This window comes from Ignavibacteria bacterium, assembly GCA_016707005.1.
Classification (GTDB): domain Bacteria; phylum Bacteroidota; class Ignavibacteria; order Kapaibacteriales; family Kapaibacteriaceae; genus UBA10438.
This window is the reverse complement of the sequence record JADJIQ010000002.1, coordinates 173,014-634,386: the sequence shown is the minus strand read 5'-3', so window position 1 is coordinate 634,386 and position 461,373 is coordinate 173,014. Positions and strand designations below refer to the sequence as shown.

At 52.4% G+C, this 461,373-nt stretch carries 359 protein-coding genes, 3 tRNA genes, 1 other RNA gene and 5 pseudogenes (2 of these 368 cut by a window edge); 220 read left to right on the top strand and 148 right to left on the bottom strand.

Going from position 1 to position 461,373, the window contains the following annotated elements; translation table 11 throughout:
- The 11 genes from IPI29_05530 to IPI29_05480 form a co-directional block, all read left to right on the top strand.
- Positions 1-1,228, top strand: the 3' portion of a protein-coding gene (locus tag IPI29_05530) for a hypothetical protein (protein ID MBK7411997.1). It extends 7,838 nt beyond the left edge of the window; only the last 1,228 of its 9,066 coding nucleotides appear in the window; its start codon lies off the left edge, out of view; it ends in the stop codon at positions 1,226-1,228.
- Entirely contained in the window at positions 1,225-3,480 is a 2,256-nt protein-coding gene (locus IPI29_05525; protein ID MBK7411996.1) for a hypothetical protein, read from the top strand. Before IPI29_05530 ends, IPI29_05525 begins: the two co-directional genes overlap by 4 nt.
- On the top strand, positions 3,480-4,877 hold the full coding sequence (locus tag IPI29_05520) for a hypothetical protein (protein MBK7411995.1): 1,398 nt from the start codon (positions 3,480-3,482) through the stop codon (positions 4,875-4,877). Before IPI29_05525 ends, IPI29_05520 begins: the two co-directional genes overlap by 1 nt.
- A gap of 5 nt (positions 4,878-4,882) precedes the next feature.
- Positions 4,883-5,263, top strand: coding sequence for a hypothetical protein (locus IPI29_05515; GenBank protein ID MBK7411994.1), 381 nt, complete (start codon positions 4,883-4,885; stop codon positions 5,261-5,263).
- A complete protein-coding gene (locus tag IPI29_05510; GenBank protein ID MBK7411993.1) occupies positions 5,260-7,335 on the top strand; it encodes a hypothetical protein in 2,076 nt (691 codons plus the stop codon). Before IPI29_05515 ends, IPI29_05510 begins: the two co-directional genes overlap by 4 nt.
- Positions 7,336-7,340: 5 nt before the next feature.
- A complete protein-coding gene (locus IPI29_05505; GenBank protein MBK7411992.1) occupies positions 7,341-9,449 on the top strand; it encodes a hypothetical protein in 2,109 nt (702 codons plus the stop codon).
- Complete coding sequence (locus IPI29_05500; GenBank protein ID MBK7411991.1) at positions 9,433-10,764, top strand: hypothetical protein; 1,332 nt, start codon at positions 9,433-9,435, stop codon at positions 10,762-10,764. Before IPI29_05505 ends, IPI29_05500 begins: the two co-directional genes overlap by 17 nt.
- Complete coding sequence (locus IPI29_05495; protein ID MBK7411990.1) at positions 10,761-11,585, top strand: hypothetical protein; 825 nt, start codon at positions 10,761-10,763, stop codon at positions 11,583-11,585. The genes IPI29_05500 and IPI29_05495 overlap by 4 nt, the downstream gene beginning before the upstream one ends.
- 72 nt (positions 11,586-11,657) lie before the next feature.
- Positions 11,658-12,785, top strand: a complete 1,128-nt coding sequence (locus IPI29_05490) for a hypothetical protein (protein ID MBK7411989.1) — start codon at positions 11,658-11,660, stop codon at positions 12,783-12,785.
- A gap of 15 nt (positions 12,786-12,800) precedes the next feature.
- Positions 12,801-13,949, top strand: a complete 1,149-nt coding sequence (locus IPI29_05485) for a hypothetical protein (protein MBK7411988.1) — start codon at positions 12,801-12,803, stop codon at positions 13,947-13,949.
- A gap of 59 nt (positions 13,950-14,008) precedes the next feature.
- Positions 14,009-15,139, top strand: a complete 1,131-nt coding sequence (locus IPI29_05480; GenBank protein MBK7411987.1) for a hypothetical protein — start codon at positions 14,009-14,011, stop codon at positions 15,137-15,139.
- On the opposite strand, the gene IPI29_05475 is transcribed toward IPI29_05480, so the two are convergent.
- Positions 15,136-17,178: a tetratricopeptide repeat protein gene (locus IPI29_05475; GenBank protein ID MBK7411986.1), complete on the bottom strand. Its 2,043-nt coding sequence runs from the start codon at positions 17,176-17,178 to the stop codon at positions 15,136-15,138. The two genes, IPI29_05480 and IPI29_05475, sit on opposite strands and share 4 nt — an antisense overlap.
- Before the next feature lie 117 nt (positions 17,179-17,295).
- Between IPI29_05475 and IPI29_05470 the strand changes: the two genes are divergently transcribed.
- The 6 genes from IPI29_05470 to IPI29_05445 all read left to right on the top strand — a co-directional run bounded on the left by IPI29_05470 (position 17,296) and on the right by IPI29_05445 (position 24,899).
- Complete coding sequence (locus IPI29_05470) at positions 17,296-18,819, top strand: NADH-quinone oxidoreductase subunit M (protein ID MBK7411985.1); 1,524 nt, start codon at positions 17,296-17,298, stop codon at positions 18,817-18,819.
- Positions 18,809-20,242 (top strand): NADH-quinone oxidoreductase subunit N, encoded by a 1,434-nt coding sequence (locus IPI29_05465; protein MBK7411984.1) that lies wholly within the window; start codon positions 18,809-18,811, stop codon positions 20,240-20,242. Before IPI29_05470 ends, IPI29_05465 begins: the two co-directional genes overlap by 11 nt.
- 16 nt (positions 20,243-20,258) lie before the next feature.
- Complete coding sequence (locus IPI29_05460) at positions 20,259-22,529, top strand: choice-of-anchor D domain-containing protein (protein MBK7411983.1); 2,271 nt, start codon at positions 20,259-20,261, stop codon at positions 22,527-22,529.
- The gene (locus tag IPI29_05455) at positions 22,529-23,293 is read left to right on the top strand and encodes a hypothetical protein (protein MBK7411982.1); all 765 of its coding nucleotides are present in this window, start codon (positions 22,529-22,531) and stop codon (positions 23,291-23,293) included. Before IPI29_05460 ends, IPI29_05455 begins: the two co-directional genes overlap by 1 nt.
- Positions 23,294-23,367: 74 nt before the next feature.
- Positions 23,368-24,171 (top strand): DUF1573 domain-containing protein, encoded by an 804-nt coding sequence (locus tag IPI29_05450; GenBank protein MBK7411981.1) that lies wholly within the window; start codon positions 23,368-23,370, stop codon positions 24,169-24,171.
- 23 nt (positions 24,172-24,194) lie between these two features.
- Positions 24,195-24,899 carry a DUF1573 domain-containing protein gene (locus tag IPI29_05445; GenBank protein ID MBK7411980.1) on the top strand — a complete coding sequence of 235 codons (705 nt, stop codon included), beginning with the start codon at positions 24,195-24,197 and terminating at the stop codon, positions 24,897-24,899.
- On the opposite strand, the gene IPI29_05440 is transcribed toward IPI29_05445, so the two are convergent.
- From IPI29_05440 to IPI29_05420, 5 genes are all read right to left on the bottom strand, one after another.
- Positions 24,896-25,807, bottom strand: a complete 912-nt coding sequence (locus IPI29_05440; protein ID MBK7411979.1) for a lytic transglycosylase domain-containing protein — start codon at positions 25,805-25,807, stop codon at positions 24,896-24,898. The two genes, IPI29_05445 and IPI29_05440, sit on opposite strands and share 4 nt — an antisense overlap.
- A complete protein-coding gene (locus IPI29_05435) occupies positions 25,756-26,397 on the bottom strand; it encodes an ABC transporter ATP-binding protein (GenBank protein MBK7411978.1) in 642 nt (213 codons plus the stop codon). The genes IPI29_05440 and IPI29_05435 overlap by 52 nt, the downstream gene beginning before the upstream one ends.
- Entirely contained in the window at positions 26,394-28,061 is a 1,668-nt protein-coding gene (locus IPI29_05430) for a hypothetical protein (protein ID MBK7411977.1), read from the bottom strand. The genes IPI29_05435 and IPI29_05430 overlap by 4 nt, the downstream gene beginning before the upstream one ends.
- Entirely contained in the window at positions 28,031-28,456 is a 426-nt protein-coding gene (locus tag IPI29_05425) for a hypothetical protein (protein MBK7411976.1), read from the bottom strand. The genes IPI29_05430 and IPI29_05425 overlap by 31 nt, the downstream gene beginning before the upstream one ends.
- A gap of 73 nt (positions 28,457-28,529) precedes the next feature.
- Positions 28,530-28,763 (bottom strand): (4Fe-4S)-binding protein, encoded by a 234-nt coding sequence (locus IPI29_05420; protein ID MBK7411975.1) that lies wholly within the window; start codon positions 28,761-28,763, stop codon positions 28,530-28,532.
- 106 nt (positions 28,764-28,869) lie between these two features.
- Between IPI29_05420 and IPI29_05415 the strand changes: the two genes are divergently transcribed.
- Positions 28,870-29,229 carry a hypothetical protein gene (locus IPI29_05415; protein MBK7411974.1) on the top strand — a complete coding sequence of 120 codons (360 nt, stop codon included), beginning with the start codon at positions 28,870-28,872 and terminating at the stop codon, positions 29,227-29,229.
- 75 nt (positions 29,230-29,304) lie between these two features.
- Positions 29,305-31,527 (top strand): TonB-dependent receptor, encoded by a 2,223-nt coding sequence (locus IPI29_05410; GenBank protein MBK7411973.1) that lies wholly within the window; start codon positions 29,305-29,307, stop codon positions 31,525-31,527.
- Between the two features lie 6 nt (positions 31,528-31,533).
- Here IPI29_05410 and IPI29_05405 read toward each other — a convergent pair whose 3' ends face one another.
- The 6 genes from IPI29_05405 to IPI29_05380 are packed head-to-tail and all read right to left on the bottom strand — an operon-like array spanning position 31,534 to position 37,165.
- Positions 31,534-33,300 carry a hypothetical protein gene (locus IPI29_05405; protein MBK7411972.1) on the bottom strand — a complete coding sequence of 589 codons (1,767 nt, stop codon included), beginning with the start codon at positions 33,298-33,300 and terminating at the stop codon, positions 31,534-31,536.
- Positions 33,297-35,021, bottom strand: coding sequence for a hypothetical protein (locus IPI29_05400; GenBank protein MBK7411971.1), 1,725 nt, complete (start codon positions 35,019-35,021; stop codon positions 33,297-33,299). The genes IPI29_05405 and IPI29_05400 overlap by 4 nt, the downstream gene beginning before the upstream one ends.
- The gene (locus IPI29_05395) at positions 34,984-35,604 is read right to left on the bottom strand and encodes a 2,3-diphosphoglycerate-dependent phosphoglycerate mutase (protein MBK7411970.1); all 621 of its coding nucleotides are present in this window, start codon (positions 35,602-35,604) and stop codon (positions 34,984-34,986) included. Before IPI29_05395 ends, IPI29_05400 begins: the two co-directional genes overlap by 38 nt.
- Before the next feature lie 2 nt (positions 35,605-35,606).
- Positions 35,607-36,005 (bottom strand): methylmalonyl-CoA epimerase, encoded by a 399-nt coding sequence (gene mce, locus IPI29_05390; protein MBK7411969.1) that lies wholly within the window; start codon positions 36,003-36,005, stop codon positions 35,607-35,609.
- A complete protein-coding gene (locus tag IPI29_05385; GenBank protein ID MBK7411968.1) occupies positions 36,005-36,766 on the bottom strand; it encodes an NTP transferase domain-containing protein in 762 nt (253 codons plus the stop codon). Before IPI29_05385 ends, mce begins: the two co-directional genes overlap by 1 nt.
- 3 nt (positions 36,767-36,769) lie before the next feature.
- Positions 36,770-37,165 carry an aspartate 1-decarboxylase gene (locus tag IPI29_05380; protein MBK7411967.1) on the bottom strand — a complete coding sequence of 132 codons (396 nt, stop codon included), beginning with the start codon at positions 37,163-37,165 and terminating at the stop codon, positions 36,770-36,772.
- 65 nt (positions 37,166-37,230) lie between these two features.
- Here IPI29_05380 and IPI29_05375 point away from each other — a divergent pair, with 65 nt between their 5' ends.
- Positions 37,231-37,566 carry a hypothetical protein gene (locus IPI29_05375; GenBank protein ID MBK7411966.1) on the top strand — a complete coding sequence of 112 codons (336 nt, stop codon included), beginning with the start codon at positions 37,231-37,233 and terminating at the stop codon, positions 37,564-37,566.
- Positions 37,567-37,602: 36 nt separating this feature from the next.
- Here the strand turns inward: IPI29_05375 and IPI29_05370 are convergent, their stop codons facing one another.
- Positions 37,603-38,067, bottom strand: a complete 465-nt coding sequence (locus IPI29_05370) for a hypothetical protein (protein MBK7411965.1) — start codon at positions 38,065-38,067, stop codon at positions 37,603-37,605.
- An 88-nt stretch (positions 38,068-38,155) separates the two neighbouring features.
- Here IPI29_05370 and kynU point away from each other — a divergent pair, with 88 nt between their 5' ends.
- Positions 38,156-39,454 (top strand): kynureninase, encoded by a 1,299-nt coding sequence (gene kynU, locus IPI29_05365; protein MBK7411964.1) that lies wholly within the window; start codon positions 38,156-38,158, stop codon positions 39,452-39,454.
- Positions 39,455-39,496: 42 nt separating this feature from the next.
- Positions 39,497-40,237 (top strand): 23S rRNA (guanosine(2251)-2'-O)-methyltransferase RlmB, encoded by a 741-nt coding sequence (rlmB, locus tag IPI29_05360; protein MBK7411963.1) that lies wholly within the window; start codon positions 39,497-39,499, stop codon positions 40,235-40,237.
- Here rlmB and IPI29_05355 read toward each other — a convergent pair.
- Positions 40,161-41,399 (bottom strand): TetR/AcrR family transcriptional regulator, encoded by a 1,239-nt coding sequence (locus tag IPI29_05355; GenBank protein MBK7411962.1) that lies wholly within the window; start codon positions 41,397-41,399, stop codon positions 40,161-40,163. The genes rlmB and IPI29_05355 overlap by 77 nt on opposite strands.
- Positions 41,400-41,509: 110 nt before the next feature.
- Here IPI29_05355 and lysS point away from each other — a divergent pair, with 110 nt between their 5' ends.
- Genes lysS through IPI29_05340 form a run of 3 tightly spaced genes read left to right on the top strand, consistent with a single transcriptional unit; the run spans position 41,510 to position 45,558 of the window.
- The gene (gene lysS / locus IPI29_05350) at positions 41,510-43,045 is read left to right on the top strand and encodes a lysine--tRNA ligase (protein ID MBK7411961.1); all 1,536 of its coding nucleotides are present in this window, start codon (positions 41,510-41,512) and stop codon (positions 43,043-43,045) included.
- Positions 43,046-43,048: 3 nt separating this feature from the next.
- Positions 43,049-44,110, top strand: a complete 1,062-nt coding sequence (locus tag IPI29_05345) for a site-2 protease family protein (protein ID MBK7411960.1) — start codon at positions 43,049-43,051, stop codon at positions 44,108-44,110.
- Positions 44,107-45,558: a glycosyltransferase family 39 protein gene (locus IPI29_05340; GenBank protein ID MBK7411959.1), complete on the top strand. Its 1,452-nt coding sequence runs from the start codon at positions 44,107-44,109 to the stop codon at positions 45,556-45,558. The genes IPI29_05345 and IPI29_05340 overlap by 4 nt, the downstream gene beginning before the upstream one ends.
- A gap of 5 nt (positions 45,559-45,563) precedes the next feature.
- Here the strand turns inward: IPI29_05340 and IPI29_05335 are convergent, their stop codons facing one another.
- The 3 genes from IPI29_05335 to corA all read right to left on the bottom strand — a co-directional run bounded on the left by IPI29_05335 (position 45,564) and on the right by corA (position 49,664).
- A complete protein-coding gene (locus IPI29_05335) occupies positions 45,564-47,399 on the bottom strand; it encodes an ABC transporter ATP-binding protein (protein ID MBK7411958.1) in 1,836 nt (611 codons plus the stop codon).
- A gap of 98 nt (positions 47,400-47,497) precedes the next feature.
- On the bottom strand, positions 47,498-48,646 hold the full coding sequence (locus IPI29_05330; protein MBK7411957.1) for an N-acetylmuramoyl-L-alanine amidase: 1,149 nt from the start codon (positions 48,644-48,646) through the stop codon (positions 47,498-47,500).
- Entirely contained in the window at positions 48,639-49,664 is a 1,026-nt protein-coding gene (corA, locus tag IPI29_05325) for a magnesium/cobalt transporter CorA (protein ID MBK7411956.1), read from the bottom strand. The genes IPI29_05330 and corA overlap by 8 nt, the downstream gene beginning before the upstream one ends.
- A 65-nt stretch (positions 49,665-49,729) precedes the next feature.
- Here corA and rlmD point away from each other — a divergent pair, with 65 nt between their 5' ends.
- Complete coding sequence (gene rlmD, locus IPI29_05320; GenBank protein MBK7411955.1) at positions 49,730-51,142, top strand: 23S rRNA (uracil(1939)-C(5))-methyltransferase RlmD; 1,413 nt, start codon at positions 49,730-49,732, stop codon at positions 51,140-51,142.
- Here the strand turns inward: rlmD and IPI29_05315 are convergent.
- From IPI29_05315 to IPI29_05305, 3 genes are all read right to left on the bottom strand, one after another.
- Positions 51,139-54,015: a S8 family serine peptidase gene (locus tag IPI29_05315; GenBank protein MBK7411954.1), complete on the bottom strand. Its 2,877-nt coding sequence runs from the start codon at positions 54,013-54,015 to the stop codon at positions 51,139-51,141. The genes rlmD and IPI29_05315 overlap by 4 nt on opposite strands.
- Positions 54,016-54,051: 36 nt before the next feature.
- Positions 54,052-54,813 (bottom strand): hypothetical protein, encoded by a 762-nt coding sequence (locus IPI29_05310; protein ID MBK7411953.1) that lies wholly within the window; start codon positions 54,811-54,813, stop codon positions 54,052-54,054.
- Positions 54,814-54,887: 74 nt separating this feature from the next.
- Entirely contained in the window at positions 54,888-56,483 is a 1,596-nt protein-coding gene (locus IPI29_05305) for a 30S ribosomal protein S1 (protein MBK7411952.1), read from the bottom strand.
- Positions 56,484-56,779: 296 nt separating this feature from the next.
- On the opposite strand from IPI29_05305, the gene rpsF reads away from it, so the two are divergent.
- From rpsF to IPI29_05265, 8 genes are all read left to right on the top strand, one after another.
- A complete protein-coding gene (rpsF, locus tag IPI29_05300; GenBank protein MBK7411951.1) occupies positions 56,780-57,169 on the top strand; it encodes a 30S ribosomal protein S6 in 390 nt (129 codons plus the stop codon).
- 24 nt (positions 57,170-57,193) lie between these two features.
- Positions 57,194-57,640, top strand: coding sequence for a 50S ribosomal protein L9 (locus IPI29_05295; protein ID MBK7411950.1), 447 nt, complete (start codon positions 57,194-57,196; stop codon positions 57,638-57,640).
- Positions 57,641-57,712: 72 nt separating this feature from the next.
- On the top strand, positions 57,713-58,585 hold the full coding sequence (locus IPI29_05290) for a TIGR01777 family protein (GenBank protein MBK7411949.1): 873 nt from the start codon (positions 57,713-57,715) through the stop codon (positions 58,583-58,585).
- Positions 58,586-58,631: 46 nt separating this feature from the next.
- The gene (gene sucB / locus IPI29_05285; GenBank protein MBK7411948.1) at positions 58,632-60,308 is read left to right on the top strand and encodes a 2-oxoglutarate dehydrogenase, E2 component, dihydrolipoamide succinyltransferase; all 1,677 of its coding nucleotides are present in this window, start codon (positions 58,632-58,634) and stop codon (positions 60,306-60,308) included.
- A gap of 104 nt (positions 60,309-60,412) precedes the next feature.
- Positions 60,413-63,049 (top strand): hypothetical protein, encoded by a 2,637-nt coding sequence (locus IPI29_05280; protein ID MBK7411947.1) that lies wholly within the window; start codon positions 60,413-60,415, stop codon positions 63,047-63,049.
- 110 nt (positions 63,050-63,159) lie between these two features.
- Positions 63,160-65,760 (top strand): hypothetical protein, encoded by a 2,601-nt coding sequence (locus IPI29_05275; protein ID MBK7411946.1) that lies wholly within the window; start codon positions 63,160-63,162, stop codon positions 65,758-65,760.
- 1,614 nt (positions 65,761-67,374) lie between these two features.
- A complete protein-coding gene (locus tag IPI29_05270; protein MBK7411945.1) occupies positions 67,375-68,397 on the top strand; it encodes a hypothetical protein in 1,023 nt (340 codons plus the stop codon).
- 78 nt (positions 68,398-68,475) lie between these two features.
- Positions 68,476-71,061: a hypothetical protein gene (locus tag IPI29_05265; GenBank protein MBK7411944.1), complete on the top strand. Its 2,586-nt coding sequence runs from the start codon at positions 68,476-68,478 to the stop codon at positions 71,059-71,061.
- Between the two features lie 138 nt (positions 71,062-71,199).
- Here IPI29_05265 and IPI29_05260 read toward each other — a convergent pair whose 3' ends face one another.
- Entirely contained in the window at positions 71,200-71,655 is a 456-nt protein-coding gene (locus IPI29_05260) for a D-tyrosyl-tRNA(Tyr) deacylase (protein ID MBK7411943.1), read from the bottom strand.
- Between IPI29_05260 and IPI29_05255 the strand changes: the two genes are divergently transcribed.
- The 3 genes from IPI29_05255 to IPI29_05245 are packed head-to-tail and all read left to right on the top strand — an operon-like array spanning position 71,654 to position 73,396.
- Complete coding sequence (locus IPI29_05255) at positions 71,654-72,178, top strand: DUF4920 domain-containing protein (protein ID MBK7411942.1); 525 nt, start codon at positions 71,654-71,656, stop codon at positions 72,176-72,178. The two genes, IPI29_05260 and IPI29_05255, sit on opposite strands and share 2 nt — an antisense overlap.
- The gene (locus tag IPI29_05250) at positions 72,175-72,717 is read left to right on the top strand and encodes a nucleoside deaminase (protein MBK7411941.1); all 543 of its coding nucleotides are present in this window, start codon (positions 72,175-72,177) and stop codon (positions 72,715-72,717) included. Before IPI29_05255 ends, IPI29_05250 begins: the two co-directional genes overlap by 4 nt.
- 1 nt (position 72,718) lies before the next feature.
- Positions 72,719-73,396, top strand: a complete 678-nt coding sequence (locus IPI29_05245) for a TIGR00266 family protein (protein ID MBK7411940.1) — start codon at positions 72,719-72,721, stop codon at positions 73,394-73,396.
- Here the strand turns inward: IPI29_05245 and IPI29_05240 are convergent.
- A complete protein-coding gene (locus IPI29_05240) occupies positions 73,393-75,678 on the bottom strand; it encodes a hypothetical protein (protein ID MBK7411939.1) in 2,286 nt (761 codons plus the stop codon). The genes IPI29_05245 and IPI29_05240 overlap by 4 nt on opposite strands.
- A 77-nt stretch (positions 75,679-75,755) precedes the next feature.
- On the opposite strand from IPI29_05240, the gene IPI29_05235 reads away from it, so the two are divergent.
- From IPI29_05235 to IPI29_05170, 14 genes are all read left to right on the top strand, one after another.
- Entirely contained in the window at positions 75,756-76,604 is an 849-nt protein-coding gene (locus IPI29_05235; GenBank protein MBK7411938.1) for an FAD-dependent thymidylate synthase, read from the top strand.
- On the top strand, positions 76,601-77,626 hold the full coding sequence (locus IPI29_05230) for a hypothetical protein (protein ID MBK7411937.1): 1,026 nt from the start codon (positions 76,601-76,603) through the stop codon (positions 77,624-77,626). Before IPI29_05235 ends, IPI29_05230 begins: the two co-directional genes overlap by 4 nt.
- 104 nt (positions 77,627-77,730) lie before the next feature.
- Positions 77,731-78,741 (top strand): hypothetical protein, encoded by a 1,011-nt coding sequence (locus tag IPI29_05225; protein MBK7411936.1) that lies wholly within the window; start codon positions 77,731-77,733, stop codon positions 78,739-78,741.
- Positions 78,738-79,565: a glycosyltransferase family protein gene (locus tag IPI29_05220; protein ID MBK7411935.1), complete on the top strand. Its 828-nt coding sequence runs from the start codon at positions 78,738-78,740 to the stop codon at positions 79,563-79,565. The genes IPI29_05225 and IPI29_05220 overlap by 4 nt, the downstream gene beginning before the upstream one ends.
- Positions 79,562-80,419 (top strand): transketolase, encoded by an 858-nt coding sequence (locus IPI29_05215; GenBank protein MBK7411934.1) that lies wholly within the window; start codon positions 79,562-79,564, stop codon positions 80,417-80,419. Before IPI29_05220 ends, IPI29_05215 begins: the two co-directional genes overlap by 4 nt.
- Positions 80,416-81,366: a transketolase gene (locus IPI29_05210; protein ID MBK7411933.1), complete on the top strand. Its 951-nt coding sequence runs from the start codon at positions 80,416-80,418 to the stop codon at positions 81,364-81,366. The genes IPI29_05215 and IPI29_05210 overlap by 4 nt, the downstream gene beginning before the upstream one ends.
- The gene (locus tag IPI29_05205) at positions 81,359-82,690 is read left to right on the top strand and encodes an aminotransferase class III-fold pyridoxal phosphate-dependent enzyme (GenBank protein MBK7411932.1); all 1,332 of its coding nucleotides are present in this window, start codon (positions 81,359-81,361) and stop codon (positions 82,688-82,690) included. The genes IPI29_05210 and IPI29_05205 overlap by 8 nt, the downstream gene beginning before the upstream one ends.
- Positions 82,687-83,496: an SDR family oxidoreductase gene (locus IPI29_05200; GenBank protein ID MBK7411931.1), complete on the top strand. Its 810-nt coding sequence runs from the start codon at positions 82,687-82,689 to the stop codon at positions 83,494-83,496. The genes IPI29_05205 and IPI29_05200 overlap by 4 nt, the downstream gene beginning before the upstream one ends.
- A gap of 55 nt (positions 83,497-83,551) precedes the next feature.
- Positions 83,552-84,448, top strand: a complete 897-nt coding sequence (locus IPI29_05195) for an N-acetylneuraminate synthase family protein (protein MBK7411930.1) — start codon at positions 83,552-83,554, stop codon at positions 84,446-84,448.
- Positions 84,449-84,450: 2 nt separating this feature from the next.
- Positions 84,451-85,239 carry a sterol desaturase family protein gene (locus IPI29_05190; GenBank protein ID MBK7411929.1) on the top strand — a complete coding sequence of 263 codons (789 nt, stop codon included), beginning with the start codon at positions 84,451-84,453 and terminating at the stop codon, positions 85,237-85,239.
- Positions 85,193-85,969, top strand: a complete 777-nt coding sequence (locus IPI29_05185; protein MBK7411928.1) for a UDP-2,3-diacylglucosamine diphosphatase — start codon at positions 85,193-85,195, stop codon at positions 85,967-85,969. Before IPI29_05190 ends, IPI29_05185 begins: the two co-directional genes overlap by 47 nt.
- Positions 85,970-86,038: 69 nt before the next feature.
- Positions 86,039-86,764 (top strand): ABC transporter ATP-binding protein, encoded by a 726-nt coding sequence (locus tag IPI29_05180; GenBank protein ID MBK7411927.1) that lies wholly within the window; start codon positions 86,039-86,041, stop codon positions 86,762-86,764.
- Between the two features lie 19 nt (positions 86,765-86,783).
- Positions 86,784-89,132 (top strand): ABC transporter permease, encoded by a 2,349-nt coding sequence (locus tag IPI29_05175; GenBank protein ID MBK7411926.1) that lies wholly within the window; start codon positions 86,784-86,786, stop codon positions 89,130-89,132.
- A gap of 2 nt (positions 89,133-89,134) precedes the next feature.
- Complete coding sequence (locus IPI29_05170; protein MBK7411925.1) at positions 89,135-90,289, top strand: efflux RND transporter periplasmic adaptor subunit; 1,155 nt, start codon at positions 89,135-89,137, stop codon at positions 90,287-90,289.
- On the opposite strand, the pseudogene secA reads toward IPI29_05170, so the two are convergent.
- A pseudogene (gene secA / locus IPI29_05165) lies at positions 90,290-93,430 on the bottom strand (preprotein translocase subunit SecA). It abuts the gene before it with no gap.
- Between the two features lie 133 nt (positions 93,431-93,563).
- On the opposite strand from secA, the gene IPI29_05160 reads away from it, so the two are divergent.
- The 4 genes from IPI29_05160 (at position 93,564) to IPI29_05145 (ending at position 98,260) form a co-directional block, all read left to right on the top strand.
- A complete protein-coding gene (locus IPI29_05160) occupies positions 93,564-93,824 on the top strand; it encodes a hypothetical protein (protein ID MBK7411924.1) in 261 nt (86 codons plus the stop codon).
- Positions 93,821-94,951, top strand: coding sequence for a cysteine desulfurase (locus IPI29_05155; protein MBK7411923.1), 1,131 nt, complete (start codon positions 93,821-93,823; stop codon positions 94,949-94,951). The genes IPI29_05160 and IPI29_05155 overlap by 4 nt, the downstream gene beginning before the upstream one ends.
- 72 nt (positions 94,952-95,023) lie before the next feature.
- Entirely contained in the window at positions 95,024-95,671 is a 648-nt protein-coding gene (locus tag IPI29_05150; protein ID MBK7411922.1) for a YceI family protein, read from the top strand.
- A 156-nt stretch (positions 95,672-95,827) separates the two neighbouring features.
- Positions 95,828-98,260, top strand: a complete 2,433-nt coding sequence (locus tag IPI29_05145; GenBank protein ID MBK7411921.1) for an immunoglobulin domain-containing protein — start codon at positions 95,828-95,830, stop codon at positions 98,258-98,260.
- 75 nt (positions 98,261-98,335) lie between these two features.
- Here the strand turns inward: IPI29_05145 and IPI29_05140 are convergent, their stop codons facing one another.
- The 3 genes from IPI29_05140 to IPI29_05130 are packed head-to-tail and all read right to left on the bottom strand — an operon-like array spanning position 98,336 to position 102,106.
- Positions 98,336-99,790: a Glu/Leu/Phe/Val dehydrogenase gene (locus tag IPI29_05140; GenBank protein ID MBK7411920.1), complete on the bottom strand. Its 1,455-nt coding sequence runs from the start codon at positions 99,788-99,790 to the stop codon at positions 98,336-98,338.
- A gap of 35 nt (positions 99,791-99,825) precedes the next feature.
- On the bottom strand, positions 99,826-100,956 hold the full coding sequence (hppD, locus tag IPI29_05135) for a 4-hydroxyphenylpyruvate dioxygenase (protein ID MBK7411919.1): 1,131 nt from the start codon (positions 100,954-100,956) through the stop codon (positions 99,826-99,828).
- Between the two features lie 16 nt (positions 100,957-100,972).
- The gene (locus tag IPI29_05130; protein MBK7411918.1) at positions 100,973-102,106 is read right to left on the bottom strand and encodes an aminotransferase class I/II-fold pyridoxal phosphate-dependent enzyme; all 1,134 of its coding nucleotides are present in this window, start codon (positions 102,104-102,106) and stop codon (positions 100,973-100,975) included.
- A gap of 50 nt (positions 102,107-102,156) precedes the next feature.
- Between IPI29_05130 and IPI29_05125 the strand changes: the two genes are divergently transcribed.
- From IPI29_05125 to scpB, 4 genes are read left to right on the top strand one after another with little or no spacing between them, the layout of a single operon-like run.
- Positions 102,157-103,185 (top strand): asparaginase, encoded by a 1,029-nt coding sequence (locus tag IPI29_05125; GenBank protein MBK7411917.1) that lies wholly within the window; start codon positions 102,157-102,159, stop codon positions 103,183-103,185.
- A complete protein-coding gene (gene alr, locus IPI29_05120; GenBank protein MBK7411916.1) occupies positions 103,182-104,330 on the top strand; it encodes an alanine racemase in 1,149 nt (382 codons plus the stop codon). The genes IPI29_05125 and alr overlap by 4 nt, the downstream gene beginning before the upstream one ends.
- Positions 104,331-104,336: 6 nt before the next feature.
- Positions 104,337-105,104 (top strand): segregation/condensation protein A, encoded by a 768-nt coding sequence (locus IPI29_05115; protein MBK7411915.1) that lies wholly within the window; start codon positions 104,337-104,339, stop codon positions 105,102-105,104.
- The gene (gene scpB, locus IPI29_05110) at positions 105,101-106,048 is read left to right on the top strand and encodes an SMC-Scp complex subunit ScpB (protein ID MBK7411914.1); all 948 of its coding nucleotides are present in this window, start codon (positions 105,101-105,103) and stop codon (positions 106,046-106,048) included. The genes IPI29_05115 and scpB overlap by 4 nt, the downstream gene beginning before the upstream one ends.
- A 255-nt stretch (positions 106,049-106,303) precedes the next feature.
- Here scpB and IPI29_05105 read toward each other — a convergent pair whose 3' ends face one another.
- From IPI29_05105 to IPI29_05075, 7 genes are all read right to left on the bottom strand, one after another.
- Positions 106,304-107,077, bottom strand: coding sequence for an MBL fold metallo-hydrolase (locus IPI29_05105; protein ID MBK7411913.1), 774 nt, complete (start codon positions 107,075-107,077; stop codon positions 106,304-106,306).
- Positions 107,074-107,952 carry a lipoyl synthase gene (lipA, locus tag IPI29_05100; protein MBK7411912.1) on the bottom strand — a complete coding sequence of 293 codons (879 nt, stop codon included), beginning with the start codon at positions 107,950-107,952 and terminating at the stop codon, positions 107,074-107,076. The genes IPI29_05105 and lipA overlap by 4 nt, the downstream gene beginning before the upstream one ends.
- Positions 107,953-108,462, bottom strand: coding sequence for a hypothetical protein (locus tag IPI29_05095; protein ID MBK7411911.1), 510 nt, complete (start codon positions 108,460-108,462; stop codon positions 107,953-107,955).
- Complete coding sequence (locus IPI29_05090; protein ID MBK7411910.1) at positions 108,459-108,803, bottom strand: Hpt domain-containing protein; 345 nt, start codon at positions 108,801-108,803, stop codon at positions 108,459-108,461. The genes IPI29_05095 and IPI29_05090 overlap by 4 nt, the downstream gene beginning before the upstream one ends.
- An RNA gene (gene rnpB, locus IPI29_05085) (RNase P RNA component class A) lies at positions 108,801-109,241 on the bottom strand. Before rnpB ends, IPI29_05090 begins: the two co-directional genes overlap by 3 nt.
- 14 nt (positions 109,242-109,255) lie before the next feature.
- Positions 109,256-109,996, bottom strand: coding sequence for a hypothetical protein (locus IPI29_05080; protein MBK7411909.1), 741 nt, complete (start codon positions 109,994-109,996; stop codon positions 109,256-109,258).
- Positions 109,997-110,003: 7 nt separating this feature from the next.
- The gene (locus tag IPI29_05075; protein ID MBK7411908.1) at positions 110,004-110,816 is read right to left on the bottom strand and encodes a Nif3-like dinuclear metal center hexameric protein; all 813 of its coding nucleotides are present in this window, start codon (positions 110,814-110,816) and stop codon (positions 110,004-110,006) included.
- Positions 110,817-110,890: 74 nt separating this feature from the next.
- Between IPI29_05075 and IPI29_05070 the strand changes: the two genes are divergently transcribed.
- The 3 genes and pseudogenes from IPI29_05070 (at position 110,891) to metH (ending at position 115,981) form a co-directional block, all read left to right on the top strand.
- Positions 110,891-111,643, top strand: coding sequence for a hypothetical protein (locus IPI29_05070; protein ID MBK7411907.1), 753 nt, complete (start codon positions 110,891-110,893; stop codon positions 111,641-111,643).
- Positions 111,637-112,302, top strand: coding sequence for a tRNA (N6-threonylcarbamoyladenosine(37)-N6)-methyltransferase TrmO (gene tsaA / locus IPI29_05065; GenBank protein ID MBK7411906.1), 666 nt, complete (start codon positions 111,637-111,639; stop codon positions 112,300-112,302). The genes IPI29_05070 and tsaA overlap by 7 nt, the downstream gene beginning before the upstream one ends.
- A 21-nt stretch (positions 112,303-112,323) precedes the next feature.
- Positions 112,324-115,981, top strand: a pseudogene (gene metH / locus IPI29_05060) (methionine synthase).
- An 8-nt stretch (positions 115,982-115,989) separates the two neighbouring features.
- Here the strand turns inward: metH and IPI29_05055 are convergent.
- Positions 115,990-118,356: a TonB-dependent receptor gene (locus tag IPI29_05055; GenBank protein ID MBK7411905.1), complete on the bottom strand. Its 2,367-nt coding sequence runs from the start codon at positions 118,354-118,356 to the stop codon at positions 115,990-115,992.
- A gap of 101 nt (positions 118,357-118,457) precedes the next feature.
- Here IPI29_05055 and purN point away from each other — a divergent pair, with 101 nt between their 5' ends.
- From purN to IPI29_05040, 3 genes are all read left to right on the top strand, one after another.
- On the top strand, positions 118,458-119,102 hold the full coding sequence (gene purN / locus IPI29_05050) for a phosphoribosylglycinamide formyltransferase (GenBank protein MBK7411904.1): 645 nt from the start codon (positions 118,458-118,460) through the stop codon (positions 119,100-119,102).
- A gap of 204 nt (positions 119,103-119,306) precedes the next feature.
- A complete protein-coding gene (locus tag IPI29_05045; protein MBK7411903.1) occupies positions 119,307-124,025 on the top strand; it encodes a T9SS type A sorting domain-containing protein in 4,719 nt (1,572 codons plus the stop codon).
- Between the two features lie 79 nt (positions 124,026-124,104).
- The gene (locus tag IPI29_05040; protein MBK7411902.1) at positions 124,105-125,073 is read left to right on the top strand and encodes a KpsF/GutQ family sugar-phosphate isomerase; all 969 of its coding nucleotides are present in this window, start codon (positions 124,105-124,107) and stop codon (positions 125,071-125,073) included.
- Here IPI29_05040 and IPI29_05035 read toward each other — a convergent pair whose 3' ends face one another.
- On the bottom strand, positions 125,074-126,180 hold the full coding sequence (locus IPI29_05035) for a DUF4115 domain-containing protein (protein ID MBK7411901.1): 1,107 nt from the start codon (positions 126,178-126,180) through the stop codon (positions 125,074-125,076).
- Positions 126,181-126,229: 49 nt separating this feature from the next.
- On the opposite strand from IPI29_05035, the gene IPI29_05030 reads away from it, so the two are divergent.
- The 10 genes and pseudogenes from IPI29_05030 to IPI29_04985 all read left to right on the top strand — a co-directional run bounded on the left by IPI29_05030 (position 126,230) and on the right by IPI29_04985 (position 138,572).
- Positions 126,230-126,751 (top strand): hypothetical protein, encoded by a 522-nt coding sequence (locus IPI29_05030; protein MBK7411900.1) that lies wholly within the window; start codon positions 126,230-126,232, stop codon positions 126,749-126,751.
- Positions 126,748-128,106, top strand: a complete 1,359-nt coding sequence (locus IPI29_05025; protein ID MBK7411899.1) for a DUF1446 domain-containing protein — start codon at positions 126,748-126,750, stop codon at positions 128,104-128,106. The genes IPI29_05030 and IPI29_05025 overlap by 4 nt, the downstream gene beginning before the upstream one ends.
- Complete coding sequence (locus IPI29_05020) at positions 128,096-129,079, top strand: DUF2279 domain-containing protein (GenBank protein ID MBK7411898.1); 984 nt, start codon at positions 128,096-128,098, stop codon at positions 129,077-129,079. Before IPI29_05025 ends, IPI29_05020 begins: the two co-directional genes overlap by 11 nt.
- Positions 129,080-129,117: 38 nt before the next feature.
- Positions 129,118-129,843, top strand: a complete 726-nt coding sequence (locus IPI29_05015; protein MBK7411897.1) for a glycosyltransferase — start codon at positions 129,118-129,120, stop codon at positions 129,841-129,843.
- Between the two features lie 24 nt (positions 129,844-129,867).
- Positions 129,868-130,860 carry a phosphoribosylformylglycinamidine cyclo-ligase gene (locus tag IPI29_05010; GenBank protein MBK7411896.1) on the top strand — a complete coding sequence of 331 codons (993 nt, stop codon included), beginning with the start codon at positions 129,868-129,870 and terminating at the stop codon, positions 130,858-130,860.
- On the top strand, positions 130,841-131,863 hold the full coding sequence (locus IPI29_05005; GenBank protein MBK7411895.1) for a T9SS type A sorting domain-containing protein: 1,023 nt from the start codon (positions 130,841-130,843) through the stop codon (positions 131,861-131,863). Before IPI29_05010 ends, IPI29_05005 begins: the two co-directional genes overlap by 20 nt.
- Positions 131,860-133,053 carry a RecQ family ATP-dependent DNA helicase gene (locus IPI29_05000; GenBank protein MBK7411894.1) on the top strand — a complete coding sequence of 398 codons (1,194 nt, stop codon included), beginning with the start codon at positions 131,860-131,862 and terminating at the stop codon, positions 133,051-133,053. The genes IPI29_05005 and IPI29_05000 overlap by 4 nt, the downstream gene beginning before the upstream one ends.
- 174 nt (positions 133,054-133,227) lie before the next feature.
- Positions 133,228-133,395 (top strand): annotated as a pseudogene (locus tag IPI29_04995) (RecQ family zinc-binding domain-containing protein).
- A 36-nt stretch (positions 133,396-133,431) separates the two neighbouring features.
- A complete protein-coding gene (locus tag IPI29_04990; protein ID MBK7411893.1) occupies positions 133,432-134,316 on the top strand; it encodes a hypothetical protein in 885 nt (294 codons plus the stop codon).
- The gene (locus IPI29_04985; protein ID MBK7411892.1) at positions 134,313-138,572 is read left to right on the top strand and encodes a S8 family serine peptidase; all 4,260 of its coding nucleotides are present in this window, start codon (positions 134,313-134,315) and stop codon (positions 138,570-138,572) included. The genes IPI29_04990 and IPI29_04985 overlap by 4 nt, the downstream gene beginning before the upstream one ends.
- On the opposite strand, the gene mpl is transcribed toward IPI29_04985, so the two are convergent.
- Entirely contained in the window at positions 138,569-139,993 is a 1,425-nt protein-coding gene (gene mpl / locus IPI29_04980; GenBank protein ID MBK7411891.1) for a UDP-N-acetylmuramate:L-alanyl-gamma-D-glutamyl-meso-diaminopimelate ligase, read from the bottom strand. The two genes, IPI29_04985 and mpl, sit on opposite strands and share 4 nt — an antisense overlap.
- Positions 139,994-140,092: 99 nt before the next feature.
- On the opposite strand from mpl, the gene IPI29_04975 reads away from it, so the two are divergent.
- Positions 140,093-141,445, top strand: coding sequence for a T9SS type A sorting domain-containing protein (locus IPI29_04975; protein ID MBK7411890.1), 1,353 nt, complete (start codon positions 140,093-140,095; stop codon positions 141,443-141,445).
- Positions 141,446-141,447: 2 nt separating this feature from the next.
- Here IPI29_04975 and IPI29_04970 read toward each other — a convergent pair whose 3' ends face one another.
- The 7 genes from IPI29_04970 to IPI29_04940 form a co-directional block, all read right to left on the bottom strand.
- Positions 141,448-141,882 carry a hypothetical protein gene (locus IPI29_04970; protein MBK7411889.1) on the bottom strand — a complete coding sequence of 145 codons (435 nt, stop codon included), beginning with the start codon at positions 141,880-141,882 and terminating at the stop codon, positions 141,448-141,450.
- The gene (locus IPI29_04965; protein MBK7411888.1) at positions 141,879-142,736 is read right to left on the bottom strand and encodes an alpha/beta hydrolase fold domain-containing protein; all 858 of its coding nucleotides are present in this window, start codon (positions 142,734-142,736) and stop codon (positions 141,879-141,881) included. Before IPI29_04965 ends, IPI29_04970 begins: the two co-directional genes overlap by 4 nt.
- Entirely contained in the window at positions 142,733-143,419 is a 687-nt protein-coding gene (trmD, locus tag IPI29_04960) for a tRNA (guanosine(37)-N1)-methyltransferase TrmD (protein ID MBK7411887.1), read from the bottom strand. The genes IPI29_04965 and trmD overlap by 4 nt, the downstream gene beginning before the upstream one ends.
- Positions 143,420-143,426: 7 nt before the next feature.
- A complete protein-coding gene (rimM, locus tag IPI29_04955) occupies positions 143,427-143,972 on the bottom strand; it encodes a 16S rRNA processing protein RimM (protein ID MBK7411886.1) in 546 nt (181 codons plus the stop codon).
- 150 nt (positions 143,973-144,122) lie between these two features.
- Positions 144,123-144,986 (bottom strand): sigma-70 family RNA polymerase sigma factor, encoded by an 864-nt coding sequence (locus tag IPI29_04950; protein MBK7411885.1) that lies wholly within the window; start codon positions 144,984-144,986, stop codon positions 144,123-144,125.
- Between the two features lie 96 nt (positions 144,987-145,082).
- The gene (locus IPI29_04945; GenBank protein MBK7411884.1) at positions 145,083-146,759 is read right to left on the bottom strand and encodes a S41 family peptidase; all 1,677 of its coding nucleotides are present in this window, start codon (positions 146,757-146,759) and stop codon (positions 145,083-145,085) included.
- The gene (locus IPI29_04940; protein MBK7411883.1) at positions 146,756-148,189 is read right to left on the bottom strand and encodes a glycine--tRNA ligase; all 1,434 of its coding nucleotides are present in this window, start codon (positions 148,187-148,189) and stop codon (positions 146,756-146,758) included. Before IPI29_04940 ends, IPI29_04945 begins: the two co-directional genes overlap by 4 nt.
- Positions 148,190-148,289: 100 nt before the next feature.
- On the opposite strand from IPI29_04940, the gene IPI29_04935 reads away from it, so the two are divergent.
- Genes IPI29_04935 through IPI29_04925 form a run of 3 tightly spaced genes read left to right on the top strand, consistent with a single transcriptional unit; the run spans position 148,290 to position 151,298 of the window.
- Positions 148,290-148,808, top strand: coding sequence for a hypothetical protein (locus tag IPI29_04935; GenBank protein MBK7411882.1), 519 nt, complete (start codon positions 148,290-148,292; stop codon positions 148,806-148,808).
- A gap of 13 nt (positions 148,809-148,821) precedes the next feature.
- Positions 148,822-150,846, top strand: a complete 2,025-nt coding sequence (locus IPI29_04930; protein ID MBK7411881.1) for a thioredoxin family protein — start codon at positions 148,822-148,824, stop codon at positions 150,844-150,846.
- A gap of 2 nt (positions 150,847-150,848) precedes the next feature.
- Positions 150,849-151,298: a GNAT family N-acetyltransferase gene (locus IPI29_04925; GenBank protein MBK7411880.1), complete on the top strand. Its 450-nt coding sequence runs from the start codon at positions 150,849-150,851 to the stop codon at positions 151,296-151,298.
- Here the strand turns inward: IPI29_04925 and IPI29_04920 are convergent.
- Positions 151,288-152,157, bottom strand: coding sequence for a pantoate--beta-alanine ligase (locus IPI29_04920; GenBank protein MBK7411879.1), 870 nt, complete (start codon positions 152,155-152,157; stop codon positions 151,288-151,290). The two genes, IPI29_04925 and IPI29_04920, sit on opposite strands and share 11 nt — an antisense overlap.
- Positions 152,158-152,177: 20 nt before the next feature.
- Here IPI29_04920 and IPI29_04915 point away from each other — a divergent pair, with 20 nt between their 5' ends.
- From IPI29_04915 to IPI29_04875, 9 genes are all read left to right on the top strand, one after another.
- The gene (locus IPI29_04915) at positions 152,178-152,960 is read left to right on the top strand and encodes a hypothetical protein (protein ID MBK7411878.1); all 783 of its coding nucleotides are present in this window, start codon (positions 152,178-152,180) and stop codon (positions 152,958-152,960) included.
- Between the two features lie 8 nt (positions 152,961-152,968).
- The gene (locus tag IPI29_04910) at positions 152,969-154,033 is read left to right on the top strand and encodes a branched-chain amino acid aminotransferase (GenBank protein MBK7411877.1); all 1,065 of its coding nucleotides are present in this window, start codon (positions 152,969-152,971) and stop codon (positions 154,031-154,033) included.
- 14 nt (positions 154,034-154,047) lie between these two features.
- The gene (locus IPI29_04905) at positions 154,048-154,482 is read left to right on the top strand and encodes an META domain-containing protein (GenBank protein MBK7411876.1); all 435 of its coding nucleotides are present in this window, start codon (positions 154,048-154,050) and stop codon (positions 154,480-154,482) included.
- 15 nt (positions 154,483-154,497) lie between these two features.
- Positions 154,498-156,729, top strand: coding sequence for an ATP-dependent DNA helicase RecG (gene recG / locus IPI29_04900; protein MBK7411875.1), 2,232 nt, complete (start codon positions 154,498-154,500; stop codon positions 156,727-156,729).
- Between the two features lie 65 nt (positions 156,730-156,794).
- Positions 156,795-157,445, top strand: a complete 651-nt coding sequence (locus IPI29_04895; GenBank protein MBK7411874.1) for a radical SAM protein — start codon at positions 156,795-156,797, stop codon at positions 157,443-157,445.
- Positions 157,442-158,278 carry a PD40 domain-containing protein gene (locus tag IPI29_04890; protein ID MBK7411873.1) on the top strand — a complete coding sequence of 279 codons (837 nt, stop codon included), beginning with the start codon at positions 157,442-157,444 and terminating at the stop codon, positions 158,276-158,278. The genes IPI29_04895 and IPI29_04890 overlap by 4 nt, the downstream gene beginning before the upstream one ends.
- A 101-nt stretch (positions 158,279-158,379) precedes the next feature.
- On the top strand, positions 158,380-158,916 hold the full coding sequence (locus tag IPI29_04885; protein MBK7411872.1) for an RNA polymerase sigma factor: 537 nt from the start codon (positions 158,380-158,382) through the stop codon (positions 158,914-158,916).
- On the top strand, positions 158,913-159,890 hold the full coding sequence (locus tag IPI29_04880) for a T9SS type A sorting domain-containing protein (GenBank protein MBK7411871.1): 978 nt from the start codon (positions 158,913-158,915) through the stop codon (positions 159,888-159,890). Before IPI29_04885 ends, IPI29_04880 begins: the two co-directional genes overlap by 4 nt.
- A gap of 15 nt (positions 159,891-159,905) precedes the next feature.
- Entirely contained in the window at positions 159,906-163,310 is a 3,405-nt protein-coding gene (locus tag IPI29_04875) for a carboxypeptidase regulatory-like domain-containing protein (GenBank protein ID MBK7411870.1), read from the top strand.
- A gap of 73 nt (positions 163,311-163,383) precedes the next feature.
- Here IPI29_04875 and IPI29_04870 read toward each other — a convergent pair whose 3' ends face one another.
- From IPI29_04870 to IPI29_04855, 4 genes are all read right to left on the bottom strand, one after another.
- Entirely contained in the window at positions 163,384-164,145 is a 762-nt protein-coding gene (locus tag IPI29_04870; protein ID MBK7411869.1) for a hypothetical protein, read from the bottom strand.
- Positions 164,146-164,177: 32 nt separating this feature from the next.
- A tRNA-Ser gene (locus IPI29_04865) sits at positions 164,178-164,259 on the bottom strand.
- A gap of 46 nt (positions 164,260-164,305) precedes the next feature.
- Positions 164,306-165,361 carry an amidohydrolase gene (locus IPI29_04860; GenBank protein ID MBK7411868.1) on the bottom strand — a complete coding sequence of 352 codons (1,056 nt, stop codon included), beginning with the start codon at positions 165,359-165,361 and terminating at the stop codon, positions 164,306-164,308.
- A 2-nt stretch (positions 165,362-165,363) separates the two neighbouring features.
- The gene (locus tag IPI29_04855; protein MBK7411867.1) at positions 165,364-165,885 is read right to left on the bottom strand and encodes a 3-hydroxyanthranilate 3,4-dioxygenase; all 522 of its coding nucleotides are present in this window, start codon (positions 165,883-165,885) and stop codon (positions 165,364-165,366) included.
- Between the two features lie 92 nt (positions 165,886-165,977).
- Between IPI29_04855 and IPI29_04850 the strand changes: the two genes are divergently transcribed.
- From IPI29_04850 to ftsZ, 4 genes are all read left to right on the top strand, one after another.
- Positions 165,978-166,769 (top strand): SDR family oxidoreductase, encoded by a 792-nt coding sequence (locus IPI29_04850; GenBank protein ID MBK7411866.1) that lies wholly within the window; start codon positions 165,978-165,980, stop codon positions 166,767-166,769.
- 241 nt (positions 166,770-167,010) lie between these two features.
- Positions 167,011-167,796, top strand: coding sequence for an FtsQ-type POTRA domain-containing protein (locus IPI29_04845; GenBank protein ID MBK7411865.1), 786 nt, complete (start codon positions 167,011-167,013; stop codon positions 167,794-167,796).
- On the top strand, positions 167,793-169,094 hold the full coding sequence (ftsA, locus tag IPI29_04840; GenBank protein MBK7411864.1) for a cell division protein FtsA: 1,302 nt from the start codon (positions 167,793-167,795) through the stop codon (positions 169,092-169,094). Before IPI29_04845 ends, ftsA begins: the two co-directional genes overlap by 4 nt.
- A gap of 40 nt (positions 169,095-169,134) precedes the next feature.
- Positions 169,135-170,487 (top strand): cell division protein FtsZ, encoded by a 1,353-nt coding sequence (ftsZ, locus tag IPI29_04835; GenBank protein ID MBK7411863.1) that lies wholly within the window; start codon positions 169,135-169,137, stop codon positions 170,485-170,487.
- 367 nt (positions 170,488-170,854) lie between these two features.
- On the opposite strand, the pseudogene IPI29_04830 reads toward ftsZ, so the two are convergent.
- Positions 170,855-172,160: pseudogene (locus IPI29_04830) on the bottom strand (MFS transporter).
- A gap of 76 nt (positions 172,161-172,236) precedes the next feature.
- On the opposite strand from IPI29_04830, the gene speB reads away from it, so the two are divergent.
- From speB to IPI29_04790, 8 genes are all read left to right on the top strand, one after another.
- Positions 172,237-173,181 (top strand): agmatinase, encoded by a 945-nt coding sequence (speB, locus tag IPI29_04825; GenBank protein MBK7411862.1) that lies wholly within the window; start codon positions 172,237-172,239, stop codon positions 173,179-173,181.
- Positions 173,178-174,020 (top strand): 2,3,4,5-tetrahydropyridine-2,6-dicarboxylate N-succinyltransferase, encoded by an 843-nt coding sequence (locus IPI29_04820; protein MBK7411861.1) that lies wholly within the window; start codon positions 173,178-173,180, stop codon positions 174,018-174,020. The genes speB and IPI29_04820 overlap by 4 nt, the downstream gene beginning before the upstream one ends.
- Before the next feature lie 93 nt (positions 174,021-174,113).
- Positions 174,114-174,620 (top strand): transcriptional regulator, encoded by a 507-nt coding sequence (locus IPI29_04815; protein ID MBK7411860.1) that lies wholly within the window; start codon positions 174,114-174,116, stop codon positions 174,618-174,620.
- Positions 174,621-174,676: 56 nt separating this feature from the next.
- Entirely contained in the window at positions 174,677-175,069 is a 393-nt protein-coding gene (locus IPI29_04810; protein MBK7411859.1) for a hypothetical protein, read from the top strand.
- A 278-nt stretch (positions 175,070-175,347) separates the two neighbouring features.
- Entirely contained in the window at positions 175,348-176,355 is a 1,008-nt protein-coding gene (metX, locus tag IPI29_04805; GenBank protein ID MBK7411858.1) for a homoserine O-acetyltransferase, read from the top strand.
- Positions 176,352-177,545, top strand: coding sequence for a homoserine dehydrogenase (locus IPI29_04800; protein ID MBK7411857.1), 1,194 nt, complete (start codon positions 176,352-176,354; stop codon positions 177,543-177,545). The genes metX and IPI29_04800 overlap by 4 nt, the downstream gene beginning before the upstream one ends.
- 51 nt (positions 177,546-177,596) lie before the next feature.
- Positions 177,597-178,532 (top strand): quinolinate synthase NadA, encoded by a 936-nt coding sequence (nadA, locus tag IPI29_04795; GenBank protein MBK7411856.1) that lies wholly within the window; start codon positions 177,597-177,599, stop codon positions 178,530-178,532.
- Positions 178,529-180,046 carry an FAD-binding protein gene (locus IPI29_04790; protein MBK7411855.1) on the top strand — a complete coding sequence of 506 codons (1,518 nt, stop codon included), beginning with the start codon at positions 178,529-178,531 and terminating at the stop codon, positions 180,044-180,046. The genes nadA and IPI29_04790 overlap by 4 nt, the downstream gene beginning before the upstream one ends.
- Here IPI29_04790 and IPI29_04785 read toward each other — a convergent pair.
- Entirely contained in the window at positions 180,033-181,031 is a 999-nt protein-coding gene (locus tag IPI29_04785) for a DUF1801 domain-containing protein (protein MBK7411854.1), read from the bottom strand. The genes IPI29_04790 and IPI29_04785 overlap by 14 nt on opposite strands.
- An 82-nt stretch (positions 181,032-181,113) precedes the next feature.
- On the opposite strand from IPI29_04785, the gene IPI29_04780 reads away from it, so the two are divergent.
- Both IPI29_04780 and IPI29_04775 read left to right on the top strand, forming a co-directional pair.
- On the top strand, positions 181,114-181,764 hold the full coding sequence (locus IPI29_04780; GenBank protein MBK7411853.1) for an outer membrane beta-barrel protein: 651 nt from the start codon (positions 181,114-181,116) through the stop codon (positions 181,762-181,764).
- The gene (locus IPI29_04775; GenBank protein ID MBK7411852.1) at positions 181,761-182,717 is read left to right on the top strand and encodes a hypothetical protein; all 957 of its coding nucleotides are present in this window, start codon (positions 181,761-181,763) and stop codon (positions 182,715-182,717) included. The genes IPI29_04780 and IPI29_04775 overlap by 4 nt, the downstream gene beginning before the upstream one ends.
- A 203-nt stretch (positions 182,718-182,920) precedes the next feature.
- Here the strand turns inward: IPI29_04775 and IPI29_04770 are convergent, their stop codons facing one another.
- Positions 182,921-184,048, bottom strand: coding sequence for a DEAD/DEAH box helicase (locus tag IPI29_04770; protein MBK7411851.1), 1,128 nt, complete (start codon positions 184,046-184,048; stop codon positions 182,921-182,923).
- A 285-nt stretch (positions 184,049-184,333) separates the two neighbouring features.
- Between IPI29_04770 and IPI29_04765 the strand changes: the two genes are divergently transcribed.
- The 3 genes from IPI29_04765 to IPI29_04755 all read left to right on the top strand — a co-directional run bounded on the left by IPI29_04765 (position 184,334) and on the right by IPI29_04755 (position 188,133).
- On the top strand, positions 184,334-184,795 hold the full coding sequence (locus IPI29_04765) for an OsmC family protein (protein ID MBK7411850.1): 462 nt from the start codon (positions 184,334-184,336) through the stop codon (positions 184,793-184,795).
- 87 nt (positions 184,796-184,882) lie between these two features.
- Positions 184,883-187,156: a T9SS type A sorting domain-containing protein gene (locus IPI29_04760; protein MBK7411849.1), complete on the top strand. Its 2,274-nt coding sequence runs from the start codon at positions 184,883-184,885 to the stop codon at positions 187,154-187,156.
- Complete coding sequence (locus IPI29_04755) at positions 187,153-188,133, top strand: NAD-dependent epimerase/dehydratase family protein (protein MBK7411848.1); 981 nt, start codon at positions 187,153-187,155, stop codon at positions 188,131-188,133. Before IPI29_04760 ends, IPI29_04755 begins: the two co-directional genes overlap by 4 nt.
- On the opposite strand, the gene IPI29_04750 is transcribed toward IPI29_04755, so the two are convergent.
- Positions 188,117-188,764: a DsbA family protein gene (locus IPI29_04750; protein MBK7411847.1), complete on the bottom strand. Its 648-nt coding sequence runs from the start codon at positions 188,762-188,764 to the stop codon at positions 188,117-188,119. The two genes, IPI29_04755 and IPI29_04750, sit on opposite strands and share 17 nt — an antisense overlap.
- A gap of 130 nt (positions 188,765-188,894) precedes the next feature.
- Here IPI29_04750 and IPI29_04745 point away from each other — a divergent pair, with 130 nt between their 5' ends.
- On the top strand, positions 188,895-189,107 hold the full coding sequence (locus IPI29_04745) for a type II toxin-antitoxin system HicB family antitoxin (protein MBK7411846.1): 213 nt from the start codon (positions 188,895-188,897) through the stop codon (positions 189,105-189,107).
- 100 nt (positions 189,108-189,207) lie between these two features.
- Positions 189,208-190,566 (top strand): peptidylprolyl isomerase, encoded by a 1,359-nt coding sequence (locus IPI29_04740; protein ID MBK7411845.1) that lies wholly within the window; start codon positions 189,208-189,210, stop codon positions 190,564-190,566.
- Here IPI29_04740 and IPI29_04735 read toward each other — a convergent pair.
- From IPI29_04735 to IPI29_04695, 9 genes are all read right to left on the bottom strand, one after another.
- Positions 190,563-191,792 carry an NADP-dependent isocitrate dehydrogenase gene (locus tag IPI29_04735; protein MBK7411844.1) on the bottom strand — a complete coding sequence of 410 codons (1,230 nt, stop codon included), beginning with the start codon at positions 191,790-191,792 and terminating at the stop codon, positions 190,563-190,565. The two genes, IPI29_04740 and IPI29_04735, sit on opposite strands and share 4 nt — an antisense overlap.
- Before the next feature lie 98 nt (positions 191,793-191,890).
- Positions 191,891-193,009: an ABC transporter permease gene (locus tag IPI29_04730; protein ID MBK7411843.1), complete on the bottom strand. Its 1,119-nt coding sequence runs from the start codon at positions 193,007-193,009 to the stop codon at positions 191,891-191,893.
- Positions 193,006-194,073 carry an ABC transporter permease gene (locus IPI29_04725; protein ID MBK7411842.1) on the bottom strand — a complete coding sequence of 356 codons (1,068 nt, stop codon included), beginning with the start codon at positions 194,071-194,073 and terminating at the stop codon, positions 193,006-193,008. Before IPI29_04725 ends, IPI29_04730 begins: the two co-directional genes overlap by 4 nt.
- Positions 194,074-194,075: 2 nt before the next feature.
- Entirely contained in the window at positions 194,076-194,822 is a 747-nt protein-coding gene (locus IPI29_04720) for an ABC transporter ATP-binding protein (GenBank protein MBK7411841.1), read from the bottom strand.
- On the bottom strand, positions 194,819-195,736 hold the full coding sequence (locus tag IPI29_04715) for an ABC transporter ATP-binding protein (protein ID MBK7411840.1): 918 nt from the start codon (positions 195,734-195,736) through the stop codon (positions 194,819-194,821). Before IPI29_04715 ends, IPI29_04720 begins: the two co-directional genes overlap by 4 nt.
- A 13-nt stretch (positions 195,737-195,749) precedes the next feature.
- Entirely contained in the window at positions 195,750-196,649 is a 900-nt protein-coding gene (locus tag IPI29_04710) for an HlyD family efflux transporter periplasmic adaptor subunit (GenBank protein ID MBK7411839.1), read from the bottom strand.
- 5 nt (positions 196,650-196,654) lie between these two features.
- Positions 196,655-197,926, bottom strand: coding sequence for a TolC family protein (locus tag IPI29_04705; GenBank protein MBK7411838.1), 1,272 nt, complete (start codon positions 197,924-197,926; stop codon positions 196,655-196,657).
- A 4-nt stretch (positions 197,927-197,930) separates the two neighbouring features.
- On the bottom strand, positions 197,931-198,548 hold the full coding sequence (locus IPI29_04700; GenBank protein ID MBK7411837.1) for a TetR/AcrR family transcriptional regulator: 618 nt from the start codon (positions 198,546-198,548) through the stop codon (positions 197,931-197,933).
- Between the two features lie 464 nt (positions 198,549-199,012).
- Positions 199,013-199,246, bottom strand: a complete 234-nt coding sequence (locus IPI29_04695) for a transposase (protein MBK7411836.1) — start codon at positions 199,244-199,246, stop codon at positions 199,013-199,015.
- Positions 199,247-199,650: 404 nt separating this feature from the next.
- Between IPI29_04695 and IPI29_04690 the strand changes: the two genes are divergently transcribed.
- Positions 199,651-200,124, top strand: coding sequence for a hypothetical protein (locus tag IPI29_04690; protein ID MBK7411835.1), 474 nt, complete (start codon positions 199,651-199,653; stop codon positions 200,122-200,124).
- Here the strand turns inward: IPI29_04690 and IPI29_04685 are convergent.
- From IPI29_04685 to IPI29_04670, 4 genes are read right to left on the bottom strand one after another with little or no spacing between them, the layout of a single operon-like run.
- Positions 200,111-201,457, bottom strand: a complete 1,347-nt coding sequence (locus tag IPI29_04685; protein ID MBK7411834.1) for a TolC family protein — start codon at positions 201,455-201,457, stop codon at positions 200,111-200,113. The two genes, IPI29_04690 and IPI29_04685, sit on opposite strands and share 14 nt — an antisense overlap.
- Before the next feature lie 12 nt (positions 201,458-201,469).
- Positions 201,470-202,609, bottom strand: a complete 1,140-nt coding sequence (locus IPI29_04680; protein ID MBK7411833.1) for an FtsX-like permease family protein — start codon at positions 202,607-202,609, stop codon at positions 201,470-201,472.
- Positions 202,610-202,613: 4 nt separating this feature from the next.
- A complete protein-coding gene (locus IPI29_04675) occupies positions 202,614-203,564 on the bottom strand; it encodes an efflux RND transporter periplasmic adaptor subunit (protein ID MBK7411832.1) in 951 nt (316 codons plus the stop codon).
- A gap of 14 nt (positions 203,565-203,578) precedes the next feature.
- A complete protein-coding gene (locus IPI29_04670) occupies positions 203,579-204,292 on the bottom strand; it encodes an ABC transporter ATP-binding protein (GenBank protein MBK7411831.1) in 714 nt (237 codons plus the stop codon).
- A gap of 52 nt (positions 204,293-204,344) precedes the next feature.
- Here IPI29_04670 and IPI29_04665 point away from each other — a divergent pair, with 52 nt between their 5' ends.
- The 3 genes and pseudogenes from IPI29_04665 to IPI29_04655 all read left to right on the top strand — a co-directional run bounded on the left by IPI29_04665 (position 204,345) and on the right by IPI29_04655 (position 205,820).
- On the top strand, positions 204,345-204,680 hold the full coding sequence (locus IPI29_04665) for a winged helix-turn-helix transcriptional regulator (GenBank protein ID MBK7411830.1): 336 nt from the start codon (positions 204,345-204,347) through the stop codon (positions 204,678-204,680).
- A 210-nt stretch (positions 204,681-204,890) separates the two neighbouring features.
- A pseudogene (locus IPI29_04660) lies at positions 204,891-205,319 on the top strand (SRPBCC family protein).
- 15 nt (positions 205,320-205,334) lie between these two features.
- Positions 205,335-205,820, top strand: a complete 486-nt coding sequence (locus tag IPI29_04655; GenBank protein MBK7411829.1) for an SRPBCC domain-containing protein — start codon at positions 205,335-205,337, stop codon at positions 205,818-205,820.
- Between the two features lie 4 nt (positions 205,821-205,824).
- On the opposite strand, the gene IPI29_04650 is transcribed toward IPI29_04655, so the two are convergent.
- Positions 205,825-208,104 (bottom strand): cbb3-type cytochrome c oxidase subunit I, encoded by a 2,280-nt coding sequence (locus tag IPI29_04650; protein MBK7411828.1) that lies wholly within the window; start codon positions 208,102-208,104, stop codon positions 205,825-205,827.
- A gap of 65 nt (positions 208,105-208,169) precedes the next feature.
- Here IPI29_04650 and IPI29_04645 point away from each other — a divergent pair, with 65 nt between their 5' ends.
- Both IPI29_04645 and IPI29_04640 read left to right on the top strand, forming a co-directional pair.
- The gene (locus IPI29_04645; GenBank protein ID MBK7411827.1) at positions 208,170-209,858 is read left to right on the top strand and encodes a TlpA family protein disulfide reductase; all 1,689 of its coding nucleotides are present in this window, start codon (positions 208,170-208,172) and stop codon (positions 209,856-209,858) included.
- Positions 209,859-209,880: 22 nt separating this feature from the next.
- Positions 209,881-210,654, top strand: coding sequence for a hypothetical protein (locus tag IPI29_04640; protein MBK7411826.1), 774 nt, complete (start codon positions 209,881-209,883; stop codon positions 210,652-210,654).
- Positions 210,655-210,732: 78 nt separating this feature from the next.
- Here the strand turns inward: IPI29_04640 and IPI29_04635 are convergent, their stop codons facing one another.
- From IPI29_04635 to IPI29_04625, 3 genes are read right to left on the bottom strand one after another with little or no spacing between them, the layout of a single operon-like run.
- On the bottom strand, positions 210,733-211,527 hold the full coding sequence (locus tag IPI29_04635; GenBank protein MBK7411825.1) for a hypothetical protein: 795 nt from the start codon (positions 211,525-211,527) through the stop codon (positions 210,733-210,735).
- Between the two features lie 22 nt (positions 211,528-211,549).
- On the bottom strand, positions 211,550-211,801 hold the full coding sequence (locus tag IPI29_04630; GenBank protein ID MBK7411824.1) for a DUF2442 domain-containing protein: 252 nt from the start codon (positions 211,799-211,801) through the stop codon (positions 211,550-211,552).
- Positions 211,773-212,012, bottom strand: coding sequence for a DUF4160 domain-containing protein (locus tag IPI29_04625; GenBank protein ID MBK7411823.1), 240 nt, complete (start codon positions 212,010-212,012; stop codon positions 211,773-211,775). The genes IPI29_04630 and IPI29_04625 overlap by 29 nt, the downstream gene beginning before the upstream one ends.
- Positions 212,013-212,078: 66 nt before the next feature.
- Here IPI29_04625 and IPI29_04620 point away from each other — a divergent pair, with 66 nt between their 5' ends.
- Complete coding sequence (locus IPI29_04620) at positions 212,079-212,303, top strand: DUF2132 domain-containing protein (protein ID MBK7411822.1); 225 nt, start codon at positions 212,079-212,081, stop codon at positions 212,301-212,303.
- 118 nt (positions 212,304-212,421) lie between these two features.
- Positions 212,422-213,231 carry a hypothetical protein gene (locus IPI29_04615; GenBank protein MBK7411821.1) on the top strand — a complete coding sequence of 270 codons (810 nt, stop codon included), beginning with the start codon at positions 212,422-212,424 and terminating at the stop codon, positions 213,229-213,231.
- A gap of 6 nt (positions 213,232-213,237) precedes the next feature.
- Here the strand turns inward: IPI29_04615 and IPI29_04610 are convergent, their stop codons facing one another.
- Positions 213,238-214,035 carry a hypothetical protein gene (locus IPI29_04610; protein MBK7411820.1) on the bottom strand — a complete coding sequence of 266 codons (798 nt, stop codon included), beginning with the start codon at positions 214,033-214,035 and terminating at the stop codon, positions 213,238-213,240.
- Between the two features lie 128 nt (positions 214,036-214,163).
- Here IPI29_04610 and IPI29_04605 point away from each other — a divergent pair, with 128 nt between their 5' ends.
- Entirely contained in the window at positions 214,164-214,661 is a 498-nt protein-coding gene (locus tag IPI29_04605) for a hypothetical protein (GenBank protein MBK7411819.1), read from the top strand.
- A 190-nt stretch (positions 214,662-214,851) separates the two neighbouring features.
- On the opposite strand, the gene IPI29_04600 is transcribed toward IPI29_04605, so the two are convergent.
- Positions 214,852-215,193, bottom strand: coding sequence for a hypothetical protein (locus IPI29_04600; protein MBK7411818.1), 342 nt, complete (start codon positions 215,191-215,193; stop codon positions 214,852-214,854).
- An 84-nt stretch (positions 215,194-215,277) separates the two neighbouring features.
- Positions 215,278-215,697, bottom strand: a complete 420-nt coding sequence (locus IPI29_04595) for a VOC family protein (GenBank protein MBK7411817.1) — start codon at positions 215,695-215,697, stop codon at positions 215,278-215,280.
- Positions 215,698-216,177: 480 nt separating this feature from the next.
- On the opposite strand from IPI29_04595, the gene IPI29_04590 reads away from it, so the two are divergent.
- Positions 216,178-217,347 carry an ImmA/IrrE family metallo-endopeptidase gene (locus tag IPI29_04590; GenBank protein MBK7411816.1) on the top strand — a complete coding sequence of 390 codons (1,170 nt, stop codon included), beginning with the start codon at positions 216,178-216,180 and terminating at the stop codon, positions 217,345-217,347.
- Positions 217,348-217,357: 10 nt separating this feature from the next.
- A complete protein-coding gene (locus tag IPI29_04585; GenBank protein MBK7411815.1) occupies positions 217,358-217,828 on the top strand; it encodes a DUF4411 family protein in 471 nt (156 codons plus the stop codon).
- Between the two features lie 123 nt (positions 217,829-217,951).
- On the opposite strand, the gene IPI29_04580 is transcribed toward IPI29_04585, so the two are convergent.
- The 3 genes from IPI29_04580 to IPI29_04570 are packed head-to-tail and all read right to left on the bottom strand — an operon-like array spanning position 217,952 to position 224,316.
- Positions 217,952-221,053 (bottom strand): type I restriction endonuclease subunit R, encoded by a 3,102-nt coding sequence (locus tag IPI29_04580; GenBank protein ID MBK7411814.1) that lies wholly within the window; start codon positions 221,051-221,053, stop codon positions 217,952-217,954.
- On the bottom strand, positions 221,046-222,167 hold the full coding sequence (locus tag IPI29_04575) for an anticodon nuclease (protein MBK7411813.1): 1,122 nt from the start codon (positions 222,165-222,167) through the stop codon (positions 221,046-221,048). The genes IPI29_04580 and IPI29_04575 overlap by 8 nt, the downstream gene beginning before the upstream one ends.
- A 1-nt stretch (position 222,168) precedes the next feature.
- A complete protein-coding gene (locus IPI29_04570) occupies positions 222,169-224,316 on the bottom strand; it encodes a type I restriction-modification system subunit M (GenBank protein ID MBK7411812.1) in 2,148 nt (715 codons plus the stop codon).
- Positions 224,317-224,808: 492 nt separating this feature from the next.
- Between IPI29_04570 and IPI29_04565 the strand changes: the two genes are divergently transcribed.
- A complete protein-coding gene (locus IPI29_04565; GenBank protein ID MBK7411811.1) occupies positions 224,809-225,750 on the top strand; it encodes an adenylate/guanylate cyclase domain-containing protein in 942 nt (313 codons plus the stop codon).
- 248 nt (positions 225,751-225,998) lie between these two features.
- Here the strand turns inward: IPI29_04565 and IPI29_04560 are convergent, their stop codons facing one another.
- The 11 genes from IPI29_04560 to IPI29_04510 form a co-directional block, all read right to left on the bottom strand.
- Complete coding sequence (locus IPI29_04560; GenBank protein ID MBK7411810.1) at positions 225,999-226,241, bottom strand: hypothetical protein; 243 nt, start codon at positions 226,239-226,241, stop codon at positions 225,999-226,001.
- 253 nt (positions 226,242-226,494) lie between these two features.
- Positions 226,495-228,405 (bottom strand): DUF3987 domain-containing protein, encoded by a 1,911-nt coding sequence (locus tag IPI29_04555; protein MBK7411809.1) that lies wholly within the window; start codon positions 228,403-228,405, stop codon positions 226,495-226,497.
- Positions 228,402-228,575 carry a hypothetical protein gene (locus tag IPI29_04550; protein ID MBK7411808.1) on the bottom strand — a complete coding sequence of 58 codons (174 nt, stop codon included), beginning with the start codon at positions 228,573-228,575 and terminating at the stop codon, positions 228,402-228,404. Before IPI29_04550 ends, IPI29_04555 begins: the two co-directional genes overlap by 4 nt.
- Positions 228,568-228,870 (bottom strand): helix-turn-helix domain-containing protein, encoded by a 303-nt coding sequence (locus tag IPI29_04545; GenBank protein MBK7411807.1) that lies wholly within the window; start codon positions 228,868-228,870, stop codon positions 228,568-228,570. The genes IPI29_04550 and IPI29_04545 overlap by 8 nt, the downstream gene beginning before the upstream one ends.
- 205 nt (positions 228,871-229,075) lie before the next feature.
- The gene (locus tag IPI29_04540) at positions 229,076-230,326 is read right to left on the bottom strand and encodes a hypothetical protein (GenBank protein ID MBK7411806.1); all 1,251 of its coding nucleotides are present in this window, start codon (positions 230,324-230,326) and stop codon (positions 229,076-229,078) included.
- The gene (locus tag IPI29_04535; protein ID MBK7411805.1) at positions 230,323-231,588 is read right to left on the bottom strand and encodes a site-specific integrase; all 1,266 of its coding nucleotides are present in this window, start codon (positions 231,586-231,588) and stop codon (positions 230,323-230,325) included. Before IPI29_04535 ends, IPI29_04540 begins: the two co-directional genes overlap by 4 nt.
- A gap of 189 nt (positions 231,589-231,777) precedes the next feature.
- Positions 231,778-231,851, bottom strand: a tRNA-Arg gene (locus IPI29_04530).
- A 109-nt stretch (positions 231,852-231,960) separates the two neighbouring features.
- A complete protein-coding gene (locus IPI29_04525; protein ID MBK7411804.1) occupies positions 231,961-232,425 on the bottom strand; it encodes a DUF494 family protein in 465 nt (154 codons plus the stop codon).
- An 8-nt stretch (positions 232,426-232,433) separates the two neighbouring features.
- Positions 232,434-232,844, bottom strand: coding sequence for an rRNA maturation RNase YbeY (ybeY, locus tag IPI29_04520; protein MBK7411803.1), 411 nt, complete (start codon positions 232,842-232,844; stop codon positions 232,434-232,436).
- Positions 232,844-233,272, bottom strand: a complete 429-nt coding sequence (locus IPI29_04515) for a hypothetical protein (GenBank protein ID MBK7411802.1) — start codon at positions 233,270-233,272, stop codon at positions 232,844-232,846. The genes ybeY and IPI29_04515 overlap by 1 nt, the downstream gene beginning before the upstream one ends.
- Before the next feature lie 10 nt (positions 233,273-233,282).
- Positions 233,283-233,963 carry a fatty acid desaturase gene (locus tag IPI29_04510; GenBank protein ID MBK7411801.1) on the bottom strand — a complete coding sequence of 227 codons (681 nt, stop codon included), beginning with the start codon at positions 233,961-233,963 and terminating at the stop codon, positions 233,283-233,285.
- Between the two features lie 63 nt (positions 233,964-234,026).
- On the opposite strand from IPI29_04510, the gene IPI29_04505 reads away from it, so the two are divergent.
- Positions 234,027-235,283, top strand: a complete 1,257-nt coding sequence (locus tag IPI29_04505) for an asparagine synthetase B (GenBank protein ID MBK7411800.1) — start codon at positions 234,027-234,029, stop codon at positions 235,281-235,283.
- A gap of 330 nt (positions 235,284-235,613) precedes the next feature.
- Here the strand turns inward: IPI29_04505 and IPI29_04500 are convergent, their stop codons facing one another.
- The 3 genes from IPI29_04500 to IPI29_04490 form a co-directional block, all read right to left on the bottom strand.
- Entirely contained in the window at positions 235,614-236,762 is a 1,149-nt protein-coding gene (locus IPI29_04500; GenBank protein ID MBK7411799.1) for an efflux RND transporter periplasmic adaptor subunit, read from the bottom strand.
- Positions 236,759-241,120 carry a CusA/CzcA family heavy metal efflux RND transporter gene (locus IPI29_04495; GenBank protein MBK7411798.1) on the bottom strand — a complete coding sequence of 1,454 codons (4,362 nt, stop codon included), beginning with the start codon at positions 241,118-241,120 and terminating at the stop codon, positions 236,759-236,761. The genes IPI29_04500 and IPI29_04495 overlap by 4 nt, the downstream gene beginning before the upstream one ends.
- Positions 241,121-241,199: 79 nt before the next feature.
- On the bottom strand, positions 241,200-241,586 hold the full coding sequence (locus IPI29_04490) for a hypothetical protein (protein ID MBK7411797.1): 387 nt from the start codon (positions 241,584-241,586) through the stop codon (positions 241,200-241,202).
- Between the two features lie 418 nt (positions 241,587-242,004).
- On the opposite strand from IPI29_04490, the gene IPI29_04485 reads away from it, so the two are divergent.
- The 3 genes from IPI29_04485 (at position 242,005) to IPI29_04475 (ending at position 247,289) form a co-directional block, all read left to right on the top strand.
- A complete protein-coding gene (locus tag IPI29_04485; GenBank protein MBK7411796.1) occupies positions 242,005-243,495 on the top strand; it encodes an ABC transporter substrate-binding protein in 1,491 nt (496 codons plus the stop codon).
- A gap of 33 nt (positions 243,496-243,528) precedes the next feature.
- Entirely contained in the window at positions 243,529-244,434 is a 906-nt protein-coding gene (locus IPI29_04480) for a C40 family peptidase (protein ID MBK7411795.1), read from the top strand.
- 176 nt (positions 244,435-244,610) lie between these two features.
- Positions 244,611-247,289, top strand: coding sequence for a hypothetical protein (locus IPI29_04475; protein ID MBK7411794.1), 2,679 nt, complete (start codon positions 244,611-244,613; stop codon positions 247,287-247,289).
- Between the two features lie 17 nt (positions 247,290-247,306).
- Here the strand turns inward: IPI29_04475 and IPI29_04470 are convergent, their stop codons facing one another.
- The 5 genes from IPI29_04470 to IPI29_04450 all read right to left on the bottom strand — a co-directional run bounded on the left by IPI29_04470 (position 247,307) and on the right by IPI29_04450 (position 255,040).
- Positions 247,307-247,573 (bottom strand): DUF4160 domain-containing protein, encoded by a 267-nt coding sequence (locus IPI29_04470; GenBank protein MBK7411793.1) that lies wholly within the window; start codon positions 247,571-247,573, stop codon positions 247,307-247,309.
- Positions 247,574-247,869: 296 nt separating this feature from the next.
- A complete protein-coding gene (gene rnr / locus IPI29_04465; GenBank protein ID MBK7411792.1) occupies positions 247,870-250,098 on the bottom strand; it encodes a ribonuclease R in 2,229 nt (742 codons plus the stop codon).
- A 24-nt stretch (positions 250,099-250,122) separates the two neighbouring features.
- The gene (locus IPI29_04460) at positions 250,123-252,021 is read right to left on the bottom strand and encodes an Nramp family divalent metal transporter (protein MBK7411791.1); all 1,899 of its coding nucleotides are present in this window, start codon (positions 252,019-252,021) and stop codon (positions 250,123-250,125) included.
- A 5-nt stretch (positions 252,022-252,026) separates the two neighbouring features.
- Positions 252,027-252,704, bottom strand: a complete 678-nt coding sequence (locus tag IPI29_04455) for a metal-dependent transcriptional regulator (protein ID MBK7411790.1) — start codon at positions 252,702-252,704, stop codon at positions 252,027-252,029.
- Complete coding sequence (locus tag IPI29_04450; protein MBK7411789.1) at positions 252,695-255,040, bottom strand: TonB-dependent receptor; 2,346 nt, start codon at positions 255,038-255,040, stop codon at positions 252,695-252,697. The genes IPI29_04455 and IPI29_04450 overlap by 10 nt, the downstream gene beginning before the upstream one ends.
- A gap of 84 nt (positions 255,041-255,124) precedes the next feature.
- Between IPI29_04450 and IPI29_04445 the strand changes: the two genes are divergently transcribed.
- The 4 genes from IPI29_04445 (at position 255,125) to IPI29_04430 (ending at position 259,172) form a co-directional block, all read left to right on the top strand.
- On the top strand, positions 255,125-256,225 hold the full coding sequence (locus IPI29_04445; GenBank protein MBK7411788.1) for a Re/Si-specific NAD(P)(+) transhydrogenase subunit alpha: 1,101 nt from the start codon (positions 255,125-255,127) through the stop codon (positions 256,223-256,225).
- Entirely contained in the window at positions 256,225-256,509 is a 285-nt protein-coding gene (locus IPI29_04440) for an NAD(P) transhydrogenase subunit alpha (protein MBK7411787.1), read from the top strand. Before IPI29_04445 ends, IPI29_04440 begins: the two co-directional genes overlap by 1 nt.
- The gene (locus IPI29_04435) at positions 256,506-257,909 is read left to right on the top strand and encodes an NAD(P)(+) transhydrogenase (Re/Si-specific) subunit beta (GenBank protein ID MBK7411786.1); all 1,404 of its coding nucleotides are present in this window, start codon (positions 256,506-256,508) and stop codon (positions 257,907-257,909) included. The genes IPI29_04440 and IPI29_04435 overlap by 4 nt, the downstream gene beginning before the upstream one ends.
- A 72-nt stretch (positions 257,910-257,981) precedes the next feature.
- Positions 257,982-259,172 carry an aminotransferase class I/II-fold pyridoxal phosphate-dependent enzyme gene (locus tag IPI29_04430; protein ID MBK7411785.1) on the top strand — a complete coding sequence of 397 codons (1,191 nt, stop codon included), beginning with the start codon at positions 257,982-257,984 and terminating at the stop codon, positions 259,170-259,172.
- Between the two features lie 71 nt (positions 259,173-259,243).
- Here the strand turns inward: IPI29_04430 and IPI29_04425 are convergent, their stop codons facing one another.
- Positions 259,244-260,089: a hypothetical protein gene (locus tag IPI29_04425; GenBank protein ID MBK7411784.1), complete on the bottom strand. Its 846-nt coding sequence runs from the start codon at positions 260,087-260,089 to the stop codon at positions 259,244-259,246.
- On the bottom strand, positions 260,086-261,060 hold the full coding sequence (locus IPI29_04420; GenBank protein ID MBK7411783.1) for a ligase-associated DNA damage response exonuclease: 975 nt from the start codon (positions 261,058-261,060) through the stop codon (positions 260,086-260,088). Before IPI29_04420 ends, IPI29_04425 begins: the two co-directional genes overlap by 4 nt.
- 212 nt (positions 261,061-261,272) lie before the next feature.
- On the opposite strand from IPI29_04420, the gene IPI29_04415 reads away from it, so the two are divergent.
- The 15 genes from IPI29_04415 (at position 261,273) to IPI29_04345 (ending at position 278,356) form a co-directional block, all read left to right on the top strand.
- Positions 261,273-262,352 carry an ATP-binding protein gene (locus tag IPI29_04415; GenBank protein ID MBK7411782.1) on the top strand — a complete coding sequence of 360 codons (1,080 nt, stop codon included), beginning with the start codon at positions 261,273-261,275 and terminating at the stop codon, positions 262,350-262,352.
- A 39-nt stretch (positions 262,353-262,391) separates the two neighbouring features.
- The gene (locus tag IPI29_04410) at positions 262,392-262,910 is read left to right on the top strand and encodes a tetratricopeptide repeat protein (GenBank protein MBK7411781.1); all 519 of its coding nucleotides are present in this window, start codon (positions 262,392-262,394) and stop codon (positions 262,908-262,910) included.
- Between the two features lie 60 nt (positions 262,911-262,970).
- On the top strand, positions 262,971-263,270 hold the full coding sequence (locus IPI29_04405) for a hypothetical protein (GenBank protein ID MBK7411780.1): 300 nt from the start codon (positions 262,971-262,973) through the stop codon (positions 263,268-263,270).
- Positions 263,271-263,335: 65 nt separating this feature from the next.
- Positions 263,336-265,231, top strand: a complete 1,896-nt coding sequence (locus IPI29_04400) for a hypothetical protein (protein ID MBK7411779.1) — start codon at positions 263,336-263,338, stop codon at positions 265,229-265,231.
- Positions 265,228-266,142 (top strand): NADH-quinone oxidoreductase subunit H, encoded by a 915-nt coding sequence (locus tag IPI29_04395; GenBank protein ID MBK7411778.1) that lies wholly within the window; start codon positions 265,228-265,230, stop codon positions 266,140-266,142. The genes IPI29_04400 and IPI29_04395 overlap by 4 nt, the downstream gene beginning before the upstream one ends.
- A 2-nt stretch (positions 266,143-266,144) precedes the next feature.
- Entirely contained in the window at positions 266,145-266,774 is a 630-nt protein-coding gene (locus IPI29_04390) for a hypothetical protein (protein ID MBK7411777.1), read from the top strand.
- A gap of 6 nt (positions 266,775-266,780) precedes the next feature.
- Positions 266,781-268,220: a hypothetical protein gene (locus IPI29_04385; GenBank protein MBK7411776.1), complete on the top strand. Its 1,440-nt coding sequence runs from the start codon at positions 266,781-266,783 to the stop codon at positions 268,218-268,220.
- Entirely contained in the window at positions 268,217-269,716 is a 1,500-nt protein-coding gene (locus IPI29_04380; GenBank protein MBK7411775.1) for an NADH dehydrogenase subunit, read from the top strand. The genes IPI29_04385 and IPI29_04380 overlap by 4 nt, the downstream gene beginning before the upstream one ends.
- Before the next feature lie 9 nt (positions 269,717-269,725).
- Positions 269,726-270,496 (top strand): 4Fe-4S binding protein, encoded by a 771-nt coding sequence (locus tag IPI29_04375; protein MBK7411774.1) that lies wholly within the window; start codon positions 269,726-269,728, stop codon positions 270,494-270,496.
- A complete protein-coding gene (locus IPI29_04370; GenBank protein MBK7411773.1) occupies positions 270,493-272,094 on the top strand; it encodes a SulP family inorganic anion transporter in 1,602 nt (533 codons plus the stop codon). Before IPI29_04375 ends, IPI29_04370 begins: the two co-directional genes overlap by 4 nt.
- Positions 272,091-273,419: a hypothetical protein gene (locus IPI29_04365; GenBank protein ID MBK7411772.1), complete on the top strand. Its 1,329-nt coding sequence runs from the start codon at positions 272,091-272,093 to the stop codon at positions 273,417-273,419. The genes IPI29_04370 and IPI29_04365 overlap by 4 nt, the downstream gene beginning before the upstream one ends.
- A gap of 44 nt (positions 273,420-273,463) precedes the next feature.
- Entirely contained in the window at positions 273,464-275,578 is a 2,115-nt protein-coding gene (locus IPI29_04360) for a hypothetical protein (protein MBK7411771.1), read from the top strand.
- Positions 275,566-277,197 carry a mechanosensitive ion channel gene (locus IPI29_04355; protein MBK7411770.1) on the top strand — a complete coding sequence of 544 codons (1,632 nt, stop codon included), beginning with the start codon at positions 275,566-275,568 and terminating at the stop codon, positions 277,195-277,197. Before IPI29_04360 ends, IPI29_04355 begins: the two co-directional genes overlap by 13 nt.
- A complete protein-coding gene (locus IPI29_04350) occupies positions 277,197-278,054 on the top strand; it encodes a hypothetical protein (protein MBK7411769.1) in 858 nt (285 codons plus the stop codon). The genes IPI29_04355 and IPI29_04350 overlap by 1 nt, the downstream gene beginning before the upstream one ends.
- 80 nt (positions 278,055-278,134) lie before the next feature.
- Entirely contained in the window at positions 278,135-278,356 is a 222-nt protein-coding gene (locus IPI29_04345) for a hypothetical protein (protein ID MBK7411768.1), read from the top strand.
- 1 nt (position 278,357) lies between these two features.
- On the opposite strand, the gene IPI29_04340 is transcribed toward IPI29_04345, so the two are convergent.
- Complete coding sequence (locus IPI29_04340) at positions 278,358-280,268, bottom strand: hypothetical protein (protein MBK7411767.1); 1,911 nt, start codon at positions 280,266-280,268, stop codon at positions 278,358-278,360.
- A gap of 189 nt (positions 280,269-280,457) precedes the next feature.
- Between IPI29_04340 and IPI29_04335 the strand changes: the two genes are divergently transcribed.
- Complete coding sequence (locus tag IPI29_04335; GenBank protein ID MBK7411766.1) at positions 280,458-281,885, top strand: right-handed parallel beta-helix repeat-containing protein; 1,428 nt, start codon at positions 280,458-280,460, stop codon at positions 281,883-281,885.
- 58 nt (positions 281,886-281,943) lie between these two features.
- On the opposite strand, the gene IPI29_04330 is transcribed toward IPI29_04335, so the two are convergent.
- From IPI29_04330 to IPI29_04320, 3 genes are all read right to left on the bottom strand, one after another.
- Complete coding sequence (locus IPI29_04330; GenBank protein ID MBK7411765.1) at positions 281,944-286,290, bottom strand: hypothetical protein; 4,347 nt, start codon at positions 286,288-286,290, stop codon at positions 281,944-281,946.
- A 91-nt stretch (positions 286,291-286,381) separates the two neighbouring features.
- Positions 286,382-288,124, bottom strand: a complete 1,743-nt coding sequence (locus IPI29_04325; GenBank protein ID MBK7411764.1) for an ABC transporter ATP-binding protein — start codon at positions 288,122-288,124, stop codon at positions 286,382-286,384.
- 127 nt (positions 288,125-288,251) lie between these two features.
- Positions 288,252-289,607, bottom strand: a complete 1,356-nt coding sequence (locus tag IPI29_04320; protein ID MBK7411763.1) for a WG repeat-containing protein — start codon at positions 289,605-289,607, stop codon at positions 288,252-288,254.
- A 99-nt stretch (positions 289,608-289,706) separates the two neighbouring features.
- Between IPI29_04320 and IPI29_04315 the strand changes: the two genes are divergently transcribed.
- On the top strand, positions 289,707-293,003 hold the full coding sequence (locus IPI29_04315) for a hypothetical protein (protein MBK7411762.1): 3,297 nt from the start codon (positions 289,707-289,709) through the stop codon (positions 293,001-293,003).
- A 3-nt stretch (positions 293,004-293,006) separates the two neighbouring features.
- On the opposite strand, the gene IPI29_04310 is transcribed toward IPI29_04315, so the two are convergent.
- Positions 293,007-293,648, bottom strand: a complete 642-nt coding sequence (locus IPI29_04310; protein ID MBK7411761.1) for a hypothetical protein — start codon at positions 293,646-293,648, stop codon at positions 293,007-293,009.
- Positions 293,578-294,126 carry a hypothetical protein gene (locus tag IPI29_04305; protein MBK7411760.1) on the bottom strand — a complete coding sequence of 183 codons (549 nt, stop codon included), beginning with the start codon at positions 294,124-294,126 and terminating at the stop codon, positions 293,578-293,580. The genes IPI29_04310 and IPI29_04305 overlap by 71 nt, the downstream gene beginning before the upstream one ends.
- A gap of 176 nt (positions 294,127-294,302) precedes the next feature.
- Here IPI29_04305 and IPI29_04300 point away from each other — a divergent pair, with 176 nt between their 5' ends.
- Positions 294,303-294,878, top strand: coding sequence for a hypothetical protein (locus IPI29_04300; GenBank protein ID MBK7411759.1), 576 nt, complete (start codon positions 294,303-294,305; stop codon positions 294,876-294,878).
- Between the two features lie 129 nt (positions 294,879-295,007).
- On the opposite strand, the gene IPI29_04295 is transcribed toward IPI29_04300, so the two are convergent.
- On the bottom strand, positions 295,008-295,970 hold the full coding sequence (locus IPI29_04295; protein MBK7411758.1) for a glycosyltransferase family 2 protein: 963 nt from the start codon (positions 295,968-295,970) through the stop codon (positions 295,008-295,010).
- A 126-nt stretch (positions 295,971-296,096) separates the two neighbouring features.
- Here IPI29_04295 and IPI29_04290 point away from each other — a divergent pair, with 126 nt between their 5' ends.
- Complete coding sequence (locus IPI29_04290) at positions 296,097-296,429, top strand: DUF1801 domain-containing protein (GenBank protein MBK7411757.1); 333 nt, start codon at positions 296,097-296,099, stop codon at positions 296,427-296,429.
- 22 nt (positions 296,430-296,451) lie between these two features.
- A complete protein-coding gene (locus tag IPI29_04285) occupies positions 296,452-297,360 on the top strand; it encodes a transporter (protein MBK7411756.1) in 909 nt (302 codons plus the stop codon).
- Here the strand turns inward: IPI29_04285 and IPI29_04280 are convergent.
- The 4 genes from IPI29_04280 to IPI29_04265 form a co-directional block, all read right to left on the bottom strand.
- Positions 297,357-299,237, bottom strand: coding sequence for an AAA family ATPase (locus tag IPI29_04280; GenBank protein ID MBK7411755.1), 1,881 nt, complete (start codon positions 299,235-299,237; stop codon positions 297,357-297,359). The two genes, IPI29_04285 and IPI29_04280, sit on opposite strands and share 4 nt — an antisense overlap.
- Positions 299,238-299,367: 130 nt before the next feature.
- Positions 299,368-300,312 carry a hypothetical protein gene (locus IPI29_04275; protein ID MBK7411754.1) on the bottom strand — a complete coding sequence of 315 codons (945 nt, stop codon included), beginning with the start codon at positions 300,310-300,312 and terminating at the stop codon, positions 299,368-299,370.
- Positions 300,309-301,154, bottom strand: a complete 846-nt coding sequence (locus IPI29_04270; GenBank protein ID MBK7411753.1) for a hypothetical protein — start codon at positions 301,152-301,154, stop codon at positions 300,309-300,311. The genes IPI29_04275 and IPI29_04270 overlap by 4 nt, the downstream gene beginning before the upstream one ends.
- Before the next feature lie 245 nt (positions 301,155-301,399).
- The gene (locus tag IPI29_04265; GenBank protein ID MBK7411752.1) at positions 301,400-302,719 is read right to left on the bottom strand and encodes a hypothetical protein; all 1,320 of its coding nucleotides are present in this window, start codon (positions 302,717-302,719) and stop codon (positions 301,400-301,402) included.
- 146 nt (positions 302,720-302,865) lie between these two features.
- Between IPI29_04265 and IPI29_04260 the strand changes: the two genes are divergently transcribed.
- Positions 302,866-304,026, top strand: coding sequence for a M23 family metallopeptidase (locus tag IPI29_04260; protein ID MBK7411751.1), 1,161 nt, complete (start codon positions 302,866-302,868; stop codon positions 304,024-304,026).
- A gap of 285 nt (positions 304,027-304,311) precedes the next feature.
- On the opposite strand, the gene IPI29_04255 is transcribed toward IPI29_04260, so the two are convergent.
- Complete coding sequence (locus IPI29_04255) at positions 304,312-305,634, bottom strand: hypothetical protein (GenBank protein MBK7411750.1); 1,323 nt, start codon at positions 305,632-305,634, stop codon at positions 304,312-304,314.
- A gap of 243 nt (positions 305,635-305,877) precedes the next feature.
- Here IPI29_04255 and IPI29_04250 point away from each other — a divergent pair, with 243 nt between their 5' ends.
- The 21 genes from IPI29_04250 to IPI29_04150 all read left to right on the top strand — a co-directional run bounded on the left by IPI29_04250 (position 305,878) and on the right by IPI29_04150 (position 346,639).
- Entirely contained in the window at positions 305,878-306,081 is a 204-nt protein-coding gene (locus tag IPI29_04250) for a hypothetical protein (GenBank protein MBK7411749.1), read from the top strand.
- A 258-nt stretch (positions 306,082-306,339) separates the two neighbouring features.
- A complete protein-coding gene (locus IPI29_04245; GenBank protein MBK7411748.1) occupies positions 306,340-309,573 on the top strand; it encodes a hypothetical protein in 3,234 nt (1,077 codons plus the stop codon).
- Positions 309,574-310,550: 977 nt separating this feature from the next.
- Entirely contained in the window at positions 310,551-312,434 is a 1,884-nt protein-coding gene (locus tag IPI29_04240) for a hypothetical protein (protein ID MBK7411747.1), read from the top strand.
- Positions 312,435-312,751: 317 nt separating this feature from the next.
- Positions 312,752-312,946 (top strand): hypothetical protein, encoded by a 195-nt coding sequence (locus tag IPI29_04235; protein MBK7411746.1) that lies wholly within the window; start codon positions 312,752-312,754, stop codon positions 312,944-312,946.
- 10 nt (positions 312,947-312,956) lie between these two features.
- Entirely contained in the window at positions 312,957-313,829 is an 873-nt protein-coding gene (locus IPI29_04230; GenBank protein ID MBK7411745.1) for a hypothetical protein, read from the top strand.
- 94 nt (positions 313,830-313,923) lie between these two features.
- The gene (locus IPI29_04225; GenBank protein MBK7411744.1) at positions 313,924-314,418 is read left to right on the top strand and encodes a tryptophan-rich sensory protein; all 495 of its coding nucleotides are present in this window, start codon (positions 313,924-313,926) and stop codon (positions 314,416-314,418) included.
- Positions 314,419-314,624: 206 nt separating this feature from the next.
- The gene (locus tag IPI29_04220) at positions 314,625-314,891 is read left to right on the top strand and encodes a hypothetical protein (GenBank protein ID MBK7411743.1); all 267 of its coding nucleotides are present in this window, start codon (positions 314,625-314,627) and stop codon (positions 314,889-314,891) included.
- Entirely contained in the window at positions 314,888-315,307 is a 420-nt protein-coding gene (locus IPI29_04215; protein MBK7411742.1) for a type II toxin-antitoxin system VapC family toxin, read from the top strand. The genes IPI29_04220 and IPI29_04215 overlap by 4 nt, the downstream gene beginning before the upstream one ends.
- A gap of 222 nt (positions 315,308-315,529) precedes the next feature.
- Positions 315,530-317,563 (top strand): OmpA family protein, encoded by a 2,034-nt coding sequence (locus IPI29_04210; GenBank protein ID MBK7411741.1) that lies wholly within the window; start codon positions 315,530-315,532, stop codon positions 317,561-317,563.
- A 2-nt stretch (positions 317,564-317,565) separates the two neighbouring features.
- The gene (locus tag IPI29_04205) at positions 317,566-321,333 is read left to right on the top strand and encodes a choice-of-anchor D domain-containing protein (GenBank protein MBK7411740.1); all 3,768 of its coding nucleotides are present in this window, start codon (positions 317,566-317,568) and stop codon (positions 321,331-321,333) included.
- Between the two features lie 22 nt (positions 321,334-321,355).
- Positions 321,356-325,087 (top strand): choice-of-anchor D domain-containing protein, encoded by a 3,732-nt coding sequence (locus IPI29_04200; protein MBK7411739.1) that lies wholly within the window; start codon positions 321,356-321,358, stop codon positions 325,085-325,087.
- A gap of 10 nt (positions 325,088-325,097) precedes the next feature.
- Positions 325,098-328,835, top strand: coding sequence for a choice-of-anchor D domain-containing protein (locus tag IPI29_04195; GenBank protein ID MBK7411738.1), 3,738 nt, complete (start codon positions 325,098-325,100; stop codon positions 328,833-328,835).
- Between the two features lie 22 nt (positions 328,836-328,857).
- Positions 328,858-332,595 (top strand): choice-of-anchor D domain-containing protein, encoded by a 3,738-nt coding sequence (locus tag IPI29_04190; GenBank protein ID MBK7411737.1) that lies wholly within the window; start codon positions 328,858-328,860, stop codon positions 332,593-332,595.
- Positions 332,596-332,755: 160 nt separating this feature from the next.
- A complete protein-coding gene (locus tag IPI29_04185; GenBank protein ID MBK7411736.1) occupies positions 332,756-333,430 on the top strand; it encodes a hypothetical protein in 675 nt (224 codons plus the stop codon).
- 380 nt (positions 333,431-333,810) lie between these two features.
- Entirely contained in the window at positions 333,811-334,254 is a 444-nt protein-coding gene (locus IPI29_04180) for a hypothetical protein (protein ID MBK7411735.1), read from the top strand.
- A gap of 304 nt (positions 334,255-334,558) precedes the next feature.
- Positions 334,559-335,134, top strand: a complete 576-nt coding sequence (locus IPI29_04175; protein MBK7411734.1) for a hypothetical protein — start codon at positions 334,559-334,561, stop codon at positions 335,132-335,134.
- 781 nt (positions 335,135-335,915) lie between these two features.
- Entirely contained in the window at positions 335,916-337,145 is a 1,230-nt protein-coding gene (locus IPI29_04170; protein MBK7411733.1) for a site-specific integrase, read from the top strand.
- 120 nt (positions 337,146-337,265) lie between these two features.
- Positions 337,266-338,660 carry a hypothetical protein gene (locus IPI29_04165; GenBank protein MBK7411732.1) on the top strand — a complete coding sequence of 465 codons (1,395 nt, stop codon included), beginning with the start codon at positions 337,266-337,268 and terminating at the stop codon, positions 338,658-338,660.
- Positions 338,661-339,423: 763 nt separating this feature from the next.
- Complete coding sequence (locus IPI29_04160; protein MBK7411731.1) at positions 339,424-344,382, top strand: hypothetical protein; 4,959 nt, start codon at positions 339,424-339,426, stop codon at positions 344,380-344,382.
- 250 nt (positions 344,383-344,632) lie between these two features.
- Complete coding sequence (locus IPI29_04155) at positions 344,633-345,925, top strand: hypothetical protein (protein MBK7411730.1); 1,293 nt, start codon at positions 344,633-344,635, stop codon at positions 345,923-345,925.
- Positions 345,926-346,315: 390 nt separating this feature from the next.
- Entirely contained in the window at positions 346,316-346,639 is a 324-nt protein-coding gene (locus IPI29_04150) for a hypothetical protein (protein MBK7411729.1), read from the top strand.
- A 31-nt stretch (positions 346,640-346,670) separates the two neighbouring features.
- Here IPI29_04150 and IPI29_04145 read toward each other — a convergent pair whose 3' ends face one another.
- Positions 346,671-347,399, bottom strand: a complete 729-nt coding sequence (locus tag IPI29_04145; GenBank protein MBK7411728.1) for a hypothetical protein — start codon at positions 347,397-347,399, stop codon at positions 346,671-346,673.
- A gap of 185 nt (positions 347,400-347,584) precedes the next feature.
- Between IPI29_04145 and IPI29_04140 the strand changes: the two genes are divergently transcribed.
- The 4 genes from IPI29_04140 (at position 347,585) to IPI29_04125 (ending at position 354,104) form a co-directional block, all read left to right on the top strand.
- Positions 347,585-350,113: a DEAD/DEAH box helicase family protein gene (locus IPI29_04140; GenBank protein MBK7411727.1), complete on the top strand. Its 2,529-nt coding sequence runs from the start codon at positions 347,585-347,587 to the stop codon at positions 350,111-350,113.
- Positions 350,114-350,119: 6 nt separating this feature from the next.
- Complete coding sequence (locus IPI29_04135) at positions 350,120-352,543, top strand: N-6 DNA methylase (GenBank protein ID MBK7411726.1); 2,424 nt, start codon at positions 350,120-350,122, stop codon at positions 352,541-352,543.
- A gap of 12 nt (positions 352,544-352,555) precedes the next feature.
- A complete protein-coding gene (locus IPI29_04130) occupies positions 352,556-353,200 on the top strand; it encodes a DUF429 domain-containing protein (protein MBK7411725.1) in 645 nt (214 codons plus the stop codon).
- A gap of 142 nt (positions 353,201-353,342) precedes the next feature.
- A complete protein-coding gene (locus tag IPI29_04125; protein ID MBK7411724.1) occupies positions 353,343-354,104 on the top strand; it encodes a hypothetical protein in 762 nt (253 codons plus the stop codon).
- A 131-nt stretch (positions 354,105-354,235) separates the two neighbouring features.
- On the opposite strand, the gene IPI29_04120 is transcribed toward IPI29_04125, so the two are convergent.
- From IPI29_04120 to IPI29_04100, 5 genes are all read right to left on the bottom strand, one after another.
- On the bottom strand, positions 354,236-354,973 hold the full coding sequence (locus IPI29_04120) for an ASCH domain-containing protein (GenBank protein MBK7411723.1): 738 nt from the start codon (positions 354,971-354,973) through the stop codon (positions 354,236-354,238).
- Between the two features lie 150 nt (positions 354,974-355,123).
- Positions 355,124-355,480, bottom strand: coding sequence for a helix-turn-helix domain-containing protein (locus IPI29_04115; GenBank protein MBK7411722.1), 357 nt, complete (start codon positions 355,478-355,480; stop codon positions 355,124-355,126).
- A gap of 323 nt (positions 355,481-355,803) precedes the next feature.
- Positions 355,804-357,864 carry a DUF3987 domain-containing protein gene (locus tag IPI29_04110; protein ID MBK7411721.1) on the bottom strand — a complete coding sequence of 687 codons (2,061 nt, stop codon included), beginning with the start codon at positions 357,862-357,864 and terminating at the stop codon, positions 355,804-355,806.
- On the bottom strand, positions 357,861-358,160 hold the full coding sequence (locus tag IPI29_04105) for a helix-turn-helix domain-containing protein (GenBank protein ID MBK7411720.1): 300 nt from the start codon (positions 358,158-358,160) through the stop codon (positions 357,861-357,863). Before IPI29_04105 ends, IPI29_04110 begins: the two co-directional genes overlap by 4 nt.
- Positions 358,161-358,244: 84 nt before the next feature.
- Positions 358,245-359,141: a hypothetical protein gene (locus tag IPI29_04100; protein ID MBK7411719.1), complete on the bottom strand. Its 897-nt coding sequence runs from the start codon at positions 359,139-359,141 to the stop codon at positions 358,245-358,247.
- Between the two features lie 277 nt (positions 359,142-359,418).
- Between IPI29_04100 and IPI29_04095 the strand changes: the two genes are divergently transcribed.
- On the top strand, positions 359,419-360,174 hold the full coding sequence (locus IPI29_04095; protein ID MBK7411718.1) for a phage integrase SAM-like domain-containing protein: 756 nt from the start codon (positions 359,419-359,421) through the stop codon (positions 360,172-360,174).
- Positions 360,110-360,649 (top strand): integrase catalytic domain-containing protein, encoded by a 540-nt coding sequence (locus IPI29_04090; GenBank protein MBK7411717.1) that lies wholly within the window; start codon positions 360,110-360,112, stop codon positions 360,647-360,649. Before IPI29_04095 ends, IPI29_04090 begins: the two co-directional genes overlap by 65 nt.
- Positions 360,650-360,867: 218 nt before the next feature.
- Here the strand turns inward: IPI29_04090 and IPI29_04085 are convergent, their stop codons facing one another.
- From IPI29_04085 to IPI29_04065, 5 genes are all read right to left on the bottom strand, one after another.
- Positions 360,868-362,166, bottom strand: coding sequence for an efflux RND transporter periplasmic adaptor subunit (locus IPI29_04085; protein MBK7411716.1), 1,299 nt, complete (start codon positions 362,164-362,166; stop codon positions 360,868-360,870).
- Between the two features lie 12 nt (positions 362,167-362,178).
- Positions 362,179-366,546, bottom strand: a complete 4,368-nt coding sequence (locus IPI29_04080) for a CusA/CzcA family heavy metal efflux RND transporter (GenBank protein MBK7411715.1) — start codon at positions 366,544-366,546, stop codon at positions 362,179-362,181.
- A gap of 175 nt (positions 366,547-366,721) precedes the next feature.
- The gene (locus IPI29_04075; protein ID MBK7411714.1) at positions 366,722-367,138 is read right to left on the bottom strand and encodes a hypothetical protein; all 417 of its coding nucleotides are present in this window, start codon (positions 367,136-367,138) and stop codon (positions 366,722-366,724) included.
- Entirely contained in the window at positions 367,131-369,005 is a 1,875-nt protein-coding gene (locus IPI29_04070; protein MBK7411713.1) for a heavy metal translocating P-type ATPase, read from the bottom strand. Before IPI29_04070 ends, IPI29_04075 begins: the two co-directional genes overlap by 8 nt.
- Before the next feature lie 44 nt (positions 369,006-369,049).
- Complete coding sequence (locus IPI29_04065; protein MBK7411712.1) at positions 369,050-369,343, bottom strand: heavy-metal-associated domain-containing protein; 294 nt, start codon at positions 369,341-369,343, stop codon at positions 369,050-369,052.
- Positions 369,344-369,735: 392 nt separating this feature from the next.
- Here IPI29_04065 and IPI29_04060 point away from each other — a divergent pair, with 392 nt between their 5' ends.
- The 6 genes from IPI29_04060 (at position 369,736) to IPI29_04035 (ending at position 375,830) form a co-directional block, all read left to right on the top strand.
- Positions 369,736-370,188 (top strand): hypothetical protein, encoded by a 453-nt coding sequence (locus tag IPI29_04060; protein MBK7411711.1) that lies wholly within the window; start codon positions 369,736-369,738, stop codon positions 370,186-370,188.
- 161 nt (positions 370,189-370,349) lie between these two features.
- Positions 370,350-370,778, top strand: coding sequence for a hypothetical protein (locus IPI29_04055; GenBank protein ID MBK7411710.1), 429 nt, complete (start codon positions 370,350-370,352; stop codon positions 370,776-370,778).
- A 127-nt stretch (positions 370,779-370,905) separates the two neighbouring features.
- Positions 370,906-371,916, top strand: a complete 1,011-nt coding sequence (locus tag IPI29_04050; protein MBK7411709.1) for a hypothetical protein — start codon at positions 370,906-370,908, stop codon at positions 371,914-371,916.
- 332 nt (positions 371,917-372,248) lie between these two features.
- Entirely contained in the window at positions 372,249-372,794 is a 546-nt protein-coding gene (locus IPI29_04045; GenBank protein MBK7411708.1) for a hypothetical protein, read from the top strand.
- 85 nt (positions 372,795-372,879) lie between these two features.
- A complete protein-coding gene (locus IPI29_04040; protein ID MBK7411707.1) occupies positions 372,880-373,821 on the top strand; it encodes a hypothetical protein in 942 nt (313 codons plus the stop codon).
- A 44-nt stretch (positions 373,822-373,865) separates the two neighbouring features.
- The gene (locus IPI29_04035; protein MBK7411706.1) at positions 373,866-375,830 is read left to right on the top strand and encodes an N-6 DNA methylase; all 1,965 of its coding nucleotides are present in this window, start codon (positions 373,866-373,868) and stop codon (positions 375,828-375,830) included.
- Between the two features lie 349 nt (positions 375,831-376,179).
- Here IPI29_04035 and IPI29_04030 read toward each other — a convergent pair whose 3' ends face one another.
- The 7 genes from IPI29_04030 to IPI29_04000 all read right to left on the bottom strand — a co-directional run bounded on the left by IPI29_04030 (position 376,180) and on the right by IPI29_04000 (position 386,211).
- Complete coding sequence (locus IPI29_04030; protein ID MBK7411705.1) at positions 376,180-380,826, bottom strand: ATP-binding protein; 4,647 nt, start codon at positions 380,824-380,826, stop codon at positions 376,180-376,182.
- A 220-nt stretch (positions 380,827-381,046) separates the two neighbouring features.
- Positions 381,047-381,487 carry a helix-turn-helix transcriptional regulator gene (locus tag IPI29_04025; GenBank protein ID MBK7411704.1) on the bottom strand — a complete coding sequence of 147 codons (441 nt, stop codon included), beginning with the start codon at positions 381,485-381,487 and terminating at the stop codon, positions 381,047-381,049.
- Between the two features lie 292 nt (positions 381,488-381,779).
- Positions 381,780-383,621, bottom strand: coding sequence for a DUF3987 domain-containing protein (locus IPI29_04020; protein ID MBK7411703.1), 1,842 nt, complete (start codon positions 383,619-383,621; stop codon positions 381,780-381,782).
- A gap of 239 nt (positions 383,622-383,860) precedes the next feature.
- Positions 383,861-384,184, bottom strand: coding sequence for a helix-turn-helix domain-containing protein (locus IPI29_04015; GenBank protein ID MBK7411702.1), 324 nt, complete (start codon positions 384,182-384,184; stop codon positions 383,861-383,863).
- 158 nt (positions 384,185-384,342) lie between these two features.
- Complete coding sequence (locus IPI29_04010; GenBank protein MBK7411701.1) at positions 384,343-385,176, bottom strand: hypothetical protein; 834 nt, start codon at positions 385,174-385,176, stop codon at positions 384,343-384,345.
- 145 nt (positions 385,177-385,321) lie between these two features.
- Positions 385,322-385,394 (bottom strand) — tRNA-Met (locus IPI29_04005).
- A gap of 43 nt (positions 385,395-385,437) precedes the next feature.
- On the bottom strand, positions 385,438-386,211 hold the full coding sequence (locus IPI29_04000) for a hypothetical protein (GenBank protein MBK7411700.1): 774 nt from the start codon (positions 386,209-386,211) through the stop codon (positions 385,438-385,440).
- Here IPI29_04000 and IPI29_03995 point away from each other — a divergent pair.
- The 7 genes from IPI29_03995 (at position 386,203) to IPI29_03965 (ending at position 396,998) form a co-directional block, all read left to right on the top strand.
- Complete coding sequence (locus IPI29_03995) at positions 386,203-387,261, top strand: TonB-dependent receptor (protein ID MBK7411699.1); 1,059 nt, start codon at positions 386,203-386,205, stop codon at positions 387,259-387,261. The two genes, IPI29_04000 and IPI29_03995, sit on opposite strands and share 9 nt — an antisense overlap.
- A gap of 219 nt (positions 387,262-387,480) precedes the next feature.
- The gene (locus tag IPI29_03990; protein MBK7411698.1) at positions 387,481-389,970 is read left to right on the top strand and encodes a phenylalanine--tRNA ligase subunit beta; all 2,490 of its coding nucleotides are present in this window, start codon (positions 387,481-387,483) and stop codon (positions 389,968-389,970) included.
- A gap of 4 nt (positions 389,971-389,974) precedes the next feature.
- Complete coding sequence (locus IPI29_03985) at positions 389,975-390,976, top strand: hypothetical protein (GenBank protein ID MBK7411697.1); 1,002 nt, start codon at positions 389,975-389,977, stop codon at positions 390,974-390,976.
- A gap of 39 nt (positions 390,977-391,015) precedes the next feature.
- Positions 391,016-391,306: a cell division protein ZapA gene (locus IPI29_03980; GenBank protein ID MBK7411696.1), complete on the top strand. Its 291-nt coding sequence runs from the start codon at positions 391,016-391,018 to the stop codon at positions 391,304-391,306.
- A gap of 374 nt (positions 391,307-391,680) precedes the next feature.
- A complete protein-coding gene (gene rny / locus IPI29_03975; protein MBK7411695.1) occupies positions 391,681-393,246 on the top strand; it encodes a ribonuclease Y in 1,566 nt (521 codons plus the stop codon).
- A gap of 239 nt (positions 393,247-393,485) precedes the next feature.
- Entirely contained in the window at positions 393,486-395,180 is a 1,695-nt protein-coding gene (locus IPI29_03970) for a formate--tetrahydrofolate ligase (protein ID MBK7411694.1), read from the top strand.
- A gap of 1,041 nt (positions 395,181-396,221) precedes the next feature.
- Positions 396,222-396,998 (top strand): SUKH-4 family immunity protein, encoded by a 777-nt coding sequence (locus IPI29_03965; protein ID MBK7411693.1) that lies wholly within the window; start codon positions 396,222-396,224, stop codon positions 396,996-396,998.
- A 107-nt stretch (positions 396,999-397,105) separates the two neighbouring features.
- Here the strand turns inward: IPI29_03965 and IPI29_03960 are convergent, their stop codons facing one another.
- The 3 genes from IPI29_03960 to IPI29_03950 all read right to left on the bottom strand — a co-directional run bounded on the left by IPI29_03960 (position 397,106) and on the right by IPI29_03950 (position 399,122).
- On the bottom strand, positions 397,106-398,026 hold the full coding sequence (locus IPI29_03960; protein MBK7411692.1) for a DMT family transporter: 921 nt from the start codon (positions 398,024-398,026) through the stop codon (positions 397,106-397,108).
- 191 nt (positions 398,027-398,217) lie between these two features.
- On the bottom strand, positions 398,218-398,808 hold the full coding sequence (locus IPI29_03955; protein ID MBK7411691.1) for a tetratricopeptide repeat protein: 591 nt from the start codon (positions 398,806-398,808) through the stop codon (positions 398,218-398,220).
- Positions 398,805-399,122: an integration host factor subunit beta gene (locus IPI29_03950; protein ID MBK7411690.1), complete on the bottom strand. Its 318-nt coding sequence runs from the start codon at positions 399,120-399,122 to the stop codon at positions 398,805-398,807. Before IPI29_03950 ends, IPI29_03955 begins: the two co-directional genes overlap by 4 nt.
- Positions 399,123-399,349: 227 nt before the next feature.
- Between IPI29_03950 and IPI29_03945 the strand changes: the two genes are divergently transcribed.
- From IPI29_03945 to IPI29_03905, 9 genes are read left to right on the top strand one after another with little or no spacing between them, the layout of a single operon-like run.
- The gene (locus IPI29_03945) at positions 399,350-400,135 is read left to right on the top strand and encodes an isoprenyl transferase (GenBank protein MBK7411689.1); all 786 of its coding nucleotides are present in this window, start codon (positions 399,350-399,352) and stop codon (positions 400,133-400,135) included.
- Positions 400,122-402,485 carry an outer membrane protein assembly factor BamA gene (bamA, locus tag IPI29_03940; protein MBK7411688.1) on the top strand — a complete coding sequence of 788 codons (2,364 nt, stop codon included), beginning with the start codon at positions 400,122-400,124 and terminating at the stop codon, positions 402,483-402,485. Before IPI29_03945 ends, bamA begins: the two co-directional genes overlap by 14 nt.
- Before the next feature lie 37 nt (positions 402,486-402,522).
- Complete coding sequence (locus tag IPI29_03935; protein MBK7411687.1) at positions 402,523-403,047, top strand: OmpH family outer membrane protein; 525 nt, start codon at positions 402,523-402,525, stop codon at positions 403,045-403,047.
- On the top strand, positions 403,047-403,718 hold the full coding sequence (locus tag IPI29_03930; GenBank protein MBK7411686.1) for a class I SAM-dependent methyltransferase: 672 nt from the start codon (positions 403,047-403,049) through the stop codon (positions 403,716-403,718). Before IPI29_03935 ends, IPI29_03930 begins: the two co-directional genes overlap by 1 nt.
- A 35-nt stretch (positions 403,719-403,753) precedes the next feature.
- The gene (locus IPI29_03925) at positions 403,754-404,566 is read left to right on the top strand and encodes an OmpH family outer membrane protein (GenBank protein ID MBK7411685.1); all 813 of its coding nucleotides are present in this window, start codon (positions 403,754-403,756) and stop codon (positions 404,564-404,566) included.
- Positions 404,563-405,618: a UDP-3-O-(3-hydroxymyristoyl)glucosamine N-acyltransferase gene (lpxD, locus tag IPI29_03920; protein MBK7411684.1), complete on the top strand. Its 1,056-nt coding sequence runs from the start codon at positions 404,563-404,565 to the stop codon at positions 405,616-405,618. Before IPI29_03925 ends, lpxD begins: the two co-directional genes overlap by 4 nt.
- Positions 405,615-407,024 (top strand): bifunctional UDP-3-O-[3-hydroxymyristoyl] N-acetylglucosamine deacetylase/3-hydroxyacyl-ACP dehydratase, encoded by a 1,410-nt coding sequence (locus IPI29_03915; protein MBK7411683.1) that lies wholly within the window; start codon positions 405,615-405,617, stop codon positions 407,022-407,024. Before lpxD ends, IPI29_03915 begins: the two co-directional genes overlap by 4 nt.
- Complete coding sequence (gene lpxA, locus IPI29_03910; GenBank protein MBK7411682.1) at positions 407,021-407,809, top strand: acyl-ACP--UDP-N-acetylglucosamine O-acyltransferase; 789 nt, start codon at positions 407,021-407,023, stop codon at positions 407,807-407,809. The genes IPI29_03915 and lpxA overlap by 4 nt, the downstream gene beginning before the upstream one ends.
- Positions 407,806-408,606: a DUF1207 domain-containing protein gene (locus IPI29_03905; GenBank protein MBK7411681.1), complete on the top strand. Its 801-nt coding sequence runs from the start codon at positions 407,806-407,808 to the stop codon at positions 408,604-408,606. The genes lpxA and IPI29_03905 overlap by 4 nt, the downstream gene beginning before the upstream one ends.
- Before the next feature lie 5 nt (positions 408,607-408,611).
- On the opposite strand, the gene IPI29_03900 is transcribed toward IPI29_03905, so the two are convergent.
- A complete protein-coding gene (locus IPI29_03900) occupies positions 408,612-409,658 on the bottom strand; it encodes a T9SS type A sorting domain-containing protein (GenBank protein MBK7411680.1) in 1,047 nt (348 codons plus the stop codon).
- A gap of 1,584 nt (positions 409,659-411,242) precedes the next feature.
- Here IPI29_03900 and IPI29_03895 point away from each other — a divergent pair.
- Together IPI29_03895 and IPI29_03890 are read left to right on the top strand one after the other, a co-directional pair.
- Positions 411,243-411,713 (top strand): hypothetical protein, encoded by a 471-nt coding sequence (locus IPI29_03895; GenBank protein ID MBK7411679.1) that lies wholly within the window; start codon positions 411,243-411,245, stop codon positions 411,711-411,713.
- A gap of 7 nt (positions 411,714-411,720) precedes the next feature.
- A complete protein-coding gene (locus IPI29_03890) occupies positions 411,721-413,904 on the top strand; it encodes a hypothetical protein (protein ID MBK7411678.1) in 2,184 nt (727 codons plus the stop codon).
- A 66-nt stretch (positions 413,905-413,970) separates the two neighbouring features.
- On the opposite strand, the gene IPI29_03885 is transcribed toward IPI29_03890, so the two are convergent.
- Positions 413,971-414,354, bottom strand: coding sequence for a hypothetical protein (locus tag IPI29_03885; GenBank protein ID MBK7411677.1), 384 nt, complete (start codon positions 414,352-414,354; stop codon positions 413,971-413,973).
- 49 nt (positions 414,355-414,403) lie between these two features.
- Positions 414,404-416,188 carry a tetratricopeptide repeat protein gene (locus IPI29_03880; protein ID MBK7411676.1) on the bottom strand — a complete coding sequence of 595 codons (1,785 nt, stop codon included), beginning with the start codon at positions 416,186-416,188 and terminating at the stop codon, positions 414,404-414,406.
- Positions 416,189-416,414: 226 nt separating this feature from the next.
- Between IPI29_03880 and IPI29_03875 the strand changes: the two genes are divergently transcribed.
- Complete coding sequence (locus tag IPI29_03875; GenBank protein ID MBK7411675.1) at positions 416,415-418,490, top strand: VWA domain-containing protein; 2,076 nt, start codon at positions 416,415-416,417, stop codon at positions 418,488-418,490.
- Positions 418,491-418,520: 30 nt separating this feature from the next.
- Positions 418,521-420,542 carry a VWA domain-containing protein gene (locus IPI29_03870; GenBank protein MBK7411674.1) on the top strand — a complete coding sequence of 674 codons (2,022 nt, stop codon included), beginning with the start codon at positions 418,521-418,523 and terminating at the stop codon, positions 420,540-420,542.
- A gap of 191 nt (positions 420,543-420,733) precedes the next feature.
- On the opposite strand, the gene IPI29_03865 is transcribed toward IPI29_03870, so the two are convergent.
- Positions 420,734-421,180: a hypothetical protein gene (locus tag IPI29_03865; protein MBK7411673.1), complete on the bottom strand. Its 447-nt coding sequence runs from the start codon at positions 421,178-421,180 to the stop codon at positions 420,734-420,736.
- Between the two features lie 115 nt (positions 421,181-421,295).
- On the opposite strand from IPI29_03865, the gene ychF reads away from it, so the two are divergent.
- The 8 genes from ychF (at position 421,296) to trxB (ending at position 429,689) form a co-directional block, all read left to right on the top strand.
- Entirely contained in the window at positions 421,296-422,390 is a 1,095-nt protein-coding gene (gene ychF, locus IPI29_03860; GenBank protein MBK7411672.1) for a redox-regulated ATPase YchF, read from the top strand.
- Between the two features lie 93 nt (positions 422,391-422,483).
- Complete coding sequence (locus IPI29_03855) at positions 422,484-424,436, top strand: OmpA family protein (GenBank protein ID MBK7411671.1); 1,953 nt, start codon at positions 422,484-422,486, stop codon at positions 424,434-424,436.
- A gap of 74 nt (positions 424,437-424,510) precedes the next feature.
- The gene (locus IPI29_03850; GenBank protein MBK7411670.1) at positions 424,511-425,215 is read left to right on the top strand and encodes a hypothetical protein; all 705 of its coding nucleotides are present in this window, start codon (positions 424,511-424,513) and stop codon (positions 425,213-425,215) included.
- An 11-nt stretch (positions 425,216-425,226) separates the two neighbouring features.
- Positions 425,227-425,889 (top strand): HAD hydrolase-like protein, encoded by a 663-nt coding sequence (locus IPI29_03845; protein MBK7411669.1) that lies wholly within the window; start codon positions 425,227-425,229, stop codon positions 425,887-425,889.
- Positions 425,889-427,034 carry a glycosyltransferase family 4 protein gene (locus IPI29_03840; GenBank protein ID MBK7411668.1) on the top strand — a complete coding sequence of 382 codons (1,146 nt, stop codon included), beginning with the start codon at positions 425,889-425,891 and terminating at the stop codon, positions 427,032-427,034. The genes IPI29_03845 and IPI29_03840 overlap by 1 nt, the downstream gene beginning before the upstream one ends.
- The gene (locus tag IPI29_03835; GenBank protein ID MBK7411667.1) at positions 427,031-427,711 is read left to right on the top strand and encodes an alpha/beta fold hydrolase; all 681 of its coding nucleotides are present in this window, start codon (positions 427,031-427,033) and stop codon (positions 427,709-427,711) included. Before IPI29_03840 ends, IPI29_03835 begins: the two co-directional genes overlap by 4 nt.
- On the top strand, positions 427,708-428,691 hold the full coding sequence (gene queG, locus IPI29_03830) for a tRNA epoxyqueuosine(34) reductase QueG (GenBank protein ID MBK7411666.1): 984 nt from the start codon (positions 427,708-427,710) through the stop codon (positions 428,689-428,691). The genes IPI29_03835 and queG overlap by 4 nt, the downstream gene beginning before the upstream one ends.
- Positions 428,692-428,756: 65 nt before the next feature.
- Positions 428,757-429,689 (top strand): thioredoxin-disulfide reductase, encoded by a 933-nt coding sequence (gene trxB / locus IPI29_03825; protein MBK7411665.1) that lies wholly within the window; start codon positions 428,757-428,759, stop codon positions 429,687-429,689.
- Positions 429,690-429,805: 116 nt separating this feature from the next.
- Here the strand turns inward: trxB and IPI29_03820 are convergent, their stop codons facing one another.
- Positions 429,806-431,422: an SPOR domain-containing protein gene (locus IPI29_03820; GenBank protein ID MBK7411664.1), complete on the bottom strand. Its 1,617-nt coding sequence runs from the start codon at positions 431,420-431,422 to the stop codon at positions 429,806-429,808.
- Between the two features lie 7 nt (positions 431,423-431,429).
- Positions 431,430-432,749: an AAA family ATPase gene (locus IPI29_03815; GenBank protein ID MBK7411663.1), complete on the bottom strand. Its 1,320-nt coding sequence runs from the start codon at positions 432,747-432,749 to the stop codon at positions 431,430-431,432.
- Between the two features lie 145 nt (positions 432,750-432,894).
- Here IPI29_03815 and plsY point away from each other — a divergent pair, with 145 nt between their 5' ends.
- Both plsY and IPI29_03805 read left to right on the top strand, forming a co-directional pair.
- Complete coding sequence (plsY, locus tag IPI29_03810; GenBank protein MBK7411662.1) at positions 432,895-433,584, top strand: glycerol-3-phosphate 1-O-acyltransferase PlsY; 690 nt, start codon at positions 432,895-432,897, stop codon at positions 433,582-433,584.
- Positions 433,581-434,567 carry an NAD(P)-dependent glycerol-3-phosphate dehydrogenase gene (locus IPI29_03805; GenBank protein MBK7411661.1) on the top strand — a complete coding sequence of 329 codons (987 nt, stop codon included), beginning with the start codon at positions 433,581-433,583 and terminating at the stop codon, positions 434,565-434,567. The genes plsY and IPI29_03805 overlap by 4 nt, the downstream gene beginning before the upstream one ends.
- 475 nt (positions 434,568-435,042) lie before the next feature.
- Here the strand turns inward: IPI29_03805 and IPI29_03800 are convergent, their stop codons facing one another.
- Together IPI29_03800 and IPI29_03795 are read right to left on the bottom strand one after the other, a co-directional pair.
- Positions 435,043-435,396 carry a hypothetical protein gene (locus IPI29_03800; GenBank protein MBK7411660.1) on the bottom strand — a complete coding sequence of 118 codons (354 nt, stop codon included), beginning with the start codon at positions 435,394-435,396 and terminating at the stop codon, positions 435,043-435,045.
- A gap of 47 nt (positions 435,397-435,443) precedes the next feature.
- Positions 435,444-436,475, bottom strand: a complete 1,032-nt coding sequence (locus tag IPI29_03795) for a hypothetical protein (protein ID MBK7411659.1) — start codon at positions 436,473-436,475, stop codon at positions 435,444-435,446.
- Between the two features lie 52 nt (positions 436,476-436,527).
- Between IPI29_03795 and IPI29_03790 the strand changes: the two genes are divergently transcribed.
- Positions 436,528-437,238 (top strand): PorT family protein, encoded by a 711-nt coding sequence (locus tag IPI29_03790; GenBank protein ID MBK7411658.1) that lies wholly within the window; start codon positions 436,528-436,530, stop codon positions 437,236-437,238.
- 215 nt (positions 437,239-437,453) lie between these two features.
- Here the strand turns inward: IPI29_03790 and IPI29_03785 are convergent, their stop codons facing one another.
- The 3 genes from IPI29_03785 to xseA are packed head-to-tail and all read right to left on the bottom strand — an operon-like array spanning position 437,454 to position 439,880.
- On the bottom strand, positions 437,454-438,458 hold the full coding sequence (locus IPI29_03785) for a formylglycine-generating enzyme family protein (GenBank protein ID MBK7411657.1): 1,005 nt from the start codon (positions 438,456-438,458) through the stop codon (positions 437,454-437,456).
- Positions 438,455-438,676 carry an exodeoxyribonuclease VII small subunit gene (gene xseB, locus IPI29_03780; GenBank protein ID MBK7411656.1) on the bottom strand — a complete coding sequence of 74 codons (222 nt, stop codon included), beginning with the start codon at positions 438,674-438,676 and terminating at the stop codon, positions 438,455-438,457. Before xseB ends, IPI29_03785 begins: the two co-directional genes overlap by 4 nt.
- On the bottom strand, positions 438,660-439,880 hold the full coding sequence (gene xseA / locus IPI29_03775; GenBank protein MBK7411655.1) for an exodeoxyribonuclease VII large subunit: 1,221 nt from the start codon (positions 439,878-439,880) through the stop codon (positions 438,660-438,662). Before xseA ends, xseB begins: the two co-directional genes overlap by 17 nt.
- Positions 439,881-439,922: 42 nt before the next feature.
- Here xseA and ispF point away from each other — a divergent pair, with 42 nt between their 5' ends.
- The 4 genes from ispF to IPI29_03755 are packed head-to-tail and all read left to right on the top strand — an operon-like array spanning position 439,923 to position 444,491.
- A complete protein-coding gene (ispF, locus tag IPI29_03770) occupies positions 439,923-440,393 on the top strand; it encodes a 2-C-methyl-D-erythritol 2,4-cyclodiphosphate synthase (GenBank protein ID MBK7411654.1) in 471 nt (156 codons plus the stop codon).
- The gene (locus tag IPI29_03765) at positions 440,390-442,669 is read left to right on the top strand and encodes a HAMP domain-containing histidine kinase (protein MBK7411653.1); all 2,280 of its coding nucleotides are present in this window, start codon (positions 440,390-440,392) and stop codon (positions 442,667-442,669) included. The genes ispF and IPI29_03765 overlap by 4 nt, the downstream gene beginning before the upstream one ends.
- On the top strand, positions 442,666-443,130 hold the full coding sequence (gene ruvX / locus IPI29_03760) for a Holliday junction resolvase RuvX (GenBank protein MBK7411652.1): 465 nt from the start codon (positions 442,666-442,668) through the stop codon (positions 443,128-443,130). The genes IPI29_03765 and ruvX overlap by 4 nt, the downstream gene beginning before the upstream one ends.
- A complete protein-coding gene (locus tag IPI29_03755; GenBank protein ID MBK7411651.1) occupies positions 443,127-444,491 on the top strand; it encodes a GWxTD domain-containing protein in 1,365 nt (454 codons plus the stop codon). Before ruvX ends, IPI29_03755 begins: the two co-directional genes overlap by 4 nt.
- Here IPI29_03755 and IPI29_03750 read toward each other — a convergent pair whose 3' ends face one another.
- Both IPI29_03750 and IPI29_03745 read right to left on the bottom strand, forming a co-directional pair.
- On the bottom strand, positions 444,492-444,893 hold the full coding sequence (locus tag IPI29_03750) for a hypothetical protein (protein MBK7411650.1): 402 nt from the start codon (positions 444,891-444,893) through the stop codon (positions 444,492-444,494).
- Complete coding sequence (locus tag IPI29_03745; protein ID MBK7411649.1) at positions 444,886-446,049, bottom strand: glycosyltransferase; 1,164 nt, start codon at positions 446,047-446,049, stop codon at positions 444,886-444,888. Before IPI29_03745 ends, IPI29_03750 begins: the two co-directional genes overlap by 8 nt.
- 92 nt (positions 446,050-446,141) lie before the next feature.
- On the opposite strand from IPI29_03745, the gene IPI29_03740 reads away from it, so the two are divergent.
- The 4 genes from IPI29_03740 to IPI29_03725 all read left to right on the top strand — a co-directional run bounded on the left by IPI29_03740 (position 446,142) and on the right by IPI29_03725 (position 450,394).
- Positions 446,142-447,122, top strand: coding sequence for a hypothetical protein (locus tag IPI29_03740; GenBank protein ID MBK7411648.1), 981 nt, complete (start codon positions 446,142-446,144; stop codon positions 447,120-447,122).
- Positions 447,119-448,897 (top strand): DNA mismatch repair endonuclease MutL, encoded by a 1,779-nt coding sequence (mutL, locus tag IPI29_03735; GenBank protein MBK7411647.1) that lies wholly within the window; start codon positions 447,119-447,121, stop codon positions 448,895-448,897. Before IPI29_03740 ends, mutL begins: the two co-directional genes overlap by 4 nt.
- Positions 448,894-449,511 (top strand): chromophore lyase CpcT/CpeT, encoded by a 618-nt coding sequence (locus tag IPI29_03730; GenBank protein ID MBK7411646.1) that lies wholly within the window; start codon positions 448,894-448,896, stop codon positions 449,509-449,511. The genes mutL and IPI29_03730 overlap by 4 nt, the downstream gene beginning before the upstream one ends.
- A gap of 70 nt (positions 449,512-449,581) precedes the next feature.
- Positions 449,582-450,394, top strand: a complete 813-nt coding sequence (locus tag IPI29_03725) for an SDR family oxidoreductase (GenBank protein MBK7411645.1) — start codon at positions 449,582-449,584, stop codon at positions 450,392-450,394.
- Positions 450,395-450,477: 83 nt separating this feature from the next.
- On the opposite strand, the gene IPI29_03720 is transcribed toward IPI29_03725, so the two are convergent.
- From IPI29_03720 to IPI29_03695, 6 genes are all read right to left on the bottom strand, one after another.
- Positions 450,478-450,921 carry a four helix bundle protein gene (locus IPI29_03720; protein ID MBK7411644.1) on the bottom strand — a complete coding sequence of 148 codons (444 nt, stop codon included), beginning with the start codon at positions 450,919-450,921 and terminating at the stop codon, positions 450,478-450,480.
- 253 nt (positions 450,922-451,174) lie between these two features.
- Entirely contained in the window at positions 451,175-452,536 is a 1,362-nt protein-coding gene (locus tag IPI29_03715; protein ID MBK7411643.1) for a cysteine synthase, read from the bottom strand.
- The gene (locus tag IPI29_03710) at positions 452,533-454,302 is read right to left on the bottom strand and encodes an ABC transporter ATP-binding protein (GenBank protein MBK7411642.1); all 1,770 of its coding nucleotides are present in this window, start codon (positions 454,300-454,302) and stop codon (positions 452,533-452,535) included. Before IPI29_03710 ends, IPI29_03715 begins: the two co-directional genes overlap by 4 nt.
- Complete coding sequence (locus tag IPI29_03705; GenBank protein MBK7411641.1) at positions 454,302-455,366, bottom strand: class I fructose-bisphosphate aldolase; 1,065 nt, start codon at positions 455,364-455,366, stop codon at positions 454,302-454,304. Before IPI29_03705 ends, IPI29_03710 begins: the two co-directional genes overlap by 1 nt.
- A 45-nt stretch (positions 455,367-455,411) precedes the next feature.
- The gene (locus tag IPI29_03700) at positions 455,412-460,052 is read right to left on the bottom strand and encodes a choice-of-anchor D domain-containing protein (protein ID MBK7411640.1); all 4,641 of its coding nucleotides are present in this window, start codon (positions 460,050-460,052) and stop codon (positions 455,412-455,414) included.
- Between the two features lie 14 nt (positions 460,053-460,066).
- A protein-coding gene (locus IPI29_03695; protein MBK7411639.1) for a choice-of-anchor D domain-containing protein crosses the window boundary here: on the bottom strand, positions 460,067-461,373 show its 3' portion. It continues 1,891 nt past the right edge of the window; 1,307 of the gene's 3,198 nt are visible here — the last part of the coding sequence; its start codon lies beyond the right edge, outside the window — the gene reads right to left on this strand; its stop codon occupies positions 460,067-460,069.

Here is a 461,373-nt window from a genome sequence, read left to right as displayed (position 1 = left end):
TACTGGCGGAGCAGTAACGGTCAATACGAGCGGCGTGAATCCGATCACACTGGACGTAGGTGTGAACACGAATAACCTCGTGCTCAATAACATTGCCGTTGATGCAGCGCCGATCGAATTCTTGACGATCACCGCAGGAAATCAGGTGCGGCGTTCAACAGCATCGGGAACCGCCCTTGAAGGCCTTGTCTTCTCGGCCGGCGCATATCGTCTTGGCGGCACAACGAATGTTGCCAATCCGTTCTTGACAAGTCGCTTTGTCAATATCGATGCATCAAACCTCTCGTTCACATCGAACGGCGGGGCCAGCACAACGATGCTCGTCACAGGCGGAGCCAACAGCGGCGTGGCGATGACAACAGCCGGAACCGGAACGATCACAATGACCGGTCCAACAAGTGTCACAGGTGCAGCAACGATCAACACGACAGGAGCTGCTGCAACAACAATTGGAAGCACGGCTACTGGCGGAGCAGTAACGGTCAATGCGAGCGGCGTGAATCCGATCACACTGGACGTAGGTGTGAACACGAATAACCTCGTGCTCAATAACATTGCCGTTGATGCAGCGCCGATCGAATTCTTGACGATCACCGCAGGAAATCAGGTGCGGCGTTCAACAGCATCGGGAACCGCTCTTGAAGGTGTTGTCTTCACTGCCGGCGCATATCGTTTGGGTGGTGTATTGGCCACAGACAACCCGTTCCTTGTGAACCGCTTTGTCAATTTGAACGCTTCCGATCTTGCCTTTACAGCAAATGGGGGAGCAAATCAGCCCCTTGTCATTAGCGGTGGGGTGAATAACTCGGTCACAGTCACTCCTTCCGGAACAGGGATCTTTGCAGTTAATGGTACTCCTGGTGTTGAGAACATCCGTGCAGGATCACTTGCAGCGATTTCACCTGACGCTGTAGTAGCGGAAGGTGTTCTTACAGCAGATAATACCGGCGATGTCCGTAGACGATCAGCTGCTGATGCTCTTCAAATCCTCGGAATCGGAAGAGGTATCTTTACACCGGCTGGTTCAAGTGCGACGCATGTGATCAGTACCGGTGCATTCGATCTTCTTGCTGGTGCAACCATCAATGTCACAGTGTTCGGTCCTAACGGTGCTGCTGTCCATGCGATGATCACGAATGTCGACGCTGCTGCAAATCAGATCACGGTGGTAACATCAGCAACTGTTGACGCAACCTTTAGTCTGCACTGGATGATCATTAATCCATGATGACAACTTCACGATATTGTCTTCTCCTCTTGGTGGCATTCGTGCTCTTCGTGAATGGTGCAACCGATGTTGTTGCGCAAGGCACTCTCACCGATTCGCTTGTACTTCGCAATCCAACGAACGGGAGGACATCGCTCCTGCCAAATGCGGCCGTTCCTCCGGCAACTCCTTGGTACCTGATCCTTCCATCGAATGTTGGCGTGACGGGCTCGCTTCTCAGTAGTAGTGTTACTGGGGATGCCTCAACGTTGTCTTGGCTCACACCGGGTGCAGACAATACGGTCTTGACGATCGTGGGCGGTCTGCCTCAGTGGTCTGCAGGTAACAATTGGTTACTAACAGGCAATGCCGGTACACTAGATGCAACGAATTTCCTCGGTACGACAGATGCAGTTGATCTGATCTTGAGGTCTAGTAATGAGATCCGGGTTCGCGTGAACCAAGAGTTCAATGAAGCTACTGATATAACACGTCCGACGAGTCTCGACGGGTCATATTCCGCCCTTAGGGTCGGAATGAATTTCCAAAACACTGGTGGTTTTGCCATTCCACAGGATAATACAAGGGGCTTCATCAATTCCATTGATTGGGGAGCCGGCGGACCGGGTGGAGCGGCGCAGATTGGTACGTTGTATAGCAATTGGACACAACAGTCGATGCAGCGTGGTGCCGGGCATACCTATGCAAACCTTGTTGGTGACTATTACCAGTGGGTAGCAACAAATACATCCACTATCGGAACTGTTACCGGATATTGGTCAGAACGTTCGTCAAGTTCTGCGAACAATACTGTTGGCACACTCTATCATTTCCGTGCAGAGTTGCCCGGTAACGGCACCGTAACCGATCTGTTCGGCTTCCACATGGGTACCCCATCTGGAACATTGAACAATGTTGCAGCTTTCAATGCGGCCGACATACCTTCCGGTGCAGGTAGTCGATATTTCCTCCGTTATGCCGCTGCTGGTGGGAATCAGCCGTTTGCTGTTAGCGCTGATGGATCTATCACCTCCGGTACGTTAACACCGTTGGCAAACTCACGCATGCTGGTTACGAACATCACGGCAGCATCCGGACGTGCGATCGATATCGACATGACAGCAACTACCACATCGAGCGGTCTGGTCGTCCGGAACATCGGAGCAACAGGCTCCGACGATGCAGGTGTACTGATCGGTACAGCAGCGGCAGGAACAGGAACAGGTATCCGCATCGGGGGAGTGGCCACATTCAATCCTCCAAGTACCGGTATTGATGTTACGATGAGTTCTACTGGATTGAATGTAACGCCAAATTCAACCGGTTCTGGAGTTGGCGTTAGTGTAGGTACTTCAGTTGGTGCGCGAACTAGAATTGGCGCCGAGCTCTTTTCGCGTGCATCGGGAGCAACGTCCTATGGTTTGCGAAGTGATGTGAATGCCACGGCGGCTGTTGGATCCGTTGGAATTGCCGGACGACTCTCTACAAGTGGGGTAACCGGCACACTCTATCCGCTCGTCGTTTCAAGCGAGAACAATAGTGATGTATATCTCGGATCAACGATTGCTGATCAACCGGTGCTTCTTGCTCCGGAACTGGTTGGATCATCCAACCTCAATACCACCTATATGTACAACGCTCGACTTAGTGGATCACTTACGTTCGTAGGATCTACGTCGGGGACGTTGTCTATGGCCGCACCTGCCGTTGTAACAACACACGACTACATACTTCCAGCAGTCCTCGGGGTTACAGGTGCAGCACTTCGCATTCAGTCAATCGCTGGTACCACGGCAACCCTTGCGTGGTCCCCGGAGCCCCCTGCTCCTGCTCCTGAATTTGCATATGTTACAGCCGATCAGACATTCAACGCGGTGCCACTTGCCAACGTCACAGATCTGGCTCTCGCGAACCTCGTTGCCGGAAGAGTATACGAGTTTGAGGCATTGATCGCCTACGACGGTCTCAATGCCGGTGCGGATATGCAGATCGCATTTGTCACAACAAACACGGTCTCTATCCGATGGAGTGCGTTTGGAGTGGGAGGAGCAAGTGTCGCACCTGTTTCGGTCTCTGGAAGTGGAACGGCAATAACGGACATCCCAACGAACCAAACGGCATTTGGCACGGACATGTCGGTTCATGTCAAGGGGCTGATTGTTGTTGGTGCTCTCAATGGTACACTTCAAATGCAGGTGGGTACTACCACTGCCGGCAATCAAGTACGGATCCTTCAAGGTTCGTATATCAAGGCAACACGGATGACGAATTGATGAGGAATATCCTAACCATAGCGATCACGCTCCTTTGTGCGATCATGTCCTTACAGGCACAACAGCTTGGTGACCTGAGCGGCCGCAATCTCATCCTCAACGATGGGGGTGTTGCCGGGGGCACGAAGAATACAGTTCTTATTGCTCCACAAGATGCCGCGACACAACTTGTGAGTTATACCGTCTTGCTTCCGGCCGTTGCTGCTCCAGCGGTGAATGCTGTACTTCAAGTCTCCGCAGTAGCCGGAACCACGGCAACGCTTTCGTGGACCGTTGCGCCAAGTTTGTCGAATGCAAGTGTCTTCGAAGAAGAGACAGCAGCCTCTCTGAATATCCGACGCCGAACGCCGTTCATTTCAGGCGTACAGGGAGTTCCGGGCCTAGGTGCATTTGATGCACAAGGCAGACGTGCACTTGCTGCTCAAACGGCTACCGGACAGTATTCAGGAATCCTCAGTGGATCAAACAACACGGCTTCCGGAAACTACTCGCTCTCGTTAGGGGGCTTAACAAACACGAGTACTGCCGATTATTCAACAATTGTCAATGGAACTGCAAACACCGTGTCCGGGGCTTCATCCTTTGTGTTGGTGGGTAGTACCAATTCGGTGACAGGTGCGGGATCTGGAGTGATTGCCGGTACCACAAACACCGTGGGTGGAGATGCGAGTTTGGTTTTGACTGGAAACAGTCACTCAGTAGTTGGTGCAAACAGCGTTGTGCTTGGCGGTAGAAGTCTAACGGTCAATAGTGGGAACACAATGATCTGGTCTGGCACGCTAACGGCTTTCTCCGTGACAGCCGGCAATTCTGCTTTCTTTCACAATGCAGATGTCCTGCTCACAAATGCGAACAGCACTGCATCGCGTTTGATCTTCCTTGAGCCTAACGCTACAGCAACCTATCCTGCGGCCGGTGCAAACTTTGCGGCGTTCAGAGCAGGTGTCATGGCTGCCGATAACGTCTACACACTGCCAACGGCTGTTGGAACTGTGGGCCAGGTGTTGAAGATCACTGCTGTTGCCGGAACAGATGCTACACTTGAATGGCAATCAGATGGTGGTGCCACTGGAGTCCAAGACGTAAATGTCAACGCCGACAATCAAGTCGTGGTCGTTGCAGCGGGAACGACATACCTACGGTTAACTTCTAACGGAGCACCAGGCGCTAGAACCGTGACATTCACACCAGCAGTGGGTGTGCTTAATGGACAGGTTCTTGTTGTGCGAACAATAGCCGTTGCTCCTGGGAATGGAGTAGAATTCATAGATGGTGGCGGAGCACCGGACGAGTTTCAACTCTCTGGTAACTTCCTACCTCAGAATAACGATACCATTACGTTCGTATGGGACGCTGGTACGACTACCTGGCTTGAAGTTGCTCGTCGAAACAACTAAAAAGCATGAAGCGATTCACTACCATCATACCTATCCTCCTCCTTATTGCAGGGTCGTCTACCTATGCGCAGACTCTTGTTAATAGAGGGGCTACTATCCATATCATGGAGAAGGCCCTTGTTCAGGTCAATGGTCTGACGGAAAATCGAGAAGGCACGATCAGAGTTGCTGATTCTGCTCAAGTGGTGTTCAATGGAGACGTGAGGATCTTCTTTGGTGGTATCTATATGCTCAAAGACTGCCTTGTTACTGTCACCCAGAACCTGACGATCGGTTTGGACGGAGTATGCTGGAGGTATGACCCCGGTGTGATGAATGTCTATGGAACGATCTACAATGATGGCGATCTCAATAATGACGGGGAGATCAACATCGGCCAACCATGAGCCCCTTTCCATCTCATATCGTGATCGTTGTAGCAGTGTTCCTCACCTCGACGGTGGGGAATGTTGCCTTAGCGCAACATCTCGAGAATCGCGGAACGGGTACTGTGCGAAATACAGGTACGATCCGTTTCAAGAGCGATACAGGAAAATTCAAAAACGCTGCGGCCTATACTGAATTCACAAATAATGTTGTGGAGTTCGCTGGTGCGAACAACATGTTCACGGATCTTGATGGGTATCCATCGTTGTCAACCGCGTTTGGCCAGGACCGTTCATGGCGTGTCCCTGGTCTCGTTCGGTACAAACGCACACTCGATTCGCAAAGTGTTCAGGCACGGTACTATACGGATCTTGAGGTGGCGGACTCTGCTGCAAAGCTGATCCCAGATTCGGTCTTTGTTGGGAAGGACTATGTGATCTCGTTGAGCGGTCCACGAACCTATCGTGGAACATTCATTTACGATGGAACCGCACAGCAGGTAGTTACACAGGAGAACGGGTTGAGCGGCACCGTGAATCGCTATAACAATTTGTCATTGCTCTTTTCGCCAAAGTTAGTGCGAGACAGTGATGAAGTGCGTATGGAAGGTGTGTTCAATAGTGATCCGCAGAGTGAGTTCCTCGTTGATGGAGACATGTATTGGGGGTCTAGGTCTTTTACTCGAGCTCCAGTACGAATTCGCAGTAAAGGATCGCTTACTACTGGTTGGGATATCAGCGAATTGAATGCTGACGTCGAAGTTGTTTATGGCCAGTTCGTGATCCCTGATGATGCCGATACTGTGATTGTAAGGGCAACTGCCAACCTATACCTGCGTGCAAGTGATAGTGCCCAATTTTTCATGGGAGACTCGACACGTCTTGATGTATTGGGACTCTACATCAATCAATTACCGTCCTTTACCAACGCTGTCTTTGACACGTCATCAACCGTGAACTATGATGGCCTGCAACAGCCACAGGTAATGCAGGCAACATCTGCAAGCAATCCATATGGTCATCTTCGTACAGCACGGAGCACGAAGACGTCGAACGGTGATGTGTTTGTCGCCTCAACATTATCCGTGCATGATACAGACGTGGTGATCGTTCCGCACAGAATGAGTCTTACGTTAGGTGAAGCGTACTACTATGACGATGCTGAGGTTGTAGGCGCATTCCGACGTGTGCTTGCCAGCGCAGACACGAATGTGCCTTACCGCTATAATAACGAGCATACGTTCATGAAGTACGTAACTGTACCTCAGGAACTCACAATGGACATTCGTCCAATCACTCGTCCTAATGCATACGACTCCACAACAGACGTCTTCCGGAAGATCACGGTAACATACCTCGGCCAATGGAAAGCCACGGTACGTGCAGCATATAAGGCCACGGACATTCCTGCAACGTGGGCTCCGGAGACCGCCGAACGTCTGATGAAGCTTTATAATGCATACGGTATTCCAAACGAACGGGCGATCAAACTCACTCCAACAGTTCCACCTACGTATGTCCGCACACCAACCAACGGCGGCCCCGGTTTGGGCTATGTGGAACTCTTTGGAATTCAGGATGTAGGAGCTGACAACCTGCGTCTTGATAATGGCAATGATCTCTTGCTACGAGCGAGTCGAGATGTACTCAAGGCCGTTGCAACTGGGCGTTGGAGTAACCCGTTCACATGGGACGAAGCACGTGAGCCGGAGCCGATCGATCGAGTCATCATTGATGGATTTACGGTACACACGGGATATGTACGTGCAAGTGACAATTACGCAATCCCTGAAGCATTCGCAGATAGTCTCGCAACCAACGTAGTCCTTGGCTCGAGTCCCAACACAGCGTTGCTCTTTGGTAGCACGGGAACGTTCAATACATTCTCTCTCGTCCCGGATAGCAAGGTAGCTCTCGTAGCGAATAGGGCCGGAGCCACGTTGTTGCCGGTTTCAGCCCAGGATCTTACCGCTTCACCGCTTGATGGAGGCCTGGTGGTCTACCAAGGGTCAACCTTCATCACGCCGAATCTCTCACTCACGCCAGGTGCTACCGCACATAACGGTGGTGTTCTACAGATCGGTATTCCTTGAAGACGGTGCTCACCTATATTGTTGTTGTTGTGTTTGCGTGCAGCCTCGCCGTTGCCCAGCAACCAAGTGTGCTCATGAGCGACGGCGTGATCCACAATTCCGGCACCGTGAAAATTTATGGAGATGCCAAGATCTCCCAGGACACGATCAAGGGCGTAGTTGAGTATCTGCGCAACAATGCTGATACTCAGATCGTGGCCCATACCACCTATGAGGAAGTGAGATTCAGCGGTCGGTCTCGCAAGATGATCCTTGATCCAGTTCGCCCTGTTGTTTCCACACGGTTGTTCTGGTCTGCCGATACCACTGTGGTGTTTGAAGTGTCGCCACTAACGTGGATAGAGACAAACGGAACCCTTCGGCATGAAGGGCTTATCAATCCCGGGCGTAGAGACGGAACGATGAAATTGCGTGGTGATTCTTTGCAGGACATTGCCGGACGTGGTACGATCCCAATTCTTGAATTGATCAATGATAGCGGTGCTGTTGTTACGAGAGGCATCGGCCTGCGCATCGTTGAAGGTCTCGACCTTCAGCAAGGTCAGCTCAATGTAACGTCTCAGGACAACCTCGCAATGCAACGCGATACCTGGGTGTGGCGTCAAGCAGGTGGGTCACTCAACGATGAGCTCTCTATCGATCAACGGATCAACCTGCGGTACTATGGTGATTCCTTGATCCGAACAGGTCCTGAATTCATGCGCTCGCAGACAGCAACAGCTCATCTCGTTCAAGATGCACGTGCTGGAGTGGTCCTCACGCGAGATGGTTGGGTGAATGACTCACTCATCATCAATGCACATCTGTACACAGAAGAGAGTGACAGTCTTCGGCATACACTCTTCTATACCTCGCAGAAGGATCCGGTATATGGTCCGCGTTGGCCTGAGATCAATGGAACAATGGAGCGTACAAATGTCGTGATAGGCCGGTCGATGCGAATGAACCATGAATTCGCTTCACTCAAGTTCCCTCGGGCTATCGATCAAGGAGCTGTACGCAACCTTCGATTGAGGATGAAGCCGAAGAATACGCCACTTCCTTTGGATGACATTCTCTTCAAAGTGGACCGCTTTATGCAGTTCACCGCATTGACGGCAGTTGGACAAGTTGTTCCGGACAGCTCATACGATCTTACAATGGAATGGGGCTGGAGGGCACGCAACGATACCACCTTCGAACCGCCATCAGTCATCGAGACGATTCCAGTACTCCGCGGACGCGAAGACCAACTTGTTCTCCTGCGGTACTTCGATGGCAGTTATCAGCCGTACGGTTTCTCACGCACACCAACCACGCGCAGTAATGATCAATTCTCCATGTGGCAGTATTCTTCGTCACAGTTCATCCGCGCCAGTGGCGACTATGCCATTGGTCTCTCCACAGGTCCGATCTGGGTCTTGAATGCCCGAGTGATTCTAGAAGGTGCCATGCGTGCAACAGGCGACTCCGTTGCTCCAACGATGTCCACGGATCTTGCTCAGCTCGGACTAGTTCCTGAGGTAGCGCCTCGTATCTATCCGTATTCTCTCGATAATGTGTTGGTCGGAGATACTGCCATCGCCGTTGGTGATAGCATTGTCGATTGGGTGACTGTTGAGTTCCGTAACGACGCTTTCTCCAACGGTGCCCCCGTATTGATAGAAACCGTTTTGCTGACAAAGGACGGAAAACTTCTTGACCCACAGACACTTCGCCCGAAGATCATTTCCGGCATCTCAGCTGGTTTCTATCACCTAGCTGTTCGGCATCGTAATCACCTTTCAGTTATCACTGAAGATCCGGTCCTCGTAGACCGATCAAATGTTCGTACAACTGTTGACTTCACAAAAGGCACTGGGATGGTAGGGGGCGCAGCATCATTGCGTTTGATCTCTACCTATGAAGGCAGAAGGTTCTTTGGACTTGCGGCGGGAAATACTGACGGTGGCGATTCAGATATCAGGGTTGCCGAAGGGATTGACCGTGGCGATATGGACCGTATTTGGGTCAACCGTCAGCTCATCGACCAATACAGCATCTTTGACACAAATCTCGACGGCGTAGTGTCAACGCTTGACTGGAACTATTCTTGGAACAATCGCCTGAGAGACAATAGTGTTGTCCCTCGTTGACCGTTCGCATTCCAAGATTGTCGCGCTTATCCTTGTGATGATCGCTGCGTCTTGGTGTGGACCCATCTTCGCACAGACACCATTGGGTAACGTCATTCTTCGTCCGTTACTCGATCCTCGTCCCGATACCACAACATTTGAGATCTGGTTAAAGAAATTGGATCCGCAATGGGACTTTGTTGCCAATGGTACGTTCCGCATTGAAGTCCCAAGTCTGTCATTGACTGGTGGGATCGACCCGGCTGTGCATACCTTTTCCTATGAGAATCCTTCATCGCAGCTAACACCGATGGGCCCGTATCTCGCTTCCAACTCCTCAGTCTATCACTTGGAGCCGGAAGTGTTTGCGCAGCGAATGAGTGTAATGCTGCTGTGTCCAGACTCGGTGAGCGACTGCGTACGGATCGCAAATGTCGGAGACTCCGTTCTTATCGGGAGATTCACTCTCTCTACAAATGACGGATCATTTCTCAGCGACACGGTTACGTTCATTTCCGATGAACGTCAACTCGCGATGGCATTCAAGGCCGATCATGACAGCGTAACTGGTGTTGGCTTAACACGCAATGTTTGGTATGTGAAACATGACAACGTGCCATTCGGCTCTAATGTGCAATACATTTCAGAGCCCCCTCCGCCCGATTCCTGTAACGGGGTATTCGATTTTCGAGGCGTCTACATCGGTGACCTACAAGTTGAACTTGGTTTTGATGTGACCGATGAGCACTGCTATAAAGGCTATTGGATTGAGAAGACTCTAGTGAACCAACGAGATCCTACGGTTCTGAATTTTCAACCCATACCGAGACTCAACTATAACGTAGACGCGTCCCTAAAGTCCTGCAGATGTCTTCGACCTCAATCTCGAAACGGCTATCTCGATTCGGTTCAGTTCCGACGCGAACAGTATGCCTATCGATTGATGGGGGAGTTTCAATCGTATTATGGCGGTGATACTGTTGCCATCGACACGATCTTCATTCGTGTTCCTAATGCCATCATCTCAAATGCAGTACTTCTAGAGAATCCTTTCTCCAATGGTACTGCTGTTCGATTCAACATTGATGATCGAGTTCGTCTTACAGGAAGTGTCTTTGATCTAGGGGGCAGATTGATCGCAAACCTCGTTGATGAAGCAGGTCGTCCTATCATCGATAAAGAGTATCCCAAGGGAGTTGCCTATAGAGCCTACTTCAAAGCTCCGGCGGTTGCCTCACAAGGACTCTATAACATCGTTCTGATAGCGATTCCCATTAACGACGTTTCGATTCAAGAGCAGTCTCGCGTAGTGCTTAAGGGGCAACTCATCCGATGAAGCTAGGCTTCAGATATCGTCTCCTTATTGCCGTCATCGTTTTCACGATGCCTTTGGCTGGAGAGGCTTTTGCACAGCTTGTATCCGGCTCGTCTACGGAAGGAGTGGAACTGCCACTCGACAGTTTGATCATCAAAGAAGAGTGGTGGTTGGGTGCTTCGATCTCAGGTCACTATGCTCTCGGATTTGGCACGTTGACGGTTCAGTACATCGGTGGTACAGCTCCTGATTCCCCGAAAGCTATCGCTCAGACTCAGGGTGGATTTGGTTACGGCATTGCCTTCTTGCCAAGTCTGGAATACAGAGCGTACAGAAGCCCCCTTGGAATCATGCTCAACCTTGGCGTGGATTATCGATACTCATCGAGTTCATCAGTAGCGCCCGTATCAGACGGCGTCTACACGTACAACGCAACATTTGAATCGAACGCCTCCACTCTTTATGGCTCAATCATGCTGAATGCAAAATACAGCATCGGAAGCAGGGGGTTCTTTGTGTTGGGTGGCCCATTTCTAGACTTGCCTTTGAGCACGAATTCTTATGTGTGGCAACACGAAACCTTGCCGGATGGCGTAGAAACGGGGGAGGAGCCAGGATTCCCCAATACCAGCATTAAATACCCTACTAGTCCTGACATGAGACCGAGGGTGGGATTCCAGATCGGTTTTGGAACTGACATTATGACAGGACTCTTTGGATATACCAGTCAGCTGATTTCTCCATTTTTGATCATTCAGGGGGCCACACCTGTTGTCTCCGATCCCACGGCGTGGAACAGTCTTTTGGTGCGCGGCGGAGTGATTTGGAGGGTTGGCACATGACGAGGTATTTTTTGTGTGACTTTTCCACAAGAACTAGGTATATTTACTCTAGTAAAATTTGAAGGGAATTGCATGAAGCGCATCTTTGTCTTTGTAGCAGTATTGCTGACTACTCCGGCTTTCATGCTCGGTCAATCGGTTGAGACCTTTGGTTCCATTCGGTTGGAAGAAAGCACATCGGGAAACACGGCTACGTTAAATCCGTCGGCCTTGAGTACCTCGTACTCTCTCGTGTTTCCAAGCACCTGGCCCTCAGCCGGACCAACGCAGCAGGCACTCATCTTTAATAGGAATACCCAGCTGCTGACATTTTCCCCGATTCCCATACTCGATCTTGCTCCGCAGCAGATCGGATATCTGGATGCGGATGGAACAACCCTGCGAGGCTCTTCACAGATGTTGTGGGATACATTGGAGACGAAGCTCACAATTGCGTCCTCAGGCACAGGTCCGGTTCTAAGCGTAACGCGTAGCCCTGCATCTTCCAGCCCTCTCGTAACTTTTGAAGGGGGCAACGTAGGCGTAGGCACCAGCACTCCTCAGGCAACGCTTGATATCAATGGAGACTTTGGTGTACGCGAGCTGAGTTTCACCGGTGCGCTTGGAGTCAACAACCATAACGTAGACTTCGGGAATACAAACAAGATCGGATTCGTTCGGATCGCAACAAACCTGGCTTCTGACATAAATCTCACGGGGCTTGTTGGCGGGCGAAGCGGGAAGATGATCCAACTCTACAATGCCACGTCACGAAACATAGTGATCGTAAACGAATCAGCGAATTCGACTGATACGTGTCGATTCAAAACCAGTTCGGTGGGTAACCTGTCAATTCGTCCCCGCGGTACATCAACATTCACGTACTCAACGGCAGAGCAACGCTGGGTGATGACTTCCAACGTGAACAGCTCCACCATTGGACTCACGTCTGGAAGGCATACGATCACGGCCGGGAACAAGATCGTCCCTACTAACCTAAGCGCCTATATGTATGTGGAATGCAATTTTCCCATACCGCGAAGGGGATATAACGTCGGTCTCGAGAACGGACGTGTTGTAGGGCAAATCTTTGCCGTAGAATACGGTGGAACAGAAGAGGTACTTATCGGTGGAAACAACATTGAACAATGTGTCTGGCACGACAAGAAAGCAGATTTCTGGGTTTGGAACGGCACGAAGTGGATTTGCTACGGGCACTAATCGAGGAACACACTCATGATGAAACCTATCATTCTCGGTTTGCTGACGGTACTGTCCACCGCTACCGTTTTGGCTCAGTCTGTAGAGACGTTTAACACCATTCGCCTTGAAGATGAGACAACAGGTAATCTGCTTGAACTCACTACCTCAGGCTTGGCAAACTCCTACACCTTGAATCTTCCGCCAGCGCCGTTGCTCTCAGGGCCTGTGAATACAGGACTGTTCGTTAACAGATTCACGCAGTCCATGGCGTTCGCTCCTGTTCCAAACCTGGGCATGTTGCCACAGCAGGTGGCGTACCTAGATAGCGATGGATTTACTCTGCGTGGGACGAATAGTTTTACGTGGGATACTGTTGCTAACAGGATGTCTCTCATTAAGTCTGCTCCTGGATCGGTTCTCTCGATCTCACGAACCACTCCTTCAAGCCAGCCCGTTGCAACCTTTGTGGGAGGAAGCGTTGGGATCGGTACCGCTTCTCCTACAACAGCACTTGATGTTAAGGGAGACTTCTCGATCAGGGAGTTGAACTATACAGCAGCACTTGCGCTTTCCACCAACAACATGGACTTCGGGAATGGGAACAAGGCTGGAATGGTACGTATTGGATCTACGACTACTCAAGATGTGGCTATTACTGGCCTCGTTGGTGGCCGTAATGGGAAATTGATTCAATTGTACAATGCCACAGGATTTAACATCGTTATCGTCAATGAGTCTTCTGCCTCAACTGACACCTGTCGGTTTAAAACAAGTGAGACAGGAGACCTTTCCATTCGCCCAAAGGGTACCTCTACGTTCATCTATTCAGCCGCTGAACAACGCTGGATCATGACGTCCAATGTGAATAGTTCAACCATTGGATTTACGTCAGGAACTGCAAGTACGTCGCCTGGTAATACCACGGTGGAGACAAACAATTCTGCGTTTGTCTATCTAACGAACACCATTCCGTTGATAGGTACGCCCCCACGTTATGCAGACGCAATTCCGAATGTTTTTCTAACGAATGGCAGGGTTGTTGGTCAGATCCTTGCGATCGAGTATGCAGGTCCTGAGCCAGTCTTTCTTGGTGGTCCGAATGTCCTGAATTGCAATAAGCACGACAAACAAGCTGACATGTTCATCTGGAGCGGCACTCGCTGGATCTGTTACGGTCACTGATGATCCGTATCTGCCGGCAACATTTGTAACATCGAAGTTGAGTGAATGGAGAATAACGCATGAAAAACATTGCCCTTGCCTTTCTAATGAGCCTCGCAGCCCCTGCTGTGGTTCTATGCCAATCGATCGAGACGTTCAATGCGATTCGGCTTGAAGACGCTGCGACTGGGAATACGGTAACGATCGACCCCAGTGCGGTAACCACATCGTACTCGATCGTCTTTCCAGCTTCAAAGCCATCGATCGGAGTAGGATCAGAAGTGATGCGGTTCAATCGGCTAACGCAATCGATGTCGTTCTCACTCGTCCCACAGCTGAATCTTGCTCCACAGCAAGTAGCCTACCTGGACGCAGATGCGGTTACGCTGCGTGGCTCGGCAAATTTCTTGTGGGATACAACTGCAAGCCAGCTGCGTATCGGCACAGCCGGTTCAAGTTCAGCCATGCAGGTGAAAAGGTTAGGTGCAGATGCCAGCCCCTTAGCTACGTTTGAAGGAGGAGGACTTGGTATCGGTACCGCCATTCCAGGGGTCTCGGTAGATGTGGATGGTGACTTCTCCATCGACGAAATGACGTACAATGCAACTCTTGCAGCCACCAATAATGACGTGGACTTCGGCAATACAAACAAGGTCGGTTTTGTTCGAATCGCTTCGCCACTGACGGCTGATATTTCCCTAACAGGGATGGTGGGCGGGAGAAACGGCAAGATGATCCAGATCTACAATGCGACGACGAAGAACATCGTGATCGTGAATGATTCGCCCCTTTCCAATGATACTTGTCGTTTTAAAACGAGTGAAACAGGGAACCTCTCAATTCGCCCAAGGGGTACTTCGCAATTCACGTATTCTGCTGCTGAACAAAAGTGGATCATGACAACCAATGTAAATTCGAATACCATTGGATTTACGTCAGGAAGCTATCACCATACGAATCGAAACGTCCCAGTTCCTACCAACAATTCGGCCTACCTATACCTAACGTCGTCAGTAAAGATGAAGAATGGGAATTACAATGTGATGTTAGAAGACGGGCTTGTGGTTGGGCAGATCTTCGCTGTCGAATATGGGGGTGCAATTGAAACGATTCTCATCGGTGGACCGAACATTCGCCAGTGCAATCACCACGATAAACAAGCCGACATGTGGGTATGGAACGGTACGTACTGGACGTGTTACGGTCACTAACGCAACAAATGCAATGAAAAGGACGCTCCGTTTTCGGGGCGTTCTTTGTAACTGATATGGGCACCCATTCGTGATGCCATTCTTTGTGCGAGATAAAGACCAAGGCCAAGTGATTCTTCACCGCCTGTTGTCTTTGCCCCGAGAGTAGCATACTTCGTGAAAAGCAGGTGTTGTTTTGCCGGATCTACTCCAGGGCCGTTGTCGCACACGCAGATAAAAGGCCCACCATCGTCTTCACTGACACGAATGTTGATCGTTGATCCTTCGGGAACATACTTCAAAGAGTTCGTCATCAGATTATCAAGGATGGCATCCACAACGGATGCATCACCGGTAGCCCATAGATCTAGGCTTATAATATCCAACCCTAGAGTGATGGATTTTGCTTTTGCACGCGTAGAATGGCGTTCTATGGCGCGTTGTGCAAGCAGTGTAAGGTCGAGTGGATGGATCACAAGCCCAGTAGACCTTCGGTCAGTGCGCGAAATCTCCAAGAACGCATGAACTGTGTTAGACATTCTCATTGTGAGCGTGAGGAGATCATGACAGAGTGACAAGAGGTCGGTCTTGTCCAGTACATCATAGTGACTGATGATTGTCTGCAGCATCCCTCGCGAATCACCAAGAGGATTGCGTAGGTCATGCGCAGCGATCGCCATGAACTCATCCTTTTCGGCCGCGAGATCCCGCAACTCTGCATTGACCCGTTGAAGGTCTTCCATCGCTTGAGACAGTTCTACATTGCGAAGTCTGTAGATCTCAGCTTCCTTCTGCTTCCGCTCTCTGAAGCGTGACTCTTGAATGTCGTGCAGACGCTTTTCAACTTCTGCAGAGTGTTCCTCTACGTAGTGTCTTGTCCATTCCGCCAGTGACTCAAACGCCAAGCGGTCTGAGTTGTTTTTTGAATGGGCTTGAGCTAGAACGTGGAGCGCCTCTAACGTATACACATGGGCTTTAACCGATCGTAGGATCGATACAGCTCTCTCTAGGAGTTCGATCGCCTCAGCGTAGCGCCCAGTTTCAAATCGGAGCTTTCCAAGACAATAGAGCCAGAAGCCCTCATTGTATTGATAGCCGTCCCGTACAGACATGTCGAGAGCCGGCTGGAGGAACGCCTCTGCACGTACATGCTCGCCTCTGTTCAAATACAATGAGCCAAGGTTTCCCAGCACTGGTCCAAGCACTGCATCGATCGGATACTCTTTCAAATAGTCCAACGTATCCAGCAAAGCCCGTTCACGCCCCTCACTGTCGCCAAGGATCTCCAAGGTTGAAGCTCTGTTGGCCATCACGTGGGCTATGATCATAGGTGTTGCGGATCTTGTTGCCACCTCGATCGATTCATCAGCAAACCTCAAGGCTTCATCTCTCTCACCCTTGCGGGCCAGGAGGATCGAGATATGACAGGCGGATTGTGCGAGACTAGCTAGATCTCCGAGCCCCTTTTCGATGTCATATGCCCGAATAAAAAATTCCAGGGCAACATCGTCTTCATCGCGCCGGACACAGCTCTCCGCAAAGTTGTAATACACGATCGCCATCCCGCGCGCCTCGCCAAGGCGTTCCCGAAGTTCTATGGCCAAACGATACTCGTCATGAGCTCCCTCAGGGTCACCCATAGAATCCAGTATGCTGGCGTACAGCGTGTGCACACGTGCTGCAAGATCGAGATCAGCCTCTGTGTACTGTTCGTCGAGATAGGGGGCTAGTGTTTCCAGTGCCTTATCAAAACAATGCTGGCGATTGTATACAGATGCTCGCACGTAGGCCGTATGAGACAACAGGCCGGCGTCATTGCCACTATCTAATGAAGCTTCATCCAATACGGCATGAGCCTGTGTGAAATCCGCTTGGAGAGAGTAGTACTGCGCCAGAACGTGGCGGATGCGGACTCGTTCGGACGGATCCTGAATTCGCCGGAGTTCGTCCTGTGCAAGCGCGAGAATGGCATCCTGACCGTCAGGAGAGGGCGATCTGAGAAGCTCGGTACGGAGCTTTTCAGGAAATGAAATCGGCTTCTCTGTGGTGGTCTCTGCCATAGCGGACAAAAGTACGGAATACGAAGACGGCTTTCACCCCGGCTGTGGAGGGTCATTTTGCTATATTGCGCCGCTTCTAAATGCATCGTTAACCACGAAGAACGGAACAGCTCGCATATGGGCGTTGTCGCGTTGCTCGCTACACTTTTCGCACCTCTTGCAGGTTCGATCGCACTGTTGTTCATTGATCGCGAACAGACCAAGGCGATCAAGGTGACGGCTCTTGTGGTTTCGGTGGGGACGTTCCTAGCGTCGCTCCTCCTCCTCCCCGCATTTGATGCCTCGTCGGCCTCCATGCAGTTCGTGATCGATCTGCCGTGGATCACGTCACTCGATGCCGGTTTCCGCATCGGTTTGGACGGGACCTCACTTCTCTTGGTTTTGCTCACCACGTTGATCATGCCGATAGCGTTACTGACGTCCTACGGTCCGATCACAAAGAGCGTCAAGGAGTATTACGTTCTCATGCTGCTTCTGCAGTTTGGGATGACTGGCGTCTTTATGGCGCTTGATACCTTCCTGTTCTATGTCTTCTGGGAACTTATTCTGATTCCGATGTACTTCATCATCGGTATCTGGGGTGGGAAGGATCGTATCTATGCTGCGATCAAGTTCTTCCTCTATACGCTTGTGGGCTCCCTGCTCATGCTCATTGCCATCATTTGGCTAGGGCTGGCTGCAAAGGCTGCCGGGATCGGTTTCACGGCCGACCTCATGAAGCTCCGGATGATCGGACCAACCATACCGATGGATGTGCAGACGTGGTTGTTCTTTGCATTCGGCCTTTCGTTCTTTATTAAGGTCCCGCTGTTCCCGCTCCACACATGGCTTCCGGATGCGCACGTTCAAGCTCCTACAGCTGGTTCTGTGATTCTGGCCGGTGTGTTGCTCAAGATGGGTACCTACGGTCTTATTCGATTCAATCTCGAACTCTTCCCGCAAGCCTCAGCAGAGTATGCGGGTGCCATCAGTGCCTTGGCCGTGGTCGGTATCATTTACGGTGCCTTGGTAGCCATGGTACAGACGGATATCAAGAAACTGGTTGCGTATTCATCCGTGAGTCACCTCGGCTTTGTTGTCTTGGGCATTTTCTCGCTCACGATCGAAGGTGTGCAGGGCGCTGTGATCCAAATGGTGAATCACGGTCTTTCAACCGGCATGTTGTTCCTCTGTGTAGGCGTTTTGTATGAGCGTCGCCATACACGTGAGATCTCGGAATATGGCGGTATCACCAGTGTGATGCCAAAGTTTGCGGTCCTTTTTGCCATAGCCATGTTCGCGTCTGTTGGCCTTCCGGGACTCAATGGTTTTGTTGGGGAATACCTCACTCTTCTTGGTGCCTTCCGCAGTCCGTTCTTGGGCAGTTGGACCTATGCCGTTATCAGCGCCTCTGGTGTGATCTTCGCTGCGGTTTATCTGCTTTGGATGTATCAACGCGTGATGTTCGGAACGAATGACAATCCTGAGAACAAGCATCTCCGTGACCTCACGAAAAGTGAATATTGGCAGCTGGTGCCCCTTGCCGTCCTGATCATTTGGATAGGCGTGGCGCCGAATACTCTGATGAAATTTTCCGAGCAAAGCGTCCGCGCAGTAGTCAGCAAGGTGGAACACTTCAAGTTTGGACATCATGCACATTGATCTCTTTGGCTCCATGCCGCTGATCGTTATCTGGCTTGCGCTGGGTGCCGTCGGTATCGCCCTTCAGGCCTTCATTCGCAATAACACGCGCCTTGTGTTCAGCTACTATGCGGGAACATTGGTGCTTACGGCAGCACTTGCTCTCGTAACATCCTCACACAAGGGTGTGACGTTCGAAGGCATGATCTCTGTTGGTGGATTCGCCAACTACTTTGATGTCCTGTTCTGTGGCGCTGGCCTTCTGGCCATGTTCGCTGCACGGCCATATCTGCAGCGTGAGAATTCGGAGCTCGACGAGTATTACACGCTTCTTGTCTCGGCGGTCTCAGGTATGATGCTTATGGCACATGCCAACAACCTCTTAGTACTCTTCGTTGGCATTGAGCTCATGTCGATCTCCTTCTACGTGATGGCGGGATTCCTCCGAACGAACATCCGCAGTGTTGAGGCAGCTCTGAAGTATTTCCTCCTTGGGGCCTTTGCCACAGGATTCCTTGTGTATGGAATGTCCTTGGTGTATGGGGCTACTGGGTCACTTCAATACGATGTGATCGCAGGGGTCGTTGCGAGCAATTCCACGCCGTTTCCGGCACTTCTGGCCATTGGTGGGGTTCTACTTGCAGTTGCCTTGTCATTCAAGGTTGCTGCATTTCCGTTCCATCAATGGGCTCCGGATGTCTACGAAGGTTCGCCTACGGTTGTAACGGCATTCATGAGCACGGCAGGGAAGGCAGCTGCCTTCAGTGCCTTTATCGCTGTATTCGCTGTGATGATGCCAAGCTCATCAACACTAACTCCACAGCTGCAACAGATGATTGCCGTGGTCTCAGCGATCACGATGCTCGTTGGAAACTTCACGGCCCTGGCGCAAACGAACGTCAAGAGAATGCTGGCGTATTCTTCTATCGCACATGCCGGATACCTTTTAATGGGTATCGTGTCAAACAGCGATGCTGGATATAGTGCGATCACGTTCTACATCACGTCGTACGTCTTTATGCAACTCGGCGCATTTGTCGTGGTCGGTATTCTTGAGCGTGGAAATGAAGAGAATCTCCAGCTCAGCGATTATGCAGGACTTGCTAAGCGTGAGCCTGCGCTTGCCTTTGTAATGGCAGTGTTCATGCTCTCGCTCGCCGGTATTCCACCTTTCGCAGGTTTCTTCGGTAAATATCTTCTGTTTGTGTCAGCCATTGAATCAGGATTCACCTGGCTCACGATCGTTGCTGTTGTATCCTCTGTAGTGAGCGCGTACTTCTATCTTGGGCTGATCGTGAAGATGTATTTCACGGAATCTCAAACGGAACATGCCCCTGCTTCGTCGGGTCTTGCCGGTATCACGCTCGCAGTTACGACTGCTGCAACGATCGTGATGGGACTGTTCACAACGCAACTCTTGTCGATCTTCGGTACGTGGTGGTAAGGCCACGGTCCTTACCATGATCCGTTCTCTCTTCCTCGTTGGTCTCGTCACGTTTGCTGCGGTTTGTGCCTACGCGCAACCGGCAGCCGAGGTGTACTGCAATCCGTTCGACCGTGCAGACACGATCATGGATTTTGGCGTCACTCTAGAAGGGTCTCCAACAACCCGAACATTTGTTGTTGAGAACACCGGCGCTACGACCATCGGGATCCTTGAGACGAATCCGCAGGCAGACCCATATTACCTGATCATCAACGTACCGGGTGTTCCCCCCGAAGATCCACGCAAGGAAGAGTTCGAGCGCGTAGAGCGCCTGCCGTACTACATCCCAGCTGGAGCGAAGCGCACGTTCTCAGTCATCTATCGTGCGATCGCCGGCAACCCACTCTTCCCCCCGGATCGCGTAGTTGAGGCGCTGCTGAAGCTGCGAGTTGTGGATAGTCTTGATCCGCTTGGTGCATCGCTCGATAAAACCTTCCGCCTGAGGGCACTTAAGACCACGAGTATCCTTGGTTCTACGACGCCTTGGATCGCCTATGATTCGGTCTACGTAAACCCACAGCCCCTTGCACCAACTCAGCCCTATACGGTGGATAATGCCATCTCGCGTAGGGTAAATGTGGACAGACAGATCCTCGAGATGCAAACAACACTCGTGGGGCCACCGGAGATCGAAGTTGATACGTTTATGAACGTGCAGTTCGGTCCGGAAGATTCTGTGGTATGGACCACACGATACAGACCTTACAATAGGGGGCTGGACAGTGCACATTTCCTCGTGGTCTATCGTCCGGATATCACGGCTAAGCCTGATACCATAACCGGCGTTATCTCCGGCATTGGAGTGGAGCAGCGTCTCACACTCGTCGGTGCTATAGGTCTCGAATTCCCAGTCGTGGTTCGAGGGGACACAGTGGACTTTGGAGCCATTCCTACCGATGGCCAAGGTGTCTCGGCAAAGATCATTGTGCGAAATGATGGCAATCTCAACATCGGCATTCTGTCAGAGAGTAAGGTGGGCATCCAGCGGGACACGGCAGCGTTTATTGTTACGAAACCGTTAGCCGATGCCGGCCCTACGTTACGAACAGGGGCGTTCGATACGCTCAATGTCACCTTCGTGCCGACCGATGGCGGAGACCACCGGATACGATTCGTGGTGGGAACGGATCTGCTTCAGCGTGGGATCGATGGCGTGCCGGACGGAGCACAGCTTACGCAATGGCATTTCAAAGGGTTCGGTCAACGTCCGCAAATTCAGGTGACGCCAGGAGAGATCGACTTTGGCACAGTTGTGCTACTCGAAACGTGCACCTCAACAGTTGAACGAACATTCACCGTTCGTAATGTGGGGAATGCTGAATTGCGAGTGGACTCCATCCGTATCAGTCCGTCAACGGCACGCATAACAGTCAATCCGCAGACGTTTCGACTAGCTCCCGGAGAATCACAATCTGTTCGTTGTATCTACGAACCCGAGGCAGATGGCACGTTCCGAGGGTCGATCACGCTCTTCACCAATAGCTTGATCCGCTCGTACGATGTGCTGTATACAGCCGTTGTTGTTCGGCCAGACAGTATCCGCGTTGGTGTGCCGCCTATTACAACGGCGCGTCCCGGCTCCACGGCCGGAATAGCTGTGCTTGCCACACCTGAGCGCGTTCGAACAACGGATCGCTGCGTACTCACCATGAATTTCAATCCGAATCTGCTTCGATATCGTGGCGTTCTGCAAACAGGAACGGCAAGCGAAGGTGCTCAGGTCGTCGATGCAACTGAGCAGCCTCGCGGATCACTAAGATTGGCTTTGCAAGCCCCGGCGAACTTCCTCGAACGGCCGGAATTGGTAACCATCCTCTTCGACACCTTCTTGGGTGAAAGCGCATCAACAGACGTCTCATTCTCAACTGGTTCTACGACCTTTGGGAATGCAGGCTGCAGTTCAGTCCTTACGGTTGAAGCTGTTTCAGGCCAATTCATGCTTGACTCGTTGTGCGGACTCTCCTATAAGACCGTTGTCTCAGGTGTTCGATTGCTGGCAGGAGTGTTTCCCAATCCTGCCTCGGATCACACCACCGTCACCTTCGTCGTGAAAGACCGAAGGACGGTATCTGTTGCACTCGTAGACCCGTTTGGAAGGGAGTATGATGTGCTTGCCCCGGCAGAATATGCCCCGGGTGTTCATACGATCCCGATGTCAGTAGGACATCTTCCGGTTTCCGCCTATACGCTCATTGTCAGATCCGGAACTGTCTTCTTCAGCGTTCCACTTGTGGTAGGCCGCTGATGAGATCCATAGCCATTTTCCTCATGTTGTGCTTGATGTCTCTGAGCTCTGCAGCACAGGGATTTGATTGGCAGACCTCTCCTCGAGTGCCATACCACATTCCCAAACAATATGTAGGCCTCGAAGTAGGTTCAGGATATACGATGCACCGTGGCTCGCTCGAATACATCGAGCAAGAAGTTGGGATCACATGTTGCGACTATGAGGCAGGCCGCGGTCTGCCCCTTACCGTCAGTGTTGTTGGCGAACAATGGCTTTCCGCCAGTGTTTCAGCACAGGCCGGCATTGGCTTCACCCTCGTTAACGCCTCATTTGTCACCCCGTCAATACCCGTCCCATTATCCAACGGCGACCTCCTTCAGACCGAGTACATTCTAGAGGGGGCGATGACCTATGTGACCATTCACGGCGGCATCGGGACCCGACTGTTCGGCACGCATCTCACTGCCGGCGGCGGAGTTCGCTTGCACGTCTATGCAGGTGGGTCGCTTACCCAAAAAGAACGCGTTGTGGCCCCAGACTACTATCTGTTCACCCAGAACCCCCGTTCCAAGGAGCAGGAGCTAGGAAATACGTTCCTCGACTTTGTAAACCGGTTTCAGATCGAACCCTATGCCCAGATCGCGTACGACATTTCCATAACGAAGGGCTTCTATCTCAGCCCTTCGGTATCGATAGGGATGCCGCTCTTCAGCGTCACTTCTCAAGATGACTGGCGAATGCTCAATTTTGGGGCACGGATCAGACTGATGAAGGGGCTCTAGCCTGCCGATACTATATTTGTGGCTTCATCGTCAGTGGATGAGATCTAAGCAATTTCAGACAGGAGTACTCTCGTATGGTCAAGCGTCTTTTTGTTGTCCTTGCCGTTGCCGGTTTTGCAGCCGTTGGCGCACTTGCCCAACCAAAACTCGAAGTTATTGGTGGTGAAACCTATGATTGGGGTAAAGTTAAGCCCCCTAAAGAAGGTCACCTTGAGGCCGAGATCAAGATGAAGAATGTTGGCGACCGCTCGATGAAGATCACGGACGTTCGTCCGGGCTGCGGTTGCACAAAGACAGATCCAGATAAATTCGAACTCGCACCGGGCGAGATCAGTACGATGAAGGTCAAACTCAACATCAGCCCTGCTCAATCCGGCCCGGTTCAGAAGAATATCACGGTTTCATGGGCAGATCTGGAAGGAAACAAAGCCCTTACAGCTATGCGTTCGAATAACACACCTATTCCGGTTGGTGCAGACACAACTGTTCGCTCTGGCTATATCTGGCTTAAGGCCGATGTGCAACGAGCACTGATGTTCACGCCTTCGATCTACTTCTCGTTCAATGATCTCAAGATCGGACAAGAGTCATCATCGAAAATGGAAGTGACCAACAACTCCGACCAAGATGTTGTCTTCTCAGACTGGTCCACTGAAGGTGGCATCGTTTGCAACCAAGCAACTCGCGTCACTCTCAAGCCCGGCCAGAAGATGGAGATCATCGCAAAGCTGATCCCATCCGTCAAGGGCAACTACACCGGCGGGATCAAGTGCAAGTCATCGCATCCTGACCATGTAGACATTGATCTCAAGGCGTATGGTTTCGTTCAAGAGCCACAAAGCCCCGTGTTTCAAAACCCTGCCTCTCCAAAACAGTAATACTATCCAGGAGTACCTCTGCTGTGAGGATAATCATCGTCACTCTATGCCTAGGCATGGTTGGTGCTATTATTACGCATGCACAGGCAAGGCTAGAAGTTGTTGGCGGAGACACATTTGATTGGGGAAGAGTAAAACCACCCGCCAGCGGACATCTTGACGCAGAGATCAAGATGAAGAATGTTGGCACCGAGCGTCTGAAGATCACAGATGTCCATCCAGGATGTGGATGTACAAAAACGGATCCAGACAAGCTCGAACTTGCACCTGGGGAGATTTCCACGATGCAGGTTCAACTCAGTGTCTTCCCATCCCTGGTTGGTTCTGTGCGGAAGAATATCGAAGTGTCGTGGATTGACGCCACCTCTTCAGACACGACAGAAAAGAAAACAACCATCTGGCTCACGGCATTCATGTACCGTGTTCTTGTAGTACATCCAATGCCGTTTATCAACTTCGTGAACCTTCAAGTTGGTACGGAATCAGAGTCGATCGTCCTTGTCGAGAACAACTCAGACGAGGATATCAAACTCTACGACTGGTTCACCGACAATGGGATCACATGTAATTACAGAGATGCTGTGATCCTGAAGTCGAAAGAGAAGCTAGAACTCGTAGCCAAACTGACGCCGAAGAAGGTTGGTGGGTTTACCGGCATGGTGAAAGTAAAAACATCACATCCAGACCTACCGATCCTTGAGCTCCCTGCCTATGGCACCGCGCGCTAGCGCGGAATGTGGATTTCCCACGCCTTGCCGTTCATTGGTGCGGGAATGCCTCTACCCAATATCCAAGGGTTAAGGAGCTTCACATCCTTATACGTTGTGCCGTTTGCAATGGCCCATTGCGTCAAGTTCGAAACTGCTCCGTTTTCCCGTATGATGCGGGTAGGGGGCTCGTCATAGCGCTCTGATTTGGGTACGATGATGCCGTATTCGTGTGCATGCTCCATCAAATGCTTGATCATGGCAATGCGGAGGATGTAACGCGAGGTTTCTTCATTGAGGAAGAGATCGTAGTAATCTTCCTTCTGCTGGAACTTGACATTGCCACTAAGGTTCTCGTGTCCCATGTTGTAGCCGGCAGCAGCATTGGACCACGATCCATTTGCATCACGTCCTGCGCGTAGATAGGCAATAGCGGCCTTCGTGCTCTTGGCAACGTTGCGACGTTCATCTACCTCATCGTTGATCGTTAAGCCGTAGGCGCGGCCTGTGCCCGGAATAAACTGCCATAGCCCCACAGCATCCTTGGGAGATCGAGCCATGAACAGAGCGCTCTCTGCCACACTGAGGTATTTCAGATCATCTGGCTCGCCGGCTTCTTTGAGCAGCTTTTCGAACGTTGGGAAGTATCGTCCGGACCGCTTGATATAGAGGATGATCTGACCGGGTGTTTGCAGATTGATGTAGAACTCTCGCTCTGCACGTTCACGCACCTCCGGAATCTCTAACGGCACCCGTTCACCGCAGAAACTGAGTTCCTTTGGAAGTTTCCACGTGCTAATGGCCAAGGTGTCGGAGCTGCGCTTCGTTTCGTCGGCCTTACCCTGTGCCGTATCACCGCACGCAGGCAGAACAACCGCTAGGCAGATTGTTGCAATACAGAGGGCGAGACGGTGATGGAGTGTGTGCATAGTTCTCTTTCTCGTTCGTCGTTGGTTGCTAGAAAGACGATCCCGCCACGTTGCTGGTGTGCAACGATCTCCTGTATCAAGATCGCTCTGCCATTTGTATCCAGCGTAGTTGAAGGTTCATCGAGCATCAATACGGGAGGTATGAGACTCACAGCCAATGCAATAGACACACGTTGTCTCATACCGCTCGAGAATGTTCGCACGATCTCATTGGTGTACCGGTCCAGACCGACACGGCGGAGGACAGCATCGATATGCTCTTCGGATGATCTCTTCCCGTGCAGTTCGGCATGTACATGCAGCAGTTCGCGTGGAGTGAACTCGTCGTAGATCTGAAGGTAGGGGGCTACATATCCGCAGGAGAACGGTCGTTGCTCGGACTCGATCACTGTTCCATTCACCGTAAGAGAGATGTCCCCAGCGTCAGCACGCAGGACTCCGGCAATGATCCGCATTAGTGTGGATTTTCCGCTGCCGTTGGCTCCAAGTATACCTACCACATCGCCCGAAGTGCCGGACACAGCGATATCTCTGAGGACAGTTCTTCCGTTGTAGGACTTTCGAACTCCGGTGAGAGAGAAGCTTGTCATCGGCGTACGGAGATCTTGAGTAGGGTGGACCCGTCCTTGGACTCCACGCGGACGAGATAGGTGCCGGGCGTAAGATCGGCAGGAAGTTCGAAGAGTGCAACGATTCGGTCGCCGTCGAGCACTACGGTGGAGCTCGAGGTTGAAAGGCCGATGGTTGAGACGGTCATTAGGGAGAGGGTGACGTTTTCACCGGGGATCCCGTCTGCTATTGGTACATACAGCAAACGTGTTGCTGAGATCGAAATTGGTTGCGGATAGGGGGAGGCGGGTTTTCGGGTCTGTGCACCATCAAGTGTAACGCAGATCGATTCCGGAGAGACACGCACACCCCACGAGGTGCCGGGAACGATAGCATCGCTCGGTAATGGACTGTTGGTTAGGGTAACGGTGTATGAAAGAGCGGTAAAAGCATTCCCATTGACGTAGGCTGTTTCATTCGGCCACGATAAAAGAACGGCAACGCTTATTGGCTCAGCACCTGAGTTGGATGGTATAGAAAAACGCAACGCCCGCACCTCAAATGCCCGCAGTGCCCCGGATGAAACAACGCTCGGTGCGATAGCGCGTTCGTCTGAATAGAGTCTGATCTCATCGATATCCTCGGCACCGGGAATCACGGTATTCTCTTGTCCTCTCGATCCGGTTTGATAGAAGATCGGAAGCTGTGAACAAAACACATCCGTGAAGGCAGCGCCATGTTGTGAGTAGGCATCAACAACTGCTTGTGCAGGTCGAATGCCCAAGCCGATCTTTTCCCAAGCGGTGCGCATTGTGTTCGCCGACACGTTCTGCATCACATTGCCATACCATCCCCAAACGTATCCGTTGATCGCCGCTGGGTCTGAGAATGGCCACTGCTCAGGTTCCGCAAAGAGTTCATTGGTGTAGATCGCCCAGTCGCGAACCTCCGGCCAAATGCGTAACTCCATCCACGTTGAGGACAGCTCATAGAACATGAGCTGAGAGGTTGCTAAACCGTACCTCCCATTCTGGATCACATGATGGAATTCGTGCGCGCATGTAACGTGTAATGCATCGATCCCGAACGTTGCATAAGCCGGCCTACCCGAAGCGTCGCGGTCCGCTTCGGCAAAGTTGTTGTCAACGTCCATCCAGGTGGTGTATCGGTCGATCGGCGAAGAGCTGATGATCTTATCGAGTGTTGTTACACCATACAAACTGCTCCCCGACGGACCAGCTTGACTGAGGTCTCGAACGTATACGTCGATCGCCCCATTTCCACCGTCTACTCCATCCGAGGGAGGTGGCAAGTACCCTAGTGTATCGATCTCAGCCCGATAGACGTGTTCCAACGTGCGGATGCACTCATCCACATAGTCTGGTACGGAGTTTCCATCGAGGTCCGAAACATCAACAGCATCGGGTCCGCTTGTTGCATAGTGGACGCGGAAACGACCGGAAGTGGCATCAACAAAGAAGGGGAGCACAGGTCGTTGGCCGGCCTGAATGCCTGCCTGAACCTTGCGCACGAGTTCGGGAGTGGTCTGTACAGCAAAACCGCAGTGCGACTGAAAGGATCGCTGTGCAGCAAGAGGAAGGGAGAAAAAACAAAACGCGAACAGGAATAAACCTGCTCGCGAGACTGAATTGCGATGGAGTACCGCCAACAACGTCAGCGGAACATTTCCTTGATCATGCCCCACGTGCGTTTGATACCGCTCACATTATGCGTTACGCCCACGGTGTTCGAATAACTCGTGTTCTGGTCGGCACCGATCATCTTGAGGCGATAGGTAAAATAGTTGCGAGCTACAGAGCCGTCATTCCCATCGCGCTTGCCAAAAGCTTCATCGTCACGATAGGTATAGGATTGATTGTTGCCCTTGGCTTGGACAGTTGCGATATAACGAAAGGCATTGTCTTCGCCGGCGCGTTCGATCTCATACTGAACGAGATCAGGCTCGTTGTTCGACTTCCACTCGAGAGAAACGGACGTTCCATTGGACTTTGCCTGGAAATACTGCAGCGTTACCTGCACGGCAACACCAGCAACGGATGTCACTGCAAGAATTCCTATGATGAGGGCTAGTCGTCGCATAGAGCAAAGATACGAATGCGGACGGTGGATTATCCACCGCACAAGAGAAAAAGACGAATGCCGCGCCGGAAAGTTACTCCTCTGCAGCTCCGGCTCCTTTGGCGATCGAGAGTGCACCGCTTGGGCAACCTCGCACCACCGAAACAAGCTCGGCCGATTCGGCATTTTCAGGTTGTACCCACGGTTTTACGCGTGGATTGAAGACACTTGGCAGGTTCCTGAAGCAGTGTGCAGAATGGATGCACTTTTCAGGTTGCCACACAACGGTAACCTCTTCGGTGCTGTAGTGCTTAATGACGTCAGGCATGGACCCCTCCTGTACTTGGACGTTTTCGGTTGTAACGTACTGAAACTGGACAATCCCACCAAGAAAATATCGTCCACAAGCCTCAGATACGTAGTTTTGCAAGACAATGTTCCAGCTTCGCCCCCTCATCGCCGTTGTTTCCCTGGTGCTGTTTTTTGCAGCCACCACAGGACTGCCTGTGATGATCCACTACTGTGGGGGAGAAGCGGTGGCAGAAAGTTGCCCGCCGGAAGATTGTTGTGAGGAAGAATCCTGCTGCACGGATGAAGTTTCAGTTACCTCCGTAAAAAATGAAGGTCAGGTCTCGCACATCGGCGCACCTTCCCCCTCTGAGTGTGAAGGAATGGCCTTTGAACTCGTGGGTGACCTCGTTCAGACGGGCCTAACGCGCCCGCTCCAGGAACAAGTGGACAGGACACCGGCAGAGCCCCCTGACCGGTCGAAACTTTGCCTTTTTAGGATCTAGACCTCTACCGTCCCACTCCCAGACCCCCGGCAAGGTGCCAGGCGGTCTTTCTGTGTTGAACGGAATGAGGTAACAATGTCATTGAACCTTCTGCGAGCCGCTGCTTGGCTTGCCCTTTCTTGTCTGCCGATCGGTCTTGCAGCGCAGTCCGTCCTTCATGGACGTGTGACAGCCGAAGGTCTACGAACTGAAAGAGACCCGTTACGCAGCGCCACGGTCCTGTGGAAGGGAACACGTGAAGGAACGCTGACCTCGGCCGATGGGCACTTCATGATCAAACGGTCGGCCCAAACAGATACGCTGGAGATCCGCTATGCCGGATATGAGACGCAGTACGTCGTGGCACCAACTGACACGATAGAGATCGTACTGCAGCTACGGACGGAGAATGTAGTGACCGTAGAAGCAGACCAGCCTACAATCACTCGAGCCCCGCAAAAGACGGAGATGATCACTAAGAAGGATCTGGTGAAAGCTGCGTGTTGTTCTCTTGCTGAGTCGTTTGAGAAGAACCCGTCCGTGGAAGTGTCCTTTGCCGATGCTGTCAGTGGCGCAAAGCAGATCCAACTGCTTGGACTGCGCGGTCTCTATACACAGTTCTTGATCGAGGCTGTGCCGTTAGTTCGCTCACTTGAGATGCCGTACGGACTCGATCACGTGCCCGGACCCTTCATGGAGTCGATCAGTATTTCCAAAGGGGCTTCTACCGTCACCAATGGATATGAGTCCATGACTGGTCAGATCAACATCTGTATGCACGATCCACGCACAGCCCCCTCCCTCTACGTGAATGCGTACGGCAACACACAAGCACGCTTCGAACTCAATCTCTATGGTGCACAGCAGATAACGGATGAACTCAGCACGATGACCATGCTCCATGGCCGGATCATGGACATGACAATGGATAATAACAACGATGGGTTTGCAGACATCCCGGCATTCAAACAAGTGAACCTTGTTCATCGATGGTTGTACAACAATGATGAGATAGAATGGCAGGTGTTTGTGCGTGGACTCATTGACCAGCACACGTCCGGACAGAGCGTCGTTGGACATGCCGGAGATCCACATGCACATGACTCAACGAATGGAGCCCCGTACGATATCGTAACAGATATTGGTCACGCAGACGGATTCATCAAATTCGGTTTGCTCAATGCCTTTGGCGATATGGAAGGCAGTGGCGTATCACTTGTTGTTGCCGGTGCCTATCACGATGCAACCTCAACGTTCGGACTCCGCCAGGCACATGGTCAGCAGCGAACTGTGAATGTGCGTGGCGTCCTTGCCCTGCCGTTCTCCGAGGAAATCAAGCTGGTAGGGGGCTTCTCCTACCTCTATGATGACGTGCAAGAATCGCTGATGACGAACTCATTCTCGCGCATAGAACGTGTGCCCGGACTCTATGCAGAGGCAACGTTGCAGCCTGTGAAGAACGTGACGATCCTTGCCGGACTTCGTGCTGATGCTCACAATCTCTACGGAACACGAGTGGTGCCGCGCGCTCACATAAAATGGAGTGCAACGGGCATGACGTCGATCCGAGCATCCATCGGCAGAGGATGGCGCGTTGCAAGTGTTGTGACGGAAAATCTATCGTCCTACATCAACTCGCGACAAGTCTACTTCGATCAGTCGTTCAGCCCCGAGGACTCGTGGAACGTGGGAGCCTCGTTCACAACGTCATTTGAAGTCGCCGCGCGACCGATCACCTTCGATGCGGAGATCTATTCAACGTCGTTCATGAATCAGGTGGTGGTTGACTATGACAGGTCGGTACGCGAAGTATGGGTCACGAATCTCAACGGCACGAGCTATGCAACAAACGTGATGGCGCAGATATTGGTCTCGCCCATTCCACGTTTGGACGTACTTGTGGCATACAGATGGGTTGATGTGCAAGCCCCCTACGGAGGAATACAGCAACAACGTCCGATGGTGAGCAGGTCTCGTGTTCTGACCACGCTCTCGTATGCAACGATAGAAAGTGAATGGCAAGCCGACCTGACCGTAGCATGGAATAGCACGGGGCGTCTCCCAACCACTGCAGGGAACCCTCCGGGAGCCACGTTGGCTTCAACCTTCCCGTCATGGTGGCGTGTGAACGCGCAGATCACAAAACGCTTCGGAACATTCGATGTCTACGTTGGAATCGAGAACGCAACGAACTTCATTCAGGACGATCCGATCCTCGGTGCAGACATGCCCTACGGTGAAACATTCGATGCCTCACTTACATGGGGTCCGCTTGATTCTCGGATGTTCTACGCAGGGGTTCGTCTTACGATCCAATGATGCTGGTCATTCACCCGCGATCGGGTTGATCATCACTGGTGGCTTTGGCATATCGCCATCAAGTGGACGTACCTCAAGATCTTCAAAAAGAAGGTCAGGCGTGATGATCGTTGCGATCACGTAGGCGGAGCCGCCGGTGATGAAGGACGGAACAACGCTTGGTGCGAGGAAGTTGTGCACGGTGGTCGTCTTCGAAACGGCAAGGATGTCCTTGAAGGATGCTGGAGAAATGCCTGCACCTTCTACACCTCTGATGAGCTCCTCTCGTCCGTCCGGATAGACACGGTAGGCTTCAAGCAGACCGATCTTGCCCTCACCTTGAGAGATCGGCAGATCTGAACCTAGCTGACGATAGACGCCGGTGAAGAGGAGGTTCTGATCCATTGTAGAGCGAACAATGATGCCGTACGGCAACTCACGGTCCTTAACGAGTTTGAGCAGTCGCTTCTTGAGATCGGCCGACGATAGCTTGCGTTTTGCATCGGCACACGTTACATCGAGTACGCTGAGCATCGCCCCGCCGCCACGCTGATGACCGTTGCTGGCCTTAACGCGCTTGGTTGGCACACGCGATGAGAGTAATGCACGCAGATAGCCCTTTTCAACAAGGGAGACGTCCAGTGCGCGCATACCCTCATCGTCAACAGCGTAATGTCCGGCAACAATGCGGCCATTATCGCGCTCGCGCGATGGAACAGCCTGGACGCTCATGAATTCAGGAAGTACACGTGCACCGATCTTGTTCTGGAAGGCAAGGTTGCGATCATTCGTAGAGAAGCCCCCTTCAGAAAGGGGCTGACGTTGTGCAACGAGATTCGGAGCAAAGAACTGGCCAAGCACACCGGCGGCAGCTTGTCCTTCAAAGACAACAGGACCGGAATAAGCTTCTATAGTAGGAGCCGTGGTCTGTTTATCGAGACGCGCAGCTGCCAAGCGAACAACACGTTCAAGAGAGTCGGCAGATGGAAGATCCGTTGGAAGGATGCCATACGTTGCATAGGTCTGAGCAAGAGGCATGCCATCCGATGCTTGTGTTGTAGCAACGATCTCAACGCCGGTGAAACATTCGTACTTATGAAGTTTGCGACCTTCGGTGTTGAGGTAATACGTCTCCTTCGGCACGATCTCCATACCAACACGTGAGTTCTGGATGGATGGGTAGGAACGGAAGATCGAGCTTAGTCGCTCGGTGAGCCAGATCATCGAGGGTACGTCCGCCGCTACTCGATGAATGTTCGTCTCGAGGATGGTCTCGCCTGGCATGAGACTAAAGTCCCACGTTGTATCCGTACGGGTCCTATTCTTGAGCGTTGCTTCCTTCTTCGCATAGACCTCTACGGCCTGTTTAAAGCAAGCGTCGGTAGCAAGCCATAGCTCGCGTCGCAGACCATCAACGGTGAGTTCGAACGGGATCCTGCGGTTTTTAAATCCCTCTTCGTCATCACTCGAACCAAAAAAACCGAGTGAGACATCGAAGAAGTTCGTGTTATCGAACTTCGCACCGCCAACGCGCACACGCACAGTCAGGGAAGCCGTGAGCCCAGAGTCGATGTCCTCAACAGTGCCAAGCACGGCGTGGACACTTGCAGAGCGACGGATCTGTAAGAGATATTCGATGTTATACGGACGAGCGAGATCGCCGAGCTTCAACTCGCGGATCGAGCGTTGAAGCTCAGTGTCCATCGCAGAGAAGATCGTTGATTCATCCAGTCGTTGCGAAGTGGCGAACACTGTGCCCGTTAGGAAGAGTGCTATCAGTAGGTGCGTTTTCATGGGCGACCCTCCTTCGACGTCAGTGACGGATCGCTTAGCAGTGGCGGCTTCGCCTGAGACTTCTGCTTCTTCTGAACTTCGATCGTTGACACAAGTAAGCTCGGCGAGCTTGCACTTACGGGTACTCCGCCCGACTCTGCACCGCAAACCCCGTTGAATATGCCAAGGTCATCAGCTGCAGCAACGATGTTATTGAAGGTAGTAAGGGGCGTTCCGATCAGGTCAACACCACGCACCAATTCATCGGGCCTGCCATCAGCAAAGACCTTGTACACAACAAGTGGCTGGACGTTGAAGGCATTCGGAACTGTACGTCCGGTGAACGTGAAGCCCCCTTGAATGTCTTCGAAGAGGAGTCCGAATTCCTTGTTCTGTTTTGTGCACTCGCGACGCAACATTGCTCGAAGTGTATCATACGGGACTGTTGTGGTAGCTTCTACGATAAGATTTGATTGCCTCGACACGGTCTTGAATCCGGCTTGACGTCTGCCGTGACCGTTCGAACTAGGAAAGTTCTCGATCGGAGCACGCGACATCAAGAAGCTGCGGAAGATCCCACTATCAACAGCAACAACACGTTTGCCCGGCATGCCGTCATCATCGTACTCGAAGGCACCAACGATGTCGTTGCCCCGTAGTGACTTTATGGTTGGATCGAACACAACGTTGATGAACGACGGAAGGATCTGCTTGTTGAGGAAGGGCTTAAACGTCTGACTCGAATTCACATCCTTCTGGCGATGACCTTCCACACGGTGTCCGAAGATCTCGTGGAAGAACACACCCGAGGCACGCCCTGAAAGAATGGCTGGTCCGGTATAGGTCTCGAGTAAGGGGGCTGTCCGTAGCGCCCGAGCAATGTCGATGAGACGTTGAACTTCCTTTTCCATCTGTTTCTTTGACGGAAGTCTGTCCACGGCATAGGCAGAGTAGCTCTCATACATTGGAAGGCTCATGCCATCGTCGGCCTTTGCCTTCACGATCACAAACATCTTTACGATCGGCTCCGATGACTGGATCATCGTGCCTTCGGAGTTCACAACGTATTTAACGAGCAGGTCTGTTTGAAAAGAAACTCGACCAGAGAGGATGTGTTCTTGTCCGGCACACATGGCGCTGAGTGAGCGAACACGGTCGCGCCACATTGCCGTGTCGTATTCAAATGGCACCGGCTGTTTGAGAGACACATAAGCGCGCTCATGGGAGAGATCGGCAGATGTGTCCTCTTCGCGAACCTTCACCTGAAGATTCGTCAGCACCTTGCCGTAGCGTTCGGCAGCGGAACGGTATGCCTTGTCTGTAGCAGACCAGATCACGCTTCGTAATGCTCGCTCATCATCACCCATGGGCATCTCTACACCACGCGTGCCCCTTCCCATCTCAAAGGCAACTCCGCGGATGCTACGTGTGTTGTCGAGTTGGTACGACCCAACACGAAGATCCACGTCGAGGATGCGGTTCTTGGATGTTACGTCCAGATCAAGAGCTCCCATGTTTGCCGTGATCACCGTGGACGTGACCTCGGTAACGGAATAGGAGAGGAAATAGGGAGGAGTGGTCTTTCCCTTGAGTTGCGACATTGTCCGGTCGAGCTCGGCCTTCATTGCACGCATCACCGGAGACTGTTGCTGCGCAGTAACGGACGTAGCAGCTGAGATCGTCGTGATCGCAGCTACAATGAACCTAAGCAGACTTTGGATCGAGAATGTTCTTGCTGACAACGTTGAGGTCCTTGTCGAGTTCATAGGTGATGGGAACGCCTGTTGCGATCTCCGTCTTGAGGATCTGTTCGGGTGTAAGATGTTCTACGAACATGACCAATGCGCGAAGTGAGTTGCCATGAGCAACAACCAAGACATTCTTGCCGGCCTTGAGGAGAGGAACGATCTCTTGTTCGTAGTAGGGGGCTACACGTGCTTGTGTATCCTTGAGTGATTCGCCATTCGGTGGGGGGATGTCATACGACCTGCGCCATTCGTGTACTTTGTCGGCGCCATACTTGTCTGCCGTTTCTGCCTTGTTCAATCCCTGCAAATCACCATAATGACGCTCATTGAGTGCTTGGTCGCGATGAACCGGTACGCCGCTAATTCCGGCCTCAGCCATTGCAATGTCTGCAGTGCGTATGGCGCGCGTTAGAACCGACGTAAAGAGCACATCAACGGGAATATTCTTGAGAATTGCACCTGCGGCCTTGGCTTCAAGCTCACCCTTTGGTGAGAGATCAACATCAACCCATCCCGTAAAGCGGTTTTCAAGGTTCCATTGTGACTCGCCGTGACGGACGAGGGTAAGTCTCGACATTTTTATTTCTCCGAACATAGTTCCATGAGCACACCGCCTGTGGACTTCGGGTGTAGAAAGGCTATGAGCATATCGTGTGCGCCGAGTTGTGGCGCAGTGTTGATCAACCGTACATCATTGGCTGCAAGCCGCTGCAGGTCATCATTGATAGCGTCTGTGCGGAAGGCAATATGATGGATCCCTTCGCCGCGTTTTGCAATGAAGCCAGCGATAGGTGATTCATCATTGAGTGGCGCGGTGAGTTCGATGCGGACACCATTCAGAGAAAACGATGCGATATCTACACCCTGATCCACAACCTGCTCGCGATGAAACTCCGTCACCCCAAATATGGTTCTGTAGAGCCCCATACTTGCTTCGAGGTCTTTGACGGCAATTCCGATATGATCTACTGCGCTGATCATGCAATACTCCTCTCCCCAAGGAGCTGGGCGGCTCGCTCAAGATCGGCTACTGTATTGATGCCGTGAATCTCTTCCCAGGAAGGGGCACACCAGGCTTCAACAACAAGTTTCTCGCGCTGAAGGATGCTGATGATATCTGTGAGGTAGAACTCACCTTGGGCGTTGGAGTTCGTTACGTTGGTCAACGCACGGAAGAGCTCGGTAGAATGCACCACATAGACGCCTGAGTTTATCTCGTTGACGGCTAGTTGCTCCGGCGTTGCATCCTTATGCTCAACGATAGCTTGTAAGCTGCCGTTATTGTCTCGAATGATACGTCCGTATCCCGTCGGATCCGGAACAATGGCAGTAAGCACCGTTGCTACAGCTCGCATGCTCCGATGACGGGTAACCAGTTCTTGTAGAGTTGAACTTGTGAGAAGGGGCACATCACCGCTGAGGATGATCACATCAGTGTCTGTATTCTCGAGGACTGGTGCTGTTTGTTGCACGGCGTGGCCGGTGCCCAGTTGTTGGTCCTGAACAACACACGTGGCGTGAGGCGCAGCTGAGGCAACAAAACTGCGAACGGCATCACGTTGATGGCCAATGATGACCACAACATGGGTTGGGTGCAGTTCTGACGCTTGTTCGAGGACATATCCAAGAAGGGGCTTGCCGAACAATGGGGCCAAGACCTTCGCCAGATCCGGGTTGCCCATGCGTTTGCCTTGTCCGGCTGCGAGAATGGCAACCGCGAGTTCACGATGTCCGGTCATGCCTTAATTGTGCCGTGGCAGGTGGGTGTAGGCTTCAACGCTGGACGAGGTAGACACCGGGTCGTTGTTCTTGTCTACAAGCACAACGGTAGGCTGATAGGTTCGAGCTTCATCGTCCGGCATGGTAGTATAGCTGATGATGATGATCTCATCGTCCACATGCCCCTTACGAGCGGCGGCGCCGTTAAGACAGATGTCGCGACTTCCGCGCGTGCCCGGGATGACATAGGTCTCAAACCGTTCGCCGTTGTTGATATTCACCACCGACACTTTTTCGTAGGCGATAAGGTCTGCCGCTTCCATGAGCTCTTCGTCGATCGTCAGGCTGCCTTCATAATAAAGGTCGGCCTGTGTGATACGGGCTCTGTGGATCTTTGACTTGAACATGACGCGATTCATACTGTCTCCTGGCAGTGGCGGTGCCGATTGTCCTTGTGGACAACAAAGTTACCGTATTTTGCGGGATGAAGATCACTCTAGCCCAGATCGCGCACGCCCGCAGCGGCGACAAAGGTGACGCTGCAAACTGCGGTGTTATTGCCTACAAAGAGGAATGGTATCCTATAATCCGCGACGTTTTGACCACAGAGCGCGTCAAGGAGTACTTCAAAGGGGTCTGCCTAGGCTCCGTTGAGCGCTACGAAATGCCCAACCTCTGGGCTGTCAATTTCGTGCTCAACAACATCTTGGGAGGGGGCGGCACAGTTTCCCTCAAGCTCGACGCCCAAGGCAAAACAGTGGCTTCTGCCATGCTTATGATGGAGATCGACGTCCCAGACACCATCGACCTCTCCCTCTAGCACATTAGCACACTAGCACATTAGCACATTAGCAGGTTAACGCCCGCTCGGCAACACCGGACTTCCCAGTCCGCAAACGGTCTCAATGCTGGTCAGGATGGGGCGCATCCATGACTTTACTTGTTCGCCGGACCAGCGTTTGTCCCAGGTCATAGTTACATCGCTGCCGTCCATGCGGGTGGAGACTGAATACACATCCACAAAGACCGAATCATTGATGTGTTGGACACGCCAAGTGCGTACAAGCATGGTGTACCGGTATTCAACCTGGTCTATGGAGTCTTGGGCCACAATCACGCCCTCTTCCTCGTTCTTTTCAATGACTGTGTAGCCGTTTTGGTCGAACACGTCTGCGGTGTTCTTCACCCAGAGCGGCTGAGGCGTGTTGCAGGCCATCGACATTGTACGCTTACGGTCGATGTAGTTGAAGGCATTACAGCTCGACAACACGAGGGAACCAACCGTCAGAATGGCGATGATCCAGACGTGTGTTCGATGCATGTAGTCCTCCAATTGGAAAAAGAAAACGCAAATTAGCATTCTGAGCGGAAGAGACGCTCACCAACTTCACTGGCAGCAACGACACGAGATGAGCATGAACGTTACCATAGAAACCATTGATTCATGGAAAAAAGAAGCAGAACGACTCGATTCGATGGATGACCTGGCGCATTTTCGGTCGCGATTTCTCTTCCCTCAACACCAGGGGAGCAACGTACGATACTTCTGCGGCAACTCTCTTGGGCTGCAGCCTGCAAAAGCCCGGCAGTATGTGAACGAGGAGCTAGACGATTGGCAAGATCTCGGGGTGGAGGGACATTTCAAGTCCCGCAGACCGTGGTTCTCGTATCATCGGTGGTTTGCTGAGCCCCTTGCACAGCTTGTTGGTGCTAAGGTCCACGAGGTAGTTGCAGCGAACACTCTCACGGCGAACCTCCATCTGATGATGACGTCGTTCTATCGTCCAACGGAGACGCGGAACCGAATCATCATGGCCGGACATGAGTTCCCATCGGACCGCTACGCCGTAGAGAGTCAGGTCCGACTGCATGGTTTCACACCGGAGGAGGCCATGGTTGAGGTCCAGCCGGCACCCGGCATGGATACCCTCACAACTGAGCAGATCATCGGAGCCATCAACGAACACGGGTCTTCAACGGCTCTTGTCCTTTTCAGCGGTGTCCACTTCTTTACCGGTCAACGTTTCGAAATGAAGGAAATCGCCGCAGCGGCACATTCGGTCGGGGCCATGGTTGGGTTCGATCTTGCCCATGCGGTAGGCAATGTTGAGCTCTCCTTGCATGACTGGGATGCGGACTTTGCAGTCTGGTGCTCGTACAAATATCTCAATGCAGGTCCGGGCGCAGTTGGCGGACTCTTTGTCCACGAACGATTTGCCAACCAGCCAGACCTACCGCGTCTTGCAGGCTGGTGGGGTAACGACGAAGCCACCAGGTTCACGATGGAGCATCAATTCGTGCCAACCTTTGGCGCCGATGGATGGCAGCTCTCCAATGCCCAGGTTCTTCAGATGGCGGCTCTTCGCGCCTCACTCGAGACGTTTGTTGAAGCAGGATTCGACAGGATCTCAGCCAAGCGGGATCGTTTGACAGCCTTTGCAGAGCGTGTGATCAACGACGTGATCGGGGCTCGGGACTGGATCCGCATTATCACGCCTTCTACGCCACAGAATCGTGGCGCTCAGCTCAGTATTCATTTCGACCGTTCCGGTCGTGAGGTCTTTGATGCACTCATCGCCGCCGGTGTGATCGTAGACTGGCGCACCCCAAGCGTGATTCGCTTGGCCCCCGCTCCGTTGTATTCGTCCTTCGCTGATGTAGCGGCCTTTGGCGAGGCATTCGCCCAGATTTTTGAAGGAAAGCAGTGAATCAATCTGAGATCGATGCAGAACGCTACATCGTAGGACGTCGTGCTCATCGAAGCTATTGAGGCTGATACAGCCATTGAGAAGATCTTTCTGGCCTTTGGCAACGAAGACGCCGGCCCGATCGCTCAGATCAGGTCACAAGCATCTAAGGCCAACATCCAATGCGCCATCATGGACCGCAGGAAGTTTCAGGCACTTGAGAAACAACTCGGCCTTGCTCCCAATGATGCTCAGGGCGTGATCGCGATCCGACCTGTGAAAGCCCCGGTCACACTCGAAACGCTATTAAAGGGGGCTTTGGACTCAAGCCCAGACCCGATCATCATTGTGCTTGACGGGATCACGGATCCGCACAATCTTGGTGCCATCGCCAGAAGCGCTGAAGGTGCCGGCGCATATGGTATGATCCTTCCGATCAAGTACAGTGCACCCGTAACGCCTGTTGCCGTAAAGGCATCGGCAGGAGCACTTGAACACCTGCCTGTGGCAAAGGTGCCTCGTGTATCAGAGATGCTCAAACAGTGCAAGGCAGAGGGGTGGCGTATCATTGGAACGGCTGTACCGGCAACGTCTGTGTATACCGACGATATCTATAGCGGACCGCTGATCATCGTGATCGGCAATGAGGGCGAGGGTCTGCATCCGAGCGTTCAGGCAGTGTGCGATGTGCTCGTAGAGATCCCAATGATGGGTCACGTAGCGTCTCTCAATGCGTCAGTCGCTGCCGGGATCGTGTTGTTCGAGGCGAGATCCCGAAGAGTATCACCGAACAGACAACGCTGATCGTTGGCGGAATAACGTTCAAGGCATTCGCCCGCGCATCTGGCAACAACAGGTTCTCGATCATGATCGAGAGGATCAGCACTGTGCTCGGAACATGAAGGTCATGTCTGACGACACCGAGTTTTTGGCCTTCTTCAAGTGCTCTGCGTAGCTCTCGAGAGAGAAATCGTCGGCGCCACCGAACGATCCGTTTGAACCCGGTTGGTGCGTTGGCCGCTAGGTCATTGAGGAATTGTGTGGACACACGTCCAAGGGCTGAGGTGCACCCCATGATCAACGTGTTCAATTCGCGGGTGTACGATTCGCGATCAGAGTATCGGAGCGCTGCAATGAGCCTCCGAACATCTTGGGCGGCTCTCAAGAGGATCGTCATGGCAAGATCCGACTTCTTGGGGAACCGCTCGTAGAGCGTGCGCTTCGAAATGCCACTTGCCTTTGCGATCGCATCGGTGGTTGTCTTCGAAAACCCGTGTTGAAAGAAGAGCTGCTCAGCATGATGGAGCAATCCCTCACGTTGATCGATCACAACGGGCGTGCCGAGTTCGGCCGTGGGATGAATGCTCGAGACAAAGATCCCGCGGAAGAAGACATCCATCGAGCCTTGGTAGAGTTCCAGCGGGGTAACGTCCGTATCACGAAGTGTGGCGTGGTCCATGCACTTGTTTACAAGGACGGAGTAGACGGCGAGGATGTCGTCGATCGCCAGATCCTGTCGTATAGAACCCTGCGAAAGGCCGTCTTCAATGATCGTTCGGAAGCGTGTGTATCGAAACTGTCTCCATGTATCAAGTTCAGCCCACACCGTTGGAGCGCTCCGCTGCAGGTCTTTGAGGATCCTTGCTGATCTGATCCGGGCATAATGTGGTGAGATCTGTGCAACAAGTGATGCTATGCGCTCAGCAATGGAACGATCATGATCGGCATAGATCCTGTCCGTGATCTCTTCGATGGTCTGCATAACGTGATACGTCACTGCCCGTAGAAGATCTTCCTTCGAAGGAAAGAGTCGATAGAGCGTCTTTTTTGAGATCCCAAGCCCCTTTGCGATAAGACTCGACCTGGTCTGTGAATACCCGTCGGTAAAGAACGTGTCGAGGGCCACTTCTATCGCCAGCGCCCTGAGCTCATCGTCGGATCGTATGGTTCGTTCTTTCTTTGGCATCGTAGCAGAATAGGAAAAAGTTGCTGGAACTCCGCATCGCCTTCTACTCTCGGTGGTGCAGAGGCTATCTTTGCCGTTCGCATTAGCTTATACGCAAGGAAACGTCAGTCATGTCTACTGTCCATCGCAACGATCAAGAACTCCGTCGGATCGAAGAACTCCATGAACTCCGTGCCATGGGTGTGGAGCCATTCCCGGCTTCGTTTGACCGCACGCATCACGCCCAGCAGATCCTTTCTGCATTCTCAGACGAGCGTCCGGATGAGATGTCCGCCATCTCTGTGGCAGGACGTATCATGGCGATGCGAAAGATGGGCAAGGCAACGTTCTGCCATATCCAAGATGTAACGGGACGGATTCAGATCTACCTCAAGAAGGACGACCTCGGTGACGTGTATGATCATCTTCGTCTCTTTGATATCGGAGACATCATCGGTGTTGAGGGCTATGTCTTCCGCACACGCATGGGAGAGATCAGCGTTCATGCTCGTACCCTCACACTCCTGACAAAGAGTGTTACACCCATTCCGGTAGGGAAGGAAGAAGTAGCTGAGGACGGCACTGTTACGCGTTATGATGCTATTGCCGACAAGGAGCAACGGTATCGCAGACGGTATCTCGATCTCATTGCCAATCCGCAGATCAAGGACACCTTTGTTAAGCGTGCCCGCATCATCTCCACCATGCGTCGCTTCTTTGATGAGCGTGGATGGCTCGAAGTAGAGACACCTATCCTGCAGCCTATCTACGGCGGAGCAACAGCACGTCCGTTCGTCACCCATCACAACGCATTGGACGTTGAACTCTATCTCCGGATCGCTGATGAGCTCTATCTCAAGAGACTCATCGTAGGGGGCTTTGAAGGTGTGTATGAGATCTCCAAGAACTTCCGCAACGAAGGCATGGACAGGACGCACAATCCAGAATACACGGCCATGGAGATCTATGTGGCCTATAAGGATTATGTGTGGATGATGGAGATGACCGAACAAATGATCAATACGATCGTGACGGAAACCTGCGGTTCCGAGACGGTGGTGTATCAGGGAACTACTCTGTCGTTCGCTGCTCCATTCGCTCGCGCACGCATGTTCGATCTCTTCGACCAGCATACCGGTATGGATCTTCGCGGACTCAGCCGCAATGAGCTGCTGGCAGCAGCCCGCAGCCTCAAGGTTGATGTGGACCCTGCTGCAAGTGCCATGAAGATCCTCGATGAGATCTTCAGCGTCCTAGTTCAGCCCCATCTCATCCAACCTACGTTCGTTATGGACTACCCAGTAGAGATGAGCCCTCTTGCAAAAGCCCATAGAACAGAGAAGGGGCTTGTTGAACGCTTCGAACTATTCGTCATGGGTAAGGAAGTAGCAAATGCCTTCTCAGAGCTCAATGATCCGCTTGATCAACGTGCGCGGCTTGAAGAGCAGGCCCAGATCCGTGCTGATGGAGATGATGAGGCCATGGTGGTTGACGAAGACTTCCTGCACTCGATCGAGGTAGGTCTTCCACCAACGGCGGGTTTGGGCGTGGGAGTCGACCGTTTGGTGATGCTGCTCACGGACAACGATTCCATTCGCGACGTACTCTTCTTCCCGCAGATGCGGCCGGAGAAAATCGTTGCGGCCGATTCCGCTTCCGGAGAGTGATCCTTGGGCTACACACGCATTGATGGCGAACCTGCGCCGTTGGGATCTCGCATAGGACTCCGACAGATCATCATCCACACGTTGCTCTTCGTTGCAACATTCGTCACGTGTATGATGGCGGGCGCCCAGTGGATGATGAAGGACCCCTTCGTCATTGAGAATTGGGCGTTCGGTCTAACGTATGCAACGTTGGTGATGACGTTCCTTGGAGCGCATGAGTTCGGTCACTATTTCGCTGCCCGCGCTCACGGTGTTGATGCTACGTTGCCATACTTTATTCCGGTGCCATCTACGATCATGCTCTTTGGTACGTTCGGAGCGGTGATCCGAACGAAGACACCGATCAGATCCAAGAACGTCCTCTTCGATATCGGCGTGTCCGGCCCACTAGCCGGATTCGTAGTCTGCCTGACGATCCTCCTGATCGGTATCGTCACGCTGCCCGGACCGGAGTTCCTGTATGAAATGCACCCGAACTATGCCACCATCGAACGTATTCCTGAATCAGGAATGACCTTTGGTGATACAATGCTTTTCGCAATGCTCAGAGAGGCCTTCTCTGGTTCCGTAACGCTGCCGCCGATGAACGAGATGTACCACTATCCATTCCTCTGCGTTGGGTGGTTTGGCCTGTTCGTTACCGCGCTGAACATGTTGCCCTTTGGACAACTCGATGGGGGACACGTACTCTACGCGCTCCTTGGTGATAGGCAACGCACAGTGGCGCGCACGCTCTGGTGGGTGCTCTTTGCCTTTGCCATTCTTGCCATGCTCAACATTGTTCATCTCCTGCTTGCTGAGTCATATGCTGAGACATGGATCATGTGGATGCAGACCTCCATCGACCCAACTCTGGGCCGGATGATCTCTGCTGCGCCATGGCTCTTCCAAATGGGCGAATTGTGGATCTTCTGGATGCTGCTCGTACGGTTCATCATCAAGATCGATCATCCCCCGCTTCAGGAGTCGGAACCACTGTCGAAGGGGCGACGCATCGTAGGATGGGTGGCAATCGCTATCCTCATTTTGAGTTTTTCGCCGCGAGCCATCTACATCGTTCCATGACCTCACGCCAGCACACCGTTATCGCTACGGTTCTCGTTATCCTTGGCCTCTATGTAATGAGGCTCACGTCCGTAGAGATCCAGCCAACGCCGGAAGGGATCATTGCAGTGCGTGGTGAAGGTGTTGTACTCTTCGATCAATGGGGCATTGGCCTCTCTGCACCCTTGACCACGTGGGCAACGGCACTCGGGATCCGTGCAGTTGGTGCTACGCCCCTTGCCGTACGATGGTTCGCCATCTTCTCCGTCCTTGTTGCAGCAGTGATGACCTACCTGGTTGCCCGCAGATCGCTGAACTTCCAAAGCTCGGTGTTGGCGATGGGCGTGGTTGGTTCGAGTTTGCCGTTCATCACCTACGGACGTCAGGCCAACGATGTGATTCCGTTCGTAGCATGTCTCCTGCTAGCTCTGTGGGCAACACTGAAGATCCGCGACAAGAATCCGATGCTAACAACGATCGGAGTTGGTGGGTTGCTCGTTGTCGGATTGTCGGGTGTTGCATTGTCCATGCCTTTTCAAGCCCTGCTCAGCAGTGACCTCTCAGTTACAGCAACGGGGCCTCTTGATGTAGTTCTGCTGCTTCTAGAAGCAAGCCCATTTCTTGCAGCAGCGATCTTATGGTGTGTGGTGCTTGTGTTCAGGCGTGAGCTCCTTCCGACACGTGCACAACCGGATGTGTTGGTGTTAAGCGTGTGGCTCGTAGTTGGGTGCTTGCTTCTTGCCGTTTCGTCGATACGTTCGGCACTCACAATATCCTACGTAATAGCGCCGGCGGCGATCCTTGGTTTGCGCGCCGTTGAACAGTTCAGAGAGTCTCGACGTATGGGGCTTGTCATTGCGCTCTATTGCGTTGTGACACTTTCCTCACTGTGGTTTGTGATCACGAGTGTGCTCCATCTAGAGCAGACGCAAATGCTGATGGTGCTCGTTGCTGCTGCTATCTGCGGAGTAGGGCTGGTCGGTCTGATCGTTATGCGTTCGCAGAAACGACGGGCCACAATGGCCGTTCGACTCTACAAGCCGGTGATCTATGGATCTGTGGCACTTACGGCAGTGTGCGCAGCATTCGTAGTGATGAAGGGGAGCCCTTCGGCCATCAGCGGGGGGCGTGCCGTGGCATCTGCCCTGCACGAGGACACGTTGGCCGTGCACTCCTTCACGTACCTCTACCATGCTCGAACGGCTGCCGACGCGTTCAATGGACAGCTCGCTTGGTATACGAATGGTTGGATGACGGGGTGGAAGTCAGGCTATAGGTACGTGCCAACGGCAATGCCACCGAACACTGTTGATGAATCTACTGTGAGCTCTGTCCGCGGGGCATCATGGATCGTGTACTATCATCCGGATATCAATGAGGATGAGCAAAAGATCGTTCGTCGTTTGCTCATCAGTCAATATTCCGCGCACGTGGAAACACCGCACTACACACTGTATCGAAACCGCTGACCGCGTTAGGTGCTAGACGCGAATTGAAGAGCATGCAAACGAGCATACACGCCGCCTTTTGCGAGCAACTCAGAATGTGATCCTTCTTCTGCGATACGTCCGTCATCGAACACCACGATTCGGTCTGCATTAACGATGGTAGACAGGCGGTGAGCAACGATCACTGCTGTCCGATCCTTGAGCACATCATCGATGGCATCCTGAACGAGGCGCTCTGACTCTGTATCCAGCGCGGAGGTGGCCTCATCGAAGAGAAGGATCTGCGGCTCGCGATACAACGCACGGGCAATGGCCACGCGCTGACGCTGACCGCCGGAGAGTCTCATACCGCGGTCTCCGATGATGGTCTCATATCCTTCCGGCATAGCGGAGATGAATTCGTGTGCATGGGCGATCGATGCAGACTGGCGAACCCGTGCATCATCCGCGTCCGCATCGCCAAGACTGATGTTGTTTCGCACCGAATCATTGAAAAGAATTGTCTCTTGGGAGACCACTCCGAACATATGTCGATACGTTTTCAGATCAAGCTTGCGGATATCCGTTGTGTTGAGTTCGATCGATCCGGTTTGTGGGTCGTAGAATCGCAGGAGCAGATCCAGCATTGTCGACTTTCCGCTTCCAGACGAACCCACCAACGCAACCGTCTCCCCCTTATTGATCGTAAAGGAGACATCCTTTAGGACCTGGTGAGCCCCATACGTGAAGTTCACATTGCGTACATGGATCTCCGGGGTAAGGGGCGAAGCATCCACCGAACCTGACGTGATAAGTGGTTCTTCGTCGAGCACGGAGGCTACATTGGCACCGGCGGCGATCCCTCGTTGCATCTGTGCAATGGTATTGACGATCACGCTGATCGGCTGCATCAGACCAAAGAGCAAGAATAGGAAGGTGACCAGATTTGAGGGAGTGATGGCTCCGCTCGCTCGTTCCATGCCTCCAACGTAGAATACACTTACGAGTGCGAGAATGCCGAAGGTGTCGTTCACCACCGGGATGAGACCCATAACGCGCGTGTTCCGAAGTGCCCGTTGAACATAACCGGCTGTTTGATCTGAAAAGCGTTTGATTACATGAGGCTCTACGCCCATGCCCTTCACAACACGAATGCCAAGCACAGTTTCTTGAAGAGTTGAGGTGTAGTCTGCCTGTGCGGCCTGCATTCTGGAGCCGTACGTGCGAAGCATTTTGGTGAATGATCGAATGAGGAGAAGTCCGGCTAGAGCTATGCCAACGGAGATCAGCATGAGTTTCGCGCTGATCATCAACAGGAGCACAAGGTAGATGACGAGTGTCGTTGCCTCGCGCCAGAGGGTGGTGACAGAGTTCACCGTGGCGTGATTGAGAACGCCAACATCATTCGTAAGGAGGGAGATCACATCGCCGGTCTTGCGACGTGAGAAGAAGTCCATGGACTGCGAGGTGATGTGCACGAATAGCGTATCTCTGATACGCTTCATGATGCCTTCTTCGAGTCGGGTGGAAACGATGTTGCCGATGTACTTCGTAAGTCCCCGAACAACGAAGAGTCCAAAGATCACGAGGCTGATGTTTTGGATCGAATCGTAATAGTCCGGCGCAACAAGGATCGATGAGACCACTTCATCGAACTTGGCCTTCAGACCCGAAGCCACTGCCGGAGTCGCAGAGGCAACCGGAGACGTGCCGCCGAACAACGTGCGGAACACCGGTTCCACGATTGCTAGCACAAGGGCATTGGCTGCTGAGAACAGCAGGTTGGCCAACGTAGAGAAGAGGATTAGCTTCCAGAACGGTCGAACGAAGGGAAAGATCTTCGTGGCAAGGCTGCGCGCAGTATAGTCGCTTGGTTCAGGCATAAATCAAGTTACTCAGTTACTCAGTTACCAAGTTACATAGGTACATCGTTACGGGTATTGGAGTAACTCTGTAAATGCGTAACTCTGTAACTGTGGTACTAGTGGTGTAACGAACGCTCATAAGACGCAGAATAGGTTCGAATCGCGTTTGCGAGGGATTGAGCAAGTGCAGATTGACCTTTGGATGAGGCTAGATATTCGGCATCGGTGGTGTTTGAAAGAAAGCCTGTTTCAACCAGGACGTTAGGCATAGAGGCTCCTACCAGGACGAAGAAACCAGCTTGACTCATCCCGCGATCGGCCAACGGTGTTTCTTTCTTTACTTCCTTTTGTATCGCAGAGGCAAAGGACTCGCTTAGACGAACAAAGCTGCGTTGAGCCATCGTTGCGATGATGATCTGATCCTCAGTCATGCCGGAATAGCGCTGTGTGGACCGTTCGAACTTCACGGACGCATTTTCGAGCGAAGCAACTCGAGCAGCGTCGTTGTTCCTGCCCGGACGCAGGATGTACGTCTCGCAGCCATGGGCTGGGTGTGGTTTCGTTGGCATGCTGTTGCAGTGAATGCTCACAAACAACTTGCCCCCTGACTCATTAGCGATTTGGGTGCGTTTGTACAGTTCGATGAACACATCGGAATCGCGGGTCATGACCACCTTTGTCTTCGGAAGGATCTCTCGAAGCCGATCGCGGAGTTTGCGTGCGATAGCAAGTGTCACGGTCTTCTCGTAGACGCCATTCACACCCTCTGCGCCAGCATCCTGGCCTCCATGGCCGGCATCGATGACGATCACATCCAGTGACCACTTGCCTTGACCATTATTCGGAGTCTGAGTATCCTCTTTCACGTCTGAAAGGGGGCGTATGGTGCAAACAAGATCGCGTTGACCATCGCGGCGAATGGTCATGGTGTCCGTAGGTGCGCATCGAAAACGCAGGACAAGAATGTCGCGAATACGTTCTGCCGTGCACTTCAAAGGAGTAGCGGACGCGCTACTGTCCACCGCGCCTGGCTCCATGGTCGTTGCCGGCAGCCGCAGAATAAAGCCATCTGACGTACGCTCCGGTCTCTGAAACGATGTGATCGTGCGGGCTGCACGAATGCGCACGTTCGAGCTGTCGGGTCCAACGGAAGCGCGGATCATCGTGATCACAGTGGCCTCCTTCTGCGCAGCGTTCGAAGAAGGGAACGGAGACGCGCAACAAACTGCAAGGGCAACCACCCAACGCAAGGTCAGACTAATCAATCCAACCTCTCTTGCGAAAGATGACGTACATCGTTGTGGCGATCGTAATGATGAGTGCGATCACTGCAGGGTAGCCCCATGCTGTATGGAGCTCCGGCATGAACTCGAAGTTCATGCCATAGAGGCTTGTGATGAACGTGATCGGAAGAAAGATCGTACTGATGACCGTCAATACCTTCATCACTTGATTGAGTCGTGCTGAGCTCACAGAGAAGTAGGCCTCCATGATCGACATCGCGAGTTCCCGACTCGTGTCGACCTGGTCTGCGATGCGAACAAGGTGGTCATAGACGTTCCGGTAATAGACGGATTCGGCCGGTGAGATCAGGGCAAACTCGCCACGAGCAAGTCTGTTGACGATCTCGCGTTGATAGACCACGTCCCTGCGAACTTTTTGGAGCAGCCGCTTTGTCTCGAGAATGCGCATCAAGGTAAGGTTGCCCGGCGACTTGAAGACGAGATGCTCCAGCTCTTGTACACGATCCTCAAACACGGAGACCAGCGGCATATAATCGTCCACAAGATCGTCGAGCAGAAGGTGAAGCAGATAGTCTGGACCACGTTTCATGATGTGGGTGTTGCGCCCACATGACGACTGCAGCACCTTGATGCCATCGATTTTCCCTGCATGATGTGTGATCAGGACACGTTCGCTGATGATGATGTTCAGTTGTGCTTCGGTTGTCAGCCGTAGATAGTTCGCCGCATCAGTTGTGTTGATATCGGGGGCGATCAGGGCATGCATGATGACGTATAGGTAGGTACCTAGGTCATCCACCTTCGGATGGTGAAAGTCCTGATCATCTTCAGAGCTCAGAGCATGGCGAATGTCTGAGATCACGAGTTCGTGAACCGGAAACCAGCTTTGAAGAACGAGCTGTTCTTCTTCGGGAGTGGGATTTGAGAGGTCTACCCAGATCATTTCGTCTTCTTGGAGCAACGACTCCGAGTGCGCCAGAAGCTGGTCGGGCGATATCACCGTGGTCGCATCGTTGCGATACAGATGGATGTCGATCATCAGATACGGCCATTGAAAGGTGAACTCAGTTAACTTTGCGCCTTCAAACTTACCATCGGCAGGGCATGCGTAAACAACTTCCAGTGCAAGAGATCGAGATCACGGTTGATGCGATCGGTTTCGAGGGCATTTCCATCGGACGGATCGACAATCTTGTGCACTTCGTTGCAGGAGCATTGCCCGGAGAGCGGGTGCGTGCTCGTGTGACGGGGAAAAAGAAGAAGTTCATCCAAGCTGAGACGATAGAGGTCTTGGTGGCGTCCCCTGACCGTGTAGAAGCCCCGTGCCCTCATTTCGGTACGTGCGGTGGCTGTAAGTGGCAGCATCTAGCCTATGCTCAACAGGCACAATGGAAGCGTCAGCATGTGGTTGACGCGTTCGAGCGGCTGGCACATGTCCCCGTAGGATCCATCAAGTCAACCTTGGCCTCTCCCGAACCGTTCCACTATCGGAACAAGATGGAGTTCTCCTTTGGTGCGTCGAGCTGGCTCACACGAGAGGAGATCGAAAGTGGGAAGGAGTTCGATACGCAGTTTGCACTTGGTCTGCACGTGCCCGGTCGATTTGATAAGGTCCGTGATGTAGAGCATTGTCTGTTGCAGTCCACCGTTGCTAATTCGATCCTCGCGCATACTCATGCCTGTGCAGACACCAACGGCATACGAGCATATCACCAGCGATTCCATGATGGTTTTGCCAGACATCTGGTGATCCGCTCCAGTGCCGCAATGGGTACAGTGATGACAATACTCATCACAACAACGCCGACCGAGCAGGCACATGCAGACTTCATCGAAGCATGGATGTCATTGTATCCAAGCTTGCCGGAAGGCTCCTCCATGATCCACGCGGTAAACGACTCATGGTCGCCGGTGGCCGTTGGTGAGATCAAACGCACTCTCGGTCCCGGATATCTTGACGAGGTGTCGCATGGCATCACCTATCGCGTGTCTCCATTCTCCTTCTTCCAAACGAACACACAACACCTGCCGGCTCTTGTAGAAGAAGCCATGCAGGGGGCAGGCATCACGTCTGCGGATGTTGTGTGGGACCTATACTGCGGAACAGGAACGCTCACATTGCCGGCGGCACAGCGTGCAAAGCATGTTGTTGGGGCCGAGCTTTCTGCCGGTTCCATTGCAGATGCCCGAGCCAATGCCGAGCGCAATGGAATTACAAATGTTGAGTTCCACACGGTTGACCTGCATGTGCCGTCAGCATTGGATGTTCTGCGAGGTTTTCCCACACCCGATGTGATCCTCATCGATCCACCGAGAAACGGAATGCATGAACAGGTGGTGCGTCACCTCATGGCCGTTGGAGCACCTCGTATCCTCTACGTGAGCTGCAACCCTGCAACGATGGCACGTGATTGTGCGATCCTGCATGAGATGTACGATGTTGAGGTGATCACGCCTGTGGATATGTTCCCGCAGACATTCCACGTAGAGGCCGTAGGCGTCTTGGTAAAGCGTTAACGAACCACACCAAAGCCCTCGATCACCGAAGATGCGAAGGTTGTCATCCGCAGGAAGTAGGTGCCTTGTGCGATGTTCGGGAGGTTCATCGTGCGCGTGTATGTTCCCGCTTGAAACTGCTCGTTGTCTACCACGGTGGTGATAGGGTTGCCAAACAGATCGATCACATCGATGGTTACAGGAGAGGTCTGTCCAACGGCAAAACTGACGTCGTGTGATCCGGGCCCGAGCAGTGGAGAACCTTCGATGTAGGATATCCTGTCCTCGATCGGGATCTCTTTGTACGGTGCTGCATTGAGTCCCATCAATTCTGCGGCAGCACGGGCAGACGCGATATCAGATGAGAGCATTGTGTAATCTTCACCAACGGCGATCACGAAACACACTTGTTTGCTCTCTCCCGGTGCAAGTGAAAACGGTCCGGCACCAATGATCGTTGAGACGTCTGTGATGCGTGAGTTTGCGCGCCGAATGCCCCCTGACATCGTCGTCCACTTTTCGGCACGGAGGAAGTGATCGTAGATACTAGGTGAGGAAACATCACCATCGTTGTCTAGGGCAAAGAAGTTCATCGGAAGGGGCGAGATCATCGCCACTCCAACGGATGGAAAATCCGGACGTGTGGTGTTTTGGATCAGACCGATGCCCTTGCTTCGATCAAAGGCACATCCATTGTTGGAGCCGGAAGGCCCGATGTCGAAATCATAGAACTGAGAGACAAAGAGGTCGCGGATCACGGTGTCGACGCGATTGGTAACATCAAGTGTGATGAGCAACGTCCGTTTCAGCGAGTCCGCTGTCATCGCATAGACGTTTTGCGTGATCGACAGCCCAATAGACCATGGGTCATAGATGTCAGAAAACGCCGTGACGATACGGGATCCATTCGGAACACTATCTGTGCGTAACTCAGCGATCCGAAGCGGATGGAAAGACGTGTCCTTGATGTCGGTCTGTGCGCCACGGGCTACGTTCGGCAGATCTCGCGGCTGCACTCCAACCATGAGAGCCCCTTCAAAAAGAAGGCTTGGTCCGCCCTTGTAGGACAATCCTACGCCTTGAACGTTCGAGGGGTAATCATTGTATCCGATGTTCCCAATAGAATTGACAGTGGCGGCAAGGTAGTTCACATCGATCGTGCGATAGGTTGGGTTGACCACGGCGGTGATCATCTGCCTGCTGACGAATTGTGAGCTATCGGTGATCGTCACCATCAAGCGCAGCTCACCATTGAAGGGGATGTCTGATGGAAGATCAATGAGGACATCTTCTGCAAGGGTGACTGTCTGTCCGTGTGCGAGTGGGCCCACAACGATCGAGTCCGTAACGATCTCGGGTTGGAAGGCAGCGGGGGCCGGCGTTACATGCACAACACAATGTGACAGCGGTTCAAGCTCATTTCGAATATCCAGCGAGAGACGAATGCGTTCATTGGGTTCGAAGAAGCCATCTTCATCCGCATCGGTGAACGTGGACCTAATCACCGATACCCAACGCGGGGAAGACTCGGAAACAGCTTTCAGGGCATTGACGCGACCGATACCATAAAGCCCCATAAAAATGCGATTGAGAGTGTCGACGTTGTCACAGGTCGACATCACAACAGCGCGTGTCTCATCCGGTGAGTAGTCCGGGAATCGCAGTCGAACCATCGCAGCCACGGCTGCGGCTACAGGCGAAGCCATGGATGTACCGTTGAGGTAGTCGTATCGGTCGCCCGGGACAGTTGAATAGATGGTAAGTCCCGGTGCGCAGACATCCACCGAGCTATGACGATTCGAGAAATAGGTGAGCTGGTCGAGTTCGTCAGTTGCCGTTACCGAAAGTACCTGTGGATAGGCCGCGGGGTAGAAGGCCATGTTCACACCGTCGTTACCTGAAGCGGCAACGATCAATGAACCAAGTGTTGTGGCTTCTTCGATCACCGTAACATCGGCAAAGGAGGGCGAACCGCTTCCGAAGGAACAGTTGATGATGGAAGCGCCCATCGATGCTGCATAGAGTATGCCATCGGAGGATCGTCCAACTGTACTCGAAAACTGATCGTCATACCCGATCTTCACCGGCATCACGCGGATGTTCTTTCCAACACCGGCAACACCAATGGCGTTGTTGATGACCGCAGCAACGATGCCGCCAACGTGGGTTCCGTGGAGATTCCCTGGCAGTGGTTCGTTGTCCGGTGTTCCGTCTGCACCAAGGAAGTCCCAGCCATACCAATCATCGGCGAACCCATTGCCATCATCATCGAGGTTGTTGAACCGCTTGTCTTGTTGATTCGCATCAAGCCCCATTTCACCACTATTTCGCCACACATTGGCACCGAGGTCCACATGTGCTGTGTCGATCCCCGTGTCTACGATGCCAACAACGATGGTCTTGTTGAGAGGAAGTACGTCCCACGCATCAATAGCCCTGATGAGCGGTAGATGATACTGTAGTCCCACATCCGGATCGTTTGGCATCTCGAGGAGATGATGTCGAGAAAGGGGCTCTGCAACTTGTACATCAGGAAGTGAAGAGAGTTTCCGGGCAAGGTATGCAGGGTCCACATCAGCCTCGTACTTCACCACCATGATACGAGAGATCGTTCGGTCGGGGGTTTGACGAATAACGGTGTGATTCCGCAGCGCATGTGCTCGATCAACAGCGGTCAGTGTTGCATCAAGGATATAGGGTGTGGTGGAGTGTGCACCAACTAGCGGCGTTAGGTCCGTGATCGGGCCTCTACGGCCTGCCGCTTGCCATGCGAGGAAGGACGGCGATCCCGATCGCCAGGTGATGACAACGGTCCGTGGCTCTACGTCTGCCGCAGAGACAACTGAACAGAATGCTGCGATGAAGGCAAGGGAGAGAGTAAGGGAACGGAGCATAGGACGTAAGACAGACAACCTAGGTGAGATGTTACCTTATCGACCATTCCACGAGATCCTCTTCCGCATGAGCCGTTCTCCGCCGAGACGCACTTCCGCGATGTACTCTCCCGGAACCGTGGGCTTGCCCTTCTGGTCTCTACCGTCCCAGGTTATCGTGTAGGCGCCAGGTGCTTGAATTCCCTTGAAGACGGTCTTCACGTTGATAGCCTGTGTGGAGTAGATGACGATCTCTACTTCGATCGTCTCATCCACAACGTATCTGATGACCGGGCTCACATCCTCACCAAAGCCAAAGACCTTGGCGATGTCACCGAGATTGATCTGCATGTTCCCGGTTCCCATCGGATAGAGCAACACGCCCGGAACGTACATCGCATTTGCGATAGTGAGCTGGTATTGCGCTTGTTCTTGCGGTGACGGCTGAAGGATCTTCGCCGGGATGTTCATCGTGTTGTTGATCTGCTCCCAGATCGAGCGCGGACGTTGCAGTTCGGCGCTGTAGCGAAGCGCGGTTGAGGTCTCCATGAGCGACGTAGCAAAGCGGATCGATGCAGGGATGCGAAGAGCCAATGCAGCCGCATACATGCTGTCTTGTTCGGCAGAAGACCTGCTGCGCACCTGACCCGGGATGGCGATCCGACCGTTGTCGCCCAGCGAGTCTACCGTAAGGAACTCAGCAGGGGAGAGAACGCGGGGTTGAAGGACAACACTGCCATCACCGTCCTGAGCCACAGCATAGCTGAATGCCCCAAGAAGGATGAGAACGATCGAAATCGATTGGCTGTGTAGCGTCATAATGTCCGAAAAATACAGAAGCCGTCGAGATGGGTCACGACGGCTTCGTTGATATTCGCGTGTAGTTGTGCTGGTTACTTCTGCAAGGCAGACTTCTGAGCGTCCTTGAGCATGTCACCAAGGGTCACACCGGGCTGTTGCGGAATGGCAACGGATTCACCCCGATGTCCACGGTCCCCACGATCACCACGGTCACGTCGATCACCACGATCACCACGATCACCGCGATCACCGCGATCTTGACGGTCGCCGCCACCATAGCGTCCTTCATCCTGCTGCGTGCCGCCGATCGTTCCGTCTTCACCCTTCATGGCAAGGATGAGCGAAGCGTTTTCAACGTTGAGGTCTACAACCACGCATGAGACATTGTCGCCAACGTTCATCGGTGCCTTTGCACCCCGACCCACATTGATGATCTTCGAACGTGGCATGAATCCGTCGAACGCGTCATTGACGCGGACAACGGCGCCCTGGGTGCGGATCTGCTGCACGATGCCTGACGTTTCTGTTCCGATAGGCATGGTTGTAGAGAGAGTGAGCCATGGGTTCTCGAGTGTTTGCTTATACCCGAGAGCAAGCTGGTGCTTCTCTTCGTTCGCTGAAAGGATCTCTACTTCGATCTCTTGACCAACGTTGACAACCTCCGATGGGTGCTTTACACGTCGGGTCCAACTCAGCTCACTGATACGAAGAAGACCTTCGATCTTGGGAGCAACCTGAACATAGGCGCCGAAATCTGTTATACGGCGAACCGTTCCTTTTACGCGCTTTGCCGTTGGATAAGCTTCGTTGACACCCTTCCATGGGTCTTCTTCGTGTTCCTTGTGCGAGAGTGAGAGCTTGCGCTTCTCACGGTCCACCTCAGCCACGGTCACCTTCAGCTTGTCGCCCTTCTTGACCACGTCCGCCGGATTCTCTACGCGCGTCTTGGAAAGGCGAGAAACGTGCACTAGACCTTCCACGCCACCAATGTTGACGAAGGCGCCGAACGGAGTAACTGAGGATACAACGCCGTCATACACAGCGCCCGGCTGAATGGCAGCCCAGAAATCTTCGAGGAGAATATCGCGTCGGGTAACAACGGCAGACTTATAGCCCGTATCGTCCGACTGCAATTCGTGCACCTTTACACGCACTGTTTGCCCGATCAGACCATTGAGTTCTTCTTCAGGGACGTTCTTGCGGACGCCGAAATGCGATGCTGGCAAGAAGATCCGAAGACCATTGAACTCACCACGAAGTCCGCCCTTCACGCGCTCAGCGATCGAAACATCGAATGCTGTTCCCGCAGCCTTGAAGCCTTCAAGGATCGCATACGCTTCATCGCGCTTCTTGCGTTCCTCTTCTTTGTGCTTCCGCTCCTCTTCCTTTTTAGCAGCGTTCGCGGCTGCTTCAGCGGCTGATTCTGGAGTTGGCTCAGGGGCGGCTTCAGCAACTGCTTCAGCGACTGGTTCAGCGACTGGTTCAGCGACTGGTTCAGCGACTGGTTCAGCGACTGGTTCAGCGACTGGTTCAGCAACTGCTTCAGCGACTGGTTCAGCAACTGCTTCAGCGACTGGTTCAGTAACAGCTACAGGCGCTGCTTCAGGTGCTTGTGAAGGCGTTGCTTCGGGTGCTGCTTCAGCGGCTGCTTCAGCGTTCGGCTCGAGGTCTGGGTTCTGTTCGGACATATGCGGAAAATGAGAACGGGGAGTGATAGAGATGCTCACCCAGCGGGTGATCGCGTTCCCGGGATGGACGATCCATTACGGGACTGCGAAGATACAGGCAAAATCCACTCGTACAAGCCCGTGTGTACGCGCGGGAGTATTATGTCAGCATAACTGCCGGTAGGGTGTGGAGGGTGTTGGTTTGGGAAAACCGACTTTGGGCCGTATGTTTGTCGGCTCTAACAAGAGACACTTCCCTCATCCTGCCGTCAGTCTTGGACGCTAACGGCTGCGTATTGCATCCATAGGAGTTCCACATGAGTGTTCGTCGCCTGTACGAAACAACCTACATCCTCAACGCTGCGCTTGAAGATGCCGACATCGACGCGATCGTAAAGCGCGTCAACGATTTCCTCGAAGAGAACGGTGCCCAGATGGTCGAACTCAACAAGATGGGACGTCGTCGCCTGGCCTATCCGATCAAGAAGAAGTACAACGGATTCTACGTGTACTTGGCATTCGATGCCCCAGCAGAGGCCCTTCCGCTTCTGGAGAAGTTCTTCTTCCTCGAAGAAGGCGTGATGCGTCATCTTATTCTGCAACTCGATCCAAAGCTTCGCGAGTTCCGTAAGGTCCGTGCAGAAGCTCAGGCCATTCGTGCTGCCGCCATGGCAGAAGCCGCGAAGACCGGCATGCCGATCCTTTAAATCACTCCGAACCTGGTCACGATCATGAAAATCATCCTTCGACAAGACGTTGAGAGCTTGGGCCACATCGGCGAGATCGCCACAGTGAAGGCCGGATATGCTCGCAACTACCTGATCCCGAATCAACTCGCCTACGTGGCAACACCTGGCGCTATCCGCTCGCTTGAGACGGAAAAGAAGCAATATGAGGGCCGTATGGCCAAGGCGCGCACACATGCCGAAGGCATCGCAGCGCAACTCGCAGAGCTTCAGATCACCGTCCCTATGCAGGTTGGCGAAGAGGGTCGCATCTTCGGTTCCGTAACCGGACCGATGATCGCTCAAGAACTTGAACTCCGCGGATTCACCGTGGATAAGCGGAACATCATCATCGACGAGCCGATCAAGACACTTGGCATCTTCGATGTAAAGGTGAAGCTCCATACCGACGTTATCGCTCCTCTCAAGGTGTGGGTCATCGGTCAAGAGTGATCTGGATATTCTGACGACTTAATCCAAAGCCCGTGCGAACTCTCGCTCGGGCTTTGTTGTTTCTGGATCATCATGAACACAATTATCCTGGCCGGCGGCTCGGGCTTTCTCGGCCGTCACCTCGCTACCGCCTTCCGTCAAAAGGGCTTCTCCGTAATCACAGTCTCTCGGAGCGTCCAACGAGGTGGAGATGGCTCAACCATCACCTGGGATGCCTTACCAGGCGTTGTGGATGGGGCCACAGCCGTGATCAATCTTGCCGGCAGCAACATCGGCGGTAAGCGCTGGAGTAATGCCGTTCGCCACGAGATCCTTCAAAGTAGGCTCGATGCCACGCGCAAGATCGTAGCCGCTATTCACGCAGCAGCAAAACCTCCGGCTCTCATCAACGCCTCGGCTGTTGGGTATTATGGGAATACCTACGTGCCGTGCAATGAAGCCATCCCGGCCGGACAGACATTTGCAGCCCAGGTGGTAGACAAGTGGGAACACGAAGCCCAAAAGGCGGCAGACGTCACGAGAGTAGCTATCCTACGCGTTGGAGTGGTCCTGGATGCAAAGGAAGGGGCTCTCCCTCGCCTGTCACTCCCGATGAAACTCTTCATTGGGGGCCCTCTCGGAAGCGGACGCCAGTGGTTCCCGTGGGTCCACCGAGACGATGTGGTCAATGCCTTTGTATGGGCTGCTACAACGAGCGATGCCTCAGGTCCGTACAACGTTGTTGCGCCGGAAGATGTAACAATGCGTCAGTTCGCGCGCGAACTCGGACGCGTCCTCCACAGGCCGTCGTGGCTTCGAGTTCCTGAATTCGTTCTACGACTCCTGCTTGGACGTCAGGCAGACATCGTCGTACACGGCCAACACGTTATCCCAATGCGCCTGGGAGGAACGACGTTCCGTTTCCTGTACCCAACCCTGAACGAGGCGTTACGGAGAATTGGTTAAGTTGCGAGTCTCCACAGATGAACATTACCAGGCAGGAATACCTCAAATGAGCATTGAAGTTGTGATGCCCAAGATGGGCGAATCCATTCAAGAAGGAAAGATCCTTCGATGGGTGAAGAATGTTGGTGAAAAGGTTGAACGTGATGAAGTGATCCTTGAGATCTCTACGGATAAGGTGGACACGGAAGTTCCGTCTCCTGCATCTGGTGTGATCTCGCAGATCCTCTTCGCCGAAGGCGATACGGTTGAGGTAGGGAAGGTCATCGCCATCCTTGGTGATGGAGTGGCTGCATCAGCGCCTGCTCCGGCGGCTGTTCCAGCGCCTGCAGCAGCACCTGTTCCAGCGGCTGTTCCAGCGCCTGTAGCAGCGCCTGTTCCTACTCCCGCATCCGGTGGAGAGGTGGACGTAGTGATGCCAAAGATGGGCGAGTCCATCCAAGAGGGTAAGGTTCTTCGCTGGGTGAAGAAGGTTGGAGACAAGGTTGAGCGTGATGAAGTGCTCCTAGAAATCTCCACGGACAAGGTGGACACAGAAGTGCCATCACCAAGTGCAGGCACGCTTGTTGCCGTCCTCGCAAATGAAGGAGACGTCGTTGAAGTTGGCGCAGTTATCGCTCGCCTTTCATCTTCAGTCCCATCTTCAGTCCCATCTTCAGTCCCATCCCCAGTCCCATCCCCAGTCCCATCCCCAGTCCCATCCCCAGTCCCATCCCCAGTCCCGTCTTCCGCCTCAGCCCCAGTCCCGCGACAGTCAGGTGCACGGTTCTATTCGCCCCTTGTACGAAGCATTGCATCTGCTGAGAATATCAGCGTTGCCGAGCTTGATGCACTGCCCGGTACCGGTCTTGAAGGTCGCGTTACGAAGGCTGATGTGCTGGGATATCTCTCGCGCCGTACTAATGGTACAGCAGCAGTCCCATCCCCAGTCCCATCTTCAGTCCCATCTTCAGTCCCATCCCCAGTCCCATCTTCAGTCCCATCCCCAGTCCCATCTTCAGCCCTCACCGGTGGCGACAGCATCATCGTCCCGATGGACCGTATGCGTCAGCTCATCTCCGAGCACATGACACGTTCGAAGCAGACATCTGCACACGTGACCAGCGTTGCTGAGGCAGATGTCACAGGAATGGTCAAGCTCCGTGAGAAGTACAAGGACGCCTTCCTCAAGCGCGAGGGGATCAAGCTCACCTACAACCCATTCTTCGGATGGGCAGCCTGTGAGGCAGTGAAGCTATGGCCTGGTATCAATGTGAGTGTTGACGGAAAGAACATTATTCAGCACCGCAGAGTAAACCTTGGCATGGCAACGGCCCTGCCTGATGGTAATCTCATCGTCCCTGTGATCAAGAGCGCAGAGACGCTGAACATCACCGGCATTGCCCGCTCGATGAACGATCTTGCCAACCGCGCACGGACAAAGAAGCTTACGCCTGATGATATCTCCGGCGGCACCATCACCGTTACCAACGTTGGCTCATTTGGGTCGCTCTTTGGAACTCCGGTGATCAATCAACCACAGACCGCCATCATCGGCCTCGGTGCTATTCAGAAGCGTCCGGTGGTTCGTGAACTCGATGGCGAAGACGTGATCGTTGTTCGCAGCATGGTCTACCTCTCCATCACCTACGATCACCGCGTGATCGACGGTGCCTTGGCCACGCAGGCACTCGCTGCAATGTGCAGAGCGCTTGAAGGCATCAACGAGAGCACCGTTACGCTGTAACACAATACGCTAAGTAGAATCTCACAAGGGGCACGGTATCCGTGCCCCTTTTTCGTTTGTGGTGAGCCCCCTAGATGGGATCCATATTGAAAGGATCTGATCTTATGTCGTATACAATCAAACTTGGCTTGGCGATCGTCGGCGTCATCTTGACCCTTGGTGCGTCCTTTGCACAAGAAGACGAGTTAACTCCAGTTAGGTCTCAGAAAGGATACAAGTTTTTCGACGTGAGCGACTCATCGACGGTTTTTGCTGGTCCCAAAAACGTGATGATCCGTGATGCGATTACAGGTGATACCATGATAACGTGGACAGTATCGTATGAGATCAAAGGACTTTGCCTGCCGTTGCATAAACGTGGAGTTCTACTGCTCGCTACTGAGACCACATCTACTGAGACTATTCTGTTCGTCTATGAATATTCGGACGAAGGTGATCTTGAAGATGTCGATACGTTCACTGTTGCGGGGAAACTGAAGAATGGGGAGACGAGAAGTGAACTTATGTCAATAAGTCGAAGCGGAAGATACATCTTCACTTCGGGCAATTACATCTTGGATCGTGAAACCGGGGTCTGTACCTACCGTAGAGAACTCGGTTCTGGGTCTATTCGGCATGTGAGTTTCAACAGAGAGGAGACTCTTATGTCGTACCTATCTGGCTTGCGAACCTATGGCATACGTGGAGGTGTCTACTTTTGGAGAAACAATGGTTGCATATCAATGGATTCAACTACACAGTCCTGCATCAGATATGTTCCCACAGAAAATGAAAATGAAGTGCAGCAGTTCATACCCTTCACGTCGGAATACTTGGTTGGGGGTATTTCCTATGACTACTGTTCGGGGCAAGAACACAGGCGATTCCCAGAGACACTTGCAGGAATCGTTTGTGATAACGGATTGAAAACAGCAGGCTATGAGCCACCGCCCGCGGGTGTCGATGGTACGTGGTCATTTGTTCTGACGGATATCGAAACTGGCTATAGGCAGTTGATCAAAACCGGAGCTTGGGTTGATCCGGTATATAGCGCAAGTGGCCTTCCATACAATTCGTGGTTCAAGGTGTCTCCGTCCGGACAGATCGTTGCAATGCGTGATACAGCAGTGCACATCTTCAATGCAAGAAGTGTAGCAGGTAGCAAGGTCGCATCAACGAGAGCGTTTCAGGGGCACTTTACCGAACGGACACCGATACCGTTGGCATCTTGGGCTGTGCCAATCAACTCTGATAGGAAGGCAACAGTTCTCGTAGATGGAAAGGAACTGAAGGCAGGATTGTTTTTTGGAACTGCTGGAGTGCATCACGTTCAACTGCGAGTCTCGGATAGGAAGGGGCTGGTCATGGAATTCGACACACTTATCACGCTCCATGAGCTACCAAGCCTCGATAACGCTTTGTGGACTATGCGAGTTGGAGACTTGAACAATTTCGACCTTTCTCCTTCAGGACTACGAGTGGTTGCATCGGGGTTCGCAGACGTTGTGATTGATGTCGACGGTGATAGTCTGATCTTTGGTGAGAAACTCCAGTCTGAACTCCGCATGGCTGATCGGGTGTCGTTTATCACGGACAATACACTGTTGTTTAGCAAGTACACGTCCGGGACTACAACGTCAAACGAAACCGTTTTTGTTCGCTGGCATCACAGACTGCTGTGCCTCGAAGGTCCAATCTGGGACACTGTAGTTCAGGAAGTTCATCTCAACGAAGTTGAACAAGGGACAATAATTCGATTCCTTCGAAGTGTGGATCGTCGGTATGGACGAGCACTACAGTTTAAGTCCACCGTGGATGACTACTTCACGAAGACGGAAGAGCTTTGTTTCGATGACTCTGGCATCTCAACGAGAAATGTATGCCACGGAATTCCAACCTCAATAGCGATCGATCCTATGAGGGATAGACCGCTTTCTACGGGAGCAAAGCTGTTGGTTAAACCAACATCTCCAAGCGTTTGGTACATGGACGGTAAGACCGGTGAATGCCAAGACACATTGTCGATCCCTGCCGACCCAATGATCTTCGTAGAAGAGGGTCGTTATCTGTGGTCGGGAAAGGGCATCTATAACGGGCGCACCGGCGAACTCATTCGCTCACTAAAGCTGCCAAGCAATGTTCAGGCTGTGCCACAAACAAGTCTTGTCATCGCAACTAGTACTGCTATCGCCTTTGATGCTGATTCAACATATGAACTGGATTCCACCACCTTCATCTTTCTTCATTCCTCCACGGGAGATACAGCGGGAAAAATTGACTTTAGAAAACGTCTATCTGCCCCCGTGTTTGACACATTGGGACAGAAGATGCTTGTGAAAAATTCGACTGATAGCGTATTGCATATTCTCAACGTAGCGTCTCTGTTGAAGAGCGTTGGGCTTGACACATTCTACGTCAACACTCCGCCACCTCATGTGGATCCTCCATCAGACGACGATACAACGCAAACCCCTGATACCGTCTTTAAAGATCTAGGCGTTCCCACCCATCCAAATCCTGAAGTCGATTGGGTGGAGTTTATGTTTGATAGCGAACACCCCGAGCCACAAAATTTGAATGTGTTCAACGAGATAGGCAGTACCGCACTCGCCACAAGAATTGATCCTGCTACTACCCGGTATCGCTGGAACCTCCTTACCTCCTCCGGTCAACGCATCGCCCCCGGCATGTACGGCTTCCTCCTCCGCACCCAAGACGGACGCGTCCTTGAGTCCGGGACCTTCATCGTCGCTCCCGAATAAGATCTGATTGACCTTGGTGAGCCCCTTGATCGAAGAACACCCTTGTTAAGGTTTTGTCAAGGTGCGAGAGAGTTGGTAGGGGGCGATGTTGCATGAGAAAGGAAGTCAACATGAAGCAACTACTTGTTATTGCAATAGTCATACTGACTGCAGTTAGTCAGAGTCAATCAAAACAACAGGTGTTGGACCCGTCTTGGAGTATTACGCCGCCATCTGGTTTCTCATATTCCAGTATCGGAGTCCAATCATTTGCAATGACCCGTGCGGATACTTTACGTATCCATTCAAATGAACACGGTACGTATGAATGGAGTGCTGTGTTGCCACAGAGCATCCACGATACATGGCTAATCAATAATCGAACAAATGACTCGATCCTTGTGGTTGCATTTGATACCATCCAAACAAGCAATGGCGCTCGAGCGGAATTCGTGTTCTTTGGTGTGAATGAAAACAGGGTACATCAGATCTGTAGAATTCAGTCAGACGATTCCTTGCTCTTGAAAACGACAAAACTGCCACTATCCATCCTTAGTGCTAGTGCTTCAGGCAGATATGTTGCTGTGACGCTTTGGGACGGCATGTATGGGTCTGCAATCGGATTGTTTGATCTCAAGGAAGCAAGAATGGCAGTCGTGCCGGAAACAGTTGAAGCAATGTGTTTCTCTCCAGACGAAACAAAAATGATTACGTACACCTCATATGTCTATTTCGGAGGACGTACTAATCCATATGTAACGCGAAATATTCTGATCCCAACTAACTTGGACTCTTTGCGCTATGGTAGAAACATTGGTGGTCACTACGACTGTCTTGCTGGATTCACTCCAGCAGGCTACATCTACTGGGCTGACCAGGTGCGCGATAAGAATGGGTCAAAAGCAATCTTAAGGTTGCCAATGCTCATTAGTGGGATGTTGTTGGCTGATGGAATCCATTCGGTTGCAATACCAATCACGATGAAGAGAGACTCATTGATCGAGATCTATGATCTTTCACGAGGAGCGATTGAGTGTAGGCTTGGTGAGACTCAGTCTTCAGTCAACAATGTTATGAAGTCGTGGGGTGTGTCGGATAGAGGTGTTGTTGTCTCGCAGAACGCAAATGGGAAAGTAGTTGGACATGAGTTGCCAATGAAGTGGGATACCACTGTCATCTTTAAGAATGAGGTGCCAGATACTGTGAAGGAGCACCATGTCGTTCGAATTCGTGCTGCAACTCTCCCAATTGACCCAACTAACCTGATCGAACTAGTTGTTGATGGTGAATTGGCTGAAATACAGCCATATGTAAGTCTTTCACAGGGGAGCCATGTGATAGCCATCAGAGCAAAGCATGGTGACAGCGTGATCGGAGAAGTAGAAAGCCAAATTGAGGCGCGCGCAATACCTCCAAGTGTACACTCGCTATGGATTGGATCAATTGATAGTTTGTCATCGGCCTCAATCAGTCCAGGCGGACGAAGGGTTTCTATGAATGGTGCACTTAAAGTCGTTCAAGATGTGGACGAGGGATCGCTGAGCTTGATCGACACATATCCAATCGTCGAGAACCAATTCACATCAGATTACTATTGGCGAGCTGGGAAGACTGCTTGGGCAGGAGAAGACTGTCCGGTATTCATTGAGTTCACGGAGCAGACGTGGATAGGGAGTCAAGGAGCATATTGGCATGAACTGTACACCAAGAGTCAATGGTATAGCCTCGAAACAGGTGCAGGGCAATCGAGCCAGTTGCGGGAATATTCAACGGATTTTGAGCCATTCATTGAAAGTGGGCTCAATGTTATCGAAGTGAAGGAACGAGGTGCAGTATACATTCAAGGGTGGAACCAAATCGATGAGTTTGCAGGAATCAGACTGACTGTTGGTAACGTGAATCTGCAAGATGGCCTGCTTTATGAAATCGACTTCTGTGGAGAACGAACCTCGGGCTCTGGGCATCCACGTCGGGCTGAACTTGCATTAAGTGGTGGTCCCCGTTCAAGCTGGTCAATAGACCCAAATAGCGTTTCGATTGTAAACTCGTCTACTGGCACCTGCACGTTTCAACTACCTAGGTCCAGTTCTCGACTCACCTATGCTTCGGATGGAGAATATCTCATTACTGATAGCGTTGTATATGAAACGAAGAATTGGACCATCGCGGGCATTCATCACCATTCGGGTATTTTTCAATCTATACCCCATAAGAAACTGGTCATTGGAAGCAATGGCGCGAATAGCTTAAACTTCTACACACTACCATCTTTCGATTCAGTCGGAACGTATGCTGCCGCAACAATGCTGAATGACATAGACATTGATACATCCGGGAAACGCTTGCTTCTTCATAGAAGGGATGGATGTGTCGAGATTGTCCATCTCGATTCGATCCTTCAAGACTTGGGATTGTTAGGTATGGTATCAGGGGTATCAATCGAGCAATACCAGACAGAAACACATTGGGTCAAGCTTTCCCCTTTACCAGCAAGATCATGGGCGAAAATTGCCTTGGATTGTCCCTTGGACACTGATGCAGTGATCCTCATCTCAAATTCAATGGGTCTCAGCGTTGGTTCTACTCTTTTGACCTCAGGCAAAACTGAGTTCACGTGGAACCTCCAAACCTCCTCCGGTCAACGCGTTGCCCCGGGCATGTACGGCTTCCTCCTCCGCACCCAAGACGGACGTATCCTTGAGTCCGGGACCTTCATCGTCGCACCCGAATAGCTTAGCAAGTCAAGGTGTTGTCATGGTGCACAGAAGGTTGTAATCGGCGATGTTGCAATAAGCAGTGAGAATGACCTACAAATGAAAACAAGTATGCCTACCAAATTCATTTTCGTACTCGTGGTTGTTCAGCTCATGTGGGTCGTAGCACTACAGGGCCAATCGACAACTATCGCTCCTTCGTGGACAGTGCAAACTCGATCAGGTGCGCATGTTCGAGTTGGAGATTCAGTTGTTGTGGTTGCCACAAAAGACTCAGTAATTGTGTTTGAGGCCGCCACAGGTGTACGTCGGTTTGCATGGAAGCCAGGAATTGATGTTTGTGGTCTCGCACTCGAGTCAAAGGGTAGCGCTCCAGTATTGTCAACCTTACAGTTCCTCCCAAGTCGCGCAGTTGCGTATCTCCGATACTATTCTTTGAGCGGCGCGCTTCGAGACTTGGATTCATTTGAAGTTCAGGTGCCGTTTGAATCTGACAAATTAATGGGGGGAATAAATGCGATCAGCGCCTCTGGTCGATTCATTGTGTTCGGGTCGCATCTCATTTATGATCGGGTAACGAGAAGCTCCATCAATATTCGCGGGTACTTCGTGAAGAACGTGTCGTTCAATGTCGATGAGTCTGCGTGCATCATTCATTCTGGTCAGTGGTCCAATGGTGCTCATGGTGCGACGATCGTGCAGAATCGTACGCAAATCTATTCGCTTGTTCCATCGTCGTGGGGCGAGATATCTATTCCAGATCGACCAACTGATGGACTGGCGCAGTTCATTCCTCGTACAAACCTCCTTTGTAATGGCTTGGAGGTACTATCCTACCCTGATTGGAGAGTTGTAAGAAAGACGAGCCGTCGTCCCTACGGTAGATATGCTGATGACGGGTATAGAACTTCATGGTACGATTACTTCGGTAGCGGTCATTCAGTTTTCATTAGAGGATTTGCCGGAGGCAAAGATTATAGGCTTGCGTTCGCAGAGGTGCGTGCACCATTTCTATATAACACACCTTGGTACGAGACCAATCCTTCCTTGCGAGTGATTGCTTTGCCTGGTGACACGATACGTGTCTATGCCATCCCCAATACCGACCTGAACCCTGGACTCGACTGGATATACTTTCCAACTCCCATTCTTGAACACTCCCCCGTTAGTCTTCTGCTTGACTATCATCCAGTCACTGATTCCATGAGACTTCGATGTCGCGTTGACGGTACAGAAAGGTATGCTGATCACTTGTATCTAACCGCAGGCGAACATAGGGTTACGATTGAGCTTCATAGTGGTGATAGCCTTGTTGAAAGTTTCGATTCAACAATTCTTGTAGGTGCACGGGGTCGGTCCCCTTATAGTCTGTGGATTGGAGGTGTGCCAAACGGAATGACGGGAGTTGACTTGAGCCCGAGTGGCAATAAGATTGTCATGAGTGGAAATCGCATCTACCTTGCTGATCTGATTGGAGACACCCTGTCTAGGGTCTCCAAAGATGAGGTGTACAACGAATCAAGGCCAGTTGTCAAATTCATTTCGAATCATTCGCTCCTACTCTCGACGAATATGCAAACCGGGATAGGCCCGTCAGGAGGGTTGGCTGGATCGTATACGGACTACCAAATCTTGAAGTCTGTTGACGTAACAACTGGAAGTGTACGTAAGGGTGGTTTCTCACACCAGTGGTATGGCAATGAACCTGGACCGCCAAGGTATACCGGGGGGATTGATAGAATACGAGGTCGCGGTCTATTCTATACGGGTGGATTTGACGGTGATTCCAATAGTGTTGTGTGGGTGGTAACCGATACGTCACTTACTTCTGAAAAGCCATGTTTTTACTCTCCACGATTTGTAGCGGCTGATCCATCAACAGATAGTCCGTTGTTGATCGGTACGCTTACGATCAATGCACCGCAAACACGCACATCTCGACGAATCGATGGTCAGTCAAGAACTTGTTTGGGACTGATCGGCCTGCCAGCGATTCCGATGATGTTTGTGCACGATGGAAAGATCCTCTGGTCACGAGACGGAACGTATGATTCGCAAACTGGGCGCAACATCATTGCATCCTCATTGCAAGAGAATTGCATTGCGGTGCCCCACTCAAGTCTCGTCCTGTGCCCCGTTGCACAACCACAATCATCGCCGACAGATCTCGTGTTTTACTCGGCACTAGACACCCGCCCACTTGCGACTATCCACTATGGGGCTTCTATTGGTTCGATCATATGCGACACCTCAGGTCGCCGACTGCTCATCTCGCGAGGCTATCCAGCAGAGGTTGAAGTGCTCGACCTTGAGTCCATGATCAAGGACAATGGTCTTGAACAGTACTATCTCGATTCACCCACGTCAGTCTCAGAGCGTGACCCAGCCGTTCCGCATGCGCCTCGACCTAACCCTGCCTCAAACGTCGTTAGATTCGATCGTCCTGCATCGCACGAAGACCTCCAGCTTGAAGTGCGCGATCTAATGGGCGTATGTAAATGGAATACACTTGCTGCAGAGGGGTCTACCTACGTTGACTGGAACCTCCTTACCTCCTCCGGTCAACGCGTTGCCCCCGGCATGTACGGCTTCCTCCTCCGCACCCAGGACGGACGTATCCTTGAGTCCGGCACCTTCATCGTCGCACCCGAGTAGCTTGTAGAAGGCGCAGCAACAAGGTGTGTAGTAGGCGGTAGTGGGCTATGTTGTAGGTTGCATAATGGATCCAAAGACATGATTCGAATTGTAAAATGCTCGGCGCTTTGCCTCATTTGGGTGATCACGGTCGCCGATGTATGGTCGCAAGGTGCGATTCTCCAACCTTCGTGGAAAATGTCCATAGGGTGGTTGTATGATGTTAGCGATTCAACGGTTGTAACTGCACGGAATGATAGTGTAAGAATCCTTGATGCCTATACTGGAGCTGTACAACGTGTATGGACGGTACCATTCAACATCTATGGGATCTGTCTGCCGAAACATAAGAAGGGGGTGACGCTGCTACATGTTAAGACTGATACAGCATCGTCTATCGTTACAGTTTATGATTTCTCTGACGATGGAGTATTGGAGCGAAGTGATACGCTCAATGTGCCGATCAATCTGATCAACGATAAGTATGCCTATCGAATTCTTTGCATCAGTCAAGGTGGTCGATTTATTGTCACGGAGAGCGGAATCCTATTGAATCGCAAGGCAAAGTCGAGCAGTCGGATCACCAACTACAATCTCGTTTACGCCAGCTTCAGCATTGATGATGCCTTCGCGTCATACCTCTATGGGCGTAGGTGGGTCGGAATACGAGGTGACGTTCATGACGAGCGATATAATAGCTGGTACTCTGTGGACTCTAGCACTAAGGCATGTAAGTTCGCTATCCCGTCATCAGATGAATCCATGATACACCAGTTCTTGCCTGGTACAAATGAGTATCTAGCTAACGGAATTACCTATGATCTGTGTTCAGGTCAGACCATAACGCAATTCCCGATGACCCTGAGAGGCATTATCTGTGATAATGGTATGCGAACAATTGGATACGAGCATGTACAAGACAGTCGTCTTAGCCCGAGAATTCATTTGGTCATTTCAGATATCGAAACTGAAGAAAAGCAGTTCATTGAGGCGAATCTGTACAGTCAACCAATGTTCGAAGGCCGACATTCGTTCAAAATGTCGCCATCAGGTGAGGTGGTGGTCACGAGGGACACTATCATAAACGTTTACATAGCTTCAAAGCTTAAGAACGAGGTCCACCTATCCAAACCGATCAAACCTGTTCGGTACACGGAGCACACTACCTTCACCCCCGTATTTAGTCCGATTCCGATCAACGCTGGTCTTAGGATCGGAATAGTGTTCAATGGAGTTCCACCGAAGAATGGGCTCGCATTCTTACCCGCAGGTACACATGAAATGAGGGTGGAAGTCAGCGATCGATCTGGTGTTCGTTCAACGTTTGATACAACGATCGTCGTCGATACGCTTCCGTCGGTTGCCCATGCATTGTGGACGGGGCGTTTTCCCAAAAGCTACAATTATGATCTCTCACCGTCTGGTCGCAGAATCGCTGCGTGTGGTGAACATAACATCATAGCTGACTTGGAAGGCGATAGTTTGTTCTTTGTGGAAAAACCACTCGTAGACTGGATGCAGTCGCAAGTTGTATCATTTGCCACAAACGACAAGTTGGCATTTAGTCGATACACTCAAGGAGGCGAGAAGCTTCCGGGTGGACAGGAAAATTGGTACTTCTTCGAGCGTTGGACTCATAGGTTCTTGGACGTTGACGGCTTCCACTGGACTGAGGTTGAACAGCGTTTTGAGACATACACACCGAATTGTTCTAAGTCAGTATTCTTCCAGAGACATATTGATCGTCGGCATGGTCGCATCTCACTCTTTGAGTTTACGACGGACTACGTAAATCGATATCAATATCAATCTGAACTCGTTGTAGGTGAGCCAGGCTCCAGTATGCGTTCTGGGTGCCATGCTTACTTCAATTGCGTTGCTTTTGATCCTTCACAGGACAATCCGCTGTTTGTCCATGCAGTCACAAATGGTGGCGTCTGGCGAAAAAACGGCGGTTCTGGTTTGTGCGGTGACACACTACTTATTCCCGCGGAGTCGATGCTCTTTGTGAACGAAGGACGTTACCTGTGGTCGGGGAGCGGTATCTTCGACGGCCGAACTTATGAGCTGGTGCGATCAAGGAAGCTCCCAGCCAACGTGCAAGCCGTTCCACACACGAGTCTTGTTTTAGGCACGAAGGAACTGTATTCAAACAAATTGGATTCAACACTGTTCATCTTCCTTCACTCAGCAACAGGCGATACAGCCGGGAGAACTGTCCTCAGAGGACGTTTGTCTAGGTTGGTCTTTGACACTTCGGGATCCCGAATGTTGGTTTGGAACGCTACGGATACGGTGCTGCACATACTTGATGCCAAGGCCATTCTAAGAACAACTGGGCTGGATACTTTCTACGTTACAACGCCTTTGCCTCCAGTCGCACCTCCCCCCGACATAGATACAGCTGTTGATAGTATTGGAATCGTTTCATTCCCAAATCCAGCAACTGAGTGGGCTGAGTTCATTTTGTCAAGTAGCCGAACTGAAGTAAACGATCTGATCGTTTACAGCGAGATGGGGAGTACAATGCTTACGGCACAGCTAGATCCGACGTCGACCCGCTACCGATGGAATCTCCGCAGCGGCTCAAACCAACGCGTCGCCCCCGGCATGTACGGCTTCCTCCTCCGCACCCAGGACGGACGTATCCTTGAGTCCGGCACCTTCATTGTCGCCCCCGAATAGCTTAACGAAGGCGCTTGCAGAAGGCTCTTGAAGAAGGCGCTTGCAGAAGGCTCTTGAAGAAGGCGCTTGCAGAAGTCTCTTGCAGAAGGCGCTTGCAGAAGGCGCTTGAAAAAGGCGCTTACAAAGGCGCTTAAAAAGCTACCTGTCAAGGCACAAGGTCACCGGACCATCATTCACCAGATGCACGTCCATCATGGCACCAAAGACGCCAGTGGCGATAGTGATCGGTTGTTGAGCGTCTCGGGAGAGATCCTCAATGCGGCGAATGAGTTCGTTGAAGAGGGGCTGGGCATGTTCCGGTCGTGCGGCCTCGACGAATGATGGTCTTGTGCCCTTGGACACATCTCCGTAGAGTGTGAATTGTGAGACGAGGAGGATGCCCCCTCCTGTCTCCTTGATGGAGAGATTCATCTTCCCTTCAGCATCGGGAAAGATGCGCAGGGCGAGGAGCTTCTCAGCCATCCACGCCACGTTCATGGAGTTGTCTGTATGGGTGATGCCCACAAGGGCCAACAAGCCCCGGTCGATCCGACCAACCGTGATGGAGTCTATGTCTACGTGGGCTGAGCTGACACGTTGGATGACAATACGCATGGTGTTCCTTGTTCGTCTGCGAATATGTAAGTTCGTCATTGATCTGTACACAACATCACGCCCCCTTATGAAGACATTTTTCTCTGTGCTCATCGCATGTGTCGTAATGGCATTCACTCTACAAGACCCAGCACCTGCCAAAAAGGGTCAAGAATATGGTGCCGGGGTGAAGGCGTCCACGGTTCTCTCCCTCTCTCGTGCGGTTACAGAGAAGAAGTTCAATGCACCGATCGCCGTAACGGCGATGGTGAAGGAAGTCTGTCAGAAAAAGGGGTGCTGGATGATCCTTGCCGACGGAACAACCAAGGTGCGCGTCACCTTCAAGGATTATAGTTTCTTTATGCCGAAGGATCTTGCCGGTAAACGCATCGTTGCTGAAGGAATGCTCAAAGAAGATGTGCTCAGTGAGGCCGATGCCCGACACTATGCAGAGGATGCCGGGAAGTCGAAGAAGGAGATCGAGAAGATCAAGGGCGACCAACAAGAACTCACGTTTGAGGCTACCGGCGTTCGCGTTCGATGAACATCGCACTCCCTGAATGGATGGAGCTGGTAAAGCCCCCTCAATATGCCGATGATGAATCGGCGATGAGATATGTTCTCACGCTCGCTCAGCGGAACATCGAAGAACGCACGGGCGGACCATTCGCAGCAGCACTTGTCAGTGAAGATCATCGCGTGATCGCCTCGGGTGTGAACCTTGTTACGTCGTTGAACTGCGCTGTTTTTCATGCGGAGATCGTAACGATCATGATGGCAAGTGAACGACTCGGCACGTGGGCCTTGGCAGAACGCGGTCGGTTCACAATGGTGATCACCGCAGAACCATGCGCGATGTGTATGGGCGCTATACCATGGGCCGGTATCAAGCGAGTGGTTTCCTGTGTACGTGATGAAGATGTTCGTGCGGTCGGCTTCAACGAAGGCAACAAACCACAGGATTGGATCGAACACTACACATCGCAAGGTATCTCAGTGACTCGCGATGTTCTGCGAAATGAAGGTATGAAGGTGCTCGAGGCCTATGTGGCCTCCGGTGCCGTGATCTATAACGGAGAATAAGATGAACTTCACGATCGAGAATGGTCCCGTCTACGCCTCCCTGCGCGTGGATATGCAACAGGGCGAGAGATTCCGAGCCGAGCCGGGTGCGATGTTGTCGATGACACCTACCATCGAACTGGAGACGAAGTCTGCAGGTAAGGGGCTTCTTGGAACACTCAAAGCCGCCGTCGGCGGAGAGTCGATCTTTGCCTCGATGTACACTGCCGCCCACGGTCCGGGCGAACTCTACCTAGCCCCGTCTGCACCCGGAGACATCATGCAGCTGGATCTGAACAATGAGACCATCCTTGCCTACGGTGGTGCCTACCTCGCTGGCAGCCCCGATCTTACGATCAGTGCCAGAGGTTCGATCAAGTCACTCGTGGCGGGCACAGATCTCTTCCTCAGTGTTCTCTCAGGGTCCGGACCGCTCTTTCTCAATGGATTCGGTGCGATCTACAAGAAGACGCTTGGTCCGGGTGAGCCGTACGTTGTTGATACTGGACATATCGTGGCCTTCACCGATGGTATGCAATACTCCATCAAAACAGCGGCGAAGGGGCTCTTCAGCTCCTTTGCCAGTGGAGAAGGTCTTGTCTGTATGTTCAGCGGTCCGGGTACGATCTGGATGCAAACGCGCAACATCCGGCACTTCGCGCAGTCGCTGATCCCATTCCTACCATCGAGTGGCAGCTAGTACTTTTCAGTCTCTACGGTGCAGAGGACAGAAGACAGATCGTTGAAGATCAGATCGTCCGGTTCGAAAGAAAAGTGCGGTAAGACAACTTCAGAGACCTTGCCGGTCACTTGGAGGCGCATGCGTGTGAGCTGCTTGTCATCTCCAACAACCTTCACCGGCACAAGCATTGTGAAGTCATCCGAGACACCTTCTTGCTTCACACGCAGCGTAACCTTCCATTGTCCCGCTGGAAGTGCCTCTTTCTTCCATGCAACGGTGTAGGTAGGAAGCTGGTTGCCGTAGACCCATTCATCAAAGAACCACTGCAAGTCGGCGCCAGTTACGTTCTCAATGGTGCGCTGGAAGTTGGCCGTTGATGCACGCTTACCATTGTACTTCACGTAGAATTCCTTCATGACCGTAAGGAAGACATCCTCCTTCATGGTCCTGAGGTCGATCATCATGTTCCGAAGCATGTGAAGAACCCATGCCCCTTTGTAATAGACAAAGGCATTGTAAGCATTTCCGCCGCTGATTCCTGCACCTGACGTTACGCGATGACCAAGTGCTACAGAGGGTGGGGCGAGATTCTCACCGAGTGCTTTCTTGCCGAACGACATGATCTGATCTCGGTATTCATCGAGCAAACGAAAGAACTTTTTTCCCTCCTGCGCAGCCAACTGGGAATACATGAGGCATGAGTACTCAGCAAATCCTTCTGAGATCCAGCGGTCCCGGTAGAGCATCGGCTTCACGCTGATACCCCACCATTGGTGTGCTACCTCGTGCGATGTGAACTGTTCGCCAAAGAAATCATCCGTTGATGCATCCTCTGCACGAAAGAACGCATAACTCGATAGGTGTAAGAGTCCGGGGAATGCTTCGCCGTGATTTCCCGGAAGTTCTGTTGCATTCAGGTGGCTGATCGAGAGAGGACCGAAGAGTCGAGAATAGAACAACAATGATTGTTGAACATCCAAGGCAACAGCATCTACCTGGTCCTTGGTATTGTAGTGCAACGTGGCCGTTGGTGTTTCCTTGGTCGTCTCAAGCTCTCTGCTCTTGAAGAGACCGATATGGAAGGAGTTGTTAGTGTTCGGGATGGTTGTCACCCAACGACTCGTGGTTGTGCGATCAACGGTATTGATCGACTTCTGTTCGCCGAGCGAGAGCAACGTCATCGATGAAGGATAGGAGAACGTTATGTCGTAGAGTGCTTTATGGAAATACGAGTGTGATGGGATCCAATCGAGCGACGTCTTCAACACGGTGTAGTCCTGATATCGTTCAATGATGTCGCCACTGTACGACACAGTGATGGAAAGGGGCTGACCCTTCTTGTGCCAAGAGGGGAGTTTCACCCAGAACCGAGATGCATCTTTCGAGCGGAACGTGGTGAGTTTCTCACTGTTGAGTTTAACAGAGTCAAGCTTTAGATACGAGGTGATCTCCATTTCAAGCCACAGCACGCTGTCGGCATTGACCTCCATGTCGATCCGATCATGTGTCTTCATGTCGAGTGATCTTGCAATGTCGCACGTCATCGTATGCTTGATCGTTCGAACCTGATCGTGGCCTTCAACACCGTCATCAGAGAGTGGTGGCCAACCGGACACGTCCGGACATTGATTGATAAAGGTCATGGACTTTGGACCCTTCTTCTCGTGTCGTGCCGAGAGAATGAAAGGCTCGATGTCGTACGGGTTGTGAACCACGTAACACTCCATGTCCTTCCGATACTTTAGCTGCGCATAGAATAGAGGTGATGAATAGTTGTTCAACAGACAACGCGAGAATGCGCCATCGACGTCCTTGTTGTCGTTCTCACTGATGAAGGACGTAGCCATCAACGCAGATCCCTGCATTGATTCCGGAACGCTCCCAGAGGCAGGAAACTCATTGATCAGCGAAGGAAGTCGATTATCCGTGAAGATGAACACGGCCTTGTCGAATTCTTCCGAAAATTGATCGGCATGGTAGAATCGTTGGAGGTTCACCACTTCGGTAGGGTGATTCGGGGTAAAGGTAACGGTGCCACTTCCGGAGAAAACGCCGGCTACCGGACGGCCATCATAGCGCTCCAGATAGACCCAGGATCCGCTGTCGAGACTGATCGTTATCAGGCCGTCCTCGAAGATCACGCCCCCTATCTGTCGGTGGGATGAACTATCGAGTTTGAGGTTCAGGACGGTATCGCGGAACGCCTCAAATGTTGCGGGTGAGGTCTCTCCGGCCTGCCCAGCCCCCTGAAAAAGGACTATTGCGCCGACACAGCAAACTATCGCTCGAAAGAAATACATAGCCCCTCAGAAGAATACGATTAGGATCCTTTGACCGAAAGGCGAATCTACGGAAGCCAGATTCTATCTTTGTACCTATGACAGAACAGATACAATCGCTGATCGGTAAGGAGTTTCCCTGCCTTGACAAGGGATTCGTTCGACTCATTGACGTGATGGGGGATGATGCCGCCATCGTGCAAGCCGCCCGCGTGTCCTATGGCTCCGGGACAAAGAAGGTGCACGAGGATAGGGGGCTCATCCGCTATTTGCTGCGTCACGCGCATACTACACCGTTCGAAATGGTGGAGTTCAAGTTCCATGTGAAGCTGCCGATCTTCGTTGCCCGACAATGGATCAGGCATCGCACAGCCAACGTGAACGAATATTCCGGCCGGTATTCGGAAATGAAGGACGAATTCTACGTACCTGCGCCGGATCAGGTCCGAGCACAGAGTACATCGAACAAACAGGGTAGATCAGAGGATGCTTTTGCCCCTGAGGAGTCCGAACGCATCCGCACGATGATGTCCGACACGCAGGACAAACTCTACGCCGAGTACCAAGAATTGCTGGGAACAGATCTCGCCCGCGAGATCGCCCGTATCAATCTCCCCGTATCGAATTACACAGAGTGGTATTGGAAGATCGATCTGCATAACCTCTTCCATTTCCTTCGCCTGCGGATCGATGCACACGCGCAATATGAGATCCGCGTCTATGGAGAAGCCATGGCAGAGATCGTCAAGGCCGTTGTACCTGCAGCGTGGGAGGCATTCGAAGACTATCTGCTGCATGCCCGCAGGTTCTCTCGCAAGGAACTCATTGCATTGCGTGCAATGTTGACTACGATGACGCCCGAGGCCTCTACACTGGAAGCTGCCGGTCTCAAGGGACGCGAAGCCGAGGAATTCCTCACGAAACTGGATGAAATGTCGAGCCTGTGAAACTGACCCTGCTCTTTGCATCACTCATTGTGGTCGCTGGCTGTGCCAACGATCCCCTGGAGCCGTTGCCTGAGCAGTTCCCAGCAGTTCCGGCTCATCTTCCGACAATGCCGTTTCCGGCAAACAATCCGATCACGCCGTCCAAGGTGGATCTTGGCCGTCACCTTTACTACGATGCTCGACTCTCCAGCGAAGGTACGATCGCCTGTGCATCGTGTCACCGTCCGGAAATGTCATTCTCTGATGCTCCGAACCAAGTGAGCGAGGGAGTCTATGGTTCTCGCGGACAGCGAAACGCACCGATGATCGTCAACGCCGGCTATCGTAAGGTGATGTTCTGGGATGGTCGCGCCGGTACTCTCGAGGAGCAAGCAATGGGTGCCTTCCTTAACTCCACCGAGATGGATGCCGATACGTTGGCCGTTGCCGCTCTCCTGCGTTCCGCTGAGTATCGGGCAAAGTGGACCGCGGCCTTCGGTGATACTCTTGTGAACATGACGCGCGCTATGCAGGCCATTGCGACCTTCGAGCGCACAATCGTAAGCACGAACAGCAGGTATGACAGATTCGCTCGTGGGGAGATCAATGCCCTTTCTGCTCAAGAACGTCAGGGATTGCAGCTCTTCTTTAGCAGCAAGACCATGTGCAGTTCCTGTCATGGCGGTCCTGACTTCACGGACGATCTCTTCCATAACGTTGGACTCTTCCATCACTACTTCGACCGCGGTCTGTACAACGTAACAAAGGACCCGCTTGACGAGGGAAAGTTCAAGACCCCAACGTTGCGGAATGTTGCCCTCAGTCCGCCCTATATGGCCACGGGTGATAGTGAGAAGGGGCTCCTCACAACACTCGAACAAGTTGTAGATCATTACAATGAAGGCGGCACGTCCTTCCCCAACAAAGACCCGCGCGTAAAGAAGCTAGGCCTTACGGACCCTGAAAAGGCTGCTCTCGTTGCCTTCATGAAGGCACTAACGGATTCGAGTGTACTCACCAATCCGCAGTGGCAAAAGCCATAACGATACCTCTTCGTTACCTGTTCACAGTCTCGTTACACCCTACAATACCTTGATGTAGCGGTTACACGTGCGTGATGTTGTCGAACGAGATTTGCGTCATGAGAATACGACGCCGGATCTTGTTCATCTGCGGATCGATGAATCAGACCACGATGATGGAAAAGATATCTCGACATCTTCTCCACCACGACTGCTGGTTCACTCCCCATTACACTGACGGATTCATCGGGATCCTCGAAAAACGAAAGCTCATTGAATGGACCGTTGCTGGCCAAGGCCATCAGTCGCGGGCATTAGGTTTTCTTGAGCAACACGGTAAACAGATCGACTTTCGGGGCTCTCGCCACATGTATGACCTGGTGGTAACATGCAGCGATCTCGTTGTCCCAAAGAACATCCGTCACGGACGTGTGGTCTTGGTCCAAGAGGGCATGACCGATCCGGAGAACATGGCCTACTATCTCGTCAAGTACCTGGGACTTCCACGGTACCTCGCGTCTACGTCAACGTTCGGGATGTCCGACGCCTATATGCGCATGTGCGTGGCATCAGAGGGATACAAACGCCACTTCATTCAAAAAGGGGCGAAGCACTCCAAGATCGCCGTCACGGGAATACCGAACTTCGACAACTGTATAGAGTACACAGCACAGCAATTCGAACATCGCAACTTCGTACTCGTGGCCACGAGTGATGCGCGGGAGACGTTCAAATACGAAAACAGAAAGGCTACGATCGAGCGGTCCCTTGCGATCGCCAACGGCCGTAAACTCATCTTCAAGCTCCATCCGAATGAAGTTGCCTCAAGAGCGGTAGCTGAGATCGAGAAGTGGGCGCCCGGCGCGGAGGTGATCACAGGCAGACCGATCGAACCACTCATCGCACACTGTGATACACTGATAACAAAGTACTCTTCATGTGTCTACGTCGGTATTGCGCTCGGGAAGGAAGTATACAGCGACTTCCCGATCGAAACCCTGCGCGAGCTATGTCCAATTCAGAATGGCGGAAGATCAGCTGAACGTATTGCTTCGGTATGTGAAGAAGTTGTGGACTCGCTAGGGGTACGAGTTGCAGCATTACATCCTCAACAGATGATCGCGAGCGCAGCATGACCGTACCGAGGATCGTTATCGTCTGTCAGGCGCGATTGGGCTCGACAAGACTTCCAAGAAAGGTGCTTCTGCCGTTGGCTGGACAGCCCCTTCTCCTCCGCTTCCTCGAACGGGTATCGCGCTCACGATTGGCAAGCAAGGTGGTTGTTGCTACAACAATTGACCCTTCTGATGATCAGCTCTGTCGACTATGTTCTGAGGCAGGGTATGATGTGTACCGCGGACATCCTCATGACCTCCTTGACAGGCATCTCAAGACCGCTCAAGCGTTTGGTGCAGACGTCATCGTGAAGATCCCGTCTGATTGTCCACTTATCGATCCCGGAATCATCGACACCGTTATCGCATCATATCTCGCACATCAAGGCACAGTGGACTACGTCAGCAACCTTCATCCCGGCTCATGGCCTGATGGTAATGACGTAGAGGTGATGAGTGTGAAGATCCTCGAACGGGCGTGGTATGCAGCTCTTCTTCCGTATGAACGGGAGCATACCACGCCCTGGATGTGGGACGGAAACGCTGGTGTTCGTACGGCAAACGTGACGTGGCATCACGGACCTGATCTGAGTATGAGTCAGCGCTGGACGATCGACTATCCGGAAGACTACATGCTCATCAAAGCGGTGTATGACAATCTCTATTGCCAGTCCCCCCATTTCGGGACAAACGAGATCCTCTCCTTCCTGAACGATCATCCGGAGATCGCTGGCGTCAATGCACACCTCGCCGGAGTGAATTGGTACCGAGATCATCTCACAGATCTCCGAACCATCGATGCGCGGCACACTCGTGACTACCCATCTTCATCCCAACCCGCATGAACGTAGCCCATCTTTCTGAACTGCCGAAAATGTCCCTTCGCGTACGTGAGCACATTCTGCGCATGTCAACCGATGGCGGGTGTTTCACCGGTGCATCCTTGTCATGTGCAGACCTGCTGGTGTACCTCTACACGACGTATCTGCGCGTTACGCCCGACACCGTAGCCTCACCAGACCGTGATGTCCTTCTACTCTCAAAGGGGCATGATGTACCGGCCCTCTATGGCGTATTCGCTGAATTGGGATTCATCACGCGAGATCGACTCAAGAATCACTTGCGCGTTCATGACGATCTGTATTGGCATCCCAATCGAAACATTCCGGGCGTAGAGTTCCACAGTGGCTCGCTGGGACATTTGTTGAGCGTTGGTCTTGGTATGGCCGTTGACATACGAATGAAAGGTCTAGATAGCAGAGTTGTTGTTGTTCTCGGTGATGGTGAACTCAACGAGGGGAGTATCTGGGAGGCTTGCCTCACAGCTCATGCACTGAAGATCGATAATCTGATCGCTGTGGTGGATCGAAATCTCTTCCAAGCGAACATTCGTACTGAAGAGCTGATACCTCTTGAGCCCCTTACAACAAAGTTCGAGGCATTTGGTTGGAACGTTGAGACCGTGAACGGTCACGACTTCGATGATCTTCATAGTGTGTTCTCGTCACTCCCATCGCGAAATGGGGCCCCTACTGTTGTGATCGCCGATACACAACGCGGACGAGGTGTGCCGAGCATCGCAGAACGCGCAGACAGATGGTTCTGCAACTTCACACACGAGGAAGTATCGGCCTTGATCCAAGAACTGCACGGACACACCCAGGCCACACTCACATCCGAAACCATGGTGGTGCGATGATCCCTTATGAGTCAATACTCCTTGATTGCGTCCGCTCCGATGAACGAGTGATGGTCCTCACAGCCGAGAATAGGGGGCACATGCGCAATGCACCGCCCCTTATGGGCGACAGATTCATCGACGTTGGCATTGCTGAACAGACGATGATCGGCATGGCTGCCGGATTGGCCGCGCGAGGAAGGATCGTTGTGACCCATGCACTTGCCTCGTTCATCACTCTCAGAGCCTTTGAGTTCATTCGAGATGACGTTGGTATTCCGGCCTTACCGGTCATCATGGTTGGAATGGTGCCGGGGATACTGAGCGATGCAAACGGTCCTACGCATCAGGCGATCGATGACGTTGGACTCATGCGTGGGATCCCGAATATCAATGTCTTCTGTCCAGCCGATGAAGAGGACCTCAAGATCGGCCTTCGAGACATCATCTTCAGCGGGAAGCCATACTACGTGCGATACACCAATTCGCCGGCTGCTGTTGATCACGAACCAGCATTCACTCCTGGTGTGGCCGAGATCGTTGCCGGTCCAACATTCGGTATGCGCGATGTTACCATCCTTACCTACGGCGTGATGCTTCGTCATGCCGTCCTGGCAGCATCGATGTTAGCCGTACAGGGGATCGTTGTGCAGGTTGTGAATCTGCGGACATTGAAACCGATCGACGAAGAACGAATTCTCGAAGCGTCGGAGAATAGCGATCTCGTTGTGACACTCGAGGATCACTTCCTTACGAACGGTCTCTTCAGTATCGTCTCTGAGATCCTTGTCCAGCGTCGCAAGTCGGTGGATGTCCTTCCGATCGGATTTACAACATGGTTCCGTCCGGCGATCCTTCCCGATGTACTTGAGAATGAAGGACTGAATGGTGACCACATTGCACGTCGGATCAAGGAGCACCTTCAGCGAAGTATCGAACGTCAGTCCCTGGAGCCGTCGTATGCCTAACGCACAGTATCCTACGATCACTCGTTCCGAGCAGCTCCTTCAACGTGCAGAAGGACTCATTCCTGCCTACACACAGACGCATGCCAAGGGTCCGGGGCAATACGTACAGGGTGTTGCGCCGATCTATGCAGAGCGGGCAAAGGGCGCACATCTTTGGGACGTTGATGGGAACAAGTATCTCGACTACACGATGGCCGTTGGCCCGCTGATCCTAGGATACGGTCACGAAGTTGTGGATACAGCCGTTGAACGTCAGCTCAAGGATGGTATCACGTTTTCGTTGATGCATCCCCTTGAGGTGGAAGTGGCCGAACTCGTCCGATCGATCGTTCCGAACGCAGAATCCGTCAGATACTCTAAGACCGGGTGTGACGTTACCTCAGCAGCTGTTCGACTGGCACGTGCATTTACCGGTCGGGATACCATCGTCTGTTGTGGATATCATGGCTGGCATGATTGGTACATCGGAACAACGGATCGTGATGCAGGTATTCCGCGATCGGTGAAGGACCTGACGTATACGTTCAACTACAATGATGTTGATAGTGTCCTCGCTGCGATCGATGACAACACGGCTGCGATCATCCTCGAGCCAATGGTGTTTGAGGAGCCCCGTGACGGATTCCTGCAAACCCTGCGTTCGATCTGTGATGAACGTGGCATACTCCTCATCTTCGATGAGATGTGGACAGGGTTCCGCATCGCACTTGGCGGTGCTCAGGAACGATTTGGCGTCCGCGCTGATCTCGCCTGCTTCTCGAAAGCCGTTGCCAATGGCATGCCCCTTTCGATCTTAACGGGTCGGTCAGACATCATGAAGCTTTGCGCACACGACGTGTTCTTCTTCACAACATTCGGTGGTGAGGCACTGTCCTTAGCAGCAGCAAAAGCTACGATCCAATATCTGGCCGACAACGATGTGCCGCGCAGGATCGAAGAACTCGGCTGTCAGCTTCGAGATGGTCTGAACTCTCTCATCGAAGATCTAGAAATACCCTACGTATCATGTAAGGGGCTTGGCACACGTACGATCGTGGCGTTTGATGGATCAGTTGCCGACCCGATGTTGATGAAGTCCTACGTGCAGCAAGAGATGATCGCCCGCGGAATCCTGTGGGGAGGCTTCCACAACATGTCATATGCGCATACACCTGCCGATGTGACGTACACTCTTGAGTCGTATCACGAGGTACTCCTACTTCTTCGTGAAGCAGTAAGCAGTAGCAACCTGCTTGCACAACTCCGGGGAACGCCTGTGCAGCCGGTGTTCCGACGTACCGGCAATTTCAACACCAAACCACGCAACGTGAGTGTAGGCGCATGAGTAAAGATCTGATGAGACTCGATGGTAGAGTAGCAGTGGTGACCGGGGCGGCCGGACTCCTTGGAAGAAGGCACTGTGAGGCACTTGCAGATGCCGGCGCCACCGTGTTCGCATGTGACCTGTCTGCCAAGGCCGCTCAAGAAGTGGCACAGAACCTCGGGACGCAACATGTTGGAATGGCACTCGATGTAACGAATGACGAGACCATCATGGAGTTGCGTTCTCGATTGTTGGACGAGCATGGCGGTGTAGATGTCCTTGTGAACAACGCGGCCATGAACGACATGGTGGAGAGCCCCTTGTCATCAGTAGAGTCCTCAAGATTCGAGAATTATCCGGTGAAGCTCTTCAGACGAGTGATGGACGTGAACGTCACCGGAGTATTCCTGATGAGTCAGATCATTGGATCCATCATGGCAGAGTCCGGTAAGGGATCGATCATCAACATTGCATCAACCTATGGTGTAGTTGCGCCCGATCAGAGCATTTATCGCTCGACATCAGGTGAGCAAACGTTTTACAAGAGCGCTGCTTATCCCACAAGTAAGGGAGCCGTGATCATGCTCACGAAGTTCCTTGCCACGTATTGGGGACATCGAGGAGTGCGAGCCAATTGCCTTTCACCAGGTGGCGTAGAGAATGGACAGAGCGAACAGTTTATTGAGCAATACAGTCGCCGCACCCCGCTAGGTCGAATGGCGACATCTACAGACTATCAAGCGGCATTGGTCTTTCTGGCAAGTGATGCATCGAGATACATGACAGGGCAGAATCTCATTGTTGATGGCGGGTGGACCGCTTGGTAGACATCGTACACGCAAGAATTCACACACCCACGAACACTTTCACACGGAACCCACTATGAATACTTCAAGAAACTTTGGAAGCCGCAGCATCGGAAATGGTTCGCCATGCTACATCATCGCTGAGATCGGGATCAATCATAACGGGTCGCTCGACGTTGCGAAGAAGATGATCGGCGGCGCAGTAGCAGCCGGAGCGGACTGTGTGAAGTTCCAGAAGCGCACGCCAGAATTGTGTGTGCCCAAGGATCAATGGCTTCTTGAACGTGATACGCCGTGGGGGAGGATGACCTATATCGACTATCGACACAAGGTGGAGTTCACCGCCGAAGACTATGCAGTGATCGACAGGTATTGTCGTGAACATGGTATTGACTGGACAGTATCCTGTTGGGATGAAGAAGCAGTAGCGTTCATGGAAGCTCATTTCGATGTTCCGTTCTATAAGGCCGCATCGGCTTCATTGACGGATCTGCCACTCCTTCGAGCAATGCAATCAACAGGGAAGCCCCTTATCATCTCTACGGGGATGTCCACGATGGAGGAGATCGAACATGCGGTATCCTCATTGGACCAAGAGGCATTGCTCATCGCCCATGCTACCTCGAGCTATCCATGTCCTCCGATCGAATTGAATCTCAAGATGATCCAAACGTTGCAGGCGCTCTACCCCAACATCCCCATCGGCTATTCCGGTCACGAAGTAGGTTTGGCAACCACCTATGCGGCCGTTGCATTAGGTGCGCGGTTCGTAGAGCGCCACATAACGCTCGACCGTGCAATGTGGGGTTCGGATCAGGCAGCCAGTGTGGAAGTTGGCGGACTGGGTCGACTTGTTCGTGATATCCGTGATATTGAGGGGGCTATGGGTGACGGAGTTAAACGCGTCTATGACAGTGAGATCGGTCCACGCTCCAAGCTACGTCGCGTTCGTTCTTCAGAGGCCCTTGCATAACCATGGGTATTGATCTGACCTGGATCACCCTGGTCATTACGATCTTCAGTGCTGTGATCATGATCGTTCTAGAACGGTGTTTTCCATACACTCCGGGACAGCGGATCTTTCGAGAAGGATTCCTCAATGACTTTGTATGGTATTCACTCGTGCAGAGCTACGTGTTGGGGTTGGTGATCTTTGGACTGATCGGGTGGATCGACGCCTCAACATCACTTGAGCGGTATCACATTGTACGAGATCTTCCGATGTGGCTCCAGGTACTCGTATTCTTCGTGGTGCACGATCTCTACATCTACTGGTTTCACCGGTGGCAGCATCGGAACGGCTATCTCTGGCGTTTACACGAGGCACATCATTCAACGAAGGATGTTGATTGGCTCAGTGGGAGCAGATCTCACGCTCTCGAGATCCTGATCAACCAGACCGTTGAGTTCCTGCCGATCATTCTCTTGGCATCACCCGAGGTGGCGGTGATCAAGGGGTGCATTGATGCTGTATGGGGCATGTACATCCACTCGAACATCGATGTTCGCAGCGGTCGACTTCAACGCATCTTTAATGGTCCGGAAATGCATCGCTGGCATCATGCGATCGATGTCGATGCGCACGATCGAAATTTTTCGACGAAGATGGCCGTGTGGGACTGGTTGTTTGGAACGGCGTATCTTCCTGCAGACCGTAAGCCAACCGGTTATGGCATTGGAGAAGGATTCCCGACCAACTACATGTCACAACACGCCTATGCCTTCAGAAGCTTCACCAGCGATCGCACCGGATCAGGAACATGATTTTGCCGATCATGAGTTGCAGCCGGTACACTTTGACCATGAGGCCGATCTCGACACGTTGATCGTGTCAGATATCCACCTCGGCTCGGATGTGTCTCGGTCTAAACGCTTGATCGAACTCATGAGAATGTTGAAGTTCAGCAGACTGATCCTCAATGGAGATGTCTTTGATGATCTGAACTTCAAACGTCTTACACGTGATGATTGGAAGTTCCTGTCCTACATCAGGAAGGCGTCCAATCCGCGCAAGGGCATTGAGGTGGTCTGGGTTGTTGGCAATCACGACGGCGGCGTTGCCGAGATCCTCACCCACCTTCTGGGTGTACCCGTCCATGAAGAATACGTGTGGGAAGGACAAGGAAGGCGATACCTAGCCATCCATGGTCACCAGTTCGACAAATGGATAACCGAACATGTGTTTGTGACGGCCGTTGCCTCCTGGATCTACCTCGTCATCCAAAAGCTTGATCCACATCACCGCGCATCGAGGTGGGTAAAACGAACCAGCAAGAAGTGGCTTCGCCTCAGCGACAAGGTAGGGCACGATGCCGCCCTTCATGGTCGCAAGAAGCACCAAGCAGATGTGGTCTTCTGCGGTCATACCCATCGAGCCGTAGATATCATGGTTGACGACGTTCGGTATGTGAACTCGGGCTGCTGGACGGACAAACCCTCGCAGTACATTACGATTGGTCACTCCGGCGAGATCGCCGTGAGAGAGTGTCATTAGGGCCAAGGATCGGATCGCTGACTTCCGTCATGAAACCCGTCTACCTCCTCTGCGTACATTGCGCCTGCAATGCATGAGGACCATTCACAACGCCCCGTCATATTCGATGCGCAGCATATAGGCAAGACCTATACGATGGGCGAGGTAGAGGTTGTGGCCCTGCGTGATGTTTCGTTGTCGATCAATTCGGGCGAACTCCTCGTGATCCTAGGGGCTTCCGGAAGTGGCAAGTCCACCCTGCTCAATATTCTTGGCGGGCTGGATGTGCCAACCACCGGGACGGTGTCGTATCGAGGTCAGGACATGACCCATGCCGATGACAAAGCGCTTACGATGTTTCGACGAAAAGCCGTGGGCTTTGTCTTCCAATTCTATAACATCATCCCCAGCCTTACGGCTCTCGAGAATGTGAAACTCGTAACAGACATCGCAGACCATCCCATGGATCCGCGGGAGGCTCTGGAGCTTGTGGGTCTCGGAGATCGCATGAGTCATTTCCCTGCTCAGATGTCAGGGGGCGAGCAACAACGTGTAGCGATCGCCCGTGCCGTTGCGAAACGTCCGGATGTACTGCTCTGTGATGAGCCAACAGGCGCGCTTGACTTCACAACAGGCATCCTGGTTCTTGACGTGATCGAAAAGGTGCATCGCGAGCTTGACGCGACCGTTGCTCTTATCACTCACAATGCGGGTATCGCCGACATGGCGGACCGAGTGATCAAGATGCGAAGCGGTGAGATCATCGAGGAACTTCGACCGGCAATCCGGAAGTCCCCCAAGGAACTGTCGTGGTAACCTGATGCAAGCTCTCACGATGAAATTGTTTCGAGAGATCGGCCACATGCGTGGTCAGCTCTTGGCCATCGTGATCGTGATCGGATCCGGCATTGCGAATTTCGTTGCCTTCCGAAGCGTGGAGGCATCAATGGTGCTCACGCAGCGGGCCTACTATGAAGAATCGCAGTTCGCCGACATTTTTGTTTCGGCGCGCCGGGTCCCTGAAAGTGTTCGTGAACGACTTCAATCGATCCCCGGCGTAGCCCACGTAGAGACCCGCGTGGTGACCGATGTTATGTTGGATATCCCTGGTCTCAACGAACCCGCAAGTGGTCTCATCTCCAGTGTACCGGATCAAGGGCAGCCCCTTCTCAATAGACTTCATCTGCAGAGCGGACGTTGGATCCGTGAAGGGGCAGAGGATGAGGTTATTGTATCGGCGGCGTTCTCGCAGGCCAATGAGTTCCAGCCGGGCGACCGTTTCAGCGCTGTGATCAACGGTCGATGGCGTCCCCTCACTATCGTTGGTATCGCACTCTCTTCGGAATATGTCCTAGAGGTGCGTCCCGGTACCTTCATGATCGACAATAAGCGATACGGGATCATGTGGATGGGTCGCAGTGCCCTCGCAGCTGCCTATGATATGAAGGGGGCATTCAACAGTGCACTCGTGGGACTCGAACCAGGTGCTAGTGAGCGTATGGTGATCGAAGAGCTTGATGTAGTTCTAAAACAATACGGCTCGGTCGGTGCCATCGGACGTGAGGATCAGATGTCGCACCGATTTCTCTCCGATGAGATCGCCGGACTTCGTGTGCAGGCGCTGATCGTTCCAACGATCTTCCTTGGCGTGGCGATCTTCCTTCTCAACATTGCGTTGTTGCGGCTGGTAAGTACCCAACGTATGTACATCGCCATCCTGAAGGCATTCGGATACAGCAATGTTCGCATCGCTCTTCACTATATCGGCTTTGGATTATTCTCTGTAGCCGGGGGAACAGTCTTGGGATTGATCGGAGGATACTACATCGGCGATTGGCTGGTTGATCTCTACACGCGATTCTATCGATTCCCAGTACTGAGATTCGATATGCCTGAAGGGGTCATCCTCGGAGCAGTAGGTCTGAGTGCATTGGCCGCCGTTTTGGGCGCTATCTCGTCTGTACGCACTGCATTGAAGCTTCCTCCCGCAGAGGCCATGCGACCGGAAGCACCAAAGAACTATCGAGCCGGGATCCTTGAGAAGTGGAAGATCTTCCGTCGACTCGACCCCGTTATGCTCATGATCGTCCGGAACATCGTCCGCAGACCCGTGCGTGCAGCTGTTGGTGTCCTATCCGTGGCTATGGCAATGTCCATCCTCGTTATGGGGCGATACATGGTTGAGATGTTCGACACGATCCTCGACGTGCAGTTCAATCGCGCCTCCCGCGAAGACGCCATTGTAACGTTCGTCCTGCCGCGTTCAGCATCGGCCGTGATGGATCTTCAACATCTTCCCGGTGTGATGCGTGTTGAACCATTCCGTGCTGTTGGAGCTGACCTCGAGTTCGGCAGGCATACGAAGAGAACTGCCATTACAGGGGTAATGAAGAGGCCGGATCTGCATCGTGTTTCGGATATGAAGGGCGTATATCAACCCGTTGCGGATGAGGGCATCACGATCTCGGCCTACCTCGCAGCAAGGTTCGGTGCTGCAGTTGGTGATACGATCACGGTGAAACTTCTTGAGGGAGATCGCAGGTCAGCCCCCTTCATTATCACTGGACTGGTTGACGAGATCATGGGTGTGCAGGCCTATATGAGTTCTGCAACGCTTGCTGAACTGCTGCGCGAAGAGGGGAGTCTTTCCGGCGCATATCTTCAGGTCGATGCGCAGCACCTCCAGGATTTCTATGATGTTGTGAAGCGTACTCCAACGATCGCCGGAGTAATGCTTCGAAGTACAGCCATCCAGAGCTTCGATGACAATTACAAAGAAAACATGGATGCATCGTCGGCATACCTCGTGGCATTTGCTGCGATCATTGCGTTCGGTGTTGTCTACAATTCAGCTCGGATCGCACTATCGGAGCGGGGGAATGAACTCGCGAGCCTTCGCGTCCTAGGCTTTACAAAGCTTGAGATCGCCGTGGTGCTTCTCGGTGAACAGGTGGTCCTCATATTGATCGCCTTGCCTCTAGGAATGGCACTTGGGACCTACGTCTCTTCACTGCTTCCTGATGCCCTTGCCACCGATCTCTTCCGCTTCCCGTTTGATATCACCTTGAAGAATCTAGGTCTTGGGGCACTGACCATTACCGTTATTGCACTGATAAGTGGGTTCTTCATTCGCAGACGATTACAAAAATTGGATCTCATTGCGGTCCTAAAATCCAGAGAATGACCATGAAGTTCAAGAAACCAAAACACGTCGGTTGGATCATCGCAGCGATCGTTGTTGTGGGGTTCATTGGGTTTTCACTCATACCGAAACCAATGAAGGTTGAAAAGGCAACGGTCCAACGACAATTGCTGAGACAGACCATTGATGCAGAAGCACGCATGCGATACACGGATCGATATGTGATTGCAATGCCTTCCACCGGAACGATCGAACGGATCGATCTTGAGCCCGGCGACAGCGTTCTTGCAGGTGCGATCGTGGCCTTTTACACGCCCCCTGCCCTGGATGCACGTCAGCGAAGCGAGACATTGGCTCGTGCTGAGGCAGCAAATGCTGCTGTGTCTGCAGCACGGCAACAACTGACCACACTGCAGCCGCTTCTCGAACAGAATCAACGAAGAGATGAACGATCCCAACGGTTGCTGGCGAGTGGTGCCATCCCGAAGGAACAAGCAGAGAATGCTCATGATGCGTTTCTGCAGACACAAAGCGAGTTAGAGGCAGTGAAGGCCAGGATCAAAGCGGCTTCGTATGAAGAGCGTGCCATTCGTGCGGCGGTCTCTGCCGCACCCGGACAGCGCGTTGCGATCACAGCCCCGGTCACTGGCGTGATCCTTCGCAGGTATGAAGAGAATGAGCGGACACTTATGGCTGGAACTCCGATCATGGAGATCGGGGATAGAACGAAACAGGAGATCGTGATCGATGTCCTCAGCACAGATGCCGTAAAGGTGCGAATCGGTCAAGTTGTACTGATCACCGGCTGGGGCGGAGAAGACACACTCATCGCGAGGGTGACGCGGGTTGAACCGGCCGCTCGTGTGAAGGTCTCCTCCCTTGGCGTAGAAGAAAAGCGCGTAGATGTGGTGGCTGTTCTTGCTGAGGTATCGTCCGTGATCGGAGATGCCTACAAGGTTGATGCAGGGATCGTTCTCTGGGAGAAGCAGAACGTGGTCACCGTCCCACTTGGCGCACTGCTGCGCGAAAAGAACGGCTGGTATACGTTCGTTGTGGAGGATGGGAAAGCGAAGAAGCGCAGCGTGACTCTCGGGCCGCGATCTGCGCTTCTTACATCTGTTTCACAAGGACTCACTGAAGGGGAGACGGTTATCCTTCACCCGGCTGAAGCCCTTAAAGAGAATGATGCTGTTGAGTGATCAGGCAGGATACGTTGTATCTCCATTCAAGCCGTGACACGATTTGAACTTTTTGCCTGAACCGCACGGACACAGTTCATTTCGGCCCACTTCGCGTCCAACGTTGCGGACTGTATTCGTCGAGTGTTGCTGCGGCGCCGCATTCGGATCTGCACCAAGGGAACCAGTGGCACTTGGATGTGAGAACTGCAGCTGACGTGAAGCGCTGATCGTAGGCTGGATGGTAGGCAACGCTGCAACCGGTTTTGGTCGCGGCGCCGCTTCTTGTTGTTGTGACTGTTGACGTGGCTCAGACACTTGCGGGAAATATTTGAACGCAAATGCGATCGTGGCCTTGTTGATCAATACGATCAGATCAAGGAAGACGCGATATGCCTCTTGCTTGTATTCAAGGATCGGATCCTTCTGACCATAGGCGCGCAGGTAGATACCTTCCTTGAGGTCGTCCATGCTTCGAAGGTGTTCTCTCCACTCATCGTCGATCGAGCGCAATGCTGCGATACGTTCGAGTGCCGCCATGAACTCAGGTCCGAGCATCGATTCTTTACGGTCGTAATATTCCTCTGCTGCATCTACCACACGTTGGACGATATCATCCTTCTTCATTCCCGAGAACTCTTCTTCGCTGATAGGGGGCTCACAGAGCATGTTCACGCGAACATCGTTCTTGAACGACTCTACATCATTGGCTTGATGGTATTCATCGTACCATAGTTCAGCCATCTCACGAACGTATTCAAGGATCTCGCTGCGGAGACGTTCTCCCATCAACGCATGGCGTCGGCGATCATAGATCACTTCGCGCTGCTGATTCATCACGTTGTCATATTCGAGAAGGCGCTTACGAATGCCGAAGTTGTTGGACTCAACCTTCTTCTGCGCATTCTCTACACTGCGCGTAACAAGCGGACTCTGGATCGGTTCGCCATCAGGTACCTTGAGACGTTGCATCACTGCTGCGATGCGTTCTCCGCCAAAGAGACGCATGAGATCATCCTCAAGAGAGATGAAGAACTGAGACGAGCCCGGGTCACCCTGACGTCCGGCACGTCCACGCAGCTGACGGTCGATACGGCGAGCTTCGTGACGTTCCGTACCGATGATGGCCAAACCGCCTGCTGCCTTCACATCGGGATCGAGCTTGATGTCTGTTCCACGACCGGCCATGTTCGTGGCGATCATCACGGCGCCGCGCTTACCGGCGTTGGCAACGATCTCTGCCTCACGTTGGTGCTGCTTCGCGTTAAGAACGTTGTGTGGTACGTTGGCGCGCTTGAGCATCTTGCTGAGGAGCTCAGATACTTCTACGCTCGTAGTACCGACAAGTACAGCGCGACCCTTTGCAAGCTCGGCCTGGACGGCCTCTACAACGGCGTTGTACTTTTCGCGCTTTGTACGATAGATGAAATCATCGAGATCCTTCCGTTGTGTTGGACGGTTGGTTGGGATCACAACAACGTCAAGCTTGTAGATCTGCCAAAACTCACCGGCTTCTGTCTCAGCAGTACCAGTCATACCGGCAAGCTTATGATAGAGACGGAAATAGTTCTGCAACGTTACGGTGGCAAAGGTCTGTGTGTCTTGCTCTACGAATACACCTTCCTTGGCTTCAATGGCTTGGTGAAGACCATCGGAATACCGACGTCCTTCAAGGATGCGGCCTGTGAATTCATCAACGATCTTGATCTTGCCGTCCTGTACCACGTATTCGTCATCACGTACATAGAGTGTATATGCGCGAAGCATTTGGTTGACGATGTGAATGCGGTCAGACCGCTCGGAGAAGACGCGCATAAGCTCGTCGCGGCGAAGGGTCTTCTCATCTGCAGGCAGAGAGGCGTCACCTTCCAGAGCTGACATCTGCGTCGCGATGTCCGGGATCACAAACATCTCTGCGTCTTCTTGCGCTGTGCTGAGGAGCTCCCGCCCCTTATCAGAGAGATCGATCTGGTGATTCTTTTCGTCGACCACGAAGTACAACTCCTGGTCGATGATGTTCATGCGTTGACCCTGATCCTTGAGATACTCAAGCTCGGATTCCTTCATGAGCTTGAGATTGTCCGGATCCTGAAGCATCTTCAGAAGCTTGCTCTGTTTTGGCATACCGCGGTGAGCACGGAGCAACCCAACACCAGCCTTTGCACGGTCTTCTTTTGCGGATGACTGCAGAAGCTTCTCAACATCGGCAACGATAGAGTTTGCCAAACGGGCCTGTGCATCAACAAGACGTTGGATACGGGGCTTCATTTCTCCGAACGCGGCTTCGGTAGAACCCGCAGTTACCGGACCCGAGATGATGAGCGGTGTTCGAGCTTCATCGATGAGCACAGAGTCCACTTCGTCGACGATGGCGAACCAGTGACCGCGTTGCACCATGTCATTGGCATCCGTGACCATGTTGTCGCGGAGATAGTCAAAGCCGAACTCGTTATTAGTTCCCCAGGTGATGTCAGCGGAATACTGCTCGTGACGTTGGTCTGGACGCATCTCAAACTAAATACATCCCGTAGTTACGCCAAGCATGTCGAAGATCGGGCGCATCCAGTCGCGGTCACGTTTTGCCAGGTAGTCGTTTACCGTCACAAGGTGTACTCCACGTCCTGCAAGCGCATTGAGGTACATCGGAAGGGTGGAGACGAGTGTCTTTCCTTCACCGGTACTCATTTCAGAGATCTTTCCTTGATGCAAGACCATACCACCGATGAGCTGTACATCGTACGGGATCATGTCCCACGTGTTCTCGTTACCAACCACCATGTACTTGTGTCCAACCAGCCTGCGACACGCGTCTTTAACAGCAGCGAACGCCTCAGGGAGAAGATCGTCAAGTGTTGCTTGAACTGTCTCAAACTGTTCACGCTCGTTGGCCGCTATGCGAGCATAGAGGTCAGACCGTTCGCCGTGTTCGATTGTGGCGTCCGTGCGCAGACGTTCACGAATCGCCTCGGCTTCCTCCACAAGGGTTTGAACCGACGCCTGGACGCGCTCGCGGAACTCCACCGTTTTTGCACGGAGCTCATCATCAGTGAGCGAAGCGTACGTCGCATAGATGCGATTGATCTCATCAACGATAGGACGCAGGGCTTTCACGTCTTTGTCGTGTTTCGAGCCACCAAGGATAGACTGTAAGAACTTGAGCATGGGTGTGCGGTTATTGAGAGCGATGCGCAATTGACGCATGTCGATGGCATTTGGTGCCAACGATATGGTCGAAGCCTGCAAAATTACTCGTTAATTTGGTGGCACCCCAACCCATGACGCAGAAAGACGATATATGTCAGAACCATCTCCAGACCTGCTTGTCTATAGTCCGGACAATCTGATCGCACAGGCCGCAGTGGCTCCGGATAGACTTGGCTACAAGTTGGTCCGGTTCTATGTGGATGAAAAGGGGCTGCTTGCAAAGTCGGCAACCGAGCACATCGGCACATTCTACCTCTCGCCATCAGGCGGAACACTGAGAGATTTGGAATTGAACATTGTGCTCTACAGCGCCAAGTTCGACATCTATAAGGGTCTCGGGCGGGTATCATGATCTACCTGGACAACAGCGCAACAACCCAGATCGACGAAGCCGTGCTCGAGGCGATGATCCCATGGTTGAGAGGGGGCTTTGGCAATGCATCCAGTATCTACAAGCTCGGCCGACAGTCCCGTGTGGCCGTTGAAGATGCACGTATGGAGATCGCATCCTTCCTCGAGGCACACCCTGCAGAGATCACGTTCACGAGCGGTGGAACAGAATCGAACAATTCGATCTTGAAGAGCTGCGTTGGTGTTTCGGCACTTGCCGATGCCGTTCATGTGGGAGCCACAGAACATCATGCTGTACTCCACCCGGCAGAAGTCCTTCGAGGGCACGGTACTGATCACCGGGTTCTGCCCGTCGATTCATTTGGGCGGGTTCGTCTGGATGCACTTGATACATCGAACACGCCCCGTACGCTTGTTAGTCTGATGCATGCGAACAACGAGACGGGTGTTGTTAACGACCTCAGTGCCATACGAGCCGCTCTCCCCGACGCACTGCTCCACAGCGACGCAATACAGTCGTTCGGCAAGATCCCTTTGAATGTGGGAGCACTAGGGGTTGATTTTCTCTCGCTTTCTGCGCACAAGATCCACGGCCCCAAAGGTGTTGGTGCGATGTTCATCCGTAAGGGGATCGATTTCAAAGCCCATCAGCAAGGGGGCGGGCAGGAACGGAACCGACGTGCAGGAACCGAGCCGGTAGCCCTGATCGTAGGGTTTGCTGTTGCAGCCCGCATGGCCATTCGAGAAGTGGAGCAACGGGCTGCCCACATGAGTTCGTTGATCGCAGAAGCTCGAAGGCTGGTCACGGAATTGGTCCCGAACATCCGGATCAATACTCCCGATTCTGGTAGTCTGCCAAATATTCTGAATGTGTCGTTTCGAGATGCTGATCAGCTCGACGGTGAGTCCATCCTCCAGTCCATGGACATGGGTGGGGTGGCAGTCTCCAACGGCAGTGCATGTGTTTCCGGCAGCCTTCAACCGTCTCATGTCTTGTTAGCGATGGGCCTACCCTCGGATGAGGCAAAGGCGGCCGTGCGGCTTTCGGTGTCGAAGAACAACACGATTGACGACGTGAAAAACGCCGTTACACTACTTTCTGATATCATCCGTGGTTTGCGTGTGTGAACACATAAGCGTATATTGCGTGTCGTAACACACAAATGACAACGTTGTCACCACTTTTGCAGGAATATCGATATGCGGAACATCATCGCGTCAGTGGCCATTTTGTTGACGGCTGCGGGAGTTCTCGCTGCGGGAACGGGCATCCCCGGCGCTCAAGGAGGGTCAAAGAAGTACACTCTGAACAATGCCGTTGGGAATAACGGCATTGAATTCGTTTCCAATGCCCCAATGGAGAAGATCACCGGCACAGCCAACGGAGTATCTGGGTCGTTCATGCTGGATGCTTCGAACCTAGAGGCAACAACGGGGCGTATTGAGGTGCCAGTAACCTCGATGAAGACCGCCAATTCAAAGCGTGATGACCATATGTACAGCCCGATGTGGCTAGACGCGGGCGCTCATCCAACCATCACGTTTGACGTGAAGTCGCTTAAGGACGTTAAGGTCGAAACTAAGGACGGGAAGAGCGTCGTAACAGCAACGGCGGTTGGAACCTTTACGGTTCATGGGATCGCCAAGCCATCCACGGCTACCGTCAGCATAAAGTACCTTGCAGAATCGGCCGAGACAAAGAAGCGTGCCAGCGGAAATCTGATCATGATCGATGCGAATTTCACCGTTGCCCTAGCCGACCACAAGATCACCGGGAAAGAAGGAATCGTTGGTAAGAGCGTGGGCGAATCGATCGTGATCCAAGCCAAACTCTTCGCAAATTCTTAAGAGCATGACCTCCTCGGAATCAACTACGTAAAAATTCCACTCTAAGAGCTGACGGTCTCCCGTCAGCTCTTGCTATTTTATAAACGTGCCTCAGTAACAAAAACGCAGTTGACTGCGTTGAGCCACGAGATATCGACCAACACTTTCAGGTTCCTCATGAGATTCGCGAAACTTCTTTCGTTCTTGACCTTGTGTTTCTTGGTCAGCCCCTTGTCTGTGATCGCTCACTCGGGTGGACAAACAGGTTCCTCACAAGCAGGGTGCACACCTTGCCACGGGGGACAAGCTGCCGCAACAACTGTTACCCTAGAGGGATCGCGCACCGTACGATCCGGACAGACCGGGAGCTTCACGTTTGTTGTTGCCCATGCCACGAACGCCAATGCCGGTTTCAATGTGAGCATTCGTCAGGGTGGTGGCAACGCCGGGACGCTGACCCCACAGTTTGGCGCACAGAATATTGGCGGTGAGCTCACGCACACAACCCCAATGGCAATGGCCGGGGGTTCTGCACGATTTTCATTCACGTGGTCCGCTCCTGCTGCTCATGGGGTCTACACCTTTAATGGAGCAGGCAATGCCGTGAATCTCGATGGGAATGACAGCGATGCTGATGATTGGAATTTGTCGGGAGGTATCAATATCACCGTCACAGGTTCAACCTTTACTGGTCCAGCCGGTGGAACAACCATCTGCCGAGGTAATCCCGTCACATATACGTGGACACAAACCGGACTGACAACCGTGCGCCTCGAGTGGTCGAAGGACAACTTCGCTACCAACGAAATCATCGCGAATTCCATTGATGCAAGCACTCAGACGTTCACCTACAATGTCCCTGGAACACAGGCAGGTGGCGACTATGTTGTTCGAATGATGGATGCTGCAACCGGACTCGAGATCTCTCGTGGAAACGCAGTTACGATCTCTGCCGGACCCGTCATATCTCTGCAGCCTGCACAGAATGTACTTGTGTGCGAAGGGAAGCCCCTTACTCTCACGATCGGAGCGTCCGGCTCAGATCTCCAGTATCGTTGGAGACACAACGGAGTGGATCTACCGGGCGGCACGAACGCAGTACTCACGATCAACACTGTTGGTCAGGCCCAAGCGGGCGTTTATGACTGTGTCATCTTCGGATGCGGAGGGAACGCTACGTCGCAACAATCTACAGTAACGATCGGCACGAAACCGAAGATCGTCACACAGCCAACGGCGCGATCGATCTGTGAAACAGAGAACACGTTCTTTACGGTTGAAGCAACCGGGAATGACCTCATCTATCAATGGCTGAAGAACGGCGAGCCAATTCCGTCTTCAACCGGAAATCGACTCAACATCTCGAACGCAACGCTGTTTGATGAAGGTGATTATCAGGTGATCGTACGGGGCTCCTGTAATCCGGAAGTAGAGAGTGCCGTTGTTCGTCTGTCGATCACGGAACGGCCATTGGTTCGCATCGAGCCAACAGATAAGAATCTCAAGGCAGGAGATTCACTCGTTCTTACGTTTGATGCGTCCGGTGAGGAACTCACGTATCAGTGGCTACGCAATGGAGCATTCATTTCCGGAGCAACCCAGAGGATCTATCGGAAGGGATCGATAGCGCGTGCGGACTCCGGACAATACAGCTGCCGCGTGATGAACAAGTGCGATACGGTGATCACGCGTAATGCAATCGTGAAGGTCACCGCCTCCACTGGTCCCGGCAAGCTCGAACTTGCATCCACTGGGATCACATTGACCAATGTTCCGTCATGTTCAACAGTGGACACAACTATTACTGGACTCCTCATCAATGAGGGTGGCTCACCAATCACGATCACGTCCATCTCTGCGGAACCGGTGGCCAATATCTCTGTAGAGGGTCTCACAGCTCCCGTCACACTTGCTCCGAATGAGCAACGTGATGTTCGACTGAAGATCTCACCAAAGACATCCGGTCCACTTTCCGGAACAGTCACCTTCTTTGCTTCAAGCGGAAATCGGACGTTCACAGTAGGGGGCGATGCAGTTACCGGACTCGCATTTGACAACGACACAGTGGTGTTCGCTCAGGGTGTTGTTGGCGATAAGAAGTGCAATAACTCGCTTCCACTGCCATGTGCAGCAACGGAGGTTCGCCGCATCCGCGTAACGGGCCCAGGGGCAACAACGTGGACAGCAACAAATCCGCAGACCGTTCCATTCCAGCTTGTAAGTGGACAACAACGTGAACTCTGTTATGAAACGGCCACGGAGACGGGAGATGATGCGCTCGTCACGGTAGAAACCGATGCTGGCGATGTTTCATTCGTGCTTACCCGACGAGTGATCTCAAGTGTTGACGAAGAGGAGGCACCGGTAGCAGGGATCCGCATCTCGCCAAATCCGATGTCTGAAGAACTTCGCATCGTGAGCCCACTGCTAAGTCGCATGAGCGTACGCATCGTAACCGTCACAGGCAACACCGTTGCGCTCTTGAGTGGTTCGAATGAGATCATCTGGAACAGACGCGATGCAAATGGAAGCACGGTATCTCCAGGACTCTACGTTCTGTTTATTGAACAACTCGGTTCTTCGCGCATAGAGAAAGTGATCGTTCGTTAACGATCGTGCTCTCAACGACAAACAAAAAAGGCGAGTCTTGCGACTCGCCTTTTTCTTTTTCGATACGTGCTTTGTTTACGGGAAGATCCCGAGCGACAGATACGATTGTGCGATCTTATCGATCGAACTAACAAAGGCAGCAGTACGCATGTCCTTCACCTTTGGATTTCCAAAGTACTGCTCCATGATCGTGTGATACGAAGAGATCATTGTGTCTTCGAGACCAGAGTTCACAAGATCCTCTTCATCAGCGCCTCGTGCTACCATGTTGCGCTCCACAACGGTAAGTGACTTACCAGTGAGACGCTCTACGGTCTCAACGAGACGTGTGTTTGTGCCTTCTTCAAAGCGCTTATCCATACGTCCGAAACGAACGTGGGAGATATTCTTGAGCCACTCGAAGTAGGACACCACAACACCGCCGGCGTTCACATACATGTCCGGCATTACCAAGATGCCCTTCTTAAGAAGAATCGGCTCTGCTTCGGAAGTGATCGGACCATTAGCACCTTCGGCAATGATCTTCGCCTTGATCTTCGCTGCATTGCCCTTATGGATCTGTGACTCGAGTGCTGCTGGCACCAGGATGTCACAATCATGCTCAAGCACACTGTTCCCATCCTTGATGGTCTTGCCACCGGCAAAGCCTGTGATAGAACCCTTCTTCATGCGGTGTGCATTCAGCGCTTCAATATCGATCCCCTTCGGGTTGACGATCGCGCCGTCCCATTCGATGATCCCGATCACCGTAGACCCGGCTTCGGCGAGGAATTTCGCAGCATGGTATCCCACGTTGCCAAATCCTTGTACGATCACGCGCTTGTCGGACAGCCCGGTGGTCATCTTCAGCTTCTTCATGAGCTTTGGATCGTTCACGGCCTCGCGAACTGCAAAGTAGAGGCCGCGACCGGTAGCGGCTGTTCTGCCGCGCACGCCACCTTGGCCAACCGGCTTACCGGTAACGCAAGCAAGGGAGTTGATCTCATCCTTTGCAAACGCCTGATACGTGTCTGCGATCCATGCCATTTCGCGCGGACCGGTACCGTAGTCAGGAGCAGGCACGTCCACCGATGGTCCGATGAAGTTCTTCTTGATCAGCTCCACGGTATAGCGGCGTGTGATGCGCTCAAGTTCTTCTGTGGTGTACGCCTTAGGGTCGATACGGATACCGCCCTTGCCGCCACCGAACGGAACATCGACCACTGCGCACTTATAGGTCATGAGTGCTGCAAGTGCCTGCACTTCTTCTTGGTCAACCGACAATGCATAACGAATGCCGCCCTTTGTTGGCAGCTTATGGTGACTGTGTTCGGCCCGCCAGGCCTGTACCACTTGAATGCCACCCTTGATACGCACAGGGAATTGCATGTAGTACACCGAGTTACACACTCGGATCTGGTCAAGGAGTCCCTTAGGATGATCCATGATCGCTGCCGCCTTATCGAAATAGGCGTTCACCGAATCGAGGAAGGGGTTGTTTCCGTGAAAGAGCGCCGTTGGCGCCTTGCTCGGTTTTGCTTTGGAAGCCATAAGAAGGCTTTAAAGGTGAAACAAGTGTCTGTGAATTACAAGTTGCCGCGCAATGCCTGCTCGCGTTCGATCGATTCAAAGAGCGCTTTGAAGTTGCCCTTGCCAAACGAACGTGCACCGCGACGCTGAATGATCTCATAGAATACTGTAGGACGATCTTCAACCGGCTTTGTGAAGATCTGAAGAAGATACCCCTCGTCATCGCGATCAACAAGGATGTTGAGTCTGCGAAGATCGTTGATGTCTTCTCCAATTGCTCCAACACGGTCGAGAAGGTCAAGGTAATACGTTCCCGGTACATGCAGGAACTGAACGCCTCGGCGACGCAGTTCACTCACGGTGTGAATGATGTCATTCGTTGCCACCGCGATATGCTGAACACCTGCACCGTGATAGAATTCGATGTACTCTTCGATCTGGCTCTTTCGTTTGCCTGATGCTGGCTCATTGATCGGGAACTTCACGTATCCCGTACCATTTGAAACCACCTTTGACATAAGGGCGGAATATTCGGTGGAGATATCTGAGTCGTCGAAGGTGATGAGCAGTTTGAAGCCCATCACATCCTCATAGAACTTTACCCATTCATTCATGTGGCCAAGTTCAACGTTTCCTACGCAATGGTCAACATAGAGAAGCCCAATAGGCTCGGTCTTGTAGCCATCGTCGATAGCTTGATATCCCGGCATGAATGCACCGTTGTAGTTGCGGCGCTCAACGAAGGTGTGAACGGTATCACCGTATGTCTTGATCGATGCTACAACCACTTCGCCGTGATCATCGGTAAGTACTGTTGGCTCCTGAATGCTCACTGCTCCGCGTTCCGTAGTGGCCTTCCACGCAGCACGGGCATCGTCCACCCAAAGTGCCAATACCTTCACACCATCGCCATGTTTAGCGATGTGTTCGGTGATCGGATTGTCGGGATGCATCGGTGATGTGAGAACCAGACGGATCTTGCCTTGCTGCAACACGTATGAAGCACGGTCGCGCACACCCGTTTCCGGTCCCGCATACGCAACGAGCTGATACCCGAACGCGGTACGATAGAAATAAGCCGACTGCTTGGCGTTGCCGCAGTAGATCTCAACATAGTCCGTACCGTTGAGCGGAAGAAAATCCTCCGTTGCGGTTGGTGTAGGTGCTGATAGCGTGTCTGTGCTCATGGTATTTGTTCTCCGACTATTGGATCAAGGATGGGGAAGGGGCTTCTACGGTCTCAGCAGCATATGCTCGAAGTACATCTGCTAGGTGTACATTCTGTTCCTGTGTGCCCGTGCTGATCCGCACACATGTTGGCAGTCCGAATCCGGCAAGTGGTCTGGCGATGAAGCCCTGAAGAAGTAGATGTTTATGGAAGGCGGCAGCCGTGAAGGCATCTCCGAGATCGACCATCACGAAGTTGGCAATACTAGAGCTTGTTACGTACCCGCATTCGTGCAAGGTTGACAGAAGCAGTGCCAGCCCCTTACCATTAAGTTCAACGCTTTCGTGAACGAAGTCTTGGTCATCCAATGCGGCCACGGCTGCTGCACAACCCGGCCCGTTTGGATCAAACGGAAGTTTGGTACGGATAAGCCACTGAACCACATCGGGATGACCGATCGCATAGCCGATGCGAAGTGCTGCGAGACCATAGGCCTTCGAAAATGTCCGCAGGCACAAAAGATTCTGATATGGCATCGACAAAGTGTCGGGATAGGTATCCGGCGCAAGATGACGTGCATACTCCACATAGGCTTCATCAAGCACAACAAGCGTGGAGCTCGGAACGTTGTCCATGAGCCACACGAGTTCGTCGTGCGTGATGTAGGTACCGGTAGGGTTGTTCGGATTGGCGATGTAGATCACCTTTGTGCGATCCGTGACCGCGGCAACAAGCGCTTGAACGTCGAATCGGTATCCGGCAGTGAGCGGAACGAATTGTGGTTCAGCGGCCACACCCCGTACGGCCAGACCAAAGCTTACAAACGTGCCATGCGAACTCAACGCGGTCTCACCTGGAAGGAGAAACACTCGCATGATCTGATGGATAATGGCATCGCTGCCATTATGGACGCTGATCGATTCGATGCTGACATTATGATGTTCTGCCAGACGCTGCCGTAATCGCATCCCACCATCGGCATAGAGATGCGCCTGCGATGATAATGCCTCGCGGGCCGCTTCAAGTGCCGCAGCTGAGGAACCACGCGGGTTCTCATTCGACGCCAATTTCTCCACGTGGTCAAGGCCAAATTCAGCCTTGATCTGATCGGGTGATGCGCCCGGTGTGTAGGACGCAATATGTTGGAGATGTGGGTTGGGAACGATCATGAACCACAAAACTACGAACGGTGTCTCTATCTTCGCGGGTTCTCACTGACATGATTTCCACCGTGACCGAACCCATCCTCTCCCGCGTCGTTATCATTTTCACCGGCGGCACCATCGCATCCACCCTGGATCGCGAATGGGGCGGTGTGGTTCCGAGCATGTCAGGAGGAGAGATCCTTGCCCGTATACCGGGGATCCGTTCCGTTGCCGATATCGTTGTTCATGAGTACGGTACCTTTCCCGGACCTCATATGACCGTTGACCGGATGCTTGAGCTCTCAGGCATTGTCAAGGCCTATGTGGAGGATCCATTGGTCCATGGTGTGGTGGTAACCCACGGAACCGATACCCTTGAAGAGACGGCGTATTTCCTCGACTGCACAGTCTCAACCGATAAACCGATCGTGGTTCTTGGTGCGATGCGGAACAGTAGTGAGCCCGACTGGGATGGTCCACGGAATGTTCGTGATGCCGTGACCGTTGCGGCAAATCCCGCCGTTCGCGGACTTGGCGTGTTGGTCTGCCTTGGTGGGTCCATTACTGCTGCTTCCGAAGCCTCAAAGACCGACACGCAGGACCTTTCCACCTTTACCAGCTTTGACTTCGGACCGATCGGACGCATCACAAACGGTGTGCTCATCATTCATCGACATCCGCTTCACAGAGAGACCTACACTGTAGAGAAGCTGCCAACATTCGTCCCCCTGCTAAAATCCTACGCCGGCATGGATCGCACGCTGATCGAAGCTTGTCGGAGCAAAGGGGCTCAAGGTATCGTGATCGAAGCATTCGGTGTAGGGAACGTCACACCAGACGTCTTTTATGCCCTCAAAGACGCGGCAGAGTCCGGTTTGCCTGTGGTTCTCGTCTCGCGGTGTCCGGTTGGACGTATTGAGCATCTCTACGCCTATGAAGGGGCTGGCAAGCACCTCCACGAGGCAGGCGTGATCTTTGCCGACTTCCTCAACGGGCAGAAGGCGCGAATCAAACTGATCTGTGCGCTCGGCGCAGGGCTTTCTGTGCCGGAGATCCGCAGGTCGTTTGAATGGGCTGATGCTGAAAGGGCCATTCTGGGATGAGAAGCACCGTTGCGACCATCGATCTTGATGCCTTGGAATGGAATCTCGGAGTGATCCGTAGACACACTCCGGGAAAGGCCGTCCTCGGTATGGTAAAAGCCAATGCCTACGGTCATGGAATGATCCAGATCTCCCGCGCACTACAAGCCTGCGGAGTAGAAATGCTCGGTACCGCATTGGTCGATGAAGCCATTCTTCTGCGAGCAGCCGGTATAACCATCCCGATCATGGTTCTTACGCCCGTAGAACCACACGAATGTTTGGCGGCGGTGGAGCATAACCTCATCACGGTGGCTTGTGACCTTTCGCAGATTCGTGCCTTGGGCGAAGCCGCCGTATCTCTTGGGAAACACGCAGAAGTCCACCTCTATGTGGACACCGGGATGCATCGAGAAGGGTTCCGACCCCATGATGCCGCTTCTGCTGCCCTGGAGATCCGATCGGTCTCCGGGATCAATCTCACAGGAATTTGTACCCATTTTGCAACTGCGGACGACCCCAACAGCCCCTTCCTTCACGAACAGTTATCCACGTTCAACGAAGTGCGCAAACAATGTGAGGCCGTGGGATGTACCTTTGCTGCGGTCCACGCGGCCAATACCGGTGCGATGTGGCAGTCCGAACAGACACATTTCTCCATGGTCCGCCCGGGTCTCTCGTTATACGGGTATGCTTCGCCGGGCAATGAGGCTATGACTCTTCGTCCGGTGATGTCGCTGGCATCGCGCATTATCTCAATGCGCAGGGCATGGCCAGGTGAGACGGTGAGTTATGGGCGGCGTTACATGGTCACCAGCGAGACAACTATCGTAACGGTGCCGGTAGGGTACGGAGACGGGTATATGCGCAGACTGACCGGCACGGCTGAGTGCCTTATCAGCGGCGAGCGGTATCCTGTAGTAGGGTCGATCTGCATGGATGAGCTGATGGTGGATGTTGGCAATGCCGACGTTCATCTCGGTGACGAGGTGGTTCTTCTTGGACGTCAGGTCCGCAGTGATGGCCACCTCAATAGCATCGATGCTGTTGAGATCGCAGCGTGGGCCTCAACCATACCGTACGAGATCACAACAACGATCTCTGCGCGTGTCCCACGATCGTTCACGGGGCGCTTGGCAACTCAGCCAGGCATCCTCACTTCATGAGAACCGATGTATAGTGTACGACTGAATAATTTTGAAGGTCCGCTCGATCTCCTGCTCTTCTTCATCCGACGCGATGAATTGGATATCTATGACATTCCAATCGCCTCGATCACACAGGAATTTCTCGAGTATGTAAAGGTCTTGGAACTCCTGGATCTCGAACTCGCCGGCGAGTTCATCGTGATGGCTTCGATGCTAGTGCAGATCAAGGCCCAGATGCTTCTTCCCCGAGATGAAAAGGCAGGGGGCGATGTAGGTCTTCTAGATGAAGATGACCCTCGAGCCGAACTTGTGAAGCGTTTGCTTGAATACAAACGATATCGCGAAGCATCAGACTCGCTTACGCTGTCAGCTGAAAACCAACGCTATGTGCTCTATCGCAGCGTGTTTGAAGCCGAAGAGATCCACGCCGCAGAATCCGGCGCGTACCGGAATGCAACCCTTTTCGATCTCCTGAAAGCCCTCAAACGCGCGGTTGAAAAAGCACCGGACCAAGCAGATCCGCACGTTGTGACTCGATTCCCGATCACTGTAGAAGAGAAGGCCGCAGAGATCATTCATACCCTCGGTACCAAACCATCGGTGAGGTTCTTTGAACTCATCGGCGGACTTACCAAGATGCACATCGTGGTAACGTTCCTTGCTCTGTTGGAGCTTGCGAAGAACCATCGCATTCTTGTGCAACAAGACGAACGATTCGACGACATCATCATCGCCATTCGCGTGGAGACAGACGGTGAACAACGTGAATTGGAACAGGAACAGACTGTATGACCGAAATGGAACATGAGCAGCTGCAACATGCAGTTGATACACGCGAACTCCCGTATTTCTTTACGCTGGACCGTGCCGAGCAGCTTAAGGCTCTTGAAGCGCTGATCTTTGCGAGCGAGGAGCCCCTTACGAATCGAATGTTGCATCGGGTACTCGTTCTTGAGGATCCGTCGCAGCAAGCGCCTGGACAACAAACGCTGCCGCTCGAAGGTGAAAAGGAACAACCCACTCCTGAGGTTGTCCTCCCTGCATTCGATGTGCCGAAAGGGTTCTTCGATGATCTGGTGGAAGAGATCAATGATGAACTTGAACGTACATCCCGCCCGTATCGGATCGTGAAGATCGCAGGGGGCTTTCAGTTCGCAACCACTCCAACACACGGCCAGCTTGTACAGAGACTGCTGAAGGCAAAGAACAGAAAGAGACTTACACAGGCAGCACTCGAAACGATCGCGATCATCGCGTATCGCCAGCCGATCACAAAGGCTGAGATCGATGCCATCCGTGGCGTGAACGCTGGTGAAGTGGTGAACTCGCTCGTTGAGAAACAGCTCGTGGCAATGGTCGGCCGGGCAGAGACACTGGGTAAGCCATTGCTCTATGGAACTACAGAAGAGTTCCTTCGCATTTTTGGCTTGAATTCTTTGTCAGATCTTCCTAAACTGCGGGAGATCGATGATCTGCTGAAGACAACAACAACGATGATCGATCTTGACGAGTCGATCTCGGTTCGTACGGATCATAAGACGCTGCGTAAACAGCTGGCTCTTTTGCTCGAAGGAGAAGGTGCCGGCTCAAAACCAGCAGAACAAGAACCAGATACTGAAGCAACCTCCGGTGCCTACTGGCACCACTCGATGGAGAATGAAGCAGAGCAAGGTCTTGTTGAAGATCCAGAGCCGGGAACCTGGGAAGACGATGTGGATAACTCGCCAACGCTTTGAAAAATAACGAGTTGAGTCGAGCGCGTATTATGCGTTCAAACATGGAAACCGAAAAAACGAAAATAGTTTTATTAGGTTTGCGTCTGAACAAGTAGTACAATTGAATGTGCGGCGCTCCCCAGGCAGTCATGCGCCTCAGCCCCTCAATTTAGCGTCGCACTGCTAACAACTTTTGTACCTTTATGTGTCGCGTCGGTTTACCCCTCCCCGACGCGAACACCGGAGCCTCACCACATAGGTGAGGCTCCATTTTTTTTATCCCACATTCAGCGTGAGCCCATCGAAGGCGAAGTGCACATTCGATGGAAGCTTTGGGGAATCTCGTTTGTGGTTGATCTGGTGGGCGATGTGTGTGAGGTAGGCCTGTTTTGGCTCAAGCTCATTGATGATGGCGATTGCCTGATCCACGGTAAAGTGCGTTGGATGGTCTTCCCAACGAAGACCATCGATAACGAGTGTGTCGAGCCCCCTCAAAAGATCCAAGGAGGCGGAGGGAAGAAAATTCGTGTCGGTGCAATAGGCAATGTTGCCGAAACGGTATCCGTTCACCCGCATTGATCTGCCGTGACGCATGGGAATCGGTATAACATCAATATCGCCGATCGAGAACGGTTCGTTATCGATCAGGTGAATATCCACCGACGGAGTTGAGGCCCCTGTAGACTCAACGAGACCGAACGCATAGGGGAACGTTGATCGCAGTACGTCTACTGTCTCTTCCATGGCATAGACAGGTAGGGGGCGACCGCTACGAAAGTTGTACGGGCGTACGTCATCGAACCCGCCGATATGATCAAAGTGATGATGTGTGAAGATCACTGCGTTGATGTCGAGGACGTTGTGACGTAACATCTGCTGACGGAAGTCAAGTGACGTGTCGACGACGATGGTGGTCGAATCACTCTGAACAAGCAATGACGTTCTCAGCCGCTGGTCACGCGGGTCTTCGGAAGTGCATGTTGGACATTCACAGGCCACCGAAGGAACACCCGTAGATGTTCCGCTGCCAAGCACTGTAAAGCGGGTCATACGTGACGTTCAGCGTGATACGAACTGCGAACCAGTGGGCCGGACTCAACGATCTTGAAGCCCATTTCGAGACCAACTGTTTCGTAGTGCTTGAATTCATCGGGGTGAACGAATCTGTCAACCGGGATGTGGTTCTTTGTTGGCTGAAGGTACTGGCCAAGGGTGAGTACGTCCACATCAACAGCACGTAGCTCCGTCATAACCTCAAGGATCTCGCGTGGTTCTTCGCCGAGTCCGAGCATCACGCCTGTTTTTGTGCGCATGCCTTGACGTTTCGATTCGCGCAGGATGTCCAACGTCCAGTGGAACCGTCCTTGCGGCCGCACGTGCTTGTAAAGTCGGGGTACGGTCTCCGTGTTGTGATTGAGAATGTCCGGGCGCGCATCGATGATGCGCTGAAGGTTCTCAAGATTACCTTTGAAATCAGGAACGAGCACTTCGATGGTTGTTTGCGGAGCCATTTCGCGCGATGCACGAATGACTTCTGCCCACACGATCGAACCGCCGTCCTTCATTTCATCTCTATTCACTGACGTGATCACCGCGTGTTTCAGATTCATCGATGCGATGGCTTCGGCAACTCGGCGCGGTTCATCAAGATCTACAGGGAGGGGGCGTCCGGTCTTCACTGCGCAGAACGCGCATGAGCGTGTGCACGTGTCACCGTGGATCATAAATGTCGCGGTGCCAGCGTTCCAGCATTCCGTGATGTTCGGACAGCGAGCTTCTTCACAAACGGTATGAAGAGCCTTGGACCGCATCATGTTCTTCACGCGTGCATAATCCTCGCCGCCGGGGGCACGTACTTTAAGCCACTCCGGACGCCGTGCGGTGGTCTGTTCGACGGGTTGAATCACAGGAAGTTCGAGGTTCATTTACTTCAGTCCAGGATAAATGCGCTTTACGATGGGCTTGATAGTCTCCAAGTAGGTTGTTGTCCCCTTATAGAGATCCTTTGCTTGATACGTCTGATCCGCTAGCATCGAGGCCATGTCATAGATGTAGCAGTTGATCAGGACTCGATCTCCGCGCAATTGAAAATTCCCCTGAACGGCCTTTGTTACGTTCAGCGTTCTGATCGCCTTCCACATATCAGATTCGTACTGCGGGTTCGTTGGATCGAGGTTCAATTCTGCGATCGCCATTTCGATGCTATCAGGCGGCACGAGTACAAAATCCTTTTGTTGGGGGTCTACAGCAGAAAGGGCCTTATACAAGGAGTCTGCCATCTCAAGACTCCAGGTGTTGTACTTGATATCGTGATCCATGTTGCGAAACGGCAAGACGGCGATCCGTTGCTGGGCGATCGAGGGTACGATCGAGGCAATAACAAGGACGAGCGTAAGGAGGAAGCGATGTGCCATTGGGAGTGCTTCTTTGTTCATGATGAAGGTGAAGACGACAAATGGTTTCTCATGGTGTTGACAACGGAGAGCAATGCGTTGACGCGTGCTTCGGCATCGTTCCACGCACCGGCGTTCGCATCTTCCATGATCTCTCGTCCGGCGGCAGAAAGGTCACGAAAACCGAACTGAATAAACGATCCCTTGATCGTATGACCAAAACGATAGAGTTCTTGAACATCGGCTCGTTCGCGGATCCCGGCCCACGTTGTAGTAAGATCATTCAGCCATGAATCCAAGAACTCGGGAAGGAGTTCCTGCAGGATCGGATCCTGCGGCCCCTCGGTTGGGAGCTGATAGTTTGGTTGAATCGGATCGGTCACTGGGAGACTCCTATAAGCCGAATTCTGTCTTCTTCGGCAGCGATGCCGAAGGAGGCGATCATTTATCTGGGATCTGCGTTGCCGCAGACCTCAAGCGATCTACCCGAGATGGTACCGCCGAAGCGGAAGTGACGAACAGCCATCCGGCGCCGGGGCGCCTTCCATCTCTGCTTGATCTTGCTCCGCACGGGGTTTGCCGAGCCGACTGGTCACCCAGCCGCTGGTAGGCTCTTACCCTGCCATTTCACCCTTACCTGTGCTGCACCGAAATGCAGCCATCGGCGGTGTCTTCCTGTTGCACTTTCCGTTGTCTTGCCCTCTCCCTGTGAGAGGAGAGGGCTCGACACCTTCCCGTTAAGAAGCGTGCTGTTCTGTGGAGTTCGGACTTTCCTCCCCGAACACGAAACGCGTGTGCGAGGCGATCGCCCGGAGTCCCCCGGTGATCGATCAGATCATGCGTCGGCGAGAATGCTCTCGATGTCAGCAGCCACGTCCTCAGTGAAGAGGATGCGACCGCAATTCTCGCATGTGTACATTTTGTTTCGTTGGTACTTCATTTCCATGATGCGCTGCGACGGAATAGCCGAATAGCAACCGCTGCAGGAATTCTTGCGAAGCGGTACTGCAGCGTTTCCGTGGAAGGTCCGGATACGCTCGTATTCTGCTTCGATCGAATCATCGATCTGAGCGCTCAGCTTCAATCGAAGTTCAATGAACTTCTTGAGTTCATCGTTTTGGTCTCCGGAAAGTGCTTCGAGCTCCTTTTCCTTGTCTGTTAAACGTTCTTGCGCCTCTGTAAGCTCCTTGGTCTGGGCTTCCAGTGCCGCACGAAGGTTTTCTTCGCGGACACCTGACGTACGAACACGCTCTTCGAGTTCAGCGCGCTCATTCTTCAAGTGGTCGATCTCCTTGGTGATGGCATCGAACTCGCGATTGTTCTTCACCTGAAACTGCTGTTGAGCAAGCTTCTGCTCTTTATCTGTGCTCTCTTGCATGGTCACATGTGCTGTTCCGCGCAGGTGATCGAGCTCATTGAGTGCATTCTGGGTTACCTCAACAGCTGCAAGTTTTTCTCGCATGATCGCTTCGAGCTTCTTCACTTCCTGCGGAAGGTCACCCAATTCGTCGTGGAGCTCGTCGAGCTGCTCGTCCACGGCTGCCAATTGTGCCAAGAGGTTGATCTGCTGTTCCATGTGATCCCTAAGGATGAGAAGAAAGATTTATTGATCGCTGTGAAGATCGGTACGCGTAGTGAACAGGGTTGGTCACAACGGTACTTTCAAGAAAGGTCAGGCTAGGGGCCGCGGTGCTGAGGACAGATACAAGTCCAGCAGGCACGAATTGTTCCATTTCAAAATGTCCGGGGTCTACAAGACCGATCACGCCACTTGCCGCATGGAAAGCATGGTACTTCACATCAGCCGTAATGAAAACGTCCGCACCCGAAGACACGGCAGCATCGTAAAAGGAAACTCCGCTTCCGCCAACGATGGCAACAGCACGCACTGACTCCGACAATGGCGGACAATGGCGCACCGGGCCACCGCATACCACTGCGATACGCTCAATGAGTTCTGAATACGTCATCGAACAGGAAGCAAGGAGCCCCATACCAGTTGACCGATCCATTGAGGGAACGAGTGGGCGCAATGGTTCGAGACCTAGGCGTTCTGCAAGGATGAGATTGGTTCCTTGGGGGAAGGCATCAAATGTTGTGTGAACGCAGATAACCGAGATGTCTGCAACGATCAGGTCACCAACACATCGCGAAACACGGTCTGAACGGTCCAGACGAGCCAACGGGGTGTAGATCAGGGGGTGGAACGTGAGGATCGTATCGCAGGAACGCTCAATGGCCTCAGCCACTATGGCGTCCGTTATCTCAAGGCAGACAAGCACCCGACCTACGTCAGAACGCTTCGATGCCACTTGGAGACCGATTGCATCTCCATGCATGGCGGACTCCGGAGGCAGTACCGCATCGACAATACGTTGGAACTCACGAACGAGCATAGGGGGCTAAAGTACGGAACCTGAACGGATTAGCAATGTTATCCACACGAACTTGGATGTGTAACTTTGAGCTCATGACCGTATCATCACGACAAATGCGCCAAACCACCATCATATCGGCATTGTGCATCGCCCTAACGCTTGTTTTGGGTCCGCAATTAGCATTCACGCAGATCACTGGTGAGGATCCGATGCCAACGGATACAACGATGATCTTCACTCCGGCACGCCCACTGATGGAGGAGATCGCGTCAAATGCATTGGCAAACAACGCTGCTGGTCTGGACCTACTCTTTTCTGGAAGCGGATGGGGTATCGGCGGTTTCTATCACCACCGTCTTGCTGAGGATGTCTCGGTCTTTGGTCACGTGGCCATCTCTCCGAGAAGGAATGCCGATGAGATAGAAAACGTGTGGTACAACGGATACATTCCAGTTGTTGCCAACAAGGTGAACAGATTATTCATGTTCCCGATCACGGCCGGCGTTCAGTACCGACTGTTCAGCCAAACGTTGCAGGAGACATTCCGCCCCTTCATCAGTGCGGGGATCACCGGCACACCCATCCTTCAGACGCCGTATCTGCAGGATGGACGCTTCTACGAGTTCTTTGAGTCATTTGGGTACGGCACCTGGCATTTCCGAATGGGCGGTGTTGTGGGTGTTGGTGCAGTCTTTGGTTCGCTGGGGAAGGGCAGTCTGATTGGAGTGAATGTTCGCTACTACACCATCCCATACGGTGAACCCGGACTTGAGAGTCTTGCCGGACTACCTATCACGAACTTTGGAGGCGTGTTCTTGTCGCTCTCCGTTGGATCAGCGTGGTGACAGGGCCCATCCACCTAGAGCCGATCGGTTGTATTCGTACCCCGTACATCAACAAATACGACGCACCTCGTCAGCCTCGGATCGATGATCGTGTGGACGAGGCCACGGTTGAACTCTACCCACACCGTAATTACGAACAAGCACTGCGAGATATCGACGGATGTGATCACATATGGCTTGTGACGTACTTCGATAGGGCTCCAGGTTGGAAACCACTCGTTCTCACACCACGCGATAGAGTGAAACGTGGTGTCTTTGCCACGCGTTCACCACATCGGCCTAATCCGATCGGCCTTACGTGTGTTGAACTGCTGAGCGTGAAGGGCCTTCGTCTCATCGTGAAGGGCACTGATCTCCTGGATAAAACACCCGTCCTCGATATCAAGCCCTATCTGGCCTATGCCGATGCCTTTCCAGAGAGCCGTGTTCGTTGGGTGGACGAGGTCGATCAACAACCATCATTCAAGGTGGTATGGACGGATAAGGGGCTGGCATTGCCCGAAGATGTTCGAACACATGCAGAACGCGTACTTGCTGCCGACCCGTTTCCACATCCGTACCGGAGAATTGAACAAGGACCGAACGGTGTATCGATCCTCGCCGTACGAGAACACAGAATCAGTTTCGTCATTGATGATGATACTGTGACCATCCTCTGAGGACTCCGTACATTTGTCGCAATGACAGACATCCGTACGCTGCTTTCTCGCAAGATCCTCATGCTGGATGGTGCCATGGGTACCATGATCCAGCGCCTTCGTCTCACTGAAGAAGACTATCGTGGTTCGCGTTTTGCCGATCACGACGTTCCCTTGAAAGGGAATAATGATCTTCTTGTCCTCACGCAACCGGATGCCATTCGTGCAATCCACGTTCAGTACCTCGAAGCAGGCGCTGATATCGTGGAGACAAATACCTTCACCGGTACAGCGAATGCACAAGGCGAGTACGGACTTGCCCATATCGCTCGTGAGCTTAATCGGGAAGGGGCTCGCATTGCTCGTTCAGCAGCCGATGAGATCACCAAACGTACGCCGAACAGACCTCGATTCGTGGCGGGTTCGATCGGACCTACAACGCGCATGTTGTCGATGTCTCCCGATGTGAACGATCCCGGATATCGTGCCGTAACCTTCAATGAAATGCGAGATACTTTTAAGGAACAGATCCTTGGTCTTGTAGAAGGAGGAGCCGATCTCCTCCTCTTTGAAACGGTTACAGATACGTTGAACGTGAAGGCCGCTTTGAAGGCGTATGCTGAAGTATGCGACGAATTGAATGTTGCGCTTCCGGTGATGATCAGCGGCACGATCACGGATATGTCCGGCAGAACGCTCTCGGGTCAGACACCTGATGCGTTCTGGACCTCTGTTCAACACGCACGGAATCTTCTTTCGATCGGACTGAATTGTGCGCTGGGTTCGTCCATGATGCGCCCCTTCATCGAGGAGATCTCCAACGTTGCAACGGCCTTCGTTTCGCTCTATCCCAATGCAGGACTGCCCAACGCCATGGGTGGGTACGATGAGTCGCCTGAGTTCATGGCTCAGCAAGCTCGGGAGTATGCAGAAGCCGGCTTCCTGAACATCCTCGGTGGGTGTTGCGGCACAACTCCGGATCATATCCGTGCAATGGCAGATGCCGTGGCAGGTATGGCGCCGCGCCAGATTCCGAGCAGGCCGCCGTATATGCGCTTGAGCGGACTCGAAGCTCTTGAGATCAGGCCCGAAACCAACTTTGTGAATGTTGGAGAACGTACAAACGTTACGGGCTCCAAAGCATTCGCAAAGCTCATTCTCAACGATGACTATGAGAAAGCCCTTGATGTAGCGCGTCAGCAAGTTGAGAATGGCGCGCAGGTGATCGACGTGAATATGGATGAGGGTATGCTCGATTCCGAGAAGGCCATGAGGACCTTTCTCAATCTGATCGCAGCGGAGCCCGACATTGCACGTGTACCCGTGATGATCGATTCATCCAAGTGGAGTGTTCTCGAAGCCGGTCTTCAATGCCTGCAAGGCAAGGGGATCGTGAACTCCATTTCGTTGAAGGACGGTGAGGTAGAGTTCATTCGTCGTGCTAAGCTCTGTCACGACTACGGGGCTTCTGTCATCGTAATGGCCTTTGATGAAGAAGGTCAAGCCGATTCCTTCGAGCGGCGCATTGAGATCTGCGAGCGAGCTTATCGAATCCTCACAACAGTGGTTGGGTTCCAGCCGCAGGATATCATCTTCGACCCGAATATCTTGACCGTTGCAACAGGGATAGACGAACACAACAACTATGCGAATGACTTCATCCGTGCAACACACTGGATCAAGTCGAACCTGCCCCTTTCAAAGGTCAGTGGCGGTGTGAGCAACATCTCCTTCTCGTTCCGCGGGAACGAACCGGTCCGCAGAGCTATGCATACAGCATTTCTGTACCATGCCATTCAGGCAGGGATGGACATGGGTATCGTGAATGCCGGTCAGATCGATGTCTATGACGAGATCCCGAAGGATCTTCTTGAGCGAGTGGAAGATGTGCTTCTTAACCGACGGTCGGACTCAACGGAGAGACTGCTGGCATTCGCAGAGACCGTAAAGGCCAGTGACAAAGAAGCTGAAGGATGAGGAGTGGCGCTCCGGAGACGTGGCTTCACGGCTTCGGCACGCCCTTGTGAAAGGGATCACGGAGTTCATCGACGTTGACGTTGAAGAAGCACGTCAGACGTTGCCTTCGCCCCTTTCGATCATTGAAGGTCCATTGATGGCCGGAATGAATGTCGTTGGCGATCTCTTCGGTGCCGGAAAGATGTTCCTTCCGCAGGTAGTGAAGAGCGCACGTGTGATGAAGAAGGCCGTTGCCATCCTTACTCCCTACATGGAAGAGGAGAAGCGGCTCGCCGGCGGTGTGCACGAGAACGCCGGAACGGTGCTGATGGCAACCGTAAAGGGCGATGTCCATGATATCGGCAAGAACATCGTTGGTGTAGTCCTGGGTTGCAACAACTATCGTGTGATCGATCTTGGAGTGATGGTCTCCGCTGAAAAGATCCTCGACGCGGCAGTGGCAGAGAACGTTGATGTGATCGGTCTTTCCGGACTCATCACACCATCTCTTGATGAGATGGTGCATGTAGCGAAGGAGATGGAACGAAGAGGAATTCATAAGCCCCTTCTCATCGGCGGAGCAACCACATCTCGTACACACACTGCCGTGAAGATCGCACCACATGCAACGTTCCCAGTTGTGCATGTTCTGGATGCATCTCGTGCGGTTCCCGTAGCGGGATCGCTCATCAGCGCTGAGCAGCGTCCGGATTTTGTTGCCAACATCAGCGATGAATACGAGCGCGTCCGGGCTGATTATGCAAAGCGTGGTGACGCGAAGAACTACGTTTCGCTTGAAGCAGCTCGTTCGAATGCCGTGGTTCTTGATGCTGCAGGTATCGCACCTGATCCACTTGAACCGGGTGTGACAACCTTTGAGGATGTTGATCTCGGTGAACTCAAACCGTTCATTGATTGGACGCCGTTCTTCCTCTCATGGGAGTTGCGTGGCAGGTATCCTGCTATTCTCACCGATCATGTTGTTGGTGTTGAGGCAACCAAGCTTTTTGCCGATGCCAATGTTATGCTCGACTCGATCATTGCTGCGAAGAGTATTCGTGCACGCGCTGTGTGCGGCTTATTCCCAGCTGTTCGGGAGGGAGATGATGTGGTTGTGAACAATGAGACACGGCTTCACTTCCTTCGTCAACAAACAGTGAAGGCCCCCGGACTTCCGCAGTTGTGTCTCGCTGATTTCATTGCAACCAAGGACATGCTTGCACCCGATCAACGTGACCATATCGGTGCGTTCATCGTCAACGCTGGTATTGGTGTGGACGAGTTGTGTGCGAAGTACGAAGCCGACCACGACGATTATTCATCGATCATGGTCAAGGCAGTTGCAGACAGACTTGCTGAGGCCTGCGCAGAATGGCTTCATACAAAGGTTCGCAGAGAACTATGGGGATATGCAGCGAGTGAGGAGCTTACCACTGACGATCTCATTCGTGAGAATTATCAGGGGATCCGTCCGGCACCCGGATATCCGGCGTGCCCGGACCACACGGAAAAGACCAAGCTGTTCGCCTTGCTAAATGATGGCGAACATGCAGGCGTGACACTCACGGAGAACTTTGCGATGTCGCCCGCCTCCAGTGTAAGCGGATGGTACTTTGCGCACCCACAATCAGCCTACTTCGCCGTGAACAAGATCACAAGCGAACAGGTTGTAGACTATGCTGCACGCAAAGGCTGGAGCATTGATGTTGCAGAACGTTGGCTTTCTCCGAACCTGAATTCGTAACGAGCGCATCAAAACTGAATGTTGATGCCGATCGAAGGTAGCACACCAATGCTTTCTTGTGCTTCAACGGTCTGCGTCTCCTGATTCCATTTGTAACCGCTCACGTTCTTTCGTCCGGTGATGTTCTGAACATCAACATAGACGATGAGTTGCCATCCATTGAAGAACCATCGCTTATCCACGCGTGCATCCAGTGCGTAGAAGAATGGCAGGCGAGCCCCTTCATTGAAATCGTCGAAATCAAGAGATCCAATAGGGAAGCCGGTTTCTGCAGCACGTTCCGGCGTAGTGATGTAGGGCGTGGTTGGCAGGCCTTGTGACATCCTCAGTTTACTACTGATCTCCCATTCTGGTGATGGACGCCAACCTGCAGCAATCGTTGCGATGATCGGCGTATCGAACGAACCCGGGCGATCCACTCCGTCTGCTGCCAAGAACTGCGTGCGATTGATCGATATCGAGGCCAGGCCGTAGATCGGAATAGCCGCGCTAAGTTTCTTCTGGATGAAGAACTCGATGCCATAGGCAGTTCCGGTACCTGTGTTCGTGAGCGGTTCGAGACCGAACGGAATGTCCGTGTAGATGTCGTCGAATCCTGCAGGAGCGAGCACTGCTTGAGGCCTGAACGTACGAACAGGGTAGGCGTCGTAGGACTTGTAATACGTCTCCACCTGGACCTTGATATCCGGCGTAGCTATCCACTCCCAGCCGAGGACTACTTGATCCGCACGAAGCGGTCGGAGGTTCACCGGATTCGAAGCGTCGCCAACCATCCAAATGAACTGAGGCGCTTGATAGTATCGCCCGCCACCAAGCCGAACGGTCATTTCCGGAGCAAGAAGGTAGCTGATACTTGCGCGAGGGGAGAGAGCCAGCTTGTCTTGTTGAAGGAATGCGTAGTAATCGCCCCTTGCCCCAAGCGTGAGTTTGAATTGATCCGTGATCGACCAATCAGCTTGTGCGTAGATGCCCGCACGAAGTGCCGTGAACGACGTGTCAACAATCAGTGGAGCCGGGTTGCCTGAAGCATCAAGACGTGCGAAGCCCGGAAGAACCACTTGGTAGTCGAGCTGGCTGGCATACTTCACGATGGCACCGGCATTCACTTCCAGTGTTGATGAGGGGAGAAGCACCAGATCCGCACGAAGCGAATTTTCGCCTTCATTGGTAACTGTGCGGAAGACATCGTTCGCAAGAGAGTCTTGCTGGACCGTGTTGAAGTACGTGAACGTTCTTCCGAGCGTGACATTCAGATATCCCTTCTCAAGAAGTCGTCGCCACGTTAGACCCGCGAAGTACTGATTCTGAGAGGGGGCGGTAACACGGCTGTTGTTGTACAGATTCTCTTCCGTGTTGTTGAACTTCACTTCATCCAGCGCGCCGATGGCAAGGAAGGAGATCTTATCAAGCGGTGAGACATCGAATGTTAGCTTACCGGAGAAGTCCCAGTATTCAGGAATGAAACCGAAGCCGGCTGCTTTGAAGATCAGATCGAGATAACTGCGTCGGGCAGAGAAGAGGAATGTGCCGCTGCTGCCAACTGGACCTTCAGCGATCACACCAAATCCCGTGGCGCTGAGGTTGATCTCGCCCGCAAATCGTTGATCATTTCCTTCACGCAGCGTGAGGTTGGTGACCGATGATAGACGATCTCCATACTTCGGTCCAAAGCCCCCTGTCGACAACGAAACATCGCGTACAAAGGCGATGTTGATCAACGAGAGTGGTCCGCCGGAAGAGCCTTGGGAGCCGAAGTGATTGATATTCGGCACTTCGATGTTGTCCACCAAGAACAGATTCTCAAAGGGGGCGCCCCCTCGAACGGCGAGATCATTACGTCCTGCATTCGTTACGGCAACACCCGGGAGGAGTGCCACAGCTCGCACTACGTCTTCTTGAACGCCCGGAGCCCGACGTACTTCCTCGCTAGTAAGGGTTTGCGTGGAGGAAATGGACTGTCCGTCCTTGCGGAAGGCCTCAGAGACCACTACTGTCTCTCCGAACTCAACTTGCGTAGAAGACAGCTGGATCAGCACGGTAAGGGGCTTCCCAGGGCTTACAACAATGTCAGACTTCAGATCCTGAGAATAGCCGATGAGGGTTGTCTTGATCGTGTAGACGCCGGCAGGGATGTTAGAGATCACGAAGCGCCCCTCCTTTTTGCTGAGAGCGCCGCGCTTTGTTCCTACTACGGCAATTGTAGCGCCAACAAGCGGTTGTTGGGTTGCAACGTCCACCACCTGGCCGCTGATCATACCGGTTGGCTGCGAAGTTGTGTCGGCGTTCTGGCCCAGAACGGTGGTAAAACTGAGAAGGAATCCTAGTGTGAACAGGGAGAAAGCTCCCAAAGAGCGAACGAGTGCAGTCGTAAGCATCAATTTCCTGATAGTGTAGTGCAATGGGGAGCCAAACCCTATAGAGGTGTGCAAAAGTTCCGATTGGCGAATGGAGCCGGCAAAAGCTACATTGGAGTCGAATGGGATCAACTACGAAGGTACGGATAGCGATCTTGGGCTCCGGCACTGGATCGAACGCGAAAGCTCTATGTGAGGCTGCAAAGTCCAGTGAGAGTGCGTTTTCTGTTGCATTGGTTCTTACTACCTCTTCTGCTGCAGGTATGTGTGAGGTGGCAAGGGGGGAGAACGTAGATCTTGAGGTGATTCCGGCATCGGTGAAAGGAGAAGAATTCAGCACCAAACTGTGTTCACTCCTTGAGCAGTACCGCATCGACGTGCTTGTTCTAGCTGGATTCATGCGGTTGGTGTCGACAAAGGTTCTTACCTACATGAGCGGTCACGTAGTGAATATCCACCCGGCATTATTGCCGGAGTTTGGGGGTCAGGGGATGTATGGGCTGCATGTTCACGAGGCCGTTTTGGCTTCTGGCAGGACGGAGACCGGCGCAACGGTGCATGTGGTGACCGAGCAGTATGATGAGGGAGCTATGATAGGGCAGACGAAGGTTCCAGTTTTTCCGGAAGACTCGCCGTCCAGTTTGCAGCAACGGGTGAAGGAGACAGAGCACAAGCTTTATCCTGTAGCTCTGAACCACTATATCCGGGAGAATTTTCAGGATATCGTCGGATCTGTACCGACTGCCGGCATATCAGCCGTTTCGTAACTTTTGCATGGTGTCAATGTTGATGCGAAGAGAGGTAAAATCACGTCTGATGTTCATCTGGGAAGAAATTGTTTGACAATTACAGATGAAATCACAATTTTACCGAACAACCCCGGCCTTGCGTTGGGGATGTGAGGGTTTGTCTCGATTGAAAAAAGATTGAAATAACTGCACGTACTTGTTCACAGTTTCATTGAGGTTTGCATGAGCCGCAGACTCCTACTTCTTGCTCTCATGACTGCGTTGGTAGGCACTTCGCTTGCCTTTGCGGGAGACGGGAAAGATGGCGAGGATGTGTTGCGTAAGAGTGGAGCCCGAAGCCCAGTTGCTTCGTATCCACTGCCTTTCACCCTGACGGGTGCTAACGCACGCACTAATCCACCCATCTCCACGGGGTATTATTTCGTCGACTCGGACGACGAAGCACCTGATTTTTGGCGTCCTGACCCGACCCAGTTTGTGGATACACTTACGGAGCCTGGAACATGGCGTCGTATCGTTTCCGGTCCGCGTCAGTTGCCAACCACGTATTGGACCGATCCAACGCAGAATCTTTATGGTGGATGGGCCTTCTTTAGGAACCCAGCCAACCTGAATGACTCTACGGACGATGCATTCGCAGGTCCTATTTCGATTGGATTCCCGTTCTACTTCAATGGCGTGCGGCAGGATTCGTTCTACGTTTCCACAAATGCCCTTGTAGCACTTTCGAATCGCCGTTATTTCTACGAGTATGACAACTTCGGATATCCGACCGTTCGTACGAAGCTGGAAGTAACCCCTGGCGTATTCTCGGCATATGATCCATCCTCCGACGACACGCGTGGTCGCAGTGGTGACGGACTTGCTGATGGTGTTGCTGACAACTGGGGTTATCAGTACGTAGCTTGCGGTAACAACGTTAATAACGCAACCTCAGGTATTCGTTCTGGCGCAAACACAATGCTCCAGCAAGGCAATTTGAGCGGAACATTCGGTGGTATCCAGCCGCAACTCATTGCTCCAGCATGGGACAACCTCCAAGTTTCCGTATACAACACTGAGAATAGCGCTGTTGATGACTTCTCAAAGGTCTACTTCAAGCGTTCGCCATCAAATGACAAGCTCGTTATCTACTACGTGAATCTTACTCCTATCGGTGGTAAGACGGCCGTGGTCGGTGGCGTAACTCATAACGTCAACTTTGCCGCTAACAACCGTCCAGGTCTCGGTGAGCACTATCGTTTCTCTGTTCAGGTTACACTGAACCGTAATGACAGCTCGGTTGTCGTTCAGTACGAGCGCTTCTTCGGTATCGCTCCGCGCGCTGCTCTTCAGCCACACCCTGCAACGGTGTGGATGCGTTGTAACTCAACGGTCGGTGTCTCCGGTCCATCGCGTAGGCTCAACTGGTCTGGTTTCCCTGCAACGATGCCGGTTAACACGATCCTTGACTACAACGTGCCGAAGTACACACAAAGCACCGAGTATCTCTTCAACGTGAACACCGATCCAAACGGTGGTATTCGTGCTACAAGTACTCGTAATGATGACAACACGGTACCGAAGGACTTCCTTGCGATCAAGTTCAAGCAGTACAAGAACATCCTTCGCGTTATCAACGTGTCGTATCGTGTTCGTGCTCTGAATAACAACGCAAACTTGGCCTTCTCGGTGGTGGTCCCAACGGCTCAGGCAAACAACTACGAGCTTCTCGCAGGTGACCTTCGCCTTGGTGCTATTCAGCCTGTTGCGATCGTTCAGAATCTCACGAACGATGTTCAAGGCCCACAAGGCGTCAACTACACACGTCAGGGTATCAACTTCAAGGTGCGTTTCCGCATCGTGAATGAAGCCACGGGCAAGATCGTGTATAACACGTCGAAGTCCGTAACTGATGCTGCACTTCGTGATACCACACTTTCGGGTATCTACCGCTGTGACATCAACGGCAACAACCTTCCATATCAGCCGGTAGGAACATTCGTTCTTCCGTATGAATTCATCAAGGTTGTGTTCCCTCCATTTGAGCCAAATGAATTCATTGATGACCAGATCGGTCGTCTCTTGACAACGGTTATCGCAGAACCAAAGGACTCGTTGAACCAGCCGCTTGGTGATCAATGGCCGTTTGATGATACTACAAGTATCCGCGTCTTTGTGATGCGCCGTCTTGCTGAGTTCAAGGATGACGTCAATGAGTATCACCTCGTAGGTGGTGCTGCAATGCCTTCGGTTCTCAAGTGGGTGAACATTGAGACGGACGTCGTTGACGGTGACGAAGTGACGAACAACCCACCGCCACCTCGTGGTGAGTACCAAGCTGCAAACTCTGATATCTTCCGTCTGAAGTCACCGGTCATTCGTATGAATCGTGTGAACTTGAGCAACGGCGATATCCCTGCTGTCGGTCAGTATGGTGGTGACGAACTCCGTTCGTTCCCGATCAACCTCAGCCGCAAGAAGCGCGCTGTTCTCTCGATCTCCTATCAGCGTACCGGTAAGCTCACCAACATTGGTCGCGGCTTCTCCGATAACCGTCTGATCGGACCAGAGCACCGCGTGAACATGCTTTCCGTTAACGGCTTCACACCTGGTTATCGCAATCCTGATGAAGTTTGGGTAGAGTTTGCAAAGCCAAGCAGTGACCAACTCAATGGTATTGTGAACATTCAAAACTGGGTGCTCGACGTTCAGAATCGCGGCACAAAGTACCTCCAGCCGTTCCGTATGTGGGGTGGTGGTGGATACGCTCGTGGTTATGACCTCACGCAGTACAACCTTCAAATGGAGAACACGTCGATCCCACCACTCGGTGGATTGCGCGAAGATCTCTTCGATGATGGTAAGGATGCTGAATATTACAAGGTCACGATCCCTATCCCAGACACAGTGCTCAACTGGGTCAACGAAGGTGCTCGTAACTTCCGCTTCCGTCTGCGTGCTCGCTGCTTGAACAACGCTCAGCCACCGAATCCGTCAGATGATGAAGACAACTTCTACATTGACAACGTTAAGATCCTTTATCCTGACGAAGTCACAGACGTTGAATTCAGCAACATTCAGCTGATCTGGCCATACACGATGGCTCCTGCATCGCAGGCAACACGTGTCCCGATCCGTGTGAAGCTTTCGAATAACACGAACATTGCGGCACCTGCCTTCTCTGTTCGCCTCCAGATCAAGCCTGACGGTAATGAGTTCCAACAGATCTATTGCCGTACGATCACAGTTCCGACACTTGCTGGTAACCGCGAAGTTCTGCTCCCATTCCCGGATGCTAACTTCCGCACAACCACGCCGGGCCGTTACAAGATCACAGGTCGCATCTTCTTCCCAGGCAATGACCTTGACACTCTGAACGATTCTACGTTCACGACATTCACAATGACATTCGGCCCATCATTCTCATATGAGAACAATCCGCTGAATGCTACGAATGACGTACCGAAGCTTCAATTCTCTGGTGTTACAGGTAAGGGTCTGAATCACCGTGGCAGCACATCCGGTGGTAGCGGTTCCGTTGGTGGTCAGTTCGTAGGACCAACGGCCCAATACACGATGGGTAGCACATGGGGTACATTCCCTGCAGGTCTTTCTGCTAATGACTCCTATGGTGCTGACGCCGGTAACGCTTCCGGTCAGATCGCCATGCGCTTCACACTCTATTCGCAAGACACGGTCTCTGGTTACCAGGCATACTGGGCTGAACTCAACCAAGACGTCTTGAACATCTCCTTCTCGCTCTATCGCGATCAAGGTGGTGTACCTGGCGACGAGCGTATCGCAAACTCAACGATCCTTCGTCGTCGTGGTGAAGATGAGACAGGTGCTTTCACAGAGCCACAATTCGGCAAGTACGTTACGTACCTTCTGAACCAACCAGTCGTTATTCCTCCGGGTGAATACTGGGCATCTGTTGCTCAGATGGGTACTGAAGGTTACGAACTCGGTGCATCGGAATCACGCATGGGTATGGTTACAACACTGTACTCGGACATTCCGGTCTTCGGTATCGGCAATCGTACTCTTCTCATTGACAAGAACTTCCGTGTACGTTCACGTAGCGGTGCTCTTCTCAACGACAATCGCTTCGCTTTCGAACTCACACGCTTCAGCGGTGACTGGGTACCGTTCACCCCAACGATCGGTAATCCTGGCTATCCACACCTGAATGCTATGGGTACAAGCCTTGGCTATTCCACGTTCACACGTGGTTCATGGATCCCGATGCTCCGTCCATACTTCGGCAACCGCTCGTTCTCGAGCCCTCCGATCTTCGTGGACTGTATCGTACCTGTTGAGCTGAGCTACTTCGATGCTAAGGCACGTGCAACTGGTGTTGACCTCTTCTGGGAGACAGCTTCCGAGAAGAACAATGCTGGCTTCCATGTTGAGCGTCGCGGTATGAAGGAAACAACGAACCTCACCACGGGTGCAACGTCGCTCTCATGCGTAGACCGCACGAGCTCGATGGAAAACCCATGGCAGTCAGTCGGTTATGTTCCAGGTGTTGGCAATGCAACTCAAGCATCGAACTACAAGTTCTATGATGCAAACGTTGCTGCTGCTACGAAGTATGAGTATCGTCTCCGTCAGGTTGACGTCGATGGCGCTCAGTCCTTCTCGAACATCGTGAATGTTGAATTCGGTGCAGCAAATGCTGTCGCACTTGAAGGCAACTATCCTAACCCGACAAGCGGAAAGACAACGATCAACTTCCTTGTGCCATTCAGCGCAAAGGTCAAGCTTGAAGTGTTCGACATGATGGGCAATCTTGTTCAGACAGTGTACAACAACGACGTAGCCGGTTCAACAAGCACATATGCTGTTGAGTGGGACGGTCGCAATACTGCCGGTACAGATGTTACTTCTGGCTCGTACATGTACAAGCTCACGGTTGGTGAGACGGTCCTTTCCAAGACTCTCACGATCGTTCGGTAATTCGAACGAGAGAATGAATAAAGAAAGCCCCCGGCATTCAGTGCCGGGGGCTTTCGTTTTTTTTCGGAGATTGCGCGCCATGACACACTCTGAGATACTCACCCTTGCACGGCAAGGCCTCGCATGGCAGCTCTCTGCCATCGACCTTCTGTCTGAGCAACTCGATGAAGGATTCATAGAAGCGGCCAGATCCATTGCAGGTGCTTCGAAGGTTGTTGCAACTGGACTCGGAAAGTCTGGCTTCATTGCTCGAAAGATGGCTGCGACGTTGACGAGTGTCCATATACCTGGTGTATACCTACACCCAGTTGATGCCTTGCACGGTGATATCGGAATGCTTGGAGCAACAGACGTCCTCATCGCCTTCTCGAAGAGCGGTGAGACTCCTGAGGTGGTGAATCTCACTCGGTTGGTACGAGAACTCAACATGAAGGTGATCTCCATCACGTGCCGTGCCGGTACAACGTTGGGGTCGCTCTCTGATCATGCGTTGGTGGCGCCGATTCTGCATGAGCTTGATCCGCTGAATCTCTTGCCAACAGCAAGTACCACTCAATCACTGATCCTTGCGGATCTTCTGAGTGTTGCAGCAGCACATATCAATGGTGACATTGTGAACAGGTTGCAGCGCTCGCATCCGCACGGTGGAATCGGTATAGCCTTATTGCGGAACGTAGAGGACGTAATGCACTCTGGAGATGCATTGCCACGGATAACATCAGAGAAGACGATCGCTGAAGCTGTTCACGTCCTTACGTCAACTGCACTCGGTATCGTATGCGTGATAGATGAGCATGGTGCTCTGGAAGGCATACTTACAGATGGAGATGTTCGGCGCATGGTCGGAACACATTTTGACCTGAGTTCGACTCTGGTGCGAGATGTAATGACGGTGCACCCAGTGGTCGTCCAACAGACGGACTCACTTCATACTGCCCTTCAAGCCATGGAGGCCAGGGAGCGGCAGATCTCAGTGGTGCCTGTTGTTCGTGAGGGACGTTGCGTCGGAGTGGTGCGGGTACACGATATCATTCGTGCGCAACTATGATCAGCGACGTATAGGCTGCGGTGGCGCCGGCGTGATCAACGGCCTTTCGATCTTCTTCTTAGCAACAGGTGCTGTTGCTTTCTTGGGCACTGGTTTCACAGCTGGCTTCGCAGTTGGTTTTGCCACGGGCTTCCCGGCCGGTTTGGCCACTGGCTTTGCAACCGGTTTCGTAACAGGTTTTGCTACGGGTTTCGCAGCGGTGTTAACGACTGGCTTGGTTGCCTGCTGAACTGCCGGCTTAGCCACCGGTTCCTTCGCAGCAGGGGCTGGCGGGGCCTTGAACGTGGTGTTCGATGCAGTTACGTCCTTCCGGGAGATCCGTATCTCGCGAACTGCTTCTCCTGATCTACCAAAAGCCGGTAGGGGGCGACCATTGCGGAAGAATTGGATAGCGCCAGCATTCCCAAGAGAAACAACGAACTTTTCCATCGCACTCCATCGGTACTCACCCTCGGGAAGAAGTACCGCTTGTTGGTTGCGTGTTCCATCCATGGTGATGCTGATCCACGCTGTATCAGATGCGATCGCTGTAAGGATGAGACTGTCTGTGTCTGCAATACTCTGGTCTGCCGATGAGGATACGTCCACAACATCTGTAGCCGGGATGCCGGTATCCGGACCACTGTCGCGGAATACGAACCACCATAGACCGAAACCAAGAAACACTGCAAGGATCAGTGCTCCCGTTAGAGGAGAGATCTTCTTTGTTGCTTGTTGAGCCTGTTGTAAAGGTGACTGAGCAACCGACTTCACCTTGTCCATTGATGCAGCAACAGCTTCTGTGGTTCGCTGGGCTGCGTTAGAGAACGAGATCTGTGATTCCCGTTGTGGTTGCTGAGGCTTGTATGCTGGAAGCCTTCCGGAAGTGCTGCTCTCATCATCGAACGTTGCGTCCATCAACGACTGAATTTCTTCTGCCGGTATCTGAAGCGTTACGCCAATAGTTCTGATGAATGATCGTACATAGACCGCCGGCAATACGTCGTAGCGTCCTCGCTCCAACGCATCGATGTACGGCTCGCGTATCTTGGTCTCGAGCGCAAGTTCTCGTATGCTGATTCCGAGCCGCTCGCGCTCCCGGCGGAATCTCTCCGCAAGTGGATCCATGGGTGCAAATATGTCTATAGATTGGACGATATGGTTCCACGGTTCTTACGTGGCCTTTGTTTTCGCCTGTCTCTTTCTGGGAGCGCTGGCGTATAGACAGATATTGGATGATATCGAAGTTCGACGCCTCAAGCTTGGCGAAGACCGGGAGTCCTACATCAGCGCTCCGGGCGTGGTGCTCGTAAGTGGGGTGCTTGTGGTCTCCGTTCTGATCGGAGGACTGCTCTATACCAATACAGACCCTTCCATATGGGCATATGCCTTCCCGCTGGTTCTACTTTGCCAAGTGCTGCAAATGATCCTTCGGCTTGTCTTTCAGCGAACGCAGGCCAAAACCCTTGGCATCGTTGTTCGGCCTGCCTTACGGCCCGGTCCGATCGCGGTCCGGTATGATGATATCGTTGCAGGTACTATGCACGATGAACGATTTTGGACGACCATTCGCCTCGTGTCCACTACGTCGGGCCCTGTCACGTTTCGTATCTTTCGGTTCTCTGTCCCATCATTGGAGCAGATCCTGCGGTCGTCTACCACAGCATCGATCCATCGAAAGCCCCCTACAACAGCATGAAACAATCCATACGCATTGCCTCCGGTCAAGGATTCTGGGGAGATCTCCAGAATGCCCCTCTTCAACAGGTTTCTCGCGGACCTATTGACTATCTCGTGATGGACTATCTGGCCGAGGTCACGATGTCGATCCTCCAGAAGCAGCGGATGCGAAACCCTGACTTGGGCTATGCTCGCGACCTTGTAGACGTCTGCGAAGAGATCCTGCCGTACCTGATGGAACGCGGCATCACACTGATCACCAACGGTGGTGGTGTGAATCCTCTGGCCGCGCGCGACAAGATCTTTGAGGTTGCAAAGAAACTCGGGATCACCGGGTTGAAGATCGGCGTTGTGTTGGGTGACGATATCCTTCCGCGGATCAGCGAGTTGGTTGATGACGGACACCAGATGCTCCATATGGAGACAGGGGAGCCCATCGCAAATGTGAAGGATCAACTCCTCAGTGCCAATGTGTACACAGGCGCTTGGCCATTGGTGGAAGCACTCAAGCAAGGTGCGCAGATCATCATCACAGGTAGAACAACTGATACGGGGCTTACCCTTGCCCCTATGATCCATGAATTCGGTTGGGGCGTTGAAGACTGGGATCTGCTTGCCGCGGGAACAGTAGCCGGCCACATCAATGAATGTGGTGCCCAAGCCTCGGGTGGTAATTTCCTTGGTGACTGGCGATCACTGCCGGACATGGCCGACGTTGGATTCCCGATCATCGAAGCATTCCCTGACGGAACATTCATCGTCACAAAACATGACGGTACCGGTGGTGCTGTGACACGCGAGACCGTTAGCGAGCAACTCATGTATGAGATCGGTGATCCTGCGATGTACATCACACCGGATTGCATTGCAGATTTTGGAAGCATTCGCCTTGAAGATCTCGGGAACAACCGTGTGCGCGTCTTTGATGTGAAGGGCAAACCATTCACACCGTTTTATAAGGTGAGTGCGAGCTACCTCGATGGATATGTTGCATTCGGCTCGCTGACATATTCCGCGCCCGACGCCTATGATAAGGCACAGGCGGCTGATAAGATCCTTCGTACGCGACTCGAGCGGCTTGGTCTCACATTCGATGAGATCCGTACGGAATTCGTAGGCATGAATGCATGCCACGGACCGATCGCAGCTCAGATCACGCCGAATGAAGTGATGATGCGCATCGGAGTTCGTGGTAAGGACAAGGCATCCGTTGAGCGTTTTGGAAAAGAGATCGCCCCGTTGATCCTTACCGGACCACCGAGTGCAACAGGATTCTCCGGCGGCAGACCAAAGGCCAGCGACGTAGTGGCGTATTTCCCGGCACTGCTTGATAAGTCGGTCCTCGAAATGCATGTCCAGGTCGATGCACTGTAAAGCGCTTCTAGCGATCTGTTCACTTGTTCTGCTCGTGCCGGCATCCCTGACGGCCGGTGGGGATTCTCTCTATGTCCCACCGTCGCTGTTTCGTTATGCCGACAATCAGCGCTATACGATCACGGGCGGAACTCCCCGCCTTGAAACTGAACTTCAAGCGGCACCAACCATTGCATTTGGTGTTGGAATGACGGGACTGATCGTTGGCCTGCATATCTATCAACGAAATGCATGGTGGCCGGAAGGGGATAGCGCAGAGTTCCATATACAGGAAGACCTAGAGTATGCCCGCGGACTCGATAAACTTGGGCACATCTATACATCATATGTAATGAGCACATTCTGCGGTGATGTCCTGATGGAGTGTGGTCTTGACCAGACTGCTGCCATGTGGACCGGTGCAGGGATGGGGTTCGCCTACTTAATGTACGTGGAGATCCAGGACGGCTATGCAAGGGAATGGGGCTTTTCACCATCTGATGCCATGGCCGACTTCGTTGGAGCTGCCTACTATGCGGCACAGTATCAGATCCCGTTCCTTCAGAATTTCACACCACGATGGAGTTACGTGCCGGCCTCATGGGTTGGATACCCCGTGAGCAACAATCGGCAGAAGATCTTCATCGATGACTATAACAGCACAACCTTCTGGCTTGCCTGTAACGTGAACAATCTCTTGCCGAACGATGCCGCTGCATATTGGCCTGATTGGCTGATGTTCTCGGTGGGATATGGCATCAAGAACTATGACGTTGTGGATGCGAATGGTGTGCCCGTTGGCGTAACACGACGGTACCTTTTCGGGCTTGACTATGACTGGGTGAAGATCATACCGGAGTCAAAGGTCGGTGTAGTGAACTATCTACGTCAGGCCCTCAACTATATTCGTCTTCCGGGCCCAACTCTTGAAGTTGGTGATGAGGGTGTAAAGTTTGGACTCTTTTATCCATTTGCGATCGTTGTACCACTCTGACAACACAGCAACACATCTCTGAACATCCTCGCATCAGTGTGATCGTTCCAACGCTGCATGAAGAAAAACTCCTCGCGGCCACACTGTCGGTGTTCGACGCAGCGTGGCGTGTATCAGTGCGTGCCGAACTTATCGTAAGTGATGGCGGCAGTACGGACGGAACACTCGAGATCGCACGACAGTTCGCGGATATTGTTGTTGTGCACGAGGGAGATCATCGGCAGACCATCGCAGAGGGACGCAATGCCGGAGCAAGGGTCGCAACGGGCGATGTACTCGTCTTCATCAATGGAGATACAGTTCCATCCGATCGTGAGAAGTTTACATCGTGCTTGATCAACTTTGCAGAGCGCACAGGTCCGTATGCTCGGGCATCAGCCTTGGCATGTCCTGTTGGATTCCGCCCGGATGAGGAAAAGATCGCAGATAAGGCATTCCATACCTTCTACAACAGCTACGTGTGGTTCCTGTTGCTCCTGCGAATCGGAGCCGGCAGGGGAGAATGTCAGGTGGTACGTCGTAAGGTGTTTGAAATGGTAGGCGGATACCGAAGTGAATTGGCCGCAGGGGAGGATTTTGATCTCTTGGCCCGTATCGGAACCAAGGCGCGTGTTCGTTTCGCGTGGGAAATGCTTGTGTTCGAGTCGCCCCGACGGTTCCGCAAGTTTGGGTATTTTCGTGTTCTGTTCGCGTGGACGATCAACGCCCTGAGCGTCATGTTCAGGGGGCGTTCCTCCTCCGATGAATGGGAACCTGTACGATAACCACTCAGCCCCCTACCCGGATCTATGGACTACAAAACCGCTGGTGTCAACATCGAGGCCGGAGAGGCGCTCGTTGATTCGATCAAACCGTTCGTAAAGGCCACCCGTACTCCAGGTGTACTGAGCGAGATCGGAATGTTCGGTGGCTTCTTTGATGCGCGTTTTCCGGGGCTTGAGCATCCTGTATTGGTGGCCAGTGCCGATGGTGTTGGTACGAAGCTCAAGGTTGCCGTGATGGCCGGTGTCCACGACACGGTTGGGCAATGCCTTGTCAATCACTGTGTGAATGACATCCTTGCGTGTGGTGCTCGGCCACAGTTCTTCCTCGACTACTTCGCAACCGGTAAACTGGAATCGGGAGTCGCTCGCGATGTGATCAAGGGCATGGCTCAGGCCTGCACAGAGAATGGCTGCGCGCTTCTCGGCGGTGAAACTGCTGAGATGCCTTCGATCTATGCCGATGGCGACTACGATGTTGCCGGTACGATCGTTGGCGTGGTGGATAAACCAAAGATCCTCAATGGCAGCCGCGTCCAAGAAGGTGATGTTCTCATTGGTCTTCCTTCATCCGGACTTCACACGAATGGGTACTCACTTGCACGAGCTGCCTTGTTCCCAATGTATGCTGTTGACCAACACATCAATGAACTCGGCTCACCTGCCGGCACGGCCTTGCTCGCCGTTCCTCGCTCATATCTGAACGTGATAAGCCCCCTACTCGATGCGGACCTTGTTAATGGTCTGTCGCACATCACTGGCGGTGGGATCGTTGGCAATACCTCGCGCATTCTGCATGATGGTCTTGCACTTGAGATCGCATGGGGCTCCTGGACGGTACCGCCGATCTTTGGTCTCATACAGCAGGCCGGATCCGTCAGTGACGAAGAGATGCGTCATGTCTTCAACCTTGGGGTTGGCATGATCATGGTCGTCAGCCCGGCACGTGTAGACGATGTGATGGCGCGCCTTACCGGTGAGAAGCCGTTTATCGTTGGACGTGTTGTTGCATCTCGGTGATACCATGCAACGCGTGGTTCGCGCTGCCGCTGTTCTCGTTGTGATGGCGTGTTGCGCCACTCATGTACACGCACAACTCAGTATTCGATTCAGTCTGGACACTATGCGCTTCGGTGACATTGGTCCATGCCTCGGCGCACGTGATTCGTTTGACCTGATCAATACCGGCACACGTATCGTGCCGTCTCCGGGTTCCTCCATCATACCCGGATTCCAAGTTGATGCTGAGAACGACAACAACATCTTTCCGGGTGAAACTCGCAAGATGTACGTGACGTTCATCGGCAATGCTGTTGTGCAATCGTACACATCGCGATACTTGTTGAATGTGACGATACAAGGAGAGTCGTCTTCTGACACACTGTGGATCCTCGCTCGCAGGATCGCGGGCAAGTGCTGTGTGTTCCGCGTTGATACAATTCGCGGATATCCTGGGGAAGATGTTGAGATCCGAATCATTCAGGACAGTACCTCTGCCGGTGTGTTTCTCTCCGACGTGACCTCAACGATGAACGTGCGTTTCGATCCGACAACCTTGGTCCCTACCGGAACCTCGCCGCAGGTGATCGATCGTAAGAACGGAGAAGTGACATTCTCCGTCCGACTTCGCAACGACAACGGTGTGCTTGCGTCCATCCCTGCACGACTAACGCTTGGTACGTCGATCTCAACCGAAGCACGGATCGCCTGGCATTCAAACTCCGATATACGCGTGATCGATACCACCTATGCCGGACCCGTGGACTTGCTTGGCGTGTGTACCCACCCTCGCAATAGGCTGTTCGACCCACAGGCCTCCATCCCTCGGATGTGGATCTGGCAAGGGGCTCTCTATGTTGAAGCCACGGCATCCACAACATTGCCCGTTGAAGTGTTCGATGTGAATGGCAGATCCGTGCTGACCATACATGCAGCAGCACACGGCATCACGAGCGCACAGCTGGACCGCGGAGTGTACCTCGTACGATACGGTGATCGAACGAAGAGTGTGATCTCCCAATGAACCAGCTCATCGTGCGCTCTGCAGAGGTCCTGCGAACGACCTTCGGGTATGATTCATTCCGTCCGGGACAAGAGGATATCCTCGGAGCCGTTCTGCGCGGACGAGATGTTGTAGGTGTTTTGCCAACCGGCGGAGGCAAGTCACTCTGTTATCAAGTTCCTGCCTTGCTGTTCCCCAACATGACGGTGGTTGTATCGCCCCTTATCGCTCTCATGAAGGATCAAACAGAGCGATTGCAAACACGCGGTGTTGCAGCGGCGGCCATTCATGGCGGGATGGGTGCGGGTGACATCAACAACATCATCCATGAAGCTCATAGTGGACGTATCAAGCTTCTGTATGTGGCTCCGGAGAGACTGGAGTCCGTTACCTTCAGGCGCCAGTTGCGTACCATACCCATCAGTCTTCTCGCCGTAGATGAAGCACACTGCATCAGTGAATGGGGTCACGACTTCCGTCCGGCCTATCAGAACATCACCTCGCTCTTCGAAGACCGTGCACGCATTCCCATTCTTGCTCTCACGGCAACGGCAACACCAGATGTGCGGGCAGATATCGCGCGATCCTTGGGGCTGACCGATGCTGTTGAGATCGTGCGTGGATTTGACCGACCCAACCTTTCGTTCTGCGTTGAACGCACGGCAGCAAAGATCGAGTTTCTTACGCGCACACTTCGAACCCATCCGAATGAATCTGCCATCATCTACTGCGGGTCGCGACGTCGAGTAGAGAGTGTGGCAGAGGACCTACGTCGTCGTGGCATTGCAGCTGAAGGATACCACGCAGGCATGCCGTCTCGAGAAAGGTCAGATGTCCAAGACCGATTTCTCAACGGTTCAACGCCTGTTCTTGCTGCTACCAATGCATTCGGCATGGGCATCGACAAAGCCAATGTGCGTCATGTCTTTCATACCGATCTCACCCTTACGTTGGAGGCTTACTACCAAGAGGCGGGCAGGGCCGGACGTGATGGACTTCCCTCCACGTGCACGCTGATCTACCAGCCCGAAGACCGTCGGCTCATGGAGTTCTATATTGCCGGTACGTATCCGAACGCAAACATGTGCACGATGTCTATACGTACCTGTGCGACCGTGCGCAATTGCCCCTCGGCAGTTCCGTGGACACACCTATCCTTGCCGATGCTGCCAGTATCGCAGTTGCTGTCCATATGCCTGTTGCTGAAGTAGGGGGCGTTCTGAACGTTTTGGAGCGATCGGGCATCGTTGTCCGCACAACGCCCACAGGTTCAGCCAGACTTCAGCTGCGAACCAGTGCAGCACGGTTGGAAGAGTTCGCTGCGGGTTCGCCACCGGAGAGAAGACTTGTGGCCGACGCCATCGCACGTCTGATGGCCGGTCGCGATGTTGGTGCCAACGTGGACATTTCCCTCAGTGAACTGCTATGCGATCCAAAAGCTCGAGGTGATGGTTCGTTATGCAGAGACACGTCAATGCAAACGGAACTTCATCCTTTCCTATTTCGGCGATCCCTCCACATCAGGAACATGCGGAACATGCTCATCCTGCAAGGGGAGTGTGGCGCAACGGGCTGTAAGTGAACGTCACATGGCCATCATCGTTTCACTGATCCGTACCGTTTGGCAATTGAATTCGCGATACGGCAGGCATGTTGTGGTTGATGTTGTTACGGGAACGGTGTCGGAGCGTGTTACCGCAAACAGGCTTGACAGATGTGTTACATGGGGAAGCCATCGCGAGCGTTCACGCCACGAGGTACTTGAAGCACTCGACGAGGCACTCGATCACGCATGGCTTGTTCGAACTGCCGATCTGTATCCTACGATCGGAGTGACCGAAGAAGGCATGAAGATCGCTCGCCCCCTGCCATCACCATTACGCTACGAAGCAAAGACGTCAGCAACCGATACATCGGCTGCCCTCGATGCCTTGATGGCATTCCGTGAACGTGTTTCTGAGCGAGATGGCGCTGCTGAGTTAACGCTGGCTGGACAAGAAGAACTCCGGCGAATCGCTGCTGACGCACCGAACTCCATCGAAGATCTCGTTCCCGGCAAACATGGCAGCGGACTCTTCCTTGCCCGTTACGGAGCGGAGATCATTCAGGTTCTTAAGGATGTGGGAAGGGCAGATGTGCGTGCAGTGCCTAAGGTGCGGGCCGACGATGATTCCACGATGATCGCGGCACTTGTCCGGCCTGGATGGACCCTGCACCAGGTAGCTCGTGCTGCACGTATGACGCCGCCTGCTGCAGCCCAAGCTATCCAGCGAGCTGTGGAGGCGGGCCTGGATATCCGCAGGGAAGAACTCGTACACGACGACCTGTATCAAGACGTCCTCGACTACCTCCGGCATCATCGATTTGCCAAACTCCGACACGTGCGTGAGCATGTGGGTGAGGATGTTGATCTAGCAATCCTTCGCGTTGCCTTGGCATTTGCCCGACGTGATCTCTACTCCGAGGACACATGAGATTCGTAACCGCCACGATGATGATGTTGACGGTTTTACTCTCCGCAGCACACGCGAGCGAAACGGTGGTTGTTCGCCTGCGAACATCCTCCGTTCCATCCTCGCTTCGTGCCCTAGGCGCCAAGAGTGTCCTTCCTACGGGCGTTGACCAACAGAAGGTCCCGGAGACTGTGCAATCGCGTTCACAACGAGATGCGTTTGAATCTCTGCGTCGTTATGTAGTACTGACGTTGCCAGACGGTGTAACGACTCGAGAGATCGAAGACATCGATGGGGTTGCAGATGTCCGTCAACTGGTAACAATGAAGATCCATGCAGAGCCCCTTACAAACGACTCTCTCGCTTCAGAACAATATGCTCTTACCACAGTTGGTGCACGGTCTGCGTGGACCATGGCTACTGGGAAGGGCATTGTTGTCGGAATCATCGACACAGGCATCGATTGGACGCATGAAGACCTCGTGGGCGCTATGGCAGTCACGGCGGCAGAAGATGTCAACAAGAACGGGCGATTTGACGATTGGCCGTCGGACGTGGAGATTGACGGAGTCCTCGGTGATCTCAATGGCCTTGATGAGGACAACAACGGTGTGGTCGATGATGTCATCGGATATGACTTTGTTGATCAAGACGTACGAAACATTGGCGACGATAGAGGACGCGATCCTATACCGTTCGATGAACAGGGTCACGGAACGTCAGTAGGGGGCGTTATAGCCGCCACACCGAACAACCTTCTCGGCATCGCTGGCCTTGCCTACGGTTCCCGTCTGCGCGCATTGCGTGCATTTGATGCCACGGGCAACGCCGAAGAGGATGACATCGCAAGTGCCCTTGTCTACGCCGCGCTCACGGGAGTGAACGTGGTGAACATGAGCTTTGGCGATGGCGTTGATTCGCCCATGTTGCGAGACGCGGTGAAGTTTGCTTCAGCAATGAATGTTGTCCTTGTGGCATCCGCAGGGAATACCGGCACTACGTCGCGACAGTACCCTGCAGGGTATGACGAGGTGATCGCTGTTGGTTCAACCAACGAAGAAGATCGGCGTTCGCCGTTCTCAAGCACGGGTTCACTTGTTGCCCTTTGCGCCCCGGGTGAGTCCATTGTGACAACGGCCGTCAATTCTCGCTATCGCACGGTGAATGGTACGTCGTTCGCAGCCCCGTACGTTGCCGCCGCAGCAGCGATGATGTTGGAGCGAAGCGCCATGCAGATGTCGGCCGCCGAGATCCGTGGCACACTTCAAGAACGTTCGTTGGATCTGGGTGAACGCGGATGGGATGTGCTCTATGGTGCAGGCAGACTTCAGGTGGACGCCGCACTCGCAGCGCAGGGTCGTTCGGCCTACGGGATCACCAAGCCCTCGAACGAGGATGAAGTTGACGTGCGCACGACGCCTACGCTTGCATTAATGGGGAGTGTGCTTGTAGCACCATTCGATTCATACAGCGTTTCGTATGGTGTTGGACTGGAACCCACAGCGTGGACAACGATCAACTCCTCCAAAGTTGCTGTTGTTATGGACACGTTGGCCAGGCTCAACACAACAACGCTCACATCAGGACTTTACACCATCCGCCTCCAGGTAGCATGCAAGGACGGTCGTTCACTCGATTCTCGCAAACGGATAACGATCGTCAACAACGATGTGCTGACGATCACCAAGGCGGAGATCATCAATGCATGGACCACTGACAGACGTTCGCCGGTTGTTACCGTGAGGACTTCGCGGCCAACTGCTTTGGCACTGAACATTACGGCAGAGAACTCATCGACATTCTCCGACGTAAAGCGATTCGTTCGGTCTCATAGCTTGGTGGTTCCCGATTCTATCATCTCGCGTTCACAGATCGCTGTCCGAGCACGATGCACTGCAGACAACGATTCTGTTGCTGAAACCACACTCACAATAGCAGCCTCACGAGAAGGAGCCCCTTCTGTATCTGGATGGAAGAAGACCCAATCCGCTTCGTGGTCCGGATACGTCCTAAACGATGTCCGCGATCTCTACGGGGATGGTTTACCTGCCTTTGTGATGAACGATCTTTCTTCGGGGTCGTTCGGTGGCACGTTCACCATGCAGTACCGTGATGGTGTGTGGTCCCGTCGTGACTCGCTCACAAGCACCTGGATACCGCGCGGCATCTGCGATGCAAACGGCAACGGTCTGCTCGAGGTCCTTGCTCATGTTGTTGGACGCGCAGTGTTGTTCGAACAAGCAGTGGTAGGGGGCTCTCCATTCGCTCGCATCATCTATGCAGATTCATCCGGACGTCAGAATGGTGCAGGTGTAGCAGATATCAACGGCGATGGCAGAGAAGAACTCCTTCTCCTCTCCGATTCCGGCTGCACGGCGATAACTTATCGCAATGGCCGTTTCGATCGACTTGGCATTGCCGTCAACACATCAGCCCCTTCGTATGGGAACGTGAACAATCGTGTTGATGAGATCAGTGTTGCCGCAGGTGACTTCGACGGCGATGGAGCTGTTGAAGTAGCCTTTGGTGACACAGATGGAGATCTCATCATTTCAGAATGGGATGGTGTTGCATTTGTGAATCGGTATCTCCTCGAAACAAATGGAGGGGGCGGATCCGGATTTGTTGCAAGCGGTGACGTTGATGCCGATGGGAGACCCGATGTTGTGTTCGGTGTGCCGGACAGCACGCAGCCGGATGCCGAACGAGAGTATGGTCGAGACGTTTGGACCTACAGACTTCTACGAGCAAATGGGAATGATCAGTATGAGACCGTCTGGACAGATCACATCGCCGGTGTCCGTTATGGAATTGGTTATCGTAATGGTGTAGATGTTGGCCCCCTCGATTCGCGTCCAGGAGAAGAGATCGTTATCTGTGCCTATCCGCGGATGTACGTGTTCGGCGCAGACGAGACATCCAAGGCCATCGTTCCGCGCTGGTTTGTTCCAGACGTTGTGAGTCCGCGCTTCCTGATGTATGACTTCAACAAGAATGGCATCAACGAGCTCGGCTATGGCATCACCTATGCCGGACTTGGAATGATGACAGGATTCAACTTCAGCGAGGTGGATACGGTGCTGCGTCACCCTGCACCCGCATCGATGCGAGGTCACTACGTGAGTGCCGATTCGATCGTCCTAGACTGGATGCCCGTGGCAGATACGAAGCAGTACAAGATCTTTGCAAGCACGAACAACGGACCGTACAGATCACTCGACAGCACCACAACAACCTCCGTCACCGTAGCAGAGCCTATTGGTTCTTCCTCGGTTCGCTTTGCCGTAGTTGCCTATCCTATCAACACCACCATTCGAGAAAGTCGACGCTCGAATGACGCTGCCTTCATGATCAATGATCAGGCTAGGGTGATCGGACTTGATAGAGATACCGTGAATCGCTCAGAGCTTCGAACGGGACTTCGAGTTCTGTTGCGATACAGCAGCGATATCAGTGTGGATCATATTGAGCCTACACAGTTCCTTCTTCTGGATCGATCATCAGGTGCCGGTGTTGTTCCAACCCTCACCGCGGTAGCGGGCACACAACAAGATGTGGTCCTGACCTTCCCCGGCGTGAACTTTTCCGACTCGCTATTGGTGCGTGTACGACATGTCAATGACATGGCAGGAAAGCCGGTGCGTGATACGTCCTTCCCGCTCGTTGTACGAAATGATCCGGCATCCACACCAGAGTTTGCACTCGCATCTCTTGGTGTGCGTTCAACAACAGCGTTGCTAGTTACCTTCACCGCCGATGTAGATGCAACAGCAACGAATCCCCTGAACTATCGACTCGATCCCATCGGGACCGTGCTTACGGCAACGCGTGTGGATGCACGCACGATCGAACTCGATCTCGATCCGGCAAGCCCCCTTACTGCTCGCGGAATAACCTACTCATTGACCGCGCTTGGTATCAAAGGCGACCCATCGGGTGTGATAACCACGGGTGCAGGCAACACGGCAACGTTTATCGTTACAGCACCCGACCTGAGTTCGGCCTACGTCTATCCCCATCCTGTACGACTTACACGTGATGATGAGATCACCTTTGGCGGACTCACTCAAGACGCTACGGTGGAAGTTCTCGATGGAGCGATGAGAACACTTGTAACCATCACCGGCACCGAAGGCAACGGCGGTGTCCGATGGGATCTTCGAACATCAGCTGGAGAACGAATCCCCCCGGGATTGTACTTCTACCGTGTGTCCGGCACGTCTGATCAGGGGGCGGGTGTGGAGCCGGTGCTGAAGAAGCTGATGGTGGAGCGCTAACGCAGGAGCCTCCGCAGGCCACCAACGTCGCCGTTGCTGAGGATGGCGATGACGTCGTTGGGTTGAATGTGGTTGGCGAGGATATCGGCAATGTCCTTGCCCCAAGACGGATCCGACGCGCGGTCCGGCGAAAGGGAGACCGCTGTGATGCCCATCGCAGAGATCTCGCGCACGAGCATTTCGGTATCGAGTCGCTCTTCTGCCTTGTAGCGTTCAGGTCGGTTCACAGGACCAAGGCAGACAGTGCTTGCCCCTTTAAAACACTGAGCCAGTTCGTGCTGGAAGAAATTGCGAGTAGTAGTGTTCGAACGCGGCTCAAAGACAACATGCACGTTGCTCTGTGGGTATCGTTGCTGGAGAGCCTTGATGGTTGCGGCGATGGCAGTTGGGTGATGGGCAAAGTCGTCAACAACAATGCAGCCATTCCACGAGCCGATCTCCTCCAAGCGACGCTTCGGAGCAGTGAAGAGGGGAAGGCCGATCTGCTGTTCCTCTGAGGTAAGACCAGCCGCAGCTGTAGCTGCAATTGCCATCGTGGCATTACGAAGATTGTGCTCACCTGGCATAGGGAGCGTGAACCTGCCGTACTTCTCACCATTACGGAGAATGGTCCACGAGGTAGAGTTGCCTTCTTCTGTGATGTCCGTGATGCGCCATGTTGCCCCTTCCGACGTACCAACAAATTCAACGGGGCAGGGGGCTTTCTCGGCTGCAGCACGAGCGTTTTGGTCCTCAGCATTCACGAGCAGCACTCCGGAGCGAGGAATGAGTCGCACCATATGCTGAAAGGATCTGATGATGGCTTCGGTGCTGTCGAAAATATCCGCGTGGTCGAACTCGAGATTATTGATGATGGCGATGGTCGGTCGATAGTGAATGAACTTGCTGCGTTTGTCGAAGAACGCAGTGTCGTACTCATCACCTTCGCTGACAAAGACTCCGGCACGCGTGTCGTGGATCTCTGGGGGTACCGGCCTGCATCCAACACTGAAATTCCCCGGAACGCCGCCGATCAAGAAGCCTGGGTTGAATCCTGCGGACTCCAACAGCCATGCCGCCATGCTGGACGTGGTTGTTTTCCCGTGGGTTCCGCAGCAGACGATGGAAGTGTTCTTGGAGATGAAAAGACGTCCCACGAGCTCGGCCATGGACGTCATATCCCACCGTTCGTCCAGGACAAGCTCCAGCTCTTCGTTCCCTCGGCTGATGGCATTCCCTATCACGACCAGGTCTGGAGCTATAGTACGCAGACGGCTGGCAGAATACCCTTCTGAACGGTCGATCCCGGCCTCATCCAGCACGGTGCTCATCGGGGGGTAGAGTGGGCCATCGCTTCCAGTAACGTGGTGACCCTGCATTCTGCACGCAACGGCAACCGACCCCATGGCCGTGCCGCCAACCCCGACAAAGTGGATGTTCATCGCATTCCGCTCATAGGTAAAAAATGGTATCTTGCTTGATTAGCACAAAGATAGAGCCGCAAACCATTGTGGCGTCTGAATCACCACCGGAGCTGTTGCATGCGCGTCTTGTTCCTCACAATCGTCACTATCGTTGTCACCACAACGGCTTCCGCACAATTCTGGCAAAACACTGACGGTCCTCCGTCGGCATCCACCTGCATGGTCACGAACTCAAAAGGTCACGTGATCGTTGGCACACCGTTCAGCAAGATCTATCGGACCACGGACCGAGGCAATTCATGGGTCCCGTTTGACAATGGCATTGATGATGGTGGTGCTAATTGGTATCCGATCAACCAATTGAGTGTGGCTGCGAATGACGTCCTCTATGCAGCCGTCAATGGTCTTGGTGTGCTCCGCTCAACGAATGACGGCGAATCGTGGACGAAGGTTGACATCGGTCTGACGATCGCGCCTAATTCCAGGATCAGTATCAGTACGAAGTCACCAGCTGGCGGACCTACTCAGATCTTTGTGGGATATGATGCGGGTGCATCAAACCTCAAGGCGCAGTTCTCCAGTGACGGCGGTGCAACGTTCGTCTCTTTACCTCTTGCACAGGCAAACGGGATACCTAGTGCAACATCCTCGTTGTTCGAAGTATTCCTCTCTCCAAACTCCGATAAGAAGTTCATTTCTGTTGCTTATAACAAGGGGCTTTTCCGCACAACGGACAATGGCACGTCATGGAGACGGATCGATAACGGAGACGGCAATTCAAATGAGAGCGACGACCTCTACGCCACATTTGCCTATGACAAAAACGGTCATATCTATGTTGGACGTAACGCCCTCCCTGGCTCAGCTAAGACCACCAATGCTGTGGTCATTAAATCGATCAATGATGGCGAACAGTGGGCCTACCTGCTCAACGGTTGGGATAACCGCGATGTAACGAATAACCGAATCTCTGCGATCTCGTTTGGCGCCAATGGTGATATGTGGGTGACAACGGAGAAGAATTCCGGACCATTCAAAGGAACGAACTACGGCGAGGTCTTCACAGTCGTGAAGGACGGGCTTGCTGGTGATGGCGCTTGCTCAGGTGTTGTCGTAACCAAGGACAATCACGTCTTCATTGCCCCAACGGGTGACCCTGTTCACCGCCACCTGGACCCTGCGAGTTCGGTGGAAGAGACTATGCCATTCGCAGTTCGCACCGGCATCATGCCGAATCCTGCAAGTGATCGCGTCAGTGTTACGGTTGAGACTGACGTGCCATCCAATGTGGTGGTGGACCTTCTCAATGTAGCCGGTGAGCGCGTGATCGATGGGCATACCGCCTTCGTCACGCCAGGCGCTTCGCAACGCATCTCGCTCGTCACACAAGGCATTCCGCAGGGTGTCTACACGCTTCGTGCTGTTGCCAATGGCAACGTGACGATGCAGACGGTAGTTATCGCCCGTTAAGCTCAGCGCTTCGGCGCATCTTGGATCTTGGTTACCCACCACAAGTTCTGCTTGCGGAGGGTAGAGAACTGCATCGTTCGTACATAGTCCAGCGTTACGCGGACATTATGCGTGCTGTCAGTGAGTGTGTCCACAACAGTTTCGGAGATCGGCTTCTGCGCCATGATCGCCTTCCACCGTTGCAGATCGTCCGCCAACTCAAACTTCTCCACGGCCAGGAGTGGACGTCCCATCGGATTGAGCATGAGTTCTGTGGCCGCCGTGGTGTTGCCGCTGTCGAGTTCTGCCTTGAATAGGTGAACCACGCCAGGAGCTGAGCGTTGACTGCGTTCGATCGGCACGGGTTTACGAGAGCCCCCTCCGATAACAAAGAGCTCACAGCCCCCTATGGAAAGGGAGAGCAAGAGTCCCGCTGAAACAACGATCGATCTGGTCATTGGAGTAGCCACGAAAAACTTTCCTTGAGGACTGCGACGAATCCGTGCGTGATGCGATCGACGGGATGGGTCATGCCAAATGTATGGGTGGTGTTTGGAATGATGTGCAGGGAGGCGGCCGTGTTCGTGCGCGACCGGAGTGCCACGATCTCGGAGAGTGGGACGGTGAGATCATTCTCTGCGTGGAAGAACGCCAGACGATCACCAAGTGCCGCTGCTGCAGAATCGAGCGATAGGCGTTCTGCATTCGACTCAATGTCTTCAACGTACGACACATTCATCTGCACGATCTGCTTCGTTCGTTCATTCGTGAAAGAGAATGCTCCTGCCTTGGCCCACTCTGCGCGCTGTCGGTTAGTCCAGCGCGTCCATGTCCCAACGGAGTTATAGACTGCGGTCTTAACGAAGGGGGCGGTACCACCCTCGACCAATTCGCGTGATACAACCTGCGCAATACCGCCACCGCGTGAATGCCCAACGATGAAGATCTGCCCATTCCACTGCTCGCGCACGGTGGCAAACGACGGGTCGTTCTTTATCAGGCCGATCATGTCATGCACGTCATCAATTTCCTGAGAGATCGTGTTGGCAGCGAACGCATCAAGGTCCTGCACCATCCACGATGTACCGTTCATGCCATTGCCCGAGAAACAGAATCTGATGGCGATCATTCCGTGCATAGCCGCATGCTGGGCTATCCATGGCAAAAAGCTGTAGTTGCGAAATCCCTTGAATCCATGCAGAATCAATACCAACGGGGCTGGAGCCGCTTCGTTGGGGAGTGTGGTTGTGATGTGAAGGGGCTTCCCGGCGCGGTTAGGTACAACACTGTTCATTTCAGGGAAGAACGTCATTCTCCTCTTCCTTCCAGAAGATCGGGTCTGCGTTCCTTCGTCTTTGCAAGCGACTGTGCTTCGCGCCATTCTCTTATCAGCTTGTGATTTCCGCTCGTGAGAACTTCCGGTACGGGCAGTCCGCGGAATTCAGCGGGTTTCGTGTAGAGCGGTGCGTCGAGAAGTCCATGCATAAACGAGTCGTCGAGTACGCTCTCAGCATCGCCTACTACGCCCGGTACGAGCCGGACGATGGCATCTGTGAGTACAGCCGCAGCGATCTCGCCTCCGGTGAGTACGTAGTCGCCAACAGAGATCTCACGCGTGACCAGTACGTCGCGGATACGTTGGTCAATGCCCTTGTAATGTCCACAGAGCAGGATCAGCGATCTCTTCAATGAGAGTTCGTTGCAGACTTCTTGGGTTAGAAGTTTGCCGTCCGGACAGAGATAGATCACATCGTCATAGTGTCTTTGAGCGAGCAGACCTTCGATACAGGCGAACACCGGTTCGCACTGGATCACCATCCCGGCGCCACCGCCGTAGGGCGAGTCATCGATGTGTTTGTAGCGATCCGTTGCGTGGTCGTGGAGGTTGTGAAGGTGGATCTCCACGAGCCCCTTTTCTTGACCTCTTCCGATGATCGACGTAGACACGAACGACTCAAGGATCTGCGGTACCACGCAGACGATATCAATGCGGATCTTTAGATCACTCATCTCGGTCCTCGGCCGATGGCGAGCCAAGGTCGAGAAGGCCGGGGAGGAGTTCGACAACGATCCGCCGAGCGGCGGTGTCGACATTGAGGATCACATCGTCGATCACCGGGAACGGAACTGTTCGACCGTCCGGCAGCGTGACAACCCATACGTCGTTGGCAGGCATCAGCCAAACATCAGTTACGGTTCCTACGAGCTGGCCATCCTTTGTGATGACGCTGCACCCTTCGATATCTCCGATGCGGAAACGGTCATCGTCATTGAGCCCTACGTCTTCAGGTCGGCAATACACAGCTTGCTCTACAAGCGTCTGTGCCTCATCTGCACCGGAGATCTCTCGAACGCGCAGGGTAGTACGCATCGGCGTAGCATCGAATGCATCAATGGTATACGTCTTGACAAAGTCGCGCGAATACCCGATCCCGATCGTTGCACCAGGGCGGAGCCCCTGAGGAATACCCACGGTGTCCATAAGGAACATTGTTCCATCGAGACCATGGGTACGAGCAATGACGCCGATGTATTCGGTGAAAGCCATGTTTAGATGCCAGTTACTAGTTACTAGTTACGAGTTACTAGTTACGAGTTACGAGTTACGAGTTACTAGTTACTCTTTACTATTTACGAGTTGCCAATCATCGTTACTAGTGACCTGTAACTTGTACTTAGTAACTAGTAACTAGTAACACTAACCCAAATAGGTTCTAAGCGCCTTTGAACGGCTTGCATGGCGAAGGCGACGGATAGCCTTCTCCTTGATCTGACGGACGCGTTCACGTGTGAGGTTGAACTTCTCGCCGATCTCTTCAAGCGTGAGCGCTTGTTGATCATCAAGACCAAAGTACAGGCGGATCACTTCAGCTTCGCGGTCACTGAGCGTATTGAGAACTTGCTGGACTTCTACGCGAAGAGATTCGCGCATGAGTTCGCTGTCGGGCGGTGGCTGTTGATCGTTCGGAAGAATATCGAGAAGGCGATTGTCTTCGCCTTGTACGAATGGTGCGTCCACCGAGAGGTGACGTCCGGAGATCTTGATCGTTTCCGAGATCTCTGCGATCGACATTTCAAGTTGTTCTGCGAGTTCAGCGGCGGTCGGTTCACGCTCGTACTGTTGCTCGAGTTCGGAGAACTTCTTGCCGATCTTGTTCAGCGCGCCAACACGATTGAGTGGGAGACGAACAATACGCGACTGTTCAGCGAGTGCTTGAAGGATCGATTGACGGATCCACCACACAGCATAGGAAATGAACTTGAAGCCGCGCGTTTCATCGAAGCGCTTTGCCGCCTTGATCAGACCGAGGTTGCCTTCGTTGATGAGATCGCCGAGGGAAAGGCCTTGATTCTGGTACTGCTTGGCCACCGACACCACAAAGCGAAGGTTTGCCTTCACAAGGCGCTCAAGAGCCATGGAGCCTTCGAAGCCGCCACGTCTGATCGCCTGCGCAAGATCGATCTCGTCAGTACCGGTCAGAAGGTCTACGCGGCCGATCTCCTGAAGGTATTTATCGAGCGACTGGCTCTCGCGATTGGTGTACTGTTTGGTGATCCTCATGGGCAGACCTCTGAATAACGAAATAGGAAGCAAAGGGGAGACGTGTGACGTCTTCCCTTCGTGCAAACGTGACGGATCACGATGCGGGGTGCAAAGTTACTGATCTGTCGGGACTTGTGCGGCCAATATCAGCCGATATTGCGGCGAAGACAGGATGTTCGTGGCTGCGCGCACCAACGGATCATAGCGCAGGGCGCGCGATTCGCGGATCTTGTCGGTTCCGAATCGCGTGCGGATCTCCTGCTCAAGTCGTTCTCCAACGAGGGGTTGGTTCTGACGGATCGTTCTTCCGATCTCACGGTCGAGGACCTTTTCTGCCTGTTCCAAGCTCTTGAGCGAGGCGGCCGACCAGCCATTGGCCATTGCCCTGGTGCGGGCACTGGCAAGCTCGGCAAGGAAGGGAGAGCGTTTCGCTGATGGAAGTGAGTCAACATAGGCAACGAAGCGATCGATGAGCCCCTTTTCAACGGAGAATGAGCGAGGCAGGGAATCGAGGGTTGCCGTGTACACCGTTGCGAAACGACCAAAAACATATTCTGAGTCGAGATGGGCGATTGGGGTCGGCAAGACTGAATCTACCACCGACGTATCGGGATCAATGCCGTGGAGTTCGGCAACAGACCTTCCGTTCACGGTTTTGAAGACATGGGCGATGGAATCAGCACCGGCTATGGCATTGTTCGGTTCGCCCACCGGCGCGCGGCGTGTTCGGTAGTCGATTCGTTGAATGCTTCGGCCAGACGGAGTGTAGTATCGCGATGTGGTGAGTTTGAGAGTGGCTTCATTTGGCAGTGGAACCATCGTCTGAACCAGCCCCTTGCCAAAAGAACGTTTGCCGACGATGATGCCGCGATCGAGATCTTGGATAGCTCCGGCTACGATCTCACTTGCACTGGCACTGCGCTCGTTGATGAGTACTGCAAGCGGCAGAGATGGCTCGATTGGTTCTTCATTTGAGGTGTAAGATCGAGTCTCGTCGCCGTCCCGGCCACGGGTTGTGACGATCACACTGTTGATCGGAACAAAGAGCTCTACCACATCCACGGCAGCATCGAGGAGTCCGCCCGGATTATCTCGGAGATCAAGAATGAACCCCTTGAGATCTGTTTGATCCTGCAGGTCGCTCAGGGCACGGCGAACGGCAAGCCCCGTACCACGTGCAAAACGGGCAAGTCGTACATATCCGATTCCGCCGGGCAGGAGTTCTGCATGTCCAACGGTCTCCACCGGAAGTTCCGCACGTGTAACCACTACTTCGATCGTGTCCTTACGTCCGTCACGGACCACACGGAGTTTAGCGGAAGAACCGGCAGTACCACGCGTATGAGGCCGGAGACTCTGTGGTGACATGGTGTCAGTGCGGACAGCGTCGATAGAAAGCAAGTGATCGCCGATGCGAATGCCGGACTTCCTAGCTGGACCATCTTCACGAATGTCGATGATCGTCAGCATGCTGTCCCGGCGTCCAACGGAGATCCCGAAGCCAACATAGGCACCGGTTGACAGCATGTCCAGATCGTCCGTCTCATCGAACTTCATGTACGTAGAATACGGGTCGAGATGCCTAAGCATTGCATCAATACCAACCTCAACCAGATCTTCCGGATCCACTTCGTCCACATAGGCGGTATTCACCTCACGGAACACGGCCCCGAATGACTCTAATGACCGTGCCAGGCGGATGTAGAACGAAGCATCATCGTTCGGACCGGGAGCAGCATATGCTCCGGTGATACAGGCGGTAAATGCCGAGATGATGAGGATTCGTTTCATTCTTCGAGACGACGACGTATCTCTTCCGTGAGTGTGTCTGTATGGACGCGGACCTGTTGCATCGAATCGCGCTCACGCAGGGTTACTGTGGAGTCAGTGATCGTCTGTCCATCTACCGTGATACAGAATGGTGTTCCTACCTCATCCTGTCTACGATATCGACGCCCGATCGCTCCGCTTGTATCGAACTCTACACGGAAAGAGCGCTGTAAGTTCCGCATGATCTCTTCACCAGCCTCGGGCATTCCATCCTTGTTTACGAGAGGCAAGACGGCCGCCGTCATCGGTGCCAAGGACGGCTTCAAACGCATCACGGAGCGGGTCTCTGAACCGCCATCAGCTGTTGGGACCTCTTCCTCTGCATACGCATCACACAATACGGCCAGGAAGGTGCGGGTTGCTCCAACAGCGGTCTCGATCACGAACGGTGTGTAGCGATCCTTGGAGACCGTGTCTACGTATTCGAGCTTCTTCCCGGAGAATTCCTGATGCCTCTGTAGGTCAAAGTCCGTGCGAGAGTGAATACCCTCTACCTCGCCCCATCCGAATGGGAAGAGGTATTCGATGTCCTCGGCAGCAGCGGCGTAGTGTGCTAGTTTTTCATGGGGCTTGCGGTGCAGGTGTTCGGGGTTGATCCCGATGGAATTGACGAACCAATCCCAACGTGCCTGACGCCAGTACTCGAACCATTCGTTCTCGGTGCCTGGCTTGATGAAGAACTGCATCTCCATCTGTTCGAATTCGCGGACGCGGAAAAGGAAGTTCTTGGTGTTGATCTCGTTGCGGAAGCTCTTGCCGATCTGGGCGATGCCGAACGGCGGCTTCATACGAGCAGAGTCCATCACGTTCTTGAAGTTCACAAAGATCCCTTGCGCCGTTTCCGGACGTAGGTATACGGTGCTCGACGCATCAGCCACGGGGCCAACATGCGTCTCGAACATCAAGTTGAAGTTCCGTACCTCGGTCCAGTCTGTAGTTCCGGAGATCGGATCAGGGATGTTGTTCCCAATGATGATGGCATGCAGGTCTTCGTTCGTCGTAGCGGCGTTGAGGGCATTCTCGATGATCGTTGCTTGATCGGTCTTCCCCTTGGACCTGAGTCGAGCTGCGAATTCTTCAATGAGGTTGTCGGCACGATGACGAGACTTCGATGTCTTGTTATCGATCATCGGGTCACTGAACTGACCAACGTGACCGGAGGCCTCCCAAACACGAGGGTGCATGAGGATGGATGAATCGATCCCAACGATGTCCGTGCGGAAGGTCATGGCCTTCCACCAAGAGTCTTTGATGTTGCGCAGGAGCTCTACGCCGAGGGGGCCAAAATCATAACAGCCATTAAGGCCGCCATAGATCTCGGAGGACTGGTAGACAAATCCCTTGCGTTTCGACAGGGAAAGGATCGCGTCGAGTGAAGTTTGTGCGGCCATTGGGTGTAAATACTTGAGAAATGCAGCCCAAAGATACGAACCATGGATGTTGCGTAAGTTTAGGCGATATAGACTTCTTCGACCCTTTCCTAGGCCCGTGATGCAGCTTCCCCTCCGCACGCTTGCTACCGCACTGATCCTTGTGTTCGCTGCCATGAACGCAGGTGCACAGATGCAAAGCGGTAAGGAGCATGTAACGTTTGAAAAGCTCGGTCAGATCACAGGCAGCGTGGGACAGACCATTACCGTTGACGTCAAGGCGGTCATCGAAGAAGGATGGCACACCTACGGCCTTACTCCTACCGTTGGTCCGGATGGATTAGGACCTGAGCCAATGACGATCACAGCCGGACCCGACACCGTCCTCGTGGCAGGGAAGGGGATAACGATCGTGAAGGGGGCTTCAAAGCATCGCGACGAGGTTTGGGGTGCTGATGTAGAAGAAGTTGCCGGGAAGGTTGAGATCAAGGTCCCACTTTTTCTCCCTGCCGGACTGCAACAAGGTGTCCACAACGCAGTCATTACCGTCGGCTTCCAAATGTGCGACGGCCAGATGTGTCTGGCTCCGGAATACATCGATCTTCCGATCGAGATCTTGATCAATAACGTAAGACGTTAAGGTGCGTGTGATAATGAGACCAACAACATTGAAACGTATGACCACAATGGTGACCTTACTTACCTCACTGTGCATGCTACTAGGGTTGCCTTTACATGCACAGATGCCTTCGGGTAAGGACCACATCACGATAAGCCCCGTTCCCGAGATCTCCGGGAAGGCTGGGGACACGGTAACACTTCGAATCAAAGTAAAGATCGAAAAGTACTGGCACACCTACGGGTTCACGGCTGCCGTTGGACCGGATGGGCTTGGACCAAGTGCGTCAGAGATTATTGTTGGACCGCGAGGCGTCCTACGACTAGCGGGTAAACCGGTGATACTCAAAGGTTCACACGTGCATTTTGATAGTACGTGGGGTACGAAGGTCGAGGAAGTGTCTGGCAACGCCGAGATCAGTATTCGGGTGTTGTTGGACAAGCGACTCAAGATGGGTATCCAGAAGGGTGAGGTAAAACTCGGTGTACAGATGTGCGACACTACTGGGTGTATGCCGTTCGAAGAGATACCGGTACCCGTTGAGAAGATCACCGTAACCTCTGAATTCGTTGGTGACATGAGTGACACGGCCGATGTTGCTCTGGTTGCTGCTGAAAAGGTTACGTCTGCTTCTGGCTCGACAAAGCTCGAAACAGCCGGTGCGCCTGCAGGCGGCACAGAGATCGAGGCTGAGCAGCAGAAAGGGCTTTGGAGTTTCTTCTTCTATGCAATGGGAATTGGATTCCTTGCATTGTTAACACCGTGTGTGTTCCCGATGATCCCTATCACGGTATCGTTCTTCACAAAGCGACATGAGAAACGCAGCGGCAAGGGCATTCAAGAAAGTATGCTCTTTGGACTTGGCATCATTTCTACATTCACGGCAGTGGGCATCATTGCCTCTCTGATCTTCGGTGCAACAGCGGTACAGGATCTTGCGGCCAATCCGTGGCTCAATCTTGGGATCGGCATGCTGTTCATGGTGCTTGCCTTCAATCTCTTCGGTGCGTTTGAGATCCAAGTTCCCATCTCGGTGATGAACGCTCTGAACAAGAAGAGTCAGGGTGATGGTAGCATTTCGATCCTGTTGATGGGGCTCACCTTCTCGCTCACTTCGTTTACCTGCACGGTGCCGTTCGTAGGAACGTTGCTCTTGAGTGCATCGGGCGGTGACCTTCTGTATCCGGCCGTTGGAACCCTTGGGTTCGCAACGGCCTTCGCCATCCCATTTGTTGCCCTCTCAATGTTCCCATCTCTGCTCGTTCGCTTGCCGCGAGCGGGTGGTTGGATGAACAACCTCAAGGTAGTGATGGGTTTCTTGGAGATCGCAGCCGCCATCAAGTTCTTCTCTACAGCGGAATTCATCTTCGGACTCGGACTCCTTCCACGAGAAGTGTTCCTCTCCATCTGGGCTGGGGTGTGCATCTTGATCACACTCTATCTCATCGGTACGTTTGAGATGAAGCTCGACTCGAAGCTTGAAAAGGTAAGTGGACTGCGTGCGTTCTTCGCTGTGATCTTTGCAACGTTCTCCGTGTGGTTCATCATTGGTGCGAATGGGAAGCCCCTTGCCGCAGACCTCGAAGCATTGTTACCGCCGGAGAATTATCATCAATTGCTTGACGTGATGAACGGGAATTCGTCGTCGATCGCTCCGTCAACCGGGACTTCAGGTGCTACTGCGTCATCCCATGATTCGATGAAGTGGTATACGAACCTCGATGAAGCAAAAAAGGCTGCCGCTCAAGAGAACAAGCCGATCTTCATCGACTTCACGGGATTTTCCTGTGTGAACTGCAGATTGATGGAGAAGGAAGTCTTTCCAAAGTCCGATGTACAAGAGACATTCAAGAAGTTCATACTTGTTCAGCTGTACACGGATAAGAAGACCGAGCCATACATCACCAATCAGAACATTCTGAAGTCGTATGGCACAGTGGCCAACCCGCTCTACGTTCTCTTGAAGAGCGACGGAACCTTTGTTGCTCAGTCTGGATACCAGACACAATACCGTTCCAATGCCGGCCTCTTTGTTGATTTCCTCAAGAAGGCACTTTGAGCATGAACGTTGTTGCGCTCACTCCGGATCGATTCTCTGACTTCATTCGGCTGATAAACGCATTGGCCGAATATGAAAAGCTTGATCCGCCGGCAGAGGATGCACTGGACCGACTCTATGGCGATGCGTTCGGTAGTGCGCCACGTTTCATTGCGTTTTTAGCCCTTACAGAGCATAACGAAGCTATTGGTTATGCGATATGCTTCGAAACGTACTCATCCTTCCTTGCACTTCCCTCAATGTACCTTGAGGACCTCTTCGTTGTAGAAGAATACCGTCGAAGTGGTGCAGGGGGCTCCTTGTTCGACAGAGTGGTGGAACTCGGCAGGGAACGCGGATGCGGAAGGGTAGACTGGCAGGTCTTGGATTGGAACATGCTTGCGCGTGATTTCTACGCGCGCCGAGGTGCCACATCGATGAGCGAGTGGCTGCTCTACAGGATCACGCTGTAACGCGCACCAGTTCGTTATCGATCAATCGTGTGCGGCCGATACGCACCGCAACACACAACGCGATCTCGTCTCCTACGTCAAACGTGTCCTTCGGTAGAAGCGTTGATGCATCAACCGCAACGGCATAGTCTATCGAAAAGCGCTCAACAGACTTAAGTGTTGCGAACATGCTTAGTTCGATCAACACCTTAGAGCGTTCACCGTGCATGATGGCTTTAGCTGCATGTGCAAGAGCGCGATGAATAACCGGTGCAACGGCACGATCTTCATCGGAGAGGTAGACATTCCGCGAGCTGCGAGCTAGTCCATCTGTTTCGCGCTGGGTTGGCATGATCGAGATCTTTACACGGCGAACCGTATCGATCGCGGAGTCCTCCACCATTCTGCGTATCACGAGCGTTTGCTGGAGATCCTTCTGCCCAAAGAAGGCCTCATCCGGCTGCATCGCTTCAAAAAGGTGCGATACCACCGTGGCCACACCGTCAAAATGGGTTGGCCGGAGAGCCCCTTCCAACATCTCCGTTACACCCGAAACATGGATGGAGCTTTGTGCGCCGTTCGGATACATCTCTTCTACTGTGGGAGCAAAGACAACCGAGCCACCGGCTTCCGCAACAACGGCTAGGTCGCGGTCGAGATCACGCGGATACCGTTCAAAGTCCTCGGACGGTCCGAACTGGGTGGGGTTGACAAAGATCGAGATGACCACTGCGCCGTGTCGAGTCGACGCCTCTCGTATCAGCGAGGCATGCCCGTCATGCAGATATCCCATGGTTGGGATGCAACCGATCGTATGGCCCAACGAGCGTTCGTTGGCAACCCATTGATGCATTTCTGCGACCGTTGTGATAACGGGAATGTCACGTTTTGGTGTCATGAATGAACGAAGATATCATGTTCGCCCACTTCATCATCATCGTTTCTCTTTTCTTCTTCACGATCGCAGTGAGGGGGCAGATAGGGACCGTTGCAGTTGACGAGTGGGCGGACGTGGTGGATCACACGTCATTCGATTCGCTGTGGCATTCATCGGTGGTGCGAGGAAAGCTTCTCACCACGGGCTGGCAAAGTCCTGCCTATGTTCGATATCGAGCATCTATTGCCGGTGCTAGACCTTCTGCGTTCTTGCCGCGGGCTCGCACCGCATTCTGGGTGAATGCCTATCTGGCCTGTCTTCTTGAGACCATGCATCTGCGGCGCGGCTATCGAAGCACTGTGTGGGATTCGTTGTGGGATCAGCGAGACACGTTTGATGTAGCATCGCGCAAACTGACGCTGAATGATATGATGAACGAGGCCATCACGATCTCGGGTACGGTTGGAATTGTCGCCTGTCTTCCGAGTGGCAGTTCACGAGGTGCTCCATTGCCATCACGTGCGGCAACTGCACGCACGATCCATCGACTCCTGCGCGACCAACTTCGGCGGATCTGTCGAAGCGAACGATACCTCCTGTACGACCCGGCAGGGAATGTTCTGCAATTGTCGTCGTTTTTTCACCCCCTCCTGGAGGGCATATCCAAGGAGGCACGGAGCGTCCCCGAATGGCTCTTACCCTATGTTACAGAGGGAGTTGCGGCTCAGATGGCCTTGCATGCCAGGACGATGTCCGTAGTTGTGCAAGATGTGATCGAAACGTGGCGGAAGGCCCGACCTCCATAGATTTGCGGATGTCACTTCCCATAGACCGATCCCTATCGCCCCGTCTTGATGCTGTTGCGGTTGCATCCCATAAGCTCACGAACCTCCCCGCCGACCACATGTTCATCGCCGAATACGCTCACGGTGAGTGGAGAAAGGCACGTATTCAGCCATACCGACCGATCCCTATGTCGCCGCTTGCTCTCGGCATGCACTATGCCCAGATCGTCTTCGAAGGCATGAAGGCCTATCGTATGGCCGGAGACTCGATCGGTGTCTTCAGCACCGATCGTCACCATGAGCGGTTCAATCGGTCGTTGGTACGTATGTGTATGCCGGAGATCTCGCAAGAGTTGTTCACCGACGCTATTCACACACTCGTTGACCTAGATCGCGATTGGGTACCGCCGGGTCCGGATGCGGCGTATTACATTCGACCGTTCATGATCGCGTCGGAAGAACGTATGGGATTGAAGGCTGCGGATGAGTTCCTCTTTATGGTGGTTGGCGGACCATTCCGTCCACTCTACCAGAAGCCCCTTCGCGTGAAGGTGGAGCGTGAGTTCACTCGTGCTGCTCATGGCGGCACCGGCTATGCCAAGTGTGCCGGCAACTATGCGGCTGCGATGTACCCAACACGGCTTGCCCAGGAGGCCGGGTTCGATCAGGTGATCTGGACCGATGCACGCGATCATGCCTTTGTTGAGGAATCCGGAACGATGAATCTCGCCTTTGTCATCGATGGGAAGGTGGTTACGCCAGCATTGAGCGACACCATTCTCGACGGTGTTACGCGGAACAGTCTTCTCACGATCGCTCGTGATCTCGGCATCGAAGTAGAAGAACGTCCCGTAAGCGTTGAAGAACTCCATGCAGGTCTGCTCAGCGGATCCATCACAGAAGCATTCGGTGTTGGTACCGCAGCATCCGTTGCACCCATCGGCGTGATCAACATTGATGGTGAAGACCTTGCACTTACAGTATCTCCGGATAAGACGATGTTCCGTTTGAAACAAGAGCTCAATGACATTCGATACGGAGTAGTGCCCGATCAACGCGGATGGATGAACATCGTAGACGGAATTGCGAAATGAATACCGGAGTATCCATGACCTGCAGATCGATCACAGCAATGATGTTTGCGCTAGTGACAATGAGTCTTTTGATGATCGGATGTGTTGGAACTCCGATCCTGACAGATAGCACCTGGGAGATCCTTTCCGTGCATGGTACGACCATTGACCGTTCGCCAGGAAGCCGCGGACTTCCGATGTTTCGTTTCCTGCCGGATTCGAACAAGGTGATGGGGTATACGGGATGTAATCAGTTCTCCGGTTCGTTTACGCAGGTGAAGAACAAGGTGACCATTGGACCGTTGGCAACAACAAAGGCTGCCTGTCCAACCATGGACCTCGAACAAAAGGTCCTCTCCGCGTTGACCTCTACAACGTCCGTGGGCATGGATGGAGAACTTCTGCAGTTCCTTGATGGTGACAGCGTTCTTATGGAATGCAAGTCCACACCACTCCCGATGAAGAAGTAGGAAGGACGGATCCGAGTGAGTGACGAGACCAAAACTGCCGCTCGCATCCTTCCTCTGCAATACGTTAAGGGTGTAGGTCCACGCAGAGCAGAAGCTCTGGCCAAGGAAGGCATCGTTACCCCCTACGACGTGGTGATGAATGTTCCTCGCGGCTACGTGGATCGTACGGCCGCGCCTAGCATTGCCGCACTTGTTGAACGATACCGTGCTCCTGATCTCTGGAATGGCGATGCATCTCATATCGTCAAGGTCACGTCCGAGATCTCTATCATCGCAACCATTGCCGACGTTCGACAAAAAACGGTTGGTAAGGGGCGGTCCATGCTCTCCGTTACCATCGCTGATGGTTCCGGAGCCACGGCCCAGCTGGTGTTCTGGAACATGGTGCAGTATTACAGCAAGGTCCTAAAAGAGGGGAAGACCTTCCTTGTTAGCGGCGTGCCCGACTACGAGCCGCGTTGGAATCAGCTTACCATCCATCATCCGGATCTTGAAGAGATCGATGCCGAAGAGGTGGAGCAGTTCCGAACGGGTTCCACGCTTCCGAAGTACCCGCTAACGCAGGGACTTCGCAATGCCGGTGTGAACATGCGCCTGATGCGTTCGATCGTGGATCAAGTTCTGGCACCAACACTTGCGGAGATCACAGAGCCCCTTCCATCATCGATCCTTGCGTCGAGATCCTTAATGTCGAAACACGATGCACTCAAGGAGCTTCATCAGCCCACGTCGCTGGCGCATGTGGAACGTGCTCGGTATCGCATGAAGTATGAAGAGCTCTTCGTGTTTGAGTTACTGCTTGCTGCGAGACGACGATCGCGTCGTACGCCCGAGGCCGGACTTCCGATGCAGGCCAAGAGTGCACGAGCGCGAGCGTTGGTGGAAAGCCTTCCTTTTGCTCTCACTACGGCGCAGAAGCGTGTGATCCACGAGATCGTGAGTGACATGACGTCGGGACTGCCGATGAACCGACTCCTTCAGGGCGACGTAGGGTCGGGGAAGACAATCGTTGCCTTGCTGTGTATGCTCAACGCCGTTGACAACGGCTTCCAAACGTTGATCATGGCACCAACGGAGATCCTTGCAGAACAGCATCTCCACGGCATACAGCGGATGCTGAGTGAGGCAGATGTAAAGGTCGTGCAGCTCGTTGGCGGACAGAAGAAGAGGGCCCGAGCGGAAGCATTGGCCAGGATCGAAAGCGGCGAAGCACAGATCGTTGTTGGTACGCATGCACTGTTCGAAGCCGACGTGCAGTACCATAAGCTCGGCCTGATTGTCATTGATGAGCAACATCGTTTTGGTGTTGCACAACGTGCTGAGTTACGAAGGATGGGTCGAGCGTCGCATCCCGATGGACCTCGCACTCCGCATTTGCTTGTGATGTCTGCCACTCCCATTCCGCGAACACTTTCCATGACGCTTTATGGTGATCTCGACGCATCGGTGATCGACGAGATGCCGGCGAACAGAAAGCCCATACGCACGTCCATCGTCTTCGAATCTGCGCTTGATGGTGTGTTCAACTTCATTCGTACCGAAGTACAGGCCGGACGTCAGGCCTATATCGTCTATCCCCTGGTGGAGAAGAGTGAGAAGATCGAGGCAAAGAGTGCCGTTGAACACTTTGAACATCTCCGCGAAATGATCTTTCCCGATCTGCGCATCGGCTTGTTGCATGGCCAGATGGGCTGGGCAGAGAAAGAGGAAGCCATGCATGCATTCCTTCGCCGCGAATTTGATGTTCTTGTATCCACAACCGTCATCGAAGTTGGCATCGATATTCCCAACGCCAGCATCATGCTCATCGAAAACTCTGAGCGTTTTGGTCTTTCGCAGCTCCATCAATTGAGGGGGCGAGTTGGGCGCGGGGCAGATCAATCGTACTGTTTCCTCGCTACCAAGGATCACTTCCGTTATCACGTCTCAAAGCCGACGAGCTCTGAGGATCGTGCAAAGTCCATCGTTCGTCTCAAGACCATGGAGGAGACCACCGATGGATTCCGTATCGCCGAAGTGGACCTTCGTCTGCGTGGTCCGGGAGACGTGCTCGGCGTACGTCAAAGCGGACTGCCGGAGTTCCGTTTTGCCGACCTTGTAACGGATGCTTCGCTGATCGTTGTGACACGCGAAGATGCCTTTGCCCTCCTGGAGCGAGATCCGCACCTGCGAGCTGCCGAGCATGCCGAGGTGAAGAAAGAGGTCATCCGGCTCTTTGACGGCGCGGGCTTGCTCAGCGTCGCGTAAATTGCAGGTTCATGTCCACAGCCCCGCTCCATAGCACCCACATCGGTTCTGACCCACGTCAGGCAATGTTCAACGTGAACGAGATCTTCACCTCCATCCAAGGTGAGGGCACACGTGCCGGGCTGCCATGCGTGTTCATTCGACTGCAGGGCTGTGCCCTTCGCTGTGCGTGGTGTGATACACCGTATGCATTGGATCATCGGGTGGTTGGAACAGAGATGACCGGGGCCGACATCATCGCTGAGATCGAGCGTATTGGCATCCCGTTCATAGAATTCACAGGTGGAGAGCCCCTTGAACAACCGGCTGTGGTTCCCTTGATGTCCGTGTTGTGTGATCTTGGGTATACGGTTGCAATTGAAACTGGCGGACACAAGGACATCTCGGTGCTCGACCAACGGGTGATCTGCATCATGGATGTGAAATGTCCGGATTCGAAGATGGCGTCAATGAACCGACTCGAGAATCTCACTGCCCTGCGTGAGCAAGACGAAGTGAAGTTTGTGATCGCTTCAAGGGCAGACTATGAGTATGCCCGTTCCATTGTGCGGGAGTATGATCTCGACACTCGATGCGCCGCTGTGTTGATGTCCTGCGTGTTTGGTGCACTCACCTTTGTCCAACTCGTAGAGTGGATCCTCGAAGACAAACTCAACGTTCGGTTCCAGTTGCAGATGCACAAGTTCGTATGGTCGCCCGAGACCAGAGGCGTATGATGTTCTTCTCCTCCATCATCCTCGGCTCCATGATCCTTGGGCTGGCGAACTCGGCAGTGCAAGCGCCAGTGCCTGTGGAGAGTTGCAATACATCCTCCTCCGAATATGCACCGAACTTCGACCCTCGATCCGGTTACATGGTTTTTACCTCTGAACGGTCCGGGACTGCAGCTGTGTATCGGATCATGATGCAACCCGGAACCAAGGCAGAGCCTTTCCCGGGAACGTTCAACACTGAGGATCAGCATCGCGGTTTTATCTCGTTCACCTCGTCCGGCGAGGCAGTAGGTGTTGCCTACGGTCAGTATGAGGAGCAGTCATTCCCCGGGATCGTCACAGCACCCAGAGACAACGGTGCCCTCAATCTTGGTCACCCTCTCACAGCCTTGAACGGTCCATTCTTTGTCTCACATCCTGCGATCTCTCCCGATGGCACCCGCTTGGTATTTGTAAGTGACCGAGTAGGGGGCGAGGGCGGACTCGACCTTTGGATCAGTGATCGTCGGGACGACCTGTCATGGAGCACACCGATCGGTCTTGGTCGGGCGGTGAACTCCATCGAAGACGAGATCAGTCCAACCTTTCTCTCCGCAGACACCCTGCTCTTTGCCTCCAACGGTATAGGGGGCAAGGGAGGATTCGACATCTTCTTCAGCATCTTCCGGGACGGGGCTTGGCAGGAATCCATCCCCCTTGATTGGCTCAACACCGAGTTCGACGAAAGCGATTGCATCATCCTCCCCGATGGCTCACAGGTGTTTGCCTCCAACAGACCCGGCGGCGCCGGCGGGTTAGACCTGTGGGTGGCGAAGAGAATAGCGAATAGCGAATAGCGAATAGCGAATAGCGAATAGCGAATAGCGAATAGCGAATAGCGAATGTAACCGTTGTTGTGGGCTGTGCCTCTCAATCAAAGTAACACTGAGGTGGGCACATGAATGATCTACAACAGAGGCAGCAGGAGTTCATGGAGCTCCTACGACCCATCCAACGGAAGTTGGAACAGTTTTGCCTCAACATGACGCGTGATAGGGATGAGGCCCGAGACCTGCTCCAAGACACCATTGTGGTTCTGTGGCAGCATCTCGATACCATTCGCGATAGGTCGGCCTTTCGGTCCTACGCATACACGGTTGCGGCCAATACGTTTAAGCGCAAGTTCACGCGCTCACGGTACTTCGGCATTCTTACCGAGGAGCATCACGAGAATCTTGCATCCACGGACCATTCGCCGGAGCAGTTAACGGACCATGCGCTCTTGCGCGACGCATTGCATACACTTTCCGTTCGATCCAGAGAGGCATTAATCCTCTATGAGATCGCAGACCTCTCGATCAGCGAGATCCAGAAGATCCAGGGCGGTACAGCCTCCGCCATCAAGGTACGACTCATGCGTGCTCGTCGTCTGCTGCAGCAGCGTCTTGGAGCATCACCACTCCTTCCAGAACATCAGCCAGTAGGTGCAGAATGAAAACGCTCCATCATGAACCACTCATGTCTGAGGACGAAATCCTCAACCTGCTCACGCAAGAAGCAGCCGCCCCTCCCAAACAAGAGCCTGCTAGCCCCTTTCCTACAACTTCGAGAGTGATCATTGGCGGTGCACTGTTGGCCGCTGCGGGAATAGCAACCGTCTACTACCTGACAACCGACGCTCCTGTGGTTGAGAGTGAGCCGACCCAACCAACGGCCTCCGAGCAGCATGTGGCAGTACAACAACCACGCCAAGCATCGGTGCAAGAGACCGGAACAAACAGTGACGAGCAGGCGCGAGTGCAGCCGCTTCTCATGACCATGGATGCGTCGCGCAACGAACTAACAACGTTGGGTGTGAATGCGGATGACCAGAAGATCTGGTTTGTAGAAGACGGTCAACGCGTTACCATCTCACAACGCGGCATCAGTCTTCGGCCAACGCAAGAAGCGGATCTCAACCGCACTCCTGTTGCCGTAACGCTCTATGACGAGGATGGTGCCTATGCCTCGTGGTATGATCACCAGCAAGGTACACCGGAGATGAACGATCTCGTCGCAGTGAAGATCCCGTTGCACAGCGCTGTGTCAGATCTTCATCAGAACGTAGTTGCCTACCTGTGGTTCGCACCGGAGATGGCCACGCACATTGATAAAGAGATAGATGACTACCAAGAAGACCGTGTTGACGCGAGAGATATACACATCGAAAAGGTGTTCCCGAATCCTGTATCAGGTAGTGAAGCGACCTTGCTCGTCAACGCCAAACAACCTACGTCGGCACGTGTCAGCATCATGGATGTATCCGGACGTGAACTCTCCGTTGTGTCCAACAACATTCGGCTGGACAATGGTCAGAGCACGATCATTCTTCCGGAACTACAGTCGCTTCCATCGGGCATGGTACTCATTGTGATCGATCTTCCTGAGTACGGCACGCGACTGGTTCAACGACTTCTCATTCAACGTTAACTCGAGGAGACCACTATGAAGAAGCTACTCGCACTACTGATCGCCCTTGCTCCCGTTCTCCTCGTTGCGTCATACGTTCACACCACCATCGTCCGCTCGAACAAAGAACCACGGAAGAAGGACACTACGGCAGTTCTCCGTCAGCCGGAACGCACGCGGTTCGGTGTGTTCGTGACGAATGAGATGGGACAACAAACGCCCCTTCGCATCTCCTCGATGAATGCTACCACGGATATCCGAGGTACCCTAGCAACGACGACCCTGGAGATCGTTGTGTACAATCCCAATGATCGGACGTTAGAAGGTCAGTTCTCCTTTCCTGTATCTGACGGACAAACCGTTTCCCGCTTTGCTCTGGATCTTAACGGCAAACTCCGTGATGCAGTGGTGGTCGATAAATCAAAGGCGCGTGCCACCTTTGAGGCAATTCAAAGAAGGGGAGTAGATCCGGCCTTGCTTGAATGGACCCGCGACAATGCCTTCCGCACTCGCATCTATCCCATCATGCCCCGCTCTACACGTCGGATCCTGATAGCCTACGAGCAAGATCTCACGCAAGGAGAAGACGGACTTCAGTATACCCTGCCGATCGCTGTGGATGATACCGTAGGGGCATTTAAATGGGACGTGTCCGTTGCAGCATTCGGGATGAAACCCCAGCTATCCGGCAATAGTGCAGACAGCATCTCATTCTCAAATAGGGGGCGAACATTCGTCTCCACTGTGTCACGAACGAATTTTCTGATCGCCCAACCATTTGTGATCGATGTGCCTGTTGTACCTGCCGCACATGTTGTTACGGTGAATGAGCACGGCACTGAAACCTTTGCCTCTATTGTGGTTGCATCTCCGAACACCACAGCAACATCTACAGAACGCCCCCTAGCTCGAAAGGTCACGATCGCATGGGACGCCTCGCTCTCCGGTGCTCGGCGGAATCATGAAAAGGAGCTGCAGTTCTTTGACGCCTACTTCGCCAAAAACGCCAACGTTGATGTCCAGCTTCATGTGTTTGCTCATGAGACCATTCGTGATCAACGGTATGTTGTGAAAGGCGGCAATTGGAGCGAGCTGCGCAACACGCTCTTGAATATGACCTATGATGGTGCTACACAGCTAGGGGCAGTGCCGCTTTCTACCTTCCGGTCTGACCTGGTGTTCTTGGTCACCGACGGAGTAAGTACGTTCGGTGAACATCAACCAACGATCGGTACAACACCAGTGGTCGGACTTGTTACCAGCGCATTTGCCGACATCGACCGTCTCCGCGCTTTGTGTGAAGGCACGGGTGGCGAGGTCTACGACATGAGGGTGACATCGATCAAGGACGCATTGAGCTCCGTCTTCACCACACGTCTTATGTTGGAGTCGGTAAAGGTTGTAGGGGGCGCCATGACGTCCATCTATCCACAGGGCATGGTTGATGCCCGTCTGTGCAACACCATCGTTGGTACACTTCAGTCACCAACGGCAGAGCTCGAGCTCGTCGTATTCCCTCAACGGAGCCTTCGTCGAGAAGAAGACCATTGCTGTAATACCCTCGAGCACAAAGCAGATGGTCTCACTGCTGCCCGTCAATGGGCGCAACAGGAACTCAAGACCATGGCCGGCGACCGCAGGGCTCGTGCTCATGATATCACACAACTCGGTATGCGTTTTGGTATCGTCACACCAGGAACCTCACTCCTCGTGCTCGAGACCCTCAACGACTATGTGCAGTATGATATCGAGCCCCCTGCAACAGAACCGGAGCTGCTTGCGCAATGGACCGAGCAGAAGAAGAACAACCCAGTCGTTAAGGTCCAATCTGCAGAGGCCCGTCATGCCCTTCTTGAAACACTCGTGAACGGTTGGAAATCTTGGTACCTAAAGCCACTTCCGGAGCAACGCAGTCCAGATACAGCGGTTCGTGTTGTTCCAGTAGATCCTCAAGTCCAGATAACAGCCCCTAGAGCCGGTTTGGGCGCGATCACTGGTCTTGTCAGAGACACTAGTGGACGGGTTGTCCCTGGAGCAACCATCCGGGTGCTGGGTACCACGAGGGGAGGAATAACGAAGACAAATGGCGAGTTCCTCGTGAAGAATATCAATCCCGGCGCGTACTCTGTCCGTGCTACAGCAGTAGGGTATGACACGGCAAGCCAAAGTGTAGTTCTCTCTGCTGACCAAACGAATGTTGTAAACTTCGCGGTCACACCTGCAGACGTCCGAATGAAAATGATCGAAGTTGCTGCTGATCCTGTAGTTGTGAGAAGTACGGACATCGGGACGACTCGAGTGCTGAAAGGTTCAGATATGACTCGGGTAGCTCGCGACAACACTGCATCTGCCTTGTCACTTAATGCTGGTATCCGTGCATCAGGCAACAACTTCGTAGTCCGTGGTTCACGCGCAACAGAGGACCAGGTCTTGGTAGATGGACTTGCGGTTACTGACCAATTCACAGGTGGGCTTGGGAGCTCGGGCGAGGGATCTGTCGCTCCAACTACACTAGCACGCAATGCTCCTTTACTCGAGAGGAGCGAGAAAGCCACCCTAGTGTCACGCGATGTATGGACTAGTGCTCTTCAAACGTGCTCCAAGGACTCCGTGTATTCCTGGTACCTTGGGCACCGCGCAGAGTATGGTCGAAATGTTGGGTATTACCTCGACGTATCAGACGTTCTTCGTGAAAAGGGGCTAACCACAGCGTCGTTGCGTGTTCTTTCTAACCTTGCCGAGCTCGAAGGGGAGAACCATCAGATGTTGCGGATCCTTGCACGACGGTTGCTTCAACTTGGCAAGGCCGACTATGCAGTTGAGGTCTTCAAGGATGTGCGCGATATACGTGATGAGGAACCACAGTCCTATCGCGACCTTGCTCTGGCCTTGGATGCTTCCGGAAAGCACCAACAAGCAGTGGAGATGCTTTATGCAATGGCCACGCGCACGTGGGACGGAAGATTCCCTGAAGTGGAACTGATCGCCCTCAATGAGATGAACCACATCATTGGACTCCATCCAAAAGACGTGGACGTTTCCAAGATCCCGCCTTCAATGCTCTACTCCGTTGCGTCGGATATTCGCGTCGTGATGGACTGGGATTCCGACAATTGTGACATTGATCTCTGGGTAACAGATCCCCAATCCGTAAAGTGCTACTATGGACACCGGTTCCCACGGTCTGGCGGAAGACTCTCACGCGATCTCGCTGGCGGATATGGTCCAGAGGAGTTCATGATCAAGGACGCCCCCAAGGGTACCTTTAAGATCGAAGCGAACTATTTCGGAGATCGTCAGCAACGCCTATCCGGTCCAACCACCGTGCAGGTTACCGTGTATCGAAACTATGGCAGACCAAATGAGCAGCGCACAAACTCAACTGTTAGACTTACAGGCGTGGCTCGAGTAGTGGACCTTGCACAAGTGAAGGTAGATTGAGGTTGTAACGTGGTCACAAAAAAAGGCTCGCAGTTTCCTGCGAGCCTTTTCTGTTGTGAGTGTCGTTTGAGGATCAGTTCGCTACGGCGTAGCGGACCAATGAAGTCCTGAAGCCTGGAATTGCCAGAGGTGGAACGCCGACGATGTTGACAACCGTTGCTACCTGCTCAGCGCGAACCATACCGATGTTTGGGGCAAACGTGTAGTACTGCGTGAGGACGATAGGAACCGGGATCACAGCGCCAAAGTTGAGATACAATGTGATGTTCATTGTGATCTCTGACTTCTTTGCTGTTACCGACTTGCCGTCAACGGTGATGGTCTCTGTGCCAGTCTGCTTCCCAGTGAAGTTCAGCTTTGCAGATCCGGTATACGATTGAGCGCCGCTGCCGATGGTGAACGATGGGATCGTGTCATTCAGTGCTGTCCACGTTGTTGCGTTCGCATCGAAGATGTTTACCCACTTCACGCCGAAATCGGCCGGGAGACCGAGGACTTTGAATTGGAGCGGAAAGGCAGTTGCTACTGTTGATCCAGTCTGTGCCATATAGACAGAGTCAGTTGCGGTTCCATTAACGAACACGATCGATTCGATCGAAGTTCTACCTTCATGTGTGACCGTTCCGTTGACAACTGTGCTGTCACTCGGTGATGGAACATCCGTTGTGACGCCTGCTGCGGTGATGTCTACCGTGACGTTGTCATGGATGAAGTACGAACCCTTGGTAGACACTACATAGCTGCTTGTGTCGGATGGGGTTGGCGTCACAGGATCTTCGCTACACGCCGACAATACAAAGACCGCGGCGAGCGCGAGAAGAGCTGAACGGATCATGTGGTGATGCTCCAATGAGAGATGTAATAGAGCGGAGGGCGAGGGACTCGAACCCCCACAGGCGCAAACCCGGCTGTTTTCAAGACAGCTGCAATACCATTATGCGAGCCCTCCGTGGGCGGCCACAAATCTACGGAAGCTTCCGAATCTGCAATGCCGTTTATTCTACAACTACGCCGGGGTCGATGGAACTTGGCCACGGTTCGTAGTCCTTAGCCTCTAACCCAAGAAAATCGAGCACAGTTCCGGCAAAGAGCTGATCCTTGATCATCGGGGAAATATCCGGCATGTCGTGGATGAACTTGCCGTGTTCAAGATCTCCAAGCGGAAACGGATAGTCTGTTCCATAGGCGATCTTATCGGGTCCGATCAGGGCGAGCAGGAACCGAAGAGCATCGGCGTTGTGGGTGATGGAGTCCACCCAGAAACGACCCACATAGTCCTTGGGGTCTTGTACGTTGTTCACGTTGCAGAGATCCGGACGTGCATGATACCCATGCGAGATGCGCCCGAGTGTGAAGGGGAAGGAGCCCCCTGCATGAGAGAACATCACGCGTAGATCGGGGAATGCATCGAAAACCCCGCCAAAGATCATGGAGGTAACGGACAGAGTGGTTTCGGCAGGCATACCTACAAGCCATTGCTGGAAGTACCTGTCCGTGCGGTCGGCTCCCATCATTTCCCACGGGTGAACAAAGATCCCGGCCCCCAGCTCCTGAGCTTCTTTCCAGAAGGGGAAGAGCGACTTATCATCCAGGTTCATGCCGTTGATGTTGGTGCCGATCTCAAAACCACGAAAGCCTAATTCGTTCACACACCGACGCATTTCGAGGATGGCCAGGTCGATGTCCTGCATCGGCAAGGTGCCAAGTCCGATGAACCGGCGTGGATGCTCGCGAACAACGCCTGCCAGGTGGTCATTGAGGAATCGCGTCCAATCCAACGCATCGTTTGGTTTTGCCCAATACGAGAACAGTACCGGCACGGTGCAGAGTACCATTGCATCCACGTTGTTTGCGTCCATGTCCGCCAGGATCGCTTTGGGATCCCAACAATTCTGGTCTACGTCGCGGAAGAAGGTTCCATCATCTCTCATCATACGGGCCTTACCCGGGGCGTAGTGATCGAGGACAATAAACCCGCCATATCCATATCGGTCCTTTAGGGACGGCCAGCGTTCGGGGAGGATATGGGCGTGACAGTCAACTTTAAGCATACTTAGGCCTTGACAGGGGGCTGAATAACGGTGCCACACTTCTTACATGTGCGGTGGTCGAGATCACCCCAGAAGCGTTCAAAGATGGGCGGAAGTTGGGAGACGATGTCCGTAAGCGGCAGGAACTCTTCATAGAGTTTGGTCCCGCATGATTCACAGAACCACATAAAGGCATCGAGCTCCTTGGTTTCGCGTTTGCGCTCGATCACCAATCCTACGGTGTTGGCCGGACGTTGCGGTGAATGTGGTGTGCGTGGCGGGAGCAGAAAGATGTCGCCCTGCTTGATATGAATATCGCGCGGCACGCCATCATCAATGATCTTCACTGTCACATCGCCTTCTATCTGGTAGAAGAACTCCTCACCTTCATTGTAATGGTAGTCTTTACGAGCGTTTGGCCCGCCTACGATCATCACAATGAACTCTGTGTCTTCGTACACCTTCGCATTGCCCACAGGGGGCTTGAGCAGGTGTCGGTGTTCCTCGATCCATGTCTGAAGGCTAAAAGCTGAGCGGATTGCCATGCTGGGGTCCTCGTCCACGTGGTAGTTTCGCAGTACACGAAAGTACGAACCACTCCGCCCCCTCCCGAATCTCGACACTTGAAAGGACTGAAATGGAAATCTCACTCAACGGTAAACGCGCCCTGGTCTGCGGAGCGTCGCAAGGTATCGGTCGGGCAGCCGCTCAAGAACTGGCTCGAAATGGTGCATCGGTTACACTCCTGGCTCGGAATCCGGAGACGCTGCAGGACGCGTTGGCCTCGCTCAGCGTCCACGGCGGTCAGTCACATCATGCCATCGCCGTGGATATGACGGACGAAGTAGCGTTGTTAACGCATGTGCATAACCATGTGGATGAACATGGAGCAATCCACATCCTTGTGAATAACACGGCCGGACCTGCAGGTGGTCCACTTGTGGAAAGTGATGTGGAAAGCCTGCGACAAGCCTTTGGAAATCATGTACTTGTAGCACATCAACTCACCAAGGTTCTTGTTCCCGGAATGACGGCATCCGGCTATGGTCGCGTCATTAACATCATATCCACATCTGTGAAGATGCCCATCGAAGGCCTTGGGGTGAGCAACACCATTCGAGGTGCAATGGCGAGTTGGTCGAAGACCATGGCCAACGAGTTAGCGTCGAAGGGTATCACGGTGAACAACGTCCTCCCGGGTGCAACGGAGACCGACCGTCTCACGAGCATCATCACACGTAATGCCACCAACCACGGTCGTTCCGAGGACGCCGTCCGAGCGTCCATGATCGCCGAGATCCCGGTTGGTCGGTTCGCACAGCCAGAGGAGATAGCTAATGCCGTAGGCTTCCTGGCCTCTCCTGCGGCCTCGTACATTACGGGCACGAGCATCCTTGTTGATGGGGGACGGACCAAGGCCCTGAGCTGACCCAACGACGTTCTCCACTGGGTGTGGATAACCTGTCAACAACACCCTCTTTTTTCCTATAGGCAGCTATTGCTTATTCTACGTGCGCGCAGTACATTTGCGGAGGTCGTAACCCCTTGTAGAGCGCAGGGATATCGCAGGGTAAGACGGGACAAAAGAAACCCCGAAATCGATCAGTAGCAGGGCAGTTAACCACACATGTGCATAACCCGAGTGGGTTATCCACATCCGGAGTGAGAACGTGGCGAAGAAGGGACGTGATGAATCGAAGCAAAACGGTGGCCGCAGGTCATCGGGGCTCGTCATCACCCTACTGGGCGTTGTCTTCCTCGGTTTCATGGCTACGCAGTGGCACGACAGGCAGCTTGTTTCGAACATCAACGTGGTTGGTGCTACGGGGCTAAGCAGGATTGCAGTGCAGCGAGCCGTCGATACTCTCAAGTCAAAACATCTGAAGTCACTGACATTGGCCGACGTACGAACATGTGTTGAGAGCATACCCTATGTGCGAAGCGCATCGGTGTATTTCACGGGTGTTCGTGAGATGACGGTGGAAGTGGACGAGCGTCTGCCGGTTGCACATGTGGTGCGCCCCGACGGATCGTTACGCTACGTGGACGCATTTGGAGTTGTCCTTCCGAACGCCGTTGAGCGCACAGCGCACAACGTGCCGGTGTTGCAATCAACCGATGGTTCGGAGATCTCATCTGCCGATGTGCAGCACATTGTTTCCGTCCTCATTGCCGGCTCACGTACGCTCCATCCGATGTTGTACCAAGAGATCTCTGAAGTGCGCTATGATCGACACCGTCATACGGTGGAGATCGTTACCGACGAGACAACGTGGCGACTCGGAGTGATGGATGCTTCGCGAGCGACGCAGGCATTTGCCGACATGAACGTGTTCTGGCACGAAACTTCACAGCGACTCAACATGGCCTCGGTTTCCGAGGTCGATCTGCGTTGGAGAAATCAGGTCGTTCTGCGATATCACGTTACCCCACCCGTTGTGGAGCGTGCAGCATGAGTACACCAGAGATCCATGTTGGGCTCGACATCGGCACAACGAAGGTCTGTGCCGTTGTAACGGCATTCGATCCTGTACGCAAGGTGGTTGAAGTTCTCGGCGCAGGTATGGCCGAATGTGATGGTCTCAAGCGTGGCGTTGTGACCAACATCAACAAGACCGCAGACGCGATCAAGGTTGCCATCGACAGAGCAGAACAGCAAAGCGGATACAAACTTGCACGCGTTGTGATCGGCGTGAGCGGCGAGCACATCTCCACGTTCGAAACGCGGGGGATCGTCACCACTCGTACGTCTGAGATCTCCGAAGACGATGTGCGAAGACTGCACGATGAACTCGCACAGGTGAACGTAACGCCGGATAGACGGATCCTGCACGTGATCGCACAAGACTACATCATCGACGGTCAAGACGGCATCTCTGATCCACTCGGTATGAGCGGTCGCAGGCTCGAGGCGAATGCCTTGGTCATCACCGCATCAGCAGCGGCCGTTGAGAATGTGTACAAGTGTGCCAATCGTGCCGGACTGCATGTGGACGCCGTTGTCCTGCAATCCATGGCCAGTGCACTTGCCGTGCTCGATGATGCAGAACGTGAAGTAGGTGTTGCCGTTGTGGATATCGGTGGCGGCACTACGGACCTTGCCATCTACAAGGACAACGTCCTTCGATCGGTGAGTGTGATCGGTCTTGCTGGTCAGCGAGTGACGGACGACATCGTTACCGTACTCGGCATTCGCAACAACGATGCAGAACAGATCAAGGTCGATCATGGTCACGCCATTTCCGACAGCATTCTTCGCGACGAACATTTCCAAGTACCGGGTGTTGGTGGACGTCGTCCATCAGAACTCTCAAAGACCATCCTGTGTCAGGTTATCGAACCACGCATGGAAGAGATCTTTGAGTTCGTTCTTCAGCGCATCCACGATTCCGGTCTAGCTCATCAACTTGCTGCAGGCATTGTTATCACCGGCGGATGTTCCGACCTCCGTGGTGCAGACATGCTTGCGCAACGCACATTCAGACTTCCCGTGAACAAAGGACTTCCTCGTGGCTTCAGCCATGAAGGTCTTGCACGTGAGGTTACCACGCCTGTCCATGCAACGGCTGTTGGCCTTGCCTTGTACAGCATCGAACATGAAGACGAATTCGAGGAGCAGCACAGTGGCTCTGTTATCAACAGTGCACCTGTAGCAGCTCCAACACCTCAACACCAACCTGCCGCGTCCGTTGAGCCCCCTTCACAAAAGAAGGGGCTTCTTCAGAACGTGAAAGATTGGTTCGAAAACTTGTAAACACTTTTTCCTGCAACGCGACCACATTCCGGGGGGAATCATGGCCATCGAGTTGGATACATCATCATTTACGTCAGACGCGAGAATTCGCGTTGTTGGCGTTGGCGGCGGCGGCGGAAACGCAGTGCGAACTATGATCGCACGCGGGCTCGACGGCGTTGAATTTGTCGCGGCGAATACAGATCGCCAGGCACTCATGAATAACCCTGCGGGGATCAAGCTTCAGCTCGGAAAGGACGCTACGCGCGGACTCGGAGCCGGTGCAGATCCGAGCAAGGGCAGAGCTTCTGTGGAGGAGAGCATCGACGATGTGTACGATGCCCTTCAGGGAAGTGACATGATCTTTGTCACTGCAGGCATGGGCGGCGGAACGGGAACCGGAGCAGCACCGGTGATCGCACGCGTCGGCCGTGAACTCGGTGCCTTGGTCGTGGGCATTGTTACAAAGCCCTTCGCCTATGAATCAAAGCGTCGGATGTCCATTGCCGAGAATGGCATCAAGGACCTCCGCGAGCACGTTGATGCACTCATCGTGATCCCGAACCAGCGCATCCTTACGGTTGTTGATAAGGACGTCACGTTCGCCAATGCCCTTGCAATGGTGGATACGGTTCTTTACAACGCCACCAAGGGTATTGCCGACATCATCTCCGGTGTTGGATATGTGAACGTTGACTTTGCCGACGTGCGCACGGTGATGAGTGGTATGGGTGATGCCCTGATGGGTATCGGTATGGCAACAGGCGAACATCGTGCCATTGAAGCAGCTCAGAATGCCTTGAACTCACCGATCCTCGAAGGCATGTCGATCTACGGTGCACAAGGACTCCTTGTGAACATCACCGGCAGTTCGAACATGACCATGTTTGAAGTGAGTGAAGCCGTCTCGGCCATCGAGAAGGCAGCCGGCGATGAGGTCAACCTCATCCATGGTGTTGTAGTTGATGAGAGCATGGAAGACGAGATCTCCATCACCGTTGTCGCAACCGGCTTCCGTCGTCAAGACGAGAAGAAGTCCGTCCCTACAACTAGCTCAGCATCAACCAATTCCTACGCTCCCGTCATCGAGATCGTCCGTCCGGCACCGGAACCCGAAGCCGCACCAGACGCATATCGTCCAGCAGCAACCACCCAACCGTCGCCCATCGCTCCGTCAACAACACAAGACGTTGACATGAACGATGTAAACGTCCCGGCCTACATCCGCAAGCAACGTGAGATGGAACAACGCAACATGGCAGGTATGCCACGCGAAGAACCACCATCAACCGGCAGCGTGCCGATCGTCCCACCAAGCTCTAACGAAGCTGTAGGGGGCTATCCGTCACCGATCCGCAAGGCAGCAGGCGGCGGCGGCAACCAGCCAGCGTTTTTGCGGAAGATCATGGATTAGGAATCATGAAATGACGTTATGACAGTTATGACGTTATGACAATTATGACGTTATGACAACTATGACAATTATGACGTTGTGACGGTTATGACGTTATGACAAATGACTGATGACTGATGACAGATGTAAAAGGGTGAAGAGGGTAAGACCTTTTCGCCCTTTTGTTTTTTCGTTGAGGTCCCTCGTCGCTCCGGGCGAGGCAGGGCCTCGCCCCTACGCTTCTCGGGATGACGCTGGCTATGCATAAGGTGTAGGTAAGAAATGTGAGCACCATCAGGGATGGTGCTCACATTTCTATCTCTGATACAACAGCTGGAGCAGCGTCATTCCGAGCGAAGCGAGGGACCTCTACGAAATGACGGGGTGACTACGCTACTTCGCCTCTTCGCCCTTTCACCTCGCCCTTCACGCCCATCAGCACCACAAGCCCTGCAACCATAAAGATGATGAGGGAGAGTACGGCCCAACGGTAGCTGTTGGTGAGGGTGAGTGCAAGACCGAATGCTAGGGGGCCGATCCACGACGTGCCTTTGTCGCTGATCTCGTAGAGGGAAAAATACTCTGCTTCTTTTCCTGCGGGGATCATGCGGGAGAACATGGACCTGCTGAGTGCTTGGGTGCCGCCCATGACGATGGCGATCACGGCTGCGAGAATGAAGAAGTGTGTGGCGGTGCTGACCCAGAAGAAGGCGGCGATGAGGACAGCACACCAACCATAAAGGCCGACGATGATGGCGCGTTTGGTGTTGATGCGTTCAGCAAGCCATGCAAAGATCAAGGAGCCCCCTATCGCAACGAACTGGACGAGGAGGATGGCCTGCGTGAGTACGTCGAGTCCAAGGTCGAGCTCTTCTGCACCATACACACTTGCCATTGCGATAACGGTTTGGATGGCATCGTTGTAAAGGAGATAGGCAATGAAGAAACGCAACGTCTGCGGGTATCGAGCTAGATCACGTAGTGTCCTAGAAAGCTGTTTGAAGCTCTGCTTGAGTGCGTGTTTCTCGTGTGCGTGTGCCGGCACTTTATCGCGCAACAACATGATGGAGACAAAGGTGAACAAGGCCCACCATATACCCGTTGTCACAAAGACGCCTTGAATGACGGGTTCTATGGGACCGCCGGATTCTTTTGCTGCGGAGAACCACAACAGGTGTGCAAGAAGAAGGAGTCCACCGCCGAGGTAGCCAAAGGCCCATCCGCGCGAGGAAACGCTGTCACGCTCTTCCGGAGTGGCCAGGTCATTTTAAGAAGGAATTGGCAACAACAACACTGGCACCAAAACTGAGGTTGGCGATGATGAAGAAGAGTCCGCCAGTGATGTAGTTGCCGGATCCTGACGATAACACTGCAAGTCCGATCGTTGCCGCTGCTCCAAGGAACGCCCACACCGCCAAGGAAAGGCGTTTGCGATGTGATCGGTCAACGATCGCACCGATCGGCGGGAGAATGAATACCTGCAGGATCACCGATACTGCAATGCAGTAGGAGAACCAACTGCCCGGATGCATCGGGATGCCGAAGGGTGTTACTTGTCCGGCATCATTTGCCGCCGACTCAGCAACGTTGGTGAGAAAGGGGCCGAGAAAGACCGTTACGACCGATGTGCTGAAGGCGCTGTTCGCCCAATCATAGACGTACCAGCCGAAACGTTGCGCTTTGAGTGTAGGCATGGGCGAATATACTCGCCGAACGCTGTTCCTCGCGTGACAGCTATTTTGCAGGCCTCACACATCACGGAATACGATCATGAAGGTCCTTGGTCCAAAGAAGAACTTCCTTGCCATTGAAGAACGATACTCCTCGCTCGAAACATCTGCCATTGCCATTGTCTCAGCGCCCTATGAACACACCGTGAGCTACGGCGGCGGAGCAGAGAAAGGTCCAAAGGCCATTCTCGATGCAAGTGCCTACGTGGAGTTCTATGATGATGAAACGGATCGCGAGTTATGTTTTGAAAAGGGCATCGCAACCCTGAAGCCCCTTTCCTTTGGGAAGTTCGTTGACAGAGCAGCATTGGACCTCATTGAGGATCAGGTAGAAGACCTTATCGTGATGGGCAAGTTTGTGGTGACGCTTGGTGGTGAACACACGATCTCTACAGCACCGATCTCTGCTCACTACCGTGCCTATCCCGGGATGAGCATTCTGCACTTCGATGCTCACTCAGACCTTCGTCACGAATACCAAGGCACACCATATTCCCACGCCTCCTTCATGGCCCGTGTTGCTGAGTTCTTCCCAACTGATCGTATCACACAGGTTGGTATACGCGCTCAGTGTATCGAAGAAGCTCGCTTCATCAAGGACAACGGTATCAAGACCTTCTATGCTTCAGCCATTCGTAGGGGGCTCCATGGTTCCAACTGGCAGAAGAACGTTGTTGATACGCTCGGGAAGGATGTCTATATCACGTTCGATGTGGATCACTTCTGTCCGTCGATCATGCCATCAACGGGCACACCGGAGCCGGACGGATTCCTGTATAGTGAAACGATCGATGTGATCCGCGCCATCGTTGCCTCCGGACGTCGCATCGTTGGCTTCGATGTGGTAGAACTGGCTCCCGTGGACGGCGTCACCCACCCCGACATCACAACCGCCCGCCTCATCTACAAGATCCTCAACCTCGCCTTCGACGTGAAGGCACAGAAAGCTGCTCCTAAGACGAAGAAGAAGGAAACCAAGAAATGAACTCTCTCCAATCCGATATCGAGCGCCTCGCAGCGCTGCCGGCGCAAGAACTTCAGTATGATCAAGGTGCAACGCAGGTCTGCGCCGACTTCATCGATGCGCTAAACAAGGGTACGATCCGCGCAGCAGAACGGTCAGATGACGGCTCGTGGCAGGTGAACATGTGGGTGAAACAAGGCATCCTTGTTCTCTTCCGGAAGGGTCGCATGGAAGACGCATCAACAGATGAGAACTTCCGATTCTTCGACAAGGATACACTTCCTACAAAGCCCCTTACCATTGATGATCATGTACGCATCGTTCCCGGTGGTACAACCATTCGCACCGGATCATTCGTTGCCCATGGCGTGATCTGCATGCCGCCAAGCTATATCAACATCGGTGCCTACGTTGGTGAAGGAACGATGGTGGACTCACATGCATTGGTTGGTACATGCGCTCAGATCGGCGCGCGTGTACATATCAGCGCAGCGGCACAGATCGGCGGAGTACTAGAACCAGCCGGTGCAAGGCCCGTTATCATTGAAGACGATGTGATGGTAGGGGGCAATTGTGGTGTGTATGAAGGTGTCCTTATTCGTAATCGTGCAGTGCTTGGAAGTGGTGTGATCCTGAATGCATCTACACCCGTCTATGATCTTGTGAAGGAGACGGTTCTGAGATCGACAAGTGATTCACCGCTGGAGATCCCCGAAGGTGCTGTTGTCGTTGCCGGAAGCAGGGCAGTGAACTCCGATTTCGGACGAGAGAACGGACTGAGCATGAGCACGCCGTTGATCGTGAAGTACAGAGACGAGAAGACGGATGCGCGGACGGCGTTGGAAATGGCACTGCGTTAACATGCTAATGTGCTAATGTGCTAATGTGCTAATGTGCTAATTATATTTTCAGAAAGAATTGAAATGAATGAAGGAAATGTGTAGGTTTGTGACATGAATGTACGCGACGCACGAACGGAGTTTATAGAGACCTGGGGGGCATTGGCCACTCAGTGGGGGATCAGTAGATCGATGGCGCAGATCCATGCGGTGTTGTTGGTGAGTCCGGAGGCGATGACAACGGACGAGATCATGGAAGCGCTTGAGATGTCGCGTGGTGGTGTGAGTACAAACGTGCGTGAGCTTATCGACTGGGGGATCGTACAACGCATCACTAAGAAGGGTGAGCGTAGGGAGTTGTTCGAGGCAGAGAAGGATATCTGGGTTGTTGCACGCAAGATCATGCAGGAGAGGAAACGTCGGGAGCTCGACCCGGTAGCCGCTCGACTTCGTGGGCTTGCCTCAGCATCGATCACAGGACCGGCCAAGGACGTAGAAGCATTCCGTTCAGCCGTGAAGGACCTCTCAACATTAACAAAGACTGCTTCAGATGCCCTAGATACAATGAGCAAGGCCGAAACCGCTTGGCTTGTGAACTTGGCTATGAAGGTGATCCGATGAGTGTTTTTTTGTTTTGTCGTTTCAATGTTTTCTAAAACAACTGTAAGGAACGTGTCATGATCTCCTCCGAAGTCCTCTACACGCTGTACCTCGTGTTCAGCATTGCTGCAACAGTGTATGTTGCACGGACGCTCTTTCGGCACGGTGCCGTGTTTCTTGTTGACATCTTTCGGGGCAATAAGGAACTCTCAGAGAGCGTGAACAGATTACTTCTCACAGGATTCTACCTCGTAAACATCGGCTATGTCTTGGTTACTGTATATGAATATTCCGCGCCGGACTCTCTCGGCACATTCATGGTCATCCTAGGTCGTAAGATCGGTTGGATCGTCCTTGTCCTGGGCTTCTGGCACTTCTTCAACATGTTTGTGCTCTTTGGCATCAGACGCAGAGCATTGCAACCAAAACGTCCACATTTCCCAATGCCGATGCCGCCTCAAACGCTTTAGATTGTTAGAGTGCTAGATTGTTAGAGATTTGGAAGAGAGTTGAACAATGTAGTATGTTTGGGATTCAATGAACGCCCAACGCCATATCAACACGAACATGTCCACCATGATGCACAGCTGCATGATGATGTGTATGCACATGTCCAGTGAGGAGTGGCGCGGGTAAGAACCGCAACGTAGAACAACGAACAAACGCCATTCCTTTCACCGGGGATGGCGTTTTTTATTTCTGATACACAGAATGCGAAGCGCCTCCCAGATCACCACCGGAGGCCATTATGCACACCTATCGAGATCCACTTCCTTTTGTATTGGAAGGGGGCTCATCGATCTCACCACTGGAGATCGCCTATCATACCTATGGGACGTTGTCAGCAGATGCCGACAATGTGATCTGGATCTGTCACGCACTCACGGGTAACAGCGATGCTGCATCGTGGTGGAGCGGACTCGTAGGACCAGATCGCATCATTGATACGAACAGGTACTTCGTTGTCTGTGCGAACATGATCGGTTCGTGCTATGGATCAACAGGCCCAACATCACCGAGCGAAACAGGGAGCCCCTTGTTTGGATCGTTCCCGCTGGTAACGGCGCGGGATCAGGTGCGGGCGTTCATTCGGCTGCGACAAGAGCTTGGTGTTGAGCGCATTCATACGCTCATCGGTGGGTCGATGGGTGGACAACATGTGCTCGAATGGGCACTACTCGAACCAAAGGTTGTAGAGCGTATTGTGCCCGTTGCAACCAATTCGAAACATTCGCCGTGGGCCGTTGCTTTCAATACGGCGCAGAGACTTGCCTTGGAGGCTGACCCAACGTTCTATGAAGATAGACCTGAGGGTGGTGCAGCGGGACTTATCGCCGCACGCGCAATGGGTATGATTTCGTACAGAACACCCGTGCTCTTCAACGTGCGACAACGTGAAGACGACGAGCGGATAGAGGACTTTCATGCCGACTCCTATCAACGCCATCAGGGGTTGAAGCTGGCACATCGGTTCAGTGCACATGCATACCATGCTCTTACCCGCGCTATGGACAGTCACGACATTGGGCGTGGAAGAGGCGGCATCGGTGTAGCCCTGCGATCTATAACGGCCAAAACTCTTGTTGTCGGGATCGACTCCGATCTGCTCTTTCCTGAAGCAGAGCAACACTTTATCGGTGACATGATACCGCGTTCACGATATCGCAGACTCACATCTGCGGCTGGACACGACGCATTCTTGATAGACCAACGAAAACTCTCCATCATCCTTCACCAAGAAAACATCTTCTCATGAGCACAACACTTCCAACACAACGGATCGGACTCTTTGGTTTTGGCGTAGTAGGGCAAGGCCTCTACGACGTGTTACATCGCACACCCGGACTCCAAGCCGAGGTATCACGGATCTGCGTCAAAGACAGGTTTAAGGACCGCCCCCTACCTGCTTCATCCTTTACCTTTCACAAGGAAGACATTCTCACCGACCCATACATCAATGTTGTTGTGGAACTCATCGATGATGCTGAGGCAGCATTTGACATCGTGAGTACGGCATTGCGAAATGGGAAGTCAGTTGTTACAGCCAACAAACGTCTTGTTGCTACACGACTTCAAGAGCTCCTCGATATTCAACGCGAGACCGGGTCATCGTTGCTCTATGAGGCATCTACGTGTGGGAGTATACCCATCATTCGGAATCTTGAGGAGTACTACGACAACGACATGTTGAGTCGCGTAGAGGGCATCGTCAATGGTACCACCAACTACATCCTCACAGCACTCCACGAACCATCGTCAGGGGGCTATGCATCGGCGCTTTCACAGGCGCAGAAGCTTGGATTTGCCGAGAGTGATCCAACGCTGGACGTCGAGGCCTTTGATGCAGCATTCAAGACAACCATCATTGCTGCCCATGCATTTGGGGTGGTTGTAGATCCAACGCAGATCGTGCGCAGAGGGATCACGTCCGTTACGCCGTTCGACATCTCGATCGCACAACAACAACAACGTACCATCAAACTCTTGTCGCGTGTTCAGCTGCACGGAAGCGGATTGTCTCTTCTTGCCTTGCCGGCCTTGGCACAGAACACAAGCCCCTTGGCAGGTGTCCGCAATGAGGTCAATGCCGTGCGTCTGACCGCTGCATTCTCCGATGCCCAGTTACTAGTAGGGAAGGGGGCAGGGGGTGGCCCAACTGCATCGGCTGTGTTGTCCGATATCGCCGCGTTGCGGTACGGGTATCGATATGAATACAAGAAGCTTGCCCAGGCGTCACGTCCGGTTGTGAACCACGATGTGGAAGTTGCCATCTACGTTCGTGGGACGAACGAGCAGATCACGAGCATACCATTCTCGGTTGTGGAGGTTGACCATCGGAGTTCAACCGGACGGTACGTGATCGGTCACGTCCAGCTCGACGCACTCCACACCAGTGCCGCATTCCTTGATTCCGAGACCTTCATTGCTTTGATCCCGGAGGATTGAGGTGGTCGTGATAGGGTGTAATACAAATCAGACAACCACGTCTTAAATTGCATGCAGATGTCAGAACTCACAGACCGGATCGCAGAGCTGAAGAGGCGGCAGAACGCCGTGATTTACGCTCATTATTACCAGGACGAGCGGATCCAATCAGTAGCTGATTGGATCGGGGACAGTCTGCAGCTCGCAGCCAAGGCACAGGGGTCACATGCTGATGTGATCCTTATCGCAGGTGTGCGGTTCATGGCGGAGACTGCAAAACTCTTGAATCCCGACAAGATCGTACTGGCGCCAACTCTTGAAGCCAGCTGTTCGCTGGTTGAGCAAAGTCCGCCCGATGCCTATCGCAGGTTCATCGACGAACATCCGGATCACGAAGTTGTGAGTTATGTCAATAGCAGCCTTGAACTCAAGGCAATGAGTCACGTTGTCTGTACATCAAGCAATGCCGAATCCATCATCAGTCGCATTCCCGAAGGCCGACCGATCCTATTTGGTCCCGATAGGAACCTAGGGCGCTGGCTTGCGGAACGCTCCGGTCGAGAAATACTCACATGGAATGGACATTGTGAAGTGCATGATGTGTTCGACGCGGTGCAGATATCACGCGCAAAGGATAAGGATCCCGAGGCTGTGGTTCTTGCTCATCCGGAATGCACAGAAGCCGTTCTCAAGATCTCTGATGTGATCGGTTCTACATCCTATCTGTTGCGTTACGTTGCGGAACATCCGCAGGGAAGATTCATCGTTGCCACCGAAGCAGGCATCCTGATCGAGATGCAAAAAGTAGCTCCTGAAGCAACGCTCATCCCCGCACCTCCAAAACACGTCACAGAATGTGCATGCAGCGAGTGTCCGCACATGAAGAAGAACACACTTGAGCTCGTCCACAATGCACTCGTGACTCTACAGCCGCGGATCGAGATCGAACCGGAGTTACTGGAACGTGCACGAGCTCCGATCCTTCGCATGTTCGCTGAACAGACGTGATCAACTCGTCGTATGACATCGCCATCGTAGGATCAGGAATAGCCGGATCCATCGCAGCGCTGCGCCTGTCCGAATTGCGACCCGATCTCTCCATTGTAATGATCTCGAAAGGGGCGATAACGGAATGCTCAAGTCAGCTGGCCCAAGGAGGAATTGCACTTCCATGTGCTGACGTTGAAGATGACCTTGATCGGCATGTCCACGACACGCTCGTTGCTGGAAACATGAGGAGTGACCCGAAAGCCGTTCGCGAGATCCTTCTGGCTGCGCCAAGACTTGTAGCCTACCTGGAAGGACATGGAGTGGCCTTTGACAGAACAAGCGACGATCACTATCACTATGCACTTGAGGGCGGACATCATCGACCACGGGTGATCCATACGTCGGATGCCACCGGTGCCACAATCATGTCTACGTTGCATACCGCCATTGCAGCTTCTCACTCCATCTCCGTGCGCGAGGGAATGCGACTCACCGCGATACGTCGCATTGACGCAGATCAGTGGCAGCTTGAGATCGATCACTCTGCATCGAACAGAGCGCTCCTTGTACATGCACACCACGTGATCCTCGCTATGGGCGGTTCCGGAAATGCCTTTGGGTACTCATCCAATCTTCCCACAGCCATTGGCGATGCAGTTGAACTCGCGCGTTCGCTCCGTCTGCCCGTTGTGGATCTTCAATGGATGCAGTTTCACCCAACCGTGTTAGTCTCATCCGGCACACATACGTCAAGACCACTCATCACCGAGGCACTGCGAGGAGCCGGTGCCTATCTCGTGAACAATATCGGCGAGCGGTTCATGGAACGGTATGACAAACGTGGTGAGTTGGCACCACGTGATGTTGTTTCTTCTGCCATGCTCCAAGAGATGGAGATAACGGCAACTGATAGAGTCTATCTGGATTGTCGACACCTTCCAACCGGCGTACTTCACCAACAGTTTCCGGGCTTCATGGACCTCTGTTCACGTGAATACTTCGATCCATCAAGGGATCTGATACCTGTTCGACCTGGAGCCCACTATCAGTGTGGCGGGATCGAAGCGGGACTTGACGGGACAACGTCTCTGCCGGGCTTATTTGCGATAGGAGAATGTGCCCGAACCGGCATGCATGGTTCGAATCGACTCGCTTCGAATTCCTTGCTCGAAGCGGGCGTGATGGCCTTGAATGCAGCAGAGCGGATATCCGGCGCAGCGTCCGCATCATGCGCAGCCACAACTGAAGCCCCATCTATTGAACGCCTGTCACCAAGTTCTGTGAAGGGGGCTGATCTGTCCATCAATGTTTTGCTTCACGAGCTGAAGACATTGTTGCAGCATGCGGCGCTTGATGATACGAAGCTCCGTTATGTGGATGCCGTCTCAGAACTCGCAGCGGAGATTGAGAAGAGATTGACATCCGAGTCATCGGATCGAGACACAAGCCACGACGCACGGACGCTATCTGCGTATGCGCGGGTGTATGCGGAATCCATCGGATCGCAGCAGGGAACTGTTATGACAGTGTAGGGTCGCCCTTATCACGGTTCAAACGGACGGCTTGACGGACCATCGATTCAAACAAGTCGCGCTTCACGTCATTCGTTGATCGAAGCGTGATGTGGCGCATCTTCGTGAGGTCGCCAACAAGAAGTCCGTCCGGATCTTCCAGTTCGGTTCCACGCCAGAAGCCAAAGTTCACGTGGTCGGTAAAGGCCTTGAGGTAACAGACCGGTCCGTTCATCGAGAACACCGGCTGCGACCACAGGATGCTTTCGTCGATCTCGCCGGCCGCGGAACGAATGATGCTTCGAAGGGTGGTCAGGACTTCGCGCTGCCATCCCTTATGGTGGGCAATGTAGGCATCCACGTTAACGGCATTGATCGGGGCAACAACAACCGGTTCTTCCTTTTGGACCGGAGCGTCGTTGTATTCGCCACGGGTGACACGGCGTTGGAGGACGGAGCCGCGAGGTGCGCGTTCCTTCTTCTCCGCTGGTTCACGTCTGCGGTCACCCGGACGTCCACCACCACGCGGTTGTTGCTCGCGCGGTTGTTGTTCGCGGGGTTGCTGTTCACGCTGTGGCTGGCCTTGGGAGGGAGCAGCCGGAGCTTGTCCGTCCGCATCGGATGCTTGTTGTTGATCTTCTCCGCCTGCGTTTTGGCCTTGTGGTTCGCTGCCTGAGCGTTTCTTGCGACGGCGCTTGCGCTTGCGATCGGCGTCTGCACCACCACCGGTGCCGTCTGCTTCGGGGCGACCTTCTGATGTCTCGGCAGGGCGCTCAGATCCTCGGTCGATACGCGTATCCGCGTGGCTAACGGTTGGACGGTCATCGTCTCCGCCTTGGGCCGGACGGCGGTCAGCACCTTCACGTGGTTCCTGGCTTTGTCCATCACCGCGGCGTCCGCCACGACGTCTGCGTCGTCTATTGCGTCCTTCGCTGTCTGATGAGCCCCCTTCAGCTGGGGAAGAAGAATGTGACGGAGCTTGGTGTTGTTCGTCTGACTGGGTCATGTGTTGAGTGCTTCAGGAGCTGTAATGAAGTGCAAATATACAAAGGCAGTTACGGAGTTACGGCATTCAGTAGTTTTGTGGGATGAAGAGACACATCCTGCTTTTCCTAGCCATGGTCATGAGCATTATAGGTGCTTCTGCCCAGGTACATCTCGGCCTTACCGGGTATGTGCAAAACCTATCACTGAACGGCGATTCCCCTGAGGATCAAACGATCACGGCCGGTTTGGGGTATGGAGCCGGAGTATCAGCGGGGTACTTCTTCACTCCGGAGATACAGTTGACGTTGGGAGCAGGTTATGACGTACGGAACAACACTGTCTCGAACGTACTTCCATTGACCGATTCGCTGGACGCAGTTGGGGACTTCTCACTAACGTCCTACGCTGTACCGATCGGTATTCGCATATATGGCGCGGCACAGACTTGGTATTTCAGCAGTGGTATCACTATTCGATTTCATGATGTAGCAAAGGTAGAGGTGATCGAGCCCGACACGTCGATCAATATCTCAAGTGCCTTCGTAAAAATGGAAGGCAGTATCTATCTCGGATTCGGATATATGTTCAGAGTGGGCGATGTCCGGCTGATCCCAGAGCTCCGATATGAACAAGGTTTGTCGAATCTGCTGAATGGTGAGCCCCTTTACTCACTTCCTCCGGCACCTGTGCTACGATCGAGTGGTTTCTCCTTCCGGTTCTTTGCTGAGTATGCATTTGGAGGTGGACAATGAGACATTTCCTTTTGCTCGGGGTGTTCATCCTTACTTCGGCTTTGACGCCCGCTCAGGATGTTGACAGTTCCCTCAATCCTTCCCCCGGGCCGGTGCTTGGTGGTCACCTCTTTCAACCTTTAGTGGGGGTGCCGAATCCCTTCATCCGAACAGTCTCACAGGTGACGGTAGGGGGCGGAACAACACTCAATCTTCAGTTGCCGATCTTCACGATCGCTGACCGAATCGTAGTGGCTCCGCAGGGAAGTTTGGCAGTTGTCTCCATGCAGGCCAGTCACGAGCAACGGATTAAGGACTGGCTGAGCGTGTACGCTACATTCCGCATTGTTGGACGATTGGGAACCAACGTTACGTCGTTGTTGAGTCAAGGCGTCAACACCGCGTCAACATTCGGACTCGGCTGGAAGGTAAAAGTGTTTGAATCCAAGAAGTTTCTCGGAACACTCTCACTTGATCTCACCAATGGTAGTGTGACAGTTGTTGACGTAGATAGTTGGATCAAGGGGATCATCGACAGCAGTGCTATTCGTGCGGAGAACCCGTTGGTGCAAACCAAACCGGCATTGCTTAGTGGACTCACTGCCCGTACTGCCTATGCCTTTAACGAAACGTTCGGACTTACATACTTCCTTGAAGCTGTATATGGGGAAGCGATCGTCCGTGGTGGCGACCCCGGCGTGTACTTCAACACCGGCTTCGGTATCAATACAGACCTGCGACCTGTAACAGACGTTCCGATGGCAATCACTGCAGGACTGGTCTATCGCCAGACTCCGTCAATTGAAGATGCCGAATCATCGAGCAGCGTAACCACCGGCTCGTTGCGCGTTGGATACAGCGGCACACAACACTTCGCATTCGGACTCCAGATCAACGGTCAATACGGCGATGTAGGGGGCGAGAAGCAAGCCTTCTTTATGGGAGGGGCGATCGATATGAGGTTCTATTACTAATTACTAGTTACTAGTTACTATTTACTAGTTACGGAGTTACTCAGTTACTCAGTTACTCAGTTACTCAGTTACTTGTTGATGAAAATAAAAATGGTGCAGAGGCAAGAGCCAATGCACCATTCGTCGTTTTGTTTGTTTGTCGTGCCACACAAAAGTGTAACTGCGTAACTCTGTAACTCCGTAACTAGTACCTAGTAACTAGACTAACCTTCGAACGGATGATCCCGTACAGCAGGGATACGCATGCGGATGAGCTTCTCGATATCGCGAAGCTGGCTGCGATCTTCTGGAGTTGCGAGAGTCAGTGCCACGCCTGAGTTACCGGCGCGGGCTGTGCGGCCAATGCGGTGGACATATGTTTCCGGTGAGTCCGGAATATCATAGTTCACAACTGTTGGGAGCTCGCTGATGTCGATGCCGCGGGCAGCAATATCTGTAGCAACGAGAACGCGCATGCGACCGTTCTTGAAGTCAGCCAAAGCACGTTGACGAGCCATTTGCGACTTATCACCGTGGATCGCTGCAACCTTAACGCCTACCGTAGCAAGATCCTTGGCAACACGATCAGCGCCACGCTTTGTGCGTGTGAAGACGAGGACCGAACCTTCGAGGTGCTCATGGAGAAGGTGTGCGAGCAGTTGACGCTTGCGATCCTTCTCTACGAAGTACAGTCGTTGGTCGACCTTTTCCGTTGTTGTGCTTTCTGGTGTGACCGCAACGTGAACTGGATCGGTGAGGATCGTGTGTGCAAGTGTGCGGATCTCGGATGGAAGCGTAGCCGAGAAGAACAACGTTTGACGTTGTGCTGGAATGAGCTTTACGACCTGCTTGATCGAAGGCATGAAGCCCATGTCTAGCATACGGTCTGCTTCATCAAGAACGAACGTGTGAACGGCGTCGAGACGAAGAGCGCGATGCTCGATCACATCAAGGAGACGGCCCGGTGTAGCGATGACCACATCAACGCCACGGCGGATCTGATCGATCTGCGGACGGATGCTAACACCACCAAGGAGGACCACTGTGCGAATGCGCATTCCGCGACCGTACGTGCCGAAGCTTTCGTTGATCTGGATGGCAAGCTCACGTGTCGGAGCAAGGATGAGTACGCGAGGACCGGACTTTACCGGAGCTTCATTGAAAAGCCGGTTAAGGATCGGGAGCGCAAATGCAGCTGTCTTCCCTGTACCGGTCTGGGCGCATCCGAAGATGTCGCGTCCAGCCAAGACGACGGGAATAGCTTGTTGTTGAATTGGGGTTGGGGTAGTATACCCCGCAGCGTGCACAGCCTTTTCGAGGGGTGCACACAATTTCAGATCAGCAAAGGTCATTGACCTCTCCTACAACTGTGAAGGATGAACGATGCGGTCTAAATCTCTCGCGCAAACAAGGTTGTTTGCTGGGTTGCGACCGTGTTCACCAAACGACAGGGTAGGTACGGAGCAGAGAGAAGAGGAACCGTGGTGCCGAATTCGCACCATTTGAGTCGACAGCATTGAGCTGTTTCCTCGTTGACGTACAAATATACGCATTCGTGTACCGATTCGATACTGAAGGTGTGTGACTAACACACGGTATAGCATCGAATTTCAAGCGAACTTTGTGACTGTGAACGAATGTTCACCATAATAAGCCCCCTTCATGACCCGGAGAAGATGATGGCAACGAACATCGTTGATGTTGAATGGAAACAAGGTCTCACGTTTGATGCACACCAGCAGGATCAAACGTATACGATCGTATCAAGCGTACCGGGAGATGGACAACCCGTGGGTATCAGCCCTAAACAAATGCTCCTAACAGCACTTGCCGGATGCACGGGCATGGACGTGGCTTCATTACTGCCAAAGTTGCGTGTTCCGTTCACTTCCTTGCGTGTACGCGTGACGGGAGAACTCACATCGGATCATCCGAAGGTCTATTCCACAATGCACGTTGTCTACGAGATCGGTGCATCGGAAGAGTTCCGTCCTCAAGTGGAGAAGGCCGTGGATATGTCATCCACAAAGTATTGCGGCGTTAGTGCCATGTTGGCCAAGGCATCAACGATCACGCATGAGATCATTATGCTTGGATAACGGTGTAACATTTTGAGTTCATGATGCTCGGTTACACGTGTTTCGCATCACAACTTTTCCCGACCCATCACCATAAAGGTCTCCATCATGATCAGATCTGCGTTTGTGGCCTTGGTTGCCCTCTTGATCGTCATTGGTCCGGGCGTGCACCATGCCCAGGATCGTGATTCCACATTACTGTTCGGCTTCGGCACGCTCGTTGAAGTAACGAACACGACCATTGTGTTCAATGACATGTTGTCCTCCAACAGCGAGCCACGAACAGTCCTTCGCAACGAGCAAACTCTAGCAATGGGCTGCACGTTTGAAGAGGTTCGCCCGGGCACCAATCTCCACGTTGACCTCTACAACACACCCGCCGGTCTTACGGCACGCTTCGTTCATTTTGAAGGTTGTGCGCCGATGGTGGGTATTGAGGGGGCTATCCAGTCCATTAACGGCGACACGCTTGTCATCGACGTGGTAGCATCCCAGCCCGTTGGTATTTCCAATGTGGTTCTGGCAGGAAGCGAAACGCAGTTCACAGACTGTGCTGGACGCATTGTGACGCGAAGTGCACTTTCCGTTGGCGATCAAGTGAAAATCGGTGGCTATGACAATGGTTCGATCATTGAGGCCACCTATGTGGTCTTGGCTGACAATTGTCCTGAATACAAGACAGAGACTGTTGTGCTTGTTGCAAAACGTGCTGATGGCATAGCGGTCACACTAGAGAATGGCGAAAACGTAGACCTAGAGTTCGGATTCGGACGCCCGTTCGAAGGTGATTCACTTCTCCACTTCATCTTCTCGTGTGATGGCAGACTTCTTTCCTGGTCAGAGATCGAGATCGGCTCAACGCTGCGCATCAACTATCTCGACTATCCGAATGCACCAGATGTCCTACAGGACGCGATGCTCGAGGATGGATGTCCGCAAGGTTTCAGCGGCGTGGTTGCAAGTGTCTCCCCGTCAACGCTCGATATAACTGAGAAAGATGGCACCACGGTATCGTATGTCATCGATGCCGCATCACAGATCTTCTCCTGCTCGAACCGCGAACTGACGTGGGCGGATGTCCTCCCGGGCGCGAGTGTACAAGGTGCCTGGATCGAAGACGGTCCGGTAAAGAAGCTCCTCCACGTTCAACTCGTCGATGGTTGCTCGTATTCCAATGGTGCGACTGGTGTGGTGATCGAGAAGGCAGAAAATACTGTCACGGTTCGAACAGTTGAGGACTCCCTTCTTGTCTTGACAATCGACGACCGAAGCCTCGTGATCGATTGTTTCGGCATGGTGGACCGTCCAGCGCAGATATCTCTTGGCGATACGGTTGCGATCTTCTTCAGCCAAGATCGTGGTGTTCTTTATCTCGATTTCGCACAGATCCTGAATTCTTGTGAACGGTCGAAGATCAGCGGTGTGATCGTCTCCGCCAATGCCACCACGATAGCTGTGAACACAGGCAATGAAGTGACGGTCTTGATGGTTGATGCAGAGTCACAACTCCTCGACTGTTCAGGAATGCCGGTGACAAGTACTCCAGCCATTGAAGGTGCAACCATCACGGCTCATACGCAGGACGGCCCGGACGGTCTAACCATTCGTACAGCATGGGTCGATGTGAACTGTGCCGTAACTGGCATCATAAGTGGTCAGATCGTCTCGTATCAGGATAGTATGCTCGTGATCTCTTCCGATGGAACGGAACAGTCCGTCTTCGTTAGTGATCTTACGATCATCATGGACCCGAATGGCGTCCTTGCAAGCCGAGTGGATCTCCTCGTTGGTCGAACGGTCTGTGCTATTGTGCAACAAATGGATGTAACGTCAATGGCCCTCCAGATCATTCTGGATACGGACTGTTCAGGACGTGGCGTTGCCAAGGGTGTTCAGGTTCAGGGGGCTGTTGAGTCCGTCAACAACGGACAGATCGTTGTTTCTGTACGCGGTCAGAACATGATGTTCGCAACAACGGGAATGACCATTGTACAACACCAACTCAACGGTACGGCGAGCATGGCTGACATTGCGTCCGGTAGTTCGATCGTGGTCTCTTCAGAGCGCAGACTCGCTAACGGCGTCCCTGTAGCCGAGAACATCGTGATCCTTGACGGAACATCTTCAGTGGACAACGACGTGGTTACTGGTCAAGGGATCACCGCTTCTCCAAATCCTGCATCTGATGTTCTTCGTATCGATGGTCATGCAGATCGATCAGTAGACGTGATCACGATCAGAGACATGCAGGGAAGAGTGGTTCTCCTCCAGCGCGGCACCCGTTCGGTCTCCCTGCGAGATGTACCGGTAGGCGCCTATCTCGTTTCCGTTGTGTTCACTGATGCACGTGTAGAAACGGTTCCGTTGACCGTCATTCGATGACATCAAAAAACATCTTGATCATTGGCGGCACGATCTTCCTCGGCAGGCACATTGCCGAGGAAGGTCTGCGCCGTGGTCACTCTATCACCCTGTTTCATCGGGGGATACACGGTGCAGAACTCTTTCCGACGTGCGAACACATCGTTGGCGACAGAGCGTCCAACGTAGAGCAGCTCCGAGGCAGATCGTTTGACGTTGTTATTGATACATGCGGCTACAAACCCGGTGACCTAGAGCTGTTGGCTGAAGTGCTCGCCCCTTGCCAACCTCACTACATCTATATCTCAACGATATCGGTGTTCGCCTCGTATCCTAAGGGCCTTTCGTTTTCAGAGGACGCTCCGCTTGCTCCGGGAAACGACGGATATGGTCCGGAAAAGGCACGAAGCGAGGAACGAGTTCGAGATGTATACGGCGATCGAGCAACGATCATTCGTCCCGGACTCATCGTAGGTCCGTTCGATCTCACGGCGCGTTTCACCTACTGGCCAACACGGATCGAACGTGGCGGCACGGTACTCGTTCCCGGCTCTCCGGATCGTTCGGTACAGTTCATTGATGTACGCGATCTCGCTGCATGGGTCATCCACTGTGCGAGTACGGAGGTTTTAGGAACCTACAATGCAACCGGACCGGACACGAGATTCACGATGAATGATCTCTGTGGATCCTGTATCCGTGTAACAGGGTCAGATGCTGCCCTCACATGGATCGATGATGAGACCCTTCTTGCACAGGATGTAGCACCCTGGAAAGACCTTCCTCTTTGGATCCCGGAGGACGATGAGGAGATGGGTGGGATGATGTTGGCAGATGTTCGATCGGCTCTTGATAAGGGGCTCACCTTCCGCTCATGTGATGAGACTGTGCGCGATACACTCACGTGGCATCATCAAGCCATGCCCTACGCAGTGCACGAGGCATTCAGCACCCTAAGTGCAGAGAGAGAAGCGGAGATCCTTAGATCTGTTTTGTGATCACTCGCAGCATCGTATCGATGTCGTCGAATGAAGCATACCCTTGTGATAGCAAATGCGCCTGATCATCTTCCGCATAGAGAAGAGTCGGGAAGCCCCCTATACCAAGAGAGCCAACGTAGTCGAACTCTTCCTCAACGGCAGACCCTACCGCGTCGCTACGTAGCAGAGCAACAAACATCTCAGGGTCGATGTCCTCTTCGATGGCAAGCCTACGGTAGGTATCGTCCAGGGAAAGATCCAATCCATCTCGGTACAATGCCTGCTGCAGCCGATGTGCAAGCCGTACGGCCTCCTGAGGTTTAAACTGTCGGAAGGCAACCAGGGCTCGTGCCGGAGTTGTTGAGTCGAGCACGAACTCACCCTTGACCAGAACGTCGTTCACAAAGACATCGCCGAATCGTATTCCGGTGAGTTCCTCAACGTTCTTGTAGGCTGTTTCGATGTACGACGCCTTGTCCTTGAGCGTGCCTACGCGATCCCCAACCACCATTCCGCCGGCATAGACATGTACATCCAGAACATATCCCCATTCCTGCTGGAGCCGCGAAACCACGGGCCCAAAGCCGTAGCACCAGCCGCAGAGAGTGTCCTGGAAATAGTGGAGGGCAGGGCGTTCAGTAGCATCCATCGTAGGTAAGGCCTAGGTGTTGTCGGGATCGGTAAGGCCACTGTAACGAACCGCGTATGGTTGTTATTGTTGGTTCTGACCGTTCATCGCAGTATTGTTGGGTGAATACCCAAACAGGACTCAAGAAATGATACGCTATGCGATCGTGATTGAGAAGGCGGGAGATAGCTTTTCCGCCTACGTCCCGGATCTACCAGGATGTGTAGCATCGGGCGCTAGCATCCAAGAAGTTGAACGTGAGATCAGGAACGCGATCGTATTCCATATTGAGGGAATGCGAGATGATGGAATAGAGATACCAACTCCGACCAGCACGGTGGAGTATTTGGATATCGCTGTTTGACCAATACATGATGTTGGAGTGTGTAATGCTGATTCGAGCGATGTTCCTTGCGTTCTCCCTGATTCTCATCACTGAGATGTGTGAAGCACAAACACGACCTATGTATCGTATTCGGGTGGTACGGGCACCGGCGGACACGATCGGTGATATCGTCATCCGCTTGTTTCCGTCGATGACACCGTTGCATACTCGGAACTTTGACAGCATTGCGCGTGCCGGTCGGTATGATCAGACAGCGTTCCACAGGGTGATCCCGGATTTTGTGATTCAAGGGGGCGACCCAAATTCAATCAGTGGACCGGAATCGAGCTGGGGGACCGGTGACCCATCGCAACCCACGGTGAACGCAGAGTTTACCAACATCAAACATCTCAGGGGTAGGGTAGGGATGGCCCGCGTCGAAGATGTGAACAGTGCCACCTCACAATTCTATATCTGCCACGGCAGTCCAACGTTCCTCGATACACGGTATACGGTATTCGGAGAAACGGTAAGTGGATTCCACGTTATCGATACAGTAGCCCTTGCACCACGGAATGCATCGGATCGCCCCCTAACAAAGATCTCGGTGATCGTTACGTATGAAGGGGAAGACACGACTCGTCCGGGGGTCCCTGTTCCGCTGACCCCGACAATGAATGCATCCAAGGTATCTACCACAGTGAACACGCCGTTCACGTGGACGGCCGGCTCAGAGTCGCTGCGTTCGATCATTGAGATCAGTGAGGACCCTTTGTTTGCTTCGGATGTACTTGCTGATACAGTGGAAAGCCCAACAACGAGCGTGAAGCTGCCGGCCGGACTGACGAAGTATCATTGGCGTGCGCGAGCGGACAATGGCGGCGCGCTGGGCGACTGGTCTGAAACGTTCGTCCTCACCACGGGCGTAGCTGCTCCTCCGCTTCTAGAGCCTGCGAATGGTGCCACCAACACCTCTGTAGAGCCAACTCTTCGTTGGGAGGCATTGGCCGTGGAAGGTTCTACCTACAGATTGCAAGTAGCCACATCGTCTGTGTTCCAAGCATCTCAAATGGTGCTGAATATCGGTGGACTTGAAACTCCCTCGCATGTGGTCACGGGTCTTGGTGCCAACAAGAAGTATTTCTGGCGTATCAATGCCACGGTTGATGGAGATTCAAGTGTATTCTCCAAACCATACACGTTCACAACAGGTGCAAGTACGGGAGTTGATGAGGGTGAAGTGACTGAAGTGATCGAGCTTGCGCCGTCACCAGTGCTTGATGTGTTGACCGTGAAGATTCGACCTCTGTCCGGAGCAGATGCTCGGATCAGTATTGTTGATCTGCAAGGAAACGTCGTGACGGAGATTCGTAACTCCATAAACAGCGAGACCGAGTCAAGCGTGCACATCAGCTGTGCCAATCTTGTACCCGGTCTCTATGCGGTACGCTGCATATCGGGTGAAGCCGTTACGCAACGAGTATTTGTGAAGTATTAGGCCAGACGAGCGTTCAGCTCCGCATCAAGTGCGTCGAGGAACTCCTCTGTGTAGAGGTAATGCTCGCCGTGCTGAACCTTGTTGCCATGGATGCAAACGGCCAGGTCTTTTGTCATTCTACCGCTTTCAACCACGTCAACACAGACCTTCTCAAGGGTCTGACAGAACGTGATGAGTTCTTGATTCCCGTCGAGCTTACCGCGGAACTCCAAGCCCCTTGTCCATGCAAAGATGGATGCGATAGGATTGGTTGACGTTGGCTTGCCGGCTTGATGATCGCGGTAGTGACGTGTTACTGTTCCGTGGGCTGCTTCAGCTTCCATCGTTGAACCATCGGGTGTGATCAACGTGCTGGTCATGAGTCCGAGCGAGCCAAAACCTTGCGCTACGGTATCGGATTGCACGTCGCCGTCATAGTTCTTACAGGCCCACACAAAGTTGCCGTTCCACTTCAGAGCCGACGCTACCATATCGTCGATCAGACGGTGTTCGTACGTGATACCCATCTCATCGAACTTGGCCTTGAACTCCGTTTCAAACACCTCTTGGAAGATGTCCTTAAACCGACCATCGTACTTTTTTAGGATCGTGTTCTTTGTGCTCAGATAGAGCGGCCAGCCCTTCATCACAGACTGGTTCATACAGGCGCGAGCGAAACCGCGAATGGACTCATCGGTGTTATACATGGCCATCGCCACGCCGTCACCCTTGAAGTCGTAGACATCAAAGCTCTGCGTTTCGCCACCATCGTTCGGTGTGTAGGTGATGGTGAGCTTTCCTGTTCCCTTCGTTACGAAGTCTGTTGCGCGGTACTGATCGCCAAACGCATGACGTCCGATGCAGATCGGTGCTGTCCAGTTCGGGACAAGACGAGGGACGTTCGAACACACGATCGGCTCGCGGAAGACCGTTCCGTCGAGGATGTTCCGGATAGTGCCATTCGGCGACTTCCACATCTTCTTCAGTCCGAACTCTTCAACACGTGCTTCATCCGGAGTGATCGTGGCGCACTTGATGCCAACATGGTACTTCTTGATGGCTTCCGCCGCATCGATCGTCACTTGGTCGTCGGTTGCATCACGGTGTTCCATTCCCAGGTCGAAGTACTTGATATCGACGTTGAGATAGGGAAGGATCAGCTTGTCCTTGATGAACTTCCAGATGATACGGGTCATCTCATCGCCGTCGAGTTCGACGACCGGGTTTGCAACGTTGATCTTGTTCATGGTTACGGGGTTACAGGGTTACAGGGTTACGGGGTTACGTGGTTACGGGGTTACGGGGTTACGAATGGCAAATGTACGATTCAGGGGTGGGAACCGGGTTACGCCATCTTTCGATACTTCAGAACAGCCCAGGTATTGAGGACAACGGCCATCGCGGCCACCACGAGGAAATGGAAACGGATCTCACTGAGGCCGGCCCCCTTCAAGATCACAAGTCTCATTACTTCAATGATATACCGTACAGGATTGAGGTAGGTAAGCCACTGTGCCCACATCGGCATGCTCTCGATCGACGTGAAGAGCCCGCCCATCATAATGAAGATCATCATGAAGAAAAATGCCACGAACATTGCCTGCTGTTGGGTCTCGGCAACGGTGGAAATGAGCAGTCCCAGGCCAAGTACGGCAGTGAGGTAGACGCCACTGAAGAGGTAGATGAGTCCGATGTTGCCTACCGGGACGATGCCATAGACAAACCGAGCAACAAGGAGTCCGATGGTGAGCGTCACAAACCCCAAGAGCCAGAATGGGATCAGCTTTCCGGAGATAAACTGGAGTCGCGTGATCGGGGTTACGTTGATCTGCTCGATCGTTCCAAGTTCCTTCTCTCGTACGATGTTCAGTGCCGAGAGATAGACACTGATCATGGTGAGGAGGAGGGCCAAGATCCCCGGTACCATGAATACGTGGTAGAGAAGATGTGGGTTGAAGCGGTCAATCGTTCGTACATCAATGAGGGGTTGTGCAAGCCCCTTAGCATCAACAAGAAGGTCGGCACGTACGCCCGAATTGAAATCCATAATGATGCGATTGAGGTAGGCTGCGCCGATGTTTGCCTTCACGCCATTGATGGCATTGGTAGAAATGAAAAGCGTCTGTTCATTCTCGCGAACGAGTGATCGCTCAAAGCCAGCGGGGATCTCGAGGATGACATCGGTCTGATTGGATTCGATGAGTTGGAGCGCCTCAGGGTAGGACCCCGTATACCGAACGAGATCGAAGTAGTCCGTTGCCGTGATCTTCATGATGAGCTGATGTGACATCGCTGATCTGTCATGGTCTACGATGCTCACACCGATATGGCGGACCTCATAGTTGGCAGCGAGCGGGAGCAGAATCAACTGCATTGTAGGCATGATGAGGATCATCGCCAGAATGATCCTATCGCGGAAGATCTGGAGAAACTCCTTTTGCAGAAGAAAGAGCAAGGTCCTCATGCCAGCCTCACCTTGAATCGTCTCACACTTATCACGGTAAGGAGGACGGACATTCCAAAGAGGATGACCACTTCCTTGAGGATAGCGTCAATGCCAAGCCCCTTGATCATCACGGCCTTTACGATGTTATAGTACCACTTGGCGGGGATGAGGTTGCTTATCAGTTGTAAGGGAAGGGGCATGTTTTCGATCGGGAACATGAACCCGCTGAAGAGAAGGGTTGGGAGAAGCATCCCCATCATCGAAACCAACATCGCAACCTGTTGGGTTGCTGCTATCGTCGATACCAGGACGCCAAGAGCGAGCGATGTGATGATGAAGAGGATACTCATGCCAAAGAGCAGAGGAATGCTGCCAAGTATGGGTAGGCCCAAGACGTACACACTCAGAAGGAGGATCGACGTGATGTTGACGATGGAGAGAAGGAGGTAGGGGATCACCTTCGCAACGATCACCATCAACGGTCGAAACGGCGAAACGAGGAGGATCTCCATGGTACCAAGTTCCTTCTCTCGCACGATGGAGATCGACGTCATCATCACGCAAACGAGCATGAGGACGAGTGCCATCACGCCGGGCACAAAATTCGGCGCGCCCTTGAGCTGAGGATTGTATAGGAACCGCGTTGTAGTACGGATGGTGTACGGAAACCCTTGTGACTCTGTGAGCGCAAGTTGGTGGTCTACTATGATTGCGGTGAGGTACGTATTGAGAGTAGTGGCACGGTTGGGATCTGAGGCATCGGAAATGATCTGCACCATGGCGTGCCCACTATGGGAGAGGTCATTTGCAAAACCAGACGGGATAACAAGGCTCAGATGAGCCGGTTCACTCTCTACCACGTCGAAGACCTGGCTTGCATCGATGCGTTCAATGAGGGCACGTGATGCATCGTCATGCGCATCGTCGCGAACGAACACCGTTGCGTGTTTCACTTCATTGGTGAGAGCGAAACCAAAGATGAGGATCTGGATAACAGGAAGACCGAAGAGTATGAGAAGGGTCTTCCTGTCGCGCAGGACATGAAGAAACTCTTTCCGAACGAATGTATAGAGTTGTTTCATGGTCAGTCTGCAGATCTCTGTGCACCGCGTGCCAGCAAGGTGAATACGTCATCCATCGACGAGGAACCGAATTGCTTGCGGAGTTCGTGAGGTGTGCCCATTGCCTTGATCGCACCGTCGACCATGATCGACACACGATGGCAATATTCTGCCTCATCCATGTAGTGTGTAGTAACAAAGAGCGTTACGCCTCGATGGGCAGCAAGATAGATGAGGTCCCAGAACTGTCGTCTAGTCACCGGGTCTACGCCACCCGTAGGTTCGTCTAGGAACACAATGGCTGGATCGTGCAAGAGAGCGACCGAAAACGCGATCTTTTGCTTCCAGCCAAGTGGGAGAGATCGTACGAGCTTGTGCATCTCTTCTGTCAGACCGAGATCCTCAGCCAATGCAGCGCTCTTTTGTTTGATCTCTGCACGCGTCAGTCCGTAGATACCACCGTAGAATTGAATGTTCTCTGCTACCGAGAGATCCTCATACAACGAGAACTTCTGGCTCATGTAGCCAATGCGACGTTTTACGTTCTCCGTTTGAGTGGCTAGATCGAATCCTGCAACCGTGGCCGTCCCGGACGAAGGACTGAGTAATCCACACAACATCTTCATGGCCGTTGTTTTCCCGGCCCCGTTTGCGCCGAGGAAGCCAAAGATCTCACCTTGGGCAACGTCGAAGGAGATAGCATCTACGGCGGTAAAGCTGCCGAATGTCTTCGTCAGGTCACGTACGCTGATGATCGGGCTGTTGGTCATTGTGCCATCAACCGAATGAAGCGGTCCTCAATGGTGGGTCTGATGGACGTGATGAGAACATCCTTGTGTCCCGCGCTTCTCAAGGATTCCACAACGTCATCAAGGGTGTGGATAGCCCCATTGACGAACGTCAGGTGGAGTTCTTCTCCGAAGGTATAACACGTCTCGATTCGCGGATCTGCAAGGAGTGACCGTTGAAGGAGGTACATGTGCTCAGCACGTGCACCGAAAAGGGGTGTGTCGTATCCGGCAATGATGCCTTCCGGCGTATCAACGGACATAAGGCGTCCGGACTGAATGAGGGCGATCCGATCACAGAGATTGGCTTCGTCCATGTATGGTGTGGAGACTACTATGCTGATCCCTTGCTCCTTCAGTCTGGCCAGCATTGCCCAGAACTCTTTTCGAGAAACGGGGTCCACGCCGGTGGTCGGTTCATCGAGCAACAACACCGATGGTCTGTGTACGAGCGCACAGCAGAGCGCGAGTTTCTGCTTCATCCCGCCTGACAGCTTGCCTGCTCTTCGATCCTTGAATGGCTCCAGCTGAACGTAGATGTCGTTGATCAGATCTCTACTTTCTGTAACCGATGTTCCAAACAATGTTGCGAAGAAGTTGAGATTCTCTTCAACTGTAAGGTCTTGATAGAGTGAGAACCTTCCCGGCATGTAGCCGATCACCTCACGGATGCGCCGATAGTCCTTCACCACATCAAGGCCATCGATACTCGCTGTGCCGCTGTCAGCCAACAATAGCGTTGCCAACACACGGAAGATGCTCGTCTTCCCGGCACCATCCGGACCAATGAGTCCGAACAGCTCGCCGCGCTTTACCGCAAAGGACACATCGCTCACAGCTGTGATCGTGCCCTTGGCATAGGTCTTTGTCACCCTATGTAACTCAACAGTGTTCATTGGTCATTCGTCATTAGAATCTCACTTCCCCATACATCCCGATCTTGATCTTTCCATCATTGGGTACAGAGATCTTGATAGCATAGACAAGGTTTGCTCGTTCGTCCTTTGTCTGGATGGTCTTTGGAGTGAATTCTGCCTTGGAGCTCACCCACGTTACGGTGCCATCGTAGGTGGTGTAGTCCTTAGCCCCCTTATCAACATAGACCTTCATCTTTTGACCGATTGTGATCTGTGAGAACTGATCACCCGTTACATAGGCGCGCAGGATCATTGTTGAGATATCGGCCATTTTGAAAAGGGGCTTTCCTGGACCCGTCATCTCATACTGTTCGGCGTATGAGGTGAGGACGGTTCCATTCATTGGCGAAACGATCCTGCTCTTTATCAGCTGATCGTCGATCTGCAAGATCTGAGAGACCAATGGTTGAGTTTCGCTTTCCAGTCCGCTTGTTGTAGTACGCAGGTTGGATCGCAAGGCATCGAGTTGTCGAGTGAGCACTTCCACATTGGAGGTTGCGTCGTCGAACTGTTTTTGTGTGGCGGCATCTGCACGCATCAGTCTCTCAACCCGGTGGCGTTCGCGGGTGGCGGACTTGATCTGTTCAGTGAGGGATGCTATTTGAACGGCCATTTCCGGACGTCGGGTGAGGAGAGCATCGATCTGTGCTTGGAGCTGACGTTTCTTTAGCGAAAGCTGGGTTGTGTCGATGAAGCCTACGAGCTGATCTGCCTGCAACAGCTGACCTTCCTCGATGGCAAAGGAATCCAGACGTCCCGCGGTCTCGGCAGAAATGATGGTCTCCACAGACTCAAACGTACCCGATGCATCGAATTCGGCTCCGTTCTTTGAGCAGGAGAAGAGAAGGAGCGATACTGCTATCCAGAGCGATAGGGAGGTGATGTACTTCATAGTATTCATGGTCTGTCTCCCGTTGTGCCTGTCGTGGAAGCATGCATATGGATGGTAAGGTCACGTTGGATGGCATGAAACGATCTGTCTCGTCGTGCCACATCGAGGTCGTTGAGATCGCGCATATAGTCGTGTGCTGTTCGTGTACCGTTTTCAACCTGCGCTTTCGATGACGCGAGGACACTTGATCGTTTGTTCACGATCTCGTCATCAAGGCGGAGCATCTCATCGTAGGTAGTGATCTCTTGACGTTGTTGGGTCATCGTCACACGGGTATTGAGCAAGAAGGTCTCGCGCTGCACACCAATTGTTGCTTGTTCAACTTCCAACAGATCCTGTTCGGATGACGATGCGTAGAGGTCTGTGAGTTGCCAGTTGAGTCGGAGTCCCACTATGTAGAACGGACGGAATTCGTTCTTGAGCATATCGAGTCCGGGACGCCCATAGCCCCCTGTTGCAAAGGCAGAAATGCGCGGGATGTATCGAGTGGTGATCAGCTCTTTGCGAGCGGTTATCGCTTCCTGTTGGGCGGCAAAGAGGGGCAATTCCGGACGTCGTATCGTATCAGACAGGGGGATGTCCCCTGGACGTATGAGTCGGGTTGTGGTGTCAACCTGTGTTCCGATCAGCATGCCGAGCATCGCCGCATAGCTCTGTCGGCTCGACCTCAAACCGATCTGCTTCTGCCTTGCCGTGAGTGATTCCGCTTCAAGGAGAGCCAACGTGCTTTTCAGGGCCGCTCCATTCTCCACAGCACCTCGCACGGAGGAAATGGTGGCATCGATATCAGCGATCTTCAAGCGTATCTGTTCGATCTGTTCAGAGAGCAGCAAGATCCCGAAGTACAGGTTCTGAACGCGATCCCGGAGTTTGTTGAGTTCAACTTCCAGTTGTTCCTTGCTTACGGCTGCATTGGCAGAGGCGATCGTGCTCTGTTTGCCCATCGAGCCGCCATCGTAGATCATTTGGTTCAGTTCTGCATGGATCCGGTACTGATCCTTGGAAAGGGGCTCAAAGGAAAAACCGGGAATACGCACAGGTACTTCGGTGACCTCTGATTGATAGGAGGCGTGACCAACGATATAGAGCTGCGGCAGATAGCCGCGATAGGCATTGTCGATGGAATACGATTCCGAGCGTGCAATGAGATCCGACTGTTTACTCAGTGGATAGTTCACACGTGCTCTCTTCAAACATGTGTCGAGCGTGAGATCAGCCCCTTGACTTAGAGTGGAGGCGAGCAGAAGGATGAGCGTGAGTGAGATGGAGTTCTTCATATCGTCAGTGCTGAACAGTGAGCATAGCCATCATCCACTTTGCAATGAGGGACCGTCGTTCATTCATCAACTCGTTGTAGTGTTCGTCGTCCATCCCGCTTGCCATTTGCATGATCGGACGCGCAATGAAGGGGAACACGCAAAGGCCCATGAGGTTGACGAAGATCTGGTATGGTGAGATCGAGGTTGACCCGTTTGCCTTGAGCGTATCGTTGATCTCCTTCATGAGTAAGGAGTCTGTCAGGACAGGACCGATCCCAACTTCATGGAATAGAACATTTGGTTCTTCGCGCAGACTTCTCAGGATGAAAAGAGGAATATCCGGCTGTACCAACAACATCGAGATATAGGAATCCGCCATGAATTCAAACTTCTCTTCAAGACCACGGCTAGGGTCGTTGATACCAACACGAAGCCCCGTTAGAAACCCCTTCATGTGGTCGATCATGATGATCCTGAAGAGGTTCTGTTTACTCCCGAAGTAATAATTCACCAACGCTAGGTTGATCCCAGCTTCCTTTGCGATGTCGCGCGTGGTTGTGGCCGAGAACCCTTGTAGTACAAAGAGTCGCTGTGCCGCATCGCGGATCTTTTCCATCGTGGTTATGTCGGTAGGGGGCATGACGCAACATAGGTTAAACAAATGATTAAAACAAATGATTAATTCGCGGAAATGGTGTAGGGGCGACGCCCCGCGTCGCCCGAGATGTTTGAAATGGGACGTCGCCCGAATACGAAATGGTGGGCGGGGGGAACGAATACGAAATGGGCCGACGACGCATTCATTTCAAACGGGCGACGCACATTTCAAACGGGCGACGCATTCATTTCAAACGGGCGACGCATTCATTTCAAACGGGCGACGCGGGGCGTCGCCCCTACGTTTATCGTCCGCGTCGTGTGGTCCGATACACGGGCGACGCGTCCGTTTCAAACGGGCGACGCATCGTAAACGAACGGGCCACGCGGGGCGTCGCCCCTACGTTTATCGTCCGCGTTGTGTGGTCCGATACACGGGCGACGCATCATAATCAAACGGGCGACGCGTCCATTTCAAACGGGCGACGCGGGGCGTCGCCCCTACGTTTATCGTCCGCGTTGTCGTGCACGTATGGGGTTGTTGCGGATGTATGCTCGGATGGCTTCGAGAGAACGTGTGTCTCGGATAATGCGGTCGTGATATCCGCGTTGCCAGATGTTTGGGTGTGTGGTTAGGCCGAGTTCGTGAATCTGTCTGGATGTAGCGGACTTGTATGATCCCACGATGGCACCAACGGAGCGCTGTCTGTTTGTAGGATAATCGGAGCTACCCATCCTCATCAGGCTCCTACGATAAAGGGTCTCGGGGTCTCGCAGTTCGGGTTCGTCCGGGTCGAGGATCCACAGTATGCGTGCGTGTGGTCTGGCATGACAATGCTCTCTTCGGGGAGCGTGACGATGTTGGGTGTTATGGTGTCGCCCCTTACCCAGGTTTCAAATGCGACCTCTCCGGCAATAGAAAGTGTTAATCCCTCTCTGCTGAATGTTCCGAAGAGGGGGCGACGTGGATTTGTCACGATCGTTATAAAGTAGGCCGCGGGCGAACGATAGTCCCATTGTGGTCTCCGAGCAAGCCTACGGGTGGGCAAATCGTGAGTGTACATACGTGATGGGTCCTTGCATAATGTTTGGTGGACCTATCGTGTAATGTTTGGGCCTGAACGTGACTTCGTTAGATTGGACGCATGGAACCGCTTACCCCTGAAGAGATCGCTGCTCGACACCGCTATATGGCCGTGGAGGCGAATAATCTTGCGTGGCAACTCTCTATACGCGAAAGAACGCCTGACGAAGATCTGGAGATGCTCAACGCGGCACATGCATCAGCATGGCATTGGTCCATTGTAGGGACGGAGCTCAATCACATGCGAGCGACGATGCTTCTAGCAGAGGTACATGCGCTGTGTGGCATGGGGCAGACGGCATATGCCTATGCACGTAAAATGTATGGGTATTTTTCAACACGAGAGACGGAGGCCTGGGAACTGGCCTTTGCGCATGCGATCCATGCACGCGCGGCTCATGCAGCCGGACGTATCGACGATTATCGTGCGTCGTATGCGCATGCGGTGGAACTGATCGGAACGCTCAGCGATGAGGATAGACCTATCGTTGAAATGACGTTCAAGAGTATCCCGAAGCCCCCTACGATCGCGTGATCCGTTGAATGGTAAGGGCTGCCTGGATGAGATTGTAGATCGATCTCAGATACTCTGTGGTGGCCTGCTTAGCTGTGAATTCTGCCTGTGATAATTCACTCGCGAGCAACCGACCCTGTTCTGCCTGACGCAGTGCTTCTTCAAACGATCGTTGCGTAAGCTCCATTGTTGATCTCTTCCGCTGAACATCCTCACGGTAGAATCGATGATCGGCTTTTGCGCGTTCAAGATCGTATCGACGTTTGTTCATCGACGATTCGAGAAGCGCTCTGTCTACCTCGAGCTGCGAACTGAGTTTTGAAACGGTATACGACCGTTCAAATGCATTGGTAAGTGGCACCTTCACAGATAGCTGGAGATAACTGTTCCCATACCAGGCATCGGGATTGCCGAGCATGAGAATGTTGTTGAAGTAGTTGGCTCCATAGAACCCGGTGAGCGTTATCGTTGGGACAAATCCCATTGATGTGTAATGTTTCTGTGCCGAGGTCAGCTCTGCCTGTTGCGAATACTTTTCAAACGTGGCAGAGAGTGAATCGTTGTAGGGGGCTTCTGGAATGCTTTGAAAACGCTGGTAGAGTGCGGGAAGGCTGTCAGTCAATTGTGGCATTACAGTGCCTGATACATCGGTGCCCACCCGATACAGAAGGCGATGCTCTGCTGACCGAAGTACTCGGCCTGCATCATGATATCGTGTTGCGGCCGCGTCCAATTCGATCTGTGCTGTGTTCAGCTCAATGATCGTTCTTCTGCCTACATCGTGTTGATCACGAACTACCGTATAGGCACGGAAGGCGTTCAGCGTATCCTGAGCAGCCAACTTTAGTTGCTCATGGGCTATCACTACGTCGGTATAGGCCAGTCCTGCCTCAGTTACTATGTCGGTCTCGGTGATCTTCTCTTCGGTACCATCTAAGCGCGACCGGATCTCACGTTCTTCTACGGCGCCGTACGTTGCGGGATCGAAGACCGTGAACGACGCCAATACACCAGCAGTTGACGTCCAGCCGGTTGCAAACTTCACCGGCGTGATAACATTGGGATCACCATTCGGATCCAACGCATTTCCGGGGATCGGTGTGGTAGGGATGATAAGATTGCGCTGCAGGTCGTAGTTCAGTTCAACGCGAGGAACAAGACCGGTCTGTGCCTCTCTCACTGCTGCACGAGAGGCACGAGTAGCAGATGTACGTGCGCGCAGCTCAGGGTTATAGGTTCGCGCCCTCATGATCGCTTCATCGTACGTGAGTGTTGACCCGAATGAGTCCTGCTGAGCGTGGACTATACCAAAACTCAACAGCGTGATCGATATGAAAGCAAGAATTGTACTCATGGTGATAAGGGGCTATCCACGGAAGACGGAAGCTGGTTCGAGTGCTGTCACCTTACGAATGGCAAAGAGTGAACCGCCAACGGAGATGAAGAGCGTGATGAGAAAGAGACCACCAAGGATCACTGGTGTGTAGGCGATCGTAAGTCCAGCGTTGGCAACGCCGATGCGGAATCCTTCGAGGAGAGCAATGGCGATCACATAGCCAACAATGGCGAAAAGCAATGCTTGTGTAAGGATCAGTCTGCGAACGTAGCCGTTGGTGGCACCGATCGCCTTGAGCGTACCATAGTCCCGCATTCGGTCAAGCGCAGAGGAGTAGAGTGTGAGGCCGATGATGAAGAAGCCGCTGATCACTGCAAACACCACGAGCGAACCGATGCTCACACCGATGTTCGACGTGATCGTGATGAAGCTGACGGTGGAGTTCTGCAACTCGTCTGCCCTCCATGCACGAACGCCAAAGATCGATGAGTTGATGGACGTACATACACTGTCGAGGTCGGCGCCGTTCTCTGCCTGAACCGCAATGGCGCTGACCTTGTTCGCCGGGAATTCTGCAAAGTATCGTGCTCTGTCGATGGTGGTGTAGAAGAATGAACCCGCAAACCCTCGAGCATTCTTCGTCTGCACGCGGATCATTGCACTCTTGCCATTGATCTCGATGGATGTACCAACGTCTACACTATGGTTGAAGACCGAGGCATCGTAGTGTTCTGCTGAGACGGCTCCATCATTGACAAGACTTGAGATGTCTCCCATATCGATCTTATCCCTGCGGGGTCCGGCAACGAATACCGGGGCCTCACTGCCAATGAGCAGAACCGGCGCGGTTTTGCCGTTATCGAACTTGACCGTCGCTCCTGTAACAACGATGCCGTAGGTGTTGGCAACGCCATTGATGCTGCGGATCTGTCGTACGAGTCGTTCATCAAGGGGCGTGAGTTCGTTGGCATTTTGCGTCACATTGTCTACCACCCATATCTGGCCCACATTCTTGTCTGCATTCTCCACAAGGCCACCCATGAGCCCCGTTAAGAACGAAAGGATCCCTACTTGCTGACCAATAAGGAAGATGCTGATCACAATACCGATCACAACGCCAATGCTCTTGGCCTTGTCGAACCGAATGAACCTGAATGCCGTGATGATCATGATGTTAAAGCTTAATGAAGCACTCAACCTTGGCGTTGATCAACAACGTTGCCGCGGTGTTCACGCGAATGACCGCTTCACGTACTCTTCGATCCTCTTGGTCATTGGATTTTTCAGAGAAGAGAGACTTCTTGCGCAGGTAGGGTGAGACGCTGGAGATAACACCCTTGGCAACAACGTCTTGATTGCCGATGAGGCGGATCTCCACGTATTGACCAACAGTAACACGATCGGCAAAGAGTTCGTCCACCTCGCATCGAACAAGATGTTCACCTCGGGGAGCGAACTGGGCATAGGTCTGGTATTGAGTGACGGATGTACCTACTTGCAATGCCATATCCAACACTACACCATCGGTCGGTGCACGGAACGTGCGCAGATCTTGGTCGTGAAGTGCGGAGATTCGTTCAGCGTGTAGCTCCTTTAGCCGTTCTTTACTGACACCAACTGCCGCACGATATCGTGACAGTGTTGCCTCAAGTGTTCGGATCTCGGTTTCAGCATCATCGAGGTTCTGTCTTGTTGCAGACCCGGTCTTTTCCAGTTCAGCTGTGGTTGCAGCATAACGGCGTTTGTTGGCTAGTCTTGCCTCGGTTTCGGTTACGTTCGCTTCGTCGAGCTTAACCTGCGTTGTCTGTGTTGCGATCCTTTGCGTGATCTGAGCCACGGCTAGTTTCTCCGTTGCATCGTTGAGCGTAATCAAGACGTCGCCGGCATGCACGGAATCACCATCGCGTCTCACAACCGAGGCAACGATCCCCCCTACCGGAGCTGCAAGTGGAACCACATCATCAGGGGGCTCCACACGACCAATGCCAATAACTTCGGTGACTGATGACGGTCGGGTGACGTTTGTTCCGGCAGAAGCCCCATTCATCGGCGTGTCTTCTCTATTCCCGCATCCAGAAATGACAGCGGCAAAAAAAGGGAGGAGAAAGAGGTTGCGGTATATCATGGAGCTTGGTATTGTTAATGGAGAAGATCGTCCGACGAAGGGGTATCGGAAACCGTCCCGTTATTGACGTAGATGATCCTGTCGGCAAATGGCTTCAGTCGCGGGTCGTGTGTTACCACAGCCACAGCCTTACCGCCAGTCGAAAGGTGTTTGAGTTCTTCCATCACTGTTACAACGCTTCTTGCATCCAGTGAGGCAGTGGGTTCGTCGCAGAGGAGGATGGATGGTTCCGTAACCAGCGCACGTGCGATCGCTACACGTTGTTGTTGTCCACCACTGAGTTCCTTTGGAAGATTCTGCATTCGAGACGTCATCCCCACCAACTCGATGGCCTTCATTGCTCGGTCTCGCGCGCTTTTCCTAGACTCTCCCATGAGTAGTAAAGGTTGCATCACATTTTCGAGTGCCGTTAGTGGAGCTAGGAGATTGAAACTCTGGAAGACAAAACCGATAGTGTTGAGTCGGATACCGGCGAGCTCTGTCGGCGAAAGATCATTGATCTGTTGTCCCATAACTCGAACGCTACCATGCGTAGGGAAGATCACACAGCCGAGCAGAGAGAGTAGGGTGGTCTTGCCAGAGCCCGAAGGCCCAATGATGAGTGTGAGCTCTCCCTTGCGGAATTGGACCGTTGCCGGATTTAGTGCAACGATCGTTGTATCGCCTGTGCGATACTCTTTGCTTGCACCCGTGAGTTCGGCAACCACATCGCGAGGAGTTTCAATCATGAACAAAGATACGGCGATTTGTATTTAACCAAATGGTTAAGTATGTTGTGCCATGCCTGCTAAAGCAACATCACCGGACAGACTGAGTCTCACGTTCGCTGCGCTCTCCGACCCTACCCGCAGAGCTATCCTCATGCGTCTGACCAAAGGTGAATCATCCGTGACAGAGCTGGCAAGCCCCTTTCAAATGTCGTTGCCGGCTATCACGAAACATCTCAAAGTCCTTGAACGCGCAGGATTGATCTCTCGCTCAAAAGATGCTCAATGGAGACCATGCAAGCTCGAGGCAAAGACTTTGCAAGAAGCATCGTCCTGGGTTGAGCAGTACCGCGTGTTTTGGGAGGAGAGCATGGATCGATTGGAAGAATATCTAGTTACTAGTTACTAGTTACTAGTTACTAGTTACTCAGTTACACAGTTACACAGTTACACAGTTGCGTAGTTACAGAGTTACATCATTAGTAGCTCTTATCTAGTATCTAGTAACTAGTAACTAGTAACTCGTAACTCGTAACTCGTAACTCGTAACTAGTAACTAGTAACTAGTAACTAGTAACTCGTAACTAGTAACTAAGTAACTCCGTAACTAAGGAAGAAAATGGAAGCATTTGTGATCACACGCGTCATCAAGGCACCAAGAGAAAAGGTGTTTGATGCATTTACGAATCCCGACTACCTGGCACAGTGGTGGGGACCGCGAGGGTTTACCACGAGTACATTTGAAATGGACGTACGACCTGGTGGCAGGTGGCGATACATCATGCATGGCCCGGACGGAACGGACTATGACAACCGAGTGGAGTATTCGGAGGTCGTACGTCCAGAGCGGTTGGTTTATGTACACGGTCATGACATCGATGACGACCCCTTGCGATTCAATTCGAGCATCACGTTTGAAGAGGCAGATGGAGGGACTCTCGTCACGCTGACGGTGTCCATCGATGACGCGGAGTACCGTGAAGCCATGATCAAGTACGGTGCTGTTGAAGGGGGCAATCAGACCCTTGCCAGAGCTGATGAGTTTCTTGCCATCGGCGATACGATGTTCACGTATGCACGAACTTTCAATGCACCGCTTACGAAGGTCTGGGATTGTTATACAAGAGAAGAACATCTCGCGAAATGGTGGGGTCCGAAGGGATTTACCTTCCTCTCATGCAAGGTTGATATGCGCCCCGCCGGAACATTCCACTATGGCATGCAAGGTCCGGACGGTGCTGTGATGTGGGGTATGCTTCGGTACCGCGAAGTTGTGCCGTACCAGAAACTCGTCTTCATCACGGAATTCTCCGATGAGGAAGGAAATGCTACACGTCATCCTCTCGCAGCCACCTGGCCACTACAGACAATGACCATCGCTACCTTCACTGAGGCTGAGGGCAAGACCACGATCTCCTTTGAAGTACGACCGATCGAAGCATCCCAAGATGAACTCCAGACGTTCGCGTCAGCTCATGGCGGAATGAATGTTGGAACGAATGGAATGTTCGACATGCTCGATGACTATTTGACTTCCACAATGGGATAGCCCCTTACTTCAAACCGCGTTGTCCGCGGAACATCAACCACATGAGCGGGAGAACGCCGCCGAGGGTGAAGAGTGAACCCCCGATGATGCGCATCCACGTGAACGATTGAAAGACCGTTCCTTCGATGAAGTCACTGCTGCGTGCGTACCAGAAGCCATTGTTGACGATGGTTGAGAATTGGTAGATGCCTACGGGGAAGAGATCCAATAACACCATCAGGAGGAGTCCGATATTGATCGACCAAAACGCACGTCGCACAAGTCTTGGTCGCCAATGATCCTCTGCGATCATGAGCTTACTGCAGAAAAGGACCGCAGCTATCGCCAGGTTGCCATATACACCCATGAGTGCGGCGTGACCGTGATTCACGGTGAGATAGCTACCGTGCTCGTAGTAGTTGGCGATGGGCAGATTGATGATGAAGCCGAGAACGCCTGCACCGAAGAAGTTCCAGAAGTTCACGCCGACAAGGAAAAGAAATACTTCTGAGAATCCGAATCGTTGTGCTGGGGACGATGAAGCACCTTCTTCCAACAGACGCGGCAGATGAGAGAAGCGCCATGCTTCGATGGTGAGCAGTACCAAGGGGATCACCTGCAGCGTTGAAAAGATGGACCCAAGCGCCATGGTTGCAACAGGCTTGCCATTCCAATAGAAGTTGTGGGAGATGCCGAGAAGTCCTGAGCCGAGAAAGAGCAACGTTGCGATGTAGATCACACGTATTGCTGCCTGTTTACTGACAAGCCCCATCAGCACCATGAAGTAGCCGATGAGAACGGTTGTAAAGACCTCAAAGAAGGCTTCCGCCCACATATGGATAACGCACCATCGCCAAAAGTCAGCGATGACGAAGTTCGTTTCGGGTTGAGCAATAAAGCCCGACATCAACAGCACAACAATGCTGATGGTGGAGTAGACCATCCAGTTCGGCAAGGACCATGGCTGACCTTTTACGAAGATCCCTCGCAGCCCGCGGAACAACGTGAAAGCCCATAGTGCCAGCACTACGGCCAAGAGGATCTGCCAGATCTTGCCGAGCTCAACATATTCCCACCCCTGATGTCCAAGCCAGTAGTTAAGCGACCCAAGTAATCCGTGGGGTCCCATGAACACACCGACAAGCATTCCTCCAACAAGCAACAACGTGAGAACGAGGAGGACTTTTACCATGGTGTGTTGTCTCCGTGGCTGATCCGGCGCTAACATATTCATCACGAACAACGATCCGCCGATCCAGCAGGCAGAGATCCACAGCAGTGATAGCTGAACGTGCCAACTCCGCGTGATGGTGACCGGGACCACGGTGGATACATCAAAGCCAAAGAACGTAACGAAGCCTACAAAGTCATGTACGGTCAGAATTCCCGTAAAGACCTGAAGACCGAAGAGCATGATAGCAACGTACAAGAACCAAAACGCCACACGCTGGATCCCTTGTGGCTGGAATCGTTGCACATCCGCATCCGTGAGGAAGGGGCGAGCATTGGCAGTGTAGGCATCGCTCGAAACCTTTTCCATTGAGCCGCGGAAGAACAACACCAGACCAAGTCCGATGAAGAGTCCAAGTGAACCAAGGATACTCCACAGGATCACCGGTCCAGTTGGTGTGTTTCCGGCATCGGGGTCGAATGGCCAGTTATGTGTGTACGAGAATGTTTCGCCCGGACGTTCGGCGCCGCACGCCCAAGCGCCCCAGAAGAAGAAGTCGGCAAGCCTCCGTAACTCGGTGGTATCCGTGATGTAACTCGCGGGCCTGAACGCCCCCTTCACTGATGCATCCGTGAACACAGCGATGTAGTGTTCGCGTACCTTTTGTACAGCAAAGGTCTGAGATTCTGAGATGGTGATCGAGTTATTCGCCACGGAATACCCGTTGCGTTTGATCTCGTTCTGCACGCGTTGGGAGATACCATCGCGCATGAGAGCTTCATCCGCGTTCGAGGAGAGATCTATACGAGCCGAATGATACTCCCGCATCGCGACAGCAGTGAGATGAAGTGCTTCGGCCGTGTAATCCGGACCACGATTAGCCCCGTCCCCAAACATGCTCCCATGATCCATCAACGCATAGTTCTGGAAGACGATCTGTCCGGCAGTCACATCAGCAGCCCTGACGATCGTTCTCCCGTCCGGAGAGATCATATCTGCGATAGGGGGTGCTTCTGTGTAGGTCTCCACACCGATCATCATCCAGCCGGAGATGCTTATCGTGAAGATGAGAAGCAGGGGAAGCCACCAGTTTCGTGGCTCCATGAGGTAGGCAACGAGGCGGTTGGTATTCATATTCGGACAAAGATATCCGAATTATTGAATTTGTCAAGGCCTCTCACAGAGCATAGTTTGTTGGAATGGTACTCATCATCTTCTTCGTTCTCGCGTCGGTGGTTTCGTGGGCGCAGCCTGTAGCTAACGTTCGGGTGGATCAGATCGATTCACTGCGGAACACCTATGCCGTGACCTATATCGCCCCCTCGTCATCAGTGTATGCTGAACCGATCTTTCAGGACACGCTATTCTGTGCCGCAGTGATCGGGACCTTGCGTGGGACGGTTGGAGTGGTGAAACCAATGCAGCGGGTGAGTGGTGCTACGTATCGATCGCAGCTTGTGGTGCCGGACTCTGCCTACATGGTTCGAATAGAGATCTGTATTCCAACGGACAGAGCACCCGACGGAATACTCTCGTTCTATGTACGGCCCGACGGGGGAGAGATGTGGCCGGGTACGGCTATCCTGGTGATGCCCATAGCTGATAGTGGTCTGGCCTATGAACGCAGACACTACCCAGGTAACTACTTTGCCTATCATCAGTATTGGGTCCGCAACAAACCGTCCGACGTAGAAGACCGGATCGTACCGGCCATGAAGCATGAGTGGCGCTTGCTCGACAGTTTGATCGGCGTTGTCCGCAAGTCCACAGAACGGACATTCAATCGATATATGACTCTTGCCCTGATGTACGCAGAGAGGGAAGGGGGCGATCCATCGTCCTACATCTATCTCGATAGCGCGGTTGCAACACTGGCACGATCACAACAACAGGAGCCCCTTCTCGAGCGTGATCTTCTCTGGAACTACTACTACTATCCCGAGCAGCGCAACGGCAGGAACGAGATAGATCCTGAGCGATTCATACGAACGCAGCGATTGGCGGAGCTGTATCCGCGCACGGCATTTGGGAAGTATTGGGTTGAACGACTCGGTGGTATTGCCCAGCTAGATACAGCAGTGGTGCATCGCGTATTTCGAACATGGTCAGACTCGTATGATGTGGACGTGTTGAGTGCGATCGCATCACGGATGCTCGACACCTCATCAAAGCTCTTTGACCCGGCCAGTGCTGAGCAGATCTTGCTTCGTGCACAAACGTCGAGCGATGAACAACTCGGATTCAGAAGCGGCGAAAACATCTTTGCCAGTATGGGCAGGACCGATGAGATCAATGCGAAACTCATCAAGTCCGTCTCCCTCCAGGGCCGACATCAAGAAGCACGTCAGCTCGGAGAACGTTCCATGCGCATGGCCAGCGGCCCGTATGGCAGACAGTCGATCTCCGCCGAATACGCCAATGCATGTTTGCGCGCGGGCGACACTGATGCTGCTGAAAAGGCGCGCAACTACACGCTGCCGGTGATGCCAAATTTTGAGTATGGAACCATTGACGGCCGGAGCGGTTCGATCGAGAAGTTGCGGGGTAAGATCGTGGTCATCGACTTCTGGTTCATTGGATGTCATGGCTGCGCATTGGAACATAAGAGCCTCAACGACTTCGGACTGCTCTACAAAGGTGATGAACGAGTGGTGTTTCTTAGCGTTGCCCTCAACGATAAGACCACGCTCGAGAACTATCTGTCACGCTCGCCCCTTGCCGCCGATGTGATCTACAATGCGCGTGATATCTGTGAAAAGGCCGGAGTTACGGCCTTCCCAACCCACGTGATCCTTGATCAGAACGGCAAGACCTTGTTGTGGGAGGCAGGGGGCTCTGTGGACGCCGGAGAGAGACTTGCCAAGGCAGTTGGTAAATTGCTTCGTTGAGTTTCTATCTCTTGAGGATCCCATGACCCCTGGCCTGGCACTGTTTTACGCTGTAACGATCTTCGTAGTACCGTTCGTTGTTACCATCCTCACCATCATTATTGGTGAGAAGATGGGTAAACGTCACGTGAAGCGCTACGGAACTATCGACGAAGCGTCGGTAAGCACTGTGGTAGGTGGGGCAATGGCATTGTTGGCCTTTCTTTTGGCCTTCACCTTCCAGATGGTGTCAGACAAACTGGATATACGTCGCGAACTCTTGTTAGACGATGTAACGACCATTCGCACTACATCCTTGCGAGCCGGCCTGCTGCCGGAACCCTACAAGACACGCTCAAGAGTCATGCTTCAAGAATACACCGATCTTCGCGTTCAGCTTGCTGGAGACGTTACAAAGGCGCAAGAGGTGATCGCACGGTCGCATTCGATTGCTGATTCGCTCTGGAAGTTCTCCGAGGAGATCTCCGCTCTTGATCGCAGCTCCGAGTCCTACTCCTTGTTCATCTCGTCAACGAATGACCTTATCGAGATCCTCAACAAGCGTGTTACCATGTCTCTCGAATACCGCATACCGGAGACCATCCTCTGGGTCTTGTTCGCGATCTCTACTGCAACCATGCTTGGCCTTGGCTTCCAGTTCGGAACCAAGGGTACCGGAAGTATAAAGCTCTATGTCTTTTGGTCCGTTGTATTCGCCTGCGTTGTCTGGCTCATCTTCATTCTCGATCGTCCAGAAACTGGCATGGTTCGTTTAAGCCAGGAAGCCGTGTTTAAGCTACATGAGGAGCTGCGTTAGATTGCTAGAGTGCTAGATTGCTAGATTGCTAGAGTGCTAGAGTGTTAGATTCGCTATTCGCTATTCGCTATTCGCTATTCACTTCCTTCCATACCTCACAAGCCGTCTCACATACCGAACTGGCGGTTGCGGAAAGTCGCCGTATGGGTCTGACGTTTGTTCGAGTGATTCAGAGATCATCCCCACGTTATAGAGATATGTGCGGACGATCTTCGTTTCTGTTGGCATGAATCGTTTCCCGTTTGGGAATGTGGCATCAAGAGGTTCAACGATCACCATGCTGTCGTTCACCACCATGTTCACCGTGCGAGTTGGCGTGTAGTCGATCGGTGACGGACCGAACAGCACAGGGCCAAGATCCTTGAACGTACCCGACGCATGCGCGCCGCTCGTGGCCCATCGGTATTGGGTGACGGTATTGACAACCTTGCCGGTTGAATCAAGTGACGGGAGTGAATCGCCTGGGCGGGTGCCCCGTACACCGGGAAGCTCGGTGCCGCAATACAGAACAACTCCACGTGCATCGGGGCATAGGCACGACTTCTTATTGAGCAGGTCATTGAAGATCCCCGGGATCACCTCGAGCATCTGTTCTGCAGCAAACGTCGCTTCAAGAGTGCTTTGCAGAGAGTCGGCAGTGAATCGTCGGATCGTGAACACCGTTCGCCCTTCAACAACCGTAGAGCTTTCAACAACGATGGAATCTACTTCCGTCTGCATCGTTGAACTGTCTACGCGTTCATAGACCCAATACTTCCCGACGGCAAGGGGCTGGAACTTCTCCACGTCACACGCGATCTGAGGCGCAAGAGGTCCGGACGACGTGCAGCCGCCAACAACAAGAATCGAAATGAGTAGGAAAACAAGCCCCATGAGCAACGAAACGTGATTTGGTTCAAGACCCTGCGATCAGAGGAAACTGATCTGGTGAACGAATCGAATCTAATGAGAGATCGATATCTAATGAGGCCCAATAAAAATGACCGTGGTGTGGACGTTGGAAATCGCAGATCTCTTCAATCGTTGCTCGTTGAAACCACGGAAAATTCTGGAACGACAAGAATAGTTCCTCGTCATCGATCAGCATCCAGAATCCATGCTTCGAGATGTTGGTTACTTCAGCGTAAGAAGTGGTCGTGCCAAGCATTGATGATTTCTTTCTTGTGTTTAACAACAAGGTTCTCTGCATCCAGGAGCAGCTTAGAACTGAGACCTACACTTTTTGCCAATGCGATCTCCGGGTCAAGCCAAAACTTAGCCTCACCATCAGCATGCGAAACATGTACATGCATCCGCGACTCTTCCCTCGAGAAAAAGAAGAACCGAAAGCCCCCTTCTTTGAAGACGGTTGGTGACATGGCTTGTGAACCTCGACAATACGTAGATTCTCGTCGCGATCGAATTATGCCAATATTACAACCATTATGACTCAAAAAACAGGTCACGAGAACGACCCGATGCACGGGGTAACACTGCAAATGATCCTCACCTACCTGGTGGAGAACAAGGGCTGGACAGCAATGGGAGAACGAATCCCAATCAAGTGCTTCCAAACGAGCCCAACGATCAAGTCCAGCCTGACCTTCCTTCGTAAGACACCGTGGGCCAGGCAGAAGGTAGAGGCGTGGTATCGGGAGTTAATCTGCTAATGTGCTAATCTGCTAGTGTGCTAGAGGGCAGACAGGTGCCTGTAGTCTGTTGCAATTGGTCTCTTCTGAAGAGATATTGTAGCATATGACACCTCCCCAACAATCGAGAGTGCCTCTAATGATGATCGTTATCTCCTTCTATTTACTGGCAACGGCGTCGCTGGTCGCTGCGGGAGATAGGCAGTACTCTTTGCAGTTCAGACCCGCGGCTGGGCAGGAGATCACAGGTCTTGCTGAAGTGGTCACCCGCACCTCGATGAACGGAATAGAGATGAAGCCGACCTATATGTCGACCTGTACGAACCACATTGTGCTTGCAGGACCATCACCGGTGAAGGTGGAGCAAAGGAGCTTCACAGTAATGAAGCAGATGTCGTGTTGTGGATCTAACGTTGGTCCATGCAACCGCGATAGCCTCCTTGCAATGTTCAGTCCCGCTCCAAAGGTCACGTTTCTGGTTGAAGTCTCCCAAGAGGCATCACTCAGCTCTAAGACAAAGAAGCCAACTCCGTTCGGACAACATCCGAAGATGGCCTTTGTTGCTCCGGCTGCGCCCGTGACCCTCGGCGAATCGTGGACATTCAGTCACGCAAGCAGTCGCAACGACTCGACTACCTCGATGATCTCGATCGATTCCACCCGTATACGCTACACCTTGGAGAGGATCGTGGATAGCGCAGGAGTCTCCTTTGCGATCGTATCAGCAAAGATCACTCACCATCTCAGCGCAACACAAGGTTCAACCATTGTCAATTACAACGGTGAGGGGTCGGCCGAATACAAGGTAGACCTCGCCACCGGAATCCTCCATCACGCCCAAGGATCGATCAAGATGAAGGGCGCCGTCATCAGTGAACGGTCATCGAAGCAGTTCACAATGAACACCGATCTGGACGAGAGTTATCGATTCTGTTTACTCGGCAGGTGAGCCCCCTCAAGCGCCGAAGACACACTCTCCAAAGGCGATCGTTGTGGCAGAGACGAGGTACTTCCTTGGAGAGCCGGTAACCTTACTTGCTCCTCTGCCGATCCCAATATCAACGATCGCTCCTGTGGGAAAGACACTCAGTTCTTTCGTCGAGAACGTATTGCTGCCGTTGTCAGGAACAAGTACGTTGATAGTGATCGCAGTATCAGGCATTGCCGAGTTCTCTTTGTTCGACGTGAACACACGGTAGGAAATGACTACTCTAACGCCATTCGCGTTGTTTGAATCAGTGTTCCACGTCAGGGTGAGCGGAACGGACCTCGACAAAGTCTTACCGGCAATGCTGTTGTTAAGAACGATCTTCTTCGGAACAGCCAACGTAGTTTCAAACGTCGGGATCAACACGTTTCCAGCGATAGAGTAGGGGGCATCCGGTCTGTCCCACAAGCCCCCTAGAGATGACTCATAGAACTGATCATTTAATGGATCGGCAGCAATGGAAACGCCGGAAATGTTCACCATCCCACCATTGACTCGCTTCTGTGCAAAGGGGCTATCCGTATCAAACACTGAGCCCGACGTGTGATACACATCATCGCGGCCCTCTGCCCCATCAAGTCTCCAATGTAACATCCCGAGTGCACCGTGAACATCTTCCGATGTTGATGAGCCAGCCACAAGGGCGCCAATTGCCGAGAGTGCGGTTTCGTCCACATTCTGTTGCGGATCCGGATTGACGGTATCGTTCGTGCAACTGGCAATCAAGATGCCGACAAACATGATAGCTATTGGTACTGATCTCACTTCGGTGATTCCTCGGATCAGGTAGGTTGTCAGAACTTTGCTGTGTCGAAAGGAGCAAACGGCTACTATATTCTCAACCTCGTCAAGACCCGGTTCTATGAATCATTTCGAATTGAATGGAGACGACAATGAAGTCAATTAGATGGTTCATCTTCATCCTCATGGGCTTCCTTCTTGTTTGGGGATGTGAAGAGTTTCTCAGACGGAAAGTAGGTGGCCTTGCTGGCAGCTACCCGTTTGCAGAACATTGGGAGATAGAGGCCACTGAGCAAGAAGTTATCTCAGCAATACGAGAGTTAGGAAGAACGAATCCCGGGTTCCGCTCACTTGATAAGGATGAGAATATTTCTTCCCGTGAAGGAGACGGTGAGGGAGACTATTGGCTTTACATCGATTTGTACTATCCAGACACAAGAGAACTCGTTCATTCATGGACCCGACCCCTGGCAGATACAACCAAGACCACGTTTGCCCTTGTAAGTCTAGTGTCAGTAGACAACCCAAACGATATTAGGCTAATCAATCGTGACTTCTGGTTCCTACCGAACAGAAAGCAGATACGGAGATTCGAGTCAACCTTTGTTGATAAGATATTAGAACAGATTCAGAAGAGACGTGCCCGCTGATCTTGGCTATTCACTCCTCGTCAAGCATATAGCCGCATCTGATGTCCGAAAATCGATAACGTTCATTCAATAGCTACGTGCCAGCACGACAAGCAGAAACACCCCCCCCAATAAAGGAATAAAGAGAACATGTTTAAAAATAGCCTCACTATCCTACTGAGCAACGAGACTTGGGAGACGTGTTATGGTCCTACTGTGCAGAAGTCTTCTTGCGTTCTAGGGTCCAGTACAGAGCATAAAGGAAGGCAGGGGAAGCAAAACCGATAAAGTACTGTCCGCCGGGGAAGGTGCCGGATGAGATCACCATCCACGCATAGAAGCATGTAAGAGAGACGAGTGAGACAATTGCGCCGATCCGCACTCGAAACCACGAGATGGCGAAGCCGATGATGAGTCCGATAGGGAAGAAGAGAAGTGCAATGAACTCGCTTAGTGTTGGGTTGAGTTGCTCCTCAGGGCCGAACATGAACATCAACAGAAGCGCTGAGCTAAGAGTCGAGAGAATGCGAGCCGACCAAAGAAGCACGTTCATCGAGAACATCCGAATGTGAAGAGAAGATCGAACGCGCACTAACGATCTAACTAGCCTCGGGTTTCGTTGATCACTACGGAAATGTTACGGTGCAACGATCTCTACCTTCATTCGATCTGGATCCTCGCAGAAGAGGGCATAATAGTCATCACCACCGGCAAAGGGATGTCGATCTTCGTACAGCACGCGGTAACCACTTGTGCGAACCCAGTCCGTGAGCTCATCCACGTGTCCTCTCGACGCAGCATGAAACGCAAGATGATTCAGTCCAACCCGTTTCCGATGATATCCTGCGTCCAGATGCTCAGCTTCTGTCTGTACCAACACGATGTAGGTTGTTGCATGTAGGTAGCTCACCCCCTGGTCCCACTTCTGAAACTCAGTGTATCCCAGTTTCTTGAGAAGGGGCTCCCAGAATCGCACCGAACGTGCAAGATCTGACACGTAGAGTTCAACGTGATGGAGTCCACCAGCAGGTGCAGCGGTTTCATTTGAAGAGTCCATCCGCGAAGATAGGTCGCTTGAAGAAGGCGCTTAAAGAAGTCGCTTAAAGAAGGCGCTTAAAGAAGGCGCTTATAAAGTCGCTTGAACAAGCCCTGGCGGCCTCGAGAGGAATCGGAAGGCAGTTGCTAAGGTGCGTAGCAACAAGTAGTTACGGAATTCTCAAAAAATGGTGCTGACGGTACTGCTGACGGTGGGCAGAACGTGGATAGGTTTGATTCTTGGTGATGCGTGGTGAGATTTATCGAACAATCGAGCGGATTTTCTCCATTGCCTAACGAAGTACACCGTTGCATTGATGACAACGATTTATTCCCGGGCGATGCATCTGGCAATCATACCCACCCGGAAAAATTGCAGTAGATTGTGGAACAGATTTTGCTCAGAACGGGACAGAAGGGCATTCGTGTCAATGCGTGTCTTCCGATCAGTTGAACGTGAATCCCATAGCGGTGATAGTCACCCCGATTCGAGACGGCCTAAATGAATGTTCAAGTACAACCTGCACTTTTGAAATGGGCTCGAGAGCGTGCTTCGATGTCCACTGCGGAGCTTGCACAGTTTGTTGGGACAAAGAATTCTCCTGCCCCTTTGGAAGAATGGGAATCGGCACCAGGACCAGTTACGATATCGTCTAAGACTCTGGAGAAGTTGGCTGTAAAGACTCGTGCACCATACGGCATGCTTTTCTTGAGCTCACCTCCTGATGAACACCTGCCAATTCGCGACTTTCGCCGCACCTCGAAAGAGGGACGAAGCAGGCCCAGCCTTGAGCTTATTGAGACGATCGAGGACTACCAGATACGGCAGTCCTGGTACAGTGAAGTGCTGCAAGAAGAGGGTGCTGACCCAATCGAATTCATTGGCTCGGCAAGCTTGGCTGATAACCCCGATAGTCTCGCTCAGAACATTTCGAATTCTCTACGAATAGGAACAGAAGAAAGAAGACGTTTAAGTGCGAATGAGGATGTCGCATTATGGCTGATCAAACGACTTGATGAGTCAGGAGTAACTGTTGTCAGAAAGGGATACTCGGGAAGCGCGACAAAGCGAACACTTAAGAAAGAGGAATTCAAGGGCTTTGCATTAGCTGATAGATTCGCTCCGTTCATCTTTGTCAACGGCACTGATTGGCCTGCTTCTCAGGTCTTCACTATCGTTCACGAATGTGTTCATCTATGGTTGGGAGAGTCTGCGATTCCGGCAGGTGACTGGTTCGATGGAGCCGATTTACCAGTTGAGCGATTCTGCAATAGGGTAGCAGCTCAGGTGCTGATGCCCGCAAGTGAAGTTGATCGGCTCTGGGTGCCCAGCCTTTCAGTCAAAAAAAATCTTGAGGTTCTCTCACAGCATTTCAGAGTGAGTTCTTTGGCCTTGTTGTATAGAGCAGTTGAGAGAAATCTGATCTCCGACGCACAGTTTCAATCTGCTCTACAAACAAGCAATAGCGAGTTTCGGTTGGCCAGTAAAGCAAAGTCTGAATCTTCTGGCGGAAGCTTCTACAATAATGTTGGTGTACACCTTGGTAAGCGCTTTGTTCAGGAGGTACTTACTCGCACATTAGGAGGCAAGACTCTCTACACAGAGGCATTCAGTTTGCTTGGCACGCGCAAGACGAGTGTCATTCATACTATGGCAGATAAGTTTCTATGAGGCATAAGTCATGATTTATTTACTTGATGCGAATGTCCTTATTGAGGCAAAGAACAGGTACTATTCATTTGACGTTTGTCCTGGATTTTGGGACTGGTTGCAGCGTGAGAATACGAGCGGGAATGTTCTTAGCATAGAAGCTGTTGCCACTGAATTAGTAGATCCAGATGCTGCAAAATGGGTGCGCGATAATCGTGGATTCTTCGTGCCATCAGATGACTCTATGGTCAGTGGTATTGCCGCATGGATTCAGAATCAGACTCGCTTTAAGGAGGCCGAGAGAACGAAATTCCTCAGAGGGGCGGATGCAAGGTTGATCTCACATGCTGCATTAAATGGCGCTACAGTAGTCACTAAAGAGACAGCCGAGCCCCAATCAAGTAGAGTGAAGATACCGGACGTTTGTCGCGCGTTCAACGTAGAATGCATCGACACCTTCAAGGCGCTTCATCAGCTAAATGCAAAGTTTGTTCTCGCCTGAGAGTTAGTAGCAATTGAAAGCTTGGAACTCGGTGGTAGATATCTCCCACGGAATGAGCACTCCATTGGGCGCAAACTGGCAGTTGATCGGCAATGTGGTGTCTTTGCTTATGCACGACACTACTTATACTTCCCCTCCCACGCCTTTGAACTTTTCGACAAAAGCGGCGATCTTCTGGAAGACGCTTTGCTTCATCGTAAGGTACTTCGGATTCAGCGGACTCATCTTGGGCAGGAGGGCGTTCAGTTCCGTGCCGTTTTCACTGGCAAACTCCCGCTTAAGCGAAGAGGTAAGATAGCGTCGCGCAGCTTCTACATTCAGGTTCTCGGCAGCGATCAACTCTTGCGCCTCGCGCTGTTGTTCGGCTTGGGCAAAAGTGAAGAAGGCGTCAATCACACTCGCTTTGTCACCAATCTGGTCGAGATCGTTTTGATTGATGAAGTCTACCAACAAGCTCTCTTTGGCGCGGTTGCCAAGGCTCCCGCGTATCAATCGGCGCACCTCATCGACAAGGTCTGACTTGCTCTTGATCTTCTTGTTATGCTCGAAAATAAGCTCCAGAATGTAATCCAGATTAATTTCCTGTGATTTGAGCAGATCCACCTCAAAGACCACGTCATCCCAGTCGATGGTGGACTTGTCCTTCTCAGCTCCCGCTTTTTCGCGACGCAGCCAGTCGCGCACATCGTTATAGGTCGAGCGGTAATCCTGAATCTTGCGCTCAGCAGGTACTTCGATGGTTTGCAGTGCGCTCAGATCGTTATCGGTCAAATAGTGCTTGGCCTTGAACGCTTCCACTGCTGCCGGGTCGCTCAGGTCGACGCTTTGCAGTTCTTTCAAGCTGGCGAACTCGTCATAGTTTTGTAGCACGTTCTCTACGCGCAGATACTCGCCGAACAGCTTTGCGAAAGCTTTTTTGTCGGCCTCCTTCTCAATGACGGCGGGGTCGGGGAAGCGCGTTTCCAGCTCCTTCACCACCTCGACATATCCACGCCGCGCTTCACCAGTGACCACATCGGTGAAGCCTTCCATGTATTCCTTGTAGCTCTTCTCAAGCACCACATTCTTGGTGTTCTTGTCGCCAAACAGGGTGATGGCATGTATGGTCGCCTGCTCCTGATCACGGAAGGTGACGACGTTGCCGAAGGTCTTGGTGGCATCATAGATGCGGTTGGTGCGCGAGTATGCCTGCATCAGCCCGTGGTAGCGCAGGTTCTTGTCCACAAACAAGGTGTTCAGTGTGGGCGCATCGAAGCCGGTCAGGAACATGCCGACCACGATCAACAGGTCGACTTCCCTGGCTTTGACCTGCTTGGCCAGATCACGGTAGTAACTCTGGAAGCCATTACTGTCCACGCTGAAATTGGTCTTGAACAGCGCGTTGTAATCCGCGATGGCCGCGCTCAAGAACTCCTTAGCGCTACTGCTCATGGCGGACACATCAAAGCTCTCGTCCTGAATGTCTCCGAGTGCATCCTGTTCTTCATTGGCTGCAAATGAGAAGATGGTAGCCACCCTCAACGGCTTGTCGCTGCCTTTCTGCAGCTCCCTGAACGACTCATAGTATAGCTTGGCTGCGTCCACGCTGCTGACTGCAAACATGGCGTTGAACCCTTTGTTGCCCGCTTGCAGGCGGTGGGTTTTTTGCCGAAAGTTGTTCAGGATGTACTGGGTGATCTCGCGAATGCGGTCGGGGTGTAACAAGGCCTGCTTGTTTTCTGCCGCGCTCAGTTCCTTTTCATCCTGCTCCGTCTCGATTGCTTTGAACTGCGGGCGGACATCGTTGTAATCCACCTTAAACTTCAGCACCTTCTCGTCACGGATCGCATCGGTGATCACATAGGAATGCAGTTCCCGCCCAAACACGCTGGCCGTGGTCTCTGCTCCAAGCGCGTTCTCTGGGAAGATCGGTGTTCCGGTAAAACCAAACTGATAGAACTTCTTGAACTTCTTCTTTAGATTCTTTTGCGCCTCTCCAAATTGGCTGCGGTGGCACTCATCAAAAATGAACACTACCTGCTTGCCGTAGATCGGTAGGTCTACTTCGTTCTTCATCAGGTTGTTGAGCTTCTGGATGGTAGTGACAACGATCTTGTTGTCGTCCTTCTCCAGGTTGCGCTTTAGTCCTGCGGTACTATCGGAGCCATTCACGCTGTTGGGTGAAAAGTGCTGATATTCCCTCATGGTCTGGTAATCCAGATCCTTGCGGTCCACCACGAAGAACACCTTGTCAATGAAGTCCAGCTCGGTAGCCAAGCGCGCTGCCTTGAAACTGGTGAGGGTCTTACCTGAACCAGTGGTGTGCCAGATGAAACCACCACCCTCAATCTTGCTCCAGTCCTTTGCCTGATAAGCGCAGTTGATCTTCCATAGAATACGCTCCGTGGCGGCAATCTGGTACGGGCGCATTACCAGCAGTGTATTGCTGACATCACACACAGAGTAGTGCAGCAGCACACTGAGCAGGGTTTGCTTCTCGAAGAAGGTGGCGGTGAAGTCCTTCAGATCCTTGATCAGGCTGTTGTCTGCCTTCGCCCAATTCATGGTGAAGTCGAAGCTGTTCTTGTCGCGCTGAGTAGTGTTGGCGAAGTAGCGGCTGTCGGTGCCGTTAGAGATCACAAACAGCTGAAGATACTTGAACAATGAATTATTGCTACTAAAACTCTCCTTGCTGTAGCGATGAACCTGGTTAAAGGCCTCACGAATCGCCACGCCGCGCTTCTTAAGTTCTACCTGTACCAGCGGCAGACCATTGACCAAAATCGTCACGTCGTAGCGATTAGTGTGGCTGCCTGTTTGCTCAAACTGCCTGATCACCTGCACCTTGTTGCGAGCGATGTTTTTCTTGTCGAGCAAGTAAATGTTCTGGATGCGCCCGTCGTCAAAAACGAAGTCGTGTATGTAGTCTTCGTGAATCTTGCGGGTCTTCTCAGCGACGCCATCGCTGGGTTTGTCCAGAAAGGTCTCCACAAAGCGCAACCATTCTCCGTCAGCAAACTGCACGTTGTTGAGTACTTGCAGCTGCAAGCGCACATTCGCGCGCAAGGTTTCGGGTGTGTTCAGACTGGGCAAGTATTCATAGCCCTGATTCTGCAAGTCCTGAATGAACTCGCGCTCAAGATCGCCTTCGCTCTGGTAGCTTTCTGCGATCTTCCATTCCTGGGTGTATTTATCGAGAACGATAAAGTTGTTGGACTCAGCAATCGTCTTAGAGTAGTCAGACATTTTGTTGCTCCTGTGGCCAGAAGCCATAGTTGTTCTTCAAATGTTCCAGCAACAATTTAACCGTCGCCTTCTCAGCCTGCGTTGGCTCTACAACGGTTTCGTTGGATAGCGTGCTGTGGCTGGTGAATTGGATGACTCTGTTCAGGTAGAGCTGCTTGTCATCGGGTAAAAGCTCCGACCATTTCGGGTAACCCAGGAAGCTGGCCGTTTTCTCGTACAGATTGCGCAGCAAGGTGAAGTGGTACTTCTCAACCTTGTTTTCGACAATCGCCTGTTCGAGGGTGTGCTTCAAATGCAGGTGATAGGAGAAACTCTTGTTGGAATCGCCATGCTTTTCAGTGAGCAGAAAGGTGCCATCTTCAAAGCGCTCCAGCATGTAACAAGCTTTGCCGTTCAACTCATTGAAAAGCACGTTGTAGAACAAAGGGCTGTGCGTCGTGACAATGAACTTCAGATCAGATTGGCTGGACTTGATCAGGCTCGCCAGATTAACCGCTAACTCGATCAGATGATTCTCATCCAGCGAACTGACTGGATCATCAACGAAAACGTATTCCAACATATTGAAAACATCAGTAGACCGATCTGCAACCTCTGCGATATTCAGCTCGGATATAATCTGCTCAATCAGCGAATGAAACACGCTCCAAATGAAGCTGCTTTCCTCGCCCTTGGAAATCTTTATGTTGGGTTCATGCACATTGTTACCACGTTCGAATGAGAACGTGACTTCGGAAAAGTCAGCACTGAAAGTCGGTGACAATTTGTCATCGGAGTAGTGCTGAAAAGTAGAGGTCACATTTCGGTCTTGGCCTTGCTCGTCAAGCACCCATTTGGTGAATGAGTTGGGCTGGATTTTCAGCTTGGGCTCGGCATCACCATCCAGATCATTATCCCAATAGAACAAATCTTCGGTAAACGCGCTGTAGTAGAGGAATTTCTTTTGCGACAAATCTGACTGCTGCCCACCTTCAGCATCGGATTTTGGGGCAATCAAATCTTTGAATGCCCGCGACAGACGCGTCTTGCCCGTGCCGTTAAAGGCATATATTAGTTGCACCTTCTTGTTGGCATCCTTTAGCTGCTGTGCGATTTCGTTCAGCGTTTTGCCCATGTTATGTCGCTACATCTGGCGCAGGAAATCCAAAAAGTGCACGGCGATAGAAGTTGTTCTGTTTATCTCTTGCATTAAGCTCGACACTAAGCTGGGCATTTAGCTCGGCAAATGTGTCCAGAACTCTGACAATCACCGCTTGAATCTCAAGAGACTTATCGGGTCTATTAGGGCAAGGGAGAGGGATGGGTATTTTTATCATGTCTCCCTTAGTTAGCTTTGATCTGTCTTTGTTTGGCAAGTACGGAATAAAGTTAACAGTGTGTAAATAGTGGTACAGGAATCTGGTGTTCAAACATGCTTTTCCGCGAACAACATGGACATGATTGTTGGCCCAAAACTTTCCGGTTGCATATTGAATAGAGTAATTCTCGAGACTTGCCGAACCGTCCTCCGCTATCAGCACGTACTCGCCATCGTGGGTATGTCCTTCAACATAGTCTTGAATGTTGTTTGCACCGTAATATGGAGTTGCTCCTGGTTTACGCAGAGATGCTTTTACGGGCCTCCGAGCATTGTTTGCAATATCAACAAAATCAGCGTCTCCTATTGTAGTCCAACTGACTTCATATCCTTTGAGTAGCTTTTCAATAAAGCTCTCAGTTCCTGCCTCTCCAAATCTCACAACAAAGGCGTCAATATTGGCGCGCAGCTGATCGATTTTATCAACCGTCGCTTTTAGCGCATCATTGAGCCTTCCGATGTTTACCACTTCGCGGTTGTCTTTGGCATCGACGTAGCTGCTAACCGATAGGTTGTAGTCGTTGGCGGCCACCATCTCGAACTGAATGGACTTAGCAAAGTGATCGACATTGGCCTTGCTGTCGAACACCGCCATGATCTGTTCGATGTGCGTGTCCAACAACACATTGTTATTGGTATCTTTCTTGTACAGCCCGCTGGCATCGATGAACTGGGTGGTGGTGTCGGTTTTGTGTTTTGACAGTACCAGAATCGTCACGGCGATGGTGGTGCCGTAGAAGAGGTTGGGCGCCAGCGAGATCACTGTTTCGACGTAGTTGTTATCAACAAGATATTGGCGGATTTTCTGCTCGGCACCGCCCCGGTAAAAGATGCCGGGGAAGCAGACGATGGCGGCACGGCCCTTGCTGGAGAGGTAACTGAGCGCGTGCAGCACAAAGGCAAAGTCGGCTTTGGAATTGGGTGCAAGCACGCCCGCCGGGGCAAAGCGTTCGTCGTTGATCAGCGTGGGGTCGCCCGAGCCGATCCACTTCACTGAATATGGCGGGTTGGAGACGATAGCGTCAAAGGGCTTGTCGTCGCCGAAATGCGGTTCGATTAGTGTGTTGCCCAGCTGGACGTTGAATTTGTCGTAGTTGATGTTGTGCAAGAACATGTTCATCCGCGCCAGGTTGTACGTGGTGTGGTTGATTTCTTGCCCGAAGAATCCGTCTTCGATGATGTGCGCATCGAAGTGCTTTTTGGCCTGCAACAGCAGAGAGCCGGAGCCGCAGGCCGGGTCGTAAATCTTATTGACGCTGGTTTGCTTGTGCATGGCGAGCTGGGCGATCAGCTTGGAGACATGCTGCGGTGTGAAAAATTCGCCACCGGATTTGCCAGCGTTGGCCGCGTAGTTGGAGATGAGGAATTCGTAGGCATCGCCGAAGAGGTCGATGTTGCTGCCTTCAAAATCGGCAAAGTTCAGCTCGGCCACACCCTTGAGTACGGCGGCCAGGCGGAGATTTTTATCCTTCACCGTGTTGCCAAGGCGGTTGCTGGTAGTGTCGAAATCGGCAAAGAGGCCTTTGATGTCGCGCTCCGATGGGTAACCGTTGGCGGACGATTCAATGGCGGCGAAGATGGTGGCCAGGTGAGTATTCAGGCTATCGTTGGTGTTAGCGTCGGCAGCCACGTTGGAAAACAACTGGCTGGGGTAGATAAAGTAGCCCTTGGACTTGATGGCGTCATCTTTGATGTCCCGCGTGATAACGCTGTCGGCCAACTCGGGATAACGGATACTTACGTCACCACCTTCGATATAACTGGCGAAGTTCTCACTGATGAAGCGGTAGAACAACGTGCCAAGCACGTACTGCTTGAAATCCCAGCCATCGACTGCGCCGCGTACATTGTTGGCGATTTGCCATATTCGGCTTTGCAGTTCGGCGCGTTGTTGAATGCTGGTCATGGTTCACTTCTATGGATAGATGACATTAGGGCGCTTTCAATCGGAGGCCGACACTCGGAAACTCAAGACTTATGAATCTGGACATACCTCACACTCGCCGGAGGTTATCGTATTTGCCTACAAAAGTACACATCTATCAATGCAGTCTCATGACCTCGCGAATGTACACAGCTTTGTGAATACGCTTGCTGCTAAAGTTGAGTGTTGCATGATTTCGTCCGTTGTTGAAGTAGATGACAATGAGTTTCCATACCTTGGCTTTTCTGCCATGGACATTAACAAATCATCGATATGATGACATGCAATTGAGAATGGCGGTAATTCGAGGTATGACCTTTTCACCGAACAGTCTTCATAGCGAACACGTGTAGATGTCAACATACGGAGCACCGAGGAGCCAACCAGAAGAAATCGATTGATGGAAGCAGAAGATACCGGAACGGGCGTTGTGAAGCGATCCACTATTCATATCATAGAAATGGAGAAACGACTGTGAGTAAGAAGTTGAAATGGCGTATGGATTTTACAATGGAGATTACGGGATGTGACGAGGAGAAGGGGACGTTCTCATTCGTTCTCGTACCTAATCGCGAACGCTATGAACTGCGAGAAATAGACGGAAAGAAGCTATGGTATGACCGACTCGACAATCTCTATCTACCAGAGAACATATTGCAGGAGACTGCTGAGTTCATGCTCAAAACGCAGCCAAACATTGAGCCACCGCTTATCGGAGATTCTGGTAGCTATGTTGTAGGGAGACGTAGCGAAATCCGTTCTTCTCTGACTGGAATATCATTAGCGAACGATGCGAGTAGAGACACTTCGAAAGAGTATCTCGATAAACTGATTGCGGCTGATAACGAATTCGTGATTATGTCTGTTGATCTCGTTGGATCGACGTCAATGGCTGTGACGCAATCAACCGAACACTACGTGGCAACTGTGCAAACGTTTCTGAATGAGCTGGCAGACCTTGTGCCACTCTTTCGTGGGCACATTCTGAAGTTTACAGGCGATGGTGCGATAGCCTACTTCCCAGCTCCGAGCTTCATAACAAAGAACGATCTCGCGATGGACTGTGCTTGTTCTATTCTTCGCTTGGTTCAAGACGGGATTAACCCTGAGCTGAAAGCCCTTGGAAGGGCAGAGATAGCAGTCAGAATTGGAATGGACTCGGGATCGGCATCTGTAGTTACCCTTGGCAGCGTGGCCTCTACACAGCAACGCGACATCATTGGGCCACTCGTTAGTCTTGCTTGCAAGATTCAGGCAAAGACTCCGGTCGGAGGAATCGGAGTAGGCGAGTATACACTCAGGAACCTACACACTAACTGGCGAAAGCGTTTTGACGAAGTCAGGCCGAAGGAGTTGGACTACACTAACCCCGATACTGGATCTAAGTATCTGATATATACTATGCCGAAGCTATGATGTTCTCATTTATGCTGGGTTATTGACGAGGGTTTGGCATCCAACCACTCATAGTAGTCAATGTAGAACTCAACCAAGTGATCAGCGGAGAAAGAAATCGCACGACATCAGTAGCTCATGTCCGTATTTCATGTGAACTACGGCATCACTATCGACATCCTGCGATTTGTAATCTGCCTGCAGGGCGTTACAAGCATGGTTGACCAAAGCATTGTCTGTGATTGCGGCCGGCTGCGAAGGCCTTTAGGCTATTTCTTCCTCCTTGACTCGATCACCACACGTGCTCGTATGAGTGCGGCCTCGAAATTCTCGGCACCGACCATGAGTCGTGCCTGGTCGACCCAACGGTATGGCACGGGAACGTCGTAGTTGATACAGAGCTTGTGCACAAACGCCGGCGATCGGTCGATGTAGCGTGCAAAGTCGGCCTGGAAGTATCCGCATGTCTTCAGAACCATGCCGAACTCGCGGGTTGTGACGTCGTTATTCATGGATTAGGGGCTCAATAGTGTTGGATCAATGAGGTGTGAAGGGACATTCCGGTACCGCTGAAGAAACGGAGCGGAATGTGAAGGAATCTGTCGTACAACATGGAGCATCTGGTGCGTTTTGAAGGAATTGCTCGTGGTTCTAAGGAATTGACTTCAACGTGAAGGAATGTGAAGGGAAGGCTCGTACATACCTTCACAGGGATTGACCCACGTGGCAATGTGGCAACGTGGCAAGGTCGAATCGGGCATGTTGTCATGTTGCCACCTTGCCATGGGCAGTTTTGGAATAGAAACCAGGCCGGGTACGAATGAAAAGAGCAGGCTCATTGAGCTTGCGATCAACAGTGCGAGTACTCAATCCGTGGGTCATACCGCTATTGACGGCGTCTTTACGCTCGAACTCTTGTGGGAGGCTGTTGTACCACGCCTGTGCGCACCGCTGAGAACGCTTGAGCACGGACGGAGTATTCTCGGGCAACAGACCACCGATTGAATGAGCTGTCTGCAAGGCGTATCTGGCAAGTGAAATGGCCGTGTCGAAGTCGTCATCACTCACGTAGATGCAGAACTGACCACGTTCCAAGTGAGACAGTGCATCAACAGTGAGGTGATCTTCGCCGTCCACGGCAATGAATCGCGAAATCGTTAAGACCGTGGCGAAGCGTGCGATGAGGATGGGATTCCGGCGTACCGCTGCAGTGTGCGAATCACCGTCATCCTCAGCAAGCACGTCCGAAGCTTCCATCAGCGGTCGGAGCGTAGAACGTTGCTGATCTGTCAAGCACACCTCAATGCTCGTGTTATCGGGATTGCGAATCTCTTCATACAGAGTCTTTACGCGATCTGCGAACTGCTTCCCGATTGACTGAACATTCCAGAGGGTGCGATCGAATTGATCCTTGTACTTCGAACGTCTCGTTAGAACGTGGAATGCGAAACGACTGACCAGTCCGTTCTCACTGTCGCGGAAGAAGGAGGCAACCTGTCCGGGAGTACCAGAGATACAGATAGCGAGTCTTGGTACGGCAACTTCAAGGATGTCATTGAGACGAGCACGACCAAAGCTTACGGGTTCGTGGGAGTAGGCCTGGCGCATAACACCAGATAGATCACCATAGTCAGCCTTTAACATCGTGGCCAAAACGTCCGCTTCTGTCTCATGAGTTAGTGATGAAGGATTGTTTCCCATAGCCTCCAAGATCACAGGGGCGGTACTGTTACCCGGAACGATTAAGGACAACTGACCTGGCGGTTTTGGAGCTGGGTCTTTTGATTTCATCGCTGCATGTGCATCCCTCTCATACTCGTACGTTGCCAATTGTCTACGGTACTCATCCTTCTTTGACTTATGTATTTCGTACACCAAGTCCCTGCTAATAGATGCAAGCCCCTTACCTGTCCCTGCTGCACCGATGATCATGAGATACAGCATTGGAAACAGCGCCCGTCCTGCAACGATCATTGTGACGGTTGTCATGAATGAGCCAAGCGTTACCAGGCATGACAGTAGCAACGTTAACTGGTCTTGCACATCAACTTCAGTCGAGACAATGCGGTTCAACAGCGCTGGCAACTTGTCTACGTGAATTGTTGGGTGTTCCACGCCCTCACCCTCTGCTACGACCAGCTCTGGGGCACTTTCTGCGGCCATCGTGACCTCGTGTATGCTGCCACCGGCATCCAGAAAGTCGGAGACGTCCCCCTTGGGCGGCAAAGGCCTGCCCAAGGTGGTTAGATCAACAACGCGGAGACTTGCAAGATTGCCGTGTGCAAGAAGCGAGTCGATAACCTGTTGAACGTGAAGCCGGCCTACTTCATCGATATCTCCAACGATCACCACGCGTGCACCATCGAAGTACTGCGCGTACTCTGCGAGCCATTTGCCTGCACCTCCGGTGTTTGTCGTGGCAACAAGACCCAGCCCGACCAAACGCATGACGTCCTTCTCGCCCTCGCAAATGTAGACCGTCTCACCACGTGCTATCGCGGCTAAGAGTTCTGGTAGTCGAAAGAGAAGTAGGATCACCCCTATCATGCCGTTGACAAATTCACCGTCAACATATCGCTGTTGAAAGACCGTCTTTTTGCAATGATTTGTCCTGTCGACGACAACTCGGTATTGTAGGTCGCTGGATTTGTCACGATACAGGTAGTGGCTTGTCATCGGTGCCCCCTTCCATTGCCATGGGCACTCTTCGGGGCTATGAATTGCTGACCACACTTGTGCGAAAAGCACTTGCCGGCCCGTGGGTTGTCGATGAGTGGACAAAAGGATGAGCTCTTCCCACAGGGGCAGTCGATCTTCTTCTTCGAGAACTTATACTGCTTACTCATGGCCACCTCCGTTGGATTGACCAAGAGCGGAAGTGACACCGAGCAGTGCATCGAGGTCTTTGCGGCGGATGAGCGTGCGTCCGCAAACGTGGACGACCGGTATGGTTCCGTCCTTGATGCGGCGCGATAGGGTAGGGAGGCTTATGCGCAGATACTGCGCTGCCTCCTGTCTCGTCAAAACCCGATCCTCTTGTTTCGGATCGGGTGGCGGCTTCGGGCTCGCCTGCTTGTGCGCTGATTCGACAGCAGCATGAATGAGGGCGCTTAACTCGTCAGGTGAGACGGATTGAAGCATTGTGGAAGTGGACATGAGACACCATGAAAGTGGGTGAGTAATAACCCAATATTTCATGATTCCTTTTTTTTAAACAGCCCTACTCACTGAGAATAGCGACTCTGTAACTCTATGACAGGCAACAACTTATAGCTCTGTTGGTTGCTGTTGGCGCGACTTGGTGAGTGGTGGCACTTGATGGTTTCTCCTACTATGAATAACGAGTCTATTGGGTGAATACTATCGTAACGTTGGAGATCTCCTCGAAGAACGCCTTTACATTGTCAGGGCGAACTTTTTTTGCATTCTCTTTCCTTCTAAGCGTCCTATCCATGTTAGTCTTTGCCAATTCCCGTGGCTCGTGTGTGCTCGTTCGGCCGTTATAAACTTTAAACATTGGTTCCGCCTGTCCAAGTTGCTGGGCTATTCGATAGGCAATCTGGCCACACCAAAGGTCACCACCAGGTATGCGTAATAGCAGCTTGCCTTTCTTCCCAGCACTCTGACAGATTGTAAGCAGATGGTATCTCGAACAAGCACCTATGATCTTACGTGCTGTTAAGCTCTTGAACAATAGCTCGGCGAATTCTTCCGGTGTGAGCATCTTCTGTTCTTCAAGCACTGTAGTATCAGAGAAGCTGGCTTGGCGATTTGTCAGCTGTTCTATCTTCTCACGTAATCTCCGAACGTATGCCATCGTATTCAGTTCGCAAAGACCAAGATCAATGTACATACTTATGACATCGTTGGATGGAAGGATGTTGTCAATTGCATAGACCAAATCAATAACACTGATTGAATTGAACCGCTCTTCAAGGATCGCGACTTCATCAGCGTCGATGAATTGAGACAAATCGATCGAACGTTTGGAGAACTCATTGATGAGCTGTACTAAAGAATTCCACTTCTGATCACTTACGGCTCTCTCATCGGTAGCATGAGTAGATACAACAGATTCCAATCGGACCAAGGACTGAACGGCTGCTCGACCCCAGCGCTTGTTCCTTGCAAAATCAATCATTAGCCTCCTCTGTCTCTCCATGATAGGTCCGGCAATAGAATCGTTGCATAGAACGTGATGATGAATGCGTTGCCATTTTAAAAGTGCATCCAAAGGCACTTCATTCACTAACGCGGGCGCGTTGTTAGCTATTGCCATTTGTTCCCAACATTCAACTGCATCTGCATATTCAGGACGTGTCAGGTCACCAAGACGGTGTGGCATTCGAATGGTGTCTGCCTTTACAATATGAGCTTGCTTGTTGTCTTCAGTAAGCGGCTGAGAGTCATGAAGTTCTTCATACAGGTACTCTGCAATCTTTCGAGGTATGTTGCGCCCGGCATCGCTTACAAAGCTCTCAAGAAGATCGATACGCTTCTGAATGGGAAGATCATCATTGATGGATTCAATATCTTCGTCGGCGAACGCTATCCCAATTGGGGCAATGATCGATTCGGGAGTGTAAATGTTATTCATAGCTTCCTCCATGCTTCACAAACCACATCGTGCACAACGTCCGCAGATGGTTTAGCATAGTGTTTTGCCATAACATCTGAGGTCTTGTGGCCAGTAACAAAACGAATGATGGAGTCTTGTACGCCGAACTCGAGGCTCACTGTGACAAAGGTTCGACGGGCTACGTGCGTAGAGAGTTCTTGATACCTTGGTACGAGCTGGTCGATGCGTTTGCCTCCCTTACTATGCCCAACGATGATGGGTGACACAAGACCGGCGAGCTTGCCAAGTTCCTTGAGGTACTTGTTTGCTTTTACGTTGCTGACAAACTCAAACAGCAAGCTTGGATACCGCTCAAGCACAGCAGAGAGTGGGGGAGTGATCGGAATTATGGGTCGCACGTCCGTCTTTGTGATAGGCACGTGTATGAAGCCGTTGACGAGATCGAAGTGCTTGGGTTCGAGCTTCACGAGGTCGCTGTACCGAAGGCTGGTGTATGTCTGGATCAAGAAGTGATCTCGAATTCGTGCAAGCCTTGGGTTGTTTGTGAGATCCACATCGCGGATCATCCGTAGCTCCTTTGCTGATAGAGCGATGGTCTCGCCGAGTGATTCAGGCTTATAGAACTTCTGGAACTCTACGTTCTTGTGCAGACCTTCATCCATACACCACCGCATGAAGGTCTTCAGGATCTTGATGTGGTTGCCGACGCTCGAATCATAGAGATTCTGTTCTGTTGAGAGCCATCCCACGAACTGGCGATAGAAGTCCGTATTGATCCCATCGAATGCGAGTTCGATCTTGCGAGCCTTGGCAAAATCACCAAGGCGACGTGACACGAGACGGTAGCGATTCAGAGTAGCTTCGGCTGGACGTTGGTTAGTGACCATCGCGTTGCCGGCAGCGATACGATACTCGTGAATGAAGCGATCAAACTGGCCCAGTACGTTGTCGTTCTTTGGCCCCTTGGGTTTGTCGTCCAAGAACTCCTTGATCCGGGCCTGATACTCCTTCAGTGCCGTGGAGCTCACAGCCTTGCCGTCCTTACCAAACTGGATGGCGTGGTATGCACTTCGTATCTCTGCGTCGATGGCATCAAGCCGCTTCATGTAGGCTGCTCGATTGCGTTCGGCAGGCTTGATCTCCTGCTTATCGTGATTCCAATGCGTAGGGGAGATGCTGACGCCCGTACTAAAGCGGAACCGTTTGCCGGCAAATGCAACGTTTGCCATGATCGTAGAGACCGGTTCATCAGGCCGGTCAATATAGAATTTGATGCGCATAAAAACCGTCAGCAGTAAGTGAGGGAGTACGTCAACATTGCCACTGCTGACGCTACTGCTGACGGTTTCATTGCAACTCGATGATTTCTCATGAGTCTACATTTGTTATCATATCTACGTAAGTCCCATATATAAAAGAAGAAAGCGAGTTCTCCACATTTCAGGAAAACTCGCCCGATATCAGTTCCGCGGCCTCGAGAGGAATCGAACCTCCGACCCACGCTTTAGGAAAGCGTCGCTCTATCCGACTGAGCTACGAGGCCAGGTTAGAGAGTTAGAGTGTTAGTATGCTAGAATGTTAGACCTTTCTACCAATCTATCAATCTAGCACTCTAACATTCTAGCATACTAACAATCTAGCAATCTGACTTTCTAGTTCACCGAATCACTCCCCAACAACAGGCTTCGGCTGCCGGCTTGGGGAAGGGGTTGTTGGTGGAGGACGTAGGCGGCGATGAGGGCTTTGACCTCGGCGATGCCAACGTTGCGTTCGCTGCCCATGACGATGGCGCGTTCGAGGATCTGCTCGATGTCTTCGCTGTCGAGGAAGCCGAGTTGATGGTAGGTCATGAGCATGCCCCATGCATCTGGATCCAGGACATCTCGTTCGATGCCGTGGAGGATGCGGAAGGTGCCGGTGCCGGGACCTTCGATCTCGTCGCGGTCTGCCTGACGTTCCATGATCCACGACAATGCAGCGGCGATCTCCGAGTCTGTGTAGCCTTGCTCTTGCAGGCTGGTGGTATCGATCGCGGTCAGCGGAGCCCCTTGCCTGCCCTCACTGATCATATAGGCGATGATGTCCATGACCCGTTCAACAGCGTAGTGATTGTTCATAGGCGCGCTTAGGTGCTCACGATGTATTTGTTTTCCATTGCTTCCATGGCCTCACGGTCCTTCTTCTCTGTGTCGTCGTAGCCGAGGAGATGAAGTGCGCCGTGAACGGCAAGTCGACATAACTCATTGACGACCGTCACCTGATATTCTTTTGCTTGCCGGCGCGCGGTTTCGAGGGAAACGTAGATCTCTCCGTACAAGGGTTGTTCTTCGAGCGGAAAAGTGATCACGTCGGTTGCGTAATCGTGCTTCAGATACTGTTTGTTCAACGTGCGGATCCTGCTGTCACTCAACAACACGATGTCCACCTTGGCGTTGGTCACCTTATGTCCCTTGAGTGCCTTTTGCACACTGGCGATCATCTCGCGTTGACCGCGATACCGAGCGCCGGAGGCATTGGTGACGGAGACGTCTAACATTACAAGGTCTCGATGATGTTTTCTGCCAACGACAATTGCAACGCTGCCATCAATGCCGCGGGATCGAGGTCGTTGAGATCTGCGCGGAGGATGGATGGACGGATGTTGGCGAATTGGGAGCAGGTGCCGCTTGCACCCACCACGAGACTGGAGAACCGGCCGTCGCGCTTGGCGATGAACATCACCTCGTCGGGTTCGATGGGAAGGAGCCCCGTAACATCATGGAGCTCTACATAACCCTGGTGGGTCTGTGCACTCACAATGGTGGTCGGCCCGTCGCCCAGATCCACGCCGGTCGTAACAGTCACGGCCAGCACCCGCCCACTTGCGGCGTCACGGAGGTTCCAGAACCACGAGGATGCATCGGAGGACTGGGGCTGGCCCAGAACCTTCGAGCAGGCGTCGATGTCGGTCTGCGTAATGGTCATAGGCCTAAATCTACGAAATCCGACGTTCCTTTACCCGCCAGAGTTCCCACCACGGGGTGCCGGGAGAAATGTGGTGCTCGGCGTGATATCCGAAGAAATAACACGAGATCATGGCCAAAAGGTGGTTCAAGGGCATCGATCTGGCACGATATGGCATGTCTGGGGTATGGGGCTTGCGGTGCGGGAGATAGGTGCCCACATAGAAGAGCTGGAACGAGCCCATAAAGGCAGGGATGATCCACCAGATCCATAACCGGACTTCTTCCACCTGGAGCTTGAGGAGATTGTAGGCCGCGGCCATGATCAGGAGCTGCCATACGGTGGTGTAGCGCCACATGAATGACCCGAACCAGATGAGGAGGTTGTTCGACGGGTGATAGTCGGGATCGAGATCGTCCTCCGCCGGATGGTCATGATGCCGATGGTGATTCACCACAAGCCGCGGATACCAGAGTCCGGCAAAGAGAAAGGAGGCAATGAAGCCAATGATGTCGTTACCCCGACGCCCCCTGACAACTGTACCGTGGATGGCATCGTGGGCGGTGATGAAGAGTCCGGTGGACAGATAGCCCTGCACAAGTACATGGACATAGGTCCACGGCGAGTCCCAAAGCACAGGCATGGACAGCAGTGTCCACGCAAGATGTGTACACCAGAGACCGATAATAACGATGGCGAGAAAGAGTCCCATGATGCAATGATAGTGACGGCGCAATATGCAGGTCGTAGATTCGTACCCAACACCGATATGAATATGCTTCGTTCCGCACTCCTCGTCCTGCTTCTGGCGGCTTCAACAGCTGCCGGACAGAAGATCATGATCCCTATGGACATGGATCAGACGAACCACCTCAAGTCCTACGGCATCGTGTACTGGATCCTCACCAAGGAACAACCCGTGGATTGGCTCCTAAATTATCGAGGGGGCTCCTTTGTGACCGACTTCACACAAGAGATCGCATCGGAATGCCGTATCCGCGGCGTGATGTTTGAAACGCTTGATGGTGCCACGGCCGCGGGGATCTATTCCGAGGTTCAGTCGGAAAAGAACAATATGGACGTAGTGCGACTCGAAAAGGCACCGAAGATCGCTGTCTACGCACCGCCCGGTTTCCGTCCATGGGATGACGCAGTTACGCTCGTGATGGAATATGCCGAGGTCAAGTACGAAAAGCTTTGGGACGAAGAAGTCGTCAAGGGCAAGCTCACGGAATACGACTGGCTTCACCTCCACCACGAGGACTTCACAGGTCAGTACGGAAAGTTCTATGCGAGTTCTGCCGGTGAGAGCTGGTACATCCAACAGGTGGCTCTCCTCGAGAACACAGCCCGCAAGCTCGGCTTCAAGAAGGTAAGTGAGATGAAGCGGGCCGTAACGGAACGTATCCGCGAGTTCGTTGCCAACGGTGGATTCATGTTCGCCATGTGCAGCGCAACCGATACGTATGATATCGCACTTGCAGCAGCAAATGTTGACATCTGTGATGTGATCTATGACGGCGATCCAATGGACCGCGATGCGAACGAGAAGCTCGACTTCTCGCGCACGTTTGCCTTTGAGAACTTCAAGGTGTCGATGAATCCCTTGCAGTATGAGTTCAGTGATATCGACGTGGATGCCAACACCATCCTGCAAACAGAGTCGAGCGACTTCTTCACCCTCTTTGACTTCTCCGCCAAGTACGATCCCGTTCCAACAATGCTCACCCAGTGTCATGTGAACGTGGTCAAGAGCTTCCTAGGTCAGACCACTGCCTTCCACAAAGAACTCGTAAAGAAGTCTGTTACCATCCTCGGCGAGCGCGATGGTACAGACCAAGTCCGCTACATCCACGGCAACGTAGGTCGCGGCACCTTTACCTGGTACGGCGGTCACGACCCCGAAGACTATCGTCACGCTGTTGGAGACCCACCAACAGACCTCGCCTTGCACCCCACATCACCAGGCTACCGCCTGATCCTGAACAACGTGTTGTTCCCGGCGGCGAAGAAGAAGAAGCAGAAGACGTAACAGCAAATGACAAATGACAAATGACAAATGACAAATGACAAATGACAAATGACAAATGACATTATGACATTATGACGGTAATGACGGTAATGACGTCATTAGTCATTAGTCATTAGTCATTGACCCGAGGTCCCTCGTCGCTCCGGGCGAGGCGGGGCCTCGCCCCTACGCTTCTCGGGATGACGCGGCTCGCATGAATTGTTGAATGAGAGAAACGCGGGCACCATCAATGATGGTGCCCGCGTTTCTATTTCTGATGCAACAATGGGAGCAGCGTCATTCCGAGCGAAGCGAGGAACCTCGTTTGCACGAGCGAAGCGAGGAACCTCGTCATTCATCATTATTCGTCATCGCTCCCAACACGGCAGGAGCCCCTTTGACGAGGATGTTCTCGGTTTGGAGCCACTGTGGGTCGTTGAGGATCTCGGTGATGCCGTCCTGGGTGATGCCAACGTTCACTTCGCGTCTGATACAAGAAGTGGGTGTGCCGGTGAAGACAAAGAACTTGCCTTCGAAGGCTACAACGGCTGCTTCGGGAACGACCCAGCTTGTACGGGGCTCTGCATCAACAACGGCAGTGAGTGTGGTGCCGGGGATGAGTGTTGGGTCGGGCTGATTGAGGTGGGCGTGGACAGAGATGGTCCTATCCGCCGCTACATCCTTGCCGATGAGATGAATATGAGCATCACGCTTTACGTTGGGTGCATCGGTGAGCGCAACGGTCACATGCTGGTCGATCCGAAGCTTGAGCACATCACGTTCAAAGATGGTGAGCTCGATGTGCATGTGATCGGTGTTGACGATCTCCATGATGGGGTTGTTGGGCGCGATGTAGGTGCCGGCGTTGATGTTGACCTTGGTGACGTAGCCGCTGATGGGTGCGGGCACACGAACAGCTCGTGACAAAGAGTTCTCATCAAGCTTCTTCACGTCGATGTTGATCAGGGCGAGCTTTTCTGCCAATGCCTTCTTCTTCACGCGCAATGAACGTGTCTCCGCTGAAGCAGCTTCGAGCTTCTTACGGGCGTTGACAGAGTCTTTTGCAAGACGTGCTTGACGGATCAATTCGGCCTCTGAGGCTTCTAACAATGCTTCGGTGGTAAGGTACTCCTGCTGGAGGGTGATGAACTCTGGACTCTCCAAGACAACGATGGTCTCTCCCTTTGAAACTCGTGAACCGGGCAGGACGGATGTTGTGCGGACAATTCCGCCGTATGGTGCCGTAACGCTGTAGGCATACTGTGGAGGAACATGAACCATGCCGTTTGCACGGAGTCCGGTTGTGAGTTCTCTTCGTTCTGCACGAGCAAAAGACATGTGTGCATTTGTCGCCTGCTGTTGTGTGAGCTCTACGGTGTCTCCCGACACATGAGCGCTTTGTTCTGTAGGGGGCGCGTCGGTCTTTGTACAGGCTGCAACGACATAGATCATTGCAAGTACAATGACAATGTTGCGGATAAAGGACTGTTGTGTGTTCATCGAGTTTGTCCCATGAGATAGTCGTGTTGAATGATGAGGTCGTAGAGTCTGCGACGTGCCTGCACATCATAGGTGCGGGTCTGCAGACTCTGCAGGAGACTGGCCTGAAGTTCCAGCCAGCCGATCTCTCCGGCTTGATAGGCGGCCTGTGAATGCCGCACCAGCAATTGGGCTTCGGCAAGCCCGGTGTTGGCGTAATACTCTACGGCTGCGCGTGCAGCTTTGAGATCAACGTCGATCTGTTGCCGCCATGCTGAAAGTGTGGTGATCTCTTGCGCCGCACGCTGCTCAGCCAGCGTCCGCTGAATACTCGCAGCTTCGGTCTTTGCCGATGTAGGAACGAACCACAATGGCAGGGCCAGTCCAACCGTAAAGCCAGAGAAACGATCTCCGCTTCCGGCCAAACGGTTTTGATCAGGGAGTAGCGTGCCGTTGAGTGATTGATTGAAGTAGCCGAGAGTGATATCGGGCCAATAGCCGGACGATGCAACACTCTTGGCTTCATCAGCAACACGAATGCGTTGGTTCGCGAGATCGATCAAGGGGCTTGCGATAACTGTATCGGCACTTCCCGGAATCGGCAGTACCGGAATGGTGGTCGCCGATGCGGTGATGGGTACCGCACTTCCGACAAGCACTCGTAACTCCATCTCCGCTGTGCGGATGTTGGACTGTGATGCCAAACGTTGAACACCGATCTCGGCTCGTTGCGATTCCGCGTTCACGCGTTCTAGCATCGTGCCTTCGCCGGCCTGCTCACGAAGTGTGGCAACCTCTACCGCTTTGTCGAGATAGCTCTCTTGCTCCTTGAGGATGGCATCGATCTCGCGGTTCATGCAGATCATCGCATAGACCCTTCGGACGTCCAATCGAATGCGATGTTCGCCAACGCTCCTTCGGAGTTGTGCTTCTCGGTAGGTCTCATCGGCCAAGGATCGCGAGGCGATCATCTTGGTGGGGAAGGGGACCGATTGCATGATCGTGAAGTTGTTGTCGCTCGATGCCGAGTTGTACTGTCCGCCCATGTAGGTGACGGATGTAGGACCGAGATCGATCGCTGCTCCTCGCAACGCATCTGCCTGACCTTCTTCCGCACGTGCTGTTCGTAGGTCGATGTTGGCGTTGAGTGCTGCCTTCATCGCACTATCGAGCGTGATCGCAACCGGAGATTGAGCAGAGATCGTTGAAGGCCATCCAAGACAGACGAGAAGTGCAATGGAAGTAGCCGCTGCAAAATGATGTCCACGCTTGTGCTTGCGATGTGTTCGCCCGTCTACGTGACGTGCGTGACCGAACATTGAATACAGTGTTGGAAGCAACAGCAACGTAAGCATGGTAGAAGTGATGAGTCCACCGATCACAACTGTTGCAAGAGGGCGTTGCACTTCCGAACCATCTCCTTGCGAGATGGCCATCGGAAGGAATCCGAGAGAGGCCACCATGGCCGTCATGGCCACGGGGCGGAGTCGCTCGGACGTCCCAATGATCACCACGCGCAGCATGTTGAAGTTGCCCTTTTCATGCAGCTTCTGGAAGGCACTGATAAGCACGATGCCGTTGAGAACGGCAACACCAAACAAGGCGATGAAACCAACGCCAGCTGAGATGCTGAAGGGCATGCCGCGTATCAACAGTGCTGCAATACCGCCGATGGCCGAAAGAGGAATAGCCGTGAAGATGAGGAGTGCATTGCGTATGCTCTGGAAGGTCATGTACAGCAAGAAGAGGATCAGAAGCATCGCCGTTGGGACGGCGATCATCAATCGTTCCTTTGCGGCAGCAAGATTCTCGAACTGACCTCCATACGTCATGTAGTACCCGGTTGGAAGGGTAAGACGTTGTTGAACCTTTTCCTCAAGTTCCTTGACGATGCTTTCCACATCGCGTCCGCGTACGTTGAACCCAACGGCGATTCTGCGTTGCGCATCTTCGCGCTGGATCTGATTCGGACCAAGTGCAATGTCCACTACTGCGATCTGTGTGATCGGCACGAGTTGTTTGGTTCGTGTTGGGACGAACAATGACGCAACGTCCGACGGATCGTGGCGTCGCGCAGAGTCTAGCCGAACAACGATGTCGAATCTCTTCTCGCCCTCATACATCACACCGGCAACGGAGCCGGCAAACGCAGCGCGCACCGTGGTGTTTACGTCATCGACGTCAACGCCGAGTCGGGCACATGCTGCTCTGTCGATCCTCACCGTGATCTGCGGCAGACCGTTGACTGGTTCTACGTAGATATCAGCGGCGCCCTGCACGCCCCCTGCTATTGCTCCGAGACGTTGGGCGATCACTGCTAGGGAGTCCATGTTCTCTCCAAAGACCTTTACCACCACATCTTGTCGAGCACCGGTCATGAGCTCATTGAATCGCATTTGGATGGGCTGTTGGAACCCGAACGTCACTCCCGGGATCACGGATAGAGCCGACTGCATCTTCTCAACGAGTTCTTCGCGCGTTGAGGCCGATGTCCACTCGTCCTTGTCCTTGAGGATGATCATCACATCCCCGGATTCCATTGGCATCGGGTCAAGCGGGATCTCCGACGTGCCGATCTTTCCGATCACGCGCACAACCTCGGGAAACTCGCGTAGCAAGATCTTTGCGGCTGCTTCTGACGTGCGGATCGTTTCAGTGAGTGACGACCCCGTCATCAATCGCATCTCGACGGCGAAGTCGCCCTCATCGAGTTGCGGTAAGAACTCGCCGCCCATCATGAGGAATGCGATCACGGCCGCAACGAAGACGACGAGTGTACTCGAGAGCGTGAACCACTTCAAGCGAAGTGCTAGACGCCTCACAGGCACATAGGAACGCGAGATGATGTCCATCACCTTGTCGGCCAACGACCAGGTCTTGATACCCGGCTTCAAAAGCCACGACGACATCATGGGCACATACGTCGTGCTCAAGATGAAGGCACCGATGATGGCAAAGATCACTGTCTGAGCCATGGGCTTGAACATCTTGCCTTCAATCCCTACAAGGGCCAGGATGGGAAGGTAGACGATCATGATGATGATCTCACCGAACGCTGCTGAACGTCGGATCGTGATCGAAGCCACTCGTGCTGAGTCGTCGGTTGCGTTCTTCCTACTCAAGGCATGGAGCACGCTTTCAACAATGATGACCGCTCCGTCTACGATCAGACCAAAGTCGATGGCGCCAAGAGACATGAGGTTGCCCGACACACCAAAGACTCGCATCATGCTCACGGCGAAGAGCATAGCAAGGGGGATCACACTTGCAACGATCAATCCCGCCCGCAGATTGCCAAGCATCAGCACCAGCACGAAGATCACGATCAACGCACCTTCGATGAGGTTCTGCGAAACTGTACCGATCGCTTTATTGACAAGGCGTGTCCGGTCGAGATACGGTTCGATCACCAAACCTTCCGGAAGGGTCTTCTGCACCGCTTTCATTCTCTCCTTCACCGTGGAGATCACCTCGCTCGAATTAGCCCCCTTCAACATGAGCACGATACCACCGACCGTTTCACCACGATCATCTCTGGTCATGGCACCATATCGTACGGCGCGACCTTCTCGCACGGTTGCTACATCGTGCACGTAGATGGGGAGTCCGGCATCCGTTCGGTGCACCTCGATCTCGCCAACCTCATCCGGTGATGTGGTAACACCCTCGGTTCGGATGTATTGAACGTGCGGACCTTTTTCGATGTAGGCACCGCCGGCATTGGCGTTGTTGCGTTGGACCGCGCTGAGCAGTTCCGAGATCGAAATGTTCATCGACCGCAATCGGTCCGGGTCAACAGCGATCTCCACCTGTTTCAGATTTCCGCCAAAACTCGAGACATCGGCAATGCCGGCCGTTCCGAGCAGACGTCGTCTGATGATCCAGTCCTGGATCGTTCGAAGCTCGGTAAGAGAGTACCGACTCTCATACCCCGGCTTTACTCGAAGCGAGTATTGGTAGATCTCGCCAAGTCCGGTCGTGACTGGAGCGAGAAGGGGCGTACCGGCTCCTTGCGGAATCTGGTCCATCACCTCGGTAAGACGTTGGTCCACCTGAGCTCGGGCCCAATACACATCTACATCGTCATGAAATACGATCGTTACCACGGATAGTCCGAAGCGCGATATCGATCGCATTTCTGAAATGCCCGGGATGGATGCCATGGTGAGTTCCACCGGCATCGTGATGAGTCGTTCCACTTCTTGTGGGGCAAGCGCAGGGGAGACCGTTACAACCTGCACTTGGTTGTTCGTGATGTCCGGCACGGCATCGATCGGAAGCGAGTTCAGGGAGACGATCCCCCAAACCACCAGGCCGATGACACCTACGGCTACGATCAGCCGATTGCGGACAGAGAACGTGATGATCCGTTCGAACATTGGGTCCTCGTATATATATGAACGTCAGTCCCTGCATTGGCAGGGATATTCTGTCCCGCCACAGGCGGGTATCGACATTTCAGCTTCGAGGGGGCTGAAATATCCGTTCATGGTCCAGAGCATGATGCGCAGTGGCATCTTCTGGAACGAGGAAGAGAGTTACTACCGGCACGTGGAGTCGAATGTGCGGTGTTAGAAATGCCGGCAGAACATGGCTGCCGCAAAAGTGTCCCGCTTCAGAAAGAGGGAGCCCCTTATGCTGTTGATCTTCGTGGGACGACGAGGCCGAAAAATGATCGGCCAGATATTCGAAGAACGAGAGGTCCGTCTCCCCATGCTCAGAAACATGGTGTTGGTAATGCAGTACCACGTTCCCCAGTTTCTCCAGCTCATGCACGTCGAACCCGGCGATCACCGTAGAGGTGAATACCAATGGGAGGAGCAGGATGGAGAGTAGGTGACGCAATTACGGGGTTACGGGGTTACTTGGTTACATGGTTACGGGGTTACCGCGTGTGCAAATATAACGGTAGAATCCCCGTAACTCGTTATGGGGGCGTAATTTGGAGCCAGTCCAGATACAATGAACCACAATTCATTGGTTTGCTCGGCAGAATTACCGAGTTTTGCAGCCGACCATGCAGCAAGTGTCAACAATCCGCCACACTGGGGTACGTCCCTTGCCGCTACGTTCTTTGACAATCGGACTTGTTATCTGCAGTTTTTTGGTTCATTCGTGTGTCGGCCACAAGCCGTCACCATCCGAGAGCAACACGACATTTTGCTACAATGAACCTGATGGGCTCCTCAGCCTTGACCCAGCCCAAGCATCGTACCGCAGTGCACTTTGGACCACTTCACATCTCTATAACGGACTTGTTGAATTGGATTCTGCGCTCCACGTAGCCCCTTGTATCGCAAGGAGCTGGAGTGTAGACCTCTCCGGGGTTGAATGGACCTTCACGATCAGAAATGACGTGTGGTTCCACCCAGACCCTTGTTTTGGCCAGAAAAGGACACGCAGAGTAGTAGCCCAAGACGTGAAATACAGTCTTGAGCGAATCTGTGACGCACGTACGAAGTCCACTGGTCTATGGGCATTCCGCACAACCATTCTCGGTGCTGATGAATTTCATCAGGCCACTCGAGCAGGGAAGTCGGGATCGATCCAAGGCATCTTCGTTGAGAATGATTCAGTTCTAAAGATCCGTCTCACGAAGCCATTTGCTCCATTCCTCGCAGTTCTTACCATGCCATACGGCTCGATTATTCCTCGGGAAGCGATCGAAGCGTATGGGGCCGATCATGGACGACATCCCGTTGGTACGGGCCCGTTCATGTTCGGTACCTGGAACCAGGATAGAGAGCTGACATTGACACGCAATCCGCGGTACTTTAAGACCGACTCCGTCGGTAGACGACTTCCGTATTTGGAAACGATACGGATCTCATTTCTGCGGGACCCAAAGAATGAATTCCTCGAATTCTCGAGAGGTCAGTTCGACCTCGTGAGTAATGTTGATGAATCATTCGTGTCAACTGTCTTTGAACCCAACGGCACTCTGCGCCCACCATACGACCGGTTTCGCGTACTCAAACGAGCCGCCAATACCGTGGAGTATTATGGAATTCTCATGGACACGTCGTTGTCAATGGGACGCACATCGCCCTTGGTTCGGAACCGTTTCCTCCGTCAGGCATTGAATTATGCCATAGACCGACATCGCATCGTAACATACCTCCTCAATGGAAGGGGCCAACCGGCACTCAATGGAGTACTTCCTCCGTCGATGCCCGGTTTCAGTTCCTCTGTAAAAGGATATCGGTATGATCCCGATGAAGCCCGTCGGCTCTTGGCTCTAGCAGGCTACCCAAACGGGAAGGGCCTCCCCACCTTGCTTCTGCAACTGGGGAACAGCCAACGCACCGCATCGATCGCCGAGGCGATCCAAGCACAATGGAAAGAGATCGGCGTAAACGTCGAACTCCGACAGGTCGATTTCCCTCAACACCTATCAATGGTGCGAGCAGGAGACCTTGCATTGTGGCGAACGAGTTGGATCGGGGACTACCCGGATCCTGAGAATTTTCTCGCCTTGTTCATTCACGCCAACATCGCTCCCAATGGTCCTAACACCACCCGGATCGACAGGCGTGACCTGGATTCGCTCTATGCCGCAGCACTTTCGCCGCGGTTATCATTCGACGAGCGCGCTGCACTCTATCAACGCATGGAACAGATCGTAGTTGAAGAAGCCCCTTGGATCTTCCTCTACTATCACGTTGTTCTTCGCGTTTTCAATCCAAACGTTAAGGGGCTCACCCTTGACGGATCAGACCGGCTTCTCCTTGAACGTGTGTTCAAGGATGGATAGTCGGCTTTACTCACGACAATAGGAGACATGCCTATGCTCAGGATCCCCGGCCTGTCTCTCCTTTGTGTCATGATCGCCATGATGTTCTCGTTCACGACCATCGTTCCAGTGGAATCGATGGCCGCATCAGCAACGAAGAGCGTTGTAAAGAAAGCCTCCCGCAAGAAGAAGAAGAGTAAGAGGTCAAAGCGTTCCAAGTGTTCGCCTACGGCCCGTGCGGAAGGAAAACGACAAGCGATCGATCTCGTCCGAACGCAGAGCCCCGAGCTCTGCCGTCTGGCCGGTATGGATTTCACCTCAACAGGTGAAGCCGTTGCCGACGCCCGCGCTCTTATCGCCACCGATGGTGAAAAGACAGACGCACTCACACCAACAGCACAGTCCTTGATGCTTGATGAAGGCGAAGACATTGCCGAACTCGAGCGCGAAGACGATGTAACGGTGGATGTGGACGGATTCAGATCCCTTTGGCTCCAGTATGTTGACGACAATGGAGCAGAGGTGACCGAAGGGGGCATCCCAAAGCAGAACATCATTGATGTTGTCATGGATTGGCTTGGCACCCGCTACGACTTTGGCGGTCAAGCCCGTACCGGTATCGACTGTTCAGCATTCACTCGCATGGTCTATGCAAGTGTTGCCAAGGTTGAATTGCCACGTACAGCCTCCCAACAATCCACGATCGGACGTACGGTATCGAAGCGTACTGAACTCCAATTCGGAGATCTCATCTTCTTCCATACCAGACGTCATGCCTACGTTTCACACGTTGGTGTCTACCTCGGCGACAATCTCTTCGCCCATGCGTCCTCGCGCTACGGTGTTACGATCAGCTCGCTGGAGTCCACCTACTACAGCAAACGCCTCATCGGGGCACGTCGCCTCACCGAGGCAGACATCACACGGCTGGCGTCGGGGACGGATACCACGGCGAATTGAATGCAGAATAGCGAATAGCGAATAGCGAATTGAATGCAGAATAGCGAATATCGAATTCGCGTAACAAGTCCGATCGTCTACGATCAATAAGAACGGGGTTCCTCAATGAGGAACCCCGTTCTGCGTTTAGGGGCACGCACCTGGGTTTGGCTGTTTCAAAAATGGATATCTTCGGTATGATGCATTCCCAGTCGATTATGCTTTGTGTGATCACCTTGCTGCTCTCGTTGCAAGTGGTTCCCAGACTTCGCGCGCAGACGACCGTTATGCCGACGTGGACGAGTACTTTTCCTGGTCCAATCCGCGCTGCGTCTGCCAATGATAATGGGGTGATGGTAGCAGTCGATTCATCACTCATCCTCCTAGATCCACGAACCGGAATTGAGATCTCTCGATTTCCTGCTTTGATTGGAACGATAGATGGACTCGCCATTTCGCCTGCTGCATCATCGTGCTACACGATCGAGACAGAGCGTGTACTAGTTGAAGGCAAACTCGTAAGCCATATAGTTGAGTATGATGTAAAGACCGGTGTACTCGTAAGAAAGACTCAGCTTCGTATCTCAGACAATTTGAAACCCTTCGCTCAGCCAGATATCCCTTTGGGGAAACTTGTACTATCTGGTGATGGAAAGTGGCTTCATAGTTGTAGACTGGATCTCGACCTTAGTCCCTATTCAGGCACTGGGACTGTTTATGATCGAATGAATGTTGCATCATTCGCGATCGTGGATTCGGCGTGGGGTCATGATGTTTCGCTACCATGGGGATCACTCAGATCGAACTATGATGGTTCGATTGTTCAAGTAACTGGGTCGAGCACATATCTTGTCAGTGATGGTAGAGGCGGCTATGCTCCTCGGGGAAACAACGGCTCCAGGATCCATATGTATGGCGGTGACTCTGTGCGCATCATTGAGCGCCAAGACCAACTTTACATAGCAGCTGGTGATCGTTGCTTTCATAACCAAAGGGATGTTTTTGAGACCACTACTCTACTCCCTATAGCGAATTGCACGCTTGCTGGGACGATCGATTTTGTGGAATTGTGTTCAAATGGCAAACACTACTTCTCTCGACCATATCAAAACAAAGGCGGCGATACATTTTCTATTCGAGAATTGACGTCTCAAAATGTAGTGTATCGCTTGAAACCAACTGTTCACATGAGGCTCTTAAGTACGGAGATCGTGCATTCTACGAATGAGTGTGTGATCATGTTGAACGACTCCAGCATTATCAGATGGGAATTTGGGTTAGAACCGGCAGAGCCCGCTCGGCTTGGTAGAATTGTGCCTGATACCGTAACTGCATCAACGTTCGTTCCCGTTCATGTGTGGACTGTCCCGATTGGTACAAAGCTTGAAGTGGTCATTACCGACAATGCCCTGCGGGGAGGGGGCGAACTGGCCTACTATGAAAGACCAGGTCAGTATACCGGTGCATATACACTCGTGTCAACTTCAGGGGATACGTCGCGAGGTACGTATGACGTTGAAGTATTTCCGCTGCCCAAAGATCCTCGTGCTAATCGTGCGTTCGCATTCAAACGATTGTTGGATTCCGACAACAACAGTATTCCGAGCCTAAGTCCAGATGGCAGATTCCTGGGCTGTTTTGGAACAGAGATAACATTCATTATTGATCTAGAACAAGGTAAAACAGAAGCTTCAATCGATCCATATCCACATCCGGTAACTGGTTGCATTGTTGATCCAAATGGCACTCTCTATACAATACGAGATTCGCTTCATCTGGTGCGATATGGAAACCGTGGTGAGTATAGCGGAATTGCCTCCATCACACTGCGATCACTTTCAATTGATGCTGGAGCTAAGGATGTCGGATTGATTTATAGGGGCTACGACAATCAATGGACGTCGAGCCTTCGCTTTTCACGACAGTGGGACAGCGCATATCACTGGATAGTTCAGATAACTCGTCAGCCTATCAAGTATGGTGAGGGATGGCCAAACTATACTCTCTACGATGGTTCAACGGGCGAGATCGATTCGTCCTTGTCGCGGGAGTGTAGTCATCCGCTTGTTCTCGGAGTTACCCTGAATCCCCTTACCCGTGAGTGGAACGGATTCGGCCACTTTACCGATGGACTCCATGTTTGGCCTCAGACGCATTTATACTCCAGTCTTCCTGGAGTCGTTTGCGACTCTATACCGGCCCCACTAGCTACAGCGGAATGGGTGGCCAACGGCGAGTTTCTCTACGTCAACGGAGAGTTTATCTACAAAAACGGTTCCTTCCAATACCTTGACGGCGAATTTTGGGATCGGTCGTTCAAACGGGTTGGGCCGGATACGGCTGTGGTAAAAGGAAAACCTTTTGCTAACCGACCTTACCTTACAAGAATCGTTGGCTCACCATCAAATGGTCCAAGTGCGCTGGAATTCTATCATATCCCAGACGGAAAGCTTGCATACTCGGTTCCCTTCACAGAATACATAACTGGCATCGGTACGGATGCCGATGGTATTGCCATCGCAATCTCGTTTGCAGACGGTACTGTGCAGATCTACAATACTGATTCATTGCTTAACGGACTTCAAACGAACGTGGACGACGTCGTTCCAACAAGCCTCGAAATTCAGGTAGCCCCCCAGCCGAGTTCTGACGAAGTCCGGATTTCCATTCCGGAATACATAGGCGAATCTGCCATCGTTCAGATCGTTGATATCAACGGATCTCTTATTCGTAGGTACATCCTGCGAGATCAGCAGATTGACATACGCTGGGATGGAAGGTCAGAGCTAGGGTACGTGGTGCCGTCCGGTGTGTATAGTGTAGTCGTCTCAAGCAAGGGGCTTGTGTCGCAAAAATCCGTTGTGATCATTCGTTAACAGCGAACAGCGAACAGCTACTCCAACGGCTTAACCCGCTCAGGTGCTAACCCGGCCTTCATGAGCTCCCAGTTCGCAAGGAGTTCGTCGCGGTGGAGCTCGATCCACGCCTCTACAAGGCGGAGCCTTGGGCGTGGGAGCGACCCTATGATCACATCGCCGGTGGTGATGTTCACTGAGGCATTGTGTTCGGCGTAACGGACATGGATGTGCGGGGTGTTGTGCTGACGCTCATCGTAGAACATCGAGATGATGAGGTCAAAGAAGACGGAAACTATAGGCATGTGATACTCCATTGGGTGGAGCATCGTTGTGTCTTCTTTCTGGTCAAACGTGACGCGTGCTTGTTCGTCTGTGTTGGGTATGATGGCCGCAAACACGTTGTCGGGATCGATATCAAAGCCGCCAGGCCATACGATCGTTCCTAATGCGGCTTTCAAGGTCGAGAAGACGGCCGGATCTGCGCAAGGGGCTAGTCTCCCGTTCATGCAGGCACTGAGGTCAGCAAGAGCATAACGTCCGGCTTCGTCGCATATGGCAATGGTGTGTCCACCTGCTGCTCGAGCCTTCTCTATGCTGATCACGATTCTCGTGTACTACGCTTCGGTGCTGATTTGGTGGCCTTCTTCTTCACTTCTTCGATCACTTCGATGGTCTCTTCGAGACCGGTTTGATCAAGGGAGAGGACAAGATCGATCATGCGTTTCTCTACGTTGGCCTTGGCAATGCGTATGCGCACAAGGGATCCGTACCGGAAGACGCGTTTGTTCTTGCGACCGTACAGCCGCATGCGCTTCTCATCCCAAACGTAGTAGTCATCATTGATGTCGCGGATGTGAAGGAGTCCCTCGATCATCAGGTCCTTCAACGTCACAAACACGCCGAACTGTGCTACACCGGTCACGTATCCCACGTGATCGGATCCGATGTGCTCACGCGCAAGAATGGTCTGCGCACACTTCACCGATGCACGCTCTGCTTCTACGGCTGCTCGCTCGGTAAGGGAACATTGATCTCCAACAATGGATGCCATCTCTCGCAGGTCATTCCATCGTTTACGATCGGGTTGCCCCTTTGCATACTCTTTCAATGCGCGGTGGACGTAGAGATCGGGGTAGCGTCGGATAGGTGACGTGAAGTGGGCGTAATCAGCAAAGCCAAGTCCGAAGTGACCGATGTTATGCTCGGCATAGACGGCCTTGGCCATGGAACGCAGGAACAGGGTGTTCACAACCGGCTTCTCAACACGGTTGGCTGCTTGAGCGAGGATGTTGTTGATCTGCACAGGGGTGAGCTTGCCACTTGGCACGTCAAAACCCAATGCTCGCACTACACCGACGGCAGCTTCCATCTTTTCTTTATCGGGCTGGTCATGAATACGGTAGACATACGGCGGTAGGTCCTTGGTCTTCCAAGTCTGCTTCAAGACATGCAGATGTTCGGCAACGGTACGGTTTGCTGCAAGCATACACTCTTCTACGAGGGAGGTTGCATCGGTGCGGGTCTTGACGATGGCACGCACAGGCATCTGATTCTCATCAAGGATGAACTTCACTTCCTGTGTTTCAAAGTCAATGCCACCGTTCTTCATCCGCAGGGCAAAGAGGGTCTTGGCGAGTTTGTGGAGCTCGATGATCAGGGCTGCATTATCACCCTTGCCCGACTCAATCACCTGCTGCGCTTCTTCATACGAGTACCGACGTTTGCTTTCGATGAGCGTCTCTTCGATCCGATAGTTCTTGCGAACTCCTTTTGCGGTGAACTCCATGAACACGGAATAGGCAAACCGTGGTTTGTTGGGAACCAGGGAGCAGATGTCATTGGAAAGGTGCTCGGGCAACATCGGTATCACGCCATCTACGAGATAGGTACTGTTGCCACGTTTCAGAGCTTCTACGTCGAGCGCTGAACCTTCCGTAACATAATGTGACACGTCGGCGATGTGCACGCCGAGCTCCATGTTTCCGTTCTCAAGTTTCTTCAGCGACAACGCATCATCAAAGTCGCGTGCATCAACAGGGTCGATCGTAACGATGAGTTCCTTACGCAGATCCGTCCTGCCCTTCGGAGCTTTTGAAGGGGGCTGAGGGTATGATGCGGCTTGTGATTCCACGCTCGAAGGGAAACTCTGCGGAAGTCGGAACTCCTTGCGGATGGCTGCGAATTCAACGGCAGCCTTGCCAGAAGTACCGAGTACTTCCTTGATCATCGCCTCAGGAGATGCGTTGGCATGTTCCCAACGCACAAACGTTGCCATCGCCTTGTCGCCGGGCTTTGCACCGTTGAGATTCTTCTCACTGATGAGGAAGTCTACATGGTACTTCGCTTCGTCGGGAATGAGGTAGTAGAACGCCCCATCATATTCGATGGAACCGCTGATCGGATGAAGTGACCGTTCAACAACGGCAACCACTTCGCCGCGAACCTTGCGGTCCTTGGGGATCGCATGAGGCCGAACAAGGACGGTGTCTCCGTCGAGAGCCGTTAGCATGTGCTGACGTCGGATGTGAACGATCGGCAACTCGGGATCGTCTGTCTTTACCGTTGCGTTGTCGTGATAGGTTGTGAGTACACCACGAAGACCTTCCGAATTCTGCATCGGTAGAGAATACCGACGTCTGCTGTGTCGCATGAGAGCCCCTTCCTCAGACATCACGGTGAGGAGGTCTCGCAAATGATCATAGTCTTCGGAGTCTGCCCGAACGCGAAGTCGCTTAGAGATGTCGATGAGTTGAACGGGGCTTTTCGACGTTTGGAGCAATTCGAGGATCTCCGAACGCAGATCACGAATGGTTGGGAGTCTTTTCATGACACAAACTTACCCTTCAAATGGCTACGACTTACCGGGAATGACCATGACGGGAGCTAGGATGCGGTGACGTACGGCATCGATGGTGGCTCCGTGGACAAGGTCCCCAAGCCCGGAATGTCCATGACCGGCCATCACCACGAGGTCAGGAGAGGAGGAATTGACAAGGTCGGGGATCGTACGACGAGGGTTCCCATACCCGATCACCACCTCTGTGTGACGTCCCGTTGCATCGATCTGTGCGGCGTATTCTTCAAGCCGGACCTTGTCGGAATGGGTCTCTGCGTCCGATGTTTCGTGACCCATCACAAGGGCACTCACGGTTTCCACCACATGGATCAAGATCACGGTGCTGGTTGAGTGACAGAATGTGACGGCATACTTCAACGCCACAGAGTCGACGTTGGAGAAGTCAACCGTAACAGCAACACGCTTGAACGTATGGACTTCTGTAAGATCAAAGGCAAGGGGCTGTTCTGCATGGGGAACGGCAACACGTGTCCGCCATGGCCTGCCCCATATCGGAACAATGGCGATATAGGCAAGCACCACCACGCAGAAGGCAACTGCGGGCAGAACGATACTCCACAGAAGAAGGGGAGAGGTTGCGGCCGTGCTGAACCATCCCGTGATTTCTGCATAGACAAGCTTTGCATTGAGTCCAACGATGATCAATGCACTGCACCATGCAAAGACCTTGGTGATCGTGCCAATGACGTGATCGCCCATTGTTGCTCGATCACTCACAAAATGGATGAGCGGGATGATGGCAAACCCTAACTGCAAACTCAACACCACCTGCGATAACACGAGGAGATCACCAACGGCATTGTCGCCGGCGATGACGATCACTGCTACAGCAGGGATGATGGCGATACTGCGTGTGAGAATGCGACGCACCCATGGCTGCATGCGAAGTCCAAGGTATCCTTCCATCACCACTTGTCCGGCAAGAGTTCCGGTCACCGTGCTGCTCTGACCCGATGCAATGAGTGCAACAGCAAACAGGATCGGTGCCATAGAGTTGCCAAGTAAGGGGGCAAGCAATCTGTAAGCATCCTGGATCTCTGTGACGTTCTGAAGTCCATTGGTGTAGAACGCCGCAGCTGCAACAACAAGGATCGCACCGTTCACAAACAGAGCAAGGTTGAGCGCGATCGCAGAATCAATGAAATTGAATTTGATGGCATCCTTAATGCCCTTGAGTGTACGGTCGAACCTCCGCGTCTGAACAAGCGCCGAGTGGAGGTAGAGATTGTGCGGCATCACTGTGGCGCCGATGATGCCAATGGTGATGTAGAGTGCTTCGTCGTTGGGGATGGACGGGATGAGTCCGGTGGCAAGCGTTGGGAGATGTGGATCCGACATCAGAACCTGCCATAGGAAGGCGATGCCGATGGTGGTGATCAAGCCGAGGACGATAGACTCCATGCGACGGACATTGCCGCGCATGATGAACATCAGGAGGATGGTATCCACAAGCGTAAGGACAACGGCCCAGCTCATTGGAATGCCGGTGAGGAGATGGACACCGATGGCCATGCCGAGTACTTCTGCAAGATCAGTGGCCGCGATGGCCAGTTCGGCGAGTCCGTAGAGCGTGTAGTTCACAAAGGGCGGATAGGCCAGACGAGATGCTTGTGCAAGATCAAGTCTGCGCACAAGGCCTAGACGTGCGCTGAGCGACTGCAACAACAAGGCGATCATGTTGGAGAGGACCAACACCCAAAGGAGTGTGTATCCAAATTTGCTGCCGCCTGCGATGTCGGTTGCCCAATTGCCCGGGTCCATGTAGCCCACGGCAATGAGATAGGCCGGACCCATAAACGCTGTGAGACGTTTCCAGAAGCCCCCTACAACTTGAGTCTCAACACTGCCGTGAACTTCTTCGAGAGATGGCGAATTGGGTTTGCTCTTTTTCATAGCGGTTATGACCTCGTAGTGCCAACATACCTGTCAACAAAGATGTGTCCGCAGATTTCGATCGAGAGATCGATGATCTTTCGCTGATGTCGGACGGTGATCGACCGAACATCCTCATTGCGCGAAACGATGCGGAGGGTAGATCCGATGCCGATTCCGTGATGGGTGAGGAGGCGGAGCATGGAGTTGTCGTGACTGCTCACACGTCTGATGATCACCGACTCTTCGCGTTCGGCATCTGCAAGTCGCTCAGAAGTTGTTGGAGGGATCCGTCCGTCCTTCGACGGAATAGGATCTCCATGCGGGTCGTACTGCGGGTCGCCAAGGATCTTTGAGATACGATCCTCGAACTCCTCACTGATATGATGTTCCAAGCGCTCCGCTTCTTCATGCACCTGGTCCCATGCATATCCGAGTGCTTCGGCCAGATATGTCTCGATCAATCGGTGGTGACGGAGGATCTCAAGTGCCACCTTGCGTCCGGCATGTGTCAGCGTCACACCACGATACGACTCGTGTTTGACAAGCTTGAGCTCGTCGAGCTTCTTGATCATACTCGTGACCGATGCCGGACTCACTTCGAGCTTGGCAGCGATATCCGACGTACTCGCCGTTCCATCTCGGCCGATCAACAGGATGGCCTTGAGATAGTCCTGCATGTTCTGTGAGAGGTTCATTGCCATGCCAGACTCATCGATAGGGTGATAGTGCGTGGACGGAGCGGACCGTAAATGTAGGATGCATCACGCAGTGGGCCGCTTTCGAGATCCGATTGATAGGCATTGAAAACGTTCACAACACCAGCCGCAATGGTAAGCTCAACGAGATCGTTGAGGTGGAGATCATAGCCGAGCTGCAAAGCCGCATCACAGAACCATGGCGTGCGGTGCATGGTGATGGTGCGCTCGTTGATCACATGCATCGGTCCGGTAACGATAGCCGATACGTCGATCGTGAACTCATCAGTTGGGAAGAAGCTTGACGTGATCGAGCCATAGACGTTCGGTGTGCGTGTGATGTATGGCGATGATACGTAAGAACCATCAGCCCCCTGCGCAAGGACCTGAGCTGTTACATACCGCGCATCCTGTACCGTGATGGCGGCAGTGGCTTCCATTTGTTTTGAGAAGGCGATGCGTGCTTCGGCGTTGATCCCGGCCACCCATGCGGCATCACCATTGGTCTTGAGAGCGATAGATGCAGAAGACCCCGGGACAGTATCCGGTGTGAGGGACGTCACAAAGGGGGCTTGCAGCAACGTTGCAAAGCCATCCAGCGTGAATCCAACTGCAGATGTGGGAGATGCAGAGTTACCATCAAGAGACATCGAGATGCTGTGAGAACGTTCCGGACGCAGTGATGGATCGATGCGGATCAATCGAGCAGAACCTTGGAGGGTAGAAACGTGCAGGTCTTCATCAAAGGCCTGAGGTCCGCGAAAGCCGGATGCATACGACGTGCGCAACTGAAGTCCCGGTGCGAGCTTGCCGATGATCGAAATGCGTGGGTTCACCACGTAGAATGTTCTGTCCTGTTGTTCAAATGATGAAGGATCGAATTGATACGTGCCTGAGATATCTAGGGCATCGAACCGAGCGCCAAGGGCAATGGAAAGGGGCGATGCAGGTGAGAGTTGGAGCTGTGCGTAGAGTCCGGTGGAGAGTGTCTGTTGATCGATGCTTCTTCCATAGCCCGGCATTTCATCAACAACATGATTGCCGGCGATCTCGAGTCCGGTGGAGAGCACCGACTGTATCCCGAATGGCTGCCACTCTTGTGACGTGAACTGCACGCCCCCTACACCGATGATATCGTTGGTAGTTCCGTAGTAGAGTTTCGCTCGCTCTGCTGCCGCTGGGTCTCCGCCTGTTCCGCCGTAGTAGCTATAGCGGATGGTTGACTGCATAGATGCATACCCGGCGATACGTTGGCGGTCTCCGCTGAACGCATGTTCATACGAAACCGCACCACCACCGATGGCATGATCAAGTTGTTCGGCGATATCTGCTTCGTGCGGAACAAGGTCAAAGTGATCGCCCCCTCGTCGGAATTCACGGATCCAATGTCCTTCTGCCGAGAACCGATCTTGTTCAGAAGCCTGATAAACGAACCGACCACCCCCTGACGCATTCCACAACTTGGGTACTTCGCTGTATCCATCGCCGTTCACATCGAAAGGTACGCGTGTGCGAGTGAGGCCAAAGAGTGTGAGACCTGTATTGAGATCATCGCTGACCCATGTGCCTCGAGCATTGATCGTTGCGTCTGGCGTACGTGCATTGATCCACGACGTAGTACTTGAGACCGATGCAGATGTTGTGAGCGGATCGCGCGTGATGATGTTCACCGTGCCTGCTATAGCACCAGCACCATACATCGCACTGCCGGCGCCGCGGATCACCTCAATGCGGTCTACCATCGACGCAGGGATCTGTTCAAGTCCATAGACACCGTTGAGAGCAGAGAAGACCGGACGGGAGTCCACTAGGATCTGGGTGTACGGACCCTGCATGCCGTTGAGTCTGACCTGCGTGAATCCGCAGTTCTGACAGTTGTTCTCTAGGCGGAGTCCGGGCTGGTAGGATAGACCTTCTGATAGCGAAACTGCCTGTGCTGCTCGGAACACTTGTTGATCACTCACCGTAACGATAACGGGAGACTCTTCGCGCGACTGTTCATGTCGGGATGCCGTGACCGTTACATCCTGTGTGGTAACGGCTCGTGACACGAGATCGACGTTCACCGACGTAAGAACAGCGGTGAGGACCAACGTATCACGTCGTTCACCATAGCCGATCATACGTGTGATCACTACCGATGTGTCCGGCATGCCATGCAAGACAACAGCGCCAGATCGATCGGTGACCGCACCTCGCGTACCCACACGCACTGTTGCACCGCGTATCGGATCGTGTGTTTCTGCATCGCGCACAACAACGCGCAGATCATGCGGGGCAGGGGCATGCGCCGTCAGCCGAAGCGTTGTGATCACAGTGAAAAGGATGATGAGAATCTTCACGGGGCAAATATAGTTTAGATATGTCTAAATCATTCATTGAAACATCAAACGAAGGGATTAGAAAAAAGTTGTACGTTTGGGGCTATGATCATAGGCGTACTCAAGGAGACTTTACCTGGTGAACGGCGTGTGGCCCTCGTTCCATCAGCTTGTCTTCAACTATCCAAACAGGGTCACGCCGTTCATGTGGAGCAGGGGGCTGGGTTAGCCGCCGGGTTCGACGATGCTGCCTATCAGACTGCCGGAGCCACTGTGGCATCCCGCAGCGAGGTCATCGCCGCTGCTGCCACTATCATCAGGGTGGCCGTGCCGAGTCCCGCAGAGATCGCAGAAATGCGCAGCGGAACATCTGTGGTCTCCTATATCTACCCGAAGAGACATCGCAATGTTCTCGACGCGTTAGCAGCACAGGGCGTCAACGCCTTTGCACTCGATGCCATGCCTCGCATCACGCGGGCACAGAGCATGGACGTGCTCTCGTCGCAGAACAACCTTGCGGGCTATAAGGCCGTGATCTTGGGGGCGAACTCCCTCGGTAGGATCTTTCCGTTGATGATGACGGCTGCCGGCACTGTTACGCCGGCCAAGGTGCTCATCTATGGTGCAGGTGTGGCCGGACTCCAGGCCATTGCCACAGCAAAGCGTCTCGGCGCTCGCATCGAAGTAAGCGATATCCGTCCGGAGACAAAGGAACAGGTTGAGTCTCTCGGCGGGAAGTTCATCATGGTAGAAGGTCTCGACAAGGTAAATATCGAAGGGGGCTATGTAGCCTCTGTAAGTCCGGAGATCCTTGCTAAGCAGAAAGAAGCCGTCGAAAAATCTCTCGTTGAGGCCGACCTCGTTATCACCACCGCGCTGGTTGCCGGCGGAACAGCTCCAACGCTGATCACGGCCGCACAGGTTGGAAAGATGAAACGCGGATCGGTGATCATCGACATGGCAACGGAAGCTGGCGGTAACTGTGAACTCAGCAAGCCGGATGAGACAGTGGAACACAATGGTGTAACGATCATCGGGTGTAATAACCTTGCATCGTCGGTCCCAACACATGCCAGTGAACTCTATGCGAAGAACGTAACAACGTTCCTTGCAGCGGTCACCAAACCGGAAGGCTTCACGTTCGACCTCGCAGACGAGGTGGTAGCAGCAACGCTCGTTACGTATAACAAGGAGGTCAGAGCATAATGGATCCCGCAACCCTCAATATGGTCTACCTCGTTATCCTGATGATCTTCCTCGGGATCGAGCTTATCACGCACGTTCCAAGCGTTCTGCATACACCACTGATGAGCGGCGCTAATGCCATTCACGGCGTGGTGATCATTGGCTCAATCATTGTGATGGGCGAAGCAACGGACATGTTCTCCATGATCCTCGGCTTCCTGGCCGTTATCCTCGGAACCCTCAACGTGGTCGGCGGCTTCGTCGTCACGAATCGTATGCTCGAAATGTTCAAGAAGAGGCAATGATGGACAGTATTCTACCGATCCTCTATCTCATCGCCTCTGTAACCTTCATCATCGGTATCAAGATGCTCGGCTCGCCGGCAACGGCACGCAAGGGTAATCTTGTTGCAGCCTTCGGTATGGGGCTTGCCATCTTTGGTACGATCTTCCTCTATAAGACGTCGACGGGCGAACACCTCGCCAATCTGCCGCTGATCTTCGGTGGACTCATCGTTGGTACCGTGGTTGGCTGGATCATGGCCAAACGTGTGAAGATGACGGCCATGCCGCAGATGGTGTCGTTCTTCAACGGAATGGGCGGCGCCTGCGCCGCGTTGATATCGCTCATCGAAGAAGCACACCGCGATCCATCAGCGGCGCATGACCCTGTTCATTCGCTCACGATCATCGCCGGACTTGTCATTGGAAGTGTGTCGTTCAGCGGTTCGATCATTGCCTTCGGCAAACTCGCCGAGAAGATCAAGGATCTTGCCTTTAGTGGACAACAGTTTCTCAACATCCTCGTGCTTGGCGGCGTAGCCGTTCTCTCGGTGATGTTCGTCCTGGGTTCACTCTCGGGTCTTACCTTCCTCCTGGTCCTCTGTGCACTTGCCCTTGCCTACGGCGTCCTCTTTGTGATGCCGATCGGTGGCGCAGATATGCCCGTTGTGATCTCCTTGCTCAACTCTTTCACGGGTGTTGCAGCAGCTTGTGGTGGATTCCTCTATGATAACATGGTGATGCTCATCGGCGGTATCCTTGTTGGTTCTGCCGGTACGATCCTTACGATCATCATGTGCAAGTCGATGAATCGTTCCTTGGCCAACGTGCTCTTCGGCGGACTCATGAGCGCAAAGGCTGCAGCCAGTGGCGGCGGAAAGACAGCCACCGGTACGATCCGCGAGGTCACAGCAACCGATGCAGCCGTATTGATGGCCTATGCCAAGCAGGTTGTGATCGTGCCGGGATACGGTCTCGCTGTTGCCCAAGCACAACACACGTGTCATCAGCTGGAGCATGAACTGGAAGAGAAGGGTGTGATCGTGAAATACGCCGTGCACCCGGTTGCCGGACGTATGCCAGGTCACATGAACGTCCTTCTTGCAGAGGCTGACGTGTCCTACGACAAACTCGTAGAAATGGAAGAGATCAATCCTGAGTTCGCAACAACAGACGTCGTCCTTGTGGTTGGCGCCAATGACGTGGTGAACCCAGCCGCAAAGACTGATCCTGATTCACCGATCTACGGCATGCCGATCCTGGATGTAGAAGCATCACGCCAAGTAATCGTTATGAAACGTTCGATGAAGGCCGGTTACGCCGGTATTGAAAACGAACTCTTCTACCGTCCGAACACATCAATGCTCTTCGGTGATGCAAAGGCATCGTTGACGGCGTTGGTGAATGAGGTGAAAGCTCTTTGAACAGCGAACAGCGAATAGCGAATAGCGAATAGCGAATAGCGAATAGCGAATACAGAATGAAGTCAGTGGCCCATGACGAAGTCATGGGAAAGAGAACAGCGAATGATCACTTCGAATATCAGAACTCAAATAGAGCAGACTGAAGAACACGAACACTCGACGCCATTATACATGACGTCGAGTTTTGTGTTTGATGATGCCGAGCACATGCGTGCCTTGTTCGCAGAGGAGCAACAGGGCAACATCTACTCACGGTTTACGAATCCGAACACCACGGAGTTTGTAGACAAGATGGTGGCGATGGAGGGTGCAGAGGCCGGTGTTGCCACATCGACTGGGATGGCTGCTGGATTTGCCTCGATCATGGGACTCCTGCGTTCGGGAGATCATATCGTTGCATCGCGTGCAGTGTTCGGCAGCACACATGCGCTGCTTACACAGTTCTTGCCGAGGTGGGGGATCACGCATACGTATGTGGACATCGACAACAATGCGCAGTGGGAGGAAGCCATCACGGCATCAACCAAGATGCTGTTGGTGGAGAGTCCGTCAAACCCGGGGTTGGAGATCGCAGATCTTGAATTCCTTGGACAGCTTGCCGCACGTAGGAATGTGATCTTGAACGTTGATAACACGTTCGCTACGCCCCTTCTTCAACGACCTATAGATCACGGCGCTCATATCGTCTGGCACTCGGCAACGAAGTGGATAGACGGTCAGGGTAGGGGGCTTGGTGGCGTAGTGGTCGGACGTGCCGATCTTCTCCGCGAGATCTACCTCTTTGCGCGCAACACCGGCCCAACGATGTCGCCATTTAATGCATGGATGTTCTCCAAGAGCCTGGAGACACTCCACGTCCGTCTGGACCGACATTGCTCCAATGCCCTTGCCGTAGCGCAGTTCCTTGAGTCGCATCCAAACGTTGAACGTGTGATGTATCCCTTCTTGACCTCACACCCACAACACCAGGTTGCAAAGCGCCAAATGAAGCTTGGTGGCGGGCTCGTCTCCTTCACGCATAAGGACGGAGCAGAGGGGGCTAAACGTTTCGTTGATCGTCTCCATTTGGCATCCATCACAGCCAACATCGGTGACACACGAACCATCGTTACGCATCCCGCTACATCAACACATGCGCGCCTCACCGAAGAAGCACGTCAAGCCGTCGGGATCACCCAAGGCATGGTACGTCTCAGCATTGGGTTGGAGGATGTTGGGGAGATTGTGGCGGATATCGCACACGCTCTTTTGAATAGCGAATAGCGAATAGCGAATAGCGAATAGCGAATAATTTAGTAGCCCACGACATAGTCGTGGGATTATGAATAGCGAATTCATTCGATCGTATCAACGTCCGCCAAGGCGCGATCTGGTAGCCACTCCACGAGGCGGGCGCCATGGAGTTTGATGCCGCTCTTGGTTCGTGTTGATGGAACGATCTCTGTATAGGCGATCTCCATGATGATTCCGATCGAAACCCAATGGGTGGGGCCGAATTTCTCAACGGTGCGTTGGGTTGCCAGACCTTCTACGATAACGTTGATCTCCGCGTTGAAGGTGTTGGGGATCTTGGCAAGGGGCACATAGATCTCGCCCTTTTTAACGCCGACGGTGAAGTGACTATATGTCTGTTGTCCGATGCTTTGTGCCTTATGGGCATAGAGGAGGGTTGTGATCATACGGTGCTCTGTGGTCTCGATCACTTCCGCGCGTTCTTCAAGTGGAATCTCGTTGCGAATTGGCCGAGAACCAACGATGATGCGGGCAAGGACGGTGCGTTCCCAGACGGAACACTCGTGCAAGAGCGTGAGGATCATGTCTGAGCGAGAACGTAGATCCTTGATTTGGATCGATGTGAGTGTTTCGATCATCGACGGCAATGAACGTTCGCAGTGAGAATCCGATCTGGGCAGAAGGAGAGCTGACGTTTCGGCGAGCGTACCGCCAAGTGTTCTTGATGTGTCGATGAGCCATGAGGGGAGTGCCATGTGGGACGAGATCATTGTTGCCAGTTGGCGCGGACGCATCACCTGCAGACTCAGTGATCCGTTGATCAAGGACATTGCCAGAGTTGCGGTCTCCACGGATGCAGATGCAGCATAATGATCGATCATCGTGCGCATCACGTTCGGTCGAGACGTGCGTTCGAGGTCTGCGCAGAGTTCGGCGAAACGTCTCATGTGGTAAGCACCTCTGCAGACCTGCCTCGCTCGCGCAGGTACTGCACAACCTCTGATGCAAAACCGTGCGTGACGATGATGTGTTCTGCCTCTGTTTCATCAATGGTTCTGTGGAGATCATCCCAATCAACGTGATCACTAATGACGAAACCTGCGCCTGAGTTTCTGCGTCTGCCGGGCTCTGTTGCAGTCCATCCCGAAGCAAACGCCATTTCTACACCGGCTGAACGTGCAGCAGGTATGGTGCGTAGGTCATTCGGTCCGGCGGCAAGGATCAGCCCCCTCATCAACTTCTCGTGAGACATGGAGTCTGATAACACTGACGTTTCGGCTACTTCAATGCCCGACGTACGAATACACACATTTGCAGCATGGATTCCCGCACTGACGGCAAGGGGCAGGTGGTGCGCCAGGAGTCCGATCAATCTCTGCGCCTTTCCGAGTGAATACACCTGAATGGCACTGGCAATTCCGCAGGAGGCATTGGCAGCATGCCATCGTTTGATATCCGATACCACATCTTCATCTGACGGCCAGTGGTAGATAGGCAGACCGAACGTTGATTCCGTGATGAAGGTATCACAACGCAGTGGTTGGAAGGGGGCGGCATACGGATCACGTTGACGTTTGTAGTCGCCCGACACGACCCAGACCTCACCGTCAGCTTCCACTCGGATCTGTGCAGAACCGATCATATGTCCGGCAGGGAAGAAGGAGACTGAGACGTCGTGCATCGTAAGAACCTCGCCATACTCCACAGCCTGGGTTGAGATGGACCGTGAGATCCGATGATGAAGGAGCGGGACCGTATCACGATGAGCGAGGTAGTGCTTCATTCCCGGACGGGCATGATCACTATGGGCATGGGTGATCACGGCCCGTTCTACTGACCGCTGAGGATCGATGTAGAAGTCGCCCCGTTCACAATACAACCCACGATCTGTGAGGGTTAGAAGTCCGGAAGAGCCCATGAGAGCCAAGATACGAGCCGTTTTTTGCTCATTCGAGTTTGGTGAACTTGGAAATGTGAGCAACGCCTCATTAAATTGTGAGCAATGCCTCACAAACCAGATTCGCATTGATGTATCAGCGAAAACTTGTAGACGTGATTCGAACGAGAATAAATGAACCTCGTGTATTCATGCAGATCGTACTTGGACCCAGGCAGGTGGGGAAGTCGACGATGATGCGTCAGGCGGTTGAGGATCTTCCATTTCCATCGGTGACGATATCGGCCGATGAGCTGGGAGTGATCGGTTCAGCGTGGCTCCATGACCATTGGAGCAAGGCCCGATTGTTGGCACAGGCACATGGTCGCTGTGTTTTGGTGATAGATGAGGCACAGAAGATCCCTAACTGGTCCGAGACTGTAAAGAGGCTGTGGGATGAAGACACGTCTACTTCTGTAAATCTCTTGGTTGTGCTTACGGGCTCATCCACTATGCTTTTACGAAAAGGGCTGTCTGAAAGTTTAGCGGGACGCTTTGAGGTATTGCGTGCTCATCATTGGTCATGGAGCGAGATGCGTGATGCATTCAACATCACTCTTGATGACTACCTCACGTTAGGCGGTTATCCTGGCCCGATGAAGCTGCTTCCTGATAGCGAGCGGTGGCTTCTCTATATCAAAGAGTCGATCATTGAAAGTACTCTTGCACTTGATGTACTTCAACAAGAGAGAATCGACAAGCCGGCATTGTTGCGAAATCTCTTTGTCCTTGGCACATCACTGACTTCAAAGATCGTTTCACTGCAAAAACTACTTGGCCAGTTGCAGGATTCAGGGAATGCTGCATCTATAGCACATTATCTTGAGCTTCTCCGTGATGGAGGTCTGTTGTGTGGGCTACAGAAATATGCAGGCACAATTGTGCGGAAACGATCGGCGAGTCCAAAGCTCCAGTCATATGCACCTACTCTCTTCAGCGCTGTGATGGGTATGGCTAGTTCTCATGCAACATCGAGTGCACTGTATCGTGGTCAAATGGTAGAATCGGCAGTTGGTGCACACCTCCTGCAGCTCGCCAGTACAGCACGAGCTGAAGTTCAATATTGGCGCGAGGGGAGATTCGAAGTTGATTTTGTTGTTTCTACACCAACACAACGAGTACTCGTCGAAGTGAAGTCCGGCAATATTCGTGATGCCTATGCAGGCGCAACCGCGTTCAGGAAACAACACGGAGACACACGCTTGATCGTAGTAGGTAGCCCAGATCATCCTTTAGAAAATGTGCTACAGTACGGTCTGTCCGATCTATTCTAGCCTCTTCCACCTCTCACACGAAGTCCGTATTCTCGTATCATGAAGTTCACACTCATCGTCCTTGCCGTAGTGTTCACGTCGGCCATTGTCATTGCTCAAGACGAGCAAGACCAGATCCAAGAGCTTTTTGGAAAGGGGCTCAATGCCTTCAACAAGGGCAATTATGGTGAGGCTGTGGTGTTCTATACGCGGTGTATCGAGCGCGACTCGTTAACGATGAACGTGTGGTTCAACAGGGCGTCTGCCTACCTCAGACTGCGCGAGTACGGGAATGCGAAGTCGGACCTCGACCATATTCTTACCATCCAACCCGAGCTTCTCAACGCACGAATGCAGCGTGCAGTGGTCCATGCAGAGATGGGGCTGGTGCAATTGGCGTTCAGTGACGTATCGGATGTGATCAAGCAGGACAGCACCTTCCCCAAGGCATATCTGCTGCGGGGTCGGTTGAGATTGCGGTCCATGCAGGACACCATGGGCGCATGCGATGATCTCAAACATGCATTCGCAGCTGGTGATAGTACAGCGCTTCGATATATGCCTGAAAAATGTCGGTGAATGTAAAATAATCGTTGTGTCATGTCGTGTGACAACCCTTACAATGTAGTTTTGTCGCAGATGAAGATCATCGTAACACTCCTTCTTGTCTCCCTTGGTCTTGCATTTGTCGTACCGACACCTGCAAGTGAGACGGTGTGTGTGCGAGGCAATGGTGTTGCTACATATCAGGCTCACCTCCATGTTGGAGCTGTTGAAGAGATCGATCTTGAGACGGATGCTGAGATAGAGATCGAGATCACGGAGCTACCTCAATCGGTTGTGTATATCACCGATGAGATCCGATCAGTTTGTTCTCCCGAACCCCATACGAGTAGTCGGGTTCCATTATATATCCAGGTTCGAACCCTGTTGATCTAGGGTTAGCTGCACCCCCAGCCCCCTACCAATTCCTCTTTTATACCCCTTCAGAACGGGAATAGACCATGCGTCCAACCTTTGTGGTTGCGTGCGTCGTGTCTCTCGTGATCGCCATTGTAACAAGTGTTCCTGCCGTATCGGTTTTGATGACCGGTGTGGCGTGGAAGGCTGACATTGGCTCTGTCACGTATGTGGCCGACAGCCTGAGCGCCTTTCTGGTGCTTGTAGTGAATGTTGGAAGTGTACTCGCCGCCCTCTACGGCGTTCGGTACTTGGCCGATGATCCATATAAACGCTCGGTCACCGAGGTCATCCTCCACAACGTCTCCTTCGTTGCCCTTCATGCGGCGATGATCGGCGTGTTGATCACGTCCGATCTCTATAGTCTGTTCTTCTGCTGGGAGGCGATGTCTATTGCCTCCTTCCTTCTCGTCCTGCTCGACGCGCGTCAGACAAAGGTGCGGCATGCAGCACTGCGATATGTCCTTCAGATGCACCTAGGGGCAGTGGGCATCTTGGTTGCCATCGGGCTGGTGTCCGTATCCATGGGCGGCGTCTCCTTCGCTCATGTTCACGAGTATGCCGCAACTCATCCTGCATGGATGGTGCTGCTGCCCCTTGGCGTCGCATTTGCCATGAAGGCCGGATTGTTCCCCTTGCATTCGTGGTTACCGGAGACACATGCTGCTGCTCCATCACATGTCTCCGGACTGATGTCGGGCGTTATGATCAAGCTTGGTGTCTACGGTCTCATACGTTTCGGATTGCTTCTCGGACCTTCCATGGAGTTGGGCTCTGTCCTCCTCGTGCTTGGGATGATCACAGCACTCTTTGGTATCGCCAACGCCATCACGCAACGGGATATCAAGAGACTGCTTGCGTATTCAAGCGTTGAGAACATGGGACTCATCGTGATGTCCGTTGGAATGGCATTCATCGCCCGCAGCATCAATGCCCCAATGATAGAGACGGCAGCTTGGACTGCAGTTGTGCTGCACATCACGCACCATATGCTGATGAAGGCAGTGTTGTTCCAAAGTGCAGGCAACATTCTCCATGGAACACACACCCGCGACCTCAATCATCTAGGCGGATTGATCCACACGATGCCGGGAACAGTGAACCTCCTGCTCCTGGGGGCTCTAGGGATCAGTGCATTGCCTGGCCTGAGCGGCTTTGCCTCGGAGTTCCCGATGTATATGGCAGGGATCGATGCCATGATGACAGCCTCGAACGTGATCAGCATGCTTGGCGTGTTCTCCGTTGTCACACTCTGTTTGGCAGGGGGCATGGCCATCATTGCCTTCACAAAGGCCGTTGGCATCGGAGCATTGGGTACTGCGCGTACACAGGCTCCGGTGAATGCACATGACCCTTCGCTGTTCACGCGCTTGCCACAATGGATGGCAGTTGTCGGTGCATTGGCAATAGCCGTTGCGCCCGGACTGACCATCCGTGCTCTGTCTGGTGCGATCTATACTGTCTCCGGTCACACCATTCCCGAACACCTGCTGTCTACTCTCGATAGCGTTGGGATAGGCCAGGCCGTTCTGATCGGAGTGATCGGTTTTGTGTGGATGCTGCGTCGGTGGGCGATCTCTGCAAAGCCCCTTTCACATGGTCCTACATGGGGATGTGGATTCACGGAAGGTGATGCTCGGGTTCAGTACACGGCCACGACCTATGCGAACAGTACGGTTGATATCATGGGGCCGGTATTGGATGTGAATGTCACGTACCGACAGATAGCTCCCGCCGACATGTTCCCGCACTCTCGCACCTATCATACGGAAGAACACGATGCTGTTGCGAACAAGGTGATCGACCCGTTGGCAGTGCGTATCGAACGGGCTTTGCGTGCCTTAGCCGTTCTTCAGACAGGGAACATGCGATCGTACATCATGTATGCCTTTGTCTTCATCATCGCCGTTGTTGTACTGACGCTAGCGGAGGTTCTATGATCGCCATGCCGTTTATGCTCGTTGTAGCGTTCTTGTTCATCGGCATCGTCAGCAGGACAAAGAGTCTCCTCGGTGGACGTCAGGGTCCCGGACTCCTTCAGCACGTTCGTGATGGTATCCGCCTCTTTAAAAAAGGAGCTGTGATCAGCACTACAACAAGCGTAGTGTTTCGTTTGGCACCTACCATCTCCTTTGTGACCATCCTCCTGGCTTGCACACTCGTGCCGTTTGGTGCGAGTCCGGCGCTCTTCTCCTTCAGTTTTGATGTTGTTGCCTTTGCCTATCTGTTGGCCCTTGGCAGGTTCGTGATGATCCTTGCAGCACTTGATACAGGGAGCCCCTTTGAAGGGATGGGAGCGAATAGGGAAGCGATCTACGGCATGTTGGTTGAGCCGGCGTTCTTTGTGCTCTTTGGGTCGCTGGCCATCCTCACCGGTCACACGTCATTCACAACACTCTTCTCCGCGCTCCATCTTGGAATGGGTGGTGTCTCCATCTTGATCTCTGCGTTTGCCGTCTACGTGATCCTTCAGATCGCCATGGTAGAGAGTTCGCGTCTGCCAGTTGACGATCCAAAGACACACTTGGAGCTAACGATGATCCATGAAGTGATGATCCTTGATCACAGTGGATTCGACCTTGGACTCATCATGGTCACGTCGAGCATGAAGTTCGCTCTCTTCGGACTCCTCCTGGCAAACTTCCATCTTCCTCCGAATGTGCCGCTCTGGATGCAGATCGGAATTGCCCTTGCGGTCAACATCATCTTCGCCTGCACAGTGGGCGTATTGGAGTCGTTCCGTGCCCGCAACAGAATGAAGCGCAATCCGCAGTTCATCCTCACGCTCACGTCCGTTGCCGTGCTCATCTACTTCTCGGTTCTCATCCTCACGAACAAACTGGTGCTCTGAACATGGAAACCGTCTTTATCATCCTGTTCGTACTCACGCTTCTCTATGCAGGCATGGCCGACCGCATGAAGACGCTGGTGAACATCCTTGGCGTGCAAGGTCTGTTGCTCTTTGCAACGGCCTATGTAGCCCTTCATAGCGTGGACGTGCTGAATCTCTCGTTCATTCTCGTTGAGACCATTCTCGTAAAGGGGCTCCTCATCCCGCTGATGTTGCTGCGAACGATCCGCAAGAACGGGATCGTACGAGAGACCAATCCAACGGTGACGCACTTCCAGTCGCTACTCGTCGTAACAGTCATCATCGTTCTCAGCTTCATCCTTGCCAGCAATATCCACCAAGAGCACCTGCGCGTAGGATACTTCACGGCCTCGGTCTCGGCGGTCTTTGTTGGACTCTTCATCGTGATGACGCGGGTGAAGATCATCACCCACATGATCGGATACCTCATCCTAGAGAATGGGATCTTCCTCCTCTCACTTGCAGTGGGGAATGAAATGCCTCTTGCGGTGAACACGGCGATCCTGCTCGACCTTTTGACCAGCGTGCTGTTGCTTGCCTTCCTTGTTGACAAGGTGGGCGAGACCTTCCAAACGGTGGACGTGCACGACCTAAACGAACTCAACGATTGATCGCCAATGGACACCCTCATGCATCCTTATGTGTTCTTCGCCGGAGCTGCGATCATTGCCGGACTGCTCATCGTGATTCGTACGATGTCGGCGCAGGTCGTTCTCTTGGCCTCCTACATCGTCCTTCTTGCCTCACTGACGTGGCATGAGTTCACAACACTGAACGTGCTAGAGGGGCTATATCTCAAGGCAGACCCGCTCTCCGTGATCCTGCTTTCCGTTCTGACGATCCTCGGTGCCGTTGCAGCCTTCCAAGGTATTCTCTACTCAAAACAACGCGATGATTCGATCAAGCACCTTGCATTACACAATGCTGCGCTCGTTGGCTTCCTCTCTATGCTCGTTGGAGTTTATCTGTCGCGTCATATCGGTCTGGTATGGGCCTTTCTTGAAGCCTCAACACTCACTGCTGCGGTTCTGATCTATCATAACCGAAACCGCAACTCTGTTGAAGCAACCTGGAAGTATGTCTTCGTATGCTCCATCGGGATCGCCATTGCGTTCGCTGGCATCCTTTTCCTCAGCATTGCCGGGAGCGCTACGGAGGCACATGATCTGTCGTTCGAGGCATTGCGCACCGGCGCTCACCTCATGGATCCAACGTGGCTCAAGATCAGCTTCCTGTTCTTGCTTGCCGGATTCAGTGTCAAGCTCGGAGTGGTGCCTCTCTTCAATGTCGATATCGATGCGAAGGATGCAGCCCCCTCACATATCTCGGCCCTCCTTTCGAGTGTGTTGATGAATGCCGGATTCTCGGCCGTGTATCGCATCTACTCCGTCTTCAGTGATACATCGATACGTCCTTGGCTCAACAGTGTGTTACTTCTGTGCGGCACGCTGAGCATTCTTGCGGCAGCAGTCTACATCCTAAAGGTGAAGAACCTCAAGCGACTTTTGGCATACTCAAGCTTGGAACATGCTGGTATCGTACTCATCGCCGTTGGTTCAGGGGCCTGGTTCGCCGCTTTGTTGCATCTGGTGTTGCATTCATTTGCCAAGTCGGCCATGTTCCTTCAGTATGGCCACTACTTCCGCCTTACGAAGTCCAAGAAGATCAATGCCGGAGGTGATTACATCGCACTCCATCCGGCTGGGGCCGGTGTGTTCATCATCGGACTCTTGGCACTCTGTGCAGTACCGCCAATGGGAACGTTCCTCAGTGAGATGCTTGCGCTCACAACACTACTTGGAACGGCATGGTGGTGGTGGGCACTGATCATCATCCCACTCCTTGCAGTGATCCTTTGGGCAATGACGAAGCGCATTGGCTCCATTCTCTATCGTCCGCAGCATCAAGCGTCGTCGAATGGTCGTCGTGCAACACGGTCCATGGCTTTCGAGACCATCCCGCAGTATGCACTTCTCTTTGTTGTTATCTGGCTCGGATTCTTTGCTCCGCCAGCTGTAGTCGATTTCCTTCACCGTGCATCGATCCTTCACCCATGATCACGATCAATCACCTTCCGCTCAGAGTTGCATTGGATGCGATCCCGATAGCGACCGTTACCGAGGCCTGTTCCGAGATCGGCGCGTTCCTCAGCGCTGATTCTGGTCGACATGTACTTCACATGATCGGTATTCCGCACACTGAGGGGCTTCGCATCGTCGTGATCCTGGCCGATGATCATGCCAATAGCGTGTTGTTCACATCGTACGTTGTTGGCAATGGAGTTATCGTCCCCTCGTTGACGACATCACATCCGCAGATGCACATCTTTGAACGAGACCTTTGGGAACGTCACGGTGTGCAGTACGCCGATCATCCATGGTGTAAGCCCGTTCGCTATCCCATGAACTCATCTCACAGGAAGTCGATCGATGACTATCCGTTCTTTCGACTGGAAGGGGGCGAATCTCATGAAGTGGGTGTGGGACCGATCCATGCTGGAGTGATCGAACCCGGACACTTCAGATTCCAATGTACAGGCGAGGATGTTGTCCATCTCGAGATCAAACTCGGATACCAACATCGCGATGTGGAAGGGGAACTCGAGCGAGCAACAAGCTCATTGCAGCGAAGTGTACTCGCAGAGTCTATCGCCGGAGATACCACGATAGGTCATGCATGGGCTCATGCAATGGCAATGGAGCAGCTTTCCGGTGTGACCTGTGACGCAATCACAGAGCATGAACGTGCCATTGCCCTCGAACTCGAACGGATGGCTATCCATGTTGGTGATCTTGGAGCACTGTCATTGGACGTAGCATGGCAACTTGGCAGTGCATACTTCGGTGCCCTCAGAACGCCCCTTATCAACTTCTTCCAATCGTGGTGTGGCAATCGTTTTGGAAAGGGGCTCATCCGACCCGGCATGAACAGGTTCACCCTTGATGCCGGACTCCGCATTTCGATGCGGCGGATGTTGGATGCGTTCGAAGCGAAGTTTACCCCACTTGCCAATGAGATGTTCGCACTCCCAAGCGTGGTTAGGCGCTTTGAAGGGACTGGCATCGTGACGCACGCTCAGGTAACGTCGATCGGTGCCGTTGGGATGTCTGCAAGAATGTCTGGTCTAGGACGGGATATCCGTCGATCGCACCCGCATGGTTCCTATGCCGGTCACAACGATCTAGGAGCGATCGAACGGGACGGAGACGTCCTTGCGCGTGCTGTGATCCGACGCAAGGAGGTGGATAGATCAATGAAGTTTATCCGCGTCTTGCTCGATGAACTCGATCAAATGCCGGTAGTGGAGTCGCGGACGATTACATCTGCGCCGGCGCCAAACATACTTGTTGTGAGTGCTGTTGAAGCATGGCGTGGTGAATTGGTCCATGCGGCCATTACGGGCCCAGACGGACAGATCGAAACGTACCGCGTCAAGGATCCTTCAATGCACAACTGGTTCGCACTTGCCTTGGCTGTGCGCAACAACGAGATCAGTGACTTCCCGATATGCAATAAGAGCTTTGACCTTTCCTACTGCGGTCACGATCTCTAAGGAACCACCATGGTATCATCACTCAAGATCCTCGCAACAACCGGTCGGCAAACGATCCCTGACGTGACCACGGCTTCACTTCCGGAGAGTTTCCGCGGAAGACCCGTGATCTCCGAATCATCGTGCGCGAGCGGATGTACTGCATGTTGGGATACCTGTCCAACATCGGCGATCGTCATCACAGACAACCATGTCTCTCTCGATCTGGGAGCATGTGTGTTCTGCGGAGAATGTGCGGATGTCTGTCCCGAAGACAAGATCACCTTTACGAATGACCATCATCTTGCCAGCAATGATCGCTCAGCTCTGATCATTGCTGAAGGTGACCGCAGCGGCATAACACTCGATCCTGCATTAGTTCGCGCAGAGATCGTGTCCACCTTCGGATCATCGCTCAAGCTCCGCCAGGTCTCAGCCGGAGGATGCAATGCTTGTGAGTTGGAACTCAATGCCTGTGGTAATGTGAACTTCGACATGGGTCGGTATGGCATCGAATTCGTTGCCTCTCCACGTCACGCAGACGGGATCGTGATCACCGGACCGATCTCACTCAACATGAGTGAGGCCAATCAGATCTGTCACGATGCGATCCCTGATCCAAAGGTTGTGATCCTCACGGGAGCCTGCGCCATCACGGGCGGGATCTTCGCCAAGAGTCCGGCACTTCAACGCGCCTATATCGACACGCACAATGTAGACCTCTACGTACCCGGATGTCCGCCGCATCCACTCACGTTCATCAATGGCATCCTCACCATGATCCGGAGCAGACGAACATGAACAACCTTTTCACAACTCTGCGCTCCACCTGGCGCGCAGATCTCATCAGCGGCTTCCTTGTCTTCTTGATCGCACTTCCACTCTGTCTTGGCATCGCCTCGGCGAGTGGGTTCCCGCCTATAGCAGGGATCATGACGGCAGTGGTAGGGGGCTTATTGGTCACCTTCCTCGCCGGTTCGGAGATGACGATCAAGGGTCCGGCAGCCGGTCTCATCGTCATCGCCCTCGGCGCTGTTGAAGAGCTTGGTCGGGGTAATGCCTTTGATGGATACAGACTCGCACTTGCCGCCATCGTGGTTGCCGGAGTGCTCCAGGTGGTGTTTGGGATCTTGCGTTCGGGAGTACTTGGCGACTTCTTTCCAACCTCTGCGGTCCATGGCATGCTGGCGGCCATCGGCATTATCATTATGTCCAAGCAGATGCACATCCTGCTTGGTGTAAAGCCGGAGGGGAAGGAGCCCCTTGACCTACTCGCGGAGATACCGAAGAGTATTGCGAACATGAATCCGGAGATCGCGATCATCGGTGGTATCTCGCTTGTGATACTGTTCACACTGCCGTTGATCAAGAATCGATACATACGAATGGTGCCCGGACCCATGGTGGTGTTGCTCGTTGCCATTCCACTAGGGATGGCATTTGATCTTGGACATGAACACACCTACCTCTTCCTTGATCATCATTCCTACACTCTTGGACCGAGGTATCTCGTCACCTTGCCTGCTGACCTCATGAGCGGGATTGTGTTCCCCGACTTTTCACAGGTGTTCTCCCTAACATCGATCAAATACATCATCATGTTCTCTCTTGTTGGGAGTATCGAATCGCTGCTGAGCGGAAAGGCGATCGATGGGTTGGATCCGCAACATCGTAAGAGCGATCTCAACAAGGATCTCGTTGCAGTTGGTGTGGGAAATACGGTGAGTGGACTTATCGGCGGACTTCCTATGATCTCTGAGATCGTCCGTAGTAGCGCAAACGTGAACAATGGCGGTAAGAGCCGCTGGGCCAACTTCTTCCATGGGGCCTTCCTACTTTTCTTTGTTGCACTCCTGCCCGACCTCATCCACAGTATTCCGATGGCCGCCTTGGCTGCGATGCTTCTCTACACTGGTTTCCGATTGGCTTCGCCCGTTGAATTTGTGAAGATGTACAAGGTTGGGAAGGAGCAGATGGTGATCTTCCTCGTCACGATCGGTGTTACGTTGGCAACAGATCTCTTGATCGGCATCGCCGTTGGTATTGCAACGAAGTTCTTCATCCACCTGCTCAACGGTGTTCCTCGGGAGTCGATCTTCCGACCGTTCCTTACCATTAAAAAGGAGGGGGACGCAACATATGTCATCGATGTCTCACACTCAGCGGTCTTCTCAAACCTCATCTCGCTGAAAAAACACCTCGAAGAATTGGACCGTGATCACGATCTTGTGATCGATTTCTCGAATACACGGCTCGTTGATCATACCGTGATGCACTATATGCACATACTTGAGCATGACTACAACGTGCGCGGCAGATCCTTCATCGTCCGTGGACTCGACGAACACGTAGCTTTTTCCAGTCACCCTGCAGCGACCCGCAGAAAGCCCTACGCATGAAAACACTCGTCCTTGCGATAGCTCTTACCGTAACGTCCGCACACGCTCAGGAAATGAAGTGGTATCTCTCGGCCGATAGCACACGGTGGGCTAAACTGAACGTTACGGCGCAGGCCTGGCTTCGCTATACTGATGCGAACCCCGGTACTCTGGTAGAACAAGAGCCGCGTAATAGCATCGTGGACATTGGTCTGCGCAGAGCCCGATTGCAGTTCACAGCGCAAGTAACAGACAGAGCGTTGCTCTACCTGCAGTACGGACTGAACAACTTCAACTCGGCCTTTGCCATCGGCGGTAATCGCAAGTATCAAGCGTTCTTCCACGACATCTTTGCTGAGTACCGTGTGTCTGAACATAACGAAGCGAAGCTGGGTTTAGGACTCACGATCACCAACGGTCTTTCGCGCTTCTCACAGCCTAGTATTGGTACGATCATGACCACGGACGTTCCGGTGTTCGCGCAGACAACCGTGGATCAGACCGATGAATTCTCCAGAAAGCTCAGTGCAACGATCAGGGGGCAGATCGGCCCCATCGACTATCGTTTCGCACTTTCCGATCCCTTCCCGATCTCGTCAAATGGCAGCACTCCGCCACCGTTGTCGGCAAACGCGAACTTCACGCAATACGGTCACCGACTCCAGACACAGGGATATGTGATCTGGCAATTCCGTGACCAGGAGCCCCATACCACTCCGTACATGACCGGCACCTATCTCGGAACACGATCGGTCTTCAACATCGCTGTAGGGGGCATCTATCAACCAAAGGCGATGTGGCGCATCACTCCCACTGGCGATACGGTCTACGATGACATGGCTCACGTAGCAGTGGAGAGTTTCTACGATGCACCGATCGACGAACTCGGCACAACTCTCTCTGCCTATGCTGGGTTCTTTCACACAGGGTATGGAAAGAACTACCTGCGATTTAACGGCATCATGAACCCCGGTACCGGAATAGCAACGCAAGGTGTTACACCAACGCCGATCGCCGGCGCCGGATCGGCATATGGCAATGCTTTTCCGATGTTCGGTACGGGCAACATTGTCTATGCACAGTTCGGGATCTACATGCCCCATATCATGCCCGGGAAGACCGGATTGATGCCCTACATCAGTGCGAGCTATGCATCGTATGACAGGCTCGACGGACTTGCCTGTATTGTGGGTAATGCCGGAGCTTCCTGGATGTTGGACGGACATCGCAGCAAGATCTCGATCGATATCCAGAACCGACCAACGTACGGAGAGACAACGACTGGTGTTGTGGTGAAAGGGGCTCGGCAATGGCAAGCCCTCATGCAATATCAATTGAGTCTCTGACACTGGCTATCTTCGTTGACGACAACGAAGAAAGGGCCGGATTTATGCGTTCATGGAACGCTGTGGGGACATGGTGTATCGTCTTGCTGATGATGACATTTACAGCGGAGCGCGCTCTTGCCCAGACTGGAGCGCCGGACAGACGCCCGCTGCTCAAGGTGGGTGTTGAGATCGTAGACGTTGCGCAGCAACCGTCCGGACGAGTATGGGTCACGACTCGTACGTTTGACGTATACACGGCAATGCCGGGCGATAGGTCATGGTCACGCTGGGAACTCCGCTTCGATGGACTTAAGGCCAAGCTCGAAGTGAAACGTGTGTCCCGCTTGATCTTCCTCAGCGATTCTGTTGGCGTGTTGGCCGGTGATATCCTCACCTATGAGCGAGGAAGTCCTGTCTCTTGCGTTCTGCGAACGACGAACGGCGGTTCGTCCTGGAGCACGTCCATCATCGCGCCGGACTCCATGGCGGTAAGTGATGCGTTACGCGTAACGAGCGACGGCATGATGTTCATGCTTGATCTTGGCGGACGCTTTTGGACCTCGCCGGATCAGGGGCTCCACTGGTCCCAGGGTAAACTTCCGATGTCGATGCAGACGGCTGAAATTAAAGAAATGGACATGACGTCGTCCAAGATGGGTGCGGCGATCGACCGTAGCCGAACTATTTCGTTCACAACGAACGCTTGGCAGACTGTGATCCCGGCACGATTGTCATCGAGGCCGATCGTCCGCACTCAACCGAACCTTCTTGATCGCTTCTCGTGGTCGCGTGACCTGATGTTATGGAACGACCGTCTGATCCTCATAGAAGGACGAGACATCTATATCACTATGCTCGGTGATCTTCTTTGGGAGCGTTGGGATGGTGTTGCAAGTGTCTGTATGTCCGACGATCGGCAGTACGTCTACTATGTAGACGTTCAGGGTCAACTTTGGCGTTGGAAGAATGGAGATTCATCGGGAGTGAAGATCGCCGATGGACTGCTCATGCCGCGTGCAATGCGAGCAGCTCATGGTAGAGTGATTCTCTATCGTCCCGAAACTGGCCCGATCGTCGTAGACGGCACGAACAAGATCACCATGCGCATGTATGCGGATAAGGGTGAGATCGAACATCCATTGCGCACTCAACGTGACGTAGACACGGAATGGGGTATTGATTGGATCGAGCCCAACAGTCTCGTCATCGATATCTATCGCCGGAAGGTTCCATCGGGACAATGGCAGCGTGACACCTTCACGTTGTCCGGAAAGACCTTGTTTAGAACCGTTGGTGACGACAGTCTGGTGATCGGTGAGGGTTCCCAAGCCACGTTGTATGATGGAAAGGCAAGGGCGTTCTCAAGGTATACATTGACGAAACCGATTGAATCGTTCTTCGCAGCTCCTCTTGCAAGTTTTCGTATCAAGATGGACAGAAGGAACGGCCAAACAACTACATCCAAGTGGTGTGACTACCGACTCAAGTCCGGCCAATTCCAATGTTCTGAGTTGGTGGATAGTACACGCGAAGGTGTTCGTTCCGTGCAATTCCAGCGATCATATCCCCGAGATTCGGTTGTGCAGTTGTTATCCGCAATGAACAAGGAATCCAACTCCTTTCCATCTGTGCGATCTCTTGCGTTTACCGAAGAGGACAAGCTGCAATACAGAAACATGCTCGATACGATCTTTCGTTATGATGGGTATTTCGATACCCTAGACATGTACCGTCCACCGCCTTCAACAGATATTCAGATCACCTCAACGATCAAGTCCTTTTCTGATGTTGTCAACGAGCTTCCTACACTCTCGGACGAACAGTTAGGCAGGGCTATTGTTGCGTTTCGACATTGGCCGTCGGATCTCGACGTGCGATACATGGTTGAGTTCACCAACACCGCTGGCGACGTAGTCCATGTAGAGCTCGATCGATCCATGGAGGTTCACCTTCCGCTCCTCATGCCATGGAAGGTTTCGTACAGAACTCAGGCTTGGCACTGGTATGGCAAGGATATGGGACGATTCTATATCGGTTCACAGCCACCGGCAAACGTTCCGCAGATACTCCTGCAAATGATGGATCCGAAGTGGATGTTGCTGGCCGTTGCAGCATCGTTGGACGCTGATCGATATGGCCGTATTCACAGATGGTATCAACGTCCATGGAAAAAGTAACGAAGTCCCCAGTCGTACATCTGTTTTTCGTGCTGGCTCTGTGCTTGTTCGGAGCAGCGGAGCTTCGGGCGGATCTGCTTGACTCCGCTGATATGGTCGGCATTTACAAGCCTGGGACGCCGGCACCGATCATCGTCAACAACAGAGAGATCGTAGTACTCCGTTCCTTCGTCTTTGCGAATGCTCCACAACAGCGGGCCAGTGCGGCAGTAGAGCGGATCCAGAAGATCCTCTCGTCGTCCTTTGTCGGGAATGTAACGCAACGGAAGTATGGTGACGGACAACTGATCGAGATCGACAGTACGCCGGTGTTCTTCCTTTCTCCGGCTGACGTTGATATCGAGAGCGGACAGAGTCACGCCGCCTTGGTGCGGAACACCATTGAACATCTGCGCATGACCATTACGGAGGCACGTGAGCTCTCCGACCCAACCTTGCTTCTTTGGGCGCTTCTTTGGTCAGGGGGATATCTGATCGCATGGCTCGTGGTCACACGGTTGATCTTTCTTCTGAAGAAGAAGATCCACCATTGGATCAATCTGCAGATCGCAGAGAGAGTTGAGCAGTCAAAGATCGGTGGGATTGTGAAGGGCACCGCTTCACACACGATCTATACGGTGGTTGAGCGATCCGTAGTGACGTTTGCATGGATCCTGGTGATGATCACCACCTACGTGTGGGTGACCGTAACGCTTGAGAGATTTCCTGCCACGCGATCCTGGGGCGAGGGAATGGCAGATTCGGTCTTGGACGCCGGTTCATGGGTGGTAACAGGGATACTCAGCGCTCTGCCGGGTCTTGCGACTGTCTTGGTGATCGTGGTGGTGACGCGTATCATCAACAGGGTCCTTGGATATGTCTTTGAGCGTGTTCAACAAGGTGAGTATGAGCTGCCTTGGGTTGACGTTGACACCATTGCACCAACTAAGAGGATCATTACCCTTGTTCTCTGGGTCTTTGCTCTTGCCTTTGCCTATCCGTATCTGCCGGGTTCGAGCAGCGAAGCCTTCAAAGGCGTGAGTGTCCTTGTTGGTCTGATGATCTCCTTTGGTACAACCGGTGTGGTTGGACAAGCCGCCAGTGGATTTATCCTTATGTACTCACGCATCATTCGCATTGGCGAGTACGTGGTGATCGGAGAACATCGTGGCACAGTGCAAAGGATCGGCTTTTTCAATACGATTCTGACAACGCCGTTTCGAGAAACCGTAACCATCCCGAATTCTGTGATTCTTTCGTCGACCGTAGTGAATTCAACGAGGATGGCAGAGACCGGACTTGTTGCATCCACTACTGTCACCATCGGATACGATACGCCGTGGCGTCTCGTGCACGAAATGCTTATCACGGCCACCCAAAGAACACCGGGAATCGCCGCTGAACCTGCTCCGTTTGTGTCCCAAACAGCACTCGACGACTTCTATGTTGAGTATCGTCTCACATTTAACATCATCGACAGGACCACACGGCGTGTTACTATGACAGCGCTGCATGGTGCCATACAGGATGTGTTCAATGAGAACGGTCAGCAGATCATGAGTCCGCATTACGAGATGGATCCTGACAGACCCAAGGTCGTGCCACCGGGGAAATGGAACCCGCCCCATTCTTCACCGTGATGTTCCGATCGATCATACCAACGTTGATCTTCTTGGCAGCAACCGTTGTCAGCGCACAACACGCCCCCTTGATCGATGTGAAGGGGGCTGTCTCGGAGTTCATCAGTGACGACGAGATACCGCAGTTCGTAATACGAGGGATCGTGGTGACGGGCAAGATCGATACGATGAAGGCCGTGATCAAGACATCAACGGTTCGCGCGTTGGGGAGCGACTATGCTCGATACAAGCCCGTTCTCGATAAGGTGGCGTGGATGGTCCTTGACTCAACACGTTCGGAGGTTGTCCTTTCGCTTCATCTCGATGGGAAGGCGATCCCACTTCCCCCAGACTCCGTGCGTGGCTCTGTGCGACTAACGGTAAGTGCCGCTGTGTGGAATGGCGCGGATTGGCTAGGGACCACGTCAGAGGCATTTACAGTGCCTGTGGCAAACGTCACTGTACCTCGACCGATGATCGCAGCGCATGCGATGAAGGTTGCCAAGACCGCATCTCCAAGCGGAGGAATAGGCTTCACGATCACGGGCATACGACTGGTGCGCCCTACCCCCGATTCCGTGGACCGAATGCCGGACGTGCGTGTGATAGAGTTCGGCGACGTCAGTGCCGTGTATGAGACACGATCTGTCAGAACGATGGATGGAGAGAAAGACGGAAAACGCTCGATATCGCTTACATCGGAGATCGACGCGGAGGGGAATGTAACGGTGCGCGGCGTCCTTGAGGGTCAGGCACTGCCTCAATCTGCTGCCAAGGAACCATTTTCCTTTGTGATGTCTGTAAAGGGGCGCCTGCGTCACGGTCACATCTTTGGGTCGATGCGGAACAAATCCATACCAGTCACCGTCTCCCGATGATCCTGAAAAAAGAGTAGGATTCGGGTTGCTTGTACGTATATTTACGTACAGATGGATCGTTCACTTGGGGGAGAGTACCCATGGATCATCAGAGAGACGAGCGGGCCGTGAACAGACCGTGTCCCCATTGCAAGACCAATGGGCCAAAGGACCTTATTCCGTCACGGAGCAGTGTACGGTGGTTCTTCAAACACAGACCAACGCATGAAGCGATGTGTCCGAACTGCCTGCGGATCTTCGATCCGGCAGCCCGACAACTGTTCCGAAAGTTTCGAGAAACGTTGGCGATGTGGGTGGCCTGATCTACCAGTAGTAACGCCAGTCGAAGACGAAACGAAAACCAAAATGTATGATCGGTTGCAGGTCCGGTCCTGGAGCAACAGTGCCATCTGTCTTGAACGTCTCTGAGTAGATCGGCAGATCCACTCCGGTGAACATCTGAACAGTCAAACCAGAACTCTGATTACTGGCAAATGATCGGAATGGTTTGTACTCGAGGATCGGCACGTCGAGATAGATAGACTGGATACCCACGAATTCTGGTACAATGCCATTCTCCGTTTCTCTTGGCATGAAGGCCCTATCTGTTGCATCATAGCCGTAGAACGAGGCACCGATCTCTCGACCGAGCATGAACTGGAACCGCCCGAGCGGAGTGGCAATAGCCGTTTGCCAAGGAATGATCCCGCCGTTGCCGGCAACAACAGCCATTTGCTGGTAGGTCTGCGGTGAAATAAGGAGCAGTGGTATGGCCAGGATGAGATCACCCGGCACAAGCCAGAACGGTAACCGAATGCGCATTTGATAAGCATTGCGAGACGGGATCGCAGCGGTTACGGCGCCGCCAACGGAGAGCGACTTTTCCGGAAAGAACGACTGCGTAGAGGCACCGTCAATTCTAAAGCCCCCTTCAAGAAAGACGAGTCCATCACCGGACTCATTGAGGACACCCTCAAGCCCCATACCAAGACGGAGATTGATATCAAGGGATGCCATACCGCCGGCATCAGACTGAAGTGAATTGAAACCGTTGCTCATACCTACCAACCGAGCACCGGAATTGAATCCAACAAAACCACCGAGCTCTGCGCGGAAACGGGGAAGTGAGCCTGAGCCATCTGCAAGACCAGGAACGGGGAGGTCACGAATGATATCCGTAAGCCGATCGATGGTACCTGAACCGATATCCACCAGGGCGGGCATCACGTTGTTCTCGCAGACGTTGAATGGATAGGCTAGGAACTCCGATCCTTTTTCAGCCGGGACATTGTCCACGGCACCGGTATAGGCATCGATGAGTTGTTCAAGGCTGGTGCGGATGGTCTTTGCTGCGTTCTCTGCGTCTTCAGGACGCATGTAGGCATCACCCTTGATGATGGTCTGACGTCCGCTCCACGTGGTGATCTCCATCCCATGTTCACAGTAGTAGTCGTGCGTTCCTTTGCGGATAGATGTTTCGCCCCATGTTCCGGCTACGTGACCGGAAGCAAAGGTGTCTTCGAGGAAGTGCAGGGCAAATGCTTCATCGGCCATGGCGGCAAGAGCAAGGTCACGACGTTGATCTTCGCTGAGGGTATTGTCCGTGCGGAGTCGGGTGATCTTCCGCATCGCACTCTGATGGAAGATCGCATACGCACCAAGAGCGTTGAGTTCTGCGCCGGGAACAAGGCAATCGTGAGCGTACTGTCGCATATCGATCGTAGCGAACGTACGAGCGAGCAAGAAGTGTACGTTGTTGGATCCGGCTCGCGTAGCATAGTTGGGATCGGTGCGTTGCATCCGGATGTCTGAGTTCCGCAGCGCATTCACGCGGTCGTAGTTCCCGGATGACGAGGCCAGGTCTTCCTTCAGACGTGCAGCGATATCCGCTACGCCCAGGATCCACTTGGTTCGCAGAACGTTATCGAGAAGTTGTTGAGGAGAACACGAATGATCACCGCCGATCGCCGGCCATGAAGCCCAGTCCAGACATTGAGGTTCACGTCCTTGCAACGGATCCACCACCAGGCTGCAGAGTCGCGATTCATTCCCACGTCGAGCCATAGCCCATATCGAATCAAACGTTGCCCTGCGCTGAGCGTTCAGTCGAACCACTGCCTGTACGGCGATGTCTCTGTGCTCCGGATAGACCCAGGCACTTGCCTCAGTGGTGATAAACACCATCGCTCCAACGACAAGCACCGCCGCAGCCAGCTGACGTATGTGTGTTTTCATGCGCGAAGATAGTGTAAGTCGAAGAGACGTTATGACAAGTATGACGTTATGACAAGTATGACAACCATGACGTTATGACAAATATGACGTTATGACTAATATGACGCCCCTTCGCCCCTTCGCCTCTTCGCCTCTTCGCCCCTTCGCCCCTTCGCCTCTTCGCCCCTTCGCCCCTATCTCGGAGTCCCCATGAACTGGTTCATCAACACGATCACGTTTGCTATCGCAAGTGTTGCCGCCTCAGCCACCGTCCTCAACGTCGGAACCGGACAGCAATACACGGACGTAGCGGTGGCCGTTAGAGCTGCCACGCCGGGGGATACTGTTCTGATCCATCCGGGGACGTATCGTGGGACGTTCTGGATAGAGAACATCAATGGTCGGGTCAACGAACGGATCGTGATCAGGGGAACAGAGAGGTCTACGGTGGTCTTTGACGGGGGAACGGAATCGATGCACTTCTCCGATTGTTCCTACCTCACGCTTGAGAATTTCACGGTGAGGGGACAGACCGGGAATGGAATGAACATCGATGATGCGGGGACCATTGAGACCCCTGCCCACCATTTCTTGATCAGGAATGTGACGTTCACGGACATGAATGCTACGGGGAACAATGATCACCTCAAACTCTCCGGACTGAGCGATTTCCGGATCACTGAGTGTCTGTTTGAAAGGGGCTCAACAGGCGGTAGCGGGATCGATATGGTGGGGTGTTTCAATGGCTCCATCGACAACAACTCCTTTCGTTCTCAGGGCTCGAATGCGATCCAGGCTAAAGGGGGAACACGGTTCATTCTCATCCGTGCGAACATGTTCGTCGATGCCGGACAGCGCGCGGTGAATCTTGGTGGGTCAACCGGATTGCAGTTCTTCCGTCCCATTGATGCAACATTCGAAGCTGCAGACCTGCAAGTGTATGCCAACGTCTTCATTCGCTCCGTGGCACCGATCGCCTACGTTGGCTGTGTACGTGTTGATGTTGCCAATAACACGATCATTCATCCAGAGCGTTGGGTGTTTCGCGTACTGCAGGAGACGGTGGATCCAACGCGTTTCCAACCGTGCGGCGACAACTCCTTCCGCAACAACATCATCGTCTATCGATCAACGATCAGCACACACGTGAACGTCGGCGGGAATACCGCGCCGGAGACGTTCACGTTGTCGAATAATCTGTGGTACAATTCCGACGATCCAACGCGGTCACGCCCATCACTGGGAGTGATGACAGAGACCGCTTCGATCTATGGTCAAGACCCACTTCTTGTGAATGTACTCACCGACCAACATCTGCAATCGTCAAGTCCGGCTATCGGTAAGGGGCTCCTCATTTCCGATACACTTACGGACCTCTCGGGGAGACGTTTTGCATCGCCCCCTTCCATCGGAGCGTATGAGGGGGCTTCTACCACAAGTGTTTCGGACGAACAGACCTCCCAACAGCTGATCCGCCGCATCTCGGCCGATCAGGTGAAGATCACGATCCCACCGGGCACTGACGTTTTGTTGTATGTGGTCTATGACCTTGGCGGACGCATCATTCGTTCTTCACGCATCGGTGAAGGTGAACACATCGTGAATGTGTCATTGAACGAGTTTGTTGTGGTGAAATAGAAAAGGCCGCATCCCTGGTGGAATGCGGCCTTTGTTGGTCATCTGTGCGGAACTTGTATTACCTCACGATACGCAGCGGTTGTGAATACACACCGTGCGGTGTGCGCAAGACGATGGTGTACGATCCCTGCGGGAGAGAGTGGACATCCGCTTGAACCACGTGGTTGCCTTCATCGAGCGGACGATGCAACAACGTTAGAAGCGTAGTACCGCGAATGTCGGTCACGATAAGCTCTGCATCCGTTGTTGGTTGATCGAGCGTAAGAGCAACAGTCACCTGAGATCCGGCAGGATTGGGAACCACGCTGTTGATCTGCAGGCTTGGACGATCATTGCCACCGCCGTTGACCTTAGAGATTGGATCGGAGAGGGTGAACGTGCCTTCAGAGATCAGGCCGCCGGCCATATCGTAGGATGCAAAGCCGAGGTCCACAGTAGCCCCTTCGATACCGGAGAGCATCAGGTAGATCGGTTGTACCGACGTTCCGGGTTCAATGCCGGCGAGGCCGTTGAGTGCTGCACTTACAGAATGCCCGTCGTTATCGTTGGCGATCAGAGCAAGCAAGGCGCTGGAGGCATCTTCACTTGCAGGTCCAACAGCAAGGATGCGAACGGAGTCTGATGCACGCAAGCGTACAGCAGCCACTCGTGCATTGTATCCATTGGCGTTGGTGAAGGTGATCGCATACGTGCGCACGTTCTTCGGCTTCGTTGTTGGGTCACCGGCCACAACGTCTGGCGCGGCACCGGGAACACGAGCAATGTAGCGTACTGTCTCGCTGAACTCTTGTCCGCTGCCTGAGGCGTCGGTGTAGAGGTACCGCACATCAACAGGGAACTGCTTGAGCTTGGCCGAGTTGTCAACCACGAGGTCTACACCAAGCGTTGTTCCCGGAGGAGCATCAACAGCAATAAATCCGGTCGATCCGGTCATGATGCCGTCTGTTGCACCGCTCTTAAGACTTACGAGTGGCGCACCGATGCAGATCACTTCCGCACCCTGCATGGTGGTGGTGTTATCTGGTCGGGCAGGATTAACGATCCACAATGTGCCCTTGGTATCATCCTGCATTACCACAGACATTGTGGTTGCCGTATCTGCTTGTGCTTCTTCGGCTCCCTTCACACCATGTTTCACACCAGTCCACTTTGGTCCACCTGTCCATCCCGAGTGATCCCACGGAACAAAGGCATACTTGCGAACGATGGTGTCATACACAAGGTCTGTACACGTAACACATTTGCAGTCTGTGAACGAATACCGGATGGCAAAGATCAAGGTATCGAAACACTTGAAGCTTGCAGGAGGTGCAGGGAACAGCATGTTGAGCTGAACGCCTGCCCCTTGCATGAAGGAGATACATTCACCCGGACCCCATTGTGCTTCGCGACTGTAGAGTTGTAGCAGCAGCGGACCAGGTGCAAGTGTTGGCGTGATCGCACCGGAGAGAATATCACCGAAGCATCGTTGCCATGCCGATGGAACGTTGTTACATACCGTACGGCGCTGAACGCTGACAATGGTTGCACTGAATTGTTTGATCGGTGCCGGACCAGCCGTCATTGTTGCCGTGAGTGATACGTTTCCGGCGTTGTTGTAGGTGAGCTTCGTGTGATCGACACGACGGATGAACTCCTTACAACAGTCGGAAGGGGGCTCTGTAGGACATGGTGGCAGATCTCGCAAGACGCTGTCTCGGCAGATGACCTGACCGTTGATCACCAACGCCCAATGAAGCGTGATCATCGCATCAACAGGCGGAATGTCCGTGAACGTTGATGTGATAGTGAAGGATCCGGTTGGGATGGTGAACGATGCCGGAGAGAACGTCCCTTGCGGTGAACTGAGCATCAATACTCCGCCGGCATTCGCATTCCAGCCGGAGATCGTAAAGGTGTACTGTTGGTTCCCGGCAGCGTCCTTTCCTGCACACACAACACCAAGCTTCACACTATCGATACAGTCGAGCTTCTCAATGGTCACACATGCCGGATTGGATTCCAACATGCCTATGACCTGATCGGAGATGATCGTACTTGCAATGAGGTGTCGGACAGCAGCGTTGGCCGCAAAGGTATTGCACGATGTAGCCTTGTCTGCCGCTCCTGGGCCTACGTTCGCATTGAACTCCGACGTGGCTGAGAAGGTGGCGGCTATAGGAGCTGCACCGAAGTAATAGCCAGGGTTCTTCGCACCAGCGGAGAGACCCGGAGTCCACGTCCCTAACGTGCCGCAGCCGGCAGTGAACATCGGGCCTGGAGCACCAGTTGGCGCAAAATTCGTCACACGTGCAAAGCTTAATGGGTTCGCATATGCAGTAGCGGGCGGTGCAGACGTGATGGCTGAATTCCACGCTACATTGAAAGCACTGCCGCGCGGTGTGCACGGACCAAGGATGAGTTGATCTGTAGCCCCGTTGTCTCGAGGCAAGAGGTCAGCGAACGTTACATGTCGCAAGCTCACACTCCCCGTTGCAACCGTCAGACCCAGCTTGTAGGAGATCACTCCGCCAGCTGTTGACGTGGTTGTGGATGAGTAGGTTGGACCGCCCTGTTGCTTCACGCCCTTGGAAAGGGTGAAACCGGCCGTGCCAACCACCGTAACGTATTCGATGTTTGAGGTGACCGTTGATGGGAGGTTGCCCCCGCTGATCGTGAACTTGTTCGGAATGTTTCCGAGAGCCGATGTGTCTACGACCTTTACATCAAACTCGATGTAGTAGAATGGAACACCGGCCGTGCCATACATGCCGCAGTTGCTGAAGAACATGTTCTGACAAACCGCCGGGATCGATGGCAACGTTGCAGTAACGGTGTTCGTTACCGGGTTGTTCGTGATCGTAACCCCTGCCCAGGTGGTAGCTGGAGAGCAAGGGGCGTTCCAGGCTGTTGAGGAGTAGTATGACGCATTGCCGATGTACTGGAGATTGTTGTCGAGCACATCTGTGATGGTTGCACCCGTCAAGGCCAGTCCGCCAATGTTCTGCACACGCAGTCTGTACCGGAAGATCTGTCCAGGTGTATACGACGGCAGCTCACTGCACACTTCCTTCCACACGCACGCTGCAGGTGCAGGGGCAGCCACAACGAATGATGCACATGCCTTGATCGGAGCGAATCCCGGAGCGGTGAACCACGCACAGTTGGTGATCGTGGATCCAACAACGGCCGTGAGTGGGATGGTGAAGTTGATCTCGAAGTATCGGCATTGGCCCGGTGCAAGCGAGGCACCCGTGGCTGTGACCACGTTTCCAACCAGATTTGCCGTTACGCCGGCAGAGACCGTTCCGAGAGAGATAGCAGTCAGCGAAGTAGGTATGGTATCGGTGACAGTGAACGAAGAGATCGTTGTAGTGCCGTTGTTGCAGATGTACACGAGATACTTACCCGTGCACCCCGGTTGGCCGTTCGTATAGGCCCACTTGCTGATCGTAGCGCTGTTGATGGCCTTGATCTCTACGCAGGTAGTGTTGCTCGTGTCGGATATCTGACCGCACGGTTGATTAGCCGTTCCGGTTGTTCCTGTGAGAACGGCTTTGTTGGTGATGGTAGAACCGTTCGGGAAGAGGGCGCGTGGATAGAGGACAACGAACTGACAGCAGACCATGTTATACATGGTTGTTGCTGAAAGACTGCCAACGTTCCACGTGATGGTATTGCCCGACTGTGTAGCGCTGCATGTTGACGACTGCAGAATGGCCCCGGTAGGGAGCACATCGGTAACGACGCCACCAACAAGGTTGAGCTGTCCAGTTGTCCCAACATTCTTATACACACAAACCTGATACGTCACCACTGAGTCTGCTGTGGCATAAGGACATGGTCCGCCTTGATATGCTGCACCAGTGATATACTTGGTGATATTCCACGGCTCCGTTGCAATTGCACGGATCGAAACAAATGGCGTGCAGAGGTCCGTAGCCGAACCGGCTCCTAGGAAACCCTGGAGGCAAACTCGATTGCGGGCTGTGGTGCCATTACATGTAGTACCGTTGGGGAACTGACAGGTGATGGTAAAAGACCCAGAACACCCTGAAGGGAGGGATGCCCATGAGAGCGAATAGGTGCCCCCCATGGCATTGATCGCCGGACTCACCACGGTGGGTGTTCCGCACGGCGACGTGTAGGATGCGCCCAGGAACTCAAGAGATCCCGGAAGCACGTCTGTGATAGTCACATTTGTTGCTCCGGCCGGAATAGAGAAGTACACGGTGTAGGAGAACGTCTGGCCGATATTGATGGCCGTATCACTCTCTACCTTCTTCAGTGTAAACCCGTTCTGTTGGGCTTCGGCTACCCATGCTTGGGCCTTCGCCTGTGGTTGATCCGCGATCGTCATGCAGATCGCAATGGCACAAGCAGTGAGGAGACGACAAGCCCCCTCAAAGAGTTGGACTCTCTTCATACGTATTCCCCTTCGGTGGTAATCGATCAGAAACTACTGGAAAACCGAATACCGCCGACGGAGCAATGCGAGAAAAGGTTCCCAGGTATTTCTACCGAGCCTCGCCGATCTGCTGACGCCACATGGCATAGTACAGACCCTTTTCATCGAGCAGGGTGGCATGGGTCCCGGTTTCGATGATCCGCCCCTTCTCCAGCACGTAGATCCTATCGGCATGCATGATGGTTGAGAGTCGGTGAGCGATCATCACAGTGATGTGGTCCTTCCGCTCCGAAATGTCCCGGATGGTGCTGGTGATCTCTTCCTCGGTGATCGAGTCGAGAGCAGACGTGGCCTCGTCAAAGATCAATACGTCCGGCTGGCGCAGCAAGGCGCGCGCGATGGACAATCGTTGACGCTCGCCGCCGGAGACTTTTACGCCCCCTTCACCGATGACGGAGTCGAGCCCCTTATCCGCGCGGGCAAGAAGGGAATCACAGGCAGCTTTTTTGAGAACGTCGAGACATTGTTCGTCTGTGGCAGTTGGGTTGACGAAGAGAAGGTTGTCGCGGATGGTCCCGGCAAAGAGCTGGGTCTCCTGCGTCACAAAACCAATAAGCTGCCGCACGGCATCGAAATCGAGCTCCTTGGAGTCGATCCCATTATAGAGGAGCTTGCCTTCTTGTTGCGTATACAGTCCAACGAGGAGCTTCACCAAGGTGGTCTTGCCTGACCCCGACGGACCAACAAAGGCAACGGTCTCCTTTGTCTGGACGTTTACTGTGATCCCTTCAAGTGCCGGTGCCGAGGCGCTGCGGTGCTTGAAACTCACATCACAGAGTTCGATGGTTTTCACACGATCGATGCTGCGTGGTGCTGCCGGTTTCCGTTCTACTGGTGTATCGAAGATCTTCTTGAGATTGTCAAGTGATGCCTCTGCTTCACGGTAGATACTGATGATCGCTCCAAGTTCTTGAAGGGGGCCGAACAGGAAGAAGGAGTAGACGAAGAGCGAGAACATTGCACCGATGGTGATGGTGCCGTCATACACAAGGTAGAGCATCACGAAGAGAATGGCCGTACGCATGAAGTTGACGATGGTGCCTTGGATGAAGCTCAGGGAGCGGACGAAACGCACCTTCTTGAGCTCGAGTCCGAGGATCTTCTCCGTCACACTGTTGAGTCGGTTGATCTCCTGATCTGCGAGGCCGAGCGACTTTACAAGTTCGATATTGCGCAACGACTCCGTGGTGCTGCCACTCAATGCCGTTGTCTCGGCAACGATCACCTTCTGCATCTTCTTGATCCTCTTGCTGAGGATGTTGCTCACAACGCCAATGGACGCAACGCCAACAAAGTAGAGGACTACGATGATCCAGTGTACACTGAACGCGTAGAAGACAACGAAGATGATACCCACGAACGTTGTGAACAGAATGTTCACCGATGCACCGATCACACGTTCAGCATCGGTTCGCGCCTTTTGCAGTATCCCCAGCGTTTCGCCGCTGCGTTGGTCTTCGAAGTCCTGGTAGCTCAGTTGGAGGGAGTGACGCAGTCCGTCTGAATAGATCGCTGCACCCACTTTTTGAACGATGTAGTTGACGAAATAATCCTGGAAGTTCTTTGCTGTGCGCGACATGAACGCAGCGCCAACGGCAAGTCCAAGAAAGAGCAGCACCTTCCACAAGAAAACATCCGCAGTGAGCCTCGGTGTGGCAAGGATCACATTGTCGATCGTATACCGGAAGATGAGCGGATCCAGCAGGGAGAAAAGCTGGTTGACTGCGGCCAAAAGAAGCGTCAGAACAACGATCTTCTTATGGGCTTTGAGGTAGGAGAGCAGGAGCTTCATTGGAATAGCGAATAGCGAATAGTGAATAGCGAATAGTGAACAGTGAACAGTGAACAGCGAACAGCGAACAGCGAACAGCGAACGTACGAAGAATGGTTTAGTTGTATGTTGGCACACACTATTTTGTTCAGTCAGGTCGCCTTAGCTCGATTCGAGCGGTTCCTGAGCGATCGATGAAGTAGGTTCTGTAAACCTTGGCGGTCTCGTCGAATCGTGCCAGAAATGCACGGCCGGAGTGAAATGGTCGGATATAGCCGTTCTGAATGCGTTCGAACAAAACCGTGCCGTCTGCAGCAACAAGAGTATTGCCTTTTTCGTGCTGGATCACGTGTACGGAGTCGTCGACGGACGAGTGAACAACGATCTGCCACGGATGTAGGTCACCGACCCAGTCAACGGTTGGATTGCGCAATCGTTTTACAACACCGCCTGTGGGGTTGAGAATGAGAAGGTCGTTCGGATCTTCCTCGGGGTTGAAGGCTACAACGAGCCCCTTGATGAATGGGATGGGTTGTGCAAGGATCGGTGACGCGTCCAGGCTGTCGCTTCCAACAGTCCAAGCATGAGCAGTGGGTTGGCCAACCACGTCCATGCTGCCGTTAAAGGCATTGCGCGGATGGATGGCGATCTCGCCCGTTCTGTCCAAGTATCCGATCGAATGTGGTACCGTGGCGTCTGATACATACCCGGCTCTGCCTGAGGAGAAATGTCCCGGTTGATGTTCATACCGCGGTTCGATCACCATTCGCCCCTTACGATCAACAAATCCCCAACGAAGATCTCCCGAGGCGACGGCAGAGCGAACTGCACCTAGTCCTTCAGAGAAGATCCCGGCGTCGGAATAGTTCGGGGCTACTACAAAGACGCCTTTTGTATCGATGTATCCGAACAGGTGTGTAGCGTAGTCCTCGGCCACCGACAATCCATTATGGAAAAGGGGCTGATGTAATGTTGGTCTTCCGAGATGTTCATGTAGGGTCTGACGTGTGCCTGGGAGTTCTTTACCCAACGTATCGATCGCATAGATGTGATACGTACCCGCTATTGAGGCAGTGGTTGTTGGGTCCGGCTCTAGTACAAGTGCAAGACCTTGCGAGAACTGTGTTGCATCGATCACTGCTGCTGAGAGGATCGGTACTGTGGCACCGCGCCTATCAACGAACCGAACACGAGGGTTGGATGCTGTTGTGCCTGGTGTTCTAACGAGGCAAAGACCATTATGAAACGTGGGATAGCCACGTCCGGCCACGTGATCGAGGACCGGTGGTATGACCACCTTCCCTTTTGTGTCAAAGAAGCCCCATAACGAAGCAATACTGAAGGCGCAGAGGCCCTCGTGGAATTCACCTACATGATCTGCGTGGATCGTTTGAAGAGTGGCTGGGATCGTGATCGGGATCCCTTGGGTGTAGGCCGGACCCGACGATAGGATCGCGATTGAGATCGTGGCAATGACTGCTCGAATGACCGGTCGTGTGAACATTGCAACTCCCGTTGTGGATCCGCTATGTGCAAGTTACCCAGTCTGTTAGTCAAAAGGAACGCTATACCGTATGTTCGGGGCTACTTCCACGAGGGCGAAATGAAGAGTCTTGCGCTTACCTTACTGATTGGCATTGCGTTCATAAGTAGTATCGATGCTGATGCGCAGCACTACACCGTGCGTGTCCTCGACGTAAAACACGGGTTGCCGTCGTTCGATATCAATGGTACGCATGTAGACAGATACGGGTATACGTGGATCGCAACGCAGGACGGACTCTGCCGCTGGAACGGCCGGAGCATCGAGACCTTCATGCCAAGTCTCGAGGACTCAACCTCGATCCTCAGTCAACGCTGCTATTCGATCACAGAGCGTGCCGACGGGACGCTGCGTTTCTCATCGATCAATGGTATCTCAACATTCGATAAGGGGCGCCAAGCCTTCCGAAATTGGAGTCCGAATGGCGATCGTAACTCCACGGCACTCAAGGGTACCCTTCTGCAGTGGTTGAATGATTCTGTTGCCACGTTCATGCGACTCTCCGGTACTGCAGAGCCCCCTATGACGATGATCTGTGCTCTAGGGGCCGGACGTGTCACTCCGGCATATCTCAAGTCACCTGGGTCGGGATCGGTAGGGCCGATGATGGGATTCACATCCATGGTCGGCGATACGCTCGGTCGGATCTGGGCAGCCACACCGCAGGGTCTGGCCATGCGTGAGCGGGGAGATACGGTGTTCACCATTGTCCACAGCGTTGCGTCGCAGGATAACATGATCCCCGACGTGGTCCTCGTCCCTGAGTCGGGCCATTGGGCATGGCTTCTCGACCACCAGCGTGGTCAGCTCTTTCGCGTGGATCTGCGAACACAGGGGAAGATCACGGAGATTGCATTACCCTCTTCGTTCACCCTTGATCAGCGATTTTCAGGAGTCACGCTGGCCAACAACGAGCTCTTCCTGATCAACAGTCAGGGAGTTGCCTGTGTGATCGCTCCATCACCAACGGGGGAGTATCGCGCTCGTGCCATCGTCCTCAGCTCATTGCCCGGGTCCGAATTCTTCGTCAGCGCAACAAGTGGTTTAAGCACGTGCATCGCCGATCACAAGAACCGCGTTTGGTTCTCCGGCGTCAATGGTGTGATGCGTTTTGATACACGTACGGATCGCTTCCGATATGTACCGTTGGATCTTCCGCTCCCTGAGAGGGCAGAAGGATATGTTGTCAATCCGATCAGCGTTGACGCACAGGATCGCATAACGGCGTACGACCCAAGCATCGGCGTGGTGATCGCAGACCCGCAACGCCCCTTTGCTATGCACTCACCGCGATGGCCGTCCGAGATTTTCAAAGCAGTTGGGATAGATGAAGATCGTTTCTTGACGATGATACCCTCCCAGCAGACATCGTTCTCCATGATCAATGTTCGCAATGGGACGGCAGAATCATATGCCATCAATGGGGCTGAATCGAGCGGGAATTTCTATCGTGCGCGCGACGGTAGGATCTGGATGGGTGGACTGAAATCCGTCATCGCGTTCTGGCCGAATGAACGCACGTCAAAGCGCTACGTGATCTCCTCCGGGGTAGAGAATGGGGAACTGTACAGCGAGATCGTTGACCGTATCAGTGAGTCTCCTGACGGCAGAGTATGGGCATTTACCGACTACGGAAAATATGTTCTCGATCCGCAGTCGGATCAGTTCGTGTTCCAGAAGCCACAGGGAACGTTCAGAGATTTTATCATCCAAGATGCGGTACTCGACTTCATACCAAGTCGTGACGGCAAGACATGGGTCTATGGGTACCGGGAGCTTGGCACAATGGCTCCGGACGGTACAGTAACTCCTCTTGAGCTCAAGCCCGTAAATGCAAAGACTGAACTTCTCGCGTCGATCAAATTCGTTTCGATGATCGATGTTGGACGAGCAGTGATCATCGACCGCAGAGGTGTGGCGATCGTTGATCTCAACAAACGAACCTACGAGCGTATCAGGAGCCCCTTTGTTGAAGTTGGACGTCAGCCATATCTAGGCGCGCAACGTGATCATCTTGGCAGAGTTTGGATCGTGGCATCAACACATGTTGAAGTGTTCGATGTGAAGTCCTATCGTTTCCGACTCATTCCCCTTGAAACACAGTCGGGCAAGATGTTCATCAAGGAGGCCTACTTCCCGCGCGTGGGCAATGTGATCAAGGTGGTTCTGTTGCACAGCGACGGTTTCCATGTGCTGGACCCTCACACGATGCCGAATGTGCGAACAGATATTCGTGTGATGTTCAGTTCGCTGCACGTGAATGATTCGTTGCGTGCTCTTGAGCCATGGCTGAACGAACGAGACACACTCTCCATCGCCTATGAGGACTCACCATTTACGATCAAATTCTCTGTTGTGGACCCAACGTACGGCGAGTTCCTTCGGTATCGGTACCTGCTTGAGGGGTATGATGAGCGGTGGATCGAGACAGCTGATCTCTTCGAAGGACGGTATCAGAACGTTGGTCCGGGCACATACAGATTCCGTGTGCAGGTCTTTGATGTTGACGGGACGTGGAAGGAGCCCAGAGAGCCCCTTACTCTCATCGTTGAGCCGGCGTGGTGGCAAACGTTGTGGCTGAAGATCGGATCGGCGCTCATGATAGGTCTTGTAGGATTCGGCTTCTACCGAAACCGTGTCCGAACCATCACTGCCCGCAACCATGAGCTGGAACGTCAGGTGCAGGATCGTACACGTGATCTGAAGGCAGAACAGGAACGTAGTGACGGGTTGTTGCTCAACGTCCTTCCTGCGGCAATTGCCCTGCGATTGAAAAAGGGTGAACGGCGCATTGCTGACAGTTATTCCAATGCCTCCATCCTCTTTGCAGATCTTGTAGGCTTCACTCCTCTTACGTCAACCCTTGCACCGGAAGAGGTGGTCCACATTCTGAATGAGCTGTTCTCGCGATTCGATCGAGCAGCACGGGAACATGGCGTAGAGCGGATCAAGACCATCGGTGACGGATACATGGCGGCATCGGGTGTTCCTGAGCCGGCCGCTGATCATGCGCGACGGATGGCAGCCTTTGCCGTTGATATGAACGCAACCATGCTTGACTTCGCTCGTGAGTCGGGCTACGACCTGCACCTGCGTGTCGGTATCAACTGCGGTGATGTTGTAGCAGCCGTTGTTGGCGAAAGCCGCTTTGCCTACGACCTCTGGGGTGATGCCGTGAACGTTGCCGCTCGCATGGAAGGTCTGTGTGAATCCGATCGCATCCATTGCTCCAAGGCATTCGCAGATGCACTTCTTGAGCAAGGGGCTTCAGGATTCACCATCGAAGAGCGCGGTCACATCGACGTGAAGGGCAAGGGCGTTATGCAGACGTATTGGCTCAGCAGCAACAGATCGTAAGGATCATTTGCGTTCATCGCCATAGAAGAGAAGCTTCCATGTGTCGTTGCGAACCGATGCAACCTTTGTAGTCTTTGACGACTTCTTTGGTTCCGGTGTGATCTTCTCGTCGCATCGATGGAATGACTTCAGAGCTGCTTGCGCCTGGATCTGACATCCGCGTTCTTCGGAGCCATAGCGAATGGAATATCCTGCAAGACGATTCTTCTCGTCACACATCGGCGTAACCACTACCTGCTCAGGGGAGAGACCGTCTGCTACCTCGATCTTTGGGAACGACGTAGCACCACCACCAACACGATCTACCACCTGGCATTTGTGCGTGAGGAGCACAACGTCCTTACTCTTGTCTACCACTCGCAGCGTCACAGTCTTTGTAGCTTCATCGATCCGGGATTCGATCGTCACAGCAGCCGGATTCAAACTATCAAGTACGATGAAGAGCGATTCGCCATACTTCATCACGATCTCGTCACCCACGTTCTGAAGCGACTCTGTGCGCGGTGTGGTCTTGCCCTTCGGTGCTGGGGCATAGGTCAAGCCCCCTGCCGTGGCTACAGCCATCACGGTGTCTTCAACAACATTGATCGGACCATAGACCTTTTCTCGACTCCATTTCCGTCCGTGTGATGATCGGACCAACACGCTCAAACTCTTCACGGGTCTTGAGGAGAAGGGGCGGAAAGGTCCCCAACACTACCGTGCGAGTGTGCTCACATGATGATTGTAGGCTGGACCCAATGGCTGAAGACAGCGCCGTAGAGAAGTATGGCAATGTTGCCGGCGCATCGGACTTCCGCAAGGACCGTGTATTGCTCAACGAGTCGAGCAAACGCACTGCGGTAGCGTTGTTACTCTCCAGCACATTGCCATCACCATAGAAGATCTTCACGGCTGCCGGAGACGGCAGGTCGTTCATATACGCTCGGATATCATTCCATCCCTGCGGATCGAGCGAGATCACAGCGATGGCCACTGCGGAACTGTCCACCTGCCCCTTTATTGGCACCAATGAATCAGCCACTTCCTGAGGACCGTCCTTTGCAGACTCCCCGGAACACCCTGCAAACAGGGTAGAGCAGATGGCAAACACCACCACGCCCCTTGTCAGATTACGTATCACTCGTGAGCCCCCTACGGACGAAAGGGGGAAAATAGGGAATAGCGAATAACGAATAGCGAATAGCGAATAGCGTTCGTCATGCCGAGCGGAGCTTGTCCTGCCGAAGGGAGGATCGAGGCAGACAGTAGCCCATGACGCAGTCATGGGTTGGAGTGTGAGGAACATGTTAGGTGGACATGGCGTCTATCGCCAACACAACATTCCACGTCCGCATGATCAACAAGGGAAGAACAGCAATGGCAAGAGTACGCACGCTCGTAGTAATGGGGCTTTTGGTCCTTGGATCAACGATCTCCATGCAGGCGCAGGGACCGAAGGGCAAAGACTTTGGATTTGGGATCGTACTGGGCGAACCACTCGGTTTGACGTTGAAGTATTGGACATCAAAAGAGAATGCATGGCAGGGTAGTATCGGAGCGTCATACTTCGGTGCTCCGCGCGTTCAGGTGGACTATCTCTGGCACCTCAATGTCTTCAAATCAGATGTTGTGAAGCTCATCGCAGGCCCCGGTGCCGGTATCGGATTCGGTCACGAAGGCAGTGGATTCTGGTATAAGGATAAGGGGCAGAAGTATTGGTACTATCGCGACGATGCAGATTTCGGTATTGGCGTTCGAGTGATCACCGGTATCAACATCATACCCCGCAATACTCCCATCGAGATCTTCCTCGAGCTTGGCCCAAACATCGGTATCTATCCTGACTTCGGGGTAGGTCTGGATGCAGGTGTGGGGATCAGGTTCTATCCGTAGAACAGCGAACGCAGAACAGCGAACGCAGAACAGCGAACAGCGAACGTCATGCCGAGCGTAGTCGAGGCACGAAAATTTGTAGCCCATGACGCAGTCATGGGACATAAAAATTGACGATCAAAGCGTGCGTTAAAACGTTCGCCGTGCCGCTGCCGGCAGCCCTTCCATCATATGCTTTCGAGCTTCGATGAGCGACTGCGGGTTTGTTGTTTTGAACTCACGTTTCATATGGTTGAGCTGGGGTAGCAACGTATGCATGCGCTCAAGGGCCTTGTACCATTGTTTGTCACCGAAGGCCCAGCGGAGCAGGTAGTTCGTAGCGAGATAGATCTGATAGCGGAGTAGGGAAGCCCCCTCCAAATGAAAAAGATGGAAGAGCATCTTATTGCATCGGGAGACGATGCGCACGCGGTCTGAGGGAGAGGATGCTGCGATCGTTGATGAGGGGGCATGGGTGCATTTGGACGTTGGTACGTACAGGCACTTCCAGCCTCGTCTCCATGCACGGACCGAGAGATCTACGTCCTCCATGTAGAACGGCGAATAGATCTCGTTCATGCCGCCAAGTTCCAAAAGTTTCCTTCTGTCAATGAGAGCATTCGCACCGGAGAGAAAGAAGGTTGTTCGTACAACATTCGGTTCGATAGGATACGTTGCATTTACTGTACTGTTGAGCGAGAAGCCATCATAGACCGGCAGTTTTGCAGCATCGATCAGTCTGCCATCTGCTTCATAGATACTGCCCATTGTTCCAAACAACAACGGATCTTCAAAAAGCGGTAGCTGGTCAACGAAGTAGTTGATGTCCAAGGCCACGTCGCTATTGAGTGCCAACACCAGATCCTTGGTGGCAACGCGAAATCCACTGTTGATATTGCCGGAGAATCCCTTGTTCTCGGTGTTCACAACGACGCGCACGGTAGGATACTGCAAACGAATGAACTCAACCGAACCATCAGTTGAAGCATCATCGGCAACGATGATCTCATGATCAACAGCTATGCTGTCAAGAGCCGCTACCACTGTCGGTAGATACTCTTCGAGCAAGTGCTTGCCGTTGTAGTTGGGGATGACGACGGAGATGGAAGGCATACGATTTCAATTTGCAATATGTTCGGTGAAAACGTACGTTGCGAACATGAAGATAATCCATTACAACATGCACAACTGGACGTATCTCGTTATGCGAGTCAATGACAGTGATTTTGATGCACTTCGATGACCATCCTAGACCAATACCTAAAGACAATCCCCGCCTCTCATCACGAGCTCGTTCAGTTTCTCGATAGTGTGATCACAGGAGCAGCTCCAATGCTTACGTCATCTTTGAAATGGAGCAATCTCACCTATGGTGCGTCGAAGAATGCCTGCGCAATTGTCACACACAAGAACCACGTTAATCTGCAGTTCTTTCAAGGGGCTCATCTCAACGATCCTCAATCGCTATTGATGGGAACGGGGAAGGATATGCGACACATCAAGTACGCAAGTGTTGATGAGATTGATGCCGAATATGTGGCTATTCTACTCCATCAGGCGATCAGCCGATGAAGCGTAGCGTACATTTGCCGGTATGAATATGCGAATCGGTATATGTAGTGTCATTGTGATCCTACTTGCGGCAATTGCTTCTCGGTCACAGGACCTAGATCCGCGTGCCTATGTGTGGGTTCCTGTGGACGGTACTCTGATCGTGGCCGGTGGTGGCTATTCGGCCGGGAGTGTGCTTACAGATCCAACACTTCCGCTCGAAGATCTGGAGGCAACTGTTGTCTCGGGCTCTCTTGGCGTTGGGCGTACGTTCAGTCTGTTTGGCGTTACGGCCCAAGCGTTGCTCGTAGGATCGTATGCCTCCGTTAATGCATCTGCAACGGTGATGGGGCAATATGAGAGCGTTACTCGCAATGGGTTTGGCGATACACGTTTTCGTTTCTCTATTCTTCCGATCGGTGCTCCTGCCACACAGCGTAGCGAATTCGGCAAGGTGAAGCATAGTACGATCGTTGGAGCGAGTGTTACCGTGATGATCCCAACCGGTGCCTACTATCCGGAGAAGTTGATCAACATTGGCACCAATCGATGGTCGTTCAAGCCGGAGATCGCGCTGTCACAGCCGCTTGGTGACAGCTGGCTCCTCGACGTCTATGCAGGCGTGTGGCTGTTTACGCAGAATACATCCTTCTACCCGGGGACGTCCGTTCGTTCGCAAGATCCGATGGCAGCGTTGCAAGGTCATCTCAGTTACGCCTTCACACGACTGATGTGGACCGCCTTAAACGTAACGTACTACGTTGGCGGAAACTCTCAAGTGAATGGAGTGACGAGTAACGACGAGCAGAATAATCTGCGTATTGGTGGAACCTTCGTTTTGCCCGTCGGTGCAGGTCACGCCATCAAGGTGGCAGTGTCTACAGGAGCGATCGTCAGGTTCGGGGCGAATTTCACAACGCTATCCCTTGCCTGGAATACATCGTTCTTCTAATACCCATTCCACGCACTGATTACCGTTGCGTGGTTCTCAGCATACTCCCAAAGCCCCTTATAGAACGGATGTGAAGCGATCGTGGATCCATCACCGATGATCACGAGCTTTCGCCGAGCACGTGTGATCGCAACATTCATCCGTCGTGTATCCTTGAGAAAGCCGATCTCTTGGTCGTCGTTGCTGCGCACAAGAGAGATGATGATCACATCACATTCCGACCCCTGAAACGAGTCAACGGTGTCAACATCAAGCAACGAAGTACGTGACCGTTGTTCCTCGGTTAGCATCGAAGAGATGAGTCGTACCTGCCCCCTATATGGAGAGATGATGCCCACACTCCACTTCTCGTGACCGTCATTCTCCATGAGCTGGTTGTAGATGGCACATGCACACTCAGCCTCGCCCTTGTTGGCAAGTGACTCTGAGCCTTCGCCGGGGGATTCTTCCCAGCCCCTTCCCGACGTATCGATGATCAGAAGACTTTCTTGTAAGGGGGCTCCATCGGGTATGGTCCGATCCTCAACACTAGGATGCGAGGTTACCTTCCCCTCATAGAACGTGGCGTTGGAGTACGACATGATCACATAATTCATGCGATACTGCTCGGTTAACAACGACACGGCTGAGGGATGCGCTGTGATCGCACGCTCCAGCATCGTAGATCCAAGTGCCAATCGCGCGGCTTGTTGGTCGATGACGGTAGGGGGCAGTTGGTGCGGATCTCCTGCCAGTATCACACGTTCGGCGCGCAGCAGGGGAATACACATCGCGGGATCGAGTGCCTGACCGGCCTCGTCGATAACAACGTATTCAAAGTGTCGACCCTTTAGTTCTTCATTTCTTGTTGCTACAAGCGTACACGCAACAACATCTGCCTGATCGATGATCAGGTCCGTTACTTGTTGTTCCATCCGACGCACATCGGCGATGATCGATCGTGCTTCTTGAAGGAGGAGCTTGCGCTGTTCCATCTCCGCCTTGCCGAACGAACGTTTGTATTTCATGGCAAGCCGACGAAACTCATCGGCACGTTTGCGCATGTCCTTCACATCGGCCGACATCCCATGTCGCTTCCATCGCTCTCCAAGAGTATGCTGCATCACTTCCGGATCGATCCGAGCAAGATTGCCGAGTCGCACTACATCGAGTCCGGCAGCAGCACAACGCTCCGTAAGCAGATCAACTGCGGCATTCGAGGGAGCACACACCAACACCGGACGTGCACGTTGGGCGCAGCGCCGTATCACCTCGACAAGTGTAGTTGTTTTGCCCGTACCTGGCGGACCGTGGATGATGGCCACGTCATTCGCACGCAGAGCAAGATCCACTGCAGCATTCTGTGATGCGTTGAGAGTGGAAATCTGTTGTATCGATGACAAAGGGGCGAATGTTGGTGATGTATGTCCAAAGAGAATGTCGCGCAAACGTGCTAGACGATCTCCATCCGCGTTGCTCACCCGTTGCAGCGCATCCACCATGTCCTTGAAGCCCGATGCATCGAACGTGAGCTGTACACCTAATCGACCATCGTCGAGCCAATCCGGATGTTCGTTCTCACGCAGGATGATATGTGCCACATTCCCCGTCACCCAATGGACAGTGCCATTCACCGCCCGTTGCTCAGAGCCTGATTGCGAGAAGAGCTGACAAGGTTTGCCCCCTCCCAGCTGATGAGGTCCAGTCTGTCCGGTGCGCTCTACTACAACAAACGGATATTCACCAAATCCATATCCCTTCTCCCGAATGCGCAGCGGGAACCACGCTACACCCTCTGCAACACGCTGTCGCACAGGCGCAACACCCGTAAGAATGCGAAAGCGTTCTGCATGCGCATCACGTTCGCGCTGGAGAGCTTTGGAGAGTAGATCGAGCATGTAAGAGTAACGACGAAGTGACAAAGTGACGAAGTGACACGAAATTGATAGGATGACACAGTGACGCTGTGAAATGTACAATGAAGATCGTTACAGAGTCACTTTGTCACTACGTCACTTGGTCACTTCTTCAACGTACATCATACCGATGCAGCGCATTCCCAAACGTTCGGCGAATAGACTCAAACTCACGGGATGTTTGTTTGGAGCCCCTTGCAGCTATCACGGCGGACTCAATAGAATCGGTCTCGCCGAACCATGGTACGGGGGCATGTCCAGCAACGGAGATCTGAAGATCCTTGCCATTCTTTCGGTCGAGGTAGAAGTGGTCTTTGAGTGCGCCTAAGATCTCGCCCGCTTCATAGAGCGATAGGGCATTCATCTCGATCGTGCCTTTACCATTGTGGATGATGCGCACGATTTCATCAGGTGCGGTAATGAAGTACTGCACAGCACCAACGAACGCACGTTCTGCCACACTCGGCCTACGCTTTTCTACTTTCGCTTGCAAAGGCGCTTGCAAAGGCGCTTGCAAAGGCGCTTGCAAAGGCGCTTGCAAAGGCGCTTGCAAAGGCGCTGGAACAGGCGCTTGCAAAGGAGCTTGAAAAGCCGAAGGCGCTGGCAAAGGAGCTTGAAAAGCCGAAGGCGCTGGCACAGGATTTACCGATCCCTTAACGATTCCTCCTTTTGCCTCATAACGTTTCTTGACCGCATCCACATAAACATCGATCTCAGCGATCGCAAGATCTACGATGAAGTATGCCTTTCCGAGTCGGTCTACAAACGCATTGATCTTACGGAACCGAACATCATTGCTTAGGTCCGTATACGCAAAGTGGTCAAAGCCCGTTGCCGCGCGTACAAGTTCCGCTTGACGTAGTTCCTCAAGAGGATTATTCTTTGCTACCCATCGCTGGATCCGCCGAGCTCTATTTAGGGCCAGTTTCAGGTCCGAGTCAAAGTCGCCATTGTTCAACTGCTTCACACGCGACTGGATCTCGCCATTGCTCGTGAGTTCAATGATCATTACCAGAAAGTCGAATTCTTCTTGCGTCATAACGTCAGAGCTCTTCATCTGACATCATACCGATGCAGATCCCTCGTAAAACTCCGTCGTACCGATTCGAATTCGCGAGAGGTTTGTTTGGAGCCCCTTGCAGCTATCACAGCCGATTCAATAGTATCGGTCTCGCCGAACCATGGTAAGGGGGCATGTCCAGCCACAGAGATCTGAAGATCCTTGCCGTTCTTCCGGTCGAGGTAGAAGTGGTCTTTAAGTGCGCCCAAGATCTCACCCGCCTCATACAGCGATAGGGAATTCATCTCGATCGTGCCTCTGCCGTCCTGGATGATGCGGACGATGTCATCCGGTGCGGTAATGAAGTACTGCACAGCACCAACAAAGGCACGCTCTGCCAAACTCGGCCTGCGCTTCTCCACCTTTGCCGGCACAGCCGCTTTCAAGGGCGCTGAAACAGGCGCTGAAACAGGCGCTGAAACAGGCGCTGAAACAGCCGCTGAAACAGCCGCTTGTAAAGGCGCTTGAAAAGCCAAAGGCGCTTGTAAAGCCGAAGGACCCGCATCAAAACGCTCCTTCACTGCCCCCACGTAGGCATCAATCTCACGTCGGGCAGCATCGAGGATCGTATAACAAATCGTCAATCTCTCTACGTGAGTCTTAGCAACACGCAGTCGTGCATCCACCATCACGTCCGAACCAGCAAAATGATTGAAGCCACGTTCTGCTCGTTCCAACTCATGAGCACGGACTTCCTCGCCTGGGTCATTACGTCCAACCCACCGGCGTAGCCTGCGTGCTCTGTTCAATGCGAGTTTCAGATCGGCGTCGTATTCGCCCCTTTGCAGAGCATCAATACGTTTTTGGACCTCGCCTGTAGCGGTAAGGTCAATGATCATCTCCAAAAATTCTAGTTCTTCCTGGGTCAAAGGGGGCTCCGAAGGCATGGCGAAAGGGCGAAGAGGTGAAGAGGCGTACGTCACCCCGAGCGAAGCCTGTCCTGCCGAAGGGAGGATCGAGGGGGTTGTGCCTCGACTACGCTCGGCATGACGATACTGCACGCGGCATGACAACACGCTGAGACACAAAAATACGACCTACGAGCCCCGTATCTCACGATAAGCGCAATTCTTCTTCCCTGTCATCACTGAATGGCCACGAGGCCCGAGAGGCAGTCGATGTCCGTGCATACAACCACAATGGCTACCCCCGAGCGCAGAGAATGCCGGAGGAGCATTGTTCCTTGTGCGGTAACGGAAGGGGCTTCATGTGCTAACTCGCGACCTTGCATGTCATAAAGTGAGACGTTTTGTACCGCAAAATGTGTGGGTAGTGAGATCTCGATAACACCGGGTCCACTGTTCGATACGCGCAAATCAGCATTGGGCGTACCACGTAGCCTACCATCATCCTCTGTGTGAGTAGTGGAGCCCCTTCTATACACGTACACCTGTGCACCGGAAGCGTATCCCAACGTATCTGAAAAGAACTGGAAGCGATTTACGGATCGCAGAACGGACGAGTCTTGTTGCCAGGACTTGCCGCCATTAGTCGTACTCCTCGACGAAAATAGCCTGCCTCCAACCCAGCCGTATTCTGAGGATAGCAGCCCAACACTTTGAAGACCTGTCAGATTGAGATCAGTACCTATTGCTATTGAGCTTTCGGTCCATGTTCGACCACTATCTCTCGAGAAGATCACATACGGTGTCGTAGCGCCAAACGCCTGCACAGCGCCGGCGATTACACCATCACTACTCTTGGAAAACTTCCACAATTGGGTGCCGGGTTTCGTAGAGGTGTAGACTGTCTTCCAAGTGCGACCGGAGTCTTGAGTGTGAAGCACAGTTGCGTAGCCATTCTTGATCGCACCGTTAACACCTCCTCCAACAACGCCTATTGCCCCATCAACAAAGTTGACGTCTACCATCGTACTTGATAGCGCGGAGAGGTCGAGTGTTGTATAGTTCTGTCCGCCATCACGTGTAGAAGTAAAATGTGGCTTGCCATAAAGATCATTCATAAACGGTCCAACAAAGTAGGCGGTGCTTTCATCTATCGCTTGAATTCCACAAATACCCCCTACACCGGACCCCGTTGGAAATGCATATCTGGTCCAGGAATCACCACCATCTACGGTGTGATATATTTGATGCTTCCCGCCCAATGCACCTAGCCATCCAACGCGTGAATTCGCCCATCCCATCGATCGGAAGTATGGCTTGTCAGTAGGACTGTAATAGGCAGACGTAAGCTCCTCCCATGTTTCTCCGGCATTGCGGGTGCGGAACACACCACTTTTTGTACCTGCAATGCACCCCGAATCTTGATGAACAAAATGCATCGCGTCCCAACGATCAAGCGCCACCGGACTGTTCGGCAGGACTTGCCATGAGCCGACTTGAGCAAAGGTTGTTGTGACTGCAAGAGATACGATGACAATTGTTGTGATGATAGGGGGCATACCGTGCTCAAAAATGTCGAGGAACTGCGGGGAGTAACTGCTGTGTGTCAAAAGACACACCGAACAATGTAGCCGTTACATCAATGCCGTCGTATTATTGGTGGTTGAGTATGCGTTTGCGATTGATGACTCGGGAGTACCTCTCTATGAACCGCCTATTTGTGTTGTTCGTTCTGTTGTCGGCATCTGTCTACACCGCGGCGGCACAGCCTTATCGCGGTAAACTGATCCTTCCGATTCGTGGTGTGCTCGATAAGGACTTTGTTGTTGTGAATCATGTTGATCACGACGTGAATGCCAATGCTATTCGTGATCACGGGTGTGGTAGACAAACGTATGATGGGCATCAAGGAACGGACTTTGTTCTGAAGTCGTTTCGACAAATGGATTCGGGCGTAACCGTTGTGGCTGCCGCTGCTGGTGTTGTTACTGCTGTTGTAGACACCTTCCCGGATAGAAACAAGGTCTCGGTGGTCTCCCGCGGATATGGCAACTATGTTGCACTTCTCCATCCCAACGGACTGGCAACGTATTACGCCCATAATCGCAGAGGTAGTGCTGTTGTTGCTGTTGGAGATACGGTTGATGTCGGTGAGGCACTTGCTCTTGTTGGTTCAAGCGGAAACAGTGAAGACCCCCACGTCCATTTTGAAGTCTGGCAGCTGGTTGATCCGTTTGAAGGGGGCTGTTCACCATCTCCAACGTTGTGGCAAGATCAGCCACCGTATCAAACACAACTCCGCGTGATCGATGCGGATGTTACTACATGGCCCCCGTCACTCGACACTATTTGTGAGCGACCGCCAACGGCAACTGTTGTAAAGCAGGCTGACTCATCGATCACGTTCTGGACGTTGCTGCAAGGGGTGAACCCAACGGACCGATTGCGCATTGTATGGCTCGATCCTGAATTGAGTGAATGGTTTACCTATGAAGCGGAAACAGGGATCACGTCGAACTACTTCTACTGGTGGTCGTGGATAAATCGACCCGAGCGCAATGGAACGTGGACATGTGTGTTGTACGCCAATGACACTGAGCTCCTCCGCAAGAGCTTTGTGGTCTCTGATGTTGTGGGAATATCAAACAGTGGAGTAGGTGATGTGTCCGTTACACGTCATGGCGATATGCTTCGCATACGCAATGCCGCCACGATGTCGATAGAGTTCTTTGATGCCCGCGGACGATCCATCCGCACAACACCCATCACCGATAACGACACAGCCATCATCCTCCCCGACACCCGGTTCATGGTGTTCCAAATCCTCGACAACGGCAAGCCGATATATCGTTCAGTGATTCATTAAGCGTTTGGCCGTCCGTCACCCCGAGCGTAGTCGAGGGGCCTTCGTCATCCCGAGCGTAGTCGAGGGGGCATTCGTCATCCCGAGCGTAGTCGAGAAGGGGCATTCGTCATCCCGAGCGCAGTCGAGAGGGGGCATTCGTCATCCCGAGCGTAGTCGAGGGGGCATTCGTCATCCCGAGCGCAGTCGAGGGGCATTCGTCATCCCGAGCGAAGTCGAGGGGCATTCGTCATCCCGAGCGTAGTCGAGGGGCTGTGCCTCGACTTCGCTCGGCATGACGATCGCTGTTCACCGTTCGCTGTTCACAAAGACTTTCCACCACTGCAACGGCGAGACCACACCCTGCACAGCTGTCACAATTGTATAGTTGGCAAGTTCCCTTTGATACCGTACAAAGCGACGGTCCAACACACAGTTCCGCAATGAGAGTTCGTTACGTGCATAGATGCTCACAATGCGAGAGAGTAACCATAGCGGACGATCTCGTCGAAGTTCACGGGTTCGGTCGATGTGACTCTTTATCGATTCTAGTGTTATGATGGTCTCAGGTTGTCTACCTTGGCCTCGGTATACCATGGCGGAAAGCATCAGAACATCTAGTGGTTGCTTGCTGTTCGACTTCACGTTTCTGATCGTGATCGATGTATCGTGACTCAAGACGCGCGCATACAGCATGCCAAGCTTTAGCTTTGCGATCAGGTCGGCCGACTGCCGTTTTAACGTCTTTTGGGAATCAATGAGATCGGCAGTGTCAGCCGCGCGACGATACTCACCACTCTTGAGTTGGAAACGTAAGAGAACGTTGATCGCATTGAACCAATCCGTTGAATCCGGATTACAGGACTCAACCACCTTGCGAGCAGAAAGAACTCCTCGTTTGTAGTCGTTGGCCGTATTGAAGATAAATGCTCGTTGAGCGTGATACTCCCTCAGAGCAACGGTATCATATCGACCCTCCGTCGTCAGCGCCTTTCGTGAGCGGTCCAACCAATAGAGACCAAGCTCCATGTCGCCCACTAATTGAGCAAGCGTTGTGGCAAGTCTTGCCGCCGCCATCGCAACAACACTGGAAGTGTTGCTTTTGGACAGTTCGGCGAGAAGTGCTCGTGCCTTCTCGATATAGGGCTTGCGGCGTTCCTTGTCCGCCTTCCTGTGCAATGGGATCGAGATATGGATCCACAGTTCGAGTAGGTCGTGGACGTGCATCGCTTCCTTTGCCGCATCTCTCCCGCGTCGGAGCTCAAGACGTGCACTACGACCACGTCCATTAAAGCCGTCGTAATAGGCTAGAGCAAAGTGAATAGGTGGCGCATACCACATAAGCTCAGGATAGACTATCGCCCTACGGGCTGCTAACAAATGCCAGCGATTCGTGTACGTACCACCCGCCCGCAAAAGCGTCTGACCGACGAGGAGGTTGCGCAGACAGGCAATTGATGTCAAGCGCCGAGACCCTAATGCCGGTGATAGGGGGCATGACAATACGATCTCGGCCAGTCGGTTTTCGAATCGCGCAATTCGCCGACGATAGCGCCCATCGACAGTTGCAGATGATCCGTACAGAAGTTGAGCTAGTGTAAGGTCGTTGGCAACCTGTCTCGAAACAACCATTTGTAACAATGTTAGATCAGTTGACGATAGCGTTGCAAGAATCGAATCATCAAGCAACCAAGCCTCGCCACCTATGATAGAGAGGCAATCGATGTATTCAAGTACTTGTGCTAACATGATATGTGTGAATTAGAAGACTCGAAAATGGATGTCTCAATATACGGTATCGCGATACGGTTAAGGTCAGGATATCCCGATACGTTGTGAGTGAAGCTCATTCACACATAATCGTTGAGGGACGCTATGGAAATGTTGTTGGCGATTCTGCTCTGGCTCGGCTGTATAACGGCGCCAAACACCTATTACCGACCACAGATTGACGCCTATGAGAGTCAGAATCAGGCAGCGATCAATGGAGTAATGGCAAGTCCTCCACAGCAGGCATACGTCTGGAACCAATATGGGGCAGCCACAGAAAATGTCCAGGTCATCGATCCATACAGATAGTGATTTGAGGTCCCAGGTGGTCCTGATAATCGCAATCCGCGATACAGCAGTCACGTGAGATCGCACACCAACGCCTTAACAACTGTAGTCTAGCATTGAGATTAGCTAGTTAGCGTGCCATTAGATGCGGCGGTCCGCTTCGTGCGGAACGATGTGGTCAACGCAAACGGAATCTCCATTGTATTAATCACTATTCCTGCACGACCTAACTAGTAGTCCGCTGTGGACTAACTTTCACACCGTCAAACCGGAGGTTTTATGATCTGGAAGGGACTTGGCGTTACGACAACGCTGCTGCTGTTGATATGTCTTGTTCAAGAAACACGTGGACAGGCAATCACCATTACCTCACCCACGGGTGGTAGTACGATAGCACTTACTTTCACTCAGGTCGAGATACATACAGACTTGCCAATCGACCCCACATCAATTCTTGATACAATCCCCAGAAGAGATACTATAATCCCGAACCGGCATGCCTGCATCTACATAGTCCCAACGATACTCTATGATTCACTGCACAATGATCGTTCCTCACTTCGTGACTTGTGCCTTAGCGGAACGACGATGATTATTGATGATACAACTGTGATATTTACGCTAGACTCAGGGCAGTTTCTCTTTTCAACAGACTACACAATACTCGTTCATGATTTGCGTGTAGTTGATACCACTGCAACACCTGATGACACGATCATGGTTGATAGTACTGTTGCCACTTTCCGATCCGCTGATCCCGCGAACGCGCTTACCTTCACGTCTTTGGATGATACTGAGATATTACGTTGCGACGAATCACCATGGTTTCGGTTCAGTAAGAAGGTGCCCTATCATACAGTAGGAGGAAGTGATCTCTTTACGGTCCTTCGTATTGCATCTCACACTCTTGTCGATTCAGCATCTGTAACATACTCCTATGACACCATTGGGTATGATGTGGCATACAGTAGTGACAGTACATCACTCACATTGTCGATCGATACCTTGATACCAGGTGATTCGTACATTATCGAGGCTAACATCAGCTTGCTCAATGGTGATAGCACAACTAACTTCCAATTCCCCTTCAGCGTGCCCAAAGTCTCATTCTTCTATCCAAAAGTGATCTGTTCTGACACCTCGATTACCATGCCCAAAGGTTTAGTCACGTCTTTTGGTTCCTATGGAGGCTTTCCGGTTGAATCCGGGGATACTGTTCGATTTCGCGTTCCTTCAGAATTCGACAACTTCTATTTTTCACATTGGATATTCCCGTCAGATAGTTCAATCGATGGGAATACTTCTGATTCTATTGACCTCATATTTACCTGTGGTATGATGGACTTTCTACAGCCCACAGCCGTTTTTAATCTCATCCCGATCGACACGTTCCAGATTGCCAGTACAGACACATCCATGGGCACTGTCAAGGTATCCGGATTTCTTGATTCTCTTGGCGGCAACACTTATACAGTGCGTCGCGGCCGATCTAATGCTCTATACCTTAATGCATTGCCGAACCTGGGTTACCGGTTCAACCAGTGGACATCGCTCACCTACAGTGCCATCAATGGGTTGACAAGCCCGCACGCTAACGTCGTGACAAACAATCCGTGGACAAATCCTCCCTGGAAGAGAGTAATCGACGGTGATTTCGACCCGGTGATCTGCAATAATCACAAGATAACCGTACTTGTTGATGGATGGAAGTGTAATCACTGGCCGGATAACTATGAAGTTGAGTTTGTTCCGAAGCAACCGGCAAATCTTGCCTTTGGTATCTCCAACCCAGTGCTGGCTGCCGTTACACCTTATAGCGGACAGGGTAATATTCAGCAACAAATTCCTATCACGAACTACATGGTGACATACACGCTGTACGACGATTGTTATGAGATTGCGGGCGCAACAATCGATGGTCAGTTAGTTCAAGGTACGATGGACTGCTATGATGGTCCTGTTGTTGGTCAGACTATAACTATTCCCGTTTCCACAACGGTTCTCGACTGTGATAAGTTTGTCTTCATACACATTCGTCACAAGCGCTTTACGCTACGTACAGAAATGTGGTCTGTTGATGGTAGCAAGATTATTCGACCACGTCAGGATGTCAAGCGGAGTCCGACGGGAATGCCCAAAAATCCATATCATGATTGGACTCGCAATAGTGACTTCACATTATGGGTGCTAGAGGAGATATATCCGTGTAATGAAGAAGTTGTTTCGCACCCTGATATCGATGCAACCGATCGTACCGCGACACATATTCAACGACACGGATGGCTTAACACCTCAGGGTATACATATCAAGCTGAACTCGTTGAGACACCCGATGAAGACCGTATCGAATTTGTTATGGACCAGGACAGGGATCACGCCTATCTATGGGGAATGAATGCATTCCTCGCCACTAGACTTCTACTCCGTTCTTATGGCCTTGCTAATATGGGTGAAAATCAGAATGCCATAGCGCTACGTTCAGTCGAGATTGATGAGTTAGGAGAACCGGATATATTCAAGCTAGATCGCTATCGTGCTGAATTCATTGACCCATCTCCAGATACAAAACTAGAGGTGTTCGTTGAGTTCACTCATCCAGTTGATGCAGAACCTAACAACAATGGCTATTCGTTCCCAACGAGTTCTCTATGGGGACAGGATGTTGAGCGTTATGACTTCGAAGGAAAAAGGTCATATCAACAGGCACCAAGCCAATACTCCACAAGTACAGCATCTTTGAATCTTGTCGCCGCCGACGGATTGATTCCGTTTAGCTGCGGGCGCGTGCGCATCAACTGGGATGCAGATATTAGATCGAGTGAAGCGACCGGTGGCCTTCCTTTGGAAAACCCTGGTAGTGGCGTTATTATAGTTTCGCCTCCAGCTATTGACGTTCAGTGGCTCAGCGTCGATACAAAATGGACACTTGGGGATTGGTGGGATATCAGCTGGCAGTTGTTTATTCCGTTCCCGGGTAACCCAGACCCACGAACAGATCTCTCATTGTCTCATGGATACATGATGCCAGATGAAGATCGGCTGGTTGTCGGTGATCCTGAATTCTTGGAATGGGACAGGGGCGACGTTAATGGGCCACAATGGTATGATGTTAACGACAACTTCTCCACATTGTATCCAAGAAGTGGCAGCAGCGCCTTTTTTGTTGGTGCGATGATGGTCGATGATGACCAGGATGAAACGGCGAAGGATCCTGCTCGTGCTCTGCTCGAAGTTGGTTTTTCAACACTGGATCCAACGAGTGCGATTGAGATGTTTGTGAGCCAGTTTATGCTCGGGTTTTGGGATTCTTGGACGAGATACGGTGATGGCGACAATGATGCTATGGGTGCTACTCACTCCGGAAAGGAGAATCACAAGTTCGCCAACAACCTATGGAATGCTAGATCGCAGGCTAACAATGTCAACTACATGTATCGCGTTCATACAATGGACCACTACTTGTACGACATTCAATACAAGGTCAGTCTGAGTAGGAGGGTTTTGCTTTACTAACAACTAGGGCGTATATGGGAGGAAGATCAATAAACACCTTCCTCCCGATACGTGTATCCATGGACAATTCAAGGAGACATATTATGCTTCACACATCGTGTACTACCGTCCTACTTTGCGTCGCTATCGCATTTCTGATTCCTATTCCCGGTAGTGGTCAGGCGAACCATTCAGTGTTTCCAGTTGCTGGCGAGGTGCTGTATTGCGGTGACAGAATCTATGTATCATCTGATATCACTTCAGTTGACTATTTCAACAAAGGCAAGTGGACTTCGATTGCGATCATTAGAGAGGCTGAAATGATGGGTGGAAGGTACCTGCTAATCAACGATGAAATGATTACTCAGTATGGCCGCCTAAGATTCTCTCATCGAGATGGCAGTTCACAACTAAGCCCCGGCAATGTCAGTGTGAAACTTCGGCGACCTGTTGTCAGTATTGGCGACATGGCTGCCGGTTGCACTGAAGACGCAAATCAATACGCTCATTGCAGTATATCGCCGAACCCAGCATCTACAACACTTAATGTTGAGGCAGACCGACCCATTCGTAGTGTGCAGATTGTCCAATCTACGTCAGGCTCAATAGTCCACTTTGCACGTATGGCCGGTGAGGTCTATGCGCACACCATTGATGTATCGAAGTTAAGTGCCGGCTCATACTTTGTTGTGTCTGATTTCGGCAATTCACTTGTAACTTCAACCCAAGTCGTAATCTTGAGGTAGCCCTTGCGCATTCTCATCATTGTCCTATGCTCATTCTTCGTGATTCATGTCCAGACCTCGGCACAGAGGCTAGTTACTACTTGGACTGAGACGAGTCCAACGTGTACGTTCTCAGCCGACCGATCTCACATCATTGTCGCTAGCATCGCGCAGATTGAAGACGGCGTCACGGTATTCGTTAGGGACAATGAGTCGTATAAAGTAATTCGCTCAAACTCTCAGGGTGATGGAAGCAGTATCCTTGGTGGTTTATTGGGAATTTCTTCGCAGGGACAATACGCCTTATTTGTGAATGGAATCGACGCGAATTCAGTTGTCTCGGGCTATTCAACAGATTCTAGTGGCTTAGTCTTCAGTGATTCACTTGATAGCTTACAATCGGTTGCAACGCTCCTGGATGGCGCTGCCCTTCTCTATCTGCAGCGCCATTCTGGAGAGTTTAGGGTTTTGTTTAAGGAAGGTCCCCAATCGGAGATTGACACGCTTTGTCTCGTTTCAGAGCGTGTATTCACAGATCGCCTTTCTGATCGGTTCTATTCGATAGATCAAAGAGGGGTGATGACCGCTCGCTCAGTTATCACTTGTGATACTATCTACTCATTCACGTTGCCAAGTGCGGCCTCGCTACTTACACGACGTTTCATTGCCGTCGATCGTCCTCGTGGATTGACCTATGTTGCAATGGATAATGGGCGGCTTGTTTGCTATGACGAGATGAAGAACACTGTTCAGGCCGTATTGAGTGTCGAATCGAATATTGTTGCGCTGGATGTTGACGAGCGAGATGGACAGGTAGTAGTGACAACACCAGAATCCGTTATCGTAATGAGGAACGGAGAGCTGTTTAAGACTTTGCAATTGGACAATGTTGGTCCATTCGAATCGTTAACAGATGCCGTCTTTTGCCTAGATGGAAACAAACTCCTAGTTGCCAATTCTTTGTATTCTGAGTGGGTGGATTTAGGCGGTAGCAAGACACCGAGACTCGCATCGATCAATTCGACTCCTTTTTCAATATTCAAATCTCAGACTCACGTCCTCATTATTGGATCGTATTCGCGTGCGTATTCACTAGATCTTGATGCATTGAGAATTGTCAAGAGTCGGGAGATCAATCATCTAAGCTTAACCTTTAATTCGGGATGTAGCGAGTTTGTTAGATTCAACTCTGGCAAGCTCCACCAATTCGACTATCTCTTGGAGATTCTGGATACAATTGTCGTTAGCAATCATGACAACGCCACGTGCCTAGCATTCACCTGTGAGTTGAATACAGCTCTGTTCTATCAGGGAGATTCTGTTTGCATACACGATCTCAGCAATGACAAGTGTCTGTCATCGATCGATTGCTCCTTACTTGGTACTGTCCGTTCTGGCCAGATTGATGAATCGAAACATCAGGTTGTTCTATCTGGACAGAATGGTGGAATGGTCGTGGAGAACGCAATGACAACTCCGATCATTCATTACGTACCGCTCCTTAGGACACGGGTACTTGATCGCCATCGAAGGGTCTTACCCGATCATTTTGCATTTGAAGAGAAGCTTGTTCTGACGCTTCATTCGACTAGGTCCTTTGCATACTCATGGTATCCATTCGACTCAGTGAGTGTGATGAGCCTTCCGGACCCAACTTCTTCTATTAAGGGGATATTCTCTTCTGCAAGTGACAACTCACTCTACATTGCCGACAATAAGTCTCACTATTGGTGTTTCGACCCTAGCAGCAGTACTCTGACTCTTATTGATTCGACTAGTATTGACGGCAAATTGTCAACAATGGATAGGAACACGGCTACTGGTGTCAACACTGTTTCTCATTCGGAACACAACATTCTTGAATTTTCTTCTGACTGCGCACTGACTAATGTACCCGAAGCGCTCGAAAAAGACAGAGTATCATCGAGTACGAGCATACAAGTTCACGGTACGTACTTGACAGCTATTGACGCGAAGGAGAGATTGATAAAGTCGGTTCAGGTCTACGACTACCTTGGTCGTTTGATTGAGCAGTCGTCCACAAACAATGCCAGTGTTGTTGTGTTTGCTGATGGTGTGCCTGCTTGCCCAATGTATGTACGCGTGACTGGCAATGGTTGGAGTGAGGTAACATCTTTACTACTAAACATTCATTAGCAGTAATTCCTCGGGCCAGTTTCGAGTAACGGATCCGCAGATCTTGATTGTCATTACTAACAACGTCAGCGCTTCCGTGACCAGCAGAGGCAAATTACTCTAACCGCGGCATCATTAAGATCCTCAAGCTCGACTGAACGTCACCCCGAGAGAAAAGGCGAAGAGGCATACGTCACCCCGAGCGGAGTCGAGAGGCGAAAAGGCGAAGGGGCGAAGTGGCGAGGAGCCCCGTATTTCAATGATAGTGCACTGATCCGCTACTGTGAGGGCTATTTTAGAAGGCCCTTTCAAGTGCACACACATGTACGGAGTACGTCATGGCTTCCGACAAACGGGTGATCATCAACAACGATGGGATGTGGGGCCTTGTCTGGTTCCTTGCAACTGTTGGTGTCGCTATATATTACGTTCAGCAAGCAACGGACTTCTGGGGCGCTGTACTCGGGATTCTCAAAGCGCTTGTCTGGCCAGCGATGTTGATGTATCGCATCTTCACTGATCTGCACATGTAAAGGCACAACTATGCGATTTCAAACCGGTATTGTCATTCTGCGCGAAAGCTGGAATGTCCTGCGTCAAGATGCTGAACTCATCTGGTTTCCGGTGATGAGCAGCCTTGCAAGCGTAGTCATTGTTGCTCTCATTATTGCCACTGGTTTTATCATTCCGTCCATCGGTGACTGGGTGTTGAGTCTTCTAGCTGACAGTTCTAGTGATGCCATGATCTCGTTGGGACCGGTATTGGCACTTGCCATATGCTTTTGCGTCTACTACCTTCTACACTTCGTGGTCATCTACTTCAACACCGCTCTTGTTTCGTGTGTTCTGATGCGTTTTGAAGGGGGCGATCCTACAGTGATGGATGGGATTCGCATGGCCAACGAACGGATCCCACAGATACTTGCTTGGACCTTGCTGTCGGCCGGGGTTGGTACAATACTCTCTGCAATAGAACAGAGGCTTGGTTTTGTTGGCAGCATCATCATGAAGTTCATTGGTGTGGCATGGACAGTTGCCGTCTATTTCGTTATTCCCGTCATTGCAGCAGAAGGTCTAGGTCCGATCGACGCTGTGAAACGATCAGCCCAACTCCTCCGTAAATCCTGGGGCGAGGGCCTTGTTGGCAACATTGGCCTTGGTGTTGTAACTGGCATTGCCTTCCTTTGTTTAATGGCCTTGGCCGCCTTGGCGCTATGGGGCTTCTCTGTCCTCGGATCAACGTTCCTGATCGTAACAACATTGGCCCTGATCGTTGTTGGTACACTCGTCCTCAGCATCCTCAGCAGCACGCTCGGTCAGATCTTTTTAGCCGGACTCTACAGGTACGCTACCACCGGCAACGTTGCAATGGGCTTCACTGCTGAATCATTCCAAGGGGCATTCAAGAAGAAGTAGTGGTGCCTCGGCTCCGCTCGGCATGACGACAATACACGTCACCCCGAGCGAAGTCGAGGGGCATTACCGACACTGAAATGCAAAAACGCGACCAATGAACACAACGTATACATGGCAACAGTGGCTGGGGCTGCTCTTCAGTCTCCTTTTGGTCTTTGCCGCTGCTGCTGCCGGTGGACTTGCTTCGGCAAGTGCAGGGAGTTTCTTCATGGAGCTCGATCGACCTCTCTGGGCACCGCCCGCATGGTTGTTCGGTCCGGCATGGACGGTACTCTATCTTCTTATGGGCGTGGCGTCATGGCTTGTATGGCGAAGAGGGGGCTTCTCTGATGCACGTCTAGCGTTGACTCTATACGGTGTCCAGCTTGTACTGAACGGCCTATGGACCTGGCTCTTCTTCGTCATGCGGTCCGGCAGTCTCGCCTTTGTTGACCTCATTGTCCCGTGGCTCCTGATCCTCGCAACGATCATCGCGTTCTGGCGAAAGAACAAACTTGCAGGACTCATGCTCGTGCCGTATCTGATCTGGGTGGCATATGCTTCGGCGCTGACGTTCTCCTTGTGGCAGCGAAATCCATCGGTGTTGTGAGGCAGGCGTATAGATTGGAGGCCGATCTTACCGCCGCTCATCAACTCGTAAAAGGTCCCTCGTCGCTTCCGGCACGGCATGCTGTGCCCGGAGCGAAGTGGGAACTCACTGGAGAATCCTTCCGCAACGGAAGAGAGGGGGTGGTGTTGGAAAATGACAGCAAAAGGCTAAGTTGCAGTCAATGACATCATTGTGAGAAATTGAAGATGGCCGTACTAACTGTTCGAAATCTACCCGACGAGGTTCATAGAGCCTTACGATTGTTGGCTGCCGAACATGGTAGGAGTACCGAAGCTGAAGTGCGGGCGATCCTCGCCATGGCAGTTGATACACCGGACCGAATGAAGCTTGGTTCATTAGTTGAACGCATGCGTATTGAAGCTGGACTTACGGCTGCAGATGTTGAGGCATTGGAAAGATCTATTGACCAGAATCGAGACCAGCTTCCGCACGAGCCAATGGACTTCGAATGATCGTTCTCGACACCAATGTTGTCTCGGAGCTGATGCGGCCGGAACCCAATCCTTCTGTGGTTGAGTGGGCGGATGCACAGCAGATCAAAACGTTGTTCGTTACGAGTATCACGATGTCAGAGATTCTCTTTGGAGTGGAGGCACTACCCGCCGGAAAACGAAAGAGTCGTCTCTCTGCCTTTGCATCCGGACTTGCAGGCATCTTCGAGGACCGGGTACTCTCTTTTGATTTGGATGCAGCAATACTGTACGCACCTATGGCAGCTACGGCACGAAGGCAAGGTCTTGGAATATCAATTGCTGATGGATACATCGCAGCGATCACGGCTGCACATGGTTTCGTTATTGCAACGCGGGACACAGCCCCCTTCGCATCGGTCGGGCTGGAGGTGATCGATCCGTGGGCTGCGCGATAGGTGATGACTGCCTATGGCATGCTGACTTGTTAAACCCAATGCCAGATTGCAGTTGCCGAGGCCTTGGAGTACGATCTCAAATGGCCACAGCAGTGCGGTTTGTGACGGTCAAGTCAGGCGGAATCTCCCTATGTTCGTACACAAATCTATCTCTCAGATATCCGCGGTTCGAGTTGTATATGCAGGGGTGCATTCCGTGGTTATGCTAGTTTACAAGTGTACATGAAGAACACATCAATTCGGTATTGCCTCACTGTCTGTTGCATACTTGTCAGCAATGTTCTTGCTTTTGCGCAAGCTAGGCCGGCATATGGGGTATTCGGCGATTACAACCTCAATATGTACAAGGCGGATTTTCGCACATTCCCCAATGTACCTTCATGTTGCCCGCTGTATGAAGACGGTAGTGGCGGCGGCTTATCAATTGGCCTATTCTATGAACTTCCTCTTGCTGAGAAGCTCAGGCTGGCATTGAGAGCCGGGTATTCAACAAGGGGAGGGGTGCTACTCCGAGAAGAGAATGTTGTCGTGTCGGGCAATGTACCTGGCGTCTTTGAACATTCTGTTGACGTATCGCTTGCTGATGTAGGAATTGAGCCGCTCGCACAATACAACCTGTTCGGATCTCTTTGGCTCAATCTCGGAGCAAGGGTTGCATATGTAACAACGCAAACCTTCTCTCAGAAAGAGTCAATAGTTAGCCCTTCCGACGGAGTATTCTCGAATGGCTCAAGTACGCGCAATGAGATCAATGATCAACCTATTCCATCGAGTTCGGCTCTGTTTGCCGGTGTACTTGCTGGAGCGAGCTACGATGTGCCGTTGAATGCAAACGCAACAGTGATTCTTGCTCCTGAAGTATTCTATTGCCTTGGCCTCACACCGGTTGTGTCGGATCTGGATTGGACAACAAATTCTTTTCGATTCGGACTGGCGCTGAAGTTATCGCCGCAACAGCCCGAAAGACCGATCGAACGAATCGAAGAAAAGCAAAACGTTGATACCCAGCTTGTTGTGCGTCCAATTGCAGTAGACTCCATTGGGTCCGGACATGACGCAACACAAACACTACTTACTGTTGGTGTTCTAGCAAAAGGTGTTGAAGCAAATGGGGAAGAGAAGCCAACAGTAACATTGCGCGTAGAGGAGTTTTCATCGGTACTAATGACGCCCCTTCTCAACTATGTCTTTTTTGATGAGAATAGCTCGACACTCCCCTCGCGATATAGAGTTCTGAATACCGATGAGACGAACAAATATGATGAGAAGGGGGTCAACAGCATTGACCGACTATCAACGTATTATCACCTTCTCAATATCGTTGGCAAGCGATTGCGCCAGAATCCATCTGCCACCATAACTCTTGTTGGTTGCAATGCAGACGTTGAGATGGAAAGGGGCAATCTTGCACTGTCAACAAGACGTGCTGAGTCGGTTAAGGAATACTTTGTAAAGACGTGGGGCATTGCAGACGTGCGGATCAAGACTGAGTCACGTAATCTTCCCGAGAAGGCTGCGTTCTCTCAATCTGCAGAAGGGTATCAGGAAAATCGTCGAGTTGAGATACTAACATCAAGTACCGAAATCACTGCCCCGATCATAACGAAGGACACACTCAGAAAAGCGAACCCACCCATCCTACGTTTCTATCCAAGTGTAGAGAATGACATACCTCTATCAAAGTGGATTCTCACTGCAGAGCAAAATGGAATGGTTGTAAAACGGTTTGAAGGAAGAGGAGACGTCCCGAGTTCACTTGATTGGACGATGGACCAAGAAGGCTCACACCCTCGCTCAGAAGGCTCAATGGTCTATTTACTGCAGGTGACGGACACAAACAACAGAACAGAGACATCGAGTGGCATGATCGCAGTGGAACAAACCACCATACATCGCAAGAAGATTGAGCGAAGGGGCGACAAAGAGATCAACAGATATTCGCTCATTCTCTTTGAAGTGCGCTCTTCCGACATTACATCCACGAATAAGCCGATCATTGATCTCATTCGGAAGAACATCGCGCCAAATTCTACGGTGAGCGTTGCCGGGTATACTGACCGACTAGGTGACCCTAAGGCAAACCAGACTATTGCTGAGGGTCGCGCAAAGGCCACTGCGAATGCACTACGTCTGCAAAGCGACAACGTGAGCATCTCCGGGCAGGGAAATGCCGACACCTACAACCCCGATCTACCTGAAGGCAGACTTTACACCAGAACGGTGGATGTAGTCATCGAAACACCGGTGAAGGAGTAGTGATGAAGAAGTACTATCTGCCAACTGGCTCCTTTATGAAACTCCTCGTTGCATCGTTTTTATGCCTTGCGTGTTTACATCAAGCAAGCGCTCAATCGATTACTCTGACCGATGTTGATGCTTCCAGTTTCCCGATCATGAAGGGAAAGTTCTATGCCATTGATGTAGCGGGCAACCAACAACGACCAAGTGCAGGTGAGCTATCTTTAACGGAGAACGGTCAACAGCGGACGATTACTGGCGTGTCATGCCCGCCACCGCAACCGCCCAAAGCGCTCTCCGTGGTATTGGTGATTGATGTGAGCGGGTCAATGAGCTCTGGCGTTGGTTCAGTGCCGAATATTGAGTTAGCAAAATCTGCTGCTAGGGCATGGGTCAATGGTTTGCCTCTTGGCAGTAGCGAGTGTGCTATCACAAGTTTTGACGGCTTCAATTATCTAAATCAAGATTTCACTACCGATAGGGACAAGCTGCTAAGCGCGATAACTCCGCTGAGACCCAATGGTGGTACTGACTACGATGCTGCACTTGTCAATCCAATGGCAGGTGGATTGATCGTAAGCAAGCGGGGCGTTCATCAAAAAGTAATTGTATTCCTTACGGATGGACAAGGAGACGGAACAGAAAGCGCGATCGTTGCAGAAGCAAACAGTCAAAACTGCATTGTGTATTGCGTCACGTTGGGAATGCCTGCTCCGGACATTCTTAAGAACATCGCAAGCCGCACCGGCGGCCAAACCTACGAGAACGTAACAACGGTAGAGGGTGCAGAGGATGTATACAACAAAATCCTCCAAGTAGCTCAAGGTAGCTCGCCGTGTGACATTGCCTGGATTAGCGAAGCGCCATGCTCCTCTGTCAATACTGCCGTAGAATTGACATGGCAAGGGCAGAAATCACAAACAGGCTACGCGCCGCCGTCCGGTGCTATTGCTTCGCTGACTGTAGCACCGTCCAATGCTGCCATTGGCAAGCGACTTCCTGCTACTCAAAACGATACAACGCTCACGCTCACCGCTCAAAACGCAGACTTCACCGTAACGGGTATAACACGAACATTTGGCTCTGCTGATTTTGCAGTTGTCAATACAACGTTCCCGCTTTTGATTCCGCAGAACACCAGCCGAACAATTACTCTCCGTTTATTGCCGAGTGACTCAAGTTTTAAGTATGCAAGTTTCGAAATCGCAACCGACAAATGCCCCGGCCACTTTAGCGCAAACGGCGGCTTCCCGGGGAAGAAAGCAACGGCTTCCACACTAAAGCTCACGCGGCCAAATGGAGGTGAGACTTTTGCTGTGGGTAGTGATACTGTTATCACTTGGGACGGCATTGCGCCGACCGATACTGTAACATTAGAGTACAGCCACAACAATGGCGCTACGTGGAAGCGTCTAACAAACCAAGCGACAGGGCTGCAATACACGTGGAACAATGTACCAAGGCCCACAAGTGCGAAGTGTTTAGTTAGGGTAAGCCAGGGTGTGAACACTGCTGCCAATGCCGATACTAACGGCGAGATCCTCACACTAAAAGGACATACTGACAATGTTCACAATGTTGCCTTTAGCCCTGATGGTAGTACAATTGCTACGGCAAGCTGGGACAGTACTGCGAAAATTTGGGACACAAGTACGGGTGTGCTCATTCGCACACTAACAGGACATACTTCCTATGTTTTGGGCGTTGCCTTTAGCCCTGATGGCAGTAGAATTGCTACGACAAGCGATGACGCTACTACAAAGATATGGGATGCAAATGCTGGCACGCTTATTCGCACATTAGCAGGACCTAATGTCTGGGTTAATGGCGTTGCCTTTAGCCCAAATGGTTACACAATTGCTACAGCAGGCAATGACAAAACTGCTAAAATTTGGGACGCTAATACCGGCGCGCTCATTCGCACACTAAGTCATGCATCGTATGTTAGTGGCGTTGCCTTTAGCCCTGATGGGAGCAGAATTGCTACGGCATGCCTTGATAGAACTTCAAGGATATGGGACGCAAATACGGGCGCGCTTATTCGCACACTAACAGGACATCCTGATGGTGTTATGGGCGTTGCTTTTAGCCCTGACGGAAGCAGAATAGCTACGGCAAGCCATGACTCCACCGCCAAGCTATGGGAAGCTAGTACGGGCATGCTTATTCGCACACTAACAGGACATACTTACTATGTTCGTGGCGTTGCCTTTAGCCCTGACGGAAGCAGAATAGCTACGGCAAGCGAAGATAGAACTGCCAAGCTATGGGACGCTAATACGGGCGTGCTCATTCGCACACTAACTGGACATACTTCTGAAGTCGTTGGCGTTACCTTTAGCCCTGACGGTAGCAGAATTGCTACAGCAAGCTGGGATCAAACGGCAAAGATCTGGGGCGTTGATATTGAGCCTTTGCAAGCTGATGTTTCTGACGCAGTCTTTTCGATTGTCGCACCATCGCCTGCAAGCCAAGATGTAGATATGCAGCAATGCTTAGTTGGTAGTGATCGTGATTCTTTGATTTCTTCTTTTGCAAGCAACGCAGGCACATATCCATATCGTGTGAATTCAATTACGATAACGGGTGCTGATGCCTCGCAGTTCTCACTCGTGTCGGGCATTCCGCCCTTTGCTGTGCCGCCGAGCAGCTCAAGGGCCGTAGAGTTCCGGTTCTCACCTACTTCAACGGGGACGAAAACTGCGCAACTGATTGTGTTCACACAATCCGACACGTTGAAACAAACAATTCGTGGAGAAGGAATTGCGCCATCGATTGCCGTGTTGAGTGATGTGATAGACTTCGGTAAACTTGTGGTTGGAGGGGTGAAGGATACTCTTCGCGCAGTCACAATTAAGAACATTGGCAGTGCACCGCTGAGCATTACCGCAACGCGCCATGCCGGACCAAACGACTTCGACTTCTCAACTCTTGCTGGTGGTGGGAGCTTTACTCTAGCACAAGGCGATACGGCTAAAGTGGATCTGCGATTTCTGCCATCAGATGTTGGCAGAACCAGCGGGCGTTTGTTGTTCGAGTATAGCGGCGTGGGGAGTCCGGCCACGGTGCAACTCTTTGGCGAGGGTACTATCAACAGCTTGGATACAGCGCGTACGACGGTTGTTGCCCAGGATATCTTCGCACAAGCAGGTGAGAGAGTGAACCTCATATTAACGCTCCAAAAGCAGACAGGCATGCAGCTCACGGGCGCGCCAACAAAGTGGTTTGCCCGCATCCGCTACAATTCATCGATACTCTTCGTTGAACAAAACAGCAGTGAATGCTCCGGCTCAGCCGATAGTTGCATGCTTGAACTCTCAGGGACGTACGATCCGACGAACAACGAACTGATTTCTGTTCCATGTATTGCGACGCTTGGCAACACCGACAACTCATCGATCATCATCGACGAATTCCGCTGGACAAATAGCGGAATTGTCTCGGAGACATTGACTCAAGATGGCAGAATACAAATCAATGGAATCTGCGACGATGGCGGCGCGCGGTTGTACATCTCGGCAAAGAATTCAACGTCGCTTACCACCCGTCCCAACCCAACACAAAACACAATGGAGATCCACTACGGTCTCCGTGAGCCACTGACCATCACTCTCGAACTGTTGAATATGATGGGTCAGGTAGTACAGACCTTTGTTAGCAACAAGGCAGAAGCCGCAGGCGGCTATGTCCTTACAACAGACGTCAGCGCCATTGGTAACGGGGCGTATCAATTACGGTTGATAACCAACAAGGAAACCCTCACAACTCGTGTAGATGTAGTGAAATGAGATGTATGCAATGTTGACCATCATGAAACTCCTCATCGCATCATTTCTATGCCTTGCGTGTTTACATCAAGCAAACGCTCAATCGATAACTCTCTTCGATGTTGACACTTCAAAATTCCCGACGATGACGGGAAAGATTTGGGCCTTTGATGCGGCAGGTAACCAACAACGACCAAGTGCAAGTGAGCTTTCGTTAACGGAGAACGGTCAGCCGCGGACGATAACCAGTATAACATGTCCGCCACAGCAACCGCCTAAAGCACTCTCAGTGGTATTGGTGATCGACGTGAGTGGCTCAATGGGCTCAGGCTATGGCTCAGAGCCGAATATTGAATTGGCTAAATCTGCTGCTAGGGCATGGGTCAATGGTTTGCCCCTTGGTAGGAGCGAATGTGCTATCACAAGTTTTGACGGCTCAAATTATCTGAATCAGGATTTCACTACAGATAGGGACAAGCTACTAAACGCGATATCTCCCCTGAAACCCAATGGTGGAACCGACTACGATGCCGCGCTCATCAATCCAATGGCTGGTGGGTTGATCGTAAGCAAGCGAGGCAATCATCAAAAGGTAATTGTGTTCCTTACTGATGGACAAGGGGGCGGAACAGAAAGCGCCATCGTTGCAGAAGCAAACAGCCAAAGCTGCATTGTGTATTGCGTCACGTTGGGAATGCCTGCTCCCGACATTCTCGAGAACATTGCTAGCCGCACGGGCGGGCAGACCTACGAGAACGTAACAACGGTAGAGGGAGCAGAGGATGTGTACAACAAAATCCTCCAAGTAGCTCAAGGCAGTTTGCCGTGTGACATTACCTGGACTGGCGAAGCGCCATGCTCCTCTGTCAATACTGCCGTAGAATTGACATGGCAAGGGCAGAAATCACAAGCAGGCTACGCGCCGCCGTCCGGTGCCATTGCTTCGCTGACTGTAGCACCGTCCTATGTTGCCTTTGGCAAGCGACAACCTGCTACACAAAACGATACAACACTCATGCTAACTGCTCAAAATGCAGACTTTACCGTAACGGGTATAACTCGAACATTTGGCTCTGCTGATTTTACTGTAGTCAATACTACTTTCCCTCTTACCATTCCGCAGAACACCAGCCGAACAATTACTCTCCGTTATGTGCCGAGTGATTCGAGTTTTAAGTATGCAAGTTTCGAAATCGCAACTGACAAATGCCCCCGCTACTTTAGTGCAAACAGCGGTTATCCGGGGAAGAAAATAGCTTCAACCCTGAAGCTCACGCAGCCAAACGGTGGCGAGACCTATGTAGTAGGGAGCGACACAGTGATATCATGGACAGGAATTGCACCCAGTGATCCGGTGCAATTGCAATACAGTGCTGATAACGGCATCACATGGAAAGTAATCACTAGCAAAGCGACAGGGCTGAACTTTACATGGAAGAATGTACCAAGTCCGCCAAGCGCGCAGTGTTTAGTCAGAGTAAGCCAAGGTTGGAACACCGCCACTGCCGATACTATTGGAGAGAGCCTCACACTAAAAGGACATACTGACATTGTTTGTGGTGTTGCCTTCAGCCCTGATGGTAGTAGAATAGCTACGACAAGCCTTGATAGGACTGCGAAGATATGGGACGTAAATACGGGAGTGCTCATTCGCACATTGACAGGCCATGCTGACTTTGTTTTGGATGTTGCCTATAGCCCTGATGGGAGCAGAATTGCTACGGCAAGTAGTGACGAAACCGCCAAGATATGGGACGCTAATTCTGGCGTGCTCCTCAGCACACTAACACAACATTATGGTGGTAATATTGGTGTTGCCTATAGCCCTGACGGAAGTCGCATAGCCACGGCAGGCTATGACCGAACAGCCAGGATATGGGACTCAAACACGGGCATATTCATTCTCACACTAGCAGGGCATACTAACGCTGTTCATGGCGTAGCCTTTAGCCCTGATGGGAGTAAAATAGCTACAGCAAGCGATGACCATACCGCAAAGATATGGGACGCAAACACAGGGGTTGTCACTCAGACATTAACAGGACATTATAATAGTGTCCGTGGTGTTGCGTTTAGCCCTGATGGGAGTAGAATTGCTACGGCAAGCTGGGACTTTACCACAAAGATATGGGACTCAAACACGGGCATGCTTGTTCGCACACTATCAGGAGATACTTTCGCTCTTAGCAGCGTTGCATTTAGCCCTGATGGGAGCACAATTGCTACTGCAAGCTATGACTCTACAGCAAAGATATGGGACGCAAATACGGGAGTGCTCATTCGCACAGTAGCAGGACATACTCTCCATCTTACTGAAGTTGCCTTTAGCCGTGACGGCAGCAGAATTGCTACAACAAGCTGGGACTCTACTGCAAAGATTTGGGAAGTTGGTATAGCTCCATTGCAGTCTGACGTTTCTGACGCAGTCTTCTCTATCGTCGCACCCTCTCCTGCAAGCCAAGATGTAGATATGCAGCAATGCTTGGTAGGTAGTGATCGAGACTCTTTGGTCTCGACTTTTGCTCGCAACGATGGCACCTATCCATATCGTGTTGACTCCATTGCGATCGTAGGCGCAGATGCTTCTCAGTTCTCTCTGGTGTCAGGCATTCCGCCATTTACTGTACCTTCGGGCAGCTCACGGGCCGTAGAGTTCCGGTTTTCACCTACTTCAACAGGGACAAAAACTGCACAACTGATCATCTTCACTCAAGCCGACACGCTGCAACAAACGATTCGTGGAGTAGGAATTGCTCCTTCGCTTGCTGTGTTAAGTGATGTGATTGACTTTGGCGTTCTTGAGGTAGGAGTTGCAAAAGACACCATTCGCGCAATCACTATAAAAAACGTAGGTAACGCACCGCTGAGCATTACCGCAACTCGCCATGCTGGACCAAACGACTTCGACTTCTCAACTCTTGCTGGTGGTGGAAGCTTCACTCTTGCCCAAGGTGATACGGCTAAATTGGATCTGCGGTTTCTACCATCAGATTTAGGTAGAACCAGCGGACGATTGTTGTTCGAGTACAATGGTGTAGGGAGTCCTGCCACGGTGCAACTCTTTGGCGAGGGAACGATCAACAGCTTGGATACAGCTCATACCACTGTTGTTGCCCAGGATATCATAGCCCAGGCAGGTGAGAGAGTGAACCTCACATTATCACTCCAGAAACAAACTGGCTTGCAGGCCACAGGCGCACCAACGAAGTGGTTCGCCCGCATCCGCTACAATTCATCAATACTCTTCGTTGAACAAAACGGCAGTGAATGCTCCGGTTCAGCCGATAGCTGCATGCTCGAGCTCTCAGGGACGTACAATCCGGCGAGTAACGAATTGATTTCTGTTCCATGTCTTGCGACGCTTGGCAATACCGACAACTCATCGATCATCATCGACGAATTCCGCTGGACGAATAGCGGAATTGTCGCCGAGACATTAACTCAAAATGGCAGAATACAGATCAATGGAATCTGCGACGATGGCGGCGCGCGATTGTATATCTCGGCAAAGAACTCTACGTCGCTTACAACCCGTCCCAACCCAACACAAAACACAATGGAGATCCATTACGGTCTCCGTGAGCCGCTGACCATCACTCTCGAACTGTTGAATATGATGGGTCAGGTAGTACAGACCTTTGTCAGCAACAAGGCAGAAGCCGCAGGCGGTTATGTCCTCACAACAGACGTCAGTGCCATTGGTAACGGGGCGTATCAATTGAGGTTAATAACCAACAAGGAAACTCTCACAACTCGTGTAGATGTGGTGAAATGAGATGTATGCAATGTTGACCATCATAAAACTCCTCATCGCATCGCTTCTATGCCTTGCGTGTTTACATCAAGCAAACGCTCAATCGATAACTCTCTTCGATGTTGACACTTCAAAATTCCCGACGATGACGGGAAAGATTTGGGCCTTTGATGCGGCAGGTAACCAACAACGACCAAGTGCAAGTGAGCTTTCGTTAACGGAGAACGGTCAGCCGCGGACGATAACCAGTATAACATGTCCGCCACAGCAACCGCCTAAAGCACTCTCAGTGGTATTGGTGATCGACGTGAGTGGCTCAATGGGCTCAGGCTATGGCTCGGTGCCGAATATTGAACTAGCGAAAACTGCTGCTAGGGCATGGGTCAATGGTTTGCCTCTTGATGAGAGCGAATGTGCAATCACAAGTTTTGACCATTCAAATTATCTGAACCAAGATATCACGACAGATAGGAACAAGCTACTAAGCGCGATATCGCAGCTGAAACCAAATGGCGGAACCGACTACAATGCGGCACTAGTCGATCCTATGGCCGGAGCATTGATCGTGAGCAAACGGGGCATTCATCAAAAGATAATCGTTCTGTTAACTGATGGGCAAGGTGGTGGAAGCGCAGACGCAATCGTTGCCGAGGCGAACAAACAGAACTGTGTTGTCTACTGCGTTACTTTGGGAATGAATGTTCCAGAGATACTTACAAACATCGCAAGTCGAACGGGAGGCCAGACGTACGGAAACGTAACGTCAATTGAAGAAGCAAAGAAGGTGTACTATAGTTGTCTTCAACTAGCTCAAGGAAGTTCACCGTGTGACGTCACGTGGACAAGCGATGTCGCCTGCCATGCAGGAAGCACCAATCTCGTACTAAACTGGCAAACCCAAACAGCTACCGCAAGTTATACGCCGCCTGTTTGGGCAATCGCATCGTTATCGGTAACTCCCAGTTTTGTGACCTTCGGCAAACGCCTTCCATCAACGCAAATCGACACAACGCTCACGCTCACTGCCAACAACACCGACTTCACCGTTACCGGCATCAGCCGCACGTTTGGCTCCGCCGATTTTTCCGTTGTTAATACCACCTTCCCGTTTTCCGTACCGAGGGGAGCAAACAGAACAATCACGCTTCGTTGTACGCCGAGCGATTCCGGTATGAAGTACGCGAGCTTTGAAATAGCAACCGACAAATGCCCCGGCTACTTCAGCGCAAATGCGGGCTTCCCGGAAAAGAAAACCACGGCTTCTACGCTGAAGCTTACGCATCCTAATGGCGGGGAGACCTTTGCTGTGGGAAGTGATAGCGTGATAACGTGGGATGGCATTGCGCCGAGCGATACGGTAACATTAGAGTATAGCCCCGACAGTGGCACTACGTGGAAACGTCTTACAGACCAAGCTGTAGGGCTGAGATACTCGTGGAATGATGTACCAAGACCCACAAGTGCGCAGTGCTTGGTGAGGGTGATCCAAGGGGGGAGGGATGCCGACTCCAAAACCGTCCTAACGCTGAAAGGGCACACTGGTGGGGTTATTGGTATTGCTTACAGCCCTGACGGAAGCCGTATAGCCACGGCAAGCCTTGACTTTACCGCCAGGGCGTGGGATGCCAATACGGGCGTCCTCATTCGGACACTGAACGGGCACACTAATTCTGTTTTTGATATTGCCTACAGCCCTGACGGAAGCCGTATAGCCACGGCAAGCTATGACTATACCGCCAGGGCGTGGGACGCCAATACGGGATCCCTCATACGGACGCTGACGGGGTACACTGGTTGGGTTGTTGGTATTGCCTACAGCCCTGATGGCAGCCGCATAGCCACGGCAAGCTGGGACCGAATCGCCAGGGTGTGGGAGGCCAATACGGGCGTCCTTATGCTGACGCTGACTGGGCACACAGATTATGTTTTGGGTATTGCTTACAGCCCTGACGGCAGCCGCATAGCCACGACATGTAATGACCGTACCGCTAGGGTGTGGGACGCCAATACGGGCGCCCTCATGCTGACGCTGCCTGGGCACACTTCTGGGTTTAGGGGTGTTGCCTACAGCCCTGACGGCAGCCGCATAGCCACGGTTAGCTTTGACACAACCGCCAGGGTGTGGGACGCCAAAACGGGCGCCCTCATGCTTACGCTGAAGGGACACACTGGTCCGGTTTTTGGTATTGCCTTCAACCCTGACGGCATCAGCATAGCCACGACAAGCCATGACAGCACCGTGAGGGTGTGGGACGCCTATACGGGCGCGCTCATTCGGACGCTGACCGGGCACACCGATTGGGTTTCTGGTGTTGCCTACAGCCCTGACGGCAGCCGAATAGCCACGGCAAGCCATGACAATACCGCCAGGGTGTGGAATATTGGGGGAGCGCCGCCACAAGAAGATGTATCTGACGCAGTGTTCTCCATCGTCGCACCCTCTCCTGCAAGCCAAGATGTTGAAATGCAGCAATGTTTAGTTGGTAGTGATCGAGATTCTTTGGTCTCTACTTTTGCTCGCAACGATGGCACCTATCCATATCGTGTGGATTCAATTACGATAGTAGGCGCCGATGCCTCTCAGTTCTCACTGGTGTCGGGCATTCCGCCTTTTACCGTACAGTCGAGCAGCTCAAGGGCTGTGGAGTTCAGGTTCTCACCTACTTCTATTGGGACAAAAACCGCACAACTGATCATCTTCACTCAATCCGACACGTTGCGACAAATGATACGAGGAGAAGGTGTTGCGCCTTCGCTTGTTGTGTTGAGCGATGTGATCGACTTCGGCGCGCTTCACGTAGGAGTGCCAAAAGACACTCTGCATGCAATCACCATCAAGAATGTTGGCAACGCACCACTGAGCATTACCGCAACGCGCCATGCCGGACCAAACGACGTCGACTTCTCGACTCTTGCAGGTGGTGGGAGCTTTACACTTGCCCAAGGTGATACTGCTAAACTGGATCTGCGATTCTTGCCGTCAGATGCAGGCAGAACAAGCGGACGTTTGTTGTTCGAGTACAACGGTGTAGGGAGTCCGGCCACGGTGCAACTCTTTGGCGAGGGAACGGTCAACAGCTTGGATACAGCTCGTACCACTGTTGTTGCCCAGGATATCTTCGCGCAAGCAGGTGAGAGAGTCAACCTCACACTAACACTCCAAAAGCAAACTGGCATGCAGCTCACTGGCGCGCCAACAAAGTGGTATGCCCGCATCCGCTACAATTCATCGATACTCTTCGTTGAACAAAACAGCAGTGAATGTTCCGGATCAGCTGATAGCTGCATGCTCGAACTCACAGGAACCTACAATCCGGCGAGCAACGAATTGATTTCCGTCCCATGTATTGCGACACTTGGGAATACTGACAACTCATCGATCATCATCGACGACTTCCGCTGGGCAAATAGCGGAATTGTTACTGAGACGTTGACTCAAGACGGCAGAATTCAGATCAATGGGATCTGCGACGATGGCGGCGCGCGATTGTACATCTCGGCAAAGAACTCCACGTCGCTTACAACTCGTCCCAACCCAACACAAAACACGATGGAGATCCATTACGGTCTCCGTGAGCCGCTGACCATCACTCTCGAGCTGTTGAATATGATGGGTCAAGTCGTACAGACCTTTGTGAGCAACAAGGCCGAAGCCGCAGGCGGCTATGTCCTCACAACAGACGTCAGTGCCATCGGTAACGGGGCGTATCAATTACGGTTGATAACCAACAAGGAAACTCTCACAACTCGTGTAGATGTAGTGAAATGAGATGTATGCACTCTTGACCATCATGAAACTCCTCATCACATCGCTTCTATGTCTTGCGTGTTTGGATCAGGCAAGTGCTCAATCGATCACACTCTTCGATGTTGACGCTTCAAGTTTCCCGACGATAAAGGCAAAGTTCTATGCTTTTGATGCAGCGGGCAACCAACAACAACCAAGTGCTGGTGAGCTTTCATTGACAGAGAATGGCAAACCACGAACAATAGCGAGCGTGATATGTCCACCCTTGCAACCACCGGAAGCAATATCAGTGGTTCTGGTGATTGACGTGAGCGGGTCGATGGGATCGGGCCGAGGCTCAGTGCCAAACATTGAACTAGCGAAGTCTGCAGCCAGGGCGTTCGTCAGTGGTTTGCCCCTTGGCGAAAGCGAATGTGCAATCACAAGTTTTGACGGCTCAAATTATCTAAATCAAGATTTCACTACCGATAGGGACAAGCTTTTAAACGCGATATCGCAGCTGAAACCGAATGGTGGAACAGACTACGATGCCGCGCTCATCAATCCAATGGCTGGTGGTTTGATCGTAGGCAAGCGAGGCATTCATCAAAAGGTAATTGTGTTCCTTACTGATGGACAAGGAGGCGGAACAGAAAGCGCGATCGTTGCAGAAGCAAACGGCCAAAACTGCATTGTGTATTGCGTCACGTTAGGTATGCCTGCTCCCGACATTCTCGAGAACATTGCTAGCCGCACGGGTGGGCAGACCTACGAGAACGTAACAACGGTAGAGGGAGCAGTGGATGTGTACAATAGAATTCTCCAAGTTGCTCAGGGAAGCTCACCGTGTGACATTACCTGGACTAGCGGCGTTTCTTGTATCGTTGGCAATACAACCATCGAGTTATCATGGCAAGGTCAGAGATCACAAACAGGCTACGCGCCGCCGTCCAATGCAATCGCTTCATTAAAGGTAGCACCTACCTACGTTGCCTTCGGCAAGCGACTTCCTGCTACTCAAAACGATACAACGCTCACGCTCACCGCTCAAAATGCAGACTTCACCGTAACGGGTATAACACGAACGTTTGGCTCTGCTGATATTACTGTAGTCAATACTACTTTCCCGCTTACCATTCCGCAGAACACCAGCCGAACAATTACGCTCCGTTTAGTGCCGAGTGACTCAAGTCATAAGTATGCAAGTTTCGAAATCGCAACTGACAAATGCCCCGGCTACTTTAGTGCAAACAGCGGCTTCCCGGGGAAGAAAGCAACGGCTTCCACGCTAAAGCTTACGCAGCCGAACGGCGGCGAGATCTATGTAGTGGGAAGTGACACTTTGATATCATGGACGGGAATTGCTCCAAGTGATACGGTGAAGCTGGAGTACAGCGTAAATAACGGCATCACATGGAAAGTAATCACGGTTAAGGCCACAGGGCTGAACTTTACATGGAAGAATGTACCAAGGCCGCCAAGCGCTCAGTGCTTAGTCAGGGTAAGCCAAGGTGGGAACACCGCTGCCACTGCCGATACTACCGGCGCTATCCTCACACTAACAGGACATACAGACCAAGTTATAGGCGTTGCCTTTAGCCCGGACGGGAGTAGAATTGCTACAGCAGGCTTTGATATCACTGCTAAGATTTGGGACGCAAATACAGGCGGCCTCATTCGGACACTGATTGGGCACACTACACATGTTCATGGTATTGCCTACAGCCCCGATGGGAGCAGAATCGCTACGTCAAGCTTTGACCAAACAGCAAAGATATGGGACGCAAATTCGGGCGCGTCCATTCGCACACTAACAGGACATACTTCCTATGTTTTAGGCGCTGCTTTTAGCCCGGACGGGAGCACAATTGCTACGGGAAGCATGGACCAAACCGCAAAGGTCTGGGACGCTAATGCCGGCGTGCTCCTTCGCACACTAACAGGACATACTGGCGGTGTTCGTGGCGTTGCCTTTAGCCCTGACGGGAGCAGAGTTGCTACAGCAAGCGATGACAACACCGCCAAAATATGGGGCGCAAATACCGGCGTGCTCATTCGTACACTGACAGGACATACTTCCAATCTTGCTGGCGTTGCCTTTAGCCCTGATGGGAGCACAATTGCTACGGCAAGCCATGACCAAACAGCAAAGATTTGGGACGCTAATACCGGCGTGCTCATTCGCACACTAACAGGACATACTTGGTATGTTTTTGGCGTTGCTTTTAGTCCTGACGGTAATAGGATTGCTACCGCAAGCCGGGACAGCACCGCCAAGATATGGGACGCTAACACTGGGGCCCTTATTCGTACTCTTACGGGCCATTCAAATAGTCTTACAAGTGTTGCTTTTAGTCCTGACGAAAGATCAATTGTAACTGGAAGCTGGGATCGTACGGCAAAAATATGGGACATAGGTCAAGCAACTTCGCAGTCGGACGTTTCCGATGCTGTCTTCTCCATCGTCGCACCTTCTCCTGCAAGCGAAGATGTAGATATGCGTCAATGCCTAGTTGGCAGTGATCGAGATTCTTTGGTCTCTACCTTTGCAAGCAACGTTGGCACCTTTCAATATCGCGTCGATTCTATTGCGATCGTAGGGTCTGATGCCTCTCAGTTCTCACTCGTGTCGGGCATTCCACCTTTCACTGTGCCAACGAGCAGCTCACGAGCCGTAGAGTTCCGGTTCTCACCTACTTCAATTGGGACAAAAACCGCACAACTGATCATCTTCACTCAATCCGATACGCTGCGACAAACGATTCGCGGAGAAGGAATTGCGCCATCGCTTGCTGTAATTAGTGACGTGATAGACTTCGGTAAACTTGTGGTTGGAGGGGTGAAGGATACTCTTCGCGCAATCACAATTAAAAACATTGGCAGTGCACCGCTGAGCATTACCGCAACTCGCCATGCTGGACCAAACGACTTCGACTTCTCAACTCTTGCTGGTGGTGGAAGCTTCACTCTTGCCCAAGGTGATACGGCTAAATTGGATCTGCGGTTTCTACCATCAGATTTAGGTAGAACCAGCGGACGATTGTTGTTCGAGTACAATGGTGTAGGGAGTCCTGCCACGGTGCAACTCTTTGGCGAGGGAACGATCAACAGCTTGGATACAGCTCGTACCACTGTTGTTGCCCAGGATATCATAGCCCAGGCAGGTGAGAGAGTGAACCTCACATTATCACTCCAGAAACAAACTGGCTTGCAGGCCACAGGCGCACCAACGAAGTGGTTCGCCCGCATCCGCTACAATTCATCAATACTCTTCGTTGAACAAAACGGCAGTGAATGCTCCGGTTCAGCCGATAGCTGCATGCTCGAGCTCTCAGGGACGTACAATCCGGCGAGTAACGAATTGATTTCTGTTCCATGTCTTGCGACGCTTGGCAATACCGACAACTCATCGATCATCATCGACGAGTTCCGATGGACAAACAGCGGAATTGTCGCCGAGACGTTGACTCAAGACGGCAGAATACGAATCAATGGGATCTGCGACGATGGCGGCGCGCGATTGTATATCTCAGCAAAGAACTCTACGTCGCTTACCACCCGCCCCAACCCAACACAAAACACAATGGAGATCCATTATGGTCTCCGTGAGCCGCTGACCATCACTCTCGAACTGTTGAATATGATGGGTCAGGTAGTACAGACCTTTGTGAGCAACAAGGCCGAAGCCGCAGGCGGCTATGTCCACACAACAGACGTCAGCGCCATTGGTAACGGGGCGTATCAATTGCGAATGGTGACCAACAAAGAGACTCTCACAACTCGTGTAGATGTAGTCAGATAACATACGGCATCTAGACGCATGCTGACTTACTCAACCCAATGGTAGATTGCGATTACGAGGTGTGGAGACCGATCTCACGTGGACAGGGAAACGTGAACAGTTTGACGGGACAACGCTGACAATCCGACGTCATGTAAGCACAAATAGGAGTGGTACTTCAATGAGAAACGTTAAACAGATCCTGATAGCAGGATTACTCGTAGTGTCGGCAACGGCACTTTACTCCTTTGACGTATCGACACATTGGTCCGCTGCAGGCAGTCACCCAAGAAGCTATGAAATGGGAGTGGACACGATCGTAACCATGGACGGCAAGGTCGTTTCAACCATCAAGTCAATTGACGCGAAGATCGATGGGTTTGGCACGTATATGTCAGTGTCCTTGCCAGATAAGTACCTGGGTAAGAGGATCAGAATGTCCGGCTATCTCAGGACAAAGGATGTTTCGGACTGGTCCTCATATTGGTTGAGAGTTGATGGGGGCGATCCTATAGGTAGTCTTGAATTTGACAACATGCACGACGGTAAAGCTGATAGATCCGTAACTGGAACAACCGATTGGAAGAAATGTGAGATCGTGTTAGATGTACCACAAGCTGCTTCTCGTATCGCGTTCGGTGCGTTACTTGTCGGGACAGGACAGATATGGTTTCTAGATCCTACGTTTGAAGTCGTGGATGCGACTGTTCCTACAACTGGCATTTCCCCCTCAGAACAAGGTGGGGACACAACAATGTATGTTGTTGCCATTGCAGCTGGTCTACTGATCGGCGCTGGGATCCTTGGTTGGGTATGGGCGATAAGATCTCGGAGACGGAGAAGTGCAACGTCGTAGTTGTTGAGTGTTGCAGACGTAGTAGATGGATATAACAAACGGACTGCATACCTTGACCCGTGTTCCAGGACTTCTGAAGTCAACTGGCGTTCGCCGACAAAGCATCAGCACAGCAAGTGGGTGTCAACGTATTCACACCGTATGAATCGTAACTGGAGATTCCACGGCCCTTGACCACCAGATTCCACAAATAGTTGACCACGCTCATTGTGGAATGCAGAATTGCTAAGCCCCATGCTAGATTGCAGTTGAGTCTTCGTTGGCGTGCAGTTTCGAGTGGTCACTTTGACGCGGAAACAGGTGTTTACTGTGAGCGGATTCTCCACTAGGCAGGCGGATTCTCCTGTAAAATACGTTGCGTCACATATGAAGCACTAAGTATGACTCAAGAGTACATCTCGTTTAGAAAGTGGCCGGCAGATCATGCGCAAGAGGCGTATGAAGCTGGGTTTTACATCGAGACGCTTCAAGTCCTTCACGGCTGGATAGAAGTGAAGCTACGAGAGCTATTGCATCTACAGCGCGCTGGTCGTTTCAAAAAGACAACTGATGAAGAGTTGGCCCGGTCTTGGAATATGAGCAATGAGCTCTCTTTATCCATGATTGCTAAGGCCCTATTTGTAGCCGGCGAACTGTCTGAAGGAACGCTTGATCAAGTCTTGCAGTTTAATCGAACAAGAAACAACATCGTGCACAAGTTGTTTTATGATCCATATAATAAGGAATACCTCGGGGTACCCAAGGAAGAATACGATAGAGCGTATCGAGACGGAGTAGAACTAGGGTATGTGATTGAGAACTTGTCGGCTCGACGCATTGAATGAAGAGAGGTACGACTACCACCTTGTTTCCTCCCAAGTTCTGTGGTTAAGTAGACTCTCTGCTTGGACTATACAGTGCTTCCCATTTCAGGATGGAAATTGTGTTGGCATTGACTACCTCATTCCGTACGTAACTGACCACCGTATCTAGTGACAAGCTGACTTGCAAGTCCCAATGCTAGATTGCAGGTGCTAATGCAATGTAGTACGATCTGAATTGGTTGTTATATGCGGGATAAGGGAAACCTGTCTGCCCATGAAGGCGCGGGAAGTTCAATATCAATTCCACACCGAACAGAATGATCTTATGAAGAACACGTTGGTAGTAATGGTTTTACTCATGACTATTGGATGTCAGGCAGCGACTTCGCAGCATGATGACTTAACCGAAACATTTGACAAGTACATTAGAGCGACCAAGTCAGACAGTCCAGCAGAACAGCTAGAGTATCTTCACCCAAGAGTCTTTGACTTCATCTCCAAAGACACACTTCTTTTGGGCTTAGAATTGATTAAACAAAGCACGATGATAAAGGCTGGCAATGAAAAGATCGTTTCAAAATCTGACGTAATTACCCATGATGGTGTACAGTATGCACTGCTAACATATAGCCAGCAACTATCAATGGACGTATCCGATATGAAAGGCCAGGGCGGTGCAAATGTTGCCATTTCGCTCATGTTAAATGAACTAAAGAGTCAATACGGTGCAGATAATGTAGTGTTTAACGAAAAGCTCTTCACTGTGGAAATGACTACGACTAATTACGTCTATGCTATCCTTGACTCGAAGTATCGTGAGTGGAAGTATTTACCTAAAACCAAAGAGTTAGCTCATGTAACGGAGCAAGTAGTCCCAGACACGATACGGCAAAGGTTCTGATCTCCATCCCCAGCGACATCAAATCAAAGGGGCTTCACATAAGTCGAATCACGCTTCATATGGTCATAGTTCGAGGTCGTACGCCGTATGGATGATCTCTTTCATTGTGTCTGTAGACGCAGTGTTGATTCGTATTGTGGTTGACTCTTCGATGTTCGGCTTAGATGGCATATTGTTGACTATGCTATTCTCTTTTGTTATAAGTGGAGCTGCCTTGTACTACGTTTACCTAAGAGATAAGAAGTACGCTCACGCTCTAGTCGAGATCTATCGTGCTGATCGGAGAATGGCATGGTATGCACGGATCGTGGCAATAGCCTTCTACTCATCGCCCGCACCGATTATGGCTATTCACATGTTGGTGAATGGAAAGCACTATCAATAGGAGAAATCAAAGGTGTGGTGATTTCAGCAGTTGCACGTCGCAGAATAACACGAGTTGACCGCCCTGCAGTGCGCCTAAGTTCGTGATCAAGAAGGGGCGGTCGGTCGCGCACCGTGATAAAACGGACGGTGGCTCCACCGTAAGCCAAATAGTAAGCCAAAACGACAAAACCCTTGTAACTCTAAGAGCTACAAGGGTTTACGTATGTCTGGAGTAGCGGGGGCAGGAAATGAACCTACGGTTATCCTGAGATATCCCGAGAAATCAGAACGTATGATTACTTGCTTATATACTATAGACTTACGTAGATTGTAGACGTCTGGTGATATCTCGAATAATCCCGAGATCAAGCAAAAAACCGTCACCTGTACCGTCACCTGAGATTGAAGGAATGGCATGGCACAGACCCGTCTATACCTCAAAAAGGGCATCAATCGTGATGGCCGTTCGGCAGTGATCCTGAGCGTATTCGTTAACAATGCCCGAATGAGGTTGGGTACTGGTGTGACGGTTAGACCGGAAGACTGGAATGAGTTGAAACAGGATATCAAACGGTCGGACCCCAACTATTCCGCGCTGAACGCCATGCTCAAGGCGCGGACAATAGAGGTCGAAACGGCTGTCTTGAATGGGATTGCTATTCACGGGGAGGCGTTCTCACTAAGGATCCTAACCGAGGAGCTGTCGCGCCGTCGGGTGGATCGTAACCCAAACGACTCGGTTGAAAAGGCATTCTCATTCTGGGACTTCTATGCCCAGTTCATAGCATCTAAGAAGAACGAACTGGAGCCCCGGACCATCGCGAAGTACAACACTCTGAAGGTGATCCTGAAGGAGGTGGAGAAGGGCAAGGACGCACTGAAGTTTGAGGACATCGATCATACCTTCTATGATCGATTCCGGAACCACATGATCAAGAAGCGGAAGCTGACCAACAACACCATTGGCAAGTACGTGAGCACCTTCAAGACGTTTTTGTCGTGGGCAGTGGATAGGGGAGCCCCCGTTCACCCCGCCTACCGCAAGTTCAAGGTCGATGAGGAAGATGTCGAGGTAGTGGCCCTCACATGGGACGAACTCCAGCTCCTTGAGAAAGTCGATCTCTCTGCCAACCCACGTTTAGACCGTGTGCGCGATCTCTTCCTTCTTGAGTGCTACACCGGAGCACGTTTCGGTGACATCCAAACCATGCACTACGATGACATTCGCGATGGCGTATGGTGTCTGCGTCAACAAAAGACCAAGACCGAGGTTCGCATTCACATCTCCAAGCGTGCCGATGCCATCATCACCAAGTACCGAAGCATTGGCAGTCCACTTCCGTCCATAAGTTCCCAGAAGTTCAACGGTTACATAAAAGAACTCGGTAAGGTCGCCAAGTTAGATAGTCCCTTCCGACAAGTACGACGAAGTGGTAAGACCGCATCCGAGAAGCGCGGTCCAAAGTGGGAGTTCTTGTCAAGTCACGTAGCGAGAAAGACGTTTGTGTCCATCTCACTTGAAAGGGGCATGCGCCACGAAGTCGTCATGAGCTTCACAGGACACAGAAGCTTCAAAACGATGAAGAAGTATATTGCGCTCACCGAGAAGGGGCGTAAGGAAGATGTTGAGAGGGTGTGGGGGTAATCGTCATTCAATCCTACTTAACTTTCTTTGATGTTAAATGTTATTTGGTTAAGTAGTATCACATGGTATGAGTAAATAGTATCTGGAGTATACATCATGACTTTCAGTTTGTCAGTAATTATGTCCGTCATCCTTTTGGTTGTCACAGTAGACGTCGCAGTCTCTCAACCCAAGATGATAGAAGACACTTCACTTCTGTGGTCAACAGAGTTAACTGCAGGAACCTACGGGACTGTGAAAGCAGCCATGGCAGAAGAGGCTGATCTGCTCTTCGTCGCTACTGTGAACTCGATCAATGTACTCCGTGCATCGGACGGATCGATCATAGACTCGATTAGCACAAGGACTCCAAGTCGAACGAATGCAACTCAGGTTGCTTGCTCCCGTGATGGTAAAGTGCTTTGCCTGCTCTATCGATACTATCCTGTTGATGGCGACAGTGGTGGTGCGATGATCATGGAGTATCCATCGAAACGCATCATTCATGAAAATGTATGTCCTCCCGTTAGCATTCCCGGTGGTGGAGGAATCTTGTGGCAATCCTCTCATGTGTCGGTCTCGCCAACAGGTAGATACGTTGTAGTGCCTTGGGATGCCCAAGCACGTATTAAGCTCATTGATTTACAGAGAGATACTTCGTGGCTCGTTCAGGGCCACTCATGGTTGCCAACAGCGTTCGATGAAGCAGAGACGGTATGTGTGACATGGGATGGACCAAACAACATTAATGACGAGAATCGGGGCCAATGTAGAGTGTCGTGGCTTGACAATCCGTTGAGCCAGTACAAGACTTTCGCTTCGAACTACGGGAGGTCGAGTGAGGACACCTACTTGGGATTGTCACGGGACGGGAGATACCTATTTCATGGAGGGTATGCAACTGAGTCTATGTTCGATAGACCAGTGAATCCCGGTTTCACTGTTTGGGAAGTAGCTACTGGAAGAGTGATGAACCAAGTTCATTACAGCGGATGTTATGGATATTGGGGCTTCAGCCCTACAAGCGACTGGTTCTCTACGTGGGTGATTCATCCCGAGTATGGCGGTGCGAACTATGTCTTCTTCGTTGGCGACTCTTTGCCACGCTATCGATTTCAGACAAGTGCGTCATTTTATGATCGTGATTTTTCACGAGGTTTCAAGAAATTGCGATATGACTCCATCATAACAGCGCGCAAGATCGAAACTGCAATCGTCCCAGTAAGTGTCGATCATGACCAACCAATTCTTAGATACCCTCAAGTTCGCAGAGGGCCAAGCAGCGATGATATTACGATCGACGTCTATTCGCAAGAAAATCTTGGCATGGGTGAAGATGACAGGCTGGTATGCCAAATGTTCGATTTGAACTTAAGGTTGATCTCGACGCATGAACTCACCCCAATCGTATTGGACAAATCGAGTTTCAGGTTCGTGCTACACATGAATACCGTCACAGCTCCAGGAGTATACATGGTAACTTTCAGGTCTTCGTTGTCGAGTGTCCGTGGTACTATCAAGTTCTTGCTTGACTAGCATTGCTTTCTATCATGCACGTCACAATCGGCTAAGTATAAAAAGAGGGTGCCCAATGAACGTTCTAAAGTGCAAATCCATCAGCGTCATATTATCTCTCATTATAGCTTTTGTTCCGGAAGTATACTCGCAATCGACACGTCCTAGTCGTTTGCCAAACTTGAATTGGTTAAGCTCAAGCACGAGCTATCAATCGAAGTGGGCCGAGCAGGTAACTGCCGTATCCGATTCAGTTGAGACAAAATCATTTCTAATAGGTTGGAATTGGAACGCACCACACCAAAAGTTGGCTCGGAAGTACGGTGCACGTGTCTGGCACGTTGGAGATTATACTGATGCATACCGAAACTTCTTGACTACAATAGACAATATGCAAAAAGATTTTGTGCTCAAGTATGTTCCGAATATGTTGCTTATACCGGCAGTCCGCGGAATATCTGACTGGGATTCTTCTGCTACTCCGGGGTCGAATCCTAGCGAGTCAAATGCAATGAGATTCGAACCGTGGCTACTGTATGATTCCACCTCGAATGATTTTATGTTGAGTACTCAGGATACGAGCGGAGGAGTGTTCGGTTTTCGATATCGGACCTCAAAGGGTAGTTACCATGGAACGACACAAAAATATTTCAGGCTCCATACATCGCTAACGGACACAGTTGCCTTTGTTGCACTTGATAGTGTTGCTCCCGATGACCAACTTAGAATGTGGAGACACAAAAGCGATCATCTTTATCGTCAAGAGAACACGAGGATGATGCTGGTGTCTGTCTCTTTCAGAGCATCAGGTCCCGATTATGGTGGTGCCGAAGACGACACATTATTCGTTATCGAGTTGCCATATCGTAAAAACAACGATAGCGCAGGGCTCATAACTTTTGCTTGTTTGCCAATTAAGGACTCAGGAGTTGTAAAAGTCAAAGATGCATTCGGTTCAAATGTTGGAATGATGACGGTACTTCCAGTAACCAATGGCGACTTCACTGTCAATGCATCTGGAACAAAAAAGTTTGCAGTTCTGCGGTGGATGTTGCGCAAGCACTTTGAATCCACTAGTAGCATCATTACTGTTTCAGCCGGATTTCAATGTGACTATACAAAGACAATCGGCGGAGACACAATGGACTGGAAAACCGCAGATCATAACAATCCGCGCTTTGCCTACGCTTTTGGCGGCTACGGTAATGTATCTAACTCCATACATGAACATGATTCATCAAGAATCTCGAGAATTGGAGTGCGACTGATCTATTATCCCAAGAGCGGTAGTGGAAATGGAATCGATTTGTTTAACATCAGAATCGCGACCCCGCATGCGGATAGATTTCTTTGGGGTAAGTACGACAAGGCCATTCAGGACAGTGTTAATGAGTACGTTACCAATGTCCACATTCTCAATACTGGTGATACAATATCAGGGTATCAGTCTCCAGTAACAGATTACGGTAAAAGGGCAAAGATTTGGAAATTCTATGGACGAGACGAAGCCATGCCTATGCAGTGGCTTGCCTTTAGATATATGAATAGGAAACTTGACGGAAGACTAATCACTGAAGTGTCTTCTAGGTGGTCGGCCAAACAACGCCATGTTATGGAACAAGAGACGCAATGGCAAGGGGAAGGCATGCAGTGTCATAATCAGATTGCTTCCTATGCGTACAAGCATGGTTACAATCGGGTAAGTGAAACCACAGATGCGTCAACGCAAGAAAGTTATGCCAATTTACGTTTCGGCTTTGAGGATCTGAGGGTTAACGGCAGTCTCTCTCATAACCCGGATTCGTTTTTAAAGAGTCGCGAGCACTCTAACGGTATTCCTCCGCTACCGTTTCCGGATGTTCCGGATTCAACGGGTAGATATCTTTCTGGCTACCCTGGCGGTATACTTGCCTACTACGAATATATCGTAAAGAACTTCTATGCCAACGAAGCCACATTGCTGTTTGGCAATAAGCCTTGGATGGCAAATGTATGGTTAAACAGTTTTATGACGGCTACAGGTGGAACCAGCCCAAAGGTAGTATATCGTAATGCCAGGGCGAAATCTGCTACAGAACTGCGACTTGCTATGTGGATGCCAATAATGCTTGGCTGTCATGGTATCATGATCTACAAAGGGGAGTCAGGATTTGGAAGTGGCTTCACTTTGCCACAGAATCCTAGTGAACATTCGGAGGGTGTTGGCGTTCCCCGTGTGACGGAATTCGAAACTGGTCTATATCATTCTCGTGATCCATTGGACACAACCTTTGATTTGACTTCGCTACCAATTGATTCAATTCTGTACGGAAGCGTGCTCGGTGATGACTACTTTTATCAGAATGATACTTCTCACATCGACGCCTATTTTAAAGATGGGTTTACGACCTTTCTTGATAGTTTGAATGGCGGTCCTGTCGCGGGTGTATATCGACTTTACTCTGGAGTTCAATCTGCTCGCCTAACTACGAACGAGGTTTGTGAGACGATCAACGAGATGCAGTACAAGCTTGGTGGTAGAGATGACACGACAGCTGCTCATCCACTTGCAGCTATGCAGTTGCGAGGATGGTGGGGAAAAGGGTTTACAAAGTTTATTGTCGAGCACCCATCTTCAATCGGCTGCGTACTTGAGCGAATTGATACGAGTAGAGCTCGCATGAAGGCTCGCCATCCAAGAAGATTGCGAGATTATGCACCTCAGAGCGATGCACCGGGCCACTATGATTATGAGTCATACGACTCACTCTTTGTTGATGTCACTTTGCATTCGCTTAAGAGTGACACGACAATGGACTCGTCGTGGGTTATTGGCGTCCTCAATCGACGCACCGACCCACGAATGCAAGCGCATGATGCAATCTTCAACAAGTCGGATTCGGCAGAATGGAACTTCACAACCTATAAGGATTGGCACGATAGTGTCAGTCAATACCCAACCACTAAATATGCTCAGCGTGGCGCTCGCCGGATTACCATACCGTTTTCCTATACAGCCGCCGATGGAAGGTATCGACTCTTACGACTGCGTGAGTTAGGTGGTGGTCTTGATACTGTAGTAGGGCAGGACAGAGAGATTACCCTCGATTTTCTTCCTGGACAGGGCAGGATGCTTCGTGTCGACGTAATCCCAGGAGATGAGAGGGGCACAGCACGAGGATGGCTCGATCACAATACGCAGAGGAAGATTGTTGTGTTTCCGGTGAGCGCAGGTGACACTGTCGGGTATCGTTCTGTGCCGAGCCTCGCCACGCCGGACACCTCGAATACTGAGTGTTCAGGCACTCCGTTCGTTCGTATGAAACATGGTTCTGACTTGCGTTACCATATGGTCTATCATCGCAGATTGAACCCGAATCAGCCAATGGGTACGGGTAACCCATTGGGTGTGTACTATCGTCGCAGCGAGCCACTCAAGATTTCTGGTGGCAGCGATTCGTCGTTCGCCGATGGCGGTGGTGTTGAATGGGAGCCCGAAATCCTCGTGAGCACTCATTTCTACGGTGCGCACAATCTTGTCGATACCCCGTCATGTGCGTTCCCATCGGTAGTTGTGCGATATGATCCCATATCTCACAAGTCACTCGCATATGTAGTCTATGCGTGCTCGCAGGACACTACACCTTCTAACTTAAACGACATCGCAATTTGCGAGGCAGTGCTTCCTGCTGATACAATTGGGTCGTCAGCTCAACAATCGGCGTTCGCTACAATGCAGTATGGCTCTCGAGTAATTGATGAGGTAAGGTCTCGAAGACCACAGTGTGCAATGAACGACGATAGATTGCGCTATTGGGGGACACCAATGGTATCCGCTGCAATAGATGGAAACTACTATTGCTGGAGCGACAACATCCGTGGAATCGTTTACGGTTTCAAGAGACCGATGGATCGCACCTTTATCTCTCCTGTTTTGCAAAATGTGAGATTCACACAGATGCAGAACGGGCAGGCCTTGTACCCCACACTTAACACGTATTCGAGACTCGAGATTGGCGAGACGGACTGTTCTATGGCTTGGCAGGAGGGGTCGCCGACCTATGGTTGTGATTTCGGCTCTCATATCTACTATACTCACCTCAATTACGATGTTGCGACGAATCAGTTGTCGCGAAGGCTGCGATTGTCTGGTGGGTTCAGGAACACATCCGGTCTATCCACGCTTGACTTTGTTAATGGAGTGCCTCGATGCGCCATCCTATCGCAAGGTGGTTCAACTGATTACAATGGAAAACCAACTTTGTATCGCTCACTAAGCGACTATGACCAGGCCGGATTTAACGGAACTGGAGCATTCCTCGATAGTGTTGGTATTCTTAACCACAAAGCAGATCGTATTGCTTGGGTGAATGCTGTCCGTATACCTGAACCCGTCAATCCACCGACATGGGACCGCTCGCGAATTGGAAGGCGAGTCGTGGATCTGATGGAGTATGCCCCATGTACGACTCTCGATACAGCGATGTTGTGGTCAAACGGGATAGGCTACATTGTGGATACGAATGATCTTTCGGCTCCTGAACTATCACTTGGTGAGCAGAAAACGGTGGTCTATGGTGTTCCATTGGCGGAATCGTGGGATAATGACGACACTTCAATGGTACTTACCTTCCAGCAGGACGTAGACGGTTCACCGACCACAAAGAACGTTTGGCACGTCGCATTTGGCTGGGATCTTGCTGGCATCGCAGGGCCACAATACCTGCCGCAGGATCCTGATTCACTTGAGCAATTGAATGAGCGATCCTATGTGAAGTTGATCGGAGAAAAAGGTCGTCATCCTCACGCGAGTACGAGGCACTCTGTAACCCACATGCAGGGGCTGACGAAGAACCGCCGTATATATGAACAATTGCCGTTCACCGACGCAGGGCATGCGTACGCACCAAGCATTGGGTTGTCAGCAGAAGGATTCTTTAAGCGCGACCTTGCATTCGAAAAGAGATTGGGTTCCGAGATTGCTACGCGAGTGTTTGTTGGCTACCGTTCGGATGAATTAGAAGCACTCGTCTCCGACATAAGTATCAACGACGACTTGTTACGACTCCGGCCAGAAGCAAGATCCGGTGGACTCAAAGTAGATGAGGGTTCGATACGACTTGTTTCAGAATGGCTCTATCTACCCGAGTCTTCGGAACTGAGAATCTCTTCTATCGCTTCTGGAACTTCTGCCACAGATGCCCAGATCGTGATTGAGCGAGAGAGCGATAACAGCAGACTACCCCTTCCCGTGTTTAATGTTCAAGGGGTAGTCCTTGGGCAGAAGTCAAAACCAACATCGTCTTTCACGTGGGATACCTATTCAGAACCAGCGATGCGGTATCGTCTTGTTCTAACAACGAACAAGAAAGATGCGAGGATCGTCAAGGACCTCGAACTGCACCCAGTGCAACCTCAGCAAACAATGTCGAAACAAGGAGAGGCATCTCCTATCCTCGATTTGCGACGAATGAGAACTCTTGACGGACTGACGGGCAGCTCTATCTCTGATCAAACCATAGAGATCATCCCGCAACCGGCACGAGAATACGCGACAGTCGTAATCAGAGGGGGCGTTTCGAACGACGCCAATGGCGACGTTCTTACAATAGTCAACGTCGACGGATCGGTAGTGGCAACGTTTGCTATCTCAAATCAAAGACACCAAGTAGTACATATTGATGTTTCAAACTTGGCTCCCGGAGTCTATTCCGTCAATATTGGAAGATCAATGAGTCGCGCCGTAATGTGTGTCGTACATTAAGCGGATGGAGGACGAGCCTTTGGCAGGGCAAGCCGCAGATTCGATGTCAAGGTGGAGAGTCCGCTTGTGCTGACCACATTGATTGGCACGTAGATGACCATCGCATATAATGGCATGCCTCCTTGCTAAACCCAATGCAAGATTGCTGTTGCCAAGGCGGTGGACTCCGATCTCAAGTAGCCACGGCAAAGCAGATTGTGATGGTCAAAGCAGACGGAATCACCACGCGATAGTCGCGCAAAGGAGTTCAATGTCAAGCCTTAAATATCAGCATCAATATTTCTGCTTTCCAATCTACGGCCTCCAGTGCGAAGACGCGGATGACGGGAATATTGGTCAGTTTCTCTTTAGTGATGCAACGATACTTTCTGGGTGGCAAGCGCGCCAGTTGAATCCGAATACGAATTCTAACCTTCAACTCGCGTTGTCGGACACTCAGCACTATTTAATTATTCGACGACCTGCGCTTGAACATTACGAAGAGCAGAATCATCATTTTGATGTTGTGTTGCAACGAGCGAAAGAAGTTCTTGCAGGGATATCATTGCCGTTGTTAGCCTATTCGAACTTCACGTCAAATCCTTCTCTGGCAACCGAAGTATACGAGTCAAGTATGAATACCATGGTCCATCTTCATGCTAACGGCGTGACTCTCCGAAATGAGCATGTGACGGCATTGCCTATCGCACTACCAGACTACAAATTCAAAAGAGCTGAACTTCTGGATCTCCTTAAACGCGAACCATACTCTTGGCTTACAGATGTACTGTTATTTACGAATCCAGGCAATCAGTTACATAGAACCGTTCGTAGAGCTGCATCAGCACTATACACTGGTATCAATCAGCCAACTCCTACGTTTCAGTTCTTTGGCTGTTGGGTTACTCTTGAAGTGCTCCTTAATTATGGTGTGCACAAGAAGATTATGAGCCGAGCAGAACTCCTTTTAGGAGAGCAAGTCTATCAGGACTATAGCTCTGGCAGTCTGGTAACGTATGACACGGCGAGTGGAAAGCGAAAGCAACGGACTGTCGACATGAGCATTATTCGTAACAGGCTCGTGCACGACGCAGATACGGCTACTATGGAGCATGTCTTTTATATCGTTCGCTTTGCGGCAAACGCACTTATGGCTTGTGCATATTATAGCAATGAATTTGAAACAAAGAATCAGCTGTGCGAGCACCTTGATTATGTTTCCCAAGTACGATCACAACCTCAAGGAAGAGACCTATTCGCGATTGCAGCGAAGTGGTCCGCCTTGTTTAGTGAGCAGTGCTTGTGGGATGCCAACTTTGCTCACTTGGTGTACTTCTTTGGCCTGTATAAACTCGATACTGTAGAAGATGAGTTTCTAACCCACACCGCCACCGCATTGTCAGTGCTGTTTGAGGTTCGTGGATATGAACCCTCTATAGCATATCAGAAACTGGCAAATGCGATGTACACAAGAAGGATGCCATTCCCAAACCATGAAAAGGCTTGGGAGTATATTGCTCTCAATCGCGGAAAGATTGATCCGGCTTTGAAATGGTTCAGTTGAAGTGTCTTTACTACCCCTGGCCAGCTTACAATAGTAGAGATTCCGCTCGCGTTGACCACTTCATTCCGCTTTTAACTGACCACCACACCTAATGTCATTCTGACCCACCCAACCCAATGCAAGACTGCAATTGCAAAGGCGTTGGAATACGATCTCAAGTGACCTCAACAACACAGATAGTAGTGATCAAGACAGGTGGAATTTCCATACCTATTGAACCTTGCCGTGCATCACCCAGTGGTCTTGCCAATACTCTGCTATGTTGTTGCGGACACTCCGGTTTCACTAGATTCGAAATTGTTGTCGCAATTGATGAATCGGCACGTCCACTATCGTCGTTCCGATGCCGTTGCCTGGAGCATATATCTCCATAAGTTAACGCAAAATCCTGTGCCCATTGAAATAGCTGATGAAGTTGTTGCATCAGTCGATTGCATGTCAATGGCTACTATATTGGCGATTCGTGAACATGAGGACCTTGTAGAATCTTTCGTCGCATCTCTGGATTCAAGCTATCAGTATAGACTTGATCAATACTGGATCCTGATTCATGAGATAAACCGACGCGGCAAGCTGCCATATGATGATCGTTTAGTAGAATACGTTAAGAGTACTGGGCTTGAACTATTGAAGCAAGAAGAAGTCTCGTTCATGGCGGAGCCTGAGCCCCTCGCGTTGGAGGAAGAAGAACCCGTAGATTGGCTCGACATATGATGCACTGCTGGATCAAGGCACAATCGATAGGCTAATCTGGGCGTGCCTCAACAAGAAATGCCCGTGTTCTAACAAGCAAATCGTCGCGCATTGGCATTGCTTGGGTCCGATATGCAGTACGATCCCGATTGTGGTCGGGACCAACGAGACTAAGCTCGTCGGCATCTTTTTTCTCAAAGAGTGCGTCCTGAATCAATTTCAGAAATGTCCGATAAGAATCGTGTAGTTCTAGCGGCAGCACAATACCAACTTTATCCAGTTGCCGAAATGCCGCTATACTTAAGTTGAGTGCGTCAGATAGCTTCTTAGAATGCAGGTATTGCGATAGAATCCTGTTCATAGTGTCGAAGTCTTTACTATCAGCTGCTTCGTCAAGCTTTCTAACAAGTCGGCCAGGCGCTTCGATATCAGTGAGATACTCCGCGCGATCTTCGTCTGATACATACCTTAGGTCGAGTGACTGCTGAATTGGGTTGAGTACAATCTGAGCGGACCAGAAGGCTTCCATTATACTCACCCATAACTCACTGACGACTTCAAACTGTTTCACCCCAACAAAGCGTGAGCGGCTGAGTTCGCTATCAATGAGAAGTCGAAGACGGACGAGCTCTTTTTCATGATCTTGTCTATTGGCTTCACCAACTGATCGAAAGCGATTGTCCAGCCATTTGTTAAAAAAGATCTTTAGGAAGGCGAGAACAACGCCGATTGGTATCAGCACGAGTGAAACGATCCATTTTACAAGGTCGACAAGTTCCATTTCTTAACTCGGTTTAGAAGAGTCGGTAAGACATTAACTGCTGGAGCCAGTTAAGGCGCAATGTGAATCCAGTATGACTACGAATCTACGACCTTAGAATCTGTGGGGTAGCATAGGGACGTCCGTTCACAATGTACTCAAGTCTTCTCCTCGTATCTTCGTCATTCGACATTTGATAGCCCGCCATGTCAGAAGCCACAGCCCGCATAAAGATCAATAAGCTCCTCGAAGAGGCCGGATGGCGGTTCTTCGCGGAAGGGGACCGTCCGGCGAATATCCGTTTGGAACCGGGGGTGACGATCAGCCGCACGGATCTGGATGAAATGGGGGAGAACTTTGAGCGTGCGGCACGTGGGTACGTCGACTTCCTCCTGCTTGATGAACGGAACTTCCCACTGGTGGTGCTGGAAGCCAAAAAGGAAGACCTGAGCCCCCTTGTAGGGAAGGAACAGGCACGGGCGTATGCGCTGTCGCAGAAGTGTCGGTTTGTGATCCTGTCCAACGGTGACGTGCACTATTTCTGGGATCTGGAACATGGCAATCCGGAACTGATCACATCGTTCCCCACACCAAAATCGGTCATGGGGAAGGGGGCTACACAGCCCAATCCTGAGCGTTTGGTGGCGGAACCGGTGGAGGCTGACTACGTGGTGCTGACGCAACGCCCCACATATGCGTCGGAGGCTGCATGGAAGAACGCGGACGAACGTGATGGGTTTGTGGCAGCGAACAAACTCAGGTTCCTCCGACCGTACCAGTTGAAAGCGGTGCAGGCGATACAAACGGCAGTGCAGGACGGACGTGATAGGTTCCTGTTCGAAATGGCTACGGGAACGGGGAAGACCCTTACCTCGGCGTCGATCATCAAGCTGTTTCTGCGGACAGGGAATGCTCACCGTGTGCTGTTTCTGGTTGACAGACTGGAACTGGAAAACCAAGCAAAGACGGACATCAGTGCCGTTCTCCGCAATGACTACCGAACGGTTGTTTACAAGGAGAACCGTGCTGATTGGCAGAATGCCGAGATCGTGGTCACAACGGTTCAGTCGCTATTGTTCGATAACAAGTACCAAAAGCTGTTCTCCCCAACGGACTTCGACCTTGTGATCTCCGATGAAGCTCACCGTTCCATTGGCGGAAATGCACGCGCAGTGTTCGATTACTTCGTGGGGAATAAACTTGGTCTTACAGCAACACCACGCGACTACCTAAAGAAGTTCAACCCTGACGATGACACAACGCAGGATCCGCGCGAATCTGAACGACGTCTCTTGTTGGATACGTATCGTACGTTCGGGTGTGAGAGCGGACAACCTACGTTCCGCTACTCCATGCTCGAAGGCGTCAAGGACGGATACCTCATCAGTCCAACCGTTGTAGATGTGCGCTCCGAGATCACTACAGCCCTGCTCTCTACAGAGGGGTTTGTTGTTAACGTAGCCGATGACACGGGAGAGAACGAACAAGAGTCCTTCAAGCAACGCGAGTTTGAGAAGAGGTTCTTCTCGGAGTCAACCAATCAGTTGTTCTGCAAGACCTTCCTTGAGAACGCTCTTGTGGATCCGATCAGCAAGGAGATAGGGAAGTCTATCATCTTTGCGGTGAGTCAGCTCCATGCAACGAAGTTGACGCAGATCCTGAACCAGATGGCAGATATCATGTTCCCGGGCAAGTACAACAGCGACTTCGCCGTACAGGTCACGTCGCAAATAGCCGATGCCCAACAATACACGCTCAACTTCAAATACAACACGCTTCTTGGCTCTGAGAACTTCCTGCAATCATACAAGACCAGCAAGGCACGTGTCTGCGTAACGGTTGGGATGATGACAACGGGCTATGACTGTTCTGATATCCTCAACCTCGGACTGTTCCGCCCCATCTTCTCTCCCACGGATTTCATTCAGATAAAGGGGCGAGGCACTCGCAAACACGACTTCACGGAATTGCTGTTTGATGCAGGGCTGAAGAAGAGCGTGGGCACGGTTACCAAGACCACGTTCAAACTGTTCGACTTCTTTGCCAACTGCGAATACTTCGAAGAGGACTTCTCCTATGGTGAGGTGCTCGAACTTCCCAAGCCTGGGGGGAAGAAGTATGACACGCCTGATGAGCCCCCTTCCAGCACTGATAGATACAAACACTTAGGTAGCGACATTCTTATGTCGCTCAATGAGCGGAAGATCGGTTATGAAGGCATGCGCATCGACCGCGAACTCTTTGGAACGTTTGAGTCGGAAATCCGTGCAGACCAGACGATCGTGGATGCCCTGCGTAGTGAACAGTGGGACTTGATCATCGACTACGTTAACAAGAAGTTTCTCGATGGAGAGAATCCACGTTATACGTTGGAACGTTTGCGCCTTGCTGCCGATGTGGACCGTCGGCTTACGGTACGTGAGATCATCGAGAAGAGTTTTGGTCTGATCACGGATTTCAAGATGCGTGATGAGTTGCTGGAGGAGGAGTTTGCCAAATTCCTCGTGGATTACAAACCGGATGATACAGATGCCATCCCTGCACTCAAGACCTACTTCAAGGCTTACGTGACAAGTGATGTTGTCCGTGACATCATTCAGAAGAAGGAGTTCGCGGATCTTGCAACGAACCCCGTTTTCAAGACCAGCGATTACAAGGCCGTTCCCGAGAAGTACCGGACCATTATTCCGCAATATGTGCGGGACTACGTGCCTATTAGCAACTTCGCCCCCTAAGGAATCATGCTCGATTCGGAAACAAAACATCGGATAGATACTGCTCGCAACATTCTTGTTGGCAAAGTCCCCGATCCAAAGAGTCAGGTTGAACAGATCACAGTTGCGCTGATCTACAAGTTCATGGACGACATGGATGCCGAGGCTGAGAGCCTTGGTGGTAAGCGTAAGTTCTTTGCCGGAGACTACAGCAAATACGGATGGGGGAATCTCCTGAGTGTCGGACTTGGGGGACACGGCACGCTTGCGCTCTATTCCGAAGCCATCGACAAGATTCCGGAGAACCCCGGGATACCTGCGCTCTTCCGCGACATCTTCAAGAACGCCTACCTTCCGTATCGTGACCCTGAAACACTGCGAGCATTTCTCAAGGTGATCAATGAGTTTCGCTACGACCATAGTGAACGACTCGGTGATGCCTTTGAGTACCTACTCTCCATTCTCGGTTCACAAGGCGATGCCGGTCAGTTCCGCACGCCACGTCACATCATCGATTTCTTGGTCGAGCTTGTTAACCCACAAAAAGGCGACGTGATCCTCGACCCCGCATGCGGGACAGCCGGGTTCCTCATCTCTGCCTACAAGCACATCCAGAAGAACAACGTCGATAAGAAAGGGAACAGCACCCTTACGCCAGATGATAAGGGGCGTATGGTGAAGAACTTCATCGGCTATGACATCTCGCCTGATATGGTGCGGTTGTCCTTGGTGAACATGTATCTGCACGGATTTGTAGAGCCCCATATCTACGAGTACGATACCCTTACAAGTCTCGACAGATGGAACGAGCAGTCCGATGTGATCTTGGCCAATCCACCGTTCATGTCGCCAAAGGGTGGCATCATTCCGCACAACCGTTTCTCCGTCCAATCCAAACGCAGCGAAGTCTTGTTTGTAGACTACATCGCCGAACACCTCTCAAACAAAGGTCGGGCCGGGATCATCGTCCCCGAGGGCATCATCTTCCAGAGTCAGACCGCCTACAAACAGCTCCGCAAGATGCTCGTAGACGACTACCTCATTGCCGTTGTCTCCCTCCCAGCCGGTGTCTTCAATCCCTATTCCGGCGTCAAGACCTCCATCCTTGTCCTCGATAAAGCCCTCGCCAAAAAATCCGATTCCATCGCCTTCTTCAAAGTAGAGAACGACGGCTACGGCCTCGGCGCACAACGCAAACCCATCGACAAGAACGATCTCCCCGCAACCCTTCAAGCCTTCACCGCCTTCCGTCAGTCAATAGAAGACGTCACACAAGACCACCTCACCAGTGCCCCCTCCACCGCACAGATTGTCACAAAGGAAAAGATCTCCGCCAACGGCGACTACAACCTCAGTGGCGAACGATACCGGGAGGGAGTTGCCACTTTATCCTCGTGGCCTTTTGTGAAGGCTGGAGATGTGTTTCAAAAAGGGGTTGATACTGTTAACCCCGCTACACTTACAGGTCCGGTTAACTACATTGGACTTGAACACATTTCTCAGGGTACTGGAAAGATTGTTGGAAGTACCATCACAAACAATCCTTTGGAGATAAAGAGCCTGAAGAACGTGTTCAAGGCCGGCAACATCCTGTATGGTAAACTTAGGCCAAACTTGAACAAAGTGTGGCTGTCTGATAGTGATGGTATCTGTTCGACCGATATTCTAGTCGTTGAAGTCGATGAGAGTGTGGCCAGTCCGTTACTCTATTCATATGTACTTCGCACTCCCAGGTTCAATGACAAGGTAATGGGGCAGCTGAAGGGCGCTCAGTTACCGCGCATTGGCTGGTCATCGTTTGCAGATATCGAAATCCCCCTCCCCCCACTTGACATCCAACACCAACTCGTCGCCGAAATCGAATCCTACCAAAAAGTCATCGACGGTGCACGGGCCGTTGTAGAGAACTACGAGCCGAGGATCGATGTGAAGCCGGAATGGGAGATGGTGGGGCTGGGGGATATTGTGAGACTTTCGAGTGGACGAGGGCTAACTCAAGTAGAAATGATACCTGGTGAGTATCCCGTATACGGTGGGAATGGCATGAATGGTACACATCACGAGTACTTTCTTGAAAATCCCAATGTAGCAATAGGTAGAGTTGGCGCATACTGCGGAGTAGTACACGTTACACCGAGCAAGTCGTGGGTCTCAGACAACGCGCTGTACATCTCAGAACTCAAGCGCGAAATCAACTTGAGATATCTCGCTCAACTTTTATGTCAGCTAAACCTAAACCAGTTTGCCAAAGTCGGGGGCCAACCCTCGATATCCCAGACAACCGTGTATGAACGAACGATATCAGTGGCTCCAATCGAGATACAACAGTCAATCGTCTCTGAGATTGAGGCAGAGCAGTCCCTTGTCAATGCAAACAAAGAATTGATCGAGCGAATGGAGAAGAAGATTGAAGGAGTGTTGAAAAGGGTGTGGGGGGAGCAAACAACTTGAGTGGAGTACGATGTGACGGCCATTGAACGACCAGTCGCTGGAATCGATGTAGGTGTCAACAAGGGCTACCACGTAGTACTCTTGCAGGGTAACGAGTTTACAACGCGTAGACCATTCCATTCGGCATCAGAAGTGGCACAATGGTGCGACGATGTAAATGCCGCCATTGTAGCGGTCGATGCGCCTTGTAAATGGGCATTCCACGGAAAGTCAAGACAGTGTGAGCGCGAGCTTGAGATTGGTGATGCTAAGATTCACAGCTTCAAAACGCCACAGGAGTTTGTTGCGAAGGGTAGGCCGTTCTATGAATGGGTAAGGCGCGGTCAATTGTTGTATTCTGAATTGAAAGATCGCAGATATGAGCTCTTCGAGTGTGCTACAACTGCTCGAAGAATCATGATAGAAACTTTCCCGAATGCAGTGGTCTGTGCTTTAGAGGGGCGAGTAGTGAAGGCAAGACCCAAAGCAAGAACACGTAGGGACCTACTCAGCCGACTTGGTTATGATCACAGTGCACTGCCATCGATAGACCATGTTGATGCTGCACTGTGTGCCCTTGCTGCTCATTCGTTTGAGAACTCGCAGTACCGATCGTTCGGACAGGCTATAGATGGGCTGATCGTTGTGCCAGTTACGGGATATCCGAATGTGCGGTAGATTGGGGCATGCCCCGACTCAAGATGCGAGACCATGAAAGTAGATGGTATTGGTTTGTACTTCGTATTGATCATACAATGCGGATTATTAAATGCCCAAGCGGAATCAACGAATGTTAACGATAGCACGGCATGTGATCGATATGACGAAACAGCATTCCCCTGTGTTGTTCGCCTGTACAATGGGGTTGCACCGCATTGTTGAGAATGATGTAGACTCAAAGAGGGTATCAACGGACTTTGTGGGTAGTGGTGTGGCTGTGAGGTATAATGGACGCACATTCGTTGTTACTGCTCATCACGTTGTCGAAGACTGTGGCGGACCTGACAACGTTTATCTTGCACAGAATGAAGTAGGTGGGTCTCAGGACGTCGCATCGTTTGGTGGGCAATACATCTTTCCAACTTCCAATGCGGATCTCGATATAGGAAGGTATGAGATTGATGCGATGCAACTTCAGAATTGCAGTATCATACCTTTTGACGTTGGCGATCGAGATGAAGATTATGCGTTCCCAGGCGGTTCATTCTACGTTGTTGGCGGATTCCCAGCATCTGCAGTCAAAAGGCGCAGTAGACGTGGCCCCTTTAGAATTGGCTTCAGAACGATCATTGCACTCGAGTCAGATACAATGTTAAGTAGCCATCCGCCGGATAGCCACCTTGTTCTCAAATACGATCAAAAGAATCAGGCCAAGTATATGCATGGGGAGAGCGGAACGCGAAAGGGTGTTATGCCAGCGGGAATGAGTGGCTGCGGAATGTATAGATTCTCTCTTTTACCCAACGCCGCGGGCCACTATGTCGTTCGCTTGATCGCAATATTCACGGATTACGATAAGAGACGTCGAGTGCTTATCGGAACAAGACTCGGTCCGCTATTGAGAGCCGGGATGTTGAAGTAGGCCGCCGTAAAATGCCAGCCGTCTCTTCGAGTGCAAGGTTGGCTCGGTTGAATATAGTAGCTGTCAATACGGCGACTGTGCTGAACGATGGCTCTTCCGTTCGTGCCGGTTAAATGAACTGAGCGTGAGGTTTACATATACCAAAACGTCTGCGTGGGGTGCGATCGCGTTGGTGGGGTCACTGGCGTTCCCAGTTTTCGTGGCTTACGGAGATGCCATTTGTACGACCGCGATTGGGAACGCGTATCTAAGCGGCAATGCGTGATCTCAACGGATCCGACAATCCGACCGCGTGGATAAGCCTCAGCGTCGCGTTTGTCGATCCCGTACCTACCCAGCCTGACACCATCAAGATTCGCCAGCTTCTGTGACGCATAGATGTATACGCGCATTGTCTTGGTCGTAGGAACCGGTCTGTTCTCGATAGTCTTCTTGCCGCTAAGGATCAGCGAAGCCCATGGCTGTTGAATGCTCAGGATGGGGATGGACGGATCTAACCCGGCTGGCCAGAGCTTCTCGGCAACGAGATCCCATGGAACGACCCGTCGGATGGCTGCCATCTTTTTTGGTATTGGTTTGAGGCCACGTGCCTCTCGCACGGCCTGGGCGAGTAAACGCTTGCTGACCCCGGATTGGCGAACGAGGTAGAGCAGCATCTCGGGGTTCATGACGTGGTTGTAGGCGTATCGTGCGTCACGCCCGCTCGTGACCTTGCGGTCATAAGCACCGGGGGAGTGGTACTCTTTCAGCCAACCAAGCCAGTGCTCCTTTTGAGTGGAGTACCAAATGTCAGCCCTATTGTAAGACCTTCCGGGCGGTAGGTCCTGAATTCGTCGGCGTAGCTTATGAGTTGAGATCGATCGTGGCATGATGCACCTTCATGGATGACCTTCGTACGAAATGACGGAGAAAGGACGAGATCAACCATGACTTCTGTCATCCCTCCTGGAATGCCCGCTTGAGTTGTTGCCAGAGCTCAGGCGGTGCATCCAAGGATGGTATGTCCGGGGCAGTTGGTGCTACTTCTTCGTTGCGCTGCTGAGTAAGCGTGTTCGCTTTTCCCTCCGTTCCCGGGCAGCGTGCTCCTGAGCTTCGGCTTTCTCTCGGTCTGCGTCTATTCGCTTCTGGCGTCGCTCTTCAAGTCGACGTTCCTCTTCGGCAATCTTCCGCCGTGCCAGAGTGAGGCCAACGTCATAGAGCTCTTTTCCGAGGAACGAGCGAAGTGAATCGATGTATCGCAGCGAGAGGGGGCGCTCGCCTCGTACAAGTGATCCGACAAATGAGCGTGACATTTGGATGTAGTCGGCAAATTCTCTGTGACTGAATCCGGCAAGATTGAGCACTGTGCCGAACTCTTTATAGGTGAGTATGTCCATTGTGATGCCTGTTCTGTTAAGTGTTAGTTGTGGTTGATGAACGATTGGCGGTCCATGGCCGAATGTTAGTGGCCAAAGACTGATCTGCTGACTCAGATGAACTGATCGCGACCAGCGGTGGCATGACAAAGCGTGCAGTGGCGTGCAATAGCTGAAGGTGATTGACGGGTTAGTAAAAGCTACTTGTATTTACTGCAATCAACTGCATGCATCCTAACGACTTACGCATATGAGCACCCTGGATCATGTCAATAAGCCCTTTGATACGTTGATACGATGACACAAACGTGGCTTGTATCAGAGTATCATCGTATCAGATCGCACTATGGAGCGCGCGTTAATGCCTTCTTGTAGCGACCATGTCCCAGCGAATGGATCCGTGTCTTGTCTTTCAGACATCGTTTGACAGTAGCAGAGCTGATCTCAAGACCAACGCCAATGGAAAGGGCATCTGCTGTGCGGAATTCCTCGGGTAGTTTGGCATAGAGCGTCTCAAATGCCTTGGGTACACCAAGCAATTGGAAGGTGTCCTGTTGGGATCGTAGCGATTCTACTATCTCGCCGCTGTTCTGACGCAGTTGCTCAGCTAACGTCATCGCCATTGTATAGTCAATATCCTGTACGATGATGATGTCCGGGATCAGCTCGTCGTGCGCATAACAACGCAACACGGAAAGGATCATACATAGGCGTACTACAACGATGCCCGCTCGTAGAGTGACCGCGGTGTCGATGCCTGCGGTGACATCGCCATATCGTTCCTTGAATTTGACGTTGAAATCACTGCGCTGATCGGGTGTTAAATCAACGCGGACCTTTCTGCTTTTAAGTTGTTCCCATAGCCGTGTAACTAAGGGGGCATTTCCCTTAGCGTATTCGCGGGCATAGGTACTGTTTGAGCTGAAAGGGTCAGTGAATTCCGGTCGTCTCGGAAGCAGGACAAAGGAGAACCGCGATGCAAGACCGTTCTCAGCCCCTTGAACTAATGGTGCGATCTGTGCAGGTGTTCCGCTGAGTACAATGGCGAGACATGGGCGCTCGCAATAGACTCGCAGATCATTGCCAACTCGCGCCTGACTGATCGCTTCATGATGCCATGCCTGACGAAGTGCTGCTGATGCATCACCATTCTTGGCTGATATCGCACTCTTAAGACTGTCTGCTTCGGTGTCGAACAATACCAGTGACTCTGCCGAAGCAAGGCTTCTGATGATCACGGCTGCCGTTGCGTCGGTAGGCAGTAGCAGTACCTCCGTCTTCTGGCGTTCGGGCATGGGTTCGCCATTCTTCTTCCCCTTGCTTTCCCATAGGGCCATCAGATTCGAGTGTGCATCGTGATTGGTCTTGTTGGATAATCGGTACCGCGATTCGATACCTTCAATAAGAATCCTGCTCGGCCTAATGCAAGACTTCCCACTGCCGGCTTCCCCAACAACAAAGAGATAGAGCATTGGCGAGTAACTCACACCAGAATAGGTGGCCTGCACTGTTGGCATTATGGCCCCGATCACCGTCATTGCTGAGAGGAGTAGGACAAGTCTCTCATAGGGGTCTGTGGTTTCGTGCAGAATACCCTTTAAGAGCTCCGGCAAGGTCTCAACGATTTGATCATCGAGACCAATGCCATCAATGCCGTCCACTGCCGTATCCATCTCTGATGCAGGTATAGGCTCGGTAAGGAGTCGGGAAATCTCTGCATTAAGCATCTCCACGCTTCCACCCATGGTAAAGTAGTCTGAGAGGTCTCCCTTCTTTGGCAATTCGGGTTGGAGGACGCGCAGGTCAAGCTGAACGATCTGTTCTGATGCATTCGTTCGGCGCAGGCTCTGTTCTACAATTTGGGCGTGTTCCCGGCCTACGTCATCATTATCGGCAACAATAACGGCAACAATGCCCCTTACCGCCAGTGAGCATTCATCGGTCCATTTCTTTGCACCGAAAAGATTGGTCGTAGCGTCTAAGCCGTTTTGGGCAGCACGATCCGCATCGGCTTCTCCCTCAGTAATGAGTACGGGGCGACCCTGTGATATCGCATCGAGTGTCTGGGGTAGCCGGTAGGGAATTCGTATGGCAGAGCCTACGCCATTTACCCACTCTCCATTCTCCATGTGCTGGCAGACGAACCGCTTCGATCCATCTGCATTGCGATACATGGAAGTGCGGATGACTGGCTCGTCGGTAGGCGAGTGGTAGACATGTCGTCGGACCGGTTCGACCTCCCGGCGAACATCATAGCGTTTGGTTGGAGGAATGAACTTCTGACCACATTTGCTACTATGGCATTTACCACCGTCGAGAGTAGCTCCGTTCTCGATTAAGGGGGCGAATTTCCTTGACTGGCCGCACGGACAGGCTGTCTGTCTTCCGAATCCATTCTTCTTCACGGAGTCACCCCTTTGTTACGGGTGAGCTCAACAAACGAATCGCGGGTGATCAGAACGCGTCTGCTGATTTTCACAACGGACAGCTTACCCGACTTGACCAACGAGGAGATCGTTTGCACACTCACATTGAGGAGTGTTGCAGCCTCCTTCCTACTCAGGAGTACTTCCTGCTTTGACGCACCCATGGGAGCGTGGTGAGCGGCCTGCTGCGAGCGCAGGACGGAAGAAAATGCATCAGTAAGGCACTCTTTAATAGTGCTCCTGATCAGTTCTTCAATGGTGTTATCTGATAGCATACGGCCTCCAGTGAGTTGCATTTCTTGATGCAAAATCCCCTGGTAGCCGAGTAAAGATTTTCCAATCTCAATTCGCTAAACGCATCAAACTTTTTGCTGCTTTGAAGCTTCTGTCAATGCTTCCAAAAACTTTTTGGACTTTGACAAATACTCATCATATCCGGGAGAGACTGTGTTGCTCAGATTGGATGCAATTGTCCCAGAGCCACCCAACCACTTCCAACTTTCCTTGCCTTTGATAGAGACCGCTATATGTTTTCTATTGCGCTTGGTAAGTCCAAAATGGGATGAAAGTGCGGACAGAATAACAGCCGCCTCGTTCTTTCGCAACGATGTCATTTCTATCGTACCATGGTCGGAGTTGATAATTTCAAGCACTCTATCCGGGGTTGAGACAAACTCGTCTTTCACACACATGAAGGCTCTCGCCATAGGATTAGAGGATTCCAGCTGAAGCTTATGGGCTGACAGCGTATCTATCTCTTGCTTCTTGGCCTCCAATTCGGATCTTAAAGCAAGCTTCTCTTGTTCGACTTCAGCTATCACACTCAGTTTCCCAGAACGGATATTTAGGGCCTGTAGGTAAAGGTGGAGATCGTCGCCAACGTTAGGCAATATTGCGAACGCTGCCGCAACCCAATTCTGGGCCAAATCCATGTTTTCGTCTACGGTTAATCCAAGTGGCGACCGATCACGGAGGTCTAAGAATTCGAAATCAGGAGACAGGCTGAGGTAATAGAAGTGATTCGCGTATTCTCTGACCTCGTTCAGGAAGTGCTGTTGATTATCACTATCTATGTTACTCGCTCTAAATCGACTCCTGCACCCCTCTGCAAGCGTCGTTTCCGCTTCTATTTTATGGTCGAGTTCCCCTGATCGTACCCTTCCAGCTCTTTCTCTGAACCACCCAGATCGGTATCGTATAACTATATCAACAAGATTGTCCAGCATGTTTATATAGTCCATATCGTAAATGCCCATATAGCACTTCCTCAAAAAAGTAAGCCAAAAAGTAAGCCAAAAAAGACTAAGCCCCTATAACTACTTGTGTTATAAGGGCTTAGTATTTTTTCTTGTAGCGGGGGCAGGAAATGAACCTACAGTTATCCTGAGATATCCCGAGATATCAGAATGTATGATTACTTGCCTATATAGCATGGACTTACGTAGATTGTAGACGTCTGGTGATATCTCGAATAATCCCGAGATCAAGCAAAAAACCGTCACCTGTACCGTCACCTGAGTTTGAAGGAATGGCATGGCACAGACCCGTCTATACCTCAAGAAGGACATCAATCGGGATGGCCGTTCGGCAGTGATCCTGAGCGTATTCGTTAACAATGCCCGAATGAGGTTGGGTACTGGTGTGACGGTTAGGCCGGACGACTGGAATGATGATAAACAAGAGATCAAACGCTCAGAGCCAAATTATTCCGCGCTGAACGCCATGCTCAAGGCGCGGACAATTCAGGTTGAAACGGCGGTTCTGAATGGGATCGCTACTCACGGGGAGGCGTTCTCGCTAAGGATCCTAACCGAGGAGCTTTCGCGTCGTCGGGTGGACCGCAATCAAAACGACTCGGTTGAAAAGGCTCTCTCGTTCTGGGACTTCTATGCCCAGTTCATAGCATCTAAGAAGAACGAACTGGAACCTCGGACCATCGCGAAGTACAACACCCTGAAGGTGATCCTGAAGGAAGTGGAGAAGGGGAAGGACCCGCTGAAGTTCGAGAACATCGACCATACCTTCTATGATCGATTCCGGAACCACATGATCAAAAAGCGGAAGCTCACCAACAACACTATTGGCAAGTACGTTAGCACCTTCAAGACCTTCTTGTCGTGGGCAGTGGATAGGGGAGCCCCTGTTCACCCTGCCTATCGCAAATTCAAGGTCGATGAGGAAGACGTCGAGGTGGTGGCCCTCACGTGGGACGAACTCCAGCTCCTTGAGAACGTCGATCTCTCCGCCAACCCCACGTTTAGATCGTGTCCGCGATCTCTTCCTTCTTGAATGCTATACCGGTGCAAGATTCGGAGATATCCAAGCCATGCACTACGATGACATCCGCGATGGTGTATGGTGTCTGCGTCAGCAGAAGACCAAAACCGAGGTTCGCATCCACATTTCCAAGCGTGCCGATGCCATTATCTCCAAGTACCGAAGGACAGGCAGTCAACTTCCGTCCATAAGCTCCCAGAAGTTCAACGCGTACATTAAGGAACTCGGCAAGGTCGCTGAGTTAGATAGTCCCTTTCGACAGGTACGACGAAGTGGTAAGACTGCAACAGAGAAGCGCGGTCCAAAGTGGGAGTTCCTATCAAGTCACGTTGCGAGAAAGACCTTCGTTTCCATTTCTCTTGAAAGGGGCATGCGCCACGAGGTTGTGATGAGCTTCACCGGTCACAAGAGCTTCAAAACGATGAAGAAGTATATTGCGCTCACTGAGAAGGGGCGTAAGGAAGATGTGGAGAAAGTGTGGGGGTGAGTGGAGATTCCGGTTGCAGTGACCACATTATTCCGCACGTGATTGACCACCGCATCTAATGGTATGCTGACTTGCTAAACCCAATGCTAGATTACATTTGTCAAGGCGTTGGAGTGCGATCTCAGGTGGTTACGGCAACGCGGATCTTGATGGTCAAGGTGTGCGGAATCTCCAGAAGTCGCTGACGACAGCATTGCTGGGTACAAGCGTGGACGTTCTTAATGTGCATGCCCCTCCCCTTTATTATTCATCTTTGCCAAGATGAAGAACGCGCCCTTTACGGCGACCCTGCTGTTCGCGGGGATCTCTTTCAGTAAGGTTATTTCACTGTAACCAACATCGGTGGTGCCTTTGCGAATAGGGATCCGTTCGAACGTTGTTCCTTTTTCCTTGTGTTTGGATTCGTCTCTTGCTTGGTGCTTGGGCTCCTCTTTTTCGCCGTGACCATGTCCCTGCTCATCGTGTTTGTGTTCGGTAGTCTCCGACTCGCTGTGATGTTCTTCTTCCGCGTGAGCATCGGTAACGATAAAGATGTAGTCCTGACCCTCGTGGTTTACAATAGCATCGGTAGGTACGGCATCAACGGTGGCATTTTCCAGGCTCACCAACGCGGTAATGCTCATTTTGTCAATCAATCCCTGCTTGTTTCCTTTGACGATTGCATGAACGGCAACGGCTTTAGACGTTGGGTCGAACGTGTTGCTGATTGCATAAATATCAGCGTCATACTCCTGGCCCGGATTGTTTGTGAGTGTGAAGTGAATTGTTTGCCCAACTCTCATTTTCGGCAAATCCTTTTCGTAAACAAATAAGTCTAAATGTAGTTGGCTATTGTCCACTATTTCAGCGATGGGGCTGTTCGCATCCACATAGCTGCCGATGTTGACCTTTACGTCGCGGATTACTCCGCTTATCGGACTTCTGATGCTAACTGTTGACTGTATGTTTTCGGTCGTAAGTGCTCCAGCACTGATGCCGATTAGTTCCAATTGCTTGCGCAAGCTTGCCCGTTTTGCTTTTAGCGTTTTGAGCTCTGCATCCGCGCTTTGTAGATTCTTGAGAGCGGTGGCGTTACCCTGTTGCAGTTCCTTTTGCCGGGCATACTCTAATTCTGCCAGTTCGGATTTCGATGAAACACTTAAATAGTCTTCTTGCAGGGTTATGAAGGAACTGTTGGTGATGGTAGCAATGACCTGCCCTTTGCGGACATTACTTCCCGTTTGTACCTGAATCGATTTTATAACGCCACCCATTGATGCCGTAGCGCTGGCTTTATTTTGATTTGGCACCTCCAATATCCCGTTCGCCCTAAGCGAGGCAGTAAGCTGTTTCTTTTCGATACTACCAAGCTGAACGTGCACAGATTTCATCTGCTCGTCAGTGAGTATAGCTGTGTTCTCGTTTTCATGCTCTCCATGATGCTCAGTCTCGACGGTGGGCGGCACGGTTTTTTCGCTGCGGCAAGCCGTCAGACCCACCAACACTGCGAGGACTACTATGATGATTGCGCTTTTCATTTTATTGAGTTTCTATTGGTTGATTAAGAAGTTGATGTTGACAACGGCCTGGTTGATCTGACTGACTGCTTGGAGGAAGTTCAACTGCACATCTGTCGCTGTTTGCAATGCCTGTAGAAACTCAACGTAGCTGATGGCACCACTTTTGAAACCGAGGGTTGCTGTACTGATGATTGATTCGGCATTGGGCAATGCTGTGGATAGGTAGTATCCATAGTGTGACAGGTATAGCTCGTAACGGTAGAAGGCGTTTTGCAGTTGATTCTGCAACTGCTGCCTGCGGTTGTCGGCCTCTTTCTGCAACGCTTGATACTTGTAGTCCAGAGACTTGATCTTAGCGGCGTTGCTGAAAAACGTTACCGGTATGCTTATGCCGACATTAAAGCCCTGAAAGCGTTTGCTACCGTCAAAGTACACATCAGCACCATCAACACTTTGTACACCTATTAATGACTGGTTGAAATAGCCAACATTGAAGTCCGGCAACGTGGATGCCGTTTCCACCTTGATGTTTTGTTCCGCCACTACGGCTTGCTGATACAGCACTTTCACCGATGGATTATTGGCAATTAGAGACGTATCGAACGATCTGCTTAATACGAGTGGCTGCAAACTATCGGTGAGGCCAATCGTAAAATCCTCGCTTGTATTCATCAGGGTTTTCAAGGATCGGTAAGCAGTCAACAATTCGACATCGTATTGCTTCACGAGCAGCGATAGCTGTCCTCGCTTGGTTTCGGCGGTTGTTTTTTCGAGAAGATTCGTTTCTCCGGTTTTGTAGCGCAATGCAACAGTAGCTTCAAAATCCTTATACAGGCTGTCTAGCCGCAATAGTTGCGCTCTTGCTGTTTGCAAGTACTGCAGCTGATGATACCAATAAAGAACCTGCGCCTTTATCTCGCCGACAGTGACTTCCCGCTGCAATTGGCTGCTCTGTAGTTCGGCCTCATACAAACTAGATCTGGCCGTGTAATAGGTAGGGAAGGGAATGCTTTGAGAGATCTGAAACGCTTGGTCCTGATTAATGCTGTTGTATTGTCCGAACTGAAAGTTGACATTTGTCTTGGGCAGCTCGAACACTGACTTTTTCAGCACCGTTGCTGATTCCACAATCAGTTGCTTCGACTGGATGTCATAATTGTTTTTTAGAGCTGTGCCAACTGCATCATCGATTGAAAGGCTCTTTTCTGTTTGTGGTTGAGCACATGCTACACCAAATGAAAGAAAGCCAAAAACGATGAGAGCCGTTGCATTGCTAAGCTTCAACGTTCTCTTACCAGAAAACATCAAGTAGAGAAGGGGTAAAACAAACAGGGTTAAGAAGGTTGCAGTGACGAGTCCACCAATTACAACGGTGGCCAAAGGTTTTTGCACCTCTGCACCGGCGCCACTTGACAACGCCATCGGGAAGAACCCCAGCGAGGCAACCGTGGCCGTCATCAGGACAGGTCGAAGGCGAAGTTTTGTGCCTTCTAAAACTCGCTGAACCATATCACCCATTCCGTCTTTTTCCAATTGATTGAATGTGCTAACCAAGACAATTCCATTTAACACAGCTACGCCAAACAAGGCAATGAAGCCAACGCCTGCCGATATGCTGAAAGGCATCCCACGAAGCAGCAACGCAAAGACGCCCCCAATCGCTGCCATTGGAATGGCCGTGAAAATCAGAGCGGCTTGTTTGATAGAATGAAAGGCGAAAAAGAGCAACATGAAAATGAGCGTCATTGATAACGGAACTGCTATCATTAATCGTTTCGTCGCGGCCTGCAGATTTTCGAATGTGCCTCCGTACGTGTAGTAATATCCTTCCGGAAGCCTCACTTCTTGATTGAGCTTATCCTGGATATCAGTCACGACACTTTGTACATCTCTGCCGGTCACGTTAAAGCCAACGACAATCCTGCGTTTTGCTTTTTCGCGGCTTATCTGTGCTGGACCTAATTCCAGTTTTATATCCGCCACTTGCGATAGAGGAATTTGTGTTCCATCGGCGGTCGGTATATATAGGTGGCTTACATCTTCTATGTTGTTACGATGTGTACTATCTAGTCGCACCACTAGGTCGAACTTGCGTTCATTCTCAAATACCACTCCTGCCTCACCCCCTGCAAACGCAGTGCTTACGATGTGGTTGATGTCCTCAATGTTCAGGCCATAATTAGCAATTTGGGTCCGGTTGTAGTTAATGACGATTTGTGGTAGTCCCGCGACTCTTTCCACCATTGGCTCCGTGGCACCTTCCACGCTTTGGACCACTACATTTACCTTCTCAGCATAGAATAAAAGCGTATCCATGTTTTCGCCAAAGATTTTTACTGCAACGTCTTGGCGAATGCCAGTCATTAGTTCGTTGAAACGCATCTGTATGGGTTGGCTTTTTTCAAAGAAGACGCCGGGAATGTTCTCTAGCTTTTCATTGATTTCATTAGCCAATTCATCATAAGAAATGTCCCGTTTCCATTCGTCTTGAGGTTTCAGAATTACCATCAAATCGGTTGCTTCAGGTGGCATCGGGTCCACCGGAACTTCGGCCGCACCAGTTCTGCCGACTACCATCTTTACTTCGTCAAATCCTTTGATAATGCGTGACGCCTGCATGGAGGTTTCGATGCTTTGCGACAGAGATGTACCCTGCGGGAGAATACAATGAAAGGCAAAGTCGCCTTCGGCTAATGTTGGTATGAATTCGCCTCCCATTCTTGAAAAGACAAGAACGGCGACAAAGAAAACAGCTACTGTTATTCCAACCACGTACCATTTTGCTTTGATAGCTCCGGCTAAAAGCGGAGCATACGTACGCTGAAAAAACGCCATCATTTTGTCGGAAATGTTCTGCTTATGGGCTACTTTTCTGCTGAGGAAAAGTGCAGACGCCATTGGTATATAGGTAATCGAGAGGAGGAAAGCACCGAGAATGGCAAATGAAACGGTTTGGGCCATCGGACCAAACATCTTACCTTCAATACCCACGAGAGATAGGATCGGTAAATACACAATCAGAATAATGATTTCGCCGAATGATGCTGAATTCCTGATACGTTTTGAGCTTTCAAGAACACTCTCATCCATCTCGACTTTAGTAAGCTCAGTTCTGCCTCCCGGCAATTGAATTGTGCTAATACGGTGGAAAATGCTTTCTACGATGATCACCGCACCATCGACAATCAATCCAAAATCAATGGCGCCTAAACTCATCAGATTGGCACTGACGCCAAACAAATTCATCATGCCTAGAGCAAACAACATCGAAAGGGGAATAGCAGAAGCCACTATCAGGCCTGCTCTTAGGTTGCCCAGAAACAACACCAACACAAATATTACAATCAACGCTCCTTCGACAAGGTTCGTTTTAACCGTGTTGATAGCGCGGTTTACTAAATCTGTTCTGTCTAAGTAAGGCTCTATTACTACATCGGCAGGCAATGACTTTTGAATCGTAGCCATCTTATCTTTTACTCGATTGACCACATCCGCGCTGTTCGCACCTTTTAGCATCATTACCACGCCACCAACTGCATCTACCTCGCCATTGTATGTAAGTGCGCCGTAGCGGACGGCACTGCCGAATCCTACCTCCGCTACATCTTTGATCAAAATGGGAATTCCGTTTGCGTTATTCTTAACAGAGATGTTCTTGATATCCTCAATTGACCTAATTAAGCCGACTCCTCGGATGAAGTAAGCGTTCGGCCTCTTATCGATGTATGCCCCCCCTGTATTTTCATTGTTCTTTTCCAAGGCAACAAAAATTTCGGGAATTGTAATACCCATAGCAACCAAACGATCAGGGTTTACCGCAACCTCATATTGTTTGAGTTGTCCACCGAAGCTGTTCACCTCCGCTATACCGGGCGTTCCATAGAGTTGGCGGGCTACGATCCAATCCTGCATCGTTCGCAGATCCATAGCAGTGTACTTGGATTCGCTACCCTTTTTTGGATGGATAATGTATTGGTAGATTTCACCTAACCCTGTGCTGACGGGTCCTAACTCGGGCGTTCCAATACCTTTCGGAATTTTTTCCTGGGCATCTATCAATTTTTCATTTATCAGCTGTCGTGCAAAGTATATGTTCACGTCGTCGTCGAACACAACCGTAATGACAGAAAGGCCGAACCTAGAGATGCTTCGCAACTCTATCATATCAGGCAGGTTGGCAATACTTTGCTCAATGGGATAAGTAACCAGCTGTTCCACTTCTTGCCCTGCAAGCGTGGGGCAAAGGGTTATGATTTGCACCTGATTGTTTGTGATATCAGGAAGCGCATCGATGGAGAGTTTGGTTGCACTCCATACACCCCAAATGATGAGAACAAGAGTCATCAATCCGATGATGAACTTATTCTTTATGCTGAACGTGATTATGTGGTCTAACATTATTGTAATCAGTTTAATGAGTGAACCAAGGTGCTTGCGACAAGCCCGCATTCGATCGTTGGGTGTGAACGGGAGGCAACAGCAGACCACGTCATCGTGTTTTGTGACGCAGAGGCAACGTCATCGTGATGGGTGACGCAGAGTTGTAGCTACAAAGGGGAGAGCGTGAGTGCTCTTAGGCGCGTGGAGGCTGAAAGATCGACGCGAGGGGCTTGTCAGTATACAGGTCTACAGACGTTTTGGACGACTGCTTACGGTCGTCGCCGATAACGGGCGGAAGTACAACAGCGCTCGGTGGCACCGCCAACTGGGCGATGCAGCCCGTGCCGCAGTTCTTAGGTCCTGTTTGATCGTGATGCCGATTGTGTTCGGAGTCTGATGACGAAGTATCATGCGTGTCATCATGCGTTAGGCACTTCAAGATGTCCTGCACCGACTCATCGTGGTCAACCAAGTGATGCTCGATATGCACGAGCTGCACGGCCGCCTTCACGATATTGTTAAGGCATAGGCCAAGGAGCAATGACCATACAAGGATGGTGCCGAAGATGATACGTAGTGTACGCGAACGCATAATTGGCAAGTTACGCATTATCTGTTTTAGGAGTTTGTAGTAGCCGCAGTGCATTTGCTATCACCAGCAGTGTTGCACCGGTGTCAGCCAGGATGGCAAGCCATAGACTCGTCACGCCAACAAAAGCCAGCACGAGGAACAATGCCTTTAAGCCGAGGGCAAATGCGATATTCACCTTGATAATCCTTGCCGTTCTCTGCCCAAGTCGGATCACTTCAGGAATCTTTCGAAGTTCATCCTGAACGAGTGCGATGTCTGCGGTTTCAATGGCAGCATCGGTACCAACGCCGCCCATAGCAATTCCTATGCTGGCAATGGCCATAGCAGGTGCATCGTTCACACCATCGCCCACCATGCCCACGTGTTTGTATTCAGCAACCAAAGAGCGAATGCGTTCAACCTTGTCCTCTGGAAGCTGATCACCGAACGCTTCATCGATACCGGCTTGCTTGGCGATCGCATTAACCGTACGCTGATTGTCGCCGCTGATTATTACAACCTTCTTAATGCCAACAGAGTGCAGTGCTTGAATTGTTGCTACTGCATCTGCGCGAATCGTGTCTCCGATCGCGATGATTCCCAAAACCACACCCGTTGTGCTGTCGCCCACCTGTCCAACTACCACCACGGAGAGTCCCTGTGATTCAATCTCAGCCAGCGCTGTTTCTAGGGCGGGCGTACACACACCCATATCATGTGCGTATCGATGATTACTCGCGAAATACCGTTTGCCTTCGACATCGGCTTCAGCCCCTTTCCCACTGATTGCTTTGTATCCACTACTCTCAGGTGCGACTATCCCACGTCCGGTTGCGTACGCAACGATTGCACGAGCTAACGGATGTTCCGAGTATGTATCAACCGCAGCCGCGATCCGCACGACGGTGGCCTCTTCATTATCACGCCATGGAGTAACGGAATGCACGGTTGGTTTGCCCGAAGTAATTGTTCCTGTCTTGTCCACAGCAAGCACCTTCAACCGTCCAACCTCTTCGATGTGCGCTCCGCCTTTCACCAGCACACCACGGCGTGCCATCGCGGTAAGTCCGGACACGATAGAAATAGGTGTCGAGATAACGAGGGCACACGGACATGCAATGACAATCAGCACCAAGGAGCGGTAAATAGACTCCTGCCATCCACTGCCAAAGAACACAGGCGGTACAAGGAGCACACCCAACGCAAATACAAAAACCGCGGGTGTATAATATTTTGCGAACGTGTCGACGAATCGTTCTGAGGGGGCTTTCTGCGCCTGTGCAGCTCCTATCATTTGCACGATACGAGCGAGAGTACTTTGCGATGAGACACTTGTTACGCGGACCTCAAGGAAACCATCTTCGTTGATTGTCCCGGCGTACACCGTATCGCCCGTTGCTTTCGCCGCGGGTGTCGACTCGCCGGTAATAGGTGCCTGATTAACAGTCGATTCTCCTTTTATAACCACACCATCGAGGGGTATGTTCATACCCGACCGAACTATGACGGTGGCACCCACAGCAACATCTTCGACGCGTACTTCTCTTTGCACATCTCCCTCCTGAACCAACGCTGTTGCTGGGGCGATGTCAAGAAGTGAACGAATCGCGCGTCGTGCACGAGCAAGACTAAACGATTCCAACAACTCCGATAACGCAAAGAGAAAGGCTACGGCAGCCCCTTCCGCCCATTCCCCGATAATAGCAGCACCGATCACGGCAACAGTCATCAGCATGTTCATGTCGAGAGTCAAATGCCTTAAAGACCGCAGTGCCTTTGGTGCCACATACCATGCGCCTGCTACAGTGGCAACTGCGTATAAGACGATGGGTGTCCATGTTGCAATTCCCACCCCGAGCATTTCGACCAGAAGTCCGATTCCTGTCAGCGCTCCAGAGATGACCACCGCATAGAGCTGCCCACGCTGAGCGTCGAATAATCGTTGCCTTTCTAGTGACGTGCGTGGCACGGAGGTCGTGGTTGTACCTGAGGAATTGTCCTGTGTTGCAGTACCCGGTGTATCACGCGCCTCGTTCCCTGTTCAATGGAAGCGCGAAGGCCAACTTTACCGAGGGCAGTTATGATCGCAGCAGTGCTCGCAGTGTCATGATCGACCGTTACTGTTCCGAGAACAAGGTTGACCTGTATATGGCTGACGCCTGTCATCAGCCGTAGCGCACGATCTACAGCTGCCACCTCATCGGCGCAGTCCATGCCCTGAACGTTGAATGTAGTTTTTTGCATGGACTATCTCGATATGATTCAATGCATCGCATTGCAATATCGACAAGTTCTTCGTTTGCTCAGTAAAGATTCCGCTCGTTTTGACCGCATCATTCCGCACGTAGCTGACCACCGCATCTAATGGTGTGCTGACTTGCGAAACCCAATTCTAGATTGCAGTTACGAAGGCCTTGGAGTACGATCTCAAGTGGCCACGGCAACATGGATTGTGATGGTCAAGACAGGCGGAATCTCCAAAGCTCACCAACGACACCATAGGCAAATACGTTCGCACCTTCAAAACCTTTCTGTCGTGGGCAGTGGACAGGGGAGCACCCGTTCACCCCGCCTACCGAAAATTCAAGGTCGATGAAGAGGATGTCGAGGTCTTAGCGCTTGAGTGGGACGAGCTTATGCTGCTTGAAAGCGTCGATCTCACTGCAAACCCACGTTTGGACCGTGTCCGCGATCTCTTCCTTCTTGAGTGTTACACCGGAGCACGTTTCGGTGACATCCAAGCCATGCATTACGATGACATTCGCGATGGCGTGTGGTGTCTACGTCAGCAGAAAACCAAGACCGAAGTCCGTATTCACATCTCCACCAGAGCAGAAGCCATCATCAACAAGTACCGCAGCGTCGGCAGTCCGCTCCCATCGATAAGTTCGCAGAACCTCAACAAGTACGTCAAGGAACTCGGCAAGACAGCAGGTCTCGACAGCCCATTCCGTCAGGTACGCAGGAGTGGTAAGACGTCAACCGAGAAACGCGGTCCCAAGTGGCAGTTTCTGTCCAGCCATGTAGCCCGTGGAGATTCCACTCACGTTGACCACCTCATTCCGGAGGCAACTGACCACCAGCTATAGCGGTATGCGATCCTTCTAAACCCAATGCTTGATTGTATTTGCCCCAGCGTTGGAGTGCAATATCAAGTATTCGCTTTCTTGCGGACCTGGGTGGTCACATAACACGGAATCTCCATGTTACACCGGAGCACGTTTCGGTGACATCCAAACCATGCACTACGATGACATTCGCGATGGCGTATGGTGTCTACGCCAGCAGAAAAACAAAGACCGAGGTCCACATCCACATTTCCAAGCGTGCCGATGCCATCATTTCGAAGTACCGAAGCATTGGCAGTCTACTTCCGTCCATAAGTTCCCAGAAATTCAACGGTTACATTAAAGAACTCGGTAAGGTCGCCAAGTTAGATAGTCCCTTCCGACAAGTACGACGAAGTGGTAAGACCGCAACCGAGAAACGCGGTCCCAAGTGGGAGTTCTTGTCAAGTCACGTAGCGAGAAGAACGTTTGTGTCCATCTCTCTTGAAAGGGGCATGCGTCACGAGGTCGTCATGAGCTTCACAGATCACAGAAGCTTCAAAACGATGAAGAAGTATATTGCGCTGAACGAGAAGGGGCGGAAAGAGGATGTTGAGAGGCTGTGGGGGTGAGGGCTTGTCTGAGTTAGGAGTTAGGCTTCCTGCAGTCACGGTTAGTTGTGATGCTCAAATCCTCAAATCTCGGGGAACATCCAGATGTTCTGTTCTGTTTATTGAAACACTTTAAGGGATCAAGGTTATGGCGTCGCAGTCTTTGCTGAGCCGGCTATGGGGGGGCATCGTCATTGGCTCTATGTTCATAGGTGTAGTCTTGTTGTGGGCTTTTGTAATGTTCGGTAGCAGTGCATTCGACATTTTCTTCATTTATGCCCTACTGAAGGATGATAACTCCTTCCGCAAAGAGGCAATTGTAGCCTATACTAAATCAGACTATCCGAGTGCTGTGTCCTTTGCGAATAGGGCTCTCGAAGAGGAAATGGATGATCAACAAATGCGGTGGATCAAGCTGTTTAGCCAGCTGAATTCGAATGATGGCCGTTTCGATGTAAGGGTAGGTGAATTCGATGAGAGTGATTCCATGTACATGTCTGTGCACCTGATCCTCTTAGCAGATAGTTCTCGTTCGAATGTGATCCCAAGTCAGGCGGTTATTAATAGCGCTCGGCATTGGTATAGGCATTCTGTGATGCCAGAAGACCGCTCGATTGCTTGCTGCATCATTGCAAGCGAGATAAGTGAAGCTGTAAATGATGAAGCCAAACAATATCAAAAGGCTGGAGTGTTGACTCTGTCTCCGAAGGACGTTGAAGTAATAGCGAAGGAGTCGCATCGTCTATATGCAAAGGCACATGCAGAAGCTCCTAACAGTATGCGGCCGATTCTTGCTTTGATGAGCCACTATGCATTGATCAGTAATGAAGATGGAGACGCGCAAGAGTTGGATGAATTGGGGCAAAAGGCAAAGAGAATCCTTGGCCGACCGTCACTGCTTCACTTGTATTTTCGGACTTTGTTCAAACTTCGCCATCGTGACAGTTCGGCACTCTCTGATTGGCCGGTAGAGTACTCGATGGCGTCGCCACAAAACTGTATTGATGCGGCATCGATTGAATCTGCTCTAAATGGAGAGCTAACTGCATTGGAACTGGGATCGATTGGCGTGGATTGGTACAAAACCTTAGCGTTATACTACAGAGAGCAACTCGCGACCGAGGACAGGTTCGCTATTCACAAGTATGTAGTAGAGTGAACTGTTTGGGCCGAGGTTGGACATTCCGCACAGCTGGCAGTCGAATTCCGCAAAAACGTAACGACTTAGTAGAGATTTCGCGTACCGTGACCACCACGTTCCGCACGCAATTGACCTTCTTATAATCGTCGTACGTTGATCCGGTAAGCCGATTGTTAGATTGCAGTTGCAGCTGCATGGAAACTCGTTCTCAGGTGCTCAAAGCCGTTAGTAATCTGATAGTCAACGAGCGCGAATTCTCCAGTAAAAATGCACTCACGTAGCATTCGAGGTGTTAGGCAATTGAGAGGGTGTGATGGGAAAATGATCATCTAATTAGTTATGGAGAGCCCGTGAAACTCGATGCGAGAACCAAGTCCAAGGCAAAGCAGCTCAATAGCGACGAGTTTGCGAGGCTAACACGTAGTAATTGGGACCCAGTTGAATTAGGCAAGGAATTGTGGCCCAAGTTCCTCAATTCTGTTCCTGATGGCAAGATAATCGCAGTATTCGGAAGTGCATCTCTCGAAACGCGAAACCCGGATGCTGACGGAAATGCGCATCATGGGTCCATTGGTGGAATAGACGTTTACCGTGTCGCCGAGGAAAGTGATGGCGTAGCAATAAACAAAGACTGGTATGCTGTCTATCTCGAGCAAGATCAGAATGGTGCTGAGTTGATTTACGTGATCGGACCTCGGAAAGATGCAGAACACTGGATAAACATCATCCCCGAAAGGTTTGCGTTTGCGGAACCATCATCTGTCGAATCGATCTTCCCAAATGCGGAGAAGTCGCCATGCCCCCCCCCGTTTAGTTGTCAGTTGGTACGACCGCAAGGGGCTACGGCAACGCGGATTGCGATGGTTACGACAGGCGGAATCTCCAGCCGTCAATGAGGACGGAATGTCCACTGATGGGCAGGGCTATTAGCACGATAAGATGTGACCATGCTAAATTGCCGCCGTACAATCCAAAACCTCCATGAGAGATATTACACCGATGTCACACGAAAGAACCGAAGCGCTAAAGAAGATTGAGTTGCTTGTTGCCCGGTTCGAAGAACATAAAGAGAGCTACAAGAAAACGAGTTACAATGAGACTCTTACGCGTAGAGACTTCATCGACCCCTTCTTTAAGGCGCTGGGCTGGGATATCGACAACGAGTATGGGTATGCGGAGAGCTATCGGGAAGTGATTCACGAGGACAGAGTGAAAGTAGATGGTCTCACTAAGGCGCCCGATTATGCGTTTCGTTTGGTAGGTGGCAAACGGCTATTCTTTGTCGAAGCGAAAAAACCTGGAGTATCGATTAAGGAAGGCGCAGCGCCTGCCTATCAAGTGCGTCGATATGGATGGAGTGCAAACCTTCCGATCAGCATCGTAACCGATTTCGAGGAATTTGCCATCTATGACTGTACGAAGAAGCCGATTGCAACGGATAAGGCTTCAGTTGCCCGGATAAAGTATCTTGGTTACAATGATTACATCAACCAGTTTGACTTTTTATGGGAAACATTTAGCAAAGAATGCGTTCTTAAAGGCAGTCTTGACAAATTTGTTCAAGGCAACTTGACCAAAAAAGGAACGGCAACAGTTGACAAAGAATTCTTGCGATCGCTTGACAGTTGGCGGACGTATCTTGCAACAAGCATCAGTTGGAATAACAAACAACTTGACGAAGACGAGATAAATTTTGTTGTTCAACAAACTATTGACAGAATCATTTTCCTGCGAATTGCAGAGGACAGAAGTGTTGAACCTTACGGAACACTTAAAGAAACAATCAAGAACGGAGAGTTCTACAAAAACCTCTACAGACAATTTCAACAAGCCGATGAAAAATACAATTCGGGTTTATTTGATTTCAAAAAGACAAAATCAGCAAATCCGTTTCTATTGACAACAAGGTTGTTAAATCTATAATCAACTAATTGTATTATCCCGAAAGCCCTTACGAGTTTTCGGTTTTGTCAGTAGAGATATTAGGTAGTGCATACGAACAGTTTTTAGGAAAAGTGATTCGAATAGACAAAGCACACCGTGCCCACATTGAAGAAAAACCCGAAGTAAGAAAAGCAGGCGGAGTGTATTACACACCGCAATATGTAGTTGAGTACATTGTAAAGAATACAGTCGGCAAACTCACCGAAAACAAAACACCGAAAGAGATAAGCAAGCTAAGAATAGTTGACCCTGCCTGCGGCAGTGGCAGCTTTCTTATCGGTGCCTATCAGTTCCTTTTGGATTGGCACAAAAACTACTATACCGACAACGGTAAGATCTCTAAAGGCAGCAAAAGCAATCCGCTTACTCCCGAAGGCAACTTGACAACAGCGGAGAAGAAACGAATATTACTCAACAATATTTATGGAGTTGACATTGATGTAAACGCCGTTGAAGTAACCAAGTTGAGTTTGCTATTGAAATGTATGGAAGGTGAAACACAGGCAAGCATTGCATCACAACTGCGTTTGTTCAACCAAAGAGTGTTGCCAACGCTGGATAGTAACATCAAAGACGGAAACAGTCTAATTGATACTGACATTTACGCAAATCGACTTGACTACGGAGAAGAAAAGAAAATAAAACCATTCAATTGGCAGAAGGGTTTTCCTGAAGTGTTTCAACAAGGAGGTTTTGATGTTGCAATTGGTAATCCACCTTGGGGAGCAGATCTATCAGACGAATCACTTTCCTATTTACGGATACGACACAGTTCTATCATTGTTAGGATGATTGATTCCTATATGTATTTCATCAATCACTCCATTGAACTGATGAAAAAGGACGGGGCATTTGGAATGATAATACCAAGCACATTTCTCAATCAAAGCGACATGCAACTGTTGCGAAAGATGATTGCGGAAAGACTGAATCTTCAAATCGTAGTTAATCTTGGCGAAAAGGTTTTCGGACATAAAGTATTGAATACTTCAACAATTCTTGTTTTCACGAAGTCAATTTCCAAGAGCAATGAAATTGTAGTTGCAGACATCAGAGAAACTAATCCAGAAGAAAAAGGAAATGTTCTAAATGAGGTAGGTGTAAGCGATAAAACACAGTGGCTTGAATTGGTAAAGGCAGATGCACAAGGAACTTATTTCACTTTTAATACTTCCAATGTTGCGTTGCTGAATAAATTGAAAAAGAAATTTTCAGCGTTCAGTGAAATTGTTGAAGGAGAAATTCAAAGAGGAATAAGTCCTGACTATGCAAAAGCATTTGTCATAAGTTCAAAAGAAGCAGCAGCAAAAAAGATTGAGAAGAAAATTCTAAAGCCGTTGGTTTTAGGAAAACACATATTCCGTTACACGAATATTCAAACAGATGATTTAATTCTTTACCTCACATCAAAGGACAACATTGACGATTACCCAAATGCCAGAGCTCATCTTTCGGAGTTTAGGAAATATATTACTTGTCGTGAAGTAGCAGAAGGCAAACACCCTTGGTATGCATTGCACCGACCAAGAAACCCCGAGATATTTTCTGCCAGAAAATTTATCGGACTTACAACAACAAAGAAGCTATGTCTTGCTTATGATGACGAAGGATATTATGCTACCGATGCTTTGTATGTTTTCAAAACTAACTCAAGAATAAATGAGCAGGCAGTGTTGGCCGTGCTTCATTCAAAAGTGTTTCAATTTCTCTACGATACAATTATTCAGGGAGGTCAAAGAGTCATTCCACAAGTAAAAGCAGTTTACTTAAACGAACTCCCATTTCCGCGAATCGGAAAGCAAGAAGCAGAACTGGCAAAACTTGTTGACCAACTTCATAACTTGAACAAAGAGCAATCAAAAGCGAAACTTGCTACACAAGTATCGCAGCTGCAAGGCAAGATTGATTATTGTGAGGAGACAATAAATCAAATTGTTTATCAACTCTACGAGTTGACAGAAACGGAGATAAAGATTGTTACAGCTTAAACGGTAGATTCCGGAGCATGTCGCCCCCCCCCCCCTGGGTGTATTGATTCAGGACATTCCGGTAGATACTGCCCGCGCCCACCCCTGTGGTCGGCATTGGAGATTCCGCTCACGTTGACCACATCATTCCGCACCTTACTGACCACCGAATCTAATGGCATACTGACTTGCTAAACCCAATGCAATTTTACAGTTATCAAGGTGTTGGAGTGCCTATATCGATGCATGGGATGCCGACATTAATCAGGTTTAGCCCTCGAATTCTTCGAATGCGAGAGAATCCACGAAACAATCTACGGCTCTCATGTAGCCACTCCTGATGTCTTGCAAAGTTTGTCAATTGGTGATCTCAATGTGCTCCATTTACGTCATTTCCACCCTCATCCGAGTTTTCGTGGTCATCTACGACAGACAAGAGATTTCCAACGACTTTTCCTTTCGCCAGCACGAAAGCACCATTAAACCGTAGCGGAGGGTGAACTAGGCCTGCTCTCAAACCAGCCGGCAGCACGCGCTTTTCTCCGATGACGGTCCAGCACATCGTCAAATTCTCGCGAGTAAGATATTCGTGCAGCAAGTCCTCTCGTATAAGTAGTGCGTCGGGACCTTCAGAGTGTGCTGTCGGATCATACGCAGCTACTTGATTGGATGCGTCGACATAGTCCGCACCGTGACCACTCCACCGTACTCCAAGGCCATTCACGAGATCGAAGCTCGGAAGCGAAAGAGAGAGGCTCGCATCCATCGAGCAGTCAAAGTCATTCCCTCCACATCGTAGCTTAACTGCGGTTGTCTGGATACTTACTGGGCACGAATGGCTAGGTCGAATCCATCCGTCATGTTCAAAGACCTGCGTTTGCATATTGCGAGAGGCGGGTGCCCAAGGGTACTCTCCTAGAAACAAGTCTTGAATCTCGTGAGCCTCTGGAAACCACCGACCCGAGAAGTTCGCCTTCTTCGCCCACTTCAAAAAAGTCCCAGCGTCGCTGGCGCGGATAATGTGTCCCGAGCACATGTACCAAATTTCACGCTGTTCAACATCTATCGAGTCACGGTCGAACGGAGTTTTCTGTTTCCAGTTGAAGTATCCTTGACAGTTCAGCCAACGCGAGCCATCTGATGGATTTGTGACCAGAAGTAAATCGTCGACATTGGGTAAGTCGTCACTCTTCAACGACCATTCACGTGGGCTGCAATCGGCATCCCACGAATCGTAACGGGTTGGATCCCACCACGCTGGTGCATGACCGTCCCACGACGTACCACCGGGGGTTGATCTTAGTGTAAGCGACGGGTCGATGTCGCGAAGTTGTCCCTGCCACGGCCCCATGTACTCCTGACCGGACGCGTCCTCCACATACAATTCATGGTATTGGAATCTATCAGAGATGTAAGCCAAGATCTCGTGGTAAGCGATCCATTGATACTTCTTGCCGATACGTTCGGCCTTCGATGCCGCTCGGCCGTCGTATCCTATAGAGTAGCGGTCAAACTGACCGAATCGCTGCTCCGTCCATCCCATGTCGAAAACTCGTTTGAGGATGTATCTCTGAATCTGACTCAGGTCGAATCCAGGACGTTGACCTGCCTCAAGATCGGTGTCCTCTAAGATCCAGATTTCCTCAATACGTCGTGTATGCTCCTCAGTTAGAGCCCGCTTTAGCTCAGTGACGGCCTCTGTCCTCTGGATCGTCTCGTCTGCAACGCCTGGATTACTTTTGATTTCTTGCTCTTTGGAGAGGTCGTCAACGATCTCATGGTCTGTGTTCGTCAAGCTCCCTCCGTATGCACGTTGTAAGAGCTGATCGAATGCAAACTTGATTTCTGCCGCTTGATAATTTTCCCATGCCTGCCGTTCGTCCTCTGAGAAGTCACTGACCAATGCGCGCAACAAATTTTCAGATCGAATTGGCTCATGCCAAGTAGTTTCATCGCGAGTAACTTGGAGCCAGTGGCTCGAAGTAGATGACGAGTTAATGCCGATCACGTAGCGAGCAAAATCGTCATCCAACACCGAGCTGCCGATCCGGTTCCGTCCCCATTCGAGCTCTCCACTGTCATGAGAACCCTTTGACCAGTCAGGCAAAAACGGCTTGATGTCCTCTTCGGTCGGGATCGTAGGCCAAAGGCTCTTGTATGGTGGGCGAATCCACTCAGGGTCTACAGTGAGCTCTGATCCTAGATAGAGTGCCCGCTCGACGACGCCACGTGCGTAGTCGCGCAGAAGGATGTGCGGAGGGGGGCTCCCTTCAGCGAAAACTTGATTATAGACGCACATTGCAAGTGCGCTAACCGCATCGCGATCGTGTGAGCGCATGGCTACTCCATACGCCACTGCGTACACGCGGTCGGCCACATACGGATCATTCACGTCCGCAAATCGCTCTAACAGGCGGGTCATAGCCGCTACGCGGCCCGTCAGGAGATTCACGAGAGCCTTCGTCGCGCGGTCGCGAAGGAACCGATTCGAAGTAGTCAGCATCCATGCGAGCGAAATAGCGCATAGATCGATAGCCTCATCTTCAAACTCAAAAACTGGGTCAATTGAAAGAGCCCAATCCACAAGACGATCGACCGTACCATGAGTACCCCACGCCTGGTGGAGGTAGAGGCTCCACCAAGCATCGCGATCAGGCATCGTGTCCTTTCGCAGCCGTTTGTCCAAGAACTTCGCGTTGAACGGATGGTCAGGCAACATAGCTATTGTGACCAGCACGTTGATCGTGTCCTGCAAGTCATGCTCGCTTCGCCACAGCTTGTTCAGCGCATTGTCGGTGCCGTCGGAGAAAGCTGAGTAGTCGCGCCAAACGAGGCTCTGCCGGAAGGCATCCCCCAGTCCCCATCTCGCCTCACAGGCCGGTGCGAGTGTGATCAGTTCTTTCCCCGTCCGCTCAGGGACTAGGATGCACAGAGCCTCCAAAAGGCCGGGAGAGACATACTTCTTCTCGTCACAAACGAAGTCTAGTGGTCTGCCCTGCTCAAAGGCGGACGCGGGAGTACTGTGGTCGAGATGCCTATCCAGCAGCGTCTTTGCCGCAAGGAGATCGGCAAAACGCTCGTAGCCCACAAAGACGATCTCTTCGGCATTTAGGCCATCGTGTCGCAAGGCGTCCTCCACGATGACGCCTTCAACAACTAGGCCACGGTAAAGAGATCTCCCGAAGTCGCGGCCAGGAAGGAATTTATCAACGATCTCTACCGCCTTCGCCAGGGGCAACCAGTTCGCCCCCGAGTCGAAGATGGCTACGGCTACATCCTCTAGGGCACTGCGCACGAGAGGTTGCCGTTTATCGAAGTCAAGGCTCAAAGCCAGGCTATCATTGACCGAACTGAGGTATAGATTGAAGACGGCAGTGATGCCCTGGAAGCCGCGCGGGAGCCGACTCTCGCCCCTTGCATTAAGGCCTAGACACAACGTCTTGAGAAACAGTGGGTTCCGAAACTCAGGTGCCAGAAGTGGCGTCGATGGGAGCTCCAGGCCATAGTGGATGAAGAACGTCTTCGTTGCATCGTACTCGTGATCCATGAATCCATAGTGCGTAATGGCTGTGGCGCGGGCTCGTACGTCTGCGGGGATGATAATCTCTTCGTAGGGCGTCTTTATGGCGAGCACCACTCCTATCCACGGGGATCGCTCTAAGTGCGCAAGAAAGGCCGCAAGATGGTTTGGCCAGACAATTCGCCCGGCTCCCTCGTTGATCGCGTCGATCATTAGCAGCGCTCGTGACCCAGCAGCCTGCGCTGCGGCCTCAAGAGCTCCGACGAACTCTTCGGCAAACAGATTAGTAAGGTCCAGTTGCTGGAGAGCCTGAGACCAAGGTGCATCACTGCCAACGAAGCACTGGCCCATCAACAGTATCGTTGGACGGCCTGCCTCGATGCGCTGACGGGCGATATCGCAGAGAAGGTGGGTCTTACCTGTACCTGCGATACCGCGGAGGAGCATTAAGGTGTTTCCCGCAATTTCATCTGCATGCAGGAGTGACTCGCGTGTCGATATGAGTTCGGAGGTGAGATGGAAGAGCCGAATCCGGCGGTCTCGGAAGGGATTGCTCTTGTAGGACCGACGCGTCTTCGTGTCGGTCGGCTCAGGATTCGCGTCGAACTCGCGTTCACGCTCGTCCAGAAGTCGTAAAAGCTCCTCAGCTGCTTGTTCCGTCGCGTGAATCTGCTCTGCGATGGCCTTGAACGGCAATGGCCCCGTCGGCTGGACACGGATGGCGCCCATACTGGTGAGCACCCCATGGACCTGCGTCGATACGGAGGCCACCGACGCCTCTATGGCCGCATCGGCAGCGCCCTCGGGATACAGGAGGCTCCTCAGCTTTTCACGGATTGTGCGCGATTGGGCTTTCTGGCGCTCAAAGAATTGCTCGGTGCGTCCGAAAGCTTCGATCTCCATCGCGATCGGCAGTTCAACGTGGACCTCGGGCGTATAGCGGGGTCCCGCCGACAGCACTGACTCGTCAAACCTTGCATTGAACCATGCTGCATCGAGTCCGCGGACGTCAAACCAGAAGCGGACGCGACCTACGTGTTCCGGACGCGTCAGTCGCTCGAGCAGTTCGTGACCGCCCCAATAGACGAACTGAACTGTCATGCCTCGATTGATAGCCGCTTCCGTCCATTTCTTGACATGCTCATCCCATTTGATTTGAGCTGACTTTTGCCCTGTTACGCGAGCATCTGGCCGATCTAATGGAGTGCAAACGAAGTATCGAACCATTCTGGGGTGCTTCTTGATCGCAGCATTTACGGACTTATTGATTTGAGTCCACTGCGAGTCTCCCAACGAGTCGAAGTACTTCGCCTGCCAGCACCATTCGGAATCATCTTCTAAGACTGCGTAGCACTCGACTCCAGCATCGGGAGTCCCCTTACGAATGAAACGAGCTCCCTTAGGGCTTTCAGCATTGGCGAGTTGCGAGCACAGCTCCTCGAAGCCTTTTTCCTGACCGCCGTTGTAGGGCCGAATGGCTTTCAAATCAATGTTCATGTTTTGCTTGCATTTGATTAGTATCCAAGAAATTACGTTTCTATTCACGTACTTCTCGGCATGTTCACCCACATGCTGACACAGACGCAAGACTTTTCGCTTGTGCCGGTTCCCATAGCGCACGCCCGTCCATTGAGCGAAAGACAGACAGTACATAGTTACAAACCAATCGGCCGCCCATATGCGACCATGAGCGACCGATTAACTTTGTGTCGGCTGGTTAACCAGCGGACGACGACTCGTTGTCTCCGCTACTCTCAAGTTCGGCACGGAGTTCTTCCTCACGTAAACGCCGTCTCTCTTCTTGCTGCCTGGCTTCTTCTTGTAACTCCGTTCGGCGACGCTCTATTTCCCGTTGCCGTTGCTCAGCGACAGTGCGGTCACGCTCCGTCTGTTCTTTGCGTACGAGTGCGAGAGCAGTACGGTAGAGCGATTCGCCGAGAAATTCTCGAAGTTCGGTGGCGTGACGCAATGTCATTGTTCGCATGCCGTTGGCGATGTTGCTCACGTACGATCGTGACCGACCAAGGTGTCGTGCCATCTCAGCGTGATTGTAGCCAGCCTTGCGAAGTATCATGGTGAACTCGCGTGACGTTAGAACGTGCTGCTCTGATTCGTCGTTGCGTGTGTCTGTGTTGCGGTTGGTTTGAGTTGTTGACATGTTAAGCTCTTACGTGATAGTGGTTGGATGGAAGTAATCGGTTGCAAACAACTGTATCGTAGATACGAGAACGAATTGCGACGGATTATGGCGATGTGGCGCATACGAACGCGGAATGCCTCAACATCATGATGTAATCCCGACGTTCTAACGCTGGCAGTGCGTCATTAGAGGCCAATTGACTGTCATTATTGTCAAGGACTTAGATCAGTGCGGGCATTGAAACCTTGGATCATTGGACTTCTGGACTTTGGACAATGGCCCATCAGTCCAATAGTCCAAAGTCCACGGTTCATGGACCTCGTGCGTGAGGAGCTTTCCGTTTACGATACCGACCATGAGCAAGGTGCTCAATGTCGTCGGTTTGTTTGAGCATGCTGAAGACAGAGGCCCTTTTGATTCCAACCTTCATGCCCACATCCAAGGCATCCTGGGTTGTGAATTCAGCGGGCAGCTGGTCGAACCACACCTGACTCTTCCGTTTAGTGTTTGGCAGCGTCTTGAATGAGGTGTGTGCAGAGAGTCGATTGATGATTGAGTCTGTGCCTAAGCGAAGGTACTCTGCGAGTTCCAATCCAATCTTGAAGTCATCATCGTTGACCGTCATTACTGGATCAAGGTGATGGTGCGTAAACCAGCCTCGAACAACGGTGAGCACAGTCATGATGCGCACAGCAACGATTCCGGATCTCAGTGTGGTGCCCTGGTCAGCCCCTTCGATCTTATCCTCGAATCGCTTCTTATAGTGCTCATAGAGCCATTGTTGTTGTTGCTCTGCTAGTTCAACCGAGAACCCGACCTCATCGGCATGCCCACGGACGAAACGCCAGAGATTGCAGATCTCATGTCTCATCGACTTAGCTACTTCGACTGCTCGGTCTCGCCCTGTCTTGAACGGATCTCTGAACGAGGTTTGTTCAGGGAATTCGATAAAGCCGATTCTGGACGTTAGCCCCGTGGCTACATGCTTCACAAGAACCGGAATCTGGTCCGGGGTTCCTGATAGTACCATGCTGAAATGCGGTCGGTCAGTCGAAACCAATAAGTCATCAGCAACACGAGCTTGCGATACACGCTCACCTTGCCAGGCCTTCCTGGCGGCTGGTCCGGCGTCACCGGTCTCAACACGAAATGCTGATTGTAGGCTATCAGCTTCTGTATCGAACGTTAGCACGCAGGGATTCGTACATATGGCTCGTATCAGCACAGGCCCCGTAGAATCTGCAGGAACCAACAGCATCTTACGATCTGGTTTGTCCGGTGGTGGTAGTCCTGCTTTTAACCCCTTCATTTTCCAGAAGGCGTACTCTTTCTTGTACGCCTTCAAATCTTCGATCGATTCTCTTCGTATAACGTCATCGATGCTACTGATAAGGAGTTCCGCGGGTCCGATCGACCCCTTCCCGGAACCAGGTGGACCTACAACGAATAGATAAAGGGCAGGGGAGTACCATTGACCGAAGTACTGTGTCCGAACTCCTGGGAGAATGGCCCCGATCACGGTGAGCGCTGCCATAAGCAGAGCAATACGTTGGCGATCATCCTCGATTGAGCCCAGGAGATCCGCAAATGTTGGTGGAAGTGCGGTCGCATCGATTGTTGGCACCGTATGAACTATCGAGTCCTCATTGTTCGGTTCTACGTCAACGCACGCCGCTTCGATCGCTCTCCTGAGTACCTCCGGGTCTCCACCTCTTTCGAGGTAATCACTCACGTCTGATTTGTCAGGGAGGTCCGGCATGAGTGAACGAAGGTTGAGAATGCCAACAGAAGCAACGCCCGCATTATTGAGTGACGTCTTGACCATCGCTGCGTGCTTTGTCCCAGCTTCATCCAGGTCTGGTATGATGGCTACTCGTGCACCTGTCAGAACTTCCGACATCGGGTCAAGCCACTTGCCCGCACCAAATGGATTCGTAGTAGTGGTAATACCGATTCCGTTTAGCGTGTCAGCATCCTTCTCACCTTCCACAACGGTGATCGTGCCACCGAGACTGACGCGTTCGGCCACTTCCGGAAGGTTATAGAGGATTCGCTCGATGCCCTCGACGCCCTTCACCCACTCCGCACCACTCCAGTGAGCTGCAAAGGCCCGCTTGTCACCGTTGGACTGCTTGGTGACTGTGATCTGCATGTGCGGCTCGCCAGTCAGCCTATGATACACGTGTTGACGTGTCCCTATGATTGGACCATTAGCGTCTTTAGTCTTTGTAACGGCACCTTGCGGTGGATAGAACTTCTGACCGCACGCGATGCTCTGGCATTTGCCGCCCCCGGTTGGTTTGCCATATACATCCAGCAGGGGAGTGAACGATTTCTTTTTTAGATCACAAGGACAAGTTTCCTTTTGACCATACAATTGCTTTTCGCGGATCATTGATGTCCCCCGTCGAGTTTCGCATCGTCATTCTCGAGGAGCTTGTTGATGTCCGATTTCCGTATCAAGGTTCTCCTTTGAACTTTTATACAGGGGAGCCTCTTCGCCTTGATCATTTTAGACACCGTCTGGATCGAGACGCCGAGGATCCGTGCTGCGAGTGCACGCGAAATCAATGGGTCGGTCTCGGGGTCCGGAAGGACACGCTGATTGCGTGTGTGTTCGAGATATTGCGGAATGAGAAACCGCAGTTCTTTGCGAAGTACGTCGATGATGACGTCTTGTATGTGTCGCAGCTGGCCTTGCGAGAACGAAGACATGTTGCCTCGATTGAGATGTGGTTGACTCCCACAAAGCTCCTGAAGGCTATAGCATAGCGAAATTCGAAAATGAACGTGCGAAGGGCTTCAATTCAAACTCTGAACGAAGTTTACTTCGCGTTCTCATGAACAACTTCATTTATTGAGTGACAACCATGTCACTTGCCGTTTCTATAATTAAACAACCGTTCTTTGACACTATTATGCATGGCGAGTTGAGCTGCATTCCTCTCACTTTCCTGTCGCGCAGTTCTAATGTTTGCCGCAAGTTTGTTTGTGCCATTTGTACTTGTCCATGGAACTTCACGATTCAAGAGATCCGATACTTTAACTGATGAAATATCTTTTGTTGATAAATCAAGACCCTCCCGAATTGCCTCCAGGATACACGCAATCGTCAGTATGGATTCGGCATGCATCGTTAGTGTTCCCTTGCGCTCTTGAAAGACTGCAACTACTTGCTCCGCCGACATATTTCTGAAATACATATCCACGTGTGGCCGGATGATGTCTGCTATTGGATTCTGAACATCGAGTGGTGGCACCAGTTTGTGCCGTCTTTCTACATCGTCCGATCGTATGGCATCGGTTTCACTCTGGCAAATAACCACGAGCCTTTCGATAAGCTCCAGAATTGTCTCGGCATTTTTTACAGCGCTTAGTACCCAGTCGCGCGGCGAACTGCCAACGAAATCAAGGTGGCGAACTACCATTCCCTCACCATCGTGCTGGGATGTGATTACCAATGCGGATCCTGAATGATCAATGTATTGCCCAAGCGAATGTATCTCAGGAAAGTTAATCAACCCTCGTAATACCTTTGATTTGCTGGCAAGTAGCACTTCATAAATTTTCTCTATATCGATGACTGTGCTTGCTTGAGTAATCAGGATTTCAATATTGTACGCCCAACGTTTGGGAAGGGCAGGGGCAAACTCATTGATAAACGTTGCTTGCTCGGATGTGAACGCATATTGATGATGACAAGTCAAACACCCTTCAATGGTAGAACGTGATACTTGGTAACTCCAAGCGAGAAACTAAGACATGAAGTTAAAAACCGTCACCTGTACCGTCACCTGAAAAGCAAAAGCCCTCGTAACAACATGAGTTACAAGGGCTTAAGTTTTCTGGGAGTAGCGGGGGCAGGACTTGAACCTACAACCTTCGGGTTATGAGCCCGACGAGCTACCAATTGCTCCACCCCGCGATGAGGATTACAAGTATACGAAGATTATTCGAATTATCGGCAATTACCACTCTATCGTAAACATATGGTCAACGTCCTGAAGCACTCCTATACGTTTGCCGTTGGGGGCAATGATCACGTGGTAGTAGGATCGTGTTAGCACGATGTGGGTTCTTAGTGGGAGTACGTCGGGAAAATTCTCGTTGGAGAAGATGAAGGGGTCGGTATCGGGGTGGAGTGAAGCATAGCGGATGGGGGATATGTCGCGGTCATTGAGGATGTCTATATAGAATAGCTCTACGCTGTCTACCTTCCTACCCGACATAGCAAGACTGAGCGGACGGCTTGTGTCGGGCGATTGAAAGAACGTTGGTGTTAGGTTCCCAATATCCGACTCCAAGATCTGATTCCATTGCAGCTCCACAGTGTCCGACCCCCACCACATCAACAATGAGTTCCTCGGCTGATTGATGTCTATAACTCCAACAAACGAAACTGTGCCAGAACCGCTTCGACGAAACAGGCTATACGAATTGTTTTGTAGTCGTGCCGATACTGGCTGGATGAATCCCTTATCGTTGACCATTCCAACATCGATCCAACTCAGAAAAGAGCCGTCGGAGTATGCATGCTGACTACCAATCACTATCAACCCATCAAGTGGCTCATCATCATTGAGTGAGTAGCCCCTTGCTCTCTCTGCATAATTGCGAAGTTCGATACGGTCTGCATACCCGCCTGTTTGGAGTGGTCCGGTGGCGAGTGGACCACATGCAGAAACTGCACATGCCAATACAAGCATTGTGACGAGATTGCGTCGGAAATCACCATGAAGCATACGATAACCCTCTGCTCAATACTACTGCTTGTTAGTTCAACTGCCATCTATGCACAACCAACACTTGTGATAGGGGGCGGAGCAAGCACCACAAACGAATCTCTCAACGCACAACTGGGAAGTGAAGTGTATTGGAGCTTGAATGGTCCAACTGTTGGGTTTCGCATAGCATCGTCTCTTGCCATACCCACACGCGTGGAGTCTAACACGGGCGCAAGTGGGTGGGTGTTTGAAGAGGTGGATGGGGCGTCAACGCTGACAACATTAACGGGGGTTCTTGGCTGGACGTTTACCCTTGACCGCACACGTCTCTCTATCCTGGGAACGATCGGTGGTGCAAACATCACTCACCGACGCAGCGAGCTCGATTATGAGTTTGATACTGTTGTGGTCTCCTATGCTAATCCAACCTGGACGTTTGGCGCTATGCTTGATCTCTCCTACAAGCTTACTGACCAATGGAGTCTGCACCTCGGCGCGGGGTACGATCATATAGAGTCCACACGGCCCATGGTGGAAAATGAGCCCCCTGCAAAAAGCTATAGAGCTGTGTTTGCCGGACCCCAAACGTGGTGCCGATTGGGCGTTGGGTTTAGCCCCTTTGACTCAGCCATGATCGATCCCCTGCGCCCCGGCGGACATCGTAAGCAGTGGTTCGTTGGAGCAAGTATCGGCTCCATTCATCCGTTTGAACCGGACACCTACAATGAATTCAACCCCGGTTTCTTTTCTCAATATCGCCTCTCATCAGACCGAAACCCGTGGTTTGTTGAGGCAGGGGGCTACCAATATTCCATGTCGGACTTGGCAGTCTATGCCGGTGGGGGCATTCTCTTCACCATTGCACCCGAGTTCTTTGCCTCGGAATTCCTCAAGATCGGACTCTTTGGCGGCCTCCTTGCCGCTCACGCTCAATCCGGGCCAGTCCTTACCCCCGTTCTCTCACCAAGAATCGTGGTGGATACCCACCTCGGATCGGTCTCCGTTGTGATCATCCCTGCCTGGGAAAGCACGGCGTTTGGACTTACGTACGCAATCCCAATGTGGTAGCAAGAGGTTATGACAGTTATGACGTTATGACAGTTATGACATTCGCTATTCGCTATTCGCTGTTCTCTATTCGCTATTCTCTATTCGCTATTCGCTATTCTCTAGTCGCTATTCGCTATTCGCTATTCGCTATTCGCTATTCATTGTGCATAACTACGGACACGCCTAGCCCCTTGACAGATATATCTTTGCTCCTTGTCTTAGGAGAATCTGGGTTAGATGAAGATATCGCAACGTTGGCTTGAAGAATTCGTTACGCTGGACCCTGCAATGTGGAGCCCGGAAAGGGTTTCGTCTGTCCTTACTGACCTGGGTCTGGAAGTGGAAGACATTCAGAATATGGCTGCCACGCTCCGTGGTTTTGTCGTAGGCCACGTGCTCACAAAAGAGAAACACCCAAAGGCGGATAAACTGTCGGTCTGTACGGTGGATGTGGGTGATGGCACTCCCCGAACCATTGTGTGTGGTGCGCCCAATGTTGCTGCCGGACAAACCGTGCCGGTTGCACTGGTGGGGGCAAAGGTTCCTACGGCCGACTTCATCATTGAATCTCGACCTCTTCGCGGGGTTACGTCGGAAGGGATGATCTGCTCCCAAGCAGAACTTGGCCTGGGCGAAGACCACGATGGTATCTGGGTGCTGTCTACCGACGCACCGCCGGGAACGCCCCTTGCCTCTGCACTTGGTATCGATGATGTGGTCTATGACGTGGCGATCACGCCGAATAGGGCGGATTGCTTGTCACACGTGGGGATCGCGAGAGATCTCGCCGCCTACATTGCTGTCCATATCGATCCAAACGTCATGCCGAGCGAAGCCTGTCCTGCCGAAGGGAGGATCGAGGCTCGCCCTCTCGACTCCGCTCGAGGTGACGTACCTCTCACCATCCGCGTAGAAGATCCGGACCTCTGTCCGCACTATATCGGACATGTGGTTACGAATGTGCGTCCGATCGAGAGTCCGCAGTGGCTAAAGGATCGTCTTACCTCCCTTGGACTCCGACCTCGTAACGTGATTGTGGATGTAACGAACTACGTCAACATGGAGATGGGGCAGCCCCTTCATGCATTTGACGCAACGAAGATCACGGACAACACGATCGTTGTTCGACGGGCTGCAGCGAACGAAACAACGTTCATCACCCTCGATGGCAAGGAACGCACACTCACTCCATCGATGCTCATGATCTGCGATGGACAACGTCCGGCTGCTATTGCCGGTGTGATGGGCGGACAGAACACGGAAGTAGATGACTCCACCACAGCCGTGGTGATCGAGTCCGCCTACTTCGATCCGTCGTCCATCCGTCGCACTGCCAAGTCCCATGGACTGAGCACCGATGCCTCATACCGCTTTGAGCGTGGCGTAGATCCGGCCGGTGTTCGCACCGCTGCCGATCGTGCCGTTCAGCTGTTGTGTGAGTTGGCAGGGGGCTCTCCCGGACCCCGCATCGAAGTTGGCGCTCCACCTCCGGAACGAGAACCGATCTCGATCTCCTATGATCATATCAGATCACTCATTGATATCACGATGAATGATGAAACGATCACACGTATGCTCGTGGGTGTAGGGTGCCTTCCCGTCATGCCGAGCGAAGCCTGCCCTGCCGAAGGGAGGGTCGAGGCACGTTTCATCCCCCCTACATGGCGGGCAGATATCACCATCGAAGCGGATCTTGCCGAAGAAGTGATGAGACTCTATGGGATCGACAACATCCCGTCGAGCACCATGGCCTACGTCGCGCTCGATACCGCACGTATGCCATCGCACCTGCGCGCCGGCGGCGCACATGGCAGACGTCTGCGCGATCAAGTGCGTACGATGTTGGTTGCACGTGGGTATTATGACTGTGTGACCAACGTCCTCACCGGTCCCGATGAAGGGGCTGACCAGGTCACGCTAAAGAATGCCCTTGGACGCGACTTCTCCGCCTTGCGGTCGTCGGTGATCCCATCATTGCTTCGCGTGGCATCGCGCAATCTCCGTCACGGACAACAGACCGTGCGGTTGATGGAGATCGGCTCACAATTCACGAAGAACACCAACACTGAATTCGGTGTGCAGCAACAAGAAGTGCTCACGCTGATGCTCGTTGGACAGACCGATCCGCATTGGAGTGATAAGCCCCGTACCCTTGATCTCTATGATCTGGTAGGGGAGCTGCATGTGCTGGCACCGAAGATCGAGAGCATCCCTATTGATGTGTCCATCCGTGAAACGGGCGAGGCGGGGCCTCGCCCTTACTTCACCGATAACGTTGTGGAGCTGCGTCTTGGTGGGGTAGTGATTGGGTATGCCGGCGAGGTGAGTCCGGAGCTTGCGATGAAGCACGATATCGAGCGGACAGTGTCAGCGGCGGTGATCGACCTGCGAGCAGTGCCGATCGTGCAGCCCAAGTACCGTGCCGTTGGACAATTCCCGTCGGTGAGGAGAGACCTAGCCTTGATCGTTCAAGACGATCTCTCTGCCGGACGGATCATTGATGTAGTACGTACAGCAAGCCCCCTACTCCTCAGGGATGTTGGAGTGTTTGACGTGTACCGAGATAAGGCCATGGGAGAAGGGGTGAAGAGCATCGGGATCGGGATGACCTTCCGGTCTGACGAGCGGACGTTGGTCGATGCCGATGTAGACAGTGCAGTGGAATCCATCATCAACGCAGCGAAGCAGGCATTAGGTGCCCGTGTTCGCGGCGAAACGGTAGAGTGATCATATGAGCACACAGCCACAACCGGAAGAACGTCCCGAGCACCAGCCCGAGGCAATGTTCACACCGGAACCCCAGGCAGCATCAGCCCCCTCAACAAAGGCAGAGATCGAGGTAGCGGTTGCGCGGTTCTGGGAGATCGTTCGCAAGAGCGCAGATGTGATCGTCACCCTGCGACAAGAGAACACAATGGTCAACGCGCAAAACCAGGCGCTCCGCAGATCCGAACAGGAATTGCAGAACCGCGTGGATGATCTTTTGCTCCGGATCACTTCGCTTGAGGATCAGGTTGCGGCAATTCCTTCGGCAGAAACAACGATCAATGAATCTGAGACGATGAATGCCGAGGCCGAGCTCGAGGAGATGAGACGCAACATCGATAGGGCAGAGGACGAGTTGAAGTCGGCCCGTGAGACCATGGAACTCCAGACCGACGAACTCAAACGTCGCACCGAGCTGATTCAGCAGCGCGACGCAGAGATCACCCAGATGCAGGCCGCGTTGGCAGAGACAGAACATCAGCTTCAAGAGGCGCACCTCCATTTGGCAGATAATGCCGTCAACAAGGAGCAGCTTGCTGATGTAAAGAACGAACTGAGTGCCAGAGAGAAGCAGCTTAATGAGCTCCACGATTCCTTTGGTGACGTCCATCGTCACTCCCTGGAGCGTGAGGCACTCGAGGCACGACTGAGTGAGCTGGAGCTTGCGGCATCAACCTATGACGAATCCAAGGCCCGGATCGCCGAACTCGAGGAAGAGATCCAAGACCTCCGTCAGCAGCTTGAGCGGGCCATGACCATCGTCAATACCTACCGGGCGGCCGGATTGCGACATATCGAGGATCCGGATCTCAAGGACCAGATGACGCTGTTCACTGCTCCCGTGGCTCAGAGCCCTGTTGAGGGGGAAGCAGTACGGCAACTGATGACAGAAGAAGAACTTACGGCCCTGGCAGCGCGCTTGGACAATGTGGCAGACCGCGTGGCGCAATTGCTCGGGATTTCCTAACTTACGGTTCGACAACGAATCACTTTACCCCGACACATCATGTCGAAAGCGATCAGAGTCACGATTGGTGGAAAAGACCTTACTCTTCGCGGAAACGATGAAGAGAAGATCAAGAGATCAGTACGCGAAGTCAACCTTCAGGTTCAACATTTGCAGCAAACGCTGCGGGAGCAATCGACACCTACATTGACCGTCCTCGCCGCCCTGAACATTGCGGAGCGATACCTCGATGTGCAGGACCAGAGTTCGAAGGACGTCCAGTTTGTGACCGATGAACTTGAGAAGATGACGCAGTATCTGGAGCGCGCCTGGCGCCAACCCCTTCCGTAACTCCCTCTTTCGCATGCCGTAACGGGTGGAACGCTTAGCCGCATTCCGCTACCGTTGTCGCACGCTTGAAAAAGAACCATACAAGTTTTTTCAACCAGGGAATTAGGCTCTGATCATCCATGGCAGGCCTCACCCGTCCTTTGGGACGGAAATGGTCCGGAAAGCCAGTGGCGCCGGGGCGGTTTCGGCCGCAACCATTCGGTGGACGTCAGCGGTGGTCAGGATGATACCCACAGTGCGGGACGACTGGTTCTTTGCCCAACCGAAAACAAACCGGGTTTACCCGGGGTAGTGGGATGCGGCTCTTTATTTACTGAACACTCGCGAGGCAGCACGCGGGTGCACCGTCGGTTTATGACGGAGAAGGAGTTTGCATGGACCCAACGATAATGGGGATCGGCGTAGGGGCACTCGTTGCCCTCGTCGGATTCCTGATCACCTATCTCAGCGGGAAGAAGATGGCCGCCGCTGCCATCGCCGAAGCTGAATCACGCGCAAAGATTATTATCGACGATGCCGAGAAAAAGGGTGAAGGCATCAAGAGAACGAAGATCGACGAGGCAGACGACAAGTTCCGTGAGCTCAAGCGCAAGGCAGAAGCCGACCGTGATGCAAAGGACGCCAAGCTCCGTGCCCTCGAAAAAGAGATCCGTAAGCGCGAAGAAGGTATCGATCAGAAGCTCGAAGTGATCACGAAGAAGGAGAAGCAGGTTGCATCTCTGGAAGCTGAGGTCACGAAGAAGGCTCAGCAGATCGACGGAAAGACGAAGGAGATCGACGTTCTCCTCGAAGAGCAGAACATGCGCCTCGAGCGCATCACGGGCATGAGCCGCGAGGATGCCAAGAAGTTCCTCGTGGACAACATGGTCAACGAAGCGAAGGCCTCTGGTGCCCAGCTCGTAAAGGACGTTCGCGACGAAGCAAAACTCAATGCCCGCAAGGAAGCCCAGCGTATCGTGCTCATGGCCATCCAGCGCACGGCGTCGGATCACTGCGTTGAGTCAACGGTATCCGTTGTCAACCTTCAGTCCGAAGAGATGAAGGGGCGTATCATCGGCCGCGAAGGTCGCAACATCCGCGCCTTTGAAGCTGCAACGGGCATCGACCTTATCATCGACGATACACCGGAAGCAGTGGTCATCTCCGGCTTCGATCCGTTCCGCCGCGAAGTGGCCCGCACGGCTCTCGAACGCCTCATGGGTGATGGTCGTATCCACCCGGCGCGTATCGAAGAAGTAGTGGACAAGGTTCGCAAGGAACTCGAAGAAGAAATGGTCCGTGTTGGCGAGAACGCCCTCATGGAACTCGGCATCCACAACATCCACCCGGAAATGGTGCGCTACATCGGTAAGATGAAGTACCGTTCGTCGTATGGTCAGAACCTGCTTGCCCACTCGATCGAAGTAGGCTTCCTCACAGCCATCATGGCCAACGAACTTGGTCTTGACGTGAACCTGGCAAAACGCGCCGGCCTCTTGCACGACATTGGCAAGTGTATCGATCGCGAGATCGAAGGTCCGCACGCCTTGCTGGGCATGGAACTTGTGAAGAAGTACAAGGAGCATCCGCTTGTTGTGAACGCCGTTGGTGCTCACCACGACGATATCGAGATGGAATCTCCGATCGCCGTGCTTGTACAATCGGCCGACTCCATCAGCGGCGCCCGTCCGGGTGCCCGCCGCGAGTCGCTCGAGAACTACATCAAGCGTCTGCAGCAACTCGAAGAGATCGCTACATCGTTCGACGGTGTGACCAAGACCTATGCTATCCAAGCCGGACGTGAAGTTCGTGTTATGATCGAACCCGATCGTATCGATGACTTGCGCGCCGACCAACTCGCGAACGATATCGCCGTTCGTATCGAGTCGGAAATGGAATATCCAGGTCAGATCAAGGTCACCGTTATCCGCGAACGTCGCTCGGTCTCCATCGCCAAGTAAACTCTCGGCGCTATCAAACGCGTCACGAAAAAGACAACAGAACGTGAGCATCATCCCAGGATGGTGCTCACGTTTTACGTTTGTGCCCACATCATGCAAAGCCCCCTCCATGACATTTGTCATGCTCGCAAACATGATGCTTGACGCAATTTTGTTCCGGACGAGATGGGGTTTAACGTAACCCCGTAACCCCGTAACCCCGTAACCCCGTAACCCCGTAACTCCGTAACTCCGCAACTATGTCCGATATCTCCATCGCCCAAGCGGCAACCATTCGCCCCATTGCAGAGATCGCAACCAAACTTGGACTTGATGCTGAGTCGCTTGATCTCTATGGCCGATACAAGGCCAAACTGCCCCTTTCCCTCATCGATCCGGAGAAGGTGAAGACGTCGAAGCTCATTTTGGTTTCGGCCATCTCACCAACGCCGGCAGGGGAGGGGAAGACAACGGTGAGTATCGGGTTGGCTGAAGGACTCAATCGCGTGGGCAAGAAGACCATCGTTGTTCTTCGTGAGCCATCGCTGGGTCCGGTCTTTGGTATCAAGGGTGGCGCAACAGGCGGGGGATATTCGCAGGTGCTGCCGATGGAGGATATCAACCTGCACTTCACGGGCGACTTCAACGCTGTTGAGAAGGCGCATAATCTTTTGGCTGCATTGATCGACAACTCCTTGCAGAACTCAACGCGAAATATCGGAATCGACGCACGCACTGTTACATGGAAGCGTGTGATGGATATGAACGATCGATCGTTGCGCGACGTAGTGGTTGGTCTCGGTGGTACAAAGAACGGTATCCCACGTCAAGCCGGGTTCGACATCACAGCAGCATCCGAAGTGATGGCCATTCTCTGTCTTGCCAACGACATCACCGATCTCAAGGAACGACTCGGCAATATCCTTGTCGGCTACAAGGTCGACGGAACACCAGTGCTGGCGCGTGACCTCAATGCCCACGGTGCAATGGCCGCGTTGTTGAAGGATGCACTCAAACCAAACCTTGTGCAGACCATCGACGGAACACCGGCTATCCTGCATGGAGGTCCGTTCGCTAACATCGCCCAAGGCACCAATACCGTTCTTGCAACGAAGATGGGGCTTTCTCTCGCTGACTACGTTGTTACCGAAGCTGGCTTCGGTTTCGATCTTGGCGGTGAGAAGTTCCTCGACATCAAGTGTCGTTATGCCGGACTTTCTCCTGCCACCGTGGTTCTTGTTGCAACCATCCGCGCACTCCGCTATCAAGGCGGTGTGAAGGTCAAGGACGTTGGCCAGCCAAACCTTTCAGCTGTCAAGGCCGGGATGGTCAACCTAGAACGTCACATCGACAACGTAAAGCTCTTCGGTCTCACACCCGTTGTTGCCCTCAACTACTTCTTGCACGACACACCGGACGAGATCAAACTCGTAGAAGAGTTCTGTGCATCGAAGGGGGCGTATTGTGTTGTAGCAGACGTGTGGGGCAAGGGCGGAGCCGGTGCAGAACAACTTGCTACCGTGGTTGCAAACGTTGCAGACGGCAGGCCATCGACGGACTTTGGACGTCAGACCACAAACCACTTCACGCCCCTTTACGACTGGCGTCTGCCCGTTGAAGAGAAGATCACCATCATCGCCACAAAGATCTACGGCGCCGGCACCGTGCGCTTTACAGCCAAGGCCAAGGAAGCACTTGCTACGATCAGCAAACTCGATCTCCAGCATCTGCCGATCTGTATGGCAAAGACACAAAAGTCGCTCTCTGATAATGCCACCTTACGCGGTGCACCCCGTGGGTTCGAAGCCGTTGTGCGCGAGATCGAGATCGCCCGCGGCGCCGGCTTCCTCATTCCCATCATGGGCGATATGATGCGCATGCCCGGACTCCCGGACACACCTGCCGCCGAACGTATCGATATCGATGCCGATGGCGTTATCTCGGGATTGTTCTAGGGGGCGAAGAGGCGAAAGGGCGAAGAGGCGAAGAGGCGAAGAGGCTAGCGGCTGAAACGTTCTCGCTCCACACTATCTGCAAGGTCCAGAAGCTCGGTAAGGTCTGGAAGTAGAGGAGAATCCGGATCTAGGCGACGAACCTCGCCGTCAATCACCGTGACAATCCATGTCGAAGTTCTTCTGGCAACGTCCCGTGCTTCAGCACTAGCTCGGACCATGGCAGCAGCGCTCCAACGAGTTTCAGCATTGTTGCACAATAAGGCGTCATAAAGTGACATCCCCTTGTCCAGTTCGAATGGCCCTTGGAGGGGTTTGTTGTGCCTCGTAGCCTGTCCATTCATTACAGATCCTACAGTAAAGCTCGGAAAAATTTCGATAACTCCTTTCGAACCGTCTTCTCTGCACTGCATCTGGGATAGAGTGTCCTCCTTGCAGAACTCGTGCTTCAACTCGGTCAAGAGATTCTCTGAGGTTACCCACCCATAAGAGAATGATCTTAACATGGTATCCCAGATTCCGCCACCGCACGATATGCTGTGCATACGATCTGCCCGACAATGTGGATTCGAGGGCAAAGCATGTTTTCGTTGCGACAAGCTCATTGACACGTTCAATAGTGAGTCTCCCCGCGATCAAAGCCCGATGTTCTTCATGGGTATCTAAAAGCGAGAGTGCGATCTCATCGGCATTTACATATTCTTCACAGTCTGGTATCCCCGGAAGGTAGTGGCGGGCAAAGGTTGTCTTTCCAACGCCGTTGGGTCCAGCTATGGTCAGAATGAATGGAGGTTTCATACCTCCTTCGTGCTCTCAGCACATCCAAACGTGACGCTGTGAGCAACGTCATAATGTCATACCGTCATAGTCTTGATAGGTCCCTCGACTCCGCTCGGGGTGACGAAGGTCCCTCGACTCGGCTCGGGATGACGAAGGTCCCTCGACTCCGCTCGGGGTGACGAAGGTCCCTCGACTCCGCTCGGGATGACGAGGTCATTTGGTCACTACGTCACTGCGTCGTTTCTTGTTTGCGTAACTTCGCACATGCACCCTACCCTCTCCTCCCTCGGCCTCCCGGACCTTCTTGAAGATCCGGATGCGCTTGGCAAACTCACTGATGAACAACTCGATCTCTTGGCAAATGTGCGCGATGAAGCTGCCGATGCCTTGGAGACGGATCCGGACAACGAAGCACATATCGACACGGTCTATCTCGCACACATGACGCTTACATCGGCGTTGTTCCTGCGTGCGCTGATGGTTGACGTGCAGCCGCAGGCCTTGCCGCCTGGATCGGTACTCGCCAGGTCATGGAATGGGGGACAGCTGCGTTTGGTATCGAAAAACGATACTGCCGATATGCTTGTGCCAACATCAACGCTTGATGTTCTCAACAATGCCGGACTTCCAGCTGTTGCAGAACCGGAACTCTCCTTCGATGAATCTCCCGTTCGCCTTCTTTCGCTCATGGACATCCCTGAGGACGACGAAGATGCAAGCGACGAGTTCTTCGGCTCCTTCTGGCGCATCGCACAGAACGCATTCGGTGATGCCATCTGCCTTGATGAACGCGCAGACGGTGTCGTTGTCATGCTCGATAAAGAATGGGGCTACTACGCCCAACAATTCGTCAACAGCTCCATCGGCCACTTCCTTCTCTGCCTCGAAGCATGGCGCGCCATGGAAGCCGACACCGGTGATGACGTAGATACCATCATCGAAACCTTCGAACGCGCAGTAGAACGCATCGATCCAGCCGCCCTTACAGAAGGGGCTTTCTGGTCCGATTGTTTGGATGCGATAGAAGAAGAAGAAGACTAGTTACTAGTTACGCAGTTACTCAGTTACTCGGTTACGGGGTTACGAGGTTACAGTGTTACTCATCATCAGTGTCATGAGTAACCCCGTAACCCCGTAACCTCGTAACCTCACATGGCTACAAGGATTACCACTCCAATCACCGCAATAGCTGCGCCCAACACTGAGCGCCAGTGCAGTGGTTCTTTGTGGATGACGGTTGTGATGGCCATCACGACAAATGGGACGAGGGAGAAGATCGTTTGCGCAACGGCTACATCGAGGTGAGCTGCGGCGATGAGGGAGCATGTGACGCCGATGATCGGACCAAAGAGGGTGCCGGCATACATCGCGCGAGCCCCCTTTTTATCGACGAATGCTTCTCGTAGGGGGCGATGTGGTGCGCGACGAATGATGTCGAGGACGTACGTGGCTGCAAAGCCGACGCTCATGCGCATGAAGGTTGCGTGGAACGGGGAGACGTTGCCGCCGTCTGATTGAAGTCCGATCTTGGCAAGGACGAGTCCGGCGCCTTGACACACAGCGCCGCCAATGGCAAGGAGAACGCCGGTGGTGAATGTCCCATACCCTTCACGCGAAACCTCAGAGCGTTCTTCGATAGCGCTCATGGCATACATCACACCAACGATGGACAACGTCATGCCGATGATGTCGGTGATGGTGAGCGATTCACCGAGAAGAAAATAGGCGGCAATAGCTGCGGCCGCCGGAGCGGAAGTGCCAACAACACTCTGACGTCGGGCACCAAGGATGCGCAAGGAGGTGAATCCAAAGAGGTCACCGATGGACAATCCAACAATGCCGCTGATCCCAAGCCAGAGCCACTGACCGGGTCCGGACTCCGTGATCAATGCCCACGGCCACACCTGCATGGTGAAGCACGCAAGGATGAGTGTTGCACCCACGGCGAGCAGCAGGCGCGTGCGGTTGAGCAGGCCCGGATCTATGCGACGGGATGCGTTCAAGAACGATAACGTCCCGAACGACCACGAGAACAAGGTGCCGCAAGCGGCGAGGATACCTATGAACATCGGTCTACCATATGCGAAACAAACGAAAAGAGGGCGCCAAAGGCGCCCTCTCTTATTTACCTGCTCTTCTTCTTATGGCGATTCTTGCGAAGCCGCTTCTTGCGCTTGTGAGTGGCCATTTTATGGCGCTTGCGCTTCTTTCCGCATGGCATGTGAACCTCGTCGGTAACAGTGAGAAATTCGTTTCGTTGTTAAGTGTTCGTTTCCAATTGAGTGATCGCCAAGACAGCTCGTTTTCCCAGCTCCGATGAGGGGTCTGCATCCCTGCACCGTTTGAACCATGTGAGCGCGTCGTCGAAGTTTCTCTCTTGTGCATACATCACTGCGAGATTCAACATCGCCACCTGGTTGCGTGGTTCTTTGCGTATTACGTCTGCTAAGACCGACTTCCCTTCATCACGTTGTCCCGTTTGATACAGCGAATACGCATAGTCGATGCGAATTGCCGCGTTTGACGGTTCTACGTTATCAAGGAAACGCTTGTAATACGTAACTGCCTTGTCGAATTGTCCAAGATCGTAGCTGATGTTGGCCGATGAGATCAACAACATGCTGTCTAATGGCCGACGCTGAAGAGAATCCTCAAGCGTGGTCAGCAGATCTGTCATGGTCTTCTGTCGCGTTACGGCACTCTGCTGACGATCCCGTTCCGCTGCTCGCTCCTGGGCAAGCCCCTTTCCTTTTTCAATGTCCTGCGAGATCCGATACCGCGTTACGGCATACGATCCGCCACCTGCAAGTGCAACGATGGCAACCGCAAGTGCAACAACCTTATACATCACGTGGTGGGTGTACTCGGACTGTCTGCACGCAGCTTGCCATGTACCTTTTCCTGGAATTCGGAGCTCACCTTGAATGCCGGGATGAACCGTTCTTCAAGGGGCACCGGATCTCCGGTACGAGGGTTGCGAGCCATGCGGGGTTTTCTGCTCTTCACGCTGAAGACACCGAACCCTCGTAACTCGATACGATTGCCTTCGGCGAGAGCATCAATGATGCTCAAAAGAAATCCATCCACAACCGCCTTGGTCTCGAGCTTTGTGAGCCCGGTCTCGCTGGCGATCTTATCGACGATGTCGGCTTTCGTTACGTTCAACGCGGCCTCGTGGTCAACGATACAATACTCCGCACTTATTTGCGTACCCAGTACGGTGCTTGCACCATGTGGATATGGACGGCAAACATACGAAAGCCCCTTATTCTTCACAAACTTAGCCACAAGCAAAGGCTCAAGTTCCTATCTTTGCGGCTTCGTTTAGCTTTGGAGGAAGAGTGACCTGGACCGAGGAATTGGCCACGTCGGAAAATAGACACGTACAGCAGATGCTTCGCGACACGGGCAGAATGCCGCGCCATGTTGCCATCATTATGGATGGGAACGGCCGGTGGGCTCAGGAGCGGGGGCGTCCGCGTATCGATGGGCACCGCGAGGGCATGGAAAGCGTGCGTTCGGCCGTTAAGACGTCCTCCCAGCTGGGTATCAAGTACCTGACGCTTTACGCCTTCTCGATCGAGAACTGGAAACGCCCCCTACCAGAGGTTCGTTTCCTTATGTCGCTGCTCGAATCCTACCTCCGCAAGGAAGTGGATGAACTTCATGCCAACGGGGTGCGGATCCGGACGATCGGAAATACGAATGCCCTGCCGAAATCGGTCCAGAAGATCCTTACGGAGTCTATCGACCGAACGGCGGATAATGACGGGCTGACGCTAACCTTGGCCCTGAGTTATGGAGCGCGTTGGGACATTCTCCGCGCCATGCAGGTTTTGGCCCTGGATGTGCGGCGCGGTAAGGTGTCGCCCGAAGACCTCACCGAAGAAACGATCTCGAACTACCTGCAAACGTCCTTCATGCCGGACCCGGACCTCATCATTCGCACGAGCGGGGAGATCCGTCTGAGCAACTTCCTGTTGTGGGAAGCTGCCTATGCCGAGCTTTACGTTACGGAAGGTCTGTGGCCCGATTTCCGCAGTCCGGACCTCTACCGTGCACTCACAGACTACGTCATGCGCGAACGTCGGTTCGGCAAGATCTCGGCCCAGCTGAGATCCGATGAGTCAGCCACTTCAATGTCAACCCTGGAACGGATCCTGAATGCGCTCAAGTAGGGGGCTGGCAGCACTTATTGCTCTGATCATGTCATCCGTGATGCTGGTTGCCCAACAACCACCGCAGCCACGGTATCCGATCATTGCTGGTATCACGGTGGACGGCCTTACGGAAGGTGCGGACATGCAGACGGTGATCGCCTATTCCGGACTCCGTGTGGGACAAGAAGCACGTCCGGATGAATTGGTGATGGCTGTGCGGAATCTTTGGAATCGCCGGACGTTCAAGGACGTGCGCATCGAGAAAGAACGCGAGACGGCACTTGGGGTCTTCCTGGTGATCAAGGTGACGCAGATGCCCCGACTCCGCTCGATCAAGGTGATCGGGAATGATGAACTCTCTACCGACGAAATCCTGAAGGCGGCCGATAGACGCAACGGAGACATCATCTCTGCCTACGACGAGTATTTGGTTCGCCAGGCCGTGAAGAAGCTCTACACCAAGGAAGGGCTTCTCTTTGCAAAGGTTCAAACCACGCTTACGTCAAGCGATTCGTTGAACTACTACGACATGGAGATCGCGATCACCGAAGGGGCTGAATTCAAGGTAGCTCAGATCGAATTCATCGGAAACACGATCTTCACAGACGAGCAGTTAGCATCAGCCTTCGATGAAACGCAGACCACAGACTGGTATGAGATCTGGGCCTCATCGAAGTTCGATATTGAGAAATACAACGAAGACAAAAAACGCCTACAAGAGTGGTTCCTGGAACAAGGGTTGTTGGACGCCGAGATCCTTGGCGATTCGATCATCTATGACGAAGAAAAGCTCACGGTTACCATCCAGGTCAGGATCAAGGAAGGCAAACCGGTCTACGTTCGCAAGGTCTCGTTCACGGGAAATACCATCTATAACGAACAAGCCTTGTTAGGCAGACTCCGTATGGATGTTGGTATGATCTACAATCAGAAGACCTTCAACGACAATCTGTTTGTGAATCAAGATCAATCAGACGTAACCTCACTCTACGCCGACAACGGCTATCTGGGCGCTCGTCTGGAACCCGATTTCCAGCGTGTTGGCGAAGACAGCGTTGATATCGTGATCCGCGTCGTAGAAGGTGAACAGTTCACCATCCGTCGTGTGGAGATCGTTGGTAATACAAAGACCCGCGACCGTGTCATCCGCCGCGAACTCTACTTCCGTCCGGGCGATTACTTCAACCGCTCTGCAATCATCCGCAGTATCCGCGGTCTGGGCGTGCTCAACTTCTTCAATCCGGAAACACTGAAACCGGATATCATTCCCGTGGACAAGACAAAGGTCGACGTCCAGATGAAGGTCGAAGAACGTTCCACCGACACCTTCAACGCCTCCGTCGGTTTTGCGGGCGCGTTCGGCTTGACGGGCTCGGTGGGTGTTACGCTCAACAACTTCGATATCAGCGAACCATTCCGCGGTGGTGCCGGACAGGTAATGTCCTTCCAATGGGAATTCGGTCAAGCATCCCGTCTGCAGACCTTCCAGATCTCCTTCACCGAACCATGGTTATTCGGCGAACCAACATCCATCGGTTTCAACCTCTACGACACCAAGCAGAACTTCAATATCTCTGTTCGTCGTACCGGTGGTGCCGTGAATGTGGGCCGCAGGTTCCGCTGGCCGGATGATTATTTCCGCGGCGACTGGAGTGCGTCGTTCGAACGTATTGAGTCCAACACGGCATCTGTGTTCTCACGTGCCGGGATCAACACTGCACTCACATTGTCTCAAGTGATCTCGCGCACGAGTTACGACAACATCGTCTTTCCAACATCGGGCTCACGATTCGCCCTCTCCCTCCGTGCAGCCACCGGTGCCTTTGGTCTTGGAAGCACAGACTTCGGCAAGGTTGGGTTCACCTTTGACATGGTCAATCCGCTTCTGTCGATCAATGGTTATCCGCGTCTCGTGATGTTCCTCGGAACAGAGCTTGGTTTTGTGGACGGATTCCAGAACGACACAACCATCCCACCGCAAGAACTCTTCTACATGGGTGGTAATGGTCTAGGGGGCTTTGCGATCACACCGCTGCGCGGTTACCGCGACAACTCCATTGGACCACTAGCTGCGAATGGTCAGAACCTTGGTGGTCGTGTTCAAGCCCGGTTCGTAGCCGAACTTCGGTTCGCACTTGCCCTCAATCCCTTCCCGATCTATTTGCTTAGTTTTGCAGAGGCAGGAAACGTATGGGCGAACCTCCGAACAGCAGACCCATTCGGGTTGAATCGTGCGGCTGGTTTTGGTATGCGACTCCTCCTCCAACCTATCGGTCTGTTAGGATTCGACGTAGGCTACGGCTTTGACGCCGATGCCTTTACGGGCCAACCGTCGGGCTGGCGATTCCACTTCCAGTTCGGCCGATAAACGACTTTTTGAACAGTTTTCATGATTGGATATCCGTATGCTGCAACGCCTTAGCGCACTGCTAGTTGTGACTCTCCTCGTCGGCACAGTTGTCTCGGCGCAAACCTTCAAGATCGGTGTGGTCAATGCCGAAGTGATCCTCAAGGAACTTCCGGAGGCACTCGCCGCAAGCAAGACGATCGAAGAGACGGGCCTCAAGGTTCGCGACACGCTGCAAATGATGCAGAAAGAATTCGAATCGCGCATTGAGAATTACCGCAAGCAAGAAGCAATGATGACGGCCGACGGCAAGCGCAAGGAAGAAGAATCACTCAACGCGCTGCGTACACGATTCCTGCAATACCAAGAAGAGAAGCTCGGCAACACCGGTGAGATCGCTCGTATGCGAGAGTCACTTCTCCAGCCGATCCGAGTAAAGGTCAACGATGCCATCGCAGCCGTTGCCAAGGAAGAAAAGATCAACCTCGTTCTCGATAAAGTGGCCGGTCTTGTTCTCTATCATGAGGATAAGGCAGACATCACGTACAAGGTTCTCGACAAGATGAAGCGCGGTAATAATTGATGAATGCCCGACTCGCGAATATCATCCGTTCGATCCAATTCAACTCGCCGTTGAGGCGCTACTTCTTTCCGAAGTATGCGTATTACTTCAACCCACCGCAGTTGGGTTTCCTCTGTGCATGCATTGAGGAAACACGGAACGTACCGGGATCGATCGCCGAAGTTGGGTGTTTCATGGGCGCCACAACGGTCTACCTCAACAAGTACATGGATGCACGTGGCATTGAGAAGCCATACCGATCTGTGGATACGTTCAATGGATTCGTTGCCGATGACATTCAGTTTGAGGTTGAAAACCGAGGGAAGACAAAGGACCTGTTCACGGGATTCCGCGGGATCAAGAAGAGCTGGTATGATAAGATCATGCAGGATAACGGGATCACTCGTGTAACGTCTACACAGGCAGACGTGAACAAGTTCGATCTCAGAACCCTAGGCCCCATCTCCTTTGTTCTTTTCGATGTGGATCTCTACCGTCCGATGAAGAAGGGTCTGCCGGAGTTATACGAAATGCTGAGTCCGGGAGGCATCATGGTCCTTGATGATTGCGATGCAACAAGCATGCAATGGGATGGGGCTGATCAGGCGTATAAAGAATTCATGCAGGAGCGTGGTCTCGAAGTGGAGATCGTGCACGGCAAACTTGGTGTGATCAGGAAACAAGGCCTATGAGCGTTGATCCGCTCTTGTACACTGGGAAAACAACAATGTCAAAGTGGATCATATCATCCATCACCATCGGGCTGTTCTTGCTCGCCTCCGGCGTGCAGGCACAGAAGATCGGATACGTATCCACCGATGCGATCCGTGCTCAGTACGAGCCCAACAAACAAGCCGAAGAACGACTCAACTCCTACGTTGAAGAATGGAAAACAGAGCTCGCGCAACGTCAGCGCGATATCGATGAGCTCGATCTTGAGATCCGAAAGAATCGTCTGATCTGGAGCGATCAAGAACGCCAGACCAAGGAAAAAGAAGTCGAAGAAAAACGGCGCGACCGCGATCAATTCGCGCGTATGAAGTTTGAACCGGGCGGAGAACATGACCAACAAGCCGAGGTACTGTTCAAGGCTGTCTGGAACAAGATCTATCTTGCTGTTCAAAAGGTCTCTGCAACGGAAGGGTATGACATCGTCTGGGACAAGAGTGTTCAGCCCCTTGTCTACGTCAATGCCAAATATGATATCACTGTGAAGGTGATGAAGGAATTGGGCATCGATGCCGATGAACTCGAACGCAAACAAAAAGCCGTTGTTGACGCCGATCCGCGGAACAAGCGTGTAGAAGAGCCACGGAAACGGAAGTCCAGAACAAAAACAACGGACTCAACGGTGGTTACACCAACTGCTGTTGTTGTAGACTCAACCAATCCGCGATCTCCGGTAGTGATGCCGGATGGATTGATGCCGAACGGACTTCCGCCGAACGGGGAAGTACCGGGGGGCGGTCCGGCTCGAAGCATGCCGATCCCGCCGCCATTGCCGGCCGACACTACAAAGAAAGAAGACGTGCCGCGGTGAGTCAGCTTCGATCATACACCGTTGATGAACTCGCACAACGTGTTGGTGGCGTTATTGTTGATAATGGTGCATGTTCGATACACGGAGTTGGTAGAATCGAAGACGCGCAACACGGTGAGATCACCTTCCTCGCCAGTGATACCTACGCAAAGTTCCTTCCTACCACCAAGGCATCGTGTGTCTTGGTCCGCAACGACCATCGTGACGCGGAGACCTCGGCTACGCGCATCGTTGTAGATGATCCGTACAGGGCCTTTGTTGGCGTGATGCAGGTATTCTACCCTGCACAGCAGATGCCGCCCGGTGTGCGTGCACAAACAGCTACGATCGATCCAACAGCAGAGATCGATCCAACAGCATCGATCGGTCCAGGCTGTGTTATTGGGTCCGCTTGCAGGATCGGTCCGCGCGTGCAGCTCACAGCAAACGTGGTCATCTATCCCAATTCAACCGTCGGTGCCGACACCGTGCTCCATGCGAACGTAGCGTGTTATTCTGGCACGATCATCGGCGAACGATGCATCATTCATGCCGGAGCAGTTATCGGGTCCGACGGTTTCGGATTTCTTGAGGATCCGGACAAGTCGTTTGCAAAGATCCCGCAGGTAGGAACCGTTCGAATCTGCGATGATGTGGAGATCGGTGCAAATACAACGATTGACCGTGCTGCCGTTGGTGAAACAGTGATCGAAAATGGAGTGAAGCTCGACAACCTCGTGCATATCGCTCATGGTGTGCGCATTGGCGCTCACACGGCGATCGCTGCGCAAACAGGCGTTTCGGGAAGTACCGTGCTAGGGAAGCGCAACAGGCTTGCTGGGCAAGTAGGAGTGGTTGGTCATATCACCACTGCCGACGATGTGATCATCTATGCTCAAAGTGGTGTTGGCAAGAACGTACCACAACCAGGTATCTACTTCGGATCGCCGATAAAGGAACACCTCACAGCCTTACGCATAGAGGCAGCTCTTCGCAGATTGCCTGCCGCAATGCAGGAACTGCAGGAACTCAAACGTGAGATCGAAGAACTGCATACAACAAACAAACCATGACAAGTAAACAGAAAACACTCAAGGATGCTGTGACCATGGATGGTGTTGGATTGCACACCGGCAATCTCACATCCATGACCTTTCGTCCGGCAGCCGAAAACACCGGATATCGTTTTATTCGGACCGACCTGCCCGGTTCACCTGAGGTTCCGGCCTTGGTGGACAACGTAGTAGACATAGCACGCGGTACGACCATCGCCGTTGGTGAAGCACGTATTCACACCGTTGAACATGTACTTGCGGCAATGGTTGGGATGGGCGTTGACAATTGCCTCATCGAACTCTCCAACAATGAACCACCGGTAGGCGACGGCTCATCTTTGCCATACGTTGAGATGATCCAACAGGTTGGATTGATCGATCAAGCACATGATCGTCAAGAACTTGTGGTTGAAGCACCTATTCGGTATCTCGATGAAGCGCGAGGAACGGAGATCGTAGCGCTTCCGAACGACAAGTATCGTGTGACCGTGATGGTCGATTACAAGAACCCTGCGTTGGGAAGTCAGCACACGGGTCTCTTCGACCTCGACACAGAATTCGTTACGGAGTTCGCACCGGCCCGCACGTTCTGCTTCCTTCATGAAGTTGAAGCCTTGTATTCACAGGGTCTTATTCAAGGGGGCAATCTCAACAACGCTATTGTTATCGTTGATAAAGAGATGTCCGATGAGGAGCTCCGCGCTACGCTCAAACGTATGGGTGTAGAAGGCAATGCCGTGATGGGCACGAACGGGATCTTGAATAACAATGCTTTACGATTCAAGAATGAACCGGCTCGACATAAACTCCTGGATATGATCGGTGATTTTGCATTGATCGGTGCGCGACTCCGCGCCCAGGTCCTCGCGGCACGTCCCGGTCATGCTTCGAACATCGAATTCGCACGTAAGGTCAGACGTCAATACGAAAAACAACAGAGCGTTCGCCGCTACCAGAAGTCGCCCACCGAAGGTGTGGTCTTCGATATCAATGCCATCCTTAAGATGCTTCCGCACCGGTATCCGTTCCTTATGGTGGACCGGATCACAGATTATGATCCAGACAACAACAGGATCGTTGGTGTGAAGAACATCACGTTCAATGAGCCTCAGTTCACGGGACACTTTCCTGATCGACCGATCTTTCCGGGCGTGCTCATCCTCGAAGCAATGGCGCAAACGGGATGCCTGCTGCTGATGTCCAAGGGTGTGGATCCGGAGAAGAAGCTCGTGCTCTTTACCGGCATGAACAATGTGAAGTTCCGCAAAGAGGTCACCCCTGGTGACCAATTGGTGATGGAGTTGGAGATGACACGGTTCAGATTCAATATCTGCCATCTCGTTGGCAAGGCCTTTGTGGATGGAAAGCTCGCAGCAGAAGCAGAACTTTCGGCAGCTGTTGTTGACAGAGGAGTTGCCTCATGATCCATGCTACTGCGGTTGTTTCTCCAAAAGCACAGATAGCACAGAACGTAGAGATCGGTCCATTCTGCATCGTTGAAGATGATGTGGAGATCGGTGAAGGCACTGTCCTCATGGGACATGTGACCATCGCCAATGGAGCTCGTATCGGGAAAGACGTGCGCATCCATCCGGGTGCCGTTATTTCCACAGCACCGCAGGATCTGAAGTACAGAAATGAACCAACTCTTGCGATCATCGGAGATCGCACGGTCATCCGTGAGTGTGCTACCGTTAACCGCGGAACAGCCTCCAGCGGAAAGGCTGTTGTTGGCTCCGATTGCCTTCTTATGGCATACACACATGTTGCCCATGACTGTGTGGTTGGCAACAATGTGATCATGGCCAACACAGTACAACTCGGCGGTCATGTAGAAGTAGGGGATTGGGCCATCATCGGCGGCGTTACCGGAGTTCATCAGTTCTGCCGTATCGGTGCTCATACGATGGTTGGTGCGTGTTCACGTGTTGTAAAGGATGTGCCGCCGTTCACGCTCACCGGACGTGAACCGCTTGTTGTCCAGGGCGTTAATGCTGTTGGACTCCGCCGCAGAGGATTCTCGAATGAGGTGATCGAGAAGATCGATACCTTCTACAACGTGATCCTTCGTTCGGGGCTCAATACATCGGACGGAATACAGCACTACGAAGACACCACGCCTGAGATCGATCCAGCCGTTGCGGACTGCATCACCTTCATTCGCTCCTCAAAGCGCGGAGTGTATCGAGGATCGACCACACGGTCGTGAAACATTTCATTCTCACCGCAGGGGTGATGCTGGCAACCGCACATTCGCTGCAGGCTGCTGATGACACTCCCTTTCCGGCGCCGATAGCTAACCCGCTTGAAGCACGTATCGGACTGATCATTCAGCCCGCAGTGAAACGTTTGCGATTGGATATAGGAGCGTCGGTAGATATTGCTGAGATCTTCCGCGACAGTACAAGCGGATGGATGCGCATGGGTGCGGACTTCATGACCTATACTCGTCTGCGCAGCGACGGAAACTTCAAGTTCCCCGTGGAGACAAGTGACTATTACTTCGGCATCAATGGCTCGTGGCAGGCACCACAAAGCCCCCTTCACCTGCGATTGCGAATAGCGCATATATCGAGTCACCTCGTTGACGGTATGGCCGATACGAGCGGAACATTCGTTGGTCGCAAACCCTTTGTCTATTCACGGGAGTTCGCAGAACTGCTCGTGGGGTGGACCATCGGATACGTCCGTCCCTATGCCGGCGCAACCTTCGTCTGGGCACGTCAGCCCCGTTCATCTGACCCGATCATTCCGCAAGCGGGTTTTGACATTCGTGTTCCGATCACCGAAACACTACAGCTGCGTGGTGGCTATGATTGGAAGTTGATCGGTATCAACGGCACGTATGTCACAGCGCAAGCCGCACAGCTCGGTGTATTCGCTGATATTTGGAATGGCAGGGGGCTCCTGCTTTCCGCCTATGGATACAACGGCAGAAGCATGCACGGCATGTTCTTCGATACGGCAGACTCCTACATCGGTGTTGGCTTCCAAGTGGTCTGGTAAGCCCCTTACCTCAGAACTGTTATCGGCATTACACGAACCGAACCATCACCTCGTTCGAGAGTGACCACGTAGGATCCGGTGCCGAGGTTCGGCAGTGAGATTCTCAGGCCTGAGCCATAACGCGACCAAGATGCTCCATCGATGCGGGATCCTGTGATATCAAAGACACCGATCGAAGCAACTTCTCCATCGAACCCATTGATGTTCACAACAGAACCGTTCGATGGATTGGGTGAGACAACGAGGTTCTTCGATCCGTCTTCATCAACGCCGGTTGTGGATTCCCATCCGTAGTAGATCACTGACCTCTGTGTTACTGGCTGTCCAACTTGCTGGCCATTACGCGAGGTGGAAGTGGTGGATTCTTCGATCTCAAGTAGCGACGTGTCGCTGTTGAAGACCTGATACGTGGTGCGTCGTGTTGCCCTCCGAACTACCGTCGTGACCGCTCCAACCACCAGCGTGTCCATTGTAGTGCCCGTTGTTGTGATCCGAGCCACATTCGAATACGTAGCCTTTGGCAGGATCAACGTTCCGAATCCATCGTATTCAACAGCGGTCTGACCAAATCTGTTGATCGTTGGTCCAGAACCGCCCCCTACGCGGATCACTGCCTTGTGGGCATCGATGAGTCTGCCAGAGTAGACGATCTCTGTAGGGCGGGTATCATATGGGTCTGTGGTGACCGTGAGTTGTGTGTTTGGGGTCACTACGCCGATCAGGCGGAAATACTTGCCTACCGTTGCATAAAGCGACAGTGTTGTATCGATGCGGATGCCTACCTGGGCCGACGGGAATGAGTCGCGCACGGCCGGCGGCAGCTCTTGCAAGGACAGATACGACTGGATCTGCTGCGCGCCCAGACGAAGATTCCGGAAGTCCCACGTAAGCCCAACTCCGCCAGGTCCGGGAACGATCCCAGTAGGATCGGAAATTGTGCGAGAGAACTGTTTACTCGGCGAAGGCAGTGACCGTGCGTCGAGCGGCTGCTGGGCAGTAGCTGAGACCGACAGCAGGATAGTGATCAGACCAAGGAGTAGGGGGCGATACATATGGATTCCCGATGTTCAGTGAGCGGCTTGCAATGTGTGTTCCGCTACGAAGGTCTGCAAGGTGCAGATATGTTTGACCTTGACAAAACCTTAATTGAATAGCGAATAGCGAATAGCGAACAGAGAACAGAGAACAGCGAACGTCATGCCGAGCGGAGCATGCCCTGCCGAAGGGAGGGTCGAGGCAGAGCATAGCGAATAGAGAACTCAATCGAGGGATTGGAAGAATGTCGTAAGGGACATGGAGGAGGGGATATCCAGTTTCTTACGGAGGCGGTGACGGTAGACTTCCATGGTAGGTAGGGTCTATATGGAAGACTACTTCAAAGGGGTAAAAACAGTTGCTGCGGCTAAGAAGCGATATAAAGCACATGCCAAGAATGTGGCACCCAGACCTGAATTCATCTGTTGAATCACCGATGGTAATGCGCGAAATCAATACCCAATTCAGAGCCTGCCTAGTTCAGATCAGTGACGATACCAGCGAGAGATCGCCTGCACCTATATCGGAATCTACTACTATCCAGATATCACGCTCTGAAGCTGCCTCTGATCACACTAGGGGTTTCCAAACAAAGCATCCAAACGGGTCACAATTGAATTTAGACCTGTTGGACGTCCTAGAGGATGGTGCCAAACTGACTGAAAAGATTCTTGGCTTGGGGTTGCGCTACGCGGTCAACTCAATCAAACGAAAGCTAGCTAGATAGGCTATGGGGTAAAATCTCTAGAAGTTCGGCTCTTTTGCACGGGCGTATAAACTCTTAATTTTTGGAATTATCTACGAAGAAATACGTAACCAATTGATCCATTCATTGTCCGTTGAGAATATCGATCGAATTGACTGCCTCTACTTCATATATAAATACTGCGATTAGGAGGGCGCAGGGACCAGTCCGAGATCATTTCCGAGAGTCACGGCAATGTGCTTCGTTGGCTCTTAACACACTTTTTGAAGGGGATTTATTTATGAAAAGGCTAGCTGCCATATTCGCCTTTGTCGCGATGTTCATCTTGATGGCCACTCCTGAAGTAGTCACACAAGGTGCACCTTGTAAACCTGATTGTACATCTGATAACTGGTCAAATCCAGTGTCAAATACAACATTGACGGTCAACGGGTGTTCAGTTATTGTCTACTATCGTACGAGATTTGCCTGTAGCACCTACTATGATGTCTACATCGAAAAAATCGTTGCCACGGGTGTCAACTGTGCCGGAGTCATTCCAGACTGGACTGTGTTTATTCATCAGACAGCTTTGGCATTGCTATTGGCTAATCCCATGGGCTATCCACCAAGTGCAAATGGTACTTGTGAAGATAACTGGAGAATTTCCAAGGGGAGTTGTTGGGCCGTTGATGTTATCCCTGGTGTTCCCGAGCTTAGTGACCCAGAGACCCACCTTGCACCATGTGGCAGCGCAACTTGTTGCCTAGAACGATTTGAGGTGTGCTTAGATGGCAATGGCGTCAGGACGGTCACTTTCCAAGGTAATGCTCCACAACCCTGCCCGACAGGAACGCCATCATATTGCTTCCCTGCTTGCAATGCAGGTGGGCGCTAAGAAAGAGAGTAAATCACAATGCGTACACTCATTATCGCATCCATACTCCTCGTTGCATCATCTCTTATGTCTTCCGGTCAAACGGGACGGTCGATTCTTAGAGATGGAAACACCATTCTTACGATAGATGGTGGAAAGACTTGGAGCACTATCGCAAGTCCTAATCGTCATGGCTTCTACATTGACAGACTCGGACGCAGGCACGTTACCATTGATGGCGGGAATTCATGGAGCATTCAAAAACTCCAAGAATCAAAAGAAGTGCAGCCAGTAACAATTGCTGTTATTGACAACGCTCTAGTACTTACATGCAATGACCTAATCTCTGGGGTTGTAACGATCTGCGATGTCGCGGGCCGTACAATTCACGAATCAGGCTTGAATGAAGCCTCGATCTTTCGACACGATTTGATTCAGTCGGGAGTCTACTTTGTTGCATTGAGGACAGAGAAGTTCTCTCGTACCTTCATAGTAACCAATATCAAGTAGGTTGCAAATGCTCTGGACCGTAAGTAGTCAGGCGAGAACGCTCCTGATCGTTGTATTACTTTCTGCTTCATCTTCATTTGGATGGGCACAAGATGTTAAGTGGGAAAAGGAGTATCTCGATCTCGACCATGATCAACTGCTCAGTGTTGTTATAACAGCTTCGAATCGAATTGTTGCTGTTGGAGACAATGCCGTGGTAAAAGTGGGAAGCTCGCTAACGGGGCTACTTGCGGTTTATGGGCATAGAAATTCTGGATCTCTCCGTTCAGTATTTGAATCGAAATCTGGACTTTTGGTGGCCGTCGGAGACGATCCCTTTTTGTTAACATCATCTGATGGCGGTACAACATGGAAGAGGCGGCCCATAAGCGTCTCGCACGTCACTGAGATTGCTATCAATGATAACGACAACTCAGTGCTCTTATCAGCAGCGGACGGCTTGTACCACGCCAATAGTATTGACGAAACTCTAACAAAGTCTGCCGCAGGAGAATTCACAAGTGTTGTTTGGACCTCGCAGGATGATGCAATTGCAGGATCAACAAATGGAGATGTGCTCACGACAGTAGATGGTGGCAAAAACTGGATTCGGAATGCACGGCTCTCTAGTTCAATGCCTGTGCTCAGAATTCGCTCCTACAGAAGTCAAGTAGTGATTGTTCGCGAGCAAAATCTTACAATGGCCATGACTGGAGGAGACACAAGTGAGATAGTTATCGAAGTGAATCCGTATATCAAAATCAATGATGCTTTCGCTATGGGTGACACGTTGATTGCAGTTGGATTCAATATTGGAGCCACTCATATGTTCTCCACGGATTCCGGCAAGACGTGGGAAACGGTTGATATCAATGACAGCGATGCAAATTGGGCAATTGGCATACGATCAAATCAATTCGCAATCGTAGGTGGTGTTGGCACTTACAGGTTGGGCAGCACAGATACCCTTCCGGGCAAGTCATTTGCTAGAAAAGGATTTGGAACTGGCAACATACAGCCTAGCATCTTATCCTTCCGCAGTGCGACAGGTGGTGACAGCCGTTACCTCTGCCTGCAGAATTCAAGTGGTGCACGCGTGCTTGAATTCACTGATTCTTCTAGAGTCGTAACGAATAGACTTCCACTGGACTTAGGGCGCGGAACTAGTGCAACGGATATATTTGCTTTGTCGGACACCATCATTGTCGTTGCAGACAGTTTCAAAGTGATCACGGAAGGAAATGTTTCTCGAGCGAGCTATCGGCACCAGATATTCTCATCAACGGATGGAGGTAGCAACTGGAGCACTCTTCTTGCGCCTACTTGGGATGCAAGGCTGCAATGGATATCAAGGAGTTGGAGTGGTCAGGTGTTTTTAACAGGCGGGGAGGCTGCATATCGGTTTGACTTGTTGAGTAACTCTACCTTCAAGATTGTATGCAGCGAGCTAGCATATGTGACATCTCTCGTGGCGTCATCTGATAAGATGTTAGCAGTTGGGAACAGCTTGTGTCTCTCAATTGATGCCGGTACATCGTGGACTGTGTTGCCTGCTCCATTTGCCGCATCCAACGTGCGAAGGCTTGTACAAGCGAGCGAAGGTCGGATCATTGCATTCGAGACTTCGTTCCAAACCGGTGTAGGAGGTGAGCTGAACATCTGGACTACCGATGATTGGGGGAGTCAATGGACCAAAACCGGTCAATTCAATTCTGATGCGAAGATTGATCCATTCGACTTTGACGTAAAATCTCCTGGGTGCATTCTAGCAGCTGGTCAAACTGCAATGGTTCACTATTCGACAGACAATGGCTCATCGTGGAGAGTTGATAGCCCTCCAATTGATAGAATCTGGAATTTATACGGCGCCCAGTGGATCGACACTGAAACAATTCGTGTTTGTGGAGACAACGAATACATCTTCCGAGGAAAGCTGGACAAGTCAAGTGGTGTGAGTGGAATAAAGGAACCAATTGTAATGAAGGTTGTGGTTTACCCCAACCCAGGAAGTGTTTCAGTTTCAGCTAGCATTGACGGAAGAACTATCACGTCTGTGGATGTATATGATGCTTTGCTCAGGCAAATGAATTGTGTTGTTGCTTTACAACAGGAACGTGCGGTAGTGAACATTGGCGCTTTGCCAAATGGACACTATACATTGATCGTTCATACAACGGATGGAATTGTTTCGGCATCGGTTGTTAAGCAATAGATCTCAAGTATCTTCTTGCCAAAGTCGGCAATTACCATGGGGACCACTATGAAACGTTGGTAGGTGCTATGGCGACGACCTCACTAGCATCTTCGAAGGATGAAACACGATAGTATCTGCGCTATATGATGTCACCAACGCATCCTGATATGTGATCTCCGGTGGCACGCCAACAATCGTCACGATCGACGATCCGGATTCGACAATTCCATACGTCGTATTAGTTGGATATGCAAAGGTCGGTGTGCGCTGCTCGACCACAACAAGCAGCCCGTCATTTTGAAACGTGTAGAAGTGAGGTTTGATATCATCCCGTGGTGTGACCAACCTCCAGCGGCGCGATGTGAGGATCCTCCGGAGCTCTACTACGTCTGCGCGCTCCTCGGGGCAGGTTGCCGGATCTAAAGAGTATTCTACCGCAAACAAGACAGTGATCGTGAAGTGTGCCAACGCTGCACCCGCGAAGGCGCAGCATGGAAACGAACAGCGAACAGCGTACTCAATCGAGGGATTGGAAGAATGTCGTAAGGGACATGGAGGAGGGGATATCCAGTTTCTTACGGAGGCGGTGACGGTAGACCTCTACCGTTTGGAGGGTAAGGGACAGGATCTCGGCGATCTCCTTTGAGGAGAGGTTCAGTTTGAGGAGGCTGGCCATCTTGATCTCGGAGGAGCTGAGATCGGGGCAGCGTTCGGCGAGCATCTTGAAGAAGTGATCGTGGACGTCTTTGAGCTGTTCGGTGAAGTTCTTCCAGTCTTCGCCGGTGCGGCGGTGGCCTTCAACACGATGCAGCAATGAACGTAGGAGCTGACCCCGATCCGATGAGGGGGCATCGATCGTTGCCTGAAGATCAGCACCGATGGCGGTGAGAAGCTCGTTCTTCTGGGCGATGGCGATGGCAGAGGTGTTCAGTTCGCGTTCCTTGCTTTCGAGGGCAAAGGCAAGGCGCTCGTTCTGGTGCTGGGTGGCTTCGCGCGAGCGTTGGGCACGTTCCACGTCGAGCCGGAGCTGCAGGGCTTGGCCATGCCGCGCGCGCAACTGATCGTCGGCTACGCGCTGCGCAGCAGCGCGCTGGCGCTCGTACTTCAAGGCCGACGCAGGATCACCGGTGGCTTCCGCAAGGTGTGCCAGCGCTTCGGCGATATCGGCCTGACTCGCAGATACCTCATTGAGGACGGCGATCTTCATCGCAGCATTCAGATGTTTACGCGATGCGGCTAGATCCTTTAGCCCCTTGGCAACAGCGGAGGCAACAAGTTCGATATCGATGTGAAGGGGATGGTTGTCGGTTTCTTTTGCTCGCTGCCGGGCTCTGGCAAGGATCTTTTTTACTTCGTCAAACTTCTTTCGTTGCAGCGCGATACGAGAGAGAATGAGCAGGCAGCGGAGCGATCGATCAACGTCGTGTGTCTCTGTGAAGATGGCTAGTGCTTCTTCAGCGAAGGTGGCCGCTTGCTCGAACTGACGTTTCTCCATGTACAGTTCGCTGAGGGCTACCATTGAGCGAGCCATGCCTGAGGAGTCTTTCAGTGATGACATCACGGTGAGCGACTCGGTAGAGACCGCAAGAGCGCCCGTGAAATCTCCCTGTGATTGCAACACCCTACCCATATTCGCCAGCGTGATGCCAACACCCATTGCGTCGTTGTTCTTTCGATGTTGTTCCAGAGCTCTGCGCGACCAAGCAAGCGAGATCTCCGGGTCGCCAACGAACATGTAGACATCTGCAATGTTGCCCATCAACCGGGCTACCAAGACAAGATCTCCACGTCGCTCGGCCAGAACTAGGCACTCCCCAAAAGCTTCGAGTGCATCAGCAGGGTGACTGAGCGCAACACATACCGATCCGATGTTGTTCAGGATCTTCACAAGGATCTCTTCATCGCCGATCTTCCGAAGGATCTGCTCGCTGGCTCGATATGCCTGCAGCGCTTCCTCGTTGCGACCCAGGCCGCGCAGCGCCAGCCCTACATTCTGCAGCGCACGCGACTCACCGGATGCATCCTTACGCTTGCGATACTTCGTGAGCGCCTCGCTGAACGCTGTATGCGCCCCCGCAAAGTCATTCGCGGCAAAGTGACAGATCCCGATCATCCGCAGTCCATGCAGATCCTTCGCCGCATCCTTCATCTTCTTGGCTATGACACGCGCCTGCCGTGCAAACACCAACGCCTCACTCGGACGATCGTATTGGATGTCTCGGCACGCCTGCATGTAGATCTCGAACTTCCGCTCGGGACTACGTGTCTGCGCCAACTCACGCCGTAGTGTCTCAGTATCCATCGTACCACAAAGCTACAATCGATCGTTCTCTGTTCGCTGCCTCGACTCCGCTCGGCATGACGTTCGCTGTTCTCTGTTCGCTATTCGCTATTCGCTATTCGCTATTCGCTATTCGCTATTCGCTATTCGCTATTCAATTAAGGTTTTGTCAAGGTGCATCCCACCTCCCCTCCCAATAGGTTGCATTCAGAAGATCACGCCCAACCATTGTTCAAGGGAGTCTATCATGAAAAGCCGTATCACTGTCCTCATTTTGGCCATCCTTTGCTCCGCCACCTCTGCGTGGTCCGTTGGGGCTCTCTTTGTGAGGCCGCTGAATTCATCGCAGAACTTCGCTCTGATGTCCATTCGGACCTATGACGCCGTGGTGACCATCCAAGACCACGTGGCTACGACGCACGTTGATCAGACATTCAAGAACGAAATGGGATCCACGGTAGAGGCCACGTTCATCTTTCCACTCCCTGATGGAGCGATGGTGACCGATCTCTTCTATTGGTTCAATGGCAAGAGGTACCGTGCCAACGTCCGCGAAAAGAAGGAAGCTCAGGCGGCCTATGACGCAAAGATCCGAGTACGCCTCGATCCGGCGCTGTTGCAGGAGTTAGGAGACAATGTCTACAAACTCAACATCGCTCCGATCAATCCCAATTCCGATGTGCGTTTTGAGATCACGTACACAGAGATCATGCCCTATGAGCTGAGCACTGGTACCTACACCCACCTCTTGAAGGCAACGGGACTCTCCCCAAAGCCCCTTGAACGGATCTCTCTCAAGATCGATGCCAAGACGCAGAATACGTGGAAGAGTATCGTTGTGCCACACTACGGATCCACGCCGGCCAATTCGATGACCTACGTTACACCGAATCAAACACTCGTGGCCTTCGGCGATGAGAACTACATGCCAACACGTAATTATGTGGTGCAGTTACAAGCAAATCGCGAATCCATCGAGATGGCAACCTTGACCTACGTGCCCGTTCCGTCGGATTCCTTTGGCACAGATCCGTTCTTTATGTCGTGGGTATTGCCGCCTGATGAAGACAGCAAGCCATTGCCGAGATCGATCGTCTTCATCGCTGATGTTTCGTCAAGCATGGAAGGGGAGCGCATCGTCCAACTTCGAGCTGCCCTGAGTTCCTTCCTCGACCAATTGACACCTGCGGACAAGTTCAACATCGTAACCTTCAGCACCGGCGTAGTAAGCTTCAAGAGTGACATCGTTGATGCCTCTCCGGAGAACATCGCAGCAGCACGAGACTTTGTCCGAACACGAACTGCACTCGGATTGACGAACATTGCCGATGCGATCCATGCAGGTCTAACCCACACCTATGCGCCAAACACCGCGCAGGTGGCGGTGTTTCTGACCGATGGAGAGCCATCATGGGGAGAAGTTCGTGAGATCGTGATCCTCGACTCCATCAAACGATGGAATACACAGAACGTGCGCATCTATCCGATCGCCGTAGGCAGCGACCTGAAGCTCTCTCTCCTCAACGCCATGGCAAAATCAACAGGGGGCTTTGTAACGCAGGTAGAGCGCGATGATAGCATCTCTGTGATCGTCGAGAATCACCTGCGCAGGATCTCGATGCCGAATCTGACCGATCTGGTGCTGTCCTATGGTTCACTACAGACCATCGACGTACTCCCAGCCGTTCTTCCAAACGTACCCGTTGGCGGACGAGTCTCCCAGCATGGTCGGTACGTAACAGGTGGTGTCTATCCGGTCACGCTCAACGGTACACTGCTCAACGCCCCTTTCACACTCACCAAGGATGTCCTGTTCGGAGATCCGGTAACGAACAATCGTGCAGTGGCGAGATTGTGGGCACGTGCAAAGGTCAACGCTCTCTTGGAAGAGATCCAGCGCATTGGCGAGCGTAAGGAATTGGTGGATGCCGTTATCGACCTGTCGATCCGGTTCAACATCCTCACGAAGTACACCGCCATGTATGCCGATCCGGACGATCCTCGTGACGATCCAACGGGTGTGCCTGGCGATGAGCGTCCGATCGAGATCGTACAAGTGTCCGTATCACCAAATCCCGTGACTGATGTGGCCCATCTCTCCGTGCGGATCCCTGCACACCAGATCGATCAGCAGGTGTCGGTGAAGATCATCGATCATCTCGGTCGCGTTGTTGCAACACTGTATGATGGCTGGTGCAACGGCTCCCTTGATCTCGACTGGAATTGTATGGACACGGCCGGACAGCATATCACTCGCGGAGCCTACAGCGTAGTGGTCAACGTTGGCGATCGTACTACATCGTCATTATTCATCATCCAATGATCTTCAAACAAGAACTGAAAGACCATACCTATGAAGACCATCATTCTTGCGCTGATCCTCTTGAGTTTCACCACTCCCATCGTTGTGTTTGGCAATGGACTTGTTGAGGCACGCACCAGCAAAGGTTCCAACTTGATCTCTGCCAAGGAAACGCGCGTTGATACGCGAATACGTGAGCAAGTAGCGATCACCGTTACCACTCAGACCTTCGAGCTGACAGACACGATGACCACGAACCTGCGCTACGGTTTTCCTGTGCCCCCTTCGTTAACGGTAACAGGAATTCGCTACCGGATCGGAACCACCTGGCGCTCTGCTGTCATGAGAACGAGTGATACGGCCATCACGAACCCCGTTGGAGGCGGGGGAAGTTCACCCACCTCGCGGTTCCTTGATGCTGTTGGCGTCTCGGGTTTTGTCTTTCCGCTTCGGGATACCCTTCGAAACGTGAACGAGATCACCTTTGAGTTAACGGCTGTGGAGTTGCTGCCATATTCACAAGGTCGGGTCACGTATCTGTACCCACTCAACACACTTCGTTCGATGGGGATCAACAACATTGTATGGACCCTTGATGTACAAACATCTCGGCCAATGACTGATGTTGCGATCGGCCCTGCCGTGGTTGAACGAGAGAGAACGGACACCACGCTGAGAACGGCGAACGGTATGACGAGCACGAGCAAGGACATCCTCGTCTCCTACGATCAGGCTGTTGATTCACTCGCTGTTACCATGATGAGTGCCAAGCCCGAGGGGAGTGATGGTTATGCGTTGTTGCTTGCCGTTCCGAATCTTCAGGGGACAAACAACATCCTTCCAAAGCGGTTCACCTTTGTTATCGATAGAAGCGGCTCCATGGGTACTACTCAGATGGAGCAAGCAAAGCAGGCTGCGATCTATTGTTTGGAACGAGTGAGCCCCTTTGATGAGGTCAATGTTGTCGATTTCGACGACATCATCACGCCACTCTACTCCAAGCCCCGACTTGCCACGCCTCAAACGATCAAGGAGTGTGTGGACCGCATACGATGGCTCAGCTCTCGTGGCGGTACGGAGATCACGAAGGCGCTTGCAACAACATTCGGGACGTATCAAGATTCTGCAAACGTGAATGTCATTGTATTCCTTACAGATGGAATCTCCGCCATTGACTTCCAGCTACTTCGGGCTCGCAATACATTCGGCACTCGGATCTTTGTATTCGGTGTTGGTGCCGGGGTGAATGAGACAGACCTGCGTCGGCTTGCAAGCGAGCACCGTGGGGAGATGGAAGTGATCCGAAACCCTGGTTCGGTAACTGCACGCATCGGCGCACTGTATGAGCGCATCAAGGACCCGATCGTAAAGAACCCGCAACTCACCTTTGCACCGGACGTGATGTATGACTTTGCACCGGTATCGATTCCAGACATCTATGCCGGAGAGCAGCTCGTGGTGGCCGGTAGATACCGTCAGCCAGGGCCGGTAACGGTCACCCTTTCCGGATCGAACGTGAAGGGGCAGCTGACCAACACCTTCGTTGTGAACCTCGTTGCTGATGATACCACTGCCCCCTTCGTCCCGAAGATATGGGCGCGTCTGCGCATCAATGCCTTGATCGAATTGATGAGTCGCGTTGCAGCATCATCGGCCTTGTGGCGCGAGTACCGTGACGAGATCATTCGACTTGGATCCGTGTTTGGATTGATCACGCCCTATACAACGTATGAGCAAGGTCCGAGCGATGACGGTGGCGGAACAACTGGCGTTGTTGCCAACGATGGTCCTGTTGCGCCAGTGCCGCTAGGAATCTGGCCAAACCCTGCCTCCGCCCTAACACGGTTAGGTGCCTATTTCGACCTTGCCCACGCGAACGTGATCGTGACAGTGACCGACATGATGGGCAAGGTGCTTCTCAGACTCCACCTTGGTGCAATTGACGCCGGCCAGTGGAACTACGATCTCAGTGTCTTGGATGAAAACGGTCTTCCGCTGGGCTCTGGCTCCTACGTCGTAACGCTCACAGCCGACACTGAATCATTCACATCCATCCTCCGTGTCATTCGATGATGCCCCAGCCTCTCATGTGACACGTCACAAGGTCACTACGTAATAGCGTCATACCGTCATACCGTCATGATGTCATTACGTCACTACGTCATTTCCTCTACCCATGTTCATGGGTGTTCCAACGGCGAAGTACGGCCCTTTCCCCGGGGTGTCCGTACTTCGTCGTTTTATGTATCTGTAAGGGGCGAATGTTAATTGACAGGTCCGGCAATGGGGCCGAGGGTGCGACTAAACGGATAGACTCCCGAGGAATCGAGAGAGCCGGTTACACGGATGTAGATGGGCCCGTTCTTGAAATCACCGCGGAGTGAAAACACAACAGAGTTTGTTCCGCTTACCACGTTACTCCACTTCTCTGATGTCGTACTCGAACTCAAGGTCCAGCTTCCTGTATAGGGACTCGAGGTTACTGTGGAGCTTGGCCGATTTTCTGCATTAGATATGGCCTCGATTTCTGTGATCCTCGAGAGTGTATCACGCATTTTTAGCGGATCGATCCATATTCGGTACTTCCAGTGTTCCGGACCAACGCTATCCACCACGATACGTATTGGCTCTGCATCCGCATTGAGCGGTGGCTTTACATCACAAGCCGTAAGGAAGGTTACGAACGCTACAAGAATGATGGTCGTGCGCATAGCGTAGTCCCAGAATGGTTGAGTCGCCGATGTAAACATAGTCAGCAAACGCCCAAACTGCCGTATTTTCGTGGTTTATTGGTCGCTCAACGCCCCCTTAACAGTAGAAAGAACCATGGGTATCGCATGTGGAATCGTTGGACTACCCAACGTAGGCAAATCAACACTGTTCAATGCTCTCACCTCCAATGAAGCAGAAGCAGCCAATTATCCGTTCTGTACGATCGATCCGAATGTTGGTGTAGTGAACGTTCCCGACCCTCGTCTCAAGAAATTGGTCGAGGTCTATCAAACAGATCGTGACGTGCCCACTACGGTTGAATTCGTGGACATCGCAGGTCTTGTCAAAGGGGCTTCAAAAGGTGAAGGGCTTGGCAACCAGTTCCTCGCAAACATCCGTCAGTGTGATGCCGTTGCTCACGTCGTTCGGTGTTTTGAGGATGAGAATGTTGTGCACGTGCACGGCGGAGTTGACCCGATCCACGATATCGAGATCATTGAGACCGAGCTTATCTATAAGGATGTAGAGTCTGTTGACAAACGACTTCAGACCCTTCATAAGCTTGTTCGCGCTAACGACAAAGACGCGAAGGAAGAACAGGATCTCCTGCATCAGTTGCAGACACATCTCGATAGCGGCAAACCATCTCGCAGTTTTCCATGTGATGATAAGGGGCGAGCAGCGATCAAGTCACTTCAGCTCTTGACCGACAAACCGGTGATGTACGTTGCCAATACAAACGAAGAGGGAGTGCGAAGCGGGAACAAGTTTGTAGACGCGGTGCGAGCTCGAGCAGCCGAAGAAGGTGCCATTGTTGTGCCGATCTGCGCAAAGATCGAAGCCGAGATATCACAGCTTGAAGCAGAGGATAGGGAACTATTCCTTGCCGATCTCGGTATGGAAGAGCCGGGACTGGACAGAGTGATCAGGGAGGCCTATGGTCTACTGGGGTTGATCACCTACTTCACAGCAGGGAAGAAGGAATGCCGAGCATGGACCGTTCGCAAGGGGAGCACAGCACCACAAGCTGCCGGTGTGATCCATACGGACTTTGAGAAGGGATTCATCAGAGCTGAGGTGATGTCCTACGCTGATTGGGACAGACTCGGAACAGAACAAGCAGTAAAGGACGCCGGTCAGTACCGCGTAGAGGGCAAGGACTACATCGTGAAAGACGGTGATATCATGTATTTCAGATTTAACGTCTGAGCGTGATTATACCGACCGATGGGTCACTGTGGGAGCCGTAATTTTGGCGCGGTTGGCATAAGGTCGATATTCACTTTCGATTGGGGCTTGACAATGAAATCACGTGTACATTTTCTTCTCTTGGCAGTTGTGGTGATAACTACCACAATGAGCCTCTTCGCGCAAGACCCGCCTGAAGTACGGTCACGTTGGGGAGCACACCTCGGACTGAACTATAACTTCTCTGGTGTTGGTTTTGGATACTGGATCGATGATCCGGCGCGTCCGAACGGACAATTCACACAGATGAACCTTGTTGACGGTTCTGGACTTGGCCTCTATGGCGGTCTTAACTATCAACTTGCACTTCTTGATCATCTGCACTTTGGTGCCCGTTTGTCCTACGACAATCGCAGCATGGTTGTGCAGGATAATAACTCATACATCAAGGCAGATGGATCGTACTACAGCGATGAGTATGAGTTTCATACTTCCTTCATCTCTCTTGAACCTCATGTGAAATTGTACCTCGGCAAGAGGTTCCACCTCACTGGTGGACTGGGTATGGGAATTGCGCTCAACCAGACGTTTGATTACACCATCGAAGGTGGTACTACGGTTACTGGCCTCGAAGTTGGTAAGGCAGACTCTGTAAAGCATAGTATCACATGGTCCGGTTTTGCCGGGATCGGATACGACATCTTCCTGTCTGACAACACGGCAAAACAACAGTGGATCCTCACGCCGTTCCTCGAGACCACCTACATGGTAAGTCAGCGTGGCGTTGATCTCGAAGACCAAGCAGCATTTGATGATGCTCTTTCGACGGTTACGATCCGTGCCGGTATCTCACTTGCCTTTGGCGACGCCACGCTCAAGGACGAAGTGGCAGCTATTGTTGCGCCAACAACATCGAAATTCTTCCGCGTAACACCACCGGCTGATGGTATTTACTCCAAGCGCGTAGAACGTGCAGGTTTCCCACTTCGTCCATATGTCTTCATCAACAAGGGCGAAACGGTAGTCCCGAATCGTTACGTGAGCCTTAGCCAAAGCGAAACCGCTGATTTCGCAACGTCTACCGGCCTTACCGCCGAAGATGTAGCGAACGTTGAAGAACGTCCGATCATCCAAAAGGATATCTACTACAACCTGCTCAACATCATGGGGTATCGTCTTAAGAACACCCCTGGGTCGAGCATGGAACTCTATGCTTCCGATCCGGATGGCAAGGACCCACGTCCATATGCTGAGGATGTCAAGAAGTACCTTGTTGAGACATGGGGCGTAAATCCTGATCAACTTCCGATCGCAACCGGTGATGCAACTCCGAAGTCAGGTACGCCACGTACTCCTGCTGATGACGTGCCGTTCACGGTTGAAGAAGACCGTCGTGTTCACCTGCGCAAGATGACGCCGGACAAACTTGGTCACCGCGTTGCCATTGCCGTGAAGCGCGAAGCAGAAGAAGACCATCAGATCTATACTGAGATCACAACGAACGAGAATATCGCTTCCTGGCAGGCAACCATCACAGGCAATGGTCAGAAGCGTTCGTTCGGTCCGTATACCGAGCGAAGTGTATACATGGATCCAACTGGTTTGTTGAGCACCAGCCAACCATCCGGACAATTCTCGATGGAAGTTGTCGCTCGTACAGCAGACGGTCGTACACTCAGCGATGTTGAGAACTTTACCCTTGTTCGTACACAGAGCGAAGGTATCTCAACCCGATTCCGCCTGAACTTTGAATATGCTGAAGAAGATCCAGTGGGTCGTTCCAAGGAATACCTTGTGAAGGAAGTCGCTCCATCTATCAAGAGTGGCGCCAAGGTCTACATCTACGGTCATACTGACAAACTTGGCAAGGATAACGTGAACCTCGATCTCTCGAGCTCACGTGCCAATGAAACCAAGCAAATGCTCCAAGATGCTCTTAGCGCTCGTGGTATCACGAACGTGAAGATCATTGCAAAGGGAATGGGCGAGAACGAACCTCCGTTCTCGAATGACCTTCCTGAAGGCCGTATGTACAACCGGACCGTTATCGTGGACGTGATCCAATAAGGATCCGCTAAACTGCCGTATCTTTAAGGCCCCGTTGGCATTCGCCGACGGGGCCTTTTTCTTCTCGGATTCTCATGGCCCTCCTCGGACACGCATCTCGATTCATCATTTCTTCGACGGATCCGTCTGTTTCTCGCACTGCGTGGGAAGATCTTGGGTTTGTGGACAACGGCAGCAGCGATGCAGTCGTTCGGCTGACAGACGGACAGATTCTTCTATCGATCCTTCCATCAGAACCGGCACCGCTTGCGGTGGCATACTTCGCTCCATCACTACAGAGCACGGGCGACAAGCTTCTTGCCGCTGGGATAGAGATCAGTGGCTCCAATGCCACAGGTTGGCATATGCATGGACCCGGACAGCTTGATTGGTGGATCCACCCCGCAACTCCAACAACGGTTGAACAACGAAGCGGCGAGGGAAGCCCCCTCCTTGGATACATAGATGCCATTGTTGTTCCGTGTGATGACGTGCAGAAGGCAGCCGAATGGGCCCAACTCGTCGGATACTTCATTGCCGATCAGTGGGATAGTCCGATGCCGCAGGTGGATCTCACGGACGGACTTGTGAATCTTTCCTTCCGCAAGCAAGCACCGAGCGCTCCATTCCTGCACTATACAGCCGATATCGATGACGAATGGGTGGAAGCCGCCACGGAAGCCTCCGGCGACCGGTTGAAGCTCCACCGAGATCCAACAGGGCATGTAACCCTAGCGATCTTCTCTATGCCTGATGGATGTACCATCATGGTCACTCCCGATGAATTCCCAACCGCCTAAGTAGGATACCGATGACTCCAGCTCTTGTTCTCTTCGATCTTGATGGTACACTCGTAGACTCCCGTCCGGGCATTGTACACTCGCTTCGTCTTGCACTCTCAGAAATGGGTGTGGTGGTTGAAGAGGATCATGATTTTACGTGGTGTATCGGAGCCTCACTGTGGAAGATCTTTGAGCATTACCTCGGTGCACTTGACCGTACAAGGATCGAAGCTGCCGTTGCTCGGTATCGTCATATCTATCGCGACGGACCGATGTTTGAATATGATGTGTATGACGGAGTGATCGAGACCTTGCAGACATTGAAGGCATCGAACATTCGCATCGCTATCGCAACGGCCAAGGTGCATGAATATGCTCGTGAGATCATTGCGGTATCGAGGTTCGCCCCCTATATCGACCATGTCTATGGTTCTGAATTGGATGGACGTAATGTTGAGAAGCGCGATCTGATCCACATGATCCTGCATGAAGAACGCCTTCAGCCGGATGCCGTGGTGATGGTGGGAGACCGACATCATGATATTGACGGAGCACTTGCCAACGGGGTCTCCTCCGTTGCCGTCCTCTATGGCTATGGTTCGCAAGAAGAACTCGCCCATGCCGATGTGATCGTTCCGCACGCATCGTTCCTTGCACCGGCGATCGCTTCTCTCACTCCTGTGTCTCGCTGATGCGCGCGATCCACGTTAACACCTCTGCATCATGGGGCGGACTGGAACAGTACACGCTCTATATGGCAAAGGTGTTCCGCGGATACGGAGTTGACGTGACGATCATGGCCGTGCCACAATCCCACCTTGGGCGTGCGGCGCGCGAGGCCGGGTTCCCGATGATCGATGCCCATATGGGCAAGCATATTGATCCTGTGAACATCATGAGGTTGCGCAGAGCACTCACCGATGATACGGTGGTGCACACGCATACACGTATCGACGTGTGGACAGGTTCGCTTGCATGCATGGGCACACGTGCGGCACACGTGAACTCTGTGCACATGATCCCCGCTGACAAACGCGACCCGCTTCATGCGCTCATCTATGGTCGCGTTGATGCCATCGTCAACACCTGCGAGACCCACGTTCGGAACATCGCCGTGCGTTTTCCGGTGAAGCCGGAATGTGTCCACTTGATCCGCCACATGCGCGATCCACAGCAGTTCGTTTTTGACCCGAATGCACGATTGCGGTATCGTGCAGAATGGGGCATTGGTGATGATGAGCTTGTGGTTGGATATGTGGCACGTATCGATGTTCTCAAGGGGACGCGTGAGTTCGCTGCCTCATCCGACCATTTCCGTGAAGAAGACCGCGAACGCATCAGACTTGTGGTGATCGGTGAACCAAGCATCGGCTCAATACGTCCCGATGGTACGTCCGTCCCGGAACCGGTCGCTGCCGAGATCGTACAATGGCTGGACGAACGCGCACGTTTGCCACACAACCGGTTAGTGGTTCGCCCCTTTACAACAGATGTTGCCGGTGTGATGTCGGCCTTTGACGTCTTTGTTCTCGCAACCTATGGCGAGATGTATGCGCTCACTGTTCTCGAAGCAATGATGGTCGGGCTGCCGGTGATCGGAACGGATACCGACGGAACACCTGATCAATTGGCCGATGGCAGGGGGCTTCTTGTAGCGTCACGCTCCGCATCAGCCATCGCAGAAGGTATCACCACGATGCTCCATCACCCCGAACGCAGAGCCGCAATGGCAGCTAAAGGACATGATTGGGCTGTAGCGGAATTTACACCGGAGCGTGTTGCTCCGCAGTGGATAGAGCTTTACCGAAACGTCATCCAACAACGTCAACGATCATGATCACCATCCTCCACGGCGCACTTGGAAGTGCACATCAGTTCGAACCGCTTCGCTCCGCACTTGGCCTGCCGAGTCAGGTGATCACCTTCCACGGACATGGTGGAACCGCAGACGTCGATCAGCCTTGGGACATCGATCTCTTCTCTCGTCAGCTAGAACTCGAACTCGAGAGTGGCGCGCATCAACAACGGGCACAGATCTTCGGGTATTCCATGGGCGGCTATGTTGCGATTGATTGCGCATTGAGACGTCCGGACCTCATTGGACGGATCGTAACACTCGGTACAAAACTCCAATGGACTCAAGAGGGGGCGGAGCACGAAACCTTGAAGCTCAACCCTGACGTGATCGAGTCAAAGGTTCCGGCATTTGCGGCCGACCTTGCGCGACGTCACGGCGAGTCAGCGTGGAAGACCGTGCTGCACAAAACCGCCGACCTCATGCGCACGCTCGGAGAACGTCCGATCCTCACACACGAACGTGTTGGTGCGCTAACGGTCCCGGTTCGCTACGGCATCGGCGACAGAGATGAAATGGTGTCGCTTTCCGAGACCGTTGACTTCTACAAGGCAACACCCGGCGCTGAGCTTGCTGTTCTTCCCGGCACTCGTCATCCAATGGAGCGTGTGGATCCCGCGCGCCTTGCCCAGCATATCCTTAGCTTCCTTGAACCATGAACACAACTGCCGAACGAACTGCACGGATCAAGGACGCCGCACGCGCCCTGGGTTTTGATGCAGTTGGTATCGCGCGTGTTGAGCCCCTTACCGAAGCCTATACGCATTACGAGGAGTGGTTGCGAAAGGGATATCATGGGGCGATGGGGTACATGGAACGCAACGGAGAATCACGACGTGATGTGCAGGCAATTCTCCCGGGCGCTCGCAGTGTGATCGTGGTTGCTCGTAATTACTACACCCCACACATTCATCCCGATAAGGCCGTTGGGAAGATCGCGCGATATGCATGGGGCGATGACTATCATGTGGTCCTTCCTCCGATGCTCGACGCCCTGAGTGAGGAAGTACGAACGGTCTGTCCGGATGCCGAGACAAAGAGGTACGCAGATACCGGCCCGGTACTCGAAAAAGAATGGGCCATCCGTGCAGGCATCGGATGGATGGGAAAGAATGGCAACATCATCCGACGCGACATCGGCAGTTGGTTCTTCCTAGGCGTGATCATCACAACCGCTGAACTTGATGCCGACGAACCGATGGATGACTATTGCGGGTCATGCACAGCATGCCTCGATCAATGCCCCACCAAGGCCATCGTGGAACCCAAGGTTGTTGATGCCACGAAATGCATCTCCTACTGGACCATCGAAGCCAAGGCGGATGTGGATATCCCTCTCCACATTGTGGATAACCTCCAAGGCTGGATCTTCGGCTGTGATGTGTGTCAGGACGTTTGCCCCTGGAACCGTTTCCAGACCCCGACCTCGGAAGATCGTTTTCAACCGCGTGACGGAGTCACAGTACTCTCTCCCTCCGACCTCGTAGATTTGCAACCCGCACGATTCATCGAGCGATTCCGTCATAGCCCACTCAAACGTCCGAAACTGGATGGGCTGAAGAGGAATGCGCGCTCACTGAACAGCGAACAGCGAACAGAGAACAGCGAACAGCGAACAGAGAACAGCGAACTTCCGTAACCCCGTAACCCCGTAACCCCGTAACCCCGTAACCGCCGTAATTGAGTAACTGAGTAACTAAAAGAATGACAGACATCGCAATCATCGGTTCCGGTCCGGCCGGATTCACAGCAGCACTTTATGCCAGTCGTGCCGGACAGTCCGTTACACTCTTCGAAGGGGCACAACCGGGCGGACAGCTCACGATCACCACAGAAGTGGAGAACTATCCAGGCTTTGAGCATGGAATCATGGGTCCCGAGCTCATGGATGTGTTCCGGAAGCAAGCACACCGTTTTGGTGCAGTCTCCAAGTACGAGACCATCACAAACGTGGACCTTTCTAAACGCCCCTTTACTCTCACCAATGAACGTGGCGAAGAGTACACAGCAAAGGCTGTGATCATTGCTACCGGCGCATCGGCAAAGTTGTTGGGTGCAACCGGCGAGAGTGAATACATGGGCTTTGGCGTGAGTGCCTGTGCAACGTGTGATGGTTTCTTCTTCCGCGGACTCAAGGTCTTTGTAGTAGGGGGCGGAGACACGGCTATGGAAGAGGCCAATTATCTTACGCGATTCGCTGAGTCCGTTACCGTGGTCCACCGTCGGGAAGAATTCCGCGCATCAAAGATCATGCTCGACCGTGCAAAGGCCAATCCGAAGATCGCCTTCATGCTCAACAGCACAGTGGATGAGTATCTCGGAACGACGAATGAGAACGGGATCAAGAAGCTCACACATCTGCGCATTCGCAACACCGTTACGAATGAAACGATGGACGTACCGGCAGATGGTGCCTTTGTAGCGATCGGACATCAACCGAACACATCGCTTTTCACCGGCCTTCTTGACATGGATGAAGTTGGCTACATCATCACACAAGGCAAGAGCACAGCAACGAATATCCCCGGCGTCTTCGCCTGCGGGGATGCTCAAGACAGCGTCTACCGTCAGGCCATCACTGCCGCCGGCTCAGGCTGTATGGCCGCGATCGATGCGGAACGCTGGCTTCAAGAATAGCGAATAGCGAATAGCGAATAGTGAATAGCGAATAGCGAATGACCCTATATTCACTATTCGCTATTCGCTATTCACTATTCACTATTCGCTATTCGCTATTCACTGTTCGCTATTCGCTATTCAATGATCGTCGACTTCGGATTCCACTTCCTCATCCCGGCTGCTTCTTTCTGAGCTTCTGCTACTGTTCGGTAGCCCCATAGCTTAACGCGGTAGACGGGTGAGCGGTTGATCACTGCTGGCTCGAAATAGGCTTTGTAGCCGCGTTGTTCCCAGATGTCGGCCAGTTTGCCGGCTTGTTCTTCGGTTGCTACCTGATCCACGGTGATCGTGAATGGTTGATCGTCGGCTACGAGGTAGCGTGCTTCAACACGATTGTTCAGCAGACGTTGTGCTCCATCGAGCTGGAGGTAATACAATGGACGTCTGCTGCCATCGGAGCGAAGAACGATCTGCTTTTTCTTGACGCCATACGCAACCAGAAAACCCTGCACGAACTCAGCACGTTCGTACGCACGGTCATCGGCGTTGCCCTTGATGTCACCGCTGACGTGACCAACCAGTTCGATACGTACCGTGGAGTCCGACATCAACTGCTCAGCCATGGATGCAAGGATCGGATAATAACTCTGCAATCCAACCTCTGTTGTATCAGCAAACGTTGCAACAACTGCCGGTGAGGTTCTATACGCGCGTTCCTTCATCGGAAGCAACAATGAGTCATAGAGTAGGGGGCTTGATGAATCCTGCTCAAGGCGAACCTTCAGCCACACATCATCACATGACGCGCCGGTGAGTTCCGCAGGTATTGTGATATCCAATGCGTGCTTCGATGCATAGAGGATCTCACGCACGATCGATCCGATGTTCGATGTTTCGTCTTCACTGATCGTATAGAGTCTGCCGCCGGTAGCTGCACTGAGATAGCGGTATGGATAGGCGCGGGACGAACGTCCAACACGGATCACGTTGATCGTTGCCTGCATCTCAGCTGCTCGGCGAACGATGTCGGCTGTTGAGGTAGAGACCGATGCATTGTCATCACTGGTGGTGATCACGATCAATACTCGACCTTGCTTTTGATCCGACAACATCGCTAGTCCCGAGAGGCAGGCGCTGTAGACCGCTGTGAGTCCGTCAGCCGCTGGTACTTTGTCGGGATCACACTTCTCCGTTGCTGCTGCAAGGGGAGAGAGAGGAGAGAGTTCCAGGAGGTCGTGGTCGAAGAGAACGACGGCTACGCTGTCTTGTCCGGCAACGGATGGAAGCACGTCGCGAAGCGAGCGCACGGATTCCCGAGCAACGGTACCTGACATCATCGAGTTATCGCAAAGGATCACTGCAGATGTGCCCGGAGTGTTGGCTGTCCAGAGACGTTCTTGCACGTTTGATGCAACCGTTCGCACGGCTGCCGCACCACGACATCCAATGTCGGCGCTGAATGTCCCAACAGCCGGTTTCCATCGAAGTTCGTTCCCTGCTGAATCCAGGATCACTGCGCGTACGGCAAGAGATCCGTCTGAGGAGCCCCTTGCACCGAGAATGCGAAGTGTTGATGCTCGTGCCGAGGCATCGGGAGTAACACCGCGCATGTAGGAGCTCTTTACATCGGAGCGAACCAATGGTTCAGGTCCGGTGGAAACGTCTTCCTGAGCATGGAGCATGGCCGTTGGGCCTGATACAAGCATTGCAAGAGGAAGCACATGGCGTATGAGGCTACGGAAAAGGGGCATGCAGGTCTCAGGTAAAGGTCATTTGACCATTGTCGTCACAATCCACGGTCACAGTATCGCCGGCACGAACTTCCGCACCAAGGACCTTTAATGCAAGGGGATCGGCGAGATATCGCTGGATCACTCGTTTCAGGGGCCGTGCACCCAGTTGTACGTCGTAGCCGCGACGCCCCAACCACTCGATACAGTTCGGTGTGACCACCAATTCAATCCCAAGTTCGTGGAGTCTGGCTCCCACGGCATCGATCTGGATCTTGGCGATCTTCTGCACCTCACTGGGGATAAGGGGCTTGAACAGGATGATCTCGTCCACACGATTGAGAAACTCTGGACGCAGCCGTTTACGAAGGAGTTCTACGATCTCCAATCGTAGGGTGGACATGAGTTCGTCACGGTTGTCCTCGGTGATTTCCAGGATCTTGTCCTGCATGAGTTCAGAGCCGAGGTTGGACGTCATGATGATGATCGTGTTCTTGAAGTCTACCGTGCGACCTTGACCATCGGTGAGACGTCCGTCATCAAGCACTTGCAGCAGAACATGGAAAACATCGGGGTGGGCTTTCTCGATCTCATCAAGCAGCACCACGGCATAGGGACGCCGACGTACGGCCTCGGTGAGCTGTCCGCCTTCTTCATAACCAACATATCCCGGAGGAGCGCCAAGTAGACGAGATACGGCATGTTTCTCCATGTATTCGCTCATGTCGATCCGGACCAAGGCGTTCTCATCATCAAAGAGAAACTCGGCCAGGGCACGTGCCATTTCCGTCTTCCCAACGCCGGTGGAGCCGAGAAAAATGAACGAGCCGATCGGACGTTTGGCGTCTTGGAGTCCGGCGCGTGATCGGCGGATGGCACTGGCAACGGCCGCTGTGGCCTCCTCCTGTCCGATGAGCCTGTCGTGCAGCCGATCTTCCATTGTGAGCAACTTTGTTCGTTCCGACTCCAGCATGCGCTGCACAGGGATCCCTGTCCACTTTGCCACGATCTCTGCTACGTCCTCTGCATCGATCTCTTCCTTCAAAAGCGCTTTGTTGGCTTGGATCTCAAGGAGTTTTGCATTTGCTGCTGAGAGGGCTTTCTCCAGTTCCAGGAGTGTACCATAGCGCAACTCGGCCACGCGACCGTAATCGCCCGAACGCTCGGCTTCGGCTGCATCCACCTTTACGTCCTCGATCTCGGACTTGATCCCGCGAATAGTCTGTATCTGAGCTTTCTCCGTTTCCCACCGTGTTTTGAGTGAGGCATGTTCGGTGCGGAGTTCCGCAAGCTCACGGTCGATCTCTTCCAACCGCTTCTTTGTGGTGAGTTTGATCTCGTCTGACATCGTGTGTCCCTTCCTGTTGAATCAGGATGTAGTAGACGAATCTGGCGTGATCATATCGTAAATCACCATGACGGATGTCACATCGTAGAATCGACCTATCTCCGTAGATTTGGTTCATCTGGTTTCACGAGAACAGGAAAGATGTATGGATCCGGTCCTTCGGCTGATCATCATCATCGTACAGAGTTATCTCATCGGCTCCATCCCGAACGCTCTCATCATTGGGAAGCAGTTCTTTGGGATCGATGTTCGAACTGTCGGTAGCGGGAACATGGGCAGCACCAACGTCTTTCGCACCCTTGGGTGGAAGGCCGGCATTGCCGTTCAGCTCCTCGATATCGCCAAGGGGCTTGTTGCGGTTCTGCTTGTGGCCTATTTCTTTGATTCAGAGATGCCGTTCGTAAACCGTACGCCGTTTGAGGACGAGACCATCGTTGGACTCATCGCCGGATTCTCCGCAGTGGTCGGACACATGTTCAGCTTCATGGCCGGCTTCAAGGGCGGCAAGGGAATGAACACATCGCTTGGCATGCTCATCGCCGTAGCGCCAGTAGAGGTTGCTGTTGGACTCGGCATCTTCCTCGTGATCCTCTTCGCTTCCGGATATGTGTCTCTTGGTTCCATCGCCGCCGCCGTGATCATTCCAAGCACGATGGCCTTCCGGTACAATGTTCTGGGCGTATCCATCGAAGGGTACCACACGTTGGTCGTGGTCCTGATCGCCCTTTCTTCGCTCGTCATCTATGCTCACCGTTCAAACGTGAAACGGTTGATCGCGGGAACAGAGAATAGGTTCCAGAAGCTTATGCTGTTCAAGCGTCCAGCCAAGAGTTGACCATGCGAATAGGGATCATCGGTGCCGGAGCGTGGGGTACAGCGCTCGCTTCCGTGGCAGCCGAGAACGGACATTCCATACAGCTTTGGGCGCGCGAGCCGGAAGTAGTACACGCTATTACGACCACCAGGTCTAATGAGGCCTTCCTGCCCGGTTCGGTCCTGGCTGACTCAATAACAGCCACCAATACTATCCGTGATCTTGTTGGGTGTGAGATCATTCTCAACGCCACACCAACGCAGCACGTGCGGTCAACACTGATCGATGAGGTCGTGCGCGGCGCAATCGTTGTCAATGTTGCTAAGGGGATCGAGATCGGAACCCATCTGCGGGTGTCTGAGATCGTAGCCCAGGTAGCCCCCTCCATGACCTCGTATGCTGTTCTCTCGGGGCCAAGTCACGCAGAAGAGGTCATCCTCCGCATGCCCACAACCGTGGTCTGCGCCTCCTCCGACCTCAACATTGCACGTACAGTACAAACAGCCTTCTCCACTCCGGCCTTTCGTGTCTACGCCAGTGATGATGTGATCGGCGTAGAGATCTGTGGCTCTCTCAAGAACGTGATCGCCATTGCTGCCGGTATTGTGGACGGTCTAGGACTTGGCGACAACACAAAGGCCGCACTGATCACACGAGGTCTCGCAGAGATGTCGCGCCTAGGTGTTGCCCTTGGCGCAGACCAACTCACATTCTTCGGTCTTGCCGGACTCGGCGATCTGTACGTAACCTGTGCCTCCCGTCATAGCCGCAATCGCAGTGTTGGTGAACAGATCGGGAAAGGGGCTTCCCTTACCGAAATCCTCTCATCGATGAACGCCATCGCTGAAGGTGTTACGACCACCAAGGCAGCACTTGAACTTGCTGCAACCGTGGGCATTGAATTGCCGATCACACAGAAGGTTGCTCAGATCCTCTTCGATGGCGTGGACCCGCGTGTGGCTATTAGAGAGCTGATGCTTCGTCCCTCGAAGAGTGAGGATTAGGTACTCGTAGGAACTTTATGACGTTATGACGATCATGACGTTATGACAAGTATGACGTTATGACAAGTATGACGTTATGACAGTGTTACGAAGTGGTTAGCGTAGATATAGCGAGATATGCTGTTCGGTTTCAAAGACTACTGCTACACGGCGTCGAAACTCTGTGTCAAGAAACCATACCTGATGTTTCCCATATGTGAGGGTGATCCACCCGCGTGGAAGCAATGAGAGATCATGTCGTGAGAGAATGATCCTAGAAGCAGCATCGTAGTGGCGTCGATGGAACTCTATCGGTGAGTTGTCCTTTGGATCCGAGAGATCTCGAACAAGTTGCAGGTTGATCCATCGAGAGCCTGGCTCATTGAACTCCAAGACCAGATCGGTGTTCCGATCAACTGTGTCTCCAACTGTTACATTAGCAAGACGTATCTCTGGTTCTGGTCGTATCGTTTGATTGACTTGGCCAAAGACGGTGTCATATTGCCGTGAATCGAGACATCATACGTACCGAATGGGGCTTCACCATTCGCGACAAGAAATCGAAGATCCTGGCCGAGCCTGTGCCATCATGAAACTGTTGAAGGACGGATGTTTCGGAAAAGCCAACGACGTTGTTGCTTAGTAGGTCTATGATATTGGAGGTACTTCGTTTGATTCTAATGATCGCTCGAACATCTGTTGTGTCATCAAACCTTCGAATATCCTCTCCATCCGGAACACCATAGCTCGAGGGGATAAAAGGCCCAGCAGAAGGATAGGTCACGTCGTTCGAGCATGACGAAGCAAGCAGAACGGTTAGGAGGGTCGGGAGTAGATAGTGCGCTGGCATCGTAGTCAACCGACGCATCGAAAATCGTACTATTGTTGACTCCGTTGTCAGATGCGGAAGCGGTAGTTGATGTTCAGCATCGCGGACCAACGACCGAAGAGGCCGGCTTCTGTGCGAACGAGCCACTCCTTGTTGATCTCCCATTGAAGGCCAACGAGGAAGTTGGTAGGAACAGCAAGAGCTTTATCGATATCATACTGCACGGTAGCGTTTTGCAGCGGTTGGCCCTCTGAGAGTTTTCCGAACATTTCATCTACAGCGGCCTGCTGCCATTTGGCAAGGTTCGAATACCACTCGCTCGTCTGATAGTTCTCGTAGAACTCCTCAACCTTCTGAACAGCGTCGGGAGGTAGTGCTTCTGAGAGAGCTATGGACCCGTTGGTGACTGATGCCACTTCAGCCTTCATGAATCCCACCCAGGCTGCAAGCTTCATACCCTTGTTATCCAATGGGAACGTATGACCCATACGAAGTCCGATGATGTTGGTAAGGACCGGTTCGGAGAGTTTTTCGAGATCGGCCCAGGCCCAGTTGATATCGATCGATGCCCAATGACCCCAGACTCCAAAGGCAGAAGTCACGCCAACACCATAATATTTACCCGGTTGATCCACTGATGACGTAAATGCAATGGGGGTCGTGACATTGACCGTGGTGTTGGCTTGTGCAATACCATACATGCCATAGACATTAAGGAATGGGAAGAGCCACAGATCTACGCGCAGGTTGCCCGTGTAGACAGTGCTCGAATTTTCACCGAAGGTGATCGAAGGCACCGGAACGAGCGGACCGCCATTGAGCCCAAGTTGCAGTTGGCCAATATCGATCGGCTGCGTGATATACATCCCGATCAGATTTGCGCCGGCCGGGTAGGGAACATCAAATCCACGTTCCATTACATCCTTTCCCCAGATGGGAAAGATGTAATCGTACTCAGATGCACGCTGCTTTACATCGCCGGTGTCACTTTCGAGATTGATGTTGTTCTGTGCGAATGCAACATTCACTGTTGTTACCACCAGAACACCTGCCGTTGCTATAGCCTGGAAAAGCCGGATCAGCATAACGTACCTTTGCATGATGATGTCTGATAGGTTGAGCGCTCAGGACAAACCAAATATAGGTACGACTATGCATCGGGTTCTTCTTCGCGTGACATTGGCATTGACGATCATGGCGATCTCGTCAAGTGGTGTGTATGCTCAGCCCCTTATCATGCTCCTTGTGGGCGATAAGATCTCCTCGGAAGATTTTGTAGGGGGCATCACAGGCGGTATCAACCTGACGAATGTATCAGAACTGGAAGGCGCCTCTGCGCGACTGTCCTGGTCTTTTGGCGCAAGCCTTCACTGGCGATTGAGTGAAGAGTGGCACTTCGCCCCGGAAGTGTTCTTTAAGGCTCCTGGCGGTACCAATGGATTGCAAGGTTTGTTTCAATCGCAACCTTCAATAGATACGATGATCAACGATCGAAAGGAGTGGTTGTCAACCTCGTATGTAGCCATCCCACTTCTTGTGAAGTACCGTGTGGGAATGTTCTACATCATGGCCGGACCACAGATCGGCTATCTGGTTGCGGCAACGGACAATGCCTCGGGCACGAGCGACGAAGGCGCAGCCATCGTCGTTGAAAAGAGTGCCTTCGGAAGAGTGAATCGCTGGGACGTAGGCGCAGTGATCGGCGCTGAGATATTGCTCGTTCCTGACTTTGGTATCAATAGCCTCCGCCTCGGTGTTCGTTACTACCAAGGCCTGATCGATGTGGTCACCAACGACAACCTCTCCTCATACAACAGTGGGGTCAGTGTGAGTGTTGGTGTGCCGATCGGAGGGAAGAAATGACAGTTACAAATGACTAGTTACTAGTTACTAGTTACTAGTTACTAGTTACTAGTTACTAATTACCAAGGGCGGACAATGTATTAGCCGAATACAACACTATACATCAGTAATCTGCCATCAGTAATCAGTCTTTCGTAACTAGTAACTAGTAACTAGTAACTAGTAACTAGTAACTAGTAACTAGTAACTAGTAACTAGTAACTAGTAACTAGTCATTACCTAACACACCGAAACCCCAAATGGCTCATCCCTGTATCCGGTGTTTCGCCGCGTCGTGCGCTAACACGATATGATTCGCAGTACGAAGCGTGACACAAGAATGAACCGCCGCGTATGACATGTTTGCGTGTTGACGGAACGCCGTCGTTGGGATCCCATGAAGTAGTTGGGCCGGTGGGGTTGTTGATGATCGCTTTGGGATCGGACTCAAGACGCTGCTCGTAGGCATCTGCACGAAAGAGATCAGAGCACCACTCCCATACGTTGCCGGCCATGTCGTAGAGACCTAGTTTGTTGGGTTTGTACGACCGAACAGGAGATGTCCGTAGAAAACCATCTCGCTCGCTGTTGAGATAGGGAAACGTACCTTGCCAGATGTTGGCGATGGAGTCGCCGTCCGAAGGGATACGGTTGCCCCAAGTAAATCGAGCAGATTTTGCTCCGGCTAATGCAGCACATTCCCACTCGGCTTCTGTTGGTAGTCGCTTGTCGGCCCAAGTAGCGTATGCCTGGGCGTCCTCAAACGCGATGTGGACCACAGGGTGGTTCATGCGGTTGCGGATGTCGCTGTTGGTACCTTCTGGGTGACGCCAGTTTGCGCCGATCACCCACTTCCACCATTGCGCTACATCGTCAGTTGTGGTTCCCTCAGCCGGCATCGTGAACACAAGTGATCCGGGTTGCAGTAATGAGTCAGGGGGCTTTGGGGTTCCGGGCGGTACCTGCAGACGGATCTGTTCCCATTCTACCGGACGTTCTGCAACTGTGACGTATCCGGTTGCCTTTACAAACAACTCGTACTGCGCATTGGTCACCTCGGTAGAGTCCATCCAAAAGTCTGAGACCTTTACCCGATGTTGTGGCTTCTCATTCTCCGGATCATCAGCCCGTGCTGAACCCATCGTGAATGTTCTGCCCTTCACATACACCATTGACTTCGTGTCTGGTTGTGCGGAAGCTGAAACGCAAACAGCAAGCACGATGATCAAGGATGCTATCATTCTGCGTTTGCATCCTCACCACTGAGCCGACGAACCTTGAGTTCCGCTTGCTCAAGGTACTCTCTGCATTGTTGAGCAAGGAGCATCCCTTCTTCGTAGATCTTCAACTGTTCATCGATCGAGAGTTCTCCGCGGTCGAGCAACGTTGCGATCTCTTCAAGTCTCTTCAGACTCTGTTCAAGGGAAGGGGCTTCTGTCTTCTTAGCCATGATGTTCATCCGATGGAATTGGCGTGTTGGGGGTGGTCTCTTCTACGCGGACGGCGCTGCGTTCGGTCTGACGTTGCAAGTGTACACGATCTCCGGCCTTGAGCGTATCTGCGCCGGTAAGCACATGCCCGTCTCGCTCAACAACGGCATAGCCTCGTTTCAAAGGGGCTAGGGGGTGCAAGGACGTCGACAACGCGATAACATGATCGATGCGCTGACGTGTCATGGTGATACGATGGGTGATGGTGCGAGCAAAACGCGAGGTGAGATCGTCGATACGCTGGCTGCGTTGCAGCACGCGTTCGGTGATCCTGCGTGCAGCGCGACCATCCACAAAACTCTCAGCGATCTCGCGCAGATCGATCACGTTGTCGGTCATGATCCTCACAATGGTCGAACGCAGATCATCGATCGCGATCAATAGGTCATCGGCCGTGATCGGCGTAACGATAACTGCAGCAGCTGTTGGAGTCTCTGCTCTGCGGTCTGCCACGAAGTCGGCTATTGTGAAGTCCGTCTCATGCCCAACGGCAGAGATGATCGGCGTTTCGGCATTATAGATGGCATCTGCCACCGCCTCGGTGTTGAAACACCAGAGGTCCTCCATGGATCCGCCACCGCGACCAATAATGATCACATCAAGTCCGGCTCGGTCGAGTTCGCGGATAGCCTTGGCAATATCTTCTGACGCGCCGTCTCCCTGCACAAGTGTAGGCCGGAAGACCACGTCAAGAAGAGGGAAGCGGTAATTGATGGTGGATAACATGTCCTGCAGGGCTGCGCCCGTGGCCGATGTGGCGATGCCCACTGAGCGCGGACGTCGTGGCAGGGTACGCTTGTTGGACTCGTCGAAGTACCCACGGGCACGAAGACTCTCCTTGAGCTTCTCAAATGCCATATGGAGGTCGCCAAGGCCCTCCGGACGCATAGCAGAGCAGTCGATCTGATACTTGCCCTGCGCCGAGTACACCGTAAGCTTGCCCCGGACCACCACGCGCATGCCGTCCTCCGGACGGAAGGCCAGCGTACGGCTGCGCCACATCACGGCGCCGATCTGGGCATCGGCGTCCTTGAGGGTGAAATACCGGTGCCCCGACGAGTGATGTTTGAAGTTGGAGATCTCACCGGAGACCATAACATCGCCTATGCCTTCTTCAAGGAGTCCCTTGATGGCATAGGTGAGTTCGGAGACGCTAACAGGCTGCTCGGTCATGTTGCAAAGATCGTCATTCCGCATTACCCGTAGATTTGCCACATGGTAGGTTTTGGATTCGACGTGCACCGCCTTGCAGAAGGTGAGTCGCTCGTCCTCGGAGGGGTTGATATCCCCTCGCCCCTTGGCACCGTTGCTCACAGTGACGGTGATGTGATGTTCCATGCACTCGTTGATGCGTTGTTGGGAGCCCTGGCTCTTGGTGACATCGGAGAGCACTTCCCTGATACGGACCCGCGATGGAAGGGGGCTCCTAGTTCCGCCTTCGTGGAACATGCCGTTGCACTGGTGAAGGAACAGAACTGCCACATCGTGAACATCGATTGTACGCTGGTGTTGGAGAGTCCCAAGATCCTGCCGTTCAAGCAAACCATGCGCGAGAACATTGCACGCTTGTGCGGTCTGCCGATCGAGCGTGTTGCTGTGAAGGCAACAACGAGTGAACGTATCGGATATGTTGGCCGAAGAGAAGGGGTGCATGCCTACGTGATCTGCGAGGTGCAGCCTACATGATGATGATCCGCATCATCATTGCGCTGGCGGTGCTTACCTGTCCTGCATGGGCGGATCACTCCGAGCCGTTGAGTTATTCGATCGCTTCTACATGGAAGGGGCGTGTGGTTGCCGATGCTGCTGATCCATCTCGACTCCTTGTTGTATCTCCTCGTCCGGTCTGGTCGGGGTCCTCTCCGGCGCTCACGGTCATCGGAGTTGATGGACGTTCCCGCATCAGTGGCTTCCTCGGTCAAGACGTTCGTGATGCAATGCCATGGTCGAACGGATTTCTTGTAGCCCGAGTTGAATATCGCAGAGTGATCGTAAGCCTTGTCGATCGCCAGCTCTCGACGCTTCCATCATCGGAGATCATCATTGAAGCGGATGCCGATGTTGATGCTGCTACCATCGTTCGCGTGCTTGGAGCCCCCTCCGACCCAATTGCCGTTGTCCAAGTAGGTTCCTCGGTCGTTGCCGTGCAACGCTTCGATGGCAGGCTTTACCAGACACCCCTTGAACAGAATGTGTTTGCCGTTGCCTTTTTGCAAGGTCAAGGTCGGTCTCGCATCGCCCTTGCTTATACCATCGGTGCATCGGCATTTCTGACGGTGATCGATAGTACGTTGCAAGCAATGGCCTCTACATCTGTACCGTCCAGTGAGTCCGCGCGGATCGAACAGGTTGGACCGTATGTGATGATGCTCTCAACATTGGAGGGGGCGAGCGGTACAGTGTTCTCGTTATTGGAGCCAACCACATTCTCCACGGGCACGCGCGCGATCCCTGTTGATCAATCGCTGATCAGGCCCATTTGGCTACCAACAGGTATGGTCCTTGCGATGCTCACTACGCGCAACGGCGTGCCGGAACTCGTGATCACCGATGCGAATGATGTACCGGAAGTGCTGCCGAGGGGAACAACCATCCCGGGTGACTACGGGTCGGCGAAGAGTGTTGTAGCGCACGGTGACACGATCGTTGTTGTGTTCACGGGTGGATTGGTGACGATGCTTCTTGATGGGACGATCATCTCGCGTGATGCAATGCCCCTTTCCGTTGGAGCAACGAGTGAGTCGTTCATGAGTGGGACGAGGTTGGTGGTCTCGTCGCGTACCACATCGTATCTACTCGATCGATCGACACATACGTTGTGGTTCCTTTGGCGCGCACTCGATACGGTGTTGCGATTTGTTGTCCCGCTTGTGCTTGTCCTTCTGCTCATCACCGTATGGCTGTTGTACTGGCGTCAGCGACGATTCTTTGATGCGATGATCGACATCCCGGGTGCAGGACTTGTCTTTGTTCTTGATGGTAATGGCCGGCTTGTTCGAACGAATGAACGGGCAGCGAAACTTCTGCGCATCACAAAGAGTGTCCCGATGCGGAGACTCTTTCGTTCCTATACTCAGAGGTCGGGCTTGGAGCCCCTTACCCACTTCCTCTCCCAAGTCCAGACGTCCCGCGCTGCATTGTCGGAGAAGATCGCCATCACGGAATCCCATGAACAGCGGGAGTATGTTTTTACCTCCGTGCCCCTGATCGGATTGGTAGGCAGATCCGTTGGGTCGATCATCACCGGCGTGGATATCACCGAGGCACTTGAACGTCGCAGACTTGTAAACTGGGCGCAGCTTGCCCATGATATGCAGACGAATCTCTCAACCATCAGGCTGAATGCTGAGCAATTGGGCGATGATGGTGATCCGCGCAATACCGAACGCCGACGTCGTATCCTGTTCCAAGTTGGCGTACTCATTCAGCGTGTGAGAGACTTGGTGAGTGTTGGACGATCTGAGGACATCATGCGTATACCCGTGCATAGTGCAGAGCTGTGTACGGAGATCCGACATGAATTCGATCCGGCGATGTTCCCACATGTGACGTTTGCTATGAAGCTCCGCGGCACGATGATGAATGTTGACCGACTTAAAGTTTCGCGAGCGGTGCGTAATGCGGTTGAGAATGCCATCAAGTCATTGCGAGGGAAACCGGGCACGGTGGAGATCGCTACGTGGTTCGATCGAGCGAACGTCTTTATCCGCGTAAGTGACACCGGTGTTGGGATGGACGCTGAAACGATGTCGAACATGATGAAGCCATACTTCACCACGGCAAAGGACGGAACCGGCACGGGCATCGGTACGATGATCATGCAGCACGTGATGAATCTCCATGGAGGTTCGCTCCGTGTGTCGAGCGAGCCAGGCGTTGGTACGCAGGTGATCTTCCGACTTCCGCATGAGATGGACGTGCGGCAACGCGCCGGCAGGGCATTAGAAGAGGTGGAGGCATGACGCGCGACGAGTTGCTCTCCCTCAACGGGAAGAGACTTTGTGCCATCGATTTTGGGATGCGTCGCATTGGTGTGGCTGTGTGTGATGAGATGCATATCGTTGTCTCAACGCGTCCGGTAGTGGATAACACGCCCGGCGTGATGGACCGCCTCGTGCAGCAGTTCGCCCAGGACAGGACAGAGGTGGTATTGGTTGGCGTGCCACGGCATCATGATGACCGAACCACGCCCATCATCGAAACCATCGAACGATTTGTCACTGAATTGCGCATGCATACGTCATTGCCGGTGTATGAAGTAGACGAAGCATTCTCAACGAAGGAAGCACGGTCCATCATGGTCGCAACCGGTGTGAAGAAGAAGAAACGTCAGACCAAGGGCGTTAAGGATCAGATGGCCGCTGCTGTGATCCTCCGCGATGCGATACAAGAGGTCCGCTCCATTACTCCGCAAAACCTATGAGTCTGTTCCGCCCCCTCCTGATCCTTGTTCTCTCTCTCTTGCCGTCAATGATGATGGGGCAGGGGCAGCAGACGATCAAGAATCGAACGATGCTGATAGATTACGGAGACCGGTTCTACGCCGATGCCTACGTTGTCCCGGTGGAACAGCCGGATTCAGCGGCCATTGCTGTGTTCTTCCGCATGGCAAACGACTTTCTCAGTTTCACCAAGGTGTTGAGCACGGGTGAAGTGCGTGGCAACTATAGTGCGGACATGGTGGTGAGTATCGAGCTACGTGATACCCTTGGTGTGATCCGTCAGCGCGTGCGGTGGGAGGACCAGGCCTTCACCAACACCTTTGAGCAGACGAACAGCAAGGTAGACTTCCACTACGGCTGGCAGCGGTTGGTTGTAGGGCCAGGCACATATGTGATCACGCTTGAGATCTTATCGCAGAAGGAAAGCAATCAAAAGAAGATCAAACTGCCGCCAGTATCGTTTACTCCGCGTAAACCTACACGTCAGCTCACGCCGCCGGTCTTTGGCGAACCAGTGAGCGTCAACGGCAAGGAGATGGTGCGCCTCTTTGTGTTCAGCAACAATCTGCCCTTTGGTCCGGCGAGTGCGCGGGCTTTGGTTCTGCTCGGAGATTCGGTTGAGACTACCTACGACTACACCATCAAGCAGATGCCGTGGGACCCACGGGATATCCGATGGTGGAAGGTTGGAGACGTTGCCGGAGAAGTGACGTCAGAGCGCGACCGTTTTCCGCGTGTTGCATCTGCGTCGTCAAGTGATGCAGCGTATCTCGAGATGGTAGAACAAAAGGTACCGACGCGTCCTATTGCAACGGTCGAAGTGGACATCCCCCTTGGGTCAATGGTCCCGGGGAAGTATGTCTTGGAACTTGTTCGCAAGGGTACCTCAGACACCATCAGCATGAAGTTCCAGATCGTCTGGGAGATGATGCCGTTCTCACTGCGGACCATCGATTACGCCATAGAGTCCATGCGTTTCATCTGTAGGGATGAGACCATCGATTCTCTCAGTGCAGGCAGTGCTGCAGAGAACAGGGAAGCCCTGATGAACTGGTGGCGCGCTCAGGATCCCACGCAGGCTACTACGTTCAACGAGCGTATGGCCGAATACTTCCGTCGAGTAGACAACGCCTTCTTTGCTTTCAGTACCATCGCCGAGCCGGACGGTGCACAATCAGATCGTGGTAAGGTCTACGTCCTGTATGGTCAACCAACGGACATCAAGAAGAACCTCACCAACAAGGGGTCGCAAGAGATCTGGCGCTACGATACCGGCATCAAGCAGACGTTCACGTTCGAGGTCAATGACCGCGGCTACTACAAACTGGTGAACGTGAGGTGATCACCGCGGTTCCCACGCCTCGCCTTCGCATGGTGGGTGTTCGTTGGTGACGTGTTCGTCCAAGATCATGCACAGTTGGTTGGTGGCGTTGAAGTGTCTGCATGCACCGCATAACGTGCCATCTGTGATCTTCTCGATCTTCTCGTGGAATCGCTGATACTGTAGCCAGGCAGGGAAGACGCCGATGGCCCAGAGAGTGATCATGGCGAACCACCAGACCTTGGTGGAATCCATCCACTGACTCAGGATGATGCTTGCAACACCAAGGATGGCAACACGCATGAGAGCGGCAGCAACGATCGACCCCGTAGTGTAGAACGGCATGTCTACCGCATACTCGGGTTCCTTGGTGCGTAGCAGAAAGAGGTCGAGAAGTTTTTCGCCGTCGGTTGGTTCACGCATGTGACTGTCCCTTGGTATCGTAGGAGCGCCCCTTCCATCGAGAGCCCGTTCGTGAATAGGCCCACCGGATGGAGTTCACACCGATGATCGTGGACCACAGACCGGTGAGAGGTTGAAGGAACATGTGCCACCACGGCATAGAGAATCGTTTGCTGATGAGGAGTCTGATGAGTGCTCCCAAACCAAGCTGCAACAACGCCAATCCCATGATGCGATCGTCACCGATCACAAAACCATAGACGGCCATTGGCAGTGGCAGAACATAGGTCGTGAGCACATGAACCAGGAAGAGGACGGTCAGCGGGAGATTGTAGTTGGTGGCAGGGAAGAAATTCTTTGAAAAACCTTCCGTTACCTCTCGTGCATTGGTATACATGCGACACTCTACTGCATCGGTTCCGTCAACAAGGGCAATGCGAAGTCCGGCACGTTTCACTTCCTTCGCAAGAAAGACATCTTCTACCAACGTCGACCTCACACTCTCATGCCCACCAACCTTCTCATAGGCATCACGGGTGAAACACATGAACTGTCCATTCGCTGCCGAAAGCGATACACGTTTGTTCTGCAGAATGAGGTCGTTGGGCAGATAGGCGAAGTACAGCACATGAACCATTGGTATCACAATGTGTTCACCGATCGACCCAAGCACCTGATACGGCACCAGCGAGAACAATGCGATGTTGTTCTGAGTCATATACGCGCGTGCCCTGCGTACCATATCCGGACGGTGCGTTGTATCGGCATCGGTGAAGATCAATGTCTCGCCCCTTGCCTGAATCGATAGTTGTTGACACGCCCAGGATTTCCCGACCCATCCATTTGGTAAAGGGGCTCCTTCTATCACGCGCAGATGCGGAAACTCCCCGGTGAGCCGCGAAAGGATCTCACCGGTAGCATCTGTTGACGCGTCATTGAGGACGATCACTTCCGTGTTCTTGTGGTCCTGCTCACAGAGGGATCGCACGCATGCTTCGATACACCGCTCTTCATTCCGTGCCGGAACGAGGATCGACACCAATGTTTCATCGGGTGCAACACTAAGCCCCTTTGACGACGGCATACGCGCAAACCGACGCAGATTATAGATGCTCACCAATGCCAATGCAATGGTGATGGCTGCGATCACAAGATTGTAAGCAAGTAGATATGACATTATGACGTTATGACATTATGACGTTATGGAGTGCCTCTTCGCCTTTTCGCCTCTTCGCCCCTCGACTACGCTCGGGGTGACTATTTTTGTGCATGCAGCTACTAACAGGATATCCTCACGATTCGTGCCATCACCTCAACGGACCGGGCGCGTATGAGTGGTGGTATGTGGATGCTTTGTCTGCAGATGCTGAATGGGGCGTGGTGATGATCGTCTTCCGAGGGATGCCGATGTCGCCAAATTACCTCGACGATCCCAATGACCTCACCGGGGGGTATTCCCTCAGCGTCTATCACCGCGGTGTTCGTGTTGCCTTTGCATTCGCCGGTGAACCGCTCGATGATCCGTCGGGGAAGGCAGAGTTCACAAAGCTGGATGAAGGGCGGCATGTGTGCCGTATCGATGCAACGATGCCTGGGATCAAACGCTCTGCACGTGTAGAGGTGGTTCTCTCCGGAGAAGGGGCAGCCCCCTCAACGGAGGAGTTCACTGCCGATCATGGGTGGGTGTTGGCCGCGCCCCGCAGTCCGTGTACCGTGCATATCGAGCTTGCGGAGGGCGGACGAACGACAGTTGACGAGACGTTCGAGACCCTGGCCTATCATGACCATAACATGGGTAGGCGGGCGATGTCCGATGACTTTCGTGAGTGGTTCTGGGGCCGCGTCCACGCATCTGACCGCACCTACGTCTACCTCGCTACTCCAAACGCAACCACGCCGTTTTCGTGGGTGGGAGAAGTGGATGATAGGGGGCTTGTGACGCCGTGGACAGACGTAGACTTCACCTATGAATATCCGTGGCTGAGTTTTATGGGGCTTTCCCTGCACCGCCGCGTGATGATCCATGGACTGGGTGCTGATGGCGTTCGGCGCCTGCTCATCTGCGACAATGTGCGGGCCTGTGAGAACGGTCCGTTCTATCAGAGGTATATTTCGCGTTGGACGCTCAACGGCGTTGATATTGGGAGCGGGACGTCGGAATTCATGCACGTGCGACGATTGCGCGCGCGATGGATCCGCCCCTTCCTTCGACTGCCGTGGATATTTCACCGAAGCTCTTCAACTCCATGACCGATCATACGATCCACATCCTGCCGGACCACCTTGCTAACCAGATCGCGGCGGGCGAGGTTGTGCAACGTCCGGAATCTGCGGTGAAGGAGTTGGTGGAGAATGCCGTTGACGCCGGCGCAACGTCCGTAACCGTCATCGTGCGTGAAGCAGGCAAACAGCTCATCCACGTGATCGATAACGGCTCAGGAATGTCCAAGAGTGATCTTGAGCTCAGCGTGATCCGTCACGCCACAAGTAAGATCTCCACGGAAGAAGACCTCCATGCCATTCGTACGCTGGGCTTCCGCGGAGAGGCAATGGCCTCGATCGCAGCTGTGTCCGATGTGGAGATCCGCACTCGGCGGAGTGATGACGAGACAGGGTGGACGTTGCTTTCACGTCCGGGTCAGACGCCTGACCTGCGTGCATCTGCCACAGATGTTGGTACCCAGGTTCTTGTGCGGAGTCTGTTCTACAACGTTCCTGCGCGACGCAAATTCCTCAAGGCCGATCTAACTGAGTTCCGTCATGTGAGCGAGACCATGCAACGCATGGCACTTGCACGTCCGGACGTGCGATTCATCTTCTACGACAACCAATCACTCGTCTTCGATGTTCGTCCGGGAGACCTGCGCCGACGTATCTCTGACATCCTCTCTCTCGACGCATCACGAGCCCTTGTGCCCGTTGATATGTCGGAAGGGGGCTTCACCATCACCGGCTTTGTTGGACTGCCCCATGTGGCACGGCAGAGCAGGAGTGGACAGTTTCTCTTCCTCAACAACAGGCCGATCGTAAGCAGGTCTCTGGCACATGCCGTTGCCTCTGCCTACGAACACCTCTTGGATGCCGGACAACATCCGGTCTTTGTGTTGCATGTTTCAGTGGACCCTCATCGTGTTGATGTGAACGTCCATCCGCAAAAGCAGGAAGTGAAGTTCGAAGATGAACGTCAGGCCTACTTACTCGTGCAGCAGGCCGTTACCAAGGTCCTGTCGCAGGCCAACGTGATCCCAAGTTTCCTTGGAGACGTGCCGCTTGCGAGTCGGCCGTTGCAGTCGCTTCCAACGCAGGCCGACGGATCGAGCATGGTGATCAATCGCTACACCGGTGAGATCCTGTCGAGATCTTCTGAGCGTTCAGCAAGCCCCTTCCCATCCACTCGAGAACCGGTGTTCACTCCTGCAATGCAGCAGGCCTATGGTCAGCTCTTTGCAAAACGAGAAGAGCAGGAGACAGGGGGCGTGTTGCAGGCGGGCGGACAGTTCATCGTCACCACCAGTGCCGAAGGCCTCGTTGTGGTAGACCAGCGTTCTGCCCATGAGCGTGTGATCTATGAGCGAGTTCTAAAGCGTACTGAGCAAGAATCATCCGGTCAATCACTGCTGTTCGCTGTTACCGTTCGTCTAGGTCCAACACGCGGCGCATTGCTTCGGGAATATGCTGCAGAGTTTGAGGCGCTCGGGTTCCGACTCGACGTGGAGAAGGACGGCACCGTGCAGGTGCATGCTGTACCGAGTGATGTGCGTCCGGGCAGTGAAGATAGTGTGCTCGACGAGATCCTTCAGGCACTAGAGCAATCCGGAACGTTGCCCAAGGAACGTCGAAAGGAAGGCATCGCCTCCGTCTATGCGGCACGCCAAGCCATCCGTAGGGGAGACAAGCTCAACACTACCGAGGCCGCTGCTCGTGTGCGCGATCTTTTTGCCTGTGCTGTTCCGCACGTAACACCGCGCGGCGAGGCAACCTATATCATCATCACCTTTGAAGAACTGGCCCAACGATGTACATGAAACACGTCGCAATTGCGATAACATTGATCGCGATGTCCGTTGGGATGGCCGCGCAAGACAAGAAGAAGGACGAAGATCTCGAGGTCCTGGCTCGATGGATCGAAGGGTCATTCTCCAGTGAGGCGCAGTCAAAGGCAGACACCACCTATTTCGATGTGCGTCTGCACATGAAACGTATCTGGCATGATCGGGCTGACGGATATTGGTTCTTGGTAGAGCAAGCCATTGCTGCATCCCAGGACAAACCATATCGTCAACGCGTCTACCACATCCGGCGCGTGGAGGAGAACATGATCGAGTCCAGGGTGTTCACCTGGAAAGCCCCTTCCGCAGTGATCGGAGCATGGTCGGACACCACCAAGCTCGATGGCCTGGACACGGATGACCTTTCGATCCGCCGCGGTTGTGAGGTCTATATGCAGATGGACGACATCATGTTCTTCGGGTCAACACATGGTACAGCCTGTACAAGTGATCTTAAAGGGGCTTCCTACGCCACGTCTGAGGTGAAGATCTTCCGCGACAGGATCATCAGTTGGGACCGGGGATTCAGTGCAGACGGCGTCCAGGTCTGGGGGGCCGAAAAAGGCGGATATGTCTTCGTCAAGCAATAAGGTTGGTAGCCCAGTCCACTCTTCCTAGTTTTGCACCCATTCGTTCACGCATGACCAACCAACGACTCCTATGACCACAGATCAATACGTCCTCATCCTCGGTGCCTCCAGCGGATTTGGTCGCGCAGCAGCTCGCGCTCTTGCCGCCGACGGATTCAACATCATCGGCGTCCACCTCGATCGTGCCGCCGGACTCGAGGCCGTTGAGGAGCTCAAAACTGAGCTTGCCGGTCACGGAGTACGCACGCTGTTCTACAATGTGAACGCTGCCGACCCGGACCGCAGAGCTGACGTGATCGCCGCGATCAAGGAAGAATTCGCTCAGCACCCAGGCGCCACCTTACGCCTTATGCTTCATTCACTTGCGTTTGGCACCTTAAAGCCATTTATAGCAGAAGCGCCGGGCGACGCGATCAATCAGAAGAACCTCGATATGACGCTCGATGTGATGGCAAACTCCTTGATCTATTACACGCAAGACGTTGTAAGAAATGGGCTTATGGCTGCCGGCGGACGCATTGTTGGTCTCACAAGTGCCGGAGCTACCCGTGTGTTGCCGATGTACGGAGCAGTGTCCGCAGCAAAGGCTGCAATGGAGTCCTACTGCCGTCAACTCGCGCTCGAACTCGCCCCCTACAACATCACGGCCAACTCCATCCGTGCCGGTGTTACCCACACGCCGGCGTTGTCCAAGATCCCGGGCAGTGACGTGATCATGAACAACGCCCTCATGCGCAACCCGTACCATCGTCTCACGACGCCGGAAGACATCGCAAACGTCCTTCGCCTCTTGGTCAAGCCAGAAGCACAATGGATCAATGGCGAAGTCCTTGGCGTGGACGGCGGGGAAGATGCGATCGATCTGACGTGGTATAAGCCTTAGGCTTTTTCAAGCGCCTTTTTAAGCGCCTTCTGCAAGCGCCTTCTTCAAGCGCCTTCTTCAAGCGCCTTCTATAAGTGCCTTCTTCAAGCGCCTTCTGCAAGGGGCTGATTACGCTCTACGAGCCATTTACGGCGGCGTTCAATCACGGCGCGGTATTTACCGTCGTAGGCTTCATCGCGGTTGATGATGGCAGCGCCGAACTCCATCATTGAGATCGACAGGCCGGTGAGCCGGGCTATGTAGTGTTTTTCCAGCTCCTCTTCGATGATGCCGCGGTGCAGGGCAAGCCGGAACTGGTTCTTTGTTTCCTGCAGTGAGGAGTCGGCAAGGAACAGGTTTTGGAGTCGCTCCTCCGTCTCCGCCTTCCCATACCCCTCAGCAATGAAATTACTGATCGCATCGGCAGCCCGAACGATCTGCATTCCAACCGTATCACGGTGGAACGAAGCCCATGATTCCACCATCACGGCGATCTCACCGGCAATGACAACCGCATCCTGATAGATGCGAAGATGAACAACGGACATAACAACCTCCTTTGGATGAGTGAAGTTGTATAGTGCGTTTGTTCAGACGAAACGTGACAAGGGAAATGACACCTCGTTCATCAAGATCCCTCGTCGCTACGCTCCTCGGGATGACGCCGCTTGCGCAGTTTGTGAAAACAAGAAATGCGAGCACCATCAAGGATGGTACTCGCATTTCTCTATTGACGATGTCAGACAACGTTACGTCACCGCGTCACTACGTCATTTCGTCACTACGTCACTACGTCATTTCTTAAAGGTATTCGAGGACGTCATGCCGTGTCACAACACCGGATAGTCGACCAAACTCGCTGACGACGATCATTGGGGTGTTGCGCAGCATGTTGATACCGGTTTGGACGTCTTCGTGGGCATCAACAATGGGGGCCGGGGCTTCCATGTATTGAGCAACGGGGCGTTCGAGAACGAGGCGGTCTTCGATGACGGCGGACATGAGTTTGTTCTCGCGAACGGTGCCGGCAAGTGTGTCTGCGTCGATCACGGGGACGTCGCTGACCTCATAGGAACTCATGAGGGAGAGTGCTTCTTGCACGGTGGCATGCGACGGCAAGGAGATGAGCGCTGGCAATACACCACGCGTGCGCTTGGCGGATACTACATCGCGAAGCATGAAGCGGTCGTTCTCGAGGAGGTTCTTCTCGGTGAGCCACTCATCGGAGTGGTGCTTTGTGAGATAGCGTTCGCCGGTGTCGCAGACAATGGCAACAACCACGGCTTCCTTGGGGAGGAGTTTGGCGACGCGAAGAGCAGCAGCGATGTTCATGCCTGATGAACCACCACAGAAGATCCCTTCTTGACGGGCCATTGCGCGCGCCGTCATGAAGGCTTCTTTGTCGGAGATGTTCATGATCTCATCAACAACATTCAGATCGAGATTGAGAGGAATACGTTCTTGACCAACCCCTTCAATGAGGTAGGGAAGTGCTTCAACCAATCGACCCGTCTCTTTGAAGGTCTTGATTGCTGAACCAACTGGATCGGCAGCAATGACCTTGATCGACGGGTTCTGCTTCTTGAGGAATCGAGCGGTTCCGCTGATGGTTCCACCGGTGCCGATGCCGGCAATGAAGTGAGTGATAGTGCCATCGGTGTCTGCCCAGATCTCCGGACCTGTGGTCTTCTCGTGAATGTCGGGATTGGCGGGATTGTCATACTGGTTGAGCATGATGGCGTTGGGCAGCTCTTCACTCAACCGTTTTGCGGTGTTCCAGTAGTATTCAGGTGAACTCATCTTAGCAGCACTGGAGACGATGAGGACGTCGGCTCCAAGGGCCTTGAGATATCGCACACGTTCTTGTGATGCTTTATCGGTCATGATGAAGAGACAGTTGTATCCCTTCAGCCGCGCTGCCAACGCAAGTCCGATACCGGTGTTGCCACTGGTTGGCTCAATGATCAGATCTCCGGGCTTGATGCGACCTTCTCGCTCAGCAGCTTCAAGCATCGATACACCGATGCGGTCCTTGACGGAGCCACCGGGATTGAGGCTTTCGAGCTTGACGTAGACCTGGGCCTCGATGCCCTCAGTAAGATGGTTCAGGCGCACAAGCGGTGTGCTGCCAATGAGCTGGAGGATGTTGTCGTAGGTTTTCATGACGTTAGCTGTTGTTCAAGTTGTTGACGTTCGTACATGTCGGCATAGATGCCGCCGAGTTCAAGGAGTTCGTTGTGTGAGCCCTGCTCGGCAATGGTGCCGTTCTGCAGGACGATGATGTTGGTGCACTTCTTCACGGTTGAGATCCGATGAGAAATGAGGATGGTGGTACGCCCCTTCATCACGTCATCAAGTCCACGCAGGATACGCTCTTCCGTATCGGCATCGATGGCGGAAAGTGAATCGTCCAACACAAGGATGGATGGGTCACTGGCAATGGCACGTGCGAGAGATGTACGTTGTTTCTGTCCACCGGAAAGTGTTACGCCACGCTCACCAACCACGGTGTCATATCCCTGCGGAAGTGACATCACATCGGCATGGAGTTGTGCTCGTTGCGCAGCTTGTTCTACTTCTTCGTCCGATGCAGTTGGCCGACCAAAACGAATGTTCTCGCGAATGGTCTCGGAGAAGAGGAATGACTCTTGCGGAACAACGGCGATGGACCCTCGTAGTGTTACGATAGAGATGTTTCGCACATCAATACCGTCGATACGCACCGCACCCGAGGTTACGTCGTAGAGTCGGGGTAGTAATCCGATCAGCGAGCTCTTCCCGCTTCCTACCGTGCCCACGATTCCGAGACTGGACCCGGCGGGGACGGTCACGGAGATGTTGGACAGCACAGGTGTTGTTCCGTCGTAGGCAAGCGACACGTTGTCGAACTCAATGGTTCCTCGGATCTCATCCGGACGTTGGGCATTATCGGCATCAACGACATCGGAGGGGGCTTCAAAGATCGCACCCAGACGTGCCATGGAGGCGGCACCGCGCTGGATCATGCTCGTTACCCATCCAATGGCTGCGATGGGCCACAACAGCTGGTTGAGGTAGATGAAGAACTGCGTGAGTTCACCCACACTCATGCTGCTTTGCATCACGAGGTAGCCGCCGAAACTGATCACGATCACGTAACTGAGATTGAAGAGCACGGTCATGCCCGGCATCATCAGCGACTGAACGCGTGCAAGTCGCATGTTCTTGCGATAGTAGTCTGCGCTGAGCTCGTCGAATCTCTCTGCCTCGTGATCGCCGCGCACATAGGCACGCACAACACGAACACCGGACGCGGTCTCCTGAGCATGCGTTGTGATGTGCTCATACTGCTCCTGCACACGCTTGTAGTTGGCGTGAATGAGTTTGCCAAGCTTATACGTGAGTGTGGCTACGAGGGGGACGGGAATGAGGATGGCAAAAGTCAACGGAATGTTGATGTTCATCATCCACGTAAGAGCAAAGGCAAACGTTGTGATGGTGTTTGCCGTGTACATGATGGCCGGACCAATGAACTCGCGCACGGCTCCAATGTCGTTGGAGAAGTGTGCAAGCAGGGAGCCCGTGGAACGGTCGTGGAAGAACCGTTGCGATTGATCCTTGATGGCCTTGACGAAGTCATTGCGAAGGTCTTCTTCGATGAACCTCGACATCAAAATGATCGTCCTGCGGGTTGCGAACATGAAGAACCCACTGCCGATAGTCAGCAGAAGGATCTGTGCAATGAGCCACGCGATCTCCGATGATGCGAACGCCGAAACCTTGAGTGTATCGATGGTCTCCCCAACAACATGCGGAATGGTCGTAGAACACACGTTGGAGAGAGTGATGAATACGAGTCCCCACCCAACGAGCTTGGGATAGCGTCGGGTATAGGGCAAGATCCTCCGAAGCTCTGTAAGAACTCCGCGGTTTCGTGCAGGCTCAGACATCAGGCGATGGTTACCTCGGTGCTGAGGTAGACGTCTTGGATGGCGTTGAGAAGCTCAATGCCTTCAGCCATTGGACGTTGGAATGCCTTCCGGCCACTGATAAGCCCCATACCACCTGCACGTTTGTTGATCACGGCTGTGGTGATGGCTTCTGCCATGTCATTGGAGCCGGATGCACCGCCGGAGTTGATGAGTCCGATGCGGCCCATGTAGCAGTTGGCAACTTGGTACCGACAGAGATCGATGGGATGGTCTGAGGAAAGTTCGGTGTACATACGCTTATCGAGCTTACCATAGCTCGAGCCACCCATGTTGAGAGCTTCAAAACCACCATTGTTCTCCGGCAGCTTCTGCTTGATGATGTCGGCTCCGATCGTAACACCAAGATGATTGGCTTGTCCGGTAAGATCGGCCGACACATGATAGTCCTTATCGGACTTGAAGGCATTGTTCCGCACATAACACCACAGAATGGTTGCCATGCCCAGTTCGTGTGCACGTGCAAAGGCCGTAGCGATCTCGGTGATCTGACGTGTGCTCTCTTGTGATCCAAAGTAGATCGTTGCGCCAACGGCAGCAGCTCCCATGTCAGCAGCTTGTTCTACGGTACCGAACAGCACCTGATCGAACTTGTTCGGATACGTGAGCAGTTCGTTGTGATTGATCTTCACGATGAAGGGGATCTTGTGTGCGTAGGTGCGTGCTACATTTCCCAACACACCAAATGTTGAGGCAACACCATTACAGCCCCCTTCGATCGCGAGTTCAACGATCTTTGCCGGGTCGAAGTAGATCGGGTTCTTGGCGAACGATGCGCCTGCACTATGCTCGATACCTTGGTCGACGGGTAGGATGGACACATAGCCCGTATTGGCTAGTCTTCCGGAGCCGTGCAGCCACTGAAGGTTTCTCAGGACGCGGTTGTTACGATCCGAGCCGCTGAACATCGTGTCCACCGATGTCGGTGATGGCACATGGATCGATGACCGCGGAATGGTCGTTGAGGTGTGGTTGAGAAAGTAGTCGGCCTTTGCGCCGAGCGCGGTAACGATACGATCGATCATGGCGTGCTCTTTGATTTGAGAAGAGCACAAAGATACGGCAGGGGATTATCGGATGACGATGAACTGCTCCACGGCTGCAAATGGCCCGCTGGAGAGGCGGATGGTGTAGGCACCTTGACCAAGGGTGTCAACCGGAATCGGGAGTTCGTAGGATCCTGCAACGAGCCCTGTGAGAGCAACGGAGCGGACGGTTCGGCCCGTGGCATCAACGATCTGGAGCTCAGCCGACCCCTGTAATCCAATGGAGAATGGAACGGTGATCTCAGAGGATGCCGGTGATGGACGTGGTGGGTCGAGTCGGTACTGGATGCCCGAAATGGAAACAAGCCTGCCCTGCGCAAAACAGACCACGTGCATTGAAATGGATGTTGAGTCGCCACTCTCATCAAGACATGTATACGGCGATGCAAGAGCTAACGTTATCGGCAGTTCTGTGTCGGCAGTGAGATACGTGTCAAACAATGGTGTCACAAGTCTTCCCGTAGTCAGCTGCGTACTTCCGTCCGACGTGCCGATGAGCTGCATCGTACCGGGGGCAATGTTCTGTGCAGCAAAGGACCACCCAGGCGCTGTCCCGTTCCCAAGAGACTTGTACCGCATCGATGAGGCCGGATGGGTGATCGTCACCGTAAGTATGGTTGGGGTGAAGGGGGCTATCTGGCTCACGTTCACATCGATCGGTAGAGCTACCGGTACGTCGATGGTGGCGGTGGTTGCGCCGGACATCGCAATGCTGATGGGACGTGATGTTCCGGTGCCGGATACGTTGATCGTTAGATCGAGCGACCGAGGATTCTCATAGGCGAACGTGGCCGCAAACCGGCGTGGATCCGGAGGCGTGAAGATCACGGTGATCTCCTGCGCGCCGCCTGCAGGGATGGTGAATGGCGGAGGGGGCTCACAACGGAATGCACCTACGTCGCCGGTTGCCACAACGCGCGGTACGAGAAGCGACGTTGTAGGGTCGTCGTTCACAAGCTCTACAACCGCTGTGTCAGTGAGACAGGAGAGGATGGTATCCATCAGCACCGGCGGCAGAACACTGCGTTGAAGTCCAACGCCGTCGACCAATACTTCTGTGCGTGCATACGGTGGAATGTCTTCCGGACCCGGACGTCCATCATGAAGAACATCGATGTTCACTGCGCGAAGACCTGCCCCCTGCGGAGAGAAGGTCACAAAGACGTCAACAGAGTCGTTCGGTGCGAGGATCAGAGGGAAGGGGCCGGGCACAGCGCTCCAGGTGAAATCGCTCTGCACGGATGGGAGTTGGATACCGTCGATATGGAGTGGCCATGTAGCGTCACGATTCCAAATGCGAATGAAGCCTGGCTCATTGCTAACAGTGCCTGTGAGCACCGGAAGGAATGAATACCCACGCGCTTCGCAGATAGGCTGATATCCAAAGCCATGCATGGTGCCGATAAGCGTGGAGTCTACACCCTTTGCATCAACTAGAACAGAAGAGACAAAAGATCCGCGAGTGGTTGGTATGAAGGTGATCGGGATGCGAATGGTGTCCGAAACACCGATCGTGACCGGCAGAGAAGGAAGAGTAGCTGAGAAGCCCGTGCCTGCTGTGTCGACGAGGTTGAGCGAGGTGACTTCAACATCCACCGTGCCGTTGTTGACGATGTTGATGGTATCCATCGATACGGTGCGCAGTCGTTTGTTGCCGAGGTCGATGCTGGAGACGGACAGTTCGGGTTTGATGCCTTCGCCAAAGATCTGTGTAAAGGCAATGCCACATTCTGTTGGAAGATTGAGATCGATCTGTGCCTGTTGAGGTCCGGGGATCGTTGGTGTGAAGGTCACACGCACACTGATACACTCTCCGTACTTGAGAGTGAAAACTCCGGACGGTGTTACTTGGAAGTCCGACGATCCGCTGATGGCAAGGAATCCCCGAACGGTACCTCTGCGCTCACTCTTGAGGATACAGTCGATCCGTTGTGTCGTTGACGTACCAACGATTTGACGTCCCATGTCGATCGTGTCCTGCAAGATCCATGGGCACTCCAAACGCCCTTCGCCTTCAACATCAAAGAACACGATGTTCTCACATGATCCATAGATGGTGATGCGTGCTCTGCGTGTACCGATAACAGTGGGGGAGAACGAGATCTCAAGTGAACGGATCGCGCCGGTATCGAGGATCACACTGTCGAGATCATCGATCACAGCAAAGTCCTTTGCTGCCGGTCCGCTGATGATCACACTGTCGATCATCAAGGGGGCTGTTCCGATGTTGCGAAGTGCCGTTGTGCTTGACTGCGTAGACGCACGACCGATAGCCGTAGAGTCGAACCGTACCGTATCGAGATCGGTCTTCAAGATCGGCTGCACGATGCGGAAGGTTTTATCGGAGACGTCTTCGGTCGAAACGCCGAGTGTTGACTTTGTGACCCACACATCACTCTGCCCCTTATTGCTGAGGGTAACAGGTGGGACAAGGGGCACGGTGTAGTTTCCGCGATACGAACCTGTGGCGTAGTGGTAGCCGGACCGATCAGTGGTGGAGAGCGGATCATCCTTGGAGGGATCCACTGCATCGAAGTTCGCACGGATGTTGGGCTGTCCGGCAGAGGATATCGTTACGGAATATGGCATCGGCCCGAGATCTGGTACGTCTACCTCATCGAGTACGGTTCCTGCATAGCCCCTTGCACTAACGATGTATTCGCACGTGCCGGTGATCGTTGCTTCAATATCTCCGGATGCATTGGGCTTCACCTCAAGACTGTTGATGTCAACATATCCCGTTGTGAATTCATTGCCACCGAGCGTGATCCGCCACAGGAGAGTTCCATTGGAACGGAACTTATAGATGAAGGCATTCTGAAGATCGCTGGGCATACGCGTCCAACGGTCTAGTCCATACGTGATGTTGGAACCCGTTACAGTTCCGGCAACATACACGTTGCCATCGCGATCTGTGGCCACACGAACGATACGTTCCGTAGATCCAATGTCGCCCTTGAGGAGCGTAGCACCAAGAACTGCACCGGTGTTATCGAGTTCTGTTACATATCCGTCCGCTGCGTTGAAGACGGCGTTGGCCGTAGTTGGACCGAACTCTGTCTGTCCGATGAACGATCCACCGATGTATATACGACTTCCGTCAGGGGCAACATCGATCGCGTTGACCTCTTCTGTACCCATGCCCCCTGTACGAGAGGCCCAGATGTATCGCTCACCGGAAAGAGTGCGAACACGGATACGTCCGGTTGGACATCCGGCCGTGGGCTTCCATGGGAACGAACCGCCAAGAGCCGTATCAGCTAGGATGACCCATTCGACTCCGTCGCATGAATATTCGATGGTGACGGATTGGTACGAAGGTACACCGGTCCACGTGATGCGCGTTTCTGTACATGTGCTTAGGACATCACCGCCGTTGGGAGACGTAAGAATAACATTGCCGCCGCCGGCAACGAGAGTGACAACGGGAATACACAGTGGATTGCCGGCAAGGGTAAGAGTCCCCGTTCGAATGACCCGATCAGCCCCTTGCGTGAATTTCACCGTGATCTGTTTAGACTCTCCCTTCTTTAATGTGAAGGGGCTAAAGCCAACCAGTTGGAAGTAGGCAGGTGTAGAGATCGAAGCAGATGTTACGGAGAGGTCGGTGTTGACTGCAGTAACCGTACACGTCAGGTTCAGACTCTGCAGCGGAGGTATGTCTCCGTAGACAAGTGTAGACGGGACCGCCTCCAATCGCACAAGGGAACTATCCGGCGTAGTGTAGTAGACCTTGGTATCTGGCTGCCGGCCTCTACGGAGCTGGATGGTTGCCGTGCGCATCCGCAGATCATCGTTGCAGACAAGAGGGGATATCCATGAGATGGTGCAGACCTTCTTGCTGATCGCTTCAAGGGCGAGGACGCCAACAAGATTCACCAGCGACTCCTCTGTTGCGATCATGCTTCGGCCACCGGTGGATCTGCAGATGGTGGCGATCGAGGGATCTGTGCGGTTGATCATCAACGTCACAGAGAAGATCCGTATCCCCTGCGCTCGGGCGAGGGTGATCACCTTTTGTTCGAATTCCTGTCGCTTCGCAATGTCGGGATTCGGCGCACCATCGGTGATGAAGAACGCAACTTTGGGGATAGACGGAGTGCGTTGCTGCATTTGATCGAAGACGTTGGGAATTCCCAGAAACGATACTTCGTAGTTCGTGGCCGAGAGCGGGGTGAGACGTCCGATGGCAGCTAATACCGGGCCCGGAGTTGTCTGCCAATCACAAAGGAGTCTGCTCTTGCCGGAGAATCCGATGATACTCACCGCAGTCTCGCCATTCCATGGGAGTCTGTCAACGAAGGCCCGAAGTGCCTCTTTCACGTATTCGATCCGACGCTTCCCGGACGGTAGAAGCTGATCCATCGAAAGCGATTCATCAACGATCAGAACAACACTGGCCGACGTGCTCGATGCATTGGTGATGCAGTTGTGTGAGACCGTAGAGGTGAGATCGACGTTCTTTCCATCTGTCGTGGTCTCGATCACACGAAAGTCTCGTGCCGTGAGATCATCGATCGTGGCGCCTGTTTCGTCAAGAGCGAAGTAATTCGCCGTGATGCGAGGATAGGCGTCCGTAACGACGTTGTAAACAGAAAGCTCCTGCCCGAGGGCAGGAGCTAGTAAGGTTAGAAGCGTTACGAAAAGTGTGGTGAGGGGTCGCAAGAACTACTCTTTGATCAGCGAACGATCACAAACTGTGTGGAGGCAACGTATGGTCCACTGTTCATGCGCAGGAAGTATACACCGTTCGCAAGACGTTCAGTGCTTACGTCAAGCAGGTACACGCCCGATGGCACAACAGGTGTTACATGTTCCGAGACGATGTTGCCAACGGCGTCAACGATCTGGAATGTTGTTGCGATGGAGAAGCCGGTTGAATATTCAACGGCCAAACGATCACGCACCGGATTGCTCTGTGGTGACTTCATCGAGAATTGCTCCGTACCGATCGTGATGAGACGTCCGGCGGTGAAGCAGATCTGATTCATCTCAATACTGCCGGCATCGCCAGACGGAATAAGACAGCTCAACGGTGTTGTGACCGCCATCGTGACTGGCAGTGAGGAGTCGGCATTGAGGTAGATATCGAATGCCGGCGTAACGAAACTGCCAACCGTTAGCGGAGCTCCAGTAGACTGAGCAAGCACAACTACGTTGCCGCGGTTGATCGTTGGAGTAAACGTCCAGCCCGCCATCGATGGAGCCTTGAACGAATTGAATCGCACGTAGTCCGGATCGTGGGTGAACGTGAGCGTGAACTCCGTTGGCATCGCGTTGCCAAAGTCTGCAACATTGTAGTTCACAACAACCGGTGTAGAGATCGTCTGACCCGAGGTGCCTGAAACGATGTTGTTGAACCTGAAGTCCACTGGCGTAGTGATGCCTTCACCACTGACACTCACATTAAGTTTCAGAGACTGATCGTTTGCGAACGAAAAGGTTGCGGCTGTTAGTCCGACTGCCGATGGTTGGAAGGTAATGCGAATGACCTTTGACCTACTAGGCGGTATCTGGAAGTCCGTTGTTTGATCAATGATGAATGCCGAAGCATCACCAGTGGACGTCGGCGCTAGAACGTTCAGCGGGTACTGGTTGCTTGGATTCACGATGGTAAACGAATCCGTCCGCATAGCACAGATCAATGTGCGTGGGAAGATCACCGGCGGTAGGTCCGATTGATCAAGACCAACACCGGATACAACAACACACTCTTCATCATACGGCGGAACGGGTCCGGGACCGGGCTTTGCGTCATGTGTAACACAAACGCGGATGGTGTTCATTCCAACCACGGCCGGAGTGAATGACACAGGAAGCTCGATGAAGCCCCCTGGCTGAATGGTTGCCGGGATAGGAGGTTGAGCACCTACCCACGCGAATGTTGTTGTGGCAGATTCAAAGTCGACCCGCTCAATATGAAGGGGGCTTTCATTGTCCATATTCGTGATCACAACCTTGCCTGTCTCAGGAGACGTTGCACCGG

Bases quoted from the DNA above. Each gene is read 5' to 3' on its own strand.
- speB (MBK7411862.1), top strand. From the start codon at position 172,237: ATGAAGGTCCTTGGTCCAAAGAAGAACTTCCTTGCCATTGAAGAACGA.
- IPI29_03705 (MBK7411641.1), bottom strand. From the start codon at position 455,366: ATGATCGATCGTATCGTTACCGCGCTCGGCGCAAAGGCCGACTACTTT.
- IPI29_04740 (MBK7411845.1), top strand. From the start codon at position 189,208: ATGTATCGTATTCGGGTGGTACGGGCACCGGCGGACACGATCGGTGAT.
- IPI29_03970 (MBK7411694.1), top strand. From the start codon at position 393,486: ATGTCCGATATCTCCATCGCCCAAGCGGCAACCATTCGCCCCATTGCA.
- IPI29_03795 (MBK7411659.1), bottom strand. From the start codon at position 436,475: ATGCAAAGGTACGTTATGCTGATCCGGCTTTTCCAGGCTATAGCAACG.
- IPI29_04725 (MBK7411842.1), bottom strand. From the start codon at position 194,073: ATGAAACAACTCTATACATTCGTTCGGAAAGAGTTTCTTCATGTCCTG.
- mutL (MBK7411647.1), top strand. From the start codon at position 447,119: ATGACCGATCATACGATCCACATCCTGCCGGACCACCTTGCTAACCAG.
- IPI29_04235 (MBK7411746.1), top strand. From the start codon at position 312,752: ATGGCTTCCGACAAACGGGTGATCATCAACAACGATGGGATGTGGGGC.
- IPI29_03890 (MBK7411678.1), top strand. From the start codon at position 411,721: ATGCTCTGGACCGTAAGTAGTCAGGCGAGAACGCTCCTGATCGTTGTA.
- purN (MBK7411904.1), top strand. From the start codon at position 118,458: ATGGGATCAACTACGAAGGTACGGATAGCGATCTTGGGCTCCGGCACT.
- IPI29_04780 (MBK7411853.1), top strand. From the start codon at position 181,114: ATGAAGAGACACATCCTGCTTTTCCTAGCCATGGTCATGAGCATTATA.
- IPI29_03880 (MBK7411676.1), bottom strand. From the start codon at position 416,188: ATGGATACTGAGACACTACGGCGTGAGTTGGCGCAGACACGTAGTCCC.
- IPI29_04910 (MBK7411877.1), top strand. From the start codon at position 152,969: ATGTCACTTCCCATAGACCGATCCCTATCGCCCCGTCTTGATGCTGTT.
- IPI29_04705 (MBK7411838.1), bottom strand. From the start codon at position 197,926: ATGAAGAACTCCATCTCACTCACGCTCATCCTTCTGCTCGCCTCCACT.
- IPI29_04245 (MBK7411748.1), top strand. From the start codon at position 306,340: ATGATCTGGAAGGGACTTGGCGTTACGACAACGCTGCTGCTGTTGATA.
- IPI29_04220 (MBK7411743.1), top strand. From the start codon at position 314,625: ATGGCCGTACTAACTGTTCGAAATCTACCCGACGAGGTTCATAGAGCC.
- IPI29_04545 (MBK7411807.1), bottom strand. From the start codon at position 228,870: ATGCTTCAATCCGTCTCACCTGACGAGTTAAGCGCCCTCATTCATGCT.
- IPI29_03960 (MBK7411692.1), bottom strand. From the start codon at position 398,026: ATGTTCATAGGTATCCTCGCCGCTTGCGGCACCTTGTTCTCGTGGTCG.
- IPI29_04020 (MBK7411703.1), bottom strand. From the start codon at position 383,621: ATGCAGATCACAGTCACCAAGCAGTCCAACGGTGACAAGCGGGCCTTT.
- IPI29_05185 (MBK7411928.1), top strand. From the start codon at position 85,193: ATGCCTTCAGAAGCTTCACCAGCGATCGCACCGGATCAGGAACATGAT.
- queG (MBK7411666.1), top strand. From the start codon at position 427,708: ATGAACACAACTGCCGAACGAACTGCACGGATCAAGGACGCCGCACGC.
- IPI29_03855 (MBK7411671.1), top strand. From the start codon at position 422,484: ATGAAATCACGTGTACATTTTCTTCTCTTGGCAGTTGTGGTGATAACT.
- IPI29_04430 (MBK7411785.1), top strand. From the start codon at position 257,982: ATGACGAAGTCATGGGAAAGAGAACAGCGAATGATCACTTCGAATATC.
- IPI29_04395 (MBK7411778.1), top strand. From the start codon at position 265,228: ATGATCGCCATGCCGTTTATGCTCGTTGTAGCGTTCTTGTTCATCGGC.
- IPI29_05460 (MBK7411983.1), top strand. From the start codon at position 20,259: ATGATCCGTTCTCTCTTCCTCGTTGGTCTCGTCACGTTTGCTGCGGTT.
- IPI29_05520 (MBK7411995.1), top strand. From the start codon at position 3,480: ATGAGGAATATCCTAACCATAGCGATCACGCTCCTTTGTGCGATCATG.
- IPI29_03835 (MBK7411667.1), top strand. From the start codon at position 427,031: ATGATCACCATCCTCCACGGCGCACTTGGAAGTGCACATCAGTTCGAA.
- sucB (MBK7411948.1), top strand. From the start codon at position 58,632: ATGAGCATTGAAGTTGTGATGCCCAAGATGGGCGAATCCATTCAAGAA.
- IPI29_05265 (MBK7411944.1), top strand. From the start codon at position 68,476: ATGATTCGAATTGTAAAATGCTCGGCGCTTTGCCTCATTTGGGTGATC.
- IPI29_03995 (MBK7411699.1), top strand. From the start codon at position 386,203: ATGAAGCATACGATAACCCTCTGCTCAATACTACTGCTTGTTAGTTCA.
- IPI29_04410 (MBK7411781.1), top strand. From the start codon at position 262,392: ATGAAGTTCACACTCATCGTCCTTGCCGTAGTGTTCACGTCGGCCATT.
- IPI29_04730 (MBK7411843.1), bottom strand. From the start codon at position 193,009: ATGAGGACCTTGCTCTTTCTTCTGCAAAAGGAGTTTCTCCAGATCTTC.
- IPI29_05415 (MBK7411974.1), top strand. From the start codon at position 28,870: ATGTTCCAGCTTCGCCCCCTCATCGCCGTTGTTTCCCTGGTGCTGTTT.
- IPI29_04555 (MBK7411809.1), bottom strand. From the start codon at position 228,405: ATGACAAGCCACTACCTGTATCGTGACAAATCCAGCGACCTACAATAC.
- IPI29_05215 (MBK7411934.1), top strand. From the start codon at position 79,562: ATGAACGTAGCCCATCTTTCTGAACTGCCGAAAATGTCCCTTCGCGTA.
- IPI29_04255 (MBK7411750.1), bottom strand. From the start codon at position 305,634: ATGGTTGTTTCGAGACAGGTTGCCAACGACCTTACACTAGCTCAACTT.
- IPI29_04635 (MBK7411825.1), bottom strand. From the start codon at position 211,527: ATGGGGCTTGTTTTCCTACTCATTTCGATTCTTGTTGTTGGCGGCTGC.
- IPI29_05340 (MBK7411959.1), top strand. From the start codon at position 44,107: ATGACCTCACGCCAGCACACCGTTATCGCTACGGTTCTCGTTATCCTT.
- IPI29_03865 (MBK7411673.1), bottom strand. From the start codon at position 421,180: ATGCGCACGACCATCATTCTTGTAGCGTTCGTAACCTTCCTTACGGCT.
- IPI29_05425 (MBK7411976.1), bottom strand. From the start codon at position 28,456: ATGCGACGACTAGCCCTCATCATAGGAATTCTTGCAGTGACATCCGTT.
- IPI29_04115 (MBK7411722.1), bottom strand. From the start codon at position 355,480: ATGGACATACTCACCTATAAAGAGTTCGGCACAGTGCTCAATCTTGCC.
- IPI29_04860 (MBK7411868.1), bottom strand. From the start codon at position 165,361: ATGCTTAAAGTTGACTGTCACGCCCATATCCTCCCCGAACGCTGGCCG.
- IPI29_04215 (MBK7411742.1), top strand. From the start codon at position 314,888: ATGATCGTTCTCGACACCAATGTTGTCTCGGAGCTGATGCGGCCGGAA.
- IPI29_04315 (MBK7411762.1), top strand. From the start codon at position 289,707: ATGAAGAGTCTTGCGCTTACCTTACTGATTGGCATTGCGTTCATAAGT.
- IPI29_04340 (MBK7411767.1), bottom strand. From the start codon at position 280,268: ATGAAAACACACATACGTCAGCTGGCTGCGGCGGTGCTTGTCGTTGGA.
- IPI29_04510 (MBK7411801.1), bottom strand. From the start codon at position 233,963: ATGGGACTCTTTCTCGCCATCGTTATTATCGGTCTCTGGTGTACACAT.
- IPI29_04810 (MBK7411859.1), top strand. From the start codon at position 174,677: ATGATCTCCTCCGAAGTCCTCTACACGCTGTACCTCGTGTTCAGCATT.
- IPI29_03765 (MBK7411653.1), top strand. From the start codon at position 440,390: ATGATGATGATCCGCATCATCATTGCGCTGGCGGTGCTTACCTGTCCT.
- IPI29_04855 (MBK7411867.1), bottom strand. From the start codon at position 165,885: ATGGCAATCCGCTCAGCTTTTAGCCTTCAGACATGGATCGAGGAACAC.
- rny (MBK7411695.1), top strand. From the start codon at position 391,681: ATGGACCCAACGATAATGGGGATCGGCGTAGGGGCACTCGTTGCCCTC.
- IPI29_05155 (MBK7411923.1), top strand. From the start codon at position 93,821: ATGATCTACCTGGACAACAGCGCAACAACCCAGATCGACGAAGCCGTG.
- IPI29_05495 (MBK7411990.1), top strand. From the start codon at position 10,761: ATGAAGCTAGGCTTCAGATATCGTCTCCTTATTGCCGTCATCGTTTTC.
- IPI29_04135 (MBK7411726.1), top strand. From the start codon at position 350,120: ATGCTCGATTCGGAAACAAAACATCGGATAGATACTGCTCGCAACATT.
- IPI29_05290 (MBK7411949.1), top strand. From the start codon at position 57,713: ATGAACACAATTATCCTGGCCGGCGGCTCGGGCTTTCTCGGCCGTCAC.
- IPI29_03725 (MBK7411645.1), top strand. From the start codon at position 449,582: ATGACCACAGATCAATACGTCCTCATCCTCGGTGCCTCCAGCGGATTT.
- IPI29_04710 (MBK7411839.1), bottom strand. From the start codon at position 196,649: ATGAAGTACATCACCTCCCTATCGCTCTGGATAGCAGTATCGCTCCTT.
- IPI29_03965 (MBK7411693.1), top strand. From the start codon at position 396,222: ATGCACCCTACCCTCTCCTCCCTCGGCCTCCCGGACCTTCTTGAAGAT.
- IPI29_04480 (MBK7411795.1), top strand. From the start codon at position 243,529: ATGCTCAGGATCCCCGGCCTGTCTCTCCTTTGTGTCATGATCGCCATG.
- IPI29_04750 (MBK7411847.1), bottom strand. From the start codon at position 188,764: ATGGATGCTACTGAACGCCCTGCCCTCCACTATTTCCAGGACACTCTC.
- IPI29_05385 (MBK7411968.1), bottom strand. From the start codon at position 36,766: ATGACCGGACATCGTGAACTCGCGGTTGCCATTCTCGCAGCCGGACAA.
- IPI29_03850 (MBK7411670.1), top strand. From the start codon at position 424,511: ATGGCCCTCCTCGGACACGCATCTCGATTCATCATTTCTTCGACGGAT.
- IPI29_04525 (MBK7411804.1), bottom strand. From the start codon at position 232,425: ATGAACAATCACTACGCTGTTGAACGGGTCATGGACATCATCGCCTAT.
- IPI29_04970 (MBK7411889.1), bottom strand. From the start codon at position 141,882: ATGACCAGATCGATCGTTGTTTCAGCGGGACTCTTGCTCTCCCTTTCC.
- kynU (MBK7411964.1), top strand. From the start codon at position 38,156: ATGAGCATGAACGTTACCATAGAAACCATTGATTCATGGAAAAAAGAA.
- IPI29_05420 (MBK7411975.1), bottom strand. From the start codon at position 28,763: ATGCCTGACGTCATTAAGCACTACAGCACCGAAGAGGTTACCGTTGTG.
- scpB (MBK7411914.1), top strand. From the start codon at position 105,101: ATGACCGAAATGGAACATGAGCAGCTGCAACATGCAGTTGATACACGC.
- IPI29_05115 (MBK7411915.1), top strand. From the start codon at position 104,337: ATGTATAGTGTACGACTGAATAATTTTGAAGGTCCGCTCGATCTCCTG.
- IPI29_04655 (MBK7411829.1), top strand. From the start codon at position 205,335: ATGTTCACGTATGCACGAACTTTCAATGCACCGCTTACGAAGGTCTGG.
- lipA (MBK7411912.1), bottom strand. From the start codon at position 107,952: ATGAACCTCGAACTTCCTGTGATTCAACCCGTCGAACAGACCACCGCA.
- IPI29_05280 (MBK7411947.1), top strand. From the start codon at position 60,413: ATGTCGTATACAATCAAACTTGGCTTGGCGATCGTCGGCGTCATCTTG.
- IPI29_04200 (MBK7411739.1), top strand. From the start codon at position 321,356: ATGAAACTCCTCATCGCATCATTTCTATGCCTTGCGTGTTTACATCAA.
- IPI29_05095 (MBK7411911.1), bottom strand. From the start codon at position 108,462: ATGAACAAAGAAGCACTCCCAATGGCACATCGCTTCCTCCTTACGCTC.
- IPI29_05395 (MBK7411970.1), bottom strand. From the start codon at position 35,604: ATGTCGAGACTTACCCTCGTCCGTCACGGCGAGTCACAATGGAACCTT.
- IPI29_03900 (MBK7411680.1), bottom strand. From the start codon at position 409,658: ATGTATCGCCCCCTACTCCTTGGTCTGATCACTATCCTGCTGTCGGTC.
- IPI29_04630 (MBK7411824.1), bottom strand. From the start codon at position 211,801: ATGCTTGGCACGACCACTTCTTACGCTGAAGTAACCAACATCTCGAAG.
- IPI29_05055 (MBK7411905.1), bottom strand. From the start codon at position 118,356: ATGCTTACGACTGCACTCGTTCGCTCTTTGGGAGCTTTCTCCCTGTTC.
- IPI29_04095 (MBK7411718.1), top strand. From the start codon at position 359,419: ATGGCACAGACCCGTCTATACCTCAAGAAGGACATCAATCGGGATGGC.
- xseA (MBK7411655.1), bottom strand. From the start codon at position 439,880: ATGACCGAGCAGCCTGTTAGCGTCTCCGAACTCACCTATGCCATCAAG.
- IPI29_04055 (MBK7411710.1), top strand. From the start codon at position 370,350: ATGACATTCGCGATGGCGTATGGTGTCTACGCCAGCAGAAAAACAAAG.
- IPI29_05510 (MBK7411993.1), top strand. From the start codon at position 5,260: ATGAGCCCCTTTCCATCTCATATCGTGATCGTTGTAGCAGTGTTCCTC.
- IPI29_04640 (MBK7411826.1), top strand. From the start codon at position 209,881: ATGACCCCTGGCCTGGCACTGTTTTACGCTGTAACGATCTTCGTAGTA.
- IPI29_04665 (MBK7411830.1), top strand. From the start codon at position 204,345: ATGCCTGCTAAAGCAACATCACCGGACAGACTGAGTCTCACGTTCGCT.
- IPI29_04165 (MBK7411732.1), top strand. From the start codon at position 337,266: ATGTCCGTCATCCTTTTGGTTGTCACAGTAGACGTCGCAGTCTCTCAA.
- IPI29_05450 (MBK7411981.1), top strand. From the start codon at position 23,368: ATGGTCAAGCGTCTTTTTGTTGTCCTTGCCGTTGCCGGTTTTGCAGCC.
- IPI29_04445 (MBK7411788.1), top strand. From the start codon at position 255,125: ATGATCATAGGCGTACTCAAGGAGACTTTACCTGGTGAACGGCGTGTG.
- IPI29_05075 (MBK7411908.1), bottom strand. From the start codon at position 110,816: ATGCTCGTTCGTGAGTTCCAACGTATTGTCGATGCGGTACTGCCTCCG.
- IPI29_05245 (MBK7411940.1), top strand. From the start codon at position 72,719: ATGAACTTCACGATCGAGAATGGTCCCGTCTACGCCTCCCTGCGCGTG.
- ychF (MBK7411672.1), top strand. From the start codon at position 421,296: ATGGGTATCGCATGTGGAATCGTTGGACTACCCAACGTAGGCAAATCA.
- IPI29_04950 (MBK7411885.1), bottom strand. From the start codon at position 144,986: ATGAGGATCACCAAACAGTACACCAATCGCGAGAGCCAGTCGCTCGAT.
- IPI29_05200 (MBK7411931.1), top strand. From the start codon at position 82,687: ATGAGTAAAGATCTGATGAGACTCGATGGTAGAGTAGCAGTGGTGACC.
- IPI29_04585 (MBK7411815.1), top strand. From the start codon at position 217,358: ATGATTTATTTACTTGATGCGAATGTCCTTATTGAGGCAAAGAACAGG.
- IPI29_04320 (MBK7411763.1), bottom strand. From the start codon at position 289,607: ATGTTCACACGACCGGTCATTCGAGCAGTCATTGCCACGATCTCAATC.
- IPI29_03980 (MBK7411696.1), top strand. From the start codon at position 391,016: ATGTCGAAAGCGATCAGAGTCACGATTGGTGGAAAAGACCTTACTCTT.
- IPI29_03800 (MBK7411660.1), bottom strand. From the start codon at position 435,396: ATGCCAGCGCACTATCTACTCCCGACCCTCCTAACCGTTCTGCTTGCT.
- IPI29_04760 (MBK7411849.1), top strand. From the start codon at position 184,883: ATGATCAGATCTGCGTTTGTGGCCTTGGTTGCCCTCTTGATCGTCATT.
- IPI29_04965 (MBK7411888.1), bottom strand. From the start codon at position 142,736: ATGACGTTCTTCCCTGAAATGAACAGTGTTGTACCTAACCGCGCCGGG.
- IPI29_04260 (MBK7411751.1), top strand. From the start codon at position 302,866: ATGAACCGCCTATTTGTGTTGTTCGTTCTGTTGTCGGCATCTGTCTAC.
- IPI29_04905 (MBK7411876.1), top strand. From the start codon at position 154,048: ATGACCTGCAGATCGATCACAGCAATGATGTTTGCGCTAGTGACAATG.
- IPI29_04670 (MBK7411831.1), bottom strand. From the start codon at position 204,292: ATGATTGAAACTCCTCGCGATGTGGTTGCCGAACTCACGGGTGCAAGC.
- IPI29_05145 (MBK7411921.1), top strand. From the start codon at position 95,828: ATGAGATTCGCGAAACTTCTTTCGTTCTTGACCTTGTGTTTCTTGGTC.
- IPI29_05210 (MBK7411933.1), top strand. From the start codon at position 80,416: ATGATCCCTTATGAGTCAATACTCCTTGATTGCGTCCGCTCCGATGAA.
- IPI29_03990 (MBK7411698.1), top strand. From the start codon at position 387,481: ATGAAGATATCGCAACGTTGGCTTGAAGAATTCGTTACGCTGGACCCT.
- IPI29_04185 (MBK7411736.1), top strand. From the start codon at position 332,756: ATGAGAAACGTTAAACAGATCCTGATAGCAGGATTACTCGTAGTGTCG.
- IPI29_04850 (MBK7411866.1), top strand. From the start codon at position 165,978: ATGGAAATCTCACTCAACGGTAAACGCGCCCTGGTCTGCGGAGCGTCG.
- IPI29_05440 (MBK7411979.1), bottom strand. From the start codon at position 25,807: ATGCACACACTCCATCACCGTCTCGCCCTCTGTATTGCAACAATCTGC.
- IPI29_04190 (MBK7411737.1), top strand. From the start codon at position 328,858: ATGAAACTCCTCATCACATCGCTTCTATGTCTTGCGTGTTTGGATCAG.
- IPI29_05035 (MBK7411901.1), bottom strand. From the start codon at position 126,180: ATGGATCCACTTGCGGAGAGATTCCGCCGGGAGCGCGAGCGGCTCGGA.
- IPI29_03755 (MBK7411651.1), top strand. From the start codon at position 443,127: ATGAGTCTGTTCCGCCCCCTCCTGATCCTTGTTCTCTCTCTCTTGCCG.
- IPI29_04000 (MBK7411700.1), bottom strand. From the start codon at position 386,211: ATGCTTCATGGTGATTTCCGACGCAATCTCGTCACAATGCTTGTATTG.
- IPI29_04375 (MBK7411774.1), top strand. From the start codon at position 269,726: ATGGTATCATCACTCAAGATCCTCGCAACAACCGGTCGGCAAACGATC.
- IPI29_04210 (MBK7411741.1), top strand. From the start codon at position 315,530: ATGAAGAACACATCAATTCGGTATTGCCTCACTGTCTGTTGCATACTT.
- IPI29_03870 (MBK7411674.1), top strand. From the start codon at position 418,521: ATGAAGACCATCATTCTTGCGCTGATCCTCTTGAGTTTCACCACTCCC.
- ftsA (MBK7411864.1), top strand. From the start codon at position 167,793: ATGAGTACACCAGAGATCCATGTTGGGCTCGACATCGGCACAACGAAG.
- IPI29_04540 (MBK7411806.1), bottom strand. From the start codon at position 230,326: ATGAATAACATTTACACTCCCGAATCGATCATTGCCCCAATTGGGATA.
- IPI29_05000 (MBK7411894.1), top strand. From the start codon at position 131,860: ATGAACCAGCTCATCGTGCGCTCTGCAGAGGTCCTGCGAACGACCTTC.
- IPI29_04600 (MBK7411818.1), bottom strand. From the start codon at position 215,193: ATGAACGTGCTTCTTTGGTCGGCTCGCATTCTCTCGACTCTTAGCTCA.
- IPI29_04225 (MBK7411744.1), top strand. From the start codon at position 313,924: ATGAACACAACGTATACATGGCAACAGTGGCTGGGGCTGCTCTTCAGT.
- IPI29_04360 (MBK7411771.1), top strand. From the start codon at position 273,464: ATGCGTTCATGGAACGCTGTGGGGACATGGTGTATCGTCTTGCTGATG.
- IPI29_04685 (MBK7411834.1), bottom strand. From the start codon at position 201,457: ATGAGTACAATTCTTGCTTTCATATCGATCACGCTGTTGAGTTTTGGT.
- IPI29_05080 (MBK7411909.1), bottom strand. From the start codon at position 109,996: ATGGAACAGCAGATCAACCTCTTGGCACAATTGGCAGCCGTGGACGAG.
- IPI29_05235 (MBK7411938.1), top strand. From the start codon at position 75,756: ATGACAGAACAGATACAATCGCTGATCGGTAAGGAGTTTCCCTGCCTT.
- IPI29_04470 (MBK7411793.1), bottom strand. From the start codon at position 247,573: ATGCCTATAGTTTCCGTCTTCTTTGACCTCATCATCTCGATGTTCTAC.
- IPI29_04985 (MBK7411892.1), top strand. From the start codon at position 134,313: ATGAGATTCGTAACCGCCACGATGATGATGTTGACGGTTTTACTCTCC.
- IPI29_04230 (MBK7411745.1), top strand. From the start codon at position 312,957: ATGCGATTTCAAACCGGTATTGTCATTCTGCGCGAAAGCTGGAATGTC.
- IPI29_04695 (MBK7411836.1), bottom strand. From the start codon at position 199,246: ATGAGGATGGGTAGCTCCGATTATCCTACAAACAGACAGCGCTCCGTT.
- IPI29_04405 (MBK7411780.1), top strand. From the start codon at position 262,971: ATGAAGATCATCGTAACACTCCTTCTTGTCTCCCTTGGTCTTGCATTT.
- IPI29_03945 (MBK7411689.1), top strand. From the start codon at position 399,350: ATGCTTCGCGACACGGGCAGAATGCCGCGCCATGTTGCCATCATTATG.
- IPI29_04290 (MBK7411757.1), top strand. From the start codon at position 296,097: ATGACCATCCTAGACCAATACCTAAAGACAATCCCCGCCTCTCATCAC.
- IPI29_04205 (MBK7411740.1), top strand. From the start codon at position 317,566: ATGAAGAAGTACTATCTGCCAACTGGCTCCTTTATGAAACTCCTCGTT.
- IPI29_04550 (MBK7411808.1), bottom strand. From the start codon at position 228,575: ATGAGTAAGCAGTATAAGTTCTCGAAGAAGAAGATCGACTGCCCCTGT.
- IPI29_04570 (MBK7411812.1), bottom strand. From the start codon at position 224,316: ATGACCAGCATTCAACAACGCGCCGAACTGCAAAGCCGAATATGGCAA.
- IPI29_05195 (MBK7411930.1), top strand. From the start codon at position 83,552: ATGAATACTTCAAGAAACTTTGGAAGCCGCAGCATCGGAAATGGTTCG.
- IPI29_04880 (MBK7411871.1), top strand. From the start codon at position 158,913: ATGAAAACGCTCCATCATGAACCACTCATGTCTGAGGACGAAATCCTC.
- alr (MBK7411916.1), top strand. From the start codon at position 103,182: ATGAGAAGCACCGTTGCGACCATCGATCTTGATGCCTTGGAATGGAAT.
- IPI29_04975 (MBK7411890.1), top strand. From the start codon at position 140,093: ATGCGCGTCTTGTTCCTCACAATCGTCACTATCGTTGTCACCACAACG.
- IPI29_05150 (MBK7411922.1), top strand. From the start codon at position 95,024: ATGCGGAACATCATCGCGTCAGTGGCCATTTTGTTGACGGCTGCGGGA.
- IPI29_04345 (MBK7411768.1), top strand. From the start codon at position 278,135: ATGGATCATCAGAGAGACGAGCGGGCCGTGAACAGACCGTGTCCCCAT.
- IPI29_04620 (MBK7411822.1), top strand. From the start codon at position 212,079: ATGACTCAAAAAACAGGTCACGAGAACGACCCGATGCACGGGGTAACA.
- IPI29_04390 (MBK7411777.1), top strand. From the start codon at position 266,145: ATGGAAACCGTCTTTATCATCCTGTTCGTACTCACGCTTCTCTATGCA.
- IPI29_04180 (MBK7411735.1), top strand. From the start codon at position 333,811: ATGACTCAAGAGTACATCTCGTTTAGAAAGTGGCCGGCAGATCATGCG.
- IPI29_04015 (MBK7411702.1), bottom strand. From the start codon at position 384,184: ATGTCTTCGTTCTCGCAAGGCCAGCTGCGACACATACAAGACGTCATC.
- rnr (MBK7411792.1), bottom strand. From the start codon at position 250,098: ATGAAAAGACTCCCAACCATTCGTGATCTGCGTTCGGAGATCCTCGAA.
- IPI29_05190 (MBK7411929.1), top strand. From the start codon at position 84,451: ATGGGTATTGATCTGACCTGGATCACCCTGGTCATTACGATCTTCAGT.
- IPI29_04325 (MBK7411764.1), bottom strand. From the start codon at position 288,124: ATGAAGCTCCTGCTCTCCTACCTCAAAGCCCATAAGAAGATCGTTGTT.
- IPI29_03730 (MBK7411646.1), top strand. From the start codon at position 448,894: ATGAAACACGTCGCAATTGCGATAACATTGATCGCGATGTCCGTTGGG.
- IPI29_05470 (MBK7411985.1), top strand. From the start codon at position 17,296: ATGGGCGTTGTCGCGTTGCTCGCTACACTTTTCGCACCTCTTGCAGGT.
- IPI29_04715 (MBK7411840.1), bottom strand. From the start codon at position 195,736: ATGAACACTGTTGAGTTACATAGGGTGACAAAGACCTATGCCAAGGGC.
- rpsF (MBK7411951.1), top strand. From the start codon at position 56,780: ATGAGTGTTCGTCGCCTGTACGAAACAACCTACATCCTCAACGCTGCG.
- IPI29_05045 (MBK7411903.1), top strand. From the start codon at position 119,307: ATGAGCCGCAGACTCCTACTTCTTGCTCTCATGACTGCGTTGGTAGGC.
- IPI29_04505 (MBK7411800.1), top strand. From the start codon at position 234,027: ATGCTTCGTTCCGCACTCCTCGTCCTGCTTCTGGCGGCTTCAACAGCT.
- IPI29_05405 (MBK7411972.1), bottom strand. From the start codon at position 33,300: ATGAAAACGCACCTACTGATAGCACTCTTCCTAACGGGCACAGTGTTC.
- IPI29_04435 (MBK7411786.1), top strand. From the start codon at position 256,506: ATGATGGACAGTATTCTACCGATCCTCTATCTCATCGCCTCTGTAACC.
- IPI29_05490 (MBK7411989.1), top strand. From the start codon at position 11,658: ATGAAGCGCATCTTTGTCTTTGTAGCAGTATTGCTGACTACTCCGGCT.
- IPI29_04250 (MBK7411749.1), top strand. From the start codon at position 305,878: ATGGAAATGTTGTTGGCGATTCTGCTCTGGCTCGGCTGTATAACGGCG.
- IPI29_04400 (MBK7411779.1), top strand. From the start codon at position 263,336: ATGCGTCCAACCTTTGTGGTTGCGTGCGTCGTGTCTCTCGTGATCGCC.
- IPI29_05160 (MBK7411924.1), top strand. From the start codon at position 93,564: ATGTCAGAACCATCTCCAGACCTGCTTGTCTATAGTCCGGACAATCTG.
- IPI29_04590 (MBK7411816.1), top strand. From the start codon at position 216,178: ATGAATGTTCAAGTACAACCTGCACTTTTGAAATGGGCTCGAGAGCGT.
- IPI29_05335 (MBK7411958.1), bottom strand. From the start codon at position 47,399: ATGCCTGAACCAAGCGACTATACTGCGCGCAGCCTTGCCACGAAGATC.
- rimM (MBK7411886.1), bottom strand. From the start codon at position 143,972: ATGGCTTTCACCGAATACATCGGCGTCATTGCTCGTACCCATGGTCTC.
- IPI29_05240 (MBK7411939.1), bottom strand. From the start codon at position 75,678: ATGTATTTCTTTCGAGCGATAGTTTGCTGTGTCGGCGCAATAGTCCTT.
- IPI29_04580 (MBK7411814.1), bottom strand. From the start codon at position 221,053: ATGTCTGACTACTCTAAGACGATTGCTGAGTCCAACAACTTTATCGTT.
- IPI29_04765 (MBK7411850.1), top strand. From the start codon at position 184,334: ATGTTCACCATAATAAGCCCCCTTCATGACCCGGAGAAGATGATGGCA.
- IPI29_05170 (MBK7411925.1), top strand. From the start codon at position 89,135: ATGAAGTTCAAGAAACCAAAACACGTCGGTTGGATCATCGCAGCGATC.
- IPI29_03785 (MBK7411657.1), bottom strand. From the start codon at position 438,458: ATGATAGCATCCTTGATCATCGTGCTTGCTGTTTGCGTTTCAGCTTCC.
- lysS (MBK7411961.1), top strand. From the start codon at position 41,510: ATGTCTACTGTCCATCGCAACGATCAAGAACTCCGTCGGATCGAAGAA.
- IPI29_03840 (MBK7411668.1), top strand. From the start codon at position 425,889: ATGCGCGCGATCCACGTTAACACCTCTGCATCATGGGGCGGACTGGAA.
- IPI29_03845 (MBK7411669.1), top strand. From the start codon at position 425,227: ATGACTCCAGCTCTTGTTCTCTTCGATCTTGATGGTACACTCGTAGAC.
- IPI29_04625 (MBK7411823.1), bottom strand. From the start codon at position 212,012: ATGTCACCAACCGTCTTCAAAGAAGGGGGCTTTCGGTTCTTCTTTTTC.
- IPI29_04170 (MBK7411733.1), top strand. From the start codon at position 335,916: ATGGCACAGACCCGTCTATACCTCAAAAAGGGCATCAATCGTGATGGC.
- IPI29_05070 (MBK7411907.1), top strand. From the start codon at position 110,891: ATGACCGTATCATCACGACAAATGCGCCAAACCACCATCATATCGGCA.
- IPI29_04030 (MBK7411705.1), bottom strand. From the start codon at position 380,826: ATGAACATTGATTTGAAAGCCATTCGGCCCTACAACGGCGGTCAGGAA.
- IPI29_04100 (MBK7411719.1), bottom strand. From the start codon at position 359,141: ATGGGCATTTACGATATGGACTATATAAACATGCTGGACAATCTTGTT.
- IPI29_03715 (MBK7411643.1), bottom strand. From the start codon at position 452,536: ATGAAAACCTACGACAACATCCTCCAGCTCATTGGCAGCACACCGCTT.
- IPI29_05410 (MBK7411973.1), top strand. From the start codon at position 29,305: ATGTCATTGAACCTTCTGCGAGCCGCTGCTTGGCTTGCCCTTTCTTGT.
- IPI29_04595 (MBK7411817.1), bottom strand. From the start codon at position 215,697: ATGGACTCTTCAAATGAAACCGCTGCACCTGCTGGTGGACTCCATCAC.
- IPI29_05010 (MBK7411896.1), top strand. From the start codon at position 129,868: ATGGACTACAAAACCGCTGGTGTCAACATCGAGGCCGGAGAGGCGCTC.
- IPI29_04495 (MBK7411798.1), bottom strand. From the start codon at position 241,120: ATGTTCGAACGGATCATCACGTTCTCTGTCCGCAATCGGCTGATCGTA.
- IPI29_04675 (MBK7411832.1), bottom strand. From the start codon at position 203,564: ATGATATACCGCAACCTCTTTCTCCTCCCTTTTTTTGCCGCTGTCATT.
- IPI29_05475 (MBK7411986.1), bottom strand. From the start codon at position 17,178: ATGGCAGAGACCACCACAGAGAAGCCGATTTCATTTCCTGAAAAGCTC.
- IPI29_05295 (MBK7411950.1), top strand. From the start codon at position 57,194: ATGAAAATCATCCTTCGACAAGACGTTGAGAGCTTGGGCCACATCGGC.
- IPI29_05355 (MBK7411962.1), bottom strand. From the start codon at position 41,399: ATGCCAAAGAAAGAACGAACCATACGATCCGACGATGAGCTCAGGGCG.
- IPI29_04775 (MBK7411852.1), top strand. From the start codon at position 181,761: ATGAGACATTTCCTTTTGCTCGGGGTGTTCATCCTTACTTCGGCTTTG.
- IPI29_04040 (MBK7411707.1), top strand. From the start codon at position 372,880: ATGAGAGATATTACACCGATGTCACACGAAAGAACCGAAGCGCTAAAG.
- nadA (MBK7411856.1), top strand. From the start codon at position 177,597: ATGCAGATGTCAGAACTCACAGACCGGATCGCAGAGCTGAAGAGGCGG.
- IPI29_04300 (MBK7411759.1), top strand. From the start codon at position 294,303: ATGGCGTCTATCGCCAACACAACATTCCACGTCCGCATGATCAACAAG.
- IPI29_04080 (MBK7411715.1), bottom strand. From the start codon at position 366,546: ATGTTAGACCACATAATCACGTTCAGCATAAAGAATAAGTTCATCATC.
- IPI29_04680 (MBK7411833.1), bottom strand. From the start codon at position 202,609: ATGATCATCACGGCATTCAGGTTCATTCGGTTCGACAAGGCCAAGAGC.
- bamA (MBK7411688.1), top strand. From the start codon at position 400,122: ATGCGCTCAAGTAGGGGGCTGGCAGCACTTATTGCTCTGATCATGTCA.
- IPI29_04120 (MBK7411723.1), bottom strand. From the start codon at position 354,973: ATGCCACGATCGATCTCAACTCATAAGCTACGCCGACGAATTCAGGAC.
- IPI29_05125 (MBK7411917.1), top strand. From the start codon at position 102,157: ATGATTTCCACCGTGACCGAACCCATCCTCTCCCGCGTCGTTATCATT.
- IPI29_05205 (MBK7411932.1), top strand. From the start codon at position 81,359: ATGCCTAACGCACAGTATCCTACGATCACTCGTTCCGAGCAGCTCCTT.
- IPI29_04575 (MBK7411813.1), bottom strand. From the start codon at position 222,167: ATGGGCAAAACGCTGAACGAAATCGCACAGCAGCTAAAGGATGCCAAC.
- IPI29_04515 (MBK7411802.1), bottom strand. From the start codon at position 233,272: ATGACCATTACGCAGACCGACATCGACGCCTGCTCGAAGGTTCTGGGC.
- corA (MBK7411956.1), bottom strand. From the start codon at position 49,664: ATGATCGACATCCATCTGTATCGCAACGATGCGACCACGGTGATATCG.
- IPI29_04615 (MBK7411821.1), top strand. From the start codon at position 212,422: ATGATGATCGTTATCTCCTTCTATTTACTGGCAACGGCGTCGCTGGTC.
- IPI29_04335 (MBK7411766.1), top strand. From the start codon at position 280,458: ATGAACTGGTTCATCAACACGATCACGTTTGCTATCGCAAGTGTTGCC.
- metX (MBK7411858.1), top strand. From the start codon at position 175,348: ATGCACACCTATCGAGATCCACTTCCTTTTGTATTGGAAGGGGGCTCA.
- IPI29_04355 (MBK7411770.1), top strand. From the start codon at position 275,566: ATGGAAAAAGTAACGAAGTCCCCAGTCGTACATCTGTTTTTCGTGCTG.
- lpxA (MBK7411682.1), top strand. From the start codon at position 407,021: ATGATCCATGCTACTGCGGTTGTTTCTCCAAAAGCACAGATAGCACAG.
- plsY (MBK7411662.1), top strand. From the start codon at position 432,895: ATGGATCCGGTCCTTCGGCTGATCATCATCATCGTACAGAGTTATCTC.
- IPI29_04065 (MBK7411712.1), bottom strand. From the start codon at position 369,343: ATGCAAAAAACTACATTCAACGTTCAGGGCATGGACTGCGCCGATGAG.
- IPI29_05020 (MBK7411898.1), top strand. From the start codon at position 128,096: ATGCACTGTAAAGCGCTTCTAGCGATCTGTTCACTTGTTCTGCTCGTG.
- IPI29_04455 (MBK7411790.1), bottom strand. From the start codon at position 252,704: ATGGCAATGAACCTCTCACAGAACATGCAGGACTATCTCAAGGCCATC.
- IPI29_05175 (MBK7411926.1), top strand. From the start codon at position 86,784: ATGAAATTGTTTCGAGAGATCGGCCACATGCGTGGTCAGCTCTTGGCC.
- IPI29_04270 (MBK7411753.1), bottom strand. From the start codon at position 301,154: ATGATCATTGACCTTACCGCTACAGGCGAGGTCCAAAAACGTATTGAT.
- IPI29_04815 (MBK7411860.1), top strand. From the start codon at position 174,114: ATGAATGTACGCGACGCACGAACGGAGTTTATAGAGACCTGGGGGGCA.
- IPI29_04690 (MBK7411835.1), top strand. From the start codon at position 199,651: ATGGAACCGCTTACCCCTGAAGAGATCGCTGCTCGACACCGCTATATG.
- IPI29_04885 (MBK7411872.1), top strand. From the start codon at position 158,380: ATGAATGATCTACAACAGAGGCAGCAGGAGTTCATGGAGCTCCTACGA.
- IPI29_03790 (MBK7411658.1), top strand. From the start codon at position 436,528: ATGCATCGGGTTCTTCTTCGCGTGACATTGGCATTGACGATCATGGCG.
- IPI29_03985 (MBK7411697.1), top strand. From the start codon at position 389,975: ATGAGCACACAGCCACAACCGGAAGAACGTCCCGAGCACCAGCCCGAG.
- rlmD (MBK7411955.1), top strand. From the start codon at position 49,730: ATGCGTAAACAACTTCCAGTGCAAGAGATCGAGATCACGGTTGATGCG.
- IPI29_05255 (MBK7411942.1), top strand. From the start codon at position 71,654: ATGGTGTTCCTTGTTCGTCTGCGAATATGTAAGTTCGTCATTGATCTG.
- IPI29_03915 (MBK7411683.1), top strand. From the start codon at position 405,615: ATGACAAGTAAACAGAAAACACTCAAGGATGCTGTGACCATGGATGGT.
- IPI29_04500 (MBK7411799.1), bottom strand. From the start codon at position 236,762: ATGAACACACAACAGTCCTTTATCCGCAACATTGTCATTGTACTTGCA.
- IPI29_03895 (MBK7411679.1), top strand. From the start codon at position 411,243: ATGCGTACACTCATTATCGCATCCATACTCCTCGTTGCATCATCTCTT.
- IPI29_04025 (MBK7411704.1), bottom strand. From the start codon at position 381,487: ATGTCAACAACTCAAACCAACCGCAACACAGACACACGCAACGACGAA.
- IPI29_04460 (MBK7411791.1), bottom strand. From the start codon at position 252,021: ATGAAAAAGAGCAAACCCAATTCGCCATCTCTCGAAGAAGTTCACGGC.
- IPI29_04420 (MBK7411783.1), bottom strand. From the start codon at position 261,060: ATGGGCTCTTCCGGACTTCTAACCCTCACAGATCGTGGGTTGTATTGT.
- IPI29_04735 (MBK7411844.1), bottom strand. From the start codon at position 191,792: ATGAACAAGATCAACGTTGCAAACCCGGTCGTCGAACTCGACGGCGAT.
- IPI29_03875 (MBK7411675.1), top strand. From the start codon at position 416,415: ATGAAAAGCCGTATCACTGTCCTCATTTTGGCCATCCTTTGCTCCGCC.
- IPI29_04125 (MBK7411724.1), top strand. From the start codon at position 353,343: ATGACGAAACAGCATTCCCCTGTGTTGTTCGCCTGTACAATGGGGTTG.
- IPI29_04535 (MBK7411805.1), bottom strand. From the start codon at position 231,588: ATGCGCATCAAATTCTATATTGACCGGCCTGATGAACCGGTCTCTACG.
- IPI29_05375 (MBK7411966.1), top strand. From the start codon at position 37,231: ATGAAGATCACTCTAGCCCAGATCGCGCACGCCCGCAGCGGCGACAAA.
- IPI29_03820 (MBK7411664.1), bottom strand. From the start codon at position 431,422: ATGCCCCTTTTCCGTAGCCTCATACGCCATGTGCTTCCTCTTGCAATG.
- IPI29_04330 (MBK7411765.1), bottom strand. From the start codon at position 286,290: ATGAAGAGAGTCCAACTCTTTGAGGGGGCTTGTCGTCTCCTCACTGCT.
- trxB (MBK7411665.1), top strand. From the start codon at position 428,757: ATGACAGACATCGCAATCATCGGTTCCGGTCCGGCCGGATTCACAGCA.
- ruvX (MBK7411652.1), top strand. From the start codon at position 442,666: ATGACGCGCGACGAGTTGCTCTCCCTCAACGGGAAGAGACTTTGTGCC.
- IPI29_04895 (MBK7411874.1), top strand. From the start codon at position 156,795: ATGTTCAACGTGAACGAGATCTTCACCTCCATCCAAGGTGAGGGCACA.
- IPI29_05465 (MBK7411984.1), top strand. From the start codon at position 18,809: ATGCACATTGATCTCTTTGGCTCCATGCCGCTGATCGTTATCTGGCTT.
- IPI29_05525 (MBK7411996.1), top strand. From the start codon at position 1,225: ATGATGACAACTTCACGATATTGTCTTCTCCTCTTGGTGGCATTCGTG.
- IPI29_03925 (MBK7411685.1), top strand. From the start codon at position 403,754: ATGTCAAAGTGGATCATATCATCCATCACCATCGGGCTGTTCTTGCTC.
- IPI29_04105 (MBK7411720.1), bottom strand. From the start codon at position 358,160: ATGCTATCAGATAACACCATTGAAGAACTGATCAGGAGCACTATTAAA.
- IPI29_04935 (MBK7411882.1), top strand. From the start codon at position 148,290: ATGCAGCTTCCCCTCCGCACGCTTGCTACCGCACTGATCCTTGTGTTC.
- IPI29_05250 (MBK7411941.1), top strand. From the start codon at position 72,175: ATGAACATCGCACTCCCTGAATGGATGGAGCTGGTAAAGCCCCCTCAA.
- IPI29_03935 (MBK7411687.1), top strand. From the start codon at position 402,523: ATGCTGCAACGCCTTAGCGCACTGCTAGTTGTGACTCTCCTCGTCGGC.
- IPI29_03815 (MBK7411663.1), bottom strand. From the start codon at position 432,749: ATGTCAGACGAGATCAAACTCACCACAAAGAAGCGGTTGGAAGAGATC.
- IPI29_04945 (MBK7411884.1), bottom strand. From the start codon at position 146,759: ATGAAACGAATCCTCATCATCTCGGCATTTACCGCCTGTATCACCGGA.
- IPI29_05485 (MBK7411988.1), top strand. From the start codon at position 12,801: ATGATGAAACCTATCATTCTCGGTTTGCTGACGGTACTGTCCACCGCT.
- IPI29_03740 (MBK7411648.1), top strand. From the start codon at position 446,142: ATGCAGCTACTAACAGGATATCCTCACGATTCGTGCCATCACCTCAAC.
- IPI29_05275 (MBK7411946.1), top strand. From the start codon at position 63,160: ATGAAGCAACTACTTGTTATTGCAATAGTCATACTGACTGCAGTTAGT.
- IPI29_05220 (MBK7411935.1), top strand. From the start codon at position 78,738: ATGACCGTACCGAGGATCGTTATCGTCTGTCAGGCGCGATTGGGCTCG.
- IPI29_04770 (MBK7411851.1), bottom strand. From the start codon at position 184,048: ATGACCTTTGCTGATCTGAAATTGTGTGCACCCCTCGAAAAGGCTGTG.
- IPI29_04915 (MBK7411878.1), top strand. From the start codon at position 152,178: ATGAACGAAGATATCATGTTCGCCCACTTCATCATCATCGTTTCTCTT.
- IPI29_04925 (MBK7411880.1), top strand. From the start codon at position 150,849: ATGAACGTTGTTGCGCTCACTCCGGATCGATTCTCTGACTTCATTCGG.
- IPI29_04875 (MBK7411870.1), top strand. From the start codon at position 159,906: ATGAAGAAGCTACTCGCACTACTGATCGCCCTTGCTCCCGTTCTCCTC.
- IPI29_04650 (MBK7411828.1), bottom strand. From the start codon at position 208,104: ATGAATACCAACCGCCTCGTTGCCTACCTCATGGAGCCACGAAACTGG.
- IPI29_05515 (MBK7411994.1), top strand. From the start codon at position 4,883: ATGAAGCGATTCACTACCATCATACCTATCCTCCTCCTTATTGCAGGG.
- IPI29_04425 (MBK7411784.1), bottom strand. From the start codon at position 260,089: ATGAGACGTTTCGCCGAACTCTGCGCAGACCTCGAACGCACGTCTCGA.
- IPI29_04145 (MBK7411728.1), bottom strand. From the start codon at position 347,399: ATGGAACTTGTCGACCTTGTAAAATGGATCGTTTCACTCGTGCTGATA.
- IPI29_03750 (MBK7411650.1), bottom strand. From the start codon at position 444,893: ATGCGTGAACCAACCGACGGCGAAAAACTTCTCGACCTCTTTCTGCTA.
- IPI29_05370 (MBK7411965.1), bottom strand. From the start codon at position 38,067: ATGCATCGAACACACGTCTGGATCATCGCCATTCTGACGGTTGGTTCC.
- IPI29_04990 (MBK7411893.1), top strand. From the start codon at position 133,432: ATGGCCATCATCGTTTCACTGATCCGTACCGTTTGGCAATTGAATTCG.
- IPI29_04385 (MBK7411776.1), top strand. From the start codon at position 266,781: ATGGACACCCTCATGCATCCTTATGTGTTCTTCGCCGGAGCTGCGATC.
- IPI29_04050 (MBK7411709.1), top strand. From the start codon at position 370,906: ATGGCGTCGCAGTCTTTGCTGAGCCGGCTATGGGGGGGCATCGTCATT.
- IPI29_03720 (MBK7411644.1), bottom strand. From the start codon at position 450,921: ATGTCCGTTGTTCATCTTCGCATCTATCAGGATGCGGTTGTCATTGCC.
- IPI29_05260 (MBK7411943.1), bottom strand. From the start codon at position 71,655: ATGCGTATTGTCATCCAACGTGTCAGCTCAGCCCACGTAGACATAGAC.
- IPI29_04195 (MBK7411738.1), top strand. From the start codon at position 325,098: ATGTTGACCATCATAAAACTCCTCATCGCATCGCTTCTATGCCTTGCG.
- IPI29_04350 (MBK7411769.1), top strand. From the start codon at position 277,197: ATGTTCCGATCGATCATACCAACGTTGATCTTCTTGGCAGCAACCGTT.
- IPI29_03930 (MBK7411686.1), top strand. From the start codon at position 403,047: ATGAATGCCCGACTCGCGAATATCATCCGTTCGATCCAATTCAACTCG.
- IPI29_04720 (MBK7411841.1), bottom strand. From the start codon at position 194,822: ATGACCAACAGCCCGATCATCAGCGTACGTGACCTGACGAAGACATTC.
- IPI29_04560 (MBK7411810.1), bottom strand. From the start codon at position 226,241: ATGAATAACGACGTCACAACCCGCGAGTTCGGCATGGTTCTGAAGACA.
- IPI29_04280 (MBK7411755.1), bottom strand. From the start codon at position 299,237: ATGCTCGATCTACTCTCCAAAGCTCTCCAGCGCGAACGTGATGCGCAT.
- IPI29_05480 (MBK7411987.1), top strand. From the start codon at position 14,009: ATGAAAAACATTGCCCTTGCCTTTCTAATGAGCCTCGCAGCCCCTGCT.
- IPI29_04075 (MBK7411714.1), bottom strand. From the start codon at position 367,138: ATGCGTAACTTGCCAATTATGCGTTCGCGTACACTACGTATCATCTTC.
- IPI29_04370 (MBK7411773.1), top strand. From the start codon at position 270,493: ATGAACAACCTTTTCACAACTCTGCGCTCCACCTGGCGCGCAGATCTC.
- IPI29_04155 (MBK7411730.1), top strand. From the start codon at position 344,633: ATGTCAAGCCTTAAATATCAGCATCAATATTTCTGCTTTCCAATCTAC.
- IPI29_04800 (MBK7411857.1), top strand. From the start codon at position 176,352: ATGAGCACAACACTTCCAACACAACGGATCGGACTCTTTGGTTTTGGC.
- IPI29_04285 (MBK7411756.1), top strand. From the start codon at position 296,452: ATGAATATGCGAATCGGTATATGTAGTGTCATTGTGATCCTACTTGCG.
- ybeY (MBK7411803.1), bottom strand. From the start codon at position 232,844: ATGTTAGACGTCTCCGTCACCAATGCCTCCGGCGCTCGGTATCGCGGT.
- IPI29_04785 (MBK7411854.1), bottom strand. From the start codon at position 181,031: ATGACCCAGTCAGACGAACAACACCAAGCTCCGTCACATTCTTCTTCC.
- mpl (MBK7411891.1), bottom strand. From the start codon at position 139,993: ATGAACATCCACTTTGTCGGGGTTGGCGGCACGGCCATGGGGTCGGTT.
- IPI29_04265 (MBK7411752.1), bottom strand. From the start codon at position 302,719: ATGCCCCCTATCATCACAACAATTGTCATCGTATCTCTTGCAGTCACA.
- IPI29_04930 (MBK7411881.1), top strand. From the start codon at position 148,822: ATGAGACCAACAACATTGAAACGTATGACCACAATGGTGACCTTACTT.
- ftsZ (MBK7411863.1), top strand. From the start codon at position 169,135: ATGGCCATCGAGTTGGATACATCATCATTTACGTCAGACGCGAGAATT.
- IPI29_05105 (MBK7411913.1), bottom strand. From the start codon at position 107,077: ATGACCCGCTTTACAGTGCTTGGCAGCGGAACATCTACGGGTGTTCCT.
- IPI29_05130 (MBK7411918.1), bottom strand. From the start codon at position 102,106: ATGATCGTTCCCAACCCACATCTCCAACATATTGCGTCCTACACACCG.
- IPI29_04890 (MBK7411873.1), top strand. From the start codon at position 157,442: ATGATGTTCTTCTCCTCCATCATCCTCGGCTCCATGATCCTTGGGCTG.
- IPI29_04940 (MBK7411883.1), bottom strand. From the start codon at position 148,189: ATGGCCGCACAAACTTCACTCGACGCGATCCTTTCCCTGTCGAAACGC.
- IPI29_04645 (MBK7411827.1), top strand. From the start codon at position 208,170: ATGGTACTCATCATCTTCTTCGTTCTCGCGTCGGTGGTTTCGTGGGCG.
- IPI29_04295 (MBK7411758.1), bottom strand. From the start codon at position 295,970: ATGCCTTCCATCTCCGTCGTCATCCCCAACTACAACGGCAAGCACTTG.
- IPI29_04440 (MBK7411787.1), top strand. From the start codon at position 256,225: ATGGATCCCGCAACCCTCAATATGGTCTACCTCGTTATCCTGATGATC.
- IPI29_04475 (MBK7411794.1), top strand. From the start codon at position 244,611: ATGATGCATTCCCAGTCGATTATGCTTTGTGTGATCACCTTGCTGCTC.
- IPI29_04870 (MBK7411869.1), bottom strand. From the start codon at position 164,145: ATGATCCGTTCAGCTCTTCTCGCGCTCGCCGCGGTCTTTGTATTGTCG.
- IPI29_05315 (MBK7411954.1), bottom strand. From the start codon at position 54,015: ATGCTCCGTTCCCTTACTCTCTCCCTTGCCTTCATCGCAGCATTCTGT.
- IPI29_04820 (MBK7411861.1), top strand. From the start codon at position 173,178: ATGAACTCTCTCCAATCCGATATCGAGCGCCTCGCAGCGCTGCCGGCG.
- IPI29_03745 (MBK7411649.1), bottom strand. From the start codon at position 446,049: ATGTCATATCTACTTGCTTACAATCTTGTGATCGCAGCCATCACCATT.
- IPI29_05025 (MBK7411899.1), top strand. From the start codon at position 126,748: ATGAAACAATCCATACGCATTGCCTCCGGTCAAGGATTCTGGGGAGAT.
- IPI29_04755 (MBK7411848.1), top strand. From the start codon at position 187,153: ATGACATCAAAAAACATCTTGATCATTGGCGGCACGATCTTCCTCGGC.
- IPI29_05310 (MBK7411953.1), bottom strand. From the start codon at position 54,813: ATGACGCTACACAGCCAATCGATTTCGATCGTTCTCATCCTTCTTGGG.
- IPI29_05435 (MBK7411978.1), bottom strand. From the start codon at position 26,397: ATGACAAGCTTCTCTCTCACCGGAGTTCGAAAGTCCTACAACGGAAGA.
- IPI29_05040 (MBK7411902.1), top strand. From the start codon at position 124,105: ATGACACACTCTGAGATACTCACCCTTGCACGGCAAGGCCTCGCATGG.
- IPI29_04365 (MBK7411772.1), top strand. From the start codon at position 272,091: ATGAAAACACTCGTCCTTGCGATAGCTCTTACCGTAACGTCCGCACAC.
- hppD (MBK7411919.1), bottom strand. From the start codon at position 100,956: ATGAGCACAGACACGCTATCAGCACCTACACCAACCGCAACGGAGGAT.
- IPI29_04605 (MBK7411819.1), top strand. From the start codon at position 214,164: ATGAAGTCAATTAGATGGTTCATCTTCATCCTCATGGGCTTCCTTCTT.
- IPI29_04175 (MBK7411734.1), top strand. From the start codon at position 334,559: ATGAAGAACACGTTGGTAGTAATGGTTTTACTCATGACTATTGGATGT.
- xseB (MBK7411656.1), bottom strand. From the start codon at position 438,676: ATGAACATCATGGCTAAGAAGACAGAAGCCCCTTCCCTTGAACAGAGT.
- IPI29_04380 (MBK7411775.1), top strand. From the start codon at position 268,217: ATGATCACGATCAATCACCTTCCGCTCAGAGTTGCATTGGATGCGATC.
- IPI29_04085 (MBK7411716.1), bottom strand. From the start codon at position 362,166: ATGAAAAGCGCAATCATCATAGTAGTCCTCGCAGTGTTGGTGGGTCTG.
- IPI29_04700 (MBK7411837.1), bottom strand. From the start codon at position 198,548: ATGCCCCCTACCGACATAACCACGATGGAAAAGATCCGCGATGCGGCA.
- IPI29_05305 (MBK7411952.1), bottom strand. From the start codon at position 56,483: ATGTCCGAACAGAACCCAGACCTCGAGCCGAACGCTGAAGCAGCCGCT.
- ispF (MBK7411654.1), top strand. From the start codon at position 439,923: ATGGTAGGTTTTGGATTCGACGTGCACCGCCTTGCAGAAGGTGAGTCG.
- IPI29_04275 (MBK7411754.1), bottom strand. From the start codon at position 300,312: ATGAAGAGCTCTGACGTTATGACGCAAGAAGAATTCGACTTTCTGGTA.
- IPI29_03710 (MBK7411642.1), bottom strand. From the start codon at position 454,302: ATGTCTGAGCCTGCACGAAACCGCGGAGTTCTTACAGAGCTTCGGAGG.
- IPI29_04415 (MBK7411782.1), top strand. From the start codon at position 261,273: ATGATGCGTCAGGCGGTTGAGGATCTTCCATTTCCATCGGTGACGATA.
- IPI29_05380 (MBK7411967.1), bottom strand. From the start codon at position 37,165: ATGAATCGCGTCATGTTCAAGTCAAAGATCCACAGAGCCCGTATCACA.
- IPI29_05180 (MBK7411927.1), top strand. From the start codon at position 86,039: ATGCATGAGGACCATTCACAACGCCCCGTCATATTCGATGCGCAGCAT.
- IPI29_05140 (MBK7411920.1), bottom strand. From the start codon at position 99,790: ATGGCTTCCAAAGCAAAACCGAGCAAGGCGCCAACGGCGCTCTTTCAC.
- IPI29_05455 (MBK7411982.1), top strand. From the start codon at position 22,529: ATGAGATCCATAGCCATTTTCCTCATGTTGTGCTTGATGTCTCTGAGC.
- IPI29_04140 (MBK7411727.1), top strand. From the start codon at position 347,585: ATGTCAGAAGCCACAGCCCGCATAAAGATCAATAAGCTCCTCGAAGAG.
- IPI29_04060 (MBK7411711.1), top strand. From the start codon at position 369,736: ATGCTGCTTGAAAGCGTCGATCTCACTGCAAACCCACGTTTGGACCGT.